The 461,373-nt window shown below is 32.2% G+C and carries 477 protein-coding genes, 6 tRNA genes, 3 rRNA genes, 1 other RNA gene, 9 pseudogenes and 1 riboswitch (2 of these 497 running past the window's edge); of the genes and pseudogenes, 209 read left to right on the top strand and 287 right to left on the bottom strand.

Translation table 11 applies throughout. The annotated features are described in order from the left end of the window. Together MOV50_RS08775 and MOV50_RS08770 are read right to left on the bottom strand one after the other, a co-directional pair. Nucleotides 1-573 carry the 5' portion of a dipeptide epimerase gene (locus MOV50_RS08775; RefSeq protein WP_321777532.1) on the bottom strand. It extends 426 nt beyond the left edge of the window, so only the first 573 of its 999 coding nucleotides appear in the window; its start codon is at nt 571-573; its stop codon lies beyond the left edge, outside the window. Next, nucleotides 573-1,703, bottom strand: a complete 1,131-nt coding sequence (locus MOV50_RS08770) for a DUF819 domain-containing protein (protein ID WP_321777531.1) — start codon at nt 1,701-1,703, stop codon at nt 573-575. Before MOV50_RS08770 ends, MOV50_RS08775 begins: the two co-directional genes overlap by 1 nt. Before the next feature lie 64 nt (nt 1,704-1,767). On the opposite strand from MOV50_RS08770, the gene MOV50_RS08765 reads away from it, so the two are divergent. Genes MOV50_RS08765 through MOV50_RS08755 form a run of 3 tightly spaced genes read left to right on the top strand, consistent with a single transcriptional unit; the run spans nt 1,768 to nt 4,220 of the window. Then, nucleotides 1,768-3,072, top strand: coding sequence for a hypothetical protein (locus tag MOV50_RS08765; RefSeq protein WP_321777530.1), 1,305 nt, complete (start codon nt 1,768-1,770; stop codon nt 3,070-3,072). A gap of 20 nt (nt 3,073-3,092) precedes the next feature. Next, a complete protein-coding gene (locus MOV50_RS08760; RefSeq protein ID WP_321777529.1) occupies nt 3,093-3,473 on the top strand; it encodes a hypothetical protein in 381 nt (126 codons plus the stop codon). Nucleotides 3,474-3,476: 3 nt separating this feature from the next. Continuing rightward, nucleotides 3,477-4,220, top strand: a complete 744-nt coding sequence (locus MOV50_RS08755; protein ID WP_321777528.1) for an exonuclease domain-containing protein — start codon at nt 3,477-3,479, stop codon at nt 4,218-4,220. Here MOV50_RS08755 and MOV50_RS08750 read toward each other — a convergent pair. The 4 genes from MOV50_RS08750 to MOV50_RS08735 all read right to left on the bottom strand — a co-directional run bounded on the left by MOV50_RS08750 (nt 4,217) and on the right by MOV50_RS08735 (nt 8,524). Continuing rightward, nucleotides 4,217-5,407 carry an adenylate/guanylate cyclase domain-containing protein gene (locus MOV50_RS08750; RefSeq protein ID WP_321777527.1) on the bottom strand — a complete coding sequence of 397 codons (1,191 nt, stop codon included), beginning with the start codon at nt 5,405-5,407 and terminating at the stop codon, nt 4,217-4,219. The two genes, MOV50_RS08755 and MOV50_RS08750, sit on opposite strands and share 4 nt — an antisense overlap. A gap of 61 nt (nt 5,408-5,468) precedes the next feature. Next, nucleotides 5,469-6,674 (bottom strand): IS3 family transposase, encoded by a 1,206-nt coding sequence (locus tag MOV50_RS08745; protein ID WP_321777475.1) that lies wholly within the window; start codon nt 6,672-6,674, stop codon nt 5,469-5,471. A gap of 83 nt (nt 6,675-6,757) precedes the next feature. Beyond that, on the bottom strand, nt 6,758-7,330 hold the full coding sequence (locus MOV50_RS08740; RefSeq protein ID WP_321777526.1) for a CDC27 family protein: 573 nt from the start codon (nt 7,328-7,330) through the stop codon (nt 6,758-6,760). A gap of 51 nt (nt 7,331-7,381) precedes the next feature. Continuing rightward, entirely contained in the window at nt 7,382-8,524 is a 1,143-nt protein-coding gene (locus tag MOV50_RS08735) for a Na+/H+ antiporter NhaC family protein (protein ID WP_321777525.1), read from the bottom strand. On the opposite strand from MOV50_RS08735, the gene MOV50_RS08730 reads away from it, so the two are divergent. Beyond that, nucleotides 8,523-8,699 carry a hypothetical protein gene (locus tag MOV50_RS08730; protein ID WP_321777524.1) on the top strand — a complete coding sequence of 59 codons (177 nt, stop codon included), beginning with the start codon at nt 8,523-8,525 and terminating at the stop codon, nt 8,697-8,699. The genes MOV50_RS08735 and MOV50_RS08730 overlap by 2 nt on opposite strands. A gap of 57 nt (nt 8,700-8,756) precedes the next feature. On the opposite strand, the gene MOV50_RS08725 is transcribed toward MOV50_RS08730, so the two are convergent. Beyond that, on the bottom strand, nt 8,757-9,380 hold the full coding sequence (locus MOV50_RS08725) for an acyl-CoA acyltransferase (protein WP_321777523.1): 624 nt from the start codon (nt 9,378-9,380) through the stop codon (nt 8,757-8,759). A 53-nt stretch (nt 9,381-9,433) separates the two neighbouring features. Here MOV50_RS08725 and MOV50_RS08720 point away from each other — a divergent pair, with 53 nt between their 5' ends. Further along, the gene (locus MOV50_RS08720; protein WP_321777522.1) at nt 9,434-10,114 is read left to right on the top strand and encodes a L,D-transpeptidase family protein; all 681 of its coding nucleotides are present in this window, start codon (nt 9,434-9,436) and stop codon (nt 10,112-10,114) included. Here MOV50_RS08720 and MOV50_RS08715 read toward each other — a convergent pair. From MOV50_RS08715 to MOV50_RS08615, 21 genes are all read right to left on the bottom strand, one after another. Continuing rightward, nucleotides 10,098-12,065 (bottom strand): diguanylate cyclase, encoded by a 1,968-nt coding sequence (locus MOV50_RS08715; RefSeq protein ID WP_321777521.1) that lies wholly within the window; start codon nt 12,063-12,065, stop codon nt 10,098-10,100. The two genes, MOV50_RS08720 and MOV50_RS08715, sit on opposite strands and share 17 nt — an antisense overlap. 14 nt (nt 12,066-12,079) lie before the next feature. Beyond that, on the bottom strand, nt 12,080-13,675 hold the full coding sequence (gene argS, locus MOV50_RS08710; protein WP_321777520.1) for an arginine--tRNA ligase: 1,596 nt from the start codon (nt 13,673-13,675) through the stop codon (nt 12,080-12,082). Nucleotides 13,676-13,678: 3 nt separating this feature from the next. After that, nucleotides 13,679-13,915, bottom strand: a complete 237-nt coding sequence (locus MOV50_RS08705; RefSeq protein ID WP_321777519.1) for a twin-arginine translocase TatA/TatE family subunit — start codon at nt 13,913-13,915, stop codon at nt 13,679-13,681. Nucleotides 13,916-13,970: 55 nt separating this feature from the next. Beyond that, the gene (gene gmk, locus MOV50_RS08700; RefSeq protein WP_321777518.1) at nt 13,971-14,597 is read right to left on the bottom strand and encodes a guanylate kinase; all 627 of its coding nucleotides are present in this window, start codon (nt 14,595-14,597) and stop codon (nt 13,971-13,973) included. Further along, nucleotides 14,597-16,000, bottom strand: a complete 1,404-nt coding sequence (locus tag MOV50_RS08695) for a DNA topoisomerase IV (RefSeq protein WP_321777517.1) — start codon at nt 15,998-16,000, stop codon at nt 14,597-14,599. Before MOV50_RS08695 ends, gmk begins: the two co-directional genes overlap by 1 nt. Nucleotides 16,001-16,051: 51 nt before the next feature. Next, complete coding sequence (gene fliR / locus MOV50_RS08690; RefSeq protein ID WP_321777516.1) at nt 16,052-16,816, bottom strand: flagellar biosynthetic protein FliR; 765 nt, start codon at nt 16,814-16,816, stop codon at nt 16,052-16,054. Then, nucleotides 16,816-17,460 carry an ABC transporter ATP-binding protein gene (locus tag MOV50_RS08685; protein ID WP_321777515.1) on the bottom strand — a complete coding sequence of 215 codons (645 nt, stop codon included), beginning with the start codon at nt 17,458-17,460 and terminating at the stop codon, nt 16,816-16,818. The genes fliR and MOV50_RS08685 overlap by 1 nt, the downstream gene beginning before the upstream one ends. A gap of 60 nt (nt 17,461-17,520) precedes the next feature. Continuing rightward, nucleotides 17,521-18,573 (bottom strand): translation elongation factor Ts, encoded by a 1,053-nt coding sequence (gene tsf / locus MOV50_RS08680; RefSeq protein ID WP_321777514.1) that lies wholly within the window; start codon nt 18,571-18,573, stop codon nt 17,521-17,523. A gap of 2 nt (nt 18,574-18,575) precedes the next feature. After that, nucleotides 18,576-19,370, bottom strand: coding sequence for a 30S ribosomal protein S2 (rpsB, locus tag MOV50_RS08675; RefSeq protein ID WP_321777513.1), 795 nt, complete (start codon nt 19,368-19,370; stop codon nt 18,576-18,578). Between the two features lie 178 nt (nt 19,371-19,548). Further along, complete coding sequence (gene bcp / locus MOV50_RS08670; RefSeq protein ID WP_321777512.1) at nt 19,549-20,016, bottom strand: thioredoxin-dependent thiol peroxidase; 468 nt, start codon at nt 20,014-20,016, stop codon at nt 19,549-19,551. A 226-nt stretch (nt 20,017-20,242) separates the two neighbouring features. Next, the gene (locus MOV50_RS08665; RefSeq protein WP_321777511.1) at nt 20,243-20,698 is read right to left on the bottom strand and encodes a DUF420 domain-containing protein; all 456 of its coding nucleotides are present in this window, start codon (nt 20,696-20,698) and stop codon (nt 20,243-20,245) included. Then, entirely contained in the window at nt 20,698-21,300 is a 603-nt protein-coding gene (locus MOV50_RS08660; protein ID WP_321777510.1) for a DedA family protein, read from the bottom strand. Before MOV50_RS08660 ends, MOV50_RS08665 begins: the two co-directional genes overlap by 1 nt. An 18-nt stretch (nt 21,301-21,318) precedes the next feature. Next, nucleotides 21,319-21,726, bottom strand: a complete 408-nt coding sequence (locus tag MOV50_RS08655) for a HEPN domain-containing protein (RefSeq protein ID WP_321777509.1) — start codon at nt 21,724-21,726, stop codon at nt 21,319-21,321. Further along, entirely contained in the window at nt 21,716-22,039 is a 324-nt protein-coding gene (locus MOV50_RS08650) for a nucleotidyltransferase domain-containing protein (protein ID WP_321777508.1), read from the bottom strand. The genes MOV50_RS08655 and MOV50_RS08650 overlap by 11 nt, the downstream gene beginning before the upstream one ends. A 12-nt stretch (nt 22,040-22,051) precedes the next feature. Next, nucleotides 22,052-23,071 (bottom strand): undecaprenyldiphospho-muramoylpentapeptide beta-N-acetylglucosaminyltransferase, encoded by a 1,020-nt coding sequence (gene murG / locus MOV50_RS08645; RefSeq protein WP_321777507.1) that lies wholly within the window; start codon nt 23,069-23,071, stop codon nt 22,052-22,054. Between the two features lie 14 nt (nt 23,072-23,085). Continuing rightward, nucleotides 23,086-24,249 (bottom strand): FtsW/RodA/SpoVE family cell cycle protein, encoded by a 1,164-nt coding sequence (locus tag MOV50_RS08640; RefSeq protein WP_321777506.1) that lies wholly within the window; start codon nt 24,247-24,249, stop codon nt 23,086-23,088. Nucleotides 24,250-24,261: 12 nt separating this feature from the next. Next, entirely contained in the window at nt 24,262-24,783 is a 522-nt protein-coding gene (locus tag MOV50_RS08635) for a hypothetical protein (protein ID WP_321777505.1), read from the bottom strand. Beyond that, a complete protein-coding gene (locus MOV50_RS08630; protein WP_321777504.1) occupies nt 24,780-25,295 on the bottom strand; it encodes a hypothetical protein in 516 nt (171 codons plus the stop codon). Before MOV50_RS08630 ends, MOV50_RS08635 begins: the two co-directional genes overlap by 4 nt. Further along, nucleotides 25,292-26,152 carry a menaquinone biosynthesis prenyltransferase MqnP gene (gene mqnP, locus MOV50_RS08625; protein WP_321777503.1) on the bottom strand — a complete coding sequence of 287 codons (861 nt, stop codon included), beginning with the start codon at nt 26,150-26,152 and terminating at the stop codon, nt 25,292-25,294. Before mqnP ends, MOV50_RS08630 begins: the two co-directional genes overlap by 4 nt. 101 nt (nt 26,153-26,253) lie before the next feature. Further along, a complete protein-coding gene (locus tag MOV50_RS08620; protein ID WP_321777502.1) occupies nt 26,254-26,733 on the bottom strand; it encodes a DUF4143 domain-containing protein in 480 nt (159 codons plus the stop codon). After that, on the bottom strand, nt 26,717-27,520 hold the full coding sequence (locus MOV50_RS08615) for an ATP-binding protein (RefSeq protein ID WP_321777501.1): 804 nt from the start codon (nt 27,518-27,520) through the stop codon (nt 26,717-26,719). The genes MOV50_RS08620 and MOV50_RS08615 overlap by 17 nt, the downstream gene beginning before the upstream one ends. A 104-nt stretch (nt 27,521-27,624) precedes the next feature. Here MOV50_RS08615 and miaA point away from each other — a divergent pair, with 104 nt between their 5' ends. Together miaA and MOV50_RS08605 are read left to right on the top strand one after the other, a co-directional pair. Further along, on the top strand, nt 27,625-28,518 hold the full coding sequence (gene miaA, locus MOV50_RS08610) for a tRNA (adenosine(37)-N6)-dimethylallyltransferase MiaA (RefSeq protein ID WP_321777500.1): 894 nt from the start codon (nt 27,625-27,627) through the stop codon (nt 28,516-28,518). Then, the gene (locus MOV50_RS08605) at nt 28,515-28,949 is read left to right on the top strand and encodes a phospholipase D-like domain-containing protein (protein ID WP_321777499.1); all 435 of its coding nucleotides are present in this window, start codon (nt 28,515-28,517) and stop codon (nt 28,947-28,949) included. Before miaA ends, MOV50_RS08605 begins: the two co-directional genes overlap by 4 nt. Here the strand turns inward: MOV50_RS08605 and MOV50_RS08600 are convergent. The 24 genes and pseudogenes from MOV50_RS08600 to MOV50_RS08485 all read right to left on the bottom strand — a co-directional run bounded on the left by MOV50_RS08600 (nt 28,946) and on the right by MOV50_RS08485 (nt 56,365). Beyond that, on the bottom strand, nt 28,946-31,318 hold the full coding sequence (locus MOV50_RS08600) for a flagellar protein (protein ID WP_321777498.1): 2,373 nt from the start codon (nt 31,316-31,318) through the stop codon (nt 28,946-28,948). The genes MOV50_RS08605 and MOV50_RS08600 overlap by 4 nt on opposite strands. Nucleotides 31,319-31,353: 35 nt before the next feature. After that, the gene (gene nuoN, locus MOV50_RS08595; RefSeq protein WP_321777497.1) at nt 31,354-32,862 is read right to left on the bottom strand and encodes an NADH-quinone oxidoreductase subunit NuoN; all 1,509 of its coding nucleotides are present in this window, start codon (nt 32,860-32,862) and stop codon (nt 31,354-31,356) included. Next, nucleotides 32,862-34,415 (bottom strand): NADH-quinone oxidoreductase subunit M, encoded by a 1,554-nt coding sequence (locus MOV50_RS08590; RefSeq protein ID WP_321777496.1) that lies wholly within the window; start codon nt 34,413-34,415, stop codon nt 32,862-32,864. The genes nuoN and MOV50_RS08590 overlap by 1 nt, the downstream gene beginning before the upstream one ends. Before the next feature lie 3 nt (nt 34,416-34,418). Next, entirely contained in the window at nt 34,419-36,341 is a 1,923-nt protein-coding gene (nuoL, locus tag MOV50_RS08585; protein WP_321777495.1) for an NADH-quinone oxidoreductase subunit L, read from the bottom strand. A 4-nt stretch (nt 36,342-36,345) separates the two neighbouring features. Further along, nucleotides 36,346-36,654, bottom strand: coding sequence for an NADH-quinone oxidoreductase subunit NuoK (gene nuoK, locus MOV50_RS08580; protein ID WP_321777494.1), 309 nt, complete (start codon nt 36,652-36,654; stop codon nt 36,346-36,348). Continuing rightward, on the bottom strand, nt 36,651-37,226 hold the full coding sequence (locus MOV50_RS08575; protein ID WP_321777493.1) for an NADH-quinone oxidoreductase subunit J: 576 nt from the start codon (nt 37,224-37,226) through the stop codon (nt 36,651-36,653). The genes nuoK and MOV50_RS08575 overlap by 4 nt, the downstream gene beginning before the upstream one ends. Before the next feature lie 11 nt (nt 37,227-37,237). Further along, the gene (nuoI, locus tag MOV50_RS08570) at nt 37,238-37,852 is read right to left on the bottom strand and encodes an NADH-quinone oxidoreductase subunit NuoI (RefSeq protein ID WP_321777492.1); all 615 of its coding nucleotides are present in this window, start codon (nt 37,850-37,852) and stop codon (nt 37,238-37,240) included. Nucleotides 37,853-37,862: 10 nt separating this feature from the next. Next, entirely contained in the window at nt 37,863-38,849 is a 987-nt protein-coding gene (gene nuoH / locus MOV50_RS08565; protein WP_321777491.1) for an NADH-quinone oxidoreductase subunit NuoH, read from the bottom strand. Between the two features lie 3 nt (nt 38,850-38,852). After that, nucleotides 38,853-41,342, bottom strand: a complete 2,490-nt coding sequence (locus tag MOV50_RS08560; RefSeq protein WP_321777490.1) for an NADH-quinone oxidoreductase subunit G — start codon at nt 41,340-41,342, stop codon at nt 38,853-38,855. Continuing rightward, nucleotides 41,335-43,524, bottom strand: coding sequence for a 2Fe-2S iron-sulfur cluster-binding protein (locus MOV50_RS08555; RefSeq protein ID WP_321777489.1), 2,190 nt, complete (start codon nt 43,522-43,524; stop codon nt 41,335-41,337). The genes MOV50_RS08560 and MOV50_RS08555 overlap by 8 nt, the downstream gene beginning before the upstream one ends. Continuing rightward, nucleotides 43,521-45,518, bottom strand: coding sequence for an FAD-dependent oxidoreductase (locus tag MOV50_RS08550; RefSeq protein ID WP_321777488.1), 1,998 nt, complete (start codon nt 45,516-45,518; stop codon nt 43,521-43,523). Before MOV50_RS08550 ends, MOV50_RS08555 begins: the two co-directional genes overlap by 4 nt. 9 nt (nt 45,519-45,527) lie before the next feature. Then, the gene (locus MOV50_RS08545) at nt 45,528-45,752 is read right to left on the bottom strand and encodes an NADH-ubiquinone oxidoreductase subunit E family protein (RefSeq protein ID WP_321777487.1); all 225 of its coding nucleotides are present in this window, start codon (nt 45,750-45,752) and stop codon (nt 45,528-45,530) included. Next, nucleotides 45,752-46,994: pseudogene (gene nuoD, locus MOV50_RS08540) on the bottom strand (NADH dehydrogenase (quinone) subunit D). Before nuoD ends, MOV50_RS08545 begins: the two are co-directional and overlap by 1 nt. Before the next feature lie 12 nt (nt 46,995-47,006). Continuing rightward, nucleotides 47,007-47,813, bottom strand: coding sequence for an NADH-quinone oxidoreductase subunit C (locus MOV50_RS08535; protein ID WP_321777486.1), 807 nt, complete (start codon nt 47,811-47,813; stop codon nt 47,007-47,009). Continuing rightward, the gene (locus MOV50_RS08530; RefSeq protein WP_321777485.1) at nt 47,813-48,322 is read right to left on the bottom strand and encodes an NADH-quinone oxidoreductase subunit B family protein; all 510 of its coding nucleotides are present in this window, start codon (nt 48,320-48,322) and stop codon (nt 47,813-47,815) included. Before MOV50_RS08530 ends, MOV50_RS08535 begins: the two co-directional genes overlap by 1 nt. Continuing rightward, nucleotides 48,304-48,693 carry an NAD(P)H-quinone oxidoreductase subunit 3 gene (locus MOV50_RS08525; RefSeq protein WP_321777484.1) on the bottom strand — a complete coding sequence of 130 codons (390 nt, stop codon included), beginning with the start codon at nt 48,691-48,693 and terminating at the stop codon, nt 48,304-48,306. The genes MOV50_RS08530 and MOV50_RS08525 overlap by 19 nt, the downstream gene beginning before the upstream one ends. A gap of 203 nt (nt 48,694-48,896) precedes the next feature. Then, nucleotides 48,897-49,994: a phosphatidylserine decarboxylase family protein gene (locus MOV50_RS08520; RefSeq protein WP_321777483.1), complete on the bottom strand. Its 1,098-nt coding sequence runs from the start codon at nt 49,992-49,994 to the stop codon at nt 48,897-48,899. A gap of 133 nt (nt 49,995-50,127) precedes the next feature. Continuing rightward, nucleotides 50,128-51,864, bottom strand: coding sequence for an ATP-binding protein (locus MOV50_RS08515; protein ID WP_321777482.1), 1,737 nt, complete (start codon nt 51,862-51,864; stop codon nt 50,128-50,130). 8 nt (nt 51,865-51,872) lie between these two features. Next, on the bottom strand, nt 51,873-53,123 hold the full coding sequence (locus MOV50_RS08510) for an OmpP1/FadL family transporter (RefSeq protein WP_321777481.1): 1,251 nt from the start codon (nt 53,121-53,123) through the stop codon (nt 51,873-51,875). A gap of 50 nt (nt 53,124-53,173) precedes the next feature. Then, complete coding sequence (nfo, locus tag MOV50_RS08505) at nt 53,174-54,031, bottom strand: deoxyribonuclease IV (protein WP_321777480.1); 858 nt, start codon at nt 54,029-54,031, stop codon at nt 53,174-53,176. Then, nucleotides 54,031-54,498, bottom strand: coding sequence for a hypothetical protein (locus MOV50_RS08500; RefSeq protein ID WP_321777479.1), 468 nt, complete (start codon nt 54,496-54,498; stop codon nt 54,031-54,033). The genes nfo and MOV50_RS08500 overlap by 1 nt, the downstream gene beginning before the upstream one ends. A gap of 461 nt (nt 54,499-54,959) precedes the next feature. Next, on the bottom strand, nt 54,960-55,460 hold the full coding sequence (locus MOV50_RS08495; protein WP_321779654.1) for a transposase: 501 nt from the start codon (nt 55,458-55,460) through the stop codon (nt 54,960-54,962). Between the two features lie 250 nt (nt 55,461-55,710). Next, nucleotides 55,711-56,073 (bottom strand): hypothetical protein, encoded by a 363-nt coding sequence (locus MOV50_RS08490; RefSeq protein ID WP_321777478.1) that lies wholly within the window; start codon nt 56,071-56,073, stop codon nt 55,711-55,713. 70 nt (nt 56,074-56,143) lie between these two features. Next, entirely contained in the window at nt 56,144-56,365 is a 222-nt protein-coding gene (locus tag MOV50_RS08485) for a hypothetical protein (protein WP_321777477.1), read from the bottom strand. Between the two features lie 219 nt (nt 56,366-56,584). Here MOV50_RS08485 and MOV50_RS08480 point away from each other — a divergent pair, with 219 nt between their 5' ends. Continuing rightward, nucleotides 56,585-57,358 (top strand): hypothetical protein, encoded by a 774-nt coding sequence (locus MOV50_RS08480; RefSeq protein WP_321777476.1) that lies wholly within the window; start codon nt 56,585-56,587, stop codon nt 57,356-57,358. A gap of 180 nt (nt 57,359-57,538) precedes the next feature. Here MOV50_RS08480 and MOV50_RS08475 read toward each other — a convergent pair whose 3' ends face one another. From MOV50_RS08475 to MOV50_RS08465, 3 genes are all read right to left on the bottom strand, one after another. After that, nucleotides 57,539-58,744: an IS3 family transposase gene (locus MOV50_RS08475; RefSeq protein ID WP_321777475.1), complete on the bottom strand. Its 1,206-nt coding sequence runs from the start codon at nt 58,742-58,744 to the stop codon at nt 57,539-57,541. 181 nt (nt 58,745-58,925) lie between these two features. Then, nucleotides 58,926-59,969, bottom strand: coding sequence for an STAS-like domain-containing protein (locus MOV50_RS08470; RefSeq protein ID WP_321777474.1), 1,044 nt, complete (start codon nt 59,967-59,969; stop codon nt 58,926-58,928). Between the two features lie 769 nt (nt 59,970-60,738). Beyond that, the gene (locus tag MOV50_RS08465; protein WP_321777473.1) at nt 60,739-60,945 is read right to left on the bottom strand and encodes a transposase-like zinc-binding domain-containing protein; all 207 of its coding nucleotides are present in this window, start codon (nt 60,943-60,945) and stop codon (nt 60,739-60,741) included. Nucleotides 60,946-61,221: 276 nt separating this feature from the next. Between MOV50_RS08465 and MOV50_RS08460 the strand changes: the two genes are divergently transcribed. Next, on the top strand, nt 61,222-62,490 hold the full coding sequence (locus MOV50_RS08460; protein ID WP_321777472.1) for a DNA polymerase IV: 1,269 nt from the start codon (nt 61,222-61,224) through the stop codon (nt 62,488-62,490). A gap of 24 nt (nt 62,491-62,514) precedes the next feature. Next, nucleotides 62,515-63,423: a DUF234 domain-containing protein gene (locus MOV50_RS08455; RefSeq protein WP_321777471.1), complete on the top strand. Its 909-nt coding sequence runs from the start codon at nt 62,515-62,517 to the stop codon at nt 63,421-63,423. A gap of 7 nt (nt 63,424-63,430) precedes the next feature. Here the strand turns inward: MOV50_RS08455 and MOV50_RS08450 are convergent, their stop codons facing one another. Genes MOV50_RS08450 through MOV50_RS08425 form a run of 6 tightly spaced genes read right to left on the bottom strand, consistent with a single transcriptional unit; the run spans nt 63,431 to nt 68,025 of the window. Beyond that, complete coding sequence (locus tag MOV50_RS08450) at nt 63,431-64,234, bottom strand: J domain-containing protein (protein ID WP_321777470.1); 804 nt, start codon at nt 64,232-64,234, stop codon at nt 63,431-63,433. A gap of 55 nt (nt 64,235-64,289) precedes the next feature. Further along, a complete protein-coding gene (gene aguB / locus MOV50_RS08445; protein WP_321777469.1) occupies nt 64,290-65,141 on the bottom strand; it encodes an N-carbamoylputrescine amidase in 852 nt (283 codons plus the stop codon). A 9-nt stretch (nt 65,142-65,150) separates the two neighbouring features. Beyond that, nucleotides 65,151-65,429: a peptidylprolyl isomerase gene (locus tag MOV50_RS08440; RefSeq protein ID WP_321777468.1), complete on the bottom strand. Its 279-nt coding sequence runs from the start codon at nt 65,427-65,429 to the stop codon at nt 65,151-65,153. A 43-nt stretch (nt 65,430-65,472) separates the two neighbouring features. Then, nucleotides 65,473-65,862, bottom strand: coding sequence for a DUF6858 family protein (locus tag MOV50_RS08435; RefSeq protein ID WP_321777467.1), 390 nt, complete (start codon nt 65,860-65,862; stop codon nt 65,473-65,475). A gap of 46 nt (nt 65,863-65,908) precedes the next feature. Further along, nucleotides 65,909-67,528 (bottom strand): GMC family oxidoreductase, encoded by a 1,620-nt coding sequence (locus tag MOV50_RS08430; RefSeq protein ID WP_321777466.1) that lies wholly within the window; start codon nt 67,526-67,528, stop codon nt 65,909-65,911. Then, entirely contained in the window at nt 67,525-68,025 is a 501-nt protein-coding gene (locus MOV50_RS08425) for a gluconate 2-dehydrogenase subunit 3 family protein (protein ID WP_321777465.1), read from the bottom strand. The genes MOV50_RS08430 and MOV50_RS08425 overlap by 4 nt, the downstream gene beginning before the upstream one ends. Before the next feature lie 329 nt (nt 68,026-68,354). Between MOV50_RS08425 and modA the strand changes: the two genes are divergently transcribed. From modA to MOV50_RS08380, 9 genes are all read left to right on the top strand, one after another. After that, nucleotides 68,355-69,092, top strand: coding sequence for a molybdate ABC transporter substrate-binding protein (gene modA / locus MOV50_RS08420; RefSeq protein WP_321777464.1), 738 nt, complete (start codon nt 68,355-68,357; stop codon nt 69,090-69,092). Further along, complete coding sequence (locus MOV50_RS08415) at nt 69,089-69,484, top strand: TOBE domain-containing protein (RefSeq protein ID WP_321777463.1); 396 nt, start codon at nt 69,089-69,091, stop codon at nt 69,482-69,484. Before modA ends, MOV50_RS08415 begins: the two co-directional genes overlap by 4 nt. Continuing rightward, nucleotides 69,484-70,173: a molybdate ABC transporter permease subunit gene (gene modB / locus MOV50_RS08410; RefSeq protein WP_321777462.1), complete on the top strand. Its 690-nt coding sequence runs from the start codon at nt 69,484-69,486 to the stop codon at nt 70,171-70,173. Before MOV50_RS08415 ends, modB begins: the two co-directional genes overlap by 1 nt. A 42-nt stretch (nt 70,174-70,215) precedes the next feature. Further along, entirely contained in the window at nt 70,216-70,497 is a 282-nt protein-coding gene (locus MOV50_RS08405) for a type II toxin-antitoxin system Phd/YefM family antitoxin (protein WP_321777461.1), read from the top strand. Between the two features lie 116 nt (nt 70,498-70,613). Continuing rightward, nucleotides 70,614-72,449, top strand: coding sequence for an AAA family ATPase (locus tag MOV50_RS08400; protein WP_321777460.1), 1,836 nt, complete (start codon nt 70,614-70,616; stop codon nt 72,447-72,449). Beyond that, a complete protein-coding gene (locus tag MOV50_RS08395) occupies nt 72,446-73,399 on the top strand; it encodes a hypothetical protein (RefSeq protein ID WP_321777459.1) in 954 nt (317 codons plus the stop codon). The genes MOV50_RS08400 and MOV50_RS08395 overlap by 4 nt, the downstream gene beginning before the upstream one ends. Nucleotides 73,400-73,469: 70 nt before the next feature. Beyond that, a complete protein-coding gene (locus MOV50_RS08390; protein WP_321777458.1) occupies nt 73,470-74,285 on the top strand; it encodes a KilA-N domain-containing protein in 816 nt (271 codons plus the stop codon). Next, nucleotides 74,282-75,118: an ABC transporter ATP-binding protein gene (locus MOV50_RS08385; RefSeq protein ID WP_321777457.1), complete on the top strand. Its 837-nt coding sequence runs from the start codon at nt 74,282-74,284 to the stop codon at nt 75,116-75,118. Before MOV50_RS08390 ends, MOV50_RS08385 begins: the two co-directional genes overlap by 4 nt. 18 nt (nt 75,119-75,136) lie before the next feature. Then, complete coding sequence (locus MOV50_RS08380; RefSeq protein ID WP_321777456.1) at nt 75,137-75,610, top strand: globin; 474 nt, start codon at nt 75,137-75,139, stop codon at nt 75,608-75,610. Here the strand turns inward: MOV50_RS08380 and MOV50_RS08375 are convergent. From MOV50_RS08375 to glyQ, 9 genes and pseudogenes are all read right to left on the bottom strand, one after another. Continuing rightward, entirely contained in the window at nt 75,607-75,924 is a 318-nt protein-coding gene (locus MOV50_RS08375; protein ID WP_321777455.1) for a cupin domain-containing protein, read from the bottom strand. The two genes, MOV50_RS08380 and MOV50_RS08375, sit on opposite strands and share 4 nt — an antisense overlap. After that, complete coding sequence (gene amrB / locus MOV50_RS08370; protein WP_321777454.1) at nt 75,911-76,705, bottom strand: AmmeMemoRadiSam system protein B; 795 nt, start codon at nt 76,703-76,705, stop codon at nt 75,911-75,913. Before amrB ends, MOV50_RS08375 begins: the two co-directional genes overlap by 14 nt. Then, the gene (amrS, locus tag MOV50_RS08365; protein ID WP_321777453.1) at nt 76,705-77,691 is read right to left on the bottom strand and encodes an AmmeMemoRadiSam system radical SAM enzyme; all 987 of its coding nucleotides are present in this window, start codon (nt 77,689-77,691) and stop codon (nt 76,705-76,707) included. The genes amrB and amrS overlap by 1 nt, the downstream gene beginning before the upstream one ends. Next, on the bottom strand, nt 77,672-78,244 hold the full coding sequence (gene amrA / locus MOV50_RS08360) for an AmmeMemoRadiSam system protein A (RefSeq protein WP_321777452.1): 573 nt from the start codon (nt 78,242-78,244) through the stop codon (nt 77,672-77,674). Before amrA ends, amrS begins: the two co-directional genes overlap by 20 nt. A gap of 27 nt (nt 78,245-78,271) precedes the next feature. Then, entirely contained in the window at nt 78,272-79,522 is a 1,251-nt protein-coding gene (locus MOV50_RS08355; RefSeq protein WP_321777451.1) for an ATP-dependent DNA helicase, read from the bottom strand. Between the two features lie 92 nt (nt 79,523-79,614). Further along, nucleotides 79,615-80,508, bottom strand: a complete 894-nt coding sequence (locus tag MOV50_RS08350; RefSeq protein WP_321777450.1) for a helix-hairpin-helix domain-containing protein — start codon at nt 80,506-80,508, stop codon at nt 79,615-79,617. A gap of 3 nt (nt 80,509-80,511) precedes the next feature. After that, nucleotides 80,512-81,627 (bottom strand): restriction endonuclease, encoded by a 1,116-nt coding sequence (locus tag MOV50_RS08345; RefSeq protein WP_321777449.1) that lies wholly within the window; start codon nt 81,625-81,627, stop codon nt 80,512-80,514. Next, nucleotides 81,617-82,572 (bottom strand): annotated as a pseudogene (locus MOV50_RS08340) (DNA cytosine methyltransferase). The gene MOV50_RS08345 and the pseudogene MOV50_RS08340 overlap by 11 nt, the downstream one beginning before the upstream one ends. 91 nt (nt 82,573-82,663) lie before the next feature. Next, the gene (gene glyQ / locus MOV50_RS08335) at nt 82,664-83,548 is read right to left on the bottom strand and encodes a glycine--tRNA ligase subunit alpha (RefSeq protein ID WP_321777448.1); all 885 of its coding nucleotides are present in this window, start codon (nt 83,546-83,548) and stop codon (nt 82,664-82,666) included. Nucleotides 83,549-83,642: 94 nt separating this feature from the next. Here glyQ and MOV50_RS08330 point away from each other — a divergent pair, with 94 nt between their 5' ends. After that, nucleotides 83,643-84,245: a hypothetical protein gene (locus MOV50_RS08330; protein ID WP_321777447.1), complete on the top strand. Its 603-nt coding sequence runs from the start codon at nt 83,643-83,645 to the stop codon at nt 84,243-84,245. 29 nt (nt 84,246-84,274) lie between these two features. Here the strand turns inward: MOV50_RS08330 and MOV50_RS08325 are convergent, their stop codons facing one another. The 6 genes from MOV50_RS08325 to MOV50_RS08300 are packed head-to-tail and all read right to left on the bottom strand — an operon-like array spanning nt 84,275 to nt 90,567. Next, entirely contained in the window at nt 84,275-85,132 is an 858-nt protein-coding gene (locus MOV50_RS08325) for a damage-control phosphatase ARMT1 family protein (RefSeq protein ID WP_321777446.1), read from the bottom strand. Nucleotides 85,133-85,135: 3 nt separating this feature from the next. Next, entirely contained in the window at nt 85,136-85,606 is a 471-nt protein-coding gene (locus tag MOV50_RS08320) for a DUF3972 domain-containing protein (RefSeq protein WP_321777445.1), read from the bottom strand. Between the two features lie 27 nt (nt 85,607-85,633). Continuing rightward, nucleotides 85,634-86,131, bottom strand: coding sequence for a 5-(carboxyamino)imidazole ribonucleotide mutase (gene purE, locus MOV50_RS08315; protein ID WP_321777444.1), 498 nt, complete (start codon nt 86,129-86,131; stop codon nt 85,634-85,636). 27 nt (nt 86,132-86,158) lie between these two features. After that, the gene (locus tag MOV50_RS08310) at nt 86,159-88,552 is read right to left on the bottom strand and encodes an EAL domain-containing protein (RefSeq protein WP_321777443.1); all 2,394 of its coding nucleotides are present in this window, start codon (nt 88,550-88,552) and stop codon (nt 86,159-86,161) included. Nucleotides 88,553-88,558: 6 nt separating this feature from the next. Then, nucleotides 88,559-89,854, bottom strand: coding sequence for a U32 family peptidase (locus tag MOV50_RS08305; protein ID WP_321777442.1), 1,296 nt, complete (start codon nt 89,852-89,854; stop codon nt 88,559-88,561). Continuing rightward, the gene (locus MOV50_RS08300) at nt 89,854-90,567 is read right to left on the bottom strand and encodes a chemotaxis protein (RefSeq protein WP_321777441.1); all 714 of its coding nucleotides are present in this window, start codon (nt 90,565-90,567) and stop codon (nt 89,854-89,856) included. Before MOV50_RS08300 ends, MOV50_RS08305 begins: the two co-directional genes overlap by 1 nt. A gap of 67 nt (nt 90,568-90,634) precedes the next feature. Between MOV50_RS08300 and MOV50_RS08295 the strand changes: the two genes are divergently transcribed. After that, complete coding sequence (locus MOV50_RS08295) at nt 90,635-91,414, top strand: histidinol-phosphatase (RefSeq protein ID WP_321777440.1); 780 nt, start codon at nt 90,635-90,637, stop codon at nt 91,412-91,414. A 2-nt stretch (nt 91,415-91,416) separates the two neighbouring features. Here the strand turns inward: MOV50_RS08295 and MOV50_RS08290 are convergent, their stop codons facing one another. Further along, nucleotides 91,417-91,713 carry a hypothetical protein gene (locus MOV50_RS08290; RefSeq protein ID WP_321777439.1) on the bottom strand — a complete coding sequence of 99 codons (297 nt, stop codon included), beginning with the start codon at nt 91,711-91,713 and terminating at the stop codon, nt 91,417-91,419. Next, nucleotides 91,691-91,975, bottom strand: coding sequence for a hypothetical protein (locus tag MOV50_RS08285; RefSeq protein WP_321777438.1), 285 nt, complete (start codon nt 91,973-91,975; stop codon nt 91,691-91,693). Before MOV50_RS08285 ends, MOV50_RS08290 begins: the two co-directional genes overlap by 23 nt. 159 nt (nt 91,976-92,134) lie before the next feature. Here MOV50_RS08285 and trxA point away from each other — a divergent pair, with 159 nt between their 5' ends. From trxA to MOV50_RS08255, 6 genes and pseudogenes are all read left to right on the top strand, one after another. Further along, complete coding sequence (trxA, locus tag MOV50_RS08280) at nt 92,135-92,455, top strand: thioredoxin (RefSeq protein ID WP_321777437.1); 321 nt, start codon at nt 92,135-92,137, stop codon at nt 92,453-92,455. Nucleotides 92,456-92,473: 18 nt separating this feature from the next. Beyond that, entirely contained in the window at nt 92,474-92,962 is a 489-nt protein-coding gene (locus MOV50_RS08275; protein ID WP_321777436.1) for a hypothetical protein, read from the top strand. A gap of 170 nt (nt 92,963-93,132) precedes the next feature. After that, complete coding sequence (locus MOV50_RS08270) at nt 93,133-94,074, top strand: NAD(P)/FAD-dependent oxidoreductase (protein ID WP_321779653.1); 942 nt, start codon at nt 93,133-93,135, stop codon at nt 94,072-94,074. A gap of 10 nt (nt 94,075-94,084) precedes the next feature. After that, a pseudogene (dapB, locus tag MOV50_RS08265) lies at nt 94,085-94,850 on the top strand (4-hydroxy-tetrahydrodipicolinate reductase). A gap of 168 nt (nt 94,851-95,018) precedes the next feature. Next, on the top strand, nt 95,019-96,374 hold the full coding sequence (purF, locus tag MOV50_RS08260; RefSeq protein WP_321777435.1) for an amidophosphoribosyltransferase: 1,356 nt from the start codon (nt 95,019-95,021) through the stop codon (nt 96,372-96,374). A gap of 91 nt (nt 96,375-96,465) precedes the next feature. Beyond that, nucleotides 96,466-97,425, top strand: a complete 960-nt coding sequence (locus tag MOV50_RS08255) for a TIGR01212 family radical SAM protein (protein ID WP_321779652.1) — start codon at nt 96,466-96,468, stop codon at nt 97,423-97,425. 8 nt (nt 97,426-97,433) lie between these two features. On the opposite strand, the gene MOV50_RS08250 is transcribed toward MOV50_RS08255, so the two are convergent. Genes MOV50_RS08250 through MOV50_RS08230 form a run of 5 tightly spaced genes read right to left on the bottom strand, consistent with a single transcriptional unit; the run spans nt 97,434 to nt 101,227 of the window. Continuing rightward, entirely contained in the window at nt 97,434-97,979 is a 546-nt protein-coding gene (locus tag MOV50_RS08250; protein WP_321777434.1) for a DUF2393 family protein, read from the bottom strand. Beyond that, nucleotides 97,976-98,488 carry a DUF2393 family protein gene (locus MOV50_RS08245; protein WP_321777433.1) on the bottom strand — a complete coding sequence of 171 codons (513 nt, stop codon included), beginning with the start codon at nt 98,486-98,488 and terminating at the stop codon, nt 97,976-97,978. The genes MOV50_RS08250 and MOV50_RS08245 overlap by 4 nt, the downstream gene beginning before the upstream one ends. A 16-nt stretch (nt 98,489-98,504) precedes the next feature. Beyond that, the gene (gene hisIE / locus MOV50_RS08240) at nt 98,505-99,191 is read right to left on the bottom strand and encodes a bifunctional phosphoribosyl-AMP cyclohydrolase/phosphoribosyl-ATP diphosphatase HisIE (RefSeq protein ID WP_321777432.1); all 687 of its coding nucleotides are present in this window, start codon (nt 99,189-99,191) and stop codon (nt 98,505-98,507) included. Continuing rightward, nucleotides 99,191-100,276 (bottom strand): prohibitin family protein, encoded by a 1,086-nt coding sequence (locus MOV50_RS08235; protein WP_321779651.1) that lies wholly within the window; start codon nt 100,274-100,276, stop codon nt 99,191-99,193. Before MOV50_RS08235 ends, hisIE begins: the two co-directional genes overlap by 1 nt. A gap of 30 nt (nt 100,277-100,306) precedes the next feature. Further along, nucleotides 100,307-101,227, bottom strand: coding sequence for a branched-chain amino acid transaminase (locus MOV50_RS08230; protein WP_321777431.1), 921 nt, complete (start codon nt 101,225-101,227; stop codon nt 100,307-100,309). A 151-nt stretch (nt 101,228-101,378) separates the two neighbouring features. On the opposite strand from MOV50_RS08230, the gene MOV50_RS08225 reads away from it, so the two are divergent. Continuing rightward, nucleotides 101,379-102,740 carry a fatty acid desaturase family protein gene (locus tag MOV50_RS08225; RefSeq protein ID WP_321777430.1) on the top strand — a complete coding sequence of 454 codons (1,362 nt, stop codon included), beginning with the start codon at nt 101,379-101,381 and terminating at the stop codon, nt 102,738-102,740. Between the two features lie 67 nt (nt 102,741-102,807). Here MOV50_RS08225 and MOV50_RS08220 read toward each other — a convergent pair whose 3' ends face one another. The 3 genes from MOV50_RS08220 to MOV50_RS08210 all read right to left on the bottom strand — a co-directional run bounded on the left by MOV50_RS08220 (nt 102,808) and on the right by MOV50_RS08210 (nt 105,091). Further along, nucleotides 102,808-103,440 (bottom strand): fatty acid desaturase, encoded by a 633-nt coding sequence (locus MOV50_RS08220; protein WP_321779650.1) that lies wholly within the window; start codon nt 103,438-103,440, stop codon nt 102,808-102,810. Nucleotides 103,441-103,455: 15 nt separating this feature from the next. After that, the gene (locus MOV50_RS08215; RefSeq protein ID WP_321777429.1) at nt 103,456-103,794 is read right to left on the bottom strand and encodes a hypothetical protein; all 339 of its coding nucleotides are present in this window, start codon (nt 103,792-103,794) and stop codon (nt 103,456-103,458) included. Nucleotides 103,795-103,894: 100 nt separating this feature from the next. After that, on the bottom strand, nt 103,895-105,091 hold the full coding sequence (locus MOV50_RS08210) for a hypothetical protein (RefSeq protein ID WP_321777428.1): 1,197 nt from the start codon (nt 105,089-105,091) through the stop codon (nt 103,895-103,897). 70 nt (nt 105,092-105,161) lie between these two features. Here MOV50_RS08210 and MOV50_RS08205 point away from each other — a divergent pair, with 70 nt between their 5' ends. Continuing rightward, on the top strand, nt 105,162-105,356 hold the full coding sequence (locus tag MOV50_RS08205; RefSeq protein ID WP_321777427.1) for a DnaJ domain-containing protein: 195 nt from the start codon (nt 105,162-105,164) through the stop codon (nt 105,354-105,356). Between the two features lie 121 nt (nt 105,357-105,477). On the opposite strand, the gene pstS is transcribed toward MOV50_RS08205, so the two are convergent. The 3 genes from pstS to ppk2 (MOV50_RS08190) all read right to left on the bottom strand — a co-directional run bounded on the left by pstS (nt 105,478) and on the right by ppk2 (MOV50_RS08190) (nt 108,342). Beyond that, entirely contained in the window at nt 105,478-106,482 is a 1,005-nt protein-coding gene (gene pstS, locus MOV50_RS08200) for a phosphate ABC transporter substrate-binding protein PstS (RefSeq protein WP_321777426.1), read from the bottom strand. 69 nt (nt 106,483-106,551) lie between these two features. Further along, on the bottom strand, nt 106,552-107,427 hold the full coding sequence (gene ppk2, locus MOV50_RS08195) for a polyphosphate kinase 2 (RefSeq protein WP_321777425.1): 876 nt from the start codon (nt 107,425-107,427) through the stop codon (nt 106,552-106,554). A 12-nt stretch (nt 107,428-107,439) separates the two neighbouring features. Further along, complete coding sequence (gene ppk2, locus MOV50_RS08190; RefSeq protein WP_321777424.1) at nt 107,440-108,342, bottom strand: polyphosphate kinase 2; 903 nt, start codon at nt 108,340-108,342, stop codon at nt 107,440-107,442. A 111-nt stretch (nt 108,343-108,453) separates the two neighbouring features. Here ppk2 (MOV50_RS08190) and pstC point away from each other — a divergent pair, with 111 nt between their 5' ends. The 7 genes from pstC (at nt 108,454) to MOV50_RS08155 (ending at nt 114,779) form a co-directional block, all read left to right on the top strand. Beyond that, complete coding sequence (gene pstC, locus MOV50_RS08185; protein WP_321777423.1) at nt 108,454-109,311, top strand: phosphate ABC transporter permease subunit PstC; 858 nt, start codon at nt 108,454-108,456, stop codon at nt 109,309-109,311. Then, a complete protein-coding gene (pstA, locus tag MOV50_RS08180; RefSeq protein WP_321777422.1) occupies nt 109,311-110,150 on the top strand; it encodes a phosphate ABC transporter permease PstA in 840 nt (279 codons plus the stop codon). The genes pstC and pstA overlap by 1 nt, the downstream gene beginning before the upstream one ends. Then, nucleotides 110,150-110,935 (top strand): phosphate ABC transporter ATP-binding protein PstB, encoded by a 786-nt coding sequence (gene pstB / locus MOV50_RS08175; protein WP_321777421.1) that lies wholly within the window; start codon nt 110,150-110,152, stop codon nt 110,933-110,935. The genes pstA and pstB overlap by 1 nt, the downstream gene beginning before the upstream one ends. Nucleotides 110,936-110,959: 24 nt before the next feature. Continuing rightward, nucleotides 110,960-111,631: a phosphate uptake regulator PhoU gene (locus MOV50_RS08170; protein WP_321777420.1), complete on the top strand. Its 672-nt coding sequence runs from the start codon at nt 110,960-110,962 to the stop codon at nt 111,629-111,631. A gap of 40 nt (nt 111,632-111,671) precedes the next feature. Then, the gene (locus MOV50_RS08165; protein WP_321777419.1) at nt 111,672-112,055 is read left to right on the top strand and encodes a PAS domain-containing protein; all 384 of its coding nucleotides are present in this window, start codon (nt 111,672-111,674) and stop codon (nt 112,053-112,055) included. A 9-nt stretch (nt 112,056-112,064) separates the two neighbouring features. Further along, nucleotides 112,065-113,180: a methyl-accepting chemotaxis protein gene (locus tag MOV50_RS08160; protein WP_321777418.1), complete on the top strand. Its 1,116-nt coding sequence runs from the start codon at nt 112,065-112,067 to the stop codon at nt 113,178-113,180. Between the two features lie 195 nt (nt 113,181-113,375). Next, nucleotides 113,376-114,779 carry a glutamate decarboxylase gene (locus MOV50_RS08155; RefSeq protein WP_321777417.1) on the top strand — a complete coding sequence of 468 codons (1,404 nt, stop codon included), beginning with the start codon at nt 113,376-113,378 and terminating at the stop codon, nt 114,777-114,779. Nucleotides 114,780-114,784: 5 nt separating this feature from the next. Here the strand turns inward: MOV50_RS08155 and MOV50_RS08150 are convergent, their stop codons facing one another. From MOV50_RS08150 to MOV50_RS08120, 7 genes are all read right to left on the bottom strand, one after another. Beyond that, nucleotides 114,785-115,237, bottom strand: a complete 453-nt coding sequence (locus MOV50_RS08150; RefSeq protein WP_321777416.1) for a GNAT family N-acetyltransferase — start codon at nt 115,235-115,237, stop codon at nt 114,785-114,787. Nucleotides 115,238-115,636: 399 nt separating this feature from the next. Next, complete coding sequence (tkt, locus tag MOV50_RS08145) at nt 115,637-117,556, bottom strand: transketolase (RefSeq protein WP_321777415.1); 1,920 nt, start codon at nt 117,554-117,556, stop codon at nt 115,637-115,639. A 108-nt stretch (nt 117,557-117,664) separates the two neighbouring features. Beyond that, nucleotides 117,665-118,513 (bottom strand): polyprenyl synthetase family protein, encoded by an 849-nt coding sequence (locus MOV50_RS08140; protein WP_321777414.1) that lies wholly within the window; start codon nt 118,511-118,513, stop codon nt 117,665-117,667. After that, complete coding sequence (locus MOV50_RS08135) at nt 118,500-119,519, bottom strand: PDZ domain-containing protein (protein ID WP_321777413.1); 1,020 nt, start codon at nt 119,517-119,519, stop codon at nt 118,500-118,502. The genes MOV50_RS08140 and MOV50_RS08135 overlap by 14 nt, the downstream gene beginning before the upstream one ends. Next, entirely contained in the window at nt 119,520-119,837 is a 318-nt protein-coding gene (locus tag MOV50_RS08130) for a YbaB/EbfC family nucleoid-associated protein (protein WP_321777412.1), read from the bottom strand. Then, nucleotides 119,837-120,202, bottom strand: coding sequence for an aspartate 1-decarboxylase (panD, locus tag MOV50_RS08125; protein WP_321777411.1), 366 nt, complete (start codon nt 120,200-120,202; stop codon nt 119,837-119,839). The genes MOV50_RS08130 and panD overlap by 1 nt, the downstream gene beginning before the upstream one ends. Before the next feature lie 9 nt (nt 120,203-120,211). Then, nucleotides 120,212-120,586 carry a (2Fe-2S) ferredoxin domain-containing protein gene (locus tag MOV50_RS08120; RefSeq protein WP_321777410.1) on the bottom strand — a complete coding sequence of 125 codons (375 nt, stop codon included), beginning with the start codon at nt 120,584-120,586 and terminating at the stop codon, nt 120,212-120,214. A 149-nt stretch (nt 120,587-120,735) separates the two neighbouring features. Between MOV50_RS08120 and MOV50_RS08115 the strand changes: the two genes are divergently transcribed. Then, nucleotides 120,736-121,302, top strand: coding sequence for an acyloxyacyl hydrolase (locus tag MOV50_RS08115; RefSeq protein WP_321777409.1), 567 nt, complete (start codon nt 120,736-120,738; stop codon nt 121,300-121,302). Here MOV50_RS08115 and MOV50_RS08110 read toward each other — a convergent pair whose 3' ends face one another. The 11 genes from MOV50_RS08110 to MOV50_RS08060 form a co-directional block, all read right to left on the bottom strand. Then, nucleotides 121,303-122,598, bottom strand: coding sequence for a UDP-N-acetylmuramoyl-L-alanyl-D-glutamate--2,6-diaminopimelate ligase (locus MOV50_RS08110; protein WP_321777408.1), 1,296 nt, complete (start codon nt 122,596-122,598; stop codon nt 121,303-121,305). Continuing rightward, nucleotides 122,588-123,181: a hypothetical protein gene (locus tag MOV50_RS08105; protein ID WP_321777407.1), complete on the bottom strand. Its 594-nt coding sequence runs from the start codon at nt 123,179-123,181 to the stop codon at nt 122,588-122,590. The genes MOV50_RS08110 and MOV50_RS08105 overlap by 11 nt, the downstream gene beginning before the upstream one ends. Before the next feature lie 9 nt (nt 123,182-123,190). Then, on the bottom strand, nt 123,191-123,466 hold the full coding sequence (locus MOV50_RS08100; protein WP_321777406.1) for a NifU family protein: 276 nt from the start codon (nt 123,464-123,466) through the stop codon (nt 123,191-123,193). A gap of 65 nt (nt 123,467-123,531) precedes the next feature. Next, nucleotides 123,532-124,746 (bottom strand): aldo/keto reductase, encoded by a 1,215-nt coding sequence (locus tag MOV50_RS08095; RefSeq protein WP_321777405.1) that lies wholly within the window; start codon nt 124,744-124,746, stop codon nt 123,532-123,534. Between the two features lie 133 nt (nt 124,747-124,879). Next, nucleotides 124,880-125,230, bottom strand: a complete 351-nt coding sequence (gene rplQ, locus MOV50_RS08090; protein ID WP_321777404.1) for a 50S ribosomal protein L17 — start codon at nt 125,228-125,230, stop codon at nt 124,880-124,882. Between the two features lie 13 nt (nt 125,231-125,243). Continuing rightward, nucleotides 125,244-126,242: a DNA-directed RNA polymerase subunit alpha gene (locus MOV50_RS08085; RefSeq protein ID WP_321777403.1), complete on the bottom strand. Its 999-nt coding sequence runs from the start codon at nt 126,240-126,242 to the stop codon at nt 125,244-125,246. Between the two features lie 20 nt (nt 126,243-126,262). Next, nucleotides 126,263-126,889, bottom strand: a complete 627-nt coding sequence (gene rpsD, locus MOV50_RS08080; protein ID WP_321777402.1) for a 30S ribosomal protein S4 — start codon at nt 126,887-126,889, stop codon at nt 126,263-126,265. Nucleotides 126,890-126,900: 11 nt separating this feature from the next. Next, entirely contained in the window at nt 126,901-127,293 is a 393-nt protein-coding gene (gene rpsK / locus MOV50_RS08075) for a 30S ribosomal protein S11 (protein WP_321777401.1), read from the bottom strand. Between the two features lie 10 nt (nt 127,294-127,303). Then, complete coding sequence (gene rpsM / locus MOV50_RS08070) at nt 127,304-127,666, bottom strand: 30S ribosomal protein S13 (RefSeq protein WP_321777400.1); 363 nt, start codon at nt 127,664-127,666, stop codon at nt 127,304-127,306. Nucleotides 127,667-127,668: 2 nt separating this feature from the next. Continuing rightward, complete coding sequence (gene rpmJ / locus MOV50_RS08065) at nt 127,669-127,782, bottom strand: 50S ribosomal protein L36 (protein WP_321777399.1); 114 nt, start codon at nt 127,780-127,782, stop codon at nt 127,669-127,671. Between the two features lie 165 nt (nt 127,783-127,947). Beyond that, nucleotides 127,948-128,292, bottom strand: coding sequence for a hypothetical protein (locus MOV50_RS08060; protein ID WP_321777398.1), 345 nt, complete (start codon nt 128,290-128,292; stop codon nt 127,948-127,950). Between the two features lie 149 nt (nt 128,293-128,441). Between MOV50_RS08060 and MOV50_RS08055 the strand changes: the two genes are divergently transcribed. From MOV50_RS08055 to MOV50_RS08045, 3 genes are read left to right on the top strand one after another with little or no spacing between them, the layout of a single operon-like run. Beyond that, nucleotides 128,442-129,692, top strand: a complete 1,251-nt coding sequence (locus MOV50_RS08055; RefSeq protein ID WP_321777397.1) for a diguanylate cyclase — start codon at nt 128,442-128,444, stop codon at nt 129,690-129,692. Continuing rightward, the gene (locus MOV50_RS08050; protein ID WP_321777396.1) at nt 129,689-130,981 is read left to right on the top strand and encodes an SPL family radical SAM protein; all 1,293 of its coding nucleotides are present in this window, start codon (nt 129,689-129,691) and stop codon (nt 130,979-130,981) included. Before MOV50_RS08055 ends, MOV50_RS08050 begins: the two co-directional genes overlap by 4 nt. Beyond that, a complete protein-coding gene (locus tag MOV50_RS08045; RefSeq protein WP_321777395.1) occupies nt 130,978-131,631 on the top strand; it encodes a glucosaminidase domain-containing protein in 654 nt (217 codons plus the stop codon). Before MOV50_RS08050 ends, MOV50_RS08045 begins: the two co-directional genes overlap by 4 nt. 29 nt (nt 131,632-131,660) lie before the next feature. Here MOV50_RS08045 and MOV50_RS08040 read toward each other — a convergent pair whose 3' ends face one another. Together MOV50_RS08040 and MOV50_RS08035 are read right to left on the bottom strand one after the other, a co-directional pair. Continuing rightward, nucleotides 131,661-132,971: a M99 family carboxypeptidase catalytic domain-containing protein gene (locus MOV50_RS08040; RefSeq protein WP_321777394.1), complete on the bottom strand. Its 1,311-nt coding sequence runs from the start codon at nt 132,969-132,971 to the stop codon at nt 131,661-131,663. Then, nucleotides 132,943-133,683: a M15 family metallopeptidase gene (locus MOV50_RS08035; RefSeq protein ID WP_321777393.1), complete on the bottom strand. Its 741-nt coding sequence runs from the start codon at nt 133,681-133,683 to the stop codon at nt 132,943-132,945. Before MOV50_RS08035 ends, MOV50_RS08040 begins: the two co-directional genes overlap by 29 nt. A gap of 93 nt (nt 133,684-133,776) precedes the next feature. On the opposite strand from MOV50_RS08035, the gene MOV50_RS08030 reads away from it, so the two are divergent. From MOV50_RS08030 to trpB, 5 genes are read left to right on the top strand one after another with little or no spacing between them, the layout of a single operon-like run. After that, nucleotides 133,777-134,178: an arsenate reductase ArsC gene (locus MOV50_RS08030; protein WP_321777392.1), complete on the top strand. Its 402-nt coding sequence runs from the start codon at nt 133,777-133,779 to the stop codon at nt 134,176-134,178. A 2-nt stretch (nt 134,179-134,180) separates the two neighbouring features. Then, the gene (locus tag MOV50_RS08025; RefSeq protein WP_321777391.1) at nt 134,181-135,434 is read left to right on the top strand and encodes an arsenic transporter; all 1,254 of its coding nucleotides are present in this window, start codon (nt 134,181-134,183) and stop codon (nt 135,432-135,434) included. Nucleotides 135,435-135,488: 54 nt separating this feature from the next. Continuing rightward, on the top strand, nt 135,489-136,337 hold the full coding sequence (locus MOV50_RS08020) for a S1 RNA-binding domain-containing protein (RefSeq protein ID WP_321777390.1): 849 nt from the start codon (nt 135,489-135,491) through the stop codon (nt 136,335-136,337). Nucleotides 136,338-136,341: 4 nt separating this feature from the next. Beyond that, entirely contained in the window at nt 136,342-136,551 is a 210-nt protein-coding gene (locus MOV50_RS08015) for a hypothetical protein (protein WP_321777389.1), read from the top strand. A gap of 37 nt (nt 136,552-136,588) precedes the next feature. After that, nucleotides 136,589-137,806, top strand: coding sequence for a tryptophan synthase subunit beta (gene trpB, locus MOV50_RS08010; protein ID WP_321777388.1), 1,218 nt, complete (start codon nt 136,589-136,591; stop codon nt 137,804-137,806). Here trpB and MOV50_RS08005 read toward each other — a convergent pair. Beyond that, entirely contained in the window at nt 137,796-138,989 is a 1,194-nt protein-coding gene (locus MOV50_RS08005) for a YbfB/YjiJ family MFS transporter (protein ID WP_321777387.1), read from the bottom strand. The genes trpB and MOV50_RS08005 overlap by 11 nt on opposite strands. Nucleotides 138,990-139,050: 61 nt before the next feature. On the opposite strand from MOV50_RS08005, the gene MOV50_RS08000 reads away from it, so the two are divergent. The 6 genes from MOV50_RS08000 (at nt 139,051) to MOV50_RS07975 (ending at nt 143,143) form a co-directional block, all read left to right on the top strand. Continuing rightward, entirely contained in the window at nt 139,051-139,836 is a 786-nt protein-coding gene (locus tag MOV50_RS08000) for an ABC transporter permease (RefSeq protein ID WP_321777386.1), read from the top strand. Between the two features lie 44 nt (nt 139,837-139,880). Next, complete coding sequence (locus MOV50_RS07995) at nt 139,881-140,288, top strand: hypothetical protein (RefSeq protein WP_321777385.1); 408 nt, start codon at nt 139,881-139,883, stop codon at nt 140,286-140,288. Further along, nucleotides 140,270-141,184, top strand: coding sequence for a hypothetical protein (locus MOV50_RS07990; protein ID WP_321777384.1), 915 nt, complete (start codon nt 140,270-140,272; stop codon nt 141,182-141,184). Before MOV50_RS07995 ends, MOV50_RS07990 begins: the two co-directional genes overlap by 19 nt. Next, nucleotides 141,181-141,831: a hypothetical protein gene (locus MOV50_RS07985; protein ID WP_321777383.1), complete on the top strand. Its 651-nt coding sequence runs from the start codon at nt 141,181-141,183 to the stop codon at nt 141,829-141,831. The genes MOV50_RS07990 and MOV50_RS07985 overlap by 4 nt, the downstream gene beginning before the upstream one ends. Nucleotides 141,832-141,962: 131 nt before the next feature. Continuing rightward, complete coding sequence (locus tag MOV50_RS07980; protein ID WP_321777382.1) at nt 141,963-142,256, top strand: chorismate mutase; 294 nt, start codon at nt 141,963-141,965, stop codon at nt 142,254-142,256. An 8-nt stretch (nt 142,257-142,264) separates the two neighbouring features. Further along, nucleotides 142,265-143,143: a sulfurtransferase gene (locus MOV50_RS07975; protein ID WP_321777381.1), complete on the top strand. Its 879-nt coding sequence runs from the start codon at nt 142,265-142,267 to the stop codon at nt 143,141-143,143. Nucleotides 143,144-143,185: 42 nt separating this feature from the next. Here MOV50_RS07975 and infA read toward each other — a convergent pair whose 3' ends face one another. The 25 genes from infA to MOV50_RS07850 all read right to left on the bottom strand — a co-directional run bounded on the left by infA (nt 143,186) and on the right by MOV50_RS07850 (nt 159,182). Continuing rightward, nucleotides 143,186-143,404 carry a translation initiation factor IF-1 gene (gene infA, locus MOV50_RS07970; RefSeq protein ID WP_321777380.1) on the bottom strand — a complete coding sequence of 73 codons (219 nt, stop codon included), beginning with the start codon at nt 143,402-143,404 and terminating at the stop codon, nt 143,186-143,188. Between the two features lie 19 nt (nt 143,405-143,423). Next, nucleotides 143,424-144,182, bottom strand: a complete 759-nt coding sequence (gene map, locus MOV50_RS07965; RefSeq protein WP_321777379.1) for a type I methionyl aminopeptidase — start codon at nt 144,180-144,182, stop codon at nt 143,424-143,426. Nucleotides 144,183-144,185: 3 nt separating this feature from the next. Beyond that, nucleotides 144,186-145,448, bottom strand: coding sequence for a preprotein translocase subunit SecY (gene secY, locus MOV50_RS07960; RefSeq protein WP_321777378.1), 1,263 nt, complete (start codon nt 145,446-145,448; stop codon nt 144,186-144,188). Between the two features lie 2 nt (nt 145,449-145,450). Next, the gene (gene rplO / locus MOV50_RS07955; RefSeq protein ID WP_321777377.1) at nt 145,451-145,849 is read right to left on the bottom strand and encodes a 50S ribosomal protein L15; all 399 of its coding nucleotides are present in this window, start codon (nt 145,847-145,849) and stop codon (nt 145,451-145,453) included. A 3-nt stretch (nt 145,850-145,852) separates the two neighbouring features. Continuing rightward, nucleotides 145,853-146,293, bottom strand: coding sequence for a 30S ribosomal protein S5 (gene rpsE, locus MOV50_RS07950; RefSeq protein WP_321777376.1), 441 nt, complete (start codon nt 146,291-146,293; stop codon nt 145,853-145,855). Nucleotides 146,294-146,301: 8 nt separating this feature from the next. Then, nucleotides 146,302-146,658, bottom strand: a complete 357-nt coding sequence (gene rplR / locus MOV50_RS07945; protein WP_321777375.1) for a 50S ribosomal protein L18 — start codon at nt 146,656-146,658, stop codon at nt 146,302-146,304. A 16-nt stretch (nt 146,659-146,674) separates the two neighbouring features. Then, entirely contained in the window at nt 146,675-147,211 is a 537-nt protein-coding gene (gene rplF, locus MOV50_RS07940) for a 50S ribosomal protein L6 (RefSeq protein ID WP_321777374.1), read from the bottom strand. 9 nt (nt 147,212-147,220) lie between these two features. Then, nucleotides 147,221-147,616 carry a 30S ribosomal protein S8 gene (gene rpsH, locus MOV50_RS07935; protein ID WP_321777373.1) on the bottom strand — a complete coding sequence of 132 codons (396 nt, stop codon included), beginning with the start codon at nt 147,614-147,616 and terminating at the stop codon, nt 147,221-147,223. 74 nt (nt 147,617-147,690) lie between these two features. Further along, complete coding sequence (locus MOV50_RS07930; protein WP_297682872.1) at nt 147,691-147,876, bottom strand: type Z 30S ribosomal protein S14; 186 nt, start codon at nt 147,874-147,876, stop codon at nt 147,691-147,693. Beyond that, nucleotides 147,876-148,421: a 50S ribosomal protein L5 gene (gene rplE, locus MOV50_RS07925; RefSeq protein WP_321777372.1), complete on the bottom strand. Its 546-nt coding sequence runs from the start codon at nt 148,419-148,421 to the stop codon at nt 147,876-147,878. Before rplE ends, MOV50_RS07930 begins: the two co-directional genes overlap by 1 nt. Nucleotides 148,422-148,424: 3 nt before the next feature. Continuing rightward, on the bottom strand, nt 148,425-148,655 hold the full coding sequence (gene rplX, locus MOV50_RS07920) for a 50S ribosomal protein L24 (RefSeq protein ID WP_321777371.1): 231 nt from the start codon (nt 148,653-148,655) through the stop codon (nt 148,425-148,427). Further along, nucleotides 148,655-149,023 carry a 50S ribosomal protein L14 gene (rplN, locus tag MOV50_RS07915; protein WP_321777370.1) on the bottom strand — a complete coding sequence of 123 codons (369 nt, stop codon included), beginning with the start codon at nt 149,021-149,023 and terminating at the stop codon, nt 148,655-148,657. The genes rplX and rplN overlap by 1 nt, the downstream gene beginning before the upstream one ends. After that, on the bottom strand, nt 149,023-149,271 hold the full coding sequence (gene rpsQ / locus MOV50_RS07910; RefSeq protein WP_321777369.1) for a 30S ribosomal protein S17: 249 nt from the start codon (nt 149,269-149,271) through the stop codon (nt 149,023-149,025). The genes rplN and rpsQ overlap by 1 nt, the downstream gene beginning before the upstream one ends. Nucleotides 149,272-149,281: 10 nt before the next feature. Next, nucleotides 149,282-149,470, bottom strand: a complete 189-nt coding sequence (gene rpmC, locus MOV50_RS07905; protein ID WP_321777368.1) for a 50S ribosomal protein L29 — start codon at nt 149,468-149,470, stop codon at nt 149,282-149,284. Next, a complete protein-coding gene (rplP, locus tag MOV50_RS07900; RefSeq protein ID WP_321777367.1) occupies nt 149,457-149,882 on the bottom strand; it encodes a 50S ribosomal protein L16 in 426 nt (141 codons plus the stop codon). The genes rpmC and rplP overlap by 14 nt, the downstream gene beginning before the upstream one ends. 2 nt (nt 149,883-149,884) lie before the next feature. Further along, nucleotides 149,885-150,592 (bottom strand): 30S ribosomal protein S3, encoded by a 708-nt coding sequence (gene rpsC / locus MOV50_RS07895; RefSeq protein WP_321777366.1) that lies wholly within the window; start codon nt 150,590-150,592, stop codon nt 149,885-149,887. A gap of 1 nt (nt 150,593) precedes the next feature. Next, a complete protein-coding gene (gene rplV / locus MOV50_RS07890; protein ID WP_321777365.1) occupies nt 150,594-150,911 on the bottom strand; it encodes a 50S ribosomal protein L22 in 318 nt (105 codons plus the stop codon). A gap of 2 nt (nt 150,912-150,913) precedes the next feature. Next, entirely contained in the window at nt 150,914-151,189 is a 276-nt protein-coding gene (gene rpsS / locus MOV50_RS07885) for a 30S ribosomal protein S19 (protein ID WP_321777364.1), read from the bottom strand. A gap of 1 nt (nt 151,190) precedes the next feature. Then, entirely contained in the window at nt 151,191-152,036 is an 846-nt protein-coding gene (gene rplB / locus MOV50_RS07880) for a 50S ribosomal protein L2 (RefSeq protein WP_321777363.1), read from the bottom strand. 1 nt (nt 152,037) lies between these two features. Next, a complete protein-coding gene (locus MOV50_RS07875) occupies nt 152,038-152,319 on the bottom strand; it encodes a 50S ribosomal protein L23 (protein WP_321777362.1) in 282 nt (93 codons plus the stop codon). After that, a complete protein-coding gene (gene rplD, locus MOV50_RS07870; RefSeq protein ID WP_321777361.1) occupies nt 152,319-152,933 on the bottom strand; it encodes a 50S ribosomal protein L4 in 615 nt (204 codons plus the stop codon). The genes MOV50_RS07875 and rplD overlap by 1 nt, the downstream gene beginning before the upstream one ends. Continuing rightward, nucleotides 152,933-153,508, bottom strand: coding sequence for a 50S ribosomal protein L3 (gene rplC, locus MOV50_RS07865; protein WP_321777360.1), 576 nt, complete (start codon nt 153,506-153,508; stop codon nt 152,933-152,935). The genes rplD and rplC overlap by 1 nt, the downstream gene beginning before the upstream one ends. Before the next feature lie 9 nt (nt 153,509-153,517). Then, nucleotides 153,518-153,829, bottom strand: a complete 312-nt coding sequence (gene rpsJ, locus MOV50_RS07860; protein ID WP_321777359.1) for a 30S ribosomal protein S10 — start codon at nt 153,827-153,829, stop codon at nt 153,518-153,520. Nucleotides 153,830-153,996: 167 nt separating this feature from the next. Beyond that, nucleotides 153,997-155,697 carry a ShlB/FhaC/HecB family hemolysin secretion/activation protein gene (locus MOV50_RS07855; RefSeq protein WP_321777358.1) on the bottom strand — a complete coding sequence of 567 codons (1,701 nt, stop codon included), beginning with the start codon at nt 155,695-155,697 and terminating at the stop codon, nt 153,997-153,999. Beyond that, nucleotides 155,694-159,182 (bottom strand): GLUG motif-containing protein, encoded by a 3,489-nt coding sequence (locus MOV50_RS07850; protein ID WP_321777357.1) that lies wholly within the window; start codon nt 159,180-159,182, stop codon nt 155,694-155,696. Before MOV50_RS07850 ends, MOV50_RS07855 begins: the two co-directional genes overlap by 4 nt. Nucleotides 159,183-159,300: 118 nt before the next feature. Here MOV50_RS07850 and MOV50_RS07845 point away from each other — a divergent pair, with 118 nt between their 5' ends. Together MOV50_RS07845 and MOV50_RS07840 are read left to right on the top strand one after the other, a co-directional pair. Further along, the gene (locus MOV50_RS07845) at nt 159,301-160,365 is read left to right on the top strand and encodes an ATP-binding protein (protein ID WP_321777356.1); all 1,065 of its coding nucleotides are present in this window, start codon (nt 159,301-159,303) and stop codon (nt 160,363-160,365) included. After that, on the top strand, nt 160,366-160,911 hold the full coding sequence (locus MOV50_RS07840) for a ribonuclease HII (protein WP_321777355.1): 546 nt from the start codon (nt 160,366-160,368) through the stop codon (nt 160,909-160,911). Here MOV50_RS07840 and MOV50_RS07835 read toward each other — a convergent pair. The 4 genes from MOV50_RS07835 to MOV50_RS07820 are packed head-to-tail and all read right to left on the bottom strand — an operon-like array spanning nt 160,908 to nt 163,330. Further along, complete coding sequence (locus MOV50_RS07835) at nt 160,908-161,459, bottom strand: hypothetical protein (protein ID WP_321777354.1); 552 nt, start codon at nt 161,457-161,459, stop codon at nt 160,908-160,910. The two genes, MOV50_RS07840 and MOV50_RS07835, sit on opposite strands and share 4 nt — an antisense overlap. Beyond that, complete coding sequence (locus tag MOV50_RS07830) at nt 161,460-162,671, bottom strand: molybdopterin molybdotransferase MoeA (protein ID WP_321777353.1); 1,212 nt, start codon at nt 162,669-162,671, stop codon at nt 161,460-161,462. It abuts the gene before it with no gap. After that, nucleotides 162,668-163,105, bottom strand: a complete 438-nt coding sequence (locus tag MOV50_RS07825; protein ID WP_321777352.1) for a molybdopterin synthase catalytic subunit — start codon at nt 163,103-163,105, stop codon at nt 162,668-162,670. Before MOV50_RS07825 ends, MOV50_RS07830 begins: the two co-directional genes overlap by 4 nt. Nucleotides 163,106-163,108: 3 nt before the next feature. Beyond that, nucleotides 163,109-163,330, bottom strand: a complete 222-nt coding sequence (locus MOV50_RS07820) for a MoaD/ThiS family protein (RefSeq protein ID WP_321777351.1) — start codon at nt 163,328-163,330, stop codon at nt 163,109-163,111. Nucleotides 163,331-163,407: 77 nt separating this feature from the next. Here MOV50_RS07820 and MOV50_RS07815 point away from each other — a divergent pair, with 77 nt between their 5' ends. Genes MOV50_RS07815 through MOV50_RS07805 form a run of 3 tightly spaced genes read left to right on the top strand, consistent with a single transcriptional unit; the run spans nt 163,408 to nt 167,086 of the window. Further along, entirely contained in the window at nt 163,408-164,055 is a 648-nt protein-coding gene (locus MOV50_RS07815; RefSeq protein ID WP_321777350.1) for an MqnA/MqnD/SBP family protein, read from the top strand. A 26-nt stretch (nt 164,056-164,081) separates the two neighbouring features. Continuing rightward, a complete protein-coding gene (locus MOV50_RS07810; protein WP_321777349.1) occupies nt 164,082-165,002 on the top strand; it encodes a cytochrome-c peroxidase in 921 nt (306 codons plus the stop codon). 14 nt (nt 165,003-165,016) lie between these two features. Continuing rightward, a complete protein-coding gene (locus tag MOV50_RS07805) occupies nt 165,017-167,086 on the top strand; it encodes an EAL domain-containing protein (RefSeq protein WP_321777348.1) in 2,070 nt (689 codons plus the stop codon). Nucleotide 167,087: 1 nt separating this feature from the next. Here MOV50_RS07805 and MOV50_RS07800 read toward each other — a convergent pair whose 3' ends face one another. Next, nucleotides 167,088-168,353 (bottom strand): malic enzyme-like NAD(P)-binding protein, encoded by a 1,266-nt coding sequence (locus tag MOV50_RS07800; RefSeq protein ID WP_321777347.1) that lies wholly within the window; start codon nt 168,351-168,353, stop codon nt 167,088-167,090. A gap of 150 nt (nt 168,354-168,503) precedes the next feature. Between MOV50_RS07800 and MOV50_RS07795 the strand changes: the two genes are divergently transcribed. Further along, the gene (locus MOV50_RS07795; protein WP_321777346.1) at nt 168,504-168,791 is read left to right on the top strand and encodes a DUF1330 domain-containing protein; all 288 of its coding nucleotides are present in this window, start codon (nt 168,504-168,506) and stop codon (nt 168,789-168,791) included. 16 nt (nt 168,792-168,807) lie between these two features. Here MOV50_RS07795 and MOV50_RS07790 read toward each other — a convergent pair whose 3' ends face one another. Next, nucleotides 168,808-170,298 (bottom strand): diguanylate cyclase, encoded by a 1,491-nt coding sequence (locus MOV50_RS07790; protein WP_321777345.1) that lies wholly within the window; start codon nt 170,296-170,298, stop codon nt 168,808-168,810. Between the two features lie 67 nt (nt 170,299-170,365). Beyond that, a complete protein-coding gene (locus MOV50_RS07785) occupies nt 170,366-170,698 on the bottom strand; it encodes a hypothetical protein (RefSeq protein ID WP_321777344.1) in 333 nt (110 codons plus the stop codon). 116 nt (nt 170,699-170,814) lie between these two features. On the opposite strand from MOV50_RS07785, the gene MOV50_RS07780 reads away from it, so the two are divergent. Both MOV50_RS07780 and MOV50_RS07775 read left to right on the top strand, forming a co-directional pair. After that, entirely contained in the window at nt 170,815-171,462 is a 648-nt protein-coding gene (locus MOV50_RS07780; protein ID WP_321777343.1) for a response regulator transcription factor, read from the top strand. Beyond that, on the top strand, nt 171,455-172,576 hold the full coding sequence (locus MOV50_RS07775) for a HAMP domain-containing sensor histidine kinase (RefSeq protein ID WP_321777342.1): 1,122 nt from the start codon (nt 171,455-171,457) through the stop codon (nt 172,574-172,576). The genes MOV50_RS07780 and MOV50_RS07775 overlap by 8 nt, the downstream gene beginning before the upstream one ends. On the opposite strand, the gene MOV50_RS07770 is transcribed toward MOV50_RS07775, so the two are convergent. The 3 genes from MOV50_RS07770 to MOV50_RS07760 form a co-directional block, all read right to left on the bottom strand. Beyond that, complete coding sequence (locus tag MOV50_RS07770) at nt 172,568-174,337, bottom strand: ABC transporter ATP-binding protein (RefSeq protein WP_321777341.1); 1,770 nt, start codon at nt 174,335-174,337, stop codon at nt 172,568-172,570. The two genes, MOV50_RS07775 and MOV50_RS07770, sit on opposite strands and share 9 nt — an antisense overlap. Then, a complete protein-coding gene (locus tag MOV50_RS07765; RefSeq protein WP_321777340.1) occupies nt 174,338-175,369 on the bottom strand; it encodes an SO_0444 family Cu/Zn efflux transporter in 1,032 nt (343 codons plus the stop codon). It abuts the gene before it with no gap. A 146-nt stretch (nt 175,370-175,515) separates the two neighbouring features. Continuing rightward, nucleotides 175,516-176,457 (bottom strand): diguanylate cyclase, encoded by a 942-nt coding sequence (locus tag MOV50_RS07760; protein WP_321777339.1) that lies wholly within the window; start codon nt 176,455-176,457, stop codon nt 175,516-175,518. A gap of 429 nt (nt 176,458-176,886) precedes the next feature. On the opposite strand from MOV50_RS07760, the gene MOV50_RS07755 reads away from it, so the two are divergent. From MOV50_RS07755 to MOV50_RS07745, 3 genes are all read left to right on the top strand, one after another. After that, complete coding sequence (locus MOV50_RS07755; protein ID WP_321777338.1) at nt 176,887-177,150, top strand: hypothetical protein; 264 nt, start codon at nt 176,887-176,889, stop codon at nt 177,148-177,150. A gap of 346 nt (nt 177,151-177,496) precedes the next feature. Beyond that, nucleotides 177,497-179,311: a diguanylate cyclase gene (locus MOV50_RS07750; RefSeq protein ID WP_321777337.1), complete on the top strand. Its 1,815-nt coding sequence runs from the start codon at nt 177,497-177,499 to the stop codon at nt 179,309-179,311. A 65-nt stretch (nt 179,312-179,376) separates the two neighbouring features. After that, the gene (locus tag MOV50_RS07745; protein ID WP_321777336.1) at nt 179,377-180,813 is read left to right on the top strand and encodes a sensor domain-containing diguanylate cyclase; all 1,437 of its coding nucleotides are present in this window, start codon (nt 179,377-179,379) and stop codon (nt 180,811-180,813) included. Here the strand turns inward: MOV50_RS07745 and gltX are convergent. Both gltX and MOV50_RS07735 read right to left on the bottom strand, forming a co-directional pair. Further along, nucleotides 180,805-182,193 (bottom strand): glutamate--tRNA ligase, encoded by a 1,389-nt coding sequence (gene gltX, locus MOV50_RS07740; protein WP_321777335.1) that lies wholly within the window; start codon nt 182,191-182,193, stop codon nt 180,805-180,807. The genes MOV50_RS07745 and gltX overlap by 9 nt on opposite strands. A 68-nt stretch (nt 182,194-182,261) precedes the next feature. Beyond that, entirely contained in the window at nt 182,262-182,678 is a 417-nt protein-coding gene (locus MOV50_RS07735; RefSeq protein ID WP_321777334.1) for a hypothetical protein, read from the bottom strand. A 115-nt stretch (nt 182,679-182,793) separates the two neighbouring features. On the opposite strand from MOV50_RS07735, the gene MOV50_RS07730 reads away from it, so the two are divergent. Continuing rightward, nucleotides 182,794-183,630 carry a peptidylprolyl isomerase gene (locus MOV50_RS07730; protein WP_321777333.1) on the top strand — a complete coding sequence of 279 codons (837 nt, stop codon included), beginning with the start codon at nt 182,794-182,796 and terminating at the stop codon, nt 183,628-183,630. 56 nt (nt 183,631-183,686) lie between these two features. Here MOV50_RS07730 and MOV50_RS07725 read toward each other — a convergent pair whose 3' ends face one another. The 6 genes from MOV50_RS07725 to MOV50_RS07705 all read right to left on the bottom strand — a co-directional run bounded on the left by MOV50_RS07725 (nt 183,687) and on the right by MOV50_RS07705 (nt 189,621). Next, nucleotides 183,687-184,895 (bottom strand): hypothetical protein, encoded by a 1,209-nt coding sequence (locus MOV50_RS07725; RefSeq protein ID WP_321777332.1) that lies wholly within the window; start codon nt 184,893-184,895, stop codon nt 183,687-183,689. Nucleotides 184,896-184,982: 87 nt separating this feature from the next. After that, nucleotides 184,983-186,170 carry an ATP-binding protein gene (locus MOV50_RS07720; protein WP_321777331.1) on the bottom strand — a complete coding sequence of 396 codons (1,188 nt, stop codon included), beginning with the start codon at nt 186,168-186,170 and terminating at the stop codon, nt 184,983-184,985. A gap of 123 nt (nt 186,171-186,293) precedes the next feature. Further along, the gene (locus MOV50_RS07715) at nt 186,294-187,535 is read right to left on the bottom strand and encodes an ATP-binding protein (RefSeq protein WP_321777330.1); all 1,242 of its coding nucleotides are present in this window, start codon (nt 187,533-187,535) and stop codon (nt 186,294-186,296) included. 115 nt (nt 187,536-187,650) lie between these two features. After that, entirely contained in the window at nt 187,651-187,875 is a 225-nt protein-coding gene (locus tag MOV50_RS13515; protein WP_415846381.1) for a hypothetical protein, read from the bottom strand. After that, nucleotides 187,866-188,867 carry a hypothetical protein gene (locus tag MOV50_RS07710; protein WP_321777329.1) on the bottom strand — a complete coding sequence of 334 codons (1,002 nt, stop codon included), beginning with the start codon at nt 188,865-188,867 and terminating at the stop codon, nt 187,866-187,868. The genes MOV50_RS13515 and MOV50_RS07710 overlap by 10 nt, the downstream gene beginning before the upstream one ends. A gap of 85 nt (nt 188,868-188,952) precedes the next feature. Further along, on the bottom strand, nt 188,953-189,621 hold the full coding sequence (locus MOV50_RS07705) for a response regulator (protein WP_321777328.1): 669 nt from the start codon (nt 189,619-189,621) through the stop codon (nt 188,953-188,955). A gap of 47 nt (nt 189,622-189,668) precedes the next feature. On the opposite strand from MOV50_RS07705, the gene MOV50_RS07700 reads away from it, so the two are divergent. The 6 genes from MOV50_RS07700 to MOV50_RS07675 are packed head-to-tail and all read left to right on the top strand — an operon-like array spanning nt 189,669 to nt 194,282. Then, nucleotides 189,669-191,414 carry a 7TM diverse intracellular signaling domain-containing protein gene (locus MOV50_RS07700; protein WP_321777327.1) on the top strand — a complete coding sequence of 582 codons (1,746 nt, stop codon included), beginning with the start codon at nt 189,669-189,671 and terminating at the stop codon, nt 191,412-191,414. Between the two features lie 57 nt (nt 191,415-191,471). Beyond that, nucleotides 191,472-191,918: a deoxycytidylate deaminase gene (locus tag MOV50_RS07695; RefSeq protein ID WP_321777326.1), complete on the top strand. Its 447-nt coding sequence runs from the start codon at nt 191,472-191,474 to the stop codon at nt 191,916-191,918. 1 nt (nt 191,919) lies between these two features. After that, nucleotides 191,920-192,462, top strand: coding sequence for an iron-sulfur cluster assembly scaffold protein (locus MOV50_RS07690; protein WP_321777325.1), 543 nt, complete (start codon nt 191,920-191,922; stop codon nt 192,460-192,462). A 9-nt stretch (nt 192,463-192,471) separates the two neighbouring features. Beyond that, nucleotides 192,472-192,963 carry a GAF domain-containing protein gene (locus MOV50_RS07685; RefSeq protein WP_321777324.1) on the top strand — a complete coding sequence of 164 codons (492 nt, stop codon included), beginning with the start codon at nt 192,472-192,474 and terminating at the stop codon, nt 192,961-192,963. Further along, a complete protein-coding gene (locus MOV50_RS07680; protein WP_321777323.1) occupies nt 192,950-193,435 on the top strand; it encodes a GAF domain-containing protein in 486 nt (161 codons plus the stop codon). Before MOV50_RS07685 ends, MOV50_RS07680 begins: the two co-directional genes overlap by 14 nt. Further along, nucleotides 193,425-194,282, top strand: a complete 858-nt coding sequence (locus tag MOV50_RS07675) for a methyltransferase domain-containing protein (RefSeq protein WP_321777322.1) — start codon at nt 193,425-193,427, stop codon at nt 194,280-194,282. Before MOV50_RS07680 ends, MOV50_RS07675 begins: the two co-directional genes overlap by 11 nt. A 112-nt stretch (nt 194,283-194,394) precedes the next feature. Here the strand turns inward: MOV50_RS07675 and MOV50_RS07670 are convergent, their stop codons facing one another. The 13 genes from MOV50_RS07670 to MOV50_RS07610 form a co-directional block, all read right to left on the bottom strand. Further along, the gene (locus tag MOV50_RS07670) at nt 194,395-194,781 is read right to left on the bottom strand and encodes a hypothetical protein (RefSeq protein ID WP_321777321.1); all 387 of its coding nucleotides are present in this window, start codon (nt 194,779-194,781) and stop codon (nt 194,395-194,397) included. Beyond that, nucleotides 194,774-196,078, bottom strand: coding sequence for an allophanate hydrolase (gene atzF / locus MOV50_RS07665; RefSeq protein WP_321779649.1), 1,305 nt, complete (start codon nt 196,076-196,078; stop codon nt 194,774-194,776). The genes MOV50_RS07670 and atzF overlap by 8 nt, the downstream gene beginning before the upstream one ends. 44 nt (nt 196,079-196,122) lie before the next feature. Beyond that, nucleotides 196,123-199,725 (bottom strand): urea carboxylase, encoded by a 3,603-nt coding sequence (gene uca, locus MOV50_RS07660; protein WP_321777320.1) that lies wholly within the window; start codon nt 199,723-199,725, stop codon nt 196,123-196,125. An 86-nt stretch (nt 199,726-199,811) separates the two neighbouring features. Beyond that, complete coding sequence (locus MOV50_RS07655; protein WP_321777319.1) at nt 199,812-200,432, bottom strand: urea amidolyase associated protein UAAP2; 621 nt, start codon at nt 200,430-200,432, stop codon at nt 199,812-199,814. Nucleotides 200,433-200,441: 9 nt separating this feature from the next. Further along, nucleotides 200,442-201,179: an urea amidolyase associated protein UAAP1 gene (locus MOV50_RS07650; protein ID WP_321777318.1), complete on the bottom strand. Its 738-nt coding sequence runs from the start codon at nt 201,177-201,179 to the stop codon at nt 200,442-200,444. Further along, nucleotides 201,169-201,948, bottom strand: coding sequence for an ABC transporter ATP-binding protein (locus MOV50_RS07645; RefSeq protein WP_321777317.1), 780 nt, complete (start codon nt 201,946-201,948; stop codon nt 201,169-201,171). The genes MOV50_RS07650 and MOV50_RS07645 overlap by 11 nt, the downstream gene beginning before the upstream one ends. Continuing rightward, the gene (locus tag MOV50_RS07640) at nt 201,945-202,769 is read right to left on the bottom strand and encodes an ABC transporter permease (protein WP_321777316.1); all 825 of its coding nucleotides are present in this window, start codon (nt 202,767-202,769) and stop codon (nt 201,945-201,947) included. The genes MOV50_RS07645 and MOV50_RS07640 overlap by 4 nt, the downstream gene beginning before the upstream one ends. A gap of 8 nt (nt 202,770-202,777) precedes the next feature. Beyond that, on the bottom strand, nt 202,778-203,845 hold the full coding sequence (locus tag MOV50_RS07635; protein WP_321777315.1) for a putative urea ABC transporter substrate-binding protein: 1,068 nt from the start codon (nt 203,843-203,845) through the stop codon (nt 202,778-202,780). A gap of 47 nt (nt 203,846-203,892) precedes the next feature. Beyond that, a riboswitch (guanidine-I (ykkC/yxkD leader) is annotated at nt 203,893-203,994 on the bottom strand. A 290-nt stretch (nt 203,995-204,284) separates the two neighbouring features. Continuing rightward, a tRNA-Leu gene (locus MOV50_RS07630) sits at nt 204,285-204,369 on the bottom strand. Between the two features lie 56 nt (nt 204,370-204,425). Further along, nucleotides 204,426-204,502: transfer RNA gene (locus MOV50_RS07625), tRNA-Arg, on the bottom strand. Between the two features lie 131 nt (nt 204,503-204,633). Next, nucleotides 204,634-204,710: transfer RNA gene (locus MOV50_RS07620), tRNA-Arg, on the bottom strand. Between the two features lie 45 nt (nt 204,711-204,755). Further along, nucleotides 204,756-204,832 (bottom strand) — tRNA-His (locus MOV50_RS07615). Nucleotides 204,833-204,858: 26 nt separating this feature from the next. Continuing rightward, a tRNA-Pro gene (locus tag MOV50_RS07610) sits at nt 204,859-204,936 on the bottom strand. 145 nt (nt 204,937-205,081) lie between these two features. Here MOV50_RS07610 and MOV50_RS07605 point away from each other — a divergent pair. From MOV50_RS07605 to MOV50_RS07595, 3 genes are read left to right on the top strand one after another with little or no spacing between them, the layout of a single operon-like run. Then, nucleotides 205,082-206,005 (top strand): sodium-dependent transporter, encoded by a 924-nt coding sequence (locus MOV50_RS07605; RefSeq protein ID WP_321777314.1) that lies wholly within the window; start codon nt 205,082-205,084, stop codon nt 206,003-206,005. Then, on the top strand, nt 205,963-206,418 hold the full coding sequence (locus MOV50_RS07600) for a hypothetical protein (protein WP_321777313.1): 456 nt from the start codon (nt 205,963-205,965) through the stop codon (nt 206,416-206,418). The genes MOV50_RS07605 and MOV50_RS07600 overlap by 43 nt, the downstream gene beginning before the upstream one ends. After that, on the top strand, nt 206,419-206,694 hold the full coding sequence (locus MOV50_RS07595) for a hypothetical protein (RefSeq protein WP_321777312.1): 276 nt from the start codon (nt 206,419-206,421) through the stop codon (nt 206,692-206,694). It abuts the gene before it with no gap. Here the strand turns inward: MOV50_RS07595 and MOV50_RS07590 are convergent. The 3 genes from MOV50_RS07590 to purN form a co-directional block, all read right to left on the bottom strand. Further along, complete coding sequence (locus MOV50_RS07590; protein WP_321777311.1) at nt 206,691-207,470, bottom strand: thiazole synthase; 780 nt, start codon at nt 207,468-207,470, stop codon at nt 206,691-206,693. The genes MOV50_RS07595 and MOV50_RS07590 overlap by 4 nt on opposite strands. Before the next feature lie 86 nt (nt 207,471-207,556). Beyond that, nucleotides 207,557-208,918: an NAD(P)H-hydrate dehydratase gene (locus MOV50_RS07585; protein ID WP_321777310.1), complete on the bottom strand. Its 1,362-nt coding sequence runs from the start codon at nt 208,916-208,918 to the stop codon at nt 207,557-207,559. Nucleotides 208,919-209,007: 89 nt separating this feature from the next. Further along, nucleotides 209,008-209,562: a phosphoribosylglycinamide formyltransferase gene (gene purN, locus MOV50_RS07580; RefSeq protein ID WP_321777309.1), complete on the bottom strand. Its 555-nt coding sequence runs from the start codon at nt 209,560-209,562 to the stop codon at nt 209,008-209,010. A gap of 44 nt (nt 209,563-209,606) precedes the next feature. Here purN and MOV50_RS07575 point away from each other — a divergent pair, with 44 nt between their 5' ends. From MOV50_RS07575 to MOV50_RS07540, 8 genes are all read left to right on the top strand, one after another. Next, nucleotides 209,607-210,572, top strand: a complete 966-nt coding sequence (locus MOV50_RS07575; RefSeq protein WP_321777308.1) for a KpsF/GutQ family sugar-phosphate isomerase — start codon at nt 209,607-209,609, stop codon at nt 210,570-210,572. Between the two features lie 4 nt (nt 210,573-210,576). Beyond that, on the top strand, nt 210,577-211,365 hold the full coding sequence (locus MOV50_RS07570; RefSeq protein WP_321777307.1) for a pseudouridine synthase: 789 nt from the start codon (nt 210,577-210,579) through the stop codon (nt 211,363-211,365). A 2-nt stretch (nt 211,366-211,367) separates the two neighbouring features. After that, nucleotides 211,368-212,558, top strand: coding sequence for a replication-associated recombination protein A (locus tag MOV50_RS07565; RefSeq protein WP_321777306.1), 1,191 nt, complete (start codon nt 211,368-211,370; stop codon nt 212,556-212,558). A gap of 50 nt (nt 212,559-212,608) precedes the next feature. Further along, the gene (locus MOV50_RS07560) at nt 212,609-212,899 is read left to right on the top strand and encodes a hypothetical protein (RefSeq protein WP_321777305.1); all 291 of its coding nucleotides are present in this window, start codon (nt 212,609-212,611) and stop codon (nt 212,897-212,899) included. Next, a complete protein-coding gene (locus tag MOV50_RS07555) occupies nt 212,896-213,822 on the top strand; it encodes a nitrate- and nitrite sensing domain-containing protein (protein ID WP_321777304.1) in 927 nt (308 codons plus the stop codon). Before MOV50_RS07560 ends, MOV50_RS07555 begins: the two co-directional genes overlap by 4 nt. A gap of 185 nt (nt 213,823-214,007) precedes the next feature. Next, a complete protein-coding gene (locus MOV50_RS07550) occupies nt 214,008-214,871 on the top strand; it encodes a methyl-accepting chemotaxis protein (protein WP_321777303.1) in 864 nt (287 codons plus the stop codon). A 7-nt stretch (nt 214,872-214,878) separates the two neighbouring features. Continuing rightward, nucleotides 214,879-215,295, top strand: coding sequence for a response regulator (locus tag MOV50_RS07545; protein ID WP_321777302.1), 417 nt, complete (start codon nt 214,879-214,881; stop codon nt 215,293-215,295). Nucleotides 215,296-215,435: 140 nt separating this feature from the next. Further along, on the top strand, nt 215,436-216,569 hold the full coding sequence (locus MOV50_RS07540) for a SpoIIE family protein phosphatase (protein ID WP_321777301.1): 1,134 nt from the start codon (nt 215,436-215,438) through the stop codon (nt 216,567-216,569). Between the two features lie 37 nt (nt 216,570-216,606). Here the strand turns inward: MOV50_RS07540 and rplT are convergent, their stop codons facing one another. Then, complete coding sequence (rplT, locus tag MOV50_RS07535; RefSeq protein ID WP_321777300.1) at nt 216,607-216,966, bottom strand: 50S ribosomal protein L20; 360 nt, start codon at nt 216,964-216,966, stop codon at nt 216,607-216,609. 97 nt (nt 216,967-217,063) lie between these two features. After that, nucleotides 217,064-217,255 (bottom strand): 50S ribosomal protein L35, encoded by a 192-nt coding sequence (gene rpmI, locus MOV50_RS07530; RefSeq protein WP_321777299.1) that lies wholly within the window; start codon nt 217,253-217,255, stop codon nt 217,064-217,066. An 82-nt stretch (nt 217,256-217,337) separates the two neighbouring features. Here rpmI and MOV50_RS07525 point away from each other — a divergent pair, with 82 nt between their 5' ends. Then, on the top strand, nt 217,338-217,571 hold the full coding sequence (locus tag MOV50_RS07525) for a hypothetical protein (RefSeq protein WP_321777298.1): 234 nt from the start codon (nt 217,338-217,340) through the stop codon (nt 217,569-217,571). Nucleotides 217,572-217,632: 61 nt separating this feature from the next. Here MOV50_RS07525 and ffs read toward each other — a convergent pair. Both ffs and MOV50_RS07515 read right to left on the bottom strand, forming a co-directional pair. Then, an RNA gene (ffs, locus tag MOV50_RS07520) (signal recognition particle sRNA small type) lies at nt 217,633-217,730 on the bottom strand. Nucleotides 217,731-217,777: 47 nt separating this feature from the next. After that, nucleotides 217,778-218,116 (bottom strand): Hpt domain-containing protein, encoded by a 339-nt coding sequence (locus tag MOV50_RS07515; RefSeq protein WP_321777297.1) that lies wholly within the window; start codon nt 218,114-218,116, stop codon nt 217,778-217,780. A gap of 37 nt (nt 218,117-218,153) precedes the next feature. Here MOV50_RS07515 and MOV50_RS07510 point away from each other — a divergent pair, with 37 nt between their 5' ends. The 8 genes from MOV50_RS07510 to MOV50_RS07475 all read left to right on the top strand — a co-directional run bounded on the left by MOV50_RS07510 (nt 218,154) and on the right by MOV50_RS07475 (nt 225,393). Next, nucleotides 218,154-218,627: a hypothetical protein gene (locus MOV50_RS07510; protein ID WP_321777296.1), complete on the top strand. Its 474-nt coding sequence runs from the start codon at nt 218,154-218,156 to the stop codon at nt 218,625-218,627. Then, complete coding sequence (locus MOV50_RS07505) at nt 218,628-220,304, top strand: glycoside hydrolase family 3 N-terminal domain-containing protein (protein ID WP_321777295.1); 1,677 nt, start codon at nt 218,628-218,630, stop codon at nt 220,302-220,304. After that, nucleotides 220,304-220,948, top strand: a complete 645-nt coding sequence (locus MOV50_RS07500) for a sodium:solute symporter family transporter (RefSeq protein ID WP_321777294.1) — start codon at nt 220,304-220,306, stop codon at nt 220,946-220,948. The genes MOV50_RS07505 and MOV50_RS07500 overlap by 1 nt, the downstream gene beginning before the upstream one ends. 125 nt (nt 220,949-221,073) lie before the next feature. Then, nucleotides 221,074-221,772 carry a sodium:solute symporter family transporter gene (locus MOV50_RS07495; protein WP_321777293.1) on the top strand — a complete coding sequence of 233 codons (699 nt, stop codon included), beginning with the start codon at nt 221,074-221,076 and terminating at the stop codon, nt 221,770-221,772. Next, nucleotides 221,765-222,841: an anhydro-N-acetylmuramic acid kinase gene (locus tag MOV50_RS07490; RefSeq protein ID WP_321777292.1), complete on the top strand. Its 1,077-nt coding sequence runs from the start codon at nt 221,765-221,767 to the stop codon at nt 222,839-222,841. Before MOV50_RS07495 ends, MOV50_RS07490 begins: the two co-directional genes overlap by 8 nt. Then, nucleotides 222,834-223,772 carry an aminoglycoside phosphotransferase family protein gene (locus MOV50_RS07485; protein WP_321777291.1) on the top strand — a complete coding sequence of 313 codons (939 nt, stop codon included), beginning with the start codon at nt 222,834-222,836 and terminating at the stop codon, nt 223,770-223,772. Before MOV50_RS07490 ends, MOV50_RS07485 begins: the two co-directional genes overlap by 8 nt. Further along, the gene (murU, locus tag MOV50_RS07480; RefSeq protein ID WP_321777290.1) at nt 223,769-224,422 is read left to right on the top strand and encodes an N-acetylmuramate alpha-1-phosphate uridylyltransferase MurU; all 654 of its coding nucleotides are present in this window, start codon (nt 223,769-223,771) and stop codon (nt 224,420-224,422) included. Before MOV50_RS07485 ends, murU begins: the two co-directional genes overlap by 4 nt. Continuing rightward, nucleotides 224,419-225,393 carry a lytic murein transglycosylase gene (locus MOV50_RS07475; RefSeq protein WP_321777289.1) on the top strand — a complete coding sequence of 325 codons (975 nt, stop codon included), beginning with the start codon at nt 224,419-224,421 and terminating at the stop codon, nt 225,391-225,393. Before murU ends, MOV50_RS07475 begins: the two co-directional genes overlap by 4 nt. Here the strand turns inward: MOV50_RS07475 and MOV50_RS07470 are convergent. From MOV50_RS07470 to MOV50_RS07455, 4 genes are all read right to left on the bottom strand, one after another. After that, a complete protein-coding gene (locus tag MOV50_RS07470; RefSeq protein ID WP_321777288.1) occupies nt 225,380-226,159 on the bottom strand; it encodes a D-hexose-6-phosphate mutarotase in 780 nt (259 codons plus the stop codon). The genes MOV50_RS07475 and MOV50_RS07470 overlap by 14 nt on opposite strands. 1 nt (nt 226,160) lies before the next feature. Further along, nucleotides 226,161-227,393 carry a sugar MFS transporter gene (locus MOV50_RS07465; protein WP_321777287.1) on the bottom strand — a complete coding sequence of 411 codons (1,233 nt, stop codon included), beginning with the start codon at nt 227,391-227,393 and terminating at the stop codon, nt 226,161-226,163. Nucleotides 227,394-227,537: 144 nt separating this feature from the next. Then, entirely contained in the window at nt 227,538-228,083 is a 546-nt protein-coding gene (locus MOV50_RS07460; RefSeq protein WP_321777286.1) for an opacity family porin, read from the bottom strand. Between the two features lie 120 nt (nt 228,084-228,203). Next, nucleotides 228,204-229,028 carry an HAD family hydrolase gene (locus MOV50_RS07455; RefSeq protein ID WP_321777285.1) on the bottom strand — a complete coding sequence of 275 codons (825 nt, stop codon included), beginning with the start codon at nt 229,026-229,028 and terminating at the stop codon, nt 228,204-228,206. A 27-nt stretch (nt 229,029-229,055) separates the two neighbouring features. Between MOV50_RS07455 and MOV50_RS07450 the strand changes: the two genes are divergently transcribed. After that, on the top strand, nt 229,056-229,745 hold the full coding sequence (locus tag MOV50_RS07450; RefSeq protein ID WP_321777284.1) for an SDR family NAD(P)-dependent oxidoreductase: 690 nt from the start codon (nt 229,056-229,058) through the stop codon (nt 229,743-229,745). 6 nt (nt 229,746-229,751) lie between these two features. On the opposite strand, the gene MOV50_RS07445 is transcribed toward MOV50_RS07450, so the two are convergent. Both MOV50_RS07445 and fliS read right to left on the bottom strand, forming a co-directional pair. Beyond that, nucleotides 229,752-230,006, bottom strand: a complete 255-nt coding sequence (locus MOV50_RS07445) for a hypothetical protein (protein WP_321777283.1) — start codon at nt 230,004-230,006, stop codon at nt 229,752-229,754. After that, complete coding sequence (fliS, locus tag MOV50_RS07440) at nt 229,993-230,367, bottom strand: flagellar export chaperone FliS (RefSeq protein WP_321779648.1); 375 nt, start codon at nt 230,365-230,367, stop codon at nt 229,993-229,995. Before fliS ends, MOV50_RS07445 begins: the two co-directional genes overlap by 14 nt. Nucleotides 230,368-230,512: 145 nt before the next feature. On the opposite strand from fliS, the gene fliD reads away from it, so the two are divergent. From fliD to MOV50_RS07345, 19 genes are all read left to right on the top strand, one after another. After that, on the top strand, nt 230,513-231,913 hold the full coding sequence (gene fliD / locus MOV50_RS07435; protein ID WP_321777282.1) for a flagellar filament capping protein FliD: 1,401 nt from the start codon (nt 230,513-230,515) through the stop codon (nt 231,911-231,913). Between the two features lie 32 nt (nt 231,914-231,945). Next, the gene (locus tag MOV50_RS07430) at nt 231,946-233,697 is read left to right on the top strand and encodes a hypothetical protein (protein ID WP_321777281.1); all 1,752 of its coding nucleotides are present in this window, start codon (nt 231,946-231,948) and stop codon (nt 233,695-233,697) included. Then, nucleotides 233,685-234,044 (top strand): hypothetical protein, encoded by a 360-nt coding sequence (locus MOV50_RS07425; RefSeq protein ID WP_321777280.1) that lies wholly within the window; start codon nt 233,685-233,687, stop codon nt 234,042-234,044. The genes MOV50_RS07430 and MOV50_RS07425 overlap by 13 nt, the downstream gene beginning before the upstream one ends. Then, a complete protein-coding gene (locus tag MOV50_RS07420) occupies nt 234,041-234,481 on the top strand; it encodes a hypothetical protein (RefSeq protein ID WP_321777279.1) in 441 nt (146 codons plus the stop codon). Before MOV50_RS07425 ends, MOV50_RS07420 begins: the two co-directional genes overlap by 4 nt. A gap of 134 nt (nt 234,482-234,615) precedes the next feature. Then, entirely contained in the window at nt 234,616-235,296 is a 681-nt protein-coding gene (locus tag MOV50_RS07415; RefSeq protein ID WP_321777278.1) for a hypothetical protein, read from the top strand. Beyond that, nucleotides 235,297-237,093: an asparagine synthase (glutamine-hydrolyzing) gene (gene asnB, locus MOV50_RS07410; RefSeq protein ID WP_321777277.1), complete on the top strand. Its 1,797-nt coding sequence runs from the start codon at nt 235,297-235,299 to the stop codon at nt 237,091-237,093. It abuts the gene before it with no gap. Beyond that, on the top strand, nt 237,090-238,091 hold the full coding sequence (locus MOV50_RS07405; protein WP_321777276.1) for a radical SAM protein: 1,002 nt from the start codon (nt 237,090-237,092) through the stop codon (nt 238,089-238,091). The genes asnB (MOV50_RS07410) and MOV50_RS07405 overlap by 4 nt, the downstream gene beginning before the upstream one ends. After that, on the top strand, nt 238,081-238,533 hold the full coding sequence (locus MOV50_RS07400; protein ID WP_321777275.1) for a GNAT family N-acetyltransferase: 453 nt from the start codon (nt 238,081-238,083) through the stop codon (nt 238,531-238,533). Before MOV50_RS07405 ends, MOV50_RS07400 begins: the two co-directional genes overlap by 11 nt. Continuing rightward, on the top strand, nt 238,530-239,525 hold the full coding sequence (locus MOV50_RS07395; RefSeq protein WP_321777274.1) for a radical SAM protein: 996 nt from the start codon (nt 238,530-238,532) through the stop codon (nt 239,523-239,525). Before MOV50_RS07400 ends, MOV50_RS07395 begins: the two co-directional genes overlap by 4 nt. After that, nucleotides 239,518-240,210 carry a WbqC family protein gene (locus MOV50_RS07390; RefSeq protein ID WP_321777273.1) on the top strand — a complete coding sequence of 231 codons (693 nt, stop codon included), beginning with the start codon at nt 239,518-239,520 and terminating at the stop codon, nt 240,208-240,210. Before MOV50_RS07395 ends, MOV50_RS07390 begins: the two co-directional genes overlap by 8 nt. After that, the gene (locus tag MOV50_RS07385) at nt 240,203-241,240 is read left to right on the top strand and encodes a dTDP-glucose 4,6-dehydratase (RefSeq protein ID WP_321777272.1); all 1,038 of its coding nucleotides are present in this window, start codon (nt 240,203-240,205) and stop codon (nt 241,238-241,240) included. Before MOV50_RS07390 ends, MOV50_RS07385 begins: the two co-directional genes overlap by 8 nt. Further along, entirely contained in the window at nt 241,241-242,353 is a 1,113-nt protein-coding gene (locus MOV50_RS07380) for a DegT/DnrJ/EryC1/StrS family aminotransferase (RefSeq protein ID WP_321777271.1), read from the top strand. It abuts the gene before it with no gap. Nucleotide 242,354: 1 nt separating this feature from the next. Next, nucleotides 242,355-243,341, top strand: coding sequence for a class I SAM-dependent methyltransferase (locus MOV50_RS07375; RefSeq protein WP_321777270.1), 987 nt, complete (start codon nt 242,355-242,357; stop codon nt 243,339-243,341). Next, nucleotides 243,341-244,096: a class I SAM-dependent methyltransferase gene (locus MOV50_RS07370; RefSeq protein ID WP_321777269.1), complete on the top strand. Its 756-nt coding sequence runs from the start codon at nt 243,341-243,343 to the stop codon at nt 244,094-244,096. The genes MOV50_RS07375 and MOV50_RS07370 overlap by 1 nt, the downstream gene beginning before the upstream one ends. Then, nucleotides 244,093-245,196 (top strand): glycosyltransferase, encoded by a 1,104-nt coding sequence (locus MOV50_RS07365; protein ID WP_321777268.1) that lies wholly within the window; start codon nt 244,093-244,095, stop codon nt 245,194-245,196. Before MOV50_RS07370 ends, MOV50_RS07365 begins: the two co-directional genes overlap by 4 nt. Before the next feature lies 1 nt (nt 245,197). Next, the gene (locus MOV50_RS07360; RefSeq protein WP_321777267.1) at nt 245,198-246,211 is read left to right on the top strand and encodes a class I SAM-dependent methyltransferase; all 1,014 of its coding nucleotides are present in this window, start codon (nt 245,198-245,200) and stop codon (nt 246,209-246,211) included. Further along, on the top strand, nt 246,199-247,950 hold the full coding sequence (gene asnB / locus MOV50_RS07355) for an asparagine synthase (glutamine-hydrolyzing) (protein WP_321777266.1): 1,752 nt from the start codon (nt 246,199-246,201) through the stop codon (nt 247,948-247,950). The genes MOV50_RS07360 and asnB (MOV50_RS07355) overlap by 13 nt, the downstream gene beginning before the upstream one ends. Further along, nucleotides 247,950-248,660 (top strand): class I SAM-dependent methyltransferase, encoded by a 711-nt coding sequence (locus MOV50_RS07350; RefSeq protein ID WP_321777265.1) that lies wholly within the window; start codon nt 247,950-247,952, stop codon nt 248,658-248,660. Before asnB (MOV50_RS07355) ends, MOV50_RS07350 begins: the two co-directional genes overlap by 1 nt. After that, the gene (locus tag MOV50_RS07345) at nt 248,647-249,702 is read left to right on the top strand and encodes a DUF354 domain-containing protein (protein ID WP_321777264.1); all 1,056 of its coding nucleotides are present in this window, start codon (nt 248,647-248,649) and stop codon (nt 249,700-249,702) included. The genes MOV50_RS07350 and MOV50_RS07345 overlap by 14 nt, the downstream gene beginning before the upstream one ends. Here MOV50_RS07345 and MOV50_RS07340 read toward each other — a convergent pair. From MOV50_RS07340 to MOV50_RS07325, 4 genes are read right to left on the bottom strand one after another with little or no spacing between them, the layout of a single operon-like run. Continuing rightward, entirely contained in the window at nt 249,694-250,845 is a 1,152-nt protein-coding gene (locus MOV50_RS07340; protein WP_321777263.1) for a cytidylyltransferase domain-containing protein, read from the bottom strand. The genes MOV50_RS07345 and MOV50_RS07340 overlap by 9 nt on opposite strands. A gap of 2 nt (nt 250,846-250,847) precedes the next feature. Further along, entirely contained in the window at nt 250,848-251,693 is an 846-nt protein-coding gene (locus MOV50_RS07335; protein ID WP_321777262.1) for a class I SAM-dependent methyltransferase, read from the bottom strand. 1 nt (nt 251,694) lies between these two features. Beyond that, nucleotides 251,695-252,576 carry an N-acetylneuraminate synthase family protein gene (locus MOV50_RS07330; protein WP_321777261.1) on the bottom strand — a complete coding sequence of 294 codons (882 nt, stop codon included), beginning with the start codon at nt 252,574-252,576 and terminating at the stop codon, nt 251,695-251,697. Nucleotides 252,577-252,578: 2 nt separating this feature from the next. Continuing rightward, the gene (locus tag MOV50_RS07325; protein WP_321777260.1) at nt 252,579-253,325 is read right to left on the bottom strand and encodes a CBS domain-containing protein; all 747 of its coding nucleotides are present in this window, start codon (nt 253,323-253,325) and stop codon (nt 252,579-252,581) included. Nucleotides 253,326-253,401: 76 nt separating this feature from the next. On the opposite strand from MOV50_RS07325, the gene MOV50_RS07320 reads away from it, so the two are divergent. Beyond that, nucleotides 253,402-255,390 carry a 6-hydroxymethylpterin diphosphokinase MptE-like protein gene (locus tag MOV50_RS07320; protein ID WP_321777259.1) on the top strand — a complete coding sequence of 663 codons (1,989 nt, stop codon included), beginning with the start codon at nt 253,402-253,404 and terminating at the stop codon, nt 255,388-255,390. Nucleotides 255,391-255,392: 2 nt separating this feature from the next. Here the strand turns inward: MOV50_RS07320 and MOV50_RS13510 are convergent. From MOV50_RS13510 to MOV50_RS13495, 4 pseudogenes are all read right to left on the bottom strand, one after another. After that, nucleotides 255,393-255,686, bottom strand: a pseudogene (locus MOV50_RS13510) (flagellin); the annotation flags it as partial. Nucleotides 255,687-256,205: 519 nt separating this feature from the next. Next, nucleotides 256,206-256,517 (bottom strand): annotated as a pseudogene (locus MOV50_RS13505) (flagellin); the annotation flags it as partial. A gap of 190 nt (nt 256,518-256,707) precedes the next feature. Beyond that, nucleotides 256,708-256,947 (bottom strand): annotated as a pseudogene (locus tag MOV50_RS13500) (flagellin); the annotation flags it as partial. 576 nt (nt 256,948-257,523) lie between these two features. Continuing rightward, nucleotides 257,524-257,829 (bottom strand): annotated as a pseudogene (locus MOV50_RS13495) (flagellin); the annotation flags it as partial. A gap of 248 nt (nt 257,830-258,077) precedes the next feature. Here MOV50_RS13495 and topA point away from each other — a divergent pair. Genes topA through MOV50_RS07280 form a run of 6 tightly spaced genes read left to right on the top strand, consistent with a single transcriptional unit; the run spans nt 258,078 to nt 263,607 of the window. Beyond that, nucleotides 258,078-260,297 carry a type I DNA topoisomerase gene (topA, locus tag MOV50_RS07305; RefSeq protein WP_321777256.1) on the top strand — a complete coding sequence of 740 codons (2,220 nt, stop codon included), beginning with the start codon at nt 258,078-258,080 and terminating at the stop codon, nt 260,295-260,297. A gap of 3 nt (nt 260,298-260,300) precedes the next feature. Then, nucleotides 260,301-260,834 carry a YfcE family phosphodiesterase gene (locus MOV50_RS07300; RefSeq protein ID WP_321777255.1) on the top strand — a complete coding sequence of 178 codons (534 nt, stop codon included), beginning with the start codon at nt 260,301-260,303 and terminating at the stop codon, nt 260,832-260,834. Continuing rightward, nucleotides 260,827-261,672 (top strand): biotin synthase, encoded by an 846-nt coding sequence (locus MOV50_RS07295; protein ID WP_321777254.1) that lies wholly within the window; start codon nt 260,827-260,829, stop codon nt 261,670-261,672. The genes MOV50_RS07300 and MOV50_RS07295 overlap by 8 nt, the downstream gene beginning before the upstream one ends. Nucleotides 261,673-261,684: 12 nt before the next feature. After that, nucleotides 261,685-262,842 (top strand): cation:proton antiporter, encoded by a 1,158-nt coding sequence (locus MOV50_RS07290; protein ID WP_321777253.1) that lies wholly within the window; start codon nt 261,685-261,687, stop codon nt 262,840-262,842. Continuing rightward, on the top strand, nt 262,839-263,210 hold the full coding sequence (locus MOV50_RS07285; protein ID WP_321777252.1) for an AMMECR1 domain-containing protein: 372 nt from the start codon (nt 262,839-262,841) through the stop codon (nt 263,208-263,210). The genes MOV50_RS07290 and MOV50_RS07285 overlap by 4 nt, the downstream gene beginning before the upstream one ends. Nucleotides 263,211-263,238: 28 nt before the next feature. Next, nucleotides 263,239-263,607, top strand: a complete 369-nt coding sequence (locus MOV50_RS07280) for a hypothetical protein (RefSeq protein ID WP_321777251.1) — start codon at nt 263,239-263,241, stop codon at nt 263,605-263,607. Here MOV50_RS07280 and MOV50_RS07275 read toward each other — a convergent pair. Further along, entirely contained in the window at nt 263,602-264,483 is an 882-nt protein-coding gene (locus tag MOV50_RS07275; RefSeq protein WP_321777250.1) for a 2-dehydropantoate 2-reductase, read from the bottom strand. The genes MOV50_RS07280 and MOV50_RS07275 overlap by 6 nt on opposite strands. A 60-nt stretch (nt 264,484-264,543) precedes the next feature. Here MOV50_RS07275 and MOV50_RS07270 point away from each other — a divergent pair, with 60 nt between their 5' ends. Together MOV50_RS07270 and MOV50_RS07265 are read left to right on the top strand one after the other, a co-directional pair. Further along, on the top strand, nt 264,544-265,122 hold the full coding sequence (locus tag MOV50_RS07270; RefSeq protein WP_321777249.1) for a class I SAM-dependent methyltransferase: 579 nt from the start codon (nt 264,544-264,546) through the stop codon (nt 265,120-265,122). 33 nt (nt 265,123-265,155) lie between these two features. Continuing rightward, nucleotides 265,156-265,524: a hypothetical protein gene (locus MOV50_RS07265; RefSeq protein WP_321777248.1), complete on the top strand. Its 369-nt coding sequence runs from the start codon at nt 265,156-265,158 to the stop codon at nt 265,522-265,524. Here MOV50_RS07265 and MOV50_RS07260 read toward each other — a convergent pair. Next, entirely contained in the window at nt 265,476-267,068 is a 1,593-nt protein-coding gene (locus MOV50_RS07260; RefSeq protein WP_321777247.1) for an IS1182 family transposase, read from the bottom strand. The two genes, MOV50_RS07265 and MOV50_RS07260, sit on opposite strands and share 49 nt — an antisense overlap. 93 nt (nt 267,069-267,161) lie before the next feature. Here MOV50_RS07260 and asnB (MOV50_RS07255) point away from each other — a divergent pair, with 93 nt between their 5' ends. The 7 genes from asnB (MOV50_RS07255) (at nt 267,162) to MOV50_RS07225 (ending at nt 276,056) form a co-directional block, all read left to right on the top strand. After that, nucleotides 267,162-268,697: an asparagine synthase (glutamine-hydrolyzing) gene (gene asnB, locus MOV50_RS07255; RefSeq protein WP_321777246.1), complete on the top strand. Its 1,536-nt coding sequence runs from the start codon at nt 267,162-267,164 to the stop codon at nt 268,695-268,697. A 75-nt stretch (nt 268,698-268,772) separates the two neighbouring features. After that, nucleotides 268,773-269,153, top strand: a complete 381-nt coding sequence (locus tag MOV50_RS07250) for a FixH family protein (protein ID WP_321777245.1) — start codon at nt 268,773-268,775, stop codon at nt 269,151-269,153. A gap of 10 nt (nt 269,154-269,163) precedes the next feature. After that, nucleotides 269,164-270,357: a TolC family protein gene (locus tag MOV50_RS07245; protein WP_321777244.1), complete on the top strand. Its 1,194-nt coding sequence runs from the start codon at nt 269,164-269,166 to the stop codon at nt 270,355-270,357. After that, nucleotides 270,354-271,349 carry an efflux RND transporter periplasmic adaptor subunit gene (locus tag MOV50_RS07240; RefSeq protein ID WP_321777243.1) on the top strand — a complete coding sequence of 332 codons (996 nt, stop codon included), beginning with the start codon at nt 270,354-270,356 and terminating at the stop codon, nt 271,347-271,349. The genes MOV50_RS07245 and MOV50_RS07240 overlap by 4 nt, the downstream gene beginning before the upstream one ends. A gap of 306 nt (nt 271,350-271,655) precedes the next feature. Further along, the gene (locus tag MOV50_RS07235; protein WP_321777242.1) at nt 271,656-272,276 is read left to right on the top strand and encodes a hypothetical protein; all 621 of its coding nucleotides are present in this window, start codon (nt 271,656-271,658) and stop codon (nt 272,274-272,276) included. 147 nt (nt 272,277-272,423) lie between these two features. Further along, nucleotides 272,424-272,855, top strand: a complete 432-nt coding sequence (locus MOV50_RS07230) for a GNAT family N-acetyltransferase (protein ID WP_321777241.1) — start codon at nt 272,424-272,426, stop codon at nt 272,853-272,855. 90 nt (nt 272,856-272,945) lie between these two features. Further along, nucleotides 272,946-276,056 carry a CusA/CzcA family heavy metal efflux RND transporter gene (locus MOV50_RS07225; protein WP_321777240.1) on the top strand — a complete coding sequence of 1,037 codons (3,111 nt, stop codon included), beginning with the start codon at nt 272,946-272,948 and terminating at the stop codon, nt 276,054-276,056. A gap of 6 nt (nt 276,057-276,062) precedes the next feature. Here the strand turns inward: MOV50_RS07225 and MOV50_RS07220 are convergent, their stop codons facing one another. Further along, nucleotides 276,063-276,962, bottom strand: coding sequence for a hypothetical protein (locus tag MOV50_RS07220; RefSeq protein WP_321777239.1), 900 nt, complete (start codon nt 276,960-276,962; stop codon nt 276,063-276,065). 128 nt (nt 276,963-277,090) lie between these two features. On the opposite strand from MOV50_RS07220, the gene MOV50_RS07215 reads away from it, so the two are divergent. Then, nucleotides 277,091-277,621, top strand: coding sequence for a hypothetical protein (locus tag MOV50_RS07215; RefSeq protein WP_321777238.1), 531 nt, complete (start codon nt 277,091-277,093; stop codon nt 277,619-277,621). On the opposite strand, the gene MOV50_RS07210 is transcribed toward MOV50_RS07215, so the two are convergent. The 4 genes from MOV50_RS07210 to MOV50_RS07195 all read right to left on the bottom strand — a co-directional run bounded on the left by MOV50_RS07210 (nt 277,616) and on the right by MOV50_RS07195 (nt 280,866). Then, entirely contained in the window at nt 277,616-278,977 is a 1,362-nt protein-coding gene (locus MOV50_RS07210; RefSeq protein ID WP_321777237.1) for an HD-GYP domain-containing protein, read from the bottom strand. The genes MOV50_RS07215 and MOV50_RS07210 overlap by 6 nt on opposite strands. Before the next feature lie 134 nt (nt 278,978-279,111). Then, complete coding sequence (locus tag MOV50_RS07205; protein WP_321777236.1) at nt 279,112-280,137, bottom strand: hypothetical protein; 1,026 nt, start codon at nt 280,135-280,137, stop codon at nt 279,112-279,114. Nucleotides 280,138-280,230: 93 nt separating this feature from the next. Further along, a complete protein-coding gene (locus MOV50_RS07200; RefSeq protein WP_321777235.1) occupies nt 280,231-280,413 on the bottom strand; it encodes a hypothetical protein in 183 nt (60 codons plus the stop codon). A 12-nt stretch (nt 280,414-280,425) separates the two neighbouring features. Beyond that, the gene (locus MOV50_RS07195) at nt 280,426-280,866 is read right to left on the bottom strand and encodes a DoxX family protein (RefSeq protein WP_321777234.1); all 441 of its coding nucleotides are present in this window, start codon (nt 280,864-280,866) and stop codon (nt 280,426-280,428) included. Between the two features lie 130 nt (nt 280,867-280,996). Between MOV50_RS07195 and MOV50_RS13490 the strand changes: the two genes are divergently transcribed. Both MOV50_RS13490 and MOV50_RS07180 read left to right on the top strand, forming a co-directional pair. Beyond that, nucleotides 280,997-282,094 (top strand): HD domain-containing phosphohydrolase, encoded by a 1,098-nt coding sequence (locus MOV50_RS13490; RefSeq protein ID WP_415846369.1) that lies wholly within the window; start codon nt 280,997-280,999, stop codon nt 282,092-282,094. Between the two features lie 57 nt (nt 282,095-282,151). Beyond that, a complete protein-coding gene (locus tag MOV50_RS07180) occupies nt 282,152-282,718 on the top strand; it encodes an MBL fold metallo-hydrolase (RefSeq protein ID WP_321779647.1) in 567 nt (188 codons plus the stop codon). A 32-nt stretch (nt 282,719-282,750) separates the two neighbouring features. On the opposite strand, the gene MOV50_RS07175 is transcribed toward MOV50_RS07180, so the two are convergent. Beyond that, nucleotides 282,751-283,095 carry a hypothetical protein gene (locus tag MOV50_RS07175; RefSeq protein WP_321777233.1) on the bottom strand — a complete coding sequence of 115 codons (345 nt, stop codon included), beginning with the start codon at nt 283,093-283,095 and terminating at the stop codon, nt 282,751-282,753. 85 nt (nt 283,096-283,180) lie between these two features. Further along, a complete protein-coding gene (locus MOV50_RS07170) occupies nt 283,181-283,786 on the bottom strand; it encodes a Crp/Fnr family transcriptional regulator (RefSeq protein ID WP_321777232.1) in 606 nt (201 codons plus the stop codon). Nucleotides 283,787-284,072: 286 nt separating this feature from the next. Between MOV50_RS07170 and MOV50_RS07165 the strand changes: the two genes are divergently transcribed. The 4 genes from MOV50_RS07165 to MOV50_RS07150 are packed head-to-tail and all read left to right on the top strand — an operon-like array spanning nt 284,073 to nt 286,084. Beyond that, a complete protein-coding gene (locus MOV50_RS07165; RefSeq protein ID WP_321777231.1) occupies nt 284,073-284,732 on the top strand; it encodes a DUF234 domain-containing protein in 660 nt (219 codons plus the stop codon). A gap of 2 nt (nt 284,733-284,734) precedes the next feature. Continuing rightward, nucleotides 284,735-285,271 carry an RBBP9/YdeN family alpha/beta hydrolase gene (locus tag MOV50_RS07160; protein ID WP_321777230.1) on the top strand — a complete coding sequence of 179 codons (537 nt, stop codon included), beginning with the start codon at nt 284,735-284,737 and terminating at the stop codon, nt 285,269-285,271. A gap of 41 nt (nt 285,272-285,312) precedes the next feature. Next, nucleotides 285,313-285,537 carry a hypothetical protein gene (locus MOV50_RS07155; protein WP_321777229.1) on the top strand — a complete coding sequence of 75 codons (225 nt, stop codon included), beginning with the start codon at nt 285,313-285,315 and terminating at the stop codon, nt 285,535-285,537. Then, a complete protein-coding gene (locus MOV50_RS07150) occupies nt 285,530-286,084 on the top strand; it encodes a GNAT family N-acetyltransferase (RefSeq protein WP_321777228.1) in 555 nt (184 codons plus the stop codon). The genes MOV50_RS07155 and MOV50_RS07150 overlap by 8 nt, the downstream gene beginning before the upstream one ends. A gap of 9 nt (nt 286,085-286,093) precedes the next feature. On the opposite strand, the gene MOV50_RS07145 is transcribed toward MOV50_RS07150, so the two are convergent. Further along, entirely contained in the window at nt 286,094-286,537 is a 444-nt protein-coding gene (locus MOV50_RS07145) for a DUF4395 domain-containing protein (RefSeq protein WP_321777227.1), read from the bottom strand. Nucleotides 286,538-286,634: 97 nt separating this feature from the next. Between MOV50_RS07145 and MOV50_RS07140 the strand changes: the two genes are divergently transcribed. Together MOV50_RS07140 and MOV50_RS07135 are read left to right on the top strand one after the other, a co-directional pair. Further along, nucleotides 286,635-287,831 (top strand): molybdopterin-dependent oxidoreductase, encoded by a 1,197-nt coding sequence (locus MOV50_RS07140; RefSeq protein WP_321777226.1) that lies wholly within the window; start codon nt 286,635-286,637, stop codon nt 287,829-287,831. A gap of 6 nt (nt 287,832-287,837) precedes the next feature. Continuing rightward, nucleotides 287,838-288,134 carry a sulfite:cytochrome C oxidoreductase subunit B gene (locus tag MOV50_RS07135; protein ID WP_321777225.1) on the top strand — a complete coding sequence of 99 codons (297 nt, stop codon included), beginning with the start codon at nt 287,838-287,840 and terminating at the stop codon, nt 288,132-288,134. Between the two features lie 14 nt (nt 288,135-288,148). Here the strand turns inward: MOV50_RS07135 and MOV50_RS07130 are convergent, their stop codons facing one another. Both MOV50_RS07130 and MOV50_RS07125 read right to left on the bottom strand, forming a co-directional pair. Beyond that, nucleotides 288,149-288,616, bottom strand: coding sequence for a hypothetical protein (locus tag MOV50_RS07130; RefSeq protein ID WP_321777224.1), 468 nt, complete (start codon nt 288,614-288,616; stop codon nt 288,149-288,151). 85 nt (nt 288,617-288,701) lie between these two features. Beyond that, nucleotides 288,702-290,384 (bottom strand): diguanylate cyclase, encoded by a 1,683-nt coding sequence (locus tag MOV50_RS07125; protein WP_321777223.1) that lies wholly within the window; start codon nt 290,382-290,384, stop codon nt 288,702-288,704. Between the two features lie 25 nt (nt 290,385-290,409). Between MOV50_RS07125 and MOV50_RS07120 the strand changes: the two genes are divergently transcribed. Then, complete coding sequence (locus MOV50_RS07120; RefSeq protein ID WP_321777222.1) at nt 290,410-292,245, top strand: ABC-F family ATP-binding cassette domain-containing protein; 1,836 nt, start codon at nt 290,410-290,412, stop codon at nt 292,243-292,245. Between the two features lie 96 nt (nt 292,246-292,341). Here MOV50_RS07120 and MOV50_RS07115 read toward each other — a convergent pair whose 3' ends face one another. The 9 genes from MOV50_RS07115 to MOV50_RS07075 form a co-directional block, all read right to left on the bottom strand. After that, nucleotides 292,342-293,112: a TonB-dependent receptor plug domain-containing protein gene (locus tag MOV50_RS07115; protein ID WP_321777221.1), complete on the bottom strand. Its 771-nt coding sequence runs from the start codon at nt 293,110-293,112 to the stop codon at nt 292,342-292,344. 41 nt (nt 293,113-293,153) lie between these two features. Beyond that, nucleotides 293,154-294,785 (bottom strand): ATP-binding protein, encoded by a 1,632-nt coding sequence (locus MOV50_RS07110; RefSeq protein WP_321777220.1) that lies wholly within the window; start codon nt 294,783-294,785, stop codon nt 293,154-293,156. 1 nt (nt 294,786) lies between these two features. Beyond that, nucleotides 294,787-295,302, bottom strand: coding sequence for a YfiR family protein (locus MOV50_RS07105; protein WP_321777219.1), 516 nt, complete (start codon nt 295,300-295,302; stop codon nt 294,787-294,789). Continuing rightward, nucleotides 295,299-297,023, bottom strand: coding sequence for an EAL domain-containing protein (locus MOV50_RS07100; RefSeq protein WP_321777218.1), 1,725 nt, complete (start codon nt 297,021-297,023; stop codon nt 295,299-295,301). Before MOV50_RS07100 ends, MOV50_RS07105 begins: the two co-directional genes overlap by 4 nt. Before the next feature lie 62 nt (nt 297,024-297,085). Next, on the bottom strand, nt 297,086-297,568 hold the full coding sequence (locus MOV50_RS07095; protein WP_321777217.1) for a glutathione peroxidase: 483 nt from the start codon (nt 297,566-297,568) through the stop codon (nt 297,086-297,088). A 17-nt stretch (nt 297,569-297,585) separates the two neighbouring features. Beyond that, the gene (gene dbpA, locus MOV50_RS07090) at nt 297,586-298,947 is read right to left on the bottom strand and encodes an ATP-dependent RNA helicase DbpA (protein ID WP_321777216.1); all 1,362 of its coding nucleotides are present in this window, start codon (nt 298,945-298,947) and stop codon (nt 297,586-297,588) included. Beyond that, nucleotides 298,944-299,135, bottom strand: a complete 192-nt coding sequence (locus tag MOV50_RS07085) for a YwbE family protein (protein ID WP_321777215.1) — start codon at nt 299,133-299,135, stop codon at nt 298,944-298,946. Before MOV50_RS07085 ends, dbpA begins: the two co-directional genes overlap by 4 nt. Before the next feature lie 10 nt (nt 299,136-299,145). Beyond that, on the bottom strand, nt 299,146-300,390 hold the full coding sequence (locus tag MOV50_RS07080; RefSeq protein ID WP_321777214.1) for an EAL and HDOD domain-containing protein: 1,245 nt from the start codon (nt 300,388-300,390) through the stop codon (nt 299,146-299,148). Between the two features lie 58 nt (nt 300,391-300,448). Next, nucleotides 300,449-301,228: an RNA methyltransferase gene (locus MOV50_RS07075; protein ID WP_321777213.1), complete on the bottom strand. Its 780-nt coding sequence runs from the start codon at nt 301,226-301,228 to the stop codon at nt 300,449-300,451. Nucleotides 301,229-301,265: 37 nt separating this feature from the next. Between MOV50_RS07075 and MOV50_RS07070 the strand changes: the two genes are divergently transcribed. Together MOV50_RS07070 and MOV50_RS07065 are read left to right on the top strand one after the other, a co-directional pair. Continuing rightward, nucleotides 301,266-303,788: a CHAT domain-containing protein gene (locus MOV50_RS07070; protein WP_321777212.1), complete on the top strand. Its 2,523-nt coding sequence runs from the start codon at nt 301,266-301,268 to the stop codon at nt 303,786-303,788. Then, the gene (locus MOV50_RS07065; protein WP_321777211.1) at nt 303,788-304,360 is read left to right on the top strand and encodes a cytochrome b/b6 domain-containing protein; all 573 of its coding nucleotides are present in this window, start codon (nt 303,788-303,790) and stop codon (nt 304,358-304,360) included. The genes MOV50_RS07070 and MOV50_RS07065 overlap by 1 nt, the downstream gene beginning before the upstream one ends. Here the strand turns inward: MOV50_RS07065 and MOV50_RS07060 are convergent. From MOV50_RS07060 to MOV50_RS07040, 5 genes are all read right to left on the bottom strand, one after another. Beyond that, on the bottom strand, nt 304,357-304,950 hold the full coding sequence (locus MOV50_RS07060) for a 2OG-Fe(II) oxygenase (RefSeq protein ID WP_321777210.1): 594 nt from the start codon (nt 304,948-304,950) through the stop codon (nt 304,357-304,359). The two genes, MOV50_RS07065 and MOV50_RS07060, sit on opposite strands and share 4 nt — an antisense overlap. Nucleotides 304,951-304,993: 43 nt before the next feature. After that, nucleotides 304,994-307,000 carry a winged helix-turn-helix domain-containing protein gene (locus tag MOV50_RS07055; RefSeq protein ID WP_321777209.1) on the bottom strand — a complete coding sequence of 669 codons (2,007 nt, stop codon included), beginning with the start codon at nt 306,998-307,000 and terminating at the stop codon, nt 304,994-304,996. Next, nucleotides 306,987-308,153, bottom strand: coding sequence for an ATP-binding protein (locus MOV50_RS07050; RefSeq protein WP_321777208.1), 1,167 nt, complete (start codon nt 308,151-308,153; stop codon nt 306,987-306,989). The genes MOV50_RS07055 and MOV50_RS07050 overlap by 14 nt, the downstream gene beginning before the upstream one ends. Before the next feature lie 143 nt (nt 308,154-308,296). After that, complete coding sequence (locus MOV50_RS07045) at nt 308,297-309,271, bottom strand: iron-sulfur cluster assembly scaffold protein (RefSeq protein ID WP_321777207.1); 975 nt, start codon at nt 309,269-309,271, stop codon at nt 308,297-308,299. Between the two features lie 135 nt (nt 309,272-309,406). Then, a complete protein-coding gene (locus tag MOV50_RS07040; RefSeq protein ID WP_321777206.1) occupies nt 309,407-310,621 on the bottom strand; it encodes a NifS family cysteine desulfurase in 1,215 nt (404 codons plus the stop codon). Nucleotides 310,622-310,843: 222 nt separating this feature from the next. On the opposite strand from MOV50_RS07040, the gene MOV50_RS07035 reads away from it, so the two are divergent. From MOV50_RS07035 to MOV50_RS07005, 7 genes are all read left to right on the top strand, one after another. Next, nucleotides 310,844-311,353 (top strand): hypothetical protein, encoded by a 510-nt coding sequence (locus MOV50_RS07035; protein ID WP_321777205.1) that lies wholly within the window; start codon nt 310,844-310,846, stop codon nt 311,351-311,353. Nucleotides 311,354-311,430: 77 nt separating this feature from the next. After that, nucleotides 311,431-312,693: a 3-isopropylmalate dehydratase large subunit gene (locus MOV50_RS07030; protein WP_321777204.1), complete on the top strand. Its 1,263-nt coding sequence runs from the start codon at nt 311,431-311,433 to the stop codon at nt 312,691-312,693. 60 nt (nt 312,694-312,753) lie between these two features. Further along, nucleotides 312,754-313,830: an OmpA family protein gene (locus tag MOV50_RS07025; protein WP_321777203.1), complete on the top strand. Its 1,077-nt coding sequence runs from the start codon at nt 312,754-312,756 to the stop codon at nt 313,828-313,830. Further along, on the top strand, nt 313,831-314,403 hold the full coding sequence (gene mobA, locus MOV50_RS07020; protein WP_321777202.1) for a molybdenum cofactor guanylyltransferase MobA: 573 nt from the start codon (nt 313,831-313,833) through the stop codon (nt 314,401-314,403). It begins immediately after the preceding gene. Nucleotides 314,404-314,443: 40 nt separating this feature from the next. Continuing rightward, nucleotides 314,444-314,914 carry a cyclic pyranopterin monophosphate synthase MoaC gene (gene moaC, locus MOV50_RS07015; protein WP_321777201.1) on the top strand — a complete coding sequence of 157 codons (471 nt, stop codon included), beginning with the start codon at nt 314,444-314,446 and terminating at the stop codon, nt 314,912-314,914. Next, a complete protein-coding gene (locus MOV50_RS07010) occupies nt 314,895-315,203 on the top strand; it encodes a DUF493 domain-containing protein (protein WP_321777200.1) in 309 nt (102 codons plus the stop codon). The genes moaC and MOV50_RS07010 overlap by 20 nt, the downstream gene beginning before the upstream one ends. Nucleotides 315,204-315,219: 16 nt before the next feature. Further along, nucleotides 315,220-316,278 carry a DUF6781 family protein gene (locus MOV50_RS07005; protein ID WP_321777199.1) on the top strand — a complete coding sequence of 353 codons (1,059 nt, stop codon included), beginning with the start codon at nt 315,220-315,222 and terminating at the stop codon, nt 316,276-316,278. A 1-nt stretch (nt 316,279) separates the two neighbouring features. On the opposite strand, the gene MOV50_RS07000 is transcribed toward MOV50_RS07005, so the two are convergent. From MOV50_RS07000 to MOV50_RS06930, 15 genes are all read right to left on the bottom strand, one after another. Beyond that, complete coding sequence (locus MOV50_RS07000; RefSeq protein ID WP_321777198.1) at nt 316,280-317,263, bottom strand: hypothetical protein; 984 nt, start codon at nt 317,261-317,263, stop codon at nt 316,280-316,282. A 4-nt stretch (nt 317,264-317,267) separates the two neighbouring features. Beyond that, nucleotides 317,268-318,218, bottom strand: coding sequence for a hypothetical protein (locus MOV50_RS06995; protein WP_321777197.1), 951 nt, complete (start codon nt 318,216-318,218; stop codon nt 317,268-317,270). Between the two features lie 45 nt (nt 318,219-318,263). Continuing rightward, nucleotides 318,264-318,698: an MOSC domain-containing protein gene (locus tag MOV50_RS06990; protein WP_321777196.1), complete on the bottom strand. Its 435-nt coding sequence runs from the start codon at nt 318,696-318,698 to the stop codon at nt 318,264-318,266. Next, the gene (locus tag MOV50_RS06985; RefSeq protein ID WP_321777195.1) at nt 318,698-319,186 is read right to left on the bottom strand and encodes a thioredoxin family protein; all 489 of its coding nucleotides are present in this window, start codon (nt 319,184-319,186) and stop codon (nt 318,698-318,700) included. The genes MOV50_RS06990 and MOV50_RS06985 overlap by 1 nt, the downstream gene beginning before the upstream one ends. Before the next feature lie 33 nt (nt 319,187-319,219). Next, nucleotides 319,220-319,534 (bottom strand): thiosulfate oxidation carrier complex protein SoxZ, encoded by a 315-nt coding sequence (gene soxZ, locus MOV50_RS06980; RefSeq protein WP_321777194.1) that lies wholly within the window; start codon nt 319,532-319,534, stop codon nt 319,220-319,222. Between the two features lie 38 nt (nt 319,535-319,572). Beyond that, a complete protein-coding gene (locus MOV50_RS06975; protein WP_321777193.1) occupies nt 319,573-320,025 on the bottom strand; it encodes a thiosulfate oxidation carrier protein SoxY in 453 nt (150 codons plus the stop codon). 13 nt (nt 320,026-320,038) lie between these two features. Continuing rightward, nucleotides 320,039-321,178 (bottom strand): c-type cytochrome, encoded by a 1,140-nt coding sequence (locus MOV50_RS06970; protein ID WP_321777192.1) that lies wholly within the window; start codon nt 321,176-321,178, stop codon nt 320,039-320,041. Beyond that, nucleotides 321,159-322,454: a sulfite dehydrogenase gene (soxC, locus tag MOV50_RS06965; protein ID WP_321777191.1), complete on the bottom strand. Its 1,296-nt coding sequence runs from the start codon at nt 322,452-322,454 to the stop codon at nt 321,159-321,161. Before soxC ends, MOV50_RS06970 begins: the two co-directional genes overlap by 20 nt. A gap of 246 nt (nt 322,455-322,700) precedes the next feature. Next, entirely contained in the window at nt 322,701-322,973 is a 273-nt protein-coding gene (locus tag MOV50_RS06960; protein ID WP_321777190.1) for a hypothetical protein, read from the bottom strand. Continuing rightward, nucleotides 322,970-323,191 (bottom strand): hypothetical protein, encoded by a 222-nt coding sequence (locus MOV50_RS06955; protein WP_321777189.1) that lies wholly within the window; start codon nt 323,189-323,191, stop codon nt 322,970-322,972. The genes MOV50_RS06960 and MOV50_RS06955 overlap by 4 nt, the downstream gene beginning before the upstream one ends. Beyond that, the gene (aroC, locus tag MOV50_RS06950) at nt 323,166-324,257 is read right to left on the bottom strand and encodes a chorismate synthase (RefSeq protein ID WP_321777188.1); all 1,092 of its coding nucleotides are present in this window, start codon (nt 324,255-324,257) and stop codon (nt 323,166-323,168) included. The genes MOV50_RS06955 and aroC overlap by 26 nt, the downstream gene beginning before the upstream one ends. Beyond that, nucleotides 324,254-324,937, bottom strand: a complete 684-nt coding sequence (rnc, locus tag MOV50_RS06945) for a ribonuclease III (protein ID WP_321777187.1) — start codon at nt 324,935-324,937, stop codon at nt 324,254-324,256. The genes aroC and rnc overlap by 4 nt, the downstream gene beginning before the upstream one ends. Nucleotides 324,938-324,949: 12 nt before the next feature. Continuing rightward, the gene (gene rnhA, locus MOV50_RS06940) at nt 324,950-325,378 is read right to left on the bottom strand and encodes a ribonuclease HI (RefSeq protein WP_321777186.1); all 429 of its coding nucleotides are present in this window, start codon (nt 325,376-325,378) and stop codon (nt 324,950-324,952) included. Then, nucleotides 325,353-326,399, bottom strand: a complete 1,047-nt coding sequence (locus MOV50_RS06935; RefSeq protein WP_321777185.1) for a tetratricopeptide repeat protein — start codon at nt 326,397-326,399, stop codon at nt 325,353-325,355. The genes rnhA and MOV50_RS06935 overlap by 26 nt, the downstream gene beginning before the upstream one ends. Further along, nucleotides 326,400-326,867, bottom strand: coding sequence for a hypothetical protein (locus tag MOV50_RS06930; RefSeq protein ID WP_321777184.1), 468 nt, complete (start codon nt 326,865-326,867; stop codon nt 326,400-326,402). An 81-nt stretch (nt 326,868-326,948) separates the two neighbouring features. On the opposite strand from MOV50_RS06930, the gene MOV50_RS06925 reads away from it, so the two are divergent. Further along, the gene (locus tag MOV50_RS06925) at nt 326,949-327,656 is read left to right on the top strand and encodes a hypothetical protein (RefSeq protein WP_321777183.1); all 708 of its coding nucleotides are present in this window, start codon (nt 326,949-326,951) and stop codon (nt 327,654-327,656) included. Beyond that, nucleotides 327,653-328,168, top strand: a complete 516-nt coding sequence (locus MOV50_RS06920) for a cyclic nucleotide-binding domain-containing protein (protein WP_321777182.1) — start codon at nt 327,653-327,655, stop codon at nt 328,166-328,168. Before MOV50_RS06925 ends, MOV50_RS06920 begins: the two co-directional genes overlap by 4 nt. Before the next feature lie 2 nt (nt 328,169-328,170). Here MOV50_RS06920 and MOV50_RS06915 read toward each other — a convergent pair whose 3' ends face one another. Genes MOV50_RS06915 through ccoG form a run of 3 tightly spaced genes read right to left on the bottom strand, consistent with a single transcriptional unit; the run spans nt 328,171 to nt 334,286 of the window. Then, nucleotides 328,171-329,217: a YeiH family protein gene (locus MOV50_RS06915; protein WP_321777181.1), complete on the bottom strand. Its 1,047-nt coding sequence runs from the start codon at nt 329,215-329,217 to the stop codon at nt 328,171-328,173. A gap of 45 nt (nt 329,218-329,262) precedes the next feature. Continuing rightward, a complete protein-coding gene (locus MOV50_RS06910; RefSeq protein ID WP_321777180.1) occupies nt 329,263-332,796 on the bottom strand; it encodes a DUF748 domain-containing protein in 3,534 nt (1,177 codons plus the stop codon). A 56-nt stretch (nt 332,797-332,852) separates the two neighbouring features. Beyond that, nucleotides 332,853-334,286, bottom strand: a complete 1,434-nt coding sequence (gene ccoG, locus MOV50_RS06905; protein WP_321777179.1) for a cytochrome c oxidase accessory protein CcoG — start codon at nt 334,284-334,286, stop codon at nt 332,853-332,855. A 447-nt stretch (nt 334,287-334,733) separates the two neighbouring features. Between ccoG and metH the strand changes: the two genes are divergently transcribed. Then, nucleotides 334,734-338,219 (top strand): methionine synthase, encoded by a 3,486-nt coding sequence (gene metH, locus MOV50_RS06900; RefSeq protein ID WP_321777178.1) that lies wholly within the window; start codon nt 334,734-334,736, stop codon nt 338,217-338,219. On the opposite strand, the gene MOV50_RS06895 is transcribed toward metH, so the two are convergent. Continuing rightward, a complete protein-coding gene (locus MOV50_RS06895; RefSeq protein ID WP_321777177.1) occupies nt 338,216-339,724 on the bottom strand; it encodes a YifB family Mg chelatase-like AAA ATPase in 1,509 nt (502 codons plus the stop codon). The two genes, metH and MOV50_RS06895, sit on opposite strands and share 4 nt — an antisense overlap. Nucleotides 339,725-339,735: 11 nt before the next feature. Beyond that, on the bottom strand, nt 339,736-340,704 hold the full coding sequence (locus MOV50_RS06890) for an integron integrase (RefSeq protein ID WP_321777176.1): 969 nt from the start codon (nt 340,702-340,704) through the stop codon (nt 339,736-339,738). Nucleotides 340,705-341,219: 515 nt separating this feature from the next. Here MOV50_RS06890 and MOV50_RS06885 point away from each other — a divergent pair. The 11 genes from MOV50_RS06885 (at nt 341,220) to MOV50_RS06835 (ending at nt 348,183) form a co-directional block, all read left to right on the top strand. After that, complete coding sequence (locus tag MOV50_RS06885; protein ID WP_321777175.1) at nt 341,220-341,555, top strand: hypothetical protein; 336 nt, start codon at nt 341,220-341,222, stop codon at nt 341,553-341,555. A gap of 1 nt (nt 341,556) precedes the next feature. Then, nucleotides 341,557-341,844 (top strand): hypothetical protein, encoded by a 288-nt coding sequence (locus MOV50_RS06880; RefSeq protein ID WP_321777174.1) that lies wholly within the window; start codon nt 341,557-341,559, stop codon nt 341,842-341,844. A gap of 244 nt (nt 341,845-342,088) precedes the next feature. Continuing rightward, a complete protein-coding gene (locus tag MOV50_RS06875) occupies nt 342,089-343,957 on the top strand; it encodes an ankyrin repeat domain-containing protein (protein ID WP_321777173.1) in 1,869 nt (622 codons plus the stop codon). Between the two features lie 227 nt (nt 343,958-344,184). Continuing rightward, entirely contained in the window at nt 344,185-344,856 is a 672-nt protein-coding gene (locus tag MOV50_RS06870) for a hypothetical protein (RefSeq protein WP_321777172.1), read from the top strand. 193 nt (nt 344,857-345,049) lie between these two features. Beyond that, the gene (locus MOV50_RS06865) at nt 345,050-345,391 is read left to right on the top strand and encodes a hypothetical protein (protein WP_321777171.1); all 342 of its coding nucleotides are present in this window, start codon (nt 345,050-345,052) and stop codon (nt 345,389-345,391) included. Nucleotides 345,392-345,445: 54 nt separating this feature from the next. Continuing rightward, the gene (locus MOV50_RS06860; protein WP_321777170.1) at nt 345,446-345,817 is read left to right on the top strand and encodes a hypothetical protein; all 372 of its coding nucleotides are present in this window, start codon (nt 345,446-345,448) and stop codon (nt 345,815-345,817) included. Between the two features lie 194 nt (nt 345,818-346,011). Further along, nucleotides 346,012-346,491, top strand: coding sequence for a hypothetical protein (locus MOV50_RS06855; RefSeq protein WP_321777169.1), 480 nt, complete (start codon nt 346,012-346,014; stop codon nt 346,489-346,491). Between the two features lie 18 nt (nt 346,492-346,509). Further along, nucleotides 346,510-346,752, top strand: coding sequence for a hypothetical protein (locus MOV50_RS06850; RefSeq protein WP_321777168.1), 243 nt, complete (start codon nt 346,510-346,512; stop codon nt 346,750-346,752). 123 nt (nt 346,753-346,875) lie between these two features. Continuing rightward, the gene (locus MOV50_RS06845) at nt 346,876-347,298 is read left to right on the top strand and encodes a hypothetical protein (protein WP_321777167.1); all 423 of its coding nucleotides are present in this window, start codon (nt 346,876-346,878) and stop codon (nt 347,296-347,298) included. A gap of 40 nt (nt 347,299-347,338) precedes the next feature. After that, on the top strand, nt 347,339-347,896 hold the full coding sequence (locus MOV50_RS06840) for a hypothetical protein (protein ID WP_321777166.1): 558 nt from the start codon (nt 347,339-347,341) through the stop codon (nt 347,894-347,896). A gap of 101 nt (nt 347,897-347,997) precedes the next feature. Continuing rightward, nucleotides 347,998-348,183, top strand: coding sequence for a hypothetical protein (locus MOV50_RS06835; protein ID WP_321777165.1), 186 nt, complete (start codon nt 347,998-348,000; stop codon nt 348,181-348,183). A gap of 49 nt (nt 348,184-348,232) precedes the next feature. Here MOV50_RS06835 and MOV50_RS06830 read toward each other — a convergent pair whose 3' ends face one another. The 8 genes from MOV50_RS06830 to glmM all read right to left on the bottom strand — a co-directional run bounded on the left by MOV50_RS06830 (nt 348,233) and on the right by glmM (nt 355,896). Beyond that, entirely contained in the window at nt 348,233-349,438 is a 1,206-nt protein-coding gene (locus tag MOV50_RS06830) for an IS3 family transposase (protein WP_321777146.1), read from the bottom strand. 72 nt (nt 349,439-349,510) lie between these two features. Next, nucleotides 349,511-350,392, bottom strand: a complete 882-nt coding sequence (locus MOV50_RS06825; RefSeq protein WP_321777164.1) for an IS3 family transposase — start codon at nt 350,390-350,392, stop codon at nt 349,511-349,513. Nucleotides 350,393-350,475: 83 nt separating this feature from the next. Further along, nucleotides 350,476-351,003 carry a peptide deformylase gene (def, locus tag MOV50_RS06820; RefSeq protein ID WP_321777163.1) on the bottom strand — a complete coding sequence of 176 codons (528 nt, stop codon included), beginning with the start codon at nt 351,001-351,003 and terminating at the stop codon, nt 350,476-350,478. Nucleotides 351,004-351,019: 16 nt separating this feature from the next. Beyond that, nucleotides 351,020-352,093, bottom strand: coding sequence for a GGDEF domain-containing protein (locus MOV50_RS06815; protein WP_321777162.1), 1,074 nt, complete (start codon nt 352,091-352,093; stop codon nt 351,020-351,022). A gap of 9 nt (nt 352,094-352,102) precedes the next feature. Beyond that, a complete protein-coding gene (clpP, locus tag MOV50_RS06810) occupies nt 352,103-352,693 on the bottom strand; it encodes an ATP-dependent Clp endopeptidase proteolytic subunit ClpP (RefSeq protein WP_321777161.1) in 591 nt (196 codons plus the stop codon). Nucleotides 352,694-352,696: 3 nt separating this feature from the next. Continuing rightward, entirely contained in the window at nt 352,697-353,998 is a 1,302-nt protein-coding gene (gene tig / locus MOV50_RS06805) for a trigger factor (protein ID WP_321777160.1), read from the bottom strand. A gap of 85 nt (nt 353,999-354,083) precedes the next feature. Then, a complete protein-coding gene (gene lspA / locus MOV50_RS06800) occupies nt 354,084-354,560 on the bottom strand; it encodes a signal peptidase II (RefSeq protein WP_321777159.1) in 477 nt (158 codons plus the stop codon). Further along, on the bottom strand, nt 354,553-355,896 hold the full coding sequence (gene glmM / locus MOV50_RS06795) for a phosphoglucosamine mutase (RefSeq protein ID WP_321777158.1): 1,344 nt from the start codon (nt 355,894-355,896) through the stop codon (nt 354,553-354,555). Before glmM ends, lspA begins: the two co-directional genes overlap by 8 nt. Nucleotides 355,897-356,031: 135 nt before the next feature. On the opposite strand from glmM, the gene rpsT reads away from it, so the two are divergent. The 3 genes from rpsT to MOV50_RS06780 are packed head-to-tail and all read left to right on the top strand — an operon-like array spanning nt 356,032 to nt 357,930. Further along, on the top strand, nt 356,032-356,292 hold the full coding sequence (gene rpsT / locus MOV50_RS06790; protein WP_321777157.1) for a 30S ribosomal protein S20: 261 nt from the start codon (nt 356,032-356,034) through the stop codon (nt 356,290-356,292). Nucleotides 356,293-356,307: 15 nt separating this feature from the next. Beyond that, entirely contained in the window at nt 356,308-357,375 is a 1,068-nt protein-coding gene (gene prfA, locus MOV50_RS06785) for a peptide chain release factor 1 (RefSeq protein ID WP_321777156.1), read from the top strand. Nucleotides 357,376-357,423: 48 nt separating this feature from the next. Then, entirely contained in the window at nt 357,424-357,930 is a 507-nt protein-coding gene (locus tag MOV50_RS06780; protein WP_321777155.1) for a ferritin, read from the top strand. A gap of 48 nt (nt 357,931-357,978) precedes the next feature. On the opposite strand, the gene dapF is transcribed toward MOV50_RS06780, so the two are convergent. The 3 genes from dapF to MOV50_RS06765 are packed head-to-tail and all read right to left on the bottom strand — an operon-like array spanning nt 357,979 to nt 359,857. Continuing rightward, the gene (gene dapF / locus MOV50_RS06775) at nt 357,979-358,722 is read right to left on the bottom strand and encodes a diaminopimelate epimerase (protein ID WP_321777154.1); all 744 of its coding nucleotides are present in this window, start codon (nt 358,720-358,722) and stop codon (nt 357,979-357,981) included. Next, nucleotides 358,719-359,312, bottom strand: coding sequence for a dephospho-CoA kinase (gene coaE / locus MOV50_RS06770; protein WP_321777153.1), 594 nt, complete (start codon nt 359,310-359,312; stop codon nt 358,719-358,721). Before coaE ends, dapF begins: the two co-directional genes overlap by 4 nt. Next, nucleotides 359,312-359,857: a spermidine synthase gene (locus tag MOV50_RS06765; protein ID WP_321777152.1), complete on the bottom strand. Its 546-nt coding sequence runs from the start codon at nt 359,855-359,857 to the stop codon at nt 359,312-359,314. Before MOV50_RS06765 ends, coaE begins: the two co-directional genes overlap by 1 nt. Nucleotides 359,858-359,956: 99 nt before the next feature. Between MOV50_RS06765 and MOV50_RS06760 the strand changes: the two genes are divergently transcribed. Together MOV50_RS06760 and purM are read left to right on the top strand one after the other, a co-directional pair. Continuing rightward, a complete protein-coding gene (locus tag MOV50_RS06760; protein WP_321777151.1) occupies nt 359,957-360,154 on the top strand; it encodes a DUF2892 domain-containing protein in 198 nt (65 codons plus the stop codon). After that, a complete protein-coding gene (gene purM / locus MOV50_RS06755) occupies nt 360,154-361,149 on the top strand; it encodes a phosphoribosylformylglycinamidine cyclo-ligase (protein ID WP_321777150.1) in 996 nt (331 codons plus the stop codon). Before MOV50_RS06760 ends, purM begins: the two co-directional genes overlap by 1 nt. Nucleotides 361,150-361,241: 92 nt before the next feature. Here purM and MOV50_RS06750 read toward each other — a convergent pair whose 3' ends face one another. The 3 genes from MOV50_RS06750 to MOV50_RS06740 form a co-directional block, all read right to left on the bottom strand. Next, nucleotides 361,242-362,087, bottom strand: coding sequence for a hypothetical protein (locus MOV50_RS06750; protein ID WP_321777149.1), 846 nt, complete (start codon nt 362,085-362,087; stop codon nt 361,242-361,244). Then, nucleotides 362,084-363,085, bottom strand: a complete 1,002-nt coding sequence (locus MOV50_RS06745) for a hypothetical protein (RefSeq protein ID WP_321777148.1) — start codon at nt 363,083-363,085, stop codon at nt 362,084-362,086. The genes MOV50_RS06750 and MOV50_RS06745 overlap by 4 nt, the downstream gene beginning before the upstream one ends. A gap of 156 nt (nt 363,086-363,241) precedes the next feature. Next, complete coding sequence (locus MOV50_RS06740) at nt 363,242-364,519, bottom strand: OmpP1/FadL family transporter (protein WP_321777147.1); 1,278 nt, start codon at nt 364,517-364,519, stop codon at nt 363,242-363,244. A 446-nt stretch (nt 364,520-364,965) separates the two neighbouring features. On the opposite strand from MOV50_RS06740, the gene MOV50_RS06735 reads away from it, so the two are divergent. Beyond that, a complete protein-coding gene (locus tag MOV50_RS06735) occupies nt 364,966-366,171 on the top strand; it encodes an IS3 family transposase (RefSeq protein ID WP_321777146.1) in 1,206 nt (401 codons plus the stop codon). A gap of 58 nt (nt 366,172-366,229) precedes the next feature. After that, complete coding sequence (locus MOV50_RS06730; protein ID WP_321779646.1) at nt 366,230-367,153, top strand: IS30 family transposase; 924 nt, start codon at nt 366,230-366,232, stop codon at nt 367,151-367,153. 159 nt (nt 367,154-367,312) lie between these two features. Here the strand turns inward: MOV50_RS06730 and rrf are convergent. The 4 genes from rrf to MOV50_RS06710 all read right to left on the bottom strand — a co-directional run bounded on the left by rrf (nt 367,313) and on the right by MOV50_RS06710 (nt 372,852). Next, nucleotides 367,313-367,428 (bottom strand): 5S ribosomal RNA (rrf, locus tag MOV50_RS06725). A 348-nt stretch (nt 367,429-367,776) separates the two neighbouring features. Beyond that, nucleotides 367,777-370,684 (bottom strand): 23S ribosomal RNA (locus MOV50_RS06720). Between the two features lie 399 nt (nt 370,685-371,083). Further along, nucleotides 371,084-371,159: transfer RNA gene (locus MOV50_RS06715), tRNA-Ala, on the bottom strand. A gap of 173 nt (nt 371,160-371,332) precedes the next feature. Then, nucleotides 371,333-372,852 (bottom strand): 16S ribosomal RNA (locus MOV50_RS06710). The 16S, 23S and 5S rRNA genes sit together here with 1 tRNA gene alongside, the layout of an rRNA operon. A gap of 650 nt (nt 372,853-373,502) precedes the next feature. On the opposite strand from MOV50_RS06710, the gene MOV50_RS06705 reads away from it, so the two are divergent. Both MOV50_RS06705 and MOV50_RS06700 read left to right on the top strand, forming a co-directional pair. Next, nucleotides 373,503-374,201, top strand: coding sequence for a Bax inhibitor-1/YccA family protein (locus tag MOV50_RS06705; RefSeq protein WP_321779625.1), 699 nt, complete (start codon nt 373,503-373,505; stop codon nt 374,199-374,201). Then, entirely contained in the window at nt 374,194-374,607 is a 414-nt protein-coding gene (locus MOV50_RS06700; protein ID WP_321779624.1) for a thiamine-phosphate pyrophosphorylase, read from the top strand. The genes MOV50_RS06705 and MOV50_RS06700 overlap by 8 nt, the downstream gene beginning before the upstream one ends. Here the strand turns inward: MOV50_RS06700 and MOV50_RS06695 are convergent. Genes MOV50_RS06695 through MOV50_RS06680 form a run of 4 tightly spaced genes read right to left on the bottom strand, consistent with a single transcriptional unit; the run spans nt 374,591 to nt 377,772 of the window. Beyond that, the gene (locus MOV50_RS06695) at nt 374,591-375,277 is read right to left on the bottom strand and encodes a methyltransferase domain-containing protein (protein ID WP_321779623.1); all 687 of its coding nucleotides are present in this window, start codon (nt 375,275-375,277) and stop codon (nt 374,591-374,593) included. The genes MOV50_RS06700 and MOV50_RS06695 overlap by 17 nt on opposite strands. Continuing rightward, nucleotides 375,274-376,071 carry a metal ABC transporter permease gene (locus MOV50_RS06690; RefSeq protein ID WP_321779622.1) on the bottom strand — a complete coding sequence of 266 codons (798 nt, stop codon included), beginning with the start codon at nt 376,069-376,071 and terminating at the stop codon, nt 375,274-375,276. The genes MOV50_RS06695 and MOV50_RS06690 overlap by 4 nt, the downstream gene beginning before the upstream one ends. Before the next feature lies 1 nt (nt 376,072). Next, the gene (locus tag MOV50_RS06685; RefSeq protein WP_321779621.1) at nt 376,073-376,837 is read right to left on the bottom strand and encodes a metal ABC transporter ATP-binding protein; all 765 of its coding nucleotides are present in this window, start codon (nt 376,835-376,837) and stop codon (nt 376,073-376,075) included. Next, nucleotides 376,834-377,772, bottom strand: a complete 939-nt coding sequence (locus MOV50_RS06680; RefSeq protein ID WP_321779620.1) for a metal ABC transporter substrate-binding protein — start codon at nt 377,770-377,772, stop codon at nt 376,834-376,836. The genes MOV50_RS06685 and MOV50_RS06680 overlap by 4 nt, the downstream gene beginning before the upstream one ends. A gap of 93 nt (nt 377,773-377,865) precedes the next feature. Between MOV50_RS06680 and secG the strand changes: the two genes are divergently transcribed. The 3 genes from secG to pyrE all read left to right on the top strand — a co-directional run bounded on the left by secG (nt 377,866) and on the right by pyrE (nt 379,490). Beyond that, nucleotides 377,866-378,228 (top strand): preprotein translocase subunit SecG, encoded by a 363-nt coding sequence (gene secG / locus MOV50_RS06675; protein WP_321779619.1) that lies wholly within the window; start codon nt 377,866-377,868, stop codon nt 378,226-378,228. 75 nt (nt 378,229-378,303) lie between these two features. Continuing rightward, nucleotides 378,304-378,861 (top strand): ribosome recycling factor, encoded by a 558-nt coding sequence (gene frr, locus MOV50_RS06670; RefSeq protein WP_321779618.1) that lies wholly within the window; start codon nt 378,304-378,306, stop codon nt 378,859-378,861. Between the two features lie 20 nt (nt 378,862-378,881). Then, nucleotides 378,882-379,490, top strand: a complete 609-nt coding sequence (pyrE, locus tag MOV50_RS06665) for an orotate phosphoribosyltransferase (protein ID WP_321779617.1) — start codon at nt 378,882-378,884, stop codon at nt 379,488-379,490. Nucleotides 379,491-379,527: 37 nt separating this feature from the next. On the opposite strand, the gene MOV50_RS06660 is transcribed toward pyrE, so the two are convergent. Further along, nucleotides 379,528-381,156: a cation:proton antiporter gene (locus MOV50_RS06660; RefSeq protein ID WP_321779616.1), complete on the bottom strand. Its 1,629-nt coding sequence runs from the start codon at nt 381,154-381,156 to the stop codon at nt 379,528-379,530. 114 nt (nt 381,157-381,270) lie between these two features. Between MOV50_RS06660 and MOV50_RS06655 the strand changes: the two genes are divergently transcribed. From MOV50_RS06655 to MOV50_RS06600, 12 genes are all read left to right on the top strand, one after another. Next, nucleotides 381,271-382,890, top strand: a complete 1,620-nt coding sequence (locus MOV50_RS06655; RefSeq protein WP_321779615.1) for a CTP synthase — start codon at nt 381,271-381,273, stop codon at nt 382,888-382,890. Nucleotides 382,891-382,926: 36 nt separating this feature from the next. Further along, nucleotides 382,927-384,303: a single-stranded-DNA-specific exonuclease RecJ gene (recJ, locus tag MOV50_RS06650; protein WP_321779614.1), complete on the top strand. Its 1,377-nt coding sequence runs from the start codon at nt 382,927-382,929 to the stop codon at nt 384,301-384,303. 5 nt (nt 384,304-384,308) lie between these two features. Further along, complete coding sequence (locus MOV50_RS06645) at nt 384,309-384,503, top strand: hypothetical protein (protein ID WP_321779613.1); 195 nt, start codon at nt 384,309-384,311, stop codon at nt 384,501-384,503. Between the two features lie 4 nt (nt 384,504-384,507). Then, nucleotides 384,508-385,653, top strand: a complete 1,146-nt coding sequence (locus MOV50_RS06640) for a cytochrome b/b6 domain-containing protein (protein WP_321779612.1) — start codon at nt 384,508-384,510, stop codon at nt 385,651-385,653. 158 nt (nt 385,654-385,811) lie between these two features. Next, the gene (locus MOV50_RS06635; protein ID WP_321779611.1) at nt 385,812-388,232 is read left to right on the top strand and encodes a molybdopterin-dependent oxidoreductase; all 2,421 of its coding nucleotides are present in this window, start codon (nt 385,812-385,814) and stop codon (nt 388,230-388,232) included. A gap of 3 nt (nt 388,233-388,235) precedes the next feature. Then, on the top strand, nt 388,236-388,799 hold the full coding sequence (locus MOV50_RS06630) for a 4Fe-4S dicluster domain-containing protein (RefSeq protein WP_321779610.1): 564 nt from the start codon (nt 388,236-388,238) through the stop codon (nt 388,797-388,799). Nucleotides 388,800-388,809: 10 nt separating this feature from the next. Continuing rightward, nucleotides 388,810-389,994: an NrfD/PsrC family molybdoenzyme membrane anchor subunit gene (nrfD, locus tag MOV50_RS06625; RefSeq protein ID WP_321779609.1), complete on the top strand. Its 1,185-nt coding sequence runs from the start codon at nt 388,810-388,812 to the stop codon at nt 389,992-389,994. Continuing rightward, on the top strand, nt 389,994-390,407 hold the full coding sequence (locus MOV50_RS06620) for a cytochrome c (RefSeq protein ID WP_321779608.1): 414 nt from the start codon (nt 389,994-389,996) through the stop codon (nt 390,405-390,407). The genes nrfD and MOV50_RS06620 overlap by 1 nt, the downstream gene beginning before the upstream one ends. Before the next feature lie 113 nt (nt 390,408-390,520). Continuing rightward, nucleotides 390,521-390,844, top strand: coding sequence for a cytochrome C (locus MOV50_RS06615; protein ID WP_321779607.1), 324 nt, complete (start codon nt 390,521-390,523; stop codon nt 390,842-390,844). 81 nt (nt 390,845-390,925) lie between these two features. Then, entirely contained in the window at nt 390,926-391,405 is a 480-nt protein-coding gene (locus MOV50_RS06610; RefSeq protein ID WP_321779606.1) for a hypothetical protein, read from the top strand. Next, on the top strand, nt 391,324-392,643 hold the full coding sequence (locus MOV50_RS06605) for a hypothetical protein (RefSeq protein ID WP_321779605.1): 1,320 nt from the start codon (nt 391,324-391,326) through the stop codon (nt 392,641-392,643). Before MOV50_RS06610 ends, MOV50_RS06605 begins: the two co-directional genes overlap by 82 nt. Nucleotides 392,644-392,774: 131 nt before the next feature. After that, nucleotides 392,775-393,056, top strand: a complete 282-nt coding sequence (locus MOV50_RS06600; RefSeq protein WP_321779604.1) for a hypothetical protein — start codon at nt 392,775-392,777, stop codon at nt 393,054-393,056. Here the strand turns inward: MOV50_RS06600 and fliI are convergent. The 4 genes and pseudogenes from fliI to rsmA all read right to left on the bottom strand — a co-directional run bounded on the left by fliI (nt 393,034) and on the right by rsmA (nt 397,668). Beyond that, nucleotides 393,034-394,350, bottom strand: coding sequence for a flagellar protein export ATPase FliI (gene fliI / locus MOV50_RS06595; protein ID WP_321779603.1), 1,317 nt, complete (start codon nt 394,348-394,350; stop codon nt 393,034-393,036). The two genes, MOV50_RS06600 and fliI, sit on opposite strands and share 23 nt — an antisense overlap. Then, nucleotides 394,350-394,890: pseudogene (folE, locus tag MOV50_RS06590) on the bottom strand (GTP cyclohydrolase I FolE). Before folE ends, fliI begins: the two are co-directional and overlap by 1 nt. A 63-nt stretch (nt 394,891-394,953) precedes the next feature. After that, on the bottom strand, nt 394,954-396,876 hold the full coding sequence (locus MOV50_RS06585) for a ribonuclease J (RefSeq protein ID WP_321779602.1): 1,923 nt from the start codon (nt 396,874-396,876) through the stop codon (nt 394,954-394,956). 15 nt (nt 396,877-396,891) lie between these two features. Beyond that, nucleotides 396,892-397,668, bottom strand: a complete 777-nt coding sequence (rsmA, locus tag MOV50_RS06580) for a 16S rRNA (adenine(1518)-N(6)/adenine(1519)-N(6))-dimethyltransferase RsmA (protein WP_321779601.1) — start codon at nt 397,666-397,668, stop codon at nt 396,892-396,894. A 155-nt stretch (nt 397,669-397,823) separates the two neighbouring features. Here rsmA and hisF point away from each other — a divergent pair, with 155 nt between their 5' ends. From hisF to MOV50_RS06560, 4 genes are all read left to right on the top strand, one after another. After that, nucleotides 397,824-398,582: an imidazole glycerol phosphate synthase subunit HisF gene (hisF, locus tag MOV50_RS06575; RefSeq protein ID WP_321779600.1), complete on the top strand. Its 759-nt coding sequence runs from the start codon at nt 397,824-397,826 to the stop codon at nt 398,580-398,582. Beyond that, nucleotides 398,579-399,118 (top strand): purine-nucleoside phosphorylase, encoded by a 540-nt coding sequence (locus MOV50_RS06570; protein ID WP_321779599.1) that lies wholly within the window; start codon nt 398,579-398,581, stop codon nt 399,116-399,118. The genes hisF and MOV50_RS06570 overlap by 4 nt, the downstream gene beginning before the upstream one ends. Then, the gene (gene rlmN / locus MOV50_RS06565; protein ID WP_321779645.1) at nt 399,112-400,197 is read left to right on the top strand and encodes a 23S rRNA (adenine(2503)-C(2))-methyltransferase RlmN; all 1,086 of its coding nucleotides are present in this window, start codon (nt 399,112-399,114) and stop codon (nt 400,195-400,197) included. Before MOV50_RS06570 ends, rlmN begins: the two co-directional genes overlap by 7 nt. A gap of 186 nt (nt 400,198-400,383) precedes the next feature. Continuing rightward, nucleotides 400,384-400,626, top strand: coding sequence for a hypothetical protein (locus MOV50_RS06560; protein ID WP_321779598.1), 243 nt, complete (start codon nt 400,384-400,386; stop codon nt 400,624-400,626). Between the two features lie 374 nt (nt 400,627-401,000). On the opposite strand, the gene MOV50_RS06555 is transcribed toward MOV50_RS06560, so the two are convergent. After that, complete coding sequence (locus MOV50_RS06555; protein ID WP_321779597.1) at nt 401,001-401,918, bottom strand: RluA family pseudouridine synthase; 918 nt, start codon at nt 401,916-401,918, stop codon at nt 401,001-401,003. Nucleotides 401,919-402,006: 88 nt separating this feature from the next. Between MOV50_RS06555 and purB the strand changes: the two genes are divergently transcribed. The 6 genes and pseudogenes from purB to MOV50_RS06525 all read left to right on the top strand — a co-directional run bounded on the left by purB (nt 402,007) and on the right by MOV50_RS06525 (nt 409,341). Then, nucleotides 402,007-403,335 carry an adenylosuccinate lyase gene (gene purB, locus MOV50_RS06550; RefSeq protein ID WP_321779596.1) on the top strand — a complete coding sequence of 443 codons (1,329 nt, stop codon included), beginning with the start codon at nt 402,007-402,009 and terminating at the stop codon, nt 403,333-403,335. An 11-nt stretch (nt 403,336-403,346) separates the two neighbouring features. Then, nucleotides 403,347-405,712, top strand: a pseudogene (locus tag MOV50_RS06545) (ribonucleoside-diphosphate reductase subunit alpha). A gap of 1 nt (nt 405,713) precedes the next feature. Then, nucleotides 405,714-406,079, top strand: coding sequence for a hypothetical protein (locus MOV50_RS06540; RefSeq protein ID WP_321779595.1), 366 nt, complete (start codon nt 405,714-405,716; stop codon nt 406,077-406,079). A gap of 22 nt (nt 406,080-406,101) precedes the next feature. After that, complete coding sequence (fliW, locus tag MOV50_RS06535) at nt 406,102-406,491, top strand: flagellar assembly protein FliW (RefSeq protein WP_321779594.1); 390 nt, start codon at nt 406,102-406,104, stop codon at nt 406,489-406,491. Between the two features lie 106 nt (nt 406,492-406,597). Next, a complete protein-coding gene (locus MOV50_RS06530; protein WP_321779593.1) occupies nt 406,598-407,953 on the top strand; it encodes a trypsin-like peptidase domain-containing protein in 1,356 nt (451 codons plus the stop codon). 107 nt (nt 407,954-408,060) lie between these two features. Further along, entirely contained in the window at nt 408,061-409,341 is a 1,281-nt protein-coding gene (locus tag MOV50_RS06525; RefSeq protein ID WP_321779592.1) for a citrate synthase, read from the top strand. Between the two features lie 13 nt (nt 409,342-409,354). On the opposite strand, the gene MOV50_RS06520 is transcribed toward MOV50_RS06525, so the two are convergent. From MOV50_RS06520 to MOV50_RS06510, 3 genes are all read right to left on the bottom strand, one after another. Next, nucleotides 409,355-410,212, bottom strand: a complete 858-nt coding sequence (locus tag MOV50_RS06520) for a DUF438 domain-containing protein (RefSeq protein WP_321779591.1) — start codon at nt 410,210-410,212, stop codon at nt 409,355-409,357. A gap of 139 nt (nt 410,213-410,351) precedes the next feature. Beyond that, nucleotides 410,352-411,509: an ABC transporter permease gene (locus tag MOV50_RS06515; RefSeq protein WP_321779590.1), complete on the bottom strand. Its 1,158-nt coding sequence runs from the start codon at nt 411,507-411,509 to the stop codon at nt 410,352-410,354. After that, a complete protein-coding gene (locus tag MOV50_RS06510) occupies nt 411,506-412,618 on the bottom strand; it encodes an ABC transporter permease (protein ID WP_321779589.1) in 1,113 nt (370 codons plus the stop codon). The genes MOV50_RS06515 and MOV50_RS06510 overlap by 4 nt, the downstream gene beginning before the upstream one ends. A gap of 71 nt (nt 412,619-412,689) precedes the next feature. Here MOV50_RS06510 and MOV50_RS06505 point away from each other — a divergent pair, with 71 nt between their 5' ends. Further along, on the top strand, nt 412,690-413,859 hold the full coding sequence (locus tag MOV50_RS06505; RefSeq protein ID WP_321779588.1) for a DUF1624 domain-containing protein: 1,170 nt from the start codon (nt 412,690-412,692) through the stop codon (nt 413,857-413,859). 31 nt (nt 413,860-413,890) lie between these two features. On the opposite strand, the gene MOV50_RS06500 is transcribed toward MOV50_RS06505, so the two are convergent. From MOV50_RS06500 to ruvC, 3 genes are read right to left on the bottom strand one after another with little or no spacing between them, the layout of a single operon-like run. Then, nucleotides 413,891-414,862, bottom strand: coding sequence for an HlyD family secretion protein (locus MOV50_RS06500; RefSeq protein ID WP_321779587.1), 972 nt, complete (start codon nt 414,860-414,862; stop codon nt 413,891-413,893). Further along, entirely contained in the window at nt 414,859-416,172 is a 1,314-nt protein-coding gene (locus MOV50_RS06495) for a TolC family protein (protein ID WP_321779586.1), read from the bottom strand. Before MOV50_RS06495 ends, MOV50_RS06500 begins: the two co-directional genes overlap by 4 nt. Beyond that, nucleotides 416,169-416,660 carry a crossover junction endodeoxyribonuclease RuvC gene (gene ruvC, locus MOV50_RS06490; protein WP_321779585.1) on the bottom strand — a complete coding sequence of 164 codons (492 nt, stop codon included), beginning with the start codon at nt 416,658-416,660 and terminating at the stop codon, nt 416,169-416,171. The genes MOV50_RS06495 and ruvC overlap by 4 nt, the downstream gene beginning before the upstream one ends. Nucleotides 416,661-416,815: 155 nt before the next feature. Here ruvC and dnaA point away from each other — a divergent pair, with 155 nt between their 5' ends. From dnaA to MOV50_RS06450, 8 genes are all read left to right on the top strand, one after another. After that, the gene (dnaA, locus tag MOV50_RS06485) at nt 416,816-418,117 is read left to right on the top strand and encodes a chromosomal replication initiator protein DnaA (protein WP_321779584.1); all 1,302 of its coding nucleotides are present in this window, start codon (nt 416,816-416,818) and stop codon (nt 418,115-418,117) included. A 160-nt stretch (nt 418,118-418,277) separates the two neighbouring features. Then, a complete protein-coding gene (gene dnaN / locus MOV50_RS06480) occupies nt 418,278-419,345 on the top strand; it encodes a DNA polymerase III subunit beta (RefSeq protein ID WP_321779583.1) in 1,068 nt (355 codons plus the stop codon). Between the two features lie 173 nt (nt 419,346-419,518). After that, on the top strand, nt 419,519-421,111 hold the full coding sequence (locus tag MOV50_RS06475) for an IS1182 family transposase (protein WP_321779022.1): 1,593 nt from the start codon (nt 419,519-419,521) through the stop codon (nt 421,109-421,111). A gap of 125 nt (nt 421,112-421,236) precedes the next feature. Then, nucleotides 421,237-423,273, top strand: coding sequence for an SUMF1/EgtB/PvdO family nonheme iron enzyme (locus tag MOV50_RS06470; RefSeq protein ID WP_321779582.1), 2,037 nt, complete (start codon nt 421,237-421,239; stop codon nt 423,271-423,273). A 176-nt stretch (nt 423,274-423,449) separates the two neighbouring features. Next, entirely contained in the window at nt 423,450-425,759 is a 2,310-nt protein-coding gene (gene gyrB, locus MOV50_RS06465; RefSeq protein WP_321779581.1) for a DNA topoisomerase (ATP-hydrolyzing) subunit B, read from the top strand. Then, nucleotides 425,760-427,175, top strand: a complete 1,416-nt coding sequence (locus tag MOV50_RS06460; RefSeq protein WP_321779580.1) for a GGDEF domain-containing protein — start codon at nt 425,760-425,762, stop codon at nt 427,173-427,175. 1 nt (nt 427,176) lies between these two features. Then, nucleotides 427,177-427,554, top strand: coding sequence for a preQ(1) synthase (gene queF / locus MOV50_RS06455; RefSeq protein ID WP_321779579.1), 378 nt, complete (start codon nt 427,177-427,179; stop codon nt 427,552-427,554). A gap of 11 nt (nt 427,555-427,565) precedes the next feature. Beyond that, nucleotides 427,566-428,036, top strand: coding sequence for a hypothetical protein (locus MOV50_RS06450; protein WP_321779578.1), 471 nt, complete (start codon nt 427,566-427,568; stop codon nt 428,034-428,036). On the opposite strand, the gene MOV50_RS06445 is transcribed toward MOV50_RS06450, so the two are convergent. Continuing rightward, on the bottom strand, nt 428,004-429,236 hold the full coding sequence (locus MOV50_RS06445) for a CCA tRNA nucleotidyltransferase (protein ID WP_321779577.1): 1,233 nt from the start codon (nt 429,234-429,236) through the stop codon (nt 428,004-428,006). The genes MOV50_RS06450 and MOV50_RS06445 overlap by 33 nt on opposite strands. Nucleotides 429,237-429,371: 135 nt before the next feature. Here MOV50_RS06445 and typA point away from each other — a divergent pair, with 135 nt between their 5' ends. Next, nucleotides 429,372-431,186, top strand: coding sequence for a translational GTPase TypA (gene typA / locus MOV50_RS06440; protein ID WP_321779576.1), 1,815 nt, complete (start codon nt 429,372-429,374; stop codon nt 431,184-431,186). A 182-nt stretch (nt 431,187-431,368) separates the two neighbouring features. Then, nucleotides 431,369-431,662: a DUF2325 domain-containing protein gene (locus tag MOV50_RS06435; RefSeq protein ID WP_321779575.1), complete on the top strand. Its 294-nt coding sequence runs from the start codon at nt 431,369-431,371 to the stop codon at nt 431,660-431,662. Between the two features lie 269 nt (nt 431,663-431,931). Here the strand turns inward: MOV50_RS06435 and MOV50_RS06430 are convergent, their stop codons facing one another. The 10 genes from MOV50_RS06430 to MOV50_RS06385 all read right to left on the bottom strand — a co-directional run bounded on the left by MOV50_RS06430 (nt 431,932) and on the right by MOV50_RS06385 (nt 438,171). Beyond that, nucleotides 431,932-434,016 (bottom strand): heavy metal translocating P-type ATPase, encoded by a 2,085-nt coding sequence (locus MOV50_RS06430; RefSeq protein ID WP_321779574.1) that lies wholly within the window; start codon nt 434,014-434,016, stop codon nt 431,932-431,934. Continuing rightward, a complete protein-coding gene (locus MOV50_RS06425) occupies nt 434,016-434,372 on the bottom strand; it encodes a YtxH domain-containing protein (RefSeq protein WP_321779573.1) in 357 nt (118 codons plus the stop codon). Before MOV50_RS06425 ends, MOV50_RS06430 begins: the two co-directional genes overlap by 1 nt. Beyond that, nucleotides 434,369-434,716 (bottom strand): hypothetical protein, encoded by a 348-nt coding sequence (locus MOV50_RS06420; RefSeq protein ID WP_321779572.1) that lies wholly within the window; start codon nt 434,714-434,716, stop codon nt 434,369-434,371. The genes MOV50_RS06425 and MOV50_RS06420 overlap by 4 nt, the downstream gene beginning before the upstream one ends. Next, nucleotides 434,706-434,981 (bottom strand): hypothetical protein, encoded by a 276-nt coding sequence (locus MOV50_RS06415; protein ID WP_321779571.1) that lies wholly within the window; start codon nt 434,979-434,981, stop codon nt 434,706-434,708. Before MOV50_RS06415 ends, MOV50_RS06420 begins: the two co-directional genes overlap by 11 nt. Next, a complete protein-coding gene (locus MOV50_RS06410; protein WP_321779570.1) occupies nt 434,978-435,640 on the bottom strand; it encodes a DUF2202 domain-containing protein in 663 nt (220 codons plus the stop codon). Before MOV50_RS06410 ends, MOV50_RS06415 begins: the two co-directional genes overlap by 4 nt. Then, nucleotides 435,640-435,960 carry a hypothetical protein gene (locus MOV50_RS06405; RefSeq protein ID WP_321779569.1) on the bottom strand — a complete coding sequence of 107 codons (321 nt, stop codon included), beginning with the start codon at nt 435,958-435,960 and terminating at the stop codon, nt 435,640-435,642. Before MOV50_RS06405 ends, MOV50_RS06410 begins: the two co-directional genes overlap by 1 nt. Nucleotides 435,961-436,021: 61 nt before the next feature. Continuing rightward, on the bottom strand, nt 436,022-436,447 hold the full coding sequence (locus MOV50_RS06400) for a Fur family transcriptional regulator (protein ID WP_321779568.1): 426 nt from the start codon (nt 436,445-436,447) through the stop codon (nt 436,022-436,024). Next, nucleotides 436,448-436,789 (bottom strand): YkvA family protein, encoded by a 342-nt coding sequence (locus MOV50_RS06395; RefSeq protein WP_321779567.1) that lies wholly within the window; start codon nt 436,787-436,789, stop codon nt 436,448-436,450. A gap of 96 nt (nt 436,790-436,885) precedes the next feature. Further along, a complete protein-coding gene (locus tag MOV50_RS06390) occupies nt 436,886-437,389 on the bottom strand; it encodes a flavodoxin (protein ID WP_321779566.1) in 504 nt (167 codons plus the stop codon). Continuing rightward, nucleotides 437,377-438,171, bottom strand: a complete 795-nt coding sequence (locus MOV50_RS06385) for a hypothetical protein (protein WP_321779565.1) — start codon at nt 438,169-438,171, stop codon at nt 437,377-437,379. The genes MOV50_RS06390 and MOV50_RS06385 overlap by 13 nt, the downstream gene beginning before the upstream one ends. A gap of 126 nt (nt 438,172-438,297) precedes the next feature. Between MOV50_RS06385 and MOV50_RS06380 the strand changes: the two genes are divergently transcribed. After that, nucleotides 438,298-439,011, top strand: coding sequence for an EAL domain-containing protein (locus MOV50_RS06380; RefSeq protein WP_321779564.1), 714 nt, complete (start codon nt 438,298-438,300; stop codon nt 439,009-439,011). Here MOV50_RS06380 and MOV50_RS06375 read toward each other — a convergent pair. The 9 genes from MOV50_RS06375 to MOV50_RS06335 all read right to left on the bottom strand — a co-directional run bounded on the left by MOV50_RS06375 (nt 438,973) and on the right by MOV50_RS06335 (nt 452,524). Beyond that, nucleotides 438,973-440,238 (bottom strand): glycosyltransferase family 39 protein, encoded by a 1,266-nt coding sequence (locus MOV50_RS06375; protein WP_321779563.1) that lies wholly within the window; start codon nt 440,236-440,238, stop codon nt 438,973-438,975. The two genes, MOV50_RS06380 and MOV50_RS06375, sit on opposite strands and share 39 nt — an antisense overlap. Beyond that, entirely contained in the window at nt 440,216-440,773 is a 558-nt protein-coding gene (locus MOV50_RS06370) for a hypothetical protein (protein ID WP_321779562.1), read from the bottom strand. The genes MOV50_RS06375 and MOV50_RS06370 overlap by 23 nt, the downstream gene beginning before the upstream one ends. Nucleotide 440,774: 1 nt before the next feature. After that, nucleotides 440,775-442,169 (bottom strand): FAD-dependent oxidoreductase, encoded by a 1,395-nt coding sequence (locus tag MOV50_RS06365; RefSeq protein WP_321779561.1) that lies wholly within the window; start codon nt 442,167-442,169, stop codon nt 440,775-440,777. Further along, complete coding sequence (locus tag MOV50_RS06360; RefSeq protein WP_321779560.1) at nt 442,159-442,971, bottom strand: FTR1 family iron permease; 813 nt, start codon at nt 442,969-442,971, stop codon at nt 442,159-442,161. Before MOV50_RS06360 ends, MOV50_RS06365 begins: the two co-directional genes overlap by 11 nt. Further along, nucleotides 442,971-446,324 (bottom strand): multiheme c-type cytochrome, encoded by a 3,354-nt coding sequence (locus MOV50_RS06355; RefSeq protein WP_321779559.1) that lies wholly within the window; start codon nt 446,322-446,324, stop codon nt 442,971-442,973. The genes MOV50_RS06360 and MOV50_RS06355 overlap by 1 nt, the downstream gene beginning before the upstream one ends. A gap of 146 nt (nt 446,325-446,470) precedes the next feature. After that, nucleotides 446,471-448,495 carry a hypothetical protein gene (locus MOV50_RS06350; RefSeq protein ID WP_321779558.1) on the bottom strand — a complete coding sequence of 675 codons (2,025 nt, stop codon included), beginning with the start codon at nt 448,493-448,495 and terminating at the stop codon, nt 446,471-446,473. A 113-nt stretch (nt 448,496-448,608) separates the two neighbouring features. Continuing rightward, on the bottom strand, nt 448,609-449,856 hold the full coding sequence (locus tag MOV50_RS06345) for an OprD family outer membrane porin (protein ID WP_321779557.1): 1,248 nt from the start codon (nt 449,854-449,856) through the stop codon (nt 448,609-448,611). 91 nt (nt 449,857-449,947) lie between these two features. Beyond that, complete coding sequence (locus tag MOV50_RS06340; RefSeq protein ID WP_321779556.1) at nt 449,948-450,352, bottom strand: transcriptional repressor; 405 nt, start codon at nt 450,350-450,352, stop codon at nt 449,948-449,950. 51 nt (nt 450,353-450,403) lie between these two features. After that, nucleotides 450,404-452,524 (bottom strand): TonB-dependent receptor, encoded by a 2,121-nt coding sequence (locus MOV50_RS06335; RefSeq protein ID WP_321779555.1) that lies wholly within the window; start codon nt 452,522-452,524, stop codon nt 450,404-450,406. 142 nt (nt 452,525-452,666) lie between these two features. Here MOV50_RS06335 and MOV50_RS06330 point away from each other — a divergent pair, with 142 nt between their 5' ends. The 5 genes from MOV50_RS06330 to MOV50_RS06310 form a co-directional block, all read left to right on the top strand. After that, nucleotides 452,667-455,771 carry an efflux RND transporter permease subunit gene (locus MOV50_RS06330; protein WP_321779554.1) on the top strand — a complete coding sequence of 1,035 codons (3,105 nt, stop codon included), beginning with the start codon at nt 452,667-452,669 and terminating at the stop codon, nt 455,769-455,771. A gap of 93 nt (nt 455,772-455,864) precedes the next feature. Further along, the gene (locus tag MOV50_RS06325) at nt 455,865-456,353 is read left to right on the top strand and encodes a MotA/TolQ/ExbB proton channel family protein (protein WP_321779553.1); all 489 of its coding nucleotides are present in this window, start codon (nt 455,865-455,867) and stop codon (nt 456,351-456,353) included. Next, nucleotides 456,353-456,682: a DUF2149 domain-containing protein gene (locus MOV50_RS06320; RefSeq protein ID WP_321779552.1), complete on the top strand. Its 330-nt coding sequence runs from the start codon at nt 456,353-456,355 to the stop codon at nt 456,680-456,682. The genes MOV50_RS06325 and MOV50_RS06320 overlap by 1 nt, the downstream gene beginning before the upstream one ends. Next, the gene (locus MOV50_RS06315) at nt 456,679-460,776 is read left to right on the top strand and encodes a cobaltochelatase subunit CobN (protein ID WP_321779551.1); all 4,098 of its coding nucleotides are present in this window, start codon (nt 456,679-456,681) and stop codon (nt 460,774-460,776) included. Before MOV50_RS06320 ends, MOV50_RS06315 begins: the two co-directional genes overlap by 4 nt. 5 nt (nt 460,777-460,781) lie before the next feature. Then, a protein-coding gene (locus MOV50_RS06310) for a TonB family protein (protein ID WP_321779550.1) crosses the window boundary here: on the top strand, nt 460,782-461,373 show its 5' portion. The gene runs 104 nt beyond the window's last position; only the first 592 of its 696 coding nucleotides appear in the window; its start codon is at nt 460,782-460,784; the stop codon falls past the right edge of the window.

Genomic DNA, 461,373 nt, shown 5'->3' with positions numbered 1-461,373 from the left:
CATAGCATCTATATACTCTAAACTCTGTTCTAAACTCCAAGCTTGATTGGCATCTATAATGAGTTTAGCATCTAAGGTTGAGAGTTTTTTTGTAACTTTTATGGCGTGTTTTATGTCACGACCTAGTTTTATCTTTAAAATATCCATGCCATTTTTCACAGCTTCTTTAGCATCTAAGAACATCTCTTGTGCTTCTTTTAAACTAATGGTTATATCTGTTGTGAGTTTTATTTTAGTTGTTATTTTGTTTTTTTCTAACAAAGATACAAAAGCCATATCAAGAGATGCTTTAGCACTACTGCCGATGCTAGATTTATGCAAAGCATCTAGAGCTTCAGATGGACTCAAAGAGATAAGACTCATTTTAATAGACTCAATAGAAGATAAAATAGACTCTATATCTTCCCCTGTCACAGCTTTAGTCGCAGGTGCTTCTCCAAGTCCTATGTTTTCATTATCACAGCCAACACTAACTCTAACAAACTCTATAATATCTACTCGTCTAAGAGCGGTTATGAAAGGTGTTTTTAACTCTATTTGTTTTACTTGTGTGCTTATTGAGGTTATTTTCATTATTTTGCCATAAAAATTAAAATATTTCCAACAGCTAAACCACCAAAAGTACCAATAAGATAGCCCATTATCGCCATCAAAACTCCAACACTTACAAGCGATTTATTGTAAGTTGCAGCAAGGATTGGTGCAGCTGCCACACCTCCTATATTTGCCAAAGATGCAACCGCTATGCTAAAGAGGTCAAGTTTAAATATTTTTGCTCCTATAACCATGATAGTAGCATGAATAACTAGGATAATAAAACCAGCTAAAACATAAAAACTTACATCACTAAAACTATCAAAAACAGCTTTTGAACCTATGAGAGCGATGAGGAGATAAAGCATACTGTTTGCTATCTCACTTGAACCATTAACAGTTTTTAGTTTTGTAAAAGAGCCTAAAATTCCTAAAATAGAAGCAACTAAAACTATGGTTGTTGTTTGATTTAGTAGCTCAATATTATGTGCTATGATTTGAGAAAATGCAGATGCACCAAGAGCCAAAAGTATCAAAAGCCAATACTTCTTAGCCCCCATGTCACAAGCACAAGCCACTCCACTAAACTTATCCATGACTTCATCACTCTTTGTGAACTTGTTAAAGTAAGAGGCAAAAGGAACCAAAAACAGTAAAAGCATAACCCATAAAGTATAGTTCACACTATCAACTACAAGGGCGTAACCAAAAGCCTCTTCCCCTACTCCAAGGGCTGAGCCTATGGCTATCATATTTGCTGTTCCACCCATCCAACTCCCAGCTAGTGCTCCAAAAGCAGCAGAACTTTGAGTGTCAAAGTTAAACACAAAAGCCACAAATACAAAACCAAAAGCGATAGATAAAACTGCTAAAACATAAGAAATGAGAAGTGATTTTCCAAGTTTAAAAAAATGAGTGAAATCTACTTGAAGTAACATTAAGAAGAGCATCGCTGGAAGAAGATTTATTTTTGCTAACTTATAGATGCTATCTATTTCTTCATTTTTATCAAAAACACCAATAGATGCAAAGAGCATAGAAAAAGCATAAATAAATACAACAACAGGAATAAATTTAAAAATTTTCAAAGAAGTTTTTTTCTCTAAAAGGTTAAAAAAAGCGGCTAGAAATGCCAGAGAATATATATAAACTAAAGAAGATGTAATCAAGTTTTACCCTACATTTTTTTTAATATTGTAGCATATAAGTTACAAATGCAAAAAAGGATTACAAATGCAAAAAATTATTTTAACGCTTTCATCATTAATATTACTTACTTCATCACTTTTTTCCTCTTCCCTAATTGTTTACAATGGCGGTATTGGGCTTGTTCATGAACAAAGAGATCTAAACCTAAAAAAAGGCGATAAACAAATTATCTATAAAGATGTAGCTAGAACTATAAACACTGACTCTGTAAATATAACTCTACCAACTTCAGTGAAACTTTATTCTCAACAATATCGTTTTGATAAGCTAACATTATATAAACTTCTAGATGCGCATATTGGGAAAAAGGTAAAAGTTGGCATAAAAAATGTAACTTTACTTTCTCACAATGATTTAAATAGCCTAGTGAAAACTTCTAATAATCAAATCATTTCTGTTTTAAGCAAAGATATTATCTTTAAAACTATCCCTACTTCACTCATCACAAAACCATCTTTAGTTTGGAACATAAAAGCCACTAAAAGTTTAAAAGCAAAGATGGACATAAACTATCTTATAAGAAACATCTCATGGAACTCTAACTACATAATTAATCTTCATGGAGATAAAGCAGATTTAAGCGGATGGATAAGCATAGACAATCGTTCAGGAAAAGCATACAAAGACACACAACTTCATGTTTTAGCAGGAGATATCAACAGAGCATATAGAGTACGCACAACAACAAGATACCAAAAAGCTATGAGCATGATGCAAGACTCCCCTAAAGTAAGTCATAAAGCTTTTGAAGGTTATCACCTTTACTCTGTGCCTTTTAAAGTAAGTCTAGCTAACAATGAAAAAACTCAAATTAAGTTTATCACTAAAAACTCTATCCCAATCAAAAGAAGATATACAACGACACTCTCAAATCCACTCTATCTAAACTCTGAAATAAAACATAGTGTCACTCAATATATAGAGATGGAAGAACTCTCAGTCGCTCTGCCACAAGGTGTTGTAAGAACTTACTCAAAACTAAATGAACAAACTATTTTACTTGGGGAAAGCAACCTTGCGCATACTCCAAAAGACACAATCATCAAGCTTGTTCTTGGTAAAAATTTCGATATAAAAGTCAAAGAGAGTGTAGAAAATTACTCTGATAATGATAAATATCTAGATGCCACTATATCTTACACTATAAAAAATTCTTCAAATAAGAAAAAAACTATTGAATTACTAATTCCTTTTAACAAAAGCTCAACAAGTTCCATAGAAACAGCTAAAACATTTAGCTTTAAAAATGGAAATCAACTCTCTTTTAAAGTTAAAGTACAAGCTCAAAAATCAGAAAAATTTACTGTAAGATTTAGAAGTAAAAGGTAGTATGTGCTAAAATAGGAATTATGAGTTTACATACTATAAAGAAGCAACAGTTACTATTTGAACCATTTAGTGATGATGCTTTAAAACTAGCCCGTGCAATCTATAATACATATATAGAAGATGACAAAGAGTTATTTATGGAGATAAAAATAAAGACTGTTTTACACCTTTTAAACTTGCATACTGGGGTTCAAGCAACAAAATATATACGATTTTTACTAGAAGAGTTAAATGAACCTTTGTGTGTAAGAAATTTTAAATATTTTGCAAATACTTATAAGATGCGTTTTGTAGTTTTTTGTAGCTACTCCATTAAAGATGAAACAATAGAAATAGAATTGAGCGAAGAGTTTTTGCATGTAGAAGATGAGTATATGCTAGACCCGTTTTTAAAAGGATAATAATTGGCAAAAAGATATGTGATTTTAGATACTGAAACAACAGGTGTTGGTGAAAACGACAGAGTAATCCAACTAGGTTACATGGTTTTAGGTACAAAAGATATAGAAGTTCACAATGAGTTTTTTTCTTGTGACACACCCATAGGATTTGGTGCGATGGAAGTTCATGGTATAACTCCTGATATGCTTGAAGGTAAAAATAGTTGTCAAGATAGCAAAAGTTATAAAAGACTCAAAGAGTTAAACACAGATGATAATTATATGATAATTCATAATGCTCCTTTTGATTTAGGAATGCTTGAAAAAGAAGGTTTTATCTCTAAAATGAAAGTTATTGATACACTTAGAGTTGCAAAACATATATTGCCAGATGAAGAGGCTCACAGACTTCAATATTTTCGCTATAAAATGGATATATATAAAGAAGAACAAAAAGAAGCAGATGCCCTTGGTATCGAAGTTAAAGCTCATGACGCTATTGGTGATGTTTTGATTTTAAAACTTTTTCTCTCAAAACTAAAAGAGTTAGTAAGTGCCAAATTTGCAGATGCCAATCCTGTTGATAAAATGGTTGAATTAACTTCCACTCCTATCTTAGTTAAAAGCTTTAGATTTGGAAAACATAAAGGTAAAACTTTACAAGAAGTAGCAAGTAGTGACGCTGGATATCTTAGATGGATGCTAACAGGCATGGAAAATTTAGATGAAGATATGAGATATTCTATAAATCATGTTTTAGGCGTCTAACCCTTAGTAGTATGAACAAATACTCCATCAAAATCTTTTGGTGGCATCTCTATATAGTGTTCGCATCTATCCACATAAATGTCACAAATTTTTAAATTACTTTTATTCTCTTGTGCATTTAACTCTTTAAAAATCACTAAAGCATCTGAAAATTTTTCAGCCTTATATAAATCTATTGCTTTATGATATTGTTCAAGTTCAATAAGAAGTTTTTCTCTACTTTCATAAAAAATAGGTTCTTCACCTTCTCTATCAAAATCATGAATTTGCCAAATCTCAATAGGTTCTATCTTACCTTTAACTCTTACTAAATCTAAAAAACGGTAGATATAATCTCCCTTTAGCATCTCTTTTGTAAAGTTTGAAATATTTAATCTTGAGTTATAGTATTTACACAAAGATTCAAGTCTTGCACCAAGATTTATCGGGTCACCTATGGCGGTATAATCTGAACGCATACTAGAGCCCATCTCTCCAACAATAGCGATACCACTATTTAATCCTATACCAATATCAACTATCGGGATATTATTCTTATCTGACATCTCTATAACATTTGTATAATCTATATTTGTTCTTAAAGTTTCATTTAAACTTTTAAGTTGATGAAGTTGTCTAAGACTAGCACAAACTGCTCTATCAGCATGATTATCAACCTCAAGTGGAGCATTCCAGTAAGCCATAATAGCATCGCCTATATACTTATCAACAGTACCTTTTTCATCAATGATTATTTCAGTCATTGGCTCCATTATCTCGTTCATAAACTTTATAAGTGATTTGGCATTGCCCATAGCTTCAGAAATATTTGTAAAACCTCGAACATCAGAGAAGAAAACTGTTATCTCTTTTTCTGCACCATCAAGAGCATCTGAATCCGCATGATTTAAAATATCTTCCATAACACTAGCACTTACCTTCGTAGCAAATTTACCTTTAATCATATCTTTTTGACGCGTTTCAAACATATAGTTTACAGCCAAAGTTCCTAAAAGTGCAACAAAAGCAGAAGCAAGAGGAAAAATAGAGTTTAGTATAACTAACTCGGTAAAAAGGAGATAATAATTTGCATACATAATCCCAAAAAATGAGATAGGAAAAACAATACTAAGAAGCAAGAGAGAAAGTCTTGAATATATAAAAATAATAACAAAAGCGATAAGAATAATAGCCAAAATATCAGCCAACTCTGCCTATAATGGTTCCCTTTTTCAAGACCAGTAAAACAAGTTTTCTTATTTTACCTCTTTACGATACCAGTGGTAACAGTTTTGCTCCTTTAGGATCTAAATTATTGACAGCTTTATAATAAACTTCATTTGGAGTTTTATATCCAATCGCCGAATGTAATCTTTTTTTGTTGTAAGAGTTCATATATATTTTTATTGCTCGATTGAGAGATTTTATATTCTTATATTCATTCAGATAAATTTCTTCATACTTAATACTTCGCCAGAATCTTTCGATGCAAATATTATCAGTAGCTCTACCTTTTCCATCCATTGAAATTTTAATGTTGTGTTTTTTGAGAATATCAACATGAACTTTTGAAGTATATTGACTTCCCTGGTCTGTGTTAAATATCTCTGGTTTAGGATAAAATGCGAGTGCTTCATTTAACACACTTTTAACTAAGGAAATATCCATTGTGTTAGAAAGTTTCCATGAGAGTATTTTTTTACTATGCCAATCTATTATTGCGGCTAAATATACAAAGCCTTTTTCCAGTTTGATATAAGTAATATCTGTACTCCAGACTTGATTAGTTTTTTCAATTACAACACGTCCAGCATAATCTCTAAAATCTTTTAGGAGATATGGATACTTATAATGTTCTTTGTTTGCTGTAGTGGTCTTAGGCTTAGGATACAAGGCTTCTATACCCATATACTTCATAGCTTTCTTAACGAACTTTTTCCCTATGCTATACCCATCTCTTAAAAGTTGAGCATGAATTCTTCTACTTCCATATGATGGAAAGTCTGAATATATATTATTTATAGCATCTAATATTTTCAAGTCTTTACCTCTACTAAACGGTTTAGTTGGAGTATAGTACAAACTCGACTTACTTACCTGTAGCAATTGACACTGCTTATTCTGTGATAATTTATGCTTAGCATCAAGTAGAGTTTTTCTCTCTTTAGATGAGGCCAAGCTTTTTAGCTTTTCCACAAGAAAATCCTTCTCAACAATTGTCTCTCCAAGTTTTTTTGCAATTGCATCTTTTTCATATTTAAGAGTATCAATTTCATCTTTGTATTCTTTTACAACAGTACTTTTATCAAATGCTAATGACATATTCTCAAGAAACTGTTTTTTCCAATTTCTTAAACTTAGAGGTAGGACTTCATATCCACTAGCTATTTCATTAACAGTTTTTTCACCCTCTAAAACTTCCAGTACTACTTTTGCTTTAAAATTTGCACTATAACTTTTTCTTTTTGCATTCATATTTAATTCCTATATTCTCTATTTCAATTTTATCATTTTTGAAATAAGAAAACAAATTTTACTGGTTCAGTTTTAGGGGTTCATTATACTTGAATGGCTGTGTCTGAATCTTCTGAAGCGGGAAATGTAGAACTATCTGTTTCATACTCTCCACCAATAGCACCATAATTTACATTTGAATCATAAAGCCAGTCAAGGTTTATGGTCGCATAAGTAAATGATTTTTGTTGAACTTTAGTAACTTTAGATAAGTATAGTTCTATATTTGTTCGTATGTTTTGAGGTATGTTGGGATTGTCTAAAACTTCCTTAAATGCCAACTCCGAATCTTCATACATCTTTAGCATAAAGTAAGTTCTTGCCATTTGTAACTTATTACTAAGATTTGAAGGCTCAAGCATCTCAACTCTCTCAAAAGCTGCTAAAGCTGCTTCATAATTTCCTGTTTCAAAAGCTGAACGACCAAAGTAGTAATTTGCATTAGCATCTGAGAGTTTACTTAGATATATTTTTGAAAATATCGCATAACTACTCTTAAAGTCTTTTGCTTTGTAAGACTTAACTGCCTTTTCATACTCTACTTCGTTACTATCACTAATTTCACCACCAAACACAAAGATTGGCAATAACACAATCAATATTAGAAATATCTTCACTTAATCCACCCTTAAATAATCTTATTTAATATTATAGCACTTTTTATTTGTTTAGCGTATAAAAGAAAAAATTATAAAAAGAGTTATGGCTATAAAAGCACTTATGAGTGCATAAGGAAGTTGAGTTTGGACATGTTCTATAACTTCACAATCACTCGCCATAGAAGAGATAATAGTAGTGTCTGAGATAGGAGAACAATGGTCACCAAAAATCCCACCAGATATAACTGCTCCAATAGTTAAAGCGACATCAGCGTCCATGATAACTGCCATAGGTACGGCAATAGGAATCATAATACTAAAAGTTCCCCACGATGTTCCTGTTGAAAAAGAGATAAGCGAACTTACTAAAAATATGACTGTTGCTAAAAAATATATATTGAGATTTTCATTTGCTAAAGATGCTAAATACTCTCCTGTTTTTAGCTCACTTGTAACCTCTCCAATGCCAAAAGAAAAAAGTAAAATCATAGCGATGGGAAAAAGTTTTTTTGCTCCTTTAAAGGCTGTTTTAGTCCAAACACTCAACGACATGTTTTTTGTAGGCACATAATAGATAAGTGTAAATATAAGAGTGCTAAATACCGTATAAAAAATGGCGCTTGAGCCACTACCTTTTAAAATATCCCCACCACCACTTAAATATAAAAAAACAAAAACCAAAGCAACCATTAAAAGTATTGGTAAAACCATATAGTTCATACTTGGAGTATTTAAACTTGTTGTTTGAATATTTGTAGCTTTAAATTGTGTATATTTCATTGGACCGATATTTATATTAAAGTAAATTGCTACAAAAGTAACCACCAAAGCACTCATGGCATAAAAGTTATAAATAACTGCATCTATAAGGATAGAAACTGCATTACCTTCTATCTGCCCTAAAGATATTTGAGTTGAAATAAGTCCAAGCAGTAAAGCACCCCAACCATTAAAAACAAGAAGTGAGCTTATAGGTGCTGATGTTGAGTCACAAACAAAGGCTAACTTTGCTTGAGGAATTTTGTATTTTTGACAAAAAGGTCGTCCTACTGCCCCAGCAATAAGTGAAGTGATGGAAGATTCTATAAAGATAACAACACCTATAAAATAACTAAGCATCAAAGATGATTTTTGCGACTTAACAATTTTTACACGATTTTGCATAAAATCTACAAAACCTTCTATCCCTCTACTTCTTTCTATCAAAGCCATGATACTTCCAACAAAAATGGCGAAACCTAAGGTTTTTAATATCCAAGCTTTTGAGAGTAATGTTATAAAAAGAGTAAGCAAAGCATCTAGAGAGTTTAAAATATTAAAATCATTGAGTATGACAAGACCAAGTAAAATACCACTAAAAAGAGAGAGGAGAACGCTTCTTGTGTAAAGTGCTAAAACTATGGCAAAGAGAGATGGAACGAGAGAAAGTATGGAGGTTTCTATATTAAAACTCGAAAGCTAAAAGAACTAAACCTGCTCTACCAAATTTTTCTCTATATATTTCACACTCTTTTTGCTTAACTTCTTTAAAGCCTAACTTTTTATAGTATAAAAGTGTTTCTAGTGAACCTATTTCCACCATAGACTGAACGATTCTATAACCTTTAAGTCTTGCCGTTAATAAACTTTTTTGCATTAATGATTTTAAGATGCCAACATCCATGTAACCTTCAAGCTCTTCCATATAGTCAAAAACTAAAGTTCTTGTATTTAACTCAAAATCACATGCTTCTTGAATCTCTAAAAAGATTTTGTGACCATCTGAACAACCAATCTCATTTAAAGCATCTAAGAAACTTTGAGTTGTTGCGATTCTTGGCTCATAACTGCAAAGGCTTCCAACATTTTCACCATCTATCTCAGCAATCAAAAAGTTGCTAAAATGACATTGATTTTTTACATCTGCTTTGATTAGTTTTTCAATACTTGCTAAAGTACCACTATCACCAAGATGACCAAAAATCAAATCAAACATACCAAACTGTTTATCTGCTCTAGAACTTTGCAAAATCATCTGTGCTAAAAAAGGCGAATCTGTACTTTGTGCTTTTTTTATTTTTATACTCATAACTCTTTTCACTTTTTAATTAAATTCATATAATAGTAATAGTACCATATCTTATGATAAAAACTTTCTTAATTTTAGTAATTTTACAAAATTTGCTGTTTTCTTCACAACAAATAATCTTAGTTATTAGTCAAGATTATACAAATTCAAAAGCTAAACTAACATGTTATGAAGATGAGATAAAAGTCTTTGAAACCATAGATGTAAATATAGGTAAAAATGGCTTAGGCTTCGGTTTGGGCGAACTTAAACTAGAAGAAAATAGACAAAATATCGTTAAAAAAGAAGGCGATAAAAAAGCACCTATTGGTATCTTTAAACTAACAAATACCTTCGGATATGATAAAAAACAAAAATCTATACTAAATTATATTTATTTAGAAAAAAATCTCATTTGTGTTGATGACTCAGACTCAAAATACTATAACAAAATTATCCAGATGCCAAAAAACAAACCAAAAAGTTTTGAGATTATGAAAAGAGAAGATAATCAGTATGAATTAGGCGTAGTTGTACAACACAACAAAGAACAAAAAAAACAAGCAGGTTCATGTATCTTTTTACATGTTCAAAAAAACATAAATGCTCCAACAGCAGGTTGTACTTCCATGACATTTCAAGATATGAAAAAAATTGTAGAGTGGTTAGACGGGAGTAAAAATCCCATTTTGATTCAAGTGCCTAAAAGCTCTCTCCCAGAGATAAAAAAACTTTATCCTAAGCTTCCTCTTTAACAACTACAACCTGATTTCGTCCTTTTTGTTTTGCTATATATAAAGCTTGATCAGTTTTTTTATATATCTCATCTAATGTAGAGTTGTCGTTAGTAACCATAATGTAAACTCCACTAGAAATTGTTAAAAATTTTGAGACTTTATTTTTAATATGTTGTATTTCTAATTTTTCTATATTTTCTCTTACTTTATTTACTAATAAAACAGCATCTTCATACTTTTGAACATGAAAAAGCAAGCCAAACTCTTCCCCACCTAATCTAAAAGTATAGTCATCAGGACGCTTTAGAATAGTTTTTAAGGATTTTGACACAAGTTTTAAAGCGGTGTCACCCTCTTGATGTCCATAAGTATCATTATATTGTTTAAAATAATCTATATCAATAATTGCAAAAGCTAACAAATACTTTTCTCTTTTACAAATCTCTATTTGTTGAGCAAAAATATCATCAAAATATCTCCTATTATATAAAGAAGTTAAACCATCCGTTATTGCTATCTCTTCAACCTTTTTCTTATTTGTTATATCATATCTTATTGCTACATAACTAAAGATATTGCCATGGCTATCAAATTCAGGGGAAATATTCGCATAAACCCAATAATAACTACCATCTTTTTTTCTATTTTTTACTTCACCCTTCCAAACTTTACCACTTTGAATAATTTTCCACATATATCTAAATGCTTCTTTTGGCATATCTTGATGTCTTATAATATTATGAGGTTTCCCTAATAACTCTTCTTTTGAATATTGTGATATTTCACAAAATGCATCACTTGCCTCTGTAATAATACCTTTTAAATCTGTCCTTGAGAATATTATATATTTACTCATAATAATTAAACTTTTTTCTAATGCCTGAGAGTTGTCTTCTATTATTAAGTGTAATTGTTCCAAATCTTTGTTTGTTTTTTTTAACATATGGTGTCTATATAATAAAAAAATTATTATTAAAAAAATAAATCCAGTAACAGCATAGAGTTCTTCTTTAGTATAGACTTTTTCTTTCCATTGATTGTTAAATAAAAATTCATTGTATCTACTAGCATTATTAATTAATCCATAATTATGTAATATATCATGCCATCTATAGATTTCTTCTTTATTGATATCACCTATTTTAAACTGCTCTTGTAAAAAAAGTTTTTTAATCTCTTTTGCTTCAAATTCTAGTGCTTTGATAGATTTTTTTAAAGAATTATTATATTTAGAGTATATTAGCTTCACAACTTCATCATTATTTTCTAAGGCATATTTCCAGCCTCTATTTGTAGCATCTATGAAAGCTTCTATTCTTACTTTAGTATATTTATCTATATTCTTTTGCAGTGTAAACATATTAACTGCTCCAGAGTTAAATCCATAATCTTTAGGGTCTAATATATTATAAGGAATACTTTCTACTTCAAGTCTGTATAATTCATTTGTTTTATATACTTCCATAGCATCTGTTTTATTATCAATTAAATCTTGAATATCATAACTATTTTCTTTAAAAATTATTTTATTATAATCAACACCTAAATGCTTAAACATAAAATCAATAGGGGTATTTAAAAGCCTTTCCTTACTAGACATGATAGATTTACCTTCTAAATCTTTAGGATGCTTTATTGTTGTATTGGTAGCGATAATTAGAGGGGATTCTTTGAAATAATTTGCTAAAAGGACTATATTGTTTTCTTGCCTTTCTAGCATATATAAACTATCGCTAATAGCAAAAGTTGTTTTGTTTTTTAACATATCTTCAATTGTTTTAGTATTATTAGTAAACTCTTTTAGTTTAACTTCAAATCCTATATCTTCATAATAACCTTTCTCTTTAGCTACTATAAAACCAGCATATTCAAATTGATACTTCCAATTTAATTGTATTGATACTTTATCTATATTATTATCAGCAATTAAAGATATTGCCATAAATAAAAATATAAATATAATATTCATTTAAAATTCCTTACTTAAACTTCCTCTTTAGACATACTATCTTTAGCTTCTATACCAAGAAGGGATAGTCCAGTTTTAAGTGAAAGTGCTACAACCAAAAGAAGTTTTAAAAGTTTTACCTCATCTTGTGTTCCTATGATTCTACAATCATAATAAAACTTATGCAGAGATGCTGCTAATGCTTTTAAATAATCAGCTAATTTTTGAACTTGACGAGAAGAAAATGCATCTTCAACTATTTCAGGAAGTAAAAGTGCATCAAACAAAAGTACATCTGCATTTTCATTAAGACCAATTAGTTTACTTTTTAGTATCTCTTCTTTTGAAAAGTTTGATTTTGATAAAATCGTTTTGATACGAGCATGAGCATACTGAATGTAAAAGATAGGGTTTGAGCTATCTTGTTTTTTAAACTCCGCTAAGTCAAACTCTAAGGCTGTGTCAGATTTCTTAGATGCAAAGATAAAACGAAGTGCATCAGCACCAATCTCATCAACAATATCACTCATTAAAATCACATTACCTGCCCGTTTACTCATCTTATAAGGTTCGCCATCTTTAAGTAGTGAAACCATTTGAGAAAGTAGAGTTTCAAGTTTCTTAGAGTCATAACCTAAATACTCAACAGCAGCATTTACTCTTGGAATATAACCATGATGGTCTGCTCCCCAGATGTTTATATAGTGATCGTACCCTCGTTCAAACTTTTGGTTATGATAAACTATATCACCAGCTAAATAAGTTGGGCGTCCATCTTCTCGAACAACAACTCTATCGTTATCATCACCTTTTGCCTCAGATGCTATCCAGATTTTTTCATCTTTTTTATAGATGCCATCACCCATCTTTTGCATAACTCTATCCCAATCATCATACAAAGATGATTCATTGACAAAAGTATCAAAGTGAATGTTTAAGTCTGCTAGGGAATTTACAACTATCTCCATCACTCCATCTTTTGCCCAAAGTGCAAGTTCTTTTTGACGAGTTTTATCGCTTAAAATTTCTTTACCGAACTTCTCAACGGCACCCTCAGCTAAAGCTTTTAAATAATCTCCACGATAGTAACTCTCAGGGTAATCTACTTTTTCTTTAAGTATATTTTCTCTGCCCCAAAGTTGAATAGAAAGACCAAGTAAATCTATTTGATTTCCTGCGTCATTTACATAGTACTCTGCTGTGATATCATACCCTAGATGCTTTGCTAAACGATACAGTGTATCGCCATAAACAGCACCTCTAGCATGACCTATATGAAGCGGACCTGTTGGGTTTGCACTAACAAACTCTAAAAGAATTTTGGATTTTTTATCTTGTTTAGCAAATTCTTGTGGATTATCAAGTGCCCAAGTACTGTACTGACTTAAAAAAACTTCACTAAGGCGAAAGTTTAAGTAACCTTTTACAGACTCAACACTAGAAAAAATTTCTGATTCATTAAATGAAGATGCTAATTCCTCAGCTATTATCATAGGGGACTTTCTAAGTTCCTTAGCTAAAGAAAAAGCGATTGGAGTAGCAAAATGTCCAAAAGATCTATCTTTTGGTTTTTCTAAAACAACCTCACGACCAAACTTTTCACGCAAAAGCGCCGATACTCGTTGTTTCAAAGATTATGCTTGAGTTGTAGTTTTTGGAGTTTCAGTTGAAGCAACTTCTTCGCTTGATTCTACTTTTTTAGGAGCTTCAGTTGTAACAACTTCTGGCTCATCAACTTCTTTCATTTCACTTTTAAAGTTTTTGATTCCTTTACCAATACCTTTTGCTAAGTCAGGTATCTTTTTTGCACCAAATAAAAGTACAATTATTCCAAATATTATTAATAGTTCTGTTCCACCAGGCATTCCCATGCTTATTTCCTTTTTTTAAGTTTTGTAGTATAGCTACTCTTTGCTGTAACTACTCTTATTGTTCTATATCTTCCCATTTTTGAGCAAACTCATTTATATCTTGCATAGGCACTTTAAGTCTAGATGCAAGAGCAATAGTTCTTAGAGTTTGTGCCGCTTCTTCTAAGTCATCATTTATAACTAAATAGTCATACTCACTGATACGCTGTATCTCTTTTTTTGCCATACTTACTCGTCTATCTATAACTTCTTGAGTATCAGTTTTACGAGCTTCTAGGCGATGTTTTAAGATAGAAAGTGTTGGAGGAGAAATAAAAACAGAAGTTGTTATATCGCCAAGACGATTATTTACAACCGTATTTCCTTGAACATCTATATCAAAAATCACAAGTTTACCTGCTTTTAATGCTCTTTTGACAGGCTTCAAAGATGTTCCATAGTAATTTCCATGAACAAAAGCATACTCTAAAAAATACTCATCATTTATATCTTGCTTAAACTCTTCTTCACTAACAAAGTGATAGTGAATTCCATTTGTTTCGCCTTCACGAATTTTACGAGTTGTTGTTGAAATGGAAAAGTAAGACTCTCCAATATCATGGATTATCTCATTTAAAAGTGTACTTTTACCTGCACCACTTGGACCTGAAAGAACTAAAATTGCTCCGCTATTATTATTCACTATTTGTCACCTATTGTTATATTTATACTAATTTTCATGCCTTTCATAGATGCGCAAACCTCTTCATTGCTAAGAGCTTTAAGTAGTTTTTTAAGTGCTTGTACACCATCATCACTAGAACTTTCAACTATCTCTTGCACAGCTTCTACTTCATCTGATTGCAGTATTTCTTCTACTACTTCTTCACCTATTGCTAGTTTTATGTCTTTTTCGTTAAGTGCATCTAAACCATCTATATCATTTACTGCAATATCTAAAAGTGTATCAGCATCTAATTCACTTTCTAAGTCTTCTTCGCTTAGTTCTAAAACAGCACTTTGTATTTGTGTTTCTATATCTAGTTCTTCTTCAATACTTTCTTCTTTAACTTCTTCTTCAAGCTCCAGCTCTTCCTCTTGAGGTTCTTCTGTAAGTTCTAGCTCTTCTTCCAATTCATCTTCATCAAGACTTAAATCATCATCTTCAAGTTCTAACTCTTCTTCTTGAGTTTCTTCTGTAAGTTTTATTTCTTCTTCGTCCAACTCTTCTGAATTCACTTCTTCAAGGCTAAGGTCATCATCCTCTAACTCTAACTCTTCATCAAGACTTTCTTCCTCTTTTTCTTCGACTATTGCTTCAAGTTCATCTTCATCAAGATTCAGGTCATTGTCATCAAGCTCTTCTTCGTTACTTAACTCTTCGAGTTTATCAAGTTCATCACTTATTTCTTCTTCATCCAACTCTTCTGAATTTACTTCTTCAAGTTCTTCTTCCAAGTCATCAGTTTTAAACTCATCAAGTTCTTCTAACTCATCTTCCTCTTCTAAAAGTTCTTGTACTTCTTGTAACTCATCTTTATCTAATACACCTTCACCTAAATCATCTTCTTCATCTAAAGATAACTCGTCAAGTTCTAAGTCTAACTCTAAGTCAATATCTTCTAAATCCTCATCTTCAATGTCATCTAAAGAAAGTTCATCTAATTCATCCTCTTCTTCAATCTCAACTTCATCTAAAGACTCTAACTCTTCTTCAACTGCTTCTGGTTCTTCTTGTGTTTTTTCCTCTTCTTCTTGGGGTTTTTCACTTTCAAGGTTTATTGTACTTGCTTCTTGAGCTAAACTTACAAATAGTTCTACCAAGTCCGTTGGTAAAAATGGTTTTCTTAAAGTTTCACTAAAACCTAAAATTTCTTTGGCATCTCTTGAACATATATATAATGATTTATGATATTTTATTTTACTTTGAACTTCACTCATAACATCTTCACTATACAAAGTATCATCTAGTATAAACAAGTCACATGAGCTTTGTGTAATATCTGCAATACTATCTATAATTTCTAATTTATCTGAAGTTTTTTGAGCGCTCAGCGTTACAAGTTTTGTAACAACTGGATTATCATTTAAAAGTAATATATTCACATCAGTTCCTTTTGAAGCTTGAGTCTATTGACATTATTGTAGCAAAAAAAACTAAAAAAGCATCTCTAAATAATTAAAAGCATCTTGCATTTGTATTTTTAAAATAAGCATTGCCGAAGCAAAGGTCGCAATAAGAACCATAAAAGCTACCATAATCTTAATAGGAAAGCCTATAACAAGCAGATTAAACTGAGGCATAGTCTTCATGAGCATACCAAAAATAATGTCTGCTAACCATGATAAAGCGATGATAGGAAAAGCTATCATAAAACCAACTATGAGCATATTTGAAGCGGCTTGTATGATATAGTTAAAAAGATTTTCAGTCATTATAAAACCGCCTAGAGGTATAGCACTAAGTGATTTGTCAATATAGAGTAGCATCCAGTGATGAAGGTCGATTGCTAAAAGAACCATCAGCCCCATTAACGATAAAAATTGTGAGATAATTGGCATCGAAACACCACTTTGTGGGTCAATCGCACTTGCCATAGAAAACCCCATCATAAAAGATATGATTCCACCTGCAAAAGTTATAACATTGTAAGATAAAAGTAGAACTGTCCCTATCGCTAAACCAAAAAATAACTCACTAAGTATGGCAAGAATAATACTCGCAGTATTTATCTCTATTTCTAGAGGTGGCATCGATGAGTAAAAAACTATAGTAAAGAAAAAAGCCATACTAGCTTTTATGGTTGGTGGAATATTTTTATGTGAAAAAATTGGCGTTGCAATAAAAAGTGCAGCAAAACGAAAAAACAAAAGAATAAAACCAACTATATAAGTATCGGTAAAAATACTAGGCCATGTCATTACTGTATCCTAATTAACTCTTTATTTTCAAGTCTATAAACTTTTTTACACTTGTAAGCCAACTCTTCATCATGCGTTACAAGAATCATTCCTGCACTGTTTTTTTCAATATACTCAAAAAATATATTCATAACTTCATTTGCAGTTGTTTTATCTAAGTTTCCTGTTGGTTCATCTACAAACAAAATTTTAGGTTGTTTTGTCAAAACTCTAGCGATAGAAACTCTTTGTTGCTGTCCGCCTGAAAGTTCAGTTACTTTTTGATTTATACCCTCGTAAATCTTTAAGCGTTTTAAAATATCATCATCTATTTTTTTATCTGAAAGCATCGCTGCAACTTCTAAATTTTCTTTAGCGCTAAAACCTTTAAAAAGATAGTGAGATTGAAAAACAAGACCAAGTTTATCACGCTTTATCTGGGCTAGTCTTTTTTTACTCATACTAAATACATCTTCATTTAAGATACTTACTTTACCGCTATCAGGGATTAAAAGAGTAGATAGTATATGTAAAAATGTAGATTTGCCACTTCCACTAATACCGATAATAGCAATAGATTCTTTTTCTTGCAAATCAAGAGATAGATTGGAAAATAGTTCATACTCAAAAGTATGTGAAATGTTTTTAGCTGATAGTAAATTCATAGTAGGGATTATAGCAAGTTAAGTAAAAAAATAAGCAAAAAAAAAGGTTAAGCTAAAAGCTTAACCCATTTGAGCAGCAACTTCTGCTGCGAAATCATCTTCTCTTTTCTCGATTCCTTCACCAACTTCAAGGCGAATAAATTCAGTAATCTCAGCAGTACCACCAAGAGCTTTAGCTGCAGCTTCAACAGCTTGTGCAACTGTTAACTTGTCATCTAAAACATATTGTTGGTCTAGTAGAGCTTGTTCTTGATCTAGTAGTGTGTTATCTAAAATAAAACGAGCCAATTGACCTGGTACAATCTTATCCCAAATTTTTTCTGGTTTATTTTGCTCTTTAAGTTTAGCTTTGATGTCAGACTCAGCTTGAGCCATAACAGCATCAGTTAGTTGCATCATAGAAATGAATTGAGGTACATTTTTAAGAGGTTTTTTAAGACGAGATAACTCTTCATTTTCTTTCTTAAGTGCCTCGATGCGACCTTTTGTTTCACCATCAACATAATCAGAATCAAAATCTTTATAAGATAGCGTTGTTGGTTTCATTGCAGATGTATGCATTGCAACTTGCTTAAGAAATGGTACCATTCCCTTTGCAGTTTTTTCACTATCACATTTAGCAGTAATGATAACAGCTATACGATTGGTTGAGTGAATATAACCATTAAGTGCAGTTGTAGCGTCAGCATTAAGAGTAGAAAAACGACGAAGTTCAATCTTCTCACCAATCTTAGTTACAGCAGTTGCAAATTTTTCACCAAATGCAGAGCTATTAAAAGCCTCAACATCAGCAGGTTGGTTATCATAGATTTCTTGTGCAGAATCTTTTACAAGATTTTGGAAACCTTCATTTTGAGCAACAAAGTCAGTTTCAGAGTTAATCTCAATAATAGTTGCTTTAGAAAAATCATCAGCAATTACAAATCCTGCAAGACCTTCAGCAGCAATTCTAGTTGCTGATTTTTTAGCAGCTTTAGCGATACCTCTTTCTTTTAACCATGCAGTCGCTTTATCCATATCTCCATCACACTCAACAAGTGCTTTTTTACAGTCCATCATACCAGCGTCTGTAGCTGCTCTTAGTTCTTTAACTTGTGCTGCTGTAACTGCCATGATTATGCTTCCTCAGTTTTTGCTGGTGCTTCAGTCGCCTCAGCTTTTACTGCTTCTTCTTCGCTCGCAACTTCTTCTGCTTGCTCTTCTTCTACTTGCTCTTCTTCAGCAGGTGCATCTCTAAGAGCTTTACCTTCATTGATTGCAGCAGTCATCTCACGACAAAAAAGTTGAATAGAACGGATAGCATCATCATTACCAGGAATTGGGTAATCGATTAAATCTGGATCACAGTTAGTATCTAGTGGAGCAACAACTGGGATTTTAAGACATCTTGCTTCTAAAACAGCAATATGCTCTTTTACTGCATCTACAACAAATAACATATCTGGAAGTTTTTTCATGTTTCTGATTCCACCGAAATATGCTTCAAGTTTAATTTTTTTACGACCAAGCATTAAAGCTTCTTTCTTAGTTAAAAGATCAATTTGACCATTTTCTTGCATCTCAGTGATGATGTCAAGTTTACGGATAGATTTTTGAATAGTTGGGAAGTTAGTAAGCATACCACCTAACCATCTGTTATCTACATAAGGCATATTACAATCAAGAGCTGCTTGTTTTACAGAGTTACGAGCTTGTTTTTTAGTACCAACGAAAAGGATAACTTTACCTTCAGCTGCTGCGTCCATAACGATTGTATATGTATTACGGAAATAACGAAGAGTTTTTTGTAAATCGATAATATAGATATTTTTACGAACACCAAAGATGTATTTTTTCATTTTCGGGTTCCAACGACGAGTTTGGTGTCCAAAGTGTACACCACATTCTAATAGGTCTTTCATAGTTACCATAGGTAATCCTTAAGTGACTTTTAACAAGCCAAGAGTTTTACTAGTTTGTCTTTGAGAATGTCGGACAAGTTTCTTTAAAAAAAGAAGTTGCACTAGCTTTTGACACAATCTGTTAATGTTTTTTTAATGCTTATGCAATTAAGAAAAATCTGCGAATTATACTCAAATTTTGTTTAACTTAAGCTTTTAAGTTCTCTAACTCAGCTTGAACTTTTGCAACATGCTCTTTAACTCTAACCTTTTCAAAGACTGCTTTTACAACTCCCTGCGGATTTATGATAAAAGTCGTTCTTACGATGCCCATATACTCTTTTCCGTAATTTTTCTTTAACTGCCAAACACCATACTCTTGCATCATTTTAGTATCTTCATCACTAAGTAGTGTTATTCCTAATTCTTTTTTTTCTATAAAATTTCTATGTTTTTTAGTGCTATCTGCACTAACACCCAAGATGATGGCATCTAAGTCTGAAAAATCAGGTGCTGCCTCTGTAAATTCACAAGCTTCAGTCGTACATCCAGGAGTATTATCTCTTGGATAAAAATACAAAACTATCCATTTTCCCTTTAAATCTCTTGAACATATCTCTATATCATCTTGGTTTGGTAAACAAAATTCTGGTGCTTTTTCATCGATTTTTATCATTTTTTTATTCCTTAATTTTATTTCATTACCCTCAAGGGGCACCTTGAAAATGAAGGAAACCCTTCATATATTCATTACGGTATCGGAAGTATACCCTCAGGGGGCACCTCGATTCCGCTACCTACGCTTCTGCACTAAAGTGCGACTTAGAAAAAAACTAAATTTTTTTCTGAACGCTTAGTTTCCTTCAGCAGGAAGCTCAAAGCACTAGTGCTTTTAATTTGTTTTAGTAGACAAACATCAAGAAGTAGACCCAAATTCCTGTAAGTGATGTCATTACAACTCCACCAAAAGTTATGAGTCCTGCCTTTTTATGCTTGTTAAGTTGTATCTGTTTTTTCGCCATAAAAATAGTTACAGCCCAAATGACAAGAGTAATAGTAGAAATAATAATATGAAAAATCAAAACTATAAGTGCGTAACTATGTGACACACCGCTCTCTTTCATGAAAAAATCAAAGCCACCACCCATTCTAACCCCTATCTCAAAATAGGTTAAGACTATCACAGAAAACGCAAAAATAAATACTTGCGAATAGGCATGATATTTATACTTTTTCTTTCTTGCCAAGTAGATAGCACTCGCAACAAGCATAGGAAGAAGTGAAACTATCAGAGTTACAAAGTCCATGAAAAATGGAGCACGAGTACCTAAAAAACCTGTTTCAAACATATAATTCATTATTTAGCCTTTTGTTTTTGATAATAAGCATACCATGAGCCAAGTAAAAGTAAAACAACAACTACGCTAATGGTTATTTGTTTTAAGTAAGTATCTATCAACTCTTGATTTTCGCCTATAAAGTATCCTAACATCGTAAGTATCAAAGCCCAGATGCCAGCACCTAAAGCTGTGTAAGTGGAAAATACAATTAAGTTCATTCGAGCAAGTCCAGCAGGAATGGAAATTAACTGTCTAATCCCAGGAATAAGCCTTCCTATAAAAGTAGAAATGTGCCCATGTTTAGCAAAAAAACCATCCATTTTATCTAAAGCACTCTCTTTTATAAAAAAGTATCTTCCATATCTTTTAAGTATTTTTCTACCCAATGTAAGAGCAAGATAGTAGTTTATAAAAGCCCCAACTAAAGAACCACCCAAAGCACTAGCCATTATCATAGAGATAGACATATCCCCTTTAGATGCTAGATAACCAGCTGGGATAAGAACTATTTCACTTGGAAAAGGGATAAATGAACTCTCTATCGCCATAAGTAAAAATATACCTAAATATCCCCAATCAAATATCAAATCTACTATTGTTTGTGCTATCTCTTTTATCATTTCACTTCTTTAGGAGTATTATTTAATATCATCTTTTTCTATTTTAAATTTTTTACATATTTTCTCATATAAATCTTGCGTAAATTCTAAAATTTCTATTATTTCTTCTTTTGGGGGCAAAGAATAGTATGGATTTGGATACCTATCTTCTTTAAAATATTGTGTTGCTTTTTCTAAAAAATCTATTTCATTTTCAGTAATATCTAATTCATCTTTTATATTTACATATATTTCTACTAAGTCATGTGACTTTTTAATCTGTTGGTTATTATATGCAAAAATAGCTTTTAGCATTTTTTCTAGTGATTGTTGTAAGTCATTTCCTATACTGTCGGTGTAATGATTAGCATCTAATAAAATTTCGGCTGATTTTAAATCATGATAAGAAATTCTTAACCACTCAATAGCACTAACTTTATTTGGCATATAAAACTTTCCCTTTTTCTAGTATATCTATCTTATAAAAATAGTCTTCTCTTGTTGTTAAAAACTCTTGCGAAGAGTTTAAAATATCAAATCCTACTCCATACTCAAACACTATATCTCTTAGTAATTTTCTTGCCTTTAGTTTGTACTCTCTAACTTTTTCTTTTTCAACATTTTGCACAAGATATAAGTCTATATCACTATCTTTATTTGGACTACCATAAGCATAAGAACCAAACAATATAATTTTATCTGGATTAAGTGATTTTAATCTATCTACTATTTTTACTTTTATTTTTTCTATATCAATCATGTTTAATTATACCTAAATTATACACTTCGAAACATCTCGTACCATCTGCAATGCCACATCTTTTTTACCGTACTGCATCAAGGCTCTACTTTTATACTCTAGTGGCTCACCTAAAATGGCTAAAAATTTATCTTTTAAATCTTCGCTTTCTCTCTCACACCAGCCTAGTTCTTTTTCTTGGATAAATTTTGCGTTGTGGTATTGATGGTCACCTGCGGCATGAGGATATGGAACATAAAAAGCGGGGCAACCATTTGTTGTTAGTTCCCAAAGTGTACTAGCCCCTGCTCTACTTACAGCTAAGTCAGAACTTTGAATCAAGCGTGTAAGCTCTTTTGTAAAGCCATACAATCTTACTTCGATACCTAAAATTTCATAAGCTTTTTTAACTCTTTCATAGTCACTTTCACCTGCTTGATGAATAATTTTTATTCCTTTTTTACTGAGTGTAGATGCCACCCTTAAAGCTAAGTCATTTATAGCTTTTGCACCATGTGAGCCACCTAAAAATATAACTGTTTTTAAATTTTCTCGAACTCTTGCACTTTCATAAAATATATCTTTAACAGGATAACCTTTAATAGGAGAATCTTTCTCATAAGCACTTATAAATCTCTTTGCATAAGGTTTTAAAAGTGAGTTTAGCCTTCCTTTTACTGCATTTTGTTCATGTATAAAAAGAGGTATTTTCATAGAAATACTAGCTAGTGATGCAGGTGCTGCTGAAAAACCGCCAACACTATAAACAGCATCTATACTATGCTTTTTTAAAATTTCTCTTGATTTTAAAAAAGCACTAAACACTTTAAAAAGTGCTTTTATTTTACCTAGTCCTTTTTGGTTTACAACACCTGTTGTTTGTAAAAAGTGACACGCACTAAAAAACTCAGAATGTTCAAAATATTTTTTATCTTGTCCTTTAGTTGAGCCTATAAAAATCACTTCATGCCCATCTTTTTTTGCAGCCAAAGACAGAGCCTCTGCTATCATAAGATGACCACCCGTTCCACCACCAGTAATACAAAGTTTCATAAAATCATCTCCATCTACTCTAAGTCTGCTTTTTTAGATGCCATAAGTACCATACCAATAGCAATAGATGCTGCTATCATAGCCGAACCACCATAACTCAAAAATGGTACAGAAATACCTTTAATAGGAGTAATTCCACTGATACCATAAGCATTCACAATAAAAGCAAAAGAAAGTAAAAGACCTATGCCTAAAGAAAAAAGGTAGATACTTGTGTCTTTTGAACGGTTTGCGATTTTAAAGATTCTTTGAAGTATCCACATAAATAAAAATACTACAAATAAAACACCAAAAAAACCAAACTCCTCCGCTAAACCTGCCAAAACAAAGTCAGTATGAACTTCACTTAAAAAACCAAGTTTAAAAGTTCCCCCACCCAAACCTGTTCCAAACATTCCACCATTATGAATGGCATTTATCGAGTGCCCTATTTGATATGGTTCTATCTCTGTTGGAACTCTTAACTTTTCTGCGATGCTAGTTGGAAAAAGTTCTAAGACACTATTTTGAGCCAATGCCCACCAAGATTTTATACGCGTAATTCTATGTTCTGCTGTAAAGATAAAAAACATAAAAAAGCTTAAAGATATAAAAAGAAGTGAAAGAAAAAACCTAAAACTACTTCCTGCAAACATCAACATAAAAAGAAGCGTCATTCCAAGAACTACAACTTGTCCTAGGTCATTTTGAACAAAAGCTATCATAAACATAGCCCCCACAAATACAAGTGCATAAGGTATAAAGCGTTTAAACTCCGCACCTATTCCCATACCAGCATGATCTCCTAGTTTTCTAGAAAAACTCCAAGCCAAAAAGTAAACAAAACCAACTTTAAAAAACTCAACAGGAGCAATAGAAAATCCAAAAACTTTTATCCATCTTTTTGCTCCACCAACAGCAGAAACCAAAAATTCTGGTAAAAATGGCATAGCTATCATTAAAATTGCTGAGCCTATAAAAAGAGTAAAACCAATAGGTGCTAACCACTCATCAGGGTCAAGTTGAGCCAATAACCAAATGATGATAACTCCCATCAAACCAAAAGCGGCTTGTCTTATTGCAAAGTGAAACTCACTAACTCCAAAAAGCAGTGTTGTATATGCTGATAAAGAATATGTAAGGATTATACTAATAAGAATTAATATTGATACCAATGCAAAAAGTTTTCTATCAGCCATAAGTAAAAAACCCTATTTTATTTTGTTGATTTTTAGAACAAACTCAACTTCTGCTTTTGATATATGTAGCTCTTTAGAGATAGTTTCTAAAGAAACACCTTGTTTAAATAGTGAGATAATTTTTTCATCATCATTTCCATGAACTGAACTTGGAATAGAGATTTGCTTTATTCCATTTTCTAAAGTTGCCATTCGAGAGTTCAACTGTCCATCTATATCTAAAAGGGTTTGTTCTAGTTTTTTAAGACCAAGAGAAAGAGGACTTACCATATCATAAACTGTTCTCTCTACTTCTTCATATATATTTTCATCACTCATTCTATTATTGTTATCTTTTATATTTTTAGCTGTGCTATCTAGCTCTTTTTTTAAGTAATATATATCTCTGTTTAATTCTTCAACAACAGATGCAACAGAGTGAATATTTTTATTGAACTCCGAATCTTTTGAAAAAACATAATATAAAAGATATAAAATCATAGCCGCCATTGCAACTACAATATACTCGATATTTATAAACTCTGTATAATTCATTTTGCTTTTGCCTCACGAATAAGAACTCTCTCTCTTGCTGTCAAGTAAACTCCCCACTCTTTTTGATCTCTTTCATGTATTTTAGTTATTTCTACAAGTGACTTGTCAAGTGCTTTAAAAAATACAGCTACATCTCTTTTTGGATGAACTGGCATCTCAACTCTCCCATAATACTCAACTCCTACCTCTAAAACATCTTCTTCTAGTTTAAAGTGATCAAAACCTATGGACTCTATCTTTACCGCATTTATTAGCGACAATCTTTTTGGAACTTCATTTTTCAAAAACATCTCTAGAGCATCTATTTTTCTATGGAGTTCTACTACAAGATTTAAAAGAACAGGGTCAGTTTCAGAAGTTTCTCCTCTACCTTTTGCAAGTTTTAGCCATTGACTTATCGGGTCATCATCACTTTCACTTAGTTGAGAATACTCTCGTAAAAACTCTTCTTTATCAAGAGATGCTTCACTATAAACTAAACTAATAGGAACAGGTACTAAACGAACACTCATGAGAACACCTTATCTAAAACTATAAATACAAAAAATGCTATGCCTAAGTATCCATTTATTGTAAAAAAAGCACGATCTATTTTTGTAAAATCTTTTCTTACTAAATAATGTTCATAAGAAAGCATGATGGCACTTAAAATCACTGCACTAAAAGCAAAGATGCCAAGACCAGCCACCCAAACAAACAAAGCCCAAAAAATCACACTAAGCATATGAAAAAATGCAGAGATAAAAAGAGTAGCATCTGAGCCATAACGAGAAGGAATAGAATGCAAGTCGTTTTCTCTATCAAAATCCATATCTTGAAGTGAGTAAAGCAAGTCAAATCCTGCAACCCAAAATATCACACCTAAACTCAAAATAACAGACCAAGCAGGTATAGATGCTTGAACCGCCACAACCCCAGCAATAGGAGCTAAACCTAAAGAGATGCCAAGAATAATATGTGCTAAATGAGAAAAACGCTTAAAGTATGAGTAAGAGCCAAGAACTACTAGGATAGGAACACTTAAGTAAAATGCTAAATCATTTATCATATATGCAACAGCAATAAAAACTATGAAATTTACGGCTATAAATATTAAGATGCTAAAAGCATCTAGTCTTCCATCTACATTTGGTCTAGAAGCCGTTCTAGGATTCCTGGAATCTATATCTCTATCTGCATATCGGTTAACACCCATCGCAAAGTTTCTAGCACTTACAGCCGCTAACGCACCCATAAGTAAAAGCCAGAATCCAAACCAACCATCTGCTGCTACAATCATAGCTATAAAGATAAAAGGAAGCGAGAAAATAGAGTGTTCAAACATCACAAGTTCGTTAAAATCTTTTAATTTATTTATATATTTTTGCAACTAATTACCTTAAAATATTATTGTGTGTTATTTTATCTAAAGTTGATTTAAGATTTAATAATTCTGTAGAGCCAGACATAACTACACCTGTTGGATTATCACTAGTTAGCATGTAAAGTTAATAAATATTTATCAATACTAACTACTTTCACATTATCAATTGTTTCATCGGTATCGTAAGTAATGAGTTGAAATTTCTCTTTATCATTTTTTTTGAAATGCTTAAATGCATTTAGTTCCCTTTTTTTTGTTTTATCATCACTTATATCATAAGAGACTTGTGTTAAAACTCCTTTAGTAAAAAAATCTATCTCATAAGTGTCTTTTAGATAACTTACTTGTTTATCTTTTTGATTAAGTGTCATAAAAACTAAATTTTCTATTGAAGCACCTAGATTTTTAGAGTGTTTTGGTGCTATTTGTAAAAAGCCATTATCAAGTGCGTAAATCTTTTTTGTAGATTTTATCTTCTCTTTTTGTTTGTTATGAAATTTATCTATCCTCTTTAGTAAAAAAACATCTTCAAAGTAATTTATATACTCTTTTATACTTTTATCACTAATGTTAAAAGTTTTTGCCAATGTTGTATAGTTTAAAATACCTGTGATATTTGATAAAAGATAGAAAAAAGAGCCTCTCTAATACCTCAGAGTTTCGTATCTTATATCTTGGAACTATATCTTGATATAAAATATTTTTTGCATAACTAATGAGTATCTCTTTTTTTATTGTCTCATTTTCAATTTCAAAAACTTCAAAAAAACCACCCCATTTGATATACTCATCCATAGCTCTTTTAATATCTATTTTATTTTTAACTTGAGCATATTCACTACTACAATCAATCTCTTTATAATCTAAAAATTCTTTAAAAGTAAATGTATCAAGATGTATATTTAAACTTCTTCCACTCAAAAGTGTGTTTAAATCATTTGATAACATAGAAGAGTTTGAACCAGTAATTATGAACTTTATATCGCTACTTTCATACTTACTCTTTATGTAAACTTGCCAGTTCTCAAAAAATTGAATCTCATCTAAAAATATATAAATTTTACCTTTAGGATTTATAAACTTAATATACTCTTCATAGATAGTATTTAAGTAGTCTGCATTATGCCTATGTTCTAAAAAATATGGCTGTTCTAAATTTACAAAAAGTATATTTTTAGGCTCAACTCCATCGTTGATAAGATAATCTATAGCTAATCTAGCTAAAGTACTCTTACCACATCTACGAATTCCAGTAATTGTAATAATCTGTTTTAAAGGTAGATACTCTATAAGTGTTTGTAATTTTTCTCTTTTTATAGATGTCTCTTTTACTCCATTCCAATGATAATTCTGTTCAATGAGTATATTTTTCATTATATATTCCTATATATGCTATTTATTAGTAAGTGTACTTCTTTATTATAGCATATTTAAGTGATATGTAAATCTATAATTTAATAATGTGCTATAGTTTCATCATGAATAAAGAGATAAAGCAACTTGCAATCATAGGACCAACAGCATCTGGAAAGACAGATTTAGCTATAAAAACTGCAAAAAGTATAGATGCTTATATACTTTCCATAGATTCTCTTAGCATCTACAAAGAGATAGATATAGTTTCTGCAAAACCATCAAAAGTAGAGATGCAAGGCATAAAACACTTTGGTATAGATGTTCTAAATCCAAATGAGCATTTTGGGGTTGACATACTTATAGATATTTATAAAGAGGTTAAAGAACTCTGCGAAAAAAATAAAAAAAACCTTATCATCGTTGGTGGAACATCTTTTTATTTGAAATCACTTTTAAATGGACTTTCAATTCTTCCTCATATGAATAAAAAAGTTAAAGAAAAAGTAACATTCAAACTAAAAAATCTTCAAAAAACTTATGATGACTTATTAAAAATAGACCCTTTATATATGTCAAATATAAACTGCTCAGATGCGTACAGAATTGAAAAAGCTTTACTTATTTATGAAGCTTCTGGCATCTGTGCAAGTGAATGGTTTAAAAAGAATCCACCAAAACCAATCATCCAAAATTTAGATATTTACAATATTGAAGTTAAAAGAGATATTTTAAGACAGCGCATAGCAAAAAGAACTAAGCAGATGCTTCGTCTTGGTCTGATAGATGAAGTTTGCCTCTTAGAGAAGAAATATACAAGACTCCCAAATTCTATGGGAGCTATCGGTATAGTAGAAGTTTTACAATATTTAGACGGTTACACATCAAAAGATGAGATGATTCAAAACATCTCAACTCATACAGCACAACTTGCAAAAAGACAAGATACCTTTAACCGTACTCAGTTTGAAAATATAACATCAGACTCACTTAAAGAACTGGAAAAACTACTTACATGAAACTATTTTTAATACTACTATTATCTATCAATTTATATGCACAAAACACTCTTTATTTTTTCCCAAAAGATGGGCAAAAGGCTATAAAACATATAGAAAAATTAATCAAAAATTCTAACAATTCCATTAATATAGCTATGTATAATTTTGGATATAAAAAATTTGCTAAACTTTTAAATAAAGCTCATAAGAGAGGAGTTAAAATCAATATCTATTATGATAAAAAAACTGTTGACTTTAAAAATATAGAGGCAAAAAAGTTAGACAAAAAGCTTCATACTAAACTAGCTATTTTTGATAAAAAAATAGTTGTTTTTGGAAGCCCAAACTGGACTAAAAAAAGTTTTAAAGAAAATTATGAGGTTTTATATATTACGAATGATAAAAAAATTGTCTTAAAATTTAATAATTTTTTTAAAAGTTTAGACTAATTTTCCTTAGCACCTTCGGCTAGTTTTGCCCATGCTGAGTTTGGATCAGCATCTATGGCTTCTTGATAAGCAATTTGAGCTTCTTCACCTCTCCATAGTTTTTCATTAACAGTTCCAAGCAGATACTTTTGTCTTGCTCTATCATTTTTACTTAATTTCAAACTGTTTAATGATTTTATAACCTCTAAGGCTCTGTTATAATCTTCTTTATTTGTGTAAGTTTGATAAAGCGTAAACTCAACAAATGGGCTTTGAGCATAAGACTCAGATGCTTTTTGTATACTCATAACTTCTTGTGCGTATTGCATTACTATATTATCATCATTTTTCTGAGAACCGACACTCATAACGGCTATATATCTCTCGATATCTTTATAACTTTTACCAAATACTTTTTGTACTTTAACTATCGCTTTTATCATTTTTTCGCTTTTTTCAAGTCGCTGATAAGTATCAAATACAATTCTATAAACATCTTTATATTTTGAATCTTTATCATCTTTTATGAGAAGCAGTAGCTCTTGAGAGGCTTTAACAACATCACTATAACTTCCAGTAGCAAAATCAACTTTTATGTAACGATAAAGCCATTTTTTTCTAACTTCTATATTTTTTGATTTTAAATTTTTACTTGTTATTTTTTTTGCAAGTAAAAAGTCCGCACCTTTCATAGCACATTCATAGATGCCATCGTCCCACTTATCAGATAAAGAGATGGAATATTGACTTGCTATACTTAAAACTTTTTCACATTTTGTTGTTTGTAAGGCATGTTTCATTGCACCTAAAGCAGCGTCGTTGAGTATATTTTTTGTATCAGGATATGTAGTAACATCTAGGTTAAGTAAAGAGTCTTTAAATTCTAAAACATCATCATACATCTCATTTTCACACATAAGTTTTGCTTTTTCATAAATAGCTCTATTTCCTATACTATCATTAGCGTAAGTAACAATCAAAGAATTATAATCACTAATCTTAGTAGTTACATTTGCATCACTCTCATCAAAAAATAAAGAATCTTTTGCAACTTGTACCTCATTATCATATAAACCATCTGGAAATATTTCAAAGTATTTATTAACTGCTACTAAAGCTTCTTGTTTTTTAGGGGTTTTTGCCAACCAAATAGCTACATTTTTAAGTAAACTTTCATAATAATCATCATTTATATCAAGTGAATCTACTAAAGCTTGAGCAATAGATGCCGCACTAAAATACTCACCGGCATCTGTAAATAATTCTATCATATCTAATGATTTTTCATATTTAGAAGCAAATAAATCAGGTTTTGCTTTTACAATCTTTGCTATATATTTATTTGCTTCTTTGCTGTGTTCGTTGCTTATGTTGTAAAGTGCTAGTTTATATGCTGCTGTTGCTGCTATTTCTAAACTAGCAGTTTCATGTAAGGCCTTTTTATAGTACTCTATAGCCTTTGTTTGTGAACCACCATCTTCTAGCATTTCCCCTTTGTAGATATAACCCCATTTTGAATAAGGAGAGTCTTTATGCTCACTAAAAAGTCTGTCAAAAAAATAATCAGCTTGAGAGTTTAAGCCATTTAAAGCATACGACCTAGCTGAAAGTGCTAAAACTTCTGCAACATTTTCATCAGAAGAGTATTCTCTTAAATAAATTTTTGAAGAGTCTATTACACTATCATCATTTTTAAGTTTCGCACTTACCCTAATCTTGTAATATAAAAATTCTGCTGTAAAAAGAGAAGTTGGAAATTCAAGCATAACATCTTCTATAACATCTAAACACATTTCATATTTTTTTTCTTTATAATATTGTTTTATTTTTAGATAATCACTCACATCTCCAACATTTTTTATATGTACCGGATTGCCTTTCATATCTAGACTTCCAACATACGGCAACTTATCTTTAGAAAGAAAAAATGGGAAATTTATTGCCATATCAGATGGCTCATCTTTTTGTAAATACGGAATTTTTTTGTTATACCCAATTATCATCCATCTGCTTGATAATTTTGCGTTTGCTGTAAAAACTTCATCATCTTTACTTAAATCAAACACAACAGGAAATAATTTTATTTTTTTGTATGGAGTAATAATGATAAAAAAAGTTTTTTTCTTTATTTCGGTCTGAATATTAAAAAAATCATTTTGTAAAGGTTTAAATTTTTTAGAAGGAGATTTAGAAAAAGCACAAACAATTTTTGAAACTTCATCAAAATCATTTTTTATCTCTTGGCATAAAAATTTATTTTCATCTTTTATATGAAGTGTTGAGTAGTTTTGGAAGTTATCTTTAGCCCCTTGAAGTCTTATATCAAGGGCAAAGAGTGTAGATGCGTATAGATTTAAAAACAAGAGTAAAGAAAACAATAGTTTAAACAAATTCTTTTCCTTATCTCTTCATAATTTATAAAATTCTAATACCCACTTTTATATACAAGTGCGGTAACAAACTCTAGAACTGGATTTACTATAATAAAAGCAAATATAGTTCCCACTACTGCAAAACCAATAATAGTTTTTAGAGGAAGAGTTGCATTTGAAACAAATACACTACCATCTTTATTTATAACTGGGTCTTTCATAAACATAAACACTATAAGTTTTAAGTAATAATATCCAGCTATCGCAGAGTTAAGTGCCATAATAAGGGCTAAGACTGTATAACCACCAGTTACTGCTGAACTAATCATATATATCTTACCCCAAAACAATGCAAATGGAGGTAAACCTGCTAATGAAAGCATAAATAGTCCCATAATTATAGCTGCCATTGGTGATGTTTGTATCATACCTGCAAACTTATTAAAACTGTGGTCTGAACTTTGATGAGCGGGTAGATGTTTTTGACGAGAAATCCATAACATACTAAATGCACCAAGGTTAGTAAAACTAAATAAAATCCAGTATAAAAACAAGGCACTATTTGATTGTGTTGTTCCTATTAAGATAGCTGCCATTACAAAACCAGCGTGAGAGATTGAACTATATGCCAACATTCTTTTAACATCAGTTTGAACCAATGCCCAAATATTTGCAAATGTCATAGTAATAACAATAATAATATAAAGTATAACTTCTAACCAAATAACTCCACTATGAATTAAAAACTCAAAGATTCTCATAGTAACTACAAATACCGCAATTTTTGGAACGATTGACATAAAACCTGCCATCGCAGCACTTGCACCTTCGTAAACATCAGGTGCCCAAGTATGAAATGGAACAAGAGAAAGTTTAAAGCCTAAAGCAGCTAATAAGAACACTGTTCCTACAAGAACAAAACCAATATCAACATAACCATTAGCAGCTAAAACAGCTGAAATTTGATTTAGTTCGATAGAGCCTGTAAGCGCGTAAAATACCATAGACCCAAAACTAAAGAAACCTGCAGCCAAAGCACCCATTGTAAAATACTTAACAGCCGCTTCAAAGGACTTGTCACGGTTGTGCATCGCTATAAGCGTGTAAAGTGCTAAAGACGCAGTTTCAAGACCTACAAAAATCAAGATTAGGTTGTCTGTTGCTACCATAAACTGGAAGCCACCTAACATAAACAAGAAAAGTGCGAAAAATTCTGGATAAGAAAATTCATGAAATCTTTTATGTGTTAATGCTAAAGGAATAAAAAGTAAAGATGCCCCAACAATAATAAGTTGAGAAATAATTGCCAAACCATCTATAAGCATTACATCAAAAACACCCATAACAGTTCCATCGGTGTTAAATATGCCAGCTGATTCTAAAATAGCTCCCAGATCAATTAAAAGGAATAAAAGACTTATCATTACGAATAATGTTTTATCTAGTCCACCTTTAAATATGTCTATAACTAAGATTAACAAAGCACCAATAATCGGTATAAGCATTGGTGCGAGAGTCATAAGATTTAATGACTCTAATGATACATTTACTGGTTCTAACATTAGTGTACCTCCTTAGTTGAAGTTTTCGTAATTATTATCTCTGATTTTATATCAGGTATTCTTCTTTTTGCTTCTGGTGTTACAGCTTTATCATGCATAAGCTGAACAATAGACTCTACCGAGTTACTGATTGGTCCTAAAACTGGTTTAGGATATATACCTAACCAAATAGTGATAATCACTAAAGGAATTAAAGCAATTAATTCTCTTTTGTTTACATCAGGTAAATTTCTATTTTTCTCATTTGTAACTTCACCAAAAAACATCTTTTTATAAGCTGCTAACATATAGATAGCACCAACAATAATAGCAATTCCTGCTAAAAGAGTTAAGATATGTGACTGTTGATAAAAACCTAAAAGGCTTAAGAACTCTCCAACAAAGTTTATAGTCAGAGGAAGACCAACTGATGCCATAAGCATAATTCCAAAGATAGTTGCGTATCTAGGCATAACATGCGCTAAACCACCGAAATCTCTCATCATCTTAGTATGTCTTCTGTCATAAATAACACCAACAAGTAAGAACAAAGCACCCGATACAACACCATGAGCAATCATTAAAAAGATTGAACCTGAGATACCTTCAACATTTAATGCAAAAGTACCAAGGATAATAACACCCATATGTGAAACAGAAGAGTAAGCAACAACTTGTTTAATATCTTCTTGCGCATAGGCTACCATAGCAGTATAAACAATCATAATGATTGCAAGTATGGCAATTGGGAACATAAAGAACACAGATGCATCTGGGAACAATGGTAATGAAAAACGGATAAATGCGTATGTACCCATTTTCAGTAAAATAGCAGCAAGTATTACCGAACCAATAGTTGGTGCTTGACCGTGAGCGTATGGTAACCAAGTGTGAAATGGAAACATAGGCACTTTGATAGCAAAACCAAAGAAAAAGGCAACAAACAACCAAAGTTGGAAAGTTTCAGGCAAGATAAGTCTATACCAATCAAGTATTGCAAAACTCCAAACACCTGTTGCTTGATAGTAAAAATATGCCATAAACAACATACCTACAAGCATTACTAAAGAACCTGTAAAAGTGTATAGGAAAAATTTAACTGAAGCGTAAATTCTTCTTGGTCCACCCCATGCACCAATGATATATAACATTGGAACAAGAGAAAATTCCCAAAATAGGTAAAACACTATTGCATCTAGAGCGAAAAAAACACCAACCATAGTCATCTGTAAAAACAAAAGTGTTATGATAAGATATTTTACATTTTTAGTATCGCTTAGAGATGCGATACCTATAAAAGTAAAGAACGCTGCTAAAACTACAATAAATAAAGAGATGCCATCTACACCTAAAATATAGTTAATTCCAAAAGCAGGAACCAATGGTGCATGCTCCATAAATTGCATTCCTGAAACACTTGGATCAAAAGAGAACCAAAGGATTAAAGAAAGAACAAACTCTATAAAGGCAACTGCTGTACCATATGCACGCATACTGTCTTTTGCAACTGCAAAACCAAATATACCTGCTAACGCTGGAAAGAAAATTAAAATTGATAAAATATTATCTAACATCTATTAAACTCCTAAACCTGATAAAAGCAACTTAATGTCTTCAGGGTGACTTGCTGCAAAAGCAAAAACTACAGCTAGTGACAATAAGACAACAAGACCTACTACCATCCACTTAAGCATAGTAGAAAGATTACCACTTTGCATTCCTCGTGTACCTTCTCCAGCAGAATAAAAAATATTTGCTACGCCATCAACAGATGCATCAACGATTTTTTGATCAACTTGTTTCCAAAGAACTGTTGATAATTCTCTATATGGTTTTACTAAATACTCTTCATATATATAAGGTATAAAATATTGATTTCTCAAAAGTGTATAAATAAATGTTTGCTCTAGGGCTGATGTACCATCTGGAACTTTTATATTGTTATGCGCATATTTTTTATACGCAAAAAGAATTGCAGCAGCTACGAAAAGTTGTGTTCCAATAGTCATTATCCAATATGTTAAAGCACTATGAATATGGTACTCAGTTGCAGGAAGAACTGCTGTAACCATTTCAAAATAAGTCATTTTAAATGAACCTGCAATTATTGCAAGTAGTAAAAGTGGACTCATTCCAACTAACATAAACTTATATGCTTCATGTGGATGAATACCAAAGAGTTTATATCTCTCTTCACCATGAAAGATTAATGCGATTAATCTAAATGAATAGAATGCTGTTAGACCTGCTGTAAATAACAATACAGAATATATAATGTAATGATTATCAACAAAAGCAACTTCAAGAATTAGATCTTTTGAAAAGAACCCAGCAAATGGAAAGATTCCCGCTAATGCGATAGATGCGAGAGTCATCATTATAAATGTACCTCTCATTGTCTTTTTAAGTCCACCCATTTTAAATGGGTCAAGTTCATTATCCATCGCGTGCATAACATTACCAGCACCAAGAAACAGAAGTGCTTTAAAGAATGCGTGAGCCATAAGGTGAAATAGTGCAACCCAATAAGCTCCAAGACCTGCTGCTGCAAACATATAACCTAACTGTGATAGTGTCGAGTAAGCAATGATTTTTTTCATATCACGATTTACAAGAGCCATAGATGCTGCGAAGATTGCAACAAATGCACCAAGAGAAGCTATGAAAAGTCCAACATGTGGAATTAAATCATACAGTGGACTAGCACGAACTACTAAGTAAACACCTGCAGTAACCATAGTCGCAGCATGAATTAGAGCTGAAACAGGAGTAGGACCTTCCATCGCATCTGCTAACCAAGTGTGGAGTGGAAATTGTGCTGATTTACCCATAGCACCGATAAATAAGAAAATACCCATCCATGTTAGCGTTTCATTATCTAGTGCAGGCATCGCAGCAAAAGCTTCTGCATACTGAAGTGTTCCAGTATTCCAGTAAACTAAAAAGATTCCGATTAACATTCCAAGGTCAGCTATACGGTTCATAATGAAAGCTTCATTAGCTGCCCAAGTAGCACTCTCTTTGTGATACCAAAAACCAATAAGTCCCCAAGAACAAAGACCAACACCTTCCCAACCGATGAAAAGACCTGCAAAGTTATCACTCATAACAAGAATTAGCATTGAGAAAACAAATGCTGATAACCAAGCAAAAAATCTGTTAAAAGACTTATCATGGTCCATATAGCCAATAGCATAAATATGCACAACAGTTGAAACTAAACTAACAACCATCATCATTGTAACACTCACTTGGTCAACTACAAAACCAAAAGGAATATATAAATTTCCTGTTTCCATCCAAGTCATCAACTCAACATGAACACTCTGTCCTGTTGTGAGCACATGAACTAAAAGTACTGTACTGCTTAAAAAAGATACTCCAAGCAAAGCACTTGGAATAATTCCAGCTATTATTGTTTTAGGAGATGCCGCAAAAAGTGCAGCAAATAAAGAACCTACTAATGGTGAAAATAGTGCAATATATAAAAATATTTCCATTTATCTACCCTCTCATCGTTGACATTGATTCTAGGTCAATATTATTATGTCGTTTATGCCAAACAATTAAAAGACCAAGTCCAACAGCAACTTCACTAGCAGCGATTGCGATTACAAAAAATGCAAACATTTGTCCAGTTAAGTCACCGTAATAGTGTGAAATCGCAGCAAAAGAAATATTTACAGAGTTTAGTAATATCTCAATTGCGAAAAACAGCATTAAAAGGTTCTTTCTTCTCATTACACCTATTAAACCAATAGAAAATAAAATTGTAGAAAGTACAAGATAGTGATTTAGTCCTATTTCCATCATAAAAGTACCTTTTTATTTTTGTCTTTTTTCAAATCTTTAATCTCAGCATCACTCATAAGAGTAAGAGAAAGATCCATCTTTTTCCCTGCTAGAACAATCCCTGAAACCATCGCTACAAGTAACATAACAGCAGCAACTTCAAAAGGAACAAGATACTTTGTAAAAAGAACTAAACCTATCTCTTGAGTATTTCCAGCACCTTCTACCATTGGATAAAAAGCTTTGATGTTATCTCCTACTATTGGAGCAGCGAAAATCAAAACAACCAAAACAGCCGCTAATGTAGATAAACCTGTAATCAAATACTTGTTCCCCTGTTTCTCTTTTAGATCTCTTGTCGTGTCAAAAAACATCATACCAAAAGCATAAAGAGCCATTACAGCACCAGAATAAACAACTATTTGTACTGCACCTAAAAAGTCAGCACCTAGTATAAAGAAAAATGCTGATATAAAAATCATTCCTGCTGCTAACGCCGTAAGAGCGTATAACGCTTGTGATGTTGTTACAGTTATCCAAAACATCGCTATCGTTAAAAAAGCAAACAGATAAAAAGCAATCGCTTCAAACATACCCAAACTCCTTAATATGCGAGAGGTGTTTTTACAACACGCTCATCTTCATGTGGTGTTATTGCACCAAAACCTTCAAACTCAACTTGAGTACCTGCTTTCATAACATCAAGTGGTGTCAGCATATCTGCAAAATCCACATAATGTTCTCTTTGATCACTTGCATTTTCATATCTACCACCATGAGTGATAGCTAACTCTGGACAAACTTCTGCACAATATCCACAAAAGATACAACGACCTAAGTTTATAGTGTAGTCCGTTACTTCTTTACGAGAGTTTTTGTCTATCTTTGTATCCATTTTGATACAGTTTGATATACAAATTTTTTCACAAAGTCCACAACCGATACATCTCTCAGCATCTGATTCCCATAATCTTTTCATCTCATGAACAGCTCTATATCTTGGACCTATTGGCATTTTTTCTTCAGGATAGCTAATTGTATGTTTTTTAAACCAAATCAACTCTCTCATTACAACACCAAGACCAACAAAAAGTTCAAGTCTAAAAGTTCTTTTTAAAACTCTTTTAAATTTATCCCATGGTTCTGTTGGATAATCATCAATATCTACCATAAAGTATTCGTTAGAAATTTCTCTATCATTAAATTGTTCGTTTTTCATCATTACCCCCTTACATCAATACTATTGCAGTTACTAAAATATTTAATACTGCGATTGGCATTAATACTTTCCAACATAACCACATTAATTGGTCTGGTCTTACATCTGGCCAAGCAGCTCTTGTCCATAAAAAGAAAAAGAAGAAAAATGACATTTTTCCAAGAAGTCCAAGTGCACCTAAGAAACTTCCATCTCCATAACCACCTAAGAAAAGTAAAGGTATTACAAAAGAGATAAAGAACATATTTGCATACTCACCGATGAAGAAAAGCCCCCATCTCATACCAGAGTACTCTGTACCAAAACCATCAATAATCTCATGGTCATTTGCAATAAGATGAAATGGTGTTCTACCAGTTTCAGCAAAAGCAGCTATCCAAAACAATATAAAGGCAACAGGTTGAGTCCAAATAATCCAGTCCATAATTCCACCAGCTTGATACTCATTAAAATCTATTAGAGATAATGAACCAACTAACATAATCGGTGCTAAAATTGAAAGACCTGTAACTACTTCATACGAAATAAAAACAGCCGCGCCCCTTGCAGCAGAAAGTAGTGCAAACTTATTTGCACTCGCCATACCACCTAGAAGTGGACCATAAAGACCAACTCCCATAATTCCTAAAATATATAAAATACCAATATTTATATCTGCAACAATTGGATGTACTTCATAACCAAAGATTGTAAATGATGGTAAAAATGGAATCGCAGCCGCTGCCATAAATGCAGTTGCGGCTGTTATAACAGGTGCAATCTTAAAGATAGGTGCTACTACATTTGTTGGGATAATATCCTCTTTTGTAAAAAGTTTTACCCCATCTGCTGCTACTTGAAGTAATCCATAAGGACCAACATTCATTGGTCCAAGACGCCGTTGCATAAATGCAAGGATTTTACGCTCAAAGTAAGTTCCTATACCTGCAAGTGCAGAAAAGACAAGTAAAACTACAACGATTTTTATAACCGTTTCAATTAAATATGCTGTTTCCATATATTACACCTTTTGTATCGAAGCTGTTGCAAAACGGTAACCGCTAAACAGAGCCTCTGAATTTATTTTAGAATCAAATGTTGGAAGTATTGCAATACTACCAGCTATTTTATTATCGCTAATGATATTAAGAACAATTTCTGCCTTATCATTTTTAACTCTCACACTATCCCCTTCATTTAACTCTGAATTCCCTAGAAATTCTTCACTCATATAAAGCCCTGCAACTTCATCAAGATTTGTAGTTTTATTTGTAAAATCAGTAAATTGCCTTACAGGATTCCCAAGATAAATAAGAGTACCTTGCAGTTTTTCATCAGTTAAGTTTTCTACAACTTGATTAGTGCTTCTGTTAACTTTTACATTATCTAAAAGATAACCTCTAACTTCTGTGCCATCATTTTCATAATGATTTGGAAGACTATCAAAAGTTTGAGTTTTAAACCCAGCATCTGTTGGAAGAGATTGTGTATAGTCAATCACATTTTTTGCATTCATCCCAAGTGCATTTGCTATGTCGTTTAACTCATACCCAGTATAAGGCAGTGCAGCATTTGTTGGATTTACTCTTTTGTTAATTGATGTAAGAGTTCCTTCTTGCTGATTGATGGCTGGCATATCAAGATCACCGTCACCTAGTGCAGATAAAGTAAAATCAGCTTTTGTGTTATAACCGATACTGTATTCTCCAGCTTCCCCGTCAAGCTCACAAATAAGCGCAACACCTAGAGAGTTTGTTAATGGAGGTATAATTGTTAACGATATATCACTACATTTCTCAATAAGTGCAACTAATCTTGCAAGATTTTTAGAGTTTGGATGATTATATAAATCTGGTCCAACTATCATAGCAAACGAGTCTTTTTTCTTAAGATTTTTTGTTAAAACTTCCATAAAGTTATCATCAGCACCTAAAAGAGTTAAAAGAGCATTATCATCAACTACTACTTCTTTAGAGATTTTTTTAGAAACCATTTTAGTTTTCTCTACTTCAACTTCTTCCTCTTCCCCTGTTTCTTTATTGACTTTCATCTCTTTAACAATCTCAACTACTTTTTCTTTTATAGTTTCTTCAACTGTTATAGTTTTTTCACTATGAAAAGATGCTAAATACTCAACAACTTTTTCAGGTAGTTTTTTTTTATCTCCAAACAAGTCTAAAACTAAATAAAGAGCTGCCTCTTCTTGAAGTGGAGCATGAGTAACAGTCATTATACTTTTTCCAAGTCCCTCTATAATAGGGTCCTTTACAGGATGAAAATATAAACCTGCACCTTTATTGACAGTCATAGAGTTATTTAGTGCATATCTTGCATTTGGATTATCACTCTTAAGTGCAGTTCCAACAGAGATAACAAAGTTCGATTTATGAGTTGCTTTTAAATCACTTCCCCAAAGTTTAGTTCCACTAACTTCACTATAATTTTTCAAAAATGTAGCAAAAGATTTTGCTTCATCGTTTATGAGTTTATATCCGTGTTTTTCTTTTAGAGATTGAAGTATGTAAGCTTCTTCATTTGTTATAGTTGAAGTAAATTTTATAGTATCTGCTTTTTTAAAAGCCTCAAGAGCAGATGCAAAGGCTTGTTCATCTTTAACTACATCTTTATTTTCATAATCAAAACCATATCTACCAGCACCACAAAGTGAAACGAAATTCCATTCATTCATAACACGATAAATTTTCTTATCTGGATTCTCAATACTAGTATGCTTAACATCATAAGTTATTTGACAACCAGCAGAACAGTGACCACAGGTTGCTGGAATTTGTTCTAGCTCCCAAGCATTTGTTTTATATACAAACTGAGTATCTACTAATGCTCCAACAGGACAAACAGAGGCACATTCTCCACAAGAAGTACAATCAAGAACATCAGTACCGTTTGTTAAACCAATCAAAGATTTGTTTAGCTTGTTCCACATTGCATAAGCATCTTTTGGCATCTCTTCTTTATACTCTGATTCTAGTGCATCTGCACCTCGTGGGATAGTTTTAAGAGAGTTATCACCTATCATATCTTTACATACTGTTGCACATCTTTCACAAACTATACAAAGCCCTGAGTTATACTGAAGATGTCCCCAATCATGAGTAGTTCGAGCTACATCTTTTACTGCAAAGTGTTGAGCATCTACACCCATGTCTAAAGTATAGTTTTGTAGTTCACATTCGCCTGATTGGTCACAAACACCACATTCAAGAGGATGATTCACATCATACACTTCCATAATTGCACGGCGTTCTTGCTCTATATTTTCTGTTGATGTCGTAATCTTCATGCCATCTTTTGATTTTGCATTACAAGCATAAGCTTGTTTACCATCAACTTCAACTAAACATAATCTACATGCAAGAGTTGGACTACATCTAGTTAGATAACAAATTGCAGGAATATATATATCATTTGCACGAGCGGCATTTAATATAAACTCTCCCTCTAAAGTTTGAACCTCTTTGTTATCGATTGTAATTGTAATATTGTCACCCATTTATAACCTCTATTTTAACTTGATTGTATCTATAGTTTGAAGATTTAGAATCCATAGAAAAGATTGGATTATAAGCCACTGTACCTTTCATATATTTATCTATCTTAAAGCGTCTGATAAATTCATCGCCATCAATACTAAACTTCACAGTATCTCCTGATTTAATTTTAGAACAAAGCGCAAACTGTTTTGAACCTATAAGTTCTTCTTTTGCTATTATCTGTTTGCAGTCTGAAGTAAATTCACTAAATTGATCCAATGGATTTCTTGCATAAACAACACTTCCATTAAACTCACCTAACTCTTCTACTTCATCTATTTTTGATCTTTTTTTGTTTGTTTTTGCTTCGATTTTGTAACCACGGTATGCTTTTCCAGAGTTGTCATAATAGTTATCTAAATTATCAAACTCTACTTCTTTAAAACCTAGTTTAGATGTATAATCAATAACATTTTGAGTCTTCACATCAAGTGCGTTTGCTATATCATTTAACTCATAACCATTATAAGATGCACCAGCATTTAAAAGAACTAAATCTTTATCAATATTTACAAATGTACCTTCTTGCTGATTTAGAGCAGGCATATCTAAGTCTCCATCGCCTTTTGCTTTTAAAGAAAAGTCTGCATTTACATTATAACCTAGAGTAAAACCATCTTCTTTTTCATCTAAATCACAAATCAGGCTAACACCTAAAGTATTTGTAACAGGAGGAATCACCATAACTTTAAAAGCAGTGTTTTTTTGTATATACGCTGCTATTAATGCTATGTTTTTTGCTCTTGGATGATTTATGATATCTTCACCTATAATAAGAACTGGATTATTTTTTCTTGCATAGTTATCTTTTAAAGTGTCTAATTCTTCTTCAGAAATATTACTTTCACCACTAAGATACCCAATATCAAGAGAATCAAAAAATTCTTCTTGATTTGATTTATCTTGCACAAAAACATCGGCTATCATTGCTAAAGCTGCTTCTTCACTTCCTACTTCATTTTTTATAAAAAGAGTAACCATATTTGCAACATCTTTTTCTTCAACAGGATGAATAGAAGAGATATAAGCCTTGTTATTTCCTACTGCTTGAGACAGTGCAAACTTTAAAATAGGGTTATCACTTTGAAGTGAACTTCCAACGCTTATAACAAAATCACTTTTCTTTAAATCATCAAGAGTTGCATTATAAAGAGTACTGTTAGCCATACTTTCAAAACTACTCATAAATTCTTGAAAGCTTCTAGCCTCTTCATTTACAAGGTTAAACCCTAGTTTTTTCTTTAAAAGATTTAATAAATATGCTTCTTCATTTGTTATAGTTGAAGTAAACACTACATTTTTAGCATTTGAAAAAGCCTCAACCGCTTTGTTAAATGCTAAAGTATCTTTTGATTTAACTTTGTTTTCATAATCAAAACCAAATCTACCCGCTCCACATAAAGATGTGAAGTCTGCCTCATTTGTAACTCTTTTAATATCGCCATCCTTTGATTCGTAATACAATGAACAAGCACTTGAACAGTGCGAACAACTTGAAGGAATCTTATCTAGTTCCCACGCATTTGATTTATATTTAAAATCTGTAGATGCCATAGCCCCAACAGGGCAAACAGAAACGCATTCTCCACACTCTATACAATTAGCCATATTTATCTCTATGCGAGATTTATATCCACCTGGTAAAATATAAAGAGCTTCTACTCCAACGATTTCATTACAAGCTGAAGTACATTTTTCACATAATATACAAAGAGCTGGGTCATAAGTATGAACTCCCCATTTCTTCTTTTTACGAGCTATATCACGAACTGCAAAATCTTGAACGCCTACATCAAACTCTAAAGTTTTGTTTTGTAAATCACACTCTCCACTTTTATCACATACTCCACACTGTAAAGGGTGGTTTACATTATAAAGTTTCATAATGTTTTGTCTTTCTTTATACAATGCATCTGAGTCTGTTGTAAATTTCGAACCTTCAGTTGGATTAGTATTACAACTTAATATAAATCCATCTACATTCTTTGCTTCAACAACACACATTCTACAAGATGCATTTGGTGTTGTTTTTGCGAGGTAACACATAGTAGGAATATATATATCTTCACGACGCGCAACTTGAAGTATGCTCTCGTTTTTTTCTGCTTCAACGCTGATTCCATTTATTTTAAAGTTAATCATGTTGCAACCATTGCGATGTAGTAACATCTCATACAGCGATTTGCTTCTGTTATAGCTTGTTCTTGAGTGAAACCAAAATTAACTTCTTTGTTATTATCTTTTCTGCTATCAACATCTAAAACTTCACTTTTTTGTCTAGGAACACCTGGTAGCCAACCTGTTATTTTTTCATTTTTATCATAAACACGCAAACTTTTTAAGTGGTCTTCCATGATTTCATCATCGCTTAGGGTAATTTCACCATTTTGAAGATATCTAAGCATTACTGATGTTCCGCGTTTTGCTTGACCAACAGCGTTAACAATTGTCATAGGACCATATTCACAATCTCCACTAGCAAAAACACCTTTGCGAGTTGTCATATAATCTTTACCATTTGTCTTAATCGTTCCCCAAGATGTCATGCCTATTTCCCATTCTGGAGGTAGAAGTGCAAGATCTGCTGATTGAGAAACCGCAGGGATTAAAAAATCTGTTTCTATAGTATAAGATGCACCTTCAACTTTTACAAGTTGTGCGCGACCGCCATCTGGGTCTGGAACTAACTCATATTTATCAACATCAAGTGATTTTAAAATGTTATCTTCATCAGTCATTTTACTTACTGCTGAGTGAAAAAGAAACTCTACGCCTTCTTCAACGGCTTCATGGTACTCTTCATAGGTCGTATTTCTTATGATTGTCTTTTCATCACGACGATAAATCATATAAACTTTTTTAGCATTTGCACGAATGGCACAGCGAACTACATCCATAGATGTAAATCCACCACCAACACAAACAACAGTTTTTCCTGTTAAATCAACTGCCTCTCCGATGCCATATTTGTCCCATAGATTAACTTGGTCAAGCATCTCTATAGCTGACCAATAACCTTCAACATCTTCTTTCTCATTATCACAACGAACTTTTTTACTTATTCTTGTTCCTGTTGCAACCATAATAGAATCATATTCTGTTTCAAATCTTCTCATATCATCTGCTGTGATTTTAGAATTAACAATAAAGTTAACATCCATATCTCTCACGCATTCTATATCTTGATTATATTTATCTATTGGCATTCTATATTCTGGAACACCTACTGCAACTTCTCCACCAAGGACTGGAAGTTCTTCATAAACATCAACTTCAACACCCTGGGCAGCCAAATAATAAGCAGTAGTCAAACCAGCAGGACCAGCTCCTATAACAGAAACTTTTTTGCCCATAGGTTTTTTCTTTTTCTTCATTGGATGATAAAAACCAAGTCCATGATCAGTCTCCCAATCAGCACCTAATCGTTTAAGCTCCATAATCGAAATAGGCTCATCAAGATTAGTTCTACGACAAGCATCTTCACAAGGATGAGGACAAACACGACCACAAACATGAGCAAGAGGCATTGTTTGACGAGTGGCCGCTAAAGATTCGTTAAAACGTAAATCTCTTACACCTTCTATATATGCTGGAATATCTACATGTGATGGGCACATATCAGTACATGGAGCAGTGATCTTAGCTATATAACTCACTTCTTGTGTGTAGTGTTTAGATGCTTTTTGATTATTGATACAATCCATAAATTCATCTTCAAAATGTGTCATTAAATCAATAATTGGATTAGGAACAGTTTTTCCTATCTCACATTTGGAAGTAAGTTGCATAGACTTACCAATTTCTTTTAAATGGTCCATATCAGCAACACAACCTTCTCCGCGAGCAATTTTATCCAACTGGTCATAAAGAATTCTTCCGCCCCATCTTCCAGGTGCGCATCTTCCACAAGCTTCTGAATACTCTTGGTACTGGGCAGCATACTCCATCGCTAAACGAATCACATCTACATCTTCATTAAATAATGCAACGCCATCCCAACCAATAAAGGCTTTAGAATCACGATGGTCATCGTATGTTGCTGGTAGATTATATGCTGATTCTTCCCACTCTTCTTGAGGTTTTCCAATATTATTTATCAGTTCCTCTTTCCAAGTAGAAAAATATACCTTACTCACAATAACTTCCTAACCTTTTTTCACTACGATAGTCCAATCGACTTCGTTAAACTTTAAAGAATTCATGAGCTCATAGCCACACTCTTTTACAAGATCAGCAGACTTTTGAATAGGTGTAAAATCACCAATCTCAAATAAAAAGATTGCAACTTCACCATCTTTATGTTGGGCTAAAAGTTCTTTCATACGAGGTTCAAATTCTTTTTTTAAATGTCTTAAATCATATCTTTTCATTATCTATCAACCTCACCGAAAACTATGTTCGTTGTACCAATAATAGAAACAACATCTGGAATATAGTGACCTGGTAAAAGGTCAGTTAAAATACCTGTATGCCAAAAAGATGGAGCACGAAGCTTCAATCTATATGGATAAGGTCCACCTTGAGAATTTATAAAGAAACCAAGTTCACCTTTTGGTGATTCAGTAGCTACATAAACTTCTCCAACTGGAGGACGCATACCTTGTGTTACTAAAACAAAATGCTGCATCAAAGAATAGTTTTGAGTCATTATATCTAGCTTAGATGCTGATATATATTTTGGTGAATGAGCCATTAATTCAGTTTGCCCTTCTTCAACACATTTAGCATACATATCCATACATTGATAAAGAATTTTTGCAGTTTCACGCATCTCTTGCATATAAACACGGTATCTTGCAAAGTTGTCACCCTTATCAGACCAAGGAACATTAAACTCTATTTCATCATATAACTCATACGGCTCTTCTTTACGAATATCCCAAGGGGTTCCAGATGCTCTAAGCATTGGACCTGTACAACCCCATGAATGAGCCATCTCTTTGGAGATAGTTCCAACTTCTTCCATTCTCATAAGCCAAATACGGTTTGTATCAAGAAGGTCTTCATAATCTTTAATATTTTGAGGAAGCTCATCTAAAAAAGTCTTTAGTTGAGAGATAAATGTATCTTGAATATCTAAAGGAACTCCACCTATGCGAATTGCCGAATGAGTAAGTCTAGCTCCACAATATCCCTCGATTATATCCATCAAATATTCTCTTTCACGAAATGCAAAAAGAAAAACTGTCATAGCCCCAATATCAAGTGCAGTTGTCGCTAACCAAAACAAGTGACTCATCAAACGATTTATCTCTAAAAGCATCATTCTGATAACTTTTGCACGACGAGGAACTTCTAAACCAATCAACTTTTCAACTGCTAGTGCAAAACCATAGTTGTTTGAAGATGAAGCTATATAGTCCATTCTATCAGTCGTTGGCATGAACTCGTTATATATCATGTTCTCTGCCATTTTTTCCATACCACGATGAAGGTATCCAACATCTGGATGAGCTTTTACGATTTGTTCTTGTTGTAAATGAAGCATTAAACGCAACTGACCGTGAGCAGATGGATGCTGAGGACCAAAGTTTAAGATAAGTTCATTATCATCTCTATCAAAAGTGATATTTTCAAAAAAACGGTGTTAATCTATTTTTTATTTGTGCCATATTTTCGCCACCCTATCTTTGTGGGTCATCAACAATAGTTGTTGAATCTCTATCAAATTTCTTAATTAAGAATACTCCACCTTCTTCTTGATAAGGCTGTACTACTTCTGGTTCATCTCCAGTAATTTTTGTTCCTTTTGGAACTTCATGACCTAAGCGAGAAAATCTATCTGAATCATATCTATCTACTCTTGCAGTATCTCTGATTTCAGGGCCTATCTCTTCTCTTGCCTCTTTTCCATAAATCTTATCAACTTCATACCAAGCAGCTGCTTCATCACCCTGAAGAGGATAAGTTTTTAAGAGAGGATGTCCGCTCCAATCATAAGGCATAAGGATTCTTTTCATAAACGGATGATTATTTGCTTCGATGCCAAACATATCAAACATCTCACGCTCACTCCAGTCAGCACAGCGGAAAAGTTTTTCAACAGAGTTAACAGCTTCGCCATCTTCAATAAACATCTTGATACGAACACGCTTACGCTTGTTCATACTTAACATTTGATAAAAAACTTCAAAACCACCTCTGTCTGCAATCCAGTCAATAGCACTCATCTCTGAAAGTTGAGAATATTCTAACTCATCTCTCATAAATTCTAAAACCTTATAGTTGTCTTGGGGGTTTATAAAAACAACTAATTGCTCAACTTGAATAAACGAGTCTAAAACTTCAAATTTAGATTTAATAGCTTCTAAATCTGCATTGAAAACTTCATCACTCTCTGGTGGGCTTTTTGGAACTTGTGGAGATTTATAAAATCTATCTGTATAGTATGCTTTAGCTTGTACATTATCTTTGGCTTTATACGCTCTCATTACATTAGCCTCTTTGCTTTTTGTGCTTTAGACGCATGATTTGCACGGATTTTTTGCTGAAGTAACATAACCCCATATTGAAGTGTTTCAGGGCGAGGAGCACAACCAGGTAAATATAAATCAACTGGAATAATTCTATCAACACCTTGAACAGTTGCATAAGTATTGAACATACCACCAGTATTTGCACATGAACCCATAGAAATAACCCATCTTGGCTCTGTCATCTGGTCATAAAGTCTTTTGATAAATTCAGCATGTTTTTTTGTAAGAGTTCCAGCAACAATCATAACATCTGCTTGTCTTGGAGATGCTCTAAAGATTGTTCCAAATCTGTCAAAGTCATATCTTGAAGCACCAGATGCCATCATCTCAATACCACAACAAGCAAGACCATAAGTAAGTGCCCAAAGTGAGTTTGAACGACCCCAGTTTACAATCTTATCTATACTTGTAAGTGCAACAGGAAGTCCACCATCTTGTGTATAATTTACTTTATGTTGTGCCATTCAAGAGCTCCTTTTTTCCATGCATATACGAAACCAATAGTCAATAATCCAATAAACATTAACATCTCAACAAATCCAAACCAGCCAAGTAGTCTAAAATCTACTGCCCATGGAAACATAAAAATAATCTCAACATCAAACAGTAAAAAAAGTAGTGCAAATAGATAAAATTGTGGTGAGATTCTATTTGGTTGTTTAGTAATTTCAGGTCCACATTCGTAAACTGAAAGTCTAATTTTTTCGCTATCTTTTGCTGCCAACGCACGACTCGCAAGTCGAGCAAGAATTGTCGTAGCAGTAAATGCACCAAATGTTACAACAAATAGTACAAATACCCCAAAATACGGATTTGCAGTGCTTATATGCTCCATATAACCTACCTTATAAATATTTTTTTCATTTTTTTTGAGCATAACTCTAGAAAAAATAGTTACTTGTACTATATCAAAAAGAGTATTAAAGGAAGGATAAGCATAAGTTTAGAATTTAATTATGTAACTAAATGAAACATTATTTTTAGTTAAAAATAGAACATGTGTAAAATTGTAACATGTTGTTTTATTGATTTATTGACTTACTTAGCAACACCTATTTTTTGTCCCATTTTTACATCATCACCTTTTTTCATGTTAAATTCTTTAATAACATCAGGTTGAAAAACAAGACAGTATGTAGAGCCTCCAAATTGAAAATAACCTAGCTCTTCACCTTTTGTAACTCTGTATCCAGGCTTTATTTTTTCATTTATAACGCATGATGAAATCTCAGCCATACCTACTGGCATTACAACCATAAGTCCTATGGGATCATCTGCTTCAATAACAATTATCGCACGCGTTGCTACATGGCTTATGTATCCTTGTGAATAGTCAGGACTTCCTGGATCCATTCCTCGAGATTCTAAACCAGAGTAATAAGTCCCTTGTTTTATATATGCTTTTCTAATTGTTCCAGATACTGGACTATGCCAACGATGATATTTAAAGGCAGATAAAAATGCTTGATAAACATCTCCTCCTTTAAAAGTTTCGGCTAATTTATCATCATCCAACATATCTTTTAAAGAGTAAGGCTGACTTTTTATCCAGAAGTCATCATTTTTTTTCACATTATGTTTAATAGCATATACTTCTGAGTCACAAGCACTAACTATGACTTTTGGATTTTTTGGCTGGGCAATTGGACGCATACCACTTTTAAATTTCCTAGTAAAAAAATCATTCCATGATTTAAATCCCCAAAATTTATCATTTGGATTGTATATATACTGATCCATATTTAGCTTTTTCTTTGCCTCAGCAGATTTCCAGCCATTAGGACCATCGTTTAATGAACTCAACGATGCTTCACTATTTAAAAAAGTCGTATAATCATCTAAAACCTTTCTAAATAGTTCATTCATTCTCTCATTTCGAAAGACTGCAAATCCAGCAGGAACATTCATTGTCCAATTGAGAATACTATTAATTCGGCATCCAACTAAATCGCTTTTATTATATTCTGGCGCCATGCGCAGAGCATCATTGATTAAATATAGCATCTCATCAACACTTTGTAAATATACATTTGGTTCAGGATGAAGTTTATAGTGGGATGAGACCTGCTGTATCATTTGATTAATGTACATTCGTATCACGGGATCTTCATTTATAGAATGCTTAAACTCCTGCATGACTGGGAGAAGCTTAGTTTGATGGACTTTTGTATCTACCTCATTTGCGAACAAAGAGAAGGAAAGTAAAAACAGTATACTCAGCAATCTCAAATTTAATCTCAATATATTATGCATAACATCATCCTTATATTTACTTATGTAAAAAACCCATAGATTTTTCGCTGTCAAAATTTGCATCTTTTTCTCTTTTTATCTCACTTATAAATTCTTTTAAAGTAAACAGAGGTTCTGTAGTAACAGCAACTTTATATGCTGTATTTTTTATAATTAAGTTGATTTGACCACCCGTCAGCGGGTATGAGGCTAATTTAGTGATGTCAAAATCTTTTTCATATGGCGCTTCTTGTGGTAACATTTTTTCCCACAATTCTACTCTTTGAGCTTCTGATGGTTTTTTAAATTCTATCTTATAGTTGAATCGTCTGGAAAATGCTTTATCTATATTTTCTAGTAAATTAGTAGTCGCGATTAACATTCCTCTAAAATTTTCAATCTGTTCTAAAAAAATATTTTGCATCTGGTTATGCATCTGATCAGCAGAGCTGTTTACACCGCTAGATCTCGCTCCTAAGAATTGATCAGCTTCATTTAAAAGCAGGATTGGTTCTGTTTTTGTTTTTTCACACAAATCATAAAAAGTATCAAAAATTTTACGAACATTTTTTTCACTTTCACCTACATACATTGAGAGAATTTTTGAACAATCAAATGATAAAATTTGTCTTTTTAAAGATTTTGCAAGAGAGTGTGCTGTCATAGTTTTACCAGTTCCAGCGTGACCATAAAATATAATCCTAGCATCTATGCCACTCTTTTTATCTTTAATGCCCCACTCTACAAGTCTAGCCATAACTTCTTTATCAACTTGACGCATAAGATTTTCTAAAGTGTCTTTTGTTTCTTTTGCTAAGACAACATCATCAAGTGAAGTTTCACTCTCAACAAGTTCAAATATATCTTGTTCTTCTATCAGTGCATTTAGTTTTAATCTACGAACTTTTTTATTTTTTTTCGGATGGATTATACTTTGTAAAACTTCATCAACAATATAAAAAGCCCTAGAGATGCCACCAAAAGGGTTTAGCATCTCCTCATAATCTATAATATTTTCACTTAGTAAGTTTGAGCCATCTTCTAAAAGTGAACGGTTTTTAATGCGCTCATACTCATCTAAAGAGATTAAATCTATAAGAGTATTCATCTCTCTAAGAGTCGCGTCTGTTGCACTATACTCTTCACGAAGAAGTGCTAAAAAGATGATTTGTTCTTTTGAGAGAAGCTTCTTTTGTTTAAAGAATTTATCTAAAACAAATTTCTCCGTTGTTTGCTCAACTCTCTGCACAATCCTTTTTTCTAAAAGTTGTAGCTTTTGTTGAACTCTATCGATGCCAAGAGAGTGTTCATGCACATTTTGACGAATTGTACTCATTTTTTGGTAAAGCTCTATCCTAAAAAACTGTTCTTGAAGATACTCTAAATGGTCACTATATGGTTTTATATCTGTTAAATCTTTATCATGTTCGCCATCTTGGAGAAGTTTTAAAAATGAAGGGGTTAAACCTACTGCAGTATTTAAAAGCTCTAATGGTGTAACATCTGAAATCTTCACAGGAGTAAAGCTCTGTTGATGAATCCAGCCAAGTTCTAAAAGTATTTTAATCTCTTGTAAATGATCTAGATGCTTAAAACTATCATCACCATAAAGCTCATTTAAAAGCTCTAAGACTAAAACATCATCTTGACCTTGCATATACTTATTTGCTAAGTTTTGTAACATTAAGGCTTCATTTTCACTACATTTTAGTTGTGAAAATATTTGAGCCTTTTGTATTTTTTTGTTTTTTAAAAAATCAACTAATATTTTCAATTATATCCTTAAAATTTATAACTTATGCCTGTTGAAATAATTAGCACATTTGCATTTGAAAATTCTCCATCAAAATGATCATTTTTAACTTTTCTTTTCTCTCTCATAGAATAAAGAGCTGATAAACCTACTTCCATCTTTTCATTTATTTGATAACGACCACCTAGAGATACTGCAAAACTGTTAGAATCTGGAAGTTCAAAGCCCAATGTAGATTCTGGAGCTGGAGTTCTATCATATACTGCACCTGCCATCAGTGTCATATTTTTTAACTCTTGAGTGATACCTAAACGAAAAGCATTTGTATCATGCCAGTTTTTTGCTTTTGGGTTATCAAACACAGCTGTTAATGTTGCTTTACCTCCTGGCGTTCCACTGAAACTTGAATCATAATCAAAATCTAAATCTTTATATGCAGACCACATTGTTTGTTCATAAACAAACTCAAAAGTTGTTTTAGAAGGTAGAGTATAAGCTATTGCCGCACTAAATGTTGCTGGTAAAGGTATCGTAAGACTTGTTCCACCATCATAGGTAGCACCACCTGCTCTATTTGTTGATAATTTTGCATTGCCAGTAACATTTAAATTGACTTTAGAACGATATGTTAGTGCAATATCTAAATCTGATGTTGGTTTATACGATAAAGCTATATTATATCCATAGTCAATTCCAGTTCCTGTCATATCTCGTGAAGCATTTGCATTAATCGCTCCTATAAAACCATCACTTTTTACTATTCCGCTAGTATGAAGTATTCTAAATCCAAAAGCAAACGCAAGTTTATCATTTATCTCCAAAGCAACTGATGGATTAATCTCTACAATTTTAAGTGTGAATTCTTCTGCTGATGCCTTTGCAGGTTCTTTCTGCCATCTTTTTGAAAGTCCACCTGGAGAAACTATACTCAATCCGATACGAGCATTTCCTGTTTTCTCACTAACATAGTGAATTGTTGGAATAATGAAGTTTTCTTGTTGTGCATCTAATCCGCCATTAAAAACTGTTGCACCACTCGTATGTTTTCCTTCATAATGAATAGCATCTAATCCAATATAAATCAAATCAAATTCTATCTCATTTTTATCTTCCATAAAAATCATATTTGCTGGGTTATAATAGGCCGCATCTGCGCTTTTGTTGTGTGCAATATTTGCAGCACTTAGAGCTACACCATTTAGTGAAGTCTCTGGAATTTTCCATCCACCAGCCATCATAACTGAACTAGCCACAAGTGACATTAATGCTATTCTTTTCATTCTTTCCTCCAGACTATAAAATATTTTCTTTAATCTTACATAAGTTTTGCTTAATCTACAAAAGAGTAAAGAAGTTCTATTTCATTTTTCCAGATTTTATCATCAATGGTTTCAAGTATAAGCGGTATATCATCCATGCGTTCATCATTCATCAAAAATCTAAAAGCGTCCAGACCTATTTCACCTTCTCCAAGAGAATGATGTCTATCTTTTTTTGAACCTAAAGGCGGTTTAGAGTCATTTAAATGCATTCCCATCAAGTATTTAAAACCTACGATTTTCTCAAACTCTGCCCAAGTTTTATCGTAAGCTTCTCTTGTTCTTATGTCATAACCTGCTACAAACATATGACAAGTATCTATACAGATGCCAACTCTGCTTTTGTCTTCAATTTTATCGATTATTTGAGCTAGATGCTCAAACTTATAACCTAAGTTACTCCCTTGTCCTGCTGTGTTTTCTATGACTGCTTTCACACCAGTAGTTTTATCAAGAGCTATATTTATAGACTCAGATATTTTACTTAAACATTCATCTTCGCTTATCTCTTTTAAATGGCTCCCTGGATGAAAATTTAACCTATCAAGACCAAGTTGCTCACATCGTTCTAACTCATCTACAAAAGCCATTCTACTTTTTATAAGCTTTTGCTCATCTGGGTGACCTAGGTTTATTAGGTAAGAATCATGTGGCAAAATATGTTTTGCTAAAATTCCACTTTCTTCAAGAGCACTTTGAAATTTATCTATGGTTTGAGTGTCTAGTTCTTTTGCATCCCATCTTCTTTGATTTTTTGTAAAAAGTGCAAAGGCTTTTGCGCCTATCTCTTTTGCATTTGTTACTGCATTAAAAACTCCACCACTTGCTGAAGTATGTGCTCCTACAAATTTTGTATAAATTTTATCCATTATTTTGTGTCCTTGATTTTAAAAATTATTTTATTTTTTTTATCTTTAAAAAATGTAACATTTGAAGTGACTCTGTATGTTATATCTACATCTTTATTTTTTATCTTTTGAAGAAATCCATCTTGTGCTTTTATCATGTTTTTTCCATCATAAATGCTTCTTGATAGAAGTATATTTTGAAGTATATCGCTAGGGTATGTTTTGTTTAAGTACTCTTCATTAAAATTACTTTTACTCATACAACCTTCATTAACACAAATCAGATAATTTATACTAATTTTTTGTATGGATGTTCCTGCACTAAAAAGTTCTAACTCTATGGCATCATCACTATTTCTGATATATCCAAGGTCTGCAAACTTAATCTGTGGAGATTTTATAATAATGATTTTGGTTTGAGTCTGCTCGTAGTTTTTAATGCTACAAGCACTGAAGAAAAGAGCAAAAATTAAAAATATATATCTCATAAGTAAGATTATAGCAATTATTTCTTTTCAATTTGTCATATTTTTAAGCTAGTTTTATAAAATGAAGTATAATTTAAATGTTCCTAGCAAAGTTCGCTAAGAATTTGGCGATTCGAGGTAAGGCTAAAAATCAGGAGAGTTTAACCCTCTTAATGAATCCTTCTTTTGACATTATTACATAATATTTGGGTCGTTATAGCCCCCCCCCTTTTTTTTTCTTGTCAACGGTGGAGTTAAATTAGGCAGTTTTTCGTAAGAAATATTACGAATTGTAACCTTAAGCGACTAGAATTATTTTACTTTTTGTAATTTTATTTATAGATATTTTAGCAAGTAACAAAAATAGTTTACTTTCATCATCATACAACGTTTGTCTTCAACGACTGCGTAGCTGTTCGGTGCTCGGAGACTGTGAAAAAATACAGTCTCATTCCTCAATAACTTCTAAAAATACTAGAATATCAAGTATATTTCTTCAGAAATTGTACCATAAAAAAATATTGTAAAAAATTGAACATATAAAGTCTAAAACTGGCGATATAAAGAGCTATTTCTTCTTTTATTTTACTTATATCTCCATTATCTAGTGCTTTCATCAGTTTTTTAAACAGAGCTATCCCTATAAGATTCAACAATCTCTTGAAATTGTAGGTAAACATGATAAGTGCGTTTTCACCTTGAACCTTCTTTTTACTTCTGACTAAGAAGTGATCCCAGCCAAGATTTCTCTTTATAGTTCCAAATGGATGTTCTACGATAGAGCCTCTTTTTTTGAAAAGTGCTTTTGCGGCAGGTGTTTCTAGGTTTTTATTATAAGTATCTAAAAGTTCTTGATGTTCCCATCTTTGGGTTTGTTTTTGTTTGGTCTTTTCACCTAGACATTTATCTTTAATAGAGCAAGCATTACAATCTGTTTGTGAGCTTCTGTACATATGCATGATTCTTGCATATGATTTATTTATTGACTTCGTTCTTGAAATAAGTTTATCATTGAGGCAGATATAAGCATCTAGGTCTTTATCGTAGATAAACTTATCTTTAGTAAATTTGCCTTTGTTAATAAGTTCTTGACCTGTTCTGATAGCAGGTACAAGTGTTTTAATCCCATCATCTACACATATCTAAGAATTATATGCCATAAGGTTATGTGCTGACTTAACCATCACCCTTGCATCTGGGTCAGTTCTATTATATTGGGTACGGTTTATCTTCTTAAGAAAGTTTAACTCTGTTGTAAATCTTGCTTTTTTTTAAGAGTAAGTCCAGATTTTTAGGAAGTTGTTTAGCTAACTTCGTGGTATGGGTTTCTTTATCGCTAAATTTTAAGGCTGTAAGGTATTCATTAATGGATACTTCTGCACTTGCTAAATCTCGTTCCGTAGTCTTCTTCATTATCAAGGTGTTCTTTGATGCGTTAGCTCTTAAGAAGGCTCCATCTAAGGCGACAAGTTCATCTCTTATTAATGCGAGACCTTTGAGTAATAGTACAAAGTCTTTGAACACTGCTTTGGGATTGTTCTTTCTAAAGTCAGAGATAGTTTTATAAGTAGGCTTAAGTCCTGAGGTTAACCACATCAGTTCTATGTTTCTAGCATTTTACACAAACGGTTGTTGACCTAGTCTTTTTCTAAGGCACGTGAGCTTCTTATCTTATTAAGGTAGCCATAAATATATACTTTAAGAAGTAAGACTTCTGTCCTTCAAAACTAGTAGAAGTATCATCAAAGCCCATTTCTTTTAAATCAAGCCTCTGTACATAAAGTTCTACTGCTCTTACTTGATTATTCTCATCTACATACTCATCAAGACTTGGAGGAAAAAACTGTTGTTGATTACGGTTTATTCCTTCTTTATATCTCTTACTCATAAACACCTCTTTAAGCCTAATACTTGGGTGTATTATACTATTTTAGGTGTTTAAATATGGTTAATGTTAAGGTATATTAGTTAGAATATTTGTAACTTATGAGACTATGCCTTTATTTATAGTTATTTCACAGTCTCCGAGGAGACCAATAATTTACCCTAGCGGGAAAATTATCGCTCACGATGAACGTTATATCAATTTAAAGAAAAGGAACCTTAAATGTTTGATAAAGTGTTAATTGAATTACCTGATACACAAAGTACTTCTTCTAAAGAATATAGGCTGTATCCTTTTTTATACTTAATTGCAAATGAAGTATTAGAAGCTGGTCATAGAAGAACTGAACAACCAAGCTTTATACAACGATCTTTATTAACAACAGAAGGTCGTCCCAATATTCTAGACTCGGCAATGAATAATGAAGGTGTTTTATTTACAACCAATGTTGAGCATAAAGCTTTATATTTACAAAATCAAGGAATAACTACTGAAAATGCTGCACTATTATTGGCTGCAGCAGGATTAGAAATTACTGTTCCTAATATTACATTTGATATTGCTAGGTCAGAAGAAATAATTACAATAAGAGAAAAATTAATAGAAGAACGAGAAAAGTATCTGATTTCAGTTATTCAATTAACAAATGAAACTTTTGATAGATTAACTTCAGGAGTATATAATGACACTGTTGACTGGGCACTCAATGAAGCATTTTTAAAGATAAAACCAAAAGCAATAGAGTTTGAACAATCTATGGCAAAGCTCAATCGTAATCTTTTAAAACGAGTTGGTTACAATTTTATATCCGAAGGAATCCCTCATATTGGCAGTGCTCTTGTTAATAAAGGATTTAAAGAAGCTGCAAAAGTATCTACAGTTAAAATTTTAGAAGTTCTTAGTAAAAATTTAGTTAAAAGTATTGAGGAACGAAAAATGCCAGAAGTTGTTTATGGATATAAAATTAATAAACAACTTAATGATACAAAGATATAACAAAATATAGTAGTAGCAAATATATATACTAAATTCTAAATGCTATTTTTTAAGAATTCATTAATATCTACTCTAAAGATTTAGCAATTTTATATAAATGTTCTAAATTAAAATGTTTATCATATTTATAATGGTTCCCTTTTTCAAGACCAGTAAAACAAGTTTTCTTATTTTACCTCTTTACGATACCAGTGGTAACAGTTTTGCTCCTTTAGGATCTAAATTATTGACAGCTTTATAATAAACTTCATTTGGAGTTTTATATCCAATCGCCGAATGTAATCTTTTTTTGTTGTAAGAGTTCATATATATTTTTATTGCTCGATTGAGAGATTTTATATTCTTATATTCATTCAGATAAATTTCTTCATACTTAATACTTCGCCAGAATCTTTCGATGCAAATATTATCAGTAGCTCTACCTTTTCCATCCATTGAAATTTTAATGTTGTGTTTTTTGAGAATATCAACATGAACTTTTGAAGTATATTGACTTCCCTGGTCTGTGTTAAATATCTCTGGTTTAGGATAAAATGCGAGTGCTTCATTTAACACACTTTTAACTAAGGAAATATCCATTGTGTTAGAAAGTTTCCATGAGAGTATTTTTTTACTATGCCAATCTATTATTGCGGCTAAATATACAAAGCCTTTTTCCAGTTTGATATAAGTAATATCTGTACTCCAGACTTGATTAGTTTTTTCAATTACAACACGTCCAGCATAATCTCTAAAATCTTTTAGGAGATATGGATACTTATAATGTTCTTTGTTTGCTGTAGTGGTCTTAGGCTTAGGATACAAGGCTTCTATACCCATATACTTCATAGCTTTCTTAACGAACTTTTTCCCTATGCTATACCCATCTCTTAAAAGTTGAGCATGAATTCTTCTACTTCCATATGATGGAAAGTCTGAATATATATTATTTATAGCATCTAATATTTTCAAGTCTTTACCTCTACTAAACGGTTTAGTTGGAGTATAGTACAAACTCGACTTACTTACCTGTAGCAATTGACACTGCTTATTCTGTGATAATTTATGCTTAGCATCAAGTAGAGTTTTTCTCTCTTTAGATGAGGCCAAGCTTTTTAGCTTTTCCACAAGAAAATCCTTCTCAACAATTGTCTCTCCAAGTTTTTTTGCAATTGCATCTTTTTCATATTTAAGAGTATCAATTTCATCTTTGTATTCTTTTACAACAGTACTTTTATCAAATGCTAATGACATATTCTCAAGAAACTGTTTTTTCCAATTTCTTAAACTTAGAGGTAGGACTTCATATCCACTAGCTATTTCATTAACAGTTTTTTCACCCTCTAAAACTTCCAGTACTACTTTTGCTTTAAAATTTGCACTATAACTTTTTCTTTTTGCATTCATATTTAATTCCTATATTCTCTATTTCAATTTTATCATTTTTGAAATAAGAAAACAAATTTTACTGGTTCAGTTTTAGGGGTTCATTATACTCCTAAAATTAGTTAGTTAAAAGACCGAATTTTTACTGAGTCATATCGCCTTGTCGCTTAACTCAACCGTTAATGACTATTCAAGTATTAATTTATTTGCCTAATGCCCTATTTACCATCATTTCAACATCTTCTGTCATATTTAGAGGTAGTAATGTAATATTTACATTTTTGTTAGCATAAACTCTAAAAATTTCATCTGCAAAGGCTTGTCCAATGCTACTAACATCTTCAAAGTCAAATATCACATTTTCAAATTTTTCTACACGGGTTAATAATCTTTTTGCTTGAGAACGTGAAACCAATTTTTCATTTCCAAATTGAGCTAATTTTACAGGAATCACTGTTTTATTAAATTGAGAAGTTTCAATTCCTTTTATATCATCTGTATACTCACTAAATATATTCTTTATTTGACGACCTGATACAAGATTTATCACCATTACAACCATTGTTCCCTGTTCTTCAAATTGTGTTTGAGAATCAAATAAGTAGTCAAAAAAATACTCAGTATTATGAGAGTAGTTTAAACCTTTAGATTCAATTTCGAATTCATCAAACATACGAGAAGTAAAAAATATTCCTTCTCCTGTATGATTTTCTGGATCAGTTGTTAACTTACCCTTTGATAATTCCATAATGGCATGTCTTTCATCTGATAAATCACATAGCCTTGTAATTCTTTGAAAGATTCCTTCTCCATCATCAATAACAAATATTTGAATTTTTTCTTTATCTCTAAATATACTCATATATACTGTTTCACCCGCTGAGTGATCTATAACATTATTTACCATTTCTGTAAAACCATAATGGCAGATATCTGTAACATTATCTAAAACACCTTCAAATATAAATGAAAAATGATTTCTCCATATTGTGTCTTCAGAAAGTTCTTTGGTTAAAGGCAATGCTATATTATAATTACGTACTGATCCAAGTGAGTAACTTTTACCTTTACCCCTACCTATGGAAGATAAGCGTTCTTCTTTTTCTAAACGTTTAATATGATTATAAACAGCTTGAGGAGTTATATTAAATATTTTGGCAATGTGATTAGATATATCCTTAGGATGATGAACTACATCCCTAAGAATTTGCGTTCTTATTCTTAAACCTTTTTCTTTATTATTCATAATCTATCCTTTAAGAAAGTATTTTACTTAAAGGATGTTGTTGTTTTACTTAAAGGACTACTAATTATCTTTATCAAACAAATATAAGAGTAAAAAAGGTAGAATTTGTAACTAAAAGTTTTGATTTGAGCATAATCACTAACAAAACGCAGAGACTGTGAAAAAATACAGTCTCATTCCTCAATAACTTCTAAAAATACTAGAATATCAAGTATATTTCTTCAGAAATTGTACCATAAAAAAATATTGTAAAAAATTGAACATATAAAGTCTAAAACTGGCGATATAAAGAGCTATTTCTTCTTTTATTTTACTTATATCTCCATTATCTAGTGCTTTCATCAGTTTTTTAAACAGAGCTATCCCGATAAGATTTAATAATCTCTTGAAATTGGACTTAATTAAAAAAAAAGGGTTTAAAAACTCACTTTTTTTGATAATTTACCAAGTGATAATCTACTAAATTCAACTTTAAACTTTTGCTAAGTCCACGATGCAAACTAATCATATTTTTCATGTGTGAGAAGACTCCACCTTCAAGTGCATTAGTTGTATTTGATATAGATAAGTTTTTATGATTTTTGTATGTAAAAAGGTAAGGTAGATTTGTTCTCAAACTTCTATAAGCAGCTCTAATTCTTGGATGAGTATAATGAAGTTCTCCTGTAGTAGTTGAAACACTTTTTCTTCTAAAGTTGCACTTTGGATGGTATATCCGAGTGATAGTAACTCTTCTTTAAGATATTTATAGTCTTTAACTATTTCACTCTCAAATTGTTTGAGAGTTTGACGATGTAAAAAATACTCTTTTTTTATGCCCTTGTGGTACAAAGATGATTTTATGTAGTTGCTCTGGTCGTCTTTTATGTTGAAATTTACACTTACAATCTTTACATAAATACCTTTGAATACCTCTTCTTTTTCCTATTTTAATAATATTTTTTAAAGAATATTTTAGAGCTTTTTTATAATCCATTATAGAAATACCTTGGTTTCTCACCAATTTACCGAAGTTTATCAAGGTTTTTAAACCCCCGTTTTTTTAATTAAGTCTAATTCTATGACAATTTGCAATGTTTTTAAGTTTATTTGATATTTTTATGTAAGATTATAATGTTCCCAACAATTTCTTGTTGGGACAAATTCAACATAAGGCTAACTTTAAGAATCTGGAAATTCAAAGTCAGCTTTAAGATTAGAAGAGTTTAACTCTTCTAATCACTTATGTTGAAATTATAACATAAAAGAAAAAATGAAAATACACATAGATATAGATTGCTTCTTCGTATCAGCTGTTCGCATAAAAGATAAAACATTAGAAAATAAAGCAGTTGCTATTGGTGGCAGAAGTGATACTAAAATATTTGATGCAAGTGCTAAAAAGCAAACAGTAAACTTTGAAAACTCAGGAAGTTTTGTTCCTACTTTTTATAAAGCTTATGAAGAAAGTGACGACATAAATGGCTTTAAAGATGCAGATGGGAAGATTAGAGGCATACTTACAACCTCTTCTTATGAAGCAAGAGCATTTGGTGTTAAAACTGCTATGAGTATAAGAGAAGCTTTAGGACTTTGCCCTCATCTAATCATAAAAGCACCAAATATGTCTTTATATCAAGAACTATCACATCAGTTACATGAGTTTTTAGCATCTAAGATTCCCCTTATCGAACAAGCCAGTATTGATGAGTTTTATGGTGATTTAAGTGGTTGGATAGAAGATGATGAAGTTGAAGATTTTATAGACAATCTTAAACATGAGATAAAAAAAGTCATAAAACTCCCTGTTTCTATCGGAGCAGCAAACACTCGTTATATTGCTAAACTTGCAACAACTGCGGCTAAACCTTTTGGCTGTAAAATTATTTACAAAAATGAACTTGATAGTTTCATAAAAAACATTCCAGTTGGAGAGTTTGCAGGTATTGGAAAGAGTATGAAAGCACGACTAAAATCAGTACAAATCCACACACTTGGAGAGTTAAAACAAAGAAGAGGAACGCTAGAGTCATGGAGTCCTTATGCAAAAGAGTTATATAAAAAAGTTAGTGGACTTACAGATGCTCCCATTCAAACAACTCGCAGAAGAAAATCCATTGGCATCTCTAGAACCTTTGACCCACTTTACGATAGACTTGAGTTACAAAGAAGAGTTCATGTATTGGCTAGGCATCTAAGCTTTGCTATCTTAAAACTAGAAGTCATTCCAACTGTATTTCACCTTAGCATAGCTTATGAAATGAATCAAAAATCTCACATAAACCTATCTCTTAGTGAAATTTTTACAGAAAAAAAGTTTGATTCTTTATGTATAAAACTTTTTAACAAAGCAGACAACCAAAGACGACTTCATGTTATTAGGCTTAGTATAAACTGTTCAAGCTTTACAAGGGACTCAAAAAAAGAGTTATCTCTCATAGGTTTTCATGATGAGCAAAAAATGAAAAAGCTAACAGACTCTACACACAGCTTAAGAGAAAAGTATGGCATAGATACTTTAAAATGGGGAAGTGAGTTTTAAAATTTTTATGTTAAACTTATACCTATGACAAACATAAAACTTTTAGAACAATTTCGTTCATTTTATTTTAGAAACTACCCTGATGATATGGAAACTCAAATCAAATACTTTTCCATCTTTGGTGGTCTTGGGCAGGATGTTGACACTTCAAAACCACTAGCACAACTCATAGAAGAACTCATACTTCAAAATTTTGATACTTTAAATGAAAAGATAGAACAACTAACACTAAATGAACCAAATAATAAAAGACTTTTAAACGCTCTTGCAGTTGGCGATAGAAGAATATTCTCTGCTTTTAAAAGAGCGGGATTAAACAATGGCAATGGTGGGGGAACATTAAACTTTTTACAAGAAAAAGGCATAGTTCAAATAGAATACTCAAGAGAAGCTCAAAGCAAAAAGATTTCTAAACATAGAATCTCTCATAAAGTTCTTTTCACCTACCCTTTTATTAGGTTTTGGTTTTACTTTATCTACCCACACATAAAAGAGATTAAAGAGAAAAATTATGAAAATCTTTTTAAAAGTATAGAAGATAAAAAAAACAGTTATACAAGTTTAGTTTTTGAAGAACTTTCAGAAGTTTTACTAAACTACAATCTTAGAGATGCGCAAATCATTAGTTCTGGAAGTTACTGGGATGCAAATATTGAGATAGATATACTAACTCTAACTGATAAGATGGAAATATATGTTGGAGAATGTAAATGGACAAATCACAGAATAAACAAGAGCGAACTTCACAAACTTGAAGAAAAGTGTCAAAAATTAGAGATAGTACCTTTTCAGATGATTTTATTTTCAAAAAGAGGCTTTTCTAAAGAGCTGAAGAATATGCAAGGTAAAAACTTAGCACTTTACTCTTCTGATGATTTTGAGGCACTTTTAAAAAATGCTTCTCATACTGAACTTATAGAGAGTTTTATTTAGACTTTGACTAACTAACAATCCTAAGTGCTGAATATGCTTCTTGAAGTAGCTGAAACTTCTGTGTATAGTGAGTTATCATATTTGGATGCTCATGCACAATTTTATCAGGATGATAAACTTTTACAAGTTTTTTATAACTTTTTTTAAGTGCATCTTGAGAAGCCCCTACTGGACATTCTAAAACTGTATAAAGATGAGTATTTTTATCTTCATCATCTGCCTTGCATAAATCACCAAAACTAAACGAAGCAAAATCACTATATAGTTTTGACATAAAATGATTATCATAACTATACTGTATTTGATAATGCAAGATATGCCTTTTATTTAAAGCCCTTTCTAGTCTTGCTTTAGCTTTATAATCACTAACATCAACAACCAAAGAAGAATCTGTTCCTCTTTCTACATAAACTTCTAACTGTGAGCGAAGATAGTTTATAACCCACGAGTTTGGAGCGTCTAAAGAAATCAAAACCGTATCTTTATCATAAGCATAAAGATTTACTTTTACTGTTTGAGCCTCTTCTAGTCTTTCTAACTCTATTTTTATAGGTTGAGTACCATATTTTAACATACAACGCAGAAAAAACTGATGGTCAAGGTCGTGTGTAGCCGCGTGGTGTTGAGATAGAGTTGTTAAAAATTCTTCTCTAATTTGAGTAAGTGTTTCATTCCTAAATACTAAAACTGCCTTTGGTAAAAAAAGCATCCCTCTTGCATGATGATTTAAAAATTCTTTCATCCAAGAAGTATTTAGCGTATCAAATCCTGTTGTGATAAGAATAAGATTATTGCGAAGTACAATTTCCATAGACCTACCTTTTTTTTTAGATATTTTCATAATCTTAAAGCAAAAATAGTTCCCACTATATAGTTTTACATATATCTTTATATTTAGAAGGTTCTCTATCTCTTAAAAGTCCCCAATACTCTCTTTGTTTTTTTATCTCAGCTAAATCAAATTCTGCATAGATTATCTCTTGTTTATCTCTAGATGCTTCTACGATTATCGCACCTGTATAGTCTGTTATAAACGAAGACCCATAAAAAGTTATGCAACAACTCTTTCCTACTTCTTCTCCTATGCGGTTAGCAACAACAATAGGAACAGTATTTGTAGCGGCATGTCCCATCTGAACTCTTTGCCAATGCTCTTTTGAGTCAATTTCTATTTCAGGCTCACTACCAATAGCAGTTGGATAAAAAATAATCTCAGCACCCTTTAATGCTAAAATCCTAGCACTTTCACAAAACCACTGATCCCAACAGATGCCAACACCTATTTTTGCATAAGCAGTATCATATACTTTAAAGCCCGTATCTCCTGTTTTAAAGTAAAACTTCTCTTCATATCCTGCCCCATCTGGTATATGGGTTTTACGATAATTATCCATAACTTTACCATCAGCATCTATAACTACTAAAGAGTTAAAATAGTCACTCTCATATTTTTCAAAATAACTTACTAATATAACCACTTTTAACTCGTTTGCAATCTTAGAAAAGTGTTTTATCAGGGAGTTATTTTTTAGCGTAGATGCTAAGGAGAAGTATTTTCTATCCATATCTTTACAAAAGTAAACAGATGAAAAAAGTTCTGGTAAAAGTATGATTTTTGCGCCATTTTCACAAGAAGTGCGAACAAAGGTTTCTGCTTTTAAAACATTAGCCTTTTCATCATCACACATACGCATCTGAATGGCAGATACTTTTACCATAGTAGTAAGTTATCCTCTACTTGTAACTTCTAGTAAATGATAACCAAACTGAGTTTGGACAGGTCCATAAAGAACACCAACATCACCTTTAAATACTACTTCATCAAATTCTGGAACCATTTGACCAGGACCAAATTTACCTAAATCTCCACCAGCTGAAGCAGATGGACATTGAGAGTTTGCTTTTGCAACATCTTCAAAAGAAGCTCCGTCTTCTATCTCTGTTTTGAGTGTATTACACACTTCTTCACTATCTACTAATATATGTCTTGCAGTTGCATAAGCCATTTATATTTCCTTTTTTTTAATTACGAAATTCTACTCTAAAATATTAAATATTTACTATTGATTTTGCCCATTTTTCCATAATATGCGTCATTTCTTCTCTTGGAGGCTCTAAAAAATCTATTAAAAAAGTATCTTTAGTTTCACAAACTCCAAAACTTCTTGGTCTTGCTGCTAAGATTTTACTATTTGGTATAGCTTTTCCAAAACAAAAGATTAAATTTTGCGCATCTATGAGTTTTTCATTAATTTCTCCACCGATGCTTTTTGTATGCGTATATTGGTCAAAAACAGATATAAAAACTGCTACTTTATGTCCATCTATAAGAGTTTTTAAATACTCAATTATTTCATTAACATTTTTATAACTAGTTTCACTTTTTTTAATTTCCAGACTAAAAACTGGATATTTTTCCATTAAGATTGTTTTTTGCACTTCATTTCCTTATAATTATAATAAATAAATACTATCATTTTCTTGTTTAACTCTTCATAATTTTTTTGAGATGCTCTGCCACTCTAAATGAATTTGCATAAATTGTCCAAGTATATGGAACACTTCCACCTGTTGGCATAAAGGAGGCATCTGTCACATAAAGATTTTCCAAGTCATGTGCTTTACAGTTTTTATCTAAAACAGAAGTTGAAGCATCATCACCAAAACGACAACCCCCTGCTACAAGATTTGGTGGAGGAGAGTCAGATATAGAAGTAACAATCTCACTTGCTCCCATACTTTTTAAAACTTTCTCTGCTCTAGATGCTAAATGCTTTCCAACCTCAACATCTCTTTTGTGTCCATATAAGTTTATGGCTCCAACTGCAACACCATATTTGTCTTTCACCTTATCATCAATACTAACAAAATTATAATCAGTAGGAAGCCAATCATTAAAAACTTCAAAGGTTAATACTCTTGATGTTGTTAAAGTCTTATGTATCTTTTGCTGAAGTTTTTCTCCCCACATGATGTTTCCGTCATCATCATAAAACTCTCTACTCGCACGAGAGATTATATTTTGATGTTCAAAAAGAAAGTCTATGGTTCCGCCTTTGTATTTTACTCCACCTTTATCATACTCATACCAGTCTTGAAGTGAACGGTTAAAAAACAATCCAGCTTGCATAAGTTCTTTAAAGTCATTATCACTTAAGTTTTCTTTTTTTATGCGACCTGTTCCACTTCCACCACCTGAGAAAATTAGATTTTTTCCAACTTCTTTAGAGTTATTTGCTAAACCATCTGGAAAATATTTATTTTTTGAGTTTAGGAGTAGTCTTGAACTCTCTATTGCTTGAGCTGCTAAGACAAAGATTTTTGCTTTTATGGAGTGACTTTTTTTATCTTTATCATAGTAATGCACTTGTGTGACCTTTGATTTGTCACTATCTATCTTATAAACAAATGCTTCACTAATTATTTCTACATTACATTTTTGAAGTAGAGCTGCTCTTGCACTTCCTTTTGCCCCAGTTGCACAAGGATAACTTCCACAAAAATTTGAATATGAACAACTATTTCTGCCAAGTATTGGAGCTGAAAGTATCGCTCTTGGTGTTGCAAAACTTTTATAACCTAGCTCTTTACATGATTTATCAAACCACTTTGTTGCACCATTTACTTCTAAAGAATCTAGTCTCATACCATCTCCAGAAACACCAACAACTTCTTTTACTTTTTCATAGTACGGTTCTAGCTCTTCATAAGAAATCGGCCAATCAACTACATTAGCACCTTTTATCTCGCCATAAACACTTCTTAGTTTAAAATCATTTGGTTTCATTTTATGAAAATATCCACTCATAAGATTTGATGAACCACCAACCATAGAACCGTTCCAAAAGCTCCAGTTATACTCGGCTCCTTCAAATCTATCTATACTCCCATCTTCATTTCTAACATTTATGATATGTTGCTCATCTTTTAAAAGGGGTGTAAATTTATCTCTTCGTGAGATTGCAAGTTCATCTTTTGAAAAATCTTTTTCTGTATAGTATTTCCCCTTTTCTAAAACTACGACTTTATACCCAGCGTTTGAAAGTTCATAAGCAATTGGTGCTGCACCTGCTCCACTTCCAACTATACAAATATCATACTTCATAAAAGTACCTTTTTTGGTCGTGGTAATCCTGAAACATGATTCAACCATTTCCAGCCACTTTCATTTTTGTTGATGCCATAAATAGTATCGCCTAAAAGTGCTTCATATACAAAAGAGAGCATCTCATATATCCACTCTTCGCCCCACTCTTCTTTTGAAATGGATTTTAAAGTTTTTTGGCGTTCTTTAAAATCTAATGAAATATATGACTTTTTATAAAGTAGCTTAGCCTCTTCTTCTAACCATCTTGCCCCATTTTTTATATACTCTTTTGAACTATCACTCACTTTTGTATGTGTTAAAATAAGGCTCAAATATGCTCTTGCATTTAACTCATCAAACTTTGGAGCATCTTTAAAATCCCCATATAAATCTTGTTGAACAAGAGCTAAAGTATCTATGGTACTAGATGCTACAAGCCCAGTTGAAGTAAACAAACAAGTGCTTAAACCTAAGGCACTTAGCTTTAAAAATCTGCGTCTTTTTTTTAAATTCATATTATGGGAACCTCTAAAAACCCTTGTTTCCTCAGCATTATAGCAGATACGCTAATTCAAGGCGAAACTACGCAGGAGCTACGAGTAGCTTCAAGTGGTTTTAACGCAGTAGTAGAGTATCTGCTATATTGCCCGTAGGGAGACAAAAAGAGGAGCAATCTTGCACAGAATTTTTAATCGCCATAGCTATGGCTATGACTCAAAAAAAGTTCTGCACTATCTTACCCCTCTTTTTGTCTCTGAGGATGCAAGGGTTTTTAGAGGTACCCATATGCATTATAACTCTTATTTAGCTACAATTAGATAAACAAAAAAACTCAAGAGCATCTATGCAAAAACTATTTTTCATTTTTTTAATAAGCTTTTCTTTACTTAATGCAAGTAGCATAAAAGTAGCAGTTGCGGCAAATGTAAGTTATGCCATAAAAGATTTAACAAAAGAATTTAACAAAAGATTTCCAAATATAAAAGTCAAAATAATTCTTGGAAGCAGTGGTAAACTAACCGCACAAATCAGCCATGGCGCTCCTTATCAAGTCTTTATATCAGCAGATATGAAGTATCCAGATGCTTTATATAAACAAAAGATTGCCATTACAAAACCTAAGGTTTATGCTCTTGGCTCATTAGCACTTTTTTCACATAAAAAGATGGATTTAAGTGCTGGCATCTATGCCTTAAAAAGAGCAAATATATCTAAAATAGCTCTAGCAAATCCAAAAACTGCTCCTTATGGCATAGCGGCAAAAGAGGCTTTAACAAATGCTAAAATATACAAAAATTTAAAGAGTAAGTTTGTATATGGTGAGTCCATTTCTCAAACTGTATCTTACGCTGTAAGTGCAACAGATGCTGGCATTATAGCTATGTCATCACTCTACTCTAAAAATATGAAACATTATAAAAGAAAAGAAAATTGGATAGAGATAGACTCAAAACTCTATACTCCCATAAAACAAGGCATAGTTTTACTGCAAGAAAACAAAGATGCACGAGATTTTTATAACTTCTTACTATCTAAGGATGCTAAAAAAATATTTCAACTATATGGATATAAAACGCCATGAATACCTTTAAAGCAACAATCACAAAGATTCAAAATGTTGAGTGTTTAAATATTGTAAATTTTGACTTTGCCGAACATAATCTTAGTATGATGAGTTTAGACTTAAGTAAAAACTTACAAGTTGGGAGTGAGGTTGAAGTAACTGCAAAATCAACTCATATTGCAATAGCCAAGAATTTTGAAGGCACTCTTAGCTACTCAAATCAACTGAGCGCTAAAATCATCTCTATCAACGAAGCACAACTCTTAACTAGCATACAACTTTCTTGCTCAGACACAATATGTGAAAGTGTTATAACAACTAGCTCATCACAAAGAATGAACTTACAAGTGAACGATAATGTCACTCTTCTTATAAAAGCTAGTGAACTGTCCATAAAAAGAGTTTTATAGTGCTTGAAATCCTAAGTAACCTCGAACTAGCTCCTTTTTTACTCTCTTTTAAATTAGCTAGTATTACTACTTTTATACTTTTAATACTTTGTTTGCCTTTTGCTTGGTGGCTCTCTCAAACAAACTCAAAGAGTAAACCTTTACTAGAAGCTTTAACTGCCCTTCCAATAGTTCTTCCGCCATCTGTTATAGGTTTTTATATCTTAATCGCTCTTTCAAAAAACTCTCCTATTGGTGCTTTTTTTGATGAGTACTTTGGTATAGATTTGGTTTTTAACTTTAACGGACTTGTAATTGCAAGTTGTTTTTACTCTCTTCCATTTATGGTGCAACCTCTTCAAAGTGGTTTTGAAACAGTAAACAAAAACATGCTTGAAGCTTCATATATTAGTGGAAAAAGTAAGTTTGAGACCATTTTAAAAGTAGCCCTGCCAAACATGAAACCTGCTCTCATAAGTGCCATAATCATAACTTTTGCTCACACAGTTGGAGAATTTGGCGTAGTTTTAATGGTAGGTGGAAGCATCCCAGATGAAACAAAAGTAGCATCTGTTGCGATATATGAAATGGTAGAAATAATGGACTACTCTTCTGCGCATATCTATAGTGCTATCTTGCTTCTTATGAGCTTTTTAGTGCTTCTTAGTGTTTATATTTTTAATCATAAGCAGAAAAAGAATTTTTTATGATAAAATACACAATATATTACGGAATATTTCAAGGAGAATCTCATGGTATCATATGCTACAAATGAACTTATCCCATCATCTGAGTTTGCTAAAAGATTTGGAAGTTACTTAGCGCAGATAAAAGGCAATACAGTAGAAAAACTAGCTATTTTAAAAAACAACAAAGTTGAAGCAGTCATTGTCTCAAAAGATGAATATGAAGCGATGCAAGAAGCTCTTAAAAAGCAAGAAGCACAAGAAATCATGACATCAATCCAAAAAGGTTTAGACGATATACACAATGCTAAAGTAAAACCAATAGGCACATTGTGGAATGAGTTGTGATTGTTGAGTACAGTGAAAACTTTTTAAAAGAGGCTAAAAACTAAGTGACGAAGAGTTAAGAGCAATACTAAAAGATTTTTTCATAAACTAGCATAAAACAGGGGGAGAAACAGAATATGGAACTGGTTTATTTATGGGTAGAAGATTATAAAAACATAAAAAAGCAAGGCTTTAATTTTTCGCCTAGATTTGAGTGTAAGTTTGATGATGAAACAAAAGAATTAACAATAAATGAAAAAAAAGATTATGTAAGTATATTTCCTGAGAATATAAATGTTACTGCTATAGTTGGTGAGAATGGGAGTGGAAAAAGTAGTATTCAAAAATTAATTTTATTGATTCTATACTATTTTCAATTCAAGGATACCACAAAAGAAGAAGATGAAGAAATATATAGTAGAGTGGAACTTATAAAAGAACTTCACTGTACAAATATGTTTTTAATCTTTAAACCTGTAGACAATATTTGCCAAACAATAACTTTTAACATAGAATTAGAACCAAGCAGTAAATATGAAGCAATAGATGAAATAAATACCTTTACATTTTACTTAAACTATATGCTTGACACCCTTTATGATAATAGTCATGATAGTTGGTTGCATGATATATATCATAAAACAGATGATTACGGCACACCGTTATTAATTCAACCAAATAAATCGGATGGATATGAGCATACTGTTCATATAGATAATATTGATTCATTAATAAATAAACGCATTTTAGAAAACAAAGGCTATGCAACTAGTATATTTAGTCCAAATAAATGTCAAATTTACATGTATACAAATTTTCAAAATATATTTAAATATGATAATAAAAAAATGGCTCATTATACATTACTTAATAAACTAACTAGAATACTTAATGACTGTAATTTTTCTAGTACTGACTATGATGAAATAGATAAAATATTAGAACCATTTCTTGAAAATTTTGATTTTGAGTTTTGTAATTTATTATATATATACTTAAAAATATCCAGATTAGATGATACGTTTGATAAGGAACATCTTAACTTAGAATATGAGGGAACGGGGTCTCTTAGCAAAGAAGCTCTTCAAAGAATTGATTTTACAGAGGTAGTAAATAACTTTGACTATCCAGAATATAAACTTAAGAAAATCGAAGAAGCATTAGAGTTTCATAAAGAAAGTGTTTATAGCAATACTAATTTAATAACCTTTCTAAACGGTGAGAAATTAGATTTATCCAGCATGGAAGAATTTTACATTAACCTACCATCATGGATTGATATAATATTTTATGATTGTAACAAATCTTTTAAGTCATTAAGTAGTGGAGAAAAACTACTTTTTAGACTTATTATTGATATTACATATCAAATAAAGAAAATTAAGGAATATTATAATGGTATTACAATTTGTCTTGATGAAACAGAATTGGGGCTTCACCCTCAATGGCAAAAAGCCTATCTAAAACATATTTTAGAATCTATAAAAATTTATGTACAAAATGATTTTGTTATAAATATACTTTTTGTTACACACTCTCCATTTATATTATCAGATTTACCAAAAGAAAATGTAATATTTTTAAAAGATGGGAAGCAGGAATATCCATTTAAAGATAAACAAACTTTCGGAGCAAATATCCACACTCTCTTATCTCACGGCTTTTTTATGGATGGTGGACTTATGGGTGAGTTTGCAAAAGGTAAAATAAATGATATTAAAGTATTTTATGAAAAAGTAAACAAGAGTTCTAACCAAATAGTAGATTTTCAAAAAGAATATAATAGCAATATAAAAAACTTTAAACATATCCAAAAGATAATAGGTGAAGCATTTTTACAAACTATTATAAAAAACTATTTAGATGAATTAGAGCAAATATTTGATAATCAAAATTATAGCTTACGACAAAGAGAAAAACTTCTTGGTAACTTTACAAAAAAAGAACTACAAGAATATCTGGATAAACAATGACGAAGTTAAATTATTTTAATTATTTAAAAAAAGAAAAATTTAATTTTATAAAACAATATTATGTTGACTTAAATAATAAAAAATTTAAAAGTAAAGAATCTGCAGAAGAAGTATATAATCGATATTTGCAAAGTGGTACATTTAGAGATATCTTTAAAAATTATACTCTAAAGAATATAGTACTAGCTGATAACAATAAATTGAAAAATATTATTAATGACATTGATATTAAAATAAATAAACTTACAGAAAGAAAAAAGAAGAATCTTAAAGAAAAAATAAAAAAACTTTTTAAATATTCTGATAAGTTTCAAAAAGAAGTTTTAACTCCATTCTTTACAAATAATTTTAATTTTAAAACTTGTTTTTATTGTAATAAAGATTTTATAACTAATTTTGAAAAGGAAAATAATAAATTAGTTTCTACATTTCAACTTGACCATTTTTATGATAAAGGCAATTATCCATATTTAGCCCTCAGCTTTTATAATTTTATTCCATCTTGTCCAACATGTAACTCTTCAAAAGTAAAAGGAAGTGAAAATTGTTTTGAAACTTGTATCTCACCAAATGATAAAGATTTTAACTTTGAAAATAAAGTTAAGTTCAAGCTTCATTTAAATGAATCTTGCTTAGATTTACATGTAATAAGTGAAAAAAACGTAGATACAAAATTAAAAGAATATCATTCAAATGATTATGAAAAATATATTAAAATATTTAAACTAAATGAGAGATATAAAGCTCACAAAGATATAGTATTTGAAATGATTCAAAAAGCAGAATTGTATCCTGAAAGTAGGCTCAAAGAGTTACAAGATTTAACAGGAATACCTTTTCAACAAATAAAAAAAGATATTTTCAATTTAATAGATGAAAATGAAGATTTATCAAAAAAGCCTTTTAGTAAACTAATAAAAGATATTTCAGAAGAATTAGGATTAATATAACAAAATGCAATGCTTTTCAATAAAACAACTTTTTCATGTTAGACTTTATAAAAACATCAAGGTTGTATAAATGGAAACGATAAAAGTACTTGAGAATGAAGTTACAGTTATAAAAGTTCAGCAACAAGATTATATATCATTAACCGATATGTTAAAAGCAAAAGATGGTGATTTTTTTATATCGGACTGGCTTAGAAATAGAAATACTGTAGAATATTTAGGTATTTGGGAAAAGATTCATAATCCAGATTTTAATTACGGCGAATATGCCATAATTAAATCTCAAGTAGGGTTAAACAGCTACAAAATAAGTGTAAAAGAGTGGGCAAATAAAACCAACGCCATAGGATTAGTTGCAAAAGCTGGGCGATATGGCGGAACTTATGCACATAGTGATATAGCTTTTGAATTTGGTATGTGGATAAGTGCAGAGTTCAAGATTTATCTTATAAAAGAGTTTCAAAGACTAAAAGAACAAGAGCAAAAACAGTTAGGTTGGGATATAAAAAGAAACCTAACTAAGATAAACTATAGAATTCATACAGATGCTATTAAAAACAATATTGTTCCAAACCTACTCAACCAATCTCAAGTAAATTTTATATATGCTAGTGAAGCTGATATTTTAAATGTTTCCTTATTTGGACAAACTGCAAAAGAGTTCAGAGATAAAAATCCGAAATTAAAAGGAAATATAAGAGACACAGCAGATGTAGCGCAACTTGTATGCTTATCAAATCTTGAGAGTATGAATGCTTTGTTTATACAAGAGGGCATGAGTCAAGCTCAAAGACTTATAAAACTAAACCAAATAGCAATCAACCAAATGAAAATACTTTATGAAGATAAAACTGTACAAAAATTAGAAAGTGAAAATAAACAATGATAAAAATAAATATTAACACAGATATCCTCTCTTTAAAACTTGAGATAAATGAGGGTGACTTTATAGCTTTGAGTGGAAAAAGTGGAAGTGGTAAAACAACTCTTTTAAGAGTTTTAGCTGGACTTGAAACTGCACACGGAAATATTGAAGTAAATGGTGACTCTTGGCTAAGTGATAAAGTCAACCTTGCTCCACAAAAAAGAGAGATAGGTTTTATCTTTCAAGATTATGCTCTTTTTACAAATATGAGTGTTTTAAAAAATCTTCTCTATATGAACAATGACATAAAACTAGCGACTCATCTTTTAGACATTACAGAACTCTCTACAATGAAAGATAGACTTCCTTCCACTCTAAGTGGAGGGCAAAAACAAAGAGTTGCACTTTGTCGAGCTATGATGAACAAACCAAAACTTTTACTAATGGATGAACCTCTCTCAGCCCTAGATGCACAGATGCGGACTAAACTACAAAATGAACTTTTAACCCTACATAAAGAGTTTAAAACAACTACTATCATGGTAAGTCACGACCCAAGTGAGATATATAGACTTGCATCTAGAGTAGTAGTTTTAGAAGATGGGAAAATCATAAATGATGGAACTCCAAAAGATGTACTACTTAGAACTTCTGGAAGTCAAAAGTTTTCATTTTCGGGACAGATACTTGAGATAAAAAGAGTAGATGCCATCTTCATAGCCATCATTGCAATTGGTCAACAACTTGTTGAAGTTGTACTAAGTGATAGTGAAGCACAAGGTTTAGAAGTTTCTCAAATGGTTGAAGTTAGCACAAAAGCTTTTTCCCCTATACTAAGTAAAATAAATAAATAAAACTAAAAGGATTTACAAATGTCAAACTTTAAAATTACCTCAACTATTTTTGGTGAAAAACCAGATTTTCCTAAACCTAACCCTGAGTTTATGAAGGCTATTGGTGGAGAAAAAGGGATGGAAGAACTTTTTGATAAATTTTATGACATGGTGTCAGAGAGTGATATAGCACACTTTTTTCCTCAAGATAAAGAGGAAATGAATGAAGTTAAAAAACGAAATACTTTATACTTTATAGAGTTTTTTGATGGTTCAAAAAAATATTCAAGCCTTGCTGGTAAATCTATGGATGTTATCGATATGCATATAGGATTTTCTATAACTGAAAAAGCTAGATGGGCGTGGCTTGGAGTTGTAGAAGATTTACTAGAAGAACTTGATATCGATGATAGTTTAAAACAAGGTTTTTGGGATACATTCGAGAGCTTTAGTAAGTGGACTGTTAATCGCGACACTATTGTAAAATCATACGAAGATTTAGTACAACTTTAGTAATGCACTGCTAACCATATAGTTTTAAAATTTGGCTTTGTCCAAGAAACTCTATGCTTAGTTAAGGCTGGAATATTTATATAATCTCCAGCAAAAAGTTTAACTTCTTTAGAGTTTTCAAACTCTAAAATCGCTTCTCCTTGAATTAGCATAACCCACTCATCATCTTCTTGTTCATACCATTTTCCATCTGGCGTTACATGTCCATCTGAAATAATTCGTTCAATCTTTACTCCATCTTTTGACAATATTTCTTCAAAAGTTTCTTCTTTTATCTCAGTTGGGATAGATGCAAAAATATTAGACTTTTTCATTAAAATATCCACTCATATAGCCAACTACTCTTGAACTGTCACCACTGGCATCTGCACTTGTTCTGTAATCAAGTAAAGAAAAATCTAAAGAGAGTTTTTTTGCACTAATCATCATCGCTTGAACTCCTGTAATTCCACAAGCTTCACATCCGCTATGAAGCTTGTCAATATCTAGATTTTTTATCGCATCTAGGCAGATGGCATCTAAACTATTTGCTTCTTTTTGATTGTAAAAATGACTTAAATCTGTACTTATAATAACTCCACAGTTTTCATCTTCTAAAACAAAATCTATTATTTTACTAAGAAATCTGGCATCTACTTGCGAATAAACTAATTCAACAATCTTAACCTCATCAAGATAGTGTTTTATAAAAGGAAATTGCACCTCTGTACTATGCTCTTTATGAGCGCCATCAAAACAAGTTAGAGAAAATTTATCTCTTAACTTTTGTGCTAAATCGCTTCCATGTATATCTCCAAGTGGAGTTTTATAAGATTCAAAATTACAAAGGCTTACCCCACTAAACGCCACTCTATGCGAAGGACCTATCACTACAATATTTTTAATTTTACTATTTGCTAAAACTTTATAAGCAAGATTAGCACTATATCCTGAGTAAACATAACCAGCATGAGGAACGATAACAACTCTACTTTGTTTTGCATCTGTACTTATATTTTGTTCTTCAAGGTGCTTGTTAAAATGCTCAAAATATCTATGAAGTTCCACTTTAGCATCTGGATAAAAACTACCATTTACACTCATCTCTCTTTTCATTAAAAAACTCCTTTTATGCTACTTTGACACTTTATACATTTGTTGTTTTTTATATTTAACATCTGTGCCTTAAAGCCCTGTCTATCTATAAGTTTAGTATTACATTGCGAACAATAAGTGCTATTATCATTTAAAATATTTCCAAGATAAATATACTTTAAACCATAACTTTGCGCTATTTCTTTTACTCTTTGCAAACTCGCTTCACTAGTTCGTGGAGTGTCAAGCATCTTATAATCAGGATGAAAAGCACTTAGATGCCAAGGTATATCTACTCCTAATTTCAAAGAAATAAACTTTGCCATTTTATGGATTTCATCTTCACTGTCATTAATATCTGGGATGATTAAAGTTGTTATTTCTAGCCAAATATCACTATGAGCAAACTCTATCAAAGATGCCAAAACACCATCTAAGTCTGTTTTTAAAACCTTTTTGTAATACTCATGAGAAAAACTTTTTAAGTCGATATTAACAGCATCTACCCAACTCTTCATATCTTGCAAAACTTCTTTGGATTCATAACCACTCGATACAAACACATTTTTGATTCCATTTTCTTTAGCTAAAACTCCTATGTCTTTTGCATAAGGGTACCAAATAGTTGGCTCATTGTAGGTATAACTTATACTTTGTGTTTTATGTTTAAAAGCTAAGTCAACTATATCTTTAGGAGAATAATTTACGCTCTCATCAACAACAGAAATTTGAGATATGGAATGATTTTGACAAAAAGGGCAAGAAAAGTTACAACCAACTGTTCCAATAGAAAGTGATGAAGAAGAAGGCAAAAAATGATAAAGTGGCTTTTTCTCAATAGGGTCAATATGCAAAGTACTTGGATGTCCATAAGTTTTATTTACCAACTTTGCATCTATGTTAAAGTTCACTCCACATATAGCACTTTTGCCTTCTTTAAGAGTGCAGTAGTGTTTACATAAAAGGCAAGTTATATGGTTATCATCTTTATAGGCAAAGTATTTCATCAAAATCTTCTTGGATGTGTTCAACTTGATATGTGTAAATAGTTGGATGCTCATTATAAATGCTTTTTGTTGCTCCCGCCTTCATGCTTAGATGCTCCAAGAAAAGACTTGGTGTCGGTAATTGCTCCCAAACCTGAGGTAAAAATGTACCACTAAATCTTGAATGTTTTAAGATAAGTCCATCTATATTTGGTCTAATCTTTTGTAGTAAATCTTCATAATCCGTGTACTCTAAAATTTTTGGCTCACTTAAAAGAGAAACTTCAATATTTAAAGATGAAAATTCTTGTTTTGTTAAAGAGTTAAATCTAGGGTCAGAAAAACCTGCTGAAACTGCATTATGATTAAGGTCATCAAAAAGTGTTCTATGTGCGATAATAGAACCAATGCAACCTCTTAACTCTTTGTTATATTTTAGAGTTACAAAAACTGCTCCATTTTTTTTTAAATATGGATATTCTTTTAAAATACTATTTTCATCAAAAGTATAATTTTTATCTAGTTTATTTAATATGGCACTTTTTGCAATTTGTAGTAAAACTTTATCAAGCATAAAAACTCCTAATAAAGTATTATATTATTATAATTCTAAAAGGACAGTATCTCTACGAGTTGCTTCAAACTTTTTACATCCACTCTCAAAAGCCCCACTCTCGCCAATAAGAATACACTTATGTTTTGCTCTTGTTATAGCCGTATAAATAAGCTTTGTATTATGCATGATAAAGTGAGAAAAAGTCATAGGAATCACAACTATATCGTACTCCATTCCTTGGACTTTATGAATCGTTAAAGCATAAGACAACATTAGATGCGATTTCATTTCTTCATACTCATAAACCACTACTACATCTTCATTTGGGTAAAAAACAAACACTTGCTCATCATCTTCTTCTATCTTAAAAAGTAGTCCGCTCATACCATTAAAAATTCGTCTTTGATTTGAGTCTTCCCCAGTTTTAAAAGCATCACCACTCCATGAAGTCATATTTTCATTTTTAGTATGAACGACTTTATCCATTAGTCTAAATTCAACTCCACCCTTTTTTAAACATTTTTTCGGGTTTGGATTGAAATATTCTTGTAAAACTTTGTTTAAATTATTTGTCCCCAAAGTTCCACCTTTCATAGGCGTTATCACTTGAAAATAATTTAGATACTCTTTGATTTGTTTATTGTTAAGTCTGTATCTCGCTTTGTCTATTGACTCAACAACTTTATGCATTATCTCTGTGAGTATTTGAAGTGAATTATTTTCTCTTAACTCTTGAAGTTGTGTTTGAGAAAGTTCGTTTCTAAGTGTGTAATAATTTTGTATGCTTATGTCTATAAACTCAAAATCTTCATAAGTGTTTCTATACTCGGGAACAATTCCTTTTCGTATATCATTTGCTATGAGTGTTATAGCTTGGTCTTCACTTTGTCTGTATATCTTTGTAAGTTTTACAATAGGTGCTAACTCCAAACTAAGAACATCACTTAAAACATTTCCAGCACCTATGGGAGGAAGTTGTGCGTCATCTCCAACTATGATAACAATAGCATCTCTGTGAATTTTAGCCATTAACCTAGCAAAGAGAGGAGAGTTTATCATAGATGCTTCATCTATCAAAACAACTCCAAAAGGAAAGTAATCTCTGCCTTCGTATTTGACTAAAAGGCTCTGTATAGTAGCACTCTCATATCCTGTCGTATCAGCAATTCTTTGAGATGCTATGCCGCTTAAAGCACAAGTCATAATCTCTTTTTCTTCATATTTAGTATTTAATAACTCAAGTATAGTTTTTGAGGTTGTACTTTTACCTGTTCCTGCATAACCAACTAAAAACAAGATAGATGCACCCTCATTTATTTTCTGGACTGCCTCTTTTTGTTGTTCGCCTAAATCTAAATCACTCTTTGCAAAAAAATCATCTAAATCTTTTACAAAACCGCCACTATCTTTTTTGCTCTTTGTTTTATAGTGTCATATAGATATTTCTCAGCATCGTAGAGTCTTGCAGGAGAGAGTCTATCGTTTTTCATAATGACTATACTTGATTCACTGACTCTCTCAATAAGTGCTAATTCATATAGATGAGTTTTATCCACAAATCCAAGTAGTTCATTTAATCCAGAGAAAAGTATCTCTTTAGCTACACAACTATTACCCTGTTGCTCACAGTAGTTCATAAGTACAAAGTCCATAGCGGAACTTATACGATTTTCATCTTCACTCTCTACACCCATTTTAAGCGCTAATTCATCTGCTCTTTTAAAGCCTATACCGCTTATGGAAGTTAATATATAAGGATTATTTTTTATCTTTGTGCATGGTTCATCAACATCTTTCATGGCAGATGCTATGGTTGTAAGAAGAGTTTGTGAAACATCAAAAGGACTTAAAAACTCTCCAAGTTTTCTCATAGAGCGAAACTTTTTCCATGATGTTTGAATCTTTTTAAGTCGTTTTTCTTTTATGCCTTTAAACTCTAAAAGTCTTTGTATGTCATTATCTAAAATATTTATGAGTTCTTCGGAGCCAAACTGCTCTATCAATTCTGCTGAGAGTTTTTTTGTAAAACCTTTAACGATTTTATTTAAAAAGAAAAATAGTTGATTTTGATTGACTTTAATAGATTCAAATTTAAAAGTTTTACCATACTTTTTATGTTCTTCCCAGTAACCACTTAAGGTTATGGCAGAACTTTTTATATTTTTTACATCACTCTCTAAGTAGGTTCCACTTATTTTTTCACCACTTTTTAAACGTGCGATAAAAAAGCCCTCATCCTCAAAAAGGATGTGCTCTATTTGACCTATTATTGTTTCACTCAATATTTAATTACTTTCTAAATAATTTTCAAAACTGCCTAAAGATGCAAAGTTTATTTCAAAATTAATATTGTCAATTTTATCAATTCTCACAGAATCTACTCCTAATATTTGTAGCTTTTCATAAGTTACTAGTTCGCCTTCTTCTAAAGATAAAACATCTCTTAGTATCCATTGTCCTAACTCTCTATTAGAATATGACATTAACGCTTTACTATTATCTTGGCAAACTTTTACTTGTAGCACATCACCCTTTGGCAACTTAAGATTAAAGGGAGAATCTCTATCAGGAAAAAAAGCTGGTGATTTTTTATGAACATTTACTGGAATAGGAAGATACACTTCATTTTCATTTCTTAACCTGCCATTAGCATTCCATTGATTAAGACCACTTTTCTCATATACAGTTTTATTTTTTCCATACAACGGTAAGTAAACCGTATCTTTAATATTATTATCTGAACTATACAGCAATTCATTTTGTAAAATACAATTCCTAATATCTTCAAGTGGATTTTTTAAAATTTCTACATTAAATTCATCTAACAGACTACTTGTGTTAAACCTTTTTGTTAAAGTACTTTTTGAAATATTAAAAGAATAATCATGAATGGCATCATTAAATCTTATTGAGTTTTTTACTTTTTTTACATCAGTAATATTATCTATATCAACGTAATTCATATTTTCTTCATATAACTTAAAACTGTTTTCATCTCTTATCACACAATGATATATTGATTTATCAATTCCATATAAATTTTCAGTAAACTTTATTCTTTCATTTCTAAGTTCTGCTACTGCTTGAATTAATTTAGCAGGACTTTTATTTTCATATAATGGTTTGTCCTTATTAAATTCAGCAACCTTTTGAAAAGACTTATTATTACCTGCTAAAAATGTTTTCAGCCCAATGCCAATATTGTTTTTTATTGCGTCTAAAGCAACATCGCCTCTAGATAAATCATTAGCTGAAAATGAATTACAAAATATTTTTTCTGCTATTCTATAATATAAGTATGGAACATTAGAATCAGAAAATAGATTTGATAGACTACCTATTATTTTAAGTGAGTCTCGATATTCATTTTTTTTATTAATATCTTGTGACTCATAAAACATTTTTTATTTCTCTAGCTATTGACTCTATAACAGATACAGTAACTGAATTTCCAAACTGTTTATATAGATGAGAATCAACTGTATCGTTTGGTATTTTATAGTTTTTTGGAAACCTTGAAAATTAGCGCACTCTCTGGGAGTAAGCTTTCTAATCCCATGACTATCCTTAATAATTGGTACATTATGACCGCCAGTACCCATATTTGCAGTTAATGTTGGACAAACTTTACTTTTATTTTCTCTAACGTATTGTCGTCTCCATTGATAAATACTATTTTCATCAATAATATCATCTTTAATTTTCTCATATAAAGGTTTATTATTATAATAATATTTTTCATTAACATCTAATAGCAAACAGTCTCTAATTTTTTTAGATAATTTTATTTTTTTTGGGAATTTAAAGTTAACAGTATTATCTAAAAATGCAACTATATATATTCTTTCTCTATTTTGAGGTATTCCATAGTCTTTAGAATTAAGAACTTCTGAATAAACTTTATATCCTAAGTCTTCTAATGTTTTTTTGACAGTTTTGAAAGTATTTCCATTATCATGTCCTACAAAGCCTTTTACATTTTCTAAAAATAGAACCTTTGGTTTATGAAATTTAGCAATTCTAGCAACATCAAAAAATAGTGTTCCACGAGTATCTTCAAAACCTTTTCTATGTCCTGCTATACTAAATGCTTGACAAGGGAAACCCGCTAAAATAATATCATGCTTTGGTATATTTTTTTCATCTATCTTAGTAATATCACCATGAGGGGTATCGTTAAAATTTTTATAATATGTTTTTTGGGCATGTTTATCTATTTCAGATGCAAAAACAAAATTAGTGTTATTTTGAAATGCTTTTTCGAAGCCAAGTCTAATGCCACCTACACCTGCGAATAAATCTATAATATTATATTTATTTACAGAGTTGACTAAATCATTATTCATAAATTGATTCATATTTACATCCTTCATATATATTATAAATTTTACTATAAAATTATTTTAATATAAAATTATATGACAAACTGCCATATTTTTACGCTTTAACTCGCTCTAGTCTATCGGCTTCTTGTGCTTTATAAAGCTCTGCGCAACCTTTTGATAATTCACGAATCTTTAAGATGTAGTTTGCTCTTTCTGTTTGAGAGATTGCTTTTCTTGCATCTAGTACATTAAAAGTGTTAGATGCTAACATACATAAGTCATAAGCAGGTAGAGGAAGTCCAGCTTCAAGAGTTGCTAAACACTCTTTAGATTTTGCATTAAAATCAGCAAATAACATCTCAACATCTGCTACTTCAAAATTGTATTTTGAAAACTGGATTTCACTCTCTTTATGAACATCTTTATAAAGTGTTTTATTTCCATCTTTATCTTCATTCCAAACAATATCAAAAATATTATCAACACCTTGAAGGTACATAGCAAGTCTTTCTGTTCCATAAGTTATCTCAACTGCAACAGGATTACACTCTATCCCTCCAACTTGTTGAAAGTATGTAAATTGTGTAACCTCCATACCATTTAACCAAACTTCCCAACCAAGTCCCCAAGCACCAAGTGTTGGTGATTCCCAGTTATCTTCTACAAATCTAATATCATGCTGTGAAACATCAAGACCAAGATACTCTAATGATTTTAAATAAAGCTCTTGAATATTGTCTGGAGATGGTTTTATAAGCGCTTGAAACTGGTAATAACTTCCCAAACGATTTGGATTTTCTCCATATCGTCCATCAGTTGGACGACGAGATGGAGCTACATAAGCAACAGACCAAGGCTGAGAATCAAGTGAGCGTAAAAAAGTTGCAGGATGGAATGTTCCTGCTCCTGCTGGAATATCATAAGGCTGAACTATATTACAACCCTCTTTCATCCAAAATTCTTGAAGTTTAAGTAACATCTCGCTAAAAGTAATCATTTAAAAAGCCTATCTAGTTTTTTTGTAATTATATCGAAGCAATGCTTATATAAAAGATGATATAGTATCAATAAATAATAATAAGTGAGTAAGAATGACTTTAAAATATGTAGGTCCTAAGCCAATTATTTCATGCACAGGTATAGAGTTAGATAAAAACAAAGAAGACAAATTTGTTTATCTAAGTATTGTCGTGGAACTTACCAAAGCACTTGATCATTCTTATATTGAAGATAAATCATATATATATGAAGAGGGTCGGGAGCCAACACTTAGTGAAATCATACAAACATTAGAGAAGTATTGCCCTAACTTTAATGAAATGTTAGAAAAAACAAATCATAATGTGCAAGAAGAAATAGATCACAATCTACAAAGAGCACATGAGAGTAAGACATTAAAGAGTATAGAAAAAGAAGTTCTTTTAAATAATATTAACATGATGCACGATTACATGATACAGCGTTCAATTAATAAGAGAGTTTATTATTGTGCAATGAGTGCTTTAGCTGATATTGTCAAAAAAGATCATATTAGCTATATAAAAGTACCCTTTACAGAAAAATTTATGCATGTTTTACACTCTTTACAAGGAACATTAGGCAAAGAGAACCATCCTATTGATACAAAACTAGAGATTTTTAAAAAAGATGACAACCTATTTATTAAACTAAAAGTTGTTACTTTAAGCAATTAAAATATCTTAAGACTTATGCCTAAAGTTATTTACACTACTTTACAAACTATATCGCCAACATTTTTGCCTAAAGATTTTGCTACCACTTCACATTTAACTTTAAGCAAAAAACATATATTTTTTCTATGAGAGGGACTCATACATTCATAATTTCCCATACCCTTACTTATAACTAAATCAACACTATCAAAAAGTTTTTTTGAATAGTCATTTGCTCTATTATAAGTAAATCCCGGGGTATTAACACCACTATCAACTAACTCACAAAGTTCATCAAAACCAGCCTCTTTTGCTTCTTTCATCGTCACATCATTTATGATTGGATTTCCTCTAACCATGTAAGAGTAGGAAGCATCTGGATATAACTCTTTTAATGTTTGTATAAAAATATAATCAAAAATATGCTCACCTACATTATCGCCAATGATTAAAACACTCTTAGCCTTTGTGAGTTGATACTTCATAAGTTCAAAATCATCATGTGCAAATTCTGTATGAAAAACTTTAGAGAGTTCTTCTTCTAAGTCAAACTCAACAGCAGCGGCTAAGTCTATAACATTTCCTGCAACTGCTGTTTTTGTAGCTGTTAAAAGTTTATTGCTAGATGCAAATATTTTATCATTAACTAGAGGAACAAATGAAAGAGCTTTTTTAGTAGATAGTTCTTTTACCTCATCATAAAGGTCTGTCTTGTTTGCTATCTCTGCCATTTTTTCATACACATAAGAAGCGATTTCAGGGGGATTATCTTCATATGAGAAATTAGAACTCATCTCTTGTATAGTTGAAATCATTTCATCTTTAAGAGAGGTTGATGCGTTTATAGCATCTGCAACTTTAGCGCTCTGGTTTATTATACAAGCAACGCAAGCTTCATCGATAGTCATATATTATGTAGTGTGTTCATCAATGGCTTTGTTCCACATAAGCTTATATTTTCTACGCATAAATTCAACTTCTTGTTGAGAGAGTTTTAACTGCTCTGTTAGTGTTGCAATTGTTTTTCTATCTTCATCATAAAGTTCTTGAAGTGAACCTAGTGCTTCTCTTAAAAACTCATTTTCAACTTTTACAGCTTCAATGGTTTCATCTTTAGCATCTAGAACTTTTTCATGAAGGTTAATGATAGTTCCTATTGTTTTTTCAACAAATTCAGGTTGAACTATCATCTCATGAGTATTTTTAGCAGAGAGTTCTTTAAGTTGTGCGGGAACAACTTCTCCTGCACCTTTAGAAGGGTCAATCATTCTAACACCATCTTCAACTTTTACACTCAATTTTCCTCGTTCGCATAAGTCATCAATAGCACTAATGTCTAAACCAGTTAACTCGCTATACTCTTCATCACTCATCCACTGCATCAAAACTTCCTTTTATCAAGAATTTATTTAAGATATAATAGTTTCTATTTCTAGAGAATCAACTTCAACTTTTTTAGCTTTTGCAATTCTGTCTTCTTTGAGTTTTACAGACAACTCATCATTATTTAGAGCAAATATTTGCATCGCTAAATAAGCTGAGTTTATTGCGCCTGCTTTTCCTATGGCAACAGTAGCAACTGGCATACCAGCTGGCATCTGAACAGTTGAAAGTAACGCATCTATACCACCAAGAGCCGATGCACTCATAGGAACACCAATGATTGGCTTAACAGTTTTAGATGAAAGCACACCTGCTAAGTGAGCAGCCATTCCAGCAGCTGCAATAAACACTTGAGCACCTTTAGCCTCAGCAGTTTTTACATACTCAGCTGTACGCTCTGGTGAACGATGAGCTGAAGATATAATCATTTCATAATTAACACCAAATGCTTCAAGTGTGTCTGAGCACGATTTCATTACTTCAAAGTCACTCTTAGAACCCATTATTATTGATACAAATTTCATATTTTTCCTATTATTCTATTTTTAAAATTATATCATTTTATTTTGTAACTTATCTTCCATCTCTTTAGATGCGATAGGTCTAGAATAAAAATAACCTTGAATGCAAGAGCAACCATTTTGTACTAAAAAATCTTTTTGTTCTTTTGTTTCAACACCTTCTGCTATTGTTTTTAGATTTAGTGAGGATGCAAGTGCTATAACTGCTTTTGTTATTGCTGCATCTTCTTCATCTTGAGGTAAATCTCGTATAAATGATTGGTCTATTTTTAGTTTATCTATTGGTAATTTTTTTAGATATGCTAAAGATGAATAACCTGTTCCAAAATCATCTACGGCTAACTCTATTCCAAGTTCAGATATTTGGTTCAAAATTTTGATGGCTTCTTCAGGATTAGTCATAATCTGACCTTCGGTTACTTCAAACTCTAGCCATTGTGATTTACAATCTGTTTCTATCATCATAGTTTTTAAAAAATCTATAAAATCTTTTTGTTGGAGTTGTTTCATAGCGAGGTTTAATGCTAATCTTCCTGGATTTAGACCTTGTTTATACCAAGTAGCTATTTGATTCATCGCCTGTTTCATTACTAATCTATCTAACTCTACTATAAGTCCTGTTGATTCTGCTAATGGTATAAACTTTATAGGACTTACTATACCCATTGTTTCGTGTTTCCATCTAACAAGTGCTTCCATTCCTACTAACTTATTGGTATGTGCATCTATTTGTGGTTGATAATAAACCACAAACTCTTCATTTTTTAAAGCTGCTCTTAAACTCGCTTCCATTACAACTCTCTCAAATGCCAACTCCGTCATCTCTGCTGAGTAAAACTGAAAATTATTTCGACCTTCTGCCTTTGCTTTGTACATTGCAGAGTCTGCATATTTTAAAAGATTTTGAGCGGTATTTCCATCATCTGGAAAAAGACTAATACCTATACTACTTGATACATATAGTTCATTATCATCTACAAACATTGGTTTAGATAAAGAATCTATAATCTTTTGAGCAAGTTTAGATGCATCTTGACCTAGTTTTAAATCATCTATGATAACAGTAAATTCATCTCCACCTAAACGGGCTAAGGTATCTTCTTTTCTTATGGTTTTTTCAAGTCTTAAAGTAACTTCTTTTAAAACTTCATCTCCTGCCTTATGACCTAAAGAATCATTTATCTCTTTAAAATGGTCTAGGTCTATAAAAAAGAGTGCCATTATAGAGTTAGCTCTGTTTGCTTTTTCTATGGCTTGTTCTAACCTATCATGAAATAGAAGTCTATTTGGAAGTCCTGTTAGTGCATCATGATTTGCTTGATACTCCAAAGCTTTTGCTATTTTCTTTTGCTCTGTTACATTTCTTATAATTTCCATCTTACTTGTTGTACCATCTGAATTCTTAATAGATGTAGCAACAATATCAAAAGATTCTCCACTCTCAGTCGTTGGTTCATAAATAACCTTATGATTATCATATACCACCTCTTTAAGTTTACAGTAAGCACAAGGCTTATCTAAACCAGCAACAGCTGAATAGCAAATTTTACCTTTTTGATTACCAAACCACTCTATCATAGTGTTGTTCATGAAACGAACGCTAAAATCATCATTAACAACAAAGATTCCTATCTCTATTTTATCAATAGCATCCATGTATTGTTTTAGATTATGGTTTGTATCTGCTAACTCTTTTTCAGCTGACTTTTTATCTGTTATATTTTTAACATAGCTTATTATTCCAATTGGGTTTAATTCTTCATCTTCTAGTAGTGCAAGTGATAAATCAACATCTATAATATTTTGTGATTTTGTTTTTAACTTTGTTTCCCAAGAGTATTTTTTCGTATCTTTAACTTTTTTTATACTTACATAATGTTTGTTATAATCTTGTTCTTGATACAAGAAGGTAATATGTTTACCTATAATTTCACTTGCTTTATATTCTAATAAATCTTGTGCACCTTCATTCCAATTTACAATAATTCCATTTAAGTCAGTTGAAACTATACAATCATGAATTTGCTCAATTATCTTAGCTTGTTGAGCATTTTTTAACTCTAACACTTTTCTTTTTGTTATATCAACCATCGTCCAAAGAACTTCATCTCTTTCTTCTATTAAGTCTCCAGAGATATGAGCCCAAAAAGTAGTTCCATCTTTGCGTTTAAACTTATGGTCAATTCCAACAGGTTTACCATTAAGAACAAAGATAAAAGCTTCTCTACCAAAATCTTTATAAGCTTGTTTAGAAGTATGAAAAATCGCTGCGGTTAGTTTTACTAACTCTCCACCTTCATACCCAAACATCTCATTTAATCTGTTATTTACAAATAAATTATTACGCTTTTTATCAACAACTAAAATCCCAATATGAGGACTATCTAAGAAGTGTTCTAGTAATTGAGTTTTATAATTACTCATATTAGTTTAGTTCTTTTTTGGGTTTGTGCCCATTTGTGCATCTGAAGGTATTCTAAGAAATGTATATGCTGGCATGGAGGTTGGAAGAGTTATAGGATTTACATTTCCACTATGAACCTCATCCCAAATCTTTTTGTTTTGTGCTAAGAGTTGTTTTAGTTTTAAGTAGCTTTTTCCATCTCGCTCATAAGTCGAGCCTATTTCATTATCAACAAACTCTATTTCAGTTCCAAGTGGAGCAACTATTTCCATCTCATCATTTGGTAGAGTTTTGTACTTACATAAGAAGTGAGTTCCCTCTTCATTTACTACACCACTCACTTGATGTGTTCCTAACTGTATAGAAAAGTCTAAACTTTGTGTATCATTTTTTTCAAAAGGACGAGAAATCAAGTAAGCATCTGTATATCCACGATTTTGTAGAGATTGAAGTTCATATTGATACTTTGTATCATCAAATTTTTCATCATAGTAATCGTTAAGTGCCATTCTATAGGCTTTTGCAGTAACACCTGCATAGTAAGCTGTTTTTGTACGACCTTCTATCTTTATAGAATCTACAACTCCACTATCTAGAATCTCTTTCATATGAGAAGCAAGATTTAAATCTTTTGCATTCATTACATATGTCCCGACACCTTCATCTTCTTCAAGTCTAAACAAAGTTCCTGTTTCAGGATTTGCCGCATAGATCTCATATGGAAATCTACAATCATTTGCGCAACTTCCACGATTTGGAACTCTACCACTTTGTAAGGTTGAGATAAGACAGCGTCCGCTATATGCAAAACACATGCTTCCATGAACAAATATTTCTAATTCTAAATCAGGGAGTTCTTTTTTAATCGCGATTAAATCTTTTAAAGATATCTCTCTAGCTGTAATAATACGAACAGCGCCCATATCATAAAATATTTTAGCATCTAAGACATTCATAACATTTGCTTGAGTTGATAGATGCAAAGGAATTTGTGGGGCTAAATCATTACATAATTTCAAGACTCCCGGAGTTGCAACTATGAAAGCATCTGGTTTTAATTCTGCCATTTTTAAAATATGTTTTTTTAAAAGTGAAAGTTGAGAGTTAAAAGGAAAACCGTTGATAGTAACATATACTTTTTTACCACGAGCGTGAGCATAGTCTATGCCTTCTTTAAACTCCTCCATACTAAACTCTTTACCACTTCGTATGCGAAGAGAAAAGTGACTAACGCCACCATAAACAGCATCTGCACCAAAGTCTAGTGCGATTTTTAACTTCTCTAGCGTTCCCGCTGGAGATAATAGTTCTACTTTTTGCATTATTGTCCAAACTGTGCTAAAAGTGCCTCTATATCATCTGTTGAAGCTACATCATTATTTTCATCACCAACTATATGTTTTGCAGATGAAACTCTTTTATCATCATCAACTTTACCTTCAAACAGAGTATTCATATATTTAGCAAGTGCACGCATTACATTAATAACTCGTTCAATTTTTTGACGATGAATATCTTGATACTGCATAATATCCATAACACTCATAATAGCATCTCCGCTATTTTGAAGTGTTTCTAAGCCATCACTAGAATCTACTAAAGCCGATTCATTTTTTTCTAGCTGTGTTTTAAAAGCTTCAACATCAGGAAATTTTTCACTTAAAGTTTTAAATAGTTCAACATTTGAAGTTAATACTTCAATAACTCTATTTGCATTTTCTTCTTTATCCATCAAGTCATTACTAATTTTTTCAATAATGTCAAAAATTTCACTTGCTTTTTCTTCACTCTCTTTTGTTACATCATCTAGCTGATGTACCATCTTATTTTCATCAGTTGCTGGAAGTGGCCAGTGATGAGAGGTGTCTTCATTATATCCCGATGGCATACCCCCGTCCGTTTCATCTTCTATGTTTTTTATATCTTCAGAAATTTCATCAGAACTTACTTCATCAGTATCTCCAAGCTCATCATCAAGCTCCTCAATATCGTCAATTTCCCCATTCATCATAGCATCTAATTCTTCTTGAGTCATTATAATTCCCTAGTCAAATTTATTTATTGTCACTATAATAGCATAAAAATCTAGTAAGAGGCATAAGATGAAAGCTGATTTACACAACCATACCACACTTTGTAATCATGCAGAGGGTGGAATTTCTCAATACATAGAACAAGCTATCAAATGCAAAACAAAATATTTTGGATTTAGTGATCATGCTCCAATGGATTTTGATAAAAAATATCGCATGAGTTTTTCAGATATGCAAGATTATGAAAATTCTGTTTTACAAAATAAAGAAAAATATAAAGATAAAATAGAAATTCTTTTAGCCTATGAAGTTGACTATCTCAAAGGGCATATAGATAAACGAGTTCTAGATGCTGATGTTGATTATCTTATAGGCTCAGTTCATTTTATAGATGAGTGGGGATTTGATAATCCTGAGTTTATAGGAAACTATGAAAAACAAAATATAGATGAAATTTGGCAAAAATATTTTGACACAATAGAAGAGATGGCAAATTGTAAACTTTTTGATATTGTAGGGCATTTAGACTTGATAAAAGTGTTTAAATATATGCCAAAAAAAGATATAACTCTCATAGCAAAAAATGCACTAAAAGCTATAAAAAAAGCAGATATGGTTATAGAGTTAAATGTTGCGGGATATAGAAAACCTGTAAAAGAAGCCTACCCTTCGCCATCACTTTTAAAAGAGATTTTTAAAATGGATATACCTATAAGTTTTGCCTCAGATGCTCATAAACCAGAACAAGTTGGACTTTTTAATGATGAGATAGTAAAAATGGCAAAAAGTGTTGGTTACACAAAATGTGCCATTTTTAGAAAAAGAAAAAGAGAGATGATTAGTTTTTAATTTTACTTATCAAAGGGAACAACTCGTCCAACCATAGCTTCTAAACTTCTTAATTCATCATCATTATGGTTTTGCATCTCTGTAGTATTATAAATCTTATCTTTTGTAATCCAAATCATGTTGTGATGAGTAGCTTTTAAATTTTTTGTTTTTGAATGTGCTCCAACTTCAGTATGCCCATAACAAGTACAAAAATATGTTTTAGAATCTTTTACAAGAGTAAATGTTCCTGTTCCACGAATTCCTGCCGTCATATTTGGGGTTACTATACCGTGATTACCTTTGCCAAAAACAGCCATAACTCCACCATTTATTACATTTAAGATTTTTTTTTGAGCCTAAGGTATCAAGTTTAAATTTTGTATTGCTTTTTGCAAAAAAAACATCTTTTCCTACATTAAATTTTACTTTTGAATTTGCTTTTACTTCAATAGTATCGCCATATTTAATTTTTGTATTTTTATTTACAGCCACACCATTTACTAAAACATCTCCACTACCTGTTATTCCTTGAGCTTGAAGTAACCCAACTAGACTTATAAAAAATAAAAACTTCTTCATTTGCACCCTTCTTTCAGTAAATTTATATAAAAATAAGTATAACATAAATCTATGAAAAACAACTATTTATGAAGTAATTAGCTTAGCTTAAGCTCTAAAGGGATTTTTAATGATTGCATCTGTATAATGTCTTATATTAATTATTAAAAGGAAATTGTAATGGGCAAATATTTAGAACTAACTGGTGCAGATTTTGAAGCAACTTTAAGCGAAGGCGTATCTCTAGTAGACTTTTGGGCACCATGGTGTGGACCTTGTCGTATGATCGCTCCTGTTATTGAGGAATTAGCTGAAGATTTTAATGGAAAAGCTAAAATCTGTAAGGTAAATACTGATGAAGAGCAAGATATAGCTGTTAAATTTGGTATCCGTTCTATCCCAACTATCATGTTTTTCAAAAATGGTGAAATGGTAGATCAAGTTGTTGGAGCACAATCTAAAGCTGCTTTAGCAGAAAAAATAAACGCTCTTTTAGCGTAATATTAAAAAGCTTATATAGTGGCAAAGAGAGGAGGTAAAAGCCTCTTTTCACTCTCTACACTTCTAGCTTCATTCTTTGGCTCTGCTATGATAGCAGCAGCCTTTGCTTACTTCAACTACAAATTTGCAGAATACAAGTTTATTGATTTTAATAAATGGATTTTTTATGAAAAAAAAGCCATCTTTAAACCAAGTGCTGAAAAATATATAGTTGTTTTTTATAGTTCTAGAGCTACAAATACAGCAGAAATGTTAGCCAATACTAATTTAAACCTTCCAATCTTAGCTATTGACTACTACAATAAAAGTTTTAAAAACTCCAAAAATACAACTTTTTTAAGAAGTGGAACAAAAAATTCTCTCTCATTTATACAGAGATTTAACATATACGAATCCCCTTGCATCTTTTTTATTAAAAAATCAAAAGATACTCTTTATAAACAAGATAGTATGATTCGTAAACTAGATAATTTAAAAGAGTTATCTAAAACAGTTGATTCATTATAATTCTAGCTCTTTAGAGCTTAGCTTTAGTGACCACAGCGGTCAAAGCGGAAGAAAGGGACTTGTTCCTTTATGGGAATAATAAATATAATGATTCGTAAACTAGATAATTTAAAAGAATTGTCTAAGCAAGTAAAAACTTTATAATACAAAAGGAATCATTGATGTCAAATATTTTAGATTGTGCAATTATTGGTGGAGGACCGGCTGGTCTTACTGCTGGTTTATATACAACTCGTGGTGGTTTAGAGAATGTAACTATGTTTGAAAAAGGTATGCCTGGTGGGCAAATCATGAACTCTTCTGAAATAGAAAATTATCCTGGAGTTACTGGTGAAATCACAGGAATGGATTTAATGATGCCATGGCCTGAGCAATGTCAAAAATTTGGTTTAAAGCATGAAATGATAAATGTTACTCGCGTTAGTAAAGATGGAGATATTTTTACTATTCATCAAGAAGGTGGAGCAACAACCAAAGCTCATTCAGTTATCATCGGAACGGGTTCATCTCCTCGTCGTGCAGGTTTTGCTGGTGAAGATGAATTTTTTGGTCGAGGAGTAAGCACTTGTGCTACTTGTGATGGATTTTTCTACAAAGGAAAAGAAGTTGCAGTTATTGGTGGTGGAGATACAGCTTTAGAAGAAGCTCTTTACCTTGCAAAAATCTGCTCAAAAGTTTATTTGATTCACAGAAGAGATGAATTTCGCTCAGCTCCAAACACTGTAAATAGACTTAAAAATACCAAAAACATAGAGCTTGTTTTAAACTCAGTTCCTGATGAAGTTTATGGCGATAAAATGGGTGTTACTGGCATACGAGTTAAAAACAACAATGGAGAACTTCGTGACATTGATGTTCCAGGAGTTTTTACTTTTGTAGGAAATGATGTAAACAACCAAGCACTTATACAAGAAGATGGCAGTTTTTTATGTGATATGAATAAGCAAGGTCAAGTAATAGTAGATATTTCTATGGCGACTTCAACAGCTGGACTTTATGCAACTGGCGACATGCGTATAGCTGCTCCAAAACAAGTTGTAAGTGCTGCTGGAGATGGTTCTGTCGCTGCTCTTCAAGTCATCTCTTTCGTTGATGAAAAACTAAACGGCTAAAAGGTAAATTATGATTAAAGTTGGTGTATTTGGTGCAAATGGTAGAGTTGGACAACTGATAATTGATGATTTAAGAAATACACAAGATATAAGTTTAAGTAGTGTATTTGTAAGAAATGAGTTAAATTTTTCTATTGATCCATCTGTTTTAGTATCTACAAATATAAATTCATTTTTAGACGCTTGTGACATAGTTATAGATTTTTCTCTTCCTGAGGCTTGTGAAGCACTTTTAGAAGCAGCTATAAAAAATCCTAAACCTTTAGTCATCGGTACAACTGGTTTAAACACGCACCAACTAAATCTTTTAAAACAAACAAGTGAACTTATGCCGATTTTATATGCTACAAATATGTCTTTAGGGTAGCTTTACTAAACAAGCTAGTTTTTCAAGCATCAGCTGCTCTAAAAGATTTTGATATAGAAATAGTAGAGATGCATCATAAACATAAAAAAGATGCACCTAGTGGAACTGCCCTAACTCTTGGTGAATCTGCTGCAAATGGACGAGGACTTGACTTAGATAAAGTTCGCATCAGCGGTAGAGATGGAAATATCGGAGAAAGAACTAAAGATGAAATCTCTGTTATGGCTCTTCGTGGGGAGATATTGTAGGTCGTCACACTGTTGGTTTTTACAATGATGGAGAATTTATAGAGTTAAATCATACCGCAACTTCAAGAAACACTTTTTCTAAAGGTGCTATTCGCGCAGGAGCTTGGTTAGCTGATAAACAAGCTGGACTTTACTCAATAAGCGATTGTTTAGAACTGTAATTATTACATATTATAATGAGCAAAGCCCATTATAATAGAAGGGACATACTGTCCCTACAACCCCCTAAAGCTACAAAAAATAAGTTTTTTGAGATTAATTATAAAAACTTTAGGACAAATTTAGTATAATTCGATTAATTATTTATTACTGATTAACAAGGAAAACCATTGAGCGAAGATGTTAACGAAAAATGTGCGGTTGTAGGAATTTTTGGACATGAAGAAGCTTCTAAACTAGCCTATTTTTCACTTCATGCACTCCAACATCGTGGTCAAGAAGCCGCAGGTATAAGTGCTTCAGATGGACAAAAACTTCGTACCATTAAAAAGCGTGGTTTAGTTATGCGTGTTTTTGATGAAGCTAAGTTAAAAACTCTAAGTGGTTCTAGTGCGATTGGTCATACTCGTTATTCAACTGCTGGCGATGACTCTATACTAGATGCTCAACCGGTATTTGCCAGATATGACTTAGGTGAGATGGCAATAGTTCATAACGGTAACCTCACAAACGCAGAAGAAGTTAGAAATAACCTTATAAAAAAAGGTGCGATATTTCAAACCTTTATGGATACAGAAAATCTTATACATCTAATCGCTAAAAGTGAAGAAGACAAACTAACCCCTAGAATTATAGATGCTGTTCAAAGAATTGAAGGTGCTTTTTCTTTAGTTTTTTTAAGTAGAACAAAAATGTTTGCTATGCGTGACCGTTTTGGATTTCGTCCGCTTAGTCTTGGACGATTACCAAATGGTGGCTACATTGTAGCTAGTGAAACCTGTGCTTTTGACCTTGTAAGTGCTGAATTTGTAAGAGATGTAGAACCAGGTGAACTTCTTATTTTTAAAGAAGGGCGAGAACCTAAAAGTATAAAAATCTTTGAACCAACTCCAAAACATTGTATTTTTGAGTATGTATATTTTGCTAGACCTGACTCTTTAGTTTATGGTCAGTCAGTTTATAAAACAAGAAAAAATATGGGAAGAGAACTCGCGAAAATAGAACCTGTTGAAGCAGACTTAGTTGTTCCTGTTCCTGATGGAGGGGTTCCTTCTGCTATTGGTTATGCACAAGAAAGTGGTATCCCTTATGAAATGGGGATAATGAGAAACCATTATATTGGTCGTACTTTTATAGAACCAACTCAAGAGATGCGTGACTTAAAAGTTAAAATGAAACTCTCTCCAATGACAGATATTATAAAAGGTAAAAGAGTTATAGTTGTTGATGATTCTATTGTTCGTGGAACTACTTCAAGAAGAATTATAAGGATGCTAAAAGAAGCTGGTGCGAGTGAGGTTCACATGCGTGTATCTTCCCCTCCAACTACTGACCCTTGTTACTATGGTGTAGATACTCCAAACAAAGATAAACTCATAGCTGCAAATATGTCACTAGATGAAATTTGTAAGTATATAGAAGCAGACTCTTTAGCTTATTTAGACGAAGCATCTCTACTTAGAAGTGTAAATAGTAAACAGGACAACTACTGTACCGCTTGTTTTACAGGGAAGTATATAGTTTGATGAAACTATCTAGTTTCGTTTTTTGTCGTAGGCAAAGCTTTAGTGAGAGGAATTTTTTAGGATTTTGCATCCTAAAAAAGAAGAATTAAAAATGGAGCAGATATACACTTATGGCAACTATCTAAAAAATAAATTCGCCTGTAAAGTTTACAAAGTTGGTATAAACATTTCTGGCTTTACTTGCCCAAATATAGATGGAACAGTTGCAAAAGGTGGTTGTACTTTTTGTGAAAATGACTCTTTTTCAGCAAGTACAAATCAAATACAAGAGCTTAAAGGTTTTCATCTAAACCTAAATTCTAAAGAAAATCCTTTTTTACAAAAGCAACTTGAACAACTAGAGATTCAGTTTAACTCCATTAGTAAAAGACAAAAAAATGAGTACGGAGCAGAAAAGTTTTTAGTATATTTTCAATCTTTTACAAATACTTATGCTCCCTTTGAAACTCTAAAAGCCCTTTATGATAAAGCTCTTTCATTTCCTAATGTTGTTGGTCTTAGCATCGGAACTCGTTCTGATTCTATTACAGATAAAACTCTTGATTATCTATGTGAATTAAACAAAGAGAAAGAGATTTGGATAGAATTTGGCATACAGTCTGTCTATGATGAAACTCTTGCTAAAATAAATCGCGGTCATGATAGTGCAAATGTTAAAAAATGGATTTTAAAGTCTAAAGCAAAAGGTCTAAATGTTTGTGGGCATCTTATATTTGGACTTCCTAATGAAACTCAAGAGATGATGCTAGAAACTTCTAAACAAGCCTATGAATGGGGTATTGATTCTGTTAAATATCATCCATTATATGTAGTGAAAAAAACAGCTCTTGCAAATGATTTTTTAAAAGGTAAATTTAAACCGATTACAGAGGAAGAGTATCTCGATACTTTAGTAAAATCAATTTTAATTAAACCTAAAAATGTTTCTGTTCAAAGAGTTACAGCAGGTATAAACGACTCTTCACTTCTATCTCCTGATTGGTGTAGAGATAAAAATAAACAAGTTAAAAATATTAACAAAGCATTAAAACCACTAAGATTAAAATACTAAGTATTTTACTAGTGTCCATAAACCTTAGCAAAATGAGAAACACTTCTAAAGTAAGGTGGCCAATCAAAGTAAACTCTAAAAGATTTTGCTTGTCCTGGTTTTAGATTTCTAGCGACAACAAACTCTTTTGTAATTGATTGAGGTTTATACAAAATATTTGAACCGCCTTTAAAAAAATCTAAAAAACCACTTGCTTTAAAGTAAGATCCACCTTTTACATTACCTGTCACATGACCTTTATTTACAAGTTTTATCTCAAAAGTTACTTCACCTATTTCATGGTTACCTTCATTTTTAACTATGCCAGTATAAACAACTTTTTCTATACTTAGCAGTCTTTTATTTTTCATTTTATACAGTTTAGGAAGTTTTGTATATTTATCAACAACAACAATAGAAAAACCTAAAAGTAAGACACTTATAAGTGAAACAGAAATTATCATAGGAAATATAAGTTTTTTATTTTCTTGTTTTATTGATGTGTATAAACCTCCTGCAAAAATAAAAAGTATCACAGCTATAACAATAAAGTGCCAGTAATTAAGTGTTGTCATTTACACTTTGCTCCTAATAAAATATGGTATTTTTTTGAGTAGGTAAAAGGTTCTAAAAACATTTTAAACTCTCTTGTTTGACCTACTTCTATATCTTGAAGTATAATCGACATTTTTTTAAATGATTTAAATGAATATATAAAACTTTTGAGTTTATTTTTACTTACTTTATATGCTTTAGCGGTAATTCTACAAGTTTTAAAATAGCGCTTTGAGTCATTTGTTATAGTTGCATTTATAACAACTGCTTTTGTAAAAGTAAGCTTTTTTTCACTAACTAGTTCAATAGAATTTTTAAATAAAAACTCATGCATCTTCACATAACCGATTGTTGGAAAACCAAAAAGGATAACAAAAGAAAGGAGTATAAAAAAGATTGCTAAAAATGTTTTTTTTCTAAGCACAATACCCAATATTATAAATAATATAAAGAGTATAAAAGCACCGCCAAAAAGAATATAATCGTATGTTATAAGCTCATTTATAAAGGCGGTTATTTTTTCTTTCACTATAATTCTTTCCTACTTAGTTTTCTCTAGAATTTTTTTCAGCTATTCCACTCATGTTAAATCTTCTTGCTAACTCTTGTTTAATTCTATCTGGGGATATATTTTTTACAGCAAGAGCAACCAACATATGGTAAGTCAAATCTGCCGCTTCATAAATCATCTCAGCTTCATCATCATCTTTGTATGCAAAACTAAACTCACCAGCTTCTTCTACAACTTTTTTCAAAATTGTATTGTCACCTTTACTGATTAATTTTGCTGTCCATGAAGTTGTTGGATCCGCAAGTTTTCTCTCTTGTATAGTATGATATAGTGTATCTATAACTCCATAAAGAGCCTCTGAGCTAACTTCTACATCAGCTGTTACATCTCCACTTTCTAGTTCTGTGAAAAAGCATGAACGCCTGCCTGTATGACAAGCTACTCCTTCTTGCGTTACTTTTAAAAGAAGAGTATCATTATCACAGTCTATATGAAAAGAGTGTATTTTTTGAATATGTCCACTGCTCTCACCTTTTTTCCAGATGCGCTGTTTACTTCTTGAGAAGTAATGCGCTATTTTTGTAGTAAGGGAGAGTTCTAGTGCTTCTTTATTCATATAAGCCATCATCAAAACTTCACTATTTTTTTCATCTTGAATGATAACTGGCAAAAGTTCAGACTTTTGCCAATCTACTCTATTTAAGATAGCATCTACACTCATTAACGCGCCGTAGTTCTCTGTTTAGCATTTTTCATATCAACCCAAATATTTGGAGTTGAACCACCAGGAGTTAAGAAGATTTTTGCATCTTTATTATCTCTAAGAGCATCGTTAAACTTACCTTGAACTTTCATCTGCTCTAACTGTAAAAGTTTAGTTGTTAATGATTTTGAAATCAATATATTTGCTTTTGCTTTTGCATCTGCTTGAATCGTTACAGCATCTGCTATACCTTGTGCTTCGATTCTTTTCTTTTGAGCTATACCTTCAGCTTCTGCAGCACGCTTCAATGCTTCTTGTTTTACACGCTGAACATCTTGTTCTGCTTTTTGCACAGCTTGTTTTGCTATTTGAACCGCTTCTATTTGTTCTTTTACTTTAGTAGGTAAAACAATCTCACGAAGTTGAACTGATTGTAAGTCTGCTGGAGAATTTTTAAGTCCACTAACACTATTACGGATTCCTGTTTCAATCTCATCAGCTATAGTATTTCTTTTTTGTGGAAGCGATTCCGCATCGTACTTACCAACAACATTACGAACTACATCTCTTACAACAGGATTAATAATTTTATCTTCCCAAGAAAAGCCCCAGTTAGAGATAGTCTGTGCTGCAAACTGAGAGTTAAGTCTATACTGAACAGTAAGCTCAATAGAAACAGGAAGACCACGCTTATCAAGAACTGTAATAGCTGGTTTAGATCCTATTCCAGATTGACCACCTGTTGCTTCAATACGAGAAGCATAGTTAATAATACGAACTTTTGTATCTACAATATATACTCTTTGAATAACAGGAATGATAAAATGAAGTCCCGGTAGAAGTGCTTGGTCTTGATACTTACCATTTGTACTTAAAATACCGCGTTGTCCCTCTTCAACAATAGTAAAAGGTTTTGCTAAAACTAACATGATAATAACAGCAACAATAAAATAAACTATCCCCGCTTTACCTCCACCAAAATTTAAATCAATTTTTGGTATTTGTGGACCACTGCCACCACCTGAACCACCGCTAGATTTTTTTCCAAATCCACCACTCTCGCTCTTTTTTTTGTTAAAATAATCATTCATATCTGATGCCATTAAAATATTCTCCTCTTTCATTTTTATTTCCTAATCTATATATGTTAAGTAATGTTCGTATTTTTTATTACGCCCAAAAACTATATCAAAATATGTACTCTGAATTTTTTCAGTCATTTTTCCACGAGAACCACAGCCAATATCTCTAGCATCTACATTTGCTACTGGAGTTATTTCTGCTGCTGTTCCTGTTAAAAATGCTTCATCTGCAACATAAACCTCTTCTCTTGTTATTCTTCTACGAGTTACTTTTATACCAAAATCTTCAGCCATTTCTATAACCATTTTTTGAGTTATAGATGCTAAAGAGTTATCATTTGGAGGAGTAATTAATTCTCCATTTTTAACCATAAAAAAACAAGCTCCACTCGCTTCTGCTACATAACCTTGGTCATCTAAAAGAAGTGCTTCATCATATCCACAATCAATAGCTTCAAATTTAGCCATTTGAGAGTTTAAATAGTTAGCAGATGCTTTCGCTTTACCCATATTTGAAGTATTGGCTGGGCGTGTCATAGATGCTATTTTAAGCCTAATTCCATTTTTAAGCCCATCTTCACCAAGATAAGCACCCCATTCCCAAGCTGACATAACAGTTTCAACAGGAGCATCTTTATGATAAACACCCATAACTCCATAGCCTAAAAATGCAAAAGGTCTAATGTAAACATTATCTCCTTCAAACTCATTCTTTTTAATTAACTCTATTTGAACTTTATTCATCTCCTCAACTGTATAAGGAATATCAATAAGAGTCATTTTTGCTGATTCTTTTAATCTTGTAGTATGCTCATTTAAACGAAAAATTGCATACCCTTTTTCAGTTTTGTAAGCTTTAGTACCTTCTATTACACCATTTCCATAGTGTAGCGTGTGGGAGAGTACATGTATTTTAGCATCTTCCCAAGCTACAAATTCTCCATTCATCCAAATATATTTGGCTGCATCCATTAAAATCTCCAATTAAGCGTTGCTTTATAAATTATTGCTATTTTATCCAAATTGATGTTTATTATTTATTAACAATAGTTTTTAGAGGTGCCCTTAAGTATTTTTCCATATAATATGAATTATAAATCCACTTAATGAAAAGGGGCAAATTTTGTCACAAAATCCAAAGAAAACATTAGATGAAATTCTTAAACAACGAGAAGACAGAGATGCTATTGTTTCAACTGAAGAAGCCTTAGAAGTTGAAAAACAAGAAGCTATTTGGGCTGATGAAGCAAATGAAGAAACTCATATTTTCAACGAGGTAGAAGATGAATCTCCAACTAAAATATTCGAAGCACTACCTGCTAATCATATATATGCAAAATATGAAGATATTGATAAAGACTTACTTCAAAAAGATATAGAAGAGATTAAAGAAAAACTTGGTCCAGTATCAGAAAAAGACTTTCAGCATCTACTCAAACTTGAACGCTGGTCAAGAGGTGCTACATTTGCTGGTTTCTTTATGATATATCTAGTAACTGCTCTTGAAGTTTCTATTGGTCTTGGAGCATTTGGTTTTTGGACATTGGGTATTATTGCAGCAATTCTTGTAGGTGTTGGAAATGTAACAAGATGGGCAGATATAACTCATCCTATTTTACATGGTGCTTATGATAAAGTTCCAAACATTCCATTAAAGTATAAGAAAAAAGGTTACGCTAGAGGAGCTAGACGATATATCGATTGGCTTGACTGGATAAAACCTGATGCATGGGAATATGAGCATAATATTATGCACCATTATCATTTAGGAGAAGACGATGATCCAGATAATGTTGAAAAAAATCTTCAATGGCTCATAAACTTTCCAGCTCCTTTTTGGTCTAAAAAGGTTCTTGTTTATGCTTTTGCCTGTGTTTGGAAACCCACATACTATGCTCCAAATACTATGAGAATTTTAAATAATAAAGAAAGAAGAAAAAATAAGTTACCAGAAACTGATGAGTATAACTATCTTCCATTTTCTCAAACAGGAAGAAAACTTTGGAAAGATTTCTATTTACCTTATGGATTATTTCAGTTTGTAGCTATGCCTCTTCTGTTTTTACCACTTGGTTGGACTGCTGTTGTAAGTGCTTTAATTATATTAGTAATGGCAGAAGTATATGCAAACCTTCACTCATTTTTAGTAATCGTACCAAACCACTCGGCAGGAGATATTTACCAGTTTTCAGAGCCACATAAATCTCAAGGAGAGTTCTACCTTAGACAGATTATGGGAAGTGTAAATTACAATACTGGAACAGATTTAATAGACTTTACACATGGTTTCTTAAACTACCAAATTGAGCATCACCTATTTCCAAATACGCCTCAATCTTACCAACAAAAAATGCAACCTCTTGTAAAAGAAATTTGTTTAAAACATAACATTGAGTACAGACAAGAAAGCGTTTTCAAAAGAATCGGTATGACCGTTAATTTAATGGTTGGAAAAGATAAAATACTTCGTGTAGATGGAATTTAATCCTGCTCTTTAAAACATAACTCAGCAGACTTAATTATTATTAAGTCTGCACTCTCTCTTTTTATTATCAATACTCTTTTAAAACATTATTTATTTGAACATAAGCTTGAATTGGTGTTGCTTCAAAGTATGCAATATTATGTTTTTTAGCAAAATCTCTTGTCATTTCTTGTACTTTTAAAAGATTAAATCTTGGTGCTTTTGGAAATAGATGATGTTCGATTTGAGTGTTTAAACCACCATAAAACCAATGAACAAATTTTCCACCAATAAGTGAACGAGATGTTCTCATTTGTAACTCCATCCATGAAAGTGATTCACTCTCTTCTTTTTCAAAAACTTCACAACCTAAATGATTAGTTATAAAACCAAATGCAAGCCAGCCAGATAAAACTATATAAAGAGTGATAAAAATTGTAATTGCACTAGCAAATGGCATAAAATAGAATATAGGACCCCATATAATAGGCCAGTGAAGAAGCATCATTGCAAGTTCACCATATTTCTTTTTCCTAACCGCGAAGCTATATGATTGAGCTATAAATGCGGGATACATAAAGAACATTGCACCCCAAAAAATAAGATATTTTATACTTCTTAAAAAAGGACTACAACCTTTTTGATTTTTTGTAAAAGCTCCGTCCATTGCAAGTATATCTTCATCTTTATCAGGAACATTACACCAAGTATGATGATTAATATTATGTTTAAAATCCTACCAAGAAGATGAATTACTTAATATAAAAGCAGAAAATGGATAACTAAGTTTAAAAGAAAGGGTTTTATTTTTAAAATACTGAGTATGTAAAATATCATGAGAGATAAATACAGCACGAGTAAAAATAATCGTTAAAAATATTCCCAAAAAGAAAGCAGAAAATGCCCCTAACTCCATCGCTTGCCAATTTACAACGATTGTATAAAATAGAACCATACTAAGCATTGTTAATATCATTTCAATAGAACCACGAACAGGAATACGCTCTAAAAGACCAGCTGCACGAACTTCATCTTTTAACTCTTTAAAAATATCAGGATATGTTGCTGTTGACATAATTAGTACCACCTTATAAGTAGAAATTTTAGTGATATATTATAGCTTTTTTTAAGGATGATATAAATCAAATAAGACCCATAAAAATGGACCTTAAATCTTACCAGTGAACCTCAGCAGTTATCATTGCAGATGTCCAGTCTTTGTTAGTTGAATTTTCAACATCATAAGTTTGACCAGAAAGAAGCCATTTTACATTTTTGTTTTGTTGCCAAGCAAGACCATAGATATAACTGTTTTCTTTTGAAGTTACATCATTACTAACCGTGTCTTTATTTTCCCATCTATCATAACGAGCAACTACAGAAAATTGTTTTTTATCGCCTATACGATAAGTACCATTTACAGAGTATCCTTGTCCATTCCAGTCAGTTGTGCTATCAATTCTATCATTCTCAGACTTAACATATTGAGCGGCAATTAAAAAAGATGGCATATTGTAAACAGTATGCAGACCATAAAATTTATAATCTGCTAACTTTCCAGCTGCATCTGCATTATGAGAGTTTTGCATATTATATTGACCAAAGAAAGAAGCATCAAAATAATTGTCTTTTAAAGGTTTTCTTTTTTTCTTTCCATTTCCTAGTATAGATGCTGTTAATCTCCACTCAGCTGAAACACCATCACCAATCTCTTCATCATTAGCTCCACCATTATCATTTGATCCATGGTAACCTTCACCATTAAATATACCTAGCTCAGATGTAAAATAATCAGTTTTTGTTTTAAAATTGAAACCTAAATCAGCAGAATTTGTTAAATGACCAGCTTCACTTGCTTCTACAAAAACTTTAGAGATTGAACGCATCCACCAACCTTGATGCTCTTCATAATCAATCCAAGGTCTGTGAACCATACCAAATTCAACACCTGTAAATGGTAGAACTTCGTTTAGATAAAGATACGCATATTTAACATATACATTTGCATGACCTTCACCATTAGCAGTTTTATTTGTATAAGTTGCATCTAGCGTAACACGAAGATAACTTTTAGGGTCTTCTAACAAATACGCTTTAACTTGAAGGTAGTTTCGACGCATTTCAAAGTTATTTGTACTATCACCTTCTTTCATATTTTTGTTAATAAAACCTAAATAATGCGTGCCACTAAACTTTAATTTTGAAGCTTTTGCAGAAACTTTTGTACTAGAACTTCTCAACTCTGTTCGACCTTCCCCAGCCGTTGTAAAAACTTGTCCATCTTTATTTGAATATAATTTAATATCACCTGCTGTTGCACCGACTGTACCTATTGTTAACACAGTTAATGCTGATAAAACGATTTTTTTCATTTCTTAGATTCCTTTTTTTTGTTATGCTATTATACAAATTATATATTACATCTTTATTACAAGGATAGTTATGCGTTATGCAGATTTTGAGCAAGCTCTTGATAGTTTGAATATAGTAACACGAATGACAAATAATGAGTTAAAAAACCAATATCTTAGGCTATCAAAAAAATATCATCCTGATATGCAAAATGGAAATGATGATAAATTTAAAGAGGTAAATGAGGCATATAAAAACCATACAACAATATATGAAAAATTTTAGATTTTCTCTTGATGAAGATGAGTTTAATAGACAAAACCCTTTGGCAAATAGACCTGATGATTGGTTTAAAAGTTTTAACTCATAAAAAGGTTCTTGCATTCTCAAGATGCAAGAACCATAATTATTTTATATTAGTTGCCCAATACTCTCTAATCATTTTTTTAGTAGCCTCTGGAAGTGGAATATATCCTAACTTCTTAGCTGATTTATCACCATTTTTAAAAGCATAATCATAAAATGCTATGACTTTTTTATTCATTTCTACTTTTTCAACAGGAAGTAAAATAAAAGTAGCCGCAACAATAGGATAAGAAGTATCTCCAGGTTGAAGAGCTAACATCGCATAAAAATTATCTTTTTTTGTCCAACTTGCATACTTTGCAGCAGCTTTGAAGTTTGCTTCAGTTGCTTTTACCCATTTTCCATTTGCTGTTTTTAATATTGCAGCAGATAGGTGATTTTTCTCTTTATACGCATTTTCTATGTAACCTATAGAATATGGAGTTTGTTTAACTAAGTTAGCAACACCCTCATTTCCTTTTCCGCCAATTCCTACTGCCCAATCAACTGCTTTACCTGTTCCAAAATTATTTTTCCAATTTTTTGAACTGCCACTTAAATAATAAGTGAAGTTATAAGTTGTACCACTTCCATCTGAACGATGAACAACTATGATTTTTTGATTTGGAAGATTTAAACCACTATTATTAGCAGTAATTTTTGAATCATTCCATGAAGTAATTTTACCTGCAAATATATCTGCAACAACCTCGTTTGATAGTTTCAAAGTTTCATCAGCAATGCCTTTAACATTAAAAGCTATAACTATTGAACCAATAACTGCTGGAAATTGTAAAAGTTTTGACGAAGTTAATTTTTTAGAATTAAGAGGTTTATCAGATGCACCAAAATTTACAATGCGTTTTGTAATTTGCTTGATTCCACCACCAGAACCAATAGACTGATAATTAACGCGGTTTTGAGTATCTTTTTTATAACTATATGCCCAATCATAATATACAGGAGCAGGAAAAGATGCCCCCGCTCCATTTATTTTATCAGCCGCTATTGATGAACTAAAAGCAACTGCTACAACTACTGCAACGCTAAGTATTTTATTTAACATTTTCGTACCTTTTCATTTTAAGATGCGAAAGTATAAAATTACTATGTTACAGTTAGATTACGATGTCATTTACTTCTTAAGTGAAAACTTAAATCTTTTCTCCATTGCAATGGCTTCATCTCTTCCATAAACTATTATTTCTTTGTCTATCTCTATCTTTTTTGAACTTATTTTATCAGGGTAATCAACAAAGTTTAAGATATGTTTGATGCAGTTTATTCTAGCTTTTTTCTTGTTGTCACTTTTCACAATAGTCCAAGGAGCAGCTTCTGTATGAGTTGCACTTAACATCATAAACTTAGCAAGTGAATACTCATTCCAAAGTCTTTGTGACTCTTTATCAACAGGAGATAGTTTATACTGCTTTAGTGGGTCTGTTTCTCTAGCTTTAAATCTACTTGCCTGCTCATCTTTTGATACCGAGAAATAAAATTTAAATATTTGAATACCTTCATCTACTATCATTTTTTCAAACTCTGGAGCATCTTTTAAAAATTTATGATGTTGTCTTTCTGTACAAAAACCCATAACAGGTTCAACCATAGATCTGTTGTACCAGCTTCTATCAAATAGTACCATCTCTCCTGCACTTGGTAAGTGCTTTGCATATCTTTGGAAATACCATTGTGAAGTCTCTTTATCACTAGGTTTTTCTAGTGCTACAACTCTTGCCCCTCTTGGATTTAGATGTTCTGTAATTCTCTTGATAGTTCCACCTTTTCCAGCAGCATCACGACCTTCAAATATCATAAGAATTTTAAGACCTTTATCTTTTACATGGTTTTGAAATTTCAAAAGTTCAACTTGAAGTTCAGAAAGCTCTTTTTCATAAGCCAGTTTTTCTTCTTTAACCCAAATCTGAACTTTACCTTCTTTTTTTGATACTGATCTTCTATCTGAATTTTTCGTTCTTCTTTCTTTATTTCTCTCTTTACTCTTTGCCATTTAACTTTCCTTTTAACCTATAAATTTACCTGTACTTGATACTTGCGCATCCATAATCTCTATCTCTCTTGCTCCCGATATAACGACTCTAGGATCAAGTGCATAGTTAAGAGAATCTTCTCTACCTTCATAATCAACTGCATGCAGTATCACTTTTAAAGATTCTAGTCTAGCTTTTATCTTATCTTTTGAACGGATAATAGTCCATGGTGCTCTATGAGAATGCGTTTGCTTTATCATGTTGTACTTTGTTGTAGTAAACTCGTCCCATTTTTCTTGAGCTTGCATATCTATCTCGCTAAGCTTCCATTGTCTAAGAGGGTCATTTTTTCTTCTCTCAAATCTTCTAGCCTGCTCATCTTTTGTAACACTATAATAAAGTTTAACAAGTATGATACCTTGACGAACTAAATCATTTTCAAAGCCTTTAACACCTCTCATGAAATCATCATATTCTTTTTTTGTACAAAAATTAAATACTGACTCAACCATAGCTCTGTTATACCAACTTCTATCAAAAAGAACTATCTCTCCACCAACTGGAAAATATTGTATATATTTTTGATAAAACCATTGAGTTTTTTGTTCTTCTGTTGGTTTACCAAGTGCTACAACACGATAATGTTTTTCATCCATATATCTAGTAACTCTTCGTATAGTTCCACCTTTACCAGCAGCATCTCTACCTTCAAAAAGAATAATCATTTTTTGGTTATTAACTTCAAGATGTTTTTGTAATTTTATAAGTTCCGCCTGATAAGGCTTTAATTTTTGCTCATCTGCTCTTTTTAAATCAGCTTTACTCTTAGTTGCTTTTTTATTTTTAACTTTAGATTTTTGATAACCTTCTATCAACTCTTCTAAAGAAACAACACTCCCATCTACTTCAAACATACTATTTTTCTTTATTTCCATTAATCTTCCCTATTAGCTATATACAATAATTATACTCCTAATACTCTTAGTAATCTCTTTGTAACCAAACTTTTTTATACTTCTAGACTTAAAAAAGGGAGAAACATTTTTTTGACAAAAATAATAGATAATATATTCGCCTCTTTAACTAAATTCATAGCTATTTCTATATTTTTTTTAGTTGCTGGGATTTTTACAGTTTTACTTAACCAATCTATGGATTCCATACAGGCTTTAGGATTTGATTTTATTACTGACACAAAATGGGCTCCTAACTTAGAAAAATTTGGTGCTTTACCTGCTATATATGGTTCTGTTGTATCGACTTTTTTAGCAATGCTATTGGCTGTTCCACTTGCTATTGGTGTAGCAATATTTTTGAGTGAATTAGCTCCTCAAAAAATTAAAACTCCTGTTGGAGTAAGCATAGAGCTTCTTGCTGCTATCCCTTCTGTTATATACGGTATGTGGGGACTTTTTTATTTTGTACCTATTATTCGAGATATCTTTGGTGGTATTGGTATAAGTATGTTAACTGCAGGAATTGTTCTCTCTATCATGATACTTCCATTTATGGCGGCAGTAACTAGAGATGCTATGGATACAACACCAGATATTTTAAAAGAATCAGCTTATGCGCTTGGTGGGACTAAATGGGATGTAATTAAAGATATTGTTATCCCTTACGCAAAAGCTGGAATTATTGGCTCTTTTATTTTAGCTTTAGGTCGTGCTATCGGAGAAACTATGGCGGTCACTTTTGTTATGGGTAATGTTCATAAAATCTCGCTCGATTTAACAGCACCTGCTACTTCTATACCTGTAACTTTAGCAAATGAATTTACAGAGGCAGATACAGACCTTTACTATTCATCTTTATTTGAACTTTCTATTTTACTTCTTGTTATTAGTTTTACAATTATCTCAATAGCAAAATTTTACTTCCTTAGAAGAAAAAGGATAAGTTAATGACTCATACAAAAAAGCGTATAATTGCCAACAATATAGTTATGGTTTTATCAACTATCTCTGCTCTTATTGGTATTGGTTTTTTATTTTGGATCTTAGGTGTTTTAGTTATCAACGGGGTAGATGCTTTAAGTTTTAGCATCTTTACTCAAGAAGGCGCACCTCCCGGTTATAAAGATAGTGGTCTTAAACACGCTCTTATTGGTCAGTTTATGATTGTTGGAGTTGCTACTCTCATTGGTGTTCCTTTTGGTATTTTAGCTGGAACATATCTTAGTGAATATGGACAAAAATCAAAATTAGCAGAAACAATTCGTGATATTTCAGACATTATGATGTCTGCTCCAAGTATTGTCATTGGTGCTTTTGTTTACTCTGTTGTAGTTGCTCCTATGGGACACTTTTCTGGTTGGGCTGGTTCTATCGCCTTAACTATCATAATGCTACCAATCATTTTACGCACAACTGATGATATGCTTCAGTTAGTTCCTTCCACTCTCAGAGAAGCTGCTTTTGCTCTTGGTGCGCCTAAATATAAAGTAATTATCCAAGTAGTTTATCGTGGTGCTAGAGTGGGAATATTAACAGGAATATTACTTGGTGTTGCTAGAGTAGCTGGAGAGACAGCTCCTTTACTTTTTACATCATTTAATGATAATTTTTTAAATACAGATATGAGTGAACCGATGGCATCTCTAACTGTAACTATGTATAACTATGCAACAAGTCCTTATGAAGATTGGCAAAAACTCGGTTGGGCAGCAGCTTTTATACTTAGTATGTTTATCTTAACTCTTAACATCATCGGACGAGTATTTATTATGAAAAAGGGGAAATAATGGCAACTATTATAAATATAGCAGAAAAAAAAGCACTTCAAGTTAAAAATTTTGAGTTTACTTATGCTGGAGTTGATGAACCAAGTATAAAAAAACTAACTATGCCCATAGCAAAAAATTCTATTACGGCACTTATTGGTCCATCTGGATGCGGAAAGACTACACTTCTTAGAAGTTTTAACCGTATGCATGATTTATATGCTGGAAACAGTTATAAAGGCGAAATTTTATTTAAAAATAAAAATATTTTGACTCCAAAAGAAGACCTTATCAATCTTAGGATAAATATAGGAATGATATTTCAAAAGCCCACTGCATTTCCTATGAGTATTTTTGATAATGTTGCATATGGTATGAAACTTCAAGGTATAAAAAATAAAACTGAACTAAAAGGTAGAGTTGAAAAAGCACTTAGAGACGCAGCAATTTGGAATGAAGTAAAAGATAGATTAAAGCACGACGCAAACGGTCTTTCAGGTGGGCAACAACAACGACTATGCATAGCAAGAGCAATTGCTGTTGAACCAGAAGTCTTACTTTTTGATGAGCCAACTTCTGCCCTTGACCCAATTTCAACAGCTGGGATTGAAGAGTTAATAGTTGAGCTTAAACAGAGAGTTTCTATCATTATAGTGACACATAATATGCAACAGGCTGCAAGAGTAAGTGACTATACAGGTTTTATGTATTTAGGTGAACTGATAGAACTTGGTCGTACAGAAAAGCTTTTTGTAACACCAAAAGAAAAACTAACAGAAGAATATATTACTGGTAAATTCGGTTAAAAAAAATAATTAAAGGATAACTAGATGTCAACAAAATATAATACTAAAATAGAAGAAATTAGAAAGACAATTTCAAACTTATTAAGCACAATAATAGAGGCTAATTCTCTTAGTCTAGATGCTTACAAAAATAGTAATGAATCATTATATAAAAAAGTTCAAAGCAAACTTACCAATATCAGTATGCAAGGCGATATAATCGATAATGAGATTATAAAAACATTTGCCCTTTTTGGCCCAGAAGCAAAAGAACTTCGTTCTTTAGTTGCTTATTTAAAAATGACAAATGAAATAGTACGAATAGGCGTGGGTGTTAAAAAATACTCAAATCGTATGAAAGAGCATTCTCTTAGTTTGTGTGATTTAACACCACTAGATGCAACTATAATTCTTCTACATAAAAGCACTATAACTGCGCTAGAGTATATCCTAGAATGTTTTGAGCAACTAGACAACTGCGATATAGAATCTTACTATGCTAAAGTTATGGTTGAAGAGAGCAAAAATGATGATTTTTTTTCCCTACTAGAAAAAGAAATTATGACTATGATTATAGATGAAAAAGAGCTTTCTATTGAGTATGTAAAAGTTTTGGGAACACTTCGTAAACTAGAGCGTTCATGTGACAGAAGTGTAAATATTGCAAACCTGATGCTTTATGCTTCACAAGGTGGTGACATTCGTCAATATACTTAACTATGCTAGAATATCGGCAATAATATTAGAAAGGAAATATATGCAAGAATATGTTTTAAAAAGTGATGATTTCTTGGTATCACAAACTGATGAAAAAGGTAAAATCATATTTGCAAATGATGATTTCTGTAAAATAGCTGGATATACCTTAGAAGAACTTATTGGACAACCTCATAGTATTGTTCGTCATAAAGATATGCCTCGTGCAGCATTTAAAGACTTATGGGAAACTGCAAAAAGTGGGAAAATATGGACTGGTTATGTAAAAAATACTACAAAAAATGGTGATTACTACTGGGTTTTTGCAACTGTGTATCCTATGTATGATGATCTCACAAATCAAAAAACATTTATGTCTTGTAGAAGAAAACCTTCTAAACAAGAAATAGCAAATGCCCAAGCACTATATAAAACACTTAACTAGGATAAATCTATGAATACATTACAAAAAAACATAATACTTGTTGTTACATTTTCTTTATTAATAGCATCTATATTATTAACAGATTCTACTATTATTCAGGTTATTGCAGCAGTAATTACAGTTGGTGTCGCTATAGCTCTTCAAAATATTCCATCATCTGGGGGAGCTAATACTTTAAATAAAAAAATAATACAGTTAATAGAAATGCTGAAGTTTAATGTTAATAAAATAGCTATAAATCAAAATGCAACTTCACAAGCAGAACAAAACTTTAATAAGATAATAACAATCTATCAGTCATCCATAGAAGAAGATACAAAAGTTGCAGGTGAAATGGTTTTGACAGCTGACAAAGTTTCAAAAGGAAATTTTTCTATAAGAATTGCTTCTAATTCAAAAACACCGTATGTTCATGTTCTTAGAAATAGTATGAATAAAATGCTTGAAGAATCTGAGAAAAATTTGGATAATGCTATCAATACACTTCAAAGCTTTTCTGATGGTAAATTTACTACAAGAAGTACTGTAACCGTTGAAGCTAAAATGGCTGATTTATTAAACAATATTAATATTCTTGGTCAATCTCTTGAAGATTTGCAACAACAAAATGAAGATTCAAATAATCAAATTATAGAATCCTCAAATACATTAAATACCACAATAGAAAATATTACAAATACAACAATCGTTGAGTTTAAAGATAGCATAAATAATATTGTAGATAGAATTCATTCTGTTTCCCAAAAAGAAAATGAAATGGTTGATAATCTACAATCTCTTGTTCAAAATGCAAATGAATTGAAAACGATTCTTCTAACTATTGGCGATATCGCTGAACAAACAAACTTACTAGCTCTAAATGCAGCCATTGAGGCAGCTCGTGCTGGTGAGCATGGTCGTGGTTTTGCAGTTGTTGCTGATGAAGTTAGAAAATTAGCTGAGAGAACACAAAAAAGTCTCTCCGAGACAACAGCTACTACCAATGTTCTGATTCAGTCTATCTCAGATAGTTCAGAAACTTTAAATAAAAATGCTGAGGAAGTAAATGGCATCTCTGATGCTGTTAATAAAGTAAGCAATAAAATGGATGAAATCATAGATACTTTAAATAGTTTATCTGATTAATCAAAAATAAAGCAGTCTATAGATTATGAGATTTAAACTTGAATTGGCGTTGTAAATAAGACTTTTTCAACCATCACTATACGGTACTTTCAATTACTTTTTAAACTCCATTTTTCTATTTTAAATCTAAATTTCACTAAATTTAGTGAAATTATGTCAAGATATACTTAGTGATTAATGGATAAAAGGATAGAAATGTTACATAAAAGAAAACATGAGGATGAAGTTCAGACATCTTTGTTAAGAGAAAACGATCCAGTATTTGGTGCTAGTGGCTTAAGAAAACCTGCCCCAAAGTACAATATACCAGAGCAAGAGATGACACCAAGAAATGCTTATCAAATTGTTCATGATGAACTTATGTTAGATGGAAATTCAAGACTCAATTTAGCAACTTTTGTGACAACATGGATAGAACCAGAAGCTGCGCAACTAATGAATGAAACATTTGATAAGAACATGATTGATAAAGATGAATATCCTCAAACTGCACAGATTGAAATGCGTTGTGTAAATATGCTTGCTAACTTATTTCATGGTCATACCAATTCAGACAAGGAAGCTTGTGGATGTTCTACCATTGGTTCAAGTGAAGCAGCGATGCTTTGTGGAATGGCTATGAAATGGAACTGGAGAGCAAAACGAAAAGCTCAGGGTAAAGATACAACAAAACCAAATTTTGTTGTTGGTTCTGATGTACAGGTTTGCTGGGAAAAGTTTTGTGTTTACTGGGACATCGAGATGAGAACTGTCAATATGAATCAAAATAATGGATTTAAGTTTGACCCTGCAAAAGCCATTGAATTATGTGATGAAAACACTATGGGTGTTCTTGCAATTTTAGGTACAACATATACTGGTGAGTATCAAGATGTTAAAACATTAAACGACCTTATTGATGTTTATAATAAAGAAACAGGTTATGATATCCCTATTCATGTAGATGCTGCAAGCGGTGGATTCGTTGCTCCATTTTTAGACCCTGAGCTAGAGTGGGACTTTAGACTAAAGTGGGTAAATTCTATTAATGTATCTGGACATAAGTTTGGTCTTGTAGCTCCCGGTGTTGGCTGGGCAATGTGGAAAGAGTGGTCATTATTGCCAGAGGAGCTGATTTTTCATGTGAATTATTTAGGTGGAGATATGCCTACATTCGCACTAAATTTTTCTCGTCCTGGTAGTCAGGTAATTGCACAGTACTATAACTTTATTCGTTTAGGATTTGAGGGGTATAGAAAAATACATCAAGCTTGTTTTGATGTAACAATGTACTTAAAAGAAAGACTGGATCTATCCGGAATTGGTGAGTCAATAATAGAAGATATTAAAATGCCTCTTTTAGCATTTAAGTTAAAAGATGGAGCTTCTTATAATGTTTATCAAGTCTCAGACAAACTTCGTTACCATGGCTGGCAAGTTCCAGCTTATACACTTCCTTCAGATGCCGAGGATGTAGCCATTTTAAGAGTTGTTGCAAAAGAAGGTTTTGATTATGATTTAGCAACTCTTTTAGTTGAACATATCACTCAAGCTACTAAAGAATTAGAAAATGAAAATGAAATTTCATCACCAATATCTAGTGGACTGAAAATTTGTTAGAAAGACTATGAGTTTATTGATTTTTTCATCTTGAAAAACTCAATATTCTCATTATTGATTTTTTCGTTTGTCTCCCCTGTAATTTTAAAGCCCAACTTTTCATAAAGTTTTATAGCAACAGGATGATTTTTTCGTACTATCAAAGATATTTTTGTAAAAAGAAGTTCTTTAAAACCTAAATCAATAGCTTTTGAAGTAATAGTTTTCCCATAACCTTTATTTAAAAAACCAGGGTTTATAAGGATTCTAAATTCATTTTCATTTTCTTCAATAAAGAAAAAAACTCCAATGATTTCACTATTTTTTTTGGCAATAAAACAAGATTTAGAATCTCTTGTACAATATGAATCTAACCAGCCATCTTTTTCTAAAGCATAATTAAACCCAGAATATTCACCTTCATATCTCCACAAAGATATAAGCTCTTTATTTTCTATAGTTAATTTTTCAATATTCATTTAAACTCTTTATATGTAATTTTACGAATCCAATCGAGAGACCACTGCATAATTATATAGCACCCATTTCATCTAATTTTACAATAATTTAAAAAAGTCCTTTGTTAAGCTCTTTAAGTCTTCTAGAAATGAATTTACTTTTTTTAGTCTTGGTATGCTTTGTAACTTTACAGACCAGCTTGAAAAATATGGAGCACATAGATATAAAGAACTTTACTGTGGGGCGTGGCTATGTGTCGCACATGACACGACCTGCATATGACTAAGAGCTTAAGATACTAGTGAACTTGCCAATAGTATCCATATTATATTCTAGATTTTGTTTCTCTAACACTTGGCGTTCATTATCAACAAATATCAAAGATATGCCGAAAATAAAAATATCTATTAATATTATAATTATTTTATTTTTTCTAAAATTGATTCTACTGAGAAACCAAATTTTTCAAACAACTGACCTGCTGGTGCAGATGCTCCAAAGCCTTCCATTGCAATAACCTCATCTGCAAGTTTATACCATTCTAAGCCTCTTGCTGCTTCAATAGCAACCGTTTTAGTTCCTTCTTTGATGATTGAAGAGATATATGATTTATCTTGTTCAATGAAAAGGTCAAAACATGGAACTGAAACAACATTTACAGGCACATCAATATCGTTTAGTGCTTTTTTGACATTTAGAGCAAGTTCAACTTCACTTCCAGATGCCATTAAAGTAATAACTGCATTTTCATCAGATGCAAGTAAATATCCACCCTTAGATGCCTCGCCACTTACAGCACTTGGAAGAATTGCAAGAGTTTGACGAGAACAAACAAAAGCTGAAGGAGATTTGCTCATAGCTAAAGCTGTTTTCCAAGCCTCTATATTTTCCGCTCCATCTGCTGGTCGCCAAACATAAAAGTTTGGTAAGGCACGAAACTGAGATAAATGCTCGATAGGTTGATGTGTTGGACCATCTTCACCAACACCTATACTATCATGTGTCCAGATAAAAAACTGCTGGATGCCAGTAAGTGCTGCTATACGAGCGGCAGGTTTTAAGTAGTCTGAAAAGACAAAGAATGTAGCTGAAAAAGGCATAAGTGGACCATAAAGTGCCATAGCATTTACGATAGATGCCATTGCATGTTCACGAATTCCAAAGTAAATATTTCTACCCTTTGGATAGATGCCCATACCATTTAAGTTAGTCTTATTAGATGGACTTAAATCTGCTGAACCACCTAAGAAACTTGAAACACCTTTAGCAATAGCGTTCATTATTTTTCCATTAGTTCCACGAGTAGCTTCTGCTTTATCAAAACTAGGATACTCGATACGAGAGAAATCATGATTTACTAAAGCATCTAGAGCTTCGTTTTGCTCCATTAAAGGCATAGTTTTTTTAGAGTGAATCCACTCTCTTTCTAACAAATCACCCTCTTCAATAGCGCATCTAAATCTTATTAGTACATCTTCATCAACATGAAAAGTTTTACTAGCATCAAAACCTGCATCTTTTTTAGCTTGAGCGATTATTTCATCTCCAAGAGGTGCACCATGAGCGTGATGAGAACCTTCAAGTTTTGCAGCACCTTTAGCAATAATAGTATTTGCAATAATTATAGTTGGTTTTTTGTTTGATTTTGCAGTTGTAAAACAGGTGTCTATCTCATCAAAATTATGACCATCACACTCTAAAACATCCCAACCTTGAGATTGAAATCTTTTAGTTATATCTTCGCTAATACTTAAATCTGTTGAACCTTCAATAGTAATGCGATTTGAATCATAGATAAGGATTAGGTTGTCAAGTTTGTTATGTCCAGCGATGGAACAAGCCTCATAAGAGATACCTTCTTCTAAATCGCCATCTCCACATAAACAGTAAACATTATGGTCTATTAAAGAAGCTGCATCTGAGTTTACTTGAGCACCCATAAACTTTGAAGCCATAGAAAAACCAACAGCATTAGCAATTCCTTGACCAAGAGGACCCGTAGTAATCTCTATACCTGCTGTGTGCCCATACTCTGGATGCCCAGGAGTTTTAGAGTCTAGTTGACGAAAGTTTTTTAAGTCATCTATTTCTAAACCATATCCCCAAAGATAATAAAGTGAATAAATAAGACCTGTTGCATGTCCACCTGAAAAAACCAATCTGTCACGGTTTAACCAATCTGGATTTTTTGGATTGTGATTTAGATGTTCACTTAAAACAACAGCGATATCTGCAAGTCCCATCGGAGCACCTGGGTGACCTGAATTCGCACGCTGAACCATATCTGCTGCTAAAAATCTTATCGAATCTGCCATCTTTTGACGCATTACATTACTCATAATTATTATTCCTTAATTTTATTCTATAAAATGAAGGCAACCTTCATCTATGTCCCGCAAAGGAACAAGGTCCCTTTACTCCGCTTGCACCGCTGTGGTGACTAAAGTTTAGTTTTTATGTCTATTTATATATTTTGTTAGTACTGGGGATAACTCACTTTGTAAACTATCCTCAAAACTATTTAACTCTTTGTTTAATTCATCTGCCAAAATATTTGCCTCTTTCATCGCAGCATCTAGCCCTAAAATTGTTACAAAACTATTTTTATCTTCATCATTATTTGTAAGTTTTCCAGCTTCAAGTGAACTTTGTGTTACATCTAAAATATCATCTTGAATTTGAAATAAAAGTCCAAGTTTTATACCAAAGTCATAAAGTTCTTCACCTAGTTCTTCTCGTCCTACAATTATAGCTCCCATCTGCATAGATGCTGCTATAAGTTTAGCTGTTTTGTTTGTATGCAAGATTTTAATATCTTCTAATTTTAATGGTTTATTTTCAAAGTAACAGTCAATCGCTTGACCTAAAACCATTCCATTTAGTCCACCATTTTTAGCTAAAATATTTATAAGTTTTACTCTTGTATAGTCTGAAAAAGGAGCCTCAGATAAAATTTCAAAAGAGTAAGTATTTAATGCATCTCCAACTAAAATAGCTGTTACTTCATCATAAACTATATGTAAAGTCGGCTCTCCACGACGAAGTGGTGAGTTATCCATTGCAGGTAAATCATCATGGATTAGAGAGTAAGTATGAAGAAGCTCAACAGCAAAAGCAGCATGTCTTGCACCCTCAGCTAAAAGAGGATTATATGCATTAACAACACCTAGTAAAAGTGCAGGTCTAAACCTCTTTCCACCAGCAATTAGCATCTGTCCTAAAGCCTTCTCGTAAGTAGGATGAATACTAGAAGAAGTTGGTAAATTATCTAATAAAAACTGCTCAAATTTTTGCATGTGGAATTATATCACTTTTTTCTTTACCCTTAATATTTATAAAAAACTCAAAATCTTCTCTCTCAAAAAGTAAAGATGCTCTAAATTTAAAATCACTTATATACTTTCGTATCTCATAAACATTATTTACTTTTTTACCATTTACTTGAAGAAGTTTATCACCAATTTTAAGTCCATAACCTTTAAACTCATTGGCAATTCTCATTATGGTTAGATTATTACTAAAATAAATTCCTTTTTCTTCTAAAAAAGTATCACTAATATATCCTCCACCATATCTTTTTTTAGTCTTCACTTTAAAAGTAAGATATTTTGAACCTCTTTTTACTTTAACTCTATGGTAAGTTCCCACTCTTGAAAAAAGTATCTTTTTCATAAACGCAGAAGCACTTTTAATCTTTTTTCCATTTAGCATTACAATGCAGTCATCTTTTAGAAATGGGTTGTCTTTTAGAAATGGGTTTATTCTTTTAACTAAAAGTAGTTCTTTTTCATTTGCAACTCTTATACCGATATCGCCATAAGTTACATACTTCTTTTTTAAAAATCTCTCAATATAATCTTTTTGAATTATTCCTCTTGAAGTTGCGATGCCTTCTAATGCACAGCAACTATTTAAAAGCAAAGCTGGAGTTTTACTTCTTTGGCTAAACTTTGCAAAACTATTTAGTCCAACCTGTCTTTTTGTAATTCTTCCTTCTCTTACTCTTTTTTTATCCACTATCGCAATGCCAAGAGTTAGATGATTATTTATCTTAAAAGGATGTTTGAACTTTTTTCTATCTTTAATGAGGTAAAGGGAAAGAAAAGGATCATGTTTTATAATCTTTGCATTTGGTTGATATCTTGAAAAAATTAATTTTTGATTTTTTATTACTGGTATTTGAAGTGAATACTTTTTTACAGCATCTGAGTCTTTGATTTTAAGTTTGCAAGAGTCATAACCACCCTTACAAGCATATAAGTTTAAAAGAAGAAAATTTAGAGCTAAAAATAGCCTAAACATTTATTTTCCTGCAAATGGGTTCATACCACCCATGCCACCAAGCATTCCCATCGCAGAACTTTTTTGATTTTGTTGAACCATCTTACTTGCATCATTTAAAGCACCAATAAGAAGGATTTGAAGGGTGTCTTTATCTTCAAGTAAAGAATCATCAATATTCAAATCAATTACTTCACCTTTGCCATTCATACTTACTTCAACTAAACCTCCACCGCTTTTAACACTAAAAGTTTTAGATTCAAGTTCGCTTTGAAATTTAGCAGCATTTTCTTGCATACCTTCTAGCATCTTACTCATATCGCCCATATTTGAGAACATTAGATACTATCCGCTATATAATCTATATCATTTTTATCATCTAAAATCACAACTTTTGGTTTATAAGTTTCAAGCTCTTTTTCATCATATGTCGCATAAGCTACTATGATTATTTTATCGCCAGGGTGAACTTTTCTAGCTGCTGCTCCGTTAAGACAAATATCTCTTTTACCGCGCTCACCTAGAATAATATATGTTGAAAATCTTTCCCCATTATTGACATTTAAAATTTCAACTTTTTGTCCAACTCTCATCTTAGAAGCCTCTAAAAGCTCCTCGTCTATCGTAATAGAACCAACATAATTTAAGTTAGCATCTGTAACTGTTGCACGATGAATTTTACTATATAACATATCAATTAACATTTAACTTTCCTACATTCCCATCTGTTTTTTCATATCTGCTGGAGTTATTGCTTCATCCCACAGTTCTTTGTCTATAACATACTCATCTACGATATTTCCACCCATTATATGTTCTTCAATAATTCTATCTATTTTTTCTTTTGTTAAGGCTGTGTACATAACATGACCAGGTTCAACTAGCATAATTGGTCCAGAAGAACAACGATTCATACATGAAGTACGGATTGGTTGAACTGTTCCCATAATTCCTTCTTTCATTAATTTACCTGCTAAATATTGAAAAAGGTCCTGCGTCTCTGGTGTTACACAAGAAGGTTTTGGCATACCTGGAGGAGCTGATTGCTCACATTTAAATATATAAAATGCTGGTTGAGGAATTCCCATATAATTTATCCTTATTATTTTGATGCAATTATAGCAAAAATTTTACGAGATAATCTCATGGATGAAAACAAGTTTTAAATTTTAAGTTATAGTGCAACTTTTTAGATATAATTCACTTCATAAAATTAGCAAAATAAAAGGCAAACAATTTGAAAAAAATTCTACTTCTTGGACTACTTTTAACATCTTTATACTCAAATCAAGATACACAAAAAGCAAAAATTTATATCGGTATGAGTGGTGGTTATATGAATGAAGTTTATAGTGATGATGATAAAACAACAGGTTCAGCAGAGATGGCAAAGGTAAAAATCGGCTATGGAATTAGAACAGCCTATGCCATAGAATTTTCTCTTGAATATCTAAAAAACACATCAAATGTTTTCTCAACTCCTCCAGCAAAAGATGGGGATAAGTTTGGTTTAAATGTTGAACTAATCAAAGGTTTTGACTGGGATATTTACATAAATCCATATTTTAAAGCTGGAATTGGAACTGGTATATTTGATATAAAAAATGACAACTCAACTAAAAATTCTTTAAATTATAGTTCTTTTAATCTTGGTCTAGGTTTTTTTATCCCAATCAACGAGCATCTAGACTTTGAAGTTGGATATGATTATAAATATATTTCTTATGAAAAGCTAAAAGATACAACTGGAGGATACAGTTCTAATATGAATGGTCTTTACCTTGGAGTTAATGCAAGATTTTAATCAATTAATATTTAACAACTCTCTTACAATTTCCCTATCATCAAAGGGAAGTTTTTTGTCATATATTATCTGAAAAGACTCATCACCCTTACCTAAAATCACAACAACTTGCTTTTCACTTTGCTCATCAAGTGCCATCTTTATTGCTTTTTTTCTATTTAATTCAACACTTACGATACTTCTATCTTCTATGCCTTTTAAAATATCTTCTACTATCTCTTGCGGGTCTTCATTTCTTGGATTGTCACTTGTTATATAGACTTTTTTTGCTAGACTTGCAGCAATTCTTCCCATCATAGGTCGTTTTCCTTTATCTCTATCTCCACCAGCACCAAAAACAACAAGCAACTCTTTTTCTTTTAAAGCGTTTAAAACTTGTTGCATTCCATCTGGGGTGTGAGCGAAATCTACTATCACATTTGGAGCTTCACAAACTTGTTCCATTCGTCCACTTACTCCTGCAAAATTATCCACCACTTTCACAATTTCTTCTAACTTTTCATCAACTAAAATATCAACTGCACCAATAGCCGCCATCAGATTATAAAGATTAAAAAAACCATGAAGAGAAGATGTAAAAGGCACTATATTTTGAAAATGCTGTATTATGCCACTAGATGCATCGTTTAGAGAATATGCCATCAATTTATAGGTTGAAGGATTTTCTATCCCATAAGTGAAAGTGTTTTTTATATTAAAAGCAGCTCTTGGTTCATCTTTATTTATAAGTTTTTTACTTTCATCTTGAAAAAAACTATTTTTTACAGAGATATATTCACCAATAGTCTTATGAAAATCTAAGTGGTCTTGAGTGATATTTGTAAGTATTTTAAGCTCAAAATAAAGCCCTTCTATTCGTTCTTGAACAAGAGAATGAGAACTAACTTCCATAATAAAAAATTCACATCCAGCGTCTACTGCTTGATAAATATGTTTATATGTATTGAGTACACTTGGTGTAGTTAAAGACTTGCCTTCAACTACTTCATCGTTCATAAAAAAACCACGCGTTCCTTGCATCGCTGTTTTATACCCTAAATCTAGTAAAAAAGAGTAGATTGCACTAGCTGTTGTTGTTTTACCATTTGTTCCTGTAATACCAACTATTTTTATCTTATCAATTCCAAAAAATTGAGATATATCTTTTATGCTTATAATTGAGTGAGCATTATTGTCTTTTGCATTTTGAAGGTATTTTTTATTTTGTGCGGTTAATATAAATGCTGTTTTATTATCACATTCGGACGAATTTTCACTAACAAATTTATACTTTTGATTTGGTAATTCAATCTTCACTATTACTACTCTTTGCTAGTTTTTTAAGTAATTTTCTAAGTAGTTCATCGCTTGGATATACACTAAGTGCATTTTCCAAATATGTAAGTGCCATCTCTGCAAATCCATGTTCTATTAAATTATCTAAAAAATCTATAAAATCTTCTTTTTGAGTAATAATTACACGAGTTGAAAACATAATATTTTCAAAAGTTTCTTTAAAATTCGCACCATTGTCTATAATATCTTTAAAATCTTTATATAATATACCATCTTCTAATTCTAATCTATCACGCAAAGGCTCTGCAAATATTTCACTAAGCTTATCTAGTGTACCGTCCATTGTTTGTAAAATATCACTAATGATTTTATCTGCAGATTCTTTATCTTCACCTTTTAAAATTTCATAATAATCAAAAAGAGCTTCTGCTCCACCTTCCCCACTAAGAGCCATCTCTGATAAGATAACACCATTATAAGCTTCTTTTGAGTTTGGAAAGTCTTGCAAAACTATTGCAAATTTTTCTAAAGCACTCTTAAAATTTGATTTAGAAAAATTCTCTTTTGCTTGTGTTAATGTTTTATATTTGCTCATTGTTTTCATTTTACTACTTTATAAATTATCTATGTCGTTTTCCATACCAACAGGTACATTAATCACTGTAAGTTCTGGATGTATATCCATCTTTAGTTGTCGCTCAACACCGTACTTTAAAGTGTTTGAACTACTTGCGCAGCCTATGCATGCACCTTTAAGTTGCACATATACATTTGCATTTTTAACTGTTATAAAATCTATATCTCCACCATCTAATGCTAAAGATGGACGAATTTTATCAATCGCAGCTTTTACTGGATTCATCAATTCTTCATCGGTAAATGGAATCATATAATTTCCTTTTTAATTCTTTACACATAAAATATGACAAAATCGCTTAACATGTCATAAAAGTTTTAATTTAAAGCTAATATTTCATGCACATATGTAGGTTTACGCATTCCAACCAAGATATAATCAATACTATCTCTTTGTTTTAAAAAATTTAATGCAAACTCTTGTATAGACAAATCGGTTTTCTCAAATAAATTTTTAAATTTTACTCTTGTATTTTTAGAACATTCATAAGCAACTATTTTTCTATACTCTATAAAAAACAGGTCTATAGAATTAAGAATAGTTTCTCTATCCTTTTCATCAATCACTTCAATAGTTGTTCTTACATGAGGTAAAATTTGTGCATAAAAAAATGAATCATAATCCCCAATCCAACCAAACTTATGTTTTGTGGCATCTAACTCTTCTAAAAGATTATACAAGGATTGAAGCGTCTCATTAGCACTTACTTCTAACAACTCATTTAGATGATGATAATACTCTTGTGGCTCATCATAATCTGCTAGCCTGTACATTACATTATCTTTTTGTGCATTTAAAGGTCTATTAACTAAAACTCTTAAGCCATTTTTTTTAGCCCACGAAGCACATTTCAAGCCTTCTTGTTCAAGTATGTTTATAGGAAGTTGTATAGTTGAAAAACTATGAGTATCATTTCCTACATCTTCACTCGCTCTGTCTGCTATGGTTATTAAATCTTCATATGGTAAAAACTCATCGCTACTTTGAGCTTTTGAAAAACTATTTGAGCTTATTCCATAAGAGAGTATTCTTCCGTTTTGCACCTCTTGTTCAAGTGCCATAAATGCTCTATAAAGTCTTAAGTACATCTCATCCAATCTATCATCTTTTTCTATACCTCTATTTATGGCATCTAGAAGATAGTACTCAGGATTATGAATAAGATAACAGTCAATTTGTTTCATTTCTAAGCGTTTTAGTGATAGTGTTAGTTGGTCTTGTAAGAATAATTTTGAGATACAATGAAAACAATCAGATGAAAATTCCACAACTTCATCAAAAGCTTTTTCTTTGTGTCTTTTTAGATTTTCACCTTGAATATAACCAAATTTACTAACTATTTTTACTTTTGTTTTTATATCTTCATCAAACTCTCTAAATGCTAAAGCAATCGCCCGTTCTGCTCCACCATCCATATAATTTGAAGATGTGTCAATCATTTTAATACCAGATGCTATTGCTTCTTTTAAGCTTTGGATATGTTGTGGATTATAATCACTAATTCTATAAGTTCCAAATGCAAAATCACTCATTTTGATGTCCTAGTTTAGTATTTCAAAGTATTTTAGAATGTGGAAGTTTTATGTTAGTGCGGTTACTACGCGTTGGTTCTCTTCTAAAGAGAACCTAGTATTAGTGTAGAAAAAGGGAATAATTCCCTTTCCGTTATACTAACTCTATAAACGCCATTGTCGTAGCATCACCACGACGAATTCTTGTTCTAGTAATTCTTGTATATCCACCAGTACGATCAACATACTTAGGAGCAATTTCATTTACTAATGTTTTAGTTGCTTCTTTACTTTGAAGCGCCGCGAATACTGATCTGTGAGCATTAGAGTCATTCTTAGTAGCAACTGTTATCAGTTTCTCAATATAAGAACGAAGCTCTTTTGCTTTAATAGCAGTAGTTTCAATTTTACCATGTTCAATTAACGAAATACTAAGATTCTTAAGTAACGCAGCTCTATGTGAACTTGTACGACTTAGTTTACGGTATCCATGACGATGTCTCATCTGTTATCCTCTATTAAGCCTGTGAGGCTTCTATTTTCTTTTTTAATGCACTTATTACATCATCAGTTAAGTCAGCACCAACTGCAAAACCAAATTCTTGTAATTTATCTACGATTTCATCATATGATTTTTTACCAAGATTTTTAACATTTTTTAAATCATTTTGACTCATCAATGCTATTTCACCTATAAGTTTTATGTTTGAGCGATCAAGACAGTTAAAACTTCTTGCACTTAAACCTAAACTATCAATATGAGTTGACAATTTTTTAAGATCAGGGTTTTCTTCAACACGCTCTATTGTTGTTGCAGTTTTTATACTAATCTCTGAATTAAATACAGCTAATTGAGCATACATAACTTCTAAAGAGTTTTTAAACGCATCTAATGGAGTTATTTGCCCATCAGTTCTAATGTTCATAATCACTCTTTCAAAATTAGGATTGTCTTCTACAAGAACATTCTCAATTTTGTAAGTTGCACTACGAACAGGAGTAAAATAAGCATCTAGTGCTATATACCCATCTTCAAGTTCATCGTGTGTATCTTCACTAGCTACATAACCAATACCCTGAGCAATTTTAATAGTAAAATTAAGAGTAGAGTCTTCATTTAGTGTTGCTAATGGAGCATCTGGCGTTACAACATCAACCTCATCACTGATAAGGTCACTTCCTTTAACGCTACATGGACCAGCAAAACTATAACTGATTTCTGCTTCAGTTGCTTCATCTTTAAGCTTAAAGCGAATCTCTTTAAGATTTAAAATGAAGTCTGAAATATCTTCAAGCATACCACGCACAGAGTCAAATTCATGCTTAGCACCTTCTATTTTAATAGCTATTGGTGCATAACCAACTGAGCTACTTAATAAAAAACGGCGAAGTGGATGAGCTAAAGAAATAGCATAACCCGTTTCAAACGGGTGAGCCATAATATTTGCTTCATTATCACTAATTTGTTCTACCTCAAACTCTTGTGGAGCAAGGGGAGTAGTTTTAATTTTTTTCATTTAACGCCTTTTATTAACTATTATTTAGAGTAAAGCTCAACGATTAAACGCTCTTCAACAGGAATCACAACTTCTTCACGCTCAGGTAAACGAGTATAAATACCAAAAACTTTCTCAGCATCTATATCAACCCATGGAGCTATACCAGTTTGGTTAGTTAATTCTATAGCACGAACAATTTGAATATTTTTCTTGCTTGATTCACGAACTTCAATTTTTTGTCCTGGCTTAACACGGTAAGAAGGAATATCAAGTTTTTTACCATCTACAAGGATATGACCATGAGTAGTAAGTTGTCTAGCAAAACGACGAGTTGAAGCAAAACCCATACGATAAACAACATTATCAAGTCTGCTTTCAATCAATGTAATAAGGTTTGTACCTGTATTTCCATCTTTTCTTTTTGCTTCAACAAATAATGCACGGAATTGTTTTTCAGAAACACCATACATGAATTTTGCTTTTTGTTTTTCATTAAGTTGTAAACCATACTCAGAAACTTTCTTACGACGCTGACCATGTTGACCAGGACCATAAGGTCTTTTTTCTAATGCAGATTTACCCGCTAAACGACGCTCACCTTTAAGGTTAAGACTTACACCAAATCTTCTTTCGATTTTTTCTACTGGACCTCTATATCTTGCCATCAGTAATCTCCTTAAACTCTACGACGCTTAGGTGCGCGACAACCGTTATGTGGTAATGGTGTAACATCTTTCATAAATGTAACACGAATACCTTCGATAGCACCTACAGCTTTAACTGCTGTTTCACGACCTGAACCAGGACCTTGAACTTTAATACCAAGTTCTTTTATACCATGTACTTGCGCTTTAGCAACTGCATCTTCCGTTGCAGCTTGTGCAGCAAATGGAGTTGATTTTTTAGAACCTTTAAATCCTAAAGAACCAGCAGAACTCCAAGCAATCATGTTACCCATTTCATCTGTAATAGTTACAAGAGTATTATTAAATGATGCAGCGATATGAACGATACCACGAGCAATATTTTTCTTTACTACTTTTTTTCTAACAGCTTTTCTTTTTGCCATCTATAATTCCTTACGCTGCGCCGACAGTTTTACGCTTACCTTTTCGAGTACGCGCATTTGTCTTAGTTTTTTGTCCACGACATGGAAGACCACGACGGTGACGAATACCTCTATATGAACCTAAATCCATAAGAGCTTTAATGTCCATTGCAACTTTTTTACGCAAATCACCTTCAACCATATGACTGGCACGGATCTCTTTTGTAATTGCTGCTACATCGTCTTCGCTTAATTCGAAAACTCTTTTGTTATAGTCTATACCTGTCGCATCTAAAATTTTACGAGAAGCATGTAAACCAATTCCATAGACATACGTTAAACCGTATTCTATTCTCTTTTTCTTAGGTAAATCAACACCAGAAATACGAGCCATGATTATCCTTGTCTTTGTTTATGTTTTTTAACTTTGCAGATTACTCTTACAATGCCTTTTCTTTTGACAACTATACAGTCATCACACATCTTCTTAACTGAAGCTCTTACTTTCATAAGTAGTCCTTTGTTTATACATCTTTGCTGCTTTTAGGCTCACAATAATTTTGTTTGCCAATACTTTTATCTTTTGTATTGTGTACTAAAGATAGAAATACTCTTTCGTTTTGTTAAAACAGCAAAGCGGATGAGGATTGTACCCAAATTAATGTAAAAGTTTTATTAATCCCAGATAACACTGACACCATATTCTTGATTTAGTGTAATAAACTTCTTGTAATAAACCTTTTTTTCATACTTTTTGCTCAACAACTCTATTTCTAGTGATTCTTCACAGAGGAGTTCTCTTACTTCTTTATATGAAAGCCATTTTCCGTATCTTGATAGTGTATTTTGCCATATTTTAAAGTCACAGGTAGATTCTTGTGTAAGTTCAAACATCTCTCCATCTTCTGTTTTCCACATAGCATTTGAACAAGCATAAAGTTTTACTTTTTTGCCTCGCACTTCTTTATCTCTAACTTCTATCTCTCCATCGTCACAATATGGACATTTTCCTAAAATCATTTATGCTCCCAAGTTATTTATATAGAAACAATAACCTTAATTAAGAAGAAAAGTTATTTATATGACAAATTGCAATATAATTTTACACTTTTATTTATGCTTCAGCGTATAGCGTTATAATTCATCATAATAAGGATAGGTTATAGATAATGAGAAATGTTTTAGTCGTTAACGACAATCAAAATGTTTTAAGTTCATTAAAACAAGAATTTAAAAAACAAGATGATATAAAACCATACTTTGCTAAAAGTCATAAAGAAGCTAATGACCTATTAAATAAACATCATGATAAATTTCATGCGGCATTGTTAGATATATATCTCAACGATGCCAAAAATGGAGAAATCATTGAACTTATAAATCATCACAACATACCATATGTTATATTAACAGATATGATTGATGGTAAAATACAAGACACTTTGTTAAAAAAAAATATAATTAACATTTTTTCAACAAATGATCAAACTAACATAGCATGTGCAGTTACAGATATCTCTAGGACATTAAAAAATTATGATACAACTATTTTGATAGTTGATGATTCTGATATATATAGAAAAATATTAAAAGATAGTTTAAAAAAAATAAAATTGAAAATTATTGAAGCTTGTGATGGTGTAGAAGCATTGGAAATTTTAGAAAATAACAATAAAATATCTCTCGTTCTAACAGATTATGAAATGCCTAACATGGATGGAATAGAACTTACATTTAAACTACGCAAAAAATATAAAAAAGACCAACTTGGCATCATCGCTCTTAGTGTTGTCGAAGAACAAAATGTAATAAGTAAGTTTTTAAGAATTGGTGCAAATGATTTTATAAATAAGAGATTTACGCACAATGAGCTTGTAACTAGAATAAATGCAAACTTAGAACTTTTAGACCTGTTCGCTCAGATAAAAGAGATGGCAAATAAAGATTTTCTTACAGGAGCTTACAATAGACGCTTCTTTTTTGATAATGGAAACTCCATCTATTCTAAAAATAAACGAAAGAACACTCCTTTAACAGTAGCGATGATAGATATAGATAAATTTAAAAATATTAATGACACTTATGGGCATGATACAGGTGATGTGGCTATTAAAGAAGCAAAACGCATATTGGTAGATAATTTAAGAGATTCTGATTTAATGGCTCGTTTTGGTGGTGAAGAATTTTGTGTACTGCTTGAAGATATAACATATGAAAATACAAGACTACTTTTTGAAAAAATTAGAAATAAATTTCAAAATAACATAATAAGAACACATAAACATGTTATCACATATACAGTATCTATTGGAATATATATTGGTTTATCAGACTCACTAGAAGATATGATTAGACTCTCTGATGAAGCGCTTTATGAAGCTAAAGAAAATGGTAGAAATAGGATTATAATCTCACAATGAATTCATATTTAAACAAATTTAACGACTCTATAAAAAATACAATTTTTTTTAAACTTCCAACTAAAGAGCAAAATTTCATAAAAGAGAAATCACTTCTTTTAAAATTTTCTTTTCAAGAAATAAAGCAAATTATAGATATTGCACGCGATCTTAAAACTTGGAATGAAGGAAATTTAATAGACATTTTTCCACAACATGCGCAAAAAAAAGTTGTTTTCAGCAGACTTAAAAAAACTTATGACGAGATACGAAAAAAACCAAATTCTTATAAAAATTTTGAACTTAGAAATATACCACAAGAGCAAAAATACACTTTTAAAACTGAGGCAAAAGAAAGCTTTGGTATTGGACTTTGTCCTGTGGCATCTGAGAAAACAAGATGCTGTAATCTTTTGACTTTAGATGCTGTTGAGAGTTGTGGATTTGACTGTTCATACTGTTCTATTCAATCTTTTTACAATCAAAATACTATTACTTTTGATAGTAACTTTGCTGACAAACTAAAAAACCTTAATCTTGATAAAAATAAAACATATCATATTGGAACTGGTCAAGCATCTGACTCTTTGATGTGGGGAAATCGTGAGGGTATCTTAGATTCTCTTTTTCTTTTTGCTAAAGAAAATCCAAATGTCATTTTAGAGTTTAAAACAAAGTCAGACAATATAAAATATTTCTTACAAAATGATGTACCAAACAACATACTGTGTACTTGGTCACTTAACACTCCAACAATCATACAAAATGAAGAGCATCTTACTACTTCACTTGACAAACGCTTAGATGCTGCAAGAAAACTAGCCGACAAAGGCGTAAAAGTAGGTTTTCATTTCCACCCAATAGTACAGTATGAAAACTATCTAGATGAATATGCAAAAGTTTATGATAGACTTACACATATGTTTAAACCACAAGAAGTTGCACTTGTGAGTTTTGGAACGCTAACATTTATAAAGCCTGTTATAAAACAACTTAGAAGCAGAGAATTTAAAAGTAAAATAACACAGATGCCATTTGAAAATGCAAGTGGGAAAAGTTCTTATCCAGATGCCATAAAAGTTGAAATGTTTAAACACGCTTATGAGAGTTTTCACTCTTGGCACCCCAAAGGCACTTCCTTCGGGGCGCACTCTAAGAGTACAAATAACAATGTTTTTTTCTACTTATGCATGGAAGAACACGAGATGTGGGACAAAACCTTTGGTTACCAATACTCAACAAACAACGACTTTGAAAGAGCTATGCTTAGTTCTTACGCAAAAAAACTAAATATGGAGTTTCTTATATGAAATTATTAAAAATAATACTTGTTTTATCACTTCTGATATTCTCAAACACTCTTTTAGCAAAAAGCCCTAAAAAGATGACAGTACAAGAAAAAAAGGCTAATTTTAGAAAACTAATAGTACCAGCAGTTCAAAATGTTTATGAAGAGTTAGACGCTCAGTATAAAGATATAAATGCCAATATTGACAATCCTGCATATAGTAAAAAAATCGCTGCTTTAAAAGAAACTTATAGAGTTAAGTCAAATGACAAATTGCTTAAAGCTCTCAAACCACATCCAAGAAGTATTGCTATTGCACAAGCAGCGATGGAGAGCGCTTGGACAACTTCAAGATTCTTTCGTGAAGGTACAAATATTTTTGGTGTTTGGTCTTTTAATAAAAAAGAACCTAGAATTGCTGCTGGAGAGAAAAGAGGAAAGAAGACAATTTGGTTGAAAAAATATGCTTCTATCGAAGACTCTGTTCGAGATTACTACAAAACACTTGCTCGTTCACATGCATTTTCAGAATTCAGAGCGTTAAAGATGAAAACTGACGACCCATATAAACTAGTAAAAAAACTAGACCGCTACTCTGAGATGGGAGCTAAATATGGCAAAGAATTAGCATCTATGATTAGATATAATAAATTTTATCTATATGATAAATAATTCTTTGAGTTACTAAAAGCTATACAAAATCAAATAATAAACTTAACCAAAATCATACCAGCGAACTTCTCTTTAGCGTAGTATTCTATTCTATAAATACTTCCTCTTTTATCGATTGAAAAGCGCTTAGGTATGTTAGAATTTTTTATTTTTATCTCTGTTTCTTTTCTACTTCTAGTTGTAAAACCAATAACATTGACACGATATTTTTTGTTTTCTTTTACTAAAAAGTTTTCCTTCACCTCAATAAGGGTTCCAAATTTTACTTTTGTTAAAATACCATCTATTTTCAACTCAACACTTTGATTATTATCTTCATATACTTGATAATCGGCTTTTAGCCTTGTAAGTCGTCTATTTCCATATTGGATTGTATAACTATTGTCTTTTTTGATAATAGTAAGAAGTGGATTACTAGCTTTAAAATTCAACTCTCCATCTTTTTTTATAGGAAAATATTTTAATATATTTCTAATCTGTGAAAGTGGCAATCTAATTTTTTCATCATATAAAGATATATAAATATCATTATTTATAGCAGCATAAACACCTTTAGGATTTAAAACAAACTTTCTTTTATACTCAATACCCATAATATCCATGTACTTTTCTAAGGCAAGAAGATGATAGTAAACTCTTTTATTAGTTGGTAAATTTTTACTAGCTTCATTACCAAAAGCTGCTTTTCCTTGATTTATGGCGAAATAAGTAAGGGTTTTTTCCATCTCTTTATCGCCTTCTTTTGTTCTTGTGTTATGCAAACTATAAAAATCTTCTGCTTTTATAAGATTTTTGTTTACATGTTCTACTACTTGTAAAGAAATTTTTTCAAGGTTTCCATAGACAGGAACATCTATTGATGACTGGTCTATGATAGAGCATTGTCCCCAGCGAGAAGGAGAATGTAAGTTATCAACATAAGTTTTTCTATAATAACCACTACCATCATGAAGATTCACAATAAGCTTTACATTTTCATCTTTTATGTAGCTTTTAATTCTCTCTACTGTTTCATATTCGGGGTCATTTTTTGAAAGATGTGCGAACTTTCTATTCATATCTCCATATGGACCTCTACTTCTTTTGATGATACTATAAAAATTCAAATTTGGAACAATCCACACAGAACCTTTTGTTATTTCATAGTGAGTTGAAAGCAGAGATGCTGAGATAAAACCACCTGGTTCATCTCCTTGAATACCGCCAATTACTAAAAGAGTATTGTTGTCTTGCTTACCTTTTTTTATAAGGTTAAAATTAAAATTATTTTGAGCATTTAACAACAATGGCATTAAAAGTAAAAAAAGTAAACTAAATAACTTCAACATGCCACGGTTCAAACCGCACTCCATCACTATTATTTTTGTTATATCGCATACTTATATAATCAAGCTTTTTCATCTTTTCAAACTCAAAAGTTAAAGCAAAATCAGCAGTAAAATTTTTATATCCCCAACCTTTTCTTCCAACATCAAAATCACTAATCGTGTGGTAAGAGTAAGCAGGAGGTGCTATATCTAAAGTAGCTCTTGTTATATTTCCACCATTTCTATACAACTTATTGCAGTAAAGACTCAGTTGTTTAAAAACATTTCTCACACCTGATGTTAAAACCAAAGTGTTTCCAACATCTTTTCTCAATTTTGTATAATCTTCTAGTGCCTTACCTTTAAAAAGATAGTGACCTGTTCTTGGAATTTTCACAACAATTTTTTTAGAAATTTTATTTTCTATATTAAAACATGTTTTTTCGCCAAAAAAGCCATATTGTTGTGTACTCTCAAAGAATAATTTATCGATTAGAGATAATTCTTCATTTGTAAAAGAGCCTACCGCTGAGTAGTTTCGTCCATAATATAAAGCTTCTGAGTAAGAAATTAAGTTAAAATTTGCAAAACCTACAAACCTTCGCAATCTTTTTAGTCTAGCATTTAAATTATTCAGAGTTTGATACTCACTATATAATAAATATATATCTTTAGAGTTTTTAGTAAAATCATTTGCAAAAATTGGCGTTAATGCCATAGTTGTTAAAAAAAATCTTCTGTCCATAATCATCATTATATCAGATTTGTAATGAAATCGTAATGTACTTTTTGTATAATTTCAAATTGTAAAATCAATATATTTAAATCAAGGTTCAGTGTGTCTAAAAAAGTTCTTATATTATGTACAGGTAATAGTTGTCGTTCTATTATTGCAGAAGCAGTTTTAAACAAGCACTTAAATGGTGTGGATGCTAAAAGCTCTGGAGTAAAGGCAAGTGGTAAAGTAAATCCAAATGCAATAAAACTTCTTCAAAGAGAAGGCTTATGGAGTGATGATTATCACTCGAAAAATCTTAGTGAAGTCATAAATGATTATTTCGATTTAGTTGTAACTGTTTGTGATAATGCTATGGAGTCATGCCCTGTTTTTCCAAAAGGAACAAAAGTAATTCATGTAGGTTATGAAGACCCAGATGGTAAAGATATGAGTGCTTTTGAAGAAACTCTAAAACTTATAAAAATGGAACTTATTCCCATCGTTAGAATTGAGTTAAGCTAATAATGGTTCTGGCTTCCATAATTTTTCTCGTAACACTTCTTTTTATTATTGTTCAACCTCGTGGTCTTCAGATTGGGACAAGTGCTGTTATAGGTGCTGTTGTTGCCCTAGTTGTTGGCGTTGTTACTGTTAGTGATGTTTGGATAGTCTTTGACATTATCTGGGATGCTACCCTTGCGTTTATAGGCATCATAATTTTATCTATGGTTTTGGATGAGATAGGCTTCTTTGAATGGGCTGCTCTTAAGATGGCGAAACTATCAAAGGGAAGTGGGCATAAAATGTTCTTCTACTCCATCATACTTGGAGCGATTGTTTCAGCTCTTTTTGCAAATGATGGTGCAGCTCTAATACTTACTCCCATATTACTTGCAAAGATGAATATTTTAAAACTCAACACAAAAACTATCTTAGCTTTTTTACTCGCAGGTGGATTTATTAGCGATAGTGCATCTCTTCCTTTTGTATTTTCAAACCTTACAAATATTGTAACAGCAAACTATTTTAACATTGGTTTTAGTGAGTTTATCTCAAATATGATTCTTCCATATTTTGTAAGTGTTATAGCAAGTATGCTTGTTTTATGGTTAGTTCTTAGAAAAGATATACCTCAAAGAGTAGATATAACCCTACTTAAACATCCAGATGAGGCCATAAAACATCAAGGACTTTTTAACTTTAGTTGGCTTTTCTTAGCACTTCTTCTTGGAGGTTATTTCATAGGAGATGCTTACAATATTCCTATTTCTGTCTTTGCTCTTGGTGGGGGAGTTATATTTTTACTTATCGCCTCATACACAAAAACAGTAGATGCTAGGCACATCATAAAAGAAGCACCTTGGCAAGTTGTTTGGTTTTCACTAGGACTCTACATTGTCGTTTATGGACTAAAAAATGCAGGACTTACGGACTATATAACCCAAATATTACTATTTTTAAATTCACAAAGTGAAGTTATTGCAGTGGTAGGAACAGGTTTTTTAGCAGCTATTTTAAGTGCTGTTATGAACAATATGCCAACCATTATGGTTATGGATATAGCACTTGCTGATATAAGTAATGAAGCTATGATTTATGCAAATATTATCGGTTGTAACCTAGGACCAAAAATGACACCATTTGGTTCATTAGCTACCCTACTTTGGCTTCATACTTTAGACAAAAAAGGTGTAAAAATTTCTTTTTGGTCATACTCGAAATTTGGACTAATCGTAACACCACCTGTTTTACTTGTGGTTTTACTATCTCTAACCTAAGTAGTCATAAATAAAGGTATAATTTCGTATAAAATTTAAAATACGGAAAAACCTATGAAACAAAACGAATACCTAGAACTAGGCAAAATCAACACCCTTTATATAGACAGACTTACTACTCCCGGTGCATACTTGATGGCATATGATGGAAATGATGTACTTCTACCAGGACAATATCTTACCCCAGAGATGAAAGAAAGAACACTTATAGATGTGTTTTTATATACAGACTCAGAAGATAGACTTGTCGCTACAACACTCACTCCAACTGCAAAACTTGATGAAATGGCAATGTTTGAAGTTATAGATACTGCACCTTTTGGAGCATTTATGGACTGGGGGTTAAGTAAAGACCTTTTAGTACCAAATATGTTTCAAAAAACACCTTTTAAAGTTGGCGAGAAAAGATTTATAAAAGTAATTTATGATGAAAGAACACATCGTCTTGTAGGAACAGAAAAGCTTGGTGATTTTTTAGAGGAAAAAGTACAAGGCATTAAAATTGCTCAAGAAGTCAGCATCTTGATTATTGCTAAAACTCCTCTTGGATTTAAGTGTATTGTACAAGACAAATACGAAGGTCTTATATATCACAATGAAATATTTGAGAATATAACTATTGGCGATAAAAAAACAGCTTATGTAAAAGCTATAAGAAAAGATGGAAACATTGATCTAAATCTTAGAAAAGCTGGAAGTAAAAAAAGTGGTAGTTCTGCTGATAAAGTTCTTACTATGTTAAAAGAGAACAATGGCATTATGCCTTATAACTATAAAAGCGATGCCGAGCTAATCAAAGATATATTTGGACTTAGTAAAAAAGATTTTAAACGCTCTCTTACAGCTTTAGTAGATGCTAAACAGATAGAAGTTAAAGACACTGGCATCTACTTAAAGGACTAAAACAATGGCTAAAAAGAAAAAAAGTATAGAGTTATCAAGTAAAAAAATAGCTTTTACTCTTGAAAAAGTAACATACAAAGTTATTCGATACTATCCGACTGCAATGACTCTTGATGTAATGGTTACAGATGCAGATGGAAACAAAAAAGGCATGCAAAATATAGCTTTTGCACATATTCCCAAAGAGATAAAGAAACTTGTCAAGCCAAATTAACTATAATTATCCCAAACATAAAAAAGGATTTAAAACTATGGCTCAATCTTACTTAGAATCAATGCCTGATGCAAATGGATATTTTGGAAAATTTGGAGGATCGTTTATACCACCGATGCTAGAAGCTCCTTTTGATGAAATAAAAAAAGCATACAAAGAACTAAAAAAATCCCCAGCATTTATAAAAGAACTCAAATATGTTAGAAAACATTATCAAGGACGACCAACTCCTATATCTTTTGCAAAGAATCTTACAGATTTATGTGGTGGAGCAAAAATTTACTTAAAAAGAGAAGATTTAAATCACACTGGTGCTCACAAACTTAACCATTGTATGGCTGAAGTGATTTTAGCTAAGCATCTAGGCAAGAAAAAAGTTATAGCTGAAACTGGAGCAGGACAACATGGTGTTGCACTTGCTACTGCAGCGGCTTATTTTGGACTCGAATGTGAAATACATATGGGTGAAGTTGACATTATTAAAGAGCATCCAAATGTTGTTCGTATGAAAATACTGGGTGCTAAAATTGTACCAGCTACTCATGGACTAAAAACTCTAAAAGAAGCAGTTGATAGTGCTTTTGAAAGATATATCGAAACTTATGAAGATACTTTATATTGTATCGGTTCTGTTGTTGGTCCGCATCCATTCCCACTGATGGTTAGAGATTTTCAATCTATCGTAGGACATGAATCTAAAGAGCAATTTTTAGAGCATGAAAGTAAAGCACCAGATGCCGTAGTAGCTTGTGTTGGTGGTGGTTCAAATGCTATGGGTATTTTTGCTGGTTTTATTGATGATAAAGATGTTGAACTTCATAGTGTTGAGCCTATGGGAAGAGGCGATAAATTAGGTGATCATGCAGCAAGTTTAACTTATGGAGAAGAAGGCGTAATGCATGGCTTTAACTCCATAATGCTTAAAGACGCTGACGGGGAACCTGCTCCTGTTTATTCTATCGGTTCTGGTATTGATTATCCATCTGTTGGTCCTGAACACGCTCACTTAAAAGAGATAGGTAGAACAATAGTTGGTCTTTGTAACGATGAAGAAGCCGTAGATGCTTTTTACAAACTATCTCAGCTAGAAGGGATTATCCCCGCTTTAGAAACAGCTCACGCTATCGCTTATGCGATGAAGTTAGCAAAAACTTTAGGTAAAGATAAAACTATTTTAGTAAACTTAAGTGGTAGAGGCGATAAAGATATAGACTTTGTAGTTGATAACCACCCTATTCCAAACGCTAAGTTTTAAGGTGCAAGTGTTCTACTCTTTTTGCAATAAGCAAGAAGAATATACCAAGAAAAACTATACCTGCTGTAAGATATAAAGTAGCATTATAGTTTCCAAATTTCTCTATGAGTGCAACACTATAAAGTGGTGCACTAATCTGTCCAATTCCATAAGCTGCTGTCATGGAACCCATCAAAACAACAGGATTTTTCCCTGCTAACTTACCACCTAGATGCATAAACAAAGCAACTAAACCAACAAAAGTACCGCCATATAAAGCACCACTAAACAGATTCATATACATATTTGTAGTAAATGTTGGGATAAGTATGCCTATGATTTGTAAAGCCATGGCGAGTATAATGACATTTACACTGCCATGTTTATGTGCTAAACGCATCCATAAAATAGAAGATGGGATACCAACAACACCAACTATAAGCCACCCTACATTACCATAACCATCTAAACCTTCTAAAGAGTTTATGATATCTGGTAAAAAAGTTCCTTGAACAACAAAACCAACACCCTCTGTAAAATAAGCTAAAATCAGAAGGATTACAAAAGGAGAAAAAATCGATTTTGAGAGTTTATGTTTTGGAGCATCTTGCTTTAAAGATTCATCAAAAGAAAGTATATAAATAGAATATATTGAGATAAAAAAAGCCATAACTGTTAAAGTCATCCAAGCATCTGAGTATGTACCTTCTTTAAGAACTCCCTGACTAACTAACTCACAAAATACAATAGCCACACCAATGCCACTAAAGTAAATCCCCATAGCCTTAGTTTTATCTTCATAATCTAGTTTTACCATAACCAAAGCACCACCAACTATAAGCACCATAGCAGCTCCAAAACCTGCAACTATTCTAGAGATTAACCAGACAGTATCACTTGTAGTTGTTGCTAAGATAAGAGTTGTTAAGATGCTAAGTATCATACCAATTCTAAAAAATTTCTCTTTTGTTATGATATCTTTAATAGTTATAGAAAAAAGTGCTCCGCTAAAATAACCCATAAAATTTACAGATGCTAAAACACCAGCATAAGAGAGCGTCAAAGAGTCTTCAAGCATAGAAGGAAGAAGAGATGTAAAAGCAAACCTTGCTACTCCAACACCAACAACAATGGCTAAAACACCTGCTAATAAAATTGCTATATTATTGTTTCTATCTAGTAAATTCATATTTATTTTTTGCATTCAAAGATTATAACGAAATCACTTAAAACTAAGACTAAGGCAAATTATAGGATAATAAATTATGTTTAAATTTATAGAAAGTATTGGCGATAAAACGATAAAATCTCTTGAATCCTTATTTGAAGCATTAAAATTTACCTCTATTTGTCTTATTCACATGGTGCAACCTAGTAGCTATAACCCTGCCATGAGAATGGTTTTAACAAAACAAATATACTTTACCGCAGTTGGAATTATTCCTATTTTTACAATGATGGCAATATTATTTGGTTCAGTAATCATCGGTGTTGTTATCGCGCTTGCAACAGAGTATGGACTTACTGATAAGATTGGCTCTATTATCATCACTTTTGTTATAGATGAATTTGCTCCTTTTTTTACCGCCCTTTTGATTTCTCTTCGCTCAGGTGCAGCGGTAAATACTGAAATCGCAGTTATGAAAGTAAATAAAGAACTAAATACTCTTGAAGAGTATAAAATAGACATCATAAACTACCTCTTTTTACCAAGAATAATAAGTGGCATGATAAGCGTAACTTCACTTTCAATTTTATTTGCAATTATTATGCTTAGTAGTGGTTATCTTTTTACTCTTTTTTACATGAATATGGATTTTCATACCTATAAACAACTGCTTATACACAGTATAGAAGTCAGCGATTTAGTTATACTTCTTCTTAAAAGTATGGCTTTTGGATTTGTTACGATGCTCATTCCAATATATAGCGGTTTAAACACAGCATCTAGCTATACAGCAATCCCAATATCTGTTTTAAATGGTATGGTTAAGCTATTTATCGCATTATTTTTTATCGAGGTGTTATCATTACTTCTTCAATCAATATAAAACTATTTGAACGCTATCAAGACATCAGCAAGTATATAAAAGAGTTGAATGATTATTCGCTTGTTTCTAAAAATACACCTCTTATTTCTAACCTAAATATGCTTGAAAACATTGCTCTTATCAAAGAAGTTCATCAGTTTATAAAAACTTCAAGTGCACAAAAAGAAGCTCTGTATTATCTAAGTAAAATAGACTTACAAAATGTTGGTAAAAACAGACTAACACAATGCACTTCTTTAGAGATTTTTTACATATCTTTCATTCGTGCATTAATGACTAAAGAGATGAATGTTATAATACTAACACCATTCCATTTAATCGATAATTTAAGAGATATAGAAACAGTTTTAGCATCTATACAAAAACTAGAAATTAAAAAAAATATTTTAATCTTAGATACTTTTTCAAATGAAACACACTATAAAGGATGTTCATGCAATATAATAAAATGAAGCTAAGTGTTGGTCTTTTTGTATTAACTCTTTTTATAACTGTCAGCACACTTCTTTATACTGTCCTAGAGTCTAAAGGTACATTCGATAAAAGATATAACTATCATTTCACAACTGATAGTGCTACATTTTTTAGCGTTGGGATGCCACTAAAATTTTCTGGCTTTAGCATTGGAGTAATTGATAACATCTCGCTCAAAGATGATGGAACTGTTTATATGACATTTTCAGTTAGTCAAAAAAACAGAAGATGGCTAACAGAAGGTAGTGTTTTAATGACTATAAAGCCATTAATTGGCTCACCTCATATAGAAGTATATTCTGCTATTGACAATAAACTCTTAGAGGCAAACTCAGAACTCCTGATGTTAGAGAGTGATGATATAAACGATATGATTTCAAAACTTGTACCCGCTATAGATAAAATCATAAAAATCATAAACAATATAGATGCTATTACTACATATTTAGCAAAAGAGGATTCTGACCTTATGCTAACTCTACAAAATATTAAAAAATTTACAGCAAATATATCTGATAGTGATTCACTTTTAACAAGTTTAACTGGAGATAAAGGCTCAACACAAGACATCATATCTGCACTAAAAAGTATGGACTTAATTATGAAAGATATTCATAAAATAACTTCATCTTTAGATAAAGATTTAGTATCACCAACTTCATCTACCATTAAAGAACTTGACGGTATTATGAAAGATATAAAACAAAAGCTAGATGCCATAGACTCAACTGTTAAAGTAGTTGGAAAATATGATAAAGATTTACTAGAATTAAAAGAACAAATATCCATAAGTGTTCAAAAATCAAATCAAATCATGGATAAGGTAGATGCTATTATGCAAGATGACAGTAAAAAAGAGGTGATTTTACCATGATAAAGATTTTTTTAGTTAGTCTTAGTTTACTTATTTTTAATGCTTGTTCCTTTAAAACTCCCCCAAATCAGTGGCAATATCAAAGCTCAAACGCTTTTAATTCTTATACAAAAAACTTTCTTGAAAGCAACGAAGCACTCGCAAAAAATGATTTAAGCCGTTCTATAAAACATGCAAAAAAAAGTGCCGACTTAACAATGTTAGCGCGCGTTTACTTAGGAGAGTGTGCACTAAATATTAGTGTTGGCATAAAAGATAGATGTAAAAGTTATACAGGTATTTCTGATGTTGTTAAAGATGAGGGTCTAGATGCGTATTATAACTTCATAACTTTGCAAAACATAAAGCCAAAAAACCTAGATGCTAAATATAAAAACTTTGCCTCATATATAAATAACAGTCAGTTTAAAAAAGCACAGCTTGAACTATCAAATATCAACTCTGTAAATTCAAAATTACTTTGTGCTTCACTTATAAAAGAGCATCTAGACTCTTCAAGCCGAGAAGAAATGATAAAAACAGCTTCTTTTCATGGTTATAAAAAAAGTGTATTATTTTGGTTAAATGAAGAAAAAGAAAAAACAAGAGATGAAGAAAAACGAATAATTTTGTCAAAAAAGATAAAAATTATGAGTTTGAAAAATTAATGCATAGCCTACGAGTCAAGTAAAGGCTATACATGGAGAATCGTAAATATATTATATATGCAAATAGTTACTAAAGTGTTAACAAAGTCTAATATAATTTTGGATAAGATTACTTATCAAAGGAAATAAAAATGGTTAAATGCAATACACTAGAAGAAGTAAGAGTTGAGATAGACAAACTTGATGACAAAATAGTAGATTTAATATCTGAAAGAACTCACCTAATACGCCAAGCAGCATCATTTAAAAATAGTGTAGAAGAAGTAAAAGCTGATGATAGAATAGAATTCATCTTACAAAAAGCTCGCAAAAAAGCTATAGCGTTAAATATATCTCCAAATATGGTTTCAGAACTTTTTACTATTATGATTGATGAAATGGTGGAAACTGAAATCTCAGAATTCAGAAATAAACAAATATTTTAAAGTAAAACATGAAATATATTTTAATCCTAAGCTTAGGCTTTTTAAGCCTACTAGCATCTAGTAGTGGCTTTATAAGTCCAAGTCAATTAAAAAATTATTTAACTGATAATAAAACTGTAATTATTGATGTAGCAAATTATAAGATTTATAAATCAGCTCACATAAAAGGTGCAATAAACGCAAATATTACAGATTTTATCAAAAAAGATAGTTTATACTCACAACTAAATACTAATACTATTTTACAAAATGAAATAAATAGTCTTGGCATAAATAGTGACTCAAAAGTAATAATTTATGCTCATAACACAAAAGAAGGCATATTAAACTCTAGCTTTCTTGCTTTAGTCCTTATATATGCAGGGTTTGAGAATGTTAGTATCTTAGATGGAGGTTACCTATCTTGGGTTTTTGAAAATGAACTTCTAGTGTCTTCACTAAAAGAGCAAAGTAAAGAAGATGGTAATTTCATATTAAATATAAATAAAAATCTTTTCTTAGATGCTAAAGAGTTAAAAATAAACCTTCATTCAAGCACTGTTTTAGATGCAAGACCCCCAGAACTATATTACGGTATATCGCGCTCAAAGAAAACTAAAAGAGTTGGGCATATAACTTACGCTAAAAGTAGTTACTATATGCATAAATTTTTAACAGATACAACTCTTAGAAAAAAAGAAGAACTTAATGAAATTTATATAAATGGTTACGAAATTAAAAAGAACAAAGAAATAATAGTTTATGGTGATGATATTTTTTCAGCTTCTATGGAGTGGTTTATTTTATACAAAGAGATGGGATTTAAAAATACAAAAATCTACTATAAGTCACTTAAGGAGTGGGCAAATGATTCTGCCTTACCAATGACAAGGTTTAAGTGGGAGTAGTATAAAAGTTCTGGCAAATTAACTTATTGCCAGAAACTCTTTTTATTTATAACGGTAAGTGATTCTACCCTTATCAAGACTATATGGAGTTAACTCCAGTTTAACTGTATCACCTGGTAATATTTTTATATAATGCATACGCATTTTTCCTGCAATATGACATAAAATAATATGTCCATTTTCTAACTCAACACGAAATGTTGCATTTGGTAATGCTTCAATAATCTTGCCGTCAACTTCTATAACGTCAGCTTTAGCCATTCATAAGTCCTTTTAACTCTTAAGCAAGAGATAATATTTCAGCTTTACCGTTGATAACTGCAACAGTATGCTCATAGTGTGAACCGCGTAAATTATCGGTACTAACAACATCCCACTTATTTTCTAAAATAATGGGTTTAGATTCTTTTTGACAAATCATAGGTTCAAGACAAAAAACCATTCCGTTTTTTATCTTTGGACCAGCTTTTGGATTTTTACCTTCAAGATAGTTTGGTATTTCTGGAGCTTCATGAGGTTTTTTACCTATGCCATGCCCACAAAAATTATACAAAGGAACAAAACCTCGCCCTCTTATAAATTCTTCCATCAAAAAAGATAATTCTTTAAATCTCATACCAGTTTTAATCTCGCTAATTGCATAGTAAAGAGTATCTTTAGCACAAGCTATCAACTCCTCATCTTGATTATCGATTTTGCCAACTGGCATTGTAATAGCAGCGTCACCAAACCAACCATCAAGCTCTGTTCCAATATCATAACCAATTATATCTCCATCTTGGAGTTTATAATCTGTTGGAATACCATGAATAATAACTTGATTTAGGGAGGTGCAAACTGCATTTGGAAAACCATAAAGACCTTTAAAAGAAGGTTTAGCACCTTGACTTCGAACATAATCCTCTGCCATAGCATCTAAGTCTTTTAGGGAGGCCCCTACTTTTGTATTTGTTCTTAAAAGTTCTAAAGCTCCGCCAACAATTTTGTTAGCGTTGCGTAATTTTTGAATTTCTAAAGGTTTTCTAAGCGCAATGGCCATTATTTATAGACCAACCGCACTTAGTGTTTCATATTTACTCATATATACTTGAGCCTCTATTTTTCTCATAGTATCAAGTGCAACTTGAACAACGATTAAAACTGCCGTACCACCAAAGAAGAAAGGAACACCCATCCCTTTGATAATCATAAATGGTAAAGTAGCTACAAGCCCAAGATATAAAGCACCTGTAAAAGTTAATCTACTAGCAGTTTCAGTTAAGAACTCTGCTGTAGCCTTACCAGTACGGATACCTGGAATAAATCCACCTTGTCTTTTTAAGTTATCGGCAATATCTTTTGCATTAAATGTAATCGAAGCATAAAAGAATGCAAAGAAAATAACAAAAGAGAATGTTAAAAAGTTAAAAAAGTAACTATTTGGATTTAAATAGTCAGCTATCATCTGTACAGTAGGATTAGTACTACTAGACATAACAGTCATAGGAAACATCAAAATCGCAGATGCAAAGATTACTGGAATAACACCAGCTAAATTCACTTTGATAGGAATATAATTCATAACTCTTTTATTTTGATTTTGCATCATAACTTTTTTAGCATAAGTGATAGGCACACGACGCTCACCAAGTTCAACATATATGATAACTGCAACTGTTCCTAAGATAAGTACAAGAATTGCAATAACAGTTAAGAAACTCATAGCACCTGTATTTACCATTGTGATAGTTTGACCTATCGCAGATGGAATAGCAGAAACTATACCTGCAAAGATAATAAGTGAAATACCATTACCAATACCACTTTGAGTGATTTGCTCACCAATCCACATAAGTAACATTGTTCCCGCTAACATTGAAACAGCAGAAAGAATTATAAATGTATCATGATCAGCTAAAATAGCGCTATTACCGTTTGGACCTGTTAAACTTTGAAGTCCAACACTAATACCAATTGCTTGAATAATTGTAATTACAATAGTCGCGTAACGAATAATTTGCATATACTTAACCATTCCATCTCTTTCTTTTTTCATTTGACCTAAAGGAGCAAAAGTTGCAGCTAAAAGTTCCATGATGATTGAGGCAGTAATGTAAGGCATAATTCCAAGAGCAATAATTGACATTCTCTCAACAGCATTTCCACTAAACATATTAAATAAACCTAATGCATCAGCTTGATGTGAATCGAAGAAAGAAGCTATAACAGCAGTATCTACGCCTGGAACTGGCACATAAGCCAGTAGGCGGTAGATAAATAAAAACCCGATAGTAATAAGTATCTTATTTACTAGATTTTTATTCACAACTATTTACCTGTAGTAGTAACATTGTCGTCTTTAATTTTTGATGCTAAATCTTTTGCAGATGCACCAACTAATTTAATTTTAGAAACAGAATTAGCAACTTTATGAACACCGCGGATAGACTCCATAGTAATCTCAGCTAACTCAGCAACTGCTTTAATTTTCTCTACATTAATAACATAAGGTTTTATATTATGTACGAAGAAACCAATTTTAGGAAGTCTTTTTGCAAGTTGCATTTGACCACCCTCAAAGTTTCTTTTTCTCTTGTAACCTGAACGAGACTTTTGACCTTTTTGACCACGAGCAGAAGTCTTACCAGTTCCAGAACCTTGTCCACGACCAACTCTTTTACGGTTCTTTGTAGAACCATCAGCTGGAATTAAATTTTCAATACCCATTCTCTATCCTTTTATACGAGTAAGTGCTTCAACTGTAGCACGAACAAGTGTTCCTGGATTGTTTGAGCCAATTGACTTTGTAAGTATATCTTGAATACCTGCAAGCTCAAGAACAGGACGAGCTGCTCCACCTGCAATAACACCTGTACCTTCAGATGCTGGTTTTAACAAGATACGACTTGCATTGTATTTATGCTCAATATCATGTGCTATTGTTGTACCTTTGATACTTACAGTAGTTAAGTTTTTAAAAGCATTATCTACAGCTTTACGGATAGCGTCAGGAACTTCTTTCGCTTTACCCATACCATAACCAACAGTACCTTTTTTGTCACCAACAACTATAAGTGCAGTAAAACGAAATCTTCTACCACCCTTAACAACTTTAGTAACACGACCGATATTTACGATTGATTCTTCAAAATCTTCTCTATTAATTTCCATCATATCTCCTAAAACTTAATTTCGTTTTCACGAAGTGCGTCACCAAATGCAGCAATTACGCCGTGATATTGGTAGCCATTACGATCAAATACAACTTCAGAAATCTTAGCTTCTTTTAATGTTGCAGCAAATGCCGCACCAAATGCAGATGCACCTTCTTTATTTGCTTTATGACCTGTTACTTTCGAGTTAAGTGCGCATAAAGTTGTTGCTGTTGCATCATCAATTGCTTGTACACTTAAATAACGATTTGATCTAAATACAGAAACACGAGGAAGTGAAGCACAACCAGATATTTTTGCACGAATACGACGCTTACGCTTAATGCGATTTGCTACTTTATTTTTTAATACTTTTGCATTCATTATTTAATATCCTCCCTTACTTCTTAGCAGTTTTACCGGCTTTACGCACGATATGCTCTTCCATGTATTTAACACCTTTACCTTTGTAAGGCTCTGGTGGACGGAAACTTCTTACTTCAGCCGCTACTTGACCAAGCTTTTGCTTGTCATAGCTTTTAAAAGTAATAACATTTTTTTCAACACTAGCTTCAATAGAATCTGGCAAATCATAATTAATATCATGAGAATGACCAAGTTGTAAATTAAGAACTCTACCTTTTACAGCAGCTCTATAACCAACACCATTAATCTCTAATTGTTTAGTATAACCAGTAGTTAAACCAACAACTATATTTTGAGATAATGATCTATATGTTCCCCAAAATGCTCTATGAGCCTTTTCTTCTGATTTAGCTGAAAAAGTTAAAATATTTCCATCAATTGCGAAGTCAACATTTCCTTTTGTATCTAAATCAACACTATTTTTGCCTTTAGCAAAAGTTAAAATATCCCCATTTGAACTAACTTTAATATCAGCTGCAAATTCTACCGGTTTTTTACCAATTCTTGACATTTTATCTCCCTACCAAATCGTACATAGGACTTCGCCACCAATGCCAAGCTCATAAGCTTTGTCATTTGGTAGAACGCCATGAGATGTACTAACAATAATAGTTCCGTAACCATTTTTGAAACGCTTGATATCTTCTTTACCTTTATAAACACGACGACCAGGTTTAGAAACTCTTTTCATTTCACTAATTACAGTTTTGCCTTCTTCATTGTACTTAAGTACAACTTTGATAGTTTTCTTAACGCCATTTTCAATAACATTACAACTTTCAATATAACCTTTATCAACTAAGATATTTGCCACAGCTTCAACACTCTTAGAGTGAACTAAAGTTGCAACTGGTAATCTTCTCATACCAGCATTACGAACACGAGTTAACGCATCAGAAATTAAATCATTAATCATTAATTATTTCCTTTGTTTGCGAGTCCAATAAATTAGACTGCTAATAATTAGGAGTTTCTACTCGGAGGCAATGCCTACCAAGAAGACTTTCTAACACCTGGGATTAATCCCTCGTTTGCCATTTTTCTAAAACATACACGACAGATTCCAAAGTCACGAAGAACAGAATGTGGACGACCACAAATCTGACATCTTGTATAACCACGAACCTTGAACTTTGGAGTTCTTGCTGCTTTAGCAATCATTGATTTTTTAGCCATTAGTTACTCACTTTTGTAAAAGGCATACCCATTTTCTCTAAAAGAGCGAGTCCTGCCTTATCTGAATCAGCAGTTGTAACAACTGTGATATTCATACCATGAATTTGCATGATTGAATCATAGCTAATCTCTGGGAAAATTAGTTGTTCGTCAAGACCGAAGTTGTAGTTACCACGACCATCAAAACCATTTCTTGGAACACCACGGAAATCTTTCACACGAGGAAGTGCGATAGATACTAGACGATCTAAGAAGTTGTACATATTTTCACCACGAAGTGTAACACGGATACCAACAGGCATACCTTCACGAACTTTAAAACCAGCAACTGATTTTTTAGCTATTACTGTAGTTGCTTTTTGACCAGCAATTGTAGTAATTGTATCTTCAATGTTTTTAATAAGCTTATTATCTTTCATTGCAAAACCAGCACCAACAGAGATAATAATTTTATCAACTGCTGGAACTTGCATAGGGTTAGAAACACCTAACTCAGCTTGTAAGTCAGACTTTAAACCTAAATATTTTTCTTTTAAACGAGCCATCTATTATGCCTCCACTTTACGAACATTTGAAACATCTATTGGCATCTCTTTATTGATATGTCCGCCTTTAGTGTTTTCTTCAGTAGGTTTGACAGCTTTCTTAGCCACTTTACAACCCTCAACTATTACCTTATTTTTCTTAGGTAATACTTCAAGTACAGTAGCTTTAGTTCCGCGATCATCACCAGCGATAATTTCTACAGTATCGCCTTTTTTGAAATTAAACTTTGCCATTAAACAACCTCCGGTGCAAGAGATACTATTTTCATAAATCCAGCATAACGAACTTCACGACCAACAGGTCCAAAAATACGAGTACCGATTGGCTCTCTCTTGTCATCAAGTATAACAGCTGCATTATCATCAAAACGGATAAGAGAACCGTTTTCACGGTGAATCTCTTTAGCAGTTCTAACGATAACAGCTTTTACAACTTTACCTTTTTTAACTTTTGCAGTTGGAGTCGCTTTTTTAACAGAAGCAACGATAACATCGCCTACTGTTGCATAACGACGCTTAGAACCACCAAGTACCTTAATACACATAATCTCTTTTGCACCTGTATTATCAGCTACAACTAAACGAGTAAAACCTTGGATCATTACTCAGCTCCTGATACTACTGTTTTAAGTCTAAAAGATTTAGTCTTAGAAAGTGGGCGACATTCGATTGCAATAATCTCATCACCAACTTTTACTTCATTACGCTCATCATGTACTAAGTACTTTTTGAAACGCTTTACAACTTTATGGTAACGAGGATGCATTACACGACGCTCAACAACCATAGAAACTGTTTTATCGCCTGCAATCGTAACTACTTTACCTTGAATTTCACGCTTATGTGTCATATTCTGGCTCCTAGTTTGCCACTGCAGTTAACGCAGTGTTGATTTTAGCAATGTCTTTTTTAGCAACACGAAGTTCGCTAGTGTTATTTAATTGCATCATTTTTTGTTTAATCTTTAAAGTGAAAAGCTCTGTCTTTTTCTCTTTAAGCATAGTTTGAAGCTCAGTTGAACTTTTATCTGCTAAATCAGAATATTTCATTACTCATCTCCTCTGTAATTATTTTACATTTGAATGGAAGTTTGTGCATAGCAAGAATTAATGCTTCACGAGCAATATCTTCTGGAACACCAGCCATTTCAAAAATTATACGACCTGGTTTAATATTCATTACCCATTGGTCAACTGCGCCCTTACCTTTACCCATACGAGTTTCAAGAGGTTTAGCAGTTAACGGTTTAGCAGGGAATACACGAATCCAAATCTTACCATTACGCTTAATATGACGAGTAGCAGAAATACGAGCAGCTTCAATCTGACGAGAATTGATACGACCAGCTTCTACAGCTTTAAAAGCGATGTCACCAAACGCTAAATTGTAACCTGAACGAGCGTAACCACGGTTACGACCTTTCATTACCTTACGGTATTTTGTTCTTTTTGGCATCAACATAATTATTCAGCCTTTTCACGTCTTGGAGCTCTCTTACGAGGACGCTCTTTTTTCTCTTCTGCTACTTCAACAGGAACGCCTTTAGTAAGAACTTCTCCTTTGAATATCCATACTTTAACACCGATAATACCGTATGTTGTATGAGCTTCAGCAAAACCATAATCAATTTTAGCACGCAATGTATGAAGTGGAACGCGTCCCTCTAAATACCACTCAGTACGAGCCATTTCAGCTCCACCAAGACGACCAGCAACTGCTACTTTGATTCCTTTTGCGCCAGATCGTTGTGCACCTTGCATAACTTTCTTCATAGCACGACGGAAAGCAACACGACGCTCTAATTGAGTTGCTACATTCTCAGCAACTAATTGTGCTGAAGTTTGAGCTTTTTTCTCTTCTTTAATGTTTACAGATATTGTTTTACCAATAAGTTTTTGAAGATTAGTCTTAAGCTTTTCAATGTCCGCACCTTTTTTACCAATAATGATACCAGGGCGAGCAGCAACGATAGTTACACGAAGACGCTTAATTGTTCTTTCTATAATGATGTTAGCAACACCAGCATAGTAAAGTTCTTTTTTCAAAAATGTACGAATCTTGTAATCTTCGCCTAAAGCTGCAGATGCAGTTTTAAAATTAGGGAACCAACGGCTCTCCCAGTTACGATTGATACCAAGACGTAAACCAATAGGATTGACTTTATGACCCATATTATTTACCCTCTACTTCTACTAAGATATGTGCGGTTGGCTTACGGATTCCCGATGCCATACCACGCGCCCGTGGTCTAAATCTTTTTAAAACTGGACCATTATCAACACGACATGATGTAATAGTACAATCTTCAGCCTCACTACCACTATTTGCAACTGCAGATGCAATAACTTTAGAGATAATTTTAGCTGCCTTATTTGGAGTAAATTCTAAAGCTGCTAACGCAACTTCTGCATTCATGCCTTGAACTTCTCTAGCTATAAGACGAGATTTAATTGGTGAAACACGGATAAACTTTAATAATGCTCTAGCCATGATTACACCTTCTTCTGAACAGAGCCCTTATGGCCCTTAAATGTACGAGTTGGTGCAAATTCACCAAGTTTATAACCAATGTGATTCTCTGAAATAAATACAGGAATAAATTGGCGTCCGTTATGAACATTCATAGTTAGTCCAACCATATCTGGGCTAATCATAGATCTTCTTGACCATGTTTTTATAGGTTTTTTGTTCCCTTCAGCCTTAGCTTTAAGAACTTTTTTCATTAAATGATCATCAATGAATGGACCTTTTTTTACTGAACGAGCCATATTATCCTACCCTTTTAGCATTTGGTTTACGGCGAGTAATAATTAGTTTATCACTTGCTTTTTTACGACGAGTTTTAGCACCCTTCGTTGGTTTACCCCATGGAGTAACTGGATGACGACCTGAGTTCGTTTTACCTTCACCACCACCATGCGGGTGATCAATTGGATTCATTGCTGAACCACGAGTTTGAGGACGAATTCCTAAATGTCTTTGACGACCAGCTTTAGCGATAACGATGTTACCAAACTCTTCGTTTCCAACTTGACCAATAGTAGCTAAACACTCACCTAATACTAAACGCATTTCAGATGAAGGCATACGAAGTGAAACATACTTGCCATCACGACCCATAATCTGAGCAGAAGTTCCAGCAGCACGACACATTTGTCCGCCTTTACCAGTTTTAAGCTCAATATTGTGAATCAATGTACCAACAGGTATATTTTTCAACTTCATTGTATTACCAGCTTTAACATCTAATCCATCAGCAGATGAAGAAATTTTATCGCCTACTTCTAAACCTTTTGGTTGAAGAATATATTTCTTTTCACCATCAGCATAAGTAACAAGAGCGATACGACAGTTTCTATACGGATCATACTCAATAGCACTTACAGTTGCAGGAATATCAAATTTATTTCTTTTGAAATCAATGATACGGTAAAGTTTTTTAGCACCAGCTTGACGATGACGAGATGTAATACGACCATTAGAGTTACGACCAGCGTGAGCAGGAAGTTTCTTTAGTAATGAACGAACACTTGCTTTAGCAGTAATATCACTACTATCAACATTTGTGTAAAAACGACGCGAAGGAGTTATCGGTCTATAAGTTTTTATTGCCATCTTATACCGCCAAACTTTCTATTTGTGCACCCTCTGGTAATTTAACATAAAACTTTTTAAAGTCATTTTGTTTACCAGCAACACCACGGAATTTTTTAACTTTTCCGCTTTGATTAAGTGAGTTAATTTTCATTGGAACGATTCCAAAATACTCACGAAAAACCTCTTTTAGACCACTTTTAGTCATTCTAGGAGATGTTTGTACAACGATTACATTATCTTCTTGAAGTCCAAGTGTCTTCTCTGTATATAGTATAGATCTAATATCTGTAATATCTGCCATTATTTAGCCTCACCTACAAGATTTTCCCATACCGCTTTTTCGATCACTAATGAACGATAATTAGCAGCTAAATAAGCATTTAATTCATTTGATTCAATTACATAAGTACTTGAAAGATTCTCAAACGCTAAAAAAGTTTTTTCATCTAAAAGAGATTTAACTATTAGTACATCTCTTTGATTTAGTGCCTTAAACAAAGACGCAGCATCTTTAGTTTTACCAGATGCTATCTCAATGCTATCAACAATGAAAAGACTACCGTTTTGTGCATGCTCGTTAAGAGCAAAGTTAAGAGCAAGTTTCTTTTGCTTTCTATTAACTTTAAGGTCATAATTACGATTGTTTTTAGAACCAAATGCTTTACCACCACCCACAAAGATTGGAGAACGACGTGAACCAGCACGAGCGCGACCGCCACCTTTTTGAGCCCATGGTTTTTTACCACCACCACTTACTTCACTTCTACCTTTAGTAGTTGCTGTATTTGCACGCTGTGCAGCTTGAGCAGACTTAACATATAGATATAAGTTATGTGGGTTAATACCAGAAAAACTCTCTGGTAGTGCTAACTCAGATGCTTTTTCCATTTTATCATTTAAAATAATTGCGCTCATTATTTAGCTACCTTTACACGACCTAATGAACCATTAGCTCCAGAAACTGAACCAGATACCGCAATGATATTGTTTTCAGCATCAAAAGATACGATTTCATTTTTTACACTATTTTTTATATTTCCGTAATGTCCTGGCATTTTCTTACCTTTCATTACACGACCTGGCCACTCTGCATTACCGATAGAACCTGTTCTACGACCCATTCTATGACCGTGAGATGCAGGACCACCACCGAAATTCCAACGCTTCATCACTCCAGCAAAACCACGACCTTTAGTTGTAAAAGTAGTTTTTAAAACTTCAGCATCTGCTAAAGGAGTTAAATCTAAATCTCCAGCTTCAGTATTTGCCACTTCTAAAGTAACAAAACGGTTAAACTCAGATGAAAGGCTATATTTCTTTTGCTGACCTTCAATTGTTTTATTCATTTTTTTACCACTGTTGTAAGAAACAATAGCGATACCTTCATTAACTTCACATACTTTAGCGTCTAATACTCTTAATAGAGTAACAGCTTGACTTGGTACTGTGATTGTACGGCTCATACCGATTTTTTCAACAATATATTCCATAACCTACTCCTACTTATCCATAGAGCGAACTTCAACGTCCACTTCAGGTGCAAGATCAAGCTTCATTAGAGAATCAACAGTTTCTGGCGTAGCAGAAACAATATCTATAACTCTAGCGTGAATACGAATTTCAAATTGCTCACGCGCTTTTTTGTTAACGTGTGGAGATTTAAGAACAGTATATTTACGAATCTTTGTTGGTAAAGGGATAGGACCACGAATTTGTGCACCTGTACGCTTTACAGCCTCAACTATTGATGCTACTGATCTATCTAGTACGCGATGATCATAAGCTTTCAATTTTAAACGAATTTTTTCCATGTTTTTCCTTCTAAAGAACTCGTTAGGTCTAGCCTAACTATTTTAAGGGAGCGGAATTTTACCCAAATAAGTTATTATATTCAAGGGTTTTAGGGATAAAAAGTGAAATTTAGCCTGAATTTAGTTCCTTTTAATAAGGAAGTATCATATTTGCATATATATAAAAATTAAAAACTCCATCCTAGCATTGTTAAAAATTTATAACTTTTATCTGGTTCGCTAGTAATATCTTCACCACCTATTTTTTGTGCCATGGAAGCATTAAAAAAATATCCTTTATAATTAGCATTGTAACTAACTCCAATATCTTGAAGTGTTTTACTGTGAAATATTGCTATTGAGTTTTCCATATATGCTTTACCTACTTCGTAAAACATTCCAACACTATGAGACAGTCTCTCTATATTTTGTAGTTTATATTTTGCATCTACTACAAGTAAATAGCCATTTTCTGCGCTTAACTCTCCACTAGGGTAAAGTTTTACTCCATAAGCTCCACCCACTGAAAAATCTTCGCTACCATCTAAGTTTTTACCACCTAGTACATGTTGAAACTTCAAAGAGTTCTCTAATGTCACACGCTTAGTAAGCTCTATACTATAATCTACATAAAACTCGATTTTAGAGAAACGCCCTTGTGTATCAACACTTACTTTATCTATAACTCGTTGAATATCGTCTTCAAACTCAAGATTTCCATAAGTTAGAAGGACAGAGGTTCCTAGATATTGATTTAAGCCAAACCATCTTAAATTTGTTTTACTATAATCAAAACCTAATCTAAAAGCACGCAGGTTTTTATCAGATTTAAAGTTGGTAGCTCTAATCTCCTCCCTGAGTGCATTTTCTTCTACCTTTAAAAATATATTCAGGCGTTCTGCTCTCTTTTTAACAAGTGGATAGCTAATCTTTGCGTGGTAACTTTTAGAGTTTCCTTGTGCATCTAAACTTTCAAACTCTTCAACTAAACTATAAAATGTATTGGCATAACCAATTTCTCCTCTTAAGCCATTGCGATATATTGGAAACTCATAAGCGATAGAACCATTCAATAAATTTTTTCCATTGCTTATAAATCCAGTAAAAGATAACTTATCTCCTATTTTAAAAGGAGCATAAAAGTTTAATCCTACTATAAGTTGTTCTTCTCCTGTATATCGTCCACCGTAGTTGTTTGCCAAAACATAACCATCATAAGCCTTAGAATCATCAACTCTTATTAAAAAATCACTACTTCCTATAACTTCGCCTGCTACTATACTAGCATTTGAGACAACAATACCGGGAATATCATTTAACATAAGCAAAGCTCTCTCTAAGGAACTACTATTTACAACATCTCCTTGCTTATTGTTATCGAGCATATTCTGAATTAGTAATGTCTTTACTTGTGACTTATTTGAGAGTTTAAACTTTCCATACACTCCCTCAATAATGGCAATTTCCAATACCCCATCACTCATATTTTGTACAGGAATATAAGCCCTCGCTACTATATAACCCTCACTTCTATATACTTTAGTAATTATAGAAGCTATAATTTGCATCTCGTTAAAAGTAAGATTTTTATTTTTATACGAACTAAGTAAACTAAGAAGTTTTTCACTTTTAATATGCATATTACCCTCAAGACTAAATTGTTTTACAAAAACTTTTTTAGAACTTTTATCATCTATTAATGCGGGCTTATAAATTGGTTTGACACCTTGTATTTCAACTAAGGGCTTATCTTTTTCTTGAGTAAGCTCTTTTGGTGGCTGTACTTGTCTTATGGCATCTCCAATTCTAGGTAATGCTCCTGCTTGTATTAACGAAGGTGCTATTGCTAACATTATTATATTTTTAACAATTTTTATACTTATTGTCATAATTCATTATCCTTAGGAAGAAAAAACATCTGTTGCACACCTTTTGGTAATTGTATGCCTGAATTTACAAGAAGTAAAGAAGAGTCTTCATAAACTTTTGTTCGTAAATCTCCCTTTATATTATTTAATCTTCTTAGCTCTCTCATACTTATAGGTTTAGACGCTTGATTTTGAGGTGCTATTACTAAAGCTTTAGTATTTCCAAAAACAACTATAGATGCTAGACTAGCTAATTGAGGTCTTACTTGAAGGACTGATCCATTTGTTATGGAAGCAACAATACCATTTATAATTGGATTAGGAGTATTTGTAGCTTTAGTTAGTGCTCTTAGGTATAAGTATCCACCATTTATAACATTAGCAGCATCTCTTCCCCAAACAGTATCTAAATCCCAACCAGCATCGAGGAATGTTTGTGTATCTTTCATTTGAGCTGTTGTTTTTCCAGTTCCACCTGCTGAAGTTGCTTGTCCTGAAGTTTGTGTGTCCCAGAATGAGTTTGTAGTAGTTCCGCTAAAGGTATAACCAACTAATCCTCCAACACGAGCAGTTCCACTAACACTTCCTGTAGAGTATGAATTGGATATAGTTCCTCTATCATTGTATCCAACTAATCCTCCTATAGAAGCTGCTCCACTAACACTTCTTGTAGAGTATGAATTGGATATAGTTCCTCTATCATTATATCCAACTAATCCTCCTATAGAAGCTGCTCCACTAACACTTCCTGTAGAGTATGAATTGGATATAGTTCCAACATTTAGACCAACTAATCCTCCTGTAGTATAATTTCCACTAACCCTTCCTGTAGAGTATGAATTGGATATAGTTCCATAATTTGCACCAACTAATCCACCTACATAGTTTCTACCTTTAATATCAGCATCTACTAAACCCAGTTTGGTTATAGTTGTTCCTGTATCAACATGGCCAAATAAACCAATAAAATCTGTATTTGCTCTATCGATATAAAGATTTGAAATACTATTTCCTAAACCATTAAACTTTCCTTTGAATTTTGTAGACCGATTTCCTAAAGGATTCCAACCTTTTCCTGCATTTGCACTACTACTTGCATAAGTATTATAGTTTAGCGTTGAAGAATTAATATTGTTTAAAAGATTAAAGTAGAAGTTATTACTTAGTACATTTCTTATATTATTTAGTTGTTCCCAGTTTGTTATACCATAAGGATTGGCATTAGTTCCAAAGCCACTTTTAAATAAGGTTTTTCTTGTAGGTCTATGGCTTACTTGTGTTACATTTAATAAATAAGGAAGTCCTATTCCATATCCTTGTGTTTGTACTCCTGCAAGATCCCAGATAGTCTTGTCCCAACCTACATAAGTATTTGGATCTTTCATTTGAACTGTTGTTTTTCCAGTTCCACCTGCTGAAGTTGCTTGTCCTGAGGTTTGTGTGTCCCAGTATGAGTTTGTAGTAGTTCCACCCATCTTTTCACCAACTAATCCTCCTGTATAATCATATTCAGTTCCACTAACCCTTCCTGTAGAGTATGACTTAGATATAGTTCCTCTATTCATACCAACTAATCCTCCTACAGAAACAGTTCCACTAACACTTCCTGTAGAGTATGACTTAGATATAGTTCCATGATTTGCACCAACTAATCCTCCTGTAGAATCAGTTCCACTAACACTTCCTGTAGAGTATGACCTAGATAGAGTTCCACTATTTGTACCGACTAATCCTCCTACAAAAAAATTTCCACTAACACTTCCTGTAGAGTATGACCTAGATAGAGTTCCATCATTCTCACCAACTAATCCTCCTGTATAAAAAGCTCCACTAACAATTCCTGTAGAGTATGACCTAGATAGAGTTCCATCATTCTCACCAACTAATCCTCCTACCCAGTCTCGACCTGTAATATCAACATCTACTAAGCCTATGTTTGTTACTGTTGCTCCTGTATCAGCATATCCAAATAAACCAATATAATGTGTACTTGCTCTATTGATATAAAGATTTGAGATACTATGTCCTAAACCATCAAATGTTCCAGTAAATCTTGTACCGAAATTTCCCAAAGGATTCCATCCTTTTCCTGCATTCCAAGTAGAAGTAGTACTTGCATCTATATTTGAACCTAAGACATAGTTACCTGATAAATTTCCATTTATACCTTGTAAGTCAGTTCTAGTAGTAGAACCAGCTACACCTAAAGAATTAATAATCGTATAATTCTTTACAGCATCTCCTGCATGTTTCGTTGAAAAACTTCCTGTTGAAGCTAGATTTACAGAAGCAGAAATATTATATGTTCCTGTTGGCGTAGTTTGTGCATATTCAAGTGCTAGTCCTGCTGTAGAACTTGCATTAAGTGTTGCATTGATATTGATATCATTATCAGCTCTTAAAGTTAGAGTATTTGTACTCCAAGCAATAGAAGAGTTTACATTTATATCTCCAGCATCAGCATTTCCACTTGAAGTAGTAACTAAAGCATCACCACTTGCTAGTTGTGTTTGAAGAGTAGAGGCTAGTGCTGCATTTATAGTTATATTAGTTGGATCTATTAACCAAAGTCCTGTTTGTATGATTGTATTTTCAGCTATAGTAAAATCTTTACCTGATGTTTCTATAAATCCATCTTTTGCTTTTAGTGTACCACCTACTTGTACTTCTCCACCATGAGCAAAGAGTTCTATTTTTCCTTTTAAATCACCCAAACTTTGTGCTTCTATAATTCCTGTATTATTTACTACACCTTTTAGCAAGTCATTTACTGCGTTTGTTGTAAGATACACTTCTCCTGCGTTGGCATAGAGTGAACCAGAGTTTTGAACTATTGCATCTAGTACACCTTTATCTATTGTTAGGTTAAGCATAGAGTTACCATTTAGGTTTATACTTACTTCATTGGCTCCTACTAAGTGAATAGTTCCTTTTGTAGCTGTTATGGTTCCTTCATTTTTTACACTCTTTGCTATTAAACTTGCATAACCTTTGTTTGATATGTCTATAGTACCTAGGTTAATAACACTATTTGTGCTATCTCCTTTAAAACTATAGTTATTAGTATTAAAATCTGTATCACTTAAGTTCTTTGTAGTTACTAAGAGTCCTGAGGTATTTATTTTAGCAGTATTTCCAAATAGAACTCCATTTGAGTTTAGTATCCATACTTGTCCATTTGCATTAAGTGCACCATTTATTATACTTCTTTCATTACCTATTACTCTATTTAGGGTTATAGAGTTTATACTAGGTTGATTAAAGTTTACAGTCTCATTATGTGCTACATTGAAAGTATTCCAGTTTATGGTGGCTTTGGAGGTGCTTTGATTTATATTGGTGGTATTACCAACTTGTGATATGGTAGCAGATCCTGTAGTTACTACTCCTCCACTAGGAGATGCCATACTTATAGTAGCGCCTCCTATCATCACTGAAATGACAAGAGCTATTTTACCGCCTTTTAATATACGAAATCTAGATTTATAATCTGAGTTGAATTTCATAGTAGTGCCTTTATATAATCTACCTTTATTTATCTGTTTAGTTGCTTAATTAAGATTTATTTAAATTAAATTGTTCACAATAAAGTTCATTTAGCTATCGGTACGATATAATAATAAAATGGAAATATTACTCGAAGAGTTTTACAAAACTGATATAAATTTAGAAAAATTTCATGATAGAAAAATATTTATTGGAGAAAAGTCTTACCAAATAAATGGAATTACGAAGAGTGGCAAAAGTATATTAGTTAAAAATTATCTTCTCTCCCTCAAAAAGAACTCTTATCTATACATAGATTGCAGTGATATTAGGATACAAACAGATAAGTTAAATAGTTCCTTGACTTCTTTTTGTAACAAAAACAGAATTGATGTTCTTGTTTTAGATAACTATATTCCATCTATAAAATTTGTTAATGTCTCTCAACTAATAATTACTTCAGAAATTCACTATAAATTTGATATGTTAAAGACTCTGCAACTCTTTCCATTAGACTATGAAGAATTCTTAGCCTATGAGCATAAATACGATTCTAGTGCACTAAATCATTTCTTTCAACTTGGTGGTTTCCCAATTATGCATAAAATATACTCAGATGAGAGAAATATCTATCTACAAAAAACTCTAAAGTATTCTCTCCAAGAGATGGAGTTTGACATACTGTGTTTTTGTGCGAAGATGATGTCTCAAAAGGTTTCTGCATTTACCATATATGAAAGACTCAAACATATTAGAAAAATATCAAAAGATAAACTATATAAATCTTTTGATACTCTGCATAAAAAAAACTATATCCATCTTTTAGAAAAAGCGAACCATCCAAAAGCTACAAAAAAAGTATACCTTTGTGACATCTCTTTAAAATCTGCACTTAGTCTTGATAAACACTTTGGAAGACTCTTTGAAAATATGATTTATTTAGAATTACTAAAGTCAGGGGTTGAATCCTTTTATGAAGATGGAATAGACTTTTATCTTCCTTCTAATGATGAAATTATCTTAGGAATGCCATTTGCGGATGAGAGAACTCTTTTTAAAAAAATGGAGGCAATAGAAGCTTTTATATTTTCTTACGGTATAAAAAAAGTAACTGCTGTAACAATGAATAGAGAAGGAAGTGTTAATCACCCTTTTTCAAAGGTTGAGATGCTACCATTTGATATCTGGGTATTAGGAGATTAAATGCTATGTGGCATCGATGAAGCTGGTCGTGGACCTATTGCTGGGGATTTAGTTATCGCTGGTTGTATCTTAAACTCTCCCGTAGATGGATTGAATGATTCTAAAAAATTGACTGAAAAAAAAAGAGAATCTCTTTTTGAGTTAATCATCAAAGCATCTAGCTACCATATAGTAAAGTTTTCTGCTCAAAGCATAGATGCTGATGGCATCTCAAAATGTTTAGCATCTGGACTTAGAGAGATTATGAAAAATTTAAAATGCGAAGAGTATCTCTTTGATGGAAACACAACTTTTGGAGTTGAGGGCTTATCCACAATGGTAAAAGCAGATGGGGAAATTGCAGAGGTTAGTGCAGCATCTATACTTGCAAAAGTTACACATGATAGAGATATTTTAAAAGAAGCTTTAAAATATCCTGAGTATCATTTTGAAAAACACAAAGGGTATGGAACTAAATTACACATAGAGATGATAAAAAAACATGGTTATTGCGAGATTCATAGAAGAAGTTACAAGCTTAAAGCACTTGAAGCAACTCTTTTTTAAGCAACAGCCCCTGCATTAAGAGCCATAATCGCCATTTTTTGCATATGTTCACTCATCTCTACTTTAGCATCTATAGCTTTTTTAAGCTCCTCTAAAAAGTAATCTTTTGTTCTTTGGTCTGCTATATTAAATACATATAAAACCCATTCGCTGTTTAGTTTTATATCTTCTTTTTCCTTCGTTACTTCAAAGATTTTATATAAATTTATATTACTATCTTTTAAAAGTTTTAAAGCATCTATGTAAAAAGATGGTACTTCATAGTTTATAAGTGTTTCTAATTCATTTCTTGGTATCGTTATTTCACTATCAAAAGAATCCTCCTGACCAAGAACAAGAGCATCCCCAACTATCAGCTGTTCCCCCAAGAAAAAAATCTCTTTGGCATTAGAAACTGCATCTGAATCACTATAAATAGTATGCTTATCAATGATAGAGAAATCATCAATAGAAATAGAGTTAAAAAAGCTATAAACAGTATTTGCTTGTATATCTATGTCTAGCTCGTTAATTTCTTTATTTTTAGGGTTTATAGAATAAGCTTTCATCTAAAAAGCATCCAATAAAATCACACTTACAAAAGTTCCTTTTTCAAGGTCACCATCATCTTCACTTGTTATCATTAATGCACTAGAGTTTAGAAGATTTGTAAGAATTGCAGAACTTCCAATTTTTTTATCTTTAAAATTCACAAAGTACTCTCCATCTATTAGTTCAACATTACAAGCTGTAAACTCACTCAAACGACTTCGTTTTGTAAAATCTTCACTCAGTTTTGCTTCTATCTTTTTATATGCTTCTTTAGTTCCAAGCATTTTTGAAACAAGGGGAAGTCCATAAAGTATAGATGTAACTGTTGAAGAGTATGCAAATCCAGGAAGAGCTAAAATAAACTTTCCATTTCTCTGTGCCACTATAATGTGTTTACCTGGTTTTATTGCTACACCTTTGTAAACTATCTCTGCACCAAGACGAGGAATAATATCTTTTACAAAATCATAATCTCCTACACTTACTCCACCCGTGCTTATGAGAATATCAGCCGAGCTAAGAGCATTCTCAAATGTTTGCATTATTGACTCTTTGTCATCAGGTGCGACTCCAAGCTGAATTGTCTGTGCTCCTGCTTGTTCAAATAAGGCACAAAGAGTATAGTTATTTGAGCTTCTTATTTGTGCTGGATTATCACTTTGTTCTCCAAGGTCTAAGATTTCACTACCTGTTGAGATAACTGCTACTCTAGGTTTTAGTGCAACTTTTACCATTACACAGTTTAAACCTGCCATAACTCCTATCTCTGCAAAACCTACTTTAGTACCTTTTTGTATAAGGATATCTCCCGCTTTATACGCCTCACCAATCGGACGAACAGAAGAACCAAAAGAAACTTTCTCATCTATAATAATCTTTCCATCATTTACACTTACATTTTCTATCTGTATAAGCGTGTCTGCTCCCTCTGGCATCTTTGAACCTGTAAATGTTTTAATACATTCTCCACTATTTACTATTCTTGTTTCATTATGTCCTGCTGGATTATCTCCAAGAATCAAGATGCTATCTTCATCTAAATCTTCATGCTTTAGTGCATATCCATCCATAGATGCTGTTGGAAATTGAGGGTCATTAAACTCTGCTACTATATCCTCAGCTAAAATACGCCCAAGTGAAGAACTTAATGGTAAGTTTTCAGTTCTTAAACTTCCAACATCTAATAAATCTAACATTGTTTGACTTGTTTCATACGATAATAATTTCATTTTAAAATGCCACTCCCTTTTATAGCTGTTGATCTATCTTTTGCATAGATGCGTTGCCCATCTTTTAAATCATATTTCCAAATAGGTGCAGATGCTTTAAAGTCTTCTACAAATTCATCTATAAACTCTAAGGCAACTCTTCTTTTTGGAGAAAAAACTGCTGCTATATAAGATGATTCGTGAAGCATAACATCTCCACGAGAGTGAGCCATTTTTATAATCGCACCTTTTACTTTTGCTTTTTCCTGCCAAGAATTAAACCACTTTTTTAAAATAGGCTCATATATATCAAAACTAAGTCCATCTATTTCATTTTCACTTCTAACAGTCCCAACAAAAGGTATATAAGCCCCATAATTACTTGTTACTTCTTGCTCATACCAATCTTTTAAAATTGTTGGTACATCTAAAGAACCATCATAAAGATATAGCATTCATCAACCACCGCAAACTGGAGGAAGTAATGCTACTTTATCTCCATCTTTTAAAACAAAATCTCTTGTACTTACAAGTGTGTCGTTTACTGCAACTGCTGAAGTTTCTAGCCACTCTTTCATCTGCTCATCATCTTTAAGTAAATCCGCTAACTCATTTAAGTTTGAGATATCCAATTCTAATGCTTCTTTTTGTATAGGTCCTAAAAATTCAACTCTTACCAAGAAAGACTCCTGTTTAATTTCTGTAACTTTATTTTAAGCGATTATATCAAAATAAGCTAAGGGGTGTATAATTTCGCATGGTTTTTGGAAAAATAGAATATTTAAATCTTTTACCCTTTCATGTTTTTATGAAACGCTTTACAAAGAGTTCACAACAAAGCATGAGTATGAACTATAAGCGTGGTGTACCTGCAAAAATTAATAAAGAATTTTTATCTCGCAGAGTAGATGCCGCTTTTATATCTAGTATTAGTGCAAAAAAATATAGACATGTAAACCTTGGAATAATCGCAAAAAAAGAAGTTCTTAGCGTTTTAGTCATCCCAAATGTAAAAAATGAAGCCGATATAGAGTCTGCTAGTTCTAATGTACTGGCAAAAATTTTAGATATTAAAGGCAAAGTTCTAATAGGTGATAAAGCTCTTAAGCATTACCTCGATAAAAAACCTTATATAGACTTAGCATCTCAGTGGAACTCTAGATACAAACTACCATTTGTTTTTGCTCTACTTTGCTATCACAAAGATAAACGACTATATAAAAATATTGAAATACAGTTTTTAAAACAAAAAATAAAAATTCCACAATATCTTTTAAATTCAGCATCTATAAGAACAGGTGTTTTAAAAGAAGATATACTTAACTATCTTTCATACATTTCGTATGATTTAGATTTTAAAGCAAAAAAAGGTCTTTCACTTTTTTATAAAAAAAGTTCCTATTAAATATTCTTTAGATAAAATGAATTACTATGAAGACAATATTATTACTTTTTTTTACTATTGTTCTTTTTGCCACTGAACCTATATCACCGATTCCTATAGATATAAGAGTAGATTTAAAAAAAGCTAAACTTGGTCAAAAACTGTTTTCTGATACTACTCTTTCTAAAGATAATTCAACTTCCTGTCTTAGTTGTCATGATATTTTTAATGGTGGAGCTGACTCTAACATAGTTTCTAGTGGTTTCGCGAACAAAAGAGGCAATGTCCAGTCCCCTACAGTATTAAACGCTAGATACAATTTTAAACAATTTTGGAATGGTCGAGCAGAAAACCTAACACAACAAGCTAATGGTCCAATAAACAATCCAGTTGAACATAACATGAATCCAAAAATTGTTGAAGATAGACTAAATGATTCATCACAATACAAAAAACTTTTTAAAAAGGTTTATGGAACTTCAGTGATTTCTTACAAACAAGTCCTAGATGCAATAGTAGAATTTGAAAATGCTCTTACTACACCAAACTCTAAATTTGACAAATTTTTAAGAGGCGAAACTAAACTGAGTAAAGATGAAAAAGAGGGTTATATTCTTTTTAAAAAAAACGGCTGTATTACTTGTCATAATGGAATTAATATTGGTGGTAATGCATTTCAAAAAATGGGAACATTTTTAGAGTATAAAACAAAAAATGACTATCCTGACAGAAGTAAAATCACATATAATCCAAATCATAAAAATGTTTTTAAAGTTCCTACACTTAGAAACATAAATAAAACAGCTCCTTACTTTCATGATGGCAGTGCTAAAACACTAAAAGAAGCTTTGAGTGCAATGACTAAACATAACTTAGGAATTAAACTTGATGATAAAGAAGTTAAAAAAATCATTTCTTTTTTAAAAACACTTGATGGTGAACTACCTAAAATACTGGAAAAAAAATGAGACTAAAACAAGTAATGTTCCTAGTACTAGGACTTGGAATTATTTCCTCTATTGCTATTATTTATTTTTATATTATTCAAAAAAACTTCACCAAACAACACAGAGAATTTATTCTATCTGTAAGTGTATTAGAAAATGCCCATATTGACCTAGAGCACCAAATACTGAAAAGTTCAATATATGCTTACCATAATCAAGACGAAATGGCAGCTACCATAAGAAGAGTTGAACAAAACTATGAAAACCTCATTGATTCTGAAATATTAAAAGATACTACATATATTCAAACTAAAAGAGATCTACAATTACTTCAAAAAGAAATAAGCCTTAACCTACAAAATATAGAAGAATATATTATGTTAAATGCAGGTATAAAAAACTCTTTAGTATTTTTAAGTAGGTATATAGATGAAGCGACATTTTTAAAAAATGAAGATAGAAATCTTTTCATAAATGCTATAAAAATTTTAAAGCACTTCAACGATGCAAAAAGAATGCAAGATAGTGACTATTTTAATAATACTAGTTTTTTACTAAAATCTAACGCTAGAGATGCTAAAACTCAAATCTTTCTTTATAACTTCAACATTCACTCTAAATACCTTATAAACAGATATCCAATATATTTACAAACCACAAAAACTATTCTTAATAATAATATTCACAAACATATAGAGGAATTAAAAAAAGACTTCTCAACTAAGGCTTTGAATGACTTCCAAGCACTTGATAAATTTGCATTTATATTATTTAGTCTATTTGTCTTTTCTCTTTTTCTTATTATTCTCCTTTTTATCAAGTATCTGAGAGAAAACAAAAAACTTCTTAAGACTAAATCTTCATTAGAACATTCTCTTGTATATGACCAATTAACTGGGCTTAATAATAGAAGAGCATTTGAGATTCACCTTAAAACAATTAGAGAACCACATCTTTTAATTATTAATATTGACGATTTTAAATATATTAATGATATATATGGAAATGATGTAGGCAATCTAGTACTGCAAAAATTAGCACAAATTTTAAAAGATGAGTTTTCAGGTCGTTCAAATACTTATATCTATCGTATTGGTGGTGATGAATTTGGAATATTATTTGATAAAATTTCAAATAAAAAAGCATATAAAATTGCCAAAGCATTGGAAAATAAGATATCCAACTATAGCTTTATAGCTTATGATTTAACTTTGAATCTACTAGTTAGTATTGCAAGTAACTCGGTAGTTCCTATTTTAGAGAATACTGACCTTGCTCTAAAACTACTTAAAAAGGATCACACAAAAAGAGTTTTAGAATACAAGGATACTCTTAACCTTAAAACAGATGTTAAAAAGAATATGAATACGATTGAACAGATAAAGAGTGCTGTACAAAACGATAGAATAGTTCCATTTTTTCAACCAATAATAAACCTAAACACATCTAAAATAGAAAAGTATGAAGCTCTAGTTAGACTAAAACTTAAAGATGGAACTTTTTTGCCACCATGTAAGTTTTTAGATATTGCTAAAAAAAGTTCTTACTATCGTTATATAACTCAAACAATGATAGAAAAAACTTTAAAAATAGCACAAGAATTTCCTCAATATAGATTTTCAATAAATATTTCTATGATAGATATACTAGATGCCAAACTTACTCATATGTTGTTTGAAACTCTAGATACCAACACTGATGTAGCAAAAAGAATAGACTTTGAATTGCTAGAATCAGAAAACCTTCAAAACTTGGAAATTGTTCAGGAGTTCATAAACAAACTCCATATTTTTGGCTCAAAAATTCTTATAGATGATTTTGGTGCAGGCTACTCTAACTTTTCATACTTTTCAAGTTTGGACATAGATATAATAAAAATTGATGGTTCCATAGTTAAAGAAATAGAAACAGATAATAAAAAACTCCATATGCTCACAAGTATTCATAAATTTTCAAATGGAATGAATATGAAAAATGTTGCTGAATATGTTGAAACAAAAGAGGTAGCACAACTACTAAAAAAAGTTGGTGTAGAGTATGCACAAGGATTCTATTTTGGTCAACCAATAGAAAAGCCTCTAGAGGATGACAAAGTAATTATCTAGATTATTTTAATATCTTAGACAACTCTTTTTTATAAGCTTTTAACTCAAAATCTTTTACTTGTGCAACACCACTATCAACAGCAGCTTGTGCAACAGCACTAGAAATCTCAACTATAAGTCTTTTGTCAAAAGGAGAAGGAATAAGATAGTTTTTACCAAATTTTATTTCACTTGAGTAAAGTTCTTTTATCTCTTTTGATACTTCTTTTCTAGCAAGGTCAGCTAAGGCTTTTGCCGCCGCAATTTTCATCTCAAGGTTAATCTTTGTAGCACGAACATCCATAGCCCCCCTAAAGATAAATGGGAAACCTAAAACATTGTTAACTTGATTGTCAAAATCACTTCTTCCTGTTGCAACAAGTGCATCTGGTCTTGCTTTTATAACATCATCAGGAAAAACTTCTGGAACTGGGTTTGCCAAAGTAAAAACGATTGGTTCATTTGCCATACTTTTAATATCTTCTATTGTAAATGAGCCAGGACGAGAAAGTCCTACGACAACATCAGCAGACTCAAAAACTTCAGAGTGAGTCATATAACCAGAAGCACAAAACTCTCTTTTAAAATCATTTAAATCACTTCTTCCATTATGAATAACACCTTTGGAGTCAAGCATATATATTTCTCTAACTCCCAAGCTTCGGTAAAGTCTTGCACAAGAGATTGCTGCTGCACCTGCACCAACAACTACGATTTTTAAATTTTCTAGTTTTCTATGTGTTACTTCACAAGCATTTATAATCGCCGCTGCTGAGATAACTGCTGTTCCATGTTGGTCATCATGCATAACAGGGATATCTAATTCTTCAACAAGACGACGCTCTATTTCAAAACACTCTGGAGCTTTTATATCTTCTAGGTTTATAGCACCAAAAGTAGGAGCGATAGCTGTAACAACTGAACAAAATCTATCTACACTCTCACTATCTACTTCTATATCAAAACAATCAAGTCCAGCGAAACTTTTAAATAAAATCGCTTTTCCTTCCATAACAGGCTTAGATGCTAAAGCACCAATATTTCCAAGTCCTAAAACTGCCGTACCATTTGTAATAACTGCTACTAAATTCTTTTTAGCAGTATAACGATAAGCATTTTCTGGATTTTTTTCAATTTCCAAACATGGAACTGCAACACCAGGTGTGTAAGCTAATGACAAATCTCTCTGTGTTGCTACTGGTTTTGTAGTTTCTACTGAAATCTTCCCTGGTTGAGGAAATTCGTGGTAATCAAGCGCTTCTTGGTCTGTTGTTGGTGTTTTTGACATTTTATAAACCCCTAAGTATAATTTTTTCGGAATTATATCATAATTTCATTTTATATTACTAGACTCTAGTAATAATAAAAACTAGATTGATTCTTATGGGTATATAAGGTATAATTTTTTCTAATAAATGAAAAATAGAAGGATTTAGAGATGCCTCATTATCTAGTAGGACAAATCACAGTAAAAAATGAAACACTTTGGCAAGAGTATATTCTTGGAGTACAAAAATCTCTTCTTAACTTTGAAGCTGAGATAATTTTTAGAGGAAAAAGTTCAAGTGTTCTAGCGGGGAAAAACAACAAAGAATTGATAGTAGTGGTAAAGTTTAGTGATAAAACAACTCTAGATGCGTGGTTTAACTCTAAAAAATACCAGTCAATAATAGCGACTAGAGATGCAGCGGCTGATGTTGTTATAACTTGTTATGATGAATACTAAAGAGTTTAAATGCCTTTTATTCTATCAATAAGCTTTTAAACTTATTGCGTCCATCTTTTTTAGCCTTATATAGTAGTTCATCAATTTTTTTATACATCTCATCTGGACTTAAAAGATGTTTTACTCCAAACTGAATCACTCCAGCTGAAATAGTTACAAACTCAGATGCAAAGTTGTTTTGATGCGGGATTTTTAAGGACTCTATCTCTTTTAAAATATTACCAGCAAGTTCTTGCAATTGTGTAAAATCTTTTTGATATGAAAGTATCATGAACTCTTCTCCACCTATACGAAAAGCATAATCATAAGAACGGTTTGTATGTGCAGACAATATATGTGAAACTGATTTTAACGCGATATCTCCATCATGATGTCCATAAGTATCGTTAAACTGTTTAAAACAGTCTATATCTAACATTATCATACTCAATGGTTTTTCATCTCTTTTTGAACGCTTTACTTCTTTTTCAAAAATCATTTCAAAATAATTTCTATTGTATAAACCAGTAAGAGTATCAGTTATAGAAACTTGTTCTATTTTTTTCTTGTTGTCAATATTTGTTAAAAAAAGATTAAAAGAAGTTAATTTAAAATTATGATCTAACTGTGGGAAAATTTCTAAGAAAAACCATACTTTTGTATCGTTTATCTCAATATATATTTCTGCTTTGTACTCTTTTGCTGAATAAATAATATTTCTAAATTTCATAAACTGTACTTCATTTGTAAAAAAATACTGGTTCTTAGTATTTAAAATATCTGTTTTTTGTATATATAATGAACGACATAATGCATTACTTATATCTAATACTTCGGTATCTAAGCTAATACTCGCTGTTAAAATATTTTGATCAATAAGATAAAGTTGTTTGTTGTTTGAACGATTAATTTTAAGTAAGTTTATAACCATAAAGACAACTATGACTCCTGAAACAAAGATTGAGAAGAAGAATACACTTATAACCTGACCAACCCCATTCTCTTTTACAGAAATATTATAGAACTCATCAGCCTTATTAAAAGCATACTTTTTAAGTACATCTATTTGAGTATATAGATTATCAATGTGCTCTTTTCCTTTTCCTTTTGTTATGTCTATAGCTTCTTTTAACTTATTTTGATAAACTAAAGTGATAACCTCTGAGCGAATAATTTTCCAAGATTTAAAAGAATCATATAAAATATCGATATCTTTTTTATTGCCTAAATAGTTTGTATAAACATCTGTAAAGTATTCATAAACTTTATTTTCTTCTTCTTGAATTGACTCGATAATTTTAATCATTTCTAAAGTATCTGGAGTTAAAACAACATCTTTCATATTTCTATGCATTGTTATTATAGAAGTTTGAATGCTTGCAACAGCATTACTTACTTTAAATGGATGAATGTACATTTTTTGAGTATTTTCAGTAAGTTCTTGCATCTTAACGATAGTAAAAATAGCACTAAGAGCAAATATCATAACAATGATAGTAAAACTAAAAAATAATTTTTTTATATTCATATAAATGTTGCCCTTAAATCATAACTCAATTATATAATGATAGTTATGATAATTAGCTTAATAATGTTTACTTAGCCATAGCTATTTGCAAGGTTTTTTTAATATTTAAAATCTCTTTTCTTCTTCTCATAGCGATTTCATCTTCTCTTGCTTGAATGACTGGGGTTAAAGACAGCATGCTCTTTTGGATTTCTGACTGCATTGCTAGTATTTCAGCTCTTCTTAGGGTGTTTTGCTCATTGTAGATAACTTTAGGTCTATAAATTTTTGTGTTATTTTTTTCTTTTTCGACTAAATTTAATACAGAAAATCTACTTGAATTTTTTCTCTTTTGTTTATCTTGGAGTTCCCATACTTCTAAGGGGTCTTGCTTTTGATGAAGATTAATTAACTTACCCATCTTTGTCCTCTAAATGTTTACGCAATACTAGCATAAATAGTTCCATCTGTGTAATAATATCGGCAGATGAAGTAATTTTTTATTTTCACTTGCCTTGCATTTGATATAATACAATTATGAAAATATTACTCTTGGAAGACGATACAGTTTTAGCAGATATCCTTGTTGATTATTTAGAAGAAGAGTATGAAGTCTTGCATACATATAGCATGAAAAAAGCCTTGTGTTTAAGTGAAGAGAATACCTTTGATTTGTATATTTTTGATATAAATGTTCCTGATGGAGATGGCATCTCACTTTTAAAGAATTTAAGAAATTTTAATGATGAAACACCAACTATCTTTATAACAGCATTTCATGACACTAAGTATTTAAAGTCAGCATTTGAATCAGGAGCAAATGATTTTATAAAAAAACCTTTTGATTTAGAAGAACTTACTCAACGCATAGAAAATATTAAAAGACATTTTGGACTTAGTTTTTTAGTGAATATCACAAAAGATTTGGAGTTTGACACCCAAAACCATATAGTAACCTCTAAAACTTCACTAGAGCATCTAAGCTCTAAAGAGAGTGCTTGTTTACACTACTTGTATAAAAATCGTCATCGTGTTGTAAGTGTTGAAGAGATGCTACAAAACCTTTGGGAGTATGATGAGATGCCATCAGGAGATGCTGTTCGTACGCTTATAAAAGAACTTAGAAAGTATGTTGGAAAAGAGCATATCTTAAATATACGAGGAGAGGGATATAGATTTGAATAAATTAGAAAAAAAATCATTTTACTCTTTTTTAGCACTTTATCTTGGCTCATCTTTACTTTTTGTTTTGCTATCTGGTTTTTGGTACTACTCAGCACAAAAAAATGCCTTAGAAAATACTACTTATTATAAACTTCAACATTTAGCAGATAAAATTTCAAGTCTTGTTATAAATGCTCATATGACCTCAAGTAGCTTAAATCTTCCAAAAATGGAAAGTGGTTATGAATATATGTTAATAAAATCTAGTCAAAATAAAGTTTATGAAAAAAGCTACTTTGAAAAAAATGGTTTTAAAGTTTTTGTATCTTCTGCTCCACAAAAGCATCTAAGCATAGAGTATGTGGTAACAAAAACAGATGAGTTTCACAAAAGTATAGATGCTTTAGGTAAAAATGTTCTACTTGCAATGGTTTTTATTTTTATAACTATTGGTCTTATATCTTGGATGCTCTCAAGACTTTTTATGCGTCCAATTCATCAAAAAGTAAAAGAGATAGAAGATTTTGTTCAAGATATTTCTCATGAGTTAAACACCCCCATAACAGCTTTAGGCATGAGTTCAAAAAGAGCCATACAAAAAGGGGTTTATGATGAAAAGATACTTAGAAATATATCTATCTCTACAAAACAGCTTTATAGCATCTACCAATCTCTTGCATATCTTAGCTTTAGTGAGGCAAAACAAGAATCAGAATTGCTCAACCTTCTTCCAGTTTTGGAGCGAAGTATAAAATATTATTCAGAGTTAACTCACGCTAAAAATATAAATATACAAACCGACTTAAATAAAGCTACTTTAACTATCGTAAACACAAAAGTAGAACTGCTTTTCTCAAACCTAATCTCAAATGCCATAAAATATTCCATGCCAGATACAAACATCCATATAATTTTAAAAGAAGGTTTTTTTAGCATCGAAGATGAAGGTGTCGGAATAGAACAAGAAAAACTTGATGAGATTTTTGAGCTTTATAACAGAAGTTCAAACTTAGCTGGTGGTTTTGGTGTCGGACTTAGTATAGTTAAAGAGATATGTGATGAGTTCCAAATCAATATAAATGTTACTTCAGAGTTGGAAAAGGGAAGTCGTTTTGAGTTGTCTTGGTTAAACTAACTGTTTTTTCACAAACTCCATATAATGTCCTTCTTCATCTTCTAACTCTTCGTGAGTTCCTCTTTGGACAATTTTTCCGCCTTCTAGTACATAAATAATATCAGCATTTTTAACAGTGCTTAGTCTGTGAGCGATTGTTATAACTGTTTTATCTTTTAAAAGTGGAGCAATACTAGAGTGAAGTTTTGCTTCGGTGTGAACATCAAGAGCAGAAGTAGATTCATCAAAAATAACTACACTTGGATTTGCAATAATCATTCTTGCGATGCTAAGTCTTTGTCTTTGACCTCCTGAGAGTCTGATACCATGACGACCTACAATGGTATCTAGTTTTTTTGGCATATCATCTATCATCTGAGAAAGTTGAGCAGTTTGAAGAGCCTTATAAATCTGTTCATCATTTATACTTTCATCACCCATAGTAATGTTAAATCTAAGGGAGGAGTTAAAAAGTATTGGCATCTGAAGAACTAAAAATATCTTTTGTCTTAATGAGCTTTTATCTAAATCTTCTATATCTATATCGTTATATTTTAAACTACCGCTATCTTTTTCATAAAATCCTGAAATAACTTGTGCTAAAGTAGTTTTTCCACTTCCACTAGCACCTATAAGAGCTATCTTACATCCAGCATCTATGCTTAAAGACACATCTTTAAGAATGGGTTTGTTATTTGAATATGAAAAATTTAGATTCTCCAAAGAGATATTTAAACTCTTGGCATCTATGCTTTTTGTTCCGCTTGATTCTGTTTTTAGAGTGAGGATTTTATTTATCCTCTTTAGGGCACTTTTTGCAGATGCGTAACTGTACTGCATGGTTAAAATATCTTGAACAGGAGTCATAATAAACCAGATATATCCAAACATTGCAAACATCATTCCGATGCTAAGGTCACTATACGCAACTAAAATAAGTCCAGAAGCACGAATGACTTCAAACATAGTTAAAAAGATTGTGTATGAAAGTTTTTCGTAAGCAACACTTTTGTATCCATACTCATTTGATGTTATTTGAACTCTTTTTGCATGAGAGATGGCATCTGTAAAAAAATACTCTTCTTTGTTTGATGCTTTTATCTGCCCATAAAGGTCTAGCGTTTCGCCTATGTTGTCTTGAAATTTTTCTATTGCATTGTTTTCTTCTTTTTTTAGCCTTCCTACTACCGATGCCATTTGTTTGCTGAGAAGCATGATAAGAGGCTGAATAATCAAAATCAAAACTCCTAACATTGGATCGATGATTATCATAACAACGCCAACAGCTAGAAGTGTTAAAACAGAAGAGATAAACTTACTCACACTTGTAATGATAAAATTATCAAGTGTGTTTACATCAGTTACAAGATTGGCAGTTATAGCACCTGAACCAAGAGTTTCATACTCATTCATAGATGCAACTTTTAGGTGCTCTATTAGACGCTTTCTTATCATGAAGGTGACATATTTAGAAATTTTAGTAAAAACCTTAGTGATAATAACACCAAAAAAGTAGTATATAAACCTCAATAAAATAACCACAATAGTTACAATAGCGATGTAATAAAAAGCGGTAGTTTCACCAATAAAGAAGTTAATACTCTGAACAAAATTAGCAGGTTTGTCTAAGAGAATTTCATCTACCATCATTGGTAACATCAAAGGAATAGGAACACTTACCAAGATAGCTAAAAGAGTGATAATTTGCCCATATATTAATGCAGGTTTTTTCTCTAAGATGAGCTTATATATAGTTTTAAGTGTGATTTCGTGCTTTAGCATCTAAGACTTTTTAAAATATGTTTTAGCTGTAAAGTATAACATCAAAACCCATAAAATCAAACTACTTAAAATCTCAAAAAAACCTGCTTCTTCATTCATGTGAATTAAAGATTTTACATCTATGGAGTTTATGTCAAAGATAAAATCAAGTCCTAAACCAAATAGTACACTTCCTACAATAATAGTTCCAAGATAAATATATAAAGATGTAGTTCCAAGCATTTTTTTAACAACACCTATAGTTACGGTGTTAGTTGCGGGACCTGCACTTAAAAATACAAAAGCAGCTCCCGCACTTACTCCGCTAAGCATTAAAGCTGCTGCAATAGGCAGAGATGCTGTGGCACAAACATACATAGGAACTGCAATAGAGATAGCAATTAGATATGAAAGCCAAGAGTATTCAAGTAAGATATTACTTAGGTTTTGAGGTATGGCAATCGTTATCAAGGCTCCAAAGAAAAGACCAAAAAGTAATGCTTTTGAGATGTCAGATAGAAGTGTTACGAAAGCATACTTAATAGCACTTTTTAGTGAAAATTTCTTTTTCTCAGATGCAGTAGAAGTCGTAGAAGAGCAACAACTATTACAACTTTGATGTTTTTCTTCTTTTACAACTTCTTTATCTAAATAGTTTGTTAGTATTCCAGCTACCATAGCTATTATCATAGAAGTAAAGATACGGTAAAGAGTAAATACCCAACCAAACATTCCATAAGTAGCAAGAATAGAATCAACTCCTGTTATGGGAGTGGAGATTAAAAAAGATAATGTTGCACCCTTACTAGCACCACTCTTTTTAATACTAGATGCAATAGGGATAACACCGCAAGAACACACAGGTAAAGGAATTCCAAAAATTGTGGCTTTGATAACAGAGAGGATATTTTCCTTACCTAGATGCTTAGTAACGATAGAATCAGGTACTAGTTCGTGTAAAACTCCCGCAAAGGCTAAACCAAAAAGGATATAGATAGCCATCGCATTGCTCAAATCATAAAGTGCTGTAAAAAATTCTAATATATTTTCCATAATGTATTTTACTTCTTTCAAACTTATATATATATATAAAATGAAAATCATTCTCAGTAAATAAGTTATAAATACAATTGAAACTTTATTGAGACATTTGATGAGCTACACTTATGAAAATATAAGAAAGAAATATGAATATGATTTTAAGTGCAAACAACACAGTTCCTTCCCTTTGCTTTTGCAGCATAAAGAGCTTTGTCAGTTGCATCTAATAGCTCAATACAACTTAGCTCATCTATGAAGCTACTCACTCCAAAGCTAGCACTAAGATGCTCTAAAACAACAAACCTATGCTCTGCTATGGTAGAAAGTAGTTTATGAGCTAGAGCATTTGCTTGAGTTTTGTTTGTATGTGGAAGTACTATGAGAAACTCTTCTCCTCCCCATCTTCCTAGATGGTCGCCTTCTCTTATGGAGTTTTTTAGAAGTTGTGCAAACTCTACAAGAACAGCATCCCCTTGAATGTGTCCATATGTGTCGTTTACATATTTGAAAAAATCTATATCTATGAGTAAGATGCTACATTCCTGTTCGTTTCTGCAAAAGTAGGAGTACTGTTTTTTGAGTTGTGCATCTATGTACATTCTGTTTGGTATTTTGGTGAGTTGGTCAGTTTGCGATAGATGCTTTAGTCTGAGTTCACTGTTTTTTAACTCCGTGATGTCTGTGAGGTAACCAACAAAACTCACAATGTTGTCGTTGGCATCTCGCAAGAGTAGAGTGTGGTTTTGTACCCACTTGACACAGGCAGTTTTAGTCACTACTCGGTAGGGCTGATGCCTAAAGGTAAGTAGTTTTTTTTCTATGGCATTTTGCATGTCGTGCAAAACACGGTTTATGTCGTCTTCGTAGATGCAGTGAGAAAAACTCAGAGCTTTTGACTCTAGCTCTTGTTTTGTGCAACCTATGAGCTGGTGAATGTTTTGCGAAACATAGTAAATGGTAGATGCAGAGTCATTGTGCCAGCGAAGTAAGATTGCACTGCTCAAGTTTAGAAGTGTCTGATGCTCTAAAAGAGTTTGTTCTAGTGTGTCTATTTTTCTTTTAAGATGAAAAGGGATGTAAAAAAAAGCAACTACAAACATGGATATGCTTAGATACAAAGACTTAACCATAGTAAAACACCCCTAATTTATGTGTGTGAATGAAAAATTTTAAAATTTACATGTTTTTTTAATAACGATTAATAACTAATGTGTGATAATGTATAGATTTATTTTAATACTAAAGTAGCATCTACGCTTTTATATTTGTGTAATAGTTTGTTTAAAAAGTTAATGCTTTTTTCTTTATCTACACAAGAGTAATTTATGGCATCTGGAAGTTCCTTTAGTATTAGTTTATTTGCTTTGGTAAAAGATATGTATTAAAAGTTATTGTTTGAATACTCTATGTAAATATCTTTTTCCATTACATCAATATATTTTATTGACAAAGCGGAAACTATTCCTTTTTGTGAAATTATAGTAAATAATTTCCGTTTTGTCAACTATTTCAGATAGGAATTGTTATAAATGACAAAAAAAGAATTAGCTCAGCGAATAAATGTTGACCCTAAGACAATTAAAAACTGGGAATCTAGTAAGCCCGAACTTATAAAATTGATTAACCTTGGACTAGAAGTTGAAAAACATTTAGGTTCAAAAGAATTAGTTGATAAATTAGACTTACAAAAAACAGATTTGGATTTAATAAAGCTTATTAATATAGGGCTTGCAACAGAAGAGCAAATTAAGAGTACTGAAGAATATTTACAAATAATTAAAAAAGATAAATGATAAAATGAGATTTAAAGTAAAATTATGGGATCTGAAAAGTGCTTGAAAGTATGCTCTAGTGGTAGGAAACAAAGGTTTATTTACAAATGGCTGTAAAAACACATAAAAACTTGGCACCTTAGTATTTAAAGATAATATTACAAAAGAGATACTTTTGTCAAAACATATTGAGTTTACTATCTGCATTTATGTTATCTTGGAAGACATTGTGTCAGAAGCTCAAAACAAAGTATATGTTCTATTTTTTATTTATATGTTACTGTTTCTTAATTAAAAAATAATTTACTTGGCTTTTAGAGATAGACTTAATATAAGACTTTTTAATAATATATGCTATAATTTAGCTATGAATATTTTTAATAATCTAGATACTTTCATTGAGTTGATAACAGATTTAGCTTTTTTTAAAAATATGGATGATGTATATACTCATTGCAATGAAGCCTATTTAAGTTTTGTCGGTAAAACTAGAGAAGAAATTATTGGAAAGAGAGGCTTTGAGATATATTCAAATGAAAATGCTAGTAAAATTCAAAAAAATGACTATGAGATATTAGCGACTAATAGAAGTAAAACTTTTGAAGAGGCTTTCATCAATAAAGATAAGTCTATTAGTTATTTTTACATTACAAAACAAGTATTACATAATGACTTAGGGGAAAAACTTGGACTTTTTTGTATTGCAAGAAATATTACTGCAGAAAAAGAGTATCAGTTAATCTATGAAGATAATAAGCTACTCCTAGAGTATATTGCTAAGCATAACGACATATCTCTAATCCTCAATAAAATAGTAAACCTGGCAGAAGATAGAAACAAAGATTCCAAGTGTTCTATCCTTTTGTTAAATAAAAGTAAAAGAAATCTATTTACTGGAGCTTCTCCAAGTCTACCTGATTTTTATAATGAAGCCATCAATGGTGTAGAAATCGGTGAAAAGATAGGTTCATGTGGAAGTGCAGTCTATAAAAAACAAAGAGTTATAGTTGAGAATATTAATACGCATGAAAACTGGCAAGGATATTTAGAGTTAACCAAAAAAGCAAATCTACATGCTTGCTGGTCTGAACCTATATTTTCTTCAGGAGATGAGATTCTTGGTAGCTTCGCTATGTACAGTAGTAAAGTAAATGCTCCGAGTGACTTTGAATTAAAACTGATTAGTTCTTATGCCCATTTAGTTTCAATTGCTATAGAGAAAGACAATCAGAATAAGGCGATAAAAGAGTCGAATAAGAAACTAAGACTAAGCGAACAGGAATCAGCTCAGCTTTTTGACAACGCCTTAGTTGGGCTAATGTATATTAGCCAAGATAGAATCTTATTAAAAGCCAACCAGCATCTGGCAAATATATTTGGTTATGAAAACCCTGAAGAAATGGTTGGGATTAGCACAAGAGAACTTCATTTATCCCAAAGTAAATTTTTAGAGTTTGGTAAAATTTATTTTAAAACTTTGATACATCGAACGAACTTGAATATAGAGTACCAGCAAAAGAAAAAAGATGGTTCAACGGTCTGGTGTGAACTATCTGGAAAAGCTTTGGATGAACAAACTCCTGCTGATTTAGCAAAGGGCGTTCTTTGGACAGTTAAAGATATAACAAAGAATAAAAAACTTAAACAAAAGGTAAAAGATAGAACAAAAGAGATAGAAGATAAAAACAAACAATTACAAAATTTAGCAACCAAGGACTATTTAACTGGTTTATATAATCGTTCAAAAATAGATGACTCTATAGATTATCAAATTAAACGCTCAAAACGCTATGAAAGTATTTTTGGTGTGATTATGCTGGATATTGATTACTTTAAATTAGTAAATGACGAACATGGACACCAAGTGGGAGATAAGATTTTATTAGAGTTTGCTAAAGTGCTTACAGATGTATTTAGAGAAACGGATATAGTAGGTAGATGGGGTGGAGAAGAGTTTCTTATTATCATCGAAGATACAGACAAAAAAGGTATTATAAATCTAGCACATAAGATAAAAGCGACTATTGAGAGGCATGATTTTCCTGTTATAAAACGAAAGACAGTGAGTATAGGTGTAACAATTTATCATAAAAATGAAAATATAAATGAGCTTATACAGAGAGTTGACAAAGCACTTTATAAAGCAAAGAATAGTGGTAGGAATCAAGTTCAATATCTATAAGTTTTTATGTTATTCTATAAGTATATTTGATATAATAACTATCAAATAATAAGAAAGAAAAATATATGAAATCTAAATACAAAATAATATACATAATCGCATTTTTACTCCTCTTTTTAAGCATAAGTCTTTCAGTTGTAAATTATGTAGTATCACTTAAAAGCACTCAAGACCAACTTGAAAACTCATCTCTTCCTCTTAGTACAGATAATATTTATAGTGAAATTCAAACACATCTGATAAAGCCTACTCTTATCGCTTCTATGATGGCTCAAGATACTTTTGTAATAGATTGGTTAAAGAGTCAAGAAGAAGATGAAGAAAAAATAAAATCTTTCTTAGAATCAATAAAAAATAAATATAACATGTCAACTGTTTTTTTAGCTTCACAAAGTACTCAAAATTATTATTTATCTCGTGGGTTTATAGAGAAGATGAATAGGAAAAATAGAACAAATAATTGGTACTATGAATTTAAAGATGAGGCTGCTTCTTATGAAGTAAATATTGATTTTAATGAAAATATAAATAATTCCATGTTTATGTTTATAAATTATAAAATATTTGATAAAAAGTTTCATATGTTAGGTGTAACTGGCGTAGGCTTGGAAGTTTCATATATCGATGAGATGTTAAAGAAATTTCGTGAATTTTATAAATTTAAAGTATTTTTTGTAAATAAAAATGGTGATATTATTTTATATGAGCGAGGCGTAAATGAGCTAAGAAATTTAAAAAATGATGAGAGTCTTTATCAGCATAAAGATGAGCTACTTACAAGTGAAAACAATACTTTAAAATATAAAGACAAAAAAGGTAGTGATTATTTAATCCATTCAAAATATATACCAGAACTAAACCTGTATCTTTTTGTTCAAGCAAAAATATCTGACTTTACGGGAGATGTTTTAAAAACATTTTATATAAATTTAGTCTTATCTCTAATTATAGCAGTTATTATTGTATATATTATAGCAACTATGATTCGTTCACACAGTATTAAACTTGAAAATCTTGCAAATATAGATGAGTTAACAAACTTACCAAATAGAAGAGTTTTTGATGATAAAATGACTCAATTACTACTAGTAAATGAAAGAAAACCTATTAGCATGTCAATTTTATTTTTTGATATTGATGATTTTAAAAAGATTAATGACACTTTTGGACATCACATAGGGGACAAAGTTTTAGTACGAATAGCACAAATTTTAAGAGAAAATGTAAGAGAAAGTGATATTTACGCTAGATGGGGTGGAGAAGAATTTATTGTCACTTTTATTAACTCATCACTAGATCAATCAGAAACAATAGCGCAAAAATTAAGAACTAGTATAGAGATGGATGAAGATTTAAGCTTATTGCTTGATAGTTGCGTAACAGCAAGTTTTGGGTTAACACAAGTTGAAGAAAAAGATAGCTTGGAAAGTATTTTAAAAAGGGTTGATACCCTCCTTTATAAAGCTAAAAAGGAAGGAAAGAACCGAGTGCTTTTAGTTTAGTTTTGTAATTATATTTGCAATTCTTAGCATAGTTTCATCTTTACCTAAAATTGCCATAACATCATCAAGCCCAGGACCACTCATTTTACCAAGAAGTGCTACACGAAGAGGTTGACCAATTTTTCCAAAACCTATCTCCATCTCGTTTACAACATTCTCCATTAAGTGATGGTAATCGCTAGGAAGATGACAATCCTCACAAGCTGTAAGTTTTGCTCCAAAAGCATTTAAAACTGAGATGGCTTCTCCTTTAAAAGCTTTTTTAACAGACTTTTCATCATAAGAAGTTGGAGTTGTAAGTATCTCTTTTGTTAAATTCGCTAACTCTTTTAGTGTTTTTGCTCTTTCTTTTAGTGCATCTAGTAAAATCTCTTTTTTATCATGTGAAGTTAAAACTAAATCATAATCTAAAAGAAGCTCCGCTAATTTTGCGTTTGGAGTATTTTTTATATAATGAGAATTTAACCAGTCAAGTTTTTCAGTATTATAAATAGATGCTGATTTGTTTATATCTTTTGGGTTAAAAAGTTCTTGCATCTCATCCATGCTAAATATCTCTTGGTCACCATGACTCCAACCAAGACGAACTAAAAAGTTTAAAAGAGCCTCTGGAGTATAACCCATCTCTTTATAGTCCATAACATCAGTAGCCCCATCGCGTTTGCTAAGTTTTTTACCTTTTGAGTTGTGAATCATAGGTACATGGTAAAATTTAGGAAGAGGAAAGCCTAGTGCTTCATAAACTACTATCTGTTTAGGAGTATTTGAAAGGTGGTCATCTCCACGAATCACCTCATTTATGCCCATTAAATAATCATCTATTGCTACTACAAAGTTATAAGTAGGTGCACCATCGGCTCTTGCTATTACAAAATCATCTAAGATATCTTCTGCTTGAAAAGACACATCGCCTTTTACTCCATCATGAACTAAAATTTCTCCACTTAGAGGTGCTTTTATTCGGATAACAGGCTCTTCGCCCTCTGGAGGAATTCCATCAAAATCACGATATTTTCCATTATATTTTGTGCGCTGTTTATTTGCCATTTGAATTTCACGAAGCTCTGTTAGCTCCTCTTTTGACATGTAACATTTATAAGCTTTACCTTCATCTAAAAGTTGTTTTATATACTTTGCATAAATCTCATCACGCTGTGACTGGTAAGTTATTTCGCCATCATGCTTTAAACCAAGCCACTCAAAAGCTTTTAGTATTGCATCTGTAGCTTCTTGTGAGTTTCTTGCTTTGTCTGTATCTTCGATACGAAGTACGAACTCTCCGCCATTTTTCTTAGCCCAAAGGTAAGAGAATAGAGCAGTTCGTAAACCACCAATATGAAGATAACCAGTAGGAGAAGGAGCAAAACGAGTAACAACCATGAAAAAGCCTTTTATTTTAATAATGCAAGTTTAGACAAATATTTGTTAAAAAGGGGTAAAAGAAAAGATTACAAAAGTTCGTTTAAAATATCTTCATCTTCTATTCTGCCATAAGAGTGTTTTTTTGTTTCTTTTAAAATTTGTTCAAGTCTATTTATAACCATCTTAGTTGTTTTTGTGGTGTCAAAATTATCCAGTGCTATACAAGTGCTTGTATTTTTAAACTTGTTATCAAGATAAAGAAGTAAATTTTGAGAGGCTTTAAATGCATTTTCTTGGCAGGTAAAAACGAAGTTTATAAAGAAGTGATTATCATCTATTTGTACAAACTTATCAGAGATTCTTACAAATTTTCCAAGCTCTTGAGAAGTTAAATCTTTGTCGTGATAAAGTAAAACAAAAGTAGATTGAGATTTGTATCTGTCAAAGGAGTAGTAGGTTCTTTTTACTTCCACATTTATTCTATTAAAAATATTGTCTGTCATTTTTTTGCCTATTAGTGACTTTATAAATATGATTATATACAAGCTTTTTTTAAAGTAAACTTTTAAGAAGAATAAACTATGCTAAAATACTACTTTTATATTTACAGGATAATCAATGCAAAAAATATTTTTAACTCTTATGTTCGCTATAACTTTAAATGCTCAAGTTATTGGAGGTGTTGCTGTAGTCGTTAAAGGCGAGGCTATAACTACTTATGATATTAAAAAAGAGATGAAAACATCTAAAACAAGTGAAAAAAAAGCAACAAATACTTTAATAAGAAAAGTTTTGGAAAAACAAGAAATAAAAGAGAGAAAACTTAGTGTGAGTAGTGGTGAAGTTTATGATGACATAAAACAAACCGCAAAACGAAATCAAATGAGTGTAGATGATTTTTATGAAGCAGTTAGAAATGCAAATGGGCTTAGCTCATCACAATTAAAAGAAAAAATAAAAGAAAGACTTTTATCTCAAAAACTTTACTCTGCAATAGCTTACGCTGGAGTTTCCCAGCCAAAAGAAGATGAAATAAAAGCATACTTCGAGTCACATAAAGACTCGTTTGATCATCCAAGTGCTTTTGAAGTTGTGATTTATCAAACAAAAGATAGAAAAAAACTTCTGCAAAAAACTAAAGACCCTATGTTTTATTCTCCAGATATCTCTGCAATCAATCAAACTCTTCCATACGATAATATATCCCCAGAATTAGCATCTCTACTAGAGAGAACACCTGTTAATAACTATACGGCTGTTGTTCCTGATGGAAAGAGCGGATACATGACTTTTTATATTAAAGCAACTAAATCACCAAAAGAGATGGGATTTGAGAATGTTCAAACTCAGATTGTAAATATGATTATGGCTGAGCAAAGAGAACAAGTTTTGGGTGACTATTTTGCAAGACTTCGTCATAACGCTGATGTAAAGATGATTAGAACAGTTAAATAATTATACCTCTTCATTATGCATTCCACCTTGAAAAGGTGCAACAAGAGAGAAAAGCACTAATATAACGATATATTAATCCAATATTCTGGACTAGTAGCTGTGCCATCGGAAACAGTATAGTAAAGGTCAATTAACATTGGCCCATGAGAAATACCTACTTCTAGACTAATTATGTTACCACTTATAGTTAAAGAGTAAATCGGTATCTTAAAACGATTGTTAATTCTTCCTATATTAATTGTCATGTTGTCCCCATCAGGATCGTTTATCATTGAGGTCAAATTAATAGTTCCCATAATCCCCTCCTTAAAACTAAGATGAAAACTCCTCCCAGTAGGAGCATGATTAACAGCTGGAGCAGAGATTACAATTGGTTTTGGTTTTACAACCTTAGTAGCAAATACTTTAGGAGCCACAGCTTGTGCAACTATACTACTAGAGCCTATAGCATTTTCAAACAGGTCTCGCATTTTAAGAGATTTGTTTGTAATACCTTGAGAATATTCTACTCCTACTCCAATATTTGTATCTGGATTTAAAGAGGCTTTTAAATAAGGACTAAACTTACTTGTAGCAAAGGTGTATTGTAGTCCTGCACGAACTGCATAGTCATTTTTACTGTGATTAACACTATCATGAGCTAGATAAGCTCGTACATCATCTGTCGCAAACCAACCAAGCTCAGCTTTATAATCAGCATAGTTTTTATCAAACACATTAGAGTTTTGATAGATGCCAACTATATCAAATGTAGCATACTTAGCAAAAGTGTGTTTTGCTATAAGTTCAAGATATGAAATCTTTGTGTCACCATCTGCCGATGAAGCATTTTTAAGTTGACTTATTATGTAACCGGCTTCAATGTTATAACTTTTATCATCACCATAACCAAGCGAACCACCACCAGTAGTTTGAGTAACATCAGCATCTGAGTCTTCTATTAACATTCCTCTTTGTAAATACCCAAGACCACCTTTAATATAAAAATCTTTAGTAATATCGCCTTTTAGAACTGCCGAACCTAGAGTATAGTCTGAACCATACTCTAAGGTAAGCTTAGAAAAGTTATTTTCAAACTCTAAACCAGCACCATTATAGTTTTTGTTGTTTTCATCTGAATTAGGTGTACCAACTTTTAATCCAAGACCATATACTCTTAGGTTGTTATACTCTGCAACACCCTCATCACTATTTACCTCAGAAGAACTAAGACTTCCAACTAATAAGCTTACACTAAACATTAAAATTATTAAATTTTTATACATGTTATTTACCTTTGTAAAATACTCTTATTCATATCTTACAAAGCTAACATCACATTTCAAATCACATTTGATAAAAATATATTTTTATCAATACAAAAATCCAAATAACCAAAGCGGGATTACATTTGAATAACCAGTTTCAATTTCATCTCGTACTACAAAGCTATTTGTAGCATTATCTAATTGTTTATCTCCCTTTGTTGCTCCACCTATCTCAAAAATATATTTTTCATCAACAATAAAATCACCTTTATCATGATAGTGTAATTGATGTATATGATTTAATTGGGATATGAAATAACTTTCTCTAATTGATCCGATATTTGGATCTGCACATAGAACATGAAATAGGTTTGGGTTGTTTAACAACATTTTTTGTGCCTTATTTAGTCGTTTATGATTTTGAGGAGCATCTATGAGATGAATTAAATCACCTTCTTTCATGTATGTTAAATATTTTGAAAGTGTTGACCAAGATATTTGCGTATCTTTAGAAAGTTTAGATTTGCTTATTTCATATGGAGAAGTTGAGCATAACATTCCTAAAACTCGTTTTAATACACTTTGTTTATCGTTGTCTATATTAAATATTTTTGCTAAGTCTGATTCAATTGTAGTATTGATTACTTCTTGTAATCGCATAGGATAATCAACGATGGACTCATTAAAAAATGGGTAAGCTCCATATTTTATATAATTTGAATATTGTTCAAGTGGTTTGATAACTTGTAGTATCTCAAAGCTTATATCTTCATGATTATCTATTAAATCTTCAAGAGAATATGATGGTAGTTTTATATTTTCTTTTAAAGATATAAACTCTCGTAGTGACATTGGTGGAAGGTAATGCATGGAAGCTCTGCGTGATAAGTCAGCTGTTTCATGACTAATAATCATCGCTGAGGAACCAGTAAATATGACTTTAATAGTTAAAAAATCATAAATAGATTTAATGTGTGAACTAAAATCAACTGATTTGTGTATCTCATCAATAAGCAATAATTTTCCACCATATTGCTCAAACTCAGTGGCAATATCAAATAGATTTTCTCCGGCCATTACTGGACTATCACAACTTATATATAGTGTTTGACTAGCTTTTAATTTAGAATTTTTTGCATATTGATGAAGTAGGGTAGTTTTACCAGAACCACGGCTACCTTTTATACCAATTATTTTACTGTTAAAATCTATATCATCATAAAGAGTTCTATAAAAATTTGGTGTTCGTTTAGATAACCATTGTTTTGAAAGTTTTTGTAGTATAGGTTTCATAATCTACCTTTATCTAGGATAACAATCTATATTTTACTATAAAATATATTTAATAGCAAGAACCTTTTTGTTGATAACTTCATTTAATATATTATTCATATTTTTAAAGAAATTTTGATTTTATCAATACAAAAATCCAAATAACCAAAGTGCAACTTTATTGCCAATACCAACTTCTAAATCATCACTAGCAACATAGGAGTTTGGTATATCTTTAATCTGATGAAAACCTTTATTTTTTCCGCCTACTTCAAAAGTATATTTCTCTTCACAATAAAAATCACCTTGTTTACTTGCAAAGATTCCTTCATCATTTAGAGATTGTCTGTTTTTATAATAATTATCTAATTGATTTACAAAAAATGTCTCTCGTAGGTTTCCTATATTTGGCTCTTTTGTGTACATCAAGTTTGGATTTGCCAAAAATATTTTTTCTGGTTTATCAAAGGCTCTCATGCTTAACGCATTTTGCATCAAAAGTTTAATAAGTCCGGCATCATCAAGCTTAGATAAATAATCCTTTAATGTTCTATCATCTTTAATATCTGCTGCTTTTTTAAGCTCACTCATCTTAGGTTCAAATGGCACACTTTTAATAATAACAGATAAAAGCATCTTGATTTTTTTTATGCTGTTACCATTTAGCGTTGGATAGATATTTAAAAGATCACTTTCTATAGATACATTTATATTTTGTTGTAATGTTTGAAAAAATAAAACTTCATTTGGCATAGATAAAAAATAAGGATAATATCCATGCTTTAAATAGTTTTTAAATAATGGTATAATTTTTTGGTCATTTTTTTCTATGATATTTTTAATATTTGTAGCTATTTCTATATGATTTATTACTACATCTTCTAAACTAATCTCATCAAATTTATATCCATGATGAAGCTCTAAAAACTCTCTAAAACTCATTCCTACCATATTATAAACTATAGCACGCCTACTTAAATCATGACTCCCTTTATTTATCTGTAAGGCAGAACTTCCTGTAGCTATTATCTTTAACTTATCAAATCTATCATAGATATTTTTGAGTTCAGCCGACCAGTTTTCATACTTATGAATCTCATCAAAACAAAGAAGCTTACCACCATTTAAAACAAACTCCTCTGCAACTTGAGTCATAGTATATTTTGAAGTATTCTCAATATCATCAAGATTTATATATAAGGCTTCATTTTCTTTATAATTATTATTTATGTATTGAGCAACTGTTGTTGTTTTTCCAATACCTCGTGAACCAATAATAACAGATAATCTATGTTCTAATTTTTTAGTTTTTACAAAATATCTTTTATACTCTTGATTGTTAATATTTATAAAATCTCTACTTTTGATAAAAAGTTCTTCTAGCATATCATAGCCTTAATAATGTTTTAAAGTACTATAATACCATAATTATATATGTAATACAATACATATTATTATGCATTCCACCTTGAAAAGGTGCAACGAGAGAGAAAAGCACTAATCAACCACTAAAAAAAATCCAATATGCTGGACTAGTAGCTGTGCCATCGGAAACAGTATAGTAAACGCTAATTTCTCTTCGAGTAGAAGCACCTACTTCTAGACTAATTATGTTACCACTTATAGTTAAAGAGTAAATCGGTGTCTTAAAAGTATTTTGAATTCTTACTATATTAATTGTCATGTTGTCCCCATCAGGATCATTTATTTGTCGGGTCAAATCAATAGTTCCATTAGTCCCATTAAACTTAGCAAAAGAATTCCTCCCCGTAGGAGCATGATTAACAGCTGGAGCAGGGGGGGGGTTACAACTGGAGTTGGTGTTGGTGTTGGTTTCGCAACCTTAGTAGCAAATACTTTAGGAGCCACAGCTTGTGCAACTATACTACTAGAGCCTATAGCATTTTCAAACAGGTCTCGCATTTTAAGAGATTTGTTTGTAATACCTTGAGAATATTCTACTCCTACTCCAATATTTGTATCTGGATTTAAAGAGGCTTTTAAATAAGGACTAAACTTACTTGTAGCAAAGGTGTATTGTAGTCCTGCACGAACTGCATAGTCATTTTTACTGTGATTAACACTATCATGAGCTAGATAAGCTCGTACATCATCTGTCGCAAACCAACCAAGCTCAGCTTTATAATCAGCATAGTTTTTATCAAACACATTAGAGTTTTGATAGATGCCAACTATATCAAATGTAGCATACTTAGCAAAAGTGTGTTTTGCTATAAGTTCAAGATATGAAATCTTTGTGTCACCATCTGCCGATGAAGCATTTTTAAGTTGACTTATTATGTAACCGGCTTCAATGTTATAACTTTTATCATCACCATAACCAAGCGAACCACCACCAGTAGTTTGAGTAACATCAGCATCTGAGTCTTCTATTAACATTCCTCTTTGTAAATACCCAAGACCACCTTTAATATAAAAATCTTTAGTAATATCGCCTTTTAGAACTGCCGAACCTAGAGTATAGTCTGAACCATACTCTAAGGTAAGCTTAGAAAAGTTATTTTCAAACTCTAAACCAGCACCATTATAGTTTTTGTTGTTTTCATCTGAATTAGGTGTACCAACTTTTAATCCAAGACCATATACTCTTAGATTGTTATACTCTGCAACACTTTTATCATCATTTATTTGGGAAGAACTAAGACTTCCAACTAGTAAGCTTAAACTAAACATTAAAACTATTATTTTTTTATACATGTTATTTACCTTTGTAAAATACTCTTATTCATATTTTACAAAGCTAACATCACATTTCAAATCACATTTTTAAAGAAATTTATTTTTATAACAATAATATCCCTAGACTTTTTTGCACACAAAACTCTAGATTAACTAACTTGTGTTTAATCCTATATAAAAATGTTCTTCTTGTATTGTCAGTTACTAGTTTCCCTTGCCATATAACTTCATCAATCACAGTATATGGAACGACACTTCCTTTTGAGTTAAATATAAGGGCTATGAAAAGTTGCTCTTTTTTTGTGAGTTTTATCTCTTGCTTATCTTTAAAAAGTTTGTTGTTTGTTTTATCAAAATCATAACCATTAATTTTGATAATATTATCTTTCTTCATTGTCAGTTTATATTTGGCTACGGTTAAGTTTATAATAGCTTCAAGCTCATCTACTCTGTATGGTTTTAACAGATAACCGACAAAGTCAACTTCACTAGCACGAAGTAGTATTTCTTGGTCTTTATAGGCAGTAATAAAGACAACAGGAAGCTTATATAAATTTTGCAGAGTTCTTGCAGCATCTATGCCGTCTATATCTCCATTTATTTTTATGTCAGAAAAGAGTATGTCTATTTTTGTTTTACTAGCTATCTCAAAAGCTTTTTGTGCATCTCTTGCTATATCTACATGGTTAAATCCTAGTTTTTGAAGAGTCTTTTTTAGATGAACATATATAATCAGTTCATCTTCTAATATCAATACATTTAAATTATTCATACTTATTTATAACATAAGTAGGCATAAGTTTTGATATAATCATCTATATGTTAATAAAAATAATATTATTGACCTCGCTCATACTCTCAGCACTATATTCATCAGTTATACATGTAAATGAAAAATCTATAGATATAAGCGTACTAGAAAACTCTTACATGTATATTGATGAGAGTTCAACTCTTAATTTTAAAGAAATACAAAAAAAGCAGTTTAAACCTTTTCTTGTTGATTATGTTCGTATGGGCTATACAGATGCTACTTTATGGACAAAATTTAGTATAAAAAATGACTCGCCTCAAGACATAACAAGGTACATTAGTATCTCAAATCCGACGCTTGACACAATAGAACTTTATACAAAAATACAAAAAGAATACAAAAAAGAGTCACAAGGACTATGTCATCTAAACAAATACAAAAGAAACAATATATTACACCCAAGTTTCAAAGTGGAGTTTAAGGCACATGAGATGAAGGAGTTTTACTACAAAACTCATTCTATCGATAGCGCGCACTACTTCAAACTACATATCAAAGATATAAATACTTTGTATGAAGATGAGTTCTCCTATCAACTTATCTTATCTGTGTTTTTTGGAGCTATGTTAGCTCTTGTACTTTACAATATCTTCATATATTTTTTTACACGAGAGCTTTCTTATTTATACTATATTTTGTATATATTATTTACCACTTTGTATTACGCCTCTTACTCTATCATGCTAGATTATATACTTCCAGAAGATTCTACAATGATAGATATCTTTATGGATTTTTACTCTTTAGCTTTAGCAAACATTGCTGCCCTTCTTTTTATAAAAGCATTTTTGAACATAAAGCAGTATAAGAGGCATAACATAATTATCAATATGATACTTGTGCTAAATATAATGCATATACTAATTTATATAAATGGAAGTTATCTGATTGAATATTCTCTTTACATTATTTTGGTTACATTTGTATTTATACTATATATATCTGCTTACTCCTTTTACAAAAAAAATCCTCAAGCAAAATATATTTTAATTGGTTGGAGCTTCAATTTTTCGGGTGTATTGATGATATCCCTTCAGCAGTACGGACTTCCAAATATAATAGACTATTTTCCTCATTTTTGTGCATTGACAATTTTCATGGAAGCTATCCTTTTTTCAGTTGCACTTGCTTCAAAACTAAACACAACAAAAGCACTACAAAAAGCAGTTAAAACAAATAAAATACTAACAAGAGAGCTTCATCATCGAGTTAAAAATAATATGCAATTTATCATACTAATGTATAGGCTAAAGCTTGATAGCCTAAACAATAAAGATATAGAACAAAAGCTAAGAGAGAGTGAAGGAGCTGTTCAAGCCATAAGTAAAACTCATGAGATTTTGTACAACCAAAATGATTTAGAAAACATAGATACCCAAGGCTACTTTACAAATTTAATAGATGAATTAGAAAAAAGCTTTAACACAACAAAGATAAAAATTTATCTAGAGGTAAAGGATACTTTGGATGTCCAAAACTCCATACACTGTGGCATCATACTCAATGAGCTTATAACCAACTCCTTTAAATATGCCTTTAAAGATGGTGAAGGAGTTATCAGTATTAAGCTTATTAAAAAAGATAAGAAGCATATATTTACAGTAGAAGATAATGGGGTAGGATTTGATTATGAGCAAAAACAACACGATTCCTTTGGTCTCTCTTTTGTGGAAACAATTGTTGTTGATGAGCTTGGGGGAACTATCTTGTTTAATACTTCAGATGGTACGAAAGTAAAGATGAATTTTTAAATGCCTTGTAGTTTTGCGATATAATATGATAATTTTTTAAATAAGGGTTTATTGCAGATGCTAAGTGATGAAAATTTTATAAATATTGCCATAGAATTAGCAACAGCTTCAAAGTGTGTTTCTAAGCAGGTTGGTGCGGTTATAGTGAAAGACGGTCGTATTCTTAGTACAGGTTACAACGGGACTCCTGCTGGTTTTACAAACTGCTGTGACTATTGGAATGGAGAGTACACTGATGAGCATCATGAGTGGAGTAAAACTTATGAGATTCATGCAGAGATGAATGCTATCATTTGGGCTGCTAGAAAAGGCATCTGTGTTGAGGGTGCTACTATTTATGTAACGCTAGAGCCTTGTAGTGAGTGTAGTAAAAATGTCATCGCTAGTGGAATTAAACGCATCGTTTATGCAAAAGAGTACGAGCACACACAATCGAAAATTATTTCAAAGTTTATAAAAGACAACGGTGTGAGTATCGAGATGTTAAAAAAAGGAACAAAGTAAAATGACTGGACAAGAAGAGCTGAGCGCAGAAATAGGTAAGCATCTTATGCAACCTGAAAATTATGGGGAACTTAAAAATGCAGACTGCACAGGTGTAGGTATAGATAATGCAACACAAGCTTATGTGATTATGTTCTTAAACCTAAATGATACACATGTTCTAGATGTAAAATTTGGCTCAAATGCAAGTCAAGATGCAAATACTTTAGGCTCACTTTTTACAGAGATGATTAAGGGTGATGAGCTTGTAAATGTTTTAAAAACTACTTTAAAACTAGAACAAGACCTTCAAAAAGCTTACGCTGATTTACCAGAACCTAAGATAGACACAAGTAAACCAGAAGGTGAACAAGTAGAACATATATCAACTCAGCATCAAGATAGTGCAAATCTTGTTTTAACAGCTTTTCGTGCAGCGATGCGTCACTTAGAGAGAAAAAAAGGTGGGGTTGTTGAAGAACAGTTTGAGATGAATATTAGTAAATCTTGTCCTTACTCTGGAACTGATTGTAATTTTGTACAAAAAGAAGAAGGAAGCGAGTAGGAGTTTATCATGAAATATCAAGATACTTATAAAAAATTAGCAAAATTTGGTAGAGAGCTTTTAGATAATACATCATATTCTAGTGGTTTACCGCGTATCTCAAAATATGCTAAAGAGGTTATTGGAGCACAGAGATGCTCTATATTTATAAATGATATTGCAAAAAAAGAGCTTTGGACAACTTTAGCAGATGATGTTAGCAAGATTGTGATTCCATCAGATAAAGGTTTAGTAGGTTTTACGATAAAAGAGCGAAAGCCAATCATTGCAAATGACCCTTATACGCATCTACACTTTTTACCTGAAATAGACAAAGCAACAGGATACACAACTACAAACATTGTAACTGCTCCAATTTTTAACTCCAAAAGAGAGATAATAGGAGTATTGGAATTACTAAATAAAGAAGGTGGTTTTGATAATGAAGATGTTAGATTTATGATATTTTTTGCTCACTATGTGAGTGGATATTTGGAGTTAATAGCTAATGAAAAAATTTAATCAAATCGCAGAGTTTGGAAAAAAGCTTATGGTTTTAGGCAAGATTGAGAACTCTCTTGAGCTTATTTCACAAGAAGCAAAAATGCTTTTAAATGCTGATAGATGTTCTATATTTATAGTAGATGCTGAGGATAAAATGCTTTGGACTAAACATAGTGATGGTATCGGTCGCATAGTTATAGGTCTAGATGCTGGGATAGTTGGCGATACTTATAAAATCCAAAAACCTCAAGTTGTCAACAATCCCTATGATGACCCAAGATTTTTATCTAATATAGATAAAAAAAGTGGTTATGTGACAAGAAATATTATATCAGTTCCAATCTTTGACTCAAAAAGAGATGTTATAGGTGTTATACAGCTTTTAAATCGTTCAAGAGGCGATTTTAATGATAAGGACCTAGAAATACTTACATTTTTTGCAAACTATGTTAGTGGTAGTTTAGAACTTGTTTTGATGAATGAAAACTAAAGAACTGCTAGAGTTATTTCAAAACTCAAAGGGACAAGAAAAAGAGATTTTAGAAGTTAAACTTTTAAATGAAGAAGTGGACTCTATAGGCTATAAAGCCTTTGTGGATTTAGCACAACTTTTTTTTATGAAAATGCTCTCCCCCATTTATGAAAACAACAAAACTATACTAAGATTTTACAAGCTAGACACAAGCTCATCTTTTCACAAAACTCAAAATGGTACAGAAAAGTATGGAGTTGATAGTGAATTTTTTTCTATCGATAAAACAAAACAGTTTAGTTTTTTATACTACTATCAACAAGCCCTAAGATTTATCAACATCAAAGACAAAAAAAGAATTTTAAACCTTGGGATAAATAGAGGCGATGAGTTTAAAGTTATAAAAGAGATGCTTGGAGTTGATGAGTTTAAAGATAAAGAATTTGTAGGCATTGACTACTCCACTTCAGCAATAAAGTTTGCAAAAAATGACTTTGATGACAAAAACATAAGCTTTATCCGCCATGATATAAATGCTTTAGATGAGTTGAATTTAGGTAAATTTGACTTAATCATTTCCATAGGAACATTGCAAAGTTCCAACATAAACTTTAACTCTACTTTTATGTCTATCTATCAAAACTATCTAAAAAAAGATGGAGCTATAATACTAGGTTTTCCAAATTGCAGATGGATAGATGCTGAGATGATTTATGGAGCAAAAGCACCAAACTATGCTTTTAGCGAAATGAGTCTAGTTTTAAAAGACATACACTTTTGTAAAAAATACCTTCAACAAAAGAAATATAGAGTTGTAATTACGGGAAAAGATTATCTTTTTTTAACTGCTAGGAAGATTGGTTAAAATCTATTAAAAGAGCTTATTGATACGACAGCAAAAGAGTTAAACCGACTATTCCTATATATTGAAAAGGATTACTGGATCATTGATTAGTAAAAAATCTATACATCCCTCTTCAGGTTAGATAGGCTCTCCAACCACCGTAAGAACTAATCTCTTGTGCATCTCTAAGGTAATCACTCTCACATAAAAAACCATAGACTGAACTTTCATCTTCTAATATTACACTCCCTATACACAAAGGTGAAGCTATCTGAATCATAAATGCTCCAAAATTGTCCAATGGAATACTCCATACTTCAAGCTCCATAAAATATTCACTACTAGCATCACGTAGCATTCCTGGACGAGAAGGTGTTTTTTCTGGCACATTAAAAAGTCTGTAACCTTTAGCTGTGAATGTAGACTTAACAAATGTAGCTCCAAGTTCTCTCAACTGATAATTGAGTGGAAGTCCACTCATATGTGCACCACATACTGCAAGTTCTATAAACTCACTCATATGAACTTATTTGCATATATTTTTCACCAAGGAGCATCAGTTTTCTATCATCAAAAGCGTCTGAAAAAAGTGTCACACCAAATGGAAGTCCATTTTCTCTAAAACCTGCTGGTACAGCATATGCTGAAAAATCTAATAAATTCATAAAGTTTGTATAGTAACCTAGATTTGTATTTAGCTGTATAGGCTCAACAATTACCTCATCTATTTTATAAATAGTTCCTGTTGTAGGTGTCAATGCGAAATCAATATCTGCCATGAGCATATCTGCTTGGCGTTTATATGCTTTGAGTTTGTACTCTGCATTAAAATAATCTTCAGCACTTTTTGTCTTACCTGATAAAATAATATTCTTTGTCACTTCTATAAAACTATCTGGTCTGTTTTCAATCATATCTTTTACAGCAACATATCGCTCCGTTACCCATGGACCATAGTAAAGTAAATTTGCCGCTTCTAGCATAGGTGTAAAGTCCACCTCAACTAAAACACCACCCATTGCCTTAAAAGACTCAACTGATTGATAAAAAAGTTCTTTAGCTGCATCATCCCCAAAAAATACCAACTGCTCTTTTTTAGGCACTCCAAATGTGAAGCTCAGTAGTGCACTATTATCTACAGTAGGCATCTTTCTACTGTATGGGTCACTCTTATCAAATGATGCAGCTATATCAAATACAATTCTTGCATCTTTTGTATCATTTGCAAAAATAGATACACAATCTAAACTACGACATGCAGGAACAACTCCTGATGTACTAAGAACTCCCTTTGATGGTTTTAATCCTACAAGATTGTTAAATGCCGCAGGTACACGACCTGAACCGGCAGTGTCTGTTCCAAGTGAGAATACTGCCATATCAAGAGCTACACTCACAGCACTCCCTGAACTAGATCCTCCAGATATATACTCAGGATTAATACTATTTTTACAAACACCGTAAGGTGAGCGTGTGCCTACAAGTCCTGTTGCGAACTGATCTAAATTAGTCTTTCCAACAGGAATAGCTCCAGCTTCTATCAGTTTTTTCACCACATAAGCAGATTCACTTGGCAGATAACTATAATCAGGACAAGCAGCCGTAGTTGGAATATCTTTTAAATCGATATTATCTTTTATTGCAAAAGGAATTCCATAAAGAGGAAGTGACAATACATCACATTCTTCTAATCTCTTTAAGTATATCTCTAACTCATCATCACTTAATGTATAAAGCCAAATTGGGTTATCTATATTAGCTTTAATACGTTCTTTTATCTGTTTCATCAACTCTCTTGGAGTTAGTGTTTTATTTATATAACTGTTTTTTTAAATCTGATATTCTCACTAGATTTCCTTTATTAAATTATTTGTTCAATGATAAATAGTATTTTACCCGCACTAATATTTTCACCTTCACTACACAAAATTTTTGCTATTTTTCCATGTTCAGGTGCTTCTATATCAACTTCCATTTTCATAGACTCTGCTATAGCAAGTACTTCGCCCTCTTCTACAACATCACCGAGTTTTACAAGAACTTTCCACATGCTTCCTTGAATAGGAGATTCTACAGCTTCTACATCTGCACCTAGTTCTATAACTTCCATTCTCTCTTGTAAAACTTCACCGCTCTCCATACTAAAGTTAGCAATACCTGTATCTTCCCACATATTACGTTCTTCATCAAAAGCTTTTTGCTGAGTCTGCTTAAACTCTTTTATCGATAAATCATTTTCTTTTAGAAACTCTTTGTACTCTTTGAGATTAAAGGTATTCTCTTCAATCTTAAGCTTAAAACGACCTCTTGGAAAATCTTCACGCATCTTATGAAGTTCATCTGAGCTTACCTCATAAAATTTTATCTGATCAAAGAAGTTCAGTAACCAAGGTTTACCCTCATGAAAATCTTCTGTTTGATGATAACGGTTCCACATCTGTACAGTACGTCCAACAAACTGGTAACCACCAGGTCCTTCCATACCATATACACACATATATGCCCCACCAATACCCACTGCATTTTCAGGTGTCCATGTACGTGCTGGATTGTATTTTGTTGTTACAAGTCTATGTCTAGGATCAAGTGGAGTTGCAACAGGAGCGCCTAGGTAAACATCTCCAAGTCCCATTACAAGATAACTTGCACCAAATACGATTTTTTTAACCTCTTCAGTGCTCTCTAATCCATTAATACGGCGAATAAATTCAATGTTACTCGGGCACCAAGGAGCATCAGGACGCACTGTTTTCATATACTTGTCAATCGCCACACGTGTTGACTCATCATCCCACGAAAGAGGAAGGTGAACGACACGAGTTGAGATATTAATATCATCTATACAAGGAAGTGTAAGTTCTATCTCTTTTAATTTCTTTATTAATGCTAAACGCTCACACACTTTAGGATTAAAATGAACTTGTAAAGAGCGGATACCTGGAGTAATATCAATGATTCCTGCTATATTAGATTCATTCAAAGCTTCCATGAGAACATGGACTCTAAAACGAAGGTCAATATCAAGTTCTATCTCACCATACTCTACAAGTAAGTTACAATCACCTGATTGACGAAATACTATTGAAGGCACATTATCTTTAGCTTCATCACTGTAAATAATCGGTGAGCCTATAGGCTTACTTGAGAGAAATTCTCTCTCATCATAAGTAGTTAAAGATTCGAGAGCTTCTTCCTGTGCATCTATCATCATTTTTGCACTTTCATGCTCTATTAGCACAAATTTAACTTTATCACCTGCACGAAGCTGACCCATTTTCCAAAGTTCCGCACTTACTATTGTTACCGGACAGACAAAACCACCCAAACTTGGACCATCAGGGCCAAGTATAACTGGCATATCACCTGTAAAATTTACAGCACCGATTGCATAAGCATTATCATGAATGTTAGATGGGTGAAGTCCTGCTTCGCCACCATCTGTTCTTGCCCACTCAGGTTTTGGACCTATGAGACGAATACCTGTACGATTGGAGTTGTAATGAATCTCCCATGAGGTATCAAAAAAAGTCTTAATGTCAGAGTCTGTAAAAAAGTCAGGTGCGCCATGAGGACCATAGAGTACACCTATTTCCCACTCATTTTCTAGTGCTCTAAAAGGTGTTATATTTTTATTACTTACATCAGAATCAATCATATTGGCAATATTAATAACATCACCTGAAATAAGACTACGTCCTGCATGACCACCAAACTTACCAAGTTCAAATGTAGCACGACTTCCTAAATACTCAGGGACATCCAAACCACCACGAATTCCAAGATATGTTCTAAAGCCTTGATTACTAACTTTTTTAAGCTTAAGTACGCTGCCTGCTTTTACTTCAATAGCTCTGTTCATGGTGATGATGTTTCCATCTAAGTATGCATCTATATCTGCACCACATAAAGCAATAGCACAATCACAATTAAAACGCAGAGATGGTCCTGAAATAACTATCTCAAATCCTGAAGCATCTTTAGTATTACCCAGTATTTTGTTAGCATACGAAAAAGAAAAAGCATCAAATGCACCTGATGGTGGTACACCAATATTCCAGTATCCTGTTCTACCCTCAGAATCTTGAATGGTTGTTTGAGTTCCCGGACGAAGTACATCTATAGAGTTTGCAGAAAAAAGAAAATTGTCTAGATACTTTGTTGTCTGCGTTGCGTTTTGAAATACATCAGACTCAACAATTGCACCAAGATATTTCAAGTTTGTCTCAATTCCATCTATTCTTGTCTCATTAATTGCTTGAGAGATTTTCTTCAAAGCATCCCCGCGGTTTTCACCTTTGACAATTAACTTTGCAATCATAGGATCATAAAATGCTGACACTTCGAGACCAGTTTCTATAAATGTATCACAGCGAATATCACCAGGAAACTCTACATTTGTAAGAATTCCTGAACTTGGTTGAAAGTTTTTAGATGGATCTTCTGCATACACACGAACTTCAATTGAATGTCCTGCTAGCATATGTTTATACTCATAAAGTTCAGGGTTATCACCATATGCTTGAAGTATCATCCATTTTACTAAATCAACACCGCTCACCTCTTCGGTAATACCATGTTCAACCTGTAATCTTGTATTTACTTCAAGAAAATAAAACTCATCGCTTGTAGTATCATAAACATATTCAACTGTTCCGACTGAGAGGTAATTTACTGAAGAGGTAAGATCTTTAGCTGTTTTATAAAGAGCCTCTCTTATCTCATCACTGATGCCGACTGCAGGAGTCTCTTCTATCACCTTTTGATTGCGTCTTTGAACAGAACAGTCACGGTCACCTAAAACTGCAACATGCCCTTTACCATCACCAAAAACCTGCACTTCTATATGACGAGCAGCTACTACATATTTTTCTAAGAACATACCACCATCTGAGAAGTTATTTTCGCTGAGGCGTTTTACTGATTCATAAGAATCACAAAGTTGTGCTTCATCATAACAGAGTTGCATTCCAATACCACCACCACCAGCTGTACTCTTTAACATAAGAGGATAAGTAATTTTTCTAGCTTCTTTTATTGCTTCATCTAAGTCTTTGAGTAGAGATGAACCAGGGAGTAATGGTACATTACTTATCTCTGCGAGTTCACGGGCAGTATGTTTAAGCCCAAACTTTTGCATATGTTCGACTCTTGGGCCTATAAAAGTAATCCCATTAGCCTCACACTCTTGTGAAAATACGGCATTTTCACTTAAAAAACCATATCCAGGGTGTATAGCTTCTACACCACTTTGTTTAGCGATTCTTAAAATCTTATTGATATCTAAATAACTCTCCCTTGCCAGACCTTCACCAATATAAAAAGCCTCATCAGCCAAACTTACATGCAATGAATCTGTATCGGCAGCTGTATAAACAGCCACTGATGATATACCCATTTTTTTTAGGGTTTTAATAACACGACAAGCAATCTCACCGCGATTTGCTATTAACACTTTTGAAAACATCTATGAATCCTCATAACTATAATTTGCTTGGGTCGTCCCACAAACTTACATCTTATAGGTCGTCCTATAAAATAAAAAGTATACGCTTAGTCTTCCCAAATAACCATTTGAACAGGAGTAGGATTGTAAGCATTACAAGGGTTGTTTAACTGCGGACAGTTTGACACTAATACCAAAATATCCATCTCAGCTTTCATATCGATATAATCACCTGGTTTTGATATACCATCAACAATAATAAGATGACCATCTTCTTTAACAGGTACATTCATAAAAAAGTTTATGTTGTTAGTTAAATCTTTAGGATCCATCTCTAACTCACCAATTTCATAAAGATAATTATCACGACAACTATGCATATACTTTCTATCAAGTGCGTATCTCACTGTATTACTCTCGGCACTACAGTGTCCCCCAAGAGTATCGTGGTTTCCACAAGTATCTCCAATTACTTCCATCATTACATTATCATCAGTAGAGATAAGTTTTGTCCCTGTTGTAACAAAGATACTTCCTTGTTCTCTTACTGTATCGTTAGCTGAATAGCGTTCTTCATGATTATTTGCATTATAAAAAAGTGTATCAACTGCTTGACATCCTTCAAGGTCAATAATACGAAGAGTTTGTCCTTTTTTTACAATATAACTCCAAGGTACACCTGCTGAGATTTTTTCATTATAAATTGCATTTTCAATATTTTTGGTCATTTTTTCTCCTTAAGCAAAGTAGCGGTCATTATTTATAAATGCACGCTGTGATTGTGGACTAAACTGTCTGCAAAGGTCATCTTCTGTTATACGAGATCCTTTATAGAGTGTAAGTTCTATATCACTTGGATTGTACTCACCTTTTTCCATAACATGAGGTGTATTAGAAAGTACAAGAAGTACATTCATCTCAGCACGTAAATCTATATAGCTGCCAGCATCTCCACGGTTAGAAGATAGCTCTAGTTTATTTCCATCAACTACATCTACTCTTCTAAAAAAGTTGATTGCTTGTACCATATCGCGTTTACCCATGCCGTATTTTCCAAGCTCTATTAAAAAATTTTCACGATCACTTTTATAGTAGCGATTTCCTAAGTCACAATAAACGCCATCACCAAAGTTCTCTTTTAAAATTCTAGGATTACTAATTCCTGTAATTACATCAAAAAGACCTCCTGTAGTCTCATCGGTAATAGATAAAAGTACACGGCCTAGCTCTGAGTAAAGAGATTGTCCTTTAGTAAAAAAAGCATTATGTTGCACTTTTATAGTGTCTGCAGAGTTAAAACGCTCTGCTGTATTATCAGCATTGTAAAACATTGCTGAAATGGAAGCTAATCCATCTTTACTACTAATACGTATCTTATCTCCACGGCGAATTATTTTCGACCATTTAGCGCCACCGGGTAGTATCTCTTCTAAGAGTATATTTTCTGGTTTTATTTTTGTCTGTTCAATAATCACTTTTTCTCCTTAATTGATTGATTTGTCTATTTTTTTTAAGAACTTCTCGCTCATCGCCTACAGGGATGTCATATGTAATCTTTGCACCATAAGCATTTGGGAATCTAGGATCTGTATAAACTTTATCAAAGACCAAGAGCCTTGTTCCTAGATAAAAACTCTCATTTAAATCATGTGTGACCATGACAATAGTCAGGTTATTCTTTCTCCACAAATCAAGTATCAACTCATGCATATCAGCTCTAATACCAGGATCTAGTGCTCCAAAGGGCTCATCAAGTAGTAATATTTTTGGCTTTTTCACAAGAGATTGTGCTACTGAGAGTCTCTGTTGCATACCTCCTGAGAGCTCACTTGGATATTTGTTTGCCGAACCTGCGATACCTACTGATTTAAGCATCTCCATAGCTGTCTCTTTTGCTTTAGCTCTTGCTTTACCAAAGAGCTTTCCAAAAAACTTTGACTCTCCAAGCTCAATACCTAGCATCACATTTTCTAAAACACTAAGGTGTGCAAAGACAGAGTATTTCTGAAATACAATACCTCTCTCTACTCCAGGTTCACTCGGGAAAGGCTTTCCTTCAAGTAAGAATGTGCCTCTTGTAGGTGTTTCTTGACCAAGTAACATTTTTAAAAATGTTGTCTTTCCACATCCAGAAGGTCCAACGAGTGTACAAAACTCACCCTCTTGTATATCTATACTAATCTTTTCTAGTACTAGATTATCTCCGTATGCTTTATCTAATTTTTTAATAGTTACTAGGCTCATTTAGTTTCCTTTCCAACTTCGTACCAAGGGAACATCTTATATGTTGCCTTTTTCAGTAAGTAATCAAACAAAAATGCTAAGAATGTTATCCATACTACATACGGAAGAATAATATCCATAGCAAGATAACGACGTACTAAAAATATACGATAACCAAGGCCTTCAGTTGCAGCAATTGCTTCAGCAGAGATTAAAAATATCCAAGCTGTACCTAGAGTTATTCTTATCCCATCAAGAAGCCTTGGTATTATTTGAGGTAAGATTACACGTAAAACTATTGTCCAACTTGAAGCTCCTAATGTCTGTGCTTTTATAAGTTGTTCAACTGGTATCTCACTGACTCGTTGTTGTAAGTCCCGCACTAAAATGGGTGTCACCCCAATCACAATCAGAGCTACTTTAGCCATCTCACCCATTCCAAAAACAATGAATAAAATAGGTAATACAGCCATTGGGGGCACCATTGAAAATGCTGCAACAAAAGGTGAGAGTCCTGAATGTACATATGGAATTAATCCTAAAGGGATAGCCATCAAAAGTGCCAATACACCACTAATAAATATTCCAAGTCCAAGTCGTTCTAGAGAAGAGGCTGTATCTTGAACAAATAGTATTTCACCTGTGCGTTTACTAGGTGTAAATGCCATCCTGTCTATAGCCAATGAGAAACTTGACAAAGAAGGTAATAGTTTATCATTTGGATTATCTGCAAGTCTTGCATTAGAAGTAAATAAATAAACTACTACTACCAAAATAAATGGTAGCAGTCCTAAATATAATGAACCAAGTTTTGATGGCTTTTTATTCATAAGTCGTTTCATAGGGAACCTTAGAGTTTCCGTTCATTAGCCATCTTCACATATGTATCTACAAAACGAAGTTTTATGTTGTTTGTATCACCTAATGTTTTAGAATTTGGAAACTCCATACCTATGAAGTTTGCATCGGGTGCACCATCACCAAGTATTCCATGCTTGAATGAAAATTCACTTACTTTTTTCATAGTTGCTATAAGATCTGAACTTAGTGCAAACTTTAATGCATCACTAGCATCATAAAACATCATAGTCGAATCTAATTGGCTTTTATATCCTGCTAGGTCTGTTCCTGAAGATTGTGCCATAAACTCTAATGCTTCCTTATCCCCTTTTTTCATTAGTGCCATAACTTCAAACCAAGCACCAGTTAATGCTTTAGCTAGTTTTGGATTATCATTTAAAGTGTCCGTATGAACAACAAGCATATCAATAATTTCTCCTGGGATTTTGCTAGAATCAAATACAAGATTTGCATTCTTCATAGCTGATAGTTCATTAAGTTGAGGGTTCCATGTTGTAACTGCTGTCACTTCATCTGAAGTAAATGCTGCAATAATATCAGCATCCGAAGTATTCATAACTTTAACATCCCTTTCATTCATACCAACAGACTCAAGTCCACGTGCCAAAAGATAATGAGAAACAGAAAGTTCAACAAGGTTTACAGTTTGACCTTTAATATCACTAAAAGTTTTTTTGTCTTTTAAAATTACACCGTCATTTCCGTTAGAAAAATCACCCATAATAAGAACAGAAGAGTCAACTCCACCTGCTGCAGGGATAGTTAGTGCATCCATATTTGTCATTACGCAAGCATCAAATTGACCAGTTGTATATTGATTGATAGATTCTATGTAGTCATTTACTTGAACCATTTCAATTTCTATGCCATATTTTTCAGCCCATTTATCAACGATACTCTGATTTTCAGCATAACCCCAAGGCATCCAGCCAACATATATAGTCCAAGCTACTTGAAACTTATCCTTTGTTTGTGCCATAAGAAATGATGAACCAAGCGTACTAACTAATGCAGTGGCAACTAATAATTTTGAGGTTAATTTAAAAAAAAGTTTCATAAAGAACTCCTGAGTAGATTTAAGATAAACATACCAAGAGGTTGATACCCTCCCGGGTTTTTATCCCTCCGTGTGACCTCTACTCAAGAGGTTGATAACTCTCGGACCAGACATGAAATTAATTCATCGGAACCCTAGTTATCCATTAATAGTTGTAAGGTATTCAACCTCATAATATGTTTTATGGAATTATTATATCGCTTAGCACACATACTTCATACAGTTATATGATTAAAAAATATACAATCCCCCCCCATTCTAAAAATAAGTGCAATTTTTTAAAAATGTGGTTTATGGAAAAATTATAATATTGATTGTATTGGTAAATAGTTTTAGATAATCTCTATAAAAATGAGTGATTTAAAATTAGTAATGTAAGCTTTTATATAACCTATGTTTTAAAAAGTCTTTAAAAATTAATGATTAAGAGGCTTGTCAATGGTGCGGATGAGAGGACTTGAACCTCCACGCCTTGCGGCACCAGATCCTAAGTCTGGCGTGTATACCAATTTCACCACATCCGCATGTGATTGTTGAATAAGAGTAGAATTATAGTTGAAAATTCTTTATCTTATATTAATGGTACCCCCTACACGATTCGAACGTGTGGCCTACGCCTTAGAAGGGCGTTGCTCTATCCAGCTGAGCTAAGGAGGCATATAAATCAAACTAAATTTGATTTGTTTCTTGATTTCTTGATTTCTTGATTTTAATTAAAAATCAAAGCTTCAATGCCCAAGCGGCTAGCGTAGATAATATGGGCTTTGCTCATATTGTCGTTAATAAGGTGGTACGCCCGATAGGATTCGAACCTATAACCCTCGGAGCCGAAATCCGAAACTCTATCCAGTTGAGCCACGGACGCTACTATTTTATAATTGTTAAAAAATTTATATTTAAGTCTATTGAATGGGGTGAGATACGGGATTCGAACCCGCGACCCCCGGCACCACAAACCAGTGCTCTAACCAACTGAGCTAATCTCACCATACGAAAGTTATAAATATAAAAGGTGGTCGGGGTGAAAGGACTCGAACCTTCGGCCCCCTGGTCCCAAACCAGGTACTCTAACCATACTGAGCTACACCCCGACCTTCTACAAAAACCAAGCAAACTGCTGATTAATGAGGCGAAATTATAGTCAATTAGTTACAAAATGTCAATGCTTTTTTAGTAATTCTTTTATATATTTAGAATTTCATGTATAATAAGCCCAATTAAAAAGGGTTTTGATTTATGAAAATAGCTAGATTTAGTAGGATAGGGTTTATTTTAGCGGCTGCTGGAAGTGCTGTTGGACTTGGAAATATATGGAAATTCCCTTATATCGCTGGTGAATATGGTGGTGGAGCTTTTGTTTTAATTTACCTTTTTACAGTCCTTATTATAGGCTTTTCTATCATGATAGCGGAGATGCTCATCGGTTACTTAGGAAGAAAAGACGGCGTTACTTGTTTTGAAGATTTAGCACCAACACACAAGCATTTATGGAAACTTGGTGGTTTTCAAGGTTTAGCTGGTCTTTTTATTATGATTTTTTACTCTGTTGTTATTGGCTGGATATTTAACTATATCGTTACATCTATTTTTTACCTTCCAGCAAATGTAAAAGAAGCAGAAAATACCTTTAATGCTATGCTTCATAGTGGTGTTTGGACTCAACTTTTTTACCACTCTCTAGCCTTCATTTGGATAACTTATGTTTTAACAAAAGGAATCAAAGGTGGCATAGAGAAAATGAACATGGTTTTGATGCCAACACTCATGATAATTCTTCTTGGTATGTTTGCCTACGCAACAACTCTAGACTCGTTTTCTCAAGCAGTAGATTTTATGTTCACTCCTGATTGGTCTAAAATAGACTCAAATGCCTTTGTAACAGCCGTTGGACATGCTTTTTTCACCCTCTCTCTTGGTATGGGTGCTATCATGACATACTCTGCTTCTATGGAGAAAGGTTCTAACCTTGTAACAAATGCTTTTTGGGTTGTATTTTTAGACACAGCTATAGCAATAGTAGCTGGTCTTATGCTTTTTACTTTTCTTTACCAGTATGGCTCAGGTCCAGCAAAAGGTCCAGGTTTAGTTTTCATCTCTCTTCCTGCTGCTTTTTTGAGATGGGAATTATTGGAAATATTTTTGCCATTTTATTTTTTATAGCCTTAGCTTTTGCAGGACTTACCTCTTCTGTATCTTTGGTTGAGCCAATGGTTCAGTATTTTATAGATAGATACTCATGGAGCAGACTAAAAGCATCTATATCTATGGGACTGTTCTTCTACCTCATCGGTATCATCGCCCTACTCTCAAATATAGATGGATTTAAAGAGTATCTAACCTGGGGAGATAAAAACTTTTTTGATTGGGTTGATCATCTTACTGCTGCTTTTATGCTTCCTCTTGGTGGTCTTGTTATGGCAATATTTGTCGGTTTTGTCATTGAAAAACAAAGAGTTGAGGCTATCTTAAAACCTCAACTCGGTTTTGCTTTTGAAGCTTGGTACTTTTCACTTCGCTACATCACTCCTGTTGCTATGTTTATAGTTATGCTTTCACTAATAGGGATTTTATAGATGCTTACAATTTCACAAAAATGCAAAAAACTACTTTTAGAAGAAAATATAAATAGTGACTCAAACATAGATTTTGATGTGAATGGTAAAATTCACTCTATGGATTTTGAATATATTATAGATACTTATATGCAAGCATCTGAAGATTCTCAAGAAGTTTTTTTACTAGCTTTAAAAAAATCAATAGATGCAAAAGAGATGGGTGTTGATAAATTTTTTGAAGGTATGGGTCAACTTTTATTGATGACCCATTTATCAAGTAAGATAGAAGTTTAAAACTGTATCATCCCATTTACAGGGCTTGACGCAGTTGCGTATGGACGCTTTGCTATTCTACCTGCTAAGTAAGACATTCTACCAGCCTTTACTGCATATTTCATAGCCTCAGCCATTATCATAGGGTCTTGCGCTTGAGCGATTGCTGTATTTGTTAAAACACCATCAGCACCTAACTCCATCGCATAAGCAGAGTCGCTTGCACAACCAATTCCAGCATCTACGATTACAGGAACGCTTACAGCTTCACGGATAAACACAATGTTATAAGGATTTTGAATACCTAAACCACTGCCAATAGGAGCAGCAAGAGGCATAATAGCATGAGCTCCTGCATCCTCAAGTCTTTTTGCCATGATTGGGTCATCTGAAGTATATGCCATAATAGTAAAGCCCTCTTTTGCTAAAACTTCACAAGCTTTTATAGTTTCTAAAACATCAGGATAAAGAGTCTTTTTAGTATCACCAATAACTTCTAACTTGATTAAATCAATACCTGTAGCTTCACGAGTAAGTCTAAAAGTAGTTATAGCCTCTTCTGCCGTTACACAACCAGCAGAATTTGGTAAAAACTTTACATTAGTTCCTGCAAAAGTATCTCTTAAATTTTCTTTATCTGGGTCTGTAATATTTAAACGACGAACAGCAACTGTAATAAGCTCACTCCCAGATGCAAGAGTAGCGTTTTTTGTAGTTTCAAAAGAATCATATTTTCCACTACCAACTATTAGGCGAGAACCCAGTTCATATTTTCCAATTTTAAGTATATTATCCATTATTATTTCCTTAGTTTCACTCGGCATGATGCCCTCGCACTTTTGTGCTCTTTAATATTAATTGTTGATTTATAGCATAAGAAATCTTATAAATCGCATATTCCTGCTATTAAATCTTCTGGTGTAAGAGAAAAATCAGCACCGCTATAATTTTGTGCTAAAAGTGTATGCGCTAAAGAAGCATTTTTTGCTGAGTCTAAAGGGTTATGCCCTTGTGCTAAAAGTGAAGCGACCAAACCACTTAAAACATCTCCACTTCCACCTTTTGCTAAAGCCGATGTTCCATTTGGATTTACATAAAATGTATCGTTTTGAGCGATGATGACATTTGCCCCTTTTAGTATCAAAGTAATTTCTGGATAACTTTTTGTAAAAATTTCTACGAATTTGAAACGGTTTTTTTGCAACTCTTCTACGCTTATATCTGCTAATTTAGTATGCTTTAAAAGTGCTACAAATTCTTTAGCATGAGGAGTAAGAACTACATCATTTCGTTTTAAAATTTTACTTAAAATTGGCATATAAAAAATATCAGCATCTGCTATAAGAGGAAGAGTATTATCTAAAAATATATCTAATTCTTTATCGCTAAATTCATTTCCTAAACCCATACCTAAGGCAAGAGCAGTCGTATTTGATGGAAGTTCAGATGCATGCATGATAGAGTATGGAATTTGTTCATTTTCATAACCAACTAAAGTAACTAAACCAGCTCCAAATCTAAGAGCAGATGAAGCACTTAAAATACTAGCTCCACTCTTATCTCCACACGCTATTGCCAAATGTCCAAAACTGCCTTTATGTGAATCTTTTTTATCTCGTGTTGGTAATTTTAAATCTTTTATATCAAGCAGTTTCCAATTTGTTTGACCTTCATAGATGCTTCGTGAAATACCTAAATCTATAACTTTTATCTCACCAACCGCATCTTTGCTTGCATCTAGATATAAACTCTTTTTTAAAGCACCCATAGTTAAAGTAATATCAGCTTTAAAACCGTAAGAAGGAATATCACAAGAGATTTTAAAAGCGAGAGAATCATTTAGTTTTTTTATGAGTTCTTTTAGTTCATTACTGAATTCGCCTTTAAATCCTGTTCCAACTAAAGCATCAACTAAAACAGCACTGCATTCTATTTCAGTACACTCTTTTACGCCAATAGCTTTTGCTCTTTTTTCTTGAAGTCGTGCCATCATTGACTTTGGCTCTTTTGCGTAGTAGATGCTAACATCAAAATCATTATGAAGTTGTCTTGCTAGAGCTATTCCATCTGCACCATTATTTCCACTCCCACAAACAACAATCACACTAGAGAATTTTGAAAAATTTTCACGAATATATGAAGCCATTCCATTAGCAGCATGTTCCATTAAAACATCTTCACTAAGAGTAAATTCTTCATAGCATCTCTTATCTAAACTTCGGACTTCATCAAACAGTTTTTGCATCTTCACTCCTCAAGTTATATCTCTTATAATCTGAACTAGTCCAGATTATACTCAGTCACTAAAGCTACGCCTTTGGCGAGAGAAAAGTTTTAAGTATTTAAAACTTTCACAATTGCTTGTGGCATTATTTCGTACTCTATTTCTTTAATCTTAGCAGAAAAACTCTCCAATGTTTCATTTGGCGATTTTTCAAAAGAAGTTTGTAAAATAATATCTCCAGCATCTAACTCACTACTAACATAATGAACACTCACTCCAGCATCTATATCTGAACTTTCAAAACTTCTCTCAATGGCTTTTGCGCCTTTAAACTTTGGAAGTAAAGATGGATGAAGATTTATTGCATGAATACTGGAAGTAAAAACCTCACTTAAAATCCTCATAAACCCACTCAAAACTACCAAATCTGGCTCATAAGTCTTTACAAGTTTTACAAGTTTTGCGTCAAACTCTTCTCTAGATGCAAAACTAGTATGTTCTAAAATTTCTGTTTTCACACCTAAGTCTTGTAATTTTTGCAAACCTTTTGCATCTCTTTTATTTGTAATTCCACATGCAATATAACACTCTTTGTTATGCAGTTCTTTTACAATATTTTGGGCATTAAAACCCTCTCCACTAAAGAGTATAACTATTTTTTTCATAAACGGATTATATCTTATGAAGTTAAAAAGGATATAATCACATTATGAATTACAAAGAAATTGCACAAGAAACTTTAAATATTGAAGCACAAACACTACTTGACTCAGCTAAAAACATCAGTAGTGATGTTTTTGAGAAAGCTGTTGATATTATTCTTTCATGTAAAGGAAAGTTAATCATCACAGGTGTTGGTAAGAGTGGTTTGATTGGTGCAAAAATGGCAGCAACTTTTGCATCTACTGGAACTCCTAGTTTTTTTCTTCACCCAACAGAAGCACTTCATGGTGATTTGGGAATGATAAGTAAAGAAGATGTTGTTATTGCCATTAGTTACAGCGGAGAGAGTGAAGAACTTAGTTCTATTTTACCTCACATAAAAAGGTTTAAAACGCCTCTTATTGGAATGACACGCGACAAGAACTCTACACTAGGGCAACATAGTGACATAGTCATAGATGTTATAGTTGAAAAAGAGGCTTGTCCACTTGACATTGCACCTACAAGTTCAACTACTCTTACCTTAGCACTAGGGGATGCCTTGGCGGTTTGCCTTATGAAAGCTAGAAATTTTAAAAAAAGTGATTTTGCTTCTTTTCACCCAGGGGGAGCTTTAGGAAAACAACTTTTTGTAAAAGTTTCAAACCTTATGCAGACTAAAAATATCCCTATCGTAAAAGAAGACACAAAAGTTAAAGATGCCATTTTAAAAATTAGTGAAGGGCGCTTAGGAACAGTTTTAGTCGTAGATGCCAACGATAAACTCATAGCAATTGTTAGTGATGGAGATATTCGTAGAGCCTTACTTCAAGATGATTTTTCCCTAGAACAAAATGTTTTAAAATATGCAACAAAAAATCCTATGACTTGTAAAGATGAGAATATGCTTGCAAGCGAAGCCCTCGTACTTGTAGAAAAGAAAAAAATACAACTTCTTGTAATTACAGATAAAAATAAAAAAATAAAAGGCGTACTACATATTCATACGCTTATAGAAAAAGGAATTTCATAAAAATATGATGAGATTAAACAAATATATTGCTCACCACTCAAGCTACTCCAGACGAGAGGCCGATAAAGCTATCCAAGATGGATATGTTAGAGTAGATGGTGAAATACAAGACAACCCCGCGACACAAGTTGATGAAAAAGAAACTATCGTTTATGTGAGTGGAAAACAAATAACTCCTCGCGATAAATATACAGTTATAGTTTATAACAAACCAAAAGGTGAGCTTGTAACAAAAAAAGACCCAAGAGATAGAAAAACTATCTATGATTCTTTAGATGCAAAGTATAAACACTTTATTCCTGTTGGTAGATTAGACTTTTTAACAGAAGGAGTTTTGCTTCTTACAGACGCTTCAAAAATTGCAACTGCTTTGATGAACTCAAACTTAGAGAGAATCTACAAAGTGAAAATAAAAGGTCAAGTAACCCCAGAAATGGAAACAGCTATGATGAATGGACTTGAGCTCCTAGATGCTACTGCAGGTGGACATTCTCACTCTAAAATCACAAGTATGACTTTTGCACCTTTTTTAGGTTACAAAATTCAAAAAAATGAGCATAATTACTCTATTTTAAAAATAGCAATATCAGAAGGTAAAAATAGAGAAATTAGACGCTTTTTTGCTCATTTTGGTACAGAAGTTGCAGACTTAAAACGCATTAGTTTTGCAGAGGTTGGGTTAAATAATCTACCAACGGGAAAAACTAGATTTTTAAGTAGAAGTGAATACTCTGCTTTATTTACATTTTTAAAAGCTGAAGAAAAAAGCAAAAGAGAGCGAGGCGAAAAATAGTCTTGAGTGATTTTACGCATCTTTTAAGACCTAAAACTTTTGATGACTTAGTTGGTCAAGAGCATCTGAGTTGTGTAGATGCTCCTCTTCGTATCTTATGTGAAAATCTCTCTCTTGGACATAGCTTTTTTTATGGTCCCCCTGGAAGTGGAAAAACTTCTATTGCAAGAATTATAGCCTCGGTTATGGAGCTTCCTTTTTACGAGTTTAACGCAACTTCAATAAAGATAGAACAACTTAGAAAAATCTTTGATAAACACAAAAACACTTTACAAAAACCACTTATTTTCATAGATGAAGTTCATCGTTTAGCAAAAAATCAACAAGAAGTTTTACTTCCAGTAATGGAGAATAACTCTGTTTTAATCATAGGTGCTTCAACTGAGAATCCTTTCTTTTCTTTAACTTCTGCTATTCGCTCTCGTTCTATGCTTTTTGAATTAAAGTATATAAGCAATGAAAAGCTATTTCTACTTTTAGATACAGCACTAAATACTACAGAGTTAAAATGTGATAAAGATGCAAAAGAATATCTAGTTAAGAGTAGTGGAGGAGATGCCAGAGCAATGTTAAAACTTTTAGAGTTTTCTTCAAGTATAGCAGCCAACATAACACTAAAGCTTTTAAAGTCTTTAAGACCAAATGCTCTAAGTGTTGGAAGTAGTGAAGCAGGTGTTCACTATGATTTAACAAGTGCTCTTATAAAGTCCATAAGAGGCTCAGACATGGATGCTGGCATCTACTATCTTGCTAGACTTATAGATGGTGGAGAAAGTGCTGATTTTATAGCAAGGCGACTTGTAATTTTAGCAAGTGAAGATATAGGAAATGCTAATCCTCAGGCTCTAACCCTTACAACTTCATGTTTGACAAGTGTTTCTAAGATAGGTTTTCCTGAAGCTAGAATCATCTTAGCTCAGGCTGTAGTGTATCTATGCGCCTCTCCTAAATCAAATTCTTCTTACTTAGCAATCAACTCTGCTCTTAAAGAAATCAATGAAGGTTTAATGCTAGAAATACCTAAAAATATAACACAGAGAAATGAAGCTTATTTATATCCGCATGATTTTGGTGGTTATATAAAACAAACCTACATGTCAAAACATATCAAATTTGTTGAGTTAAAAGATATAGGCTATGAAAAAAAGATGAAAGAATGGATAACAGATATAAACAAATTTAGCAAAAATTAATATTTATAGTTATATACTAATCTAATACAAATAACAAAAAGGATATACTTATGGAAATCACATCATCGTCAAGCACTATTACAATTACAGGAAATATTAAAAGTATTGCAAATTTTTCTGAGATTAAATCTCTTACAGATAATGTATCAGCTGAGCATAAAAGTATAGTTATTAAAATCATTGATTCTCTTTCTATTACATCTTCTGTTATTGGTTACTTTAATAAACTAGTTTTAAAAGATAACATAACTATTGATATGCGTATTGGAAATGAACAACTATTTCATCTTATAGATGATTTAAATCTTACCTCAACCTTTAATGCAAAAAAAATAAAATGAGTATCAAGAATAAACTAAAACTTATAGCGGGAATGGTTATCTCTTTTGCTTTAATCATTATGGCTATAACGCTAAACAAATCTTTGCATGAAAAAACTGCGATAGAACAAGCAAAACATCTAAATATACTTTCACAAAAATTAAGTCTTTTAATACATGAAACTCAAAAAGAAAGAGGTATGAGTGCTGGTTTTATAGGTTCTAAAGGTAAAAAATTCTCAGATGCACTGCCTAAACAAAGAGTTCTTATGAGTAAAAAGAATACTGAACTTGACAATTACACAGCAACTCTAGATTTAAACTCTTTCCCGCAGGAGTTAAAAAATGAACTCTTAGCTTTTAACGAGGACATGAGTAGAGTAAATCAAATTCGCTCTCAAGTAGATTCCTTAAGTATTAGTGTAAAAGATGAAGTAACTTACTATACAAAAATGAATAAAAAAATCTTAAATATTGTCGCTTTAACAGCAAAACTAGCAGATACTCAAAAACTTGTAAAAGCCCTAGATGCTTATACAAACTTTTTAAAGTCTAAAGAGAGAGTAGGGATAGAGAGAGCTGTTTTAAGTGGTACCTTTGGTGCAGATAAATTTGGCAACGGAATGTTTGCAAAGTTTATAACTCTTATAGCGGAACAAAATGCTTATATGGACTCTTTTTTAAGCATGGCAACTACAAAAACAAAAGAATTTTATAAAAAGAAAATGAACTCTCCTGTGATTGGGGAAGTTAATAAAATGAGAGATATTGCAAAAGCTAAAGCCAATGAAGGTAATTTTGGCATAGACAGTGTTGTTTGGTTTAAAACAATTTCAAAAAAAATCAATCTTTTAAAACAAGTTGATGATGAACTTGCTAGACAAAACTCTATCCTTTTAAAAGAAATTGAAGAAAGCTCAAAACAAAAGCTTTTACAACATTAGCTAGTTATGGTTTTTTTGCAACTATCATTTTCTTAATCATACTCAGTATCTCTAATGGTATAAATGCAAGTGTTAAAAACTCTTTACAAAAAATAAACTGTGTTTCTGATAACCTTGATTTAACATGTGAAGTTGTTGTAGAAGGAAGAGATGAAATATCTCAAATATCTAAAGCAATTCATACAATGATAATTCAATTTAGACAAAGTGTAATTCAGGCAAAATCAGTTTCAGATGCCACAAGTATAGAGAGTAAAAACCTAAATCTTGTCGTTGAAGAACTTACAAAAAATGGTGATATAGCAGATATAAAAATCACAAATGTAAATATTTTAGTGGCTGAAATTGGAGAAAAACTAGATGCTGTTGAAGAAGCTTCCATCAGTGTTACAGAAGATTTAGATCAGACATTTACTGTTTTAGACAGTTTCGTATCTAAACTAGATGCCGTTGTAAGTACCATAGATGATGGGACACAACACCAACAAGAGTTAGCTCAAAAAGTATCTTCTTTAACAGAACAGGCTAAAAATATTAAAGATGTTTTAGCAATCATCTCTGATATAGCAGACCAAACTAACTTACTCGCACTTAATGCTGCCATAGAAGCGGCTCGTGCAGGTGAGCATGGACGAGGTTTTGCAGTTGTTGCAGATGAGGTAAGAAAACTAGCTGAGAGAACTCAAAAATCTCTTGGAGAAATAAGTGCAAATGTAAATCTTATTACACAAAATGTTGTTGAAATTTCAGAAGAAACAAATACAACTTCAAAAAATATGATACAAATATCTGAATCTGCTCAAGAGCTAATAGAAGATTCAATGCAAACAAAAGAAAACCTGTTAAAAACAACAGGACAATCAAAAGATGTTATGTATCAAAGCACTTACATTGCTACTAAAACTAAAGAGCTTATAACAAACATGGATGAGATGATTCAGCTTTCAAATGAAAATATAAAATTTAGAATTGATGTTAAAAATAGTTCTAATCTACTATCAAATGAGGCTCAAAGTCTTCAAGATGAACTAAGTAAATTTAAAGTATAGGTAAAATATGCAAAAGAATCTGTTAATTATTGATGATACGATTTTAGAGTTTATGCAATCATTGACGCTTCTTTGCATCGAAGACAATAAGACTACACAACTTTTATATGATGCAATTTTTGAAGATTATGTTGAAAAAATAATCTTTGCGGATGATGGTCAAGATGGTTATGAAAAATATGATTCAAATGATATCGATGTCATAATAACTGACTATGCTATGCCTAAGCTTAATGGCTTAGAAATGATAGAAAAAATCAGAAAGTCTGATAAAACTATACCTATCATCTTAGTGACTGTCATAAGTGAAGCAGATGTCATCATTCAAGCATTAAACCTAAATGTAAATAACTTTATAAAAAACCTATCAAACCTAAAGAAGTTATCAGCGCACTTATATCTACTTCAAAACTTATACTTGTAGAAGAGCATCTACAAAGACAAAAAAACTCCAAACTAGAAGCACTTGAAGAAAAAGAAAAATATATCTCACATCAAGAAGATTTAGCCTTTGAAAAAGAACTAAATATCTTAAGAAATGATTTTTACTACAAAATGATAGATATGAGTTCTATCTCATTAATAGATTTTATGTATCAACCCTTAGATGTTTTAAGTGGAGATTCTTATAGTGCGAGAAGTATAAACTCATCTTTATCATTTTACCTACTTGTTGATGGAATGGGCAAAGGTCTTTCGGCTTCACTTAGCTCTATGCTAATAACCTCTTTTATAAACCACACCATAGATAACATGAAAAAAGAAGATAATTTTGATTTTCATAAACTTATAGATAAGTCTTTAGATTACATCAAACCTATTTTACTTGAAGAAGAGGCACTCTCAATAGACTATCTTCTACATGATGATAAAAAGAAACTTCTTCATTATGCAAAATTTGCAATGCCTGCGATACTCATGCAAAATAACAATCATAAAATCATAAAATTAAAATCAAATAACACTCCTATAAGTAGATATATTCATGATTTTAAAGTTTCTTCTTATAACACTTCAGATATTACAAAGTATCTATTTTATACAGATGGAATGGTGGAGAACTCAACTCGATTTAAAAATAAACTTTATATAGAATATATTGAAAAGGATTTTTTAGACTCCTTTACAAAAGACGCTATGAAAGAAAGACTACTTTGGAAAATTGATACACCAGAAGATGATATAACTTTTATATTTATAAACTCTCTTGATTTAAAGAATACTATCATTGCTGAAAAAAGTTTTATAACTAATTTCAATGAGATAGAAAATGCAAATGAGTGGTACACAACTATTTGGGAATCTTTAACTGATGATGTGAAGAAAAGATATGATGCAGGCGTTGTATTTACTGAACTTTATATGAATGCTTATGAGCACGGAAACCTTAAACTAGATACAGAGACAAAACATAAACTTATAGAAAATGATATATATCTTCAAACTCTTCAAGAAATTCAAAAAGATTGTACAAAAAAGATTTTTATAACTATAAATAAGATTACTAACGATTCGATAAACTATATAGTAACTCAAGTGAGTGATGAGGGTGAAGGATTTGATACTGAAATACTAAGTAAAATATTTAGAAATACTAAGTCTTTTAATGGAAGGGGTGTTTTTGTTTCGAGAAATTCATCTTTGGGGATTTACTACAATTCTAAGGGTAACTCCGTTTTATTTTTACACAAGGTTTAAACTCTCAACAAAGTGTGAGAGTTTAACTTAACAAATACTATTTGCTAAGTGCCGCCTTAGACGCTTCTACAACTGCACTAAATGCTGCTGCATCATTCATCGCCATATCAGCAAGAATTTTACGGTCAAGCTCGATGCCAGCTTTGTGAACACCATTCATGAAGGTAGAATAAGTCATTCCATTTAAACGACTCGCTGCATTGATACGAACAATCCATAATCTACGGAAATCACGCTTCTTTTGCTTACGGTCACGATGAGCATATACCCACGATCTTTCAATCTGTTCTTTAGCTTTTCTAAAGTGTTTACGACGACCACTATAGAAACCTTTTGCTAATTTTAATATCTTTTTGTGTCTTCTTCTACGAACAACACCTGTTTTTACTCTTGGCATTTCTTTCCTTTTTCTTTACCCAGACACTTTTAGTGTTCAAGGTGCCACACATTAAGTGGTCTTGCCCAATTATTTAAAATTGGAGATTTACGATAAATTAATTTATCATAGCCTTAACATTTGCTTCGTCAGCTTTTGCAACAACCTTAGGGCTGTTTTGCTTACGACGAGTAGCTGCATCTTGTTTAGTTAAGATGTGACTTCTGAACGCTGAACCGCGCTTAACAGAACCATTTTTCTTAACTTTAAAACGCTTTACAGCGCCTTTTACCGATTTCATTTTTGGCATCGATAATCCTTTACATAAAATTCTCACTATTTGAGAATGGGATTATACCCAAAAGTTTCTAAGATTTAGCTACAATAATTTTATGAATTCAATAAAACATATAGAAAATGCCCTTAAAGAGCTTGATGACGAGGTTCAAAAAATATTACTTAATTGGAGTATTCCTCTTAATGAGAAAGATAATTTAATGCTACCAATACTTCAGCAAAAAAAAGTTTTAACACAGACTTTAGAAGATTTAAACTATCTAAAAAATAATCCACCATCACCAAATCAGCCATGCGGAATTTCAAAATTTAGAGAAGATATTAAGTAGTTAATGGTAATAAATTAGGGGGTTATATAAACTTTACTCTTTACGATTTAGATAAAGGTGCCCCTCTCCAGATATCTGCGGCACATAATAAACTCAGGTGTGCTGCTGTATTCCTACCCTGACACATTATCTAAAAATATCATTGCACAGGTCTAAAGAAGAGCGGTGGAAGTATATCTTATTTTTTAAAAATTACCAAATTTTTTCTAAGTAGATATAGTTGCTACTGCTTTTTTAATAGCATCTAAATGAGCTTTATAGTCAAAATCAACCTTTGCTTTTGTCGCACAAAGTTCCATCTCTTTTGACATTTCATAAACTTCATTAAAACGAAGATTACCTGCACTTCCTTTAATGGAATGCGCTTGTAATTCTATATCTTGATAATTTTTAGACTTTATTGCCTCTGCTAATTTATTCAAACTAGAAGCAGATTCTTCTAAAAAACTAGCTATCAAAATAGGTATATGTTTAACTTTTAAACCTATAGCTTTTGCCATTTTATCATGGTCTATATCTGAATAATTTGCATCTAATACTGCCATAATCTTATTTTCCTATATAATTTTGTATAATTGTAACATGTTATATATCATCTGTGCTTTAAAGTCAGAAGCTCAAGCTTTTGTCGATAAATATAAACTTACTAAGTCAAAACAAAATAGTGAAGTAACTCTCATTGTAAGCGGGATTGGAAGAGAAAGTATGTTTAATGCTTCCAAAAAAATTCTACCACAAATGAGTAAAACTGACATCATTGTAAATATAGGAATTTGCGGAGCAAACAAAAGCTATAAAATTGGGCAACTCATAGATGGTTTCGCAAACAATTTAAGCTGTGTTAATGAAGCTGTTACAAACGATAGCATCTACGAACTTGTTGATATGGAATCAGCTGGATTTATCCAAGCAACAAAAGCGATTAAAAACAGATATATTTTTAAAATCGTATCTGATCACTTTGAACCACATAAAGTTACAAAAGAAGCAACAAAACAACTGATTTTTAATGCAATAGATGATATAAATGTACTAATCTATAACAAGGGGAAATAATTGAAATATATTTTAATACTTTTACTTAGTTTTTTAACTCTTAACGCAGCTCCCATATCAAATAAAAAACTAAAAAAAATGATAGGACGAATGCTAGTCATAGGTTTTGAGGAACAAAGCGTAAACAAAGATACACAGATAGTTAAAGATATAAAAAGATACGAATTAGGTGGTGTAATTTTATTTGATAAACATTATAAAAAAAGAAGTATTACTAAAAATATAGACTCGCCACAGCAACTCCAAGAGTTAACAACTCAGTTAAAAAAATACTCTCTTAAACCTCTTTTAATCTCTGTTGACCAAGAAGGTGGTAATGTAGCAAGACTTAAACACTACTATGGATTTGATAGATTTCCATCTGCAAAAGAGATAACATATATGCATTTTAGTGATGCAAAAGAACTTTATAACGATGAAGCTAAAATGTTAAAAAAAGCAGGAATAAATACGAACTTTGCTCCTGTTGTTGATTTGGAAGTAAACCCAGATAACAAAGTTATAGTAGGACTTGAACGCTCTTATGGAAAGTCAAGCGAAAAAGTAACTAAATATGCAAAAGTTCTCATAGATGCTCAAAGAAAACAAAATATTATAAGTGTTTTAAAACATTTTCCAGGTCATGGTTCTTCTCTTGATGATTCACATAAGGGTTTTGTGGATATTTCAAAAACTTGGAGTAAAAAAGAGTTACAACCATATAAAAATCTCATAAAATCAAATGATGTAGATATGATAATGACTGCCCATGTTTTTAACTCACATCTTGATAAAAAATATCCAGCTACACTTTCATACAAAGTAAACACAAAACTTCTTAGAAAAGAGATGGGATACAAAGGTCTGATTATTAGTGATGACTTGCAAATGAAAGCAATAACAAAACACTACTCACTAAGACAAAGCGTGACCCTTGCAATAAACGCTGGTGTGGATATTTTACTTTTTGGAAATCAACTCTCAAATAACAGTGCAGATGAATTGGTTAAAGTGATTTATTCTCAAGTAAAAAAAGGCAAAATTTCATATAAGAGAATAATAGAGTCAAACAAAAGAATAGAATATTTACTTACTAAAAACTCGATAAAACACCGTCCTATAAGTTTTACTCCTAAGCGAATTAAATTGACTAAAGATTATATAAAACAGCACTATGGATTAAAAGTCAAAAACATAAAAATAAAACCTAAAGCTATAGTTCTTCACTGGACTGCGGTTATGAAATATGAAGACTGCTTCAAACGACTTAAGGGAGAAACACTTTATAGCGACAGAGGCGACATTGCAAAAGCAGGAGCATTAAATGTTTCAACTCACTTTTTAGTTGAAAGAAATGGAGCCATTACACAACTTATGCCTGATAATTGGATGGCAAGACATGTTATAGGTTTAAACTACTCTTCTATTGGTATAGAAAATGTAGGTGGAAGAGACAATAAAAAAGATGACTTAACAAAGGCTCAAAGAATAGCTAATGTAAGACTTGTTGAATATCTAAAGATAAAGTATCCAGATATAAAATATCTTCTAGGTCATTACGAGTACGAAAAAATGCAAAAAACTCCTCTTTGGTTAGAAAAAGATGCCAAGTACAGAACTAAAAAAGTAGACCCTGGTAAAAGGTTTATGAAAATTGTTAGAAGAGAAGTAAAATATTTAGGACTTAAAAAGCCATAATGCACAGTAGCTTTTCTTCTCTTGATTGGTTTATTTTTATAGCTTATTTTGCTATTTTAGCAATCACTTCTTTTATGTTTTCTCGCATTAAAATAAAGAGCTCAAGAGATTATTTTGTAAGTGCTTCTTCAATGCCAATGTTTGGTGTTGCCATCTCAGTTCTTGCTACCTCACAATCCGCAGCTACCTTTTTAGGTGGTCCAGAATTTTCTTTCAAATATGATTTTACCTTTATTGGTTTTTACTTTTCTGCTTTACTTGGAGTTATATTTGTGGCTTTTGTTTTGATACCAAGATTTTATGCCATTAGGGCTATAACAGTTTATGAACTTCTTGAATCAAGATACGGTGAAACAGCTAAAAAACAGGCTGGAGTAATGTTTTTGATTGGTAGAGTCATGGCAAGTGGAGCCAGACTTTACATAGGTGCATTAGCAATTTCTATGATCTTATTTAGCGATATTTCATTTTGGCATCTATTCTCTTCTATTGGTATTTTGATGCTTGGTGCTTTGTCTTACGCATATTTTGGTGGTATAAAATCCATCATACTTAGTGATATTATTCAGGCAGTTACTTATGTCGGAGCTGGGGTTGTAGTGCTTGTATTTTTATACTACTCTCTTGAAGCACAGATATTTTAAACACCCTAAATGAATCCAATAAACTTCGTTTTGTAGATACTTCTTTAGATGGAAAGTTTAGCGTCATAGGACTTTTAACTGGTTGGCTTCTCTTAAATATTGCCGCTTTTGGACTTGACCAAGATATGACACAAAGAGTTCTCTCTTGTAAAAATAAACAAGAAGCAGCAAAATCTCTAATACTTTCAATACTACTAACTATTCCCGTAGTTTTACTTTTTTTGAGCATCGGTGCTTTACTTTTTGTTTTTTATCAAAACAGTATAGTTGAGCAGAATTTTAACGGAGAAAACATTACTATATTTATGTACTACATCTTAAATGAGATGCCAGATGGACTTCGTGGTTTAGTAACTGTTGGAGCGATTGCAGCGGCACTTTCATCTACTAACTCTGTTTTAGGAGCTATGGCTTCTGTTGCAGTTGAAGATTTGTATAGACCTTGGAAAATGACAAAAGGCAAAGTTGATGAGATGCACTTTGTAAAAGTATCAAGGTTAGCTGTTGTCTTTTTTGCTGTTATTCTCTCACTAATGGCAATAGTTAGTTACTTTTGGCAAAAATATAGCGACCTATCTTTGATAAGTTTTGCTCTTGGTGTTATGGCATTTGCATATACTGGACTTTTAGGAGTTTTCTTCTCGGCTATTTTTACTTCAAGAGGAAATGACAAGCTTGTTCCTTTTGCACTTGTAGGTGGTTTTTTAAGTGTTTTAGCTCTTCAACCTTATACCTTTGGCATCAGTATTGGTTTTTCTTGGCAGATAGTTATTGGGACGCTTATTGCTTTTAGTATTATGCAGTTAGGAGATAGTAATGAGTGAGTTATATATCGGTGTTATGAGTGGAACTAGTTTGGACGGAGTTGACGTGACTCTTTGTGAGATAGATGAATCAAATTGTAAGTTAATTTCTTCACTTGAGTTTCCTTTTGATGCAGAATTAAAAGAAGAGATTTTAAACGTTATTAACAGCTCAACTACTTTAGAACAAATTGGTACACTTGATAATAAACTCGGTCATTTATTTGCAGATGCCATAAACACTTTTTTACAAAAACAAAACATAGATGCAAAGAGTATAGATGCTATTGGTTTACACGGTCAAACACTTTGGCATAAGCCAAATGGGGACAATCCTTTTTCTATGCAACTAGGTTGCCCTAATGTAGTAAACGCCCAAACAAATATCAAAGTTGTAGCAGATTTTAGAAGAATGGACATAGCAAATGGCGGACAAGGTGCTCCTTTTGCTCCTGCTTTTCATCAGTTTATATTTAAAGAAAAAGAGAGTGCTGTTTTAAATATTGGCGGTATGGCAAACATAACTATCTTAGGTGAAAATCTAAGAGGTTGGGACACAGGTTGCGGAAATGTTTTGATGGATATGTGGATACAAAAATGTAAAAATATACCCTTCGATAAAGATGGAAAATTTGCAAAAAGTGGAAGCATAGACGCTAATCTTTTAGATGCTATGATTAGAGATATTTACTTTACAAAACTTCCTCCAAAAAGCACAGGTCGAGAGTATTTTAATGATACTTGGCTTGCAAACTATTTACCTATTTTTCAAACTTTAAAAGATGAAGATATACAAAGAACACTTTTAGAACTAACAGCTCTCTCCATTGCAAATGATGTTAAAAACAACAGTATTAAATCTCTTATAGTTTGCGGTGGCGGGGTTAAAAATGCCTTTTTAATGCAAAGACTCCAAGAATTATGCAAAGTAAAAGTAGCATCTACTGATGAAGTCGGTGTTAGTAGTGAGTTTATGGAGTCTATGGCTTTTGCCTGGTTAGCATACAAGCGTATTCACAACCAAGAAGTAAATTTAAGTTGCGTGACGGGAGCAAAAAAAGACTCTATTTTAGGTGGCATCTATGGATGAAATAAACAAATGGCTAAAAACTACTCCATATAAAAACTATAACATCAGTGTGGCATCTGCTGATGCTAGTTTTAGAAAATATTATAGATTATCACTCAATGAAAAAAGCTTTTTGTTGATGGATTCTTCACTTGAAAAAGACTCACTTGCTCCTTTTATAGATGTCACTTCAAGACTTTTAAAAGTTGGACTTAATGCACCTGAAATACTAGAAAAAAATGTAAAAGACGGTTTTTTAATCATAGAAGATTTTGGAAATACTCACTATTTAAATGTTTTAAATAACGATAATTTTAAAGCACTTTATTCTAGTGCTATCGATGTAATTATAAACATGCAAAAAGCAGATACAAAAGACTTGCCACTTTATGACAAAGCTTTTTTACACTTTGAAATGGACTTAATGAAAGAGTGGTATTTAGAAAAAAATCTTGCTCTTGTTTTAAATGAATCTCAAATAGAACTTATACAAATGAGTCTAGATGCCATTAGTGATGTTGTGCTTTCTCAGCCTCAAGATGTTTTTGTTCATAGAGATTTTCACTCACGAAACATTATGATAACTTCACAAAATGAAATCGGTGTTATTGATTATCAAGATGCTATGAGTGGAGCTATTACTTATGACTTGGTTTCACTTTTAAAAGATTGTTATATCTATTATGAGCGAGAGGAAATTTTGAAACTTGTTTTAGAGTTTCGTGATAAAAAAGGCTTAGATGTTAATGATGAAACTTTTATAAAATGGTTTGATTTTATGGGTTTACAAAGACACATAAAAGTTCTTGGCATCTTCTCAAGACTTTATCTTCGTGATAAAAAAGATGGTTATTTAAAAGATATACCACTCACTTTAAAGTACACTATCGACACAGCTAAGCTTTACAACGAAACAAAAGAATTAGCAAAATTACTAGAAGAAGCTCAATGAAAGCAATGATACTATGTGCTGGCCGTGGAGAGAGAATGCGACCACTTACAGATACTTTGCCAAAACCTCTTCTGAAAGTAAAAGGAAAAGCTTTAGTTGTTTGGCATCTAGAGAGATTAGCCCGATTAGGTTTTAAAGATGTGGTTATAAATATAGCCCATTTAGGTTTTAAAATACCTGGGCTTCTTGGAAATGGCTCAAAATGGAATCTGAATATTATATACTCTGATGAGCAAGATGAAGGAGCATTGGAAAGTGCTGGTGGCATAAAAAAAGCCCTACCTTTTTTTGATGATGAAACATTTTTGGTTGTTAATGGAGATGTTTTTTGTGATTATGATTTTGATGTAGATTTTGATTTAAAAAACAAGTTAGCTCATCTTATTTTAGTACCTAATCCAGAGCATAATAGAGATGGAGATTTTGGTATAAAAGATAATTTACTTGTAAATAATGTTGACATTAACTATACCTTCTCAGGTATTGGGTATTATTCGCCAAAACTTTTTAAACATCTCAAACAGGGAAAAGCATCTTTAGCACCAATACTGCGAAATGAGATAAAAAAACAAAATATAAGCGGAGAAATTTATAATAATATGTGGCACGATATAGGAACACCTCAACGACTGGAAAATATAAACAAATGAAAAATATACTACTACTTTTACTCTTAGCATCTATGTTAAATGCAAAATATACAAACTGTGACTTTCAAAACAAAGATTATGAAGATATTTGTAACAAAGCTGTAAAGAGCGGTGTTTCATATAAATACGCAAACAAGTTTTTGCTATCGTATTTTAAAACACAAAAGTATGATGAGATTAGCTGGAAGTACCTGCAACCTCGTCATATTACAAATCATAAGAACAATGAGCGAAAAGCAAATAAAGTTTTAGTAAATCATGTTCCAAAGATAGTAAAACATCTAAAAAGGTACAAAGAAGTTTATGATTATAGTGAAAAAACTTACGGTGTAAATCGTGAGATAATCGCATCTATACTTATGAAAGAGACTAAACTTGGAAAAATCAAACCAACTCATGATGCTTTTATAGTTTTTAACACCATCGTTGTAAGAACAAAAGCTAAAACTAAACGCGAAAAATGGCTTCTCAAAATGGGCAAAACAAATATGATTTCAATCATTAAACATTGTTATGAAAAAGGTGTAACACCTGAACAATGTAACTTGCCAAGTTCTTACGCGGGGGCAGTTGGTATCCCTCAGTTTATGCCAAATAGTTTTATTTACACAAAGGGTTATAAAAACAAAATAGCTGATTTAACAAAGATGGAAGATGCCATCATTTCAGCTAGTAGATTTCTTCATAAAAAGGCTGCTTATTCTAAACTTATAGACTGGGATAAAATGCCCGATATTAAGAAATTAGAATCTGACTGGTACAAATACGAAGCTAAACATAAAAATGCTTCACTTGTATATGCAAAAAATAAACATGGTAAAAAATATAAATGTTTCAGTTGTGATAAAGAAGATTTAGCATATTTCAAAGAATACACAAAAAAAATTATGCGCTACAACAACTCTTCAAACTACGCTATTGGTGTTATGAGATTAGCTTATGATTCTCATATACAACTCAACAAATTATAGCTTTTAGCCTATACTTTTGATTTGGTTTTAACAGTTTAAAATCATCATAAGCATTAGCTGATTCTATACAAACAAACTCTTTATATGCCTCATCACTCATACCGCTCATTCTTTTACATTTATCTATCCAAGGGTTCCAAACAACTACTGATAATGAGCCTTCATTTTCTATGCTAATAGTCCTATCTATATCAACTAACTCTATCCTTGAATCAACCTCTTGATAAACTCTGTCTATCTCTTTTTCAAATGTTATATATGAATTTTGAATAAAAATTTTATTTTTTAAAGCATCTAAATATGGTTTTGCATCTAGACCTCTAATTTTAATATTTGAAATATAAGAAATATTAAAATAAGTATGTAAAGCTTGTGTGAGTTTAAAAGTTTTTGTATCTTTATTTGTAGTAGTAAGTAGGATTTCTAAAGTATTACCAATGGTTATTTTCACTTCTAATTCAAGTTTATACTCACATAGTTTTAAAGTGACCTGCGTAGTATTAGCATCTATCTCTTTAGTTTGTAGATGCTCAAAAATTGAAGTTCTTGCAAAGCCGTGTTGTGGCAAATCTGGATTATTATTGCCAAAAGAAGGCCAACAGATGGGGACTCCACCTCTTATGGCTTTTCCTTTTTCAAAATCACTACTCTCACTTAGCCACAAAAGAGGTGTTTCTCCTGTGCGTTGATAATGAAAAAGATGCGCTCCTTGAAGAGCTATTTTAGCAGTTGCTGAGTTATTTTTTACTTCTATGATTTTAAACATTTTAACTCCAAGAAGTTTTTTTGTGCCATTTTAAAGCGTAAATAAGTATGAATACATAACAAACAATTCCCACTAAATAAGAGGTCTGCATATCGCCACTAACTTGTGCTACTTTACCAAAAACAAGAGGTAAAATTGCTCCACCTGCTATTGCCATGATAAGCAAGGCACTTCCTTGAGCAGTGAATTTTCCAAGACCTTCAAGAGCTAAAGGCCAAATAGTAGGCCAAACAAGTGCATTTGTAAACCCAAGAAGTGCAACAAAAGCGACCGTATTTGGCAGAGTAGCGATGCCACTCCATCCCCATAAAACTTCAGAAATCCAGTGAGAAGTTGTAGAACTAAAAGCAACACATAAAAGTAGTAAAATTCCACCAAGAGCTGAAGCTATAAGTGCTTTTTCTTGTGAGAGTTTTTTTGGTATAAAAAAGACTCCAACTAGATAACCAAAAACCATAAAAATCATAGTGTATGATGTTAGGGCTGTTGCATTTGCAACATCTAAACTTTGGGCATAAAGTCCTATAGTATCTCCAGCAATAACTTCAATACCTACATAAAAAAACAAAGCTACAGCACCTAAAATAACGCGTGGAAAAGCAAAAATATTTCCTTTTTCATCTTTACTTGTTTTTTCAAACTCCAACTCAGGAATAGATGAAAATTTCACTAAAGCGATAAGTCCACTTAAGACAATCGCCATTACAATATAAGGTATTATTAGTCTAGATGCTAACTCCTCAGTATCGATAGAATCTGTGGTTAAAGAGCCAATATCTGAGAGTATAAGAGTAGTGAAGAGAAGAGGAACTAAAACCCCTGCACTTTTGTTTATAAGTCCCATAATACTTATACGCATCGCAGCACTCTCTATGGGTCCAACTAAAACGACATAGGGATTTGAAGCGGTCTGTAAGATCGTAAGTCCTGTTCCTAGAGTAAAAAGAGCTAGTAAAAAAAGTAAATAGTTCGCGGTTAGTGCTGCTGGAATAAAAAGTAAACTACCAACAACCATAACCGCTAAACCTATTGCCATGCCATTTTTATAACCAGTTTTTTCTAAAACAAGAGCCATTGGAAAAGCCATAACTGTGTAAGCTATGTAAAACGCGAAAGTTACAAAAAGTGCTTCAAACTCATTTAAATCACAAATTACTTTTAAAAATGGAATCAAAGAGCCATTGAGCCAAGTTACAAAGCCAAATATGAAAAAAAGTATACCGATGATTATCATGAAATAGGGCCTTTTATATAGTTAAAGAAGTATATCTAATCTTAGACTTTTAGTACACTTCTTTCCTATGCGCAATTCTAATGAGAGTGATAACTGACATGTCATTTTCTTTTAAATAAACTATTTTTAGGGACGAAAAAATGTTTAATCTCTAAAAAGATAATTAATCCCTACTCCACACGATATTTGGTTTGCAGATGTTCTACCCCGATCATTTCCATTACTATCACTTATATGATATTTAGATATTTCTGCTCCACACCTGGTATCTAGCTCAAAACTGTCATTTATTTCATAAATAAAACCAAGAGTTACACCTAAGAATATAACACTTCTCGAGTAAGTTTCTTTTTTAAAAGTAGCTTTCCGAGTATAAGACTCTTTAACATAATTGTATTTAATAGTGGCACCTAAATATGGTGTAAAGCTAGTATTTTCTTGTATAAATAAGTAGTCTGCATTTATGCCTATTTTACTAGAATTTTCTAATGACATACTTAGTCTGTATTCATCAAAATATTTACCAATTTTATATGCTGTATATGTTGCTTCAGAATTACTCTTAAAATCATCATCTTCAATAGTATGATTAGTATATCCAACTTCTGCACCAATATACATATTGTCCTTTGCAAGCAACCCAGTCGTAAGTATTACTGTTCCTAATATTCCTAAAATTATCTTTTTCATTACATTTCCTCATTGTTTGTTTAATCAACAATCATATTCTAATAATGTGCTAACTTAGATATTAACTATTCATTCATTATTATTATAGTTAATATAACTTTAAATAATCTTTTTAAAGAATTAGCTTAAACTTTCTAAGTACTTTGCAACTGCATCTTCTTCATTTGTATAAGTTAAGACTACATCTGCTAACACAAGCACATCATCATGTGAATTTGCTACAGCTACTGCTGTATTTGCTAAGTTAAACATTCCTATATCGTTAAGATTATCCCCAAAAACAGTTAAGTTTTGCAAATTAAATCCGAGATATTCACTCACACTTTTTATGCCGTGAGCCTTATCTGCATCTTTGTTTAGTATGGTCAAGAAGTGACATCCTACATAGGCTTCAGGAGCTAAGATGTACTTCAAATCATCGCCAAAAATATTTACTAAGTGTTCATGAAGTTCAATTAATAGTTCCTCATCTGCCATATAAACAATTTTGAAGTTTTTATCTTCTGCTCTTATGCCATCAAAACTCTTAAGGTTATCATCACCTGAGTAGCGTTTGAGTACTTCTATTTGGTACTTGTTAAGAACCTTATCGTGTAAGAAACTCTCTCTTAGGTTTTTCTCATCACTTAACGAGAGTACAAAAGGATAAATCCCAAACTTCCAACCCTCATCAATTATCATATCACTAACATTACGACAAAGAGTTTTTGTCTCAATGATTTTTTTGTCCATAGTCGCTATGAGTGCTCCATCTAGTAAAATCATAGGAGCATTTACCTCTACTCCCTTTAAAAAATGTACAGTTTTCATATGAGTTCTTGCCGTTGCTATACCCATAATCGAGCTGTCACTAAAAGAGTTCCAGATTTTTTTAGTATAATCACTTATAGATAAATCATTTCTCAAAAATGTATGATCAAGATCTGTAATATATATGTTTTTCATAAAGAAATTATAGCTAAAAGGTTTAAAATGCAAACAGCAGTGGTAACGGGAGCTAGTAGTGGAATTGGTAAAGAAATAAGTTTACGACTTTTGAAGCTTGGATACAGAGTTGTTGGAGTTAGCAGAAGCATAACAAACAAAGATTTTAATAGTAAAAATTTTAGTTGTTTTCAAGCTGACTTATCAGATGAAAAAGCAACTGGAAGAATTTGTGAAGTGTTAAAAAATGAAGATGCATCTATACTTATAAATTCCGCTGGTTTTGGAAGGTTTGAACCTCATGAAGAGTTAAGTACCAAAGTTATAAAAGAGATGACTTTTTTAAATCTAACTGCTCCTATGTTGCTTACAAATGCCCTACTTCGGAGTTTGAGAAAAAATGATGGTTACCTAATAAATATAAATAGCATAGAAGCCATAAAAACTAGTAAATTTGCAGGTGTTTATAGTGCAACAAAAGCTGGTTTAAAAGCCTTTGGTGACTCACTCTTTGAAGAGAGCAGAAAAAGTGGACTAAGTGTTACAAACATAAACCCCGACATGACACAGAGTAATTTTTATGATGAACTTAGATTTACAACAAGTGATAAAGAAGATGAAAAACTATTAGCATCTGATATAGCAGATGCAATAGAACATATTTTGAGTATGAGAAAAGGTGCTGTTGTTAGTGAATACACTATAAGAAGTTTGAGATTTGGAATTTGTAAGAAGTAATCTAAACTATGACTTTAAGTCTAGTTTATTTGTAGGTTCTAGCTGTATTGACTCTAAAAACTTTAGATTTTTCTCCATCTTATTCATAATTATTTTTGTTTCATCTTGAAGTGTGTAGATTAGCTCAGCCGCTTCTCTTAAAAGATATGAGGCTGATTCCATATCTTTAACTTTCTCAAATTTTGGCATATTGTCTAAAAGTTCGTCTATATTATCTGTATTTTTTTCAATTATTGCTATTTGTAGGTTATTTAGCCACATCTGTACTTTCTCTCCATGCCTCTAACAAACCTTTAAAAACTTGACTAACTTCATCAAGTTTATCAATATTTTTTTCCATAGACGCTTGTGTTAATAATTTTATTTCATAATTATAAAGACCTTCTAAGTATAAAGAAATATCTCCTTGATTTGTATCGATGGTAACTATCAACTCTGTAAGAATAGCTATCGAGCGGTTTATCCAGTAAACTCTTTTTTCTACATCGCCATCTTTTATAGCCTTCTTTGCTTGTGCATTAAAACGAAGTACACCTTCATACAGCATCTCAATAAGCTTCGCTGGGGACTCAATACCGATGTTATTTTGTGCATAAATATTATGAGCTAAATTACCATACATTTTAGATCCTTTTTCATCATTGTTAGTTTCTTTCATGTAAGATATATCGACACGAAATAAATTTTCTTTATAGCAAATTTAAAATTTAACTTTATTGCTTTATTGTCGATATTAGTGTTATACTTTAATTTAAAAAGGATTTATTATGGCTTCTGCAATAAGCTCCCTCGGTATCGGTTCAGGTGTTTTAACTGCTGATGTAATAGATAAGTTAAAAGCAGCAGATACCTCTCGAATCATTAAACCAATAGAGAGAAAAATCACTCTTAATAACCAAAGACAAGATGCACAAAAACTATTAACATCTATGATGAAGACTTTTAAAGCCAGTGCTTCTGCTCTTAGTTACAGTACAATATTTGACTCTAAAAGCGTAGAAGTGACTGGCAAATCTAAAGTAAAAATAGATGCAGGGGCTAATGTAGAATCTTTTAACCTTGAAACTATTACACTTGCTAAAAAAGATATAACAAAATTTGGAGCAGTTGCAAGTAAACTTACAAATGTTGCTTCATTAAATGGAACCCTTGAGATAAAAATTGGCTCAGACCCTGCTAACCCTGATAAAACTATAAACATTGCATATACTGCTGGGATGACTCTTAGTGATTTGACGCAAGCTATTACAGATGAGGCTGGAGATGATATTTCAGCATCTATTTTACAAACTGGAGATGGTGCATTTAGTTTAATAATTACATCCAAATCAACAGGTGAAAATCAAACTTTAACTATTTCTGATACAAGTGGTAATTTGGATTCTGCTCTTTTTGCTGCATATAACGCAACTACAAACCCAACAGGTTATGAAAAAGTACAAACAGCAGTAGATGCAGAGTTTAAATATAATGGCATTTCTATGACTAGATCAAGTAACGAGTTTAGTGACCTTATTTTAGGTGTAGATATTACGCTTAATAAAGAAGGGGATATCTCAAAAGTTGCTATTTCTCAAAATACAAAAGGTATAACAGATGAACTTCAACAGTTTGTAGATAGTTATAATGCGCTTATGACTAACCTGCACGATATGACACTTAAAAATAGAGAAACTGGTGCTGAGGGTGTTTTTAATAGTGATAGTTTTGTTAAATCAATCTCTAGAGACTTAACAAGGGCAATAACTTCTCTAAATGATGGAGATTTACTTCTTAACTATGGTGTAGATATAGACAGACATGGTGCAATGAGCTTTGATAAAAATGTCTTTGAAAAGAAACTAAAGGATGACCCAGATGCAGTAAAGTTGTTTTTTACTGGTGGGAAAGATAATGATGGAGATGATGTAGCAGGTTTCTTTAAAACTTTTGATACAAAACTCAAAGGATATACTGGCTACGGAAAACTTTTAAGCACTTTTGAGGCAGACTTAAAAACAGAAGGTAAAAACCTTTCTAAAACTCATTTAAATTCCAAGAACTCCCTTGATACTCGTTATGAGATTATGTCAAAAAGGTTTATAGCTTATGATGCCATAATAAGTAAAATAAATGCTCAATTTTCATCTATGCAAATGATGATAAATGCTGAATATGCTAGTAAATAAGATCTTATGAAGAGGTCTAATGAATATTGAAAGTGTCTATTTTTTTCGACTCTGTAGTTGCACTTACGGTGGCTGATAGGCATAAAGATGATAAAAAATTATTTTTCTATGATGGGGCTCCTTTAACAGATGCTCCATCAAACTGCATAAATGTGCCAATTGCCTCATTTTATGATTTTTTCTTGCGAACCACATACCCACAAGTTTCACAACTAAACTTTGACAATGTTAACTTTTCCGATGATATTAAAGCACAAATAACTCAAAACATAACTCAAACTATCACAACTATAAAAAATAGAAAAATAGAAATTATAAACTCTCTTCTTCCTGCTAAGATAGATAATAAAAATATTGGAGTAATGATATTTTCATTTTTAAAGCACTTAATAGAAGGTGCTGATGAAAAAGCCACTGCTGAATTAATAATAAAACTATTAAACATAACAACTTACTTACAAACACATCAATACGAACTTACTCCGCAGATACTAAATCTGCAGATGCAACTATTTACATCAATAAATAAACAAGAAACAAGTATGAATAATATCTTCATAGCATTTATTTTAAAGCAATTTCAAGATAAAAAAGAATTTGATAAAAATAGACAAAAGTGCCTACTAGAGATAAGTAACTATGACACAATGCATGATATCTTCACTAATTTTCATTTTGTAAAGTATATTTATACGCCCGAAGAGTTTAAAAAATTTATAAATATACAGGCAAAAATTATATTTAAATCTGATTTTTTTGACCTTGACACAATAAAACAAAAAGAACAAGTGTATAGATTTTTTTATATCACTAACTATGCTTTTGATTTTTTTGAAGATTTTAAAGAGATGTATAACATTTTACTTCCTATATACCTTGAAGCTATAACAAAAGACCAAGATGAACTGGTGATGTTTATATACTATCCACTTCAGTTTTCATGGAACGGAGTTGCTCAGACTCAAAAGGAACATAAAGATTTTAACGATGCTGTTGAGCGTCCATTTGAATCATATGTAAAAAATACACTTATAGATAAATACAAGCTCAAAGCAAATAATAAAAAAATAAACCCTAATCAAAAAAAGATAAAAGTAGCCATCTTAGTTCACAGAATCCTAGATTTATCTGTAAATCATGTAATGATGTCTTTACTAGAATCTATCAAGAAAAATCCAGATAAACAATATGAATTTATAGTATATGATTTAAATCTTATGGAAATGCTAGGAAGTGATGATAAAAAAGTTGAAGAATTAAAAGCACTTGGATTTAAATATGTTGACTTACATCATAAGTTTTTTAAAAGTAACTATGCTTTTTATTCAATAATAGAAAAAACTTTAAAAACCAGAAAATTACTTATAAAAGATAAAATTGATATACTCATAGGTTATCACAACAGAGCAGAATATAACTTCTTATTTACTAGCAAAACTGCACCTAAACAGATTTATTGGAGTCATGGAAATGATGAGTATGATCTAGATGCTATTGATGTGAAAATCTCTCACTTTAATACTACGGATAAAAGGTTTAAACACTTTGAAATCCCTATAGATTTAGAAATATATAACCCTGATGTTGATATAAAGGAAATTAACAAAATCAGAGCTTCATACCCCAAAGATAGTTTTATACTTGGTAGCATCGGGAGACTTATAAAGCTAGATAGTGATGAGTACTTACAAACTGTTGCTGCTATCATGAAAAAAAATCCACATACTATTTACTTAGCTTGTGGTGGGAAAATAGTGAAGTTAAACGCAAAGTGGAAGCACTAGGCTTATCTGATAGGTTTTATTTTCCAGGTCACATAGATGCTCATGTATATGCTCATGTTATAGACTTATGGCTAACACCTTTTCCTTTTGGTGGAGGTAGGGCACTTGAAGAGTATAGAGCTAAAGGGAAACCTTATGTTGTAATATATGACTATAAAGGTGAAAAATTAAATTTAGCTCTATCTTTTGCAAAAGATAAAAATGACTATATATTAATTGCCAATAAGTTCATTCATGATAAAGATTTAGTACAAAGAGTAACTAAGAGTTACCTTGAGCATACATCTAAACAATTAGAAAAACACACTATAAATGATTTTAGAAATATTCTGAAGGTCTCTATATGAGAAATGAAGCTGGTTGGAGTTTTTTATTTGATGATAATGAACCTGCTATCAATTTCAAAAATGAGTTAAAATATAATTTTAAAAGATATATAGTTGATTTACTTATTATAGTACCATTTTTATTAAGCCTTATTATCCTTTTTATATACAAGAAACTACTTACTCCTAATCCTGAAAAAAAAATACTATTAGGAACAGTACCTATCGTAACTTTTTACTTACTAAATAAACTACTTAAACAAAACGGCTTTAATACTACACTTTTTGTCTTTGATGATTGGTCAAATGGAAATTTTCATAATGATATCTCTTTTAGTGATATATGTAAAAATAAATTTTTACATAAAGAGCCTTATCTTTTTGGTCCATATATATCATTTCTTTGGGCTTTAAATAAATTTGACATTTATACTCTTTACTTCAACAGTGGCTTTTAGAAAGAACTATTTTTTGGCGTATTGAACCAATTATATATCAACTTTTCAATAAAAAAGTCATCCTTTTCCCTTATGGAAGTGATGTATGGTCCATAAAACAAAACTCAAATCGTGTACAAAAGCTAGGTCACATGATGAGTTTAAAAAAATATTTTCATCTAGATAAAAAAATAGAATCTAGGATATACCATTGGTCTAAGTATGTGAATTTAATAATTGCTACTGTCAACTACATAGACTTCTTACAAAAAATAGATATTTTAGTTTATCATGGACATATTATAGATGATATTAATAATAAAAAATATACTTACAATTTTAAAAATACGGATGATATAAAGATAATTCATTATGCTAATGATAAAGTAAGAAAAGGTAGTAACTTCATAGAGAACAGTTTAAGAAAGTCCAATAATCATATAAATAATTTAGAATTTTGCTACGCCGAAAAAAGAGATATAATCCTCTCAAAACTAGATAGCTCACATTTTTATATAGAACAATTAACTGATGGCTTTTTTAGTTTTTCAGCGCTTGAAGCAATGATAAAAGGTAAAATAGTATTTTTGTATTTAGATGAAAGTATCAATGATATGTATAAGATTGTAAATAGTAATTACTACATAGACTTTTTTGACAACTCTCCCATAGTAAATATTAACCTATACAATTTAGAAAATAGACTCATAGAGTATCAAAATAAAAAATTTAATGAACTAAAAGAGATAAGTTTAAAATCAAGAGAATTTGCCATAAAACTTTTACAAGAAAATGAAAAAATGTATCTAAAAATATTTGACAGACTAGTAAAATAGATGTGCGGTATAGTTGGTTTTGTAGCACATCAAAACAATAAACTACTCAAAGACATGAACGATGCCTTAGTTCACAGAGGACCTGATTCACTAGGTAGTTTTAATTCTAAGACAATCTCATTAGCAATGAGAAGATTATCTATAGTAGATATAGAGTCTGGTTCTCAACCTTATTATTCAAAAGACAAATCAATCGTTGTTGTGTTTAATGGTGAGATATACAATCATAAAGAACTTCGTAATGAGCTTATTTCTAAAGGCTACTCTTTTTCTTCTTCACATAGTGATGGGGAGATTATTCCAAATATGTATCTAGAATATGGAGTAGATTTCGTAAATAAACTTAACGGTATGTTTGCAATAGCTTTATATGATGTAGATAAACAAAAGCTACTTTTATATAGAGATAGACTTGGAAAAAAACCACTTTATTATACCTCTATAAATAAAGAGTTCTATTTTGCATCAGAGATAAAAGCACTTCTAAAGATCAAAAATGATTTTAAAATAGATAAACACTCTTTAATAAACTATCTTCAACTAAAAAATACTTCTGCACCAGATACAATCTATGAAGATATAAAACAAGTAAATAGTGCATCTTATATTGAGTATGATTTAAGGTTAAAAACTTATGTAGAAAATAAATATTGGGATTTAGATTTTTCTAAAAAAACAAATTTATCTGAACATGAGATATCTAAGAAATTGATAACTCTCTTAGAAGATGCCGTGAAAATAAGAACAGAGTGTGATGTTGAGTATGGAGCATTTTTAAGTGGTGGTTTGGACTCTAGTTTAGTTTGTTCTATCATTACCCAAACTCATAACAAAAATCTTATGACTTTTTCTCTTGGTTATAAAGACGATTTTAAAAATAAACAAAGTGATTTGTATCATGCCAGAAAATTATCTGAAAAACTTGGAACAAATCATTATGAATATATACTAGATTCAAAAGAAGTTTTTGATGAATTATCAGATGCACTTCGAGCTTTTGATGAGCCATTTTCAGGTACTATAAGCACTTATTTTTTAACTAAACTAATCTCGAAAAATGTAAAAGTAGCACTCTGCGGTGATGGGGCTGATGAACTTTTTGGAAGTTACTTAACTCATAGACTTTCAACTCCGATAGAGAATTATCTTAACAATACTCAACATATAAAACCTTTTGATTCAAAAGAAGAATTTGAGTTTTTAAAACATATAGCAGATGAAGATATAGCTGTTTGGAGAAATAAGTTGAATGTTTTTAGTGATGATGAATTAAACTCTTTATTTCTAAGTAACATAGATATCCCAAATCCTTATAAAAATATCACTACTACAGCTAAGACTATGCTCGATAAATGTTTAGAGATAGATGAAAAAGAACTACTAGTAAATCAAATACTTCCATTTACAGATAGACTCTCAATGGCACATTCGCTAGAGGTTCGCTCACCTTTTTTAGATTACCGTATCGTCGAGTTTGCCGCACAAATTCCATCATCACTTAAAATAAAAAATACTGTTAATAAATATATACTCAAAAAAAGTGCATCTAAGTATCTTGATGATGAAATCATAAACAGACCTAAAGAGGGTTTTGTACTTCCTGTATATCAATGGATAGAAGAAGAGTATTTTGATGAAGTTTATACTACAATACTTCATTCTAATATGATAGATAATTTTGAATTTAATAAAATATATATAAAAAATTTACTAGACACTTTTAAGATACAAAAAAAACAACACGCAAAAATTTGGAATTTATATACACTAGCAGTTTGGTACGAGGGAATAAAATGAAAATAACACAAGAAACAAAAGATAGACTACTTAAAATTGAAGGGAAACTTCAAAAGTGGGAGTTTCCACCTCAGATAATTATAGAGAGCACCTCTGTATGTAACCAAGCCTGTATCCACTGTAACCACCGCATCATGGAGAGAACTAAACAACATATGGATACAGATCTTTTTAAAAAGATAGTTGATGAGATAGCCAAAGAAGAACCAAATACTGAGATATGGCCAACTTTTTATGGTGAGGCTACAACTCTTCGTGAGACACTATATGAACTACTTAGGTACGGTAGAGATGCAGGGCTTACAAACATGGTTTTAAATTCTAATGGAGTTTTACTAGAACGACATGACTGGATAGACCAAATTCTTACATCTGGGCTTAAAAGATTTATAATCTCGCTTGATGGTTTCACTTGTGAAACTTTTAACAAGATAAGAGTTGGGGGAGAGAGAGATAGAGTTTATGCATCTGTAGAGAAACTCCTAAAAAGAAGAGATGAGTTAGGCTTAGAGTTTCCAGTTATTCAGTGTCAGTTTTCAGTTATGGATGAGAATAGACACGAAGTTGAAGCTTTTAGAGAGCACTGGGAACCTCTTGGTGCTGAAGTAAAAACTAGAAATATGCTCTCGTGGACAAACTCTGGTGATGTAGTAGCAAATAACTTAGACTACGATACTGAGTTTAGAGTAGCTTGTCCATGGGCGATGAATACTATGGCTATACATGAAAATGGAAATGTAGTAACTTGTGCTGTTGATTATGAAGGTAAAACCATCATAGGTAATGCAAAAGACACATCTTTAAAAGAGTTATGGCAAGAACATACAAAAGTAGTAAAAAAACCACATATAGAACATAGGTGGGAAGATATACCAGATATTTGTAAAACTTGTCCAGACTGGCAAGTAGCTGGTGCAACATATCATGAAAATAAAAATATAGAACTCAAAAAAGAAGCTAGACCTTTTTGGTGGAAAGAAGATGAGAATGAAGATTGATATTGTTGCTTTAAAAGAGAATTTACAATATTTAGACCAATATATAGCACTAAGAAATAATTACAAAGATGACCTTTTTACGGAGATTGTAACTTATCAAGAGACAAGAAATTGGCTACAAAACAACTCTATAGTAAATATGATAGCTACTCAAAACAAAATGCTTTTGGGAGTAGTTATTTTATATATAGACAAAAAAAATGAAGTAACTATCTTTGTAAAAGAAAAAAACAAAGGTATAGGAACTTTGCTACTTAAAGAGATTGAAAAACATGCAATTAAAAATGGACTAACATATCTTCTCTCTTGGATAGAAGAGTCAAATAAAGCTTCTAAAACACTATTTATAAAAGAAAAATATACTTTAATGCATAAAAAAATAAAAAAATATAACAATATAAACTATAATGGAAATATATTTAAAAAGGACTTATATATATGAAACATACGCAAAACAACTACGCTCTTAAAGATGAGGCAGAAGAGTTTCCAATGATGTCAGTTTTATCATTCTCTTATGTTTGTAATGCTCTATGTCCAAACTGCCCATATACAAATTCAGATATTCGTGCAGACTATAAAGACGCAAAATATATGTCACCTGAAATTTTTAAAAAAATTGCTGATGAAGTTGGACATCATGGTGCATGGCTTAGAATAAGTGGTGGGGGTGAACCTACCATGCATCCAGATTTTTTAGAACTAATGGTATATGCAAAAGAAAAAGGCTGTAAACTAGGCATCATAACTAATGGCTCATTGATGAATGAACCTCTTGCTAAGAGTTTGTTAGAGATAGATGTGGAAATGCTAGAATTTTCAGTAGATGCTTCAAAGCAAAGTGATTATGATATAGTAAGAAAAGGTCTTAATTTTGATGAACTTGTCCAAAATCTAAAAACTGTATATAAACTAAGAAATGAGATGAATTCAAATACAAAAATCATTGCATCTGCAATAAACCAAAATAATATAGATGTAGATGAAGTAGAGAAGTTTTGGTTACCATATGTAGATAATTTTCAAAAAAGAAAATATCTAACTTGGGGTATAAATGATGCAAGTGAATCTGCTGATGACACACCTTACTTACCACCAGAGGAGAGAATTCCATGTCCTTTTCTCTTTGAAAGATTAAATATAGATTCTCGTGGTCAAATTATGATGTGTGGTTACGATATAGCAGCAAATACAAATATGGGAAATATCAATAACGCATCTATAAAAAATATCTGGCATGGGGATAAGTTTACTAACTATAGAGATAAGCACCTTCAAAAGAAAGGTGATGAAATAGCCCTATGTAAAAACTGTCCTGATTGGAAATATAGATCTTGGAAACATAACTATTGGAAACTTGTGGAGAATGCTCAAAAAAACAAAGACTCTTCTCTTGGTATTTCAGACAGTGAAGGTGCTGTAGAAGTTGACTAAAGTAGCTATACTCCAACCATCATATATTCCATGGATTGGATATTTTGAGCAAATAATAAATGTTGATATATTTGTTTTTTATGATGATGTTCAATACACAAAAAATGACTGGAGAAATAGAAATAAAATCAAAGTGCTCAATGACAGCTCTTGGCTTAGCATCCCTGTAAATTCATCAACAAGCAAAAATATAAACGAAGTATTTGTTGACGATACTAAAAATTGGCGAGTCAAACATCTAAAATCTTTAAAGCAATTTTACTCAAAATCAAAATACTTTGATGAGATATATCCAATTCTTCAAAACAATATAAACTCAGATAACAACTCACTTAGTAACATATCTATAAGCATTATAAGAGATATCTCAAAATACTTAAAATTAGATACAAAATTTTATCTATCATCCGATTTAGGTATTGGTGGAGATAAAAACGATAGACTCATAAATATTTGCAAACACTTTAATGCGTCAAGTTATCATACTGGTAAAGCTGCACAAGATTATATAGATAAAAAATTGTTTGATAATAATAAGATAAAATTACTTTTTCAAGAGTATAAACATCCATCATACAAGCAATTACATGGAGACTTTTTACCATATTTGTCTATAATAGATTTATTGTTTAACTATGGCAAAGATAGCAAAAAAATTATAACTAAAGAGAGTTCAGATGTCTAAAACATACCTCATTACAGGTGGAGCTGGCTTTATCGGTTCTAACTTTGTAAATTATATTTACAACAAATATCCAGATTCTAAAATAATAGTCTTAGACCTACTTACTTATGCTGGAAGTGTAGAAAATTTTCCAGTAAATGTAAATAATATAAATGATAGGTTTGAGTTTTGGTATGGAAATGTGACTAATTCTGCCCTAGTAGATTCTCTCGTTTGTAAAGCTGACTATGTGATTCACTTCGCTGCTGAGACTCATGTTACAAGGTCTATATTTGACAATAGAGACTTTTTTGAAACAGATGTTATAGGTACTCAAACAGTATCAAATGCTGTACTGCAAAATAAAAATACAGTTGAGAAATTTATCCATATATCTACTTCTGAAGTTTATGGAACTGCATCTGGATGTGAACTAATGGATGAACATCATCCACTAAATCCTATGTCACCTTATGCTGCTGCAAAGGTTGGTGCAGATAGGTTGGTTTACTCTTATGTAGAAACTTATGACATACCAGCTACTATCATCAGACCATTTAACAACTATGGAGCTTCTCAACATTTAGAAAAAGCTATACCTCGTTTTATAACAAGTGCCTTACTTGATGAAGATTTAACAGTTCACGGTCAAGGTTTGGCTTCAAGAGACTGGATAAATGTACACGATACTTGTTTAGGAATAGACAAGATTTTAAACAGCCCCCTTTCAAAAGTTCAAGGCGAAGTTTTTAATCTTGGTACAGGAAGGACTATATCTATAAAAGATATAGCCCTTGAAGTTGCAAAAGCAATGAATATTGATAAATCTAAAATAAAATATATAGACGATAGACCTGGTCAAGTTGACTGTCATATAGCAAATATACAAAAAATTAAAGATATTTTAAATTGGCAACCTTGCATAAAGTTTGAAGATGGTTTAAAAAATACCATTGAGTGGTACAAAAATAACCACCATAAATGGGAAAAGCAGATTTGGATGAGACAAGTTCCAATAGTTTTAAAAGATGGTAAGAAAGTAATTCATTAGATGCAAAAAATAGAATTCTTTAAACACAATATTGATGAAGAAGATATAAGTAGAGTTACTAGCGTTCTTAAATCGATATTTTTAACAAACGCAAATGTAACTAAAGAATTTGAAGAAAAATTTGCAACTTATTTAGATGCTACGCATTGTGTAGCTGTAAGTTCTTGTACAGCGGCCTTGCATCTAAGCTTACTTGCTCTTGGTATCAAAGATGGTGATGAAGTGATAACTACACCTATGAGTTTTGTAGCTACCTCAAATGCTATTCTCCATGCGGGGGCTATTCCTGTCTTTGTAGATATAGAAGAATCTACTGGAAACATAGATGCCACACTTATAGAAGCTGCAATAACGCCAAAAACAAAAGCTATCATGCCCGTACATCTTTATGGAAATATGTGTGACATGAAAGCAATCAAAAAGATAGCTAATAAACATAACCTTAAAATCATCGAAGATGCTGCTCACTGCATCGAGGGTGAGAGAGATGGGGTTAGAGTTGGGGAGTTAGGTGATGTTGCTTGTTTTTCTTTTTATGCGACTAAGAATATCACAAGTGGTGAGGGTGGAGCAATAACAACTAACAATGATGAAGTAGCCAAACTTCTTTATCAGTTAAGACTTCATGGCATAAACAAAGATGCATCTTCAAGATATACAGATAAATTTGCCCATTGGGATATGAAGGTCCTTGGCTGGAAATATAATATCTCAGATATACAATCAGCTTTACTGATAGGACAGTTAGAGAAGATAGAAGAAAGGCTCTCTAAAAGAGAAGAGATAGCTAGGTACTATGAAGTGGCTCTAAATAAACTAGGTGTCAAGTATATAAAAGTTCCTAAAAATACTAAATCAGCAAGACATCTTTTTATTATAAAAATGAAAAATAGAGATAAAGTAGTTAGCAAGCTTCAAAGTAACGGCATCGGTGTTGCTGTAAATTATAGAGCCATTCATATACTTAATTATTACAAAAATAGTTTCTCTTTTCAAGATAGTGCTTTCCCAATCGCAAAAAAGTTTGGAGATGAAGTTTTATCATTACCGCTATATACGAAACTTGAACTATCGCAACTAGCGTATATAATATCTAACTTAGCAAAGATATAAAATGAATAAAAAATACATAGATTATCTGATTTGTATTAAATGCAATAGTAACTTAGAATATCAAAATATAATCGAAAAAGGGGATAAGGTAATAAGTGGAACTCTTACTTGTGTAAATTGTAGTAGTAATTATCCTATAATCAACTATATCCCAAGATTTGTACCTATGACAAACTATGCAGACAGCTTTGGTATGCAATGGAATATCCACCATAGTGATCAACATGATAAATTTAGTAGTGTGAATTCTTCTGAAGAAAGATTTAAAAATGAAACAAAGTGGGGCGAGAGCCTAAAAGGTGAAGTTATTATTGAAGCAGGATGTGGAGCAGGTAGATTTACTCAATTTGCAGCAAATACTGGGGCTATGGTACTCTCTTTTGATTATAGCAGTGCTGTTGAAGCTAGTTATCAGCATCACAGTGACAAAGAAAATGTATTAATTGTTCAAGCTGATATTTATAATATGCCTTTTAAAAATGATATTGCAGATAAAATTTATTGTTTTGGAGTACTACAACATACTCCTGACTCAAGAGAAGCACTAAAGTCATTAACTACTAAACTAAAAAGTGAAGGTAAAATAGCTGCTGATAACTATCCTTTTTTAAGTACAACATGGTTTCATACTAAATATTGGGTAAGACCAATTACCAAGAGGTTAAATCATAAATTATTATATTGGTGGTGTAAGCAACATGTTAAAATAATGTGGCCTATATTTAAATTAAATAGAAAATTATTTTCTGCAAAAAGAGCGAATAGAATTAACTGGAGATTACTAGTACCAGATTATACTTCGACAGGACTATCACAAGACAAACTGAAACAATGGGCGGTAATGGATTTGTTTGATATGCTTTCACCTATGTATGATAACCCTGTAAGGATAGAAACATTTAAAAGATGGTTTGAAGAACTTGGATATAAAGATATTGATGTACATATGGGATATAATGGATGTGAAGGAAGAGGTATAAAAATCTAATGATCAAGAAAGTTATGGATTATATTTCACATAAGCTCATACCCATTTTAACAGGTGAAAATAAAGCACCATATATATATATATCAAATATGGGATATTTAAATCATAAGCATCTTCATAATTCTTTTATCAAATCGTTACCATATTTAAATGGTATATGTACAGATATTGGTTCAGGTAATGCAATATATAAAAAATTAATATTGCCACATGTAGACAAATATATTGCAGTTGATAAAAGTGAAATTCACCAACATATGTTTCAAACTTCAAAAGAAAAATTTATAGATGCAGATATAAAAAGCCTACCATTTGATAGTAACTCCATTGATAGTGTTATTTTGACGCAAGTGTTAGAGCATATTGATGAGCCATATAAAGCACTATGTGAGGTGCAAAGAGTTCTTAAAAAGGGTGGAATACTCATTCTTTCCGTACCATTTATATATCAAGCCCATGCTACTCCATATGACTTTTTTAGATTTAGTGAATATGGGTTAAAGGAGCTATGTAAAAAGTATGACTTTGAGATTTTAGAGTTCCATTATCAAGGTTATTTTGGAACAGCTATAGTATCTATGTTAAACGGTTTTATTTGGAACCTAGCAAGTAAATATAAAATACTTAGAAATACTATTTTTTTACCAATACTCTTAATTATGTTTACAATAAATAATATTATTGGATTATGCTTAGATCTAATAAAACTAAAAGAGTTTACACCAAACTTTTTTCTAGTAGCGAAAAAGCTATGAAAAATATAATCCTATTTACCCAAAACTTAGAAACAGGTGGCATACAAAAAGTTGTTTCAAATCTAGCAAACTATCTGTATAAAGACTATTCTATTTTTATTGTTTTATCAGAAAATGATAAAAAAGTAGCCTATCACTTAAATAATGGTATTACAATAAAAATGATAAAAACTATTAAAGTAGATGTATCTAAGCCAAGTACTGCCTCGTTTTTACTAGAATATAGAGTAAAAAAACTTAATAAAATCATAGATAAAATAAAACCTATTCTAATTTTTTCATTTGGAGAATACAGCAATATCATATCTCTAAAAACAAGCTATAAATGCAAAAAAATCGTAAGCCAAAGAGCAGTTTTTGAGAGTATGAAAGCTAAAAAAATTCATCTTTTCAGCTTTGATGAATACAAAGATATGATGATAAAATACTATCCATTAGCGGATAAAATAATCTGTGTAAGTAATTATATTTCTAATGAGATTTCTGACTTAGATGCTAAATTAAAACCTAAGTTACAAACTGTGTATAATGGTGTAGATAAAGTAGAAAAATATTATAAAAAGATAAGTGAAAAATATATTTTAAATATTGGACGACTACATCCACAAAAAGGTCAATTGGACATAATACTTGCTTTTGAGAAAATTGCAGATAAAATTGAACACAACTTAATTATAATAGGTGAAGGTGAACTAAGAGAAGTCCTTGAAAACAAAATTTTAGAATTAAACTTATCCAAACGGGTTCATCTTCTAGGCGAAGTACGATTACCTTATGATTATTTACATGAATGTGAATTATTTGTTTTTGCTTCTTATTATGAAGGGTTTCCTAATATTTTATTGGAAGCTATGAGTGCTAATACGGCGGTAATCTCCTATAAGTTCGAGGGGTATAATGAAATTTTAGATGAAAAAGGAACAAATCTTTGTAAAATTAATGATGTAGCGTGTTTAAGTAAAAATATCTTAAATATCTTAAAAGATAAAAATAAAAAAGTTACTCTTGCAAAAAAAATGTTTGAGATATCTAAGAAATTTACTTTAAAAAAATCTTTAGACAAGTATAAAAAAATAATAATTCAAAGTATTGGAAGTTAATATGTTAGATATATTTAAGTGCGTCGAATGTACTCAGAATATAAAGTATCAAAGTGGTGATATTATTTGTAGTTCATGTAAAAGAGTTTATAAAAGAAATAATGGTATTTTAGATTTTTCCATTATCTCTGATAAAACAGAAAGTATGAAAGAAGAGGTAGAACATACAACAAAAGCCTTTGGTTGGCAATGGAAAAACTCTAATATGGGACACAATGAAGGTTCTAAAGTATATTCAAAGAATCTTTTTTTCGATAGGTATGGTATAGATGAACTAGAATTAAAAAAGTATATAGCTGATAAGATAGTTTACGATCCAGCTATTGGAAGCGGAAGAGTCGAGTATATATTTGCAAAATATACAAAAGAAATTTACGCAACAGATCTTAGTGATGCTGTATACGAGGCAAAAAATAAACTAAAAAACCTGTTTAACAATATCCATTACTTCAAAGGTAATTTAATTACACCTCCATTTAGACAAAACTCTTTTGATGCCGTTGTATGTCATGCTATATTACAACATACAGGCAATACTTTTGAAGGTATAAAATCATTAACTAATGTTTTAAAACCAGGTGGAATTATACTGTTTGATGTATATAGAAAAGCAGCCCCTATTCGGGACTTTACTGATGATTTTATACGAAGCTTAGTATGTGACTTAAAACCACAAGATGCCTGGGATAAATTACTTCCAATAACAAAATTAGCACAAGATTTATATAAAAAAAAGATTACTATCTCCCAAGAGATACAAGAACTCGACATTGAAAAAGGAGAATATAACTTACAGAGGTTTATATATTATAAATTTTTAAAAACTTTTTGGAATGAGAACATGAGTTTTGAAGATAATCATATGGTTGTTTTTGATTGGTTTTATCCAAAAATATCACAAAGGTATACAACTCAAGAAGTAAAAGAATGGCTAACTCGTTTAAATTTAGAAGTAATAAAATTTCATGTGTTAGAAGGTGGAATAGGAGTGATAGCTAAAAAATGTGCGGAATAATTGGCTCAAACAAAAACTCCTTTAATCATAAAGATGTTTTAGACTCCATCAAACATAGAGGTTACGACAACCAATCATTTGTATTAAATGATGGAGCATATTTTGGGCACTCTAGGCTTAGCATCATCGACCTAGATGCTGAAGCAAATCAACCAATGATATTTGACAATATTATTTTAGTATTTAATGGTGAAATATATAATTATAAAACACTAATCAAAGAGCATAATTTAGATGTAAAGACTGCGAGTGATAGTGAAGTTATAATTCGCTTATACCAAAAATACAACTTAGAATTTCTAAATATGCTCGATGGAATGTTTTCATTTTGTATATATGATAAAAAAAAAGAGCTGTATTTTTGTGCAAGAGATCGTTTTGGAAAAAAGCCTTTTTACTACTATGAAGAAGATGGCTCATTTTACTTTGCATCTGAGATAAAAGCCATTTTAAAAATGCTAAAAAAACTACCAGAGTTTAATGAAGAAGCACTATGGCAATACCTAGCATTCCAATCACCCCAAGGTGACAATACTTTTTATAAAGGTATTAAAAAACTTCCTGCGTCATCTTTCCTGACATATCAAAACGATAACTTAACAATAGATAGCTACTATAATATTGACAATATACCAATCATACATACTGATGAAAAACAAATTATTACTAAAGTAGATACTTTACTTCACGAAGCTGTAGAGAAGCGTCTTGTCGGAGATGTAGAGGTTGCGACATTACTCTCTGGTGGACTAGACTCTTCATTTATAACCGCTCTTTATGCACAAAAATCTAAACATGATGTACATAGCTTTTCTATTGGTTATGATGAACATAAACATTATTGTGAACTTGATTTTGCTAAGGTTGCATCTGAGTATATTGGAACCATTCATCACGAGTACACAATATCTAGAAATGACTACTTAGATACTATAGATAAAGTTTTATATCACCTTGATGAACCTATGGCTGATTCTGCTACCATCCCAACATATATCCTATCTGAGCATATTCACAATGCAGGCATAAAAGTTTGTCTAAGTGGTGAGGGAAGTGATGAGAGTTTTTTAGGTTATGACAACTACTTTAAAATGCTAGACTATTACAACAATGAACCTAAAGAACAAAAAGAATTCAAACTCACAAAAGAGTGGGAATATAATAATCGCAGACTAAAGAACAAACAAGTATACCAATCAAGTGGGGAGACCTTTTCTTATGCACAACTTCAAGAACTCTCATCAAAAAAGATAAATTACCCACTGCATCCATACAACTCTTCATATCAACCAATTCAATGGTTAACCTATATAGATTTTAACATCTGGATACCTGAGGTGCTTATGACTAAGGTTGACCGTATGTCTATGGCTCATTCTGTTGAGTTAAGAGCCCCTTTTTTAGATCACAAACTTGTTGAGTACCTTCTTGGTGTAAAGAGTAGTATTAAAATAGGGACTACCAACAAAGAAATATTAAAAAAAGTAGCTAAGCCTTATTTACCTGACTCAATAATTAACAGACAAAAAAAAGGTTTTAGCTCACCTTTTATAGAATGGTTGTATAGTGGTTTTGGCATTGAAATACTAAAGCTAATCCAAGAAGTAAACTCTGAAATAGGAGTTTTTAATGATAATTTCATTATATTTTTATACGAAGAAGGTAAGAGTGGTAGATTTAAACAACATCTTTACTCTATATTTTTATTTTGTAAATGGTATAAAAAGGTTTATATGTAATGCAAAAATATTTAAATATTCTTAATGATAACGACTTGAGTATTTTCAAAGATATTGAATCATTAAGAGATAAAATTATTCAAGAAAATAAACAGATAAAAGTATTAGACTATGGTGCTGGAAATCCTGATGATAAGCGAAGTTCTGAGCAAATGTACAAAGGTGTGACCAAAAATATAAGCACAAAAAGTTTATGCAAAATCGGTTTAAAAAATGACTTTGCACATCTTATATATGCAATCATTAAAAAACATCAGCCAGCAACTATTCTTGAACTTGGAACTTGTTGTGGATTTTCATCTATCTATATGTCTAAGGCATTAAAGAATGAAGGCACTATCCATACAATTGAAGGCTCTCCACAAACTGCACAAATCGCTCAGAAGAATTTTAAAGATATTGATGCATTAAATATAAAATCTTATGTAGGTAGATTTAGCGATGTACTGCCAAACATTTTACCAAATATAAAATCTATAGACTTTGCCTTTATTGATGGGCATCATGACAGGGATGCGACATTAGAATATTTTAAAAATATAAAACCATTTCTTAGTGAAAATGCAATTGTACTTTTTGATGATATATCTTGGTCAAAGGGGATGATAGAAGCGTGGGAAATTATTAAAAAAGACAACGCTATAACTAGTTATGAAGACTATGCTAAAGTTGGACTTTGTTTTTTTGGAGATGTAGATGATTTGGTTTGACCTAGTTACCCCAAAATCAGTTTTATTTTTTGAACCAATTATAAAAGAAATACAAAAGAAAAATTTATCTGTATTTATAACTACAAGAGGTGGAGAAGGATATAAAGAAACCATAGAGTTACTTGATTTATATAAGTTAAAATATGTAAATATTGGTAATTTTGGGGGCAGTAGCCTAAAGTCAAAATTTGAAGCATCTATAGATAGACAAATTAAATTTATGAAATTTATAAGTGAACATCATATAGATAGACTGATTTGCCTCTCATCAGTTGATGCTTGTCGTGTTGCTTTTGGACTTGGTATACCAATTATCAATTTCTATGATATACCCCTCTCGGACCATACTACAAACTTTACAAAAGCCTTACCTCAGGCAAGACTTACCATACCACTTGCGACTAAAATGTTTAAACCATTTGTAGTTCCAAACAATGTCATAGAAAGATTTGGGCTAGATAAAAGTCAAATATATGAATATAACTTCATAGACCCCCTAATATGGTTATGTAAATTTGAGTACAACATATCTTATGTAAAAAAGATTTTGAAACATTATAATATGGATTATTCCAAGCGTACGATTATCATCAGAGAAGAGGAATATAAGTCTAGCTATGTAGATAAAAAATACCCTATTATTTATGAAGCATTGCAAGAGATAAAAGATTTAACTAATTCAAATATCATAATCATCCCAAGATATGAGAGTGAGTACCTCAAAAAAGAGTTTCCATTTGCTATCATTTTAGAAGAAAAAGTTGAAATTCAGCACTTATTAAAATTTTGTGATTTGTTCATCGGTGGTGGTGGAACTATAAATACAGAAGCTTGTTTTTTAGGTACACCGACAATCTCTACTAGAAGTTTTATAAGCCACTATGACAAATATCAGATAGACAATAATCTTATGGTTTGGGTGGAGAACAAAGAAGAACTAATTACTAAAACAAAACTAATGATAGGTACACAAGTAAACACTAAACCAATAGAACAGATGAGTATTAACTTAGAAAAAATAGTATCAGATATACTATCTTAAAATAATATCTACAAATTCTCTAACTGCTCCATCTCCTCCACGAAGTGTGAGTTCTATGATGTTGGGAATACTCTTTACACTAGGCAGTGCATTTTTAGGACATGCACATACACCTACAGCCTCTAAAAGTTCCTTGCAGTTAACATCATCACCAACATAAGCCACTTCATCTAAAGAGATACCTTCCGTAGAACAAATCTCTTTAACAATATCTAGCTTACCCTTATGCTCTAGCCCTTGGTAAAGATAATCAACTTTCAATTTTTTGGCTCTATTTCTTACTATTTTAGTATCTTCACTTGTAATTATTCCAGTTTTTATTCCTGCTTTTCTAAGCAACTCAAAACCTTTTCCATCATGAGTGTTAAACTTCTTTAACTCTTCATCATTCTCACCGTAGTACATACCTGCATCTGTAAGTGTTCCATCTACATCTGATAAAAAGAGCTTTATATTTCTCTCTTTGACATATCTGTAAAGTACATTTTCTTTCATATATTCTTCAGCTATTTTCCAGTCATGCTTTTCATCTATCTCTATAGATGTATAGTCATGCATTTCATAAAAAGCTATTTCAGCACTTAGACGATTTTCATCTCTTAAAATATTACTCACGCTATTAATATAAAATGCACCATTTTCAAGCAGATAACCATCAAAGTCTTGTCTTCTAGGTCTGTTTTTATAGTCATAATTTAGTGCATTGCCATCATTATTCCAAAAAAATCTTTTCTCTCTTACTACACTTAACAAAGAATCTTTTTTAGATTTTAAAAGTTCTTTTATCCCTCCATCAAAGTCATGACTTTGAGTTGTTGGGGAAGTTGCTTGAACAAGCATAAATAACGCATCTGCACTAAAGCTATTTTTACTTAAAAATTCCAACATTACATCTTCTGTTGATGATTCATCTTGAGCATTAACTCTATCACGCATATATATTTTTACTTTATCAAATCCAAAGCTCTCTACAACTTCACTTATCTCAATACAATCAGTTGCAACGAAAACTTCATCTACAAGAGTTGCATTTTCTAAAGCAAGTAGATTCCAATATATTAATGGTTTTCCACAAAACTCTTTTATATTTTTAAAACGGATAGCCTTACTTCCACAACGAGCTGGTATAAATGCAATGTTCATATTTAACCTTTAGATATTTGAGCTATTATAGTATCTGTTTTACTAAGAGATGCTAAAGAACTTTCATAAGCATCACTTAAGGCATCTGAGTCTAAAAATTCACCCCATTTTTGATGTCCACCAGGTTTATCTTTGCTTAACCAGTAAAGGTGATTTGAGAGAGGGTAACGCTGAATATGCTTAATATAATCTACTTTAAGAGAACATTGATGTATTAGCTCTTGTAGTGTTTTTTCATTAAACAAAAACAAATGACAAGACCAGTATGTAAATTTAGAAAAAGATTCACTCTCATACAACGAGAGCAGAGCATCATTAGAGTTTGGAACTTCTATGATGATTTTTCCACCCTCTTTTAAGTTTGAGGAGAGTTGTTTTATCATCTCTTTAGGATTAGGTAAATGCTCCATGACATGAAACATAGTTATAACATCATACTTCTTGTCTAACTCTTTTATATCTCTAAACAACTCTATACCATACTCTTTATATTGTGCAGATATTGCTGTTTCTAACTCCAAAGCAGAGATACTTTTTGCCTTCTTAGATGCATAATTTAGATACCCACCATTACCACTTCCAAAGTCAAGGATATCTTTATCTTTTATAAGCTCTCTTGTAAATTCATATCGTCTTTTATCATCTGCATCTGTTTCTTTGTTCCACTTGTTCAAATCAAAACTCTCATGCATATTTGAGTCTTCATAAAACCCTGCATCTACATGAGAAAAATCAGACAAGTAAACTAACGAACACTCTTTACACTCTTTTACTTTTAGCTCTTTGTTATCTCGTACTTCACCATCTCTATATTTAAACTCCGATGAACCACAAAGATAACAACTCATGCTATTTTCTACTTTTTAGTTTATCACGCTGAACTTTTTCTATTGGCAGGATTTCATCACTCTTATATGTAAGTGCTTTGTGAACTGCTGACAAGTCTCTAGTTAGTCTTCTCATACCATCAGCCATAAGTGATGCCCCATGGTCAGTTCCCTTCCAAGTTATATCTTTAGTAAAATGTCTTTCTATCCATCTTGCACCTAATGTATAAGCTGCTATATCTACAGATATACCCAAGTGATGTCCTGAAAAACCTATCTCATTTACTCTATCACCATAGTTTTCATAAAGCCAGTTTATCTCTAATAGCGATACATCTTCAAATGGCACAGGATAACCAGATGTACATGAATATATAAGTAGTCTTGTCTTTGCTTGATTTGTCTGCTCAAAAAAGCTGATAATCTCTTCCACTTCCTCTCTTGTAGTCATACCTATGGATAATTGTACTTGACCTTTAAACTCATCACGAAGAACTTTTAACATTTTAAAGTTATTATTGCATGCTGATGGGACTTTTAAAAACTCAGGCTCAAAACTTATCATCTCTTTTGCACTAGTAACATCCCACACAGAAGTAGAATACACTACGCCCAACTCATCACAATACTCTTTTAATTCTTTATGTTGAGCTACATTAAACTCTAAAAATTCTCTATGAGCCCCATAAGTATCTCCATAAGAATTTTTAGGAACTGGATGCGGTGTATCATATTGAGCTTGTGTTAAAAGCTCTCTGTTGTTTCTTTTTTGAAATTTTATATACTTAGCTCCGCTACTATGTGCCAGAGAGATTAACTCTTTAGCTATTTTCATCTCACCCATATGATTACAACCAATCTCCGCTATAACTTTTGGTTCTTCGTAATTAAAATCAAACTTCATGCTTATATCCTATTGTACTTATCTGTGTATCTAATGATATCATCTTCTCCAAAGTATTCACCTAGTTGAACCTCTGCAAAAATTAAGTTCTCATTCTTGCTTAAATTCACTATCTGATGCTTTACACTCTTTGGAATATATACATATTTTCCAGCATTTAAAAGTAACTCTGAGTCACCTAAGATAACTTTTGCCTTACCTTTTATGATTACCCAGTGTTCTTCTCTTTTTTTATGCTCTTGCAGACTTAACTCTTCATTTGGAAATACTGTTATTATCTTTGATTGAGCCATCTCTGTGTAAAGTGTACTTTTGTAAAAACCCCAAGGTTTATTATAAATTTCATGCTCTAATATCTTGTTATCATAGATAGAAAAATCTTTAAGCAAATCTATCTCTATATCTTCTAGTAGCATTATATGAAATTGTTTTTTTGTTAAAATATTTTTTATTTTTTTATTTTTTAATATTGGAAGAAATTTAATCCTGCGTGATTTAAACTTTTGCGCTATATCTCTAAATGTATCATTTATATCTAATGATTCAAAACTCTTAGACATCACATCTGTTACATCAATATTAAGGTTTTTGTTTTTTACAATGAAGCGACGGATATCTCCGTCTGTTAAAGTACCATCTAATATACCTTCATTATTAACACACAATAAAAAGTTTTCTTTATTAGCATCTATCTTCTGCATTGCTATTAAAATATTTGTATTAGAATCTATTATAAATTTACTATTCATAGGAATTATTTAGCAAGTTTCATACCATAAAACAGAATATATTTGCTATAATTCATACTAATAATGAGGAGATATAGTGCAAAATATTGAAGAGCTAGCTGTTTCAAATTACCAAATAAATATGACATACTTTGAAAAAAACTATAAAACCATCTATAATAAACTTGTAGCATTGGATACACTAATATCAGATGGAAGATACCCTCAAAAATATGATTTAGAATATAAAGATGGTTATTTTGATGTAGTAGAATTGTCTAGTGGGGCATATTTATACAACCAAAACTCTGAAAAATTTTCGCAAGAACTAACAAAAAAGATAAACTTTAAAAAAAATAATCAATCTTTTAAAAGTGGTTATAACCTTTCATTTACACAAAAGGCTCTTGATAAACTAGAACGAGAGGATGCACTAACTACCTACGCAACGACAGCACCAATTATGCACTACCATGACTCAGCCGTTGATGCTTCTATGCAATTCATAGAAATGCAAAAGTTTATATTTTTAGGAGTTGGACTGGGCTTACATATACCAAAAATTCTAGATAAAACTGGTGCAAAACTCTTACTTATTGTCGAAGATGACATAGAACTTTTTAGACTCTCTCTTTTTACACTCAATTATCAAGATATATTAGCTGAAAAAATTGTATATTTCTCAGTGGCTCAAAATAAAGATGAATTTCATAATGAATTTAATACATTTTATTCAAAATCATTTATACATAACTATCATCTAAAATTTTCATTATTTTCTCATGCAAGTGATCAAAAAATAAAAGAGATTCAAACTCTACTTGTATCAAGGACTGAAACAAGTTACCCTATCGAGTATCTATTACATAAAAATATATCTATCTTATCAAAGCTAAAAGACAACTATAAATTTTTAGAACTAAGTAAAAAAAATAACGAGAAATTTTTATCAAATAAGCCCATACTTATCATCGGTGCTGGTCCATCACTTCATACAAACATAGATTGGTTAAAAACGAATAAAGAGAAATTTATCTTAGTTACTGTATTTGCTGCACTAAAAACACTAAATAAAGTCAATATAAAGCCTGATATAGTTATTCAAATAGATGAAAAAGTTACTGAAACTGTAAATCTTATCAACTCATTTGATAATTTAGATTTTTTACACAATTCTATCTTTATTTTTAGTGCTTCAGTTCCAGATATACTTTTTGAAAAATTTGATAAAGATAAGATATATCTAACTGAAGATAGAACAGCATACAGGCTTTTTAATACCAGACTTGTTTCTTCGAGTGTTGGAGAGTTTGCATATGCAATCTCGCTTATTTTTAATACTCAGCAAACTTATCTACTTGGCTTAGATTTTGCACTCTCAGATGATGGTTCAACTCATGCAAAAGACCACCACAGGTCCAGTTCACTAGATACATCAAAAGTAAATGAAATTCAAACGAGTGTTTCTATTTCAGATACAGTACTTCAGGTGAAAGGTAATTTCAAAGATATCGTATCAAGCACCCCATTATTAGCAACATCAATTCCAAAACTAAATGGTTATACTCACAGCTTCAAATCAGATAATCAAAATATTTATAATTTAAGCGATGGCGCTTTTTTTGAGCAAACTATACCACTAAAAGCTTCAAATATTAATCTTACTGATTTAGATAAAACTCATCTGCAATCACAACTTTTAAACATGTTTAATGCTTATTCTTTTGCTGAATTATCATCGGATGAATTAATTGAACTAGACAAAAAAGCAATACAAATTAAAAAGTTTCATAATTTCATAGAAAAATTTTCCCAAAGCGCTTCTTCAAATAAAGATATTTTTCTACAAAATTATATGCATTTAATGCAAAATATTTTAAATTCTTATGAAAGTGAGTTAAGAGAGATACTGACTATTTATTTTTTAGGTATCGCTTCAACTGTTATAGATATTTTTAATACAAAAGAGTTAAATAATCATAAAAAACATATCAAGAAAATGAAAAAAATTATTACAATACAACTCTACAGACTAATAGAATTGTACGAGATTGAGTTAGATAAAACTATAAATGAAGAGTATTAAAACTACTGAAGTAGTTTTAATACATTCTGTTGAACAGCATTAGCTTGACTCATTGCATATGAACCAGACTGAGCTAAGATGTTTAGTTTTGCAAAGTTTGCACTTTCTGCTGCAAAGTCAACATCACGAATTTGAGATTCCGCTGCTTGTACATTTACTTGAGTTACAGAAATATTTCTGATTGTAGATTCAAGTTGATTCTGAACAGAACCAATATCACTTCTTGTTTTGTCCATCTGTCTTAAAGTATAATCCGCAATAATAATGGCTTTTTCAGCTCCATCTTGGGTTGTAACATCTATTGTACTAAAGTTATTGGTCAGGTCTATATCTGTATCTGCCGTAAGTCCCATACCAGCACCATCAAAAGTTTGAGTAGTAACTGTTATATCTGATCCTGAATCTAAACGAATTCCATATTCACCTGCTGTTGATGTTTCGTAAGCACTAGCTCTAACATCTGCTCCAACTGATTGAGCTTGTGCATTAAATAAATCAACAACAACTTGTGCATTTTGAGCACTTGTTGTTCCACCAGTTGCGACTGAACCAGTAATGCTAACTTGATCTGTTGTGCCATCAGCATTTGTTATTGTAACATCAAGAACAATAGCAGAAGCACCATCTCCAGCAGTTTTGGCGGCTATTACTGTACCTGAGGTTAATGCAAATTTTCCAACTTTGGCTACTTGAGTGTCTTCTATAGATATTTTTACAGTTTCACCTGAGTACGCACCAATATGAAATGCTTTATTTGTAAAAGCACCATTTAAAAGCGATTGTCCATTAAATGAAGTTGTTGAAGCGATATTCTGTGCTTCTTCCATTAATCTGCTAATATCATTTTGAATAGCTGCACGAGTTTGAAGTGTTTGTCCATCAGATGCCGCTTGAATAGCTTTAGTTCTTATAATATTTGATATATTTATATATTCATCTAAAGCACCATCTGCTGTTTGGGCAACACCAATACCATCATTCGCATTTGCAATCGCTTGACCTAAGCCTTGAGCTTGTTGACGAAGTGAATCCGCAATAGCCATACCAGATGCATCATCTGCTGCTTTGTTAATTCTTAAACCTGAAGATAGTGAGTTAAGACTCTTATCTAGTCCTAAGTTTGTCATCTGTGAGTTTCTATGCGCGTTCATTGCCGCAATGTTTGTGTTAATTCTAAATCCCATAATAAATCCTTTCTGAGAGGTATATTATGATTTAAAGCAATGTGTGTTCCAAAAGATTTGAAGAGTAAAGAGAAAAGTAATTTTATATGTATTCCCAAGTAAAACTTGGGAATAAGAAGTTAAAGATTAATTACTATTGTAATAATCTTAATACATTTTGCTGAACAGCATTAGCTTGACTCATTGCATATGAACCAGACTGAGCTAAGATGTTTAGTTTTGCAAAGTTTGCACTTTCTGCTGCAAAGTCAACATCACGAATTTGAGATTCCGCTGCTTGTACATTTACTTGAGTTACAGAAATATTTCTGATTGTAGATTCAAGTTGATTCTGAACAGAACCAATGTCACTTCTTGTTTTATCAAGATGTCTTAGAGCATAATCAGAAGTGATGATTGCTTTTTCAGCTCCATCTTGAGTTGTTACATCAATTTTACTAAAGTTATTGTCTAAACTTTTATCTGTACTTGCAAGCCCCATACCTGTACCATCAAAAGTTTGAGTAGTAACTGTTATATCTGAACCTGAATCTAAACGAAGAGCATACTCTCCTGCAGTAGATGTTTCATAAGTACTAGCTCTAACATCTGCTCCACTTGTTTGAGCTTTTGCATTAAATAAATCAGCGATAGCTTGTGTATTTTGGGCACTTGTTGTAGCACCAGTTGCAATTGAACCTGTAACGCTAACTTGGTCTGTTGTACCATCAGCATTTGTTACTGTAACATCAAGAACAATAGCAGAAGCACCATCTCCAACTGTTTTAGCGGCATTTACTGTACCAGAAGTCAAAGCAAATTTACCAACTTGAGCAGTTTGAGTATCTTCAATAGAAAGTTTTACAGTTTCACCAGAGTAAGCACCAATATGAAATTGTTTATGCTCAAATCCACCATTTAAAAGTGCTTGACCATTAAATGAAGTTGTTGAAGCAATATTTTGAGCTTCTTCCATTAATCTGTTAATATCTTCTTGAATAGCTTTTCTACTATTTAATGTTTGACCATCAGAAGCTGCTTGAATACTTTTTGTTCTAATAGTGTTTGCTATATTAATATACTCATCTAAAGCACCATCTGCTGTTTGAGTAACACCAATACCATCATTTGCATTTGCAATCGCTTGACCTAAGCCTTGTGATTGTTGACGAAGTGAATCCGCAATAGCCATACCAGATGCATCATCAGCTGCTTTGTTAATTCTTAAACCTGAAGATAGTGAGTTAAGACTCTTATCTAGTCCTAAGTTAGTCATCTGTGAGTTTCTGTGTGCGTTCATTGCCGCAATGTTTGTGTTAATTCTAAATCCCATAATAAATCCTTTTAGGGTAAGAGCCTTTCGCTCTAGTTAATTTTGTATCTTGGCTTCCTTGCCTTGATATATTATGTATATCGGTACTATAAACTATTACTTTAGTAAATTTACCAATTTCTTTTATTTAACTTTTTTTTGCTACACTTCCAAATCTAAAATAATCACTATACTATATATAGGAAAACTATTTGAACTTAATTATTGTCGAGTCACCCGCTAAAGCTAGAACTATAAAGAACTTTTTAGGTAAAGGTTATGAAGTTATTGCTTCTAAAGGTCATATACGAGATTTACCAAAATCAAGATTTGGTATAACTATTGATGAAGATACTAATCATCTTATTCCTGCTTATTCAGTTGCAAAAGAAAACTCTGCTATTGTTAAAGAGATAAAGGCGCTGGCCAAAAAAGCTGACACTATCTATATCGCGACCGATGAGGACCGCGAGGGTGAAGCTATTGGTTGGCATATTGCTCATGCAATAAAAAAAGATCCTATGGAACTTCCCCGTATAGTTTTTCATGAAATCACAAAAACAGCTATAAAACACGCTCTTGATTCTGCACGAAAGATAGATATGAATATGGTAAATGCGCAACAAGCTCGTCGTATGCTTGACCGTGTTGTTGGTTATAAACTCTCGCCTCTTTTAGCATCTAAGATTCAAAAAGGTCTTTCAGGTGGTCGTGTTCAGTCTTCAACTCTAAAACTTGTTGTAGATAGAGAAAGAGAGATAAAAGCCTTTGTTCCTGTTGAGTATTGGTCAATCGATACTATCTTTACAAAAGATATAGATGCCACTCTTATATCTCATATGGGAGATAAACTTACAAAACTCTCTATCGAGAACAAAAATGATGCAACACTTATAACTAAAAGTATAGATGCTGACTCTTTTATAATCTCAAAGATTGAAACAAAACAGAGAAAAAGTTCAACTCCTCCTCCATTTATGACTTCAACTCTTCAACAAACTGCATCGTCCAAACTAGGATTTACTCCTAAAAAAACTATGATGGTAGCACAGTCACTTTATGAAGGTGTAAAAACTCCAGATGGAACAAGTGGTGTTATAACTTATATGAGAACGGATTCTTTAAACTTAGCAAATGAAGCTGTCTATGCTGTTCGTGGAATCATTGAAAATCGTTTTGGAGCTAAATATCTTCCGCCCCAAGCAAAAACTTACAACAAAAAATCAAAAAATGCACAAGAAGCTCACGAGGCTATCCGACCTACTATGCTTAACTTCACACCAGAAGTTGCACAGAGTTTTTTAAAAGCTGATGAGATAAAACTTTATCGTTTAATCTATGAAAGATTTATGGCTTGTCAAATGACAGACGCTCTTTTTGAGCAACAAAGCATAATCTTTAAAGGTAAAGAAAATGAATATAGAGCAAGTGGAAGAAAACTAATCTTTGATGGTTTTTACGCTCTTACTGGAACTGAAGATAAAGACAAGCTTCTTCCTTCTTTAAATGAGGGAGACAAGGCAGAGATACAAAGTATCAAACCTGAACAACACTTTACAGAGCCTCCTGCTAGATACTCTGAAGCATCTCTTATCAAAAAGCTAGAAGCTGAAGGTGTTGGACGACCTTCAACTTATGCTCCAACTATTGCAACACTTAGTGGTAGAACTTATGTAAACATTGAAAAAAAACAAATTGTTCCAACAGAGATGGCATTTACTGTAACTGATATCTTAGAAAAAAACTTCGCAAATATTGTAGATATCTCTTTTACTGCAAATATGGAAGAAAAACTTGATGAGATTTCAAATGGCAATAGTGACTGGCAAAAACTTTTAAGTGATTTTTACTTTCCATTTATGGAACAAGTTGCACAAGGAAAAGAAAATATAGTAAGTCTTAAACTTGCTAAACCGCTTGGAAGAACTTGTCCAAAATGTAATGAAAATGAACTTCTTCTTCGTTCTGGTAGATTTGGCAACTTCATAGCATGTAGTGGTTTTCCAAAGTGTAAATATACAGAACAAGTTGATGAAGATGGAAACAAAGTAGAAGTTAAAGTCGAAACATCTGATCAGATTTGTGACAAATGTGGCAAAGAGATGATTGTTAAAAATGGTCGAAATGGCAAATTTTTAGCATGTAGTGCCTATCCTGATTGTAAAAACACAAAAAGTATTGATGTAGAGAGTCAAGTAAGTGAAACTCCTTGTCCTGATTGTGGAGGAGAGATTTCTCTTAAAAACTCTAGACGCGGACCATTTTGGGGATGTGGAAACTATCCTGATTGCAAATTTATATCAAAGTTTGAACCAACAAAAATAAAGTGTAAAGAAAAAGGCTGTAAGGGTGTTGTGGCTGAGAGAACATACAGAAATAAAGATGTTTATGAGTGTGTAAAATGTAAAACTAGGACTCCAAGAGGAGAGTAAACTATGAAAATAGGAATTATCTCAGACACTCATTCTAAAGTACAAATGGCGCAAGATGCGCTTAATTTACTTATAGATAATGGTGCTGAGTTTATTATTCATGCAGGTGATATCGTAGAGCTTAATACACTAAATCTTCTAAAAAATTGCGGACTTGAGTATATAGCTGTTTATGGAAACAATGACGCCCATCTAGCTGAGCATCATTCAAAGTTTAACTTAGTCCAAGAGCCTCATAACTTTAAAATAGCTGACACAAAATTTAAACTTATGCATATGCCTTATTATATGTCCCCAGATGCAGATGTGATTGTCTTTGGGCATACTCATCAGTTTGAAGTTGATTATAAAGGAAATTCTCTTTTTATAAATTCTGGTGAAGTTTGTGCAAGAAGTAAAAATGTATCTGAATGTGCGATGCTTAAAATAACAGATGCTACATTTGAAGTAACTCACTACACAAAAAAAACTAAAACAAAAAAAGATGAAAAGTTTAAACAACAAACTTTCTCATACGAAAGAAATAACCATGAATAACGAAATTTTTTTATGCTCGATTTGTAATATTAATAGTGGGACATGCAACGAAGACTGCAAATTTTGCTCACAAAGTGTAAGATATAAAGCTGACATAGAGCGTTATAAACAAAAAGAGATGAGCGAGATTTTAAAAGAGGCAAAAACTGCTAGAGATAATGGTGCTTTAGGTTTTTGTTTAGTTACAGCAGATAAAGGCATAAACGATAAAACCTTAGAGTTTGTTTGTAGCATCGCTAAAATTTTAAGCAAAGAAGTACCACAACTTAGACTCATCGCTTGTAATGGAACAGCAACCTTAAAACAACTCTTAACACTAAAAGCATCTGGCATTAAAGCTTATAACCATAACCTAGAAACAAGTGAAGCGTTTTATTCTCAAATCTGTACAACTCACCCTTGGAGGGAGAGATATAAAACCTGTTTAAATGTAAATGAGGCAGGCTTAACTCTTATAACAGGTGGTATTTTTGGTCTTGGAGAAAGTCAAAAAGATAGAATTAGTATGTTAAAATCTCTAAATTCACTAAACCCAAGTTCAGTTCCTATAAACTTTTACCATCACAATGAAGCTTTAGAGTTATCACCAAATCCACTTAGCATTGATGAAGCTTTTTCTCTCATTCAACTAACAAGAGATACCCTCCCAGATGCGCAGAGAATCATGGTTGCAGGTGGAAGAGAGTTGATGTTTGGAGATAGACAGAGCGAAATATTTTCTCATGGAGCAAACTCCATAGTGATAGGAAACTACTTAACAACAAGTGGTCGAGTTATGAGTAAAGATTTAGATATGTTACAATCACTAAATCTAAAAATTGCCAAAACTGTAAACTAAGGAGTTCTTATTATGAGTGATAATGTTATTTTAATCATTACAATCTCACTCATTATAATCTTCTCTCCATTTTTTGCAAAACTTTTAAAACTTCCAACTACTCCCATTGAAATCATTCTAGGTTCACTGCTTGGCTATTTTGGTTTCATACACGACCAAGAACTTTTTGTCATAGTTGCAGAGTTAGGTTTTTTATATTTGATGTTTATTGCAGGTACTGAGATCAACTTAAAAAAAGTTCTAAAAACACCAAAAATAGTGATGCGAAATGTCATTTTTTACCTAATCATACTTTACTCGTTTTCCGTAACTATCTCTATTTATTTAGACCTTGGCAAAATCTTTATGGTTCTTCTTCCTCTTATTTCTGTTGGACTTGTAGCAACTCTCTCAAAAGAGTATGGGAAAACTCCTTGGCTAAACCTATCTATGACAGCAGGAGGGATAGGAGAAGTTGTTAGCATTGGTCTATTAACTCTAACTTCCTCTGCTCTTGATTCTGGTTTTGGTACAAGTTTAACTCATACAATCTTAGCTCTTGTTCTATTTTTATTATTTATGTTTGTACTATTTCGTGCTGTTGAATTACTTTTTTGGTGGTTCCCATGGGTTTCAACAGCCTTAATGCCTCACGAAGACAACAAAGAACAAGACATTCGTTTATCTATGGGTATATTTTTTCTTCTTGTAGGAGCGATGCTTTATCTTGATTTAGAACTTGCTTTTGGAGCTTTTTTAGCTGGTATCTTTATCCCAACATTTTTTGAACATAAACATGAACTTCCTGAAAAACTTGCCTCTTATGGTTTTGGTTTTTTAATCCCTATCTTTTTTATCCATATTGGTAGTACTTTTCATCTAGATGCTCTAATGATGGATGGTTTAATCTCTAAAGCTTTTATCATCGCTTTAGCTATGATTTGTATGAGAGTCATAGCATCTTTGGTTTTTATAAAAGACATAGGATTAAGGGATTCTGTACTTATGGGCTTATCTCACTCTATGCCGCTAACCCTTCTTATCGCTATGGCAACACTTGCTTATCATGCATCTAGCATCGATACACTTCATTACTATGCCTTTATCTTAGCGGCTTTATTTCAGGTTATAAGTGTTATGATTGTTATCAAACTTATCAACAACTATAAACTAAAAAAGGAAGAGGCATGAGTCGTTCAGTATTACTTCAACTCGCTCGTGATTCTATACAAGAAGTTTTACAAGCCCAGAGAAGTATTGATAAAAATGAACTTCTAACCTCGCATCCTCTTTTAAAAGAAAAAATCGCAACTACGGTAAACTTATATATAAATCAAAAGTTAAGAGGCTCTTTTTGTTCGCAAAATGCCACAAAAACTCTACTTGAAGATATAGTTCATAACGCAAAAATGTCAGCTTTTCAAGACAAAAACTTTTCTCCTCTTACAACAAGTGAATATTTAGACTGTGAAATAGAACTACTTTTAAACACACCAGACGGAGTTTTAAGCGAAAAAGACACCTCCATTTTGAATACCAAAACTCATAAAACTATGTAATTACTATATATTGTTATATAATTTCAGTATGTACTATGTAATAAAAAAACAGCATGCAACACCATTATCAACTTTTATATACTTTCCTGTTCCAAAATATATTGCATCTAAAAACAATGCAAATGTAATTTTTGAATTTATGAAAAATGGAAAACCAGAAAGAAAATGGGTTAAAAAAGAAGATATTGTCTTACTTACAGAAGATAAAGAATTTTTCCTAAAAACGGTTAAAAATTTTAAAAGTGTCGAGAAAATTCAACAAAAACTCATAGATGCTGCACAAGAACAGTTAAATCAATCTGTCGTTAATTTTACTAAAACTATGAAAGCAGAAATAGATAAGTTTAGTGAAATACGAGATACTTCAGATATTCCTTGTATGCTAAAAAACTTATAACCTAGAGTTTAACTCTTTATACATTTTTTCCATTAACGGTATCTTAATTTCAAAAGCTCTTGCTTCATCCACAACGAACTTACTCAAAGTTTTTAACTCAACTTTTTTTTTATTTGTAAAGTCTAGATGCATAGAAGTAGATGAGTCCGTAGGAAGTTTACTTGCAATATTTAAAGCTTTTTGCACCTCATTTTTTATATCTATACCTTTTGCAAAAGCAACATCAGCTATCTCTACTAAAAGTGCCTTTGCCTCATCAAAATGATTTTCATAAATATAAAACATACTCTTATCATAGTAACTAGTTAATGTTGCAAAAGCAGAGATAAAAATATACTTTTTCCAAATAGCTTCTCTAATATCCTCAGCTATTTTGGCTCTTAAATTTGCTTCATCAAAAATAGACTTTATAATTTCACTACTTTTATCATCTCCACCACAAACAAGTGCAAAAATATCACCTTTTTTTCTGATAACCCCCGCTTTTTCTAAATGAGAGATGATATAAACACAAGAGTCTAAAACAACAGACTCACTCCATTTTTTTAAATCATCTCCATGTTCAACACCATTTGATAAACTCAAAACTATGCTCTTAGCATCAAGACTGCTTTTCATAGCCTCGTAAGAATTTTTTAAATCATAACTCTTTACACAAAAAATAGACACATCAAAGTAACCATGAGCATCTTTTAACTCTTTAGCATCTATAGATGCAACCCAGCTTTTTTCATCTTCTACAATCTTTATGCCATCTTTTTTTATTTTTTGCAGATGCTCACCTCTTGCAAAACCAACTACATCAAAAGAAGTCTTAGACAACATCGCACAAATATAACCGCCAACACCACCTAACCCAATTACTGCTATTCTCATTTCTAACCTTATCAAAAAATTATCTTTAAAATTATATAATGTCTTACTTAAGGAGTATAGATGCCACGCGTTGATAATAAAAAGTTTTACACTTCAGCTATCGATATTCATGGCATAACTCCAAAGGGCGTAAACTGGAACTCTAAAGACTCTCAAAACATCAGATTTAAGATGATACTGCAGATGCTTCCTCAAAACCTAGAAAACTTAAGCATAGCAGATGCTGGTTGTGGTTTTGGAGATTTTTACACCTACGCACTTAAAAAGAAAAGAGAGTTCACATATATAGGCATCGACTCTCTTGTAGATATGTACTCCATTGCAAGTGAAAATACAGGTTGTGAAATTTTAATAGCTGACATCTGCACAGATGAGATTCCACAAGCAACTTATTATATTTGTAGTGGTGCTATGAACACCTTACAAAGATTTGAAACACATCTTTTTATACGAAAATGTTTCGAGGCATCCCAGAAGGGCTTTGTTTTTAATATCTTACACGGAACTAAAAAGAGCCCAACTTATAACTACTTCACAACAAAAGATATACAAGAGATAGCCGAAGATTTAGGAGTTAAAAAAGTTGTTTTAAAAGATGACTACCTAGATGCAGATATAACAGTAGGTTTTTTTAAATAATGTGTGCAATTTTTGGAATTATTGGAGAGTATGATGAAAAAAAGGCAAAAAAAAGCGCTTCAACTTCTAGCACATCGAGGACCTGATGAGAGTAGCATCACACAAGAAAATAACCTTTTCTTTTCGCACCTAAAACTTGCCATTACAAACACTCACTCACTCAAAACTATAAAATACAAAAATATTTTACTTTCATTTAACGGAGAAATATATAACTACAAAGAATTAAGAGTCCAACTTTCACAAGATTTTGAGTTTAAAACACAAAGCGAAAGTGAAGTAATAATCGCTTCATATCTTAGAGACTGTGAAATAACAACAGTTTATTTTACGGTCTCCAATGGGATGATTTTTTATCTTAAAATTATAGCTTTTCTACTTTTAAATTTAAGCATAAAGTAAATTCTAAAAAAACAAACTACATATAATAAAGAGTTAGCTATATATTGAGCTATTTCTTCTTTTATGGAACTTATATCTCTATCTTTTAAAGCTATCATCAGTTTTTGAAATAGATTTATACCTATCAAATTTAAAAGTCTTTTAAAGTTATAGCTAAACATGATAAGTGCATTTTCACCTGATACTTTTTCTTTGCCACGAACAAGATAATGATCCCAACCTAAAGTTCTTTTAATTGTTCCAAATGGATGTTCAACTATTGAACCTCTTTTTTTGACTATTACTTTAGATTCTTCAGTTTGCATCTTTTTATTATGTGCTTCTGTTATATACTCATGTTCCCATCTATATATTTGTTTATATGGTGCTTTTGTAGGTATACATTTATCTTTGAGAGGACAAGCTTTACATATTGCACTTGTACCTGTATAAATGAAATTAACTTTATCATTCTTTATTTGTGGTGCAATTCTTTTTTTTAGTTGATAATTATTAGGACATATATAGCAATCATTGTTATCATTGTAAATAAATTCATCTCTTGTAAATTTACCTTTGTCTTTTTGAACTTGTCTCATATTTGCTAAAGGAACAATAGCATTAATATTATCTTCACTACATTTTTTAAATTCTTTAGCACTATAATATCCTGTATCAGCTACTATCTTTAGTTTATCTACTCCTAAATTTTCTTTAGTCTCTTTTGCCATCTTATGCAGTTGTGCTCTATCGCTACCTACTGTTGAAATATCAGTAGCTACTATGAATTTAAATGAATCATCTACAACTATCTGTGAATTATATGCCATAAGGTTATGTGCAGGTTTTTTCATAAGAGAAGCATCTGAATCTGTTTTATTATATTGAGTTTTACCCATCTCTTCTAAAAGTTTTAAGTTTTTAGATAACTCTTCTTGTTGATATTTTAGTTTTCTTAAATCTTTTGGTAGTTTATTAATGATACTTGATGGTTGTTTCTCTTTATCTGCATACTCTAGTGATTTGAGATACTCTTCTATTTCAGTTTCAATTTTAGTTAAATCTTTATCCAGTGTCTTTTTCAATATTAGTTGATTTTTAGAGGCATTCGCTCTTAAAAATGCTCCATCAACAGCTTTTAATCCATCCCCTATTAAATCTATATTTTTACATAAAACTACAAACTCTTTAAATACTTGTTTTAGTGCTTTTGGATTCCTTGCTCTAAACTCTGATATAGTTCTATATGTTGGTTTTAAGTCTTGTGCTAGCCATATTAGTTCTAGGTTTCTTTTACACTCTTTTTCTAATGCTCTTGAACTTCTTATCTTATTTAGATAACCATAAATATATATTTTTAACAGTAGTTTAGGACTATAAGCTTTTTGTCCATCTGCTCTATCACTTTTTCTTGTATTTGAAAACTGCAGTTTAGTTAAGTCTAATAATTCTACATAAGAATCTATTGCTCTTACATTGTTATCTTCATCTACATAATCATCAATACTTGGTGGAAATAATAATTGCTGATTTCTATTTAAACCTTGTTTATATAGTTCACTCATTAGTTGCCTTAAAAGCCTAAATACAGGGCTTTGTTTGGTGTTATTATACTGAAAAATTGATTTTAAATTGCTTGATTGGATGTGTTTATATGAATGAGACTGGAAATAGTAGTTATTTCACAGTCTCTTAAATGGGGAACTAGCTTTGTTGAGCATCTACGCGGTATGTTTGCTATCGCTTTAAAGGATAAAGACACTTTATATCTCTTTCGCGATAGACTTGGTAAAAAACCTCTCTTTTACCTAGATGCTAAAAGTTTTATATTTGCATCTGAGATAAAAGCACTTAAACCTTTTTTACAAAAAACTCAAATGAATGAAGACGCACTTTTAAGTTACCTCTCTTTTTTATCTCCCTCGCCTCCTCATACATTTTTTCAAGGCATAAAGAAATTAGCTACTGGAGAATATTTAACTTACAAAAATGGAACTTCTAAAGTACAGAGATATTTTGACCTCCTAGATGCTAAACCAAATATCATAACAGACAAAGATGAAGCAGTTCATACTTTAGAAAAAGTTTTAAAAGAATCTATCTCTATGCGACTAAGAACAAAAGAGCCGATTGCCTCTCTACTCTCAGGAGGCATCGATAGTGCAACTATAAACTACTACGCTTTACAAGAAGGCTTAAACCTTCAAACATATACCATAGGATACAAAGATTTTTCAAAATATGATGAGAGAGAAAATGCAAAAAGAAGTGCTGACTTTTTAGGTTTAAAAAACAAAGCTATTGAGATATCTGGGGAGGATTTTATAGATGCAAGTGAACTTGTTTTAGACACTTTAGATGAGCCACTAAACGACCCAGCATCTATACCTTTATATCTACTTTTTAAAGAAATAAAAAAGGATGGTTACAAAGTAGTTTTAAGTGGAGAAGGGAGTGATGAGCTTTTTTTAGGATATCGACAATACTTTGAATACTTAGATATTCAAAGTGCTTCTACGCTCAAAAATAAAAACTGGTTAAAGAAATATTTTCGTTCAAACTTCTCTGAAAATAGAGAGTGGGAACACTACAAAAGAATCTTTGATAACACTCTTTTGTTTCGTACTTCAGGAGAAAGCTTTACAGACCTTCAAAAAAATTCTCTAATGAAACAAAATATAAAAGATAACCATGCACTAAAATATCTAAAGAGTTATAGAGATAGGTTTGAGGCATCTAAACATTTTGATGAAAGCATCTGGTACAGTTACATCGACCTAAACCTTTTTCAAGCAGAGCATTTTTTAACAAAACTTGACCGAGTTAGTATGGCTCACTCCATTGAATCACGAACACCTTTTTTAGACCATTTACTAGCATCTACTATCTTTAGTATAGACCCTAAACTTCGTTATGAAGATGGCGTTACAAAATCACTTCTAAAACAAATAATGAAACCTCACCTTAACAATGAGATACTACAAAGAAAGAAAAAGGGCTTCTCAAATCCGTATATGGAGTACCTAATAAACTCAAAAAAAATCTCCCTTATAAAAGAAGTCAATCAACAAACAGGACTTTTTAAAACAAAAGAGTTAGATGAGTATATAAATAGTACATCAAATGGAGGCTTCAAACAACATGTCTGGGGGCTTTATGTTTTAAGTGTTTGGATAAAAAAGAATTTACTTTAGTATAAGAATACAAACCCCTCACAAACCCCTCACAAACAATCAATATAATTCTTTAATCAAACAAAGGATTTAAAAATGAAAACAATAGCAAAAATATTTATCATTGCGATTTTAGGAGTTTCTCTTCTTCAAGCTGCGGCATTTGAGAAACAGGCAAAAACAAGAGCAACAAAAGTTGTAATAAGTTCACAGAAACCTTTAACTACTGGGAACAATACTATAAACATTAGTGTTGCAGGAGAAAAATTTGCGGGTTCAAGTGTTAGTATTAAAGTCTTTATGCCAGCGATGCCAGGTATGCCATATATGGAAAGTGTAGCAGACGCTAAAAATATGGGTAATGGCAAATATACAGCAGATGTAAACCTTGCTATGAGTGGAACTTGGCAAGTACATATTTTTATTACTCCAAAAACTGGCAAAAAAATCAGAGCAAAAACTTCTATAAACATCTAAGGATTTAACCATGAGAGCCTATATCTTACTACTATTTCCTTTTTTTTTAAGTGCGGCTTCTCTATCTTCACTTATACACAATGCTACTAACACTCATACTTCTTTAGAAGCCATTGAAAAAAGACTAAGTGCAATTGATAATGAGATACAAATAACAAGAAATTTCGCAGACCCTGAACTCTCTCTTAGTATAAGCGATATTCAGTTTAATGACCCAACAAATCGCTCACTAGAGCGAATGCAATACTCTGCAATAAACTTTAAACAAAAGATTCCATATTTTGGTAAAAGAGATGCATCTTCAAAAAAAGCACAAGCTAAAAAAGAGAGATTAACCTTTAGCTTAGAAGAGGCAAAAGTCACTCTTGTAAAATCTATAAAACTTACAGCATATAATATTTGGCAAGTCCAAGAGCAACTAAAAATCACAGACGATTATATAAAACTCACAAATCAAAACATTGAGTTATATACCTCTTATAGCACAAGTGATACAAAAGCTCATATGGGAATAATGTCAGCTGAACTTTCACTTTCTCAACTTAAAATAAAAAAAAGTAAACTTCAAAGTTTAGAAGTTGGTTTGTATAAAAATATCAGTTATCTAAGTGCTATGAATGTACAAAGCATAGAGATGCCAATGAAAGTAAACACTCCAAAAAAATTAACTCACTATTTAGATGCGAGTAAACAAAGTAGTGCTTACAAGGTTAAAGAAGCAAAGGTTAAAGAGGCAGATGCTGATGTAAAAATCAAAGAGTTAGCTGGTAATGTTGACCCCTTTGTTCAAGTGGGATACTATCATCGTGAAGCATATGAAGACTATATGAATATCAATGTTGGCTTTTCTTTGCCAATCTATGGAACTCAGAACTCAAAAGAAGAATTATCAAGAAAAATATCTCTTGCTTCAAAGAGTGAAGCAATGGACTTTAAAAACTCACTTCATTCACAAATAGGTAAATATTATGCCGAACTTCAAGACTCATTTAGAGTTTATAACATCATAGAAAAAGAGAGTTTACCTCAGATAAAACATATGTTTGATTTAACAAATACTGCTATAAAAAGTGGTTCGGAACTTTTTATATATATAGACCTTTTAGCAAAAAAATTACAACTAGATGAACAAAGCATCCAAGCCGTTGCAGCTTTTCATAAAGCAACTGCATCCCTAGATGCTCTTGTGGGAGAAATGAAATGAAATACTTACTAATTATCTGCATGTTTTTAATACAAGCAAATGCAAAAGAAAAAACAGTAGAACAACTTTTTAATGTTCAAACAACAAAGGTGAAACTAATCTCAGATGCTAAAAGCATAAAAAGTTTTGGTTTTGTAAAAGTTGATGAAGCTAGAGTTTACAATGTCACTCCTAGATTTGGTGGTTTCGTGGAAAAATTATACGCAAACACTACATATAAAAAAGTGGAAAAAGGTGAAAAACTAGCACTTGTTTACTCACCTGAAGTTCTAAAAGCTAAAGATGATTACTTAAATACTATAAACTACACAAAGTCTAGACCAAATAAAACTATGCTTAAAAGTGCAGTTGTAAAACTTTCACTTTTAAATGTATCTAAAAATGAGATAAATCAAATTACAAATAATAAAAAAACTTCTTCTTTTACAACTATAATATCTCCTGCAAATGGTTATATATTTAAAAAATCTATAAACAATAATTCTGCTTTTAATGCTAAAGAAGTTCTCTTTAAAATTGTAAATCTAGATAAAATTTGGGTTGAATTAAAAATACATCAAAACCAACTCTCATTAGTTAAAAATATAGATGATTTCACCTTATCAACTCCTGCTCTAAAACAAACATTTAAAGCGACAAAAGCAGGTGTTTATCCTGAACTTGACCCAAAAGAAGAAAGTTTCACTCTCAGACTTTTACTCGATAATAAACAAAACCTACTAAAACCAGGTATGTACATAACAGCGATTATGAGAGAAAGTTCAAAGAACTACTTAACCCTTCCATCAACTGCCGTTATAAGAAAAAATGGCAAGTTTTATGTCTTTATAGTTGGTGAATATGAAGGAGAGTACGAACCTTTAGAGATACAGGTAGAAGTCTTAAATCCAAATACTTACATAGTTAAAAGTGAGTTAAATGCAGGTGATGAAGTTGTAAACAACGCTCTGTTTATGATGGATAGTGATGCTCAAGTAAATGGATTATATTAAGTGATGTGTCTAGTAATTCGTTAGAAAAAAACATTATATTTTTGTACTCAACCGTTATATAGTACTTAGAGCATGGAATAAATTGAAAATATCATTCAATTTATATTATTTTAATAAAAAATAAAATACAATGCTAAAAAATGAAAAGGTGTTTAAGTAGTCTCTCCACCAACAGCAAACCTGAATGTTGATAAAGCTTTAATTACAGCATTGAAACGATGTATTACTTCCAGTATAGGTAATCACATATTAGAATCAATTTATATTTCATCGGCACATGATTCTCATAAATATCCAAGTAGACATATGCAAGGAAAAGGTAAAGCCGTAGATATTTCAAGAATAAATGGCTTGAGAATGTCAGTTCATTACAAACAAGATTCTAAAGTAACTGTAATCACTAATGCTATACAAATAAACTTTGAATCCTACCCAGGAAGAAGGGAAAATATGAAAAATATTTTATTATTACTATTTTTATTTTTAAATATATCATGTGCAAAACAATTAGAAACAAAAAATATCGATATACCTTTTGTTGATATTTTGGCAGTTGGAGACAAACACGACTTAAATACTATCTCAACTAATTTTGAAAAAAACTTATGGATAAAAATTTATTCACTACCCAGCGATAAACAAAACAACTGTTTTCCTGAATCACATGGGGTTTGTCAGCTTAATTACTACATAACGAGTTCACAACTAGATGATAGTCCTCTAAATAAATTATATAAATTAAATTTATTAGGTGAAATAATTGATTATAAATGGGAATATACGGAATTAATCGATACTGTAATTATCATTATTAAAGTCAACAAATATACAAAAGAAGCATTAATCTATAATAAAGCACTTCAAAATGAAATAAAAACTTATAAACTTACAATAAATGCCACAAGCATGAAGTTTCTTAAGCAATAGCAACATAATTACATAACAAGTTAGAGAAGACAAATAAATCACCCATAGGCTTTTAAAGCGCTTTAAGCTATCATTTTAAAAGTTATAAAGAAGTAGTTTTAACAGCCATTAGGATGACCTATTCGAAAATCAAAAGGGAATAAACAATTGAATTTAAAATGGATATATCAAAATGACAATGTCAATTGGAGTGAATTATCAAACTTATATAAGATAGCACCACTTGGAAATAAAAAACCAAATGATTTAAAAATTGCATTTTCAAACAGTATGTTTAAATGTTTTGTTTATGCAGACAAAACTCTTATTGGTGTAGGTAGAGCTTTAGCAGATGGAGTTGATTGTTCATATATTTGTGATGTTTCTATACACCCTGATTATCAAGGCAAAGGTATTGGAAAAGATATTGTTAACAAACTTATTGAATTTTCCAAAGGACATAATAAAATAATCTTATATTCAAATCCAGGGAAAGAAGAATTTTATTCTAAACTAGGATTTGATAGAATGAATACAGCAATGGCTATATTTAAGAATAAAGAACAAGCAATAGCTGGGAAGTTCACAAGAAAAGCATAAGCTTACTCACATAGATCTAAAATACTCAAACCTCACAAACCTCTCACAAACTATTGATACAATCTAACTATTAAACAAATAGGCTAAATAATGATTGAAAATATAATAAGCTTTAGCATAAAAAACAAATTTCTTATTTTAATGGCAGCGCTGTTTATAACTTTTGGCTCTTTTTGGGCTATAAAAAATACACCTCTAGATGCTATTCCTGACCTATCTCCTCCTCAGGTAATAGTTCAGCTAAATTGGGCAGGGCAATCTCCTGAAATTATAGAAGACCAAGGAACATACCCTTTAGTTTCTCAGTTTTTAGCGATAGCAAACATAGAAACGGTAAGAGGTTTTTCAACTTATGAAAATGCTCTTATATACATCATATTTAAAGAAGGGACTGACCTTTACTGGGCAAGAACAAGAGTCCTAGAGCAGTTAGCATCTATACAATCGCAGCTTCCATCTTCTATGGAAGTCAGCTTAGGTCCAGATGCTAGTGGTGTTGGTTGGGTTTATGAGTATGCCCTTGTTTCAAAAACTAAAAATCTAAGTGAACTTAGAACTCTACAAGATTACTACTACAAATACGCTCTACTAGGAGTTGATGGAGTTAGTGAAGTCGCTTCCATCGGTGGTTTTATTCCAACTTACGAAGTTAGTGTTAAAAATGACACCCTTGTAAGATATAACCTAAGCATTAAAGATATAGCAAAAACTCTAAAAGAAAACAACAACGATACAGGTGGGCGAATCGTTATACAAAACGGTTACGAATGGATGGTTCAAGCAAAAGGTTACTTAAAAGACTTAGATGATATTCGTTCTTTAGTTGTAACTACAAAAGCAGGTACTCCTGTAACTATTGGCGATATTGGTAGAGTTGAGTTAGTTCCTGCTCCCCGTCGAGGTATGGCTGATTTAAATGGTCAAGGTGAAGTAGTTGGCGGTATAGTCATGGTTCGTTATGGCGAAGATGTTTACTCAACCATAAAACGCATAGAAAAGAAGATGAAAGAGTTAAAAGTAGATGGAGTTGAAGTTGTTGAGACTTACAACCGTTCTGACTTGATAGAAAAAGCAGTAGATACACTTAAGTTTACTCTTATTGAAGAGAGTGTTATTGTTATCATCATCATTGCTCTATTTTTGATGCATCTACGCTCTTCCATTATAGTTCTTATAGTTTTACCTCTAACAATAGGAACAACTTTTTTACTTATGAAACTATTTGGAATTGACTCAAATATCATGAGTCTTGGGGGAATTGCTATTGCCATTGGTGCGATGGTAGATGCCACTATAGTTATGATAGAAAATGCTCATAAAACCATAGTAAAACTTGAAAAAAAGAAAGGTAGTTCATTAACAAAACAAGAAAGATTTGACGCCATATCAAGTTCATCAAAAGTTGTAGGTCGTCCTATATTTTTTGCTCTTTCTCTTGTTGTAGTTTCATTTTTACCTATCTTTGCACTTTCAGGACAAGAGGGACTTCTCTTTACTCCACTTGCCTTTACAAAAACCTTTGCTATGACAGCTGGAGCAATTTTGTCTATAACCTTAGTTCCTGTTTTAATGCTATTTTTTGTAAAAGGTAAGATTTTAGATGAGAACAAAAACCCATTAAATCGATTTTTTATCTGGCTTTATCACCCTGTTATAGTTTATGGACTGAAACTAAAATATATAGTTATTGTAGCTGTTGTTCTATCCCTTGGTTATATGTATCCACTTTACAAAGGTTTAAAATGGGAGTTTATGCCTCCACTTAATGAGCAAACTGTGATGTATATGCCTGTTACTCCTTATGGGATTAGTGTTGATCAAAGTAAGATACTTACTCAAAAAACGGATGCTATCATAAAATCTTTTCCTGAAGTAGATATCGTTTTTGGTAAAGGCGGTCGAGCAAATTCTGCAACTGACCCTGCTCCACTTGGCATGATTGAAACTATCATTACCTTCAAACCAAAAAGTGAATGGAGAGAGGGTATGACACATGAGAAGCTGATGAATGAACTCGAAGATGCTCTTCAAGTTCCAGGTCTTATAAACTCTTGGACTTATCCGATTCGTGGTCGTATCGATATGCTTTTAAGCGGAATCCGTACACCTCTTGGTATTAAACTTTACGGTCAAGATGCACAAGGCTTACAAAAATATGCTTTAGAGATAGAGAGCAAACTTAGAACTTACGATAAAACTCTTTCAGTATTTGCTGACCAAGCAAGTGCTGGATATTATCTCGATATAAATATCGATGAAAAAGAGTTAGCAAGATACTCTATAACAAAAGATTATCTACTTGATTATGTAGCATCTGGTGTTGGTGGAATGAAAATATCTACTATGTACAAAGGCATCGAGAGATACCCAATCGCGTTGAGATTTGAAGAAGATGAGAGAAGAAGCATAGAGTCTATAAAAGATTTACAGATAAAGACTCCTCTTGGTTTTGTACCACTTGGTAACTTTGCAAAAGTAACTTACAGGGAAAGTGCATCTGTCATAAAAAGCGAGATGGCATCTCCGGTAACCTTTATATATATAACTCCAAATGTTGGTATCAGTGCAACTGAGTATAAAGAAGGTGCAAAAAAGTTACTTGAATCCATAAAACTACCTGCTGGGTACTATATAGACTGGGCAGGACAAAGTGAGTATTTGGACTCAGCGATGCAAAAAATCATCTGGATAGTTCCAACTGTTTTGATAGTAATCTTGATATTAATATATTTTGCACTAAAAGAGTTAGTACCAACTTTTATAGTGTTTTTCACTCTACCATTTGCTCTTTTAGGTGGACTTTTATATATTGATATACTCAATTTTAACATGAGTATCGCAGTGGTAGTAGGTTTTTTAGCCCTTCTTGGAGTTGCAGCGGAGACCGCCATAGTTATGATAGTTTACTTACAAGAAGCGGTGGATGAAGCAAAAGAAAAGTACAAAGAAAAGTTTGGACTTACAGAGTTAAATGCAGCGATATACGAAGGTGCAGTTCAAAGAGTAAGACCAAAACTAATGACAGTATTTGCAATCTTAGCAGGACTACTTCCTATCATGTACACAAACGGAGTAGGAAGTGAAGTGATGCAAAGAATCGCCGCACCGATGTTAGGTGGAGTTGTTAGTTCTGCAGTTTTAAGTTTAGTTATTATTCCTATACTTTTTGAGATTTATGCTAAGTGGGGGATGAAGAGGTAATAATGCTCATTTAATATTGTAAATATCATTTATTATATTTTGAAGTTTTACAATATCTTGATAATCAAAATAACTTGGAATTTTTCCATCTTTATAGCTTTGTGAGTCAAAACAAGAAAATTTCTTTGACATAAACATATATATATTGTTATTTACAAATGTCAAAGAAATATCATCTTCAATTAAATTTAATATTTTTAATATTTTTTCTTCTTCCATATTACTTAGTAATTGAGATACTACAACATGCTTATCACTGTATTCTGTATTAGTTGTAAAGCCATTTTTTAGTCCATTTGATATTTGCTTTAATGAAGGTATTACTTTTTTAGAATATACATAAATAGGAAAATTAGATAAATGTATATTTTCAATAGATATAAATAATCCATGATCCATTTGATGTAAAGAAAATGGTAAAACAGGGTCTTTTAATGAACTATAATCTAAATAAGTAGAAGCAATTTTAACAGTATTGTTATCGACTCTATATTTAAAAGCCCAAATTTTCATTATTGTCATAGATGCAACAATATAATTATATAAATTGAAGAAATTAGATTCTTGAGCATCTGATTTGAGTTCTATATATTTTATAAATTCTGCATCTTTATTAATAGCTAATAATATTTTCGGAAAAATTGTTCTTTTTAGTATCTCATGGTATTCATATCTAAAAGCAATTGAACCAATATAATATATCATTGCAGAAGAAAAAAGTGCCATAATAAAGAACATTTTATGTAAATTATATTGATTTGATAAAACTAACATTCCTATCAATATAAATAGCAAGCCATAGCTCAAAGTATTATGCTTGTTTTCAGCACTTTTGACCTTGCTTTTTAAGTTATTAATATCTGACTGAACATCTCTTTCATAAAGTTCTATAAAGTTATTATCCATATTTATAATCCATATATAATATATTTTAAAATATTATAGCACAAGTAAGAATAGCCCTTGAAACCAACTTCAAAATTAAAAGACCACTTCTCCGCTATAATCTTATAAACCAAACACAAGGCAAAAAAATGGGTTCACAATACAAAAACTTAAAAGATTCAGACATTGAGTTTATAAAAGCACAGAAGCTTTTTTATCTTGCTAGTTCATCTGGGAAAGAGGTAAATCTTTCTCCTAAGGGTTATGATTCCATCAGAGTTTTGGACAACTCTACATTAGTTTTTATGAGTTATCCAGGAAGTGGAAACCGTACCTATACAGATGCTAAAAATGATGGCGAGTTTACTCTGGTCTTTAACGCCTTTGAGGGAAAAGCAAACATAACTAGAATCTTTTGTAAAGCTACCCTCATAGATGCAAAGAACGAAAAATTCGTTAAGTACTCAGAACTGTTTGGCGAGCAAGAGAGTATTGTTAGAAACTTCTTTGAGTTTCACATCTACGCTGTTGAGTCTAGTTGCGGTGAGTCAGTTCCAAAAATGGACTATATAGAAGATAGAATGTCACTAAAAAAATGGGCTGTTAAAATGGACAAAAATCAAAAACTAGAAGAGTTCAAAGAAAAATACTTCACTCCGCCAAACCTAAAGAACTTATGATAACTCTGTGATTATCTTTTGGTATTTATCTTTGTTGTCTATAACAATATCCACTAGTTTTGGGTCAAAATGTTTACCACTCTCTTTTTGAAGTACTTTTATGACTTCTTCTAACAACCATTTCTCTTTATATACACGCTGAGAAAGAAGTGCATCAAAAACATCTACAATAGCAACAATACGGGCATATATAGATATATTTTCACCTACTAAACCTTGTGGATATCCTGTGCCATCATATTTTTCATGATGCCCGTAAGCGATTATTGCCGCTGTTCGTAAAATCTTACGATCTGAATGATTTAAAATTTTATATCCTAAAGTAGCATGTTCTTTCATTACCTCATACTCTTCACTAGTAAGTTTTCCAGGTTTGTTTAAAATAGAATCACTTATTCCGACTTTTCCAATATCATGTAGTGGAGATGCGAACTCTAAAAGACTTACCTCTTCTTCACTCAAACCATACTCTTTTGCAATAAGTGCACTTATAAGTGAAACACGCTTTGTATGTAGTCTAGTTTCTTTTGAACGAAATTCTTCAATGCGCCCTACTGCTAACATAACTTCTTTTAGAGTCAACTCTATTTCTTCATTTAGATTTTGTAGTTCTATATTTTTTTTAAATAATTCTTCTTCTTTTTCTAATATATGGTCGTTAAACTTGTTGATATTTTCTACAACATCTTCAAACTCTTTACTTTCATATTTTGAACTGTCTATAGTTCTTTGAAATTTATAAGCATTTTCTTCATCTTGAATAATATGTGATAGCGGTTTACGAATATATCTTTCGATGACATGGAACATATTTAGCATTATTATAATTGCTAAAAACAACAATATGCCACCTATCATATAACTATTTTGTAAAACAGCAACCTGATATGAGTTGATATTCATAGTAATGTCAACTGCACCAAGAACTTCTCCATCTTTTGCATTATGGCACTCTAAACAGTTTAAAGTTCCTTGTGAACTAGCAATGTATGGAATAACAGCTTCGATTGTACTGTTCATATCATCAAATAAGATAAAAATTTCTTTTTTCTTTAAAATTTCTCTAAGGGAAGGTGTCAGTTTTTTTTCATTTAAAGTAGATTCTCCGTACTGTTCATTTACAGACTCAGCACGAATAATTTTTATAGATTTTATCTCATATATCGAAGAGACCTCATTTAAGAAGTAAGCTCGTTCATCCATAAAACCAGCTTTCATATGCGAGGTTAGACCAGCTTTAACTATTTCTGATACTGAGACAATTTGTTTTTTTATAACGAACTCAAAGAAACTTCTATAGCTCAGTCCAATAACAGCCCCAACAATAAGTATGGATACAAGAAATACTTTTAACAATTGGGTAAGTGTAATATTCTTTATACTATGCTTTTGCATTTTATCTCACTAATAGTGATTTCTATATATTATAAGAATATTTATTATAATCTAAACTTAAATTAAAAGAAGTGCTTTTTTAGCACCTCTTTTGTTTAAGCTTGTAAAAGTTCAGCTAATGGGTGAGAATAAGATTTATCAGCCTTTGCCTCAGCTAATCTAAACTCCGCATTTTTATCTTCTTGAATCTCTCTAGATGCAAAATCAATTTGTGAGATATTTCCGCATGAGCCATCTTCATTTAAAAAGATGCCGCAACTCTTCATCTCTCCTAGAGTTTGATTGGTCGCTGTTTTAAAAGTAAACTCACTACTGCTTGAACCCAAAAAGATAGCTCCTATACCCATCTCTCCTAGTCCAACCAACTCTTTTTCATTGTCATCATCATTTTTTAGCCAGATTTGAAGTTTATCAAAGATACTGTCATTTTCATCTATCCAATGGTTACCATCGCTATCATAAGCACTTAGTTCTCCAAAACCATTACCTGTCATAGTTCCAAAAAGTTCACTTCCTTGATTTACAATGCCATCACCATTTTTATCAAGAGCTAAAAAACCACTTCTGCTTGCTAGTTGAGAGATTTGGTCACTCTTTCCATCATTGTCTAAATCAAAGGAAAAAGTGTCTGTACTTAAAGATGGAATATCGCCATCAAGATTAATGACAAGAGGGTCAAAGCTACTATAAATATCAATACGATTTTCAATAGCAAAACTTCTACTCATAGAAAAGTTTAGATTTAAATCAATTGTCCCTTTATCTGTTTTGACATGTCCTAATGTAGAGAAGTTCAAACTCTCATGCTCTTCATATCGTTGCATCATTGAAAAATGTGTATAACCAAAAGTTTCTTGATTTTCTTCGGGCTCTTTTTGACTTTTGTCTTGAAGCATCTGAAGGAGGTTTTGTATGATTGAGTTGATAGTTTTTGTGGTGTCACTAAAGTAACTATTAAAACCATCATTAGGTTTGATTCCATCTTCACCCAGCAATTTTGTTTGCTCTTTTGTCACTGGTTCGTGAGTAAAAAAGGTGGAAAAACTAAACTGAGTTTCTAACTCAATTCTTGAGAAGGAGTGTTGTGATTGCATCGCAATCTCATGTGACTTTATTTTCATGATGTAGCCTTTTTGTATCATCCTTGACTACTTTAATTTTGGGAATATCCTTGTACCCGTTTAAATATTATAGCAATTACGATACCAAAAGACTCATTCAAAAAAAGAAAAAAAGGCTTTTTTCTTTTTAGGTACATACTCATTTTTTCTCTCATCTATGAAATTAGGGTCACCTTTTTCAAACTGCTCTTGTGAAACTTTTTGTATATGTTTTTTGACTTTGTTAATTTCGATATAACCATTACTTCGGCTTCCGCCACCATGAGGCATACACATAATATCTCCTTTTTAGCTTTTATCGCCAAATATTTTTCTATCAAGTGAGAACTTACCTGCTCCACTAGAAACAAATATCGACAAAAATAGCATATAGTATAAAGGTATCTCAAAACCATTCTCACCTGCTGAAAAACCATTTGGTAGATGCACAGTTACAATAGCTACTATCATGATAACTATTAAAGGTAAAGAAATCAAACGCGTTAAAAATCCAAGAGTCAGTAAAACGACTCCTAAAAGTTCCGTACTTGCCGCCATATAGGCATTTAAAAGAGGCATCGGAATCCCCATAGAACCAAACCACTGGGCAACTGAGTCTATATCCGCCCACTTGTTCATCGCTGGTTCGTAAAAACCATAAGCAACTGCTATCCTTGCAAAAAGTAAAGCTGGTGCTTGAAGATGTTTTGTTAAATCACTAAACATTAAATATAAATTTTTAAAATTCATCATAAACTCCTTATTTGTTAGTATCCGTATTTTAACACATAAGTGTATGCCTGTATGTAACCTTAATCACATAAGAGTTACTATTTTGTTTGTGTTATACTACTTGCATATTTGTACAAGGGGATTGATGATGTTTGAAAAGCACCGTTGCAATATGAAACCTACTGAATCTTATCTACGAATAATTTTAGCTACTCTTATACTTTTTTTTAGTGTTATTAACAATTCTATTTTTTTAGCTCTTTTTAGCTTACTTATTTACTACACAGGTTTTAAAAAGTTTTGTTTTATTTACTATATATTTAAAATAAACGAAAAATTTAGTGTTGAGAACTATTATCTATCTCTTTTACCAAAACATCGTCCATCTCCTGTTTTTATATTTGACATAAACGGAAATATTGTATTTCAAAATCAAACGGCAAAAAAAGAACTTCCAAATATTAACTCTATCTCAGATATGTGCATAAAAGAGTATGAAAAAATCATTAGTAAAAATACTCTAGAAAATTCTATGTTTAAATATGAAGAAAAATTTTATAAGATTGATTTAAAAGGTATCTCAAGGGAAAAATTTGTTTTAGCTTATCTAACAGATGTAACCGAAATCATGGAGTTAAATGATGCCATAGAAGACACTCAAAAAGAGGTTATCTATGCCATGGGAGAAATTGGCGAAACACGCTCAAAAGAAACAGGAAATCATGTAAAAAGAGTAGCACTTTACTCTAAAGAACTAGCTCTTTTATATGGTTTATCTTACGAGGAAGCAAGTAAACTGGAAATGGCATCTCCTATGCATGATATCGGTAAAGTCGGAATCCCAGATGCTATCTTAAATGCTCCTAGAAAATTAACTAAAGACGAGTTCCAAATCATGAAAACACATGCATCTATGGGTTATGATATGCTTAAAAGTTCGAACAAACCAATACTCCAAGCAGCAGCCATAGTAGCAAATGAACATCATGAAAAATATGATGGAAGTGGTTATCCAAATGGAACTTCACAAGAAAATATACATATATATGGTCGTATAACAGCAATTGCGGATGTATTTGATGCTCTTGGCTCACATAGAGTTTATAAAAAAGCTTGGGAATTAGACAAAATCTTAGAACTTTTTAAAGATGAAAGTGGTAAACATTTTGATCCAAAACTTGTAAAACTTTTTTTAGATAACCTAGATATATTTTTAAAAATACGCGATAAGTTTAAAGACTTATAATGAACATAAATCACTTAAAAAGCTATTGTAATGTTGCAGTTTCTCCAAGCGGAGTAAATACTCACTGGAAATTTAAATGAAATATATCCTCTTGTTATTTCTACTTACAAACCTACATTTGTAAAAGCTGTTTTTTTTACTTCTAGAGAAAAGAGTTTAAAAATTATTGCACCACAAAGTGACTCATTTGAGATTATTCCTTTTGAGATAAAAGCAAATAAAATTATTACAAAAAAATACAAAGACTTTACTCTAAAACTTATAAGGGTACATCATGGCATAGTCCCTGCACTTGCACTTAGGATTGAAGTGGATAAAAAAAGTATCCTTATAAGTGGAGATACAAATAACGAAGATAAAAACCTGCAAAAGATAGCAAAAAATGCAGATATATTTATAGCTCATCACGCCATAACACAACATTCAGGAAGATTCGCAAAAGATTTGCATATGCAACCTTCTATCATCGCCCAAGTTGCTAAAGATGCAAATGTAAAAAAAGTAGTTTTAACTCACCGAATGAAAAGAACTTTAAAAAATGAAGATGAAAGTCTAAATATTATAAAAAAAGTTTTTAAAGGAAAAGTACTTTTTGCAGAGGATAGGATGAAGTTGAAATTATAACAGAGAATAATCTCTGCTATAAAAAAGAAAGACTATTTTTTACCGCCACACTTTCCAGAGCCACATTTCATCGCTTTTTTAGAAGCTTTCTTTCCATCTCCACATTTAGACGCTTTTTTATCGCCTTTACAACTTGTACAAGTTTTACCATTCGCTTTAAGCGGTTTTTCCATAGAAGCACCACATTTACCTGCGCCACATTTCATCGCTTTTTTAGAAGCTTTTTTGTCACCACCACATTTTGAAGCAGATTTTTTCATAGAACTTCCACATTTACCAGCACCACATTTCATGCCCTCAGCAGTTAGAGAAACTGCGCCTAATCCTGTAAAAAGAGCTGCACCTAAAAGTAATGCTACTAAGTTTAATTTTTTCATTTGAATCCTTTAAAATTTAATCTAAAATGATTGTAACATAAAAGTAACTAACACCTATGTAACCAATGTTACATAAGTATAGTATTTAGCAGATTTCTATTTGTAATCGTGAAAGCTTAACTATATTATTGTTCTCAAAGCCTTTTAATATTCTACTTATTACCTCACGAGAAGTTCCGATAATATCTCCCAATTCCTCATGAGAAATATGAACTATATTTTCATCTTGAGATTGTAACCAGTGAAGTATGCGAGTGTCTAAAGATGAAAAACGAATATCTTCTATCATCGTTGCCATCGCTTCTAACCTTGAAGTATATTGGTCAAACACAAATTTTTGAAACTCTTTATCTTCTACAAAGAGTCTTGCTATAAGTTCTACGGGAATATCGTAACCTTCCAACTCTGTTTCAGCTATGGCAGTTCCAACCGCAGGAGCACTATTGTATGTACTTGTAAAGTTTACATTACACTGCTCGCCCTGCTCAAAATAGTAAAGTAAAACACTTTGACCATTTTCATGCTGACGAACTACACGAACGCGCCCCTTTGTTAAAAATAAAATCGTAGAACAAATATCTCCTTGAGAGTAAAGTTGCATTCCAGCTGGAACTTTCATAAAAGTTGATGATGCTAAAAGTTCTTCCTGATTCTTTGTTTCTAACTTAGTGAAAAATTCAAACTCTTTCATAAAACTATCCTTATGTAATAAATACTTTATTAATGTATAATACTGAAAATTTATTAAAGGCTTTACCATCAGCTTAGACACTTCAAATTTAACAAAACAATTTAGCACTTTTTACACAGACAACAAACTTGATAACCTTGATAGAGCATTAGAACTCTTTAGTGTTTTTGGAGGAGAAGAGTGGGGAGATATTGATACCAAAACTCCAACTTTTGAACTTATAAAAAAACTCATTTTAAATGATTATACTTATATTCGTAATGATATAAGTGACACGACAACAGGAATGCCTCTTTTCCACTCAATACTAAGCGGTATTGCCCTTGGAGATGGAAGAACTCACTCTGCATTTAAAAAGGCAAGTGTTACTCATGAAGTTGGCATGAAAGCAGTAAATGAACTTTGCGAAATAGGGATTATAAGACTAGAGGCTTCTCGTAAAGAGTTTACAACTTGGGCAGATGACTATAAAATCTCAGACAAACTTCTTTTTAACACACCATTTATGCGTTTTTGGTTTGCTTTTGTATCGCCTATTTTTAAAGGCATAAAAGATGGAGATTATAAAGAAGTTCAAAAAAGGTTTGAAAATAAACAAGCTGATTTTATAAGTTTTATGTTTGAGCAACTATCTTTAGAGTTAGTAAAACTTGAATTTAAAAATGACCCAATTGTTGAGAGTGGAAGTTACTGGGATAAAGATGTAGAGATAGACCTCTATGCCAAAACAAAATCTGGAAAAATCATAGTCGGTTCATGTAGATACTCAAATGCTAAAATCAAAAAAAGTGAACTTACAAAACTCCAAGAAAAATGCGAAAAAGCAAAAATAAAAGCTGATATATTTGTTATATCCTCAAAAAAAGGTTTCTCTAGCGAACTTAAAGCACTAAAGGGAGATAATTTAAAACTCTTTACTCTTAAAAACTTAATAAAGTTGGTTTGATTATGAAAGAAAAAGTTTTACTTCTACATGGTTGGGGAGGAAGTGATTTTCCTCATTGGCAAAGTTGGCTTGCTGGGGAGTTAGCTAAGGATTATGGTAAGGTTAGCTTTTTAAAGTTCTCAAACTTTGATTTTCCAAATAAAGATGATTGGAAAAACGAGTTAATCAAAGAACTTGATGATTTTAAACCAGATATAGTAATTTGCCACTCTTTAGCAAATAGTTTGTGGTTTCATCTTTGTAATGAAGAGAATATACAGAGTGTAAAAAAGCTTTTTTTAGTGGCTCCACCTAGTTTAAACTCTAAAATAGATGAAATAGAGAGCTTTTTTCCTATCTCTGTTCCAAAAAACTTAAATGCTAAGCAAGCACTTCTAGTTTGCTCTAGTAATGACCCATATATGAGTTTAGATGAGGCAAAATCTTTACAAAAAGAACTGAATATAGAGATGCATTTAGTGAAGAACGCTGGGCATCTAAACGCTGATAGTGGCTTTGGAGAGTGGACTTGGATGCTAGAAAAACTACAAAATAACTAAAATTGTGCTATAATTTAGTAAGATGAATTAAAGGAGATGTCATGAATGTTACTCAATATACATTTCAATCACCTTCACCAAATCAGTTTCAAATGGGAAGACCAGACCCTAGTTCGCAGAAAAATGATTCAACATCAACAGATGATTCTGAACTTTCAAGCAATACAACCTCTATAATCTCAGATTCTAAAACTGTTCAAGTAAGTCAAACAAAAGAAGTTGAACCAACTATTGATTCTGGACGCACTTTAGACATATATGCCTAAACCAACCCTCTACTTTCTTAGGTCTTCTGAGAATAAAATCGCTAAAGATATACTCCATTATGCAATGAGGCTCGACACTCTCAATAAAACAGTTCAAGATTTTTCTGAATTAGATATTTACTATAAATTTTATGGTTTATCAAGTAAAGATTTGGGCTTATATGCACTTGATAACAATACAATCGCGGGAGCAGTTTGGATTAGACTGCTAAAAAAAGAAGATAAAGCAAATGCTTTTATAGATGCTGATACTCCTGTTTTACAAATCGCTGTAAAACCTGAGCTTAGAAACAAAGGCATAGGTTTTGCGATGATGGAACAATTTTTCATAGAAGCGGCAGCTAGTTTTGAGCAAATAAGTCTTAGTGTTGTTAAAGACTCAGATGCTATAAGATTTTATGAAAAATTTGGGTTTAGTAAAGTTGAAGGCTTAGATGCCCTTAGTATTGTTGACGACAAACCTGTTATTACCATGCTTAAAAAACTCATCAAAAAAGAGATTGTTAGACCAAGTGATGGTTATGACCCTAGAAAATGGATGGATTAAAACTAAACTTCAACTCATAAAGTTTGGATAGATTTTTTTGATAATAAAGTAAATCTTACAACCAACACAATAACCAAACAAAACTTCTAAAAAAGTACAAGCCAATAGTGCCGCAGCAGTTATATGCAAAAGAAGTGTTAAATCAAGCAAACCTTCTATAACCAACATTACTGAAAAAAGAAGCCCAAACTGAGCAGCTAATCTTTTTGCTCCAGCATCTGTCATATTTGCTTTAAATCTAAATATCCGTTTTACAAGATGAGAGAGTTGATAGATAGGACTATATGGTTTATGTCCATAGATGCGAATAGCAAAATCAACAGTTAAAAAAATGAGTAAAAAGATTTGAGATGTAAATAGATAAATAATAACTACAACTGAAACAAAAAATGCTCCTATTCTAACAATAGTTCCATCTATTTCTCTAAATGCAATTGGGCATGAAATGTCCATCTAAAAACCTTTTTTTCGTATTATACTCTTTTTGTAAGAATTAAAACTTTTTCTTATAAATTATGCTAAAATCATTAAAAAACTCTTAAGGATATATATGCAAAGACGCAACTTTTTAAAACTCTCTGTAGTGGCTTCTTCCCTGCTTTTTGGCTCATCTGCCCTTGCTAGTTTTACATCTCAACCTCGAAGTTCTCAAAGAGTTTCAAAAATTGCATTCCCTGAAAAAAAACCACTTATTACTTACTCTGACAGACCTCCTATCTTAGAAACTCCTATTGATTTTTTTACAAAAGCCATCACTCCGAATGATGAGTTTTTTGTTAGATGGCATATGCCTAAAATTCCTACACATAAAGATATTGATATGTATCGAATTAGCATAAATGGTTTTGTTGAGAATCCTCTTTATCTATCCATAAAAGATTTAAAACAAAACTACGAACAAGTAGAAATTACAGCTGTTGTACAATGCGGAGGAAATTCTCGTTCAGCATTTTCACCAATAACTGGTGGCATTCAGTGGGGAAGTGGGGCTATGGGTTGTGCAAAATTTAAAGGTGTGAGATTAAATGATGTTTTAAAAGATGCAAAAACTTCTAAAGGTGCAAGTTGGGTAGGTTTAAATGGTGATGACAAAGCCGCTTTTCACAAAACTGCAAACTTTGTAAGAGAGTTAAAACTTGATGAAATCCAAGACGATGTCATTATTGCTTATGAAATGAACGATGAAGAATTACCTTTTTTGAACGGTTACCCTGTTCGTCTTATCATACCGGGAAACTATGCAGATAGTTGGGTAAAGATGCTAAGTAATATAACTATCTCAAAAGAATACAAAGAGATGTTTTATATGGATAGAGCTTACCGTATCCCAGATAATGAGTGCGAATGTGAAAGCCCCGATGCTTTAGTTCTCAAAACTAAAGCAATCCAAAAGATGAATGTTAAGTCAATTATTGCTTATCCAAACTCTGAAGATACTTTTAAAATAAATTCTAATATTAAACTAAAAGGTGTTGCTTTTGATAGTGGTAGCGGGATAAAAGAGGTTCAAATATCCATAGATGCTGGTAAGACTTGGCATAAGGCCGGGCTTGAAAAAGAACTATCTCTTCACGCTTTTAGAGCCTTTAGTTTTGCCTTTAGAGTAAAACATAAAGGAAAACTCACATTAATGGCAAAAGCTATTAATAATCTTGGAGAAGCTCAACCTTTTTCTAAAGATATTGCTTGGAATCATGGTGGATATAGATATAACGGAATCGATAGCACTACTATTGAAGTGGTATAAATACAAATGAAAATATTATTATTAACATTATTAACTTTTATGAGTTTATCAGCAGAATATACTAAAAATATAAAACTACCTAACATTACTTTTGTTATGGCAAAAGATAAAAACTTTACAGCTATGCAGAGAAATTGTCAGTGGTGTCACTCTTATGGATATATACTAAACCAAGGTAATCAATCAAAAAAGTTTTGGAACAAGGTTGTTGTTAAAATGAGAGCCGTTTATAAAGCACCCATAACAGACAGAGATGAGAAGATAATTACAGAGTATTTATTTAAGCACTACGGGAAGAAGTAAGTAACAACTAGCTCCTAAAAAAGAGCTGGATGTCCACCTTTTTGATTTTCTTGGTAAGTTGAATAAGCTTGAACCGCATTGTTTTGTTTTTGAACATCACGAAGTGTTTCAATTATACTTGCTGTATCATTTTCGCCTAAAGAAACTTTACTATCGCTTGTAACTGCTAAGTAAATTTCTACTTGAGATTTTTTAGATTGCGTACCTAAATAATCAGTTGCAACGCCTCTTTGTGCATCCTTTGTAGCTTGCTCTTCATCGCTTGCTTGTGTAGCTTTTTCTTCTTGTTTGTTTGCAACATTTAACTCACCTTGTGGTGTGAGTGCAACTCCACCATCTTTTCCTGCTACCAAATTGCCATTACTAGCTTTGTAAATATCTTCGTTACTGTGCGTAGGCTCAGGTTTTGGTGCAATCTGTTGAACAGGTTGTTGATAAGCGTTCATTGCTGCAAAATTATTTGTTTGGCTTGAAACTTGCATTATCTTAGTCCTCCTTTTCCTTATTATTTAATCATTATAGCAAAAAAGAATGTTAATTTAGTGTGGAACTAATTTATACTTTTTCTTAACCTATCATATAAGTATTTCTACCATCTTTTTTAGCAGCGTACATAGCATTATCTACTCTTTTAAAAAGTGTCTCTTCACTATCATTTTCCATATAGATGCTAAGACCAAAAGAAGCTGTTAGTTTAAGTACAGGAGCAAAAGATGTTTTTGCTATAACTTTTTGAAGTTTTTTAGTCAATCTTTCTAAATCTTTTACACTTACATGATTAGCAATAATTACAAATTCTTCTCCTCCCCATCTAGCTACAAAATCATCTTCTCTAACATTTTTTGAAAGTATAGATGCAAATTTTTGTAAGACACTATCACCAACCGCATGTCCATAGTTGTCATTAACAAGCTTGAAGTAGTCTATATCTACAAGAATTAAGCCAAATCTTTCTTTATATCTTGAAGCACTTTTTAATTTCAAACCTATTCTCTTTATATATTCTGCTCTATTATGCACTTCTGTCAATAAGTCATAAGTAGAAGTATGTTCTAACTCTTTTGTAGTAACTCTAATAAGGTGTATTAATGCTTTTTTTACAACATCATATTTTTGTGTAGAAGAGCTATTTAGGGTTCTTTTTTTAATTTTTGCTGTTTCTGAAAGTGTTAAAAAAGTCGTTGTTATATTTAAAAGTTCTGCAATATTTGAATCATGAAAATACTCTCCATAAGTAAAAAAGCCAACAGTTGGGGCTAAAGATTCAAGTATGTTCATCTCCTCTTCAAGCTTATCTCCCATCAAAAGTTTTCTTTCTGAGCATGAATAAACAAAAATAGATTCAGCTGGTATCTTTTTATAATAACTAAAATATTTAGCCGTATCATTTATAACATCGTCCATATTACCTATGCTAAATCTAACAACATCTCCCTGTTCAAAATTTCCTGCAAAAACTAAAGCATGCTCTGGAGTATAAGAAATAGCTCCTCTTGCTATTAAAAACTTATCTCGTTTTATAATAAGTGGAAACTCTAAAGAAGAAAAAGGGAAGTCATTTATGATATCTTTACCTAAATATTTTTTATATATTTCCATTACAGGAGTATGGTCTAGTTCATATAAAATATTACCCTCAACCTTGGTAACTATCATATCTCTTCCAATCGGTGTCCAGTTTAATAGATAATCACTATTTACTATTAACTCATCTGAGTTTAAACTTGCGATAACACAAGCATCTTCACCATAAATCTCACCATCAAATACATAAGTTTTTTTAAACTCTAAGTTATCTCCTGCTCTACCACCAGCTATGGTAATATCAGGTTTTAAAAGAGATATTTCTTTAAGTAGTCGCTCAGAATCACTCTTTAGTCCATCACTAAATATGATTAAAGCTTTAGTATTATCTGTGATTAAATCATCTTTAATATCACTCGTTCTAAAGTTTCCATCTAGTTTATAAAACTTTGATTTTACTACTGTCTTCTCAAATACACTAATAGAGATAAGTGTGGTTTTATTGTAAATCTTATGTTTATATATCTCGCCACTTGTTGTCGTTCCAAGTATGCTAGAGTGAGGAAGTAATTTTTTTAATAAAGAAGAGATTTTTAAACTATGTTTCTCGTCTATAATGCCAGTAAATACTTGAATCAAAATATTTTCATACTTAACAATATCGTTTGATTCTACAAACTCTTTTAAAGCTTTTTCATTTTCAAACTGAGTATTAAAACTTTTCATATAATCATTATGCCATAATACAATTATGATTCAACTAAATAATATCTCAAAAAATTACGCAAAACAAGAACTTTTTTATAAGCTAAACTTTAAAGTAAATACTGGTAATCGCATCGGTTTAGTAGGAAGAAACGGAAGTGGGAAATCTACAATATTTAAACTCATTTTAGGCGAAGAAGTAGCAGATGCTGGTGATATTATCATCCCTAAAAACTACAAAATCGGTACTTTAAAACAACATCTAACTTTTAGCCAAACGACACTAAGAGAGGAAGCCTCTCTAGCCTTGGGTGAAGAGATGCAATATGATGTTTACAGAGTTGAAAAGATTCTTTTTGGTTTAGGTTTTGTGCAAGATGACTTAGACAAGAACCCTCTTTCTTTTTCTGGTGGTTATCAAATTCGCATAAATTTAGCCAAACTTTTAGTAACCGAGCCAAATCTTTTACTTTTAGATGAGCCTACTAACTACCTTGATATTGTTTCTCTTAGATGGTTAAAAACATTTTTAAGAGCTTTTGAGGGCGAAGTTATCATCATAACCCACAACAGAGAATTTATGGACGATGTAACAACTCATACTATGGGCATAGTGCGTAAATCAGTCAAACTACTTCAAGGTAGCACTCATAAGTTTTACGAGCAGTTACAAGCAAATGATGAGCTTCATACAAAGCAAAAAATATCTCAAGATAAAAAAGTAAAAGAACTCCAAGAGTTTATAGCTAAAAACAAAGCTCGTGCATCTACAGCAGCTCTTGCTCAGTCAAAGGTAAAACAATTAGAAAAGATGGATTTATTAGAAGATTTAAACTTTGATAATTCTCTTGAGTTTAACTTTAACTTTAAAGATACTCCAGCCAAAGTTTTACTTGATGTTAAAGATTTGAGCTTTGGTTATAGTCTTGATAAAATTCTTTTTAAAGATATCTCTTTTACATTGGAAAAAGGCGAGTGTCTTGGGATAATTGGTAAAAATGGAAAAGGAAAATCAACTCTTTTAAATACAATAGCCAAAGAGTTAAAGCAAACAACGGGGGAAGTAAACTACCACACAACTACATCATTCGCACACTTTGGTCAAACAAACATAGCCCATCTAAGTGATAAAAATACAGTTATAGATGAAATATATGTAGGTAACCCTAAACTAAGTGAAGCAAGCGTGCGTAGCATCTGTGGTGCAATGATGTTTAGTGGAGATAGTGCAAAGAAAAAAATCTCACTTCTCTCAGGTGGAGAAAAAAGTCGTGTTATGCTAGGTCAGATTTTAGCTAAAAATGTAAACCTACTTTTTCTTGATGAGCCAACAAATCATCTAGATATGGAGTCCATCGAGGCTTTAACTTTGGCAATAAAAAGCTTTAAAGGTTCTGTTGTTATCGTAACTCACTCTGAAGAGTTGTTAAAAAGAGTTTGTGACAGACTTATCATCTTTGCTAAAGATTCTGCTGAGTATTTTGATGGTGGATATGAAGACTTTTTACAAAAAATAGGTTGGGAAAATGAGGAACAAGAACAATCAAAAATAAAAAAAGCTCCAAAAATAAACCAAAAAGAGAACAAAAAACTTAAAGCAGAATTGGTCAGACAAAGAAACACACAAACATCACCACTTAAGAAAAAAGTACAAAAACTAGAAGATAAAATCATGCAAATCGAAGAAGATTTAGAACTTCATCATAATGAACTCATAGAACTTTCAAACTCTGGAGATAGTTCAAGTTTGATGGAGTTATCAAAAAAAGTTTCAGCAGAAGAAACCGAAGTTGAAGAGTTATTTGAAGAGCTTGAAGTTGAACAAACTAAACTAGATGAACTCACAAGCGAATATGAGCAAAAGATAGCAGACTTAGACTAAAAATAGTAACGAAGAGTTAGGTAAACACTTGCTCCCGCTCCACCGGGGACCTCTTTTATATTTTGTCTTACAGGCTCAGGATAAGTGTACTGCGCATTAAAAATATTTTTTAAAATAACTTAAACTTAAATTTGCAAGATTGTAGCTTCCTATACTACCTTCTTCACCACTAGTTGTATGATAATGTTTTTCTCCTACAAACTGCTCAGAGAAAGTTGCACTCCAGAATTTAGAAAAATGATATGTAAGCATAGCATTAGCAGTATAATGAGCTATAAAGTTTAGATGCTCATCTGTTTGTTTATTTGTTCCATCTACGAAAGAGGTATTAAACATCAGCTCTGTTTTTGCATTTAGTATAGAGTTTATCGCTAACTCTGCGCCATAGTTTTGTAAACCTTTTGAGTTATAATACTCCGAACCTCCACCACTTGCTGCTCGTCTTGTTATCTCATCTTTAAGTCGCAAAATATAAAGAGTAAGTTGAAGAGTATTTTTTGAGTTTATTTTTGAGTCTATTGCAAGTTCCAGTGTTTGAATTTTTTCTCTTTTTAAATTCACATCTCCAACTACAACAGTAGGCACATCTGCGTATTTTTCTAAAAAAGTAGGGCTTCTGTAAGCTTCAGAATATAAAAATTTTATGTAAGTATCATCATTATACTCAAGTCTAAAACCACCAACTCCTACTAAATTTTTACTAAATCTATACTCCAACTCTGCGTAAAAAGCTAAGTTATCAGTATGATGTTTTGTTTGAAAAGGGCTCCAAGGGTGAATACTTCCATCTGTTTGATCTACAAAAAGTATAGGGTCTGTTTTATCATACTCATAGTTTAAACCAACTATATAATGAAATTTTTGCAAGATTATTTTTATACTCTTTACTTATATTTTGACCTTTTTCATCATTTACTAGCCTTTTCATCTAAAGGTATGCTCATTTTAAAACTAGTACCTTCATTTTTTTTTGACTCTAGTTTTATTATACCGTATAGCTTTTGAGTTACAATATTATACGCTATGTTTAAACCCAACCCCGTGCCACCAGAGTTTCTTTTTGTTGTTACAAAAGGCTCAAAGGCTTTAACTCGTATCTCTTCACTCATACCAGCACCATTATCTCTGTATATAAATAAAAGAGAATTGTTTTTTTCTAAACTTATTTCTATGGTAATTTTTGCATCATTTTCTTTGGAGTCAAAAGCATGAAAAATAGAGTTTTGAATAAAATTATTTAAAAGTTGAGCAAAATCCCCTGGATAGGAGTTTATATAAAGTTCTTTCGGTGCTATAACTTCTATATGAATAGGGATATGTTTTAGTTTATTGTGAAATGTTTTAAAGATTTCATCTATATACTCGACTAAATCAAATTCTCGTTTTATCTCAATACTTTGATCCACAGAAATTCTTTTAAAACTTTTAATGAGGTTTGCTGCTGTGTTGATACTCTTATAAAGAAGTCTTGATGTTTCATCTATAAACTCCAAAGATTCTTCAAATTGTGATTTTTTAAGAGTTTCATCTTTCATGCTTTTAAGTAGTTTTTCACTCTCTCTTTTTATAATTGTGCTTCCTATTACGGCATTTCCAAGAGGTGTATTTACCTCATGTGCCACTCCACTTACAAGTGAACCGAGTGCTGCCATTTTTTCTGATTCTACAAGTTGCCATTGTGCTTTTTTTAGAGTATCTAGTGAGTCTTGAAGTTCTTGTGTTCTATCTTGCACACGATGTTCAAGTTGGGCAGTTAAACTCTCTAGATGCTCTTGATAATTTTTTGCTTGTGCCAAAGCTTCATTTCTTGAATCTTGATGTATCTCTATTGAATGAAAAAGATTATTAAAGGCATCATAAAGTTTACCTATCTCATTTTTTGAGTCATACTTTAGTCTTTGGCTATAATCTTGTGATAAAGAAACTTCACCTAATCTCTCGGATAAAGTCACTAAGGGTGTAATTAATTTTTTTGAAATTGCGTAAATAAACAATAACATTAACAAAAATAAAAAGAAAGAAAATATCATAGTATTTATAATAGAATTCATAATAAAACTATTTAAACTTATTGTTGATTTTTGCATATACATAAGACCATGTTCTTCATCATTTAACATTATTTTTTGCTTTATGATAAATGAGGTGGAGTCAAATGCACTACTTTTATTTGTACCATCTAAGAAATATTGATCATTTTGATTTTTAATATCTACTTTTTGTATTTTTATGTTTTTATTGTACTCTCCAAAAAATGAGCCATCAAGTTCAAATATTTTCACTTGTAAAATACTCTCATACCTATCAAGTTTAGAAAGTATCGCTTCTAAACCATCTCTGTCCATAAACATCAACGGAGCAACTGAGCTATCTGCTATCAGACTGGCTTGAAGCTCACTTTCTTGTATAAAAGAATCAACCTTAGAGTTGTAAGAAGCTACTATGTTATATGAAAAAGCTGAAAAAATAACGATAGAGATTAAACTTGCAAAAGCTAGATAAAACTGGTTTTTAAATGAAAGATTATTAAAGAGTAACATATCAATGCTCTACTGGGTTTATAACCTTAGATGCTACTTTTAAAAGTCTATAATTTACTTTTAAGTTTGCATCTAAGAGTGCTTGTTGATTTATAGAAAAGCTGATTTTACTATCACGGACAAAAAGCGATAGCATAAAACCTTTTTCTAAAAACTTTGGCTCATCTGTAACTAAAAGAGTGTATGGTTGTTTTAAAGAAGAGATAACTTTTAAATCTTGCTTGGATGGTTCTTTTGCGTAAAATATATCACACTCTGAAAGATTTTTTATTGATGTTATATTTATAACTTTTATAGGTAGTTTTTTATATTTTCTTACCTTATATAACTCGTTAAATGTATCTGCCATATCCTCATCATTATAGATACAAATAACAAACTCTTTTTGATTTTCTTCATAACTTATAAATTGACTTATTTTATTTAGCATTATCGCTTTTAAAACATCTTCTTTTTCACTTGCAAAAGTAGCTGTATTGAAAATAAAAAGAGTTGACAAAAGAGTTAAAATTTTCATTTTAACTCTTTTGTCAACTCTATGAGGTCTGCTTTTGGTTCACCAAAGTAAAAACCTTGGGCATAATCAACACCCAACTCTTTTATGGTTTCATAAACTTCTTTAGAGTGAACATACTCAGCGACTGTTTTAAAGCCAATTTTATTCGTAAAAAATAAAATAGACTCTGTAATAATTTTAGAATTTTTGTTTTCATTTATATCTTTTATAAACTTTCCATCTATCTTTATGCTTTCATATTTATGACTGCCTAATTGCGCGAAGTTTGAGCATTGCGTCCCAAAGTCATCTATACTTAGGTTGAATCCTAGTTCTGCAAGTCTTGCTAAATTTTCAGTTGCAAGCTTGTTTTCATTCATGCTTACCTCTTCTAAAATCTCAAAAACAATTCTAGAACTTTGTATTTTATACTCTTTTGCTGTTTGAACTATAAAGCTTATAAAACCACTCTCAGTTAAGTCATGGTCCGTTATATTTACTGAAAACATCAGGTCATTATTTTGAAATTTTTGACAAGCTTTTTGGAAAACTCTACAAGTTATCTTATGTAAATAACCCGCTTGTCTTGCTGTATCTAAGAAATAAAAAGGAGAATAAATCTCTCCATCGTACTCTAACCTTACTAAAGTTTCATACTTTGTAATTGTGTTACTTGAGCACTCTATTATTGGCTGAAAATAAGCTAAAATCTTGTCATTTACTAAAGCTTCTACTATCCTCGCTGTCCAAAGATTGTTATACTCTATAATTTTCGTAAACTCTGAGGCATCTGTATAGTACTCAACTCTATTTCGTGAAATTTTTCTTGCTTGTCTGAGAGCAATTCCAGCTTTTTGGATTATGTTTCCAAGTTCATAATGAACTATCCCTATACTAACATTTATATACAAAGAAAGCGTACCTATTTCCAATGGTGAATTATCTAAAATTGCTTTTAGCGCATCTACCTCATCTGAGAGATACTCTGTTTTACTATCACTTAACAAGATGGCAAACACATCAGCATCTAGCCTATAAAGTGTCATATCTTTTTTTAAAAGTTTTTTTAATATATCTTTAACATGGATTAAAACTTTATCACCTATCTCAAAACCATAAGCATCATTTAGAAGTGAAAATCTATCTATATCAATAAGCATCAAAGTTTGATAAGCATCTGAATCAAGGTCATAGTTTAACTTTACACGATTTGGAAGTGATGTTAGCTTATCGGTTGTAAGAAGCTTATATATTTCATCTTTTTTATTTAGTAGGTCTATGAGTTGATTGTACTGAACCAAAGCTGTTCTGATTGTTGTATATAACTTATCTGCTGTTAATTCTGTTTTTTCTTTATAATCATTTATATCATAGTTGTCTATCACAAAACGCTCAGGTGCTTCTCCTGGCTGTCCTGTTCTTATGATAATACGACACATATCATTTTGTAAGTCTTCTCGTATATACTTCGCGATATCAAGCCCAGTAGTGTTTGTTTCCATAACTACATCTAAAAGTATTACAGCTATATCTTCACTTCGAAACAAAGCCACTCTAGCTTCTTCTTGATTGTAAGCACTAATCAAGTCTAAAGCTTTCCCCTTATAGAAAAAATCTTTAAGTGCAAGTTTAGTAAAAGCATGTACCTCATCATCATCATCAACAATTAAAATTTTATATTTTTCTTTTTCCTCAACCTGACAACTATCATCTTCAGGGGCAAAGAATAATTCATCATTCATCATCTCACCTAAAATTATATTACATTTATTGTATCTATGATGTTATTAATTATTTCTTAAGATTATTTTTCTAATAATTCCTTAATGTCACTCTCTATACCAGCTGGAGTTGTTGGTGAAGCGTATCTTTTAAGTACATTTCCTTTAGCATCTACTAAAAATTTTGTAAAATTCCATTTGATTTTTTCACTCCACAAAAGCCCTTTTTGTTCTTTTCTCAAGAACTTATAAAGAGGTATGGCATCATCTCCATTTACCTTGATTTTCTCAAACATATCAAAATTTACTTGATGAGTATTTTTACAAAACTTTGCAATTTCTTCATTTCCTTCACTCTCTTGTTGCCCAAACTCATTTGATGGAAAACCCAAAACCATAAAACCTTTCTTTTTGTAAGTTTTAAAAAGCTTCTCTAGCCCTTCATATTGTGGTGTCATACCACAAGTACTTGCAACATTTACGATAAGTAAAACCTTACCCTTATACCTAGACATAGAAATCTCTTTGCCATTAATCATCTTTACCTTGTAGTCATATATACTCAATACTCACTCCTAAATTTTTATAATGCCCAAACAGAAAAATTTTTATTTTTTATTTTGCCCGTGTTTAGTTTTTTATGTGCTTCATCTATAAGTTTACTCTCAATCGCTACATAACTTTGTCTATCGTAAATATCTATCTTTCCGATACTACTACCTTGAAGTCCAGCATCTCCCGTTAAGGCTCCTAAGATATCTCCCGCACGAACCTTATCTTTTTTACCACCTTCTATTACAAGCGTAATATACTTTGGTTTCATCTCAAAACCATTTACCTTTTTTAAACTCGACGCGTCTTCAAAAAGTCTTGTTTCATTTTTATACTCATCAATATTTTCTATCTCATGAGAGCAAAAAAGAGTAAAAGCCAAACCATCTTTACCTGCTCTGCCTGTTCTTCCGATGCGATGTGTATAAGTTTCACTTAAATGAGGTAAATCATAGTTTACAACCATTGAAAGCTCTTTTATATCTAAACCTCTTGCCGCTACATCTGTTGCCACTAAAATAGGACAACTTTTATTTGCAAACTGAACAAGAACATCATTTCTCTCGTACTGTTCTAGTTCACCATGAATAGCAAGAGCATCTATCTTTTTCTTTTGCAGACTTTGAGCTAATTCTTTTGCTTGGATTTTGGTGTTTGTAAAGACAATAACATTTTCAGGTTTAAAATTACTAAATATATCTATAAGTATCTCTAACTTTTGATGCTGTGAGCTTTCATAAAATCTCTCTTGTATATTGTTTTGTTTTTCTGTCGAAATAGTTTTAATACTTACTGCTTCATGCTGAAGATTTTTACTAACTTGTATAACATCATCTGCGTATGTCGCTGAAAAAAGTAGCGTTTGTTTTCTCTTTTTACAAAAACTCAAAACCTCATCTATCTCCTCTTTAAAACCCATATCTAACATTCTATCTGCTTCATCAAGAACTAGCATCTCTAGATGCTCTAAGCTAAGAATTTCTTTTTTCAGATGCTTTAAGATTCTCCCTGGAGTTCCAACTATGATATGTGCACCATGACGAAGTGAGCCTAGTTGTGGACCAAAAGCAGCTCCTCCACAAAGAGTCAATATTTTAACATTATGAGTTCCACGAGCTAAAAGTCTAAGCTCTTTTGCAACTTGATCAGCTAACTCTCTTGTAGGACAAAGTATAAGTGACTGAACTCTAAACTCTTTTACTTTGAGCCTACTTAGTAACCCGATGCCAAAAGCAGCAGTTTTTCCAGAACCTGTTTTTGCCTGGGCAATAACATCTTTACCATCTAAAATAAAAGGCAAAGACTCTGCTTGAATATCAGTCATTTCTTTATAACCTATCTCATTAAGGTTATGTAGCATCTCTTTTGATAATGGGAGTGAAGAAAATTTCAATATATCTCCTTTACTCTACCAACTTCACCACTCATAAGACGCACCTTAATGCCATGAGGGTGAGATGGTGACGAAGTTAAAATATCTCTAACTATACCATCTGTTAAAAGTCCACTTGATTGGTCTTGTTTTAAAACTATTGCCACACTTTTTCCATGTTTTATATTTGCTCTTTTTGTGCCGTTCATCTATACCCTTTTATAACATCTCTTTTTCAAATTCATTAACATTTTGTATGCTTTTAATGATAACTTTTTTTATCACTGTTGGTTCCAACTTATACTTTAAAGAAAATTTATCTAAAGCCAACACATCAAACTCTTCTATATCCATAACCAAAGTAAATACATCATTTAAAATACCTTCATTAAAGCCAAGTAACACATCTTTAACATCTTGACTTACATAAATCTCATTTAAAATCCTCTCTAATTCAACACCAAAAAGAGTATCCAAAAGAGATAAAACTCCTATAAAATATGCTTCACCTAACATATTACTTCTAACTTCAGGTTTTACAGCTATTAAGATGTTTTCCATCAACTCTGTTCTACTTTTTACCATTAACATCAACGGCGAATGTTTAGCATCTCTACTTACTGATTTTGAGTAAATCATAAGCATTAGCCATTTAGCTAGAGGTTGTCTTCCCATAAGAGTAAGAACATGATGTATAGTAGAGATACGCTTTTTAAAATGAAACATTGCAGAGTTCATATAGCGTAGAAGCTGAACTGTTATCTCATAGTTCTTTTCAAATTCTCTTGTTATTTCATCTATATTTGTATCATTTATAAGAAGATTATAAAGTCTTAAAACATTAGCTTGAGAAGGCTCAAATTTTGCATTTTTTATAATATTTGGCTTTGCAAAATAGTAACCCTGAAACATCTCGCAGCCTACATTTTCAGCCACTTTATATCGTTCATTAGTCTCTATTTTAGAACCTATTACTTGTATGCTATGTGTTTTTAGCTCTCTTATCATAACTTCTATATCTTTATCAAGTTCTTCATTAAAATTGATTTTAATATATGATAATTCTTTAAATATTGGTGCAAATTTTTTCATTTTTGTTGCATCTAAACTTATATCATTTAAAGCAAGTTTGTAACCTTTTTCATGAAGTTGTTCTACTCTCTCAACAACCCTCTCGCTTAGTTCGATACTTTCAAAAATTGAAAATATAAAAAACTCTTTTGGAATATCAAAAATAATATCATGAAGAAGAAATTTTGCATCTATTTTTATAAAAGCACTATGATTTCCAAGCAGAGAATTCGTACCAAATTTATTTAAAATACTACTGATAACAGAAGCAGATGCAAAACGATTATCACTAAAATTACTCTCTTTTGAGCCATCTCTATATAAAATTTCATAAGCACTAATCTTACCTGAGCTATCTAAAATTGGTTGGCGACCTATGTAAACACTTTTCATATTCTTCCCCCAATTTTATTCTTTACATATTTTAGTATTATTATGATTAAATGCACCTCTAAACCTTATTTACAAACTGATACATCATAATAGAAGCAGCAACTCCTACATTAAAACTTTTAACATCTTCACTCATCTCTATGCTTACAGTTTCATCGCATATTTCTAAGACTTCTTTAGATATTCCTTGTCCTTCGTGCCCCATAAGAAGTACCCATTTTTCACTCGGTTTTACTTGGGATAACTTAGTAGCATCTAGACTTATTTCAGCCGCGTATATTTTATAAGCATCTTTTTTTAGCTCTTTTATGGTTTGAAAAATATCTGCATATCTATGTATTTTAAGTCTAGATGCATAACCCATAGAAACCCTCAAAGCTCGTCTTGCAAATGGATGAGGAGATTGTTTTGCTAACAAGTAAGAGCCAACACCAAGTCCTGCCGCACTTCTAGCGATTGAGCCGACATTTTCACTTGAAGTTATATTATCAAGCATTATGATTTGCTCACCCAACTCACTAAGAGAACTCTCAGGCGGACGGATGCCATGAAGCATACAATTATGATGAATTTTATGCCCTACTATACCTTGCATCTGCTCTTTTGTAGCAACATAAAGTTTAGCAATATCTTTTTGTAAAATCAACTCTTTAAACTCTTCATAATACTCTAAAGTTGCTAAAATACTTTTAACTTCTATATTAGTTTTTAAGAGAATATTTACAACCTTTGGGGAGTCGGCTATAAAACTATTATCACTTGTAAATGCTTTATCTCTTAGCTGATGATATATATTTAATTCTTCTATATTTATAGTATCAATTTTAATCAATTTCATATTTGATATAATAGCACAAACAAAAAAAGGTTCTCATATGTTTAAATATATATCTCTAACTCTGTTAATATTTTTACTTAGTGGTTATGGGGGAAGTGTGGCTATTCCACAAAATAAAATAATTAAACCAACTAAAGTTGATAACATTCAAACTTTTTTAAAGATATATCCTAAAGATAGTGTTGAGATACAAAATATCTCAAAAGCAAAGCTATCATTTCCTAAAGTAGGTGAATTAAACTCCTATGAAATAACTGTAACTCCAAATTTAGAAATCGCATACAACAACTATCTTGGTGGAGATGGACAAAAAGCACTAAAAGCGCTTGACACAATCGTACAAACTTCTAAAGACAACAAAATGTTGTGGCAAGCATCTATGCTAAAGATGAAAGTTTTAATGATGATGGGACTTGGATATGACGCTATAAATGAAGCTAAAACTTGTCAAAAATATGAAAAACTAAGCTTTAACTCAAATCTAAACTGTATCGCTTTGAGAGGTGAGAGTTTCGTTTGGGCGGGGGATTATAAAAATGCTAAAATAGATTTAGAGTCTGTACTTCTAAGCATAGGTAATTGGGAACTCCCAACCTCATATATGTCGCCACCATCAAACATGAGTGAACTTGTAGCAACAACTACTGCTCAACTTCGCTCATACACCGCACTAGCAGCGATGTACACTCTTAAAGAAGATTATGAAAGAGCTTATTACTTTGCAAATGAAGCAGACAAAAGGTACAACGCACTTCGCTTTGTTTCAAACCACTGGTTATATGGACAATTTGTAAAACTTCATCTTGATACTTACTATGGGGATGCAACTAACCTTACAATGTTAGCATCTGCTCAGCTTGCCCTTGACTTAAATAAAGAAGCGGACGAGAACTTTGCAAAAGCCATAGCATTTTTTGACAAAATACGCTACACAAAAGGAAAAGCAACTGTTTTAGCACTAAAAGCAAGAGTATTTAATCGCACAGGACAATATGACAAATGTAACGAAGCTGGAAAAATTGCACTAAATTATTCACTAAAAAATGGCTTCTTAGACTTTGTTTGGCGCATCGAGATGCTTCGTGGAGAAACTTTTGAAAAACTAGGTCGTCCAAATGAAGCTGAAGCAGCCTACATTAGAGCAGCAAACACAGTAAACTCACTTAGTTCATCTTTAGCAAGTGATAGCTCAAAAAGAAAATTTGGTTTTAACAAAGATGATATTGTTCTTGCTTTGATTCGTTATGACATCAAAAAACAAGATTATGAGAAGTTATTTGTAGATGCTGAAGAGAGTCGAGCTAGAGCTTTTGTAGATATTCTCGCTTCAAGAACACTAAATGAACAAAATCCTATTTTAAAAGAGATATACAAACTTGATAAAGAGATAAATAGACTAATTATTTTAAACACAGCAGTTGGAGTTGATAATACAAAAGGTGTTAAAAAACTACAAACTCTTATGCAAGAAAAAGAAAAAAAGAAAAAAGAACTAAAAGTAAATAATGCAAAACTCTCAAGTGTTGTATCGGTTTGGTCAAGTTCACTAAAACAAACTCAGAAAAGTCTTGGTGAAAACTCTCTTATATATTTTCTTCCTGTTACTAAGGGTGAGAAAATCACCTATTTATCTATATCAAACTCCTCTTATTCTTTTGAGCATCTAGATATTACATATGAAGAACTTGGAGATAATCTTAAAGAATTGTCTGATTTGCTTGGTATTGATTCTAGTAAAACAAGAGGTCTTCAAAAACTTCTCACAAAAAGCTCTATCAAAAAACCAAACTCCATAGATACTTTGATAAAGAAACTAACTCTAAACTTTACTTTTAAAACTAAAAGTAAAAATATTTTTATCGTAGCAAACAAAGATACAAACTTCATTCCATGGGGAATGCTAGACATTGAATTTACTCCACTACTCTTGCCAACAGCCTCATGGATAAACCTAAAAGATGTAAAAATTAACTCAAACAAAGCTGTAATTATCGGAAATCCTAACTTTGGTGGTGATGCTGTGCAACTTCAAGGTGCGCAAAATGAAGCGATAGCTTTAGCAAAAGTTTACAATCAAAAAGCTCTGTTAAATGCAGATGCTACTAAGGCAAATATGAGAGAGGCTATTGGCAAAGGAGTAAATGTTCTTCACTTTGCAACGCATGGCCTATTTGTAAAAAACGAGCCTCTTAAATCGGTATTACTTTTAAGTGATGGAAAAAAAGCAGATGCTCTTAGTGCAGATGAAATCTTCTCTAAACCTCTAAAAGCAAATTTAGTAGTCCTCTCAGCGTGTGAAAGTGGTCTTGGAAGTAGTGCAAGTGCAAATGATTACTTAGGACTAAGTAGAAGCTTTTTTCTTGGAGGAAGCAAGGCTGTTTTATCTTCTTTATGGGCTATCGATGATGAAGGAACAAAAGAGTTTATGATAACTTTTCACTCATACGCTAAAGATGGAAACTATGCAAAGGGTTATAAAATGGCAAGAGATAGTTTAAAAGACAAAGGTTACTCTCCTTCTATATATGGAGCATTTATACTTCAAGGAATGGATAAATAATGAAATACTCACTCTACTTTAGAATCTGGCATTGGCTTCATGCACTCGTCATCTTAGGACTTCTAGCAACTGTATTTTTACGCAAAACTTTTTTGAGTTGGAGAACTAATTCTGAAATACTGTTAAATAAATTAGCAGATATTGATATAGAAATAACAGCAACTCAAGCAAAAGTTTTAGCAAAAGCTGTTCGTGCTGGTATGTGGGAATGGCATATTATTTTGGGTTATGCTCTTGTTATATTGATTGCTTTTAGAATCTATTTAATGTTTAAAGACACTTCAAATAAAAAGAGTTTTTTCGCTTTAGATTTACACAAAAAAGCAGTTTATTTATCATACTTTTTTATCTATGGAACTCTTATTTTTATGAGTATTAGTGGTTTTATCATTTACTTCTATCAAGGTTTAGGACTTTTAAAAACTACTGCTCATGATATAAAAGAGATACATGAGTTAGTTTTTCAAGTCATTATGTATTTTGTACCTATTCATATCATCGGAGTTATAATTGCAGAACACAGAGGTGAAAAAGGACTAATATCTAGTATGATTCATGGAAAAGAACTTTAAACTTTATCTATTCTAAACCAACCTGCAATTGAGTATCTTTTTCTCTTTGCTGGTAGGACTTCATGTGGAAATTTCTCACTCATAAAAACTATGAGTGTGTTAGCATCTGGTTTTACTTTTGCTAAAAAATTATCATCTTCATCATAAACAACAAGCTCTCCACCATCATTATCATTCCAATCTTCATTTAGATAATAAACAGTAGTTACAACACGATTTTTAGAGTTTTTAAAGCAGTCTAAGTGAGTCTCATAAAAATCACCCTCTTCATAGATGGCAAAATGACTCTCATAATAAGATAGTCCAAGATACAGCTCTCTGTTTAAATACTCTTGTAATCCAGATGTAAAATCTAAAAAATCCCCTTGAGCATCTGCACTTCTACTTAACCAAGATATTTTATCTCTTCGTCTGTCACTATCTAGATGCAAATCTCCCAAACTAGATATACCTGCTTTTTTAAAGTCTTGCTCATTTTTTGCTTCGTTAAAAAGGGCTAAAGGGAGTTCTTTTTCAAGCGCATTTGTAATAACTACATAACCGTCATTTACAAGAGCATCTGTGATTTGTGAATATAATTTTTCATACATGGAAAGTATTTTAACAAAACTTTACACTATGCTTGATAAAAATTTAAACAGCATACTTCTTTTTATAAACTTCTATCTCTTTAAGAACTTCATCTACACTCTCTTTAAGTTCGCTTCCCATCTTCTTTATCTCATGTGGGAAATCATCTTGCATTAGTGTCATCAATGCATACCAAATTGGTTTGTATCTCTCTTTTAGTTGATACTCTGGCATCTCTAGGAATTTTTTTGCTTGGTAGTATTGTCCTTTTGAGATAAGAAGTCTTAAATAATTACTAACAGTAACAAAAATTTCACTTTTTATTAAATTTATAAAAATTTCATAACTATCTGAATATTTTTCATTCCATAACAAAGCAATAGCCAATTGATATTTATTATTAGGATCATCTTTTATATAACTATTACTCAATAATAGTTCAAGTGATTTATTTGCATTAATTCCTTGTAAAAAATATAATCCTGATAAGGTACCTTGTACTGCAACAAAACCTTTTTTTACTCCTGATAAAAGATATTTTTCTGCATTTTTATACTCACCTTTTAACATATAAAAGCTACCAATTAGTGAAATTACATATTTACTATTTTTATTAGATTTCAATAAAATATTGAGTCCCATATCTATTTGATTCTTAGTTAAAAAATTTAATGCTTTATCCACTACATCTTTATCAGATACTGAAAGTTCCTCACTAAGTACAGAATTCATGTTTTGAAGATATTTTTTAGTTTCTAGCATTAATGTTGATCCAACCTCCATATCTAGTTCAAGGTAGCTATATGCCTCAGCCATATTAAATGCAAAAGATGAACTTATTCCACCTTTTTTAACTCTACTTATAAACTTAACCGCTCTCTCTTCTAGTTCTTCTTGTGTACACCAAGTCTCCAAAAACTTAACAAGCCACTCAACTCTCTGTCTATCTTTTTTACGACCAAAACGCATAAGATACCAGATGTTAAAAAATCTCTCTTTTATCTTGTATATCTTATTTTTCCCTATGGACTCTGACTCAACTATCTCATACTTTTCAAGTTTTTTTAGTTGAGCTGAGACTGACTTACTTGATTCTCTAGTCTTTTTAGCTATCTCACTTGTTAGCATCCCATCCCAGTTTATTGCAATTGTATGAACTATCTCTTGAAGTCCTGAGGGTAAATCATCCATTCGATGTTTATAAAGAGGTGTAGCCTCATCTAGTATTTTAAGTAAATCATCAAAAGCATTTCCCTCTTCATCTAAAAATATATCAAACAGCATCACTAAAGTTCTAGGAACTCCCCCTGTTATTCTTCTTAGTGTTTCTATTCTAGCGGGAGAGTTTTCTATAACATTTTGTATCTTCTCTTTTTGCTCATCTCTTGCGATGCTAAGTAAAAACTCCCTACTCTCTTTTGCGTTTAAACTTTTTAGTTTTATGATTTTAAAGTACTCATAAAAAGCTTTAGAGTAATCATGATGATGCTCTAGCATCTTAGTAGAACCACCAACTATACGAAAGATAGACGAACTTATAAGAATCTCCCTTAATCGTCTTTGCTCTTTTTCACTAAGTTTACCTATCAACTCATCTAGATTATCTATAAGTAAGAGAAGTTTTTTTCCTTTAGTTTTTACAACTGACTCCAAATAAGAAAAACATTGTAAATCATAATCATCATCTTCAAAATGCTTTTCCATATCGTCTAATATAGTGCTAAATTCATCTTCATATAAAGTCTGAAGATACTCAGCAACTTCTTCCCATAACCTACACAAAGAACGAATTTGATACTGTTCTTCCGCAAACTTTATAGGTAATAAAAATTTAGACAGTTCATCATCATTTTTAACTTCTATCTGTAGTTTTCTTAGCAGTGTTGTTTTTCCTTGTCCTCTTTGACCTATGATTATGTAGTGCTGATTTGTATTGCTATCATCTGATGACTTTAAATCTTCAAAAATATCATTAAACACATCTTCTCTGACAACAAACCTATCTAAAAACTCATCTTCACTCATCTCATCTGGAGTGTATTTATATCTTACATAATTAGTTTGCAACATTTTTATTCCACCATTGTCTTAGTATTGGAGAGTTGTATCTATAAATTTTTGGATTTTCATTATTATTGATATAGCCATCATAAATCAAAGTACGAAGCATATCTTTAGCTTCATCTTCATTTAGTGAATGCTTAGTAGCTATGTTTATTATCTGCGATGAGTCCATAGTGTTGCTTTCAGATATTATATTTAATATCTCTTTAGTAAAAAGATACTCATCATTAGAAAAAGACTCTCTCAACTTAGTCTGCCAAGATTCAAAATAATTTCTATGTTCCAATGCTTTATCAATAGCTTCATCAATTACATCCTCATTTAGTAATCTATTCGTATTCTCTCTTGATAATATTTTCAACTCTTGAATTAATAACTGGATATAAAAAGGTATAAGCCATTCTATCTTTTGTAAAAAGTACTTTATAGCATTTTCACTCATTTTTATTTTTACACTTGAACATAGTTGACTTGTGAATTTATAAGCTTCTGCTTCGATTAGGGGGAGTACTTTTATGCTATTTAAATCATTGATTATTTTAATAGAGTTTATTTTAGAAACAACACTCTCTAAACCAATAGAACCAGCATATATAAATGTTACTTTATTAGATATATTAGGATTTTGTCTTAGAGTACGGTGTGCTTTTAAAAGAGAATTTGCATTTTTTACATCTTCATACTTTATGATATTTTCAATAGTCTGTGCAAACTCATCTATCATAATAATTAATTTTTTATCTATATCTAAATCTTTGACTACTTTCTCAAATGCTACTGCATAATCAAGAGTTTGACCATCTCCAAACTCTACTCCAGATATAGATACCTTTTTTATCTTTAGATTTTTAAATTGTTCATATAAAACTTTTGATTTTGATTTTAATTTATTTATAAAATCTTCTTCTATCATTGCATTAAATAGTTTATGCCAAAATTCATTCTCATTATCTGCAGATTCTGTGTCAATATAGATGACTATATAGCCGTCTTTTGGTTCATCCTTAATCTTATGCATGATGGATGTTTTACCAACTCTTCTTGGAGCTACAAGAAGAAGATGGCTACCAGAATCTATAGCATCCCAAATACTTTCTAGCTCTATTTTTCTATCCCAAAAATCATTACCTCTGACAACTTGTCCAACGCAGTTTTTCATAACTAAATCCTCTTGACAATTTTTCTGTTGTCATTATATCTGACAATTTTTCTGTTGTCAAGAAAAAAATAGAGTCTGAATTTAAAAGTAAAATTTAGGAGTTGAAAAATTAGTGAGGAAATTTAATAGCGGAGAACCCGCTATTAAATAGGTAAAACGCGGATATTTTTAGAAAGTTTTTCTTTTAAAGTTGACTCGATTGCATAAAGTGTACCTGTTGAACTTGACGCACAGCCATTACAAGCACCTAAGTAACGAATATAAATATCAATATGCTCATCACTATTTTTAATATCTATTACTTCCATATCTCCGCCGTCCATTACTAAGAATTGACGAACACTCTCATCAATAACAGCATCTACTGCTTTGATTTGTTGAACTAAAGTCATAGCGGAAAAGTTACCATCTGCACCAGCATCTGCTGCTGCTTTCATTTTCTCTTCATCCATTTCTTTTCTTGTATCTCTAAGAATATCTACTAAATAATACTCTCTACTTTCATGTCCCCCTGGCTTAATACAGCTCTTACAAAAACCACCAGCTTTTGTATAGTCGGTAATCTGCTCAATTGTTGTTAAATCATTTAAACGGATTACTTCTTGAAGTGTCCCAAGACTAACTCTTGCACATTCACAAACTATGATTTCATCTTCAAAACTCTCGGAATCTACACCTAAGTAAAGACCTGCTGCTTTTTTGATAACATCATAAGCCATAACAGAACAGTGCATTTTTTGCGGTGGAACTGCTGGTGTTTCAGGGTCATCACGAAGAGCCATTTCAACATCAATATTTGTAATTTTTACAGCTTCTTGAACTGTTTTACCAATACAAAGTTCAGTCATTACATCACTAGATGCGATAGCTGTACCACATCCAAAAGATTTAAATTTTGAATTTACTATTTTGTCTGTTTTAGGGTCTATTTCCCAGTAAAGACGAACAGCATCTCCACATGATTCTGCACCAAAATCAGCAACAATAAGTTTGTTACCTCTTTGCTCTGCTTCTGCTTCAAAGATTTCTCCTTGGTGCTGAGGGTTGTTCATAAGAGTTGTAACTTTATCTGAGTACGCGTCCCAAAGGCTTTCGCCTAACATATCACTTTTTGCCATTTCGTATCCTTCTTTTAAATTTCTTTTCTGCTTCGCAGAAGCTAGCTTTAGTGCCTTAGCGGCTAGCGCAGAGAGTTGGGCTTTTGCTCAATTCTCGTTATAAATAGATGTAGGTGCCATTAATTGCTTTAGCAATTAATGGTGATGAAGCTCACATTCTTGAACTTCACCACCTTTAGTTGGTTGCTGTTTTGCAAATGAGCTTGAAATAGCTCTTAATCTTGTAACTGCACCTTTAAAATGAGCGATTGTATAATCAATTTCTTCATCTGTTGTAAAACGAGAAAGACTTAATCTTATACCCGTATGAGCCAGTTCATTATCAGCACCGATTGCAAGCATAACAGTGTTAGCTTCCAAATCTTCACTTGCACAAGCCGAACCTGTTGCAGCACCTATTGCACCGTTATTTAAGTCCCAAAGCATACCTTCTCCTTCAACTCCACGAATCGAGATTAAGATAGTATTTGGAGTACGGTTCCATCTATCACCAACAACAAAAGTATCACTGAGTTCAAGTAGAGCGTCTTCTAAACGATCTCTTTTTTCTCTGATTTTTGCACCTGTTATCTCTATATCTTTAGTAGCAAGCTCTATTGCTTCACCCATACCAACTATAAGAGGAACATTTAAAGTACCTGAACGACGACCTCCCATATGCTCTCCACCATGTAAAAGTGGAGTTAATGCTTGAGAATCTTTAATATATAAAGCACCTACACCTTTTGGACCATGAAACTTATGAGCAGACATACTTACAAAATCAATATTTGTAGCTTGTAAATCAACTCTTATTTTACCAATGGCTTGAACAGCATCTGAGTGAAAAAGAACATCTTTTTCTTTACAAATCTCTCCAATCTCTTTAATAGGAAAAAGCATTCCTGTTTCATTTGAAGCCCACATAATAGAAACTAAAGCTGTTTTATCTGTTATAAAATCTTTTACAGTTTGAGCTTCAACTATACCTTGATCATTTACAGGAAGGTAAGTGACTTTTACACCTTGTTCTTCCAAGAACTTACAGGTTGAAAGAATGGAAGGATGTTCAACTTCTGTTGTTACGATATGATTTTTATCTCCGTTTACTATCTTGTCTGTAAAGATAGACTGTAAAACCCAGTTGTTTGACTCTGTTGCACATGATGTAAAAACTATATCATCATTATCACTAGCATTTAGAGCTGTATATACTTGGTCTATTGCTTTGCTTAAAGCTGGGTGTGGTGCGGTTCCATATTTGTGAAGTGAGTTGGGGTTACCATACATTTCACTAAAAAATGGTTGCATCACTTCTACAACTTTTTGGTCAACCATCGTTGTAGCATTATTATCTAAATATACTTGCATTTTTTACCTCATTTTTAAACAGGACAGATTTTGTCTTGTTTTACTTTTGACATAATAATAGGTTTGTTATTACGATATGCTTAAGCCAAAACAACTTGTTTGGTATTTTAAGGTTGAATTTTAATTTGATACTTAGATATTATAAGCATATACGCAACTAAATAATGTATAATGTCATAACTAAAACAATAAAAAATATACAAAAAAGAGAGTTCATAAAATATGTGTAATTTTAATAAACAAGATGAAGATGCAAAACTGCTTATCCATATGCTGTTGAGTAAATGTGCCCAAAATGTTGGTGGAGCAAACTTTTTACTTGGACTTATCGAAGCTATGAAAAAGAACAAGCCAAATCCACTTACGCATAAAGGCACTAAAATTAATTCTGAGCATCTAAGCATAACATGGAATAAAACCGTTTTTAAAGATAAGCTTGATATCTTAGAAGAAGTTATACATTCTCACAAAAGTGACGAAGGTCAAAACTTTAATATTTTAGAAAATGACAATGCTAAAAAAAGTAAAAAAATTCTAAATATGGTTAAAACTTTATCTCCCATCACTTTTGTTGTAACCCCGCAGAATCCAGAAAATGGTACTGGCTTTGATTTTAAAATTTTTGAATCTATTGAAGATAATTGTGTAAAACTAAATCCTATCTTTGTAGCAATGTTATTTTGTTCAACAGAGTACACTAAAAAAGCGTTAAAGTATGTGCCAAAAAGCTAACTCTACAAAACCTACAAAGTAAACTTAAACCTTAGATGCTATAATCGCGTCATTAATTATACATTCAAAGGTTCATTATGGCTCAAACTATAACAGAAAAAATATTCTCCGAGCATGTCGGCAAAGAAGTTTTTGCGGGAGAAATTATTCGCTCAAACATCGACATGGTTATCGGAAACGATATAACGACTCCCATCTCAATAAAAGCATTTGAAGATAGTGGAGCAGAGGTTTTAGCAAATCCTGATGGATTTTCAATCGTTCTTGACCATTTCATTCCTGCAAAAGATATTGCATCTGCAAACCAAGCTAGAATCTCTCGTGACTTTGCAAAAAAGCATAAACTTAAAAATTTTTTTGATGAAAAAGATATGGGAATCGAACATGCACTTTTACCGGAAAAAGGACTTGTTGTTCCTGGTGATGTAATCATCGGTGCAGATTCACATACTTGTACACATGGTGCTTTAGGAGCATTTTCAACAGGTATGGGTTCAACTGACTTAGCATTTGCAATGATTAGCGGAGGAAACTGGTTTAAAGTTCCTGAATCTATAAAAGTAAACCTAAGTGGAAAACCAAAAGCTCATACAACTGGTAAAGATATTATTTTAGAAATTATTCGTATGCTTGGTGTTGATGGAGCCTTGTATCAAACACTAGAATTTACTGGTTCTACAATAGAATATCTAAATATGGATGATAGATTTTCTATGTGTAATATGGCAATTGAAGCTGGAGCAAAAAGTGGAATAATTGCTTATGATGATGTAACTAAAGAGTTTCTTGCGGATAAGAACTTAGCTAGAGAACCTCGTATTCACTACTCTGATGAAGATGCTTCTTATGTAAGAGTATTAGAAATCGATGTTGCTAATCTTGAACCTGTTATAGCTTACCCATTTTTACCATCCAATGGGCATCCAATTAGCAAAGCAGTAAAAGATAAGATCAAAATTGACCAAGCTTTTATAGGTAGCTGTACAAATGGTCGTTTAGGTGATTTAAAAATTGCAGCAGAGATACTAAAGGGCAAGAGAGTTCATGAAGATGTTCGCCTAATTGTAACTCCTGCAACTCAAAGAATTTTAAAAGAAGCATATAGACTTGGATATATGGATATCATCATAGATGCAGGCGGAGTTGTTTCAAACCCAACCTGTGGAGCTTGTCTTGGTGGATATATGGGGATACTTGGAGATAATGAAGTAGCAGTTTCAACAACTAACCGTAACTTTGTAGGACGCATGGGTTCAAGAAGTTCTAAAGTATATCTTGCAAACTCTGCTGTTGCTGCAACTTCTGCAATCATTGGTTACATAAGTGACCCAAGAGTTTAATAAACTCACGAGTTACTCACTAATTATAGATATAATTTTTTAAAAATAAAAAGGACAAACTTGAAAAGATTACTTATAATTCCAGCTCTTCTATTTGGAAGCGTAGCTTTAGCTACTGATTACAACTATGAGGTAACACCTCTTATTGGCTATAACATTGCTGAGGGCAATATCGATTTGGATAACTATGCAGTTTTTGGTGCAGAGGTTCAATACAATGGCTTAGACTCTGTTATAAAACCTGAACTATCTATCTTTTACTCTAAAGCAGATTATAATACTATTAGTAAAGATACTGATGTTTATAGATTTGCTTTAAATGGTGTTTATGAATATGACAAACTAGGTTTTATAACTCCACTTATAAAAGCTGGAGTAGGTTATGAAAGCATGAATGATGGTAGTTATACACATGACACTGGAAATGCAGATAGTGCTTTTGTAGATGCTGGAATTGGTGCTAAAATCCCTTTTACCGACAATATAGCTTTAAAACTTGAAGCTGTTTATATGCTAAAGTATAACGATGCAAGATATGATAATAACTTAATGATTTTAGCTGGTTTAAATATCGCTTTTGGAGCTAAAGCCGACAAAGCAGCACCAGTGGTACAAGCTCAAGTTCAAGAGAAAATAGAAGAAAAACCAGAACCAATCGTTGAAGAAAAAATAGAAGAACAAGTTGTTGCAGCAGTAGCAATTGTTGATTTAGATACTGATAAAGATGGTGTTTTAAACGAAAAAGATATATGTCCAAACACTCCTTTAAACGAAGCAGTAAATAGTGATGGTTGTCCTGCAAAAGTAACTCTAAATGTTAATTTTGAAAATAATTCTGATATTGTAAATCAAGAGTCTTATGACATTATTGAAAAATATGCAGACTTTTTAAACAAGTATGACTCATATGTAGCTAAAATAATTGGTTATACAGATAGTAGAGGAAGTGAAAAATACAACCAACAACTATCAGAAAAACGAGCAAATTCTGTTAAAGGGATGCTACTTGAAAGAGGAGTGCCTGCTAATAGACTCTCATCTCTAGGAATGGGTGAAAATAATCCTATCGCTGACAACTCAACAAGCGAAGGTCGTGCTCAAAATAGAAGAATTGAAGCAGAATTAACAAAACAATAAATGATTGATACACCTTGTATCATCTTTGCGGGTGGAAAAAGTAGCAGAATGAAAGAAGATAAATCTCTTCTTCCTTTTGCTGGCTTTTCTACCCTTGCACAATATCAATACTCTCGCCTTAGTAAAATTTTTAAAACTGTATATATCTCATGTAAAGACAAAAATAAGTTTGACTTTGAAGCAAATTTTATAGAAGATATAAAAACAGATAATATTTTTGCTCCAACTGCTGGATTTGTTACAGTCTTTAAAAAATTAAAAGAAGAGCGTTTTTTTGTACTTAGCGTAGATGCTCCTTTTGTTAGTGAAAAAGAGATTAGTGAAATATTTAGTGCAGATACAAAAAGTACAGATGCTACTATTGCAAAAACAAACTTTGGCATTCACCCAATGTGTGGCATCTACCACTCTTCTTTAGAAACCGATTTTTCTAAAATGCTCCAAGAAGATAATCATAAGCTTGGATTTTTACTAAAGTCATCAAACACTCTCTATGTCAACTTTGATGATGAGATAGCCTTTTGTAATTTAAATCATCCTCATGAATATCAAGAAGCCTTAGACCGTATTTAACCTCAAAACGCTATAATATAAAAAAATATAAAGATTAAACATGAATTTAACACATTTAGATGAAAACCAAAGACCTAAGATGGTCGATGTAAGCGACAAAGACAATACAACAAGAGTTGCTGTAGCCTCAGGTATAATAGAGATGAGTCAAGATGCTTATGATGCAATAGTAAGCGAGAAAACAAAAAAAGGACCTGTTTTACAAACTGCTGTAATCGCAGCGATTATGGGTGTTAAAAAAACAAGCGAACTAATCCCTATGTGTCATCCATTAAATCTTAGTGGTATAAACTGTGATGTTGAAGAACTTCCTGAACTTCCTGGATTTAAACTAAGTGTAACAGCCAAACTAACAGGGCAAACTGGCGTAGAAATGGAAGCGCTTACAGGAACTAGTATCGGTTTGCTAACAATCTATGATATGGTTAAAGCCATAGATAAGGGTATGATTATCCGTAATGTTCAACTAGAAAAAAAATCAGGAGGTAAAAGTGGAGATTTTAAACGATAAAAGTGAAAAACTAGAACTCCAATATCCATGTTCTTGGACATATAAGCTTATCTCTTTAGATAAAGAAGCTTTACAAAAAGCCGTTCATGATGTAATTGTGGAAAGAGAACACAAGGTGAATGGCGAAGCCAGAGAAGGTGCCCTGGGGTATACGCTAGTTCACTCTAAAAACTCAAAGGCGGGGAAATATATAAGCATGAGTCTTGACCTACTTGTTCACAATGAAGATGATAGAAACTTTATATATGAAGCTCTAAAAGCTCATCAAAACATAAAAATGGTACTATAAACTTAAGGATTTTAAAATGGATATAGAAAAAATAAACAGTGATTTAACTACCGCTTATAATCATAGATTTAAAAGTATTGATAAAAGAGTAAAACATGCGATGGATTATCTAAATGATGATTTAAACCTTGAACTAAATAAATTAAATTTGAGTGAGATTAAAGGTATTGCAATAACTATTTTAGATATTGAAACATCATCACTAAAAAATGATGTTGAATCACTTTTAGCACAAAAAGAAGTTTTAGAAAGAAATTTAGAGAAAAAAGCTCAAGAGCTTCAAGAGTCAAAATATTCAATTTTTAATGCAATTGAAAATTCCCTTGAAAATCAAGAAGATGCATTATCTAAACTACATCAAGTAAAACTTCAATCTATTGACTTATATGATATGCTAAGTGAAATGGTAGAGTCTGCAATCATAACTGCCTTAGAAAAAGACAATGATGGGGACATAACGCAAACAACAGTTGAAGTAATCAAAGATATAACTTACGAAGCTATAAAAGAAGGCTCACTAAATACCATTAGAGTAAGAAAAATCCTATCAACTATTTTACAATCTTCCATAGATATTGCAGAAGCAACGCCAACAAAAGCAGATGAAATTTTAAATGCAACGCTAAGGGGAATGAGAAGTGGTCTTGTTCGTTCTATTGATAGATTTAAAAAACGCTTAGCTTTTATGCCTGTTGAAGCAAAGCACATTCTTATAGAAGACTATGATACTATCATGGAAGATTTAAATCAATCAGATACTCTTTTTTCTCAAGTTGTTCAAAGTAAAGCAAGTGAAAATAACCAAGAAACAAATAAATTACTTGTAGAAATAAATAAAAATATGCGTTATGATTTACAAGAGTTAGTTCATATCTCTAAAGAAACAGCAGACATAATGCGTGATAGATTTTCTAGTTTTGCAAAAACAGCAGTTAAAAAAGCCGATACTGCTATGAAATCTAAAACTGCACAAGAAGCAAAAAGAATGGGTAAACAAGCACTTGAAGTAGCTCGAGTAGCCTTAGGCAGTGCTATAAAAACTGCCAAAGATGCTATTGATAAAGATAAAAAATAATTTATTTGCGAAGTAGTGGATTTCCATTTGCCACTACTTTTGCACCAAGACCTTTTAAAATAGCTGGTATATCTTCATCTAGCTGATTTATATAATTTAGTTTTTTTTGATTTGTAATTCCCAAAGCACTTGCCCAAGCAGATAATGTCGGCATACCAATCACTAATTTATTTTCACCCTCTTTTACATAAATGTACATAGAACAAGGTGCGAAAATCCCAGCAACTGGAAAAGCATCTTTACCATCAAAAACAGTATAAGAATATGGTATATGACACAAGGCATAAGACCAAAAAGATGTGTACATTGGCATGGCATCTTCCTCAGAATAAAAACTCTCTTTTATATTGTAAAAACCAGCGATTACAAAACCTTGTGTTTCAAAAGCAAATTCAAATTTTTCTTGAAATTCTTCTAAAAAATCATCTATATCTTCAGGTTCTTCAAAAGCAATCTCAAAGTGCATCATAGTATTTTTCGCACGACCTTTTACAGGTATATAACTTTTTTTACCGCCAAGTCTTTTTTGTATTAAATCATCAAGTGGTTTAAAAGAAGCTATATATTTTTTATGTATCTCTTTATCTTTAATCTCTAAAATATCTAATATAGCCTCAGGTGTTAAGTGTGCTACTACCGTTACATTATCTGATTTTTTTCTATAGTTTAGGAGATTGAAGGGACTAAACCCACCAAGTCGTGGGTCAATACTTAAAAGTGGACGAACCACCTCTTCATTTAAAATGGATGAAAAACCTATAAGTTCAAGGTCTGTTTTTCCAAACTGAACTTCATAAGCATCATTTACTCTATGGTGGGGGTCATTTAAAAAATAACCTATCTCTCTAAGATCTTTACTTGTAAACTCATTAAATCTTTTATCATTTTGCTTATCAAAAGTATAAACAACTGCAAGATTATCACTCGCAGATGCTAAGCTTAAAAAAACTATACTAAAAATGAAGTTTATTATAAAAAATCTCATTGTATTACTCTATAATTTCCTTGATAATATCCTCAATCATCTTATGCGCCGCACGAAGAGGCTTGATTGATTCTTCATCTTTTATATCCAAAGTAGTAATCCAATTATCTACACCTAACCACCCCATATGCATCTTGTTTTCACCTTTTTTCTTATACAAGTAAAAAGCACAAGGAGCATAAGCACCAGCTTCAGGATGCAACTTTGAAACAGGATAGATTACATCAAATTTACAAACAGAATATGTATCATAAAAATCATAAGCATCATATCCATTAGGCTCAAAAGCTTCATCTACAAGGTTTAGGTAACCTGGCATTAAAAAACCAATAGGCTCCATCTCGCCCTCAAACTCTGCTTCAAAATCTTCTTTTAACTCTTCGATATCTGTATCTGCATCTATCTCAAGTTCCATTGTATATCTTGTTTGAAAAGATTTTTTAGGAAACTGTACTATATGGTTTAATTTTTTGAAGTGTCCTTTTGGCATAGCCGCTCTTAATGCTTTTTCAATAGACTTAGAATAAGCGACTAAATCTGGGTCATCAATAGGAATTTCACCAGCTCTTGCGATACCTGCTAATGTTAATGTGGAAATATTCATAGTTCCTTTGTCTGACCAAATAGACATAGTTAAAGGAGTTAAAAGACCAAAAGTTGGATATTTTTTTAATAGTTTTAAAGTAACCTCTTTATTACGAAACATCGCTAAGTTATATGTTTTGTAGTAAGTATTTTTAAACCTAAGTTTAAAAGGTTTGTTCATATCATTGTTACCATCTATGATTAAACCACTTTTTCCAAATGCTTCGTCTATTGACTTAGCTGTGATTTTGCCGTCTGCATTATTTGATGTAAATACTTGAACACTTTGTGCCGCTGCTCCAAATGCTGATACAGCACTTAAAATTATTGACATAAAAACAATTGTTATGAGATTATTTGTTTTTTTCATTTTTTATCCTTATCTGACATCTAATGCCAATAGTTTAACATAGTTTTAAAACTTAACTATATCACCTTTTTTAATTACTCCGCCATCTATAACCTTAGCAAAAATTCCTCTATCATTTTCAAGAAGTTTTGGCAAAGTTGCATCTACTTTTGCTAAAGAATTACACAGCGTACAGTTTTGAGTTATCTCTAAAATAGTTTGACCGATTTGCAATCTATCTCCAGGAACTAGGTGATAAGGGTTTACATCAAGTAAAATATTCTCACCTAAAGAACTATACACGGCATCTATGCCATTGTCTTTAGCCAAATCATAACTCTCTTTTGAAGTTATTAAGATAGCTCTATTTGGATTATTTGCATAATACTTATCTTCTTTCACACCCTTAGCATCTACTGTTATCTCCGCCTTATTGATTCTATCACTTTGCTCTTTTTTAGAAATAAATAGTTCTAAAACATTTCCAGAATTTTTATTCACTATTTCTCCTCTTTAAATTCAAAGTCATTTTCATAGATTTCAAAATCAACCTTTTTGTATGACTTAGAGTCAATATATTTTAAAATAGTATAAAATACATTTTCATCTTTATAGCCAGGGACAGCATAAACTAACTTTGCATTTTTATCAAAAAACAGAGAAGTTGGATAGAAGTTATAACCAACCGATTTTGCAAAATCTCGTCCACTTCCAATAAAGTCTTTATATCTTACCTTGTCTTTTTCATAAATATTGATATGAACTTCAACAAACTTCTTTTTAAGTAGTGCTTTTACTTTTTCATTGTCTAAAGTAAATTCTTCCATAGTTTGACAATAACCACAACCTGTTTTATGAAGCCATACAAAAAGATGTTTATTAGTTTTAGATGCAGACTTTGCAAGTTTGTTTATATCTATCTCTCTTGATAGAAGTGTAACTTGCAAAAGTAGAGAAAAAAGAAAAATTTTAAATATTATTTTAATCATGATATAAACCTTCCTTCTTTTCTCAAAGTAAAATTACTTGATTTTACCTTTTTTTGTTTCTGTTTTACCTTTACGGTCAACCCATGTAACAATAAGCTTATCTTTCTTTTTAAAAGTTTCACCTTTAAGTTTAAGTTTAAAGATAGGATTTTTAGATAAAAACTGACTTGTTGACATGTCAAATACTGTTTCACCATTAATAGTTCCTGACATATGCGTTATAAAATTAGCATTATCACTATCTCCTGTTTTCTTTTTTGCTTGATTGTATGTAGTCATTGCATGACTTGGTTGTATCGTTACTTTGATGATACCTTTTTTTAATTTTGCTTTTACTCTTATGCCCATAAAATATTCCTTTTATTAATTTAAATTAGTTGAAAGTCTTAACCTTCACATCCACCAAGTGCAACATCTAAACTTCTCTTAGCTGAGTATAGTTTTCCGTCTAAACCTTCTACTACAACTGTAATAGTTCCTGGTTTTCCCATTTTTATTTGAATCTTATAATCAGTAATATCATACTTTGTAACACTATATACAATTACAGCTGCTTCTGGATTTGCATCTTGAAATACAGAAACTGTCTTTGCAGGGATTTTAGTGCTAAATGTTACAGGAACAGCTCCACCACTACTAGCAACATCTGGCGTACTCAATTTAACACCTTTTTCGATTGTAGTTGTAGTTCCATATAGATTTTTAATAGCATCTTCAACCGTATGAGCAGTCCATACTGTTGGTTTTAACTTTCTATAATCCTCTGCTCTTACACTTGCAGGGGCAACAGCTAATACTAAAGCACCTAAAGTTAAACTTAAAAATTTTCTTCTTTCCATCATATTTCCTTTATTATTTACTTTTCTCAATCATATAATCAACTAACAATTTTAGCTCATTATCACTAACACTTGCTCCACCTTTTGCAGGCATACCGTTTAGACCTTCAAGCGCATTTTTTTGAACTGTATCCATACCATTAGTCATAACCTCAGCCCAAGCATCTTTATCACCTGTTACAGGAGCACCCATACCTTCTGCACCATGACAAGGCATACAGTTGTTTTCATAAGATTTCATAACATTAAAACCCATATCTGAAGCTTCTTTTTTAGGTAAATCTTTTGCTACTGACATTGGAGGTAAAAAGTCTTTTATACCACCATTTTGGATGCGTCTTATTTTTGCTGTTGATTTTTGACAATCTTTCATGCAACGCTGAGATACTTCTTTTTTTATTCCGCCAAAATTTGCAGGATTTGCATAATATTTACGCACATCATTAAGAGCATTTGGTCCATCTATGTTTGGCTCAAAACCATCTACATTAGGCATTTTTATTTTTAAGAATTTTTCTCTATCTAAAATATACTCTTCATCAACTTCCTCGCCATCGATTGACATTTCGTTGATATTTAACATATATGCAGTAAGCGCGTATGTTTCATCAACACTTAAAGTTTTTGACTTTGTATGAGGCATACCATCTCTAATGTACCACCACATCGTACTAGCATATGGCCAGTAAGAACCAAAAACACGAGTTGGTCCATCTGCTTCTGGATCTTTCCATCTGTTGTTTGTAAGAGTTTGTTGTAACTCCTCAGCATTTCCTTTAGAAAGAGCAGGATAACCCCCGCCACCTGAGCCAAAATCACCATGACACATAATACACTGTGCCTCATAAATCTCTTCACCATCTTCAACAGAACCACTACCTTCTGGTAAACCTGTTCCATCAGGCATAACATCTTTGTCCCATGCTGCTATTTCATTTGCAGTTGGAATACGCCCATTATTAATTTTCATATTAGCTGATTGCGTATTAACCCAATATGGACCTGTCTTCGAATTTACAACAGGGTAAGACACCCCACCGTCAATATTAATTTTATTAGTTGCCCTTGAATCTGCACTTAATGCTGTTGCAGATAAGGCAAACATTGTACCTACACAAGCAGAAATAATTAATTTACGATCTAATTTGAACATGATTCACTTCTCCTGTAGCTGTTACTTCCCAAGTTTCTACACCATTTCTATGGTAAACTGATTCAACGCCCATAACTGACACTTCTTCATCAATAGTTGGTTGAATATAGCCTGCGTCATCCATAGCGCGCGATGTAAGAAGAAGGGTTTGACCTTTTTTGTATGTGTGCATATAGCTCCATCTCGTCCAAGATTTAGGTAATACCAAACCTTTTAATTTAGCGTTAACATAATTTTTACCACCGTCAAAAGATAAGTCAACAAGAGTAATAGTACCCATACCAGACCACGCAAGTCCTTCAATCTCAACAATATCACCATCTTCAAGATGCGTCCATGGAATTTCTGGAGACGGAGAAACTACTGTTGAGTTTACTTCATTTGCATAAAAATGCTGGATTGCTTTACCACTTGGTTTAAGGGCAGTATATTTAGAAGTTTCTTCTTTTGAATACCAAGGCTCAGCTGCAAATTCTAATCGTTTAAGCCATTTAACACATAAGTTTCCTTCCCAACCTGGAAGAAGAAGTCTAACTGGATAACCTTGTTCAGGGCGAAGAGCTTCACCATTTTGACCCCAAACAATCATAGCATCATCAAAAACTTTATCAACAGGAACAGAGCGACCCATTTCAGAGTTATCACTTCCTTCTGCTAACATCCATCGTGCTTCAGGTTTTAAACCTAAATCTTCAAGAATAGTTTTTATATAAACCCCTGTCCATTCAGCAGAAGCCATAAAACCTTTAGCAAATTGAAGAGAATTAAACTGAGGTCCCCTCCACTCTTGTCCACCATTTGCTGGACACTCAATAAAGTGAGTTCTAGTAATACTTGGATAGCGCTTTAACTGCTCTAGCGTAAGAACAATAGGTTCTTTTACTAAACCATGAATCATTAAACGATACTCTTTAGGGTCAACATGAGCTGTTCCACCATGAGAACGAGAAAAGAAAAGACCATTTGGAGTAATGATACCTTCTGATTCATGAATCGGAGTTACAGCGATAGATGCTCTAAAATTACCAGATGCTAGTAGCTTAGTATTTCTTCTTATGTTGTTATGTTCATATGCAGATGGAATACCGTAACGATTTTTCGTTACTGGATCTCCCCATTTTTGTCCCCATGGAACATGATGCATGATAGCTTTATCATCTTGTGATGCAAAAAGACTTGTTCCAGCAAGGGCAGTTACCCCTAAGGCTGCCGTACGCTTAAAAAAGTCCCTTCTATCAGATAGTTCTAAATCTTGTTGAGATTTTTTATTATCCATTTTTTCTCCTTTATTTAGTTCACTTAAACATCTTAACTTGACATATTATGCCAATTGAATACTTAATGTTAAATTTCTATTAATCTTTATTATACAAAGTAATAGTAACAAAAAAGTGATAAAAAAGTGATATATGGGGAGGAAGGGGATTCTTTGTTACGATTTGACACAGTAAGTTGCTACTTTTTTACTTATAGTCTAATTGATATTATCTTATCTTATGACAAGCATATCTTTCATAAATACTTAGCTTTTTTTTGTTATCCCTAAGACAACGCAAGCACTTTTTTGTTCATCAAAAAAAAATATTATTGTGCAACCTTTATACTCAATATCTTTTATATTTTCATCATCAAAATATATAGATTTTTTATATTTTTTTATCTTGCTTGGCATATTTAAAATTATTGTATCAAGATACATTTTAAAATTTCTTGTTTGTTGATAATCTTGTTGACTAAGAGGCTCTAATATTTCTTTTAATTGTCTTTCATATAATTTTGAAGTTAAAATTTTCACTTTAAATAACTCTCTTTGAACCATATATCTAAATTTTTCATACTTTCAAGATATGGATAAAAATCTTCTCTATCATTTTTGTAGTTTTGCATCTCTTTTGCAAGTAGTTGTTTATTTAATTCAAAATCTTCTTCAACTATTTTAACCTTTTCACGCGGTAATGACTCTACGAACGATTCTATAAATGAATCTTCAATAAGTAGGTGTAAGATTGTCATAATATTTACTCACTCCACTCATAGTTGAACCCATATTTAGAAGCAACATATCCGCTATTACAAGAGCTGCCATTGCTTCACAAACTACTGTTCCTCTTATAGCAACACAAGGGTCATGTCTTCCTTTGAGTGAGAAATCTAACTCTTCATTTGAAGTGTTAACTGTATGCTGTGTTTTAAAGATTGATGGTGTTGGCTTAAAGTAAACATTCATTACAATATCTTCACCATTTGATATGCCACCTAAAATTCCACCCGCATGATTAGACTCAAAACCATTTGCACGAATAGCATCATTATTTGATGAACCAAGAGCAGATGCGCTTAAAACTCCATCTCCAATTTCTACCGCTTTGACTGCATTCAAACCCATCATAGCATCTGCCAAGACACCATCAAGTTTATAATAAAGGGGCTGACCTAAACCAGCGGGGGCACCTTTTATCAAAACTCTAGATACTCCACCAACAGAATCATGGTCATTTTTGGCCTTAAGTATAACATTTTTTTGTTCTTGTTCTTTGGTTTTATCTAAGGCATAAATAATACTCTTTTTTGCCATTTCATAATCAAATGACTCAGCTTTTACACCAGCAACTTCGCTGATTCCACTTAAAACTTCAATATCTAACTCTTTAAGCATTAGTTTTGCAATTGCTCCTGCTGCAACTCTCGCAGCTGTTTCTCTCGCAGATGCACGACCGCCACCACGATAATCTCGAAGGCCATACTTATGAAAATAAGTAAAATCCGCATGACCAGGACGAAAAACATCTTTAATGTTTGTATAATCTTTAGATTTTTGATTTGTATTATAAATAATCATTGCTATTGGAGTACCTGTACTTTTACCTTCAAAAACACCACTTAAAATCTCAACCTCATCAGCTTCTTTTCTAGCAGTTTCAAACTCACTTTTACCAGGTTTTCTACGATCAAGTTCACTTTGAATATATGCTTCATCAATATCAAGCCCCGCAGGAACACCATCGAGCAAACAGCCAATAGCCTTACCATGCGACTCACCAAAAGTGCTATATCTTAACTTCATTCCAAAACTGTTCAATTTGTTTCCTTATTCAAAATCCCAACCGCTATTTTTGCAGATTCTTGTTGAGCTATTTTTTTACTTTTTCCTATGGCTCTTGCATATTCTTTGTCTTGAATGATTACCGCAACTTCAAACTCTTTTAAGTGGTCTGGTCCACGACTTGCAACTACTTTGTACTCAGGGGTTAACCCAAATCTTGATTGTGTCAGTTCTTGAAGAGTTGTTTTAAAGTCACAAAAAAGAGAGTCTAAAGATATCTCTTTGTGATTTTTCTCTATTAATTTTATTGCTATTTCATCAACTACACCCAAACCAGCTTCTAAGTATATTGCACCCATTATAGCTTCAAAAGCATTTGATAAAAGAGAAGATTTTTCTCTTCCTCCATTGTTTTGTTCAGCATTTGAGAGGTATATATACTCTCCTAAACCCAAAGACCTAGCTAGTTTGTCAAAACCTGCTTCATTTACTAAAGATGCTCTAATCTTTGAAAGCTTCCCCTCATCTGATTTTTTAAATTTTTTAAAAAGATACTCACCCACTATGAGGTCTAAAACCGCATCCCCTAAAAACTCCAATCGCTCATTATCGTAGGGCTGTTTATGACTTTTATGTGTCAGCGCTTCGATAATGAGCTTTTTATTCTTAAACTTATAGCCTAGCTTTTCTTCTAAGACTTCAATATTTTTACTCATTAAATTTTTCTCCTATAATGAATCTTTCATCTTTTGTGCTTCATCTCTTGCAAGTTTATCACACCTTTCATTTTCTTCATGTCCGTCATGACCTCTAACCCAAATAGCATTTATTTTATGACCTTGTGAAACTTCTATATACTCTTTCCACAAGTCTGGATTTTTAACTTTTTTAAAATCTCTTTTTATCCAGTTTTTTAGCCATTCATTTATACCTTTTACAACATATGATGAATCAGAAATCACATCAACTTCACACTTTTGGCTCAAAGCACGAAGTCCTTCTATTACACCTAGTAGCTCCATTCTATTATTTGTTGTATGAACCTCGGCACCAGAGATTTCTCTCTCTTTATCCCCATAGCGTAAAACTACGCCATAACCACCAGGACCAGGGTTTCCTAAGGCACTTCCATCACTGAAAAGAGTTATTTTCTTCACTAAATTCCCTATGATAATTTTTTGTTAAACTAAACTCAATTTGAGAACTATCAATACTATGACAAGAGCTACAACGATGAAAAACGAATGGAAAAACTACTTTACAATTATCACATATATACTCAAAACTAAGTGTCGCATTTGACTTTTGTTTTAAGTTTATCAGTACATCCAACTCAAAAACCGAGCTTCCCTCTGCCATTTCAACATCACCACGAGCAGTGTATAACTCTCTTAAATAGCCATTTTTCTCGATTATATCTAAATCAAGATGCTCTTTATCTAGTTGCCATAAGACATCTGAAAGAACTTCACTTTTTGAATTATCAAAATTCTTCCATGCTAATACTGGATTTACTCTAAATAGATACTCAAAAACCATATGAGTTAGTTCATGATTAAGAGCATAAGTTTTTACAATTTTTTCTACCTTTTCATCAACTTCTAAATTCATATCGTGAAGCAAGGTTAAAAGTTCTAAATATACTTTATCTTTTTGTATATCTTTTTTAAGCTCATTTAATGGCTCTAAAACTTCTAGAGCTAAAGAATACTCTCGCATATGCTCATAAACAAGTAAAAGATACTGTAATGCTTGTGGCGTTCGTGGATTGCTTTGCAATATCTTTAAAAATATTTCTTTTGCTCTTTCTAAAAAACCTGCTTTAAAGTAAGTTCGTCCAAGTAAAAAAAGAGTATCTCTATAGTTTTTTTTATCTCCGATTTTTAAGAGTTCACTATAAATTTCTATACTTTTTTCATAATCTCCATGCTTAGCATATGAGTGAGCCAACAAAAGCCATGACTTCTCAGATAAATCACCTTTTGTTATAAGAACTTTTAGTTCATCTTTTGACGGTAAAGAACGAAACTGTCTTAAAAATTTATCTAGGTGCCTATGGTCTTCTTTTTTTCTAAATCTACTCCACCAGTATGAAAAAAATGTAATCACAAAGATGAGTACAAAAAAGACAATTATACCAAAAAGTGGATCACGAAACTCTATAAAAAAACTATTCATCTATTCGTAAACTATGATGCCGTAGTCATTTTTTAGGTTGTAAAAAGTTGAATTTGGAGTAAATTCTAAATCTTTTATCCGTCCAAGTTGTACGATAGCATTTTTACTAGCTTTGATACCAAACTCTCTAAAGAATTTTTTTATATTTACAAACTTAACATCCTCTACAAATTTATACTCAAACTCTTTATAAAGTTTCATCTTCTCATATGAAAATATATGCTCATTGACATGTAGTCTGTCAGATGCAAATTTTATAGGCAAGTATCCTGAGAGGTCTGTTAAGATTTCTTCAACATACTCATGTTTTTTTGGTAAGGTATTTTTTTGTATAAAAACATATTTGTTATTTAATTTAAGGCTTGGGGTATCTCGCCAGTATTTATATGCTGGATTTGAAACACCTAGCTTTGAGGACACTTCTCTCCAGAGCCAAAAAGAATTTAGTGTATTTGGAAGGTGGGACATCTTAGCTCCTTTTTTGAGAGTTTCGTTTATTATATAGTTTTTCTTTATATAGTTTTATTAAACATAGTATATACTATCGGCATGAATATTGATATTATTACTAACAGCATTACAGATTACATAGATATTAGATTTGCTGAGTCACTTGATATTATTGATAATAATTCTGATTTTATAGATGCACACAATCTAATCCAGCCTAAAAAAAACTATCTTTTAACTCTTGATTATCTAAACACTACCATCAAACATTTCACTTCCTTAGATTATACATTTTATGACAAAACACTAAAAAAACTTCATAGAGATATAAATAGCATCTATAAACTATATGACTCTTTAAAAAAAGATGAGGATGAAATAAAAAAGATTTTTGATAAAAGATTTTTCTCAAAGCTAAACCTTTTTATTGAGATAGAAGAAAATTTAGATTACCTAGAAGAATCTTCTGATATAAATAGTGATAAAAGAAAAATGATAAAACTTATAAAATCACATTACAAAGCAATGTATGACATATATTTTAAAATTTTTCAAGAAGAGTATCTTGCACAAAACAAATATGTTTTAAGTTCAATAGAAGAGATTTTAAACTCAAAGATTTTCTATTTAGACCACTTCTTATGGATGGAAGGTCCCAAGTCAGGAGCAATATCCAGAACACTTAAGATGCTACGACTAGATGCAAATATTAACTCTAAAAAATACTTACTTCATAGGCTAGGCGTTGCCTTACCTTATACACAAGACTACCAATATTTAAAGAAATGCTTGAGGGTACACACATGACAGATACACAAGGATATACTCCAGAAGATATAGAACAGTTTTTACAGGTAAATAAAATTGAAGAGGAAAAAGAAGATAAACAAACTTTCGCTAAATTACTACGAGTTCAAAGTAAAATCTCAATTATTGCAAATATTGACCCTCAAGATTTAAAGGCTATCATATACAATCTAAAGTTTATAAAATTTAACTACAAAGACTATATCATTGAAGATGGCGATATTTCACAAGAAATCTTTTTTATTTTATCAGGGCAATGTCAAGTATTTCATAAAGGGAAAAAGATAGGAACACTTGAAACAGGAAAAACATTTGGAGAGTCTGCGGCAATTTTTAGTACAAAGAGAAGTGCTTCTGTTGTGTGTTCTAGCCAAAACACAACTCTGCTCTCTTTTAGTATAAACCATGATAATATGGAGTTTTGTTCTGTTGCTTTAGCTACTCTTTATAAAAACCTTGCGCTCCAAATAGATACAAAACTAAGAGCGATGAATGAAAGTAAAGTTAAGTAGTTTTAAAAAGTAGCTACAACCCATTTAGTAATAAAATACCCGCCTACAACTAACCAAACAAACATAGAAAGGGCTGTGTAAAATGGTGCAAGGCCTAAGCCTTTAAACTTGGCAAACCTTGTTCCCATACCAAGTGCTGTCATCGCCATGGTAAGTAAAAAAGTGTCTATTTCATTTATAAGATTAACGATATCTTCTGCTACAAGTCCAAGAGAGTTAAACCCAGCCATACCCACAAAATAAACAGCAAACCAAGGTATAACTAACTTAACTCCACCACCAATAGTTCCACTTTTTTTAGCAGAGTAAGAAAGGTAAATACCCAAGATGATAAGCATCGGAGCAATCATAATAACTCTTGTCATTTTAACTATTACAGCAGAGTTTGCCATCTCATCTCCAGCACTAGGAATAGATGCTGGAACTGCTACAACTTGTGCAACCTCATGAATAGTTCCACCTACATAGATGCCAAATTCTCTTGCGTTCATATCAAGCAAACCTGAACTATAAAGTACGGGGTACAAAAACATTGCTATTGTTCCAAAAAGAACAACCATAGAAACAGCCACAGCAGTTTTATGCTCTTGTGCTTTTAAAACAGGCTCTGTCGCCAAAACTGCGGCGGCTCCACACACTGCTGCTCCAGCAGCTGTTAGCATTGAAGTGTCTCTGTCCATTTTAAAAACTTTTTGACCTAAAAATGTTCCGAGGATAAAAGTTGTTGAGAGCATAATAAGAGATACCATAAATCCGTCGATGCCGACTTCTGCAATCTGCTGAAAAGTTATACGAAAACCATAAAAAACTATTGCAAATCTAAGAATTTTTTTAGCGCTAAAAGTTATACCTCCTTGCCAAGCATCTGGAGTTTGGTTGTGAAGAGTATTTGCATAAAAGATACCAAGAACGATACCAATAACAAGAGGAGAAATTCCAAGAGAGCTAAAAAGTTCTAAGCTTGAGAGCATTGTAGCGGCAGCTGCAAAGATTGCAACAAAAAATATCCCACTCAAAGTACCTTTGCGTTTTTTAACAGAAAATGGCATCTATATTCACTCCTTAAATAAAAATGCCATTATATCACAAAATTATCACTTTATTTCAACTTCTAGTTTTGTTCTTACCCAATTTTCTTGCACTTCCTCAAGCTTTTGCACAGGCTGGAGTATTATTCTTTTACTATCAAGTCCTTTTGTATTTACTAAGTATTCAACAACAAGTTTAACTCGTAGCGTTGCTAAATCTGAAAGCTCTTGCGGTTTTAAAACTTGCATCTGTGTCACTTCTTTTAAAACAGCATTCATATAAGCTCTTTTGAGAACTTTACCTTTATACTTTATCTGTAAAGCTTTTTCTATATCATCAACATCTTTTTTTGGAGCCATCTTTTCATAAATATCTTCTAGTATATCTATGTTCATTGCCTTGTCTTGCTCTTTTTTACTTTTTGCTCCGCTTTCTTTCATAATCATAGCAATTAGTTTTTTATGTTTTAGCATCCATGCATCTTGCCCTTCATCATATTGCGGAGTGATTTTTAAAAATATTTTTGGTCGTTTTAGCATTAGTTTAGTGATGTTATCTAATTTTTCACGCTCTGGAGGCAAGATAGTTGCAAGACCTGGTTCAAATTCCAAATATTCTAACTCTTCTCCATCTATTCCCATCATAGAGCCTAAAAACTTAAAGGGGGATGCTACGGCTTTTATAATCAAGTTACCAAAAGTTTTCCAAATAAGTGTACCATATTTAAAGTCTGGCTCATCAAGATTTCCCTCAACGGGCATATCAATATCTATAATTCCATCACCATCTTCTAAGAGAGCGATAGCAAACCCGAGAGGTAAAGATGAGCTATTTTCATCTTCTATCTCATATCCTAGTTTAATATTTTTAATGATTACAGAATTTCTACCAAGTAACTCAGAATCTAGTATTTCATAACCTAAATCTAAAAATAATTTTCCACTATCTATCTCATAACCTGTAAAATCAGCACTATATCCACTCAAAGAGTTTAAGTCTAAGTTTCTAAAGTTAAAGTCCAAGTCAGTATATGACTTAGGATTTGCACTATCAACTGAACCTACAAGTTTCGTCGAGCCATACTCATCAATCTCTCCAGTTATATCTACATAACTAACTTCATTTTTTTCATTTGTAATGGAGTAAATAACACCATTTAAGTCATGTATATTTGTTTTAAATTTAAGAGGTAGAGAAAAATCAGCAAACTTTGCACTACCAGATGCAATATCTAGCTTCATTATCTTAAATGGAAATTTTGTAGCATTTTTATCTTCATTTTTAGTAGTGTTTACATCTACTTGCGCTTTTGACAAGGATGCGAAATTCATTTTTTTATTTTCATCTATGATGGCATTTACATAAAAACCATTTATGTTTAGTTCATTTACAAAAGCACGATTAGGAGACATCTCATACTCAAAAGATTTCACATCAAGTTTATTAAAGGAAAGTAGCGTTGAATCATCTCTTGAATCAAATACAAAAAATTCATCTATATTAACAGAGCCCTTTACTTTTAAATCAGCTTTTGTTTTGTTTTTTTCATACTTGGTTTTACTTTTTAGATTTAAATAACCATCATTTAGCTTTAAATATAAATCTTTTTCTATATATGGACTAAACTCTTTTAAAGAGATTTGTTTTAAATCAAAACTTCCCTTTTGTTTTAATGGTGTGTGTCTTAAGTTACCTCTAGCTTTTAGATAACCTTTTGAATTTAGTCTGATAGATAAGTTGTAACTTAACCAAGTCCAAGTTTTAGAGTCTATGTTATACGCGTTAAAGTATATTCTATCGAGTTTTGTTGTTAGGTTTGGCTTTAATGTTTTGTCATCTAAACTAACTCTTGCACCTTGAAGTGCAAAATGTTTTAGTTTAACTCTATACTCTGAGTTTTTTATTTTACCTTTAGACTTAATTTTTTTAGATGCTTTAGCAACTATGAGTTTATCCATATTTATCTTGCCATTTTCATAAAGTCTTGCTTTAATATTCAAACTTTTAAGTGTTGTTTTTTGGATGTTTATAGCTTTAGTTTTTGTGCTTAGGTTTATATCATTTATAGAAAAATCTGCAAAACTAACAAGCCTTTCATTTGTGCTTCGTTTATTTAAAGCAAACTTACTTAGATTAAAATTTGCTTTATTTACATTTGCTTGTATCTTTTCATCAAGCTCGCTTATGCTTACATTTGCATCAAACCCAACAACCGCTTGTTGTAGCTTCAAATCATAAACACTAAGAGCGTCTCTTGCAATAGCATCTATGTAAGGACGAAACTTTACAATATCTAAACCACTACATTTTGTATATGCATCTATACTTAAGATTTTATATTTTACATCACCAAAAGAGTTACAAATAAACTCATCATTTATCTTAGTGTCTATCTTAAATGAAAAAGGCTGTTCTCCTTTTAGCGTTACATTTTTAAGGTATATATTTAACTCATCAAGATTTGTATTTACCTTTGGTTTTATTGCATTATCATCAAAGTTTACACTGATGTTTTCTAAAGCAACTTTTTTGATAAGCAGACTCCATGGTTCTGATATCTCTTTTTCTTTAGTAGCATTTTGTTCAACAAAATTTGTTTTGATATACTCAATCCAGTCTATCTTTGAATCACTTTCTCTTTTAACCTTTATAGCTAAAGCATCTAAAGTGACACTTCGGATTTGAACATCTTTTTGCATAGGTTTTATACTAGCATCGCTCACACTAAACTTACTAAGATTTAAAACATCTTTATATTTATTTTTTGGTTTTATGCGCAACTTAGTTATTGCAAAATTTAAATTATCAATGCTTGTAGCATTTAAGTCATCTAAATTTAAGTAATAATCCCCACTAAAATTAATTTTACCATCTGCTACTTCAAGGTTTAGATTGTCTTGAACATACTTCCACTGTGTATATAATTTACTAGCTTCAAAATCAACACTTCCACTAACTATAAAAGGTTTAAATCCAAGTATCTGACTTTTAAAATCAAAAAAGCCACCATCTCCAAGATTTGTATGAAATCTTATGTTAGCATCGCTTGAATCAAAATTTTCAGTATCTATATCTCTTAACTCTAAACTAATTCGCTCAAATGAAAAATGAAAAGGTGTTGTATTGGTATAATCTTCATACTTAACTCCACCATTTATGATGCTTATCTCATCAAGAATTATTCTTGGCATCTCAAAATCTGACTCTTTTTCTGCTGTCTTTTGCTTGTCTTCTTTCACTATAGAAGCTAGGTTTATTGTTTTATCTTTATTAAAAATAAGTGAAATTTTTGGTTCTTGAAGCTCTAGTTGACTTAGATGAATAGCAGAGTTTAAAAGTGAGTATAACTCTACATTTACGCTTAATGATTTTAAAGAAAAAAGCTCTACTTCATTTGCATCTGTAAGTTTTATATCACTTATACTTAATTTAAAAATATAAGGATTGAAGTAAACACTATCAATAGAAATCTTAGCATTTGTTTGTTTTTGGACTATATCGATGAGTTGTGGTTTTAAGATAAATGGAAGAACAAAAAAGCCAAAAATAGTGTAGAATAAAAGAGAGTAAAGAAGGATTTTTTTCATTTTATTAAACAAGACAAACTCCAAAATGTGAATACTTAGAGTTTATCCTATTGCTGTTTAAATAATGATTATTTTGCTGCTTTTAATATCTCTGTTTTTGGAAACACAAAGGTTGATTGTCTAAAAACTACTATCTCTTCTTCGTGTCCTATAGCATAAGCACGAATAGTTATAGGAATGATGGTATCTTTTCTATCATCTTTTACAAGCACTTCTGTAGTTCTTAAAACAACAATTTTTTTCTTTTTTATGTTTGGAACAGCTGTAAATTCCTTCGAAGGTTTAGCAATAATTATCTTACCTTCCATCCCTTTTGGAGCGATTACTTCAAAGTAAAATTTCATTTTTTCATTTTGAGTATTTTGTAGTAAAAATTCATAAGCATTATCAACTCTAACCTTACCATCTGGAAGTAATTTAGTTGAATAAAGGCGTGTTTCTTTGTTTATATTTAAAAGCATATGCTCTTTTGTACCACCCATATAAGCTAAGGCAAACATTATCCCAACTAAAAGAACCACATAAGCTAAAACTTTAGTACGAAAATATTGTGTTTTACCTTTTTGCTCAACTATCTCAAAATCACTAGACCAAGTAACAAGAGATGGTTTACCTAGTTTACCCATTACTGTTGTACAAGCATCTACACACTCAAGACAGTTGATACACTCTAACTGAAGACCTTTTCGTATATCTATATGAGTAGGACAAACTGTTACACAACTCTCACAAGTAGTACATTCTGCGTGAGGTTCTTGCACTTGAATATCTTTTTGAGAAGTAAATTGTTTTTGCTTATTTTTATCATAAATATTACCTCCTCTATGCATATCATAGAGCGCCATTATTGTATGCTCATCATATAAAACAGACTGAACACGAGAATAAGGACAGACATAGATACAATAATCTTCTTTTAAAAATATTATGTCATAAACAAGAAATAGCGTCATTACAAGAACTGTTCCAAAAAGAGTCCAGTGATTGTCAAAATCACCTAAGTATGCAAAAAAGTCTTCAGGTGGAACAAAAAACCATAAAAGGTTTGAGCTAGCAAGAAGAGAAAGTGCTATCCAAAGTAAAACAGCTATGACTTTTTTAAGCTTGTTCTGCGCCTTTGTCATATCTGGTTCTTTTTGCTTATTTTTTATACGAGAACGAAGACCTAAGATTTTAGTTTCTATCAAATCTCTATATATTACACGAAAAATAGTTTGAGGACATATCCAGCCACAAAAAACACGACCACCTAAAACGGTCATACCAAAGATGCCTAAAAACATAAACATTAATAAAAATGGCATCAAGTATAACTCTTGCATATCAAACTGAACAAATGCAAGATGTAGCTTTAACTTGTCAAAACTTAATAAAAAGAAATGATTGTCATTTACTGTTATCCAAGGCAGAACAAGAGTTATAACAGTAATTGCTATAAATATGTAATATCTCTTAATACGCCACGCCTGCGCTTTCTCGATAGCTTTATTTTTTTTACCCATAAAAACTCCTAATATCTTCAAAAAAGATAAATTTGTCACAATAATGTCACATTATAACAGATATATGTTTAGTTTTATATTAATCTTTTATTATAATATATATAACTACATCAAATAAAATTAAAATTAAACTTTAAGTGATTTAGCAGAGGAATACAAGAAAAGTTCTAGATGGATTCAGAAGCAGATATTTGATTATGAGCCAGATATAAAATATCAAGATTCCAAGCACAACAAATACTCTAGATGGCGGAACATTTTCACTTCTAAAAATACTCATTAAAATTCATAGAGGATTGCACAAAAGTCTGAAGCTAAAGTTAGTTGATGATTATCTCTTAAACTATGATGACCAATAGAGGCAAAAACACCATCATTGCAAGTTTTATTTTGCTTAAACTACTTTTCACAAGATATTTTTATGCTCTTTTTTGCTAAAATCCACTTATGAATACACAAGATTATATTTTACAAACTATTAAAAAACGCCCTCTTATAATTGATGGAGCTTTAGGTACTCAACTCCAACAAAGAGATGAGCAAATCCCTGCATCTGCTTGGGAGGGAAACGAAGGTTGTAACGAACTTTTAAATGTTACAGCACCAGATATTTTAAGTGAAATTGCACATGCTTACCTTAGTGCTGGAGCAGACTTTATAACTACAAATACTTTTGGTTCTTTCACTTGGGTTTTAGATGAGTACGATATAGGTCATAGAGCAAATGAGCTCACAAAAGCTGGAGCAGAGATAGTAAAAAAAGAGTGTGAAAAATTCTCAACAAAAGAGCATCCTAGATTTTGCTTAGGCTCAGTTGGACCAGGGACAAAACTTCCCTCTTTAGGGCATATTAGTTATGATGAAATGTATGAAGGTTATACCAGTTTTTGTGAAGCTCTAATAGACGGTGGAGTAGATGTTTTTTTACTAGAAACTGCTCAAGACCCTCTACAAATTAAAGCTGCTCTTCACGCTTGTAAAGAAGCAAGTCGTAAAAAAGAAGTTGACATCCCAATCATGGTTTCAGTAACCATAGAACTTAGTGGAACTATGCTTATAGGTACAGATGCCTCGACTATTGCCACTATTTTAGAACCTTTTGATATTTTAAGTCTTGGTTTTAACTGCGGAACTGGACCTCAGCAAGTTTTAAAACATGTAAAAACTCTAAGTGAAGTTTGGCATAAACCCATAAGTGTTCATGCAAATGCAGGACTTCCTCAAAACCGTGGTGGATATACTTACTATCCGATGGGACCTGATGAGTTTAGTGATAAACAAGAGGCTTTTTTAGATTTTGATGGGGTTAGCTTTTTAGGTGGATGTTGTGGTACTACGCCCGAGCATATTCGCTCTCTTGTAGATAGAGTTGGTGATATAAAACCTAAAGTTGCAACAGGTTCACATCCAAATGCTATTGCTTCACTTTTTAACACTACTTCTCTTATGCAAGAACCTGCTCCTCTACTTATGGGGGAACGCTCAAACGCAACAGGTTCAAAAGCTTTTCGTGAACTACTTTTAGCAGAAAACTATGAAGGAACGCTAAGTGTTGCTCAGCAACAAGTAAGAGCAGGTGCTCACGCAATAGATGTAAATGTCGGTTTTGCAGGTCGAGATGAGACTAAAGATATGAATGCTGTTATGGGCATGTATAACCAAAAGATAGCTCTTCCTCTTATGCCTGATTCTACTCAGACTGTTGGACTTGAAACTGCTCTTAAAAACATAGGCGGAAAGCCAATTTTAAACTCTGTTAACCTTGAAGATGGAGAAGGTAAGTTTGATGAAGTATGTGCCTTAGCTAAAAAGTTTGGTACATCGCTTGTTTGTTTAACTATCGATGAAGTTGGTATGGCAAAAACAGTTGAAAATAAACTAGAAGTAGCCGACAGAATTATAAACTTAGCAACCTCAAGACATGGCATAAAAAAAGAAGACTTGGTTTTTGATGTTCTAACCTTTACTCTAGCGAGTGGAGATGTCGAGTATAGAGATGCTGGTATAAATACCATAGATGCCATAAGAGAACTTCGCACAAAACACCCTGAAGTCGGAGCAGTTTTAGGTCTTTCAAATATCTCTTTTGGACTAGATAAAGATGCAAGACCTTACTTAAACTCTATGTTTTTACATCATTGTATTAAGGCAGGTTTAACAAGCGTTATTATCAATGTTAAGCATATTATTCCCATTAATAAAATCAGTGAAAAAGACCAAGAAATTTGTAATAACCTTATCTTTAACAAAAAAGAAAATGCTCTTTTTGACTTTATAGAACATTTTTCTACAAAAGAAGCCATCGATACAGGTGCTGAAGATGAAGCCTACTTAGCGATGAGTGATGAAGAAAAAATAGCCAAACTTCTTATGGACGGCGATAAAGCGAGAATGATTCCACTTGTTGAAAAAGCTCGTCAATCTATCGCTCCAGAGGTCATAGTAAATAAAATTCTTATAGATGCTATGAAGGTTGTAGGGGAACTTTTTGGTTCAGGTCAGATGCAACTTCCTTTTGTGCTTCAAAGTGCCGAAACTATGAAAAAAACTGTTGATTATCTAAACCCATACTTACCAAAAATCACAAAAGAAATAGATACTATCTTAGCTCTTGGAACAGTTAAAGGTGATGTACATGATGTTGGTAAAAACCTTGTAGATATCATACTCTCAAACAATGGTTTTAAAGTTATGAACTTGGGCATAAAAGTTGAACTTGAAGACTTTACAAAAGCGGTCATTGAGTCAAATGCTACTGCCATTGGAATGAGTGGACTTTTAGTAAAATCAACTCAAGTAATGCAAGAAAATTTAAAAAGTTTAAAAAAACAAAATATTAGCATCCCTGTTTTACTTGGTGGAGCTGCACTGACTCGTAACTTTATAGATGAGTTTTGTCGTCCTTTTTATGATGGACCAATCTTTTACTGCAAAGACGCTTTTGATGGAGTAACTGCGATGAGTCGCATCGAAGCTGGAAATCTTGATACAGATTTACATGGTAAAGATAAAGAACAAAAGGTAAAAAAGGTAAAAAAAGAAATAGTGATTCCTCCTTTTGAAGAGTTAAAAATGCCTAATCGTGATGTCAAAGTTCCTACTCCTCCTTTTTGGGGAAGAAGAGAAGTAAAACTAACTGACACTCAAATAGAGATGGCATTTGAATGGATAAACCATAAGATACTTTTTAAATCTCGTTGGGGTTACAGTTCAAAAGGAATGACAAAAGAGGAGTATCAAAAACAAGTAGATGAAGTTATTTTACCCGCTTATGAAAAACTAAAAGCACAGTTTTTGGATGAAAAACTTTTTGAGCCTACTATCATTTATGGCTATTGGCCTTGTAGAAGTGATGACAATAAACTTCTTCTATTTGACCCACAAGATGGCTACAACTCAGATGCCGAGGTCAATACCAAACCTCTAAAAGATGTAAGAGCAGAGAAAATAAAAGAGTTTAGTTTTCCAAGACAAAGAAAAGCACCACACAGGGCTTTAAGTGACTTTTTTCACTCAGACAGACATGATGTCATAGCACTTACTTGTGTTAGCTCTGGAAGTAAACTAAGTGACGCAGAAAGAGCCATAATGGATGAAGGAAACTATACAGAGTATTATCAGTTTCATGGACTTGGGGTTGAATTAGCTGAAGCATTAGCTGAAATCGCTCACAAACAGATAAGACTAGATTTAAATATTTCAGATGGGGAAGGGAGTAAACTTAGTGATGTTCAAATGAACAAATATCAAGGCTCTCGTTACTCTTTTGGTTACGCAGCTTGTCCTGATTTAGAGTTAAATCGCCCTCTTTTTGACCTACTCAAACCAGAAGAGTTTGGCATAGAGTTAAGCGAAACTTTTCAAATTCATCCTGAACAATCTACAAGTGCTTTAGTTGTTTATCATCCAAATGCAACTTACTATAATGTTTAGCGTCTTCTATAACTAAGAGCCTCTAAAACATGGCTCTTTTGTATCAACTCACTTTTTTCTAAATCGGCAATAGTCCTAGCTACTTTTTGAGTCTTTTTTATAGCTCTAAAAGATAAGGCGAATTTACTCACAGCCATATCTAAAACACTTTTAGCATCTATGTCTAAAGCACAAAAGTTTTCTATTTCCTTGTCACTAAGTTTGGCGTTAAAATTATCTTGACCTCTTTTTTTTGCAAAATGATGAGCCTCTAAAACTTGCTTGTGTAACTCTTTTGAACTTACACTTGCCTTGTCTTTAGCATCTACACTTTGCATAACAACTGTTAAATCTATGCGGTCTAAAAATGGGTCAGAAAGTCTGTTTTTATATCTTTGAATTTCAAGCTCATTGCATCTACACTCTAGATGCTCACTCAAAAGATTTCCACAAGGACAAGGGTTCATCGCTCCAACAAACAAAAAGTTACTTGGATACTCAACCTTAGTGTTTACTCTTGAAATTCTGATACGATTGTCTTGCATCGGTTCTCTTAATGCTTCTAAGATAGTTTTACTAAAGTGAGGAAGTTCATCAAAAAATAAAACTCCATTATGTGCTAAACCAACTTCACCTATTTGAGCTTTGAAAGAACCACCTCCAAACACGCTACCAAGGGTAGAAGTGTGATGTGGTGAACGCATGTTCCTATGTGGTTTAAACTCGATGGGTTTAGCTTCAAGGGCTTGAAGTTTTGCGACATCAAGTATCTCCTCCGTTTTCATAGCAGGCAAAATGTACCTAAGTCTTTTAGCTATCATACTTTTCCCGCATCCGGGAGAGCCTTCAAATAAAATATTGTGAAAGCCCGTACTCGATATGAGTGCGGCTCTTTTTGCAACCTCTTGTCCTTTTACATCACTAAAATCATCTTCATACTCTTTAGCGTAGTAATATTTCTCACCCTTAATCTCATAAAATGGATAGGCTATCTCTGTTTGAGCAATACTTGGAGAAATTCCTTCTTGGTTACTTAAAAGTTCTGTTGCATCTTGGAGTGTTTTTACTCCGTAAAATTCTATATTTGGAATCTTTGAAAGTTTTTCTAAACTCTCAAAAGGAACAATAGCCTTTGTAATGATTTTTTGATTTGCAAGAGATAAGATAAGCGGATAGAGTTTCAAGTTTTCTTTTACACTCCCATCGAGTCCAAGTTCACCAAAAACAAACCACTCGCTAAAGTCTGCATCACTAGCATTTAAAGCAATCAAAAGAGCGATGCTAAGGTCAAACTGCGAGCCTTCCTTTCGTATGTCACTAGGAGATAACGACAAGGTGACACGCTTTGGAGGAAAAGAAAAATCATTACTCAAAAGGGCAGACTTTACCCGCTCTTTGGACTCATTTATAGAAATATTTGCCATACCTACAATAGTAAAAGAAGGAAGCCCCTTTGTCAAGGTAGATTCAACATCAACAACCTTAGCATCTATACCTTCATAAGTAGCACAGTTTAGTTTTTTCATAATCTTTGTCCTTAAAAATCTAATGGGCTGATAACTTTAGCTTTATTCATTTCAGATACCACATGGGTATATATCATGGTAGTTTCGACACTTTTATGACCTAATAGTTCTTGTATTGAACGCAAGTCTATCCCCGCTTGAAGAAGATGAGTAGCATAACTATGTCTAAATATATGTGAAGTTACTCGTTTGTTAAGGTTTGCTTTTTGAGATGCTACTTTTATGTTTCGTCCTAAAGTTTTTGGGTGGATATGATGTCTTCTAGCTATTTGTGTTCGTGGATCTTTTGAAACATTATTCATTGGGAAAAGATATTGCCATTTGGTTTCATATTTTACTTTTGGAGATTTTTTATCTAGTGCAAAAGGTAAATAAACAGAACCATATCCATTTTCAATATCTTTTTTATGAAGTTCACAAACAGCTTCTATCTGAACTTCTATTCTTTTTTTCAACTTTATAGGTAAAGGTAGGGCTCTATCCCTTAATGATTTAGAATCCCATATATAAACTTTCTCAAAACCTAAGTCAATATCCTTCACTCTAAGGCTCAAAACCTCACTCATTCGTAGTCCACAGCCATACATAAGCATAGTTACGAGGTTGTAAATACCTTTTAAGTTTTCAATAACTTTATGCACTTCCTCTTTTGTCAAAACTACAGGGACATGCTTTCTCTCTTGAGCTCGTAAAGCTTGCACATTCCACTCACTCATATCAACACTTAACACCTCTTTATATAAAAATAATATTGCACTAAAAGCTTGATTTTGAGTAGTAGGAGCAACTTTACTTTTAACAGCTAAAGAAGTTAAATACTCCTCAATCTCTCTCTTCCCCATATCTACAGGATGCTTTTTATTATGAAAAAATATATAATGCTTGATCCAATGAACATAGGTCTTTTCAGTAGAATAGCTATAGTGTTTAAAGCGTATCTTGTCGCGAACCATATCTAATAATTTTTTTTTAGCTTCCATAATAGACTCCATATTTTAAGCTTACCTATGCTCTTTTAATCCAAAATCAATAAATAATACCCATTTATGTTCAATTAACGGCATTTTTATTTTTAAAAGGACACAAATTCTTTAAGAATAATAATACAAAAAATACAAAAAGCTCAATTCCATTGCATTTTGTCATGTTATTTAACTATTTTACTATTTATGTTAATTTTAGGGGTACATTATTAGTGTCTACTAATAATGGTATTTAAGGTTTTTTTCACTAGAATGGGGTTGAATAAATAGTTGTCTGAACGCTTCGCATTCAGACAACGGCAGCGCGGGTTGAACACCCACTTATTGACTGCTGCATTCGCATCAGACAACAAGCGGGAGGAGCGGACATCTGAATCAGAAAACAAGTTTTCAAATTCAGCCGCCACTCACCCGCGCTGCCGTTGTATCTAAGTTTTAAAATATTTCTAAAATTTAGATATACCTATTTTTCATAACTGATAAATTTGGTAAATTTAATTTTAGGACTTAAAATGTTAACAGTAATTTCGATTATAATTATATTAATTATTATCTATAAGATAATTGAAAATAATTATAAGAAAAGACTAAGTGCGATAAACCTTGGTATTGATAATCTAAGAAAAAATGATTATGCACTAGTGCATATTAAACCCGCATTGTTCATAGGAACATTAAAAACTGAAAACTATGAAACTTATGTTTCTCCAATGGCTTTAGGTTTTATGCTCGATGGTAAAGAAATTCTTGTAATGTCAACAACAAAAGAGAATTCATTAATTGTTATAGCTGATAAATTAAATGAGATAGATGAAAATAAGCTTGATGAGCTTATTTCTCAAAACTAAAATGGCAGAATTACTATATCAATCTGATTTATCTCTTGAAGAAAAATATGAAATAAATGAGTATATTAAGATTTTTTTAGATTGTAACTTCACAAAACATCATGAAGTAAATCAATACATTACTCGAACAGAACAATGGAATAAATTTCCAAGTATAAGATCACTAAACGACCATGGTAAAAACACTGAAATACCAGGTATTCTACCTAATATTTTTGCTATTATATGTAAAGAACTTAAAATTAAAGGAGACGGTGGTACTCCTTTAGACAAAGCAAAGCATTACTGAAGAAAAGATACAACAAAACATAGTAGCCAATAAGTAGCCTAGCGGCGACTTATTGGCTATATTCGACCGTTGTCTGAACGCTTCGCATTCAGACAACGGCAGCGCGGGTTGAACACCCACTTATTGACTGCTGCATTCGCATCAGACAACAAGCGGGAGGAGCGGACATCTGAATCAGAAAACAAGTTTTCAAATTCAGCCGCCACTCACCCGCGCTGCCGTTAAATACCTAAGAGGAAGTGTAATGTATATAAAACTAATAACTTTAATAATTTTAATAGGGAATATTGGTCAAGTTTTTGCTAAGGAACCTTTTGCACCCAATATAGTTGAACCAAATGTTTGTAAGCTAGTTTTAGACCACTATACAAAACTGTATGAATCAAAAGAAGTTAAAACCTCGGGAACAATTGAATCAAAAGATGTTTTTAATCCTGAATTTGATTCGAGGGAAATAGAAGGAATCTATGGAAATATTAAAACAACAAAAATCACTATAGATGGAGTTGAAAAGGATATTGTATATCATCAAAGATGGCATAGCTGGCGTGGAGAAATTTCAACAGGGTATATGATAGACCAGAATCAAACAAGTATTTTAGAAGAACAGTTAAAAAGTGGTTCAGATGATAAAATTAAACCATTCTACCCTATGGGAAAATTAGCTTATGGCTCTGATTTCTCATGGTGGGAAAACATGCCTTTTCAGTATGAAAATAATTGGTATGTATTAGAAGACTTTGGTGACTTTTATCGACACAATTCGATGCGAAGTATACATAAACTATCTCTTAATGGTACTACTAAAAAAGTTTGTACAATTAAAATATTTGAAAACTTTTCACCTAAAAACTCTGGACAAGACTTTCCTTTCTTTACAGCTTATAAAGAAGCAGTGGAAGAAATCACTCTTTCAACCGGACATTGCGGAACATCACATCCCGAAGCATACGCTGAGAGTTCTGGAAAACTATATGCTTCTATGTCAATCATCAGACCATGGGCAATTGTTCCAACATGGCAAAGTGGTAACAATAGTTGGGAAGTAAAAGATTTTCAACGTAAACATTTTGATGATTGGAAATATCAAGATATTTGGAGCTATCGCGAGTTTAAAACACATGCGAATACAAAACTCGATGCAATTAATGAATTGAAAGTTTATTATATAAATAATTATGAATACTCTACTGAAGACGCAGAAAAACTTGCCTCAGCTATTATTGATTCAATGCCAGGAGCGTACTATTCATTAGGTGTTTATTATGGTGCGAATCAAGATACTTCATTTTTACAAAAGCTTGTTGATGGTACTTATAATAACTGGGAAAATTTAGAAAATAATTTAAAATTATTAAAAGTTGGGTATCAAAATATACCTCATTTACCTTTAACGATATTATCTCTATTGGTGGATAATCCGAAAATGCTAAAAGAACTTCCTGATACAATAAAGCAAAACGATATAAAAACATTTTATGAAAAAGACTTTCTTATGTTTGCAGCACATATGAATAATTATGACAGTGTAAAATATCTTGTAAAACAAGGGTGGCCAATTAATAATTTGACAGAATGGAAAAGTGATAGCATATGTGATCCTAAGATGGAAAGAAACAATAGAAGTGCACTAACCTATGCGGCAGAAAATGCTTCTATTGAACTAATTCAATACTTGATTGCTAATGGTTCAGATATTAATATAACTGATACAAAAGGAAATTCTTTAGACTTTTATATAAATAAAAATCCACGTTTTACAGCTGAAGAAAAAAAACTTGGATTTGAAGAAATTGTAAAAAAGTACCCTAAATCAAGTAATATTCAACCTAGCTTTTCATGTGATGTAAAGTTAAATAATATTGAAAAAGCTATTTGCTCAAGCGAAGGATTATCAATTTATGATAGAGAGTTATTGCAAGTATACAAAAAAGCTATTTCTCATGAAAATATAGTAAAACAAGTTAAAAAAAGTCAAATAAAATGGATAAAAAAAAGAAATCATGAATGTAGTCAATTTAAAGAACAGGCTCAAATAAATGCATGTATTGCAAGGAAAACAAGAGCAAGAATTAGATATCTTGAGTATGTTGATTCAGTATTTAACAAGTAGCTGGAGCCAATAGTTAACCCAAGAGCGGGTTAACTATTGCTCAACATAAACGTTGTCTGAACGCTTCGCATTCAGACAACGGCAGCGCGGGTTGAACACCCACTTATTGACTGCTGCATTCGCATCAGACAACAAGCGGGAGGAGCGGACATCTGAATCAGAAAACAAGTTTTCAAATTCAGCCGCCACTCACCCGCGCTGCCGTTATATACATATAGGAATTTTTAATGAATGAAATAGAGTTGGAATTTACTACTAATATATTAAAACCATGGGATGATTTAAACCAGTTGCTATCAGAAAGACTGGTTTTAGAGCCAAAAATTTCAGAGCTTACAAGACTATCTAAAGACCTAGCAAAAAATATTCATCATCATACAGATTATTTTATCAAGAAAAACGGTGGTAATGATACAGATGTAAAGAAAGAACGAAAAGCGATACATATTGCATCACATGAAAATAAAATCATTGGTGATGTAGCTGACACCTCTAAACATTTTGATTTAAGAGATACTAATCGTATAGCATTAATTCAATTAAGTTCTTCATTTGAATATAAAACAGATAAATTTTGTTTTATGAGAAACCTATCAAAAATAAATTATCAGAATACTGCTGACACATTTTGTTTTCTAAAAACATCATATGAAGCTATTCACTACTTATTAAGTCATTTTAATATGAATATAACTTTTGAACGTTCAGTTACAGAAAATGGTGATGAGTTTTTTGATGAAGCATGGTTATATCATGATTCTAATAAATCTATTAGCGTAAAAAGTAGCAAAATAGAATTTTTAGAAAAGAACAATGAAGGACACTATATACATGTTAATCCAAAAGAAGTAAGATTTGCAGTATATAACAAGCACGAGGAGACCAATAATTTGCCCTAGCGGGAAAATTATTGCTCACGACAAACGTTGTCTGAACGCTTCGCATTCAGACAACGGCAGCGCGGGTTGAACACCCGCTTATTGACTGCTGCATTCGCATCAGACAACAAGCGGGAGGAGCGGACATCTGAATCAGAAAACAAGTTTTCAAATTCAGCCGCCACTCACCCGCGCTGCCGTTAAAGGAGCATATATGGAAATTTTAGTTTATTTATTAGTGGCATTACCGTTTATTGTAATTACAATAATTTATATTTTTGCAAAAAATACAAAATGCTATTTAAAATACCCAACTATAATACTAGGTGGGTGGATAGGATTTAGAATTCAATTATTTGTTTTACTAAGCTATATTAACGATCCAAGTGTATTGATAACAAAAGTAATTGAATTAGAAAAATTATATATAAATGTTGCGAGCTGGATTCCAACATTAATTTTTTTAGTAGTTTTACAAATTACAAACATGATATACAGACTTATCAAATTTACTATTGAGAGCAAAGCCTCTAACAAAACGCAGGAGCCAATATGAAACCTCAATCGGTTTCATATTGCTCTCCTTAAACGTTATACACAAGGAAAAGAAATGAACATGAAGTTAAGAATTATCTTATCTATAATAACCGCGTTGGTTGTAATGGCACCCCTCATTGTTACAAGACCAGATAAAATTGCTGGATTTTTTATATTTACGATTGTTGCGTTTATTACAATATTTATCATTACTAGTTTGTTTAATATAAAAAACACAAAAATGAAAATAGCTTATTTAAGTGTAGTAGCAATAGGATTTTTATATAAATTTTATGCCAATTACTTCGTAATGCAATGGGTCTTACCTAAATCAATTATTACAAGTTTAGTTTTTGCAGGTGTGTTTGCTTTAATTTTCAGGGGAATCTCTCTTCTCACAGAAAAAAAAGAAATTTCTACAACTGCTGAGCAAGATAAAGTATAACAAAACGCAGGAGCCAATATTTGCCCCAAGAGAGGGTCAAATATTGCTCTCCTTAAACGTTATCTGCACAGGAGTTAGAAATTTTACCAGCAATCAAAACAGTTCAAAAAAATGGACAAGAATAATTTAATTTTAATGATGAAAAATTATCATTAAATGTACTTTCATTTTGGAAATGGTCGAGTTCAGAATTATTGGGAAATGCACTTCGTGGAGTTTTAGCCGAATTTATTGTTGCATCAACAATAGATATTTTGGATAAGCCGAGAGAAGAATGGGATGCCTATGATTTAAAAACCAAAAATGGTTTAAAAATCGAAATTAAATCATCTTCATATCTTCAAAGTTGGGAACAAACTGAATTATCAAAAATAATATTTGGAATACAGCCAACATCAAATTGGGATTATTCAACAAATAAACGAAGTAAAGAAAGAATAAGACAATCAGATATTTATATTTTTTGTGTATTGTCACACAAAGATAAAAATAGTGTTGACCCACTAAATCTATCTCAATGGGATTTTTATATTTTAGAAACTAAAATTTTAAATGATAAAGTTACAGTTCAAAAAAGTATTACACTTTCTAGCTTGTTAAAATTACATCCGATTAAGATAAAATATGACGAACTAAAAAAAGAAATTGAACATATTGAAAAAAAGTACAGATAATAGATATCAGGAAAGAAAATGAAAAAAGAATATAAAATAATTTTTGATATGCCAAAAGCATACAAATCCCGTGAAGTTTTAAATAAACTACCATCACCTATTAGTAGTCAAATGACAGAGATATATAATTATTCAGTAGAAGATTATGGATTTTATTTGTTAGATAATCTAGTTGACCAAAAAACTGTAGGAGAAGCTATGAAAATTTTTATCGATGAAGCTTTAAAACATTCAAAAAGTATAGAAATTGTGGAACTGTAATAACCAGATAACAAGTACTTGGAGAGGAAATAAGTAGCCTAGCGGCGACTTATTTCTCAAGACAGCCGTTATGTCACTTTTATAGCTACATATTTTAATTTAATACAAAAGAGGAATCAAACATTGAAAAAACAGTACAAATTACTAGCAACGAGTATAGTAGCTATAACATTATTAAGTGGATGTTCTCACAAAATATCGATAAGTCCATCGCTTGAGGATATTAGAGAAACAAAGGTAGAAAAGAAAGTTGATGTTAATGTTGGTTATTATATATCTAAACATAACAAACAACTCAAAGTTACTACTTCTGGCGGAGGTGGAGATAAAGTTGAATATACTCCATATAAAGATACGGAAGGTGCATTTACTTGGCCACCTACAAAGTTTACTGTTGCACTAAAATGTGAAGCGATTAGCTTAGATGGAACAAAATATGGGAAGAAACTGTTTATGAAGAAGGTAATGCAGAATATAATGAATTTAAAGAAAATTTCTCATTATCGGCTCAAAAAGCAACTGAAAAAGCTTTTAAAACTATGTTAAATAAATTAAAAGTATCTAATGTATTTAAAAAGGAAAAATAATGAAGTTAGTAGGCTTTATATTAATAACACTCATTCTGTTATTAACTACAACTGGTTGTTCCATGAAAGGACATGAATTTAAACCTAATTTTAACTCTATTAATGATTTGAAAGATAATAATCTAAAAGCAATGAGTATTCAAAATGGAAATATAAAAAATGAAAAAGATGAAACAATAGGCTTGAGAGCTGTTAATATGACATCTCCTTATGGTGGTTCTTTTTCAAAATATTTAGAAAAATCCTTGGAGGAGCAATTAAAACAAGCTTCAATTTATGATAAACAATCAAATATTAAGATATCAGCTATTCTATTGAAAAATGATGTTTCAATATCAAGCTTTAGTATAGGTGAAGCTGATTTAACAGCTAATTTTATTGTTATGAATAAAGATAGAAAGATATATGAAGAAGAGCATACAATTCATCATGAATGGGAATCGTCATTTTTAGGTCAAATTGCCATTGAGAATGCTTTAGAAAACTACCCTATTGCTATGCAAAAACTTATAGACAGTTTTTTATTAGATAAAGATTTAATTGAAGTCGTAAAGTAGTTTAAACATAACAAAACAGAGTAGCCAATAAATTACCTAGCGGCAATTTATTGGCTATCTTCGACCGTTAGTGTACAAAAAATTTAATTTGGGAGAAGCAAATGAATCGTTGGGAAGAAATTTATAATAATCATGCAATACATGCAACTGTAGTATGGGTAAAGGAGTGCGTTACTACAGAATTTGATGATTTAGACGCTTTGGAAGTTACTGAAAAACGACGATTTCTAAAAATAATATCTAAATATGAAGATGTTCTTTCTAAAATAGACCCTGAACTAATATAATGGTTCCCTTTTTCAAGACCAGTAAAACAAGTTTTCTTATTTTACCTCTTTACGATACCAGTGGTAACAGTTTTGCTCCTTTAGGATCTAAATTATTGACAGCTTTATAATAAACTTCATTTGGAGTTTTATATCCAATCGCCGAATGTAATCTTTTTTTGTTGTAAGAGTTCATATATATTTTTATTGCTCGATTGAGAGATTTTATATTCTTATATTCATTCAGATAAATTTCTTCATACTTAATACTTCGCCAGAATCTTTCGATGCAAATATTATCAGTAGCTCTACCTTTTCCATCCATTGAAATTTTAATGTTGTGTTTTTTGAGAATATCAACATGAACTTTTGAAGTATATTGACTTCCCTGGTCTGTGTTAAATATCTCTGGTTTAGGATAAAATGCGAGTGCTTCATTTAACACACTTTTAACTAAGGAAATATCCATTGTGTTAGAAAGTTTCCATGAGAGTATTTTTTTACTATGCCAATCTATTATTGCGGCTAAATATACAAAGCCTTTTTCCAGTTTGATATAAGTAATATCTGTACTCCAGACTTGATTAGTTTTTTCAATTACAACACGTCCAGCATAATCTCTAAAATCTTTTAGGAGATATGGATACTTATAATGTTCTTTGTTTGCTGTAGTGGTCTTAGGCTTAGGATACAAGGCTTCTATACCCATATACTTCATAGCTTTCTTAACGAACTTTTTCCCTATGCTATACCCATCTCTTAAAAGTTGAGCATGAATTCTTCTACTTCCATATGATGGAAAGTCTGAATATATATTATTTATAGCATCTAATATTTTCAAGTCTTTACCTCTACTAAACGGTTTAGTTGGAGTATAGTACAAACTCGACTTACTTACCTGTAGCAATTGACACTGCTTATTCTGTGATAATTTATGCTTAGCATCAAGTAGAGTTTTTCTCTCTTTAGATGAGGCCAAGCTTTTTAGCTTTTCCACAAGAAAATCCTTCTCAACAATTGTCTCTCCAAGTTTTTTTGCAATTGCATCTTTTTCATATTTAAGAGTATCAATTTCATCTTTGTATTCTTTTACAACAGTACTTTTATCAAATGCTAATGACATATTCTCAAGAAACTGTTTTTTCCAATTTCTTAAACTTAGAGGTAGGACTTCATATCCACTAGCTATTTCATTAACAGTTTTTTCACCCTCTAAAACTTCCAGTACTACTTTTGCTTTAAAATTTGCACTATAACTTTTTCTTTTTGCACTCATATTTAATTCCTATATTCTCTATTTCAATTTTATCATTTTTGAAATAAGAAAACAAATTTTACTGGTTCAGTTTTAGGGGTTCATTATAGGTTTAGGATAAAATGCGAGTGCTTCATTTAACACACTTTTAACTAAGGAAATATCCATTGTGTTAGAAAGTTTCCATGAGAGTATTTTTTTACTATGCCAATCTATTATTGCGGCTAAATATACAAAGCCTTTTTCCAGTTTGATATAAGTAATATCTGTACTCCAGACTTGATTAGTTTTTTCAATTACAACACGTCCAGCATAATCTCTAAAATCTTTTAGGAGATATGGATACTTATAATGTTCTTTGTTTGCTGTAGTGGTCTTAGGCTTAGGATACAAGGCTTCTATACCCATATACTTCATAGCTTTCTTAACGAACTTTTTCCCTATGCTATACCCATCTCTTAAAAGTTGAGCATGAATTCTTCTACTTCCATATGATGGAAAGTCTGAATATATATTATTTATAGCATCTAATATTTTCAAGTCTTTACCTCTACTAAACGGTTTAGTTGGAGTATAGTACAAACTCGACTTACTTACCTGTAGCAATTGACACTGCTTATTCTGTGATAATTTATGCTTAGCATCAAGTAGAGTTTTTCTCTCTTTAGATGAGGCCAAGCTTTTTAGCTTTTCCACAAGAAAATCCTTCTCAACAATTGTCTCTCCAAGTTTTTTTGCAATTGCATCTTTTTCATATTTAAGAGTATCAATTTCATCTTTGTATTCTTTTACAACAGTACTTTTATCAAATGCTAATGACATATTCTCAAGAAACTGTTTTTTCCAATTTCTTAAACTTAGAGGTAGGACTTCATATCCACTAGCTATTTCATTAACAGTTTTTTCACCCTCTAAAACTTCCAGTACTACTTTTGCTTTAAAATTTGCACTATAACTTTTTCTTTTTGCATTCATATTTAATTCCTATATTCTCTATTTCAATTTTATCATTTTTGAAATAAGAAAACAAATTTTACTGGTTCAGTTTTAGGGGTTCATTATATACTTAGAAGTTTTTTCTCTTTAAGCATCTTTTTGTACTCTTTTTCAAACTTTTTTCTTCGTGAATAAGAAAGCTTATCTATAAAAAGCACACCATTTAAGTGATCAACTTCATGCTGAATAGCAATGCTTAAAAGTCCATTTGCTTCAAGAGTTTTTGTATTGGCATCTCTATCTTGATAGTTAATAGTAATATTTTCAAATCTTTTAATATCTTCATAAAAAGATGGAACACTCAAGCAACCTTCTTGATAAACACTTTCCCCATCTTGACTTGTTACAACTGGATTTATAATCTCTAAAAGATTTTCTTCTAGTTGTTCACCATCTTCTTGTGGAATATTTAATATCAAAGCTTGAATAGGATGCGCCACTTGTACTGCTGCTAAACCAATACCATTTGTTTGCATCATTATTGGATACATTGCATCTAAAAGTTTATGTAACTTTTTATCAAATCTTTCAACAACTTTTGATTTTTGTCTTAATCTTTTGTCTGGATATTCTACTATATTTAATTTCATTTATTCACTATTATTTTTATTCTACTGATTCTTGTCTTGACGGTGCCGAACGCAGAGATACTGCAAAGTCTATCTTTTTATCTTTATATGCTTTTTCTATCCCATCCATCGCACTAACAACTATCTCTTCTACTGAGTAAAGTGTTGCGATGTCTGTTATACCTATAGATATTTTTAGTTGTATTTCGCGGTCTGCTAAGAAAAAGTTTGAGTTTGATACTAAATCACTAAGTCTTTCACTAGCTTTTTTTGCACTCTCAATATCTGTATATTTTAAAAGCATTGCAAAAACACCATTGCCATAATGAGCAACAGTATCACTTCTTCTTGAAGTTTTTAACAGAAGTCTTGCGATAGTTCTAGTCATTAAAATCAATGCTTTGTCATTTTTGATGCTATCTTGGAGTTCGCGAGATAGTTCTATCATTATAAGTGAGCTTTTATGTTTGAACTCTGTTATTAGTTCTACTTCTTGCTCTATTTTTGTCATCAAATATCGTTTATTATAGACACCAAATTTATTGTCAAAAATCGTTTCATTTTCTACATTTTTGACTATTTTAGCAGTATCATCATACAAAGTTTTCATATGAGCACTTTGCTTTTTCAAAATGCTATTTAACTTTGAAACATCACTACCTAGAGATGCTGCGATGCTAGATGCTGCTTGAATATCTTTGTTCTCTTCAAGTTCTATCTTTCTTTTATCAAGTATTTTTGTCATAAGTGACATATTCTTATATAAATTTGCTGTAACACTCAAAATGCTCTTGACAGAAGAAAAACCCTTCTTTAAGCTTTGTTCTAAAAGTATAGTATTTTCATTATCGTTGTTTTCTTCAAGTTCAAGCATTGAGAGTATTTGCTTACGAAGATTTTCACTCTTATCTTCTAGTAGTCTATCAAAATAGAGTGAGAAGTTGTTTGGAGTTGGTGGCAAGTTGTCTTTTATAAGAACACTAAGAACCTCTTTAGAATATATCTCTAAATCACTTGTCGGCTCATCCATTTCCAAGGAAGCGACTGTTGATTCTTTATCTGTTGGTGCTTTTATCTTTCGACGATTTCTACTTCTTAAAGATCCTGCCATTATATCCCCTTACTCTTTGTCGTTTTTAACTAAAACCTCATCAATCATGCCATACTCTAGTGCTTCTTTTGCGCTCATAAAGTTGTCACGATCGGTGTCTTTTTCTACTGTTTTTTTACTTTGACCTGTATTTTTTGCTAAAATTGAATTTAACTCATCTTTCATACGCAAAATTTCTTTGGCTTGTATAGCTATATCTGTTGCTTGACCTTGAGCACCACCCAATGGTTGATGTATCATAATCCTTGCATGTGGAAGAGCATATCTTTTGCCTTTTTCACCAGATGAAAGTAAAAATGCTCCCATAGATGCGGCTTGTCCTATACAAATAGTTGTAATATCTGAACGAATATAATTCATCGTATCAAAAATAGCCATTCCCGCAGTAACAACACCACCAGGAGAATTTATATAAAAATAAATATCTTTTTCTGGGTCTTCTGCTTCAAGAAATAGCATCTGTGCAACGATAGAAGAAGCAACAGCGTCGTTAACCTCTCCACTAAGCATAATTATTCTATCTTTTAAAAGACGAGAGTAGATGTCATAAGAACGCTCTCCTCGACCTGTTTTTTCTACTACATAAGGAATATAGCTCATATTCTATGCTTCTTTTATCTTTGAGTTAAGAAGTCCAGATAAAACTTTATCCTCAACCATTGACATTTGAATCGCTGGAAGATATCCAGATTCTTTATACTGATCATAAGCAGCTTTTGGGTCTTGACCTGTTTGCATAGCTTCATAGTAAATAGTTTGCATTACTTCATTTTCTTCTACTTTTATATCTTGTTCTATCGCAAGGGCATCTATAATAAATGTTGCTCTTACACTTTTTTGTGCATCTTCACGGAAGGTATCACGAAGTTCATTCAACTTCTTTTCACTCTCGCGAAGCTCTTTTATCTCATCTTCACTCATAGTTTGAGCAGACTTGTTAAGAGCCATATCTATCTCTTGTTCTACTACAAACTCTGGTAAATCAAATTGAAATTCAGCTACAAAAGACTCTAAAAGTGCTGGTTTTAACTCATCATTATAAAGCTTCCCAAGTTCTTCATTTTCCATCTGTGTTTTAACTTGTTTTTGTAACTCTTCTACAGTTGCATCTTCTTTACCTTGAAGAATTGTTTTAGCTAACTCATCATTGATTTCAACATCACCTTTTACTTTAATACCGTTTACTTTTACTTTAAATTCAGCCTCTTTACCAGCTAATGCTTTTGATTGGTATTCTTGTGGAAATGTAACTTTTACAACTACTTCTTCATCTCTTTTCACACCAACAAGTTGTTCTTCAAAACCTGGGATAAACTGACCTGAACCTAAAAGAAGTTCAAAGTTTTCAGCAGTACCACCTTCAAAAATTTCTCCATCAACAGAGCCTTTAAAATCTATAACAGCAGTATCGCCATCTTTCATTTTACGGTTTCTTTTGATGTCTTCTAGTGGTGCTTGTGACTCAGCAATTGATTTGATTCTTGCATCTACATCTTTCGCTTTTATAGTAGGCTTTTTAAAATCTTTTACCATTGAAGCATAATCACCAAGCTCTACGACAGGGCGCATTGCAACTTTTACAGCTACTTCTATCTTGTCATCACTCTTATCAAATTTAAAGATATTTGGCTCACCAATTAACTCTTCATTAGAAATACTTAAATCTTCTAAACCTTTAGATAGAACTTCACGAAGAGCCTCAGCTTCAGCATCTTGAACTAGTTTTTCACCATATTGTTTTTTCACAATAGAAACAGGAACTTTACCTTTACGAAAACCTTGCACACTTGCAGTTTTTTGTAATTCTTTAGCAATTTTTTCTATGTTTGCGTCAACAACTTCTTTTGGTATAGTAGCCTCAATAGTAGCATTAGCCGAATCTATCTTGTTTGATTTGATTTCCATCAATTTCCTTTTTATATCTTTAGTTATATTTTTAACTATTATTTTGGGTAATAATATCTAAAATCTGCTTTTAGTTAGCTTTTAGTTAGCTTTTACAAAACCTCGGCTTAAAATTCAAAATCAAAAACCACACAACAGCCACATCTATCATAACATCAGCAAAGTTAAAGACTGCGAAACCATTTTGCCCAAAAAGGGGGTATGGCCAGCCATGCCAGTAAAACATATCTACCACACCCCCGTGAATAAACCTGTCATATACATTTGAAAAAGCTCCACCTAACATCAAGCCAGAAGGAAAGGCGAAACAAACTTTTTTTAGATTTATGATGTAAATTAAAATCCCAAAGACCATAACAAGTTGAATATACTTCAACCATTCATCTAAAAATGAAAGCATTGAAAAAGCAACACCTCTGTTATAAACTAAAATCAAATCCATATACTCTGTGTAATAACGAAAACCATCTACAAAGAGCATCTTTATATTTTGATCTACTATAAAGATACCTGCCATTGTAAAAAACAAAATGGCGCTAAGTCTTAAAGTTGTTTTACCCATTTAAAGCTTTCTGAAAAAACTCTATCATGGCATCCATCTCTTTTTCCATCAACTTAGCATCTATACATTCTAGTAAAACTCTTAACTTATTTTCAGTCCCAGAATATCTTATGAGATGGCGAATATGTTTAGCATCTAAACTTTTGAGTTTAGCATCTAGTCCCTCAATTTTCTCAAGTGGCTTCTTAGCTTTTATATTTATATTTACTAATTTTTGAGGATAAAGACTAAATGGACGAAGAGCTTCAGATGCTTTAGTATTTGTATTGATTAAAAGAGCTAAAACTTGAAGTGCACTCACAAGTCCATCTCCTGTTTTTGCAAAGTCACTTATAATTACATGACCGCTCTGCTCACCACCAAAGTTGATGCCCTCTCTTTTCATAATCTCTAAAACATTTTTATCTCCAACATCTGAACGAAAAAGTTTTAAATCTTTACTAGTCATAAAATCTTCTAAACCTTGATTACTCATAACAGTAGCTACAATGCCTCCACCTTGTAAAACACCCATCTCATTCATATAAACACCTAAAGCACCTAAAAGTTGGTCACCATCAACTATCTCACCATTTTCATCAATAACTACAAGTCTATCAGCATCCCCATCTAAGGCTATTCCTAAGTCTGCTCTATATTTAACAACACTCTCTTGCAAATCTTTTGTATGAAGTGCCCCACAACCTTCATTTATATTAAATCCATCTGGTTTATTATGAAGAACTATAACATCAGCACCCAATTCTTCTAAAACAGTTGGTCCTACTATATAACCTGCTCCATTTGCGGTATCAAGAACTATTCTCATACCTTGAAGCGACAACTCTCTAGGAAAAGAATTTTTAAGTTGAACTATATATCTACCTATAACATCATCGATTCTTTTTGCTTTTCCAATTTTTTTGGCACGAACTTGAGCTTCTTGAAGTCTTTCATCATCAGCGTAAATTTCTTCAATTTCACGCTCAACACTATGAGATAATTTATCCCCCTGTCCATCAAAAAATTTTATTCCATTATCTTCATATGAATTATGAGATGCACTTATCATAATCCCAGCATCGCATCGCATATTTTCTGTTATAAATGCTATCGCAGGTGTTGGCATCGGACCTATTTCAATGACATCGTAACCTATTGCTGTCAAACCACTTACAATCGCATTTTCTATCATATAACCACTTCTTCTTGTATCTTTACCTATTAAAATTTTGTTTGTTCTTGAGTGAGATTTAAAATATATTCCAGCTGCCATCGCCACTTTCATTGCCATAGATGCTGTTAAAAAAGAGCCTGCTTCTCCTCTAACTCCATCTGTTCCAAATAATTTATTCATAATAGTTTCCAATTTTTAAAGTTCCATATTTTAGCGAAATAGATAAATATTTGCAATTCACCTTGTCTTTAACTTAATTTTAATTATTTTTAAGCTAGAATTGCGCACTTAAATTTCATGAGAAGGACTCATTACATGGCAAATCACAAGTCATCAATAAAGAGAATTCGTCAAACGATTAAAAAAACAGAAAGAAATCGTTTCTACAGAACTCGTCTTAAAAATATTGTTAAAGATGTTACAACTGCAATCGAAGCAGGAAACAAAGAAGAAGCTGCAACAGCATTTCAAGTTGCAAACAAACAAATTCATAAATTTGTAAGCAAAGGTATCTTAAAAAAAGAAACTGCTGCTAGAAAAGTTAGTCGTCTTCACAAAGCCGTTAACGCTATATAATCAGAGCATAACTTAATGCTTGCCGATAAACTTACCCCGTTTATCAACCGCTATGATGAACTTAGCAGACTGCTAAGTTCACCTGACATAACTTCTGACATCAAAAAAATGACAGAACTCTCAAAAGAACAATCAAATCTTTTACCCATCGTTGAAAAAGCCAAAGAGTATAAATCTGTAATTGAGCAAATTGCTGAATCTAAAGAGATGCTAAGTGACCCAGAGATGATAGATATGGCAAAAGAAGAGCTAAAAGAGCTAGAACCTCAACTTCCTAGAATAGAAGAAGATATTAAAGTTCTACTTCTGCCAAAAGACCCAAATGATGATAGAAATATCATTGTTGAGCTTCGTGCTGGTGCTGGTGGTGATGAAGCTGCTATTTTTGTTGGAGATTTGTTTGATGCTTATACTCGTTATGCTGACCTTAGAGGTTGGAATATTGAGATTTTATCAACATCTCCATCTGATTCTGGTGGATTTAAAGAGGTTACAGCACTTATTAAAGGTGAACAGGTTTATAGTAGGTTGAAATATGAAGGTGGAACTCACCGTGTTCAAAGAGTTCCAGCAACAGAGTCTCAAGGTCGTGTTCACACATCCGCAATTACAGTAGCAGTTATGCCTGAAGTTGATGATGTAGAGGTAATTATTGAAGATAAAGACCTCAAAATTGATGTGATGCGTTCATCTGGTTGTGGTGGTCAGTCGGTAAACACTACGGACTCTGCTGTTAGGATTACTCACTTGCCTTCAGGCTTAGTAGTAACCAACCAAGACCAAAAATCTCAACACAAAAACCGCGAAAAAGCTATGAAAGTTCTTAAAGCTAGACTTTATGACCTAGAGATGCAAGCACAACAATCTGAAAATGCAGCCGAGAGAGCAGCACAAGTTGGAACGGGAGATAGAAGTGGGCGTATTCGTACTTACAACTATCCTCAAAACCGCATGAGTGACCATAGAATAAATTTAACTCTTTATAGATTAAATGAGATTATGAATGGTGGACTTTTAGATGAAGTTGTAGAACCTCTTATAACTGATAATCAAGCAAAAATTGTTGAGGCGGCTGGACTTTAATTATATTTAATTTCCTTTTGTCTATAATATCTCTTTAAAGGAGATATTATGATATCAAAAAAAATGACAAAAGCCCTTTCACTACAACTTAATCGTGAATTTTACTCAGCTTATTTATACTTATCTATGTCAGCATACTGTAACCATATTGACTTTAACGGTGCAGCAAACTGGTTTAAAATGCAGTATGAAGAAGAGCACATGCACGCAACAAAAATTTATAACTATTTAACAGAACAAGGGGTCCATGTTAATCTAGAACAGATTGATAAACCACCAAGAAAATTTGGAACAATTTTAGAAATTTTTCAACAAAGCCTTGATCATGAAAAGTTTATGACCAAAAACTTAAATAACCTAAGCGACAAAGCACTTAAAGTAAAAGACCATGCAACATATAATCTATTGCAGTGGTTTGTCAATGAACAGGTTGAAGAAGAAGCATCAGTAGAAGAGATAATCTCTAAAATTAAGTTAGTGAAAAATAGTGGTTATGGACTGCTTATGGTTGATAATGAACTTGCACAAAGAGCAGCACCAGAAGCCAAATTATAAGATATTTGAAGTTCTAAAAGAGCTAAACAACTCTTTTAGCTTCTCTCTTTATATACTCCACTGGGTATTAAAAGTATTTTTAACTTCACCCTTAAAGGTAATAGTTTTCTCATTCATTCCAAGATATAAAGTTTCTCCACTTTTAGGGTAAACTTCTATCGAATCACTCACTAAGTTTTCTTTTACTGCCCTGTAAAAACAAGCTGCCATTCCAGTTCCACAAGCTAAAGTTTCATCTTCTACACCGCGTTCATAAGTTCTTACTTTTAGGTTTTTGCCCTCTATATAAGCTATATTTACATTTGCATTGTATTTGTAGCGAAGTTCTCTTGCTTCATCTAAATTAAACTCTTGTATATTTGATGTAAAACTCACCAGATGAGGCACGCCAGTATCTAAAAGCCACCAAGATTTATTGTTAAGATTTATATCTTTATCTAAAATTTTTGGAGGAGTTAATTCGCTCAAAACCATATTTGCATCTACACTAGCTTTTATAACACCCGCCTCAGTTAAAAAACTCATCTCTTTAGATGCCAACTTGTTTTCATAAGCATAATGCGCACAAGCTCTGGAGCCATTTCCGCACATCTCGGCACCACTTCCATCAGAATTATAAAACTGCCACTCAAAATCATACTTATCATGTGGCACTATAACTATCAAGCCATCTGCACCGATGCCATTTTGTCTATGACATATCTCTTTTGCTAAAGCTGTTCTATCTTTTTTTTTATCACTATGAAAGATTACAAAATCATTTCCATTTGCACTATATTTTGAACATTTCATAGGTAAATACCTTTAATCTTTTCAACAAAGTCTTCTACCTCTTGTTGAAGATGTTTCAAGTTTTTAGAGTTGTCTATAACCCAAGTTGCTCTAGCTTTTTTTTCATCTATTGGCATCTGAGAAGCTATGCGTTTTAAAGATTCTTCTTCTGGGTAAGCATTTCTCTTCATAAATCTTTGCAACTGAACGACAGCTGGAGTGTAAACAACAACACTCTCTTTTATCTCATAAGCACCTTTTTCAAAAAAAAGTGGAATGTCTATGAGATAAGGAAATTTAAAACTATCTTGTTTTATGCTAAGTTGTTCTATCTCATCTCGTATTTTTGGATGCAAATACTCTTCTAAAAGTTTCTTTTTTTCTTCATCAGAAAAAACCAAACCTCCAAGTTTTTCACGATTCACTTTTAAAGCGTCAACAAACTCTTCACCAAAAGTTTCTTTTACCCAAAGATGCGAAGCATCAAGGATTTTATGTGAAATAGTATCAGCATCTATAACTCTCATGCCATTTAGTGCGAGTAAAGATGCAACCGTACTTTTTCCAGTAGCAATGCCTCCAGTTAATGCTATAGCGTACTTGAAAGCCATTAGTTTTTGATAATTCCTAAATACTCTTTACGAATATAATTTCCCATTGCAAATGCAGCAATATGAACATCACAATTATAAAAATTCAAATCATCTAACATTTCAGCACGATGAAGATTTATATCTGCTGTTGGATGGTACTCTTTTGAAGCTATAAGCGCGCTATACCCATTATAAAGATTATATGGCATTACAACTTTAAAATACTTTCCAAGGATTCCCATTAAAGATTTATTAGCATCTACTTCTTTTAAAGATGGGTGAGAAATACTTAACTGACCATCATCTTTTAAAACACGACTAATATGTGCTAATATCGCACTATCATCATATTTTTCACAGATAACTACATCAACACTAGAATCTACTTCATCACGAATAGCATCTACACAACAAGATATGACTTTATAGTTGATTTCATCATGTTTTTTCATCTCTGCTTCTAATCTACTCGCATTATCACTAATAATCAAAACATTTTGTGGATTTTTACTAGTACAAACGGGTACATGTACCATCATTTCTGGGTAAATAAATTCTTTCATTTAATATTTCCTTATTTAATTACCGCGATTTTAGCATATTAGGATTAATTTTACTTAATATAGATATAATTGCGAAATATTTAAGATAAAGGTTTTAAGATGGATTTTAACAAAATTAGAAAGTTTTGTAGAGTTTTTCGTATTTTTTTAGGCTCGGCGTTGATTGTTACAGGTGTGATTACAGGGAATGCTTGGTTCTTTCTTGGCGCTATTCCTCTTCTTGCAGGCATACTTAATTTTTGTCCTCTTTGCATTATCTCTAAAAAATGCGATTTACCAAATCAAGGAAGTAATTAATGTCACAAATTTCATATAAAGACGCTGGTGTTGATATAGATGCTGGAAATAGTTTCGTTGAAAATATCAAACCTTTAGTAAAATCTACAAAAATTCCAGGTGTTTTGGGTGGCATCGGAAGTTTTGCTGGTGCATTTGAGCTTCCAAAAGGTTTCAAAGAGCCTGTAATGCTTGCTGCAACAGACGGTGTTGGAACAAAACTAAAATTAGCTATCGATAGTGGCATCCATAACACAGTAGGAATTGATTTAGTTGCAATGTGTGTTAATGACTTGCTTTGTAACTTTGGAACTCCATCTTTTTTCCTTGATTATTATGCAACTGGAAAACTTGATGTTGCTGTAGCTACAAATGTAGTTGCAGGTATCGCTGAGGGTTGTATAAGAAGTGAATGTGCTTTGATTGGTGGAGAAACAGCGGAAATGCCAGGAATGTACTCAGAAAATGATTACGACCTAGCTGGTTTTGCAGTTGGTGTTGCTGAGAAAAGTGAGATGGATAGAGTTTCTTTAGTTCGTGCAGGACATAAACTCATTGCTCTTCCAAGTTCAGGACTTCATTCAAACGGTTTTTCTCTTGCTAGAAAAGTTCTTTTTGATAAGATGAAACTAGACTTTAATGAAGATTTCAATGGCAAACCTCTTATTCAAACTCTACTTGAACCAACAAATATCTATGTAAAAATGTTTAAAGAGTTAAAAAATGAAATCGTTGGAATGGCTCATATCACAGGTGGTGGAATAGTTGAAAATCTTCCTCGTGTTTTACCTGAAGGCTTAATGGCGGAAGTAAAAAAAGACTCCATAAAAGTTCTTCCTATTTTTAACTTAATTGGACAACATGTAGATGCTGATGAAATGTTTAGAGCCTTTAACATGGGTGTAGGAATGATACTTGTAGTTGAAGATAAAAATATTGATACTATTTTATCAAAAACTGATGGTTACTTAATAGGTGAGATTAAAGAGGGTAAACGCGAAGCTGTAATGGTCTAGGCACTACACCCCAAGAGTACTTCCTCGGCTAAAGCCTCACCGCGAATGCCTGCATCCATTTTGCTAAAGTAAAATGGATGAAATAACAAGCTTTATTTAAAAGGCTTTCTTAAGTCTTTTACTATAGCACCTGGTACAGAACCAATAGTCATAAACTCTCCCATAGTTAAAAGCGGATAACTTAAAGCTAGATAGTATTTAGCTTCTAAAGAACTAGCTTTCCCATTCTCAATAGAAATACAATAAGGAAGAACAGTAGCATTTGCTCTACCTATCTTTTTAACGAATTTTTTTGTTCTTTTTCCTAAATCGTAACCCAAAAGTGTACTACGATCAGAAAGTTTAAGTTCAAATATAAGAAGCTTCCCTTTTTTATAGGTTTTTGCTTTTGCTAGTAACTCTTCATTTGTTCCAAGTCCTAATTCGTCTACATCTTTATAATAAGGCATACCCATCATAAAATGAAACCCACTCAAATTATCAAATTTTAGTTTGTCTTTTGAACCTTTAAGTCCTGCAAATTCTTTATTTATAGCTTCTAGTTGAGCATTAAAAACTGCGTGATTATATTGTACTTGCATAAATGCTTTTCCAAAATACACAGGGTTAGTAATACTTATAGTTTGTTCTTTTTTATCAACAAACATTCGTAAAACTGCCGCATGTGCGCGACCTGGTTTTGCAGCTTGTGTTTTTAAAGCTTCATTTGTAAAAACAATAGTGGTACCTTTTTTCACAGGCTTATAAGTTGCAATTACTTCAAAACCAGCATTTTCAAGTTTGCTCTGCGCCTCTTTAGCATCTATGAAAGAGCCTTGAAGATAGGCACTAATTTCTTTGCCTTCTAGTCCAGTTTTTGGTGCCTCTGGTCCAGATGCACTACATCCAGTTAAAACAAAAATCGATACTGTAACTAAACTTGCAAGTAACTTTTTCATATCTCTTTAGCTCCCAAGCTTTTCATAATTTGGATAATTTCAGCATCTAAATCATCAACTGATTTACCCATTACTTTATCTTTTATATTTAAAGCAGCTACCCAAGTGCTAAGCATAGGCATACCAATTATTAACTTATTTGAATCTTTTTCTATATACATATACATAGAACAAGGAGCAAAAGCACCAGCGTCTGGACGACCTTTGTTAAACATATTGTACGAGTATGTAAAATGACATAAAGAGTAAACAAAATATGCATCATATTTATCAAACTCTAAATCAGCATCATCATATGCTTCTTTAAAGTTCTTAAATCCAGCAATAATATACTCTTTATCTTCAAACGCTTCTTCAAGACCTTCTTGAAATTCATCAAGATAATCTTCCAAATCTGCTGGTCTATCAAAAATTACCTCAAAGTTCATCATCTTTTTTGCAGGTAAAGAGCTATATTGACTTATCTCAACTTTTCCACCAATCTCTTTTTGCACTAACTCATCAAGAGCAGGAAACATAGCTTCAAACTCACTTCTTATAGCCTTATCTTTAACCCCTACAATATCAAGCATCAAAGATGGAACTATATGTCCAACATAAGTTTTGTTTTCATTCTTATTTTTATATATATGAAGGTTAAATGGTGAAAATCCACCAAGCTCTGGAGCCTTTAAAAGTAATGGACGAAGTGCCTCATCATTTGCAACTGAGAAAAAACCAAGGTTATCTAAACGCTCAACCCACTCAGGGTCATATTGAGGATTTGGCTTACCATCTTCTAAAGTTTTTGTGCCATACTTAACTTTATACGCGTCATTTATTCTAGCATGAGGATCTGAGAGAATAAAACCAACACTCTCTATCTTTTTATTTACAAGAGCGTTGTATTGTTTCTCAGCATCTCCATCGACTACATTAAATCTTACAGCCTCTGCGCCAAAAGCAATAGTAGCAGCAATACTAAGTGCAAGTATTGTTTTTAAAAGTTTTATTAACATTTTTTTTCCTTAAGTGGGATTAAGCGATAATTATCACAAAGCTATCACTTTATTATTATGATAATTGTATCATAATAATAAAATAATTCATCTGAAATTTTAACTTGAAAAGGGATGTCACCAGAAAGGTGACATCTTGTTGAAGAAGAGTTTGCTTTAAAACTCGAATTTTGCGGCTACTGTTATTGCAGTTTGTTGATGTTTTGTAGTAATATCGCCTGCTCCAACTGTTTTAGCACTTACTGTATTACTAGTTTCTGGAGCGTATGTAAATGCCATATCTAATGCAAGATTTTTACTTAAACTATAACCGCCACCAAAAGTAATCGTTGACTCAACAGTTGCAGGAAACATAACATAGTTAAACATGTTCATTGTATCACCATCTGTATTTGCTCCACCAGCGACACTTTTTGTACTTTTATTATCAGGGATAGGGTTTTTACCATAGTTAAAACCACCACCTAACCAAAACTTATCTGTTTTGTATCTAACACCAAGAGCATAAACTGTTTGGTTTTCCCAACCAAAATCTTTATAACCTTTTGCATCTCCCCATTGAATTTGTTTAAAGTCCATAGTATATGTCATTTTATCCATATCATACGCTATACCAATGCCATATTCAGCTGGTTGCTCTAACTCATCACCTTTAGCTGCAAGTCCACCACCTGCTACATTAGCTCCATAACCAAATGCTGCGGCTGCTTTAGAGATTTGATCTCTATAATTCATCTCTATTGAAGACTTATATACTGCACCAATTGTTAATGCTTTCATAGGATTATAATAAGCACCAAGTTGAAAACCAAAGCCATAATCATCTGAAGGGCCATTCCCAATATGAGTAGTTGGATTTTGATCAAAATCAATAGATAATGTCCCATATTGAGCTATACCTGTCACACCAACACCAAAGGTGTCAGTTCCATAAGCAAGTGATGGAGCAAATTGCATTAGCATCAATGAACTCCTCATATTATATAAATCTACATTACCAGTTGCATTATTAACACCTTGACTTCCTCTATAGTCGGTTCCCATACCTGCTGTACCAAACATTCCTAATGAAAAAACCATCTTATCGTTAATTCTATGAGATAATGAGATAACGGGGATCATACTTAACTGCTGATTACTTGTTTTATCTACACCTGTTCCTATCGCTCCTACTGCACCTTTTGTTGAAGATGATGAAACCTTGGGCATAAAAATAGTTCCACCAAAGTTAAACTCACTATTTGATTTAGTTTTTGCAACTAAAGCTGGATTTGTTAAAGCATTAGCTGAACCTGTAAACATCGCTACACCTGTTCCACCTAAAGCTCTAGAGTCTGCACTAAGACCTATCATGTGATCACCATTTGTTGCGAACGCACTCGTTGCACCTAAAGCTAATGCAGCTACTACTGCTAATCTAATTGTTCTTTTCATTTTCTCTCCTATGAGTAAATATATATTTTAAGATAAATTATTATCTTGATTAAACTTATTATATGAGAGGTTATTTTAATTATTTATTAAACTTCATTATTAAGTAATATATTTATATTGTATAATTTATAAAAATTAATACCAAAATGAATAAATAGTTAGTAAATTATACTTTTTAAACTCTAAAAAGAGGAAATAAGCCAAAATAACTACCCAATTTAATAAAAATATTTAATTTAGTGAATAAATTAAGAAAGTAAATTTTGTGATAAAATTTTTACATTGTGTATAATTGTAACAATATTATCACAATTAAATCATAAATGTTTCAAATATATACAAGATAAATTTATAAAAGTATAATGAACCCCTAAAACTGAACCAGTAAAATTTGTTTTCTTATTTCAAAAATGATAAAATTGAAATAGAGAATATAGGAATTAAATATGAGTGCAAAAAGAAAAAGTTATAGTGCAAATTTTAAAGCAAAAGTAGTACTGGAAGTTTTAGAGGGTGAAAAAACTGTTAATGAAATAGCTAGTGGATATGAAGTCCTACCTCTAAGTTTAAGAAATTGGAAAAAACAGTTTCTTGAGAATATGTCATTAGCATTTGATAAAAGTACTGTTGTAAAAGAATACAAAGATGAAATTGATACTCTTAAATATGAAAAAGATGCAATTGCAAAAAAACTTGGAGAGACAATTGTTGAGAAGGATTTTCTTGTGGAAAAGCTAAAAAGCTTGGCCTCATCTAAAGAGAGAAAAACTCTACTTGATGCTAAGCATAAATTATCACAGAATAAGCAGTGTCAATTGCTACAGGTAAGTAAGTCGAGTTTGTACTATACTCCAACTAAACCGTTTAGTAGAGGTAAAGACTTGAAAATATTAGATGCTATAAATAATATATATTCAGACTTTCCATCATATGGAAGTAGAAGAATTCATGCTCAACTTTTAAGAGATGGGTATAGCATAGGGAAAAAGTTCGTTAAGAAAGCTATGAAGTATATGGGTATAGAAGCCTTGTATCCTAAGCCTAAGACCACTACAGCAAACAAAGAACATTATAAGTATCCATATCTCCTAAAAGATTTTAGAGATTATGCTGGACGTGTTGTAATTGAAAAAACTAATCAAGTCTGGAGTACAGATATTACTTATATCAAACTGGAAAAAGGCTTTGTATATTTAGCCGCAATAATAGATTGGCATAGTAAAAAAATACTCTCATGGAAACTTTCTAACACAATGGATATTTCCTTAGTTAAAAGTGTGTTAAATGAAGCACTCGCATTTTATCCTAAACCAGAGATATTTAACACAGACCAGGGAAGTCAATATACTTCAAAAGTTCATGTTGATATTCTCAAAAAACACAACATTAAAATTTCAATGGATGGAAAAGGTAGAGCTACTGATAATATTTGCATCGAAAGATTCTGGCGAAGTATTAAGTATGAAGAAATTTATCTGAATGAATATAAGAATATAAAATCTCTCAATCGAGCAATAAAAATATATATGAACTCTTACAACAAAAAAAGATTACATTCGGCGATTGGATATAAAACTCCAAATGAAGTTTATTATAAAGCTGTCAATAATTTAGATCCTAAAGGAGCAAAACTGTTACCACTGGTATCGTAAAGAGGTAAAATAAGAAAACTTGTTTTACTGGTCTTGAAAAAGGGAACCATTATAAGCTATAAATATTGAAGTTCACCACTCAACAATATCAAGAGAGCTAAAAAGAAACTCACTTGATAATAATGAATACAATGCTGTTAATGCAACAATAAGTGCAAGATTAAGGTATCAGTACAAATCTAAGAATAGAAGACTTACCAAGAAGCACACAAGCTATATAAAAAAATCTATGAAAGAAGGCTGGAGTCCTGAGCAGATAAGTGGACGAATGGCTCTTGAAGATTTAAGACCTGTAAGCCACGAAACTATATATAGATATATTTACCACAACAAACGAAGTGGTGGGAACCTCTATAAATACCTTAGACATAAAAATAAGAAGTACACCAAAAGAAGTGCTTCATACCGCAGTCGTGGACAAATAAAGAACCGCATACCAATAGATTTCAGACCAGCTGTAGTGGAAGATAAATCAAGAGTTGGTGATTGGGAAGTTGATACTATTATTGGGAAGAACCATCATCAAGCAATAGTTACGCTTGTAGATAGAAATTCAAAGTTCACACTAATGAAAAAAGTACCAGCCAAACAAGCTAGAGTTGTGACAGATGCAATCGTCCATTTATTGAAACCTTTTCAAGCTCATACACTGACAATTACAAGTGATAATGGTAAAGAGTTTTCATATCATGAAGAAGTAGCTAAAGCACTTGATACTGAGTTTTACTTTGCTAATCCATATCAGTCTTGGCAAAGAGGTTTAAATGAACATATGCCCGAACAAAGTGACAAATGCCCTTGGGGTGCTAATGGTTTGATTAGAGAATATTTTCCAAAGAAGATGCCTTTTATAGACATCACAGATGAACAAATTGTTGAAGTTCAGAATAAACTAAATCGTAGACCTAGAAAGATACTTGGGTACAAAACACCAGCAGAAGTATTTTTCGATACAATTACTTCATCTTATGTAGCAGTTTAATCAGGTGTTGCACTTACTATTTGAATTGGCGTTGTTAAAAGTAAATATGGATAAAATAGATAATGTCTGGGAGATAAATAAAAGTTTAATAGAATAAAAAAGTAAAAAAAATAGAAGGTATTAGTAAAAATAGTTTAAGAAGTAAGTAAGAAATGATCAACTAGGCAGCGACCTACATTCCCACAGATGCAATCTGCAGTATTATCAGCGATGAGAGGCTTAGCTTCTGGGTTCGGAATGGGACCAGGCGTTTCCCTCTCTCTATAGCCACCTAGACAATCACATATAAAGATACCTAAGTATTTTTATATGTGACTGTATGAGTCAATATGAGTGAGTACTCATTAAATATTAATTGCTAAAGTCTGGCTCTAAAAGCCGATACTCCCGTCGCTAAAGCGTAAGTGGGGTACAACACCATCTTAGTAGATAATCGGGGTCATTGGTTGAATATTTTATTGCAAAGCAATGAAATATTAAAGCTGTGACCTCTGTAAGGCTAAACAAACAGTTAAAACTGCCTATTAAGTTTACATCTTCAAAGAACTAAATAACTTCTGCGCTTTAGCGCTAATACACTAAACAAGGTAGTGAACGAATTGTATTTCTAATTAAAGAAATGTATAAAAAAGACAAACGATCTATTAGTACTGGTCAGCTAAACAGATTGCTCTGCGTACACATCCAGCCTATCAAGCAGTTAGTCTTACTGCGATCTTCAGGGAGAGTTCATCTTAGAGTTGGCTTCCCGCTTAGATGCTTTCAGCGGTTATCTCATCCGTACGTAGCTACCCAGCGATGCTCTTGGCAGAACAACTGGTGCACCAGTGGTACGTCCAACCCGGTCCTCTCGTACTAGGGTCAGCTCTCTTCAACTCTCCTACGCCCACGGAAGATAGGGACCGAACTGTCTCACGACGTTCTGAACCCAGCTCGCGTACCGCTTTAAATGGCGAACAGCCATACCCTTGGGACCTGCTCCAGCCCCAGGATGCGATGAGCCGACATCGAGGTGCCAAACCTCCCCGTCGATGTGAGCTCTTGGGGGAGATCAGCCTGTTATCCCCGGCGTACCTTTTATCCTTTGAGCGATGGCCCTTCCACACAGAACCACCGGATCACTATGACCGTCTTTCGACTCTGCTCGACTTGTATGTCTTACAGTCAGGCTAGCTTATGCCATTATACTCTACGAGGGATTTCCAACCCCTCTGAGCTAACCTTTGTAAGCCTCCGTTACTCTTTAGGAGGCGACCGCCCCAGTCAAACTACCCACCAGACATTGTCCTCGCACGAGATAATCGTACCGAGTTAGCTATCAGAATATTCAAGGGTGGTATCTCAAGATTGCCTCATCATAATCTGGCGACTATGAATCAATGGCTCCCACCTATCCTGCACATGAATATCCCAATAGCAGTGTCAAGCTATAGTAAAGGTGCACGGGGTCTTTCCGTCTTTCCGCGGGTAGGAGGAATTTTCACCTCCACTACAATTTCACTGGATCCATTGTTGAGACAGCTCCCATCTCGTTACGCCATTCATGCAGGTCGGTATTTAACCGACAAGGAATTTCGCTACCTTAGGACCGTTATAGTTACGGCCGCCGTTTACTTGTGCTTCAATTCATGCCTTCGCAAAGCTAAGCAATCCTTTTAACATTCAAGCACCGGGCAGGCGTCACACCCTATACATCCTCTTACGAGTTAGCAGAGTGCTGTGTTTTTGGTAAACAGTCGGGAGGGACACTTTGCTGCGACCTTGTAATGCTTTGGGAAGTAAATTCCCTAACACTTAAGGCACACCTTATACCGAAGATACGGTGCTAGTTTGCAGAGTTCCTTAACAATGGTTCTTCCACGCGCCTTAGAATACTCATCTCACCCACCTGTGTTGGTTTACGGTACGGGCAACATTACATCTCGTTTAGAGGCTTTTCTCGGCACGACAGTATCAACGATTCAGTTCGCTCTCCGAAGAGATTGAACTGCCTGTAAGATCTCGGTTGCATGAGAAGCGGATTTTCCTACTTCTCAACCTACTTCCTTCGAGCCACTATTCCATCAGTGACCTCGTTTAACTCTATGCGTCCCCCCATCACTCAAATGATGTAATGTCGGTATAGGAATATTAACCTATTTGCCATCGTCTACCCCTTTCGGACTCGACTTAGGTCCCGACTAACCCTACGATGACGAGCATCGCGTAGGAAACCTTGGGTTTACGGCGAAGGAAATTCTCATTCCTTTTCTCGCTACTCATGCCTGCATGCTCACTTCCATCCGCTCCAGTACTCCTTACCGGTATACCTTCAGCGCTGAATGGAACGCTCTCCTACCACTTGGTAGTTATACCAAATCTAAAGCTTCGGTGTTTATCTTAGCCCCGTTATATTTTCGGCGCAGAATCGCTAGACCAGTGAGCTGTTACGCTTTCTTTAAAGGATGGCTGCTTCTAAGCCAACCTCCTGGTTGTCACAGCAACTCCACATCCTTTTCCACTTAGATAAAACTTTGGGACCTTAGCTGTTAGTCTGGGTTGTTCCCCTCTCGACATAGGATTTTATCACCCTACGCCTGACTCCCGAGGTTACACATACAGTATTCGGAGTTTGATAGGGTTTGGTACCGCGGTAAGCAGCCCTAGCCCTGTCAGTGCTCTACCCCTGTATGCTAATGCTCGAGGCTATACCTAAATATATTTCGGAGAGAACCAGCTATCACTAAGTTTGATTGGCCTTTCACCCCTATCCACAAGTCATCCCAACAGTTTTCAACCTGTACGGGTTCGGTCCTCCACTGGCTCTTACACCAGCTTCAACCTGCTCATGGATAGATCACTTAGTTTCGGGTCTGCAGCATCTAACTATGTCGCCCTATTAAGACTCGCTTTCGCTACGGCTCCCCGTTAGGTTAACCTTGCTAGATACCACAACTCGCAGGCTCATTATGCAAAAGGCAGTCCGTCACACTTGTATTACCGAAGTAATACAATAGTGCTCCGAATGATTGTAAGCCATAGGTTTCAGGTTCTATTTCACTCCGCTCACCGCGGTCCTTTTCACCTTTCCCTCACGGTACTTGTTCGCTATCGGTCTAGTAGTAGTATTTAGGGTTGGAGGGTGGTCCCCCCATATTCAGTCAAGATAACACGTGTCCCGACCTACTCGTTCCTTAGTCTAGTATCATATAAATGCTTTCGCTTACGGGAGTATCACCCTCTATGCTCACTCTTTCCAAAGTGTTCTGCTAACATCTATATTATCACTAAGTGCCCTAATCCAATTTCGCTCGCCGCTACTCTCGGAATCTCGTTTGATTTCTTTTCCTTCAGGTACTGAGATGTTTCACTTCCCTGAGTTCGCCTCTATATAAATATAGATAACATGAATCGCTCCATGCTGGGTCGCCCCATTCAGAAATCCCCGGATCAAAGCTCTTTGGCAGCTCCCCGAGGCTTTTCGCAGCCTAATACGTCTTTCATCGCCTCTACTAGCCAAGGCATCCACCTATGGCCCTTAATATCTTTTTTAATTAATATTAAAATGTTTGAATAAGATTTAACTCTTACTCTTTGTTATTCTAATTTGCGTTCACTACCTTGGTTAATGTATCATTTATATTCCCATTAAGAAATGCTTATGCCCTTGTGGTACAAGTTCCTTAATTCCGCTTGGACCGCTGTGGTCACTAAAGCTAAATATATATTCAACAAATAATCAAGTTAGTAATTTGTTTATTGTAGTTATTTAGTTTATAATTAATAATTGACTTATCTTATAATTTAATATACGATTCGTTTCTTATTATTATATGTTGACTTTAACAATTATAATTTAATGAACAAGACTAATATAAATAGAAGTCTAATAAAAAAGCTAAATTTCTTTAGTTCTTTTATTAAGCTTCTTGTAGTATGAATTTCCAAAAATGGTGGAGAATAACAGGATCGAACTGTTGACCTTCTACGTGCAAGGCAGACGCTCTCCCAGCTGAGCTAATCCCCCACTTTTATGTAATAATAGTAAATTCCATAAATCACTGAAAACTAAGCAAGTAAAGACTAATAATAACTAATATCTTCGACAGAAAAGAATTTAGTTCTTTTCTGCATTGGCTTTTACGCCTTATGAGATTTTCTTTGTAAGATAAACAAATGAATGTTTACTCTTTACTCTAGAAAGGAGGTGATCCAACCGCAGGTTCTCCTACGGTTACCTTGTTACGACTTCACCCCAGTCGCTAATTCCACCGTAAGTGGTAGCCTCCCGAAGGTTAGCTTCCCAATTTCGGGTGAAATCAACTCCCATGGTGTGACGGGCGGTGAGTACAAGACCCGGGAACGTATTCACCGTAGCATTGCTGATCTACGATTACTAGTGATTCCAGCTTCATGGAGTCGAGTTGCAGACTCCAATCCGAACTGAGAGACGCTTTAAGAGATTAGCTCCACCTCGCGGTATCGCAACTCTCTGTACGCCCCATTGTAGCACGTGTGTAGCCCTAGCCGTAAGGGCCATGATGACTTGACGTCGTCCTCACCTTCCTCCTCCTTGCGAAGGCAGTCTCTTTAGAGTGCCCAGCTTAACCTGCTGGCAACTAAAGACGAGGGTTGCGCTCGTTGCGGGACTTAACCCAACATCTCACGACACGAGCTGACGACAGCCGTGCAGCACCTGTTTTCATGCTCCCCGAAGGGCACCTCTGTATCTCTACTGAGTTCAATCAATGTCAAGGCTAGGTAAGGTTCTTCGCGTATCTTCGAATTAAACCACATGCTCCACCACTTGTGCGGGTCCCCGTCTATTCCTTTGAGTTTTAATCTTGCGACCGTACTCCCCAGGCGGAACACTTAATCTGTTAAGTGCATCACCGAGATGACAAGCATCCCGACGACTAGTGTTCATCGTTTAGGGCGTGGACTACCGGGGTATCTAATCCCGTTTGCTCCCCACGCTTTCACGCCTTAGCGTCAGTAATGTTCCAGGAGATCGCCTTCGCTTTCGGTATTCCTAGTGATATCTACGGATTTTACCCCTACACCACTAATTCCATCTCCCCCTCCCATACTCTAGGTTAGTAGTTTCAAATGCAGTTCTACAGTTAAGCTGTAGGATTTCACATCTGACTTACCAACCCGCCTACGCGTCCTTTACGCCCAGTGATTCCGAGTAACGCTTGCACCCTCCGTATTACCGCGGCTGCTGGCACGGAGTTAGCCGGTGCTTATTCATATGCTACCGTCATTTTCTTGACATATAAAAGGAGTTTACACACCGAAATGCGTCATCCTCCACGCGGCGTTGCTGCATCAGGGTTTCCCCCATTGTGCAATATTCCTCACTGCTGCCTCCCGTAGGAGTCTGGTCCGTGTCTCAGTACCAGTGTGGCGGATCATCCTCTCAAACCCGCTACCCGTCATTGCCTTGGTAGTCTCTTACACTACCAACTAACTGATGGGATATAGTCTCATCTCGAAGCGAAAAAACGTTTACCAACTCTACTTATGTAGAGAAGGACTATTTGGTATTAATCATCGTTTCCAATGGCTATCCCAATCTTCGAGGCAGATTAACTATATATTACTCACCCGTGCGCCACTCGTCAGCAACTAGCAAGCTAGTTCTGTTACCGTTCGACTTGCATGTGTTAAGCACGCCGCCAGCGTTCACTCTGAGCCAGGATCAAACTCTCCATAATTATCTGTTTCCTTGAAACGGAACAAGTCCCGTTTCAATTCCTTGCACTAAAGCTACAAACTAACAAGTAGTTTGAGAATTGATGTTTGGAGTTTAGAAACTTTTATCATGTAAAGTACTTATTGCTAAGTATTACTGATCTTTTGCCCAAGAATTAAAATTCATTGGCTTTGATTGTTTTATAGTCTAAACTAACTACTGCTTAAAGTATTAGTTACGACTTTTTGTATAGTATCTATTACTATTTGGGAACCATACATAACCTAAGTTATATCTGGTAACTAATAGAATAGACGGTTGTTGTTATATTAGTTATTTCTAAGTAACATTTCCAACTTAATAGTTATTATTAAGTCTATTACTTGCTTAGTTTTCAATGATCTCAAACATCTCTGAACCTCTTATGGCTCTTGACTCCTAAACTTTAGGTGTCTGTGTTTGTGGATGGGAATTATAGACAAAGCAACCTTTAATGTCAATAGTATTTGAAAGAAATATATAAATTTAAACTAAAGTGTTTATTTTTACTATCTTAATAACAAAAATTGTAAAATTACACTTATATAGTATAGAATAAATTTCTTTGTTGCTATGCATTAACTCTTTAAATATAAAATCCTCTCAACAAAACTATTCCTTAAGGAGGAAAATATGGGACTATATGACCGTGATTACGCTAGAAGCGATTCATTTACTTATGAAAATGCCGCAAAAAGCGACACACAAATTATCTCTTTTGTAAAAGAAACATATAAACTCTTCGCTGCATCTATGATGGCTGGCGCAGTTGGCGCTTATGTTGGTGTTCCTCTAGCAGAAGCTATTGCCGCGTGGTTTTTACCACTGTTCTTATTGGAAATCGGACTATTAATTGGTCTTCACTTTGTAAAACATAAGCCCGGGATTAACCTTATGGTTATGTTTGCTTTTGTATTTATGACAGGTTTAATGCTAGCTCCTTTGCTTGCACGAACACTTGGCATGGCTGGAGGCGGTGCTATTATAGGTAATGCTTTTGCAATGACATCAGTAGTTTTTGGTGCTATGAGTTTTTACGCTATTAAAACAACTAAAGATTTTACATCTTATGGTAAACCTTTAATGATTGCTCTTTTTGTTATCATTGGTTTTTCAGTACTTAATATGTTCTTGGGCAATCCAATGTTCAGCGTTATTATCTCTGGAGCTGTTGTACTACTATTTAGCGTACTAGTTATCTATGATACTCAAAACATTATGAGGGGTGCTTATGAAACTCCAATAGACGGAGCAATTGCACTTTACTTAGACTTTTTAAATATCTTCACTGCTTTATTACATCTATTTGGAATATTTGGTGGCGATGACTAAAAATCAACTATCACCCGAACTTTTTCGGGTGTGTGATGCAAACATAAATAGACTAAAAGAAGGTATTCGCGTAGTAGAAGATATTATGCGTTATCGTGACAACAACAAAACTCTCTCAAAACAACTCAAAGAACTTAGACATAAAGCAATCATTCAAGAAACTACAGAACTCTTGACATACAGAGATAGCATAAACGATGTTCTTCGTCCTTCTACAAAAAGTGAACTAACTAGAATAGATATAAAAAGTATAATTCTTGCAAACTTTAAAAGGGCACAAGAGTCTTCACGAGTTTTAGAAGAAATTTTTAAACTTAGCAATATAACATATAGTGAGAATTTTAAATATATCAGATATGAACTTTATAATCTTGAAAAAGAAATAGTTCTTAAAGAGAGTGAATAAAAACAACCTCAAATTCTAAATAATTTAACGGATACTCATTTAGTAGTTTTTTCGTTTGTTTATAATCTAGCACTTTTCTAGCACCACTTACTCCACTGTTTTTTATATACTTAAACATCTCTCTTGTTGAGTGAAACTCTAATTTATACTCTACAACTTCAAAACTTGCGTCAAAATATTTTTCTTGAAGTTTATTTATTGCATCTACACTTCTTAAAAGTGGTTTTATAGATGCTGTTTCACTTAAAGTTTTAAAAGTATTTTGCGTAAAAATAGCTAAAGCTACTGGTGCATTCAACTCTTTTATATTTTTAAACACCATCTCAAGGTCATCTGCCCACTGCAAAGCAGATGCTGAAAAAATATAATCATAACTATATGTTGATAAGTTTTCAAAAAGTGTTTTATCGTTAAAGTCACCATAGATGCATTCACAATTTTTTGCTTTTGGATGTAGTTCAAGCATGCCAGCCGCGAAATCTACACCTGTAAAATGTTTATACTTCCATGTAAGGCTGTCATGTAAACTACCACTACCACAACCTAAATCTAAAATATTTCTAGGTTTTCCTTTAACATTTTTGAGTAGTTTTTTTATGACTTTTTTTTGGATTATATTATAGCTACCGTACTCCGTAGCATGTTTTGAAAATTCTGAGCTTACCTTCATCTTTTGTTACTAACTAAAGAAACTATGAAAATAACTAAAATAGACAATACGATAGTAGCCCCAGAAGGAAGTGAGAAGTAAAAAGAAAGGGTCATGCCAGAGATAACACTAAGTAGAGCAAAAACTAAAGAGATAAGAATTGTCTTTACAAAACCCTGTCTAAACTGAAGCGCTGAAACAGTAGGTATAACCATCAATGCCCCAATAAGTAAACTCCCAACAACCCTAATAGAAAGAGCAATAATAACAGCAACAATACTCACAAGTAAAAAGTTTAATAATTTGACTTTTATTCCGCTTGTTTGCGCTACTTCTTCATCATAAGCAATAAAATAAAACTCTTTTGAAAAGGCAAGTAGAACTCCTAAACACAGTACTCCAAATATTGCTATTGTCCAAACATCTTGTGTACTTACAGATAAAATGGAGCCAAAAAGATAAGAGAATAAAGAGTTGTTAAAAGCACCTCCTAAAGAAACTATGATTACTGCTATTGCCAAAGAACCAGAGAGTAGTATGGCTAGAACAGCATCTGAGTACAAAGAAAACTGACCTCTTAAATACTCGATAAGCCATGCCGATAAAATAGATACAATCACAGCCATCCAAATAGGGTTCAAGCCTGCAACCAAGCCAACAGCAACACCAACAAGAGCTGCGTGAGCAAGAGTTTCACTTATCATCGAGTAGCGTCTAAGTACAATAAAAGTTCCACTAACAGAAGCAAGAACGGCAATAATCATACCTGCCAAAAAAGCTCTTTGCATAAAATCGTAGGAAAGCATTTCACTCATCTTAATGCCCATGCTTATGGTTGTGAAGTAGATGAGCATCTATACCGTAAAGCTCACTCATCTCTTCACAACTCAAAGCTTCTTTTGGGTTATTGCAGATTGTTGCTTTTTGATTAATCGTAAAGAGCCTAGCTATATCATCTGCTATCACGCCTATATCGTGGGTAATAAATACTATTGTTATTTTTTCATTTGTATTTAATTCTTGTAAAAGGGCATAAAACCTTTTTTGTGAAGGAACATCCACCCCTGTATTTGGCTCATCTAAAATCAAAATTTCTGGTCTGGATGCTAATGCTCTAGCTATCATAACTCTTTGTCTTTGCCCGCCAGAGAGTGTTCCAATCATCTTATCTTTTAACTCGCTAACATCCATTTTTTGCATTGCATCTAGGACGATTAATTCATCTTCTTTATTAAAACTTTTAAAAAAACCTTTTTGCGAGATTCTTCCCATCTTAACAACATCTTGCACAGTAGCAGGAAAAGAGGCGTCTACATGAGTCGCTCTTTGAGGAACATAACCTATCTTCCCCCACTCTTTAAACTTTTTGATTTTTTTTCCAAAGATTCTAACCTCGCCACTAGTGGGAGCATCTAAGCCTAAAAGAATTCTAATTAGTGTTGTTTTTCCGCCACCATTTGGTCCAATGATTGCAATATACTCTGCGCTATAAATCTCAAAAGAAATATTTGAAAGTATCTCTTGACCTTTTATTTTAAAAGTAAGATTTTTTACATCAAAGATAGGAAGTGAAAACTTCATTCACATTCCAAAGCTTTTGAGATTTTTTCTAAATTTTCTAGCATTATGGTTTTATAAGAGAGTTTTTTATCAGCTTCATCACGCGTGATATTTCCTAAAGGTTGAAGAACATCAACGCTAACTTTTGCCTCGTTCGCTATGCTTTTTATAGCCTTATCACTTACAAAACTCTCAAAAAATACAGTTGAAATGTTATGCTCTTTTATGTGCTGGATAAGTCTAACCATACTCTTAGCACTTGGCTGAGCATCTGGAGAAAGACCACTTAGTGCTTCAATACCAAAACCATAGTTTTTACTTAAATATGAAAATGCATTATGATTTACTATGATTGTGTCTTTTTTACAATTTTCAAGTGTTGTTTTATACTTAGCATCTAGACTTTCTAACATTTTTATATAATTATCTCGATTTGTCTCAAACAGCTCTTTATCTTTTGGAGATAATTTTATAAACTCTGTACAAACAAGTTTTGTAGCTATTATCATATTTTGTATATCCAACCAATAATGTGGGTCAGATGCTTCATCTTCATGGTGAGCATGATGAGCATGATGAGAGTGTTCATCAGCATCTAGACTATTAAGCTTCACATATTTACTCATATCAACAACTCTCGACTTAAACTCAAAAGAGTGTGTCCAAGGTTCAAGTCCCGCTCCACTGTAAATAACTAAATCGCTTTGTAAAATTTTAGCCATTAACTTTGGCGTTGGTTCAAAACTATGAGCATCTACGCCAAAAGGTAGAATCATTGTTATTTCAAAAGTATCTTGTGAAATATGTTTGGCAATATCATAGATGCTAAAAGTAGAAATAGCAACGCTTTGTTTTTCATTTTGCTGTTGGAGTTCTTTATCTTTTTTTGAAACATACATCTGTAAGAGAAAAGTAGCGATAACTAAAATAAAAATAACATTTCTAAAGTCTTTCATAATTGTCCAATATTTTTATGAAATTATATCCAATTTTGTAATAATTAGATTATTTGGGTATAATTCGCCACTTTTTAAACTTAGGATATATAAATGACAACTAGTTTTTTACTTATTGTTCAGATAATTTTAGTCGTAATACTAGTAATAGCTGTACTTTTACAAAAAAGCTCAAGCATAGGTCTTGGCGCATATAGTGGCTCAAACGAGTCTGTTTTTGGTGCTAAAGGACCAACTGCTTTTTTAGCTAAGGCTACATTTCTTATAGGGTTTTTATTTGTTTCAAATACTATTGCTCTTGGTTACCTTTACTCAAGTGGTGCTCAAGCATCTGTAGTAGATGGCATCGTTGAAACAACAAAAGTTGTTGCTCCCGTTGCTACTACTCCTGTCGCAGCACCAGTTGCTATTCCCGTTGCAAAAGAGGCAACTCAAACAACCAACACAACAAAATAGTTGCATTTTTGCAACTATTTCCATCTTTTAAACTATTCTCGCTACAATATTAAAATATTTTTTTAAGGAAGATAAATGCTAAATGAAATATATGACGCATGTGAAACTAAAATGGCATCAAGCATAGAACATATGCAAAGAGATTTTAAAACACTTAGAACGGGAAAGGTAACAACTTCTGTTTTAGACAATGTGAAAATCGATTATTATGGAACTCCTACTTCTCTTGATCAAGTTGGCTCGGTAATCGCTGTAGATGCTACAACTATTGTAATCAACCCGTGGGAGAAAAATCTACTATCAATTATAGAGTCAGCTATCTCTGCAGGAAATGTTGGAGCAAGTCCAAACAATGATGGTGACCTAATAAAACTATATTTTCCAGCGATGACAGTAGAACAAAGAAAAGAATCTGTTAAACAAATGAAGGGAATGGGTGAAAATGCAAAAGTTTCTATAAGAAATGATAGAAAAAATGCTAATGACCAAATAAAAAAACTTGAAAAAGATAAAGAAGTTACTCAAGATGAATCAAAATCTGCTCAAGATTCTATACAAAAAACAACTGATAAATTTACTACAAAAATAGAAACTATTTTAAAAAACAAAGAAACAGAAATACTAAAAGTTTAATTCAGTTAAAGGTAAGCAAGATGGATGTTAAAAATATATATATGGATGCAGATGCTCTTTTAGAAGGTCATTTTAAACTTAGCAGTGGAAATCACTCACAGTTTTATCTACAATCTGCAAAAGTGTTAGAAGACCCAAAAACTGCAAAAACTTTAGCAGATGCACTTGCTAAACAAATCAAAGAAAGCGGGCTTAAAATAGACACCGTTTGTGCTCCAGCACTTGGTGGACTCATCGCAGGTTTTGCCCTAGCTCAGGCTCTTGGGGTTCGTTTTATATTTGCTGAGAGAGTTGATGGCGTTATGAATATTCGTCGTGGCTTTGAAGTAAGTAATGGTGAAAAAGTTTTAATGTGTGAGGACATCATTACAACAGGTGGTTCTGCTATGGAAGCGGCTAAAGTTGTAAAAGAACTTGGTGGTGAGATAGTTGGTGTTGCAGCACTTGCAAACCGTGGTTTTTGTAAACGAGAGCATAGTGATATTCAAACAAAACCTAACTGTAAACTTCCTCAAGATATACCATTTTTTGCTCTTGCAGATTTCACATTTGAAATGTACTCTCCAGATGCTTGTCCATTGTGCAAAGATGGAAGTAAAGCTATAAAACCAGGTTCTAGAGGCAATTAACTAATAGTCCGAAAAAGGAACAAGTCCCTTTTTCTTCTTACTTCGTATTATATTTTAACTGACAAGTAAGCATTCTCTCAACTAAAACTCGTGCTACTTCTATTTTACCATCGACTATAACATCAACGCCTAAATCTTTTAAAGTATTTTTATGTTCTAGTGAAGTAACTTTTGCGATAAGGTTTATGTTTTTTGTGTGTTTTAAAACAGCTTCACAAACTGCTCTTTTTTTATCTATATTATCAAGTGTAACTATCACAGCAGATGAACTTTCAGTATGCAAGGCTTCAAGCATTGAGAGTTTTGACATATCTCCAAGATAAGCTTCTAGCCCTTTATCTATAGCTTCTTGAACATGCTTTGGAGAGTTGTCTATAACAATATATGGAGCATCCATCATCTCTAGATGCTCGGCAACAAACTTACCAACAACACTATATCCACAAACTATTACATGATTTTCTCGCGTGGCAAACTCTGTGACATCTAAGGACATATACTCTTCATGCGTAAAATAATCAACTATGGCATTTATGCGAGTTATAAAGAATGGTGTCACCATCATAGAAAAAATAACTACAAGTATAAAAAGTGCTCCCAGTTCAGGTTCTAAAAGATTAGCAGAAAAAGCAACAGCAAATATAACAAAAGAAAACTCTCCAACTTGAGATAATGCCAATGCTGTTTTTAAAGAAGTTGAGTGTTGAGAAGTTATACGAAGTAAAACATAAATGATAATAGTTTTTAAAACTAAAACTAAAGCAAAAATACCTACAACTAAAGCGATATTGTTCATAAAAAAGACTACATCAATTTTCATACCAACAATGATGAAAAAAGTTCCTAAAAGTATATCTTTAAAAGGCGCTATATCAACCTCTACTTTATGATGATATTTTGTTTCAGCGATTATCATTCCAGCTACAAAAGCACCTAGAGAATGAGTAAACCCCATAAACGATGCTAAAAGAGATGCACTCACAACTATGAACAAAACCGAACCCATAAACAACTCATCAACTTCACTAGATGCAGAAAACTTTAAAAGCCAAGTCATAACCCTTTTACCTACAACAAAAAGAAGACCAATTACCACCACAGCACTTATTGCGGTATCTCGTAAGATTATCACAATGGACTGATCTCCCTCTGTTGTTAAAAATCCAAGCAAAATCAAAATAGGGATAACTGCTATATCTTGAAAAATAAGTATCCCTGTTGCTCGTTGTCCATAAGGAGAATATATCTCTTTTGAACTTTTCAAATAACTCAAGACCACTGCGGTTGAAGATAAAGCAAATGCGAGAGAAAGAATCAAAGCAGAACTTTCTTGCATCCCAAAAATATAATGACTAATAGCGTAAATAACAAGAGCAGTAAAACCTACTTGCATAAAACCATTTAAAAATATCTCTTTTTTCATACTCCCCATCTTCGCTAGAGAGATTTCAAGACCAATAGTAAACATTAAAAAGACAATACCAAATTCACCAATATACTCTAAGGTATGAGAATCATTTAAATACCTCAAATCAAAAGCATAAACCAAAATAGTACCAGTTATAATGTAGCCAATAATTGATGAAACACCAAGTCGTCTTAAGAACAGATTTAAAACAGTTGAAACACCCAGTGCCATCACGATATAAAGAAGAGTCGAGTCCATCAAAAACCTTATATTTTTTAAAAGCATTATATAATAATTAATTGTAACTATACATATTTTAAGAGATTCTATACTATAATTCGCGATTATTAAAATCTTTTTGGAGTGTGAATTATGACTAAATATATTTTTGTAACTGGTGGTGTACTAAGTTCTCTTGGTAAGGGAATTACTGCTGCTAGTGTTGGTACTTTACTTAAACACTCAGGTAAAGAAATAGGTATGTTAAAAATAGACCCCTATATAAATGTTGACCCTGGAACTATGAGCCCACTAGAACATGGTGAGGTTTTTGTTACAAAAGATGGAGCAGAAACTGACCTTGACATCGGAAACTATGAACGATTTCTTGATAGTTCTTATCTAAAATCATCTAACTTTACAACGGGGCAAGTATATTCTAGCGTAATCGAGCGTGAGCGCGCGGGTGGCTATCTTGGTCAAACTATTCAAGTTGTTCCTCATATTGTTGGCGAGATTGTAAATCGCATAAAAAAAGCGGGAAAAGGTCACGAAATTCTTATTGTAGAACTTGGTGGAACAGTTGGAGATATAGAAGGTTTACCTTTTATGGAAGCTATTCGTCAAATGAAACATGATGATGAAGTCGCTGGAACTTTTTTCATTCATGTAACTCTTATCCCTTACATAAAAGCTGCTGGAGAAATGAAGTCTAAACCAACTCAACACTCTGTTCAAGAACTTCGCCGTATCGGAATTACTCCTCAAATGATTATCGCAAGAAGTGAACGACCTCTTCCAAAAACTTTTAAAAAGAAACTTTCAATGAGTTGTGATGTTCCACAAGATAGCGTTATCGAAGCTCTAGATGCTGCTACAATTTATGATATTCCTGTTACTTTTTTAAGACAACATATCTTAAAGCCTATTGCAAAAGAACTCTCCCTTGGCGACCTTAATCCAGATATGGGAGAATGGGATACTTTAGTTAAAAAAATAGTTCAACCACAAAACAAAACTGTTGTGGGTTTTGTTGGGAAATATCTTGAACTCAAAGAAGCATATAAATCTTTAACAGAATCTTTAATCCACGCCGGTGCTCACCTAGATACTAGAGTTGAGATTAATTGGGTTGATAGCGAAGAGATAGAAGAGAGAGGGGCCCAAGAGCTTTTAGGCGATTGTGATTCTGTTTTAGTTGCTGGTGGTTTTGGAAATCGCGGTATTGAAGGTAAAATCAAAGCGATACAATACGCAAGAGAGAACAAAGTTCCTTATCTTGGCATCTGCCTTGGAATGCAACTAACACTTGTTGAGTATGCTAGAAATGTTTTAGGTCTTGAAGGTGCTAATTCTATTGAGTTTGACAAAGATACACCTCACCCAATGATTTATCTTATAGATAACTTTTTAGATCAAAGTGGAGGCACTCAACTTCGTACTCATAAATCTCCAATGGGAGGAACTCTTCGTTTAGGAGAGTATCCTTGTGACACAAAAGCTGGCTCAATCTTAAGAAATGCCTACAACGGAGAAAAAACTATCTTAGAAAGACATCGTCATAGATATGAAGCGAATCCATCTTACCGTAAAGAATTAGAAAAAGCTGGAATGATGGTAACAGGGGAAGCTAGCGGACTTATAGAGACTGTTGAGATTAAAGATCATCCATGGTTTTTAGGTGTTCAGTTCCATCCAGAATTTACCTCGAGACTTCAAACTCCAAACCCTGTGATATTGGCTTTTGTAAAAGCTAGTTTAAACGCACAGTAACTAAGGAACCTCGAATTTATTCGAGGTTAACAAAACTTGAAAACACTAAATAAACAAGAACTTTATAACACTCTCTCCTCTCGTTTTAAAGATGAAGAAAAAAAACTCTCACAAATTCCAAACCCTGCTCTACTTCAAGATGCGAGTAAATCAGCTACGAGGATTTCCAATGCTATTACCAACAAAGAAAAAATCACTTTGGTTGGAGATTATGATGTTGATGGAGTAAGTTCAAGTGCAATAATGGTGGACTTTTTTCGACAGATTCCATATCCTCTTGAAGTTATCATACCAAATCGATTTAAAGATGGATACGGTGTATCTCCTAGCGTTTTGCAAAGAGTAGATGCTGAGTTAGTTATAACGGTTGATAATGGCATCTCCGCTATTGAGGCTGCAAAAATTTGTAAAGAAAAAGGTATTGACCTCATCATAACAGACCATCATACTCCTTCTAAATTTTTACCAGATGCTTATGCTATTGTTGATCCGAAACTACAAACTTGTAAGTATCCTTTTAAAGAGATTTGTGGAGCACAGGTTGCGTGGTTGCTTTTAGCACTTGTTAAAAAAGAGTTGCATCTAGACATTGATATGAAACAATTTTTAGACATTTTAGCCATTGCAATTATTGCAGATATTATGCCTCTTGTAGATATAAATCGAACTCTTGTAAAAGAGGGTTTAAAAGTTCTTATGAATTCTTCCCGTCCTTCTTCTATAATAATAAGAGATTTTTTAAATAAGTCTTGGATTTCTAGTGAAGATATCGCCTTTATGATTGCTCCTCGTATAAACTCGGCAGGAAGACTAGAAGATGCATCTATTGCCTTAGAGTTTTTCACAGCGATAGACACAAATAAGGCCTACAAGCAGTTTGAACTCTTAGGCAAGTTAAACGACCTAAGAAAAGAAACAGAGGCTCAGACGACAAAAGAAGCAATGTTGAGCGTAGATGCTACTGCTAACATCATAGTCGTGGCAAATGAAGGTTGGCATGAAGGAGTTGTGGGCATCGTTGCGGCAAGACTTGTTGATAGATTTGGAAAACCTGCCATAGTATTGAGTATAAAAGATGGCGTAGCAAAAGGAAGTGCTAGGAGTATTGGCGATGTTAGCATCTATGAACTAATAAAAGAAAGTGAACACTTGTTAAGTAAGTTTGGCGGTCATAAAATGGCTGCAGGATTAGGACTTAATGAAAAAGATATAAGTGCTTTTAGAGATGCTATAAATCAAAGTGCATCTAAACTAAACCCGAATGATTTTTTACCAAAAGAAGATGCTCTTGGTATTTTATCTACTGATGAGATAGATTTAGAACTTTTAGATTTACTACAAGAGTTTGAGCCTTATGGCGAAGCAAATCCTCGTCCTTCATTTTACTACAAGATGCTGAGGTTGTTAGTATAAAACTTATGGGAAGTGATAAGTCACACTCAAGAATTGAAGTAAGACAATACCCACATCAAAGAAAAACTCTTGAACTCATCGCTTTTCGTAAAGTTTATGAGATGCCACAAAACAGAAAAATAACATGCAAATACTCAGTTACAAAAAATGAATTTAACAACAGGGTTTCTGTTCAACTTTTAGTAAATAAGATTTACTAATCTTATGAACAAAAGAAAAAATCATGTTTATGTTTGGCCCATATATAGCAGAATAATTCACTGGCTTATAGCACTTTCTTTTTCTTTTTCTTTTATCTTTTCGCTTGAAGAAAATCTCTTAAATCTTCATGTAGCCATGGGAATTATTTTTGGGCTCATGCTTTTGTATAGAATTTTATGGGGCTTTATTGGTCCTAGATATGCAAAATTTTCTACTTTCAAACTCTCTTTAGTTGAGTTAAAATCTTACTTTATTCAAAAAATACAAAATCGCTTTAGGGAGATTCCCCCAGGACATAACCCCGCCTCTAGTTGGTTTACCATCATAGTAGTATCCCTTGGCACTCTTATCTCCATTACTGGTCTTTTGCTTTTTGGTATCCAAGAAGGTAATGGTGTTCTTGGTTTTTTAAACAATCATTATTATGAGTATATGTTTATACTTTTAGATATTCATATCTACTCTTCATATATTTTACTTACTTGGGCAATTATTCATATTTTAGGTGTTTTAACGGAGCAGTTTTATCACAGAACAAATATGGTTTTTACAATGATTACGGGATATAAAAAGGCAAAAGGAGAAGATTCTCAAACAGCAACTATAAAAAAAGGTCTTACCTATGTTTTTCTTTTTATATGTTTTATGGTGTTTTTTGTATCTATATATGATAGAAATAATATCTTTGTTGCACATAAACATGAACCTTTGCTTTATGAAAAAGATAACCCTATCTACTTTAAAGAGTGTGGAGCTTGCCATAAACCTTTCCCTCCTTTTATGTTACCAACTTCATCATGGCAAAAAATACAAAATGGACTTAAAAATCATTTTGGTAGAAAAATTACAGAAAATGAAAAAAAAGAAGATCACAAAATCTCTTTGCAAAATCAAAAACTTATATTTGAATACCTAAAAAATAATAGTGCCAATAACAGTACAAGAGAAATTTCTGTAAAAGTTATAAACTCACAAGGTGCTGGAAGTGGACGAATAGCTTTTTCAAAAACAAGATATTGGAGAGAAACTCATAAAAATATAAAACGAAGTGTCTTTAAATCTGATAAAATCAAGAGTAAGTCAAACTGTTTTGCCTGTCATAAAGAGTTTGAAAAAGGGATGGTTGAAGACATAGATATCAAAAAGTAAAAAACCTTTAACTAATAGACAATTATCTATTAGTTAAAGTTATTTGTAAGATAAGTTTTATTATACTTTTGTATATGTGATTTTTTTGTGATAAAGTTACAAGATAAAGCTTTATTCACTAAGAATTATTTTTAAAATATGAATAGGAGGTATCACTTATGAAAGTAGAAGTCTCAAGAAGAAAATTTCTTCAAGGCACTGTTAGTATGAGTATCCTAGGTGCATCTGCCTTAAGTACAAATCTATTATCAAGCAATCATGCACCAAGCGTAGCATCAGGAGCAGTTTCATTTCAAAATACTAAGACAGGAACAGGAGAAAGTTATGATGTAGCTACTCTTTGTGAAATGTGTGTAAACAAATGTGCTGCATTAGCAAGAGTTGAAAATGGCATCGTTACAAAACTAAATCCCAATCCAATGTTTCCAAAATCTAAAAATATGTTATGCGCTAGAGGAAATGCTGGCATCCAAGCACTTTATGACCCTGACAGACTGAAATCTCCAATGATACGCATCGGAGAAAAAGGTGAAGGAAAATTTAAACGAGTTACATGGGATGAGGCTTACGAAGCTATCCTAAATGGAACAGATAAATTCACAGGTCTTTCGCAAATACTAGAAGAGGAAGAAGACAACCGTTCATCTTTACTTTTTTGTGCAGGTGAAGGAATGGCAGAACACACTTTTAAACAATTTTATCAAGCCTTTGGTTCTGCTAACTGGCTAAATCATGCTTCTATATGTTTACAAACCGTTGCATCTGGTTATGGTGTAACTATTGGGGCTTATCCACAAGCTGACTTAGAGAATGCAAAATATATTATTATGGCTGGAGCAAATAGAGCAGAAGCTATCATTACTCCAGACACTATGGATGCTTTTAAAAGAACTAAAGGTCGTGGAGCAAAGCTTATTTGCATCGACCCTAGATTTACAAATACTGCAGCAAAAGCAGACAAGTGGTTAGCTATAAAACCTGGAACTGATTTAGCTTTTGTTTTAGCTTTAACTTATGTAACTATTACTGAAAAACTATTTAACAAACAATATGTAAAAGATAATTTTAAAGGTTGGGACGAATACAAAGACAGTGTTCTTTCAAACAAATATACTCCTGAGTGGGCCGAGCCTCTAACGGGCATAAAAGCTAAAGATATTTACACCATCGCTAGAGAGTTTGCAGCAGCAGCTCCTCAAGCTATCTACTACCCAGGAAGAAGAAGTACCTTTGCTAAAAATGACTTTCAACTTCGCCGTGCAATGGCAATTTTTCAATCAATGCATGCAGGGATAGACACAAAAGGTGGTCTTGTTTTTGGAACTGGCTTACCACTAAAACCACACGAAGGCTTACAACCTCTTTATGAAAAAGCAAAGGCAAGAGCAATTGTAAAAATTACAGATAAAGAAGGACATGTTGGATACAGTGACTGTGCCGTTGTTTCTGGTGGTGGTTCTTGGATTGGTTGGAGAAACAGATACTTAGAGAATGTTATGCCTTATAAAGTTAGGGGTATGTTTTGCTATAAACATAATCCTATGATGAATATGCCAAATACCGCAAAAACAGCCGCGATGCTAAAGAGAATGGAGCTTGTTGTTACCATAGATACTATGCCGAGTGATACTGTAATGTACGCCGATGTTGTACTCCCTGAATGTACTTATTTGGAGAGAACTGACCCTATTAAAACATTTGGCGGAATTGAGCCATCTTTTGCTCAAAGAAACAAAGTAATAGACCCTATGTTTGAAACAAAACCCGTTATCGATATCATGCGTGGTTTAACAACTAAAATATCTAAACCTCTTTTTGAAATCAGTAAAAAATATGATGAAGAGATTCAAGAAGCAATAGAAGATGAGGGCGAAGAAGATACTTATGCTGAGTTTGATTTAACTTTACCATTTAAACATACACAAGAAGAGTTAAATCATCATACTTTGGCAATGTATATTGGAGCAGCAGAGAAACTTCATAAAGATGGTGTTTTTTATCCTAAGCAAGATAGATATTATAAACAACTCTCAGCAAATAAGTTTCAATACTATCCTGAAGCAAAAAAATACTACCAAACAAATGGTGGAAAGCCAAAAACTCCATCTGGAAAAGTTGAGTGCGTTATAGCTTCTTTTACAGCCAAAGGTATAGATGCTATGCCAATTTGGAGAGATGAGTATGAGTTTAAAGTTCCTGATGGAAAGTTTAAACTTCTAACAGGTCGTCATGCACAGTTTACTCAAAGCGGAACAGGAAATAACTCAATGCTAAGAGATTTAATGCCTGAAAACTTTATTTGGATAAACAAACGCATTGCAAAAGAGAGAGGCATAAACTTTGCAGACATGATTGAAGTTAGTTCAAAAGTTGGAAAAACTCATCTCAAAGCATACCCAACTGAAAAAATTGCTCCAAATCAAGTCTTTTTTGTTCATGGCTTTGGTCATGAAAGTGAAGCTTTAACTTGGGCATATAAAAATGGTGGTAATGATAACATGGTTATCGAAGATATTATCGAACCTGTTTATGGTGCTGCGGCAATGCATGAAACTAATGTTGAAATAAGAAAGGTGTAACTTATGGCTAGATATGGAATGGCACTTGATTACAAAAACTGTATCAACTGCAAAGCATGCGAAGTGGCATGTAAAGAAGAAAATGGCATCTTAATGGGTGCGGATAAACACAGAATTTGGGTTGGTGTAGCAGAGATTAAAGGAGAGTATCCTTTACTAGATATTACTTCAAATTCTTTTCACCCAAGTCAATGTCAGCACTGTGAGGATGCCCCTTGTCAAGATGTATGCCCAACACAAGCGACATATACTGACGAGAATGGTGTAGTTAGAGTAGATGCCCAGAAATGTATTTTATGTTCATACTGTATGAACGCTTGTCCTTATGATGCGAGATATGTAGAAGACAGAAGCATGACAGTTGATAAATGTAACTTTTGTACTGAAACTAGGTTAGCAAGAGGTGAGACTACTACTGCTTGTCAAAACACCTGTCCAACAAAAGTAAGAGTGTTTGGTGATTTAGATGATCCAGATAGTGAGATAAGTGAAGTACTCAGAACTAGAGAGCATTATACTCTCAAGCCACATCTTGGTACAAATCCAAAACTGTTTTATCTAACATAAGGAGGATATGATGAAAATAAGCAATATTATTCCAATACGAGAAGATTTTTCTTTTCGGTCACTCTTTAGTTTTGAAAAAACTCCAACAAATATATTTTTAGCTGTTTTTACGATGGCTTTACTTGCTGCCTTTGCAACTGGTGCAACAATATTTTTAACAGAGGGTCATCACTCATATAATGTAACAAGAGAACATCCATGGGGACTTTTACTAGCTGTTTATGTATTTTTTGTTGTTAGTTCAACTGGTCTTTGTATAGTTGGTTCTCTTGGTGATGTTTTTGGCTTTGAAGATTATAAGATGATTTCAAAAAGAGCTATTTTTGGCTCTATTGTCACGATACTTGCAGGTTTTGCTGTTATCATTTTTGAGATTGGTCACCCTATAACGATGGCTATATACAATGTTATAAGTCCAGGTTTAACTTCTGCTATTTGGTGGATGGGAACACTTTATGGAACTTACCTTACTTTTATGATTGTTGAGTTTTACTTTTTACTAAAAAACGACATGAAAAATGCCAAGATATTTGGACTAATTGGTCTAATGGTTGGTTTAGCAGCTCACTCTAACTTAGGTGGAGTATTTGGTTTTTTAAATGCTAGAGCTATTTCAAATGGTGTTTTTTATCCTATATACTTTATCTTAACAGCATTTATAACGGGTATATTTTTAGCTTTTATCATGTATGGTTTTAAATACAAACTAAATTTTTCCAAAAAAGCAAAAAAACTTTTAGAAGGTTTAGCAAAGATACAGGGTTTACTTATCTCAATACTAATCTTTTTAGTGATTTGGAAAATGCTAACAGACATTTATGGTGGGATGCCAACAAGAAGTGAAGTGGCGATTCATATACTAGGAAGCACAACTTTTCACCTTGAAGTACTTCTTGCTATGGTTATCCCTTTACTAGTTTTTTTAAAAGACTTTGGTAAGAGTCCTGTTCTTATGTTTTGGGCTTCAATGATAGGTATGGTTGGTATATTTTTTATGAGATACAACCTTGTTCACGATACTCAACTAAAACCACTAATGATGCTTAAAAAAACAGAGTATCAACTCGCACCTACTTGGATAGAGTATTTTCCTTCAGCATCTGAGATGCTAATCTCTGCTGGTGGGCTTGGACTTTGTATTGCAATGTATTATTTTGGTACAAAATTATTTAATCTTGATGAGGAGGTTCACTAATGAAAAACTATAAAACAGTAGTTTTAATTTTATCTTTATTTATCTTTGGCGGGTGTAGTGAAGAAAAAAAAGAACAAACTCTAACCAAACCTACTCCAAAAGTCCAAAAAATAAAGGTTATTGAAGTAAAAAAAATAAAAGAGAATGCAATAAAAAAAGAGTACACCATAGAAGAAATTTATAATACTAAATGTATAGAGTGTCACGCATCTAATGGCTCAGGAAATACTGAAAAATTAACTCCAACTATGATAGGTCAAAGTGAAGAAGAGATTAGAGATTCTTTAACAGACATAGAAGACGATAAAGGTCACATAGTTATGGAGCACAATAGAGAAAAAATTGTAGATGCTGGAATGCAATATTCTGCCAAAGATATGGCTAAGTATATGTATGAAAGATTTAATAAATAAAAAAGTTATTACTTTTTTGTTACATTTTCATTAATATAATAAATTAGTTTGATAATATATATAACTTTTATCATATATAAGATAAACTTAAATCATTAAAAGGAGATTTAAAAATGAATAAAATCGTTAAAATTATACTTGCTGCTGTTGTAATGCTTAGCATGAGTTCAGTTACATTAAGTGCTGATGTTGCTAAAGGACAAAAACTTTACCTTAAAAAATTAAAAGGTGCTTGTAATATGAATGGTGCCAAAATGGCGACTCAACACTCTCAGGGTGAATGGAAAGTTATTGGTAATGGTGCTGGTCTTGCAACTGAACTTAAAAAAATATGTCCAAGCGTAAAAGATAAAGCTTTAAAGGGTAAATATCTTCCTCATTATTATGACTTCTTTTTTGAGTATGCTAATGACAGTGGAAATGTTCCATCTTGCTAATCTAACTCTTTGAGCCACTTTGTGGCTCAATTTCTTCTTCCATTTAAGCCTCAAAACTACCTTTTTTACATATAATTTTATATGCCAATAATTAGTGACTGCTTACAAGCTCGTTCAGAGATAACATCTTTTTTAAAACTAAACAATAACTCTTTTGCTATTAGCACTAAATATCATGGAGCAAAAATCGTTGATTCTCAAAGTTGTGATATTCAGCTAAGTTTTAAAAATGCAAATCTAAATTTTAATACTACTGCAGTATGCATTTCACCAAACACCAAACTTATAGCTTTTACAAGCTCAAGGCATCTATACATTGCAAATATGTATGATAAGAAAATACTACAAACTATTGAATTAGATAAAAATACCATAAATATCTTAACCTTTGACCCAACTTCGCAATACATAATTGCAGGAAATACAGATGGTAGAGTTCTTCTTTTTAAACATAGTTCTTCAACTCAACTCTCAAGATTATGTTCTTTTCCTCATCAAAGACCAAAAACAAGAATCAAAAAAATTTTGTTAGTGCTTTTAGCTTTTACAAAAACTTACTAGCTGTTAGTGGCTATGGGGGAGCGATTTTTATTATAGATATTTCTTCTTTTGCGAACAGGACTGTACTGCTTCATTCAACAGCGGCCAAAAGAGCCTTATGCTTTTTAAATGAAAACACCATTGTAAGTGCTGATAATGATGGAAACTTACAGTTCATCTCCATAAGAGATAACACGATGATAAAAAGCTTAAACTTAGCAGTAAAAAAAATATCTCAAATTACTCTCATTCCTAAAACAAAATACTTAATTGTGAATGCAAACACTAACTTTATGATAATTATTGATTATAAAGAGCATAAAATTATTCACAACAAATATATAACATTTAAAGAAAATATCTATAAGGTTTTTGCCCTAGATGCAAGTGAATTGGTGGTCTGTTTAAAAGATAAAAACATAGTTCATGTTCAACTTCCAAGTGTAAAAAGACTAAACTCTTTAATCCTTCAAAGTGCCCTGCCCCAAGCACATGGTCTTGTTGATAGGGAGCCCATGTTAGTTAATACAAAAGAGCATAGAGCCTTAGAAAAAATCTACAATACTGCTTATAAAAATGCGGCTGAGGCACTAATAAATCAACAATTAACTATCGCAAAAGAGTTCATGGAAATCTACAACGAAGTTCCCTCAAAAAAAGAATCTATAATTCTTTTGTTTAAGTCCTTTGAGCATTACAATAGATTTAAAACTTTATATGCAGAAAAAAAACATGCTCTTGGCTTTGCGATGAGTACTAAATATCCAGCTTTAAAACTAACAAAACAGTATGCAAGTATGGAAAAAAGATGGAAAGAAACATTTACAAATGCACAAAGGCACATACTTTTAGGCAAGCCTGAATATGCAAAAGCATTATTTCAAGATTATATAACTGTTGCTTCAAAGCGTCCAATAATCGAACTTATTTTAAGACATAATTCTCTTTTTATAGAGTTTTTAAAGGCTCTTGAGAGTCAAGACTTTAAAAAAGTACATGAGATTTGTATAAAAAATTCTCTTTTTACACAGATGCCAATCTATAAAACATTATCAAACGATATAGAGAAATCAATAAAAAGAATCGAAGCCTATATAAAAAAGAACAATATTTCTTTAGCAAAAACTAGCTTATCAAAAATAGAAATGACTCCCGGATTTGATGAAAAAGTAGATCAACTTTATTCTATGTGTGATGATATGATTCAACTTCAGAAGCTTATGCAAAAAGTGATTTTTACTCTTGTTATGAACTCATAGACCTCTATGGGCATCTACGCTTTAGCGACCTTGGAGAACTTCTACAAAAACACTACTCTAAGCTAATCGATGAGTGTGAAGAATATGCTCTTAAGGGAAATATACAAAGCATCAAAGCTGTTCTTGGAGAGTTGATAACTCTAGATGCCAGAAAAGAGAAAGTTGGTGATTTACTTAGAGTAAGTTTTCAAACACAGATTAAATTCTTTTTATCCAACACTAAAACTAAGGCTGCTAAAAGCGTTATCTATAACTATATAGATATTTTTACAAAAGATGTTGAAATAATAAACTTAATGAAAGAGTATGAAGCACAAACAAACAAAAAACTAGCCATTACGCTCCCAAGCGAAGAGGTACCTTCAAGAGACGCTTGGGTAAACTCTTCTATTATATTTGATTCGCGGACATAAGAGATATAAGGTTCTCTTTTGTATCTTCAAATGGAACTTGAACATCTGAGAATTGTGACATAAACTTCTCCATATCCTCTTTTTTGTTCATCGCTTCATCAAGTTCTGAGTCTGTTCCTTTTACATAAGCACCAATGCGAATAAGCATCTCATTTTCTTTTAATAGTGTGTATAATCTTCTGTATTTCATAACGGATTCTAGATGCTCTTTACTTATAATATCATTCATTACTCTAGATGCAGAGTTTAAAATGTGAATAGGTGGATAAATTCCAAAATCTGTAAGCTCACGAGAAAGCACTATGTGTCCATCTAAAATAGAACGAGATTGGTCTGCAATAGGGTCACTCATATCATCTCCCTCTATCAAAACTGTAAAAAAGGCAGTTATAGAACCTTTTCCTTCTTCTTTTCCAGCTCTTTCCATAAGTTGAGGCAAAAGAGTTAAAGATGAAGGGGGATAACCTTTTGAAGTTGGAGGTTCTCCAAGAGCTAGACCAATTTCTCTTTGAGCCATAGCAAATCTTGTAACAGAATCCATAATGAAAAGAACATCTAGTCCTTTATCTTTAAAAAATTCAGCAACGCTCATAGCAGCAAAAGCTCCGTACTTTCTCATCAATGGAGAATCATCTGAAGTTGCGACAATAATTACAGTATTTTCTAAGTTACCTCCTAAGTTTTTTTCTATAAACTCAGGAACTTCCCTACCTCTCTCTCCTATAAGTGCAACAACTTTTATGGGAGTTTGAGCACCCCTTACAATCATTCCCATTAGAGTTGATTTTCCAACACCACTTCCAGCGAAGATGCCAAGTTTTTGCCCTTTACCACAAGTTAGAAGTCCATCTATACTCTTAACTCCAACACTAAAAACTTCATCTATCATACCTCTTTTCATTGCAGCGATAGGTGATTTTATGATTGGGGATAGACTAGATGAATTTATATTGCCTTTTCCATCTATTGGTCGCATAAATGGGTCAACTACTCTTCCGAGTAAGGCTTCTCCAACTGGAATATTCATACCTGTTTGGTCTAAAAATACTCTATCTCCAGAACAAAATCCTTCTACAAAACTAAATGGTGTTATAAAAAAAGTGGAACCATCTATCTCGGTTACCATACCTATTGTTTCTTGAGATGAAGTATTAGAAATAATTTTAACTAAATCACTAATACTGACTTTTAATCCCGTTGCAGTAATGATTGTAGCATTTATTTTGACAACCTCACCAAAAGATACTGAATAATTTTTTGAAGAAATTTTATCTTTTAGTGATTTAAAAGGCATTAATATCTTGTGCCTGTTGGGGAGTTAATGAGAGAGAAAAAATTCACTTCTTGTTTTTTGGTCTTTTTTAAATAAACCTCTAAGCGCTGAGGAAGTTGTGGTTGAGTTTATCTTCTCAACCCCACGCATCTCCATGCACATATGTCTCGCGGCAACCACGACAGCTACACCTTTTGGAGCAATAGCATCCATAATAGCATCTGCGATTTGCTCAGTAAGTTGTTCTTGAATTTGCATACGACGAGCAAAAACATTTACAACTCGCGGTATTTTTGAGAGTCCAACAACTTTACCATCAGGTATGTAAGCAACATGAACTCGCCCGATAATAGGCAAAAGATGATGTTCACAAGTTGAATAAAACTCTATATCTTTTATCAAAACCATCTCATCGTTAGAACTTGTAAAAAGTGCTTTTTCTAGTATCTCTTTTGGATTTTCTTTATATCCGCCATAGATAAACTCATATGCTTTTCTAACCCGCTGAGGAGTTTTCTCTAAGCCCTCGCGAGTTGGGTCTTCACCAACATGAGTCATCATTATTTTTACAGCGTTTTCAAACTTTGTATCATCAGAATCAAACAAGCTTATTCCTTCAAATACCTATGACACTAAAACATGAGGAACGATTAGTGGGTACTTTTTCATTTTTCTAAAGATATGTTTTCTTACGATTTGTCTAAGGTCATTTTCTAATGCTCTAGAATTTTCTATCTGTCCATCTTTTACATGAAGTAAAAAGTTTTCTAGTATATCTTCCATTTCTTTTGCAAATGCTTTATCATGCTTATCTGCGACTATACCAAATGTTGTAACTTTTGGTTTTGCTTGCATTTTACCATGTCTTGCATCTACTTGAGCAACAAGCATTACAATTCCATCAGATGCTAGTTTTTGACGGTCAAGAACTATATCATCTTCTATTTGATGATTGTTTTGATTATCAATATAAGTTTTACCTGTTTTAACAGTTTTAACTTTTCTCATATATTTTGAAGATATTTCTATCTGATCACCATCTGTCATAATCATGATGTTTCTCTCAGGAACACCACACATCATTCCTGTTTCTTTATGCGCCATTACATGGTTATACTCACCATGAACAGGTAAGAAGAACTTAGGATTTACTAAACGGAGCATAAGTTTTTGCTCAGGTATAGATGCGTGACCTGAAACATGTATATCTTTTTCTCTAGATATTGTTGCACCTGCGCGTTGAAGATGATTTAACATACCAGAGATTGAGCCTTCATTTCCAGGAATTGCACGAGAAGAAAGAACAATCAAGTCTGTTGGTTTTATTTTTATATGTCTATGCTCTCCGATTGACATTCTAAATAATGCAGAACTTGGCTCACCTTGAGAACCAGTTGTAACTATAAGAACTTCTTTATCATTTAAGTGTGCTACTTGATCAGCATCTACAAAGGCACTTTTAGGAAGTTTTACATAATCATACTGCATCGCTATCTCAATATTACGCTCCATTGAACGCCCTATCACACAGATTTTACGACCATATTTTATACCATATTGTATCGCTTGAAAAACACGATGAATGTTTGAGCTAAAAGTTGAAAGTAAAACACGACCTTGGGCTTTAGCAAAAACTCTATCCAATGCAGGGGCAACACTTAACTCTGATGGAGTTGGTAAAGGATTATAAGAGTTTGTTGAATCACTCAACAAACATAAAACACCTTTTTCTCCATAGTGAGCAAGTCTATGTAAATCAGCTGTATAGCCATCTACTGGAGTATGGTCTATTTTAAAATCACCCGTATGGATGATTGTTCCAGCTTCAGTAGTAATTGCCAAAGAAGATGAATCTAAGATAGAGTGTGTCATGTGCATCCACTCAACTTTAAAATCTTCACCTATCTCATAAATCTCTCTTTTTACAACAGGATTAAAATATTTTCTACACTCTTTTATATGATGTTCATCAAACTTATTTCCAATCATTGCTAAAGGAAGTGGAGTTGCGTATATAGGAAACTGCATCTCTTTATAAAGATACGGCATTGCACCGATATGATCTTCGTGAGCGTGAGTAATAATTACCGCTTTGATTTTATCTTTGATTTGACGAAGGTAAGTAAAATCTGGTACTAATATATCAACACCATGCATATCTTCATCTGGGAAACTCATCCCAATATCAATTAAAATCGCTTCGTTTTCTGTCTCAAGAACTGTTATATTTCCACCAATTTCACCAAGTCCACCAAGCGGAGTTACGCGAATTTTTGCTTTAGAATTTAAATCTAATTTATAGTGAGGATTTAATCTTTGCTTATGTGCTTCTTGATTTTTAACCACAAATGCTTTTATGTTTTCATCAGTTGGTGCAGGTTGTCTGCGGTGACGGTTTTTATTCTTGTTTCTATTTTGATTATTCCCATTGCCATTTGGCTTACGGCTACTATTGTTACTTGGTCTTCTATTGTTGTTGTTATTTGTATTTGGTTTACGGTCCGATTGAGGTTTAGTTTCTTGTGCCTCTTGTTTTTCTTCAGCCATCCAAACTCCTTTTTGTTATTTTATTTTTTTATAGAGTTGGTGATAGTCATGTGTAGAAATTTGATGAGGACGAATCGTTAGTGTATATTCAAGCTCATTTAAAGCTTCTTGAATCTTTTCTTTTTCATAAACAACAGATAGATTTTTCATAAGAGTTTTGCGAGGCTGCTTAAATGCAACTCTAAGCATGCCCTCAAAATCCTCATTACTTCTATCTTTAGTCTTTTGTATAAGAAAAACAGCAGAGTTTATTTTTGGCGGAGGTTCAAATGCAGTTGGAGGCACTTGCACAACTATATGTGCTTCTGCCACACTTTGAGTTATAACACTCAAAGACCCAAATACCTTCTGTCCCTCTTGCGCGCAAAATTTCTCTGCTACTTCAAGTTGTACCATTACAAGTATGTTTTTACACATTGGATCTGCGAGTGCTTTTAATATGATGTTTGTCGCTATATAATAGGGCAAGTTTGCCACCAAATCATACGGCTCATCAATCAAGCTACTCTGCCAAGCGTTCAATACATCTCCACAGTTTATGTGAAGTCGCTTGGTATCAATCTCTTTTTTAAATGTACTTTGCAATAGTTTACACAAATCGGTATCGACCTCAAAAGCTTCTACACTTTTGACATCTACTAAATATTTAGTTAAATCACCTAAGCCAGGTCCAATTTCTACGATTTTATTATCGTTTTTGGGCATCGCTTCGACGATTTTTCTTAAAACTATTTCATCTTTTAAGAAATTTTGTCCAAATTTCTTTTTAGCTACAACGCTATTTTTATTCATAAACATGATTCTATACTAATTTTGCTTATAGTTAGTTAATATGAGAGATTATATTTGTATCAATATAAATGTTTCATGTGAAACATAAAAGGTTTATACTCTTTATAAGAAGCAAAGAGTATAATTCCAACATATTATATAAGGTATGCTTTCATATGAACTATTTCGCTAAAAGAATTATTCCTTGTCTAGATGTAAAAAATGGGCGAGTTGTTAAAGGCGTTAACTTCGTTGGTTTAAAAGATGCTGGTGACCCAGTTGAAGTTGCTAGAAGATATAACCAAGAAGGCGCTGATGAGATTACATTTTTAGATATCATGGCTTCTAGTGATAATAAAGACACCATAGTAGATATAGTTGCCGAGGTAGCAAAAGAAGTTTTTATACCACTAACTGTTGGTGGAGGAATCAGAAAACTTGATGACATTTACAAGCTTTTAAATGTTGGTTGTGACAAAGTAAGCGTTAATTCTGCCGCTATCAAACGCCCTGAGCTTATAAACGAGAGTGCAAAACGCTTTGGTTCACAGTGCATCGTTACTGCCATCGATGTAAAAAGAACAGGAGATAGGTACCATGTTTTTTTAAATGGTGGTAGAGTAGATACAGGTCTAGATGCTGTAGAGTGGGCTAAAGAAGTAGTAAGTAGAGGAAGCGGAGAAATACTTTTAACCTCTATGGATGCCGATGGAACAAAAGCAGGTTTTGAGTTAAACATCACAGAGCAAATCTCAAAAGCTGTAAATGTTCCTGTAATTGCTAGTGGTGGGGCAGGGACAATGGAGCATATAAAAGATGCTTTTGATATAGGTGCAGATGCAGCTTTAGCCGCTAGTATCTTTCACTATAAAGAGATAGATATTATGGATTTAAAACATTATTTACATGACAACGGTATAGCGGTAAGATTATGATTATTTGCGCTGGAAATAACGAAACCTTTGATTTTGCTACTCCAATGGGAGTTGGTTTAGTAGAAACCGCTATGAATTTAACAAGACTTTGTTTGTTTGATAAACCAGAGTTTTTACTTTTTGTTGGTTCAGCTGGTAGTTATGGTAATCATAAAATCTTTGACATAATCGAATCAAAAACTGCTTCAAATATTGAACTAGCCTTTTTGAGTGCAGATGCTTATACTCCTCTTGATAATGTTGTATCAACTAACATAGAAGAAAAAAAAGATGTTATTGTCAACTCATCTAATTATATTTCAACAAACAAAGAACTAACAAAAAAGTTTTTAAACTTTGGGATAGAAATAGAAAATATGGAATTTTTCAGTGTTTTGAAAGTTGCTGAAGAGTTTGATATTCCTGCTGGTGGAGTTTTTTGTATTACTAACAATACCGATGAAAATGCTCATAAAGATTTTTTAGAAAATCATGAAAATGCAAAAGAACTTTTAAGTACACATGTAAAAAAAAGAATAAAGGAACTAACATCTTAGTAACTAACACAAAACCTTCTCTTCTTGATTTTACAAAAAAAGAGCTACTAACTTTAATCAAACCTAGTTTTAGAGTAACTCAAATCTTTGGTTGGTTATATCATCAGTATGCTCAAGATTTTGATGATATGAAAAACATACCAAAAGCTTTAAAAGAAGAGTTAGCAAAAAAGTATATTGTAAATCCTCTCACAATTATAAATAAAGAAGAGTCTAGTGATGGAACTATAAAGTACCTTTTACAGATGCAAGATGGAAAAACCATGGAAGCTGTTTGGCTTAAGATGAAAGATACTCAACTTGATGAAAAAGGTGAAGTCATAGCAGAAGCTAGATATACTATCTGTGTTTCAACACAAGTTGGTTGTAAAGTTGGCTGTTCGTTTTGTTTAACTGCAAAAGGTGGTTTTACTAGAGATTTAACCGCTGGAGAGATTGTAGCTCAAGTTGTAACTTTAAAACGGGATAACGACCATAAGCATAATAGAAAAATAAATATAGTGTATATGGGAATGGGTGAGCCACTAGACAACTTAGACAACCTAGCAAAAGCGATAGAAATTTTTAAAGAAGATGATGGTCTATGTATTGGTGGCAAAAGACAAACTGTTTCAACAAGTGGACTTAGCAATAAGATAGACCAACTTGGGAAGATGGATTTAGGTGTTCACATAGCCATATCTCTTCATGCTGTTGATGATAAGCTTAGAAGCGAACTAATTCCTATGAATAAAGCACATAACATAAGTTCTATCATACAAGCAGTTAAACGCTTTCCAATAGACACAAGAAAACGGGTAATGTTTGAATACCTAGTTATTAAAGGCAAGAACGACGACATAGGCTCTGCTAAGAAGCTCATAAAGCTTTTAAGTGGTATAAAGGCCAAAGTAAACCTTATCTACTTCAATCCTTACCCAGGGACTACTTATGACAGACCACAGAAGGAAGATATGGTGGCTTTTGCGGACTACTTAATCAAGCATGGGCTTTTATGTACCATAAGAGATTCTAAGGGTATTGACATCAGTGCTGCTTGTGGTCAGTTAAAAGAAAAAATTCAGAAGGATATATTATGAGTTATTTAGACATATTTCAAGTTGTTTTTTTAGTTATAGTATTTGGCGTTGGTGTGGTTAGTTTTATTAAAGCAGCTACAAACAATGACTAAGTACCCCTTTAAAACAAAAATTAATAAACTTACTGTAACCTTCTTATGATAAAATAGGTTTAATGTAACCGTAAATAAAAAAAAGGAATTTAAAATGCCAGAAAAGAAAAAAACAAACACAGATAGAATTAAAAGAATATACGATCTTTGTCAACTTCATTTTGGGGATGTTCGTTTTGTTGGTATTAAGTATCACAAAAAAATTGGTTGGATTGCAAAAGCACAGTTTGATGATGGTTTTGAAAATTTAACGGCAGATGGAGAATCAAGTGTTGAAGCACTTCGTAATCTTAAAAATCGTGTTAAGAAAATCATAAAAAGATATAACGCAGTATAAAACAAAAAAGAGTAAACGACCAACACACCAGGGAGGTCGTTTATCAGCGTAATAATACCCTACTTTTCTCATAAACCCAAATTATTCACTACAAATTTTAAAAACTTCTCTTAAAAAAATTATAAATCAAAAAAATGTTTGTAAATTTATTCTTAATGTGTATTATTCACACATTGTTCTAAGTTGTGAATATCTCTACTCTTCAAGTAAGCTAAATTTGAATTTTCTTTGACTTTTTAAGAATTATTTTATATAAATCTATGCTGAAATATCAAATCTTACACCTTGCTTAAAGCCCATAAATACGGGCTTTTGTACTTATTCCTTAAATTGTACCCTTTACTGAACGAATGTCTTTTAATAATCCATAAATGTTATTCACATTCACTTAAACTTTTAAGGCAGATATCCTCAAAATTAACCTTGCTTTGAACATGGTACTCATTACCATAGAGTTCAAACTCCAATTCATTCGCATGAAGAAGCAATCTTGATGCTCCGCTTAGTTCAATTCTTTTTTTAGCATCTAGCTCTTTATCTAAAAATCTGATTATATTTTTTTCACTTTGACCATAAATCGGGTCACCAACTATTGAATGTTTCACATGAAACAAATGTACTCTTATTTGGTGTTGCCTTCCTGTATATGGAACACACTCTACTAAAGTCATATTTTTGTCTTGGAAATACTTTAAAGGATAAATATCTGTCTTAGATGCTTTTCCTTCTTTGTGAACTTTTACTACCATTCTAACTATTGCACTTTCATCTTCTCTTCTTAATAATGGTTCTTGGATTGATAAATTTTCTTTTACTTCTCCATGAACAAGTGCTAAATATCTTTTCTTCATATTTCGCTCTTCAAACATCATCTTAATATCTCTTTCGCTTTGTTTGTTTCTAGCACATAAAACGAGTCCGCTTGTTTCTTGATCTATACGATGAGCAATATTAGCATCTCTGCCAAACTGATATTTTAATTCATCTATAAGAGAGTAGGGGGTTTTTCTATTTTGTGGGTGAATAAGAACTCCACTAGGCTTATCAAAAACTACAAATTCTTCTTCAACTCTTGTTGGTTTTAAACCTTTTGTAATTGGCTCAAAGTATATAAATTCAAACTCACCTTCGATTTCCCCCGCTGTTCTGGTCATTGGTATATCGTTGACAAATAGGCGACCTTTGGCGATTAATCGCTGAGCTTCTTTTTGTGTATAGTTCAATTCTTTTATCAAATACAGAAATGCTTTCTTTTTTTCTTTAGCAAACATTTTTTTACGAACAAATGGCAAAATTTAAATCCTCTTTAATCAAATATTTACTAAAAATTATGTAGAATAATAGCATAATATATAACATTAATTATAAGGTTTCAATAATATGATAGATAGATATTCTAGAGAAGAAATGCGTAAAAATTGGACACAACATGCAAGATATGCTGCATGGCTAAAAGTTGAAAAAGCAGCTGTTAAAGCTTGGGCTAAACTTGGAAAAATTCCTCAAGATGATGCAGATAAAATCGTAAAAAATGCAACATTCTCAGTAGAGCGTATCGAAGAGATTGAGGCAATTACCAAACATGACCTTATTGCATTTAATACAAGTGTTTCAGAATCACTTGGTGATGAATCAAGATGGTTTCATTATGGCATGACATCTTCAGATGCAGTTGATACTGGTGTAGCACTACAAATGAGAGATTCTTTAACAATAGTGATAGACGATGTAAAAATATTGATGGAGTCTATCAAAAAACGCGCACAAGAGCATAAGATGACTTTAATGGTTGGTCGTTCTCATGGCATACATGGTGAGCCAATTACATTTGGTCTAACTTTAGCGGTTTGGTATGATGAGATGGCTCGTCACTTAGTGAACTTAGACCAAACTATGGATGTTATAGCAGTAGGTCAAATATCAGGAGCTATGGGTAACTTTGCTCACGCACCACTTGAACTTGAAGAGTTAGCAATGGCTGAACTTGGTCTAAAACCTGAGCCTTGCTCAAATCAAGTTATTCACCGCGACAGATACGCTAGACTTGCAACAACTTTAGCACTATTAGCTTCTTCAGTTGAAAAGTTTGCCGTTCAAGTAAGACACCTACAAAGAACCGAAGTGTATGAAGCTGAAGAGTTTTTTGCAAAAGGTCAAAAAGGTTCTTCTGCGATGCCACATAAGCGTAACCCTATCCTTACTGAAAATATCACAGGTCTTGCAAGAATGATTAGAGCTTACGCAGCACCAGCAATGGAAAATGTGGCACTATGGCATGAACGAGATATCTCTCACTCTTCTACTGAGCGATTCTGGTTACCAGATGCTTTTATCACTATGGACTTTATGCTTCACCGCATGAATAGCGTTATTGCTAACCTTACAGTGTTCCCAGAAAACATGATGAAAAACTTAAACCTTACTGGTGGGCTTGTATTTTCTCAGCGTGTACTTTTAGAACTTCCACTTCAAGGCGTTTCTCGTGAAGATGCTTATCGCATCGTTCAAAGAAATGCTATGAAAGTATGGGAAGAAATTCAAAAAGGCAAAGCATCTACTGATGAAAATGGTGAGAGTTTATACTTAAACCATCTATTAGAAGATGATGAACTAAGAGAGTCACTTAGTGAAAAACAAATCAGAGAATGTTTTAACTTTGATTATTACACAAAAAATGTAGATGCAATTTTTAACAGAGTATTTAAGTAATAGGGGGATAAATGATAACAATTATAAAAAGAAACGGACGAACAGAACCGCTTGATATTAGTAAAATTCAAAAATACACTTCTGCTGCTATCAAAGGACTAACAAATGTTAGTCAAAGTGAGCTTGAAGTTGATGCGCAGATATTGTTTCGTGATGGAATAACATCTAAAGAGATTCAAGAAACTCTTATCAAAACTGCGGTTGATAAGATAGACATAGACTCTCCAAACTGGACTTTTGTAGCATCTAGACTCTTTATGTTTAACTTGTACCATCAAGTAAATGGCCATTCTGGTTATTCTTCATTAGAAAAGTATTTTAAAAGAGGGGAAAAAGAGGGAAGACTTCTTCAAGGTCTTGGTGATTCGTATGACCTTGAGAAATTAGACAAACATATAAAACCTGATAGAGATATGCTTTTTAACTACCTTGGCGTTAAAACTCTTTACGATAGATATATTATCAAAGACAAAGATTCTAATCCCATAGAGCTTCCTCAGCATATGTTTATGGCTATCTCTATGTTCTTAGCACAAAGAGAAGACGATAAGCACGAATGGGCTATAAAGTTTTATAACATGATATCTCAGTTTGAGGTGATGCTTGCAACTCCAACACTCTCAAATGCAAGAACAACTAGACATCAACTTTCATCTTGTTACATAGGTTCAACTCCCGATAACATAGAGGGAATCTTTGATTCTTACCAAGAGATGGCGATGCTTTCTAAGTTTGGTGGAGGCATCGGTTGGGACTGGACTGGCATCCGTTCTATGGGTTCATTTATTGATGGCACAAAAATGCTGCTGGCGGAACTGTTCCTTTTTTAAAGATTACAAATGATATTGCCATAGCAGTTGACCAACTAGGGACTAGAAAAGGTGCTATCGCTGTTTATATGGAACCTTGGCACATAGATATAAATGACTTTTTAGACTTGAAGAAAAACTCTGGAGAAGAGCGTCGTCGTGCGCATGACCTATTTCCTGCAATGTGGTTAAATGACTTGTTTATGCAAAGAGTCCAAGAAGATGCTATCTGGACTCTTTTTGACCCTTATGATGTTAGAGAACTTGCAACACTTTACGGAGATGAATTTAACAAGCGTTATATAGAGTTAGAAGAAGATGAAAGCATTATAAAAGAAAAAATCAAAGCTAAAAACTTATGGAAAAAGATACTAACATCTTACTTTGAAACAGGTTCACCTTTCCTTTGTTTTAAAGATAACGCTAACAGAGCAAATCCAAATGGACATACTGGTGTTATAAGAAGTTCAAACCTTTGTACTGAGATTTTTCAAAATACAAAACCAAATCATTATAAAATAAAGTTCATTTTTGAAGATGGAAACAGTATCTCTTATGAAGAAGATGAAATAGTAAAAGTAGATAGTGGAATGGAAAAACCTGCGAAAAAAGTAACTGCTCTTGACTCACTTGGTGGTCAAGCTATCTATGTAGTAGAAAAAGAAAAAATCAACGGCGATACTGCTGTGTGTAACTTAGCCTCTGTAAACCTTTCTCGTATAAATACAAAAGAAGATATCAACAGAATAGTTCCAATAGCAATTAGATGTTTAGATAATGTTATAGATTTAAACTTTTACCCAGTTGAAAAAGTAAAAAGAACTAACATGAAAAGTCGTTCTATCGGTCTTGGTGTTATGGGTGAAGCTCAGATGCTAGCAGAACAAGGTATCACTTGGGGAAGTCAAGAACATTTCGATAAGGTAGATGAAGTTATGGAAGCTGTTAGTTTTAACGCTATTTCCGCTTCATGTGATTTAGCAAAAGAAAAAGGTAGCTATCCTGAGTTTGAAGATTCACACTGGAGCAAAGGTATTATGCCTATGGATCATGCAAATGCCGAGGTTATTAACCTTGTTGATAGAGGTGGACTTTTTGCATCTAGCTATGAGTGGGATGAATTACGCGCAAAGGTTAAACGACAAGGTATGAGAAATGGTTATCTTATGGCTATCGCACCTACGAGTTCTATCTCTATTTTAACGGGAACTACTCAAGCGATTGAGCCTGTATTTAAAAGAAAATGGTTTGAAGAAAATTTAAGTGGTCTTATTCCTGTTGTTGCTCCTAGGCTTTCTCCTGAGACTTGGGCATATTATACTCCTGCTTACGATTTAAACCAAACTCTACTTATAAAAGCAGCAGCAATTAGACAAAAATGGATAGACCAAGGTCAAAGCTTAAACATCTTTATAACTCTTGATAAAGCTAGTGGAAAATACCTAAATGAGATTTATATGTTAGCTTGGAAGCTAGGTCTTAAATCAACTTACTATCTTCGTTCACAATCGCCAGAAATTGCAAATGATGTTGAAGACAGAAGTATGGAATGTGTAGGTTGTCAATAGCATGAAGCCTTTACTCTCAACAGAATTACCAAATTTCTTAAAAAGATTTGGTGATTTTGTAGATGCTGAGATTCGTTCTATGGAGGCTATCTCCCCAACAGTTATACAAGTTGTTATAGCTGCTCAAGATAGCGCTAGAGGCTTTGACTGGTTAAGCATAAGTTTAGAGTTTTCTAATATTACAGATGCCAAACTCATTAACAACTCAAAACTCTCACTTGTTGATATGAGTGAAGGTTTAACACTCTTTTTTCAAGATAATTATTTTGTTTTAAGTATAAATAATTATAATAACTTAAGCAGTGTAAAAGATGCTCTTTTTTATATAATCTCTTCTAGTATAAAATATGAAGAAGGTTTATTCTAACAAACTAACGCAAGGAAAAAAAATGCAAAAGTATGAAGTTAAAGGAAATATTTATGGATTTGACAATACTCTAAATCTTGAAATACACAAAGTAGATGAACTGTTTGCAACGATGCAAGACTGTGACAATAAAGAGATATCTTTTACAATAGCTAACCCTTATGTTCTTAGAGAATACTCTTTTGATTTGCCATCAGATATAAAAGTTCTTTTAGACATTAATGAAAAATCAAATGTTAGTGTTTATAACATTGTTGTTATACAAAACCCACTAGAAAATTCTACTGTAAATTTCATAGCTCCTATTATTGTTAACAATGACAACAACAAAATTGCTCAAACAATTTTAAATGCTAAAAACCATCCTGATTTTGGTATGAGTGAAAGTATCAAATCATTTAGGAAAGAATAATAACAACTGCTTCAATCTAGTTACCATTAACTATTCATTAGGCGTACATTAGTAATTTGTAAACAATTAAATTATAAACTATCATAAACCTTCTTAAGGATACAAGATGAAAAAGTTATTATTAATCTGTTTAGTTACTATTAGCCTACTTCAAGCAAAAGATAGCGTAGAGTTTAAATTTGCCGAGCAAGATTTTAAAAGAAAAAATCCAACAAGCCAAAATTATATACTTTCATATAACAACATTTTAAAAGATGTTAGATCAAGTGTTGTTAGTATCTCAACTCAAAGAACCATAAAAAGTGGGGGTGCGTATGGCAATCCTTTTTTAAGAAGACAAAACATGATGCCACAAGCTGCTATGGGAAGTGGTGTTATAATCACGAAAGACGGTTACATCGTTACCAATAATCATGTTGTAGCTGGAGCAGATGTAATTAAAGTTATCATCTCAAAAGATAAAAAAGAATACACCGCAAAACTTATAGGTACAGATGCGAAAAGCGATATAGCCATCATAAAGATAGATGCAAAAGAGCTAAATGCTGTTACTTTTTATAACTCGGACAAGGTAAGGATTGGAGATATTGTTTTTGCTCTTGGAAACCCTTTTGGTGTTGGTGAAACTATAACTCAAGGCATCGTTTCAGCAACAGGCAGAAGTAGTGTTGGTATAGTTGAGTATGAAGATTTTATACAAACAGATGCATCTATAAACCCTGGAAATTCTGGTGGTGCTCTCATAAACTCAGCAGGACATCTCATAGGAATAAATTCAGCAATCATTTCTAAAACAGGAAACAATGTAGGCATAGGTTTAGCGATAAGCTCAAACATGGTAACTTCAATAGCCACTCAGTTAATCAATAAAGGAAAATACACTCGTGCTTACTTGGGAGTTGGCATCTCTGATGTAAGTGAAGATATGAAAAGTTTTTATAACAACAAACTTGGAGCACTTGTTATTAGCATAGAAGACAATACTCCTGCTGCAAAAGCTGGTTTAAAGAGAGGTGATTTGATTATCTCAGTAAACGGCAAAGATATACAAAGTGGGAGTGAACTTAAAAATATCATAGGCTCTTACCCACCTTCTCAGGTTGTAAATATAAAATTTTTACGAAACAAAGAGATAGATATTGTAAATGTAAAACTAGGCTCTCTTGAAAAACAAGCTTCTAGTGGCGGATTAACCTATAAAGGAGTAACTGTCATATCTATGAGTTCTCAACTTCAAAAACTTCTAAAAATAAATGCTAACATAGATGGAGGAGTTTTAATAAAAGAGGTGAAAGAAGGGAGCCAAGCTCAAAAAATAGGTCTAATGAGAGATGATATTATAGTTCAAATAGAAAACAATGAGATAAAAACTATTGATGATTTTAAATCTGCTACTTCTAGCAATGAAAGAAAAAGAATTTACATTTTTAGAAGAGGAAGTATTTTTGCAATAGTGTTGTAATAATACCACACCTTAGAAGAAATATATATAAATACCTTTGTAACAAAACCAATATCATATAATTTTTGGTTATAATATATCAAATTTTTAAACTAAAAAGGACAATGATGAGTAAAGACATAATTACCATAACAAACAATAGAGATAATAAAAGTTATGAATTTCCGATATTAGATGCTAGTGTAGGACCGTCAGTAGTTGATATATCTACATTTTATAAAGAAACAGGCATGTTTACTTATGATGAAGGCTATACATCTACAGCATCTTGTCAATCAAAAATAACATATATTGATGGCGGAGCTGGTAAGCTTATGTATCGTGGTTATGATATTGCATACCTTGCAAAAGAAAAGACTTTTTTAGATACTGCTTATCTTCTTTTACATGATGATTTACCATCTGCTGAGCAGTTAAAAGCTTATGAGGGAGAAATTACAAAGCGTTCTTTTGTAAATGAAGGAATTAAAAAATTATTTGATTCTTTCCCTGATCAAGCACATCCAATGGCTATTTTATCTGCTGGTGTTTCTGCTCTTTCTACATTTTATTTTGACCACTTAGAGATAGATGATAAAGATGAATACCAAGAGATGTCAAACAGAATCGTTGCTAAGATTCCTACTCTTGCTGCTTTTTCATACAGATACTCAAACGGCTTACCAATTATCTATCCAGACATGAACAAAGGTTTTACTGAAAATTTCTTAAACATGCTAAGAGCTTATCCACATAGTTATGTTGACTTAAAGCCTATCGAAATCAAAGCACTAGATACTATCTTTACTCTACATGCCGACCATGAGCAAAATGCATCTACAACTGCTGTAAGAAACCTAGCATCTACTATGGCGCATCCTTATGCTGCAATTGCTGCTGGTATTGGTGCATTATGGGGAAGAAGTCATGGTGGAGCAAATGAAAGCGTTATTCGTCAACTAGAGATGATTGGTACAGTTGATAGAGTCGATGAGTTTATTGCAAAAGCAAAAGATAAAAATGATTCATTTAGACTTATGGGCTTTGGTCATAGAGTATATAAAAACTTTGATCCTCGTGCAACAGTTCTTAAAGAGATTAGAAATGAACTTATGACTGAACTTGGAATTAGTAGTGAGCTTGTTGCGGTGGCAGAAAAAATAGAAAAAATCGCTTTAAGTGATGAGTATTTTATTAAACGCGGTCTTTATCCAAATATTGACTTCTACTCAGGTCTAATCCTTCAAGCACTTAAAATTCCAAAAGAGATGTTTGCGGTTATTTTTGTAATCGGTAGAACTCCTGGTTGGATTGCTCAGTGGAGTGAACTAAGTAAACAAAAAACTGTTAAAATTGCTCGTCCTCGTCAATTATATACAGGACCAACAGAGAGAACTCCAGAGTATTAAAACTCTGGGTTCATTACTCCCAGTCTAGTAGTCTTTGTTGCCCTTCAAGACTTCGTATATGTGTAACATCTTGACTCACTTCTATAACACCTTTATACTCACCTTCATCATTACGAATAGCAAAGTAACGAATGTGAATAAACTTACCTTTAAAGGTAATCCAAAACTCTGCTTCATCTCGGTTTCCAGCTTTAAACTCTCGTAAAATCATTAACACTTGGTCAACTGATTTTGGAGGATGACAAAATTTAACTTCACGACCAATAATCCCTGCACTTCTTGGAAAAACTCTATCTTCTCCACGATTATAAAAGATAACGATATCATTTTCATCAACATAAGTAATATCAACAGGCATAAACTTTAAAAGCCAGTTAATTTGTTCTGGAAGCATATGACCTTGTTCTAAATCTAAGCGTCCCTCTAGTGAAAAAGGAAGTTTTCTTTTTTTTGTATCTAACGATGGGTGGATATATTCCCCTTCTTCATGTACTGGATAAAGAGCTGGATGCTCATCAAACATCCAACCAATCTCTTCATCTCCATCTCGCATCTCTTTCCAGTCATCTTCTTGCATAAGTTGCATAGCGTTTGGTAAAAGTCTTTGTTCTTCAACTTGCATAATATGCTCTAAGTTTGAAAAAAGGTTTTGTAAAACCAAACTAAGAGCTTGTACATCATCTGTATCTACTAAAGTTCTAGCTTGTTTTATGATAGCACGAATATCGTCATGGAATGCCCACATATTTTGTGAAGGCGATGTCCAACCATACTGCTCTAAATAAGGGAAAAGTTGATTTTCTTTTCTTGCAAAGTGTTTTTTCAACCCTACAAAGTCGAGCAAATTTTTCTTTAAATTCTTCGTTGTCATTTTGTATATCGATAGAATTAATACTTGCTATCAAGCCTCTAATAAGTTGATTTTCTTCCAAATATACACGGCACGGATGCCCGTCTGCTAAATTTGCAAAGTGATTCATAGTTTAATTTCCTATTATTATAATACGAAATTATACACTTTTTATATTATCTCTTTTTTGATTTATAACAAGATAAGCTAAAGTCCCATAGATGATTACTTGAAGCCAAAGAATGGCATACAACTCTATAACCATATCAAAACTCGCACCCATCTGGTTTAGTTTTAAAAAACCTTCGATGGCTACGGTTGAAGGAAAGAGCATCGAAAGATATACTAAAGCTTGTGGAAGCGCTTCTACTGGCCACACAAAACCTGCTGTAAACACAAGAGGCAAAGAACTAAATAATATAGCGGGAGTCGCTATCTCTCTACTTGAAAATAAAGCACCAATAAAGATACCAAAAAAGATAACCGCTAACAAAAACACAAAACCAAATGTTAGCAAATCAATCATAGATGCTAAATGAGTAATATCAAACATCTCAAAACTAAATCCAAAATAAAAAAGCATATGAATAAAAAATATAAAACCAAAAATCATAACTCTAGATAACATCATCATCCATGTTGGAGCAATTTTAAAGTAACCACTCTCGCCTCTGCTAATCTTTTCGTTTATCCCTCCACCAAGTATCCCTAAACCTATAAGCAAAGTCTGTTGAAGTATAAGAACAAAAACTGCAGGTATAACATACTGAGTATAAGAGTTTTGAGGATTAAAAAGATTTATAATGTTTAAAGAATAGGGTGCGTAAGCTTCTTTTGCTTTACTAAGAGGTACCTGTTTTTTTAAAAGATTTGCTATTTTTATGGTGGCGCTTTGTGTTAGAACTGACTTCATTGCACCCTCTAAAATACCGCCATAAATTAAAAAATAACTAGCATCTGCACCAACTGCGATTATTGGACTTTTATTTAATGCTAAATCTTTTTTAAAATTATTTGGAATAATAACTATCGCTTTTACATCTGCTCTTAAAAGAGCATCTTTGGCATCCCTCTCACTTAAATCAACTCTCTTTACACTTATTTGAGGAGTTGCATCTAACTTAAATATAATATCTCTAGAAACATCACTTTTATCTAAATCAACAACACTAAGAGGCAAACCGCTAACACTTTGTGAGGTGTATGGTTGAGGATATAAAAAAGAATATAATATAACTCCACCGATAATAGTTAAAACTATCGCAATATCTGAAAATATAAGTTTTGCCTCATTAAAAAAAACATCTTTAAAGTTCATCTTTGAAGCCTTCTTTTAAACATATAAAACACAGGAACAAAAATTATCCAAAAACTAAAGAGTATGAGAAGCTTTTGTAGTTCTAAGGTAAAACCTAAACCGTAATTTGCTTGAGATATTTGAAGCTCTACGAAATGAGAAATAGGAAGCATATCTCGCCAAAACAGGGCAAAACTATTCATGTTGAAAATAGGAAAAGTTACACCTAAAAAAGCAAATGCTGGAGCAGTATAAACTGCTCCAAGACTTAAACTTCTAGCATAATCAAAACCAGTTACAAAAAACAAAAGTGCTATACCTTGATACGCTACAACTGTTAAAAACATCCCAAAAATAGTTATGATAAATGAGCCTTGAAGCTCCCAAGATAAAAATTGATACATATATAACAGATACCCGATTCCAAGAAAAAGGTAAGAAAGAGTATATGGCAAAAGTTTACCAATAATACTCACTTCAATAAATCCATCTTTAAAAAACTCTTTTTCCTCATTTGCTTTAAACATTGAACCAAAAGACACCAAAGTTGCAACAACTATAAAAATTTGCCAAATAGCAGGTAGCAAAGCTGAAACAAGAAATAAAAAATAGTTTTGATAAGTGTTAAAAAATGGCGTGATTTGCATCTGTATGGGAGAAATAAAATCTCCACCTTTAACATACTCTATCTCTGGGGAACTTTGCATAACAGTAGAGGTTAAAGCTGCTGATAGAATCTTTCCAATAAGAATATACTGCGTATTTAACATCACAGTTACTTTAGGCTGTTTTTGTAAAAGCATGTCTTTATAAAAATGTTGTGGAATTACAACAACACCATAAACTTCACCCCGTTTCACAAGAGCCATCGCATCTCTTAAAGATAAACTCATCTTTTTTATATCTATGGTTGAAGAACTTTGTATATTTGATATTAGTTTAGCGGATATGCTACTTTTATCATTATCTACAACAGTAATCGGCATATCTCTAACAACACCCTGATAAAAGATAGAAATGATTAAAACAAAACTAACAAGAGGCAGAAAAGTTATAAGTGAAAATTTGTACCAAGAATTTTTAATACTTCTAATTTCATATAAAAAAGATGCTATTAATACTTTATACATTATCCCCATTTCCCAGTAAGTTCAATAAATATATTGTATCATATTAAAATTTTAATAATAAAGTGAGTGTTATGCAGACAAAAAGTGAAAGGTTTGTAGCATTAGATGTTTTACGAGGTCTAACCATGGTTATAATGGCGCTTGATCATTCTCGTGATTTTTTTGCCTTAGGCTATGTATATTTTGATCCTACAAATATTGATATAACAAACTTAGAAGTCTTTTTTACAAGATGGATAACTCACTTTGCTGCTCCTGTTTTTATATTTTTAGCCGGAATCGGATTGTTCTTCGCATCTGGGAGAAGGACTAAAGGCGAATTAGCATACTTAGCCATAAGCCGTGGGGTTTGGTTAATTTTTCTAGAACTAACCTTAGTTGGCTTTTTTTGGGCTTTTACTCCTGAGTTTATCTACTCTCCCAAAATAGCTGTTCTTTTTGTCATTGGTGTTTGTATGATTTTTATGGGACTTTTAATATATCTTCCAAAAATTTTAATCGCTACTATCGCATTAGCTATGTTGCTTGGACATAATGCTCTAGATGGTGTCCTAGCTTCTTCGTTTGGTTCACTCTCTTGGATTTGGCATCTTCTTCATGTACCTAGCTCTCTTTTCGTGGGAGATATTGAGATAAGAGTTGTATATCCTTTTATACCGTGGATTGGTGTCATGGCATCTGGATATCTTTTTGGACCGGTAACAAAACTACCAAGAATTGAGCGTAAGAAGATTTTTCTCTTCACTGGCTTAGGTCTATTGATATTTGGGCTTGTTCTTCGTTACACAAATCTATATGGTGATTTACTACCATGGAAAGAGTATGAAACGCTTGATGCTACTCTAATGAGCTTTTTAAACTTCACAAAATACCCGCCATCTCTTATATACTTAAGTGTTTTTATAGGTATAGCAATGATTTTAATGTCAATCTTTGATAGAGATTTAGGTAAGTGGTCAAACCCATTAAGAGATTTTGGACAGGTTCCTTTTTTCTTCTATGTAATTCATTTACCACTACTGCACCTTGGAGGAATAGCGTTAGCTTTATTCGTATTTAATGACGCTAATTGGCTTTATGGTGCTCCTATTGGAAATAGTCCTGATGGATATAGTTATGGGTCTGAACTTTTACCAACTTATACCGCTTGGATTTTGGTTACTGTTTTACTCTACTACCCTAGCAAATGGTTCGCTTCACTTAAAAAAAGACGAAAAGATTGGTGGCTAAGTTATCTATAAATAAGTATTAATATAAACATTACAAAAAGAGTTAGAGGGCTAAAAGAACACTCATTCCAACTCTTAAATCTTCGATTGGTTTAAGAGGGTGAAGCTCAACCTCAAAGCTTTTCATATCAAAACCTTTTCCACTCTCTGTCGCCTTCCAAGTTGCATAATCACCCATAACTGCTATGTTAGTTACTTTAAATTCATAACTTTCACTCCCCAGAGCTGGGATTCTTACTTTAAAAACTTTATCTTTTTTAAACTCTCTCAAATAGTCTTCACGAACTGCAAATTTTGCCCATGCATCTTTTATATCTATGATTGAAACTATTGGAAAACCGGTTGGCGAAAGTTCTCCAGAGTGAATAAGTATCTGACTTACTTCGCCACTATGAAAAGAGTATTGTGAAGTTTCTTTTATATATGCATTTACTTCATCAACTTTTGCCGCATAGACTCTCTCTTGTGCAGATGCCGCTTTTCTTATTTCAACTCTTGCTCCCTCTTTTGCCATCATAGCCATCTGTTTTGCAGCATTTGAAGTATATCTTGAAGCTTTATATTGTGTAAAAATTTCATCTCTTCTTTGTTGTGATACTACACCTTCTTTATAAAGTCTTTGTATGCGTTTATAAGTTGTCTTCATCAACTCCTCGGCTGCTTTTGCTTTTTGCCATTGATCATATGCCGCTTGAATCTCTTGTTTTCTTGCACCATTATTAACCTGATCTTTTTGAGCACCAGCGGCATCTTTAGCTGCCTCGGCTTGTTTTAGTTTTGCCTCAATTTCAGGAGAAGAGATACTAAAGACGATATCACCAACTTCAACCATATCTCCTTTTTTTACAAAAATCTCACTAACTCTACCTGGGAGTTTTGAAGAGATGTTATAGCTTTGCGCATCTATCTCTCCTTGAAGAGTAATCTGTTTTGGCTGATAAGCTTTGTAAAAAGTAAAACCAACCCAACTAACAATAATTATTACAACAATAACTAAAACATTTTTACTATTCATTTTATCTCCTGTGAGTTATTAACTATCTCAAAAAACAATTCATTATCTCCACTTAAAACACAAAGTTGAGATATCTTTTTCACATAATTATAAGCAGCATTTAGTCTTTGTGTTTTTGCACCAAAAAGAAATATCTGTGCATCTACAACCTCTACTGAAGTCGCTAAACCTTCACTAAATGCTATTTCTCTAAGTCTATAGTTTTCATTTGCTAAATCTAAAGATGAAGAGAGTGATTCATACTCATCTTTATACAAAAGCATTTCGTTATAAGTTTTTTCAACGGCTAAGCGTAAATCTTCTTGTGCTTGAGCTTTTAGATGCACTACTTTGGAATGTAAGAGCTGAGCTGCTTGAATATCACTACTTCTGTCACTTCTACTAAATAGTTCAAGCTTTAAAGCAACCCCAGCCATCCAGTTTGGCATAGTCTGCATTAAAACACTATCATCTCTATATAGATTTACATTTGCAAAAGCTCCAACTTGTGGATATAAAGCTGCTTTTTTTATATCAACTAAAGCTAAAGCTTGCTTACTTTTAGCATCTAAGACTCCAAGAACAGCAAAATTTTCAACACTTTCATCTGAATAATGACTTTGTGAATTTAAATCGTTACTTATAAAAAGAGAAGAAGATGGTAAGCTGCTTTGTTTTATAATTTTATGAAGAGCTGATATGGATATTTCTACTTTATGTTTTGCTTTGGTTGTTTTTATTTTTGCCGCATCAAGTTTTACTTGTGCATTTAAAAGCTCTATTCTCGCTATTTGACCTTGTGCTTTTAATTTTTTTGCATGTTCAAAATGAAGTTGTAATGATATCTGCGATTCTAATCTTGTTTTATAAAGTGATTTAGATATAACTACTCCATAGTAGACTTTAACAAGATTTAAAAAAGCCTTGTCTTGTTCCATCTTATATTTTGATTTTGATTCACTTACCTTTGCTGAGTAAACATTTTGAGCAGCATCTATCTTTCCACCTGTATAAAGTGGATAAAGAATTCTTAAATCTGCTATGAGTATATCTTGCTCTGAAAAGTCTATTTCATAATGATTGCCCGTCAATGCCCCATCAAATTGTAAACCTATTGGTTTATCAAGATGCATATAGCTAGCTTGTAAACTCACAGATGGTAAGTACATCGAAGATGCTGAGTCTTGTTTTAACTTTGCTCTTTTTACATCACCGCTAGATGCTGCAAGTCCATCATTTAACTTTTGTACTCTCTGCCAAGCTTCTTGTATAGTTACATCTGCATTTAAATGCAAAAATAACAAACTTATAAATATAAAATATCTCATCATTTATCCCGTTTTGTTTTTCTTATACTAACTCTTTGTGAGTGTGTTATAGCTACTGCCATGGCATCTGATATATCAAGTGGTTTTATCTCTTTTTTAATGTTTAAAAGTCTTTTTACCATAAAAGCAACTTGTTCTTTTGCTGCTTTTGCTTTTCCTGTAAGTGCTTTTTTAACTTGTAAAGCTGTATATTCATAAAACTCTCCGTGAACTTCTAAAAGTTTTAACATTATTGCCCCACGAAATTGAGCCAGTTTTATAGTTGTAGCAGGATTATGTGCATAAAATATATCTTCCATAGCAACTTCATCTATTTTATGTTTAGAAAAAACCATATCTAGACCTTCTGCCATTTGAGGGATTTGAAATTGTAAATTTTCAGCTTTCATCTTTATAAGACCAGCTTCTATAAGAGAAATTTTATTTTTTTCTAAAGATATAAGTGCGTAACCCATATTTCTAGTTCCTGGGTCAATTCCAAGTATTGTCATATATATTTAATCCTATCTTTTTCTTTTTATATTATATACAAAAAATATAAAAGTTATTCACACTAGAGTTATTCACATTAATTATTCATTTTTAAACCTATTTTAGGCAAAAAAGTGTTACTATTCACATATAACAAAATAAATAAAGGCAATATGTGAATATAGGTCAAGAAGTTTTAGAACTCTTAAAAGAAGAGATAACAGAACAATCATATAACAGATATATAAAACAACTAACATACGATACTAAAAAATCATCTAATTCTTTAGCAATTTTTTATGCACCAAATGCACTTATATCTAACTGGATAAAAAGTAAATATAAAGAAAAAATAGAGCATCTTTTTGAAGTAAAAATTGGTTCTAAAGTAAATGTAAAAATCACTTTAAAAAACTCAACTGAGAAAAATATAAAAAAAGCAACAGAAGTAAAAGTTCAACATTCTTTACTTAACCCTTCTCATATTTTTGATAACTTTATGGTTGGTGGCTCAAACCAGTTTGCTTATACAGCAGTTAAAAGTGTAAGTGAAAAAGCAGGTAAAAATTACAATCCTCTTTTTATATATGGTGGTGTTGGGCTTGGTAAAACACATCTTATGCAAGCAGCAGGTAATGTTTTACAAAATCAAGGTAAAAATGTCATCTATACTACATGTGAGCAATTTTTAAATGATTTTTTACGACATATTAGAAACCAAACAATGGAAAATTTTAAAGATAAATATCGTAAGTGTGATGTACTTCTTATAGATGATATTCAATTTTTAAGTAACAAAGACACCATACAAGAAGAATTTTTTCACACATTTGAAGCTCTTAAAAATGAGAATAAACAAATCATACTAACAGCAGATAAACATCCTAAAAAAATAGGTGGCTTGGAGAAAAGACTTCAAAGTAGATTCGAGTGGGGTTTAGTAGCAGACATTCAATCACCAGAACTAGAAACAAAGATACTTATTATAAAGAAAAAATGTGAAATCAACAAAATAGTTTTAACTGATGACATCATAAACTATATAGCAACTGTTATAGAGAGTAATGTTCGTGAGATTGAAGGCATACTCTCTAAACTTCATGCTTATTCACAACTAATGCATATAGATATTGATTTAGAGTTTACAAAAAACATACTAAAAGACCAACTTTTAGAAAAACAAAAAGACTTAACTCTAGATACTATTACAAAAATTGTGTCAAAAGATTTAAATATAAAACCAACAGAAATTCGTTCAAAAGGTAGAAGTAAAAATCTTGTTTATGCTAGAAGAATTGCCATCTATCTTTGTCGTGATTTAACTCAAAGCACTATGCCTCAACTTGCACTTTACTTTGGTATGAAAGACCATACAGCCATAAGTCACACACTTAGAAAAATAAACCAACTCATGAAAGATGATGAAGATTTTAAAGTTAAAATAGATGAATTAACTAATAAAGTAACAAATGTGTAAAAAAAAAGATATAATCTTATAAGTGAATAGATGTGAATGAAAACAAAACACTTCATCACATCAGAAATGCTTTTGTAGTAGGCATCTAAAGCTCTATTTCACATAATCACATAGACCTACTACTACCTACTAAAATTATATATATTATATAGGGATTAATATGAAGATAACTGTTTCAAAATCAATAATTGAAAACATACTTATTTATGCTCAGCCATTTTTAGAAAAAAAAGATACTTCTCAAATAACTTCTCATGTTTTTATAGATGTTAATAACTCTAATTTAACCATAAAAGCAACTGATCATGAAATCGGTTTTGAAGTAAAAACAGATAAAATAAATATAATCTCAAACGGTAGCATAACTGCTAATGGTAAAAAACTTTTAGATATCATAAGAATTTTAAAAGATGGAGAAATAAACTTAGAAGTAAAAAATGAAACACTTTTTATATCTCAAGCTCACTCAAATTTTAAACTACCAACTTTCTCATTTAATGATTTTCCTGATTTTCCAACTGCTAATGACAAAGGACGCATAACTATAGACTCTCACTCACTTATAGAGTCACTTAAAAAGATAACTCCTGCCATAGACACAAACAACCCTAAGTTTGAGTTAAATGGCGCTTTAATAGACATAAAACAAGACAGTATTAACTTTGCATCTACAGATACAAGAAGATTAGCTATTGTAAATATTTCAAACCATAGTGAAAAAGAACTCTCTATTATCATTCCTAAAAAAGCGATAGTTGAAATTCAAAAACTTTTCTTTGATGATATAGAACTTTTTTATGATGATACAAATCTTATAATTCATTCTAAACAATATACTTTTTTTACAAAATTAATTAATGGAAAATTTCCTGAATATTCAAGAATTATCCCTAAAGAAATAGCAAACACTTTAGTTTTACCAAAAGCTATTATGATTGACTCTATAAAACAAATAACTACAATTTCTTCAGATGTTAAAATTACTTTTTTCCAAAACTCTATTAAATTTGAATCTTTAAGTGATGACAACATAGAAGCAAAAACTGAAATCAATTACAACACAGGGTTTAAAGAACCTTTTGTTATAGCTATAAACTCAAAATATCTATTAGACTTTTTAAATTCTATAAACTCTTCAGAATTTAGTATAGGATTAAATGAAGGAAATTTACCTTTCATACTAACAGATGGTACTTTTAAAACGGTTGTTATGCCGATAGTAATTTAAATAATTATATTTAAAAATTCTCAATTCCTCTAGTTCCATATCTTCAGAGACTGTGAAATAACTACTATTTCCAGTCTCATTCATATAAACACATCCAATCAAGCAATTTAAAATCAATTTTTCAGTATAATAACACCAAACAAAGCCCTGTATTTAGGCTTTTAAGGCAACTAATGAGTGAACTATATAAACAAGGTTTAAATAGAAATCAGCAATTATTATTTCCACCAAGTATTGATGATTATGTAGATGAAGATAACAATGTAAGAGCAATAGATTCTTATGTAGAATTATTAGACTTAACTAAACTGCAGTTTTCAAATACAAGAAAAAGTGATAGAGCAGATGGACAGAAAGCATATAGTCCTAAAATGCTTCTAAAAATATATATCTATGGCTACCTCAATAAGATAAGAAGTTCAAGAGCATTAGAAAAAGAGTGTAAAAGAAACCTAGAACTAATATGGCTAGCACAAGACTTAAAACCAACATATAGGACTATATCAGAGTTTAGAGCAAGGAATCCAAAAGCACTAAAACAAGTATTTAAAGAGTTTGTAGTTTTATGTAAAAATATAGATTTAATAGGGGATGGATTAAAAGCTGTTGATGGAGCATTTTTAAGAGCGAATGCCTCTAAAAATCAACTAATATTGAAAAAGACACTGGATAAAGATTTAACTAAAATTGAAACTGAAATAGAAGAGTATCTCAAATCACTAGAGTATGCAGATAAAGAGAAACAACCATCAAGTATCATTAATAAACTACCAAAAGATTTAAGAAAACTAAAATATCAACAAGAAGAGTTATCTAAAAACTTAAAACTTTTAGAAGAGATGGGTAAAACTCAATATAATAAAACAGATTCAGATGCTTCTCTTATGAAAAAACCTGCACATAACCTTATGGCATATAATTCACAGATAGTTGTAGATGATTCATTTAAATTCATAGTAGCTACTGATATTTCAACAGTAGGTAGCGATAGAGCACAACTGCATAAGATGGCAAAAGAGACTAAAGAAAATTTAGGAGTAGATAAACTAAAGATAGTAGCTGATACAGGATATTATAGTGCTAAAGAATTTAAAAAATGTAGTGAAGATAATATTAATGCTATTGTTCCTTTAGCAAATATGAGACAAGTTCAAAAAGACAAAGGTAAATTTACAAGAGATGAATTTATTTACAATGATAACAATGATTGCTATATATGTCCTAATAATTATCAACTAAAAAAAAGAATTGCACCACAAATAAAGAATGATAAAGTTAATTTCATTTATACAGGTACAAGTGCAATATGTAAAGCTTGTCCTCTCAAAGATAAATGTATACCTACAAAAGCACCATATAAACAAATATATAGATGGGAACATGAGTATATAACAGAAGCACATAATAAAAAGATGCAAACTGAAGAATCTAAAGTAATAGTCAAAAAAAGAGGTTCAATAGTTGAACATCCATTTGGAACAATTAAAAGAACTTTAGGTTGGGATCATTATCTTGTTCGTGGCAAAGAAAAAGTATCAGGTGAAAATGCACTTATCATGTTTAGCTATAACTTTAAAAGACTTTTAAATTTGATAGGTATAAATCTATTTCAAAAACTGATGATAGCTTTAAAAGATAGAGATATAAGTTCCATAAAAGAAGAAATAGCTCAATATATAGCTAACTCTTTATTATATGTAGTTTGTTTTTTTAGAATTTACTTTATGCTTAAATTTAAAAGTAGAAAAGCTATAATTTTAAGATAAAAAATCATCCCATTGGAGACCGTAAAATAAACTGTTGTTATTTCACAGTCTCTTCAGATATGGAACATCTAGCAAAGCAAAAACACGCTATAATCTTTAACAAAAATAAACTAAGGTTATAAAATATGCTTATCCGTTTACTCCTACTATCAATCATTCCCTTACTACTCCTAGCAAATACAGACCGTGCTTTACAAAGAATGAAGATAGAACAAAGAGTAGCTTTAGTTATAGGAAATAACAAATACGATAGTAAAAAACTCTCTAACCTACAAAACCCAATAAATGATGCAAGAGCAATGAGAAGTAAACTAAAAAACTTAGGTTTTAAAGTTTACTATGGAGAAAACCTTACAGTAAGACAGATGGATAAAAAACTAAGAAAGTTTTCTTCTAAACTAAGTAATGGTGGAGTAGGACTCTTTTTCTTTGCAGGTCATGGAGTAGAGTCAAGAGGAAGAAACTACCTTATAGGTAAAGACTCTAACCTAGACCATAAAGATGAAATAAATTATGAGTCATTAGAACTAAATAAAGTCCTAGATAAAATGAAAAACTCAGGAAACAGACTAAACATAGTCCTACTAGATGCTTGTAGAAATGACCCCTTTAGTAGAAGTGGTGGAGGTGGATTAGCTAAGAGTACAGCTAAAGGAACTTTTATAGTATATGCAACAAGCCCAGGTGATGTAGCAAGTGATGGAAATGGTAAACATGGAGCTTTTACTCAACAAATACTAAAACATATAGATGCTAAAGGTTTAACACTAGAAAGAGTCTTTAAAAGAGTAAAGATAGGAGTCATAAACTCCACTAACCAAAACCAAAGACCTTGGGTAAGTAATGATATAACAGGAGATTTTTACTTTAAACTTCCAAGCGGAAGTACGACTTCAGTCGTACTTATAAGCTCCACTAAAACTAAAAGTGAGGCTAAAGCCACACCTCCGAAATATCCACTAACCATAACAACACAACCCTCAGATGCAAAAGTAAGTATAACAAACATAAAACCAAGATACAAAGATGGTATAAAACTAGCATCTGCAAAGTACAACATAAAAGTTAGCAAAAAAGATTATAAAACTAAATACCTAACAGCAAACATAAACAACCAAGCACTAAACATAAAAGTAGTTCTCGGAAATGTGGCTTCAGCTTCACTTAAACGCCCAGCACTTAAATCAGGTGAAAAAGAGTTCTTCCAAGAAGTAAAAATAGAAAACTCAAAAGAATACTACGAAATGTACTTAGCAGAATACCCAAACGGTCACTACACCATAGATTCTAAATCTTTTTTAGCAAATGAAAAAACAAAAGCAAGACAAGCAAAAAAACAAGAAGAACTAAACGCTTGGTATAATGTAAAAGACTCTAACTACGGTTCAGACTTTAAAAAGTTTTTAAACTCTTACCCAAATGGTTTACACGCAAGACTAGCAAGACTAAAAGCTAAAAAGTATAAAAATAACATAAATATTCTAGAACATTTCGTCCACATAAAAGCAGGAAGCTTTCAGATGGGCTTAAACAGTGGTCTTAAAAATGAAAAACCAATCCATAGAGTAAACATAAATTATGATTTTTATATAGGTAAGTATGAGGTAACATTTAACGAATATGATAAATTTTGTGAAAGTACAGGTAGAACTAAACCAAAAGATGAAGGTTGGGGAAGAGGAAACAGACCAGTTACAAATGTTTCTTGGCATGATGCAAAAGCATACACTTCATGGCTAAGTCAAAAAACAGGAAAAATTTATAGACTACCAACAGAAGCAGAGTGGGAGTTCGTAGCAAGAGCAGGAACAACTACCAAATACAGCTTTGGAAATTCAAAAAGTAACTTAGGCTCTTACGCTTGGTACGATAATAACTCAAACAATAAAACTCATATAGTAGGACAAAAACAAGCAAACCCATGGGGAGTATATGATATGCATGGTAATGTTTGGGAATGGTGTGAAGACTGGTACACAAACTCATATTCAAACACACCAAGAGATGGAAGTGATAATAATAGTGGTTCTCAAAACACAAGAGTCCTTCGTGGTGGTTCTTGGTACTATAATGCTGTCTATCTTCGCTCGGCTTACCGTAACTGGAACGTCCCAGACTACTCGTACTATACTTTTGGGTTTCGTGTGGTTTTTCTCCCCTAGGGAACTTAGATTTTGAGTTTTCTTATTCCATCTTTTCGAAGATGGAATGCCTACAAATAACAATATACGCCACACTTTATGAGAGATGTGGTGAGGTTGAAATCCACATAAATATTCTTTTTAGCAAAACTTAGATAAAATAGCTTTAATTATAATTAAATAGTAGGAAAATATTGATGGAAAATTACGGTGCTAGTAATATTAAAGTCCTTAAGGGATTAGAAGCTGTTAGAAAACGACCAGGTATGTATATTGGTGATACTGGACATCGTGGTCTTCATCATCTTGTTTATGAAGTTGTTGATAACTCGATAGATGAAGCTATGGCAGGTCATTGTGATACTATCACCATTGAACTTACAAAAGAGGGAACTTGTAGAGTAAGTGATAATGGACGGGGTATTCCCACTGATTTGCATCCAACAGAAGGAATAAGCGCTGCTACTGTTGTTTTAACAGTTTTACATGCTGGTGGAAAGTTTGATAAAGACACATATAAAGTATCTGGTGGCCTCCATGGAGTTGGTGTTTCTGTTGTAAATGCACTCTCTGGCGATTTAAAGATGACTATTTACAGAGAAAAAGAGGTATTTGAGCAAAATTTTAAGGCTGGTATTCCTCAAGAAGTTTTAGCAGTTGTAGGAAAAACCCGTAAAACAGGTACAACTATTGAGTTTGCACCAGACCCTAGTATCTTTACTGAAACCATAACTTTTGAGTATGAATTTCTTTCAAAAAGATTTAAAGAGTTAGCGTACTTAAATCCATTTATAACTATTGTTTTTACAGATGAGAGAACAGATACTACTGAAACTTATCATTTTGAAGGTGGTATTGCTCAGTATGTTGTAGATATGAATAAAAAGACTCAAGTTGCTTCAACTTATTCTTTTTCTGCAAAAATAGAAGATATTGAGTTTGATATAGCTCTTTTATATAACGATGGTTATGAGGAAAAACTTGCTTCTTTTGTAAACAACATTAGAACTCCAAATGGTGGAACACATGAGGCTGGTTTTAGAGCTGGTTTAACTCGTGTTATCTCTAACTATAACTCTAAAAATGGAGCAGCAAAAGAAAAAGATGTAAAAATATCTGGTGATGATGTAAGAGAAGGTCTTATAGCCATCGTTTCTTGTCGTGTTCCTGAACCTCAGTTTGAAGGACAAACTAAAGGTAAACTAGGAAACACTTATGTAAGACCTTTAGTACAAAGACAGACTTATGAGCTACTAAGTAAGTATTTTGAAGAAAATCCAATCGAAGCAAAAGCTATAGTTTCTAAAGCACTTGCTGCTGCAAGAGGTAGAGAAGCTGCTAAAAAAGCAAGAGAATTAACTCGTAGGAAAGATGTTATGAGTGTTGGAACTCTTCCTGGAAAACTTGCTGATTGCCAAAGTAAAGATGCTAGTATTTGTGAACTTTACTTAGTGGAAGGGGATTCTGCTGGTGGTTCTGCTAAGATGGGTAGAGATAGAGTTTTTCAAGCAATTTTACCACTTAAAGGTAAGATTTTAAATGTTGAAAAAGCAAGATTAGAAAAAATTCTAAAATCTGATGAAATTACAAACATGATAACAGCAATGGGTTGTGGAATTGGTGAAGAATATAAAGAAGAAAAGATTCGTTATCATAAAATTATCATCATGACAGATGCTGATGTTGATGGTAGTCATATCCAAACTCTGCTTTTAACATTTTTCTTTCGTCATTTTAGAGATATCGTAGAAAAAGGTTACTTGTATCTTGCTCAACCACCTCTTTATCGTTATAAAAAAGGTAAAAAAGAGATTTACTTTAAAGATGATAGAGAGATGAATGATTATCTTATTAGCAATGGTATAGAGTCTTTAAATGTTGATGGAGTAGGACATAACGACCTAGTTTCATACTTTAGAATGGTTGATCATTATAGAGGTTCTTTAGTTGCCTTAGAGCGTAGATATGCTCTTGTTGACCTCATAAGACACTTCATAGAAAATCCAGACCTCATAGGTCTTGGTATAGATGCTATGTATAAAGAAGTTGAGAAATTTTTAGTAGCAAATGAAAACAATATTTTAACAAAAAGTATAACTGAAGATTCTATTCACATTTTTGTTCAAACAAAAGATGGAATGGAAGAGTTACTTATAAACGATGACCTTTTTTCTGCTCCACATTTTAATGAGGCTTCTTTTGTTTATAAAAAAATTCAAGAGTGGGATTTAACTTTTGATGAAGATATCCTTCAAGTATTAGAAAATATAAATGACTATGCTAAAAAAGGTGCATATATTCAGCGCTACAAAGGTCTAGGTGAGATGAATCCAGATCAACTTTGGGAAACTACTATGACACCAGAAAATCGTGTTTTACTTCAAGTAACTATTGAAGATGGAGAAGTTGCATCTGACGCATTTACTCTGTTTATGGGCGATGAGGTTGAGCCTCGCCGTAACTATATAGAAACACATGCTAAAGATGTTAAGCATCTAGATGTGTAGATGCTACTTCCTCAAACAAAAGAGAGAGAGTACCGCTTTAGACTAGCGCTAAGAATGGGTCTTCCCATTTTTGCCATGGTCATACTTCTTTTTACAACTACTTTTTTAACAAATGATGAGAGTCTAAATACTGCATTTTATATAGAATCTATTTTACTTATCGCCTTTAGCATCTATTTTATTTTTTATATTATTTATAATAGTTTTGATATAAGAATTACCGAATCAGTTACAAAAACATTTACAAGAGAGTATCTCTTTGGGTATCTAAGAAGAGAGATTAAAAAAAATGATGATTACACTCTTTTACTCATAAGTATAGACAATCTTCATGATATAAATGATAGATACGGTATAAAAAATGGAGATAGAGTTTTAAAAGATATTGCTAGGTGGATAGGAAAATATCTTCAAGCTAAAGAGTTAGAAAATTTCCCTATGGGACATATAAAAGGTGGGGATTTTGTTATTGGCTTAAGAGGTAAAAGTATAAAGCATTTTACAATGCTAGAGCTGTTTTGTCTTAAAAGTGATGATTTTAAAGTTGATGATATTGAGGTAAAAATAAGTGCATCTATAACAGATACACTTTATTCAAGACGATTAGATTTTTTGATAGAAAATCTTTTTGAACAACAACTAGCTAACAAAGAACAAAAACTTCTTAAAGAAAATACTCAAGAAATAGACCCAAATAAAGTAGAATCTTTTGTTGTAAATGCTCTTAAAAATCGCCATTTTGTTATGATGACTCAAGATATTTATGAAAATGAAAAAAGCAATATTAAAGAGTGTTTTGTAAAGTTAAAAACTCCAGATAAGAAAATAATACACCAAAAAACATATATGAAGATACTTGACAAACTAGGTTTAATGGCCTCGTTTGACTTGATGATTTTAGAAGAAAATATCTCTAGATGCGAGGAAAGTAGTGATGATATTTTTGCCCTAAATATCTCTCCAACATCTTTAAGAAATCCAAAGTTTATATATAAAGCAAGAGAGCTAATAAGTTTAAATAAAAAAATAAAAAATAAAATAATATTTTTACTAAATGAATCACACTATTACTCACAAACCACTAGGTATAACACAACTTTAAAGTCTTTTAGAGATTTGGGTGTTAAGATAGCTGTTGATAGGCTAGGAGCTATTCATACTAGCTTTTTATACTTAAGAGATTTAGATATAGATATAGTGAGATTTGATTCATTTTATACCAAAGAGATAAAAGATGAAAAATATAGAAGTACCATAGATGGTTTTAGTCTTATGGCAAGAGAAAGAGGCATCAAAACTTGGGTTAAAATGATAGAAACACAAGAGGTAAATGAGATAGTTAAAGAGTTAAAAATCGACTATACTCAAGGAATCTACCTAGCACCAATGATAAAAAAATATGAAAGTGGGAAATGATATGAAATATGGCGAAAAAATTGTTAACGAGTTTAATATAGACAAAGATTTAGAAATATGGCCAAATGAGCATGAAAGAAATTATCTTATAAAGATGACTTTGCCAGAGTTTTCGTGCTTGTGCCCAAGAAGTGGATATCCAGATTATGCTACAATTTACTTAGAATACACACCAGATAAATGGGTTGTAGAACTTAAAGCGATGAAGTTGTATATAAATTCTTTTAGAGATAAACATGTAAGTCATGAAAACTCTGCAAATGAAATATATGAAGTTCTAGATAAAAAACTAAAACCAAAATATATGAAAATTATTGCTGATTATAACCCAAGAGGCAATGTTCATACTGTTATAGAAATAGATAGCTCTAAAATATAAGGAAGGCTAAAATGTTTGGAAGTATACTAGGTAAGATAAAAGGCGTAAGTGGCGAAGATAAGGTGCATAAAGAGTTAGTCCAAAAGATAGCTAAGATGAACCTAACAGATATGAAGGCTTATATAAGTGATAGAATGCCTGATATGAGCGTAGATGAAGACGGCATAAGCGAAATCATGACTAGGCTTTTAAAAGAAGATGAAAAAACTTCAAAAAGATATATAAATGCTGATGATATGGATAGTAAAATCAAAAAAGGTTTTGACCTAGTTTTAACTCTTTTAACGAACAAAAAACTTACTGTATTAGCCATAGAACAAGTAGATGAGTTTATCAAAACATACAAAGAAATTATTGATAGTTATGATAAAAAACATAAACAAATTTATGGTTCAAGATTTAAAGATGCACTAGGAAAAGCGGTAGATCTTATAAGTCTAAGAGCCGAACTAAACAGAAAGTCTAAGGTGATTGGCCAGTAGCCATTCTTTTGCTTCACTTGAAGTTTGAAAGACACCTTGCATCTGTGCGTCATAGCTAGCATCTAGTATAGTTTTAAACTTCCTAGATGGATTAAGTCCTAAAGATATTAAGTCCCTTCCTTTTATGATAGCAGGGAGTTTAGTGTTTAAAATACCTAACTCTTTTGCTCTTAGATAAAGTTTATTATCAACCCCATAAATTACTTTTAAAAGAGTGAAAATTTCCTCAATATTGACTAAAGTTGCAAGTTTAAACACTTCATAATCACTAAATTCTTTTTTAGTTAAATCAAGTGCTAATGGTAAGTTTACAACAAGAGCAGACACTCTAGATGCTAACTTTATTTCGTTGCTAAGTTTAGATATAAATTTTTTTGTTTGTTCTAGGTCTTGTTTGTAAGAAAGTAGGACTAACATTAAAACTTCTTTTGTTTTAATATTAGTAATGTTTTCATTTGCTAAAGCGTCTAAAACCTCGAATAAATTTGCCTCGATTTTAATCGTGGCTTTTAGTTTATTTAAAAGTTTAAACCCAATAGAAGGTCTTTTAGATTTAAGTAAAAGTTTTTTAATTTCTCCATATACCCTCTCTTTTGGTAGTTCTAAAAGCATATCTTTTTTTATCATCTGTGAACATAGGTTAAATAAGTTAGCATCCATTTTTAACTCAAATCTAGCACAAAACTGCACCGCCCTTAAAACTCTAAGAGGGTCATCAACAAAAGTTTTTGCATCTACCATTTTTAGGATTTTTTTCTCTAAGTCTTTTACGCCATTGTGTGGGTCTAAAATCTCTTTTTTAAAAACATCAAAACCTATGGCATTCATAGTAAAATCTCTTCGTCTTGAAGCCTCACTAAAGTCTAAATCTTTTTTAACTTCAACCTCAAAGCCTTTATGTCCAGATGCTACTTTTGAATCAATTCTCGGTAGAGTAAAATCTAAGTCTATATTTGCTAAAGAAAGTTTACAAACTCCAAAACTTTTTCCAACGCTATTAACTTTGCCAAACTCTTTTAGTAGAGTGTCTAGTTTTTCATACGAAGAGATATTATAAATCTCGATATCTATATCTTTAGATGCTTGAGCATTGTTATGAAGTAAAAAATCACGAACATAACCCCCTACGATAATAATATGAGCATTATTTTGAAGCAGTTTATAAAAGATTTTATTTAAATAGTTTGGATAATCAATCATCTTTATGCTCCATTACTTATGTGTATTTTATCATCTTATTAGTATATTATAATATGTATATTATCATTTTTATCATATATTGAGATATATTTGGCTATAATCGCGAAAATTTCCCATAACTTAAAGGAAACCCTTATGCAAAAAATAAGAAATATTGCAGTTATTGCACATGTTGACCACGGTAAAACAACATTGGTTGATGGACTACTAGAGCAATCTGGTACATTTGGCGATCATGAACAACATGATGAAAGAGCGATGGACTCAAACGATTTAGAGCGCGAAAGAGGAATTACGATTCTTTCTAAAAATACAGCTATTCGTTATAAAGGTCATAAAATTAATATTATTGATACTCCCGGTCATGCTGACTTTGGTGGAGAAGTTGAACGCGTACTTAAGATGGTTGATGGTGTTTTAGTCCTTGTAGATGCTTATGAAGGTGTTATGCCTCAAACTAAGTTTGTTGTTAAGAAGATGCTCGCACTTGGTAAAAAACCAATCGTTGTAATTAACAAAATCGATAAAGATTCTGCTGACCCAGATAGAGTTGTTGATGAGATGTTTGACCTTTTTGCAGATATGGGTGCTACTGATGACCAACAAGATTTTCCTATTATATATGCAGCTGCTCGTGATGGTATGGCTAAAATGGATATGGCTGATCCTGATGGAGATTTTACTTGTATTTTTGATGCTATTATAAATGATGTTCCAGAGCCAGATGGAGATGCAGCAAATCCTCTTCAAGCTCAGGTATTTACACTTGATTATGATAACTATGTTGGAAAAATCGGAATTAGCCGTATCTTTAATGGCACAGTAAATAAGGGCGATAATATTATGCTTGCAAAAGCTGATGGTGAAATGGTTAAGGGTAAGATTTCTAAACTTATTGGTTTTCATGGTTTAAACAGAATGGAAATAGAACAAGCTGAAGCTGGAGATATCGTTGCATTTGCTGGTATGGAAACGGTTGATGTTGGTGACACCGTTGCTGATCCTGTTCATCCAGTTGCACTTGACCCTATGCATATTGAAGAGCCTACTCTTACAGTTGTATTTGCTGTAAACGATTCTCCTTTAGCTGGAAAAGAAGGTAAGCATGTTACTTCAAACAAACTTCGTGAGCGTTTGGAGTCTGAAATGGTAACAAATGTTGCTATGAAGCTTGAAACTGTTGGCGAGGGTAAATTTAAAGTTTCAGGTCGTGGTGAACTTCAAATTACTATATTAGCTGAAAATATGCGTCGTGAAAATTTTGAGTTTTCTATCTCTCGTCCAGAAGTTATCGTTAAAACGATAGAGGGTGTTAAATGTGAACCATTTGAGCATCTAGTTATTGATGTTCCTGAAGAGTTGTCTGGTACTGTTATAGAGCGTCTTGGTAAAAGAAAGGCTGAGATGAAATCAATGCTTCCAATGGGTTCAGGCTTCCAAAGAATTGAGTTTGAGATTCCTGCTCGTGCACTTATCGGTTTTAGAGGTCAGTTTTTAACAGATACAAAAGGAGAGGGTGTTATGAACCACTCTTTCTTAGAGTTCCGTCCATTTAGCGGTTCTGTTGAATCTCGCTCTTATGGAGCTTTAGTTTCAATGACTCCAGGTTCAACTCTTGCTTTTTCACTATTTTCTATTCAAGACCGTGGTGTTCTTTTCATCGGAGTTCAAACTGAGGTTTATGAAGGTATGATTATTGGTGAGCATTCTCGTTCTAACGATTTAGTTGTTAACCCGATTAAAGGTAAAGCACAATCAAATGTTCGTTCTTCTGGTGCTGATGAAGCTATTAAACTTGTGCCATTTAGAGATATGTCACTAGAACGCGCTTTAGAGTGGATAGAAGAAGATGAGCTACTTGAAGTTACGCCAAAGTCTATTAGAATTCGTAAAAAACTTTTAACAGAAAATGAAAGAAAAAGAAATTCTAGAGGAACAAAAAGAGATTAATCTCTTTTTGTGACTTTTTAACCATTTGATATAAAATTTCAAATACTTCTTCACCTCCTCTCCCCATCTCATTAAAATTATTTACTAAAGCAGTTATTTATGATAATAATTATCAATATAATATTGCCTTAAGCTTTTGTTGTGTATTATTTTAATAACAATTATCAAAAAGGAGTTTTTAAATGTCTATTTTACTGATAGGTGGAGATAAGGTTTCTAAAATAACAGAATTACTAAAATCTCTTGGCGCTACAAAAACAACACACTGGGATTCAAGAAAGAATTCAACTTCTCATAAAAAGATTCCTGCTAATACAGATGCAATAATTATGTTGATAGATTTTTTAAAGCATAATTCTATGAGTCATTTTAAAAAATCTGCTAAAAAACAAGATATACCTTTGATATGTACACGCAGAGGTACAGCTAGTGTTGAAGCAGAGTTTAGCAAATTTTTGGAGACACGAAATGTTTGAGTTAAGCAATAAAGCAAAAATAAAAAGATTTACAGGTAAGCCTTGTTAGTGGCTTCAAATAAATGATTTAAGGAGTTAGATGAGATAAAATAATATAGATTTTCACAAACAACAACACAAATATATATGAAGGCACTCGTTAGAGTGTTATATTTATTTTATATATTTATGAAGGGTATGGCACCTCCTATGACATACTGATATATAAAAACATAATAAACTTAAGATGAATTTTCAGTTAAACTCTTTGCTAGAAATTAGCAAAGAGTTTAAACAAACTCCTGTTTTTCAGTCTTTACCCCTTTTATCGCATTAAGAAGAATCCCAACTGTTGTACCATTATGTAAGATAGCAGTTTTAATTGGGTTAATGTATCCCATTGTTGCTGAAGCTAGAATAGCAGTGTTCGCAGCTACTGTAATATTAAAATTTGATTTTATAAGTTTCATAGTATCTTGTGCTAATTCTATAGCTTCCCAAATACAAGAAATATCATCTTTAAGTAAAGAAATATCAGCAGATGCTTTTGCAATTTGAGCACCTTTACTCATACTAATTCCAACATTTGCTTCTACTAAAGCAGGTGCGTCATTTATGCCATCACCAACAAATACAACTTTTCTTCCATTAGCAACAAGCTCTTTAACAATGTCTGCTTTTTGAGTAGGAAGAAGCTCTGCTAAAACTGTATCAATCCCTATTTCTTTAGCTACTTCATCTGCTTTTTGTTGCTTGTCCCCAGTTAGCATAATAACTTCTTTGATACCTAACTCATGAAGCTTATCAATAGTTTTTTTAGTATTATGACGAACTGTGTCTATCATTGTAATCATGCCAAGAAGTTTATAGTCATATCCGATACAAAGGATTGTTTTACCTTCATTTTCATGCTTTTGTATAGTAGGGATATGACCATTAAAGTCTATCCCTTCATCATCTTCTAAAAAGTGTTGAGAACCTATATGAACTTTTTTCCCATTCACTTCAGTTGTTACCCCATGTGCAACGATAAATTCTACTTCTTCATGGTGAACATGTTCAAAAGATTGTTCATTTGCGGCTCTTACTACGGCTTCTGCAACTGGATGAAAATAATGTTCCTCTGTTGAAGCTGCAAGTGATAAAATTTTCTTTTCATTCCATTTATCATTAAAAGATATTACATCACAAACATATAACTCACCTGTAGTAAGTGTTCCTGTCTTGTCAAATATAACGGTATCTGCTTCACTTAAATTTTCCAGTGCTTGAGCATTTTTAATCATAATGCCATTTTTCCCAGCTTTATGCAGAGAACTTTTAAATGCAACAGGGGTAGCAAGTTTTAAAGCACAAGAATAATCAGCTTGTAATACCGCAGCAACTCTCTCCCAGTCTTTTGTAGTAATATATGCAAAAGCACTTAATCCAAGCGTTAGAGGAACTAACTTATCTGCTAGTTTTAGTGCTTTTAGTGCAGAAGAAGATTTAGATGAGAGTGACTCTTGTATATATTTTGTAACTTGAGCAGCCGAGGTATCATCTCCAACATGTTCAGCCCAAATCTTTATTCGTCCCTCTTCAACTACTGTTCCAGCCATTACTCTGTCCCCGTAGGCTTTAGTGACAGATACACTTTCTCCTGTCATGCTAGATTGATTTATTAAAGCTTCACCTTGTATGATGTGTCCATCAATACTTATCATATCTCCAACAGCTACAATAATAATGTCACCTATTTTTACAAGGCTATAGTTTATTTTTTCTTCAATTCCATTTTTCTCTATCCATACTTCTTCTACATTTGGACGAATAAGTTCACGAAGTAAGTTGTCTGAGCGATCAGAAGTACTTTCTTCTATGTATTCACCTGCTTCAAGTAAAAGACTTGTAAAGTTAGCCGCAGTATAATCTTTTCTCCAAAGAGATACTCCAACAGCTAAAGATTCTAAAACATGAGAAGTAATTCCATTTTTGTATAAATCTTTTAACCCGGATATCATCATTGGTGTGTTCGTCGCTATGCTTAGCGGTGCATTAATAATCTTTGGTAAAATAAAACCAGCACCAGTAACACCGGCCATAGTTATAAGCCCTTGTTTTGAAAGAAGAACTTCACCTCTCTCAACTCTACAACTTGAATCACACTGAGTTACTTTAAACTCAGTTATAATTTTTTCAATTTTTTCTTGAATGTGAGAGTTATTTATTTCTATTATTAAACTTTTTGCTCTAATATTTACTCTAGCATTTTTAACACCTTCACACTTTTGGATACTTTCTATTAATGGTTTTTCATCATTTTTAGATGATATATCAAATATTTTGTATCTTAAGCGGTTTGGGAGTTTATGAACTAAATTAAATTTATTCATTAAGCTTCTTTTGCTGCTTCATGTTCTGCTTTGGCATCTTCGAAACGCTCTTTCATTTCATCCATTCCACCAGTGATAACATCACCCATAGATACCATACCTTTAAAGATTGTTTTTTGAACATTCTCATTTGTTAGTATATATGTAGCTGCTGCACCAATTAAGAGACCTGCTAATACTTCTGAAGTGCTAAATCCCATACTATTCTTATTTAAATATGGGTTTTGATTATTCATACTCATATTATTTGATTTTTGCATCTGTTTGTTTTCTCTATTACCTCTGTTTCTCATATTACCTTGTGCATTGTTATTATTCATATAAGGATTTTTATTGTTTGTTTGGTATTCTTTCATGATTTTTCTCCATCAGTAATAAGTTTATTTTTTTGATATATTGCACTTTTTTCTATTGTGTATATAGCCCCTGCACCTAAAACTAAAGAACCAAGAGTCTGAAAAAGCGATTTTCTAGGATCACCTAGATTATTTGCAACAGAAATTGCTGTAGCAGTTGCAATCCCACCAATAAGAGAGTCTTTTAGTGTATCTCTTATGGCCTCGGTTTTATCTTTTTTATTCTCTTTAACTTTTTTTGCATTACCTATCCCAGAGATAACTCCAACAGCAACGGCACCGCTTACTCCATGACCAACTATATGTCTTGGAGTACCTGTTTGTACAGTAAAGTTACTTATCATTAGCCGCTTCTTTTTTAGTTGTAGTCTTGCTTACTTTAGCAGTAGCTGTTTTTCTTGCATCTCTTTTTTCTTTATTTTTTTCTTTTATAGTTTCTACTGTAGATTTTACAGTATCAACAGTTGTAATTGCCACTTCATTAACAGCTTCTGCACCACTTTGTACACTCTGAGCTACAACACTAACTAAAGTTTTTTCTTTATTTTTTCTTTTTATATAAAGTGTTACGCCTGCGCCTATTGCTGCGCCTATTAAATATGGTATCATGATTTATCCTTATCATTAAAAATTTTATCAAATACATCTTTTGATGCATCTGAACTAAGTGCCATCGCTAATGCAGCACCTGCCGCCATACCTAGCATCATATCTCTACTTCCAATAGATGTAAGTGCTTGTGTGATTTTTGTACTGTCCATTTCACCCTTCATTAAACCTTGAACCATATTATATATATCATGGTGTTGTTGATTATCGTTAGCCTGATTATTTTGAGCACATCTCTCAAAAGCTGGTAGGTGTTGATTGTAAGAGGCTGCTTGTTCTTTATAAAAGACATCTCTTATATCATCTTGCATAACAAAAGGTAAAAGCTTGTCATACATCTCTATATTTGCTATTTCTGCATCTACTCCATCTTGACAACATTCAGTTAAGCTGGAGCCTATTTGAATTTTGTCATACCAATCATTTATGGGTGGCGTAACACCATACTTTTTACATAGTTGCTCTATTGCAGTGTAGTGTCTTACCTCTGCTTGAACAATGTTTGAAAAAGGTGTAACTGAGCCATAAGTATCTATGACTTTTTGGTAATAAGCATTTGCTTTATACTCATCATAACAAGCAATTCGTAGTAGCTGTTGTACAACATCAGCACTTGTATCTACTTGTTGAGATAGTAGTTGTTCTTCATCTGGATTCATTAATCCTCCTTAATTTGAGATTGTAGTTTATTGATTAACTCAGTGTTCTCTTCTATGTTTACACCGTCTATGAGGTCATTCCAAATAGTTGGTGAAAAAATTGAGGCATCATAAAGTATAGTAGCTGTTGCCATTATTTTATTCACTTTCACATTCTTTAGTCCATCAATATGTTTAGGTAAAGAGTGAATATCATCAAGTGATATATTTTTAACTTCATCTAAAATTGCCTTATCGATTTTAACTCTTAATCTACCAGGTGTATGATGGATTTTAGAAAAATATGAGGATATTTTCAATATATCTTCAGTTTTAATCATCTACTGTCCTTTATTTCTTTATAATAGTAGTGTATTTGTTAGCTGTATTTTATAATTTTTACTAATTATCAATATTGCATTTCTCACATAATCCATAAAGTGCAATATCTAGTTTATTAGTTTTAAAATTATTTTTAATTGCCATCTTATCAATAAGCTCAATTAATTCAGAGTCAGAAAATTCTACATGTTCACAACATCTTGAACAAATCAGATGATAATGGTCATTTCCTCTAGTAAGCTCATAAAAAGAGTTGTTATTATGTGTTTGTTTCGTAATGATGTTATATGATAAAAGAAGTTTAAGAGTTGAATAGACTGACTGTTTAGAAGTTTGTACTTGTTTTAAAATTTCTTTTACATTAATATGTCCACTTGTAAAAAAAACTCTTAAAATATCTTGTCGAATAGGTGTACATTTTAGTTTGTCACTTTTTAACATTGAACAAAAAAGATCAATGTATCGTTCAGTGCTTTGAAGAGGCATCTATGCTACTTGTGTCTTAAAGTGACGAAAACGATTGATTTCTCCCTTAGCTGAATCCATAACTATTTTTAAAACTAAGGCGTCATCAACCCAGCCCATTAAGGGTATAAAATCAGGTACAACATCGGTAGGAAGTACAACATAAGCCAAAGCTCCACCAACACTAAGCATAGTTGTAGATTGAAGCTTAAAGCTACTATCAGTCATCATTGAAAAAAGTAGTTTAAAGTCACTGTACCAAGATTTGTTTTGATGTTGTTGTACAGCAACAGCAGTCTGATTTGCATTATATGTGTTAGAAAGTTTAGAAACAGAATCTAAATCAAGAGGATTGGAACTCATAATGATTACCTTTATCAAAATATAATAAGAGAATTATACACTTATTAAACTTAAAATATATTGAGAGTTGTTATCAATATCAGATTACACCCTATTTTAAAAATAAGGTGTAATCTGTTCTATCCAAGCACTAACTCGTTCATTACTTAATTCGCCTTGATTGTCCTCATCAAGTGCTAAACCTACAAATTCGCCATCTCTAATAGCATTTGATTCATCATGTTCATAACCATCTGTTGACCATGAACCTACAACAGTTGCACCTTGTTTAATGACTTCATCATATAAAGTTCCCATAGCATCTAGGTAGTTATCACAATATTCTTCTTGATCTCCAAGACCAAACAGTGCTACTGTTTTTGAAGAAAAATTAGTTTTAGAAATATTTGGAAGAAAATCTTCCCAATCATCTTGAAGATCTCCTTCTCCCCATGTAGAAGCTCCTATAATTATAAAATCATATTGCTCCATAGCATCATCAGTACACTCAGCTACATTATGAAGCTCTACCTCAGTTGCAGATATTTTATTTTTAATTAAAGAAGCTATATCTTCTGTGTTTCCAGTTGAACTGGCGTAAAATAGTCCTATTTTTGACATTGTTTTTTCTCCTTGTTACAAAATGTAAATGAATATGGAATCATCTTTATTTGATTTGATGATTCTCCTTTAACCAGTATATGGCGCTTAAAATTTTCTGTTTTTGGATAAACTAAATAGCATTGATCAATCTCCTCATTGTTTAATTGTGTAAAACCTTCACTTATATCTTTATTCCTTTTGTGTAGATTTTTAGGGTCTACATGCTTCCATCTAGGATATAGTCTTGTTCGTATTCCATGTTGGTCAATATGAATATATGGAGTATCGAGTGTAACAGTTTTATTTATCTCTTGTTTAATACGACGATATATTGTTTGAGTAAAGATTTTATTTAAATCAAGCATCATCTCAATTTCTTTTCCATTAAAAATTAGTTGGATTAAATCTGAAGCTGGATGAGAATAACCGAGTAAGATATTAAAGTTTGACTTATAGTCCATATCTTTTGCTAAATATCTCATTTTCGGATTTTTACTATGCTTGAAATATTGATTGAATAGTATAGAATCATGATGATATATATGAACTATTTTTTGACTTTTTTCAGGTCTAAGTTTGTAAATTTGAAAAAATGATTCGATTTTATTTTCAAAAATATTAAGAAGGTTATTTTTAAAAAGATCTGTGTTCTTTAGTGAAAATTTTGCCTCATCGCAAAGAAATTGATTTATCATAATACAAAACATTTTGCGCTGAGACTTTTTTTCATTTACTTTATATGTTTTTGGTAAAATCTCTTTGGTATGATCTTTATATTGCATAAAGCCTACTTTTCTCATCTATATCCTTTAGTTGATAATTAATATCATAATTATAATCTAAGAACTCTTAATATTGTATTAATAATCATTATCATAAAGAATTAAGCTTCTTTTTTATATTATTAGTTTAAAAAAGGGTGAAAAGTGCATCTAAACAGTAACATTATTACAACAATTATGGCAAATGGAGATTATGGTGTTTGTTATGAGCCAATTATCTGCGTTGAAGATATGCAAATAATTGGGTATGAAGCATTAAGTAGATTTAAATTTTTTGAAAGGTTAGTATCTCCTAGTGACTTTTTCAAAAGTATTCATAGTGATAAAGAACTTTTCTTTTATGTGGAAACAATTTTAAAAAAATTTCAGTTAGACAGTAGGCCCTGCGATAAAAAGCTTTTTTTAAATTTAGATCCAGATGTAGCAATTGATTCTAATCATATAGCTTTTTGGGTTAAACTGTTTAATGCAAGTGAAAAAATTATTATAGAAATCATAGAAAATTCTGATGAAGAAAGTGCAGAAGATATTGAATACTTTATGGATTGGCTAGATGAGTATAATATTCCTTATGCTTATGATGACTATGCAAAACCAAATAGTATGTTTTTTACTTCTCTCTTACACAGAGCCGATACTATAAAATTAGATATAGATTTTCTAAAAACTATTAAGGAAAATAATGCTTACATAGAAGTTGCCAAAGGTGTAGTTAAGTATGCTAAATTAGTAAAAAAACATACAGTTTTAGAAGGGGTTGAAACTAAGTCAGATTTAGAATTGGCAAAAGAAATAGGTGTTGATTTTGTTCAGGGTTATTTATTTAAACAAGAATTTATTACTGTATGGAAGAATTAAATAATAATTATCTTCTCCTAGAAACCTACCTTTAAATGTTTTGTACATTACTTTGGTAGGTTTTTTAGAGGTTATCTCATAATATTTACTATGTTCTTTATAGTAGGTTGAACTATCTACATAATAGTTGTCAAAGACTGTTGTATTCAAGTTGTTTTTTAAAATATTTATAGATCTATTGCTAAATATTATTCTGTCAGTAGTTTTTATCTTTGATATGATTTGTTCTATTGGTGATAGCTTGGCTTTGGATGATAGAGTATAGGCTAAATTGAAGCATATTAGCAAAGAGAGTAGGATTTTTTGGTTTTTTAGAAGTGTAGCTAAAAATATAGTTGCTATAAAAATTAGAGGAACTAAGTGTCTTATATTGTCTGGATTTTGTGCTAATAAAATCCATAATAAATATGATAAAAAAAGAATGTATAAAAGTAAATATTCTTCTTTGTGTTTTAGAAAAAAAGTTTTAAAGAAAAAGATTAAAAAGATAAAAGGTAAATTTTCTATTATAAAAATTCTACTTAACCATGAAATTTCACTATGTTGTCCTGTCCCCCAAATACTAAAATGTCCTATAATAAATCTTTTTGCTTCGTAAAAATATAGCATCCCATTTGATAGATAAATAAAAATTAGAAATAAAATAGTTGTGAAGATAAAAGGTATGAGAACATCTTTTATGGAATCTTTTTTATAAAAATATAAATATACTAAACCAGCTAAATACAAGACAAAATAAGATGGACGGGCAAAAAAAGCTATTGCTAAAAAAACTCCTGATAGGTTATGTTTTTTTATTTCCAAAAGGTATAAGGATAAAAAGAAAAAGAATAATCCTACACTCTCACTTAGCATACTCAAAGATATGTTTAACAAATACACTGAACTGATGCTAAGTAGAAAAGTGAAAAAAGCAACTTTCTCATTTTTAATAGCTTTAACATATAAGAATAACATCAAAGGCAGTAAAATACCAGCTCCAGCACTTAAGATAAATAATGAATATTTATGATTGTCTATAAAGTAGTTTAAAGTTTTTCCTAAAATAATAACGCTTGGATATCCAGGAAATTGCGGAGAAAAATCTATGATAGAAAAGTTTAAAATTCCATTTGCTAAAAATAGAGAGTCATCATTAAAGTACGACGGAGGATATGAGAATATAAATAGACCATAGGCAAGAGTAGCTATGGCTATTGAGATACTATAAAGACTGAATGACTTCAATTATGATTTTTTGATTTTTGATATAGTCATTTTTGTTTGCAGGTTTACTTCCAACACCAAAAAGTCCAGGATTTCCTATGGCTCTAATACAATTATTTATAGCAGACTCTAGTTTTTTGTTATTTTTCTTATCTAAGCTTACTGCTAAGAGATTATAAAACTTTTTAGCTTTTAGTACCATCACTTTTGCGACATTGTAAGTTTTAATGTTTTGTAAACCACCGTCTATTCTTCTTTGTATTTCAGCGGCTAAGGATAGTTCAAGATTCTTTATCGTCTGTTTTTTATCTTTATTTTGTATCGATATCTCTAAACCAGCATATAATGATGGAATAAATTCTTTTGTAAGATATTTATAGTTTTTTTCATTTTCTTTAAATATTTTCAATGCTTCTTTGAAATTATCTTCATTCATTGCTTTTGTTATTTGCTCTTTTGCATCTATGGTTGGCTCTTTTCCTGCTGCTGCATAAGAGTAGGCTTGTAAATTGGTTATAGTTAAAACCATAACCAATATCATTATTATTTTTTTCATTTCACTCTCCTATATTTTTAGTTTCAATCACAGTTTTTTCATTTCTGTGATTGTATATTTGTTCTTTTGTTATACCTTTACCTAAGACTAAATCAGCTGCCATTAATCCAGTTTCCATAGCAGTATCAAGAAAAATATATCTAAAAGTACCTTGTCTTCCTGCCATTATGAGGTTTTGGAATTTATTTAAATACTTTATGGTTTCATCTCTTTTTTGATTATAATTGATATCCATCATAGTATAAGCATGTTGTGTTGTAAAAGAAAAATAATCAATTATCTTATCTTCAATATCAAAGTTTAGTTTTTTTAAATCTTTTTTTACTATCTCCAAAAGTTTTTCATCATTCATCTTCCAGATTTCATCATCTTTATTACATGGAATTTCTAACATTATAGAACTCTCACCAGATGGAGCCATAAAAGGCGATCTTCTCTTTGGTTCTTGTATTCTTGTAGGGAGTAAGTTGTAATCACTTACATATTGCCAAGTATGTGGTGAAAAATCTTTAACACTAAGTCCTAAGCATAAAAATCTTAAACTTCTAAATCCTAAACCTGAATCAAAGCCAAGCTTAGTTGATATTTCATTTAGTGGCATTGTTGAGATGACTTTGTTTGCTTTGAAAGTATGATTAGTTGTTCGGATAGTATCTATATTATTATCCACAACTACAAAACTTAAAACTTCCTCATCAACAAATATTTTACCACCTAGTTTTTTAAATTGTTCTGCCATTTTAAGTGGTAGTTGACCAAAGCCATACTTTGGATATCTATAACTTCTTGCATAAGTTCTAGCAGTTTTTTTACTTTTTGCAAATAGTTTTTTAACTACATCTTTTAAATCTATTAATGATATTCTCTGTCCTGCCCAGTCAGCACTTAAAAGCTCTGGTTTGATTCCCCAAAGTTTTTGAGTATATGGACCAAAAAAATGTTCATATAAAGATTTACCAAACCTTGAACTTATCCAAGTTTTAAAGTTTGTATCATCTCTTGGAGTGATTTTAAGTATTATTTTTATAGTATCAAAAGAAGCACCGATTAAAAGTTTTAAAGGTGCTACTCTCAAAAGGTTTTTAAGATTTAAGGGATATTCGTAAACTTTATTTTGATGCAGTATAACTGAACTTCTTTGTGATGTTAGTAAGTCATCATCAAGTATCTCCTCAACGAAATTTAAAAGTTTTTGATTGTTTGTTATAAATCTATGACCACCATAATCAAATCTAAACTCTTTATCACCTACTTTTAATACTTCTGTTTTACATTGTCCACCAACAGTTGACTCTTTTTCTAAAATTGTAACAGATTTGCCACTTTTAATTAGCTCAATACCAGCAATTAATCCTGCGACACCGCCACCAATTATAACTATATCATTATTTTGCACTATAAGTTTTTCTCCATAAATAAATAGCACCTATCATGTAAGAACTCCATGAAAGTAAGTGAAGTAGGGTAGGTGATGAGTTGTAGCCAAACAAAGCTCTTAAAAATGTTCCAAATAAACCTCTGTCATCAAGTATGCCTGAGATATCATACACCACAGGTACAAAGGTAGGGAGCAGTTCACTCGCTTGCATCATAGAAACTGCACTACCAAAAAGTCCACCTGCTATGATAAGGATAAGTAGTCCAGTCCATTTAAAAAATTCTCTAAGAGGTATGTTTTTTGCACCTTTCATAATTAAATAGACTAATATAACAGATAAAACAAGTCCTAAACCACCACCTATAGCACCATCTTGCATCGTGATATTTTGACTTAAACTTAAACTTGAGAAAAATAATACAGTTTCAAAGCCTTCTCGTAATACGGCAAGAAATGCTAAAAAAACCATTCCTAAGATATTTCCAGTAGTTACAAGATTATTTAAATTTTCTTCAATTTCACCTTTAATATTTTTTGATTGATTCGCCATCCAAACAACCATGTATGATAAAACAATTGTTGCAAAAAGTAAAATACCTATCATTAAATAGTGTTTTAAATTTGCATCATCAATCCCAAGTAATACTACTTGAAAAATATAAGCGATAATAAGAGATACTATTACTCCTAGTGTTACTCCAAGATAAATATATTTATTATATTTTGTAGCTTGTAGTTTTCCTAAATAAGAAATGATGATTCCTACTATTAAAAAAGCTTCAAGCCCTTCTCTAAATGTAATTAAAAAACTTGCTAACATTAATTAAATTCCTTTATTATTTTTTCTAGTTCAATAACTGGTGGATTTGGTAATTTTGGATATGCTTTTCGTACAGCATCTGTTACCCATTGCGGATATACTCTAAAATTTAACTTGACTTCTACAGTTAATGGATACTTTAGTGATTTGATATTTGGTATATCATAACTCTCAACTCTTGTTTGGCCAGCGGGAATTCTGCTATCACTTAAAAGTTTTTTATATTTCCAAAATAAAAGTCCAACAGGTTTGCCATCTTCATCTCCAAAAACCTTCATGAAAGGTCTTGCATCTGTACCTAGGTTTCCATCTTCTTTTAATTTTCCACTTTCAAAAATAATATTTGAGTTTCTATCTTTAAGTGTTATATCAAGCCATAGCTCCCTAAAATCTGCAACACCAGTAGGAAGATGATGACCAGCGCCAACATTTGTAACAAATACTTTTACTTGGTTGTCTTTTATGTCAACTCCAAGTTTTGCTGAAGTTCTTAGTAGTTGTATTGTTTGGTCTTCATGTACTTTGTTTTTGAGTCCTGATAAGAAATGATTTGAACCACTAAAATAATGTACTTTTACATCTTTTTTTATTTTTCCGCCATCAGTTGAACGACCAACCAAAGGTGAATATTTACCATCACTCATATTTGTCATATGACAATCAATACAAGTTTTATGCTTAGTTGGATCATCTGGATTGTTAAATGGTGAGTTTTGCCACTCTTTGTAGGTTGATACTATCTTACTTCCTTTACCAGGAGAAAATTCATCATGACAACTAGCACAATAAACAGGATCTTTATATATCGGTTTCATATAACTCTCTAAATGCTCTTTTGGTTTAGAATTTATAAATTTCTCACTTAGCCACTGTCCTACATCTGAATTACTATCTTCTAAAGCGTATTTTCGTCGCTCGGTTAGATTTAGCGTATATGCAGCATTCCCTCCAGCATCTTCAATTTTTGTAATTCTGTGACAAGCTACGCAACTAACACCCTCTTCAAGTTTTGTATTTCCATATTTTTCTAGTTCATCTATTAATGTAGTTGCGCCACTTTGGAAAAGATTTTCCATCGTGTCGGTAGTATGAGAGAGTCCTGTGGTTACACCAGATGGGTTATGGCAACTCATGCACCATTTTCTAAAGCCTTCGCCTTCAACCTGTGCTGCTACATTCTCAAGTACCATATAGTAGGGATTTGTTCCTACTAAATTTTTATGATTTGAATCTGCCCATTGATTAAAGATTTCATTATGACAAGACTTACATTTTGCAGAATTTGTCCAATCCTCTACATGGTATTTTTCTACATCATCTTCAAGTTTTATCCAAGAAGATAAGTATCGTAGATTTTCTTTACTTGTTACATATTTATGTAAGTTTTCCATCTTTTTTTCTAGTTCTTTACCCATATTTTTAGGATCAACTAAAGGTAGTTTCGCTTTTTTGTCAAACCCCATTCCACCTTGTGCATCTGTGGCAAACCTTATATAATCAGCTAACGGAGCCTTTGATACAAAACCATCTAGTCTGTCATGTCCAACATTTGCTTTTTTACTTTTGTCTTTTAGTTTTGTAGCTTCAAAAAGAAAACCATTTGTAAAATTAAATCCTTCAAAATGACAAGAGTTACAACTCATCCAAAAATCTCCAGTCATAGGAGTAGATTTATGAGTATTTGTGTTTGCATTATTAAATAGCATCTTTCCTTGTCGTAAATCTTTTTCCAATGGATCATTCTTAACAAGTTGTGCAAATTTGTCTTTTTTCAAAGTTACTCTTGCAAAAGGATGCGCGCCACCACTATCTAATAGTGTCATGTCAAGTCTTGAAGCATTTTGAACATAAAGATTATCATTTGTTGGGTTGGCTAGTATATATTTTGGATTTGTATTGTTAGGGTATGCTCTAAATATTTGGGTAACTTTTGCCCCATTGCCTTTTCTTTTACCTCTTTTTCTATGAAGTTTTTTATTTTTTCTACCGCTACTTCTTCCTATATTAAAAACCATAACATCTTCACTACCACTTAGTGTAACAAAAGCTTTACTTCCATCTTTATTAAAAGCTATATCAAAAGGGTTTGACACAATCATTGTTTTATTATCATTAGTAAGTATATTTATCTCTTTAAAGAGATTTTTTCGTTTTTTATCTAACTCTTTTTCATCGCCTTTTTTTAATGAGATAATAGAAATTGTAGGAAAAATTGTTGATTGAAATTGAAATGGATGGTCAAAGTTCCATAAAATATGTGGAATCCAAGCTTCGCTCCCATCTGGTTTTATTTTTATGTTATCTAAGTATTTTGGTAGTCCCTGTGGTATAAACTCATCATCATTTTTTGTGGATTGTAAGGAAATACTTTTTAGTTTTATAAATGTTCTACTATCATAAATACTCACTTCACCTATCATCGCATGAGTTACCAAAAGCCTACCATCATCAGTCAGAGCCATACCTCTTGGTGTTTTTGCAGTTTTTAATGTTTTAATAATCTTAAAATTTTTATCATCTATAATTAAAAGCTCATTATCTTCAAAAATAGTTACAAAAAAGTATCTATTTTTTTTATCATAAATTATGGCGTAAGGTCTATTTTTTGTTTTAATAGTTTTAATAATTTTATTTTTTTTGTTTAAAAATGTAATTTTATTTTGTTTGTAATTTGTAATGCCGTATATAGATTCGTCATCATTAAAAGCAATAGTTCTTATATCTTCTCCAAGAGTTATTTCGAAGATTACTTTTCCTGATAGAGCATCTATCTTAGTAACACTACCTCCATCCCCGTTTGCACTATAAATAAACTTATTGTCATTTGTCAAGTACATAGCTGAACTACTGACAGATGAGTATAGGTAAGCTGGGAAAAGTAGCCCTAAAATAAATAGACTAACAGCAATAGATTGTAGCCTAGCTCTGTTTTGAGCAGATTTCTTTTTTCTTCGTTTATTTGCTTTTGAAAAAGCAGTGTGATACCAAAGAAAAAATACTAAAACGAAAGAACCGTAGAGATGGACTAAAAATGCGTAATTACCAATAGTATCACCACCACGATTTCCAATAAAAAACAGATATCCACCACTTAAGATTATGAGAAAAAGTGTTAGACCAAGTATCATACCATTTGTAGAATTTCTTCTATTTGCTAGGATATTGTTTCTATACTTGTATAGATGCATATTTACAAATGGAATAATAAGAATAACAGATACGAAAACAGAACTTATAATATGTATAGCTTGTAGCGTTGTAAAATATTCCCATTCTATATTTAAAATATCCCATTGCAGTATGCCTGTCAAAAACATGAGAATAACTGATATCTCTATGTAAATACTTTTCATATTGTAGTTTTTTTATTCGTGTAGATTTTTGTATTATGTCTATTCAATAGAAACTCCATTATATTAATAATCAGTATCAATTATATAGAAATAATAGTAAAAGACTACTTAATATTGAAAATAAATATCAATATTAAGTAGTATATTTATTTTGACAGTTTAACTTTTGCTGCCATAGTCATAGCTGTATTGTTTCCTGTGATTGAGGTAACATTATCTTTATCACTATTGTTGTCGCTTTTGTTTGCTGCATCTACAAACTCACCAGTATCAAGTAACCATTCTGAAAGTTGAGCACCTTGTGTTGTAGAGTTTCCATTTATAACCAATTGGAACCATCTTGTAAATCTATCTGTAAGGTTTTTAAGTTCTAGTGATGGTTCACTCTCGTTACCAGTATTTTTAAGATGTTGCATTGCATCTCTTAGTCCACCACTCGTCGCACCAATAGAATAAGGTGTATATTCTTTAGAAGCATCTACATAAGTACCAATATCTTTATCATACATATTTTTCTCAATTGCTACCATAAGAGCTCTTGCTTCTTTTCTGTACTTTTTGTTATGAGTTGCTAAGTATGCTGATGTAAGACCTCTTACTACTGCAAACTGTGTGCCAATTGATTTAGTTTTTACAACACCTTTATTTAAAATATAACCATCAAAGTAGAGACCATCTTTGCATTTAAGGTTACTGATTAAGAAGTTTGCTTGTGTTTTAATAAGCTTAATTGCTTTTTTACCTTGTGCTGTTTCAAGAGATGCTGCACCTTCTCCTGAGCCATATCCAACTGGAAGTGCATCTGTAACTCTTTGAAAAATTCTTAAAGCTTCCATAGAATAAGCTGCATCAAAAGTTGTAACTCTTGCTCCTTGTTTTCCATCATATCTATCTACAAGTGTTCCAGCTTTTTTGTTAAAGTGCAAAGTTGTCATATTTTGAAATAGCATATTAGATAAGTTGCTTGCTACTGAGAAAGCATCATCACTCTTAATATTATTTTTTGTGTTAGCATCTGTATTCTTAGATGGTGCTTTTTTGAATGGATCACCATCAAACACGCTTGAAAATGCTGGGTTTTGATTTTTATTGTTCTTTCTTTGGTCACTAAATGCATAAAATTCACTCATTGGCCATAGTACACCCCAAGTATCTCTTAAACTTGAGTGAGACTCAATAACTTTTAAAGTTTTAACTGATTTCGTGCCATTTCGTTTACCTTCAGTAACTGCTACTTTGTTAGCAAACCAAATTGGATTTTTCTTAGCATTATATTTAGGAGTTATAGTTACACCTAGTTTTTGACCATTAAATCCAAGTTTTTCTTGCATATAAAGAATTCTTTCATGCGAAAGTTCAGTTAATATAGCACCGTTTACTCCATCTGCTGAAGATACACCTAGTGTATGTTTCCCATCATGGTCCATAGTAGAACTTGAAGCTTCTACTTCTTCATCTGTTAGAGTTACATGCATGCCACCTAAGAAATCTTGAGCCCACATAATATCTTTAAGTAAAGCACCACCAAAGGCTGCAGGATTAAAAGTTTTATCCATACCACTTTCTTTCCAAGACAGAGTTTTATAATCTCTTAAATAAGCAGGAACAGAAGTTCTGATTTTTTTTTCTTTACCATGTCTAAATACTATAACTTCATCACTATTTACAGTAGTAGTATCAACTTTTGAGGCAAATTCTGGAAGACCAGAGATATATGGAAGGGCAGTAGGGTGCATATTTAGAGGAATTATTTCAGGGTCATTCCCTGTAACTTTGGCAAAATGAATAAATCTTTTTGCAAGAGATTGCATATTCCCACCCCTTTGTTTGTTTAGTAGTCCATTTACTAAGTGAGGTCCCATTTTTGATTGGTAGTTTAGAGCATACATAGCTTCTTCGCTATACTCATAACTTTCAATACCTGTTGTGTAGTCAAATTCAGTAGGTTCATTTATTGCATTTGGATCTAATGTATCAAGATCAAGTCCTAATGCCTCAGCTAATGGTTCACCAGAGAGTTCAAATTCAGTATAAGCAAACATTGCTCCTGCTGTTTTGAATGTTTTATCTAAAACAGTAGTTTTAGTATTTGCATATGGCGCGGCCATTGCTAAAGAAACTACTGCTAAAGAAGCTACGATAGATAATGTTAATTTTTTTTGTTTTATCATTTTAATACCTTTATTTTATAAATTTATTTAATACATAAACTTAATCAAAAGTGTCAAGATTTTTGACTAAGTAAATGTGTAAAAGAAGAATATATGCCCCGAAGGGCATGGTTTTAGAAGTTGTAGTTCATTACTAGTTGAATACGATCATTATCAAAGTCTGTTTTAGCAGAAGATTCTTTATCCTCTCCTATAACATAAATAAATGCTACATCAGCTTCACCTTCATTGTACTCATATTCTAAACCTACATTTATTTCAGTTACATGGGCTTTTACCCCTCCAGTAACAGCATCGGCTTGATAATCTCCATAAACACCAAATATGTTTACCCCAGCAATCTCATAAGCAGCACCAATAGTATAAGAACTACCATCACCAACAGTACCATCATGAAGAGTACCCGCTGTCATAGTATCGATGTTGGTATATGAAGAACCACCACCAAATCCTTCAAAAATTTGGTTTCCATCTTTTACACTTACGCTATCGTAAGCTACTGATAAAGTTGCGCCATAAATTCCAGCTTCAACCATAGCCCCTATAATACTTCCTTCAATTGTACTAGGTGCACCGGCCGCATTATCCTTTTCACTTTCACCAAGATATTGAGCAGCAACAACAATTTCAATATCATCATTAATTGCAATAGTTCCAGTTACATCTGTATATATTGCTGAAGCAGCCTTTGTTACATCATAGTACCAAGCGCTAGCTTCAATAATATCATTTGAATATGTTACCGCACCGACATAAGTGCCATCTTCGCCAGTTTTTGCCCAAACACCATTTGTTACATTAGCGTAGTCTGAATCAACACCTTGCCAATTTAGTACACTTCCTGCAATAAAAGACAAACCTAAATCTTTTAGCGTATAAGAAGCAATATATGCCTCAAAAGTGTGTGGAGTCATTCTAATATCATCACTATCTGCTAGTGGGGTATCTATAAGTTGACGACCACCACGAAAGTTAAAACCTTCGTAATCAAAATTAATATAAGACTCTGCTACTTCTGTATATTGACCATTATCTGAAGTTAGTTCACCATTGAATTCACCATCCTTAGCATCGCCACTTAGTCCAGATATAGCGTGAGAAGTATACATTGCAACACCTAGGCTAAAGCCTTTAATGGCTGCAGTCTCAAACTTTAGTTGACCACCAATCGCAGTTGCTGATGTGTCCTTTGCACCAGCAGTTTCCGTCTTATTTGCAGCATAACCTAAGCGTATTTGCCCACTTACAGTACCCTTGCTAAACATTTCTTGAATGCTATTTGCTTCTTTTGACTCATCTGCAAATACTGATGTGCTAATTGCTAGTGCCGCTACTAAACTTAATCTAATGAATTTATTCATTTTTTCCCTTTATGATTATAATTTTGAAAATTAATATCATAATTGTACAAAGGAAAACTTATTATTTATTTAAAATGGTAATCATTATCATTTATGGTTTTGAACTACATTCATTACATATTTTATGTATTGTAATAAATTCTGTGTCTTTAAAGTCGTCTAACTCTATAGAATTATCCATATTTATCTTGGTAACACGAGTGCAAACTGTACAAACACAAAAAAACATAAGAGCATCTTCTTTGAGATAGTAGTATGCTCTTTTAAAATCATCTTGTATGACAATAACTAATTTACATTCTATAAAAAAATTTAGATGTCTATATATAGTATTTTGAGAAAGTTTTTTAGGATATGAAATAGAAAGTTCTTTAATGATTTGAGATACATTTAAGCATTCATGACTATTCATTAATAGAGTATAAATTGCTTCTCTAACTCTTGATCTGTTTGCTCTGTTTCTCGTTATACAATCATTTAGTTTGTTTATGCCCATTTCATCTCATTCAATTATTTATATATTTAACATGCTTACACATGCTAAATATTAAAAATGACCTCTGATACCAGCAAAGTAGTATCTACCAACATTAGAACCTAAGACATCATCAATTTTTGCGTCATTTACATTGTTTACTCCGCCATAAACCTCAAACATTTTATTTATGGTGTAATTAGCAGTAATATCCACAACTGTAAAGGCATCTGTTTTAGCATCTGAATCTGAAGTTTGGGTAGGAGCCCCTCTATTCATGATTTGCGTATAGTGTTGTTGTCCTATATATTTTCCAGTTACTCCGAAGTTGAGTGTTTTTGTAGCTTGATAATCAAAACCAAGTAAAAAAGTTCTTTCTGGATTAAATTCTAAATCTTTTTTTGTATCTTCATTTTCAGTTTTTAGTTCAGTCCAAAAGAATTTACTATCTAAGTTTTCTAGAAGTTGGTAATTAAATGATAGTTCCATACCTTTTGTGTTTGCATCTGAAACATTTTCAAATGTAGTGATTGCTCCGCTTTGAACTTGCTCAATTTTATTTTTTATTTGATTATAAAAAACTACAAGATCGTATTTAAGCTTAGAATTACGACCACCTAATCCCACTTCAAAAGCATTAGTAGATTCTGGTTTTAAATCATAGCCCATTACATCAGCACCTTTTTGAGGACCATTTGGTGTATTCATATTAATATACATTTCACGAATATCTGGTGTACGAAAACCTTGTGCGAAATTTACACGAAGTTTAGCTAACTTATCAAAGGCATAGATACCGCCTGCACGAAATGTTGGTCTATTCTCAGCATTACTTATGGCTTCATACCTAGCACCAAAAATTGTATTAAATTCTTGAGTAATTTCCCACTCATCTTGAAAATAAACTGATGTGTAATTAACTTTTTTCTCTGTAACACTGATATTATTATTAAATACAGAAGATTTTCTTTTTTCATTTCGATATTCTGCACCACCTATTAGAAGATGCGATTCACTTGCTAAATATGTAGCAGAAGCTTCATAAACAGTAACATCAACATCAGCATTCATTGCTGCATTTGTAGAAGCATCTTCGTTAGCATAGTTATAATCAGCCCAATATTTAAGGGTTGTTGTATTTCTTTTTTTATAACTAGAATTATAAATACGAGCTTTTATATTTAAGTCTTCAACTGGAGAGTAATCAATATCAACACTTAAATCAAGACGGTTGTTTTCATCATGTGAGTTAACCGGAGCATTCCAAGTTGGAATATCTTTACCTGCATTCGGTCCTGCAACAAATTTAAAGTTTGATGGATGAGCATAGCCTATATAAACTCCATCTCTTTCTTCTTTAAAGTAGTTTACATCCATTCTTGCTGTAAAAGTAGAAGTAAAATCATAGGAAAGGCTTGTGCCTAAAGTATAGATAGTACTCTCTTCTCTATAGGTTGTATCAACACCATAGTTGTCTTTAATACTTGTCATATCTGGTAGAACAGCAAAAGGTGTTTGAGATGGTTTTCTTCCCATGGGGACCCAAGTGTCTGCTACTTCTGTTTGAGTGTAAGGGTCGGTTTTTGTTAAACCTGCATATACACTATAACCAAAACCACCAGTTTTACCTTGAATACTGAAAGATAGGTTGATATTTTGTGCATCACCATCTTTGTTCGCACCATATCTAGCCCCTACATCAATTTTCATTTTATCAGTTGGTCTTTTTGTAATGATATTGATAACACCACCAACCGCATCTGCACCGTAAAGTGAACTCATAGGTCCTTTTACAATTTCAATTCTTTGAATAATAGATGCTGGAATACGCTCTAAATCATAAGGATTTTTAACTTCTCCCGAGAGTCTTCTGCCATCAAGTAAAAATAGTGTTCCATTTGCACCCATACCACGAATAGAGATAGAAGACTTACTTTTTGAGCTTGAACTTGGAAATGTTCCATATTGCATAGTTAACCCAGGAGTCATCTCTAAAATATCTTTGAGACTTGCCGCTCCCATCTTTTCTATCTCTTTGTGTGTGATAACTTCAACAGTGGCTGCAACCCCGTCTATACTCTTTTGAGTTTTAGTTGCAATGCTTATGACTTCGATAGCATTCATATTATCCGTTGCACTAGCAGAATAGCTCATTAACAATGCTAATGATGCGCTAATTGTTATTTTCTTCATTCTTTCCCTTTATAAATTAATATTAAAATTGATAATCAAAATTGATAATAATTAAAATTGTAGGTTATTTTAACTTAATCGATGGTTAAAATGATATTAATTATTAATATTAATAAAAGCTATATTTTTATACTATTTCAAAATGATAAAAAAATTTATAAGCATGAGTCTTGAAAACAGATCGCTAAACCATATACTTTTTATATTTTTACTTCTGCTTGCTTTTATTTCTTATAGCAAGATTCCTAAGGAGATGTTTCCTCCTAGTGCACAGGATATGATAAGTGTAAAAGGTCACTATAACGGCGCAAATAGCACAATACTAGATAAACTAATTGTTCAAGATATCGAGAGTATTCTACAAAATAATCAAAACTTAACTGATATACAAACGATTATTACAAATGGTACTTTTCATATAAATGCCGAGATAAAAAATAAAACTTCAAAACAACAAATAGTTAATAATATAAAAAATTCAATTGAAAATTTAAAACAAGATTTGCCAAAAGATATGGATATTCCAACTGTTGATATCTTGGAAAGTTATTTTCCTCTTATCAATATATCTATATCTTCTAATATAAATATGGAGTATATTGAAGTTGCAAAAGATTTGAGCGAGGATATTAAAAAATTAAAAAACCTCTATAGCGTGACTCTTGATGGAGATTATAACTCTTTACTTGTCATTTCATTAAATCCGCAAAAACTCATAGCTTATGGTATATCAAACGAGAAAGCCTATGACGCACTTATGGGTTTATACTCCCTGTATCCCATAGGTTCTATTAGTTCTAAAAAACAGAAATATTATGTTGAAAGTAAAAATGATAATATAGATATAAATACGCTTCTTGAGTCTGAGATAAAAATAGATGATAAACTGATATATGTTAAAAATATTGCAGATATAAAGTATGATTATGAAGATAGAGATGTTATTACTCGTACAAATGCTAAAGAGAGTGTAATAATTAACATAAAAAAAGCAAAACTTGGGGATAGTATAGAACTCTCTAAAAAAATCACAAAAATCATCTCAACATATCAAAACAACTATCAAGATATTGATTTTAAAATTCTAAGTGACAGCTCTTTTTGGATAAAAACAAGACTTAATACTATTGGCTCAAATATTATAATCGGCTTGACCTTACTATTTTTTTCCATTTGGTTTTTTATCTCTTTAAAGATTGCTATTGTTGTTATCCTAGGAATTCCTGTTAGTTTTGCTTTTGGGTTGATAGGTTTGGATTTTTTTGAAGGATCTTTAAATACTTTATCTATGATAGGAGTTTTACTAAGTCTGGGGATACTGGTTGATGAGGCAATTGTTGTGAGTGAAAATATTCATCGTCATTCGAACATGGGTAAAAATATTAAACAAGCCTGTATAGACGGAACCAATGAGATGATGCCAATTCTCTTCGCATCTATGCTTACAACCATCATAGCTTTTCTACCTTTAACGATGCTCTCTGGTGGACTAGGTGTTTTTATTAAAATAATCCCTCTAATTGTAATTATTTTGGTGATTAGCTCATTTGTTGAAAGTTTTATATTTTTACCGCTTCATTATAAGGAGTTGTCATTTAAGTTCTTAAATGACAAAAAAAATGGAATCAGGGATAGAATGTGGAATAAGCTAAGTGGACTCTATGTGAGCTCACTATCTTTTTTCATAAAAAGACGATATATATGGGGTTTTGTGATTATATTTTTTACTCTTTTTACAACATATAATTTGGCAAAGTCAAGTGTGTTTCAGCTATTCCCAGAGTTTGATGCTATGACTATAAATCTAATTGGCAAAGTTAAAAATGGTGCTATCAGCTATACACTTCAAGAAATAAAAGAATTGGAAAATATTTTAATCAAAGAGTTGGACTCAGAAAATGTAGCTTCAATTTCTATGATAATAGGCATGAATAGTGATGGTCGTTCCATGCATGAAAAAGGTGATAATCTTTTTACATTAACAATCAATCTAAAACAAAAAAAACATGAAGATTTTTTTAACAGAGTTATAAACCCAATATTTGCACCATATAAAGAGCCAGAAAACTCAAATAGAACAAGAACTCTATATGCAAAAGAGATTCAACACAAGATAGAATCTTTAATACAAAAACATAATCTGAAAGAGAATTTTTTAGAATTTAGTATAAATATACCTCAAACAGGTGTTGTAAAAAATGATGTGGAGATATCTCTTTCACACAAAGATAATAAGATGATTAAAAACTCCTTGGAGAGTCTGCAAGAAGCTATAAAAAAGATAAAGGGTGTTCATAGTATTAAAGATGATATGAAATATGATGAGTCAAAAGTAGAAATTACATTAAATACATTTGGAAATAGTCTTGGATTTACCCAAAAAATAATTATTTCAAAAGTGAGAAATTTTATTTCGATGCAAAAACTTTCAAAAATTGTAGATACAAATGCTGAACTTATAGAGCTTAGAATAGATTTCTCAAACCATGATAATTTATACTCACTTTATAACTTATCTTTAGAAGTACCAAATCAAAGCTACAATGTATGTTTAAAAGATATAGCTATTGTAAGTTTTTCTAAAGATATTACTACAATAAAAAAAGATGATTTACAAAAGATATTTACACTTAGTGCCAGTTTTGATAAAGACAAAATTTCTTCTAGAGTCTTTTATAAGAAGCTCAAACCAACAATTAAAATGATTAAAAACAGTGGAGTAGAAGTTTTTATAAAAGGAGAGCAAAAAACTAATAATCAAATAAAAAAAGATATTTTTGTATCTTTATTATTCGCTTTATTTGGAATTTTAATTATTTTAACATGGTTATTCTCTTCACTTGGACTCTCTTTCTTCGCCCTGAGTGTTATTCCGCTCTCTCTTTTAGGAGTGCTTATAGGTCATAAAGTTATGGGTATGGATATCTCTTTTTCATCTTTACTTGGATTTGTTGGACTTATAGGTATTGTAATTAACGACACACTTATAATGCTGAGCATGATCAAAAAATCAGAAAATATAGGTGAATTACTTCAAAATGCTTCTTTGCGAGTAAGACCCATACTTCTTACTTCTATTACTACTATAGTTGGTTTAAGTACATTAATATTTTTTGCATCTGGAGAATCTCTTTTAATGCAACCTTTAGCAGTTAGTATTGGGTTTGGACTTATCTACGCAACTATAATTAATCTATATTACTTACCTATTCTATATAGTTTCAAAAATAAATATAACAATCGATAATCGTTATCAATTTAATACTGAATTAATTAATTAATAGCTATTATATCGATAATAATAGTTATTATTAATATAGCTTTAATAAAAGGGATTCAAATGATTGATACTACCATGTACACAGTTTCACAACTCTTCTTAACTCCAACACTAGTTTTAATACTACTAATGTTTGTTTATTCGTTTATAGCTTTAGGCTCATTTATCTATGAGGGTATATCTCGTAGAAAGAATATTATGCAGTTAAATACAAATGGGGCATATCCTATTTTACGACACTATAACGCTGACAAGCAGATAAGTATGGAGAAGTTAGAACTTTTTGCATTTAAAAAACTAGAGAATGTTCGTAATGTTTCAAGAATTGCTCCAATGATGGGTCTTATCGCAACTCTTATCCCTCTTGGACCTGCACTTAAAGCTTTAACAGATGGAAATATTCAAGGTATGAGTGATGGTTTGATTTTAGCTTTTTCTGGAGTAACGCTAGGGCTTATTGCTGCTTCACTTACTTACTGGATAGGTAATATTAAAAAGAGATGGTACGCAGATGAATTACATATCATCGAAGTTGCAAAGGCAACTTAATGGCTGTTAGATTACTAAATGATGATGATGACGATAACAATCCGATGAATTCTGTCATAAACTTGATAGATATATTTTTAGTTGTGATTGCTGCTTTGTTGATTATCATATCTCAAAATCCACTGAATCCTTTTAGTAGCGAGGATGTGACGGTTATAAAAAATGCTGGAAAGAAAAATATGGAAATAATGGTTAAAAAAGGCAAAGAGATAAAAACTTTTAAGTCAACAGGAAATATTGGTGAAGGAAATGGAAAGAAAGCTGGTATTTCATACAAGATGGAAGATGGCTCATTTGTATATGTTCCAGAGAAGGATATGAAAATATGATACGCTGTTTATTATTGGCACTTTTGTTATTTATGCCATTTGTTCAAGCGGATGAAGGGGTGAATATCAAAAGTGATATTCTTATCTTATCAACAAATATGGGTAAAAATCGCCAAGAGAGAAAAGCGGAACTTTTAAAAGAGCAACTTGCTCCATATAGTATATCTTCAGAGATTATATTTAATCTAGATGAAGATAAAGCGAGAGAAACTTTTAAAGACAGAAGATTAGTAATCATAGATGCACTAGATGGTAAACACGGTGTTGCCTCACTTTTACGCAGGTATGAGGATATTTTAGAAGATACTAAAACACCATATATCGCTTTAAAGTTAGAGTATAAAAAGTTTGGAAATATGGATGAAGAGTTTGCTTCTACTATATTAGATTATTTCTCTCAAGCTGGTAAATATAACTATGCTCAAGGAGCTGCTTTTTTAGCAAGAGCATATTTTTCCACACAAACGAATCCTCAACCTGTTCACAAAATGAGTAATACGGGAATATATCATCCAAATAAAGGAAAGGGTACTTTTGAAAATTTAGATGAATACTGGAAAACTTTAAGTGATGATGAAAAAAATAGTCCAATGGTTGGGATTGTTATACATAAAGAAAATATATCTTCTGACGATACTGTAATTGTAGATACAGCAATTAAACAACTCACAAGTGCTGGTATAACTCCTATCGTTTTTTACACAAAAGTAGGTGAAGAAGATTTTGCAGGAGAGCGTTTTTTTACAAAAGATGGAAAACAACTTATAGATTTGATAATCTCTTTTCAGGTTATGATAATGGATCAAGAACAACTTAGAAAAGACTATGCAAGAATAGGTCTTAAAGTTATGCATGGTGTTATTTATCGTCAGGGTTCACAAGAAGTTTGGGAAAAAGATAAGCAGGGTATATCTATGAGCTGGATACCGATGACTTATACTATTCCCGAACATATCGGTTATACTGATCAGTTAATAGTGGGTGCCTTAGACCCAATTACGAAAAAAACAATACCGATATCTTATCAGTTAGATATGTTTATGAAAATAGCTATAAATAACTCTAAGCTAAAACAAAAGCAAAACAAAGAGAAAAATATAGCTATATTTTATTATAACTATCCTCCAGGTGTAAATAACTTTGGGGCTTCATATATGCAGTTTCCAGAATCTTTGTCTAGTATTTTATCTAGTATGAAAGAAGCAGGGTATCAGACTCAGAGTGAGAGTAGTGATTACTTTATCAAGACGCTTCCTAAGTCTATGGCATATTATTATAAAGATAGTGTTTATAATGAAAAATATGCTGATTTATTATCTTATGATACCTATTATGAGTGGTATTTAACACTTCCACAAGAGACTCGAAATCAGATAAATAAAAAATGGGGACATCCAAGAAAAAGTAAATTTCTTCATACCAAAGATGGAAAAAAATACTTCATAATCCCAAGACTGAAAAAAGGAAAGGTTACTTTACTCCCACAACCTAGTCGCTCCAATATTGGGCAAGACAGAATGGGAAGAAAAATTTATGAGGGAAGAATCTATCATGATACTGCCTCGCCAGTACCCCATCATTACCTTGCAGTATATCTATATGTAAGACAGCAAAATGATGCGATTGTGCATCTAGGTACACACGGAACTTATGAGTGGACTTACGGAAAAGAGAGAGGTCTTAGCATCTACGATTCACCTCTTCTTAGTGTTGGAGAACTACCAAATATATATCCATATATTACAAATAATCTTGCAGAGGGCATCCAAGCAAAAAGACGCGGTAGAGCAACATTGATTTCTCATCAAACACCGCCATTTGGTGTTAGTGGAACTTACAAAGAGTTAAGTGATATTATGGATTTGATAAACCAGTATAAGCAGAGTAGTGATGCTGTAAAACAAAACAATAAAAAGCAACTTATAGCTTTAACTATAAAGATGAGCTTACATAAAGATATGAAATATACTAAAGAGATGATGGAAAATGAGACAGATGTTTTTGTGTCAGATTTGTATGATTATCTAAATGGTTTAAGTTCAACCTTAACTCCTCTTGGTATGCATAAATATGGTTCATATCCAAAAGATGACCATATGGTACAAACGCTCATGTCAATGCTAGGAGATACTTTTATAAAAACTGTTGAGGGTGAAAATGGACTAGCAGGTATAAACTACAAAGATTTAAATAAAACAAAAGTTTATAAGATGCTACAAAAGCATGTTATACAAAACAAAAGTCTGGATTCGCTCGATGGTGGATTAAGACCATTTATACAAACGGCAAGAATTTATAGAGATAATTTTGTAAACAATAAAGAGATGCAAAATTTATTAAAAGGTTTAGATGCTGGATATATAGAAACTAGCGTAGGTGGTGATCCTGTAAGAAGCCCTGAATCTATCCCTACTGGTATGAATATGTATAGCTTTGACCCCCAGCGTATCCCAACAGAGGCCGCCTATGAGACAGGCTCTAAAATTATGAAAGATTATATTGAAAACTACTATGCAAAACATGGGAAATACCCTCAAAAGATAACTTTTAATTTATGGTCACTAGAAACTATGCGCCATTTTGGTGTACTAGAATCCCAAATACTTTATGCAATGGGTATTAGACCTCTTTGGAGTGAAGGTGGCATAAGTGATGAGATGGTTCAAAGTATGGCAAAAGGAATGTTAGCAGGGATGTTTGGCGAAGATTTTGCCAAATGGATTGCTTCATTTGTTACAGTCCAGAGAATTAAAATGTTTGATTTTTTAATGCCTACTAAGATGAAAGAGATGTTTTATGCTGGGATGAAAATGGGTCGTGGGAAAATAAGTGGTGTTGAAGTTATCTCTTATAGTGAGTTAAAAAGACCTCGCATAGATGTGGTTATACAAGCAACAGGTCTTTATCGTGATACTTTTCCTAATGTTATGAGAGTAATCAATGAAGGAGTTGAGAAGATTGCAGCTCTCAAAGAAGAGCATAATTATGTTCGCCTACATGCTCTATCTTTGAAAAAAATGCTCTTAGATAAGGGATATGATAAAAAAGAAGCTCAGTATCTATCTACCATTCGTATGTTCTCTGCAGCACAAGGTAAATATGGGAATGGTGTTTCAGGCACTGTGTCCGTTTCAGAGACATGGGATAAAGAGACGAGGATTGCTGAGAATTTTATTCGAACTTCAGGTTATATTTATGGTTCTGATGAATCTAGATGGGGAACAAGAGTAAAAGATATAGATATGTTTGCACAAAACTTAAAAGGCACAGATGCTGTAATGTTTAGCCGTACATCAAACCTGTATGGGATGATGACATCTGATGACCCTTATGGATATTTTGGCTCAATCGCACTTGCTATTCGTCATTTAGATGGTAAAAGTCCACAGATGCTAATCTCGAATCTAAGAGATCCAAATAATGCAAAGATGCAAGATGTTAGTGAATTTATTTCTAATGAGTTGCGTTCAAGGTACTATAATCCTAAGTGGATAAAAGAGATGCAAGATAGCGGTTATAGTGGTGCTACTCGTGTTTTAGATGTAGTAAATAATTTTTGGGGATGGCAGGTGGTTTATCCCGATGGTGTTCGTTCAGACCAATGGCAAGAATTTGTAGAGATTTACTATGATGATAAGTATGATATGAATATGGATGAGTGGTTTGAAAAAACAAATCCTACTGCTCGTGCACAAATGGCGGAGGTGATGCTAGAAGCTGTTAGAAAGGGGTACTTTCAAACAGATGCTAAAACAATTAAAAAGCTTGTGGAAACTTTAGAAGAGATATCTAAGAAACACAATCATAAAACTCTAAATAATAAACTAAAAGACTTTATCAAGGCCCAAAAAGCGGCTGGTTATGGTTTAAGCATACCTATTGCCACTCCTGTTGCAAATGCCCTAAAAGCACAAAGCAAGCCAGTAGTAAAAGTAAAAGCTAAAGTTAAAGGTCAAAAACTTGAAGAAGTAAAAAAAGATATAAAAGAAAAGGTTAACTATGATTCTGTTGCAATGTGGATGTTTATTTTATTTTTAGTCTTGCTTGGTGTTCTTTTAGAGATGCGAAGCAACAAGAAGCAAAGTTTAAAGTAAAAGTTATGATAAAAAGAAGTGAAGATTTTAGTTTTTTAATTGGTGCCATTGTTAGTACGCTTTTAATGGCATCAATTTTATTGGCTCAAAATATTAAAAAGACTGATACTTTAAAATTAAGTGCTTCAAAAACAGAGTCCATACATTATGTGACTATAGTTAATACAAGAATAAAGACAGAAAAAAAGCTACCTAAAAAACCAATAAAGAAACCTAGAAAAAGAGTAGTAAAGAAGGTAGAAAAAAAAATTGTAAAAAAACCTCAGATTGTAGATGAGGATGCTCAAATAAAAGAAAAACTAGCACAAAAAGAAAAGTTAGAACAAGAGATATTAGAGCAACTTCAAAAAGAAAAACTTGCAAGAGAAGAAGAGTTTAGAAAAACTCAACAAGCTAGAAAAAATCTTCTTGAAGAACAAAAAGATATTTATCTCTCAGAGTTAGCAGCATGGATAAAACAACACTTAAAATATCCACGACATGCAAGAAGAATGAATCAACAAGGAGTTGTTAAAATTTCCTTTATTATTACAAAATATGGACATATTAAGTCAGTAAAGATAGACTCCCCATGCCCATATAATAGATTAAATAAGG

It is taken from the genome of Sulfurimonas sp. (assembly GCF_029027585.1).
Lineage (GTDB): Bacteria > Campylobacterota > Campylobacteria > Campylobacterales > Sulfurimonadaceae > Sulfurimonas.
The sequence above is the reverse complement of the archived record's forward strand: the minus strand, read 5'-3'. Positions and strand labels throughout refer to the sequence as shown.

Bases quoted from the DNA above. Each gene is read 5' to 3' on its own strand.
- MOV50_RS08765 (WP_321777530.1), top strand. From the start codon at position 1,768: ATGCAAAAAATTATTTTAACGCTTTCATCATTAATATTACTTACTTCA.
- MOV50_RS08760 (WP_321777529.1), top strand. From the start codon at position 3,093: ATGAGTTTACATACTATAAAGAAGCAACAGTTACTATTTGAACCATTT.
- MOV50_RS08745 (WP_321777475.1), bottom strand. From the start codon at position 6,674: ATGAATGCAAAAAGAAAAAGTTATAGTGCAAATTTTAAAGCAAAAGTA.
- MOV50_RS08730 (WP_321777524.1), top strand. From the start codon at position 8,523: ATGATACTTCCAACAAAAATGGCGAAACCTAAGGTTTTTAATATCCAA.
- MOV50_RS08735 (WP_321777525.1), bottom strand. From the start codon at position 8,524: ATGGCTTTGATAGAAAGAAGTAGAGGGATAGAAGGTTTTGTAGATTTT.
- MOV50_RS08725 (WP_321777523.1), bottom strand. From the start codon at position 9,380: ATGAGTATAAAAATAAAAAAAGCACAAAGTACAGATTCGCCTTTTTTA.
- MOV50_RS08720 (WP_321777522.1), top strand. From the start codon at position 9,434: ATGATAAAAACTTTCTTAATTTTAGTAATTTTACAAAATTTGCTGTTT.
- MOV50_RS08715 (WP_321777521.1), bottom strand. From the start codon at position 12,065: ATGAATATTATATTTATATTTTTATTTATGGCAATATCTTTAATTGCT.
- MOV50_RS08705 (WP_321777519.1), bottom strand. From the start codon at position 13,915: ATGGGAATGCCTGGTGGAACAGAACTATTAATAATATTTGGAATAATT.
- fliR (WP_321777516.1), bottom strand. From the start codon at position 16,816: ATGACATGGCCTAGTATTTTTACCGATACTTATATAGTTGGTTTTATT.
- MOV50_RS08685 (WP_321777515.1), bottom strand. From the start codon at position 17,460: ATGAATTTACTATCAGCTAAAAACATTTCACATACTTTTGAGTATGAA.
- tsf (WP_321777514.1), bottom strand. From the start codon at position 18,573: ATGGCAGTTACAGCAGCACAAGTTAAAGAACTAAGAGCAGCTACAGAC.
- rpsB (WP_321777513.1), bottom strand. From the start codon at position 19,370: ATGGTAACTATGAAAGACCTATTAGAATGTGGTGTACACTTTGGACAC.
- bcp (WP_321777512.1), bottom strand. From the start codon at position 20,016: ATGATAAAAATCGATGAAAAAGCACCAGAATTTTGTTTACCAAACCAA.
- MOV50_RS08665 (WP_321777511.1), bottom strand. From the start codon at position 20,698: ATGAATTATATGTTTGAAACAGGTTTTTTAGGTACTCGTGCTCCATTT.
- MOV50_RS08660 (WP_321777510.1), bottom strand. From the start codon at position 21,300: ATGATAAAAGAGATAGCACAAACAATAGTAGATTTGATATTTGATTGG.
- MOV50_RS08655 (WP_321777509.1), bottom strand. From the start codon at position 21,726: ATGCCAAATAAAGTTAGTGCTATTGAGTGGTTAAGAATTTCTTATCAT.
- MOV50_RS08650 (WP_321777508.1), bottom strand. From the start codon at position 22,039: ATGATTGATATAGAAAAAATAAAAGTAAAAATAGTAGATAGATTAAAA.
- murG (WP_321777507.1), bottom strand. From the start codon at position 23,071: ATGAAACTTTGTATTACTGGTGGTGGAACGGGTGGTCATCTTATGATA.
- MOV50_RS08640 (WP_321777506.1), bottom strand. From the start codon at position 24,249: ATGGCTGATAGAAAACTTTTTGCATTGGTATCAATATTAATTCTTATT.
- MOV50_RS08635 (WP_321777505.1), bottom strand. From the start codon at position 24,783: ATGAATTATACAGAGTTTATAAATATCGAGTATATTGTAGTTGCAATG.
- MOV50_RS08630 (WP_321777504.1), bottom strand. From the start codon at position 25,295: ATGAGTGTTCGTTTAGTACCTGTTCCTATTAGTTTAGTTTATAGTGAA.
- MOV50_RS08615 (WP_321777501.1), bottom strand. From the start codon at position 27,520: ATGAAAAATATACTCATTGAACAGAATTATCATTGGAATGGAGTAAAA.
- miaA (WP_321777500.1), top strand. From the start codon at position 27,625: ATGAATAAAGAGATAAAGCAACTTGCAATCATAGGACCAACAGCATCT.
- MOV50_RS08605 (WP_321777499.1), top strand. From the start codon at position 28,515: ATGAAACTATTTTTAATACTACTATTATCTATCAATTTATATGCACAA.
- nuoN (WP_321777497.1), bottom strand. From the start codon at position 32,862: ATGTTAGAACCAGTAAATGTATCATTAGAGTCATTAAATCTTATGACT.
- MOV50_RS08590 (WP_321777496.1), bottom strand. From the start codon at position 34,415: ATGTTAGATAATATTTTATCAATTTTAATTTTCTTTCCAGCGTTAGCA.
- nuoL (WP_321777495.1), bottom strand. From the start codon at position 36,341: ATGGAAATATTTTTATATATTGCACTATTTTCACCATTAGTAGGTTCT.
- nuoK (WP_321777494.1), bottom strand. From the start codon at position 36,654: ATGATGGAAATAGGACTAAATCACTATCTTGTACTTTCTACAATTTTA.
- MOV50_RS08575 (WP_321777493.1), bottom strand. From the start codon at position 37,226: ATGTTTGAAGCGATTGCTTTTTATCTGTTTGCTTTTTTAACGATAGCG.
- nuoI (WP_321777492.1), bottom strand. From the start codon at position 37,852: ATGAAAAACGAACAATTTAATGATAGAGAAATTTCTAACGAATACTTT.
- nuoH (WP_321777491.1), bottom strand. From the start codon at position 38,849: ATGGAAACAGCATATTTAATTGAAACGGTTATAAAAATCGTTGTAGTT.
- MOV50_RS08560 (WP_321777490.1), bottom strand. From the start codon at position 41,342: ATGGGTGACAATATTACAATTACAATCGATAACAAAGAGGTTCAAACT.
- MOV50_RS08555 (WP_321777489.1), bottom strand. From the start codon at position 43,524: ATGATTAACTTTAAAATAAATGGAATCAGCGTTGAAGCAGAAAAAAAC.
- MOV50_RS08545 (WP_321777487.1), bottom strand. From the start codon at position 45,752: ATGAAAAGATATGATTTAAGACATTTAAAAAAAGAATTTGAACCTCGT.
- MOV50_RS08535 (WP_321777486.1), bottom strand. From the start codon at position 47,813: ATGAGAGCGTATAAAGCCAAAGATAATGTACAAGCTAAAGCATACTAT.
- MOV50_RS08530 (WP_321777485.1), bottom strand. From the start codon at position 48,322: ATGGCACAACATAAAGTAAATTATACACAAGATGGTGGACTTCCTGTT.
- MOV50_RS08525 (WP_321777484.1), bottom strand. From the start codon at position 48,693: ATGGAGCATATAAGCACTGCAAATCCGTATTTTGGGGTATTTGTACTA.
- MOV50_RS08520 (WP_321777483.1), bottom strand. From the start codon at position 49,994: ATGCAGGAGTTTAAGCATTCTATAAATGAAGATCCCGTGATACGAATG.
- MOV50_RS08510 (WP_321777481.1), bottom strand. From the start codon at position 53,123: ATGAAAAGAATAGCATTAATGTCACTTGTGGCTAGTTCAGTTATGATG.
- nfo (WP_321777480.1), bottom strand. From the start codon at position 54,031: ATGGATAAAATTTATACAAAATTTGTAGGAGCACATACTTCAGCAAGT.
- MOV50_RS08500 (WP_321777479.1), bottom strand. From the start codon at position 54,498: ATGAGATATATATTTTTAATTTTTGCTCTTTTCTTCAGTGCTTGTAGC.
- MOV50_RS08490 (WP_321777478.1), bottom strand. From the start codon at position 56,073: ATGTGGTTAACCTCAGGACTTAAGCCTACTTATAAAACTATCTCTGAC.
- MOV50_RS08485 (WP_321777477.1), bottom strand. From the start codon at position 56,365: ATGAGTAAGAGATATAAAGAAGGAATAAACCGTAATCAACAACAGTTT.
- MOV50_RS08480 (WP_321777476.1), top strand. From the start codon at position 56,585: ATGTTTGATAAAGTGTTAATTGAATTACCTGATACACAAAGTACTTCT.
- MOV50_RS08475 (WP_321777475.1), bottom strand. From the start codon at position 58,744: ATGAATGCAAAAAGAAAAAGTTATAGTGCAAATTTTAAAGCAAAAGTA.
- MOV50_RS08470 (WP_321777474.1), bottom strand. From the start codon at position 59,969: ATGAATAATAAAGAAAAAGGTTTAAGAATAAGAACGCAAATTCTTAGG.
- MOV50_RS08465 (WP_321777473.1), bottom strand. From the start codon at position 60,945: ATGGATTATAAAAAAGCTCTAAAATATTCTTTAAAAAATATTATTAAA.
- MOV50_RS08460 (WP_321777472.1), top strand. From the start codon at position 61,222: ATGAAAATACACATAGATATAGATTGCTTCTTCGTATCAGCTGTTCGC.
- MOV50_RS08455 (WP_321777471.1), top strand. From the start codon at position 62,515: ATGACAAACATAAAACTTTTAGAACAATTTCGTTCATTTTATTTTAGA.
- MOV50_RS08450 (WP_321777470.1), bottom strand. From the start codon at position 64,234: ATGGAAATTGTACTTCGCAATAATCTTATTCTTATCACAACAGGATTT.
- aguB (WP_321777469.1), bottom strand. From the start codon at position 65,141: ATGGTAAAAGTATCTGCCATTCAGATGCGTATGTGTGATGATGAAAAG.
- MOV50_RS08440 (WP_321777468.1), bottom strand. From the start codon at position 65,429: ATGGCTTATGCAACTGCAAGACATATATTAGTAGATAGTGAAGAAGTG.
- MOV50_RS08430 (WP_321777466.1), bottom strand. From the start codon at position 67,528: ATGAAGTATGATATTTGTATAGTTGGAAGTGGAGCAGGTGCAGCACCA.
- MOV50_RS08425 (WP_321777465.1), bottom strand. From the start codon at position 68,025: ATGAATTTAAAAAAAAGACGCAGATTTTTAAAGCTAAGTGCCTTAGGT.
- modA (WP_321777464.1), top strand. From the start codon at position 68,355: ATGCAAAAACTATTTTTCATTTTTTTAATAAGCTTTTCTTTACTTAAT.
- MOV50_RS08415 (WP_321777463.1), top strand. From the start codon at position 69,089: ATGAATACCTTTAAAGCAACAATCACAAAGATTCAAAATGTTGAGTGT.
- MOV50_RS08405 (WP_321777461.1), top strand. From the start codon at position 70,216: ATGGTATCATATGCTACAAATGAACTTATCCCATCATCTGAGTTTGCT.
- MOV50_RS08400 (WP_321777460.1), top strand. From the start codon at position 70,614: ATGGAACTGGTTTATTTATGGGTAGAAGATTATAAAAACATAAAAAAG.
- MOV50_RS08395 (WP_321777459.1), top strand. From the start codon at position 72,446: ATGACGAAGTTAAATTATTTTAATTATTTAAAAAAAGAAAAATTTAAT.
- MOV50_RS08390 (WP_321777458.1), top strand. From the start codon at position 73,470: ATGGAAACGATAAAAGTACTTGAGAATGAAGTTACAGTTATAAAAGTT.
- MOV50_RS08385 (WP_321777457.1), top strand. From the start codon at position 74,282: ATGATAAAAATAAATATTAACACAGATATCCTCTCTTTAAAACTTGAG.
- MOV50_RS08380 (WP_321777456.1), top strand. From the start codon at position 75,137: ATGTCAAACTTTAAAATTACCTCAACTATTTTTGGTGAAAAACCAGAT.
- MOV50_RS08375 (WP_321777455.1), bottom strand. From the start codon at position 75,924: ATGAAAAAGTCTAATATTTTTGCATCTATCCCAACTGAGATAAAAGAA.
- amrB (WP_321777454.1), bottom strand. From the start codon at position 76,705: ATGAAAAGAGAGATGAGTGTAAATGGTAGTTTTTATCCAGATGCTAAA.
- amrS (WP_321777453.1), bottom strand. From the start codon at position 77,691: ATGAAATACTTTGCCTATAAAGATGATAACCATATAACTTGCCTTTTA.
- amrA (WP_321777452.1), bottom strand. From the start codon at position 78,244: ATGCTTGATAAAGTTTTACTACAAATTGCAAAAAGTGCCATATTAAAT.
- MOV50_RS08345 (WP_321777449.1), bottom strand. From the start codon at position 81,627: ATGTTTTATGAGTCACAAGATATTAATAAAAAAAATGAATATCGAGAC.
- glyQ (WP_321777448.1), bottom strand. From the start codon at position 83,548: ATGATTACTTTTAGCGAGATGTTACTTAAACTTCAAGAATTTTGGATG.
- MOV50_RS08330 (WP_321777447.1), top strand. From the start codon at position 83,643: ATGACTTTAAAATATGTAGGTCCTAAGCCAATTATTTCATGCACAGGT.
- MOV50_RS08325 (WP_321777446.1), bottom strand. From the start codon at position 85,132: ATGACTATCGATGAAGCTTGCGTTGCTTGTATAATAAACCAGAGCGCT.
- MOV50_RS08320 (WP_321777445.1), bottom strand. From the start codon at position 85,606: ATGCAGTGGATGAGTGATGAAGAGTATAGCGAGTTAACTGGTTTAGAC.
- purE (WP_321777444.1), bottom strand. From the start codon at position 86,131: ATGAAATTTGTATCAATAATAATGGGTTCTAAGAGTGACTTTGAAGTA.
- MOV50_RS08310 (WP_321777443.1), bottom strand. From the start codon at position 88,552: ATGAGTAATTATAAAACTCAATTACTAGAACACTTCTTAGATAGTCCT.
- MOV50_RS08305 (WP_321777442.1), bottom strand. From the start codon at position 89,854: ATGCAAAAAGTAGAACTATTATCTCCAGCGGGAACGCTAGAGAAGTTA.
- MOV50_RS08300 (WP_321777441.1), bottom strand. From the start codon at position 90,567: ATGACTCAAGAAGAATTAGATGCTATGATGAATGGGGAAATTGACGAT.
- MOV50_RS08295 (WP_321777440.1), top strand. From the start codon at position 90,635: ATGAAAGCTGATTTACACAACCATACCACACTTTGTAATCATGCAGAG.
- MOV50_RS08290 (WP_321777439.1), bottom strand. From the start codon at position 91,713: ATGGCTGTTTTTGGCAAAGGTAATCACGGTATAGTAACCCCAAATATG.
- MOV50_RS08285 (WP_321777438.1), bottom strand. From the start codon at position 91,975: ATGAAGAAGTTTTTATTTTTTATAAGTCTAGTTGGGTTACTTCAAGCT.
- trxA (WP_321777437.1), top strand. From the start codon at position 92,135: ATGGGCAAATATTTAGAACTAACTGGTGCAGATTTTGAAGCAACTTTA.
- MOV50_RS08255 (WP_321779652.1), top strand. From the start codon at position 96,466: ATGGAGCAGATATACACTTATGGCAACTATCTAAAAAATAAATTCGCC.
- MOV50_RS08250 (WP_321777434.1), bottom strand. From the start codon at position 97,979: ATGACAACACTTAATTACTGGCACTTTATTGTTATAGCTGTGATACTT.
- hisIE (WP_321777432.1), bottom strand. From the start codon at position 99,191: ATGAGTGTAGATGCTATCTTAAATAGAGTAGATTGGCAAAAGTCTGAA.
- MOV50_RS08235 (WP_321779651.1), bottom strand. From the start codon at position 100,276: ATGGCATCAGATATGAATGATTATTTTAACAAAAAAAAGAGCGAGAGT.
- MOV50_RS08230 (WP_321777431.1), bottom strand. From the start codon at position 101,227: ATGGATGCAGCCAAATATATTTGGATGAATGGAGAATTTGTAGCTTGG.
- MOV50_RS08215 (WP_321777429.1), bottom strand. From the start codon at position 103,794: ATGTCAACAGCAACATATCCTGATATTTTTAAAGAGTTAAAAGATGAA.
- MOV50_RS08210 (WP_321777428.1), bottom strand. From the start codon at position 105,091: ATGAAAAAAATCGTTTTATCAGCATTAACTGTGTTAACAATAGGTACA.
- MOV50_RS08205 (WP_321777427.1), top strand. From the start codon at position 105,162: ATGCGTTATGCAGATTTTGAGCAAGCTCTTGATAGTTTGAATATAGTA.
- pstS (WP_321777426.1), bottom strand. From the start codon at position 106,482: ATGTTAAATAAAATACTTAGCGTTGCAGTAGTTGTAGCAGTTGCTTTT.
- ppk2 (WP_321777425.1), bottom strand. From the start codon at position 107,427: ATGGCAAAGAGTAAAGAGAGAAATAAAGAAAGAAGAACGAAAAATTCA.
- ppk2 (WP_321777424.1), bottom strand. From the start codon at position 108,342: ATGGAAATAAAGAAAAATAGTATGTTTGAAGTAGATGGGAGTGTTGTT.
- pstA (WP_321777422.1), top strand. From the start codon at position 109,311: ATGACTCATACAAAAAAGCGTATAATTGCCAACAATATAGTTATGGTT.
- pstB (WP_321777421.1), top strand. From the start codon at position 110,150: ATGGCAACTATTATAAATATAGCAGAAAAAAAAGCACTTCAAGTTAAA.
- MOV50_RS08170 (WP_321777420.1), top strand. From the start codon at position 110,960: ATGTCAACAAAATATAATACTAAAATAGAAGAAATTAGAAAGACAATT.
- MOV50_RS08165 (WP_321777419.1), top strand. From the start codon at position 111,672: ATGCAAGAATATGTTTTAAAAAGTGATGATTTCTTGGTATCACAAACT.
- MOV50_RS08160 (WP_321777418.1), top strand. From the start codon at position 112,065: ATGAATACATTACAAAAAAACATAATACTTGTTGTTACATTTTCTTTA.
- MOV50_RS08155 (WP_321777417.1), top strand. From the start codon at position 113,376: ATGTTACATAAAAGAAAACATGAGGATGAAGTTCAGACATCTTTGTTA.
- MOV50_RS08150 (WP_321777416.1), bottom strand. From the start codon at position 115,237: ATGAATATTGAAAAATTAACTATAGAAAATAAAGAGCTTATATCTTTG.
- tkt (WP_321777415.1), bottom strand. From the start codon at position 117,556: ATGAGTAATGTAATGCGTCAAAAGATGGCAGATTCGATAAGATTTTTA.
- MOV50_RS08140 (WP_321777414.1), bottom strand. From the start codon at position 118,513: ATGCAAAAATTTGAGCAGTTTTTATTAGATAATTTACCAACTTCTTCT.
- MOV50_RS08135 (WP_321777413.1), bottom strand. From the start codon at position 119,519: ATGTTTAGGCTATTTTTAGCTCTAAATTTTCTTCTTTTAAACTTATAT.
- MOV50_RS08130 (WP_321777412.1), bottom strand. From the start codon at position 119,837: ATGTTCTCAAATATGGGCGATATGAGTAAGATGCTAGAAGGTATGCAA.
- panD (WP_321777411.1), bottom strand. From the start codon at position 120,202: ATGTTAATTGATATGTTATATAGTAAAATTCATCGTGCAACAGTTACA.
- MOV50_RS08120 (WP_321777410.1), bottom strand. From the start codon at position 120,586: ATGGGAATTCCTCAACCAGCATTTTATATATTTAAATGTGAGCAATCA.
- MOV50_RS08105 (WP_321777407.1), bottom strand. From the start codon at position 123,181: ATGAAAACAATGAGCAAATATAAAACATTAACACAAGCAAAAGAGAAT.
- MOV50_RS08100 (WP_321777406.1), bottom strand. From the start codon at position 123,466: ATGATTCCATTTACCGATGAAGAATTGATGAATCCAGTAAAAGCTGCG.
- MOV50_RS08095 (WP_321777405.1), bottom strand. From the start codon at position 124,746: ATGAGTGATTTTGCATTTGGAACTTATAGAATTAGTGATTATAATCCA.
- rplQ (WP_321777404.1), bottom strand. From the start codon at position 125,230: ATGAGACATCGTCATGGATACCGTAAACTAAGTCGTACAAGTTCACAT.
- MOV50_RS08085 (WP_321777403.1), bottom strand. From the start codon at position 126,242: ATGAAAAAAATTAAAACTACTCCCCTTGCTCCACAAGAGTTTGAGGTA.
- rpsD (WP_321777402.1), bottom strand. From the start codon at position 126,889: ATGGCAAGATATAGAGGTCCAGTAGAAAAAATCGAAAGAAGATTTGGT.
- rpsK (WP_321777401.1), bottom strand. From the start codon at position 127,293: ATGGCAAAAAGAAAAGCTGTTAGAAAAAAAGTAGTAAAGAAAAATATT.
- rpsM (WP_321777400.1), bottom strand. From the start codon at position 127,666: ATGGCTCGTATTTCTGGTGTTGATTTACCTAAGAAAAAGAGAATAGAA.
- rpmJ (WP_321777399.1), bottom strand. From the start codon at position 127,782: ATGAAAGTAAGAGCTTCAGTTAAGAAGATGTGTGATGACTGTATAGTT.
- MOV50_RS08060 (WP_321777398.1), bottom strand. From the start codon at position 128,292: ATGATTTTAGGAAAATGTCCATATTGTGACGATGGAGAGATAGAAGTT.
- MOV50_RS08055 (WP_321777397.1), top strand. From the start codon at position 128,442: ATGAGAAATGTTTTAGTCGTTAACGACAATCAAAATGTTTTAAGTTCA.
- MOV50_RS08050 (WP_321777396.1), top strand. From the start codon at position 129,689: ATGAATTCATATTTAAACAAATTTAACGACTCTATAAAAAATACAATT.
- MOV50_RS08045 (WP_321777395.1), top strand. From the start codon at position 130,978: ATGAAATTATTAAAAATAATACTTGTTTTATCACTTCTGATATTCTCA.
- MOV50_RS08035 (WP_321777393.1), bottom strand. From the start codon at position 133,683: ATGGACAGAAGATTTTTTTTAACAACTATGGCATTAACGCCAATTTTT.
- MOV50_RS08025 (WP_321777391.1), top strand. From the start codon at position 134,181: ATGGTTCTGGCTTCCATAATTTTTCTCGTAACACTTCTTTTTATTATT.
- MOV50_RS08020 (WP_321777390.1), top strand. From the start codon at position 135,489: ATGAAACAAAACGAATACCTAGAACTAGGCAAAATCAACACCCTTTAT.
- MOV50_RS08015 (WP_321777389.1), top strand. From the start codon at position 136,342: ATGGCTAAAAAGAAAAAAAGTATAGAGTTATCAAGTAAAAAAATAGCT.
- trpB (WP_321777388.1), top strand. From the start codon at position 136,589: ATGGCTCAATCTTACTTAGAATCAATGCCTGATGCAAATGGATATTTT.
- MOV50_RS08005 (WP_321777387.1), bottom strand. From the start codon at position 138,989: ATGCAAAAAATAAATATGAATTTACTAGATAGAAACAATAATATAGCA.
- MOV50_RS08000 (WP_321777386.1), top strand. From the start codon at position 139,051: ATGTTTAAATTTATAGAAAGTATTGGCGATAAAACGATAAAATCTCTT.
- MOV50_RS07990 (WP_321777384.1), top strand. From the start codon at position 140,270: ATGCAATATAATAAAATGAAGCTAAGTGTTGGTCTTTTTGTATTAACT.
- MOV50_RS07985 (WP_321777383.1), top strand. From the start codon at position 141,181: ATGATAAAGATTTTTTTAGTTAGTCTTAGTTTACTTATTTTTAATGCT.
- MOV50_RS07980 (WP_321777382.1), top strand. From the start codon at position 141,963: ATGGTTAAATGCAATACACTAGAAGAAGTAAGAGTTGAGATAGACAAA.
- MOV50_RS07975 (WP_321777381.1), top strand. From the start codon at position 142,265: ATGAAATATATTTTAATCCTAAGCTTAGGCTTTTTAAGCCTACTAGCA.
- infA (WP_321777380.1), bottom strand. From the start codon at position 143,404: ATGGCTAAAGCTGACGTTATAGAAGTTGACGGCAAGATTATTGAAGCA.
- map (WP_321777379.1), bottom strand. From the start codon at position 144,182: ATGGCCATTGCGCTTAGAAAACCTTTAGAAATTCAAAAATTACGCAAC.
- rplO (WP_321777377.1), bottom strand. From the start codon at position 145,849: ATGGGTATTGAAAATTTAATTCCAGCTGATGGTTCTACAAAGAACCGT.
- rpsE (WP_321777376.1), bottom strand. From the start codon at position 146,293: ATGGAAATTAATAGAGAAGATTTTGAAGAATCAATCGTAAATATCGGT.
- rplR (WP_321777375.1), bottom strand. From the start codon at position 146,658: ATGAATGCAAAAGTATTAAAAAATAAAGTAGCAAATCGCATTAAGCGT.
- rplF (WP_321777374.1), bottom strand. From the start codon at position 147,211: ATGTCAAGAATTGGTAAAAAACCGGTAGAATTTGCAGCTGATATTAAA.
- rpsH (WP_321777373.1), bottom strand. From the start codon at position 147,616: ATGATTAATGATTTAATTTCTGATGCGTTAACTCGTGTTCGTAATGCT.
- MOV50_RS07930 (WP_297682872.1), bottom strand. From the start codon at position 147,876: ATGGCTAAAAAATCAATGATTGCTAAAGCAGCAAGAACTCCAAAGTTC.
- rplE (WP_321777372.1), bottom strand. From the start codon at position 148,421: ATGGCTCGTTTAAAAGAAAAATATTTAGGTTTAAAGTCTGACTTACAA.
- rplX (WP_321777371.1), bottom strand. From the start codon at position 148,655: ATGGCAAAGTTTAATTTCAAAAAAGGCGATACTGTAGAAATTATCGCT.
- rplN (WP_321777370.1), bottom strand. From the start codon at position 149,023: ATGATCCAAGGTTTTACTCGTTTAGTTGTAGCTGATAATACAGGTGCA.
- rpsQ (WP_321777369.1), bottom strand. From the start codon at position 149,271: ATGACACATAAGCGTGAAATTCAAGGTAAAGTAGTTACGATTGCAGGC.
- rpmC (WP_321777368.1), bottom strand. From the start codon at position 149,470: ATGAAATATTCTGATTTAGCAGATAAAAGTTCAACTGAGCTTCAAACT.
- rplP (WP_321777367.1), bottom strand. From the start codon at position 149,882: ATGTTGATGCCAAAAAGAACAAAATACCGTAAGGTAATGAAAGGTCGT.
- rpsC (WP_321777366.1), bottom strand. From the start codon at position 150,592: ATGGGTCATAAAGTCAATCCTATTGGTTTACGTCTTGGTATCAATCGT.
- rplV (WP_321777365.1), bottom strand. From the start codon at position 150,911: ATGGCTAGAGCATTATTAAAGTTTATCCGTGTTTCACCAATTAAATCT.
- rpsS (WP_321777364.1), bottom strand. From the start codon at position 151,189: ATGGCTCGTTCAGTAAAAAAAGGTCCATTCATTGATGATCATTTAATG.
- rplB (WP_321777363.1), bottom strand. From the start codon at position 152,036: ATGGCAATAAAAACTTATAGACCGATAACTCCTTCGCGTCGTTTTTAC.
- MOV50_RS07875 (WP_321777362.1), bottom strand. From the start codon at position 152,319: ATGGCAGATATTACAGATATTAGATCTATACTATATACAGAGAAGACA.
- rplD (WP_321777361.1), bottom strand. From the start codon at position 152,933: ATGAGCGCAATTATTTTAAATGATAAAATGGAAAAAGCATCTGAGTTA.
- rplC (WP_321777360.1), bottom strand. From the start codon at position 153,508: ATGGAATATATTGTTGAAAAAATCGGTATGAGCCGTACAATCACAGTA.
- rpsJ (WP_321777359.1), bottom strand. From the start codon at position 153,829: ATGGAAAAAATTCGTTTAAAATTGAAAGCTTATGATCATCGCGTACTA.
- MOV50_RS07855 (WP_321777358.1), bottom strand. From the start codon at position 155,697: ATGACAATAAGTATAAAAATTGTTAAAAATATAATAATGTTAGCAATA.
- MOV50_RS07850 (WP_321777357.1), bottom strand. From the start codon at position 159,182: ATGAAATTCAACTCAGATTATAAATCTAGATTTCGTATATTAAAAGGC.
- MOV50_RS07845 (WP_321777356.1), top strand. From the start codon at position 159,301: ATGGAAATATTACTCGAAGAGTTTTACAAAACTGATATAAATTTAGAA.
- MOV50_RS07840 (WP_321777355.1), top strand. From the start codon at position 160,366: ATGCTATGTGGCATCGATGAAGCTGGTCGTGGACCTATTGCTGGGGAT.
- MOV50_RS07835 (WP_321777354.1), bottom strand. From the start codon at position 161,459: ATGAAAGCTTATTCTATAAACCCTAAAAATAAAGAAATTAACGAGCTA.
- MOV50_RS07830 (WP_321777353.1), bottom strand. From the start codon at position 162,671: ATGAAATTATTATCGTATGAAACAAGTCAAACAATGTTAGATTTATTA.
- MOV50_RS07825 (WP_321777352.1), bottom strand. From the start codon at position 163,105: ATGCTATATCTTTATGATGGTTCTTTAGATGTACCAACAATTTTAAAA.
- MOV50_RS07815 (WP_321777350.1), top strand. From the start codon at position 163,408: ATGGTTTTTGGAAAAATAGAATATTTAAATCTTTTACCCTTTCATGTT.
- MOV50_RS07810 (WP_321777349.1), top strand. From the start codon at position 164,082: ATGAAGACAATATTATTACTTTTTTTTACTATTGTTCTTTTTGCCACT.
- MOV50_RS07805 (WP_321777348.1), top strand. From the start codon at position 165,017: ATGTTCCTAGTACTAGGACTTGGAATTATTTCCTCTATTGCTATTATT.
- MOV50_RS07800 (WP_321777347.1), bottom strand. From the start codon at position 168,353: ATGTCAAAAACACCAACAACAGACCAAGAAGCGCTTGATTACCACGAA.
- MOV50_RS07795 (WP_321777346.1), top strand. From the start codon at position 168,504: ATGCCTCATTATCTAGTAGGACAAATCACAGTAAAAAATGAAACACTT.
- MOV50_RS07790 (WP_321777345.1), bottom strand. From the start codon at position 170,298: ATGAATATAAAAAAATTATTTTTTAGTTTTACTATCATTGTTATGATA.
- MOV50_RS07785 (WP_321777344.1), bottom strand. From the start codon at position 170,698: ATGGGTAAGTTAATTAATCTTCATCAAAAGCAAGACCCCTTAGAAGTA.
- MOV50_RS07780 (WP_321777343.1), top strand. From the start codon at position 170,815: ATGAAAATATTACTCTTGGAAGACGATACAGTTTTAGCAGATATCCTT.
- MOV50_RS07770 (WP_321777341.1), bottom strand. From the start codon at position 174,337: ATGCTAAAGCACGAAATCACACTTAAAACTATATATAAGCTCATCTTA.
- MOV50_RS07765 (WP_321777340.1), bottom strand. From the start codon at position 175,369: ATGGAAAATATATTAGAATTTTTTACAGCACTTTATGATTTGAGCAAT.
- MOV50_RS07760 (WP_321777339.1), bottom strand. From the start codon at position 176,457: ATGTTTGTAGTTGCTTTTTTTTACATCCCTTTTCATCTTAAAAGAAAA.
- MOV50_RS07755 (WP_321777338.1), top strand. From the start codon at position 176,887: ATGACAAAAAAAGAATTAGCTCAGCGAATAAATGTTGACCCTAAGACA.
- MOV50_RS07750 (WP_321777337.1), top strand. From the start codon at position 177,497: ATGAATATTTTTAATAATCTAGATACTTTCATTGAGTTGATAACAGAT.
- MOV50_RS07745 (WP_321777336.1), top strand. From the start codon at position 179,377: ATGAAATCTAAATACAAAATAATATACATAATCGCATTTTTACTCCTC.
- gltX (WP_321777335.1), bottom strand. From the start codon at position 182,193: ATGGTTGTTACTCGTTTTGCTCCTTCTCCTACTGGTTATCTTCATATT.
- MOV50_RS07735 (WP_321777334.1), bottom strand. From the start codon at position 182,678: ATGACAGACAATATTTTTAATAGAATAAATGTGGAAGTAAAAAGAACC.
- MOV50_RS07730 (WP_321777333.1), top strand. From the start codon at position 182,794: ATGCAAAAAATATTTTTAACTCTTATGTTCGCTATAACTTTAAATGCT.
- MOV50_RS07725 (WP_321777332.1), bottom strand. From the start codon at position 184,895: ATGTATAAAAATTTAATAATTTTAATGTTTAGTGTAAGCTTATTAGTT.
- MOV50_RS07720 (WP_321777331.1), bottom strand. From the start codon at position 186,170: ATGAAACCTATACTACAAAAACTTTCAAAACAATGGTTATCTAAACGA.
- MOV50_RS07715 (WP_321777330.1), bottom strand. From the start codon at position 187,535: ATGCTAGAAGAACTTTTTATCAAAAGTAGAGATTTTATAAATATTAAC.
- MOV50_RS07710 (WP_321777329.1), bottom strand. From the start codon at position 188,867: ATGTATAAAAAAATAATAGTTTTAATGTTTAGTTTAAGCTTACTAGTT.
- MOV50_RS07705 (WP_321777328.1), bottom strand. From the start codon at position 189,621: ATGAATAATTTAAATGTATTGATATTAGAAGATGAACTGATTATATAT.
- MOV50_RS07700 (WP_321777327.1), top strand. From the start codon at position 189,669: ATGTTAATAAAAATAATATTATTGACCTCGCTCATACTCTCAGCACTA.
- MOV50_RS07695 (WP_321777326.1), top strand. From the start codon at position 191,472: ATGCTAAGTGATGAAAATTTTATAAATATTGCCATAGAATTAGCAACA.
- MOV50_RS07690 (WP_321777325.1), top strand. From the start codon at position 191,920: ATGACTGGACAAGAAGAGCTGAGCGCAGAAATAGGTAAGCATCTTATG.
- MOV50_RS07685 (WP_321777324.1), top strand. From the start codon at position 192,472: ATGAAATATCAAGATACTTATAAAAAATTAGCAAAATTTGGTAGAGAG.
- MOV50_RS07680 (WP_321777323.1), top strand. From the start codon at position 192,950: ATGAAAAAATTTAATCAAATCGCAGAGTTTGGAAAAAAGCTTATGGTT.
- MOV50_RS07675 (WP_321777322.1), top strand. From the start codon at position 193,425: ATGAAAACTAAAGAACTGCTAGAGTTATTTCAAAACTCAAAGGGACAA.
- MOV50_RS07670 (WP_321777321.1), bottom strand. From the start codon at position 194,781: ATGAGTGAGTTTATAGAACTTGCAGTATGTGGTGCACATATGAGTGGA.
- uca (WP_321777320.1), bottom strand. From the start codon at position 199,725: ATGTTTTCAAAAGTGTTAATAGCAAATCGCGGTGAGATTGCTTGTCGT.
- MOV50_RS07655 (WP_321777319.1), bottom strand. From the start codon at position 200,432: ATGACCAAAAATATTGAAAATGCAATTTATAATGAAAAAATCTCAGCA.
- MOV50_RS07645 (WP_321777317.1), bottom strand. From the start codon at position 201,948: ATGAGCCTAGTAACTATTAAAAAATTAGATAAAGCATACGGAGATAAT.
- MOV50_RS07640 (WP_321777316.1), bottom strand. From the start codon at position 202,769: ATGAAACGACTTATGAATAAAAAGCCATCAAAACTTGGTTCATTATAT.
- MOV50_RS07635 (WP_321777315.1), bottom strand. From the start codon at position 203,845: ATGAAACTTTTTTTTAAATTAACCTCAAAATTATTAGTTGCCACTGCA.
- MOV50_RS07605 (WP_321777314.1), top strand. From the start codon at position 205,082: ATGAAAATAGCTAGATTTAGTAGGATAGGGTTTATTTTAGCGGCTGCT.
- MOV50_RS07600 (WP_321777313.1), top strand. From the start codon at position 205,963: ATGGGAATTATTGGAAATATTTTTGCCATTTTATTTTTTATAGCCTTA.
- MOV50_RS07595 (WP_321777312.1), top strand. From the start codon at position 206,419: ATGCTTACAATTTCACAAAAATGCAAAAAACTACTTTTAGAAGAAAAT.
- MOV50_RS07590 (WP_321777311.1), bottom strand. From the start codon at position 207,470: ATGGATAATATACTTAAAATTGGAAAATATGAACTGGGTTCTCGCCTA.
- MOV50_RS07585 (WP_321777310.1), bottom strand. From the start codon at position 208,918: ATGCAAAAACTGTTTGATGAAGTCCGAAGTTTAGATAAGAGATGCTAT.
- purN (WP_321777309.1), bottom strand. From the start codon at position 209,562: ATGAAAAAAATAGTTATACTCTTTAGTGGAGAGGGTTTTAATGCCCAA.
- MOV50_RS07575 (WP_321777308.1), top strand. From the start codon at position 209,607: ATGAATTACAAAGAAATTGCACAAGAAACTTTAAATATTGAAGCACAA.
- MOV50_RS07570 (WP_321777307.1), top strand. From the start codon at position 210,577: ATGATGAGATTAAACAAATATATTGCTCACCACTCAAGCTACTCCAGA.
- MOV50_RS07560 (WP_321777305.1), top strand. From the start codon at position 212,609: ATGGAAATCACATCATCGTCAAGCACTATTACAATTACAGGAAATATT.
- MOV50_RS07555 (WP_321777304.1), top strand. From the start codon at position 212,896: ATGAGTATCAAGAATAAACTAAAACTTATAGCGGGAATGGTTATCTCT.
- MOV50_RS07550 (WP_321777303.1), top strand. From the start codon at position 214,008: ATGATAATTCAATTTAGACAAAGTGTAATTCAGGCAAAATCAGTTTCA.
- MOV50_RS07545 (WP_321777302.1), top strand. From the start codon at position 214,879: ATGCAAAAGAATCTGTTAATTATTGATGATACGATTTTAGAGTTTATG.
- MOV50_RS07540 (WP_321777301.1), top strand. From the start codon at position 215,436: ATGAGTTCTATCTCATTAATAGATTTTATGTATCAACCCTTAGATGTT.
- rplT (WP_321777300.1), bottom strand. From the start codon at position 216,966: ATGCCAAGAGTAAAAACAGGTGTTGTTCGTAGAAGAAGACACAAAAAG.
- rpmI (WP_321777299.1), bottom strand. From the start codon at position 217,255: ATGCCAAAAATGAAATCGGTAAAAGGCGCTGTAAAGCGTTTTAAAGTT.
- MOV50_RS07525 (WP_321777298.1), top strand. From the start codon at position 217,338: ATGAATTCAATAAAACATATAGAAAATGCCCTTAAAGAGCTTGATGAC.
- MOV50_RS07515 (WP_321777297.1), bottom strand. From the start codon at position 218,116: ATGGCAGTATTAGATGCAAATTATTCAGATATAGACCATGATAAAATG.
- MOV50_RS07510 (WP_321777296.1), top strand. From the start codon at position 218,154: ATGTTATATATCATCTGTGCTTTAAAGTCAGAAGCTCAAGCTTTTGTC.
- MOV50_RS07500 (WP_321777294.1), top strand. From the start codon at position 220,304: ATGCACAGTAGCTTTTCTTCTCTTGATTGGTTTATTTTTATAGCTTAT.
- MOV50_RS07495 (WP_321777293.1), top strand. From the start codon at position 221,074: ATGACACAAAGAGTTCTCTCTTGTAAAAATAAACAAGAAGCAGCAAAA.
- MOV50_RS07490 (WP_321777292.1), top strand. From the start codon at position 221,765: ATGAGTGAGTTATATATCGGTGTTATGAGTGGAACTAGTTTGGACGGA.
- MOV50_RS07485 (WP_321777291.1), top strand. From the start codon at position 222,834: ATGGATGAAATAAACAAATGGCTAAAAACTACTCCATATAAAAACTAT.
- murU (WP_321777290.1), top strand. From the start codon at position 223,769: ATGAAAGCAATGATACTATGTGCTGGCCGTGGAGAGAGAATGCGACCA.
- MOV50_RS07475 (WP_321777289.1), top strand. From the start codon at position 224,419: ATGAAAAATATACTACTACTTTTACTCTTAGCATCTATGTTAAATGCA.
- MOV50_RS07470 (WP_321777288.1), bottom strand. From the start codon at position 226,159: ATGTTTAAAATCATAGAAGTAAAAAATAACTCAGCAACTGCTAAAATA.
- MOV50_RS07465 (WP_321777287.1), bottom strand. From the start codon at position 227,393: ATGATAATCATCGGTATACTTTTTTTCATATTTGGCTTTGTAACTTGG.
- MOV50_RS07460 (WP_321777286.1), bottom strand. From the start codon at position 228,083: ATGAAAAAGATAATTTTAGGAATATTAGGAACAGTAATACTTACGACT.
- MOV50_RS07455 (WP_321777285.1), bottom strand. From the start codon at position 229,028: ATGAAAAACATATATATTACAGATCTTGATCATACATTTTTGAGAAAT.
- MOV50_RS07450 (WP_321777284.1), top strand. From the start codon at position 229,056: ATGCAAACAGCAGTGGTAACGGGAGCTAGTAGTGGAATTGGTAAAGAA.
- MOV50_RS07445 (WP_321777283.1), bottom strand. From the start codon at position 230,006: ATGTGGCTAAATAACCTACAAATAGCAATAATTGAAAAAAATACAGAT.
- fliS (WP_321779648.1), bottom strand. From the start codon at position 230,367: ATGTATGGTAATTTAGCTCATAATATTTATGCACAAAATAACATCGGT.
- fliD (WP_321777282.1), top strand. From the start codon at position 230,513: ATGGCTTCTGCAATAAGCTCCCTCGGTATCGGTTCAGGTGTTTTAACT.
- MOV50_RS07420 (WP_321777279.1), top strand. From the start codon at position 234,041: ATGAGAAATGAAGCTGGTTGGAGTTTTTTATTTGATGATAATGAACCT.
- MOV50_RS07415 (WP_321777278.1), top strand. From the start codon at position 234,616: ATGAGTTTAAAAAAATATTTTCATCTAGATAAAAAAATAGAATCTAGG.
- asnB (WP_321777277.1), top strand. From the start codon at position 235,297: ATGTGCGGTATAGTTGGTTTTGTAGCACATCAAAACAATAAACTACTC.
- MOV50_RS07405 (WP_321777276.1), top strand. From the start codon at position 237,090: ATGAAAATAACACAAGAAACAAAAGATAGACTACTTAAAATTGAAGGG.
- MOV50_RS07400 (WP_321777275.1), top strand. From the start codon at position 238,081: ATGAAGATTGATATTGTTGCTTTAAAAGAGAATTTACAATATTTAGAC.
- MOV50_RS07395 (WP_321777274.1), top strand. From the start codon at position 238,530: ATGAAACATACGCAAAACAACTACGCTCTTAAAGATGAGGCAGAAGAG.
- MOV50_RS07385 (WP_321777272.1), top strand. From the start codon at position 240,203: ATGTCTAAAACATACCTCATTACAGGTGGAGCTGGCTTTATCGGTTCT.
- MOV50_RS07380 (WP_321777271.1), top strand. From the start codon at position 241,241: ATGCAAAAAATAGAATTCTTTAAACACAATATTGATGAAGAAGATATA.
- MOV50_RS07375 (WP_321777270.1), top strand. From the start codon at position 242,355: ATGAATAAAAAATACATAGATTATCTGATTTGTATTAAATGCAATAGT.
- MOV50_RS07370 (WP_321777269.1), top strand. From the start codon at position 243,341: ATGATCAAGAAAGTTATGGATTATATTTCACATAAGCTCATACCCATT.
- MOV50_RS07365 (WP_321777268.1), top strand. From the start codon at position 244,093: ATGAAAAATATAATCCTATTTACCCAAAACTTAGAAACAGGTGGCATA.
- MOV50_RS07360 (WP_321777267.1), top strand. From the start codon at position 245,198: ATGTTAGATATATTTAAGTGCGTCGAATGTACTCAGAATATAAAGTAT.
- asnB (WP_321777266.1), top strand. From the start codon at position 246,199: ATGTGCGGAATAATTGGCTCAAACAAAAACTCCTTTAATCATAAAGAT.
- MOV50_RS07350 (WP_321777265.1), top strand. From the start codon at position 247,950: ATGCAAAAATATTTAAATATTCTTAATGATAACGACTTGAGTATTTTC.
- MOV50_RS07345 (WP_321777264.1), top strand. From the start codon at position 248,647: ATGATTTGGTTTGACCTAGTTACCCCAAAATCAGTTTTATTTTTTGAA.
- MOV50_RS07340 (WP_321777263.1), bottom strand. From the start codon at position 250,845: ATGAACATTGCATTTATACCAGCTCGTTGTGGAAGTAAGGCTATCCGT.
- MOV50_RS07335 (WP_321777262.1), bottom strand. From the start codon at position 251,693: ATGAGTTGTTATCTTTGTGGTTCATCGGAGTTTAAATATAGAGATGGT.
- MOV50_RS07330 (WP_321777261.1), bottom strand. From the start codon at position 252,576: ATGAAGTTTGATTTTAATTACGAAGAACCAAAAGTTATAGCGGAGATT.
- MOV50_RS07325 (WP_321777260.1), bottom strand. From the start codon at position 253,325: ATGAATAGTAAATTTATAATAGATTCTAATACAAATATTTTAATAGCA.
- MOV50_RS07300 (WP_321777255.1), top strand. From the start codon at position 260,301: ATGAAAATAGGAATTATCTCAGACACTCATTCTAAAGTACAAATGGCG.
- MOV50_RS07295 (WP_321777254.1), top strand. From the start codon at position 260,827: ATGAATAACGAAATTTTTTTATGCTCGATTTGTAATATTAATAGTGGG.
- MOV50_RS07290 (WP_321777253.1), top strand. From the start codon at position 261,685: ATGAGTGATAATGTTATTTTAATCATTACAATCTCACTCATTATAATC.
- MOV50_RS07285 (WP_321777252.1), top strand. From the start codon at position 262,839: ATGAGTCGTTCAGTATTACTTCAACTCGCTCGTGATTCTATACAAGAA.
- MOV50_RS07280 (WP_321777251.1), top strand. From the start codon at position 263,239: ATGTACTATGTAATAAAAAAACAGCATGCAACACCATTATCAACTTTT.
- MOV50_RS07275 (WP_321777250.1), bottom strand. From the start codon at position 264,483: ATGAGAATAGCAGTAATTGGGTTAGGTGGTGTTGGCGGTTATATTTGT.
- MOV50_RS07270 (WP_321777249.1), top strand. From the start codon at position 264,544: ATGCCACGCGTTGATAATAAAAAGTTTTACACTTCAGCTATCGATATT.
- MOV50_RS07265 (WP_321777248.1), top strand. From the start codon at position 265,156: ATGAAAAAAAGGCAAAAAAAAGCGCTTCAACTTCTAGCACATCGAGGA.
- MOV50_RS07260 (WP_321777247.1), bottom strand. From the start codon at position 267,068: ATGAGTGAACTATATAAACAAGGTTTAAATAGAAATCAGCAATTATTA.
- asnB (WP_321777246.1), top strand. From the start codon at position 267,162: ATGAGACTGGAAATAGTAGTTATTTCACAGTCTCTTAAATGGGGAACT.
- MOV50_RS07250 (WP_321777245.1), top strand. From the start codon at position 268,773: ATGAAAACAATAGCAAAAATATTTATCATTGCGATTTTAGGAGTTTCT.
- MOV50_RS07245 (WP_321777244.1), top strand. From the start codon at position 269,164: ATGAGAGCCTATATCTTACTACTATTTCCTTTTTTTTTAAGTGCGGCT.
- MOV50_RS07240 (WP_321777243.1), top strand. From the start codon at position 270,354: ATGAAATACTTACTAATTATCTGCATGTTTTTAATACAAGCAAATGCA.
- MOV50_RS07235 (WP_321777242.1), top strand. From the start codon at position 271,656: ATGCAAGGAAAAGGTAAAGCCGTAGATATTTCAAGAATAAATGGCTTG.
- MOV50_RS07225 (WP_321777240.1), top strand. From the start codon at position 272,946: ATGATTGAAAATATAATAAGCTTTAGCATAAAAAACAAATTTCTTATT.
- MOV50_RS07220 (WP_321777239.1), bottom strand. From the start codon at position 276,962: ATGGATAATAACTTTATAGAACTTTATGAAAGAGATGTTCAGTCAGAT.
- MOV50_RS07215 (WP_321777238.1), top strand. From the start codon at position 277,091: ATGGGTTCACAATACAAAAACTTAAAAGATTCAGACATTGAGTTTATA.
- MOV50_RS07205 (WP_321777236.1), bottom strand. From the start codon at position 280,137: ATGAAAATAAAGTCACATGAGATTGCGATGCAATCACAACACTCCTTC.
- MOV50_RS07200 (WP_321777235.1), bottom strand. From the start codon at position 280,413: ATGTGTATGCCTCATGGTGGCGGAAGCCGAAGTAATGGTTATATCGAA.
- MOV50_RS07195 (WP_321777234.1), bottom strand. From the start codon at position 280,866: ATGAATTTTAAAAATTTATATTTAATGTTTAGTGATTTAACAAAACAT.
- MOV50_RS13490 (WP_415846369.1), top strand. From the start codon at position 280,997: ATGTTTGAAAAGCACCGTTGCAATATGAAACCTACTGAATCTTATCTA.
- MOV50_RS07175 (WP_321777233.1), bottom strand. From the start codon at position 283,095: ATGAAAAAATTAAACTTAGTAGCATTACTTTTAGGTGCAGCTCTTTTT.
- MOV50_RS07170 (WP_321777232.1), bottom strand. From the start codon at position 283,786: ATGAAAGAGTTTGAATTTTTCACTAAGTTAGAAACAAAGAATCAGGAA.
- MOV50_RS07165 (WP_321777231.1), top strand. From the start codon at position 284,073: ATGCCTCTTTTCCACTCAATACTAAGCGGTATTGCCCTTGGAGATGGA.
- MOV50_RS07160 (WP_321777230.1), top strand. From the start codon at position 284,735: ATGAAAGAAAAAGTTTTACTTCTACATGGTTGGGGAGGAAGTGATTTT.
- MOV50_RS07155 (WP_321777229.1), top strand. From the start codon at position 285,313: ATGAATGTTACTCAATATACATTTCAATCACCTTCACCAAATCAGTTT.
- MOV50_RS07150 (WP_321777228.1), top strand. From the start codon at position 285,530: ATGCCTAAACCAACCCTCTACTTTCTTAGGTCTTCTGAGAATAAAATC.
- MOV50_RS07145 (WP_321777227.1), bottom strand. From the start codon at position 286,537: ATGGACATTTCATGCCCAATTGCATTTAGAGAAATAGATGGAACTATT.
- MOV50_RS07140 (WP_321777226.1), top strand. From the start codon at position 286,635: ATGCAAAGACGCAACTTTTTAAAACTCTCTGTAGTGGCTTCTTCCCTG.
- MOV50_RS07135 (WP_321777225.1), top strand. From the start codon at position 287,838: ATGAAAATATTATTATTAACATTATTAACTTTTATGAGTTTATCAGCA.
- MOV50_RS07130 (WP_321777224.1), bottom strand. From the start codon at position 288,616: ATGCAAGTTTCAAGCCAAACAAATAATTTTGCAGCAATGAACGCTTAT.
- MOV50_RS07125 (WP_321777223.1), bottom strand. From the start codon at position 290,384: ATGAAAAGTTTTAATACTCAGTTTGAAAATGAAAAAGCTTTAAAAGAG.
- MOV50_RS07120 (WP_321777222.1), top strand. From the start codon at position 290,410: ATGATTCAACTAAATAATATCTCAAAAAATTACGCAAAACAAGAACTT.
- MOV50_RS07110 (WP_321777220.1), bottom strand. From the start codon at position 294,785: ATGTTACTCTTTAATAATCTTTCATTTAAAAACCAGTTTTATCTAGCT.
- MOV50_RS07105 (WP_321777219.1), bottom strand. From the start codon at position 295,302: ATGAAAATTTTAACTCTTTTGTCAACTCTTTTTATTTTCAATACAGCT.
- MOV50_RS07100 (WP_321777218.1), bottom strand. From the start codon at position 297,023: ATGAATGATGAATTATTCTTTGCCCCTGAAGATGATAGTTGTCAGGTT.
- MOV50_RS07085 (WP_321777215.1), bottom strand. From the start codon at position 299,135: ATGAACGGCACAAAAAGAGCAAATATAAAACATGGAAAAAGTGTGGCA.
- MOV50_RS07080 (WP_321777214.1), bottom strand. From the start codon at position 300,390: ATGAAAAGTGTTTACATAGGTCGCCAACCAATTTTAGATAGCTCAGGT.
- MOV50_RS07075 (WP_321777213.1), bottom strand. From the start codon at position 301,228: ATGAAATTGATTAAAATTGATACTATAAATATAGAAGAATTAAATATA.
- MOV50_RS07070 (WP_321777212.1), top strand. From the start codon at position 301,266: ATGTTTAAATATATATCTCTAACTCTGTTAATATTTTTACTTAGTGGT.
- MOV50_RS07065 (WP_321777211.1), top strand. From the start codon at position 303,788: ATGAAATACTCACTCTACTTTAGAATCTGGCATTGGCTTCATGCACTC.
- MOV50_RS07060 (WP_321777210.1), bottom strand. From the start codon at position 304,950: ATGTATGAAAAATTATATTCACAAATCACAGATGCTCTTGTAAATGAC.
- MOV50_RS07055 (WP_321777209.1), bottom strand. From the start codon at position 307,000: ATGTTGCAAACTAATTATGTAAGATATAAATACACTCCAGATGAGATG.
- MOV50_RS07050 (WP_321777208.1), bottom strand. From the start codon at position 308,153: ATGAAAAACTGCGTTGGACAAGTTGTCAGAGGTAATGATTTTTGGGAT.
- MOV50_RS07045 (WP_321777207.1), bottom strand. From the start codon at position 309,271: ATGGCAAAAAGTGATATGTTAGGCGAAAGCCTTTGGGACGCGTACTCA.
- MOV50_RS07040 (WP_321777206.1), bottom strand. From the start codon at position 310,621: ATGCAAGTATATTTAGATAATAATGCTACAACGATGGTTGACCAAAAA.
- MOV50_RS07035 (WP_321777205.1), top strand. From the start codon at position 310,844: ATGTGTAATTTTAATAAACAAGATGAAGATGCAAAACTGCTTATCCAT.
- MOV50_RS07030 (WP_321777204.1), top strand. From the start codon at position 311,431: ATGGCTCAAACTATAACAGAAAAAATATTCTCCGAGCATGTCGGCAAA.
- mobA (WP_321777202.1), top strand. From the start codon at position 313,831: ATGATTGATACACCTTGTATCATCTTTGCGGGTGGAAAAAGTAGCAGA.
- moaC (WP_321777201.1), top strand. From the start codon at position 314,444: ATGAATTTAACACATTTAGATGAAAACCAAAGACCTAAGATGGTCGAT.
- MOV50_RS07005 (WP_321777199.1), top strand. From the start codon at position 315,220: ATGGATATAGAAAAAATAAACAGTGATTTAACTACCGCTTATAATCAT.
- MOV50_RS07000 (WP_321777198.1), bottom strand. From the start codon at position 317,263: ATGAGATTTTTTATAATAAACTTCATTTTTAGTATAGTTTTTTTAAGC.
- MOV50_RS06995 (WP_321777197.1), bottom strand. From the start codon at position 318,218: ATGAAAAAAACAAATAATCTCATAACAATTGTTTTTATGTCAATAATT.
- MOV50_RS06985 (WP_321777195.1), bottom strand. From the start codon at position 319,186: ATGATTAAAATAATATTTAAAATTTTTCTTTTTTCTCTACTTTTGCAA.
- soxZ (WP_321777194.1), bottom strand. From the start codon at position 319,534: ATGGGCATAAGAGTAAAAGCAAAATTAAAAAAAGGTATCATCAAAGTA.
- MOV50_RS06975 (WP_321777193.1), bottom strand. From the start codon at position 320,025: ATGGAAAGAAGAAAATTTTTAAGTTTAACTTTAGGTGCTTTAGTATTA.
- MOV50_RS06970 (WP_321777192.1), bottom strand. From the start codon at position 321,178: ATGTTCAAATTAGATCGTAAATTAATTATTTCTGCTTGTGTAGGTACA.
- soxC (WP_321777191.1), bottom strand. From the start codon at position 322,454: ATGGATAATAAAAAATCTCAACAAGATTTAGAACTATCTGATAGAAGG.
- MOV50_RS06955 (WP_321777189.1), bottom strand. From the start codon at position 323,191: ATGACAATCTTACACCTACTTATTGAAGATTCATTTATAGAATCGTTC.
- rnc (WP_321777187.1), bottom strand. From the start codon at position 324,937: ATGAGTAAAAATATTGAAGTCTTAGAAGAAAAGCTAGGCTATAAGTTT.
- MOV50_RS06935 (WP_321777185.1), bottom strand. From the start codon at position 326,399: ATGAATAGTTTTTTTATAGAGTTTCGTGATCCACTTTTTGGTATAATT.
- MOV50_RS06930 (WP_321777184.1), bottom strand. From the start codon at position 326,867: ATGTCCCACCTTCCAAATACACTAAATTCTTTTTGGCTCTGGAGAGAA.
- MOV50_RS06925 (WP_321777183.1), top strand. From the start codon at position 326,949: ATGAATATTGATATTATTACTAACAGCATTACAGATTACATAGATATT.
- MOV50_RS06920 (WP_321777182.1), top strand. From the start codon at position 327,653: ATGACAGATACACAAGGATATACTCCAGAAGATATAGAACAGTTTTTA.
- MOV50_RS06915 (WP_321777181.1), bottom strand. From the start codon at position 329,217: ATGCCATTTTCTGTTAAAAAACGCAAAGGTACTTTGAGTGGGATATTT.
- ccoG (WP_321777179.1), bottom strand. From the start codon at position 334,286: ATGGGTAAAAAAAATAAAGCTATCGAGAAAGCGCAGGCGTGGCGTATT.
- metH (WP_321777178.1), top strand. From the start codon at position 334,734: ATGAATACACAAGATTATATTTTACAAACTATTAAAAAACGCCCTCTT.
- MOV50_RS06895 (WP_321777177.1), bottom strand. From the start codon at position 339,724: ATGAAAAAACTAAACTGTGCTACTTATGAAGGTATAGATGCTAAGGTT.
- MOV50_RS06890 (WP_321777176.1), bottom strand. From the start codon at position 340,704: ATGGAAGCTAAAAAAAAATTATTAGATATGGTTCGCGACAAGATACGC.
- MOV50_RS06885 (WP_321777175.1), top strand. From the start codon at position 341,220: ATGTTAACAGTAATTTCGATTATAATTATATTAATTATTATCTATAAG.
- MOV50_RS06880 (WP_321777174.1), top strand. From the start codon at position 341,557: ATGGCAGAATTACTATATCAATCTGATTTATCTCTTGAAGAAAAATAT.
- MOV50_RS06875 (WP_321777173.1), top strand. From the start codon at position 342,089: ATGTATATAAAACTAATAACTTTAATAATTTTAATAGGGAATATTGGT.
- MOV50_RS06870 (WP_321777172.1), top strand. From the start codon at position 344,185: ATGAATGAAATAGAGTTGGAATTTACTACTAATATATTAAAACCATGG.
- MOV50_RS06865 (WP_321777171.1), top strand. From the start codon at position 345,050: ATGGAAATTTTAGTTTATTTATTAGTGGCATTACCGTTTATTGTAATT.
- MOV50_RS06860 (WP_321777170.1), top strand. From the start codon at position 345,446: ATGAACATGAAGTTAAGAATTATCTTATCTATAATAACCGCGTTGGTT.
- MOV50_RS06850 (WP_321777168.1), top strand. From the start codon at position 346,510: ATGAAAAAAGAATATAAAATAATTTTTGATATGCCAAAAGCATACAAA.
- MOV50_RS06840 (WP_321777166.1), top strand. From the start codon at position 347,339: ATGAAGTTAGTAGGCTTTATATTAATAACACTCATTCTGTTATTAACT.
- MOV50_RS06835 (WP_321777165.1), top strand. From the start codon at position 347,998: ATGAATCGTTGGGAAGAAATTTATAATAATCATGCAATACATGCAACT.
- MOV50_RS06830 (WP_321777146.1), bottom strand. From the start codon at position 349,438: ATGAGTGCAAAAAGAAAAAGTTATAGTGCAAATTTTAAAGCAAAAGTA.
- MOV50_RS06825 (WP_321777164.1), bottom strand. From the start codon at position 350,392: ATGAATGCAAAAAGAAAAAGTTATAGTGCAAATTTTAAAGCAAAAGTA.
- def (WP_321777163.1), bottom strand. From the start codon at position 351,003: ATGAAATTAAATATAGTAGAATATCCAGACAAAAGATTAAGACAAAAA.
- MOV50_RS06815 (WP_321777162.1), bottom strand. From the start codon at position 352,093: ATGGCAGGATCTTTAAGAAGTAGAAATCGTCGAAAGATAAAAGCACCA.
- clpP (WP_321777161.1), bottom strand. From the start codon at position 352,693: ATGAGCTATATTCCTTATGTAGTAGAAAAAACAGGTCGAGGAGAGCGT.
- tig (WP_321777160.1), bottom strand. From the start codon at position 353,998: ATGGAAATCAAATCAAACAAGATAGATTCGGCTAATGCTACTATTGAG.
- lspA (WP_321777159.1), bottom strand. From the start codon at position 354,560: ATGGGTAAAACAACTTTAAGACTTAGCGCCATTTTGTTTTTTACAATG.
- glmM (WP_321777158.1), bottom strand. From the start codon at position 355,896: ATGAATAAATTATTTGGAACAGATGGAGTTAGAGGAGAAGCAGGCTCT.
- rpsT (WP_321777157.1), top strand. From the start codon at position 356,032: ATGGCAAATCACAAGTCATCAATAAAGAGAATTCGTCAAACGATTAAA.
- prfA (WP_321777156.1), top strand. From the start codon at position 356,308: ATGCTTGCCGATAAACTTACCCCGTTTATCAACCGCTATGATGAACTT.
- MOV50_RS06780 (WP_321777155.1), top strand. From the start codon at position 357,424: ATGATATCAAAAAAAATGACAAAAGCCCTTTCACTACAACTTAATCGT.
- dapF (WP_321777154.1), bottom strand. From the start codon at position 358,722: ATGAAATGTTCAAAATATAGTGCAAATGGAAATGATTTTGTAATCTTT.
- coaE (WP_321777153.1), bottom strand. From the start codon at position 359,312: ATGGCTTTCAAGTACGCTATAGCATTAACTGGAGGCATTGCTACTGGA.
- MOV50_RS06765 (WP_321777152.1), bottom strand. From the start codon at position 359,857: ATGAAAGAATTTATTTACCCAGAAATGATGGTACATGTACCCGTTTGT.
- MOV50_RS06760 (WP_321777151.1), top strand. From the start codon at position 359,957: ATGGATTTTAACAAAATTAGAAAGTTTTGTAGAGTTTTTCGTATTTTT.
- purM (WP_321777150.1), top strand. From the start codon at position 360,154: ATGTCACAAATTTCATATAAAGACGCTGGTGTTGATATAGATGCTGGA.
- MOV50_RS06750 (WP_321777149.1), bottom strand. From the start codon at position 362,087: ATGAAAAAGTTACTTGCAAGTTTAGTTACAGTATCGATTTTTGTTTTA.
- MOV50_RS06745 (WP_321777148.1), bottom strand. From the start codon at position 363,085: ATGTTAATAAAACTTTTAAAAACAATACTTGCACTTAGTATTGCTGCT.
- MOV50_RS06740 (WP_321777147.1), bottom strand. From the start codon at position 364,519: ATGAAAAGAACAATTAGATTAGCAGTAGTAGCTGCATTAGCTTTAGGT.
- MOV50_RS06735 (WP_321777146.1), top strand. From the start codon at position 364,966: ATGAGTGCAAAAAGAAAAAGTTATAGTGCAAATTTTAAAGCAAAAGTA.
- MOV50_RS06705 (WP_321779625.1), top strand. From the start codon at position 373,503: ATGGGACTATATGACCGTGATTACGCTAGAAGCGATTCATTTACTTAT.
- MOV50_RS06700 (WP_321779624.1), top strand. From the start codon at position 374,194: ATGACTAAAAATCAACTATCACCCGAACTTTTTCGGGTGTGTGATGCA.
- MOV50_RS06695 (WP_321779623.1), bottom strand. From the start codon at position 375,277: ATGAAGGTAAGCTCAGAATTTTCAAAACATGCTACGGAGTACGGTAGC.
- MOV50_RS06690 (WP_321779622.1), bottom strand. From the start codon at position 376,071: ATGAGTGAAATGCTTTCCTACGATTTTATGCAAAGAGCTTTTTTGGCA.
- MOV50_RS06685 (WP_321779621.1), bottom strand. From the start codon at position 376,837: ATGAAGTTTTCACTTCCTATCTTTGATGTAAAAAATCTTACTTTTAAA.
- MOV50_RS06680 (WP_321779620.1), bottom strand. From the start codon at position 377,772: ATGAAAGACTTTAGAAATGTTATTTTTATTTTAGTTATCGCTACTTTT.
- secG (WP_321779619.1), top strand. From the start codon at position 377,866: ATGACAACTAGTTTTTTACTTATTGTTCAGATAATTTTAGTCGTAATA.
- frr (WP_321779618.1), top strand. From the start codon at position 378,304: ATGCTAAATGAAATATATGACGCATGTGAAACTAAAATGGCATCAAGC.
- pyrE (WP_321779617.1), top strand. From the start codon at position 378,882: ATGGATGTTAAAAATATATATATGGATGCAGATGCTCTTTTAGAAGGT.
- MOV50_RS06660 (WP_321779616.1), bottom strand. From the start codon at position 381,156: ATGGACTCGACTCTTCTTTATATCGTGATGGCACTGGGTGTTTCAACT.
- MOV50_RS06655 (WP_321779615.1), top strand. From the start codon at position 381,271: ATGACTAAATATATTTTTGTAACTGGTGGTGTACTAAGTTCTCTTGGT.
- MOV50_RS06645 (WP_321779613.1), top strand. From the start codon at position 384,309: ATGGGAAGTGATAAGTCACACTCAAGAATTGAAGTAAGACAATACCCA.
- MOV50_RS06640 (WP_321779612.1), top strand. From the start codon at position 384,508: ATGAACAAAAGAAAAAATCATGTTTATGTTTGGCCCATATATAGCAGA.
- MOV50_RS06635 (WP_321779611.1), top strand. From the start codon at position 385,812: ATGAAAGTAGAAGTCTCAAGAAGAAAATTTCTTCAAGGCACTGTTAGT.
- MOV50_RS06630 (WP_321779610.1), top strand. From the start codon at position 388,236: ATGGCTAGATATGGAATGGCACTTGATTACAAAAACTGTATCAACTGC.
- nrfD (WP_321779609.1), top strand. From the start codon at position 388,810: ATGAAAATAAGCAATATTATTCCAATACGAGAAGATTTTTCTTTTCGG.
- MOV50_RS06620 (WP_321779608.1), top strand. From the start codon at position 389,994: ATGAAAAACTATAAAACAGTAGTTTTAATTTTATCTTTATTTATCTTT.
- MOV50_RS06615 (WP_321779607.1), top strand. From the start codon at position 390,521: ATGAATAAAATCGTTAAAATTATACTTGCTGCTGTTGTAATGCTTAGC.
- MOV50_RS06610 (WP_321779606.1), top strand. From the start codon at position 390,926: ATGCCAATAATTAGTGACTGCTTACAAGCTCGTTCAGAGATAACATCT.
- MOV50_RS06605 (WP_321779605.1), top strand. From the start codon at position 391,324: ATGTTCTTTTCCTCATCAAAGACCAAAAACAAGAATCAAAAAAATTTT.
- fliI (WP_321779603.1), bottom strand. From the start codon at position 394,350: ATGCCTTTTAAATCACTAAAAGATAAAATTTCTTCAAAAAATTATTCA.
- MOV50_RS06585 (WP_321779602.1), bottom strand. From the start codon at position 396,876: ATGGCTGAAGAAAAACAAGAGGCACAAGAAACTAAACCTCAATCGGAC.
- rsmA (WP_321779601.1), bottom strand. From the start codon at position 397,668: ATGAATAAAAATAGCGTTGTAGCTAAAAAGAAATTTGGACAAAATTTC.
- hisF (WP_321779600.1), top strand. From the start codon at position 397,824: ATGAACTATTTCGCTAAAAGAATTATTCCTTGTCTAGATGTAAAAAAT.
- MOV50_RS06570 (WP_321779599.1), top strand. From the start codon at position 398,579: ATGATTATTTGCGCTGGAAATAACGAAACCTTTGATTTTGCTACTCCA.
- MOV50_RS06560 (WP_321779598.1), top strand. From the start codon at position 400,384: ATGCCAGAAAAGAAAAAAACAAACACAGATAGAATTAAAAGAATATAC.
- purB (WP_321779596.1), top strand. From the start codon at position 402,007: ATGATAGATAGATATTCTAGAGAAGAAATGCGTAAAAATTGGACACAA.
- MOV50_RS06540 (WP_321779595.1), top strand. From the start codon at position 405,714: ATGAAGCCTTTACTCTCAACAGAATTACCAAATTTCTTAAAAAGATTT.
- fliW (WP_321779594.1), top strand. From the start codon at position 406,102: ATGCAAAAGTATGAAGTTAAAGGAAATATTTATGGATTTGACAATACT.
- MOV50_RS06530 (WP_321779593.1), top strand. From the start codon at position 406,598: ATGAAAAAGTTATTATTAATCTGTTTAGTTACTATTAGCCTACTTCAA.
- MOV50_RS06525 (WP_321779592.1), top strand. From the start codon at position 408,061: ATGAGTAAAGACATAATTACCATAACAAACAATAGAGATAATAAAAGT.
- MOV50_RS06520 (WP_321779591.1), bottom strand. From the start codon at position 410,212: ATGACAACGAAGAATTTAAAGAAAAATTTGCTCGACTTTGTAGGGTTG.
- MOV50_RS06515 (WP_321779590.1), bottom strand. From the start codon at position 411,509: ATGAACTTTAAAGATGTTTTTTTTAATGAGGCAAAACTTATATTTTCA.
- MOV50_RS06510 (WP_321779589.1), bottom strand. From the start codon at position 412,618: ATGTATAAAGTATTAATAGCATCTTTTTTATATGAAATTAGAAGTATT.
- MOV50_RS06505 (WP_321779588.1), top strand. From the start codon at position 412,690: ATGCAGACAAAAAGTGAAAGGTTTGTAGCATTAGATGTTTTACGAGGT.
- MOV50_RS06500 (WP_321779587.1), bottom strand. From the start codon at position 414,862: ATGAATAGTAAAAATGTTTTAGTTATTGTTGTAATAATTATTGTTAGT.
- MOV50_RS06495 (WP_321779586.1), bottom strand. From the start codon at position 416,172: ATGATGAGATATTTTATATTTATAAGTTTGTTATTTTTGCATTTAAAT.
- ruvC (WP_321779585.1), bottom strand. From the start codon at position 416,660: ATGACAATACTTGGAATTGACCCAGGAACTAGAAATATGGGTTACGCA.
- dnaN (WP_321779583.1), top strand. From the start codon at position 418,278: ATGAAGATAACTGTTTCAAAATCAATAATTGAAAACATACTTATTTAT.
- MOV50_RS06475 (WP_321779022.1), top strand. From the start codon at position 419,519: ATGAGTGAACTATATAAACAAGGTTTAAATAGAAATCAGCAATTATTA.
- MOV50_RS06470 (WP_321779582.1), top strand. From the start codon at position 421,237: ATGCTTATCCGTTTACTCCTACTATCAATCATTCCCTTACTACTCCTA.
- gyrB (WP_321779581.1), top strand. From the start codon at position 423,450: ATGGAAAATTACGGTGCTAGTAATATTAAAGTCCTTAAGGGATTAGAA.
- MOV50_RS06460 (WP_321779580.1), top strand. From the start codon at position 425,760: ATGCTACTTCCTCAAACAAAAGAGAGAGAGTACCGCTTTAGACTAGCG.
- queF (WP_321779579.1), top strand. From the start codon at position 427,177: ATGAAATATGGCGAAAAAATTGTTAACGAGTTTAATATAGACAAAGAT.
- MOV50_RS06450 (WP_321779578.1), top strand. From the start codon at position 427,566: ATGTTTGGAAGTATACTAGGTAAGATAAAAGGCGTAAGTGGCGAAGAT.
- MOV50_RS06445 (WP_321779577.1), bottom strand. From the start codon at position 429,236: ATGATTGATTATCCAAACTATTTAAATAAAATCTTTTATAAACTGCTT.
- typA (WP_321779576.1), top strand. From the start codon at position 429,372: ATGCAAAAAATAAGAAATATTGCAGTTATTGCACATGTTGACCACGGT.
- MOV50_RS06435 (WP_321779575.1), top strand. From the start codon at position 431,369: ATGTCTATTTTACTGATAGGTGGAGATAAGGTTTCTAAAATAACAGAA.
- MOV50_RS06430 (WP_321779574.1), bottom strand. From the start codon at position 434,016: ATGAATAAATTTAATTTAGTTCATAAACTCCCAAACCGCTTAAGATAC.
- MOV50_RS06425 (WP_321779573.1), bottom strand. From the start codon at position 434,372: ATGAAAGAATACCAAACAAACAATAAAAATCCTTATATGAATAATAAC.
- MOV50_RS06420 (WP_321779572.1), bottom strand. From the start codon at position 434,716: ATGATAAGTAACTTTACTGTACAAACAGGTACTCCAAGACATATAGTT.
- MOV50_RS06415 (WP_321779571.1), bottom strand. From the start codon at position 434,981: ATGATACCATATTTAATAGGCGCAGCAATAGGCGCAGGCGTAACACTT.
- MOV50_RS06410 (WP_321779570.1), bottom strand. From the start codon at position 435,640: ATGAATCCAGATGAAGAACAACTACTATCTCAACAAGTAGATACAAGT.
- MOV50_RS06405 (WP_321779569.1), bottom strand. From the start codon at position 435,960: ATGATTAAAACTGAAGATATATTGAAAATATCCTCATATTTTTCTAAA.
- MOV50_RS06400 (WP_321779568.1), bottom strand. From the start codon at position 436,447: ATGCCTCTTCAAAGCACTGAACGATACATTGATCTTTTTTGTTCAATG.
- MOV50_RS06395 (WP_321779567.1), bottom strand. From the start codon at position 436,789: ATGAGTTCCAATCCTCTTGATTTAGATTCTGTTTCTAAACTTTCTAAC.
- MOV50_RS06390 (WP_321779566.1), bottom strand. From the start codon at position 437,389: ATGTCAAAAATAGGACTATTTTACGCCAGTTCAACTGGAAACACAGAA.
- MOV50_RS06385 (WP_321779565.1), bottom strand. From the start codon at position 438,171: ATGAGAAAAGTAGGCTTTATGCAATATAAAGATCATACCAAAGAGATT.
- MOV50_RS06370 (WP_321779562.1), bottom strand. From the start codon at position 440,773: ATGAAAAAAATAATAATGATATTGGTTATGGTTTTAACTATAACCAAT.
- MOV50_RS06360 (WP_321779560.1), bottom strand. From the start codon at position 442,971: ATGTTAGCAAGTTTTTTAATTACATTTAGAGAAGGGCTTGAAGCTTTT.
- MOV50_RS06355 (WP_321779559.1), bottom strand. From the start codon at position 446,324: ATGAAAAGTATTTACATAGAGATATCAGTTATTCTCATGTTTTTGACA.
- MOV50_RS06350 (WP_321779558.1), bottom strand. From the start codon at position 448,495: ATGATAAAACAAAAAAAATTAACATTATCTATCGTAGCTTCTTTAGCA.
- MOV50_RS06345 (WP_321779557.1), bottom strand. From the start codon at position 449,856: ATGAATAAATTCATTAGATTAAGTTTAGTAGCGGCACTAGCAATTAGC.
- MOV50_RS06340 (WP_321779556.1), bottom strand. From the start codon at position 450,352: ATGGGCATAAACAAACTAAATGATTGTATAACGAGAAACAGAGCAAAC.
- MOV50_RS06335 (WP_321779555.1), bottom strand. From the start codon at position 452,524: ATGAAGAAAATAACAATTAGCGCATCATTAGCATTGTTAATGAGCTAT.
- MOV50_RS06330 (WP_321779554.1), top strand. From the start codon at position 452,667: ATGATAAAAAAATTTATAAGCATGAGTCTTGAAAACAGATCGCTAAAC.
- MOV50_RS06325 (WP_321779553.1), top strand. From the start codon at position 455,865: ATGATTGATACTACCATGTACACAGTTTCACAACTCTTCTTAACTCCA.
- MOV50_RS06320 (WP_321779552.1), top strand. From the start codon at position 456,353: ATGGCTGTTAGATTACTAAATGATGATGATGACGATAACAATCCGATG.
- MOV50_RS06315 (WP_321779551.1), top strand. From the start codon at position 456,679: ATGATACGCTGTTTATTATTGGCACTTTTGTTATTTATGCCATTTGTT.